Raw genomic sequence first — 461,373 nt, 5'->3', positions numbered from 1 at the left:
CCGCTGCGGCTAAATCCGCGTGGAAAGTTTTGGTCATCATAAAATTGACGTTGACTTACGAATGCTTGACGAAGTAGTGAAATATCATTGCTCATAGCTGTACCCTCATACCAATTATTAGCTGGAGTATGGGACATAATCGCTATTTTTTTAAACAAAAAATTTTTATCGTGAGGATAAAAAATTGGACATAGATTTATTAAAAACATTTGTTGAAGTGGTGCGTACTCGCCATTTTGGTAAAGCGGCAGAAAACCTATACATAACGCAGTCTGCGGTGAGTTTTAGAATTCGCCAATTAGAGCAGGGCTTAGGCGTAAATTTATTTATTCGTCAGCGTAATAATATTCAACTCACTGCCCCAGGTGAGCGCTTGTTACCGCATGCGCAAATGATTATTACTGGGATGCAAAGAGCCAAAGTGGATGTTGCACTTGCAGATAATATGCATAAGCAAATTAGTTTAGCAGGTACGCCTAATATTTGGGATGCATTTTTACAGTTTGGTATTACAAATATTGTATCGGCTATGCCTGGTGTATCGCTGGTGGCAGAAGTGAAGGCGCAACAAGAAAGTACTCGCTTATTGTTGGAGCGCACACTTGATTTAGCCATTTTGTTTGATCCCCCTAAAGTTGATGAACTTGTGGTTGAACGTATTTGTGAACTGCCTATTATTCCGGTGAGTGGTTACGATACGGCAACCAGTGATAACTTTTTTGATAATCAATATGTGTATGTTGATTGGGGAACCACGTTTTCTCTTTGGCATGCGCGTCAGTTTACCGGTAAAACACCGCCTTATTTTAGAACCAGTACAGGACGAATTGCGCTTGATTTAATACTGCAATGTGGCGGCAGTGCGTTTATTCCACAGGTATTAGTTAAAGATCATTTAGAAAAAGGCGAACTTTTTCATGTTAAAGGGGTAGAAAATACTTCAAGAGATGTATTTGTTGCCTATCATAGAGATAACGAACAGAAAGAGTTGATAGAAACCTTGGTTAATTTGCTATCGCGAATGACACCGAGTTTATTGAAACAAAGTAGGTAGTTAGTAGGCAGTTTATTTTACATGTTATTTTGATTTCAGATTTAATGCAGTTTTATTAACTTAAAAAGACAAAAATGTGTCCTTTGTAATATTTTTGTCATTTAGTAGTGACACACTGCCGCTGTTTTAAAAATTAGTCTCTTGTGATTATCGAGGAAATAACATGAAATTTGCAAAATCGAGCTTATGCTTAGCCCTACTTAGTGGTTTATCTTTTAATGCACTTGCAGAGGTAGATATTTACGGTAAAGCAAATGTAACCGTTCAATCATCTGATGATGGTGAAGGGTCTTTCACTGAAATTAAAAGTAATGCATCTCGCTTTGGCCTAAAAGGATCTGAAAAGATTACTGATGGATTAGAAGCAGTTTATAAGTTTGAGTTTCAAGTTGATGTATCTGATGCTGACTCGAAAGGTAATAATGACGACAATATTTCTGCACGTAACCAGTATGTAGGTTTAAAAGGTGCCTATGGTCAAGTTGTTGTGGGTCGTAACGATACAGCGCTTAAACAATCACAAGGTAAGTTAGATTTATTTAATGACCTTGAAGGCGATATTAAAAATGTTTTTAAAGGTGAAAACCGCTTAGGTGATTCGATCACTTATACATCTAAAAGCTACGAAGGCTTTAAAGTACTTGCTACATTTATTGCCGAAGACGATGTAGATGCAGATAACGGTTATTCAATGGCAGTGACCTACGGTGACTCAGCACTTAAAAAGAGCGCAGTATATGCTGCCATTGCTGCTGATAGCGAAGTCAATGGTTACGATGTAGTGCGTGCAACAGTTCAAGGTAAAATTGAAGATTTTAGAGTTGGCGCTATGTACCAAACACAAGAAAAAGTAGATGGCAGCGCTGAGGCTGACGGTTACTTAGTGAATGCAGCTTACCTTATGGGTAGCAACACTTTCAAAATGCAATACCAAACAATGGATTTTGATGACAGCGATGATAAAAGCGCGATATCGGTAGGTGTTGACCATAAGCTAAACAAAAACCTTAAAATATTTGGTTTTTACTCAAGCTTTGATATGGACAACAACGTTGACCAAGATTACCTAGGTTTAGGTATGGAATATAAGTTTTAACTAAACCTTAGTTAAAACACTCCCTTTTAACCGCACTCAGTTGAGTGCGGTTTTTTTGCTTTAAATTATTTACGTATCTGCGCATAATAGCCAAGCATTTGGAATGAGGTGGAACTCCTCAACTATTCCCGTAATTGTGATCAGTTTTACTGTAAGTCAAATACAAATGCCTTAAAACTTCATATAACGAGCGGGTTAACTCATTTTCTTTTTGGTACGTATTAGTACTGAGTGTGGGTGTTTCCCTGCCTAGGATAATTTTTTGCACACTCACACCTCTTTAAACTTACCGCTTTTAACCGTTAACAACGTTTCTTGGCGAGTGGACAATACATTAATTCTTAAGCACATTAATGTAAGCATTGAGCGTGGTAAATTTATTGGTTTAATTGGCCCTAATGGGGCAGGAAAGTCGAGTTTACTGCGGTGCTTATATCGATTTAATCAGCCATCAGCAGGCGACATTAAATTTAACGATACCGATATTTGGCAGCTAAAAAGCGAAGACTATGCCAAGCAAGTTGCGGTAGTGCTACAAGAAACACCGTCGCAATTTAATCTCTCGTTATTCGATGTTGTAGCTCTAGGGCTTACCCCGCATAAAACGCTATTTAGCTCGACCACCCAAGCAGATAAACAAAAAATAGCGCAGGCTATTAGTCGTGTCGGGCTTGAATCTCATAGCAATCAGTCATTTGACTCACTATCTGGCGGTGAAAAGCAACGAGCGCTTATTGCCAGAGCGATTGTGCAGCAACCACAGCTACTCATTATGGATGAACCCACAAGCCACCTTGACGTTAAATATCAAATTCAATTAATGGAGCTGGCTAAATCTTTGGGCATTACTGTGTTTGCTTCATTTCATGATTTAAATTTAGCGGCAGCTATGTGCGATGAATTAGTGGTTATTAAAAACGGAGAAATCGCTAGCGCGGGAAAGCCTAATAAGGTGATTACCGAGCAAATGCTTGATGAGGTTTTTGGTGTTTGCGCGCAAGTTAGTACTCACCCTCAAACGGCGTCCAATGGTGAGTCTATTCCCCATATTACCTATTATTATGGATACCAATAACATGGCGATTATGTCTAACCATGGTGTGGCGTTAATTATTGCACTGTTATGCGCTGTATTTAGTTTATTTGTGGCATTGAGCTTTGGTGCTGCCCCTACCTCGCTCGCAGATGTATACCATAGCTTAACTTTTTCAAGCGAGGCCTCATTTACCAGCCGCATTATTATTGAATTAAGAATGCCACGTACGTTACTGGCTTTTTTGGCCGGCAGCGGTTTAGCGATTGCTGGATTGATATTACAAACAGTTACTCGTAATCCATTGGCTGACCCTTATTTGTTTGGTATTTCGTCGGGAGCATCATTAGGAGTCGTAGTATTAATGGCTTTTGTTGGAATAGGCGCAGGCATTGCGCTATCAGCAGCAGCCTTAATTGGCAGTTTAGTAGCAATGGGGTTATTAATTTTAATTGCTGGCAGTCAACGCAACGCCCAAGTTGAGTCGATGTTATTGGCTGGGGTGGCCTTATCATTTTTATTTAGCGCCTTTACCAGTTTGTTACTTTATTGGAGCGATCCGCAGGCCGTCGCGGCTATTTTATTTTGGACTTTGGGAAGTTTTGCTAGGGCGCAATGGCCGTCACTGCTATTACCTGCCTTGGTCATCATTACATGTACAGTCATTATGTTAGGTTTTAGACGTCAACTTAATGCCATGTTGTTAGGTGATGAAAGCGCAATAACGCTTGGTGTTCGGGTGCATCGCTTTCGAGTTTTAATGCTTATTTTAAGCTCATTGATCACTGCCGTGTTGGTTGCTATGTGTGGCGGAATTGGCTTTGTTGGCTTAATGGTGCCGCACATAGTGCGCTTTTTTATCTCTCAGGGCAGTAGTGTTGGATTGTTAATGACCGGATTAGTCGGGGGTATATTTATGGTATGGGTCGATGTACTGGCACGTTCATTACTCGCTAACCAAGAGCTGCCAATAGGGGTGATCACGGCGGCCATTGGTAGTCTATTCTTTTTAAGTATCTTGTATTTTCGTAAGCGCCAGCTGGTGGGTAAATAATGAAAACATTAATGGTACAAGGTACCACCTCCGATGCGGGTAAAAGCACCTTAGTGGCAGCACTTTGCAGAGTGTTTGCTAACCAAGGGGTTAATGTTGCACCGTTTAAACCACAAAATATGGCGCTCAATAGTGCCGTAACGCACGATGGTGGCGAAATTGGCAGAGCCCAAGCATTACAAGCCATAGCCGCAAAAGTTGAACCTGAAATCGACTTTAACCCTATATTACTCAAACCCAATAGTGATACCGGCGCACAAGTTATTATTCATGGTAGAGCTATCAGCAATATGGAAGCCGATGCTTACCATGACTACAAAAAAGTGGCTATGGATGCAGTATTAACCTCGCATAAGCGTTTAGCTAAACGCTTTGATTTATTACTGGTAGAAGGGGCTGGCAGCCCAGCCGAAATTAATTTACGCGCAAACGATATTGCAAATATGGGTTACGCCGAGCAAGTGGATTGCCCTGTTATTATTATTGCCGATATTGATAAAGGAGGAGTATTTGCGCACTTAGTCGGGACTTTGGCGTTATTAAGCGAGTCTGAGCAAGTACGAGTAAAAGGCTTTGTGATTAACCGTTTTCGTGGTGATATTAGTTTATTACAAGGTGGGCTAGATTGGCTCGAGGAGTACACCGGTAAACCTGTATTAGGGGTATTACCTTACTTGCACGATTTAGCACTTGATGCAGAAGATGCTGTGGCCATAGATAATAATGTGACCGATGCCAGTATAAATATTGCTGTACTGTTAGTGCCACATATTAGTAACCATACCGATTTTGATGCTCTGCGATTACACCCGAATATAAATATAACCTATGTGCGCCATACACAAGCAATTCCTGCTGTTGATTTAATTATTGTGCCTGGCAGTAAAAATGTACTCAGCGATCTCGCGTTTTTAAAAAATGAAGGCTGGGATCAGCAAATTAAGCGCCATCTACGTTATGGTGGCAAAGTATTGGGTATTTGCGGTGGTATGCAAATGCTGGGCAATACTATCAGTGATCCAAATAGGGTGGAGTCATCGTTGGGGCAAGTGGCGGGTTTAGCGCTTAGCGATTTTGATACCCTATTGGGTGAGCAAAAAGTGTTAAGCCGAGTGAGCGCAGTGCTTAATTTAAATGAGCAACAGGTTGCATGTGATGGCTACGAAATACATGCAGGTATTAGTCAAGGTAAGGCGCTCTACAAGCCACTCATTCGCTTTAATAAACACCCCAATGACTTTAAAACCGATGGTTTTGTGAGTGACGATAATGCCATTGCTGGTACCTATTTACATGGCTTGTTTGATAGTCCTGCAGCCACAGAGCAGCTGTTAAAGTGGGTGAAACCAGAAAGTGCAATTAGTGCGATTAGTATAAATGAGCATCGTGAACGCCAATTAGAACGCCTAGCTGATATGTGTAAAGCGCATTTAAATATTGAACAAATTATTAAAATTTATCAAGGACATAACAATGACTGAATCAACTAACGACAAGCACCAACAGCGTCAACAAAAAGTAAAAGAACAGGTTGACGCGCGAGTAGCCGCAGCGCAACGAGAAAAAGGCATTTTTCAGGTTATTACTGGTAACGGTAAAGGCAAATCGACTTCTGGCTTTGGTGTGGTTGCACGCTGTGTTGGGCACGGCAAAAAAGCTGCGGTATGTCAGTTTATTAAAGGCACATGGGAGTGTGGTGAGCGTAATTTACTGCAAGGTGCTGGGGTTGAATTTGCTGTTATGAACACCGGGTTTACGTGGGATACGCAAAATAAAGAGGCTGATACGGCGGCAGCGCAAGCAACATGGCAAGAGTCAAAGCGGATGCTAAGCGACAGCAGTATCGATGTGGTATTACTCGATGAACTCACCTATATGGTGACCTATGGTTATATCGACCTTGAAGAAGTGGTTGTTGCTGTAAATAATAGACCGCCTATGCAATCGGTAATTATTACTGGTCGTGCTGCGCATCGCACCTTAATAGAGCTTGCCGATACGGTAAGTGAAGTACGTAATGTAAAACATGCGTTTGAGTCGGGCGTAAAAGCATTGAAAGGCTTTGATTACTAATGTTAAAGCGTATTGTTTTTTGGCTGTTATTGTTTGCTGTTAATGTACCTCAAGCCCTAGCTGACAGGCCGCTTCGTATAGTGGCTTTAGCACCACACATAGTTGAAAATTTATATGCTATTGGGGCGGGTGATTTAATAGTGGGCACGCTGGATTACGCAGATTATCCGCAAGAGGCGACTAAAATTGAGCGTATTGGTGGCTACAATGGTATTTCTATTGAAAAGTTACTCATGCTAAAACCTGACATGGTAATTGCGTGGAAAAATGGTAATCAGGCCGAAGATTTAGCACAAATAAAGCGTTTAGGAATTGAATTATATTTAAGTGATCCACGCTTTATTGAAGGGGTTGCTTCGGAAATACTAAAACTAGGTCAATTAACGGGTCATATTGAGCAAAGTAAACAAGTAGCCGAGACATTTACAGCCAAGCTCAACGCAATTAAAGTTACACAGAAAGATAAAACCACGCTTACTGGGTTTTATCAGTTGTGGCCTGAGCCTATGATGACTGTATCAAAAAATACATGGATCAATCAGTTAATCGAAACTTGCCAAGTAACCAATGTATTTGCAAACAGCGACACAGATTACCCACAAATTAGCATCGAAAACGTGATAGTTACTAAGCCACAAGTTATTATTATTCCTGATGAAAAATCAAAAAGGGTAATGCCTACGGTAAATTGGCAGCAATGGCCTGAAATCCCTGCGGTAAAGTATGAGCAATTTATTAGCGTCAATGCTGATTTATTACATCGGTTTACCCCCAGAATGTTGGATGGATTAGCGCAGATGTGTGACAAAGTAGATATATCTAGAGAATTTATTAAGAGTCAATTATGAGCAACTGGTCATCTTTTTTAAACCATGAACTTAGCCAAACATATATGCAGCAAACCCTTGAATATATTGCGAATAAACGAGGTGAAGGCACTGCAGTATATCCGCCAAAATCACAGGTGTTTAGCGCATTTGATGCAACTCCACTTAGCGACATTAAAGTGGTTATATTAGGTCAAGACCCTTACCATGGAGAAGGGCAAGCGCATGGTTTGTGTTTTTCAGTATTGCCTGAGGTTAAAAAGCTCCCGCCTTCGCTTAAAAACATTTATAAAGAGTTAGTAACTGATATTAATGGCTTTACCACGCCAGAACACGGCTATTTACAAGGCTGGGCAAAGCAAGGTGTATTTTTGCTCAATACAGTATTAACTGTAGAGCAAGGGCAAGCCCATTCCCATAAACACTTAGGTTGGGAGCAATTTACCGATAACGTGATTGCTCATATAAATGAGCACTGCCAAGGTGTGGTGTTTATTTTATGGGGCGCACATGCACAAAAAAAAGGTAAAAGTATTGATCGCCAGCGCCATCATGTATTGGCAGGGCCTCATCCTTCGCCGCTTTCAGCGCATCGCGGCTTTTTTGGTTGCCAGCACTTTTCCAAAACCAATGAACTGTTAATAGCGCAAGGGGCGCAGCCCATTAATTGGCAGGTATAGGGTAATAGGCATTAAAAAAGGCTTTCATTAATGAAAGCCTTTTTAGTTGCTTATGTTGGTTAAAACTCTAACTCATCTATAGCAACACTATCTGCAAAATAGTCAAGCTCCTGTAGTTCTTTGCGCAAACGTTGCTTATCTTTTATTGCTTCTATTTCGCGCCATTTTCTTTTTTTATTTTTTTGAGAGGTTTTTTTCGATGTATCAGAACCTTCTAATATCTCTATTATTTCGTTTAGGCTATCCATTGATTATCTCCTATTGACCACTTTTTGAACCTCGGCAGTATCAATACCACAGCTATTAATAAAATAGAATATAAATGTGACGAAACTATTACTAACGGGTGGTATTTTGATGAAGAACAATGAGAACAGCAATTAAATGGGGACAAGGCGAGTATTTAAAATAAAATTGTAGGTATAAAAAACGCCGCAATAAGCGACGTTTTTAAACTCTTAAAACAGCGGTTAGCTACATCGCTTTAAAGCGTGCTTCTAATTGTTCCTGTGCATCTGCAAATGAGCGAATACCTTCAGCGAGTTTTTCAGTCGCCATGGCATCTTGGTTATGTAACCAACGGAACTGTGTTTCGCTAAGTGGCTCAGGTTTTGGCTCTTTAGCAATATCACTTGCTAGCAAGTATTCTTCAGCACCTTCTAAATTACCCAAATCTTCTAAAAGATTAGGGCTAATTGTTAGCTTATCGCATCCTGTAAGTGCAATAATTTCACCAGTATTACGAAAGCTTGCGCCCATAACTACGGTTTTGTAGTCGTGACGTTTGTAAAACTCAAAAATGCTACGTACAGATTGCACACCCGGATCTTGAAGCGGATCGGTTGGTTTTTCCATACCGTTTGCCACGTGCCAATCTAAAATACGGCCAACAAATGGAGAGATTAAAAATACGTTTGCATCAGCACAAGCGCGCGCTTGGGCATCGCTGAATAATAAAGTAAGGTTACACTTAGTGCCTTCTTTTTCTAATTGCTCAGCCGCTTTAATACCTTCCCACGTTGACGCTATTTTAATTAAAATTTTGTCTTTGCTTACGCCTTCTTTTTCGTAAAGGCTCAATAGCGTGTGTGCTTTATTAATTGTTGCTTGGGTATCAAATGACAAACGTGCATCAACTTCGGTAGAAATATAACCCGGTACAATTTCACTGATTTCTTTACCAAGTAATACTGCAAAATAATCACAAGCTAGCTCTAGCTGTTTTGCAGGCTGCTGCTCTGTTTCTTTTGCATACTGCCATGCTTTATCCAGATAAGGTTTGTAAGCTTCAATCTCGCTCGCTTTTAAAAGTAGCGATGGATTGGTAGTCGCATCTTCAGGTTGATATTTTTTTATGGCTTCTATATCGCCCGTGTCGGCCACGATAGAAGAATGTTGTTTAAGCCTTTGTAGAGCGCTAGTCATTTGCTTTTCCTCATTCCAAGCAAGTTAAAAGAAAATCTAAACTACCTTAATATAGCTATACTGCAACAGTGTGATAATGCTTGATAGGTCTTATGTCCTTATCAATAAAAAAACGGTAACGGTTGAGTTTTAGGTAGGATAATTTTAAACAAAACGTGCTTTTCGTTTCATTTAATGTTGAAATTGACATTAAATAATTTACAAGTCAATAGCTAACTATGATCACTGTTATTTCACCAGCAAAGAATCTTGATTACGACACGCCACCCGCAACAGATAAGTTCACTCAACCTGAATTACTTGAGCACAGCGAAGCGCTCATGAAAGTATGCCGTGAACTAACTCCTGCGCAAATTGGCAGTTTAATGAAAATTAGCGATAAACTCGCAGGCCTCAACGCAGCGCGTTTTAGTGAGTGGGCACAACCATTCACTACTAATAATGCTAAACAGGCCGTGCTTGCCTTTAACGGCGATGTATACGGCGGGTTAGATGCTAATACCCTCACTACTAAGCAGCTTGATTACGCTCAAGACCATTTACGTATACTTTCGGGATTATACGGAGTATTAAAGCCGCTTGATCTAATGCAGGCTTATCGCTTAGAAATGGGTACAAAACTTGAAAATAGCCGGGGTAAAAACTTATATGAGTTTTGGGGCAGTATTATTGCTAATAAACTTAACGACGTATTAGCGGCACAAGATGCACAATACTTAGTAAATCTAGCCTCTAACGAATACTTTAAAGCAGTAGATAAAAAAACGCTTAACGCACACATTATTACACCACACTTTAAAGACTGTAAAAACGGCCAATATAAAGTGATTAGCTTTTACGCTAAAAAAGCGCGCGGCATGATGGCACGCTACATCATTGAAAATCAAGTGACTCAATTAAGCCAACTCAAAGAGTTTACTGTGGCCGGCTATTACTTTAGCCCAGAGGCTACCACCAAAGAACTTGAACCGGTATTTTTACGCGAAGAGCAAAACTAACTCATCGTTTAAAGTATTTAATAAGCCATGCATTGCATGGCTTTTTTATACTGGCGTTATTTTTGCAGGCCTTAGATTACTAACCCTAACTAAGGTATAAAATAAATGCTCTCAATTCCCTCAATTACAGAAGCCGAAAAGTTGATAGAAGAAAAGCTTGGCGGTTGGTTTGATGTAGTTATAAGTCATATCCCAAACTTTATCGTTGCAGTAATTATTGCCATTATATTTTCATTTATTGCCCGTTTGGCAGGCAAAGGAATGAAAAATGTTTTACGTCGCTCGCTCGACTCTACGCAAATTGCCGATTTAATGGCCTCAATATTTAAAGTTATTGTACTGAGTGTGGGGGTATTTATTGCCCTTGATTTTATGGGCTTAAAAAGTACCGTCACTTCTCTGCTTGCTGGTGCAGGTATTGTTGGTCTTGCCATTGGTTTTGCTTTTCAAGATATGACCGAAAACCTGATAGCGGGTATTGCCATGGGAATTCGTAAACCGTTTAAAGCGGGTGATGTCATAGAAACCGATAATGTGTTTGGTTCGGTACACTCAATAAACTTGCGCAACACACTAATAGAGAGCTTTTACGGGCAATTGATACTGGTACCTAATAAAATACTATTTAGAAATGTACTGCGTAATTACAGTACCTTAGGGGTAAGACGAATCGAAGTGCCGGTGGGTATTTCTTACGCTGACGACATAGAAAAAGCCAGTGAGGTCATCGTCGACAAAATTAACCAATTTGACTTTGTGATCCGCAAAAATGAAACCGCTGTTTATGCCGAAGGCTTTGGTGATAGCAGTATAAACTTGTTGGTGTGGTTTTGGATCAAATACCCTGGTGAGCCTGATTTTATGACAGTGCGTCACAAAGGGGTTGTGGCCGTTAAGCAAGCACTCGATGCCGCTGATATTAGTATTCCGTTTCCTATTCGTACGTTGGATTTTGGTATAAAGGGCGGTGAAAAACTCGATGCCATGATAAGTGATAAAATAAATCTGCAGTCAGCAAATAAAGAGGGTGACAATAATACTGATGCAAGCCAAGGTGAGTAAATAATTTAAAACCCCGAAGGTAAAAGCATTGGGAAATAGTTACTGACTATCAGCGCGTTTTTACAAAGTAAAACGCGCTATTTATAATAAGTAATATAAGGGTCTGTTGACCTTTGCGGATTAAAATTAGTTCAAACTAAGAGCTATTTAATCGAGACGCGAGGTTTGTTGACTAGTGGGCTCGATAACTGCTCCTGCTTTATTCTACTGGCTTACATCCATGTAAGAATAAGTAAAAACCGAGCAAAGCTTCCGTGTCCAGCTCACACTCCTTACCACCATCCATATCGACAACAAAGAGTAAATGTCCCTGGGCAGAACCTTTGGCTAAATACCAAACAGACTGCTGCAAATTCAACCTTGAAAGAACAACAGACTCAATTGATAACCTGAAGTAATTAAAGCCTTGCGCTAACGCCTTAAAACGCCTCAATTAGAAAACTATATCGATAAGGTTTCTCATCTCAAAATAGATTATTTAATCAACCGAACTAGAGCCCAAGCTTGATGTAAGCGCTTTATAATAAGTGTTTATAAATAAAGGTTTCAAAAGTATAAGCAGCTGCAATGAGCGTCGCGATTGATGCGTAAACTAAAAGGCATTTAATTAAGTATTTAAACTGGCTTGGGAATATGCTCTGCAGTGAATTATATTGTGCAAACTATAAAAAAAGCGCCGCTTGTGTTGGAGAAACAAGCAGCGCTGAGGGATAAGTTAAGTGTATTAGTTAAGAAAAAGTTATATTAAATGACACTAATTTTGTTATGAATGATTTTAACCCCATCCATATTTTCTAAAAACTTTTGTGCAAGAGCGCGTTCAAAACCGTTATTGGCTTCGCCTTTAAGTTCAACGTCACCGTCATTAACGTGTACGTTTAGTTTTTCTAACTTTAAATTTGGGTTAGTGCGCAATTCATGAGTAATAGATTGTTGTAAATTAGGTTGTGTAGCCACACTGCTAACTACAGCTAAATGCGTTGCTGCACTGACTTTAAAAGCAGAGGCTAATAAAAATAAACAACAAAACGAAATAAAACCGATAGTAAATTTAATGCGACTCATAACTATATCCTTAGTGTGTTACTAAAAAACAATGCCATTACTCGGCGTTTTAATACTCGTATATTCGATAGGGTTACAAGTTTCATTCCAAGATTAACTATTTGAAATAAATTACTATTTTATTAATTAGTTATTCAGCTAAGTATTTTTTACATATTACTATGAATAGCTTACTCACTGTTTTTAAGCCACAAAAAAGCCGACAAACGTCGGCTCAATTAAATGTGTTAAAGCTAAAGCTATTTTTTCTTTTTAGCTTTGGCTTTTTTCTTTGCTTTCATTTTTACTGGATCTTTACGCTTTTTAACCGGTGGTTTGGCTTCTTTATGCTTTGGCTCTAATCCTTTAAATACACGGCGTTTTAGCTTTTGCTCTATGTAACGTTCTACTTTGTAAAGTATACCAATGTCGTGCGCTTCAATGAGTGAAATTGCAATACCTTTTTTACCAGCACGACCCGTACGGCCAATACGGTGTACGTATACATCCGCAGTGCGAGGCATATCAAAATTAATTACGTGGCTTATATCAGCTACATCAATACCGCGCGCGGCGACATCAGTTGCTACCAAAATGCGAGTTTTGCCACTGTGGAAATTTTCCATGGCTTTCATGCGTTTGTCTTGTGGCATTTCACCACGTAGCCACGCAGCTTTTACGCCGTTATTGGTTAGTTCACCAATAAGGGTTTCAAGACGCTCACGGGTTTTTACAAACACAATCGCTTTACTTACGTCAGGGCCATTTAAGGTGTTAACTAATAGCTCAAGTTTATGATGATAATCATCCGCTAAATGAACCCATTGATGTATTTTAGCTTTTTCTTTGCGTGATGATTCGGCTTCAAGTAGCGCGGGGTCGTTTAAAATACGCTCAGCAAATAATTCTACGCTGTCACCTTCAAGGGTGGCTGAAAATAAAAAGCACTGACGACGGTTTTTAGCTTCATCACAAATGCGCAGCATTTCTTTACGAAAACCCATGTCGAGCATGCGGTCGGCTTCATCAAGAATGAGCATTTCTACGTTTTCTGCGTGGAAGTTTTCGGTTTCCAAATACTCCATTAAACGCCCAGGTGTGGCGATTAAAATGTCGTTATTATTTTCAAAAATTTCTTTGTGTGTACCGTAGTTTATACCGCCGGTAACCACCCCAATTTTTAACTGGGTTTGCTTTGCAAGTAACTCACATTGTTCATGAATTTGATAAGCAAGCTCGCGCGTTGGGGTCATAATTAATACCCGTGCAAAGCCCGGATCACGACGCGGAAAATCCATTAAATATTGAATTGCCGGAATTAAAAATGCCGCCGTTTTACCTGTACCTGTTGGTGCAGACGCTAAAATATCGCGTCCTTGCAACGCCTCAGGAATGGCTTGTTGTTGAATGCTAGTGGGAGTTTCATAGCCCATTTTATTAATAGCATTGAGTAGCTTATCATCAAGATCAAATTCAGAAAATTGCATAGAGTGTCAAAAATAGGGGACAATTGCCGTTAATTATACGCACTTAAACCTGCTTGGTGAATGAAAAGGTGAAAAAATGTCTGGTTTTGCATTTAAACAATTTAAGGTTGAGCACGACCAGTGCGCCATGAAGGTCTCTACCGATGGTATTTTACTGGGCGCATGGGCTGATTTAAGTGGGGCAAATACGTTACTTGATATAGGAACAGGTACAGGGTTACTGGCCCTAATGTGTAAGCAACGAGCGCCACATTTAAAGGTGAGTGCGGTTGAAGTTGATGAAGCCGCCTATCAGCAGGCTTTACAAAATTGCCTGCAAAGTCCTTGGCCGGATATTAGTATTTACCATCAGTCTATTCAGCAGTTTGAGGCTGCTGGTTTATTTGATTGTGTTATAGCTAATCCGCCTTATTTCAATCACAGTTTAAAAGGTGATAATGCAGCGCGAAATATCGCTCGACATACCGATGGTTTAAGCTTTGCAGAACTGCTTGGTGCGTTTAAGCACCTAAGTCATCAACATTCGCGTTTTAATCTTATTTTACCCACCACTGAGGCGCAGTTATTTATAACATTAGCACAGCAGCAAGGGCTGTATTTAAATCGTCACTGCCAAGTACAAGCTATGCCAAATAAGCCCTTTAGCCGCAGTTTGATGACTTTTAGTTTTGATGATTGCGAAGTAAGTAAAAGCACCCTATGCATAAGGGAGTTAAGTAATGCTTACAGTCAAGACTTCATTGCACTGTGCAAGGCGTTTTATTTAAATATGTAATACCACGCTGTATGCCTAAAGCATTTTTACGTAGAGTGTTTTATAAAGGATTGTTAGTATGGCACAATTATTGACTCATGTTTAAAGTGATCTGATGAATTTATTAACTAAAAAAACAAAAAAAATACTATTACTAGCCCTTTTAGCGGGTAGCTTATTTAACACCTCTGAGGTTTTTGCTAACCCCACACCGGTTGGGCTTTGGAAAACTATTAATGAAGAGACTAACGAGGCTAAGTCGTACGTACGCATTACTGAGCAAGATGGCGTGCTGACTGGTAAAATTGAAAAAATACTCAATAAAGCCAAGCAAGATGCACTTTGCACCGAGTGTGATGGAGATAAAAAGAATCAGCCTATGTTGGGGATGACCATTATTGAAGATGTGACCTATGCGGGTGACGGTAGTTGGGAAGACGGTGAAATACTCGACCCAAATAACGGTAAAACCTACAGCGTGCGTTTAACACCGCAGCAAAATGGCGAAAAACTAGAAGTGCGCGGTTATGTGGGCTTTTTTTACCGTAACCAATACTGGTTAAAAGTAGAATAGTTAAGAATTAAAAAGCGCTGCATGGCAGCGCTCTTTGCAATAGTGAGTTATAGGGTTTCAGCGTACTCTGTCATCACTTGTTCTACCCAAGTGGCGATACGCTCGTCGCTTAACTCGTACTGACTGTCTTCATCTAATGCTAAACCTACAAACTGTTTACCGTCTTCGGTAAGGGCTTTGGACGCTTCAAATTCGTAATTACTGTCGTTCGGCCAAAAGCCTAATTGAGTAATGGCTTGGGCATTTATTTCGTCGTGAAGCATGCCTAACGCGTCTTGAAACCACTGGCCATACCCTTGCTGATCGCCCATGCCAAATAAGGCTATAGTTTTACCATTTAGGTCAACGTCTTTTATGTCGTCCCACTTTGATTCCCAATCTTCTTGAATTTCGCCAAAGTCCCACGTTGAGATACCAAAAATGATAAAGTCGTATTGCTCAGCGTTTTTAAGCGGTTCGTCTTTAATATTGTGTAAACTGACGATATCGGCGCCAATAATGTCGCGTATTTTTTCTGCCGCCATTTCGGTATAGCAGGTAGTAGAACCAAAAAATAAACCAATCTGCATCGTATTTATCACTGTGTAATTGCCTGTTATGATAGGCTCAAGTTTACCGTAAGGTATTTTTAATTGATACCTTCTCCCGTGGTATTACCAACATGAGATCACAACGTGACAACGCTATCTGACGATTTACCTGAACAAAATACTGAGCTAAGCAGCAATAGCGACTTTTTAGAAACCTTTTTAGATAGCCTCTATTTAGAGCAAGGCGTAAGTGAAAACACACTGAGCGCTTATCGCAGTGACTTAGATAAGTTTTGCCAATTTTTAAAAGGCGAAAACTTAATGACGGTAACCAGCCTCGACGTTGAAAGTTACCTAGCACACCGCGTTGATTTAGGGCTAAAACCACGCAGTACTGCACGCAGTATTAGTGCATTAAAACGTTTTTATCAGTACTTTGTACGCGAAAAAATAATTGGCGACTCACCTATGGTTAATATTGCTCAGCCTAAAGCGGGGCAGTCGTTACCAAAAACGCTTTCTGAGGCCGAAGTAGAGGCGCTATTAAGTGCCCCCAATATTGAAGAGCCAATGGGTCTGCGCGACAAAGCCATGCTGGAGTTACTGTATGCAACAGGGCTGCGGGTAACCGAGCTGGTGGGGCTTAGAATGGAGCAAATAAATTTGCGCCAAGCTGTGGTGTTTGTAAAAGGTAAAGGTAACAAAGAGCGATTAGTGCCATTAGGTGAAGAGGCCATGTACTGGCTCGAGCAATTTTTAAAGCTTGGGCGAGCACAAATGATAAAACATGCCACCGATTTTGTGTTTCCTTCTAAACGAGGGGTAGGCATGACACGACAAACTTTTTGGCATCGGATCAAACACTATGCTATTTTGGCATCCGTTGAGTCGCCGTTATCACCCCATACCTTGCGACATGCATTCGCAACGCATTTATTAAATCATGGGGCTGACTTGCGTGTGGTGCAGATGATGCTTGGCCACAGCGACCTATCAACTACCCAAATTTATACGCATGTAGCGAATGAACGATTAAAATCGGTACATGCTGAGCATCATCCTCGTGCTTAAGCGAATTTTTTTGTCACTAAGCCGGTCATATAGACACGATAAGATAAGTATTTTTAAGATAGAGAACCCGTTATGAAAAAATTAATGTTAGCAGGTGCCATGTTGTGCACTAGTTTGAGCGCCTTTGCTAATGGCGTTGCAGTAACACCCGATGCCAATGATCCTATCGTGACGAAATTTGCCGCGCTAGGGGTAACCGTTAAACAAATTAATCCAAGCCCAGTTGCAGGCTTAAAAGAATTGATCACCAATAAAGGTGTGCTGTATGCAAGTCCTAACGGTCAATTTTTAATGCAAGGTACGCTAATCGATTTAAACAACCGTAGTAACCTAACCGAGCAAGCACTTAATGGTGTGCGCCAATCAGGGTTAAAAGAATACGAAGACTCAATGATTGTTTACAAAGCGCCTGAAGAGAAGCACAGCATTACTGTATTTACCGATATTAGCTGTGGTTACTGTCGTAAATTACACCGTGAACTAGATGACTTACTTGATGCGGGTATTACCGTTAAGTATTTAGCGTTTCCGCGTGGCGGTCTGCAAGGATCTGGTTACGCTGATTTAATGAATGTATGGTGTGCTAAAGATCAGCAAGAAGCATTAACTGAAGCTAAATCAGGTGCAGATACCCAAATTGTTAAAGGCTGTAGCGCACCTGTTGCTGAGCATTATCAGTTAGGCCAGAGTTTTGGTATTAGCGGTACACCGGCTATTATTTTAGAAGATGGCACGATGATCCCAGGTTATCAGCCTGCTGCGGCATTAAGCGCAGCGCTTGAGGCTAACAAAGCGGGCTAAGCAATACCGCGAGTATGTGTTTAAAAAGGCCTTTATGGCCTTTTTTTGTCTTATTATCATGAACATCATAAGTTAAAAACTAGCATGAAAAAAATGATCATTGCGCGAGAACCCGTTGACGACTCTCATCTGCCGAGCCATCTTCACCCTGTTATTAAGCAAATTTATGCCACGCGAAATGTTTCCCATGCCGATGAGCTAAACAATAGCGCAGCTACACTCCACGACTTCAAACTTTTTAAAGATATAGACAAAGCCAGCCAACTGTTAATTGAAGCCCTACACGCACAAAGCAAAATACTTATTGTGGGCGACTTTGACGCCGATGGCGCAACCAGCACCGCCACCTTAATGCAAGGGCTGGCCATGTTTGGCTTTACTCACTTAGATTACCTAGTACCAGACCGCTTTAGTTTAGGGTACGGTTTAAGCCCCGCATTGGCTGAGCAAATAGTGACAATGAAGCCCGATTTAGTGATCACCGTCGATAATGGCATATCGTGTATCGCAGGCATTGATATTGTTAAAGCCGCAGGCATTAAAGTACTGGTTACAGATCACCATTTACAAGGCGAGCAACTGCCGAATGCCGATGCTATTGTTAATCCTAATCGTCATGACTGTGATTTTCCTTCTAAGTCGATAGCTGGTGTTGGGGTGGCGTTTTATTTACTCATTGCCCTGAGAAGTGCGCTGCGTGAACAAGGCTACTTTAACCATCATCCTATGCCAAATATAGCTGATTTGCTTGATATTGTAGCGTTAGGTACGGTAGCCGATGTGGTAGCACTGGATGCGAATAACCGCACCTTAGTGCACCAAGGCTTGGCTCGTATTCGCAGCGGTAAAACTCGCCCAGGTATTACCGCACTGATTGAAGTGGCTAATCGCAATGCCGCGCGTTTGAGCGCCAGTGACTTTGGTTTTTCGCTTGCTCCACGCTTAAATGCAGCAGGGCGCTTAGACGACATGAGTCTAGGCATAGCGTGTTTACTTAGCAACGACATAAATCAAGCAAGACGCATAGCCGGTGAGCTTGATAGCTTAAACTTTGCCAGACGTGAAATAGAGCAAGGCATGCAAGTAGAAGCGCAAGCGGTGCTCGATAGGCTCGCCTTTAAAGAAGACAGTGTGCCCGATGCCATTTGTTTGTACCAAGACGATTGGCACCAAGGGGTAATTGGTATTTTAGCCGGGCGCTTAAAAGAAAAGTACCACCGCCCAACGGTGATATTTGCCGGTGGTGAAAACGGTGAAATTAAAGGCTCATGTCGCTCTATTGAAGGCTTGCATATGCGCGACTTACTTGAGGGATTAAACACCGCGCAGCCTGGTTTAATTAATAAATTTGGCGGCCACGCAATGGCGGCAGGGTTAAGTATTAACGAGCAGCAATTTACTGAGTTTAAACGTGCGTTTGAAAGTGCGGTCAGCGCGCAACTCAGTGAAGAAAGTAAACGTTGCATTGTGTTTACCGATGGTGAGCTACCTAACGACTGCTTTAGCATGGATTTTGCACAATTATTAAAGCAATCAGGCCCGTGGGGGCAGCAATTTCCTGAGCCGATATTTGAACACACCTTTGAAGTGATACAGCAGCGCATTGTGGGTGAAAAACACCTAAAGTTAGTCCTTAAACACCAATCTGCACGTTTAGTTGACGCCATAGCTTTTGGCATTGATGTAAAAGCGTGGCCAGATACCGAGGCGCAGTTTGTTAAAGTAGCGTACCAGCTCGATATAAATGAATTTAGAGGTAAATTTAGCTTACAACTAATTGTAAGAGAGCTTGAAAAAGTGGGCTAAAAAATATCTTCAAACCATGCATAAAAGGCTAATAAAACGCGCGGTTTTTTGTTAAAATCGGGCGTTTTTATTATTTGATGATTTTTAATTGCGCTCAGTCTCTTTTTTAGGTGCGCAATAACCTAGCCATTTTGGAGTAATGTACATGTTTGAAGTGAATCCTGTGATTAATCAAATCAAGGAAATTCGCGAACGTACTGAACTGCTTCGGGGGTACCTTTGACTACGCTCTTAAACAAGAACGTTTAGAAGAAGTTAACGCCGAACTTGAAGATTCAGCCGTATGGAATGAACCTGAGCGCGCACAAGCCCTTGGTCGTGAAAAGTCAGCACTAGAAGCCGTTGTTGAAACCATTGACACCTTAGTGGCGGGTACTGACGACGTTGAAGGGTTAGTAGAGCTTGCTGTTGAAGCCGAAGATCAAGACACCTTTGATGAAGCACAAAGTGAACTAGCTGATTTAAATCAGCAGCTTGAAGGGCTTGAGTTTCGTCGTATGTTTTCAGGTTCTCACGATTCAAACGATGCCTACCTTGATTTACAGTCAGGTTCTGGCGGTACTGAAGCGCAAGACTGGTGTAATATTTTACTTCGCATGTATTTACGCTGGGGTGAAGCAAAAGGCTTTAAAGTAGAGCTTGTTGAAGCGACCGATGGTGATGTTGCCGGTATTAAAGGCGCAACGGTGCGTTTTTCTGGGGAATACGCTTATGGTTGGTTACGCACTGAAACAGGCGTACACCGCCTCGTTCGTAAAAGTCCATTTGACTCAAGTGGTCGTCGTCATACCTCGTTTGCTTCTGCGTTTGTTTACCCAGAAGTTGATGACAATATTGAAATTGACATTAATCCGTCTGACTTGCGTATAGACGTTTACCGTGCATCAGGCGCGGGTGGTCAGCACGTAAATACCACTGAATCAGCGGTACGTATTACTCACGTGCCAACTAATACTGTGGTGCAGTGTCAAAACGAGCGCTCGCAGCATAAAAATAAAGCCCAAGCAATGAAGCAGTTAAAAGCGAAATTATTTGAGCTTGAGCTACAACAGCAAAATGCAGAAAAGCAAAGCCAAGAAGACAACAAGTCTGATATTGGCTGGGGAAGTCAAATTCGTTCTTACGTACTTGATGACTCGCGTATTAAAGATTTACGTACCGGCGTTGAAAACCGTAATACTCAAGCGGTACTCGATGGCGACTTAGACAAATTTATTGAAGCCAGCTTAAAATCTGGCTTATAACCACCAAGCTAAAAAAGAGCTAAAAAATGACTGATCAAATCCAAGACGAAAATAAGTTAATCGCTGAGCGTCGCGGCAAATTAGACGCTATTCGCGCAAATTGCCCAGCCAACGGTCATCCAAACCAATTCCGTCGTGAGCATTACACGGCAGATTTGCAGGCTGAGTTTGGTGATAAGAGTAAAGAAGAATTAATCGAATTACAGCACGTAGTATCGATTGCAGGTCGTATTCTTGCTAAGCGTGGTCCGTTTATGTCTATTCAAGATATGAAAGGCCGTGTACAAGTTTATGCATCAAAAGACGTTCAAAAAGATTTAAAAGCAAAATATGGCCAGCTTGATATTGGCGATATTATTGGTGTTAAAGGGCCGCTTAATAAATCGGGTAAAGGTGATTTATACGTAGATATGGCTGAGTACGAACTACTGACTAAGTCACTTCGTCCACTTCCTGAAAAATTCCATGGCCTATCGGATCAAGAAACGAAATACCGTCAGCGTTATGTTGATTTAATTACTAACGAAGCAACGCGTGAAACATTCCGTATTCGCTCACAAGTGGTTGAAGGTATTCGTCGCTTTTTAGCAGACCGCGATTTTATGGAAGTAGAAACGCCAATGCTACAGGTTATTCCTGGTGGTGCATCTGCGCGTCCGTTTGTGACTCATCATAATGCGCTTGATATCGACATGTACTTACGTATTGCGCCTGAGCTTTACTTAAAGCGTTTAGTAGTAGGTGGTTTTGACCGTGTATTCGAAATTAACCGTAACTTCCGTAACGAAGGGTTATCAACGCGTCACAACCCAGAATTCACCATGATTGAGTTTTACCAAGCATACGCTGACTACATTGATTTAATGAACATCACCGAAGACATGTTACGTACAGTTGCAACTAACGTATTGGGTAGCCCAATCGTTGTTAACACCACTAAAGATGAAAACGGTGAAGTGATTGATTCAGTAGAGTATGACTTTGGTCAACCGTTCACACGTTTAAGCATGAGCGACGCAATCTTAAAATATAACCCTGAGTTTGATGCTGCGGTATTTAACGACCCAGAAAACCACTTTGAAGAATTAAAAGCGTACGCTAAACAAGTGCATGTTAAAATTCCTGAAAACTGCGTATGGGGCCCGGGTAAGTTTTTATGTGAAATATTTGAAGAAACGGCTGAGCATATGCTTATCCAACCTACATTTATCACAGGGTATCCGTGGGAAGTGTCTCCACTTGCACGTCGTAACGACGAAAACCCATTTGTAACTGACCGCTTTGAATTCTTTGTTGGTGGCCGTGAACTAGCAAATGGTTTCTCTGAGCTTAATGATGCACAAGATCAAGCTGAGCGTTTTTCTCGCCAAGTTGAAGAAAAAGACGCAGGTGATGATGAAGCAATGCACTACGACGAAGACTACATTCGCGCGTTAGAGTATGGTTTACCACCAACAGCGGGTGAAGGGATTGGTATTGACCGTTTAGTCATGTTGTTTACTGACTCATCAACTATCAAAGATGTTATTTTATTCCCACATATGCGCCCACAAGCAGACTAAGCTTGAAGGAATAAACTAAAAAATTATCAACGCCGCTAACTAGCGGCGTTTTTTTTGCCCTATTGTTTGTGAGACATTGCCTAAACTGCTCATTAAGTCTTTTAATTAATTGTTTTCACATTAATAATGAAGTCTAGGTATAAAGAGCAATTAACCTTTAATTCAGTTTCACTCGCATATGGTTACTCCACTGCTTAGCAACATTACAGCAGTGATATAACTTTTTGGTATGATTGTTTTTTAAACATTGTGTTGTATTTATGTAAATTTTTTAGCTAAAATGTGGCGGAAATTTATACGCTGTCATTCTTAGTCGTAAAAAATAAAAATTTCTAAAGGACTTAGAAAAATAATATGAAAGTTAAACAAGTAGAACCTTTATCTGATGAAAACACCACTGAACAACAGCGACAAGCATATTATCGTGCGTGTATTGCTGAGTTTCAGAAGTTAGGCTATCAAGAGCAATACCTTGCTGAACTTACGGACGAACTAGTGCCAGTGATGGGTGTAAACTCAAGCACGCCAAATGCCTAACCCGATTAAATTTCGAACTAATTTTACTGTAAAACTAAACATATGTGCAATCTATAGCCATATAGTCACTTTTGTCAGAAAAGTGTTTGACATATTTTCTGAAATCTTTATTATACGCCCCACAAGACGGAGAGGTGTCCGAGTGGCCGAAGGAGCTCCCCTGCTAAGGGAGTATAGAGTTTGTAGCTCTATCGAGGGTTCGAATCCCTCCCTCTCCACCATTTTTTAAATGGCGCATCTTGTAAAATAAAGTATGGGCGCATAGCTCAGCTGGATAGAGTACCTGGCTACGAACCAGGCGGTCGGAGGTTCGAATCCTCCTGCGCCCACCATACTTTACTCTCTTTTAGAGAACGCTCTGCTTAGAGTTAAAACAAGCAAAATGAAAGTGGGCGCATAGCTCAGCTGGATAGAGTACCTGGCTACGAACCAGGCGGTCGGAGGTTCGAATCCTCCTGCGCCCACCACTTTCATTGCAACTCCTGCTAAGAGTATAAATAAGTAAAGTGTTGGCTAATGCCAAGCGGTCGGAGGTTCATTCTTATTAGATACGTCCTACGCCCACCACTTTCAACTCTCACTTAGAGTATAAATAAGTAAATATGAAAGTGGGCGCATAGCTCAGCTGGATAGAGTACCTGGCTACGAACCAGGCGGTCGGAGGTTCGAATCCTCCTGCGCCCACCACTTTCATAAATAAGCCGACATTAAGTCGGTTTTTTTGTGCCTGGAATAAATCAAAGCGTGGATGTGGATAGAGTACCTGGCTACGAACCAGACGGTCAGAGGTTCACTCTTAGAAGATACGTCCTGCGCCCACCACTTTCATACATAAGCCGACACTAAGTCGGTTTTTTTGTGTCTGAAATAAAGTGAATATGAGAAAGTAGCAAGCTACGAACCAGGCGGTCGGAGGTTCACTCTTAGAAGATACGTCCTGCGCCCACCACTTTCATACATAAGCCGACACTAAGTCGGTTTTTTTGTGCCTGAAATAAAGTGAATATGGGAAAGTAGCAAGCTACGAACCAGACGGTCAGAGGTTCACTCTTAGAAGATACGTCCTGCGCCCACCACTTTCATACATAAGCCGACACTAAGTTGGTTTTTTTGTGCCTGAAATTTGAGAAGGCTAACAGATATTAGTTAAACCTAATTATACACACCGCTAAATTTTGCATTCAGCCACTTCTCTAAAAGCGCAGCGCCTCTTAACCTCTTTGTGAATAACGCCCTTAAAAACCTAAATGCACAAAGAGAAGTGAAAGAGGAGTAAATGAGACGTTCAAAATCACCATGAGTATTTAAACGCCAGCAAGCTACATTTTACAAATAATATCATCGTCAACTTTTAATGTGGACGTAGTGCTTACTCACGTTAGAAACACAGTTTCTCATTGCTAAAACCTGGGCGAGATAAAATCCCACTAAAACCTAAAAATTTCGCTTGCAAAAGGCTCGGTGTTTTATTTTTATTACCTGACCGCTGACCGCTGACCGCTGACCGCTGACCGCTGACCGCTGACCGCTGACCGCTGACCGCTGACCGCTGACCGCTGACCGCTGACCGCTGACCGCTGACCGCTGACCGCTGACCGCTGACCGCTGACCGCTGACCGCTGACCGCTGACCGCTGACCGCTAATTCTTAAAACCTAAGCTGCTCTTTAAACTCGGCTGTGTTATTTTAAACGTCTTGTTTAAAAGGATCTTGCTGTATGTTTAAAACCGTGTTTTTTACCTTCTTTTTTATACTAAGTGCACTTTTTACCGTTGCTACACATGCAAATGAGGCTAAACATGCAATCGCCGTTGGTGCAGAGCAATTTGCTTTGTATGCACCCCAATTAAAAAACAAACGTGTAGGGCTGGTGGTTAACCAAACCTCTGTAGTGGGGCAAACGCATTTAGTTGATAGCTTGCTGGCTAAAAACATCAACATCACTAAAATTTTTGCACCTGAGCATGGCTTTCGAGGCGATCACGATGCCGGTGCTCATATACAAAACGCCGTTGATAGCAAAACTGGTATTGCGCTTATTTCTATTTACGGTAAAAACAAAAAGCCAACCCCCGAGTCATTGCAAAATGTAGATGTAATTATTTTTGATATTCAAGACGTGGGCGTACGCTTTTATACCTACATAAGCTCTATGCATTACATGATGGAAGCCGCGGCCGAGCAGGGGATTGAATTTATAGTACTCGATAGGCCAAATCCTAATATTAGCCACATTGACGGGCCAATTTTAGAACCGAAGTTTAAATCGTTTGTGGGTATGCACCCAATCCCTGTACTGCATGGTATGACGGTAGGCGAGCTTGCTAACATGATCAAAGGTGAGGGGTGGATCAATCAGGCTCGTGATTTAAAGCTAAATGTGATCCCTGTTGCCGGCTACACCCGCACAACTCCATATAGTTTGCCGGTAAAACCAAGCCCTAATTTACCCAACGATCAATCAATTGCGCTTTACCCATCACTTTGCTTTTTTGAAGCCACTCCTATTAGTATAGGTAGAGGAACTGACTTTGCCTTTCAGGTTATTGGTTATTCACCAGTAGCACTTGGGGATTTTAGCTTTACCCCTCGCTCAATAAAAGGCGCAGCGCTTAATCCTAAATTTAAAGATCAGCTAGTGAAAGGGATTGATTTACGCCATAGTGATACCGTCGGTTTAAACTTAAATTATTTAATTAATGCTTACCAGCAGCTTACACAGGCTAAACAGCTGTTTTTTGAACGTGCCGATTTTATGGATAAGCTCGCAGGAACTGATAAATTAAGGCTCGCCATAGAAGCAGGGCACTCAGCTGAGGAAATTAAACAAAGTTGGCAAGCCGGGCTTAAACAGTTTAAACAGCAAAGAGCGCATTATTTGCTGTATTGATAAAAGGGATGCGTGCATTGGGCTTTAAAAATGATAAACAATAAAACGTACTATAAAGTAGTTATATTGCTGCTGAGCATTATTATTGCGGGCTGTAGTCACTCTACAGCAATTAAATCAGAGCGCCCTTTAACGGCTAATCATATTAACGCGTTAGCTAATGCGCAGGTGATTGCTACCTTTCCTGAGCCAAATCCCAGCAGCAGAGAATATGTAAATAACCGCGGCACTTTTAAAGCCTACCGGGGTCGTGGACAACTATTGCTACAAAATGTCAGTGCGGTTAGCGCCGATATATACATCAATAATAAAAAGCTCTCTCTTAATGAGCCTTTACGCGCTAACACCGAGTACGACTTTAATTTAGGGCACTATACACATAACGGCGTGAACACCTTTAAGGTAGAGAATATTCAACCTGCTGGTGGTAGTTTAACCCTGCGCTTTGCATTTGCTACTTTAGAAAATACCGCCACAAAAGAAATCGACTTTAGCCAAGTTGATACCTTAATTGAAAACGATATAAAAGCAGGCTTTCCAGGAGCGGTATTAGCGGTTGTTAAAGCGGGTAAGGTATTAAAATTAACCGCGTATGGCGATGCAAAACAATATCAGCAAAGTGATTTAATGCTACTGCGCCCAGAGCCTATGCAAACCAATACCTTATTTGACTTAGCCTCAAATACTAAAATATTTGCTACTAACTTTGCATTAATGAAATTGGTCAGCGAGGGGAAGTTAAACATAAATCATACGGTGCATTCATACCTAAAAGAGTATCAGGGAGGTGGTCGAGAGCACCGCCAAGTAAAAGACTTACTAACTCATAGTGCCGGTTATCCGCCAGTGTTTGATTTTCATCGAAAAGACACCGCTTACGGCGATGCGTTTTTCTCACAAACAAGCGAAACCACGAAACAGCTATTATTAACAAGCGTGCCATTAACCGCTGAACCTACAGCGCCGCATGTTTACTCTGATATTGATTACATGATTTTAGGTGTTTTAATTGAGCGAATTAGCGGCCAACCACTCGATGAATACCTAGAGCAGCATATTTACGCGCCTTTAAAACTCAATAACACCTTATTTAACCCGCTTAAAAAAGGCTTTAACCGTCAGCAGTTTGCTGCCACGGAGCTTAGCGGTAATACTCGAGATGGGCGTATTCATTTTGATAATATTCGCACCAATGTACTGCAAGGGCAGGTGCATGACGAACGTGCTTATTATTCGCTTGATGGTGTTGCAGGCCATGCGGGATTATTTAGTAACGCTCCCGATTTAGCTGTGCTGTGCCAAGTTCTACTTAACAAAGGTGGTTATGGCGATACGCAAATTTTTAACGCCAGTAGCTTAGCGCAATTTTTAACGCCACAAAGCAGTGATGAAACCTACGGGTTAGGTTTTCGTCTTGCGGGAAATAACCAAGCGCGGCGCTGGCACTTTGGCCCTTATGCCAGCGCTCAGGCCTATGGCCACACAGGGTGGACAGGCACAGTCACCGTGATTGATCCGGCCTACGATTTGGCCATTATTTTACTCACTAATGCGCGGCATACTCCTATTAAAGGTACTGAAAAGCGCTATCAATTTGTAGGGAAAAATTTTGAAACAGCGCAATACGGCTCTATTGTGTCGCTTGTTTATGAGGCATTATTAAATCAATAAGCGTTAGTAAGTGACTTAATTGCTTATATCTATTAAGTTAAGTAAAGCGTCGGCATTATAAAAATAAATAAGGTTTGTTTATGCATTGGTATTCTATTTTACCGCCACTGATTGCCATTGCTATCGTGTTTTGGCGTAAAGAAGTGATTATGGCTCTTTTGGTGGCAGTGGCTTCATCAGAGTTTTTACTAGCCATTCAGGGCGAAGGAAATAGCGTATTTAATACATTTTTAAATACCATAGAGCGCATTATTTCGGTAGCAAGTTCGCCAGGTAATACCCGTATACTCATATTTAGTATTTTAATAGGCGCATTACTGGCTTATATTCGCGAGTCTGGCGGTGTTGCTGCTACCGTTAATTTGCTAATGAACAAAGGTGTTGCTAAAAGTAAGCGCCAAGTAGGCTTTTTAACTATGTTTACCGGCGTAGCGGTATTTATAGAGTCAAACTTAAGTGTGCTTACCTCGGGTATTTTATCTCGCGGTCTGTTCGACAAATTTAAAATGAGCCGCGCGCGTTTAGCCTACATAATCGATAGCACCAGCGCCCCTGTGTGTATTTTAATATTACTAAACGGCTGGGGTGCATTCGTACTGGGCTTGCTAGGTAATTACGAATTAGGCGAGTCGGCCGTATCAGTGCTGTGGGGCAGTGTAGGCTATAACTTTTACGCCATAATCACCTTGGTTATTGTTTTTTATACCATTGCCTTTGATAAAGTACATGGCCCAATGAAAGTAGCTGAACAAAAACTAGAGCTACAAACAACCGAACTAAAAGAAGAAGTAAAAGGCTCTAAAGCACGCTTTATGCTAGTGCCACTGTTAACGCTAATTGTTAGTATGGTTGGCTTTATGTTTTATACCGGTAACGGCGTACTTGCCGAGGGCAGCGGTTCAAAATCAGTATTGTACGCCACGGTTTTAGCTATTGTTGTAGCCTATTGTTTAATGATTGGCTCGCGCCAATTTACCCACCACCAACTTGTTGATACCGGCTTTAAAGGCATGGGTGAATTACTCCCACTGGTAAGTATTGTATTGCTCTCGCTCACCTTAGGTGCAAGCTTAAAAGAGCTAGGTACAGGTGTGTTTGTGGCATCTTTGGTTGGCGACTACTTACCAATATATTTAATAGTGCCCGTGCTGTTTTTAACTGGCGCGGTTATGTCGTTTACTACAGGCACCTCGTGGGGCACATTTGCCATACTCATCCCCATTGGCGTACCGCTTATTCAAGCGCTTGGTTTACCGCCATCGCTGGTAGTAGGCGCTATTTTAGGTGGCGGCATATTTGGCGATCACTGCTCCCCTATATCCGACACCAGCGCAGTATCGGCTATTGCATCAGGCTGCGACCTACTTACCCACGTTAAAACCCAGTTACCCTATGCATTAGTAGGCGGCGGTTTAACGTTTGTAGCTTACTTAGTAACGAGCTTAATTGTTTTGTAGGTTGGGTAGAGCGTAGCGAAACCCAACAAAGTGAGTGAGTTTAAAGCCTGCAAATCTGCAGGCTTTTTTGTCGCGCTGGCGACTGCAGCCAAAGAGGGGCTGCCGCTGACCCATCTCTGGACTCTCCCAGCGCCACCCGAGCATCACGCTTAATCCTTCAAACCGTAATTGATGTGAACGTAAACGGCGAAGATAGGCCATCCATGGCCTAGTTTCGCCTTATCGCGCATTGCCTATATGGACGTAGGTACTTAGGATTTGTCGGGAACAAAATCCTGCCATGCGCGATATTACTCATCAATTACTTATTTCCAGGGCGTGATGACGGGGAAAGGGGGTTAAATGTGAGATTGGCTTTTGGTCTTGGCGATATACAAAGCCGACTTTAGAAACTTAACATAAGTATATTTCTGATTAAGAGCATTTTATTTATGTATGGTTTTAGATAAACTGTCACGTAAATCTCAATCACAAATATGGAATTAGAGTGTATTCAGGAAAACAAGTTATTAAAGCTGGAGAAACACTTTTATTATCCAACCTAAGTGATACAGACCCTCATTTATTTTCTCGTAGTATGGATGTCTTGTCTTTTTGGCGCTTTTCATTTGAAGATGCATTAGACACAGCCTTTTCAATATTAGTAAGGGAAACCTTACCACATGATAGTGACGCAATTTTTGCCAAGAGATTAAAACGCCACCCTTCTATAGTTTCAAAACTAAAACGTTTTGATACGATGAAGCTAAAAAATATGCAAGATATCGGTGGCTGTAGAGTAATCTTAAAAGATGAAAAAAAATTACGAAAAGTAGTTCGAAGTTTAAAATTACTTCCTGAGTTTCAAAATAAAAATGGCAAATATAAATATAAGGATTATATCAAAACACCTAAAAAGGATGGTTATCGAGGGTATCATCTAATAGGCCGCTTCATTGATAGTCAAGGGAAAGAGAAGAGTATTGAAATTCAGTTGCGAACAAATATTCAGCACTCTTGGGCGACAGCTCTGGAAATTGTCGACTTATTTACTGGGCAAGCTTTGAAATCGAGTATTGGTGAAGAAAAATGGAAAGATTTTTTTAGTGCTACTAGTGAACAGTTTGAAGTTATTGAAAGAATACCTTTATATTCTGGGTTATCGCCCCAAGAGTTTGTTTCAAGATTTGCGAAAAAGTTAAGTTCGAGCAATGATATACAACTTATATATAGTCATAAGTTATGTTTGTATTATTTAAAGGATTTAGGCGTTATAGAGCGTTTGGGTGCATTTGCAGGTTCTTTAAAAGTAATTGATAACCAGCTTTTAGAAATAGATAGTAAGCCAGGTTACATACTTTTGGTAATTGACTTTGATGAAAATAACTTAACCTCTACTTTGTTTTCGGATGATCTAGATGGTAAAAGAGATGCCGAAAAAAGTTATATTGAAGCGGAAAAATATGCCGCTGCAGAAGATGGGATTGTCGTTGCACTCGTTTCATCGTCAAATGTAGGCGGAATAAGGGATGCTTATCCAAACTATTTCGCTGATTCTACAAACTTTTTAAAGTATTTAGAATTGTTAACTAAAATTGACAATCCTATTAAGTTAAATATGAAACGTAGAATGAAATTTGCTGGCGAAAGATAGTATTTAGAAAAGCTTTTGAGTTTTACTTTTTTGGGTTTTCTTTAATAATTACAATGCCATTATGGAACTAAAGGCACTAGGATTCACAAATATTTACCCTAACCCCCGCATGTTTAAGCCCCACAATCTGCCCTTTACCATTATGTGCCATGGCCAACATATCACCCGTATTTATATCGCTTTCAACCGCGTGTTTACCCTTTAAATCACTTAAGAGCGACTGCTTAATTTGCACCAGTACCTCGTCATTACAACTGGCTATGTACCAGTCGTTGTCGACCTTTACGAGCGTGCCGTATTCTATATGGTGTTGTTGATGGCGGTGTAAGTCGTTTGCTAGTTGGGTGTCGAGCGCGCGTTTTTGTTGCGTTATGGTGCTTGCGTAGCTACCTGTTTGATCTATTTCATGCGTTGTTATAAACGAGTAGTCGTGTATGTCTATGGTGTTTAATACGGTTTTAGGGGCAGTATTTATCACGTTGTTACTATCGAATACTATAAAGGCCAGTAATCCCAATGCGCAGGTAAGGCTTGTGAGTTGTAGGGCAAAGCCAAGCTTTTTAGGTTTTTTTTGGGCTACGCTGTGTTTTAACGCCTGTTGTTGAGCATGCGAAAGGCTGGTACGTGCTTTTCGCTCGTTATAATGTTGTGTGAGCTTTTCATCAAACTGCTCATCAGGCTTGTTCATTACGGTCTCCTAATAATTGTTTTAGGTTTTGTTTGGCGTAGCGTAGCCTTGTTTTTATGGTTTGGGCGTTGCTTTGCGTTATAAGTTCTATGTCGGCAAGGCTAAAGCCTTCTTGTTGTAGGGTGATGGCTTCGCGCTGCACAAAGCTAAGTTGCTTGAGCGCTGTGTTAAATGCTTCGTAACTTATGTGTGTGTCACCTATATGCGAATCACCACTTGTTAATTCACTTTGATTGTCATTTTGCGCAGGCAGTTGGCTGTTTTCGTCAAGCTCTACAAAGTGTTTTTGTTTACGGTATTCGTCTATCAGAGTGTTACGTGCGAGTCGAAATAACCATGCTTTAGGCGTGGTTTGTGCTTGGTAAAGGTGGCGCTTTTCAATAACCTTTAGCCATGTTTGTTGGCTTACGTCGTATGCTAAATGTGTATTAGATTGGGTAACTAGGTAGTGATATAAATTGTTACTGTATAAGGTAATAAGTTGCTCTAAGTGGCGGTTGTCGCCACTTTTTGCACACCGCGCCATGCAGTCTTTGCTTGGCACTTCAAATAACCATGACTTAATATTCAATAGCATAGGCGCTTATTCCCTTACTGCGAACTGTCTAATTTAAAATCAAGCTGTACGGTTTGACCTGTTTGTAATTGTGCCACACCTTCAATTACTTTTGGACGATATTTCCAGCGTTTAATGGCGCGAAGTGCTTCGCGATCAAATATGCGTTTTGGTTCGGCATTCACTACTGTGGCATCAATTACTTCACCTGTGGGTGAAACATTAAAGCTAAGTTGCACCCAGCCTTCTATGCCATCACGTGCTGCGGTAGTTGGGTATTTAGGATTTATACGTACAATGGGTGAAGCATCTCCCGTAGGGCGGGCAATTATTTGCTTCATATCGTCACCAAGTCTGTCAATTACTATGGGTGGTGCTGTGCTTATTGCTGTTATTGGCTCATTACTAGGTGTTACACGTGGCGGTGCTTTAGGCGGCACTTTAGGTGTGGGTGGTGCGGTATTCTTTTAATATGCGTGGTTTGTTTATCTTCTGGTGCTTGAAAAATCTCAACAGTAATATCATCACCCAATTTGATAGGCGCTCTTTGCTCGCCACTAATTAAGTATTGCATAAAGGCAAATGCGATAAAGGTGATCGCGACACCGCCAATAACAGCTGTTGATGCTTTGAACATGGGGTTTTTAGGGAATTCAAGTGTGTGCATAAGCCGCGCCAAATTAACTTATTATGTTGTTTCAGAGCTATAACGGCTGGCAAATAGAAAAGGGGTTAAATAGTTTTAAAATTTAATTTATTAAAAAGCCGAGTTAGTATTTAACTCGGCTTTTGTATATTTAATTACAAACTACTGTTTCTTTTCACTTAGCGCGGGCTGGCCGTAGTTTGGCGAGCGTGGGCCATACAATAAACCATTGTATGTATCAGATGAAAGCAAACGATTAGAAGTAATTGCTGCAACTTCAAAGCCTTTATCACTCACTGTTTCAGCAATTTGATTAATAGCTGCAACAACTAGCATTCCGACTAAACCACCACCAGTGTTGTTGTTTTGTTGCTCAGCAGACGATGCTCTCGCCTTATCCTGCCATAGGACTTCGCCAGTGCGTAAATCAACAAGTCTTGCTGATACGGTGACCGCTGTTTCACTTGAAATAACTACGTAGCTGGTACCGTATTCTTCAATGTTGATATATAAGGCTGAATCAGCACCAAAAATATCATGTAGCTTTTTAACGGGCACTTGGTGGATATCGTTTGCAACCGTTAAGCCATTACCTTTAAAGGTTTGATCAACAACCGCGACAGGAAATACATAAAAACCAGATTCAGCGATAGGAGTCATCATTTGTGTCATTACACTATATGGCGCGATTACTTCTGGTGTGTTGTTTAAAGGAGGCAACACAAGAATTGAATGAGGATCTGCTTGTCTAAATGCACTGTAATCATGGCTCGGGGGCGGTGATACACATCCTGCGAGTGCTGTTAATAATGTTGCGATAGAGATTAGCTTTAAATAACGCATATTAAGCACCCTTTGCCGATTTTAGAAGAAAGTCGATGTACTGAACTGATTCAGGAAATAATTGTTTTTCTGTTTCAAAATGAGCAATACCTTTCACAGCATTGCCTGTATCAAAATACAGCATACCTAAATGAGCATGTAAGCCTGGTGCTATTGCTTTACTGTTATTAGCTGCATCAGCAATAACCTGCTCTAGAATAGTTATTTGCTCTTCAACCGAAACCTCATCTGCTTTTAAATAAGCATAAACGGCGCTGTTATAGTCACCGTAATAATAAAGAGGTTCTTTGGTGTTATTACACCCAGTAAGCGCGACGCATACTATAGCGGTAGCGATTAGCTTTTTCATGCTTTACTACCCCATTGACCCGATTCAAGACCAGTAACTAGTTTGTTTACCACTTCACGAATCGCTAAATCGAGTACTTTTCCGTTTAATGTTGCATCGTATGAAGCTGTGCTACCAAAGCCAACCACTTCACGCTCTGATAAGCTGTACTCGCCAGCACCTTGTACTGAGTAAATAACTTCTGATGTTGTTACATCAACAATGTTAAGTGTTACTTTGGCGTATGCAATTTGCGACTTGCCTTTTCCTAATAAACCGAATAATTGGCGATCACCTATGGCTTTACGGCCAAATTCAGTTACATCGCCAGTTACTACAAACTTTGCACCGCTAATTACTTGCTTTGCGCCTGTTAATTTAGCTTCTTCTGCAAGTGCTTGCATGTTGTCGCGATCCAGCACACTAAAACGGTTAGTTTGTTGTAAGTGGCTCATTAAGGTTGTTTTTGCTTGGCTACCTAAGCGATCTTGGCCTGATGAAAATATACCATTTTGAAAACTTGAGCGATTTACAAACTGACCCACAACTAATTTACTCTTGGTGCCAGAGTAAGTGGTGTTGTAAGTTGCGACAGTTGGTGTATCTATAGCTTTTGATGAAGTAGTTGCACAGCCAGATAAAGTGGCAGCTGCAAGTGCAGCAATTAGGGCTGTTGCAAAATGTTTTTTATTTTTTAACATGAAATTTTCCAATGTTCGTATGGGATAAATAATTAAACGAGCACTTGGAGATGTGTTTACACTGATAAGCTTATGACATTGTTCAAGAATCCGTTCCGAGGTCATTTATAAACAAAAAGTGATTAATATGCAATTATTATTGTTTTTAATTGTAAACAACGTTAATTGTTAGGTGTTTATAATTGCTCTTATTAGCTTAAAAATTATTGATATTTTCTCTAATTTTGTTGGTTAACTTTTGAGACGCTTCATTTAATTGAGGCTGAAAGTGCAGCGCCATTGAGTGTTCATTAGTTGTTTGTTAGTGCATAGCAAGCGCTATGCATTTTTTTGCTCGTTTTCCAGGTCTTTAAACAGCTCCCCTTGGGGATGTTCAAAAAACTCATCATCTATTTCTTCGTCATCCACAACCAACATTTGATCTTGTGCGGTGGTTTCTTCAATACGGGGATCCATAGTGGCAGCCAGTGGCGAGTTAGTTACATCAGAAGTACCCACCACATAATCACTGGGTTCAGGCTGCTCTACTTTTTGTTTAGAATTAATAAACGTGAGTAATAAATACATGGTTACGGTTAATAGCGAAATAGACGCATACAATGCTTGGTGCCCAAAGTAGCTCATGATCTGTGCGTTAACTGTTGAGCCTATTGCTGCCCCAGCGCCAAAAGCAACCAATAACGCTGATGACACGCCTACGCGTTCTTCGTCTTCAACTCGCGAATTGGCCAGTGCCGAACAAAGCGGATATAAAGTAAAGGCAAACAAACCAAATATAAAGGTCAGTATGTAAGCAATTAACTGTGAGCTTGGTAATAAAAACAATGCCAAACTCACAATGCCTATGGCTATGGCATTAGTACGAATTAATAAACTACGGCGAATACGGTCAGAAAGCATGCCCATTGGCCACTGTGCCAGCAGGCCAGCTAAAATAGTTAGCGACATAAAAATAGCAATTTCAGCGGCGTTAAAGCCTGATAACTTAGCAAAAATAGGTGCTAGACCATAAAAGCTACCATTGATAATGCCTGCAAAGTGGACCGCAGTAAGCGATTGTGGCACTTTTTTAGCGTAATCAAATAGGCTCATTTTTATCGGTTTTAAGGGTTTTGGGTGGATTCTGCGGGTGATAGAAATAGGAATAATGCCGATTGCTAACGCCATGCAGACTAAAAATAGCGGCGCATAACCTAGCTCAGGAAATTGTGCGAGCGCTAATTGCCCTAAAATCATCCCCAAGTATGAAGTGATCATATAAAACGAGAATACCCGGCCGCGTGATTCGGGGGCTGACTGTTCATTCAGCCAGCTTTCTAGCACCATGTAATTACACATCATACCTAAGCCAACAAAAAACCTAAGGCCTAACCATATATAAAGATTATCACTCACCCCGTGAGCAGCCACACAGGCAGTAACCGCCGCAGTACTTGCTGCAAAGGTTCTTATGTGACCCACCGATTTAATAAGATGATAGCCAAGTTTTGAACCCAGTAATAAGCCAAGGTAATAACACGAGGTCATCAAGCCTATCCAAAACGTAGACGTGCCTTGTTTACCTAAATAAAGCGCTAAATAGGTAGTAAGTAAACCGGTACCAATAATTAAAAATAAATTAGCAAAGTACAGTGACGGAAATGATTTCATTAAAATGCAAATTATGAGCTAAGACAACTAGATACTAGAGCAAGCGAGAAGGTTTTCCAAGCTGTAAAAGGGAGTTTTATATGGCGCAGCCCTATGCAGACTTTAAATAGAGGTTAATGAATAAAATAATCATTTAATAATATTTTCATTTCACCGTTTTGCAGATATTCGGTAATTTTTTTGTTTATTTTTTCGTAACTATTCACCAAAACAAACTATTTTCTAAGGATCTTTTTTAGCTATTGGCTGATCCTGCCAGTATGCCAAGCTAGAGCGATTACCCTATTGCTCTAGCTTTAATGAATTTAAACCGCATAAATATCACTGAAATAGTTGAGCAAACTAAAATTCAGTTACAAGAAGATAAAACACTCTCGCCAGCGTTGAAGATGTCTATCGAACTCATTCTTGTTGTCGTTGTTATGCTAGCTAACCTAAACTCCGGATAATAAATCCATCTCAAGCAGCTATTTTCAGCGCTAACTGCGTTGAATTTACTTGCAATAGGCGAGCTATTGACGCGTAATTTCGCCTTGTTTTCACTAAAAATCTCTAGCTAGAGATAAATAAACACAAATATCTTTTATTGATTCAACGTGTTAGTAAATCTCTTAACCAGAGTTCAGGTTAGCTAGTAAATTAGGACTTAATAGTCAAAATAGTAGCATTCCTCCATCAAAAGATATCAACCGTACAAAGCCAACGAGAGAGAAGTCAGAAAAATCAGCTGGCGGACAAAAAGGCCGAGTAGATAAAACGCTGACTCAAACAGAAACACCTGATGAGGCACAAGTCATTTTAGTTGACCGAGATTTTTTACCTAAAGGTCACTATCGTGAGGTGGGTTTTCAAAAGCGACAAGTCGTCGATATAGATATCAGTAAAGTGGTGACCGAATACCAGGCTCAAATCCTTGAGAATGAGCAAGGGATGCGGTTTGTTGGTGAATTCCCCTAAGGTGTTAACGGTCCTATTCAATATGGTGTTGGTGTGAAAGCCCATGCGGTTTACTTATCACAATAGCAATTACTCCCTTATAACCGTATTGAAGAATACTTTAGTGACCAACTAGGTATTCCGCTCAGTGCCGGCAGTTTATTTAACTTTAATGAACAAGCAGCGGCACTGGTAAAGTCATCGGGCGCAGAAGGTATCATCAAAGCGGCATTACAAAACCCGCATCAAACTTTGCATGTTGATGAGGGCCGTATTTTACCGCACTTTACCGGTGTGCTATGCCATGACCATTGGAAACCATATTATCAATATACCCAATGCCAACATGCATTATGTAATGCTCACCACATCCGAGAATTAGAAAGGGCTTGGGAGCAAGACGGCATGCAATGAGCGAATGATATGCAAACCTTACTTAAAGAAAAAATACCGGGGTGTTTTAGAAGTAGGCAAGGAGCTGAAATGTTCTGCTTGCTGAGAAGCTATTTATCGACTTGCAGAAAACAATATGTATCTGCAAGCCTAGCACTTGAGTTATTATTCAAAAATCAGCTGCCTGATATATTCATTTCAGATGAGGCTGAATAGTTACATTTAAAGAATTAAAAAGTGGTTAATTGTGAGCATTACTATGTCCCTGTAATAAGGTCTGAACCTCAAATGAGCATAGAACACAATTTGTGAAGATCTAGTTAATAATTAAAGTAATGAGTTTTTATTACAAAATAGCCAAAGCTGATACAAAGCACATTTAATTTTAATGTAATTGCAGCATGCTTTTTTAGCGGTTTAAAGTAATAAAGCATAAAAGTACTTAAGTGCTCCTATGCTTTATTATTTAATTGTTGTTTTAACGCTAAAAAAGCAAACGATGTTAGATCGCGACTAAACTGCGCTCTAACATAGCTTGAATTTGCTTAACTATTTTAGCTTCGGTTTCGGGTTCAAACTGGGCAATTCGAGGGGTGTGAATATGCCCAGTCGGAATATCTGAGTTTAGCTGATTACGCAGCCGAATACTGCGGTACGAAATTTCGTTAGACAGATAACCACCGCCACCGCCTCGCACTGCAATAGCGTCTTTTAATTCATCGAAACTGTTAGGCTCAAAGTCTTTTTTTAGGGTAATAACATGATGGTTATCATTAATAGGAAAAGGGCCTTTTGCGCTTAACATAGCGCTTACGGGTAAGCTAAATTCTACAAACTCAGTACCGGGTAATGGGCGGTCGTTTAAGCTTGGAATGAGCGGCGCTGTTTTACTGCCTCCATACACTATATTGGCGTTGTCGGGCGCTGTTACACTGCGGCGCTTGCCTGGAAAGCGCTCAAGGTCAAAGTCTTTACTACCCATACTAACGGTAACCACCATATCAACATTATTAAGTGCGTAATAAGGGGCAAGTAAAGATTCTATAATGCCTTGATCAAAGTCTTCATAACGCACAGGCACCATCACTGTGTTTATTTCAGCACTAATCCCTTTATAGTTAATGACTTGGCCATCAAGAAGTAACGCAGCCACGCCCGATGGGTTGCTTTGGTTTATATTTCTATCAAGTAAAAATGGGTCAAACCCGGTTAGTAATATTTTTTTTGTGGTGTTTTGTGAGTAGCTTAGGTCTGTGCGACCTCGGCTTCCGTTTTCTAGCAACGTTAATAACACTGTTTGCTGCGCGGTGCTCAGCGAAAATGCAGGTTTTGTGGTGCGAATTATTTTACTTGATTGTAAGCGAGCCCAATAAAGCGCGCGATCATCTAAGTTTTGCGTTGTAGCAATGCGTTTTTTTGCACTAAACCATAATCGTTTTGAGTAGTCATTTACGGCATCTACGGCTTGTGCGTAGCTTGATAGTGACTTGAATTGCTGCTCAAATTGATTAACTTCGCTGGCAAAAGCGCTTAGTACGGCTGGCATCGCTTGGCTGGCTTTTTCAATTCGCAATTCTTCTGGGGTTAGCGGTGTGTTTAAATTGGCCAAAGTATTAAAAGAAGAAAATATTAAACTTGTGGCAATCAGTGTTTTTATCATGATGGTCCTAAACTGAGTCGTATTTGTTGTCTACTATCTTATGCCTAATAAGTGGGTGCAAATAAAATCGTTGGTTGGTTTTATGTTGCAAGAAGTATAAAACCGGCGTTAAATCAAAAACTACGGGTATTTTATTAAAAAGAGTCGAAACTCTGTGGTGGGTTTAGCTACAATGGTGGCTGTGTATTTTTTAGTTTTTTACTTTTAGGCAACTATGCAACTTATTCAAATAGATAAAGCTCGTTATCGTAAACATTTAAACCGCGTTATAGTCGGCTGTGCAGCAGGTTTAGCTGTGGGCAGTTTAGCAATTTCACAAACCTTAATTGCATTATTTCCCGATGAAAGTGGGAGTCATTTTCATTGGAACTTATTAGGCGTAATTGTTACGAGTATTGGCATAGGTTGGTTGTTAAATAAATACCGTACACATCCTTTTATGAGTGAGGTGGTGTATGTATGGGAGCTTAAACAAGCGCTTAATAAAATTACCCGCAAGATGGCAAAGCTTAAAGCGGCGGGACGTGAAGGTAATCCTGATGCGCTATTAGCCATTCACTATAGTTATGCAGGCTCACGCTTGTTATGGCGGCTTGACGATAACACCATCACCATGGATGATTTAGCGATTAAACAAGCCGAGTTAGATAGCGTTGCGGCCAAGTTCAACTTAACCCTTAATGCCGATGACTACGATGACGCAATTTTAAAGCAGTTTTAATTTATAGGAATAATAATGAGCATAATTCTTTATGGTGTCCCGCTTTCTCCTTATGTACGTAAAGTACGTGTATGTTTAGCGCTTAAGCAACTGGACTATAAACTCGAAATAGTCTCGCCGTTTAATCAGCCTGACTGGTTTTTAGAAATTAACCCGTTGGGGCGAATTCCGGCGCTAAAAGATGGCGAGTTAAGTTTGGCGGATTCTAGCGTTATTTGCCAATATCTTGATGAAAAATACCCTAATTCAGCGTCCTTACTCGGTGATACTATAGAGCAACGTGCAGCCGTTCGCTGGTTAGAAAAATACGCAGATTACGAGCTGGCTCCTTTTGCAACATTTACGGTGTTTCAGCAACGTATTATTGCTCCTACAATGCAAAAGCAAACCGATGAAGTATTAGTGCAAAGTGCATTAAATGAAAAATTACCGCCTTTATTTGATTATTTAGAAGGTTATTTAGGGGATAACGAATTTTTTGTTGGTAACAGCTTAACTCTTGCCGACATTGCAGTGAGCTGCCAGTTAATGAATATGGAGCATGGTGGTGAGCAACTTGATAAGTCGCGCTGGCCTAAGCTTGCTGCTTTACATTGCCGTGTAAAACAGGGGACCGCTATGCAGAGCATGCTTGAAGGCGAACAAAAAATATTAGCCTCATTAAAATAACGTTTATCACTGATTTTTTGCAAAGCTTAGGGAGCCATAAGTGAAAAAAGTACTGATTGTTTGTTTGGGTAATATTTGTCGCTCACCGACGGCTGAGGCGGTATTAAAAGCTCGCGCTAAAGAGTTAGGCATTGATCTGCTAGTGGACTCGGCAGGGACTATTGGACACCATGAAGGTAATCCGCCAGATAAACGCTCTATGCAGGCTGGTGAAAAACGTGGTTATAGTTTTAAAGGTATTTTTTCGCGCAAGGTGCGTAGTAGTGATTTTAGCGAGTTTGATTTAATTTTAGCAGCCGATACGCAAAACCTCGCAGATTTAACTGCACGTTGCCCTGAACATTTGCAGTACAAGCTTGCGTTGTTTTTAGAGTATGGCGAGCAAACACAAAGCGCAATTCCCGATCCTTACTATGGCGGTGATGATGGCTTTGAAAAGGTACTTGATTTAATAGAGGCCGCCAGCGACAACATTTTAGCTAAGTTAAAGTAGAATAAACTAAAAAGGCGCTCAACGTGCCTTTGGTATGTTATTAACGGTTTACTTTAAAGTCGAGCTGTACTTTGGAAGTTGCTGCAACGGCTTTTCCATGTTCAAACTTAGGGGCATAGCGCCATTGCGCTAATGCTTCTACTGCCGATTTTTCAAAGGCCACGCCACCCTCAGAGCTAAGTACTTGCGGATTTTTTACAAAGCCAGACTCATCCACTTCAAACTCCATAACGACTTTTCCATCTTTACGAAAGCGCGCTTTGTTTGTAGGGTATTTAGGGTTAACGCGGTATAGCGGCGTTTGCTCTTGGCTTTCTTTCCACGGCACCATTTTAGCAATCGCGATGCAGTGCTTAGTGGCTTCATCACTTTTGCCTTGTTTTTCATACAAGCCAATTAATCTTGAGTGTGCGGTAAGCTCAGCGCTGTGATCGTAACTTAAGTTTTCATCAAAGACCTTTACTACACGATTAAGCCGTTCAATTGCTTGGTCGTATCTTTTTCTACCCTCAGCAAACGACGCCATTAAAAAGTCAGCTTTTATTTGTTCAACTGAGTTTTTAGGTAAGTTAGCCTGGTAATACTCATCGGCCTCTTCTAGGTAGTTTTTAGCTTCTCGGTATTTTTCATAGCTGAATTTATTAGCTAATATGGTTGCCGCTTCTAGTTTCATATCAGCCACAAACTTAGGGTTGTTTTGTGTGTTTGCGATTGCTATCACTTGCTCTAAATAATAATCCGCTTTTTGAGCAGAAGGGGCAAAACTAGCCATACCGACTAAAGCATCAATGGTTTCAGGCGATTGCTTACCATGGTTAGTAGCTAAAATAGTATAGGCTTGTTGATATAGCGAAAAACGCTTTTCAATCCACTGTTTACCGTATCGATTAATTGATTTTGCATAGTTAATCGCTAAGTTTGCGGTGTTATCAGCATTTTCACCGTAAACAGTTTTACCTGATGTGTAAGCCTGCTCCGCGGCTTGTTGCACATTTTCTTTGGTTTTAATCGCATTTAAATAATTTTGATACGCGTCGTTGAAAACGGTTTGAGCGTTATTTGCTTGCTCGGCAAATGACGTGGTGCTTAATAAAGATAAACTTAAGCCCATCAGTAATGCAAGTTTGTTTAGTTTCATAATGATCCCTATTATTTGTCGATAACAAATTAGCAAATCCTTATGTATATGTCATCACTTTAGGTAAATCAAGGTAAACGCTCGCTAGTAATATATTTGCGGTTAAAGATTGAAAATAGTCGCTACCGTCGCCATATATTTGCCATAAACAGTCTTGTACTACGGTGTATTTAACCTATTTTGTGATATTATCACTTTATCGTGTCGTAGTTTTTTAATATTTGGATTGGTCGTGGCGCAAGTAAGAGCAAGAGTCCAGCTTAATGTTGGCAAAAATAGTGATATTCCTGCAGAAATTATTTCCTTTAGTGGCTTAAAAGATGGCCAAGAGCATGTTGCGTTAGTGTTTAAAAACGCCGATACCGAGCAAGATGTTCCGCTTATTCGTATGCATTCTGAATGCTTAACCGGTGATGTGTTTCACTCGTCACGTTGTGATTGCGGTGAGCAGTTAAATGAGTGTATTGAAATGATGCACGAACAAGGCGGTATTTTACTTTATTTACGCCAAGAAGGGCGTGGTATTGGTTTATACAATAAAATTGATGCGTATGTACTGCAGTCACAAGGTATGAACACTTACGAGGCCAACAATCATTTGGGCTTTGCTGATGATTTACGTGATTTTTCGGATGCTGTATTAATGCTCAATGCGCTCAATTTAAAGCATGTAAAATTAATGACTAACAATCCTAAAAAGCTTAACGCATTAAAAGATGCTGGCATAGAGGTGGACTCTGTTGTGGGCACTCATGCACACATTAAAGCTGGGCTTTCAGGTAACAAGGCGTATTTAGAGACTAAAATTAAGCATGGCTCTCATATGCTTGATATTAAGAAAATTAAAAAACCTTAGGGTCTGTTGACCTTTCAAGGTTGAATTTGCAGCAGTCTGTTTGGTATTTAGGCAAGGCAGAGCCTATGTGGTGTGGTTATTCCCCATAAATAGGCGATAACGCAGCATCAATGCCAAACAGGCGCTGCCCGAAGGGTTCTGCCTAGGGGCGATTTACTCTTTGTTGCCTACATGGATGTAGGTAAGGGGCGTGAGCAGGACGCGTAAGCTTTGCTCGGTTTTTACTTATTCTTACATGGATGTAAGCCAGTAGAATAACGCAGGAGCAGTTATCGAGCCCACTAGGTTACAAACCTCGCGCCGCGATTAAATCGCCCCTAGTTTGAACAAATTTTAATCCGTAAAGGGCAACAGACCCTAATATTAACGGCATTTATCGCCGCCACCTCTGTAATACCAACCAACGCCGAGTTATACTCGGCGTGTTTTGTTTTAATTAAGAGCAAGTATGTCTACACAATTACGAATTTTTAAAGCGGATGCGGCATTAAAATGGTTTAAAGCGGGTTGGCTAATTTTTAAAACTCAGCCATTAACCTTTATCTTTATGCACTTGTTTATTGGCATTGTTGGCTTGTTGTCTTTATTTTTGCCGTTATTACAAATAGTCGCAGCATTGGCTACACCATTTTTAACCGCTGGTTTTTATCAAGCCGTGCTTACCAAGCAGCAAGGCGGAAAAATTATGTTAGCCGACATTTTGAAGCCCTTTTCAGCCAAAGGAAATCGGTTAGGCTTATTTCGCTTAGCGCTTTATCAAATGGGTGCCGGTATTTTAATTGCGCTGCTCGCCAATGGTTTATTTGCCGATGCGATGGCGGTTATGACGCAGCCTGACTTAGATCCTAATACAGCAATTAGCCAAATGCTTGAGAGTATTTCGCTTGCTAATGTGGCATTGTTTTTAATTGCGCTCTCAATTTACTTTACTTCGTTTGCCTACGCAGTACCGCTGGTTTATTTTAATAAAGAGCAACGTATTTTAAATGCCTTAAAAAGTTCGTTTATGGTGTTTTATTATAATATTTTACCATTGAGTGTTTATGGTATTATTTGCGCATTATTAATTGTGGTGTCGATGTTCTTATCGCTACTACCGCTGTTGATTTTAATGCCAATTTGCTACATTAGTTTCTTTGTTTCTTATCAGGCTATTTTTATGCCCGTTGTGCCACCAAGTGATGACAGTAACATTAAGCCTTTAAGTAGCGAGCAAAGCGGACGCTTTGACGCTTAATGGATGATACGTTAAAACAAAAGTTAAAAAACTATGTGCTTTGGTTACTAGGAAGGCAAGAGTATTCGCGCCGTGAGTTAACCCAAAAGTTACAGCAAAGAGAAGCAACCGACGAGTTCATAGAAAACCTGCTTGATTGGTGCGAAAAGCACAATTTTATTAACGAGCAGCGTTACTGTGAAGGGTTTGTAAGAAAGCACATATTTAAATGCCATGGCTTAAAGCGAATTCAAAGTGAGGCCATGAGTAAAGGGATTGATAGAGCACTGCTTGAAACAGTGGTTGAAGAGCTGGAAATAGATTGGTTTGAGCTCGCGCAGGAAGCGTACAACAAAAAATATTCAACGACACCGGCAAACCTCGAGTACAAAGAAAAAGCTAAGCGCGTGCGCTACTTAATGTATCGAGGATTTAGCTATGATCAAATAAATTTTGCAATGCAAGCACAGTAAATACAGGTGAGACTTTCACATGCAGCACATGACTACCGCACAAATTAGGCAACAGTTTTTAGACTTTTTTGCCAGCAAGCAACACCAAGTTGTTCCTTCTAGTTCGCTTATACCGGGTAACGATGCCACGTTGTTATTTAATAATGCCGGTATGGTGCAATTTAAAGATGTATTTTTAGGCGCTGAAAGCCGCCCTTACACACGCGCAACTAGTTCGCAGCGTTGTGTGCGCGCTGGTGGTAAACATAACGATTTAGAAAACGTAGGTTACACAGCACGTCATCATACCTTTTTTGAAATGCTAGGTAATTTCAGCTTTGGTGATTACTTTAAGCAAGATGCAATTAAATTTGCGTGGGAGTTTTTAACTGAGGTTGTAAAACTACCAAAAGAAAAGCTGTTAGTAACTATTTATCATGATGACGAAGAAGCCTTTGGCTACTGGGCTAACGATATAGGCTTACCTGAAGATCGTATTATTCGTATTGCAACGAGCGATAACTTTTGGTCTATGGGTGATACCGGTCCTTGTGGTCCATGTTCTGAAATATTTTATGATCATGGCGAGCATATTTGGGGCGGTCCTCCTGGCACACCTGAAGAAGATGGTGACCGTTTCATTGAAATTTGGAACTTAGTATTTATGCAATACAACCGTCAAAGCGACGGAACTATGCTGCCACTTCCTAAGCAATCTGTTGATACTGGTATGGGCCTTGAGCGTATTTCAGCTATTTTACAAGGTGTGCATTCAAACTACGAAATCGACTTATTCCAAGGCTTAATTGCGGCCGCAGCAAGCGTTACTAATGCACAAGATATGGATGATAAATCGCTTCGCGTGGTAGCCGATCATATTCGTTCGTGTGCGTTTTTAATTTCAGATGGGGTTATGCCATCAAATGAAGGCCGTGGTTATGTATTGCGTCGTATTATTCGTCGTGCAGTACGTCACGGTAATAAGTTAGGTGCTAAAGGCGCGTTTTTCTATAAATTGGTTGCTGCACTTATTGAGCAAATGGGTCAAGCGTACCCAGAACTTGCTAAGCAACAAGAAATTATTGAAAAAGTACTGCGTATTGAAGAAGAGCAGTTTGGTAAAACGCTTGAGCGTGGTTTAGCTATTTTAGAAGAAAGCTTGAGTGATTTAACCGGGGATGTGATCCCAGGTGACTTAGTATTTAAACTTTACGATACCTATGGTTTCCCTGCCGATTTAACAGCCGATGTAGCGCGAGAGCGCCAAATGACCATTGACCATCAAGGTTTTGAAGCATGTATGGCAGTGCAACGTAAAACAGCACAGCAAGCAGGCAAATTTGGTGCAGATTATAATGAACAATTAAAATCAGATAAGCACACTGATTTTAAAGGCTATGATAGTAATCATTACCGTGGCACTGTGGTAGAAATTTTTGCCGGTGGCGAATCGGTATCGTTATTAGAAGATGGTCAGCAAGGTATTATTGTTTTAGACCGTACTCCGTTTTACGCTGAATCAGGCGGCCAAATTGGTGATAGCGGAACAATTACTGTTGCCGGTGGTGAGTTTAATGTAACGAATACCACTAAATTGGGTAATGCTTTTGCTCATCATGGAACAGTTCAAGGACGTATTGGCGTTAACGATAAAGTGGATGCGACCATTGACGATGCGCGTCGTGAAAGCATTAAGAAAAACCACACCGCTACACATATTTTGCATGAAGCACTGCGTCAGCTTTTAGGTGAGCACGTATCGCAAAAAGGCTCACTTGTGCAGCCAGATCGTCTGCGTTTTGACTTCTCTCATTTTGAAGCTGTGACCAAACAAGAACTGCGCGAAATTGAACGTGTAGTAAATGACCAAATTCGTCGTAACTTTGCACTTAATACTGAGCTAATGGCAATTGATGATGCTAAAGCAAAAGGTGCTATGGCATTGTTTGGCGAAAAGTACGATGACGAAGTACGTGTAGTAACCATAGGTGATTACTCAATTGAGCTTTGTGGTGGTACACACGTAGAGCGTGCGGGTGATATTGGTTTATTCAAAATTGTATCTGAAAGCGGTATTGCTGCCGGTGTTCGTCGTATTGAAGCGGTAACAGGTGCAGAGGCAATTGCTTATGTAAGCGAGCAAGAGCAACAATTAGCTGATGTTGCAGCGCTTGTAAAAGGTGACAATACGTCAGTGCTTGAAAAAGTAACTGCCTTGCTTGAAAAGTCGAAAGGGCTTGAAAAACAAGTTGCCCAGCTTAACGATAAACTAGCCAGTGCGGCAGGTGCATCGTTACTTGATTCAGTGGTTGAAATTAACGGGGTTAAATTGTTAGTGGCCAACGTTGAGGGCACAGAATCAAAAGCGCTTCGCGGTATGGTTGACGACCTTAAAAATAAAATTGGCTCAGGTGTTATTGCCTTAGGTGTTGCCAGCGGCGACAAAGTAAGCCTAATTGCGGGTGTAACTAAAGACTTAGCTGGCAAAGTAAAAGCGGGTGAGTTAGTTAATCACATGGCAGGCCAAGTCGGTGGTAAAGGCGGCGGTCGTCCAGATATGGCGCAAGCGGGTGGTTCTGAGCCACAAAATTTAACAGCAGCACTTGATAGCGTAACAGCTTGGTTAACTGAGCGTACTTAAGCTTAAGTGGCACTTATAGTTCAAAAATTTGGCGGCACTTCGGTAGGCTCAATAGAGCGTATTGAAGCGGTCGCCGACCTTGTTGTTAAAACTAAGCAACAAGGCCACCAAGTGGTTGTGGTGCTTTCGGCAATGTCGGGAGAAACCAATCGCTTAATTAATCTTGCCAAACAAATCGACTCTCGCCCGAGTAGTCGTGAACTCGATGTATTACTGAGTACCGGTGAACAAGTCTCTATAGCTTTATTAGCGATGGCGATTATTAAACGCGGTCATTCTGCGGTAAGCTTGTTAGCCGATCAGGTGAATATATTAACCGATAACATGTTCGGTAAAGCCCGTGTAGAAGACGTGGCTGCAACGCGTTTAAAACATGAGCTTGAACACAACCGCATTGCTATTATTGCCGGCTTTCAGGGGCGCGATATTGAGGGTAATGTGACCACACTTGGGCGTGGTGGTACCGATACCTCTGCGGTTGAAATAGCGGGTGCAATAAAAGCCGATGAGTGTCAGATCTATACCGATGTTGATGGCGTATATACTACAGACCCGCGTGTGGAACCTAACGCACGACGTTTAAGTCATGTCACCTTTGCCGAAATGCTTGAGCTGGCAAGTTTAGGCGCTAAAGTGTTACATATTCGCTCTGTAGAATCTGCTGGTAAACACAATGTTCCTCTGCGGGTGTTATCTAGCTTTAAACCCGATGAAGGCACGTTAATTAGTTTTGAGGAGTGCGACGTGACAAGCAATGTCGTATCGGGTATTGCATTTAATCGAGATGAGTGCTTAATTAAGGTGCATGGAATGCCGCAAGGCACCAAACATCTTGCAAAAGTTTTGAAACTTTTTGCTGATAATGGCATCGAAATAGATATGATTAATCAAATTAATCATAAAGTTGAAAAAGTCGACTATGTTTTTACTGTGCATTTAAATGATTACTTAAACGCACTTGATTTGTTAACGGCTGAGCAACAGCAATTTGATGCACAGGCAATTGACGGATCGACCAATGTGGCGAAAGTGTCAGCGGTGGGTATGGGGATGAAATCTCATTCCGGGGTAGCGAGCTTATTTTTTGATTCGTTGGCACAAGAAAACATTGATGTGATGTTTGTTGCCACCTCAGAGATCAAAATTTCAGTTTTAATAGATGAAAAATACCTCGAGCTGGCTGTTCGTGCATTACATAAGACATTTTTAACAGAAAATGAATAGATTGAGGGTTTTTACTTACTTTTTAGTCTAATTTTAATTAAAATGTTTGTTCGGAATCTTATAATTTTATTGGAACATGGGAGCAAGAGAATGCTAATACTAACTCGTAGAGTAGGCGAGACCCTGATGATTGGTGACGAAGTAACCGTTACTGTTCTGGGTGTTAAAGGAAATCAAGTTCGTATCGGTGTTAACGCACCTAAAGACGTATCAGTTCATCGTGAAGAAATTTACATGCGCATACAAGCTGAAAAGTCTAACCCTAATCCGGGCAATGCTTAATCAACATAGTATAAAATGTGCTAGTTAATATAACTATGACATTTGTAAAAGCCACTCACTGAGTGGCTTTTTTGTTTATAAAATCAATCGTTTCTTCGTCGAGTATTGCCTTAGAAATGTATTGCATACCGCTTTTACTTTTTAACAATAGTCCACAATCTGTAGTAATAATTTCGTTAATGTCGTGCCAAGCTAACTGGTAATTTTTGTAATGATTGGTTGATTTTATTCCGTCTTCGTCGAAGGTGAGAGTGACTTCAGAACCAGACGCTCTGCTTAGCATTTGCCTGGTAACCCACCATGGGCGGCGATAGTAAAAGGCGATGCACTCAAGTAAAGCTAACATAAGCAAAAATGTACCTAGGTAATGATCTCCTAAACCATAAATACCAAATAATCCCAATACAACAAGCAGTGCTAATAAAAAATATTTAGGTTGCGCGCGTTTACTATAAGGCAGCGATTGGTCGAAGCATTCATAAAAGTAAGGTTTATCGAGTTTATAGGTTGTCGTAAATACCATGCATCTATACTTAAAAGCTATTTTTTATCATTTTAGCAAGCTATGTGGCAAATGCGCAGCTTAAAAAGAATTAATAGTTCAGAGTTTGTAATTAATGGGTAGCAACTTGGCAACTAATACTAAACACAAAAAAAGCGACCAAATGGTCGCTTTTTAAAAAGGGGGCTGAATTAGCAATTTGTTTCTTCAGCGTTGACTCCTTCTTTTACTTCTTCACAGGCATCTTCTACTTTATTTTGAACATCTGTCACGGCTTCGTCGATGCGTTCACCGGCTTCTTCTGCATGATTGTCTTCACAACCCATAATAAATGCACTTGCGAATAGGCCAATAGCTGCTGCTTTAAGTGTTGATGATTTCATAATGTAATTCCTTGTATATAAATTTAAAAAGTTCGTTGTTTCTTATCTACTTGGGGCTTTTACCACGTAAAGCGCCAGAGACAAGTGAAATAACCAGTAAAACTATAAAGATAAAAAATATGATCTTAGCAATTCCTGCTGCGGCTCCTGCAATACCACCAAATCCTAAAACGGCTGCGATTAGTGCGATCACCAAAAATGTAATTGTCCAGCGTAACATTGTCATCTCCTTGATTTATCTAAGTGTTAAAGTGTTGTTTTTATATAAGCGAGTAATATGCCAGCATTTTATTTTGTTTCAAATCAATGGTTTAACTTATATTTTTGAGTTTAGCTTTATATTAGGTTGGTAATTTTTACGGTTTTATCTGTAACTTATTCACAGTGGTGTCTGATGAGATAATAAATAGTTTTTACAGTCGTTATTTTGGTAAGACCAATTAGCATTTGCTTTGGCAGTTTTTAGTGGATTAGCTCATTTGGTATATTTTTATGTGTTTTTACAGAATATTAGGGTTTTTATATATTCTTTATTTATAACGAACATTTTTACCATCTATATATATAGGTTAAATAAGCTATTTTAGGTGGTGTTAACCTTATTGGTGATATGTTACTTTTAGATTAATTGGTTTTACCAATTTACAATGTGTAGACAAAAGAGTAGTTTTTGTTACTATTAGTGAATATTTATTTAAATAAACTGACTTTTTATGTATTCAGTTTTGAACAGGGGAGAATTATGGATATAGGGGCTTTGCTTACAACTGCAGGCAATTTAATGCTAACCGGTATGGTGGGTGTGTTTGTATTTCTTTCTTTATTGATTGGTGCAGTGACAGTTATGTCTAAGCTGGCTAGCAAATTTTCTCAGCCAGAACTTGAAGTATCACAGAGAACACCATCTTTTAAATCTCAAGGTGTGCCAAATGAGCACATCGCTGCAATTAGTGCTGCCATTGCTCAGTACAAAACAAATAATAATTAGAGGAGCATACCAATGGCTAAATTAAAAATAACAGAACTCGTACTTCGAGACGCCCATCAGTCGCTTTTAGCTACCCGCATGCGATTAGACGACATGTTACCTATTGCAAAAAAAATTGATGACGCAGGTTATTGGTCTATAGAGTCTTGGGGTGGGGCTACCTTTGACTCATGTATTCGTTATTTAGGCGAAGATCCTTGGGAGCGTATTCGCGCGCTTAAAAAGGCGATGCCAAATACACCCCAGCAAATGTTACTTCGCGGTCAAAACTTATTGGGGTATCGCCATTATGCTGATGACGTTGTTGAAAAGTTTGTTGAGCGCGCGCACAAAAATGGCGTAGACGTATTTCGCATTTTTGATGCCATGAATGATGTACGTAACTTAGAAACTGCTATAAAAGCGGCGGTTAAGGTAGGCGCGCATGCCCAAGGTACGATTTCTTACACGGTAAGCCCAGTACACACATTGGATATGTGGCTAACACTTGCTAAGCAGCTTGAAGAATTAGGTTGTCATTCAATTTGTATTAAAGATATGGCGGGATTGCTTAAGCCTTATGATGCAGAAAAACTGATTAAAGGCTTAAAAGAAACAGTTTCAATTCCTATTGCTATGCAATGTCATGCAACAACGGGTTTAAGTACCGCAACGTATCAAAAAGCGATTGATGCCGGTATTGATATGCTCGATACGGCTGTATCGTCTATGAGTATGACTTATGGTCATTCAGCAACTGAAACAATTGCTGCAATCGTGGAAGGTACTGAGCGTGATACTGGGCTTGATTTAAACCACCTTGAAGAAATTGCAGCTTACTTTAGAGACGTACGTAAAAAGTACGCTGCGTTTGAAGGCAGTTTAAAAGGTGTTGATGGCCGAATTTTATTAGCCCAAGTGCCAGGTGGTATGTTAACTAACATGGAAAATCAACTTAAAGAGCAAGGCGCTGCTGATAAACTAAACGAAGTATTACTTGAAATTCCACGGGTGCGTGAGGATTTGGGCTTTATTCCATTAGTTACACCGACCTCGCAAATTGTTGGTACTCAGGCAGTACTTAATGTGCTTACTGGCGAGCGCTATAAAACCATCACCAAAGAAACCGCTGGCGTATTAAAAGGTGAGTATGGTTCAACACCTGCTCCTATGAATAAAGAGCTACAAGAGCGTGTACTTGATGGCAGCGAAGCAATTACCTGTCGCCCTGCAGATATTATTAAACCTGAACTTGAAACGCTTGAGGCTGAATTAAGTAAACTTGCGCAAGAGCAAGGCTTAACGCTTGCTGATGAGCAAATTGATGATGTGCTCACGTATGCCTTATTCCCACAAATTGGTTTGAAGTTTATTAAAAACCGTAATAACCCTGACGCATTTGAACCTGTTCCCAGCGCTGATGATAGCTCAAATAAAGCACCTGAAAAATCAGCGGCAAACAATAAAGGCGTTAAGGCTGAGCAATACAGCGTTAAAGTAGATGGCAAAGTATACGATGTCGTGGTTGCTCAAGGCGGTGAGCTTAAAGAGGTGACGCTAAAAGACTCAGAGCATATTCCGCAGTCGGCATCAGTTGCTTCAGGTGAAACTCTTAATGCGCCACTTGCCGGTAATATCTTTAAAATTAAAGTAAAGCCAGGTCAGGTAGTAAATGAAGGCGATGTGGTGATTATTATGGAAGCCATGAAAATGGAAACCGAAGTACGCGCCATGCATACCGGTACAATTGCAGACGTGCTTGTCTCTGAAGGTGATTCAGTGTCAACCGGCGATGCAATGATTGCATTAGCTTAAGGAGTAATTAGAGGATGGATGGTATTTTAAACCTCTGGCATGCCACAGGCATTGCTAACTTTACATTTCCTGGGCTGATCATGATTGCCGTTGGTTGTTTGTTATTATTTTTAGCTATAGTTAAAAACTTTGAGCCGCTACTATTACTGCCCATTGGTTTTGGTGCTATTTTAACTAATATTCCTGTGGCAGGTTTATCTGACCCTGGTGGCTTACTTTATTATGTTTACTATGTAGGTATTGATACCGGAATTTTTCCGTTATTAATATTTATGGGAGTGGGCGCGCTCACTGACTTTAGTGCGTTAATTGCCAACCCGCGTATGTTGTTATTAGGTGCTGCGGCGCAGTTTGGTATTTTTGCTACCTTATTTGGGGCTATTTTACTTAACTTTATCCCAGGGTTTGAGTTTAGTTTACAAGATGCGTCAGCAATTGCCATTATTGGTGGCGCTGATGGGCCAACCGCTATCTTTTTAGCGTCAAAACTGGCGCCTGATTTATTAGGCGCTATAGCCGTGGCTGCGTACTCATACATGGCGTTGGTTCCTATTATTCAGCCGCCTATCATGCGTGCGTTTACAACGCCTGAAGAGCGTAAAATTCAAATGCCAGAACTGCGTAAAGTATCAAAAAAGGAAAAAATTATTTTTCCGCTGATGGTACTTACTTTAACTGCGCTCTTTTTACCAGCCGCCATTCCACTGGTTGGTATGTTTTGTTTAGGTAACTTAATGCGTGAGTCGGGTGTGGTCGATAGGCTAAGTAACAGTGCTCAAAACGAAATTATTAATATAACCACCATATTTCTAGGACTAGCGGTAGGCTCTAAGCTTGCTGCCGAGCAGTTCTTAACAGTGGAAACCATTGGTATTTTAGTACTGGGCGCAATGGCGTTTGCTATTGGTACGGCCTCAGGTGTATTTATGGCAAAAGGCTTAAATAAAATATCAAAAACCCCAATTAATCCATTAATTGGTGCAGCGGGTGTATCGGCTGTTCCTATGGCGGCTCGTGTAGTTAATAAAGTCGGTCTTGAAAATAACCCGCACAACTTTTTACTGATGCATGCCATGGGGCCTAATGTAGCTGGCGTACTGGGAAGTGCTGTTGCTGCAGGTATTTTATTAGCACTTGTTGGCTAGTAATATTTAATCCAACCATTAGCGCAGTTTACTGCGCTTTTTTTTGCCTAAAATTTAATGTTTTAGATTAAGCGGTTTCTTGTATAGGATTTTTTGTTTAAAGTAATCACTCTTCATTTTTTTAAAGGGCTGTCAAATGTTACACACACCGCTGGCAAAATATTTACCCAAGGTTAGTAAGCTTGTATTTGGTTGTATGGGTTTAGGAGGTGCTTGGAATAAAGACGCCATTAACAGTGGGCACTTAAAGCAAGCCCATTCATGCATAGACGCAGCATTGGAAAGCGGGATTAACTTTTTTGATCATGCTGATATTTATACTTTAGGCAAAGCTGAGCACGTTTTTGGTAAAGCGTTGGCTGAGCGTCCTGAGCTTAGAGAACAAATGTATATTCAGTCTAAGTGTGGTATTCGCTTTGCTGATGAGAAAAACCCGCAGCGTTATGATTTTTCTGCTGATTGGATTGAGCGTTCTGTTGAGGGCTCACTTAAACGATTAAATACCGACTACTTAGATGTGCTTATGTTGCATCGCCCCGATCCATTAATGGAGGTGGAGGAAGTTGCGCAAATATTTAGCTGTTTAAAAGAAAGTGGCAAAGTGCGTCATTTTGCAGTTTCAAATATGTCTCAACATCAAATAAGGTTTTTGCAGCGCGCTTTAGATATGCCAATTGTGGCAAATCAAATAGAGGCCAGTTTACAAAAACATCAGTGGGTTGATGAGGGCATTTATGTGGGTAATGCCGATGGCAAAGATATTAACTTTACCCCAGGGTGTGTTGAGTATTGTCGTGAGCATGACATTCAAATTCAGAGTTGGGGCAGTTTGTGCCAAGGTTTATACTCAGGCGGTGACCTGTCAAAAGCGTCACAAGCGGATGTAAACACGAGTATTTTAGTTAGTAAGCTTGCTGTTTTATATGGCACAAGTGCAGAAGCTATTGTATTGACATGGCTACTTCGCCATCCTGCATCGATTCAGCCAATTATAGGCACAACTAATGTAGATCGTATTAAGGCATCGAGTGATGCAATTAATATTAATTTAAGTCGAGAGCATTGGTATGAGTTATATATTAGCGCGAAAGGCTGCGCTTTGCCGTGAGTTAATACCCGTTTCAATATTATTTGAACAAATTGGTATAATACAAAGGTGTTGATATGAATATATTTGTCATTTTAATTAGCTTAGTGATTGCTTTGGTGATCATTATTCCTTTGCTAGAAAAGTACCAAAGTAGAATGGGGCTAGAGGGTGCTACCAAATACAGCAAGTATATTTGGCCATTAGTCATGATATCTTTGGTTGTGCAGCTAATTTACGTACTTGTAAATTAAGTTTGAAACTTAAATATCACACACAAAAAAGCCTTTGCGGGTAACCCCAGCAAAGGCTTTTTTATTTAATCAGTGAAGTGGTTATCTAAGTGCTAGTTGTAGCTCACGACTGCGCTCTAGTTGTGCGATAAAGTTATCAGCAATAGGCTTAAATTTAGCAAGCTCTGAACGAGGTAATGGTTCAGACTTAGGTAGTTTTACGGTTTTAGGGTTACGGTGAACGCCGTTAACCAAAAACTCATAATGTAAATGCGCACCGGTTACACGACCAGTTGAGCCAACAGTACCTATTTTTTCTCCCTGTTTTACCTTTTGCCCTGTTCTGACTAGGCGCTTGTTAAGGTGTAAGTACTTAGTAACATATTGAGTACCATGGCTAATAAATACGTAATTACCATTATATTTGCTATAGCCTGCTTTAATTACTTTACCATTACCCGATGATACAACTGGCGTACCGGTACGTGCAGCGTAATCAATGCCGCGATGTGCTTTCACTTGTCCTGTAACGGGGTGTAGGCGGCGAGGGTTGAAGCTTGAACTAATATATTTGAAATTAACAGGCGCACGCAAAAAGGCTTTTTTCATACTACGGCCTTCAGGGGTGTAAAAGTTACCGTCTGTGTGACGAATAGCGGTGTAACGCTCACCTTGGTTTATAAATTCAGCGGCAATTATTTTACCGGTGCCAATAAACTCACCGTCAACAAAATGAGACTCATAAATTAAGCCAAATTCGTCACCCTTGCGAATGTCGTTTGCAAAATCGACGTCCCAACCAAATATATCGGCAAAGTTCATGATTTGGCGTTCACTTAAACCTGCTGCAATTGCAGAGGTCCAAAAGCTACTTGAAATTTCCCCACCGGCTGTTTTGCTCAGTGTTTCTATTTCTTTGCTGTCAATTGAGGTGTCGTATTGGCCTTCGTCATTAAGTGTGACGAATAGCGTATCCGTTTTAGAAATAACGTAGCGTAATTGAGCTAATGAACCGTCTTCGGCGGTAGCAAAGCTTAACGTTTCACCTGGGTGAATTTTAGTTAGCTTACGTGTTTCAGCGTTGGTGTTTACAAGTTTATGCAGCGTTTGTGCAGAAAAACCAGCGCGCTTAAAAATAATCGCTAAATTGTCACCATTTTTAACTTGGTGATCGACAAAATCATATTCTGGAAGTTTTTGTGCTGCCTGCTCTGAATTTAGGTCAGTGAGTTTTTCGTTCTCACCTACTTTAATTTGTAATTCATAGCGCTTACCAATTTCTAGTGTGTTTTCACTATTGTCTTTGGATGCAGTGGCTTTTTCAGAAGGAAGAAAGGCTAAGGCAACAATAGCAGAAACCAAACCTAGAATAAGCATTTTGTGTTTTTTGGGGAGCGTGTTAACCACGTGAACCATAACGTGCCTTTTTCTGCTGTCAAGATAATAAATAGGTTATATTGCAGGATATAACGAATAATCTGTGAATACTAGTATTTTGTAGATTTAAACTCGAGTTAAATTAGGCTAAAATCGTAGGGTATTCAGGCTGTTTGTGTTTAAAGTTGAACTGTTACACTATTTTATATTCTTGGATACTTTGCTTTTTCATCATAATGTTATATTAGTTTATAAAACGGTTTAATTACGAGAAGTGATTAATTTGTAAACTGTTTTTAGTTTGTGATAAACACTTTTGGCGTATTATTAATCGCTCGTTTATATCCCCTTTTAGAACGTACACCCTGCATTTTAGTTGGTGCTGCGATTAGTTAAAAAAGTTGTTCTAATTAGGTGGAAATTTGTTATGTTAGCTAAATAGTTTTATTTGCTTTGTGATAACGCGCTAGCAATAAACCGTGAGCATATTACACCCCTTCGTTGTCAGAATTTTTGGAGTAACACACAGTGGATTTACAAACCGCTCTAGCAGAGATAAAACGCGGTGCAGAAGAGATATTAATTGAAGATGAGTTGGTTGAAAAATTAAAGTCGGGGAAAAAGCTAAAAATTAAAGCTGGTTTTGATCCTACGGCTCCAGATTTACACCTAGGTCACACTGTACTCATTAATAAAATGAAAACCTTTCAAGATTTAGGTCATGAGGTTATTTTTTTAATTGGTGATTTTACCGGTATGATTGGCGATCCAACGGGCAAAAATGTGACCCGTAAACCACTTACACGTGATGACGTGCTTGCCAACGCCGAAACCTATAAAGAGCAGGTGTTCAAAATTTTAGACCCGGCTAAAACAACCGTCGCTTTTAACTCTACGTGGATGGAGAAATTAGGCGCTGCGGGGATGATAAAATTAGCCGCGCGTCAAACTGTGGCGCGTATGCTTGAGCGTGATGATTTTAAAAAGCGCTATGCTGGCGGTCAATCGATTGCGATTCATGAGTTTTTGTATCCACTGGTGCAAGGCTGGGATTCAGTCGCATTAGAGTCAGATGTTGAGCTAGGCGGCACCGATCAGCGTTTTAACCTATTAATGGGTCGTGAGCTGCAAAAAGATGAAGGTCAAAAACCACAAACAGTATTAATGATGCCTTTACTTGAGGGAACTGACGGCGTTCAGAAAATGTCGAAGTCACTCGGTAATTATATTGGTATTACTGATACGCCTTCAGATATGTTCGGTAAAATCATGTCAATTAGTGACGTACTCATGTGGCGTTACTACGATTTGCTAAGTAGCCTTTCTATTGAGCAAATTGCAGCGCAAAAACAGCGTGTAGAGCAGGGCACTAACCCGCGCGATATTAAAATTGAATTAGCTAAAGAGCTAATTGCGCGTTTTCACAGTGAAGCTGATGCGCAAGCTGCTCATGATGACTTCATCCAGCGTTTTCAGAAAAAAGCTTTGCCAGATGAAATCCCTGAGCTGACAGTTAATATTGATGAAGAGTCAATTTTAATCGCTAACTTACTTAAAGAAGCGGGCTTAGTAGCGAGTACCTCAGAAGCCATGAGGATGATCAAACAAGGTGCAGTAAAGCTTAACGGCGAAGACAAAATTACAGATACCAAATTGGAAATTGCAAAAGGCACAACGGCTATTTACCAAGTAGGTAAACGCAAATTTGCAAATATCACCGTAGCTTAAAACTTCGGACATTATAAAAACCAGCTACGGCTGGTTTTTTTATGCGAACTTAAAAACGAGAACAGCCTTAATAATTTCAACGCTAATAATAATCAGAAACCAAAAAAGGCGAGTTTGGTTAAGTGTATTGAGTAGTTGTGGTACGTCATCGGCGTTGGGAAGACGCTCTACACCGACACGCATTTTATTAAAACGCTGTGTATTATAAATAGCAGGCCCACCAAGTTGTACCCCCAAAGATGCAGAACATACACTAAGTAACCAGCCTGTATTGGTTTGATAGAAGTGTCGGCCATAATGCTTAATATAATGCATGCTTTTTTTACTGGCCTTTAGTGAGGCAATTGTCAGCGCGAGTAAACGTATGGGAATGTACTCAACAATAAAAAGAACCAGTTTAAGCGGCATCAAAAAAGAGCTATTTGGGGCTATATCACTTCGCCACGCCTGTTGAATTAAAGTGATTAAACGATAGGCTAAAGCGGCGACGGGGCCCAATACTAAAAATATGAAAATTACCACAAAGTAATGACGCGCCGTTCTAAGTATGACACTTTCCATAATGGCTTTAATGATCCCGGGGCTTGAAAGTGCAATAACTTCACGGGCTACTAGTGGCTTTAATAATTCGCGTGCTGTCGATTTTTGATTTTTTTTGACTAGCCTAGCTATGCGTATCGCTTTTTTATTCAGGCTACTGTTTTCTAGGCATAAATATAAAATAAGACCTGATAACAGCTCGGGGTAAAAGGCAAACTGAAGCAGTAAAACTACAATAATAAGCACAGTACTAAGTATAAGCGTACTTGCCATTGAGGCTGCTAAATAATGATATTGCTTGGTGTCTGTTTTTTTATAAATACGCTGGCTTATAGCGCTAAAAATAGCAGAGAGTATGTGGTTAGGGTGATACCAACTTACTAAAGGTAAAAAGCGCTCAGCAAGGAGCGCACAAATAAATACAATAAAGTCCAAATGATTTTGAACAATATTATTGAGCATTTACAGCGTAACCGCCGTTAATTTCTCAAGTAAAGCTACGACCATTTTTGATGAATTTATAGAGGCTGTTTCTAAGTATTCTTCAAATGATTGCGGCGACTCTTTGCCTGCAATATCAGACATTGAGCGAATAACAACAAATGGTGTATTAAGTGCAAAACACGTTTGCGCAATTGATGCACCTTCCATCTCTACTGCTAGCATTGTAGGGAAGTCACTGCGTGCTTTTTCAATACGAACAGGGTCGCACATAAACGAGTCGCCGGTGCAAATTAAACCGACAAGGGTTTTTACTTCACTAATTTGTGCAATTGTTTGCTCGGCGGCTTCTACAAGTTTAGGGTGAGCAGTAAAACCTGCTGGCATTTGTGGTACTTGGCCAATTTCGTAACCAAACGCTGTTACATCAACATCGTGATGACGTACTTCAGATGAAATTACTACATCGCCAACGTTTAGTGATGGGTCGAATCCACCGGCAGAGCCAGTGTTAATAACACAATCTGGATTGAAGTTATCGATAAGTAATGTGGTTGCGATTGTCGAAGCGACTTTACCAATACCTGATTGCACTAAAGTGACGGTATTGCCTGCAAGCTCGCCTGTGTAAAAAGTAAAACCAGCCTTGGTTAAAACTTGTGGATTTTGCATCGCCTCGCGCAAAATTTTAACTTCTGGCTCCATTGCGCCAATAATACCAACATTCATAGTGTTAAATTCCTGAGTTTGAATACGGTGATTATACTGCAAAAAATAACGTGGGGTAAAACAAACAAAAATGCGAGCTTAAAAAGCCCGCACTTTATAAACTTATTGATTATATTTCAGCAAGGGCTGTTGATTGTGCCTTTGCTTGAGAAGGAGACAATACCGCAGGTTTATGAACTCTAACACGCGTGGGTCGTGAAGATTTAGATGCCGCTGGCTTACCTAATTTAAACATAATTGCATCGCGTACTTCGCTTGGGCGGTAGCCTGCCTTCACTTTCATACGAATATGTGGAATACCTGCGGCTTCCAATGCGCCATTAACAAACCAGTCGCGCTGTGCTTTGTGGCCATCTTTATTGGCGTTATTAACTAAGTCAACCGCAGCCACTATGGTCATTTTTTCTTTATCTACTAAAACAAAGTCGAGCTGCTTATTTTTTGCTTTAGCCATTGCCGCACGTTTAGATTTAACAGACAGGCCTTGTTTACAGTCAATCACATCGATTAGTTTAACGCGACTAACAATTTTATATTGATCGCCAACAGCGCGCTCTAATAAATTCAGAAACGCCCCTTCTACTTGGGTAAATACACTTTGCTTACGAGTAAAAGGATAAGGGTTTCCGCCGTCATCATTAAATTTTGACGCAACGACAGATGCCCCAACAACTAGCACTAATATTAATAATAAAGCGAATTCCATACGGTAACTCCATAACAACAAATTGACACTGCTTGTCTAAAGCAATTTATGTGCCCAAATAGTTGTTATGGTTGTTTTATTAACGAATGGGGATGAGCACTATTATGCTTTATAGCCGCCTTCAATACCTTTTACGGCAATCGCAACTGCATCATGAGCATGTAAAGACTCATAATGGTTAATTTGCAGGAAGTAATCGGTAAACTCTTTTGACTCTAACGTCGTTTTAATTTTTCGTGCTGCGTCTTCACAAAACATTAAATTTTGACCGTTTAAGCGAGCAAACTCTTGTTCGTCTTCACGTTTTACCGCAGCTTGTACTGGTGTTTTTAGTTCATCTTCTAGTAAGTTTATTAAGTTAACCACATCAAACTGTTTAATGTTATTTGCTAATTTAACTTTAACATTAGCAATTGAACGCTGTGAATGCGGGGTTGCTACAATGCCTTGAGTTGTTCCAAGCCACTCTAAAACTTCTGATTGAGTGAGTGTTTCTTGAGAAAAATTTTCGCTGAATGCGTTTTGAATTAATTGGCGAGCCAGTGCTGCAGAGCAGGGGCAAGTTGATGAATAAGTCACATCAACGCTGAGCTCAAAACTAATAACGCCTTGATTTATAGTGCTGGTAAGTACAATGGGATAGCTTTTCCAACCTGCTTTACCACTAAGTAATGACTTACGGCGTAGCGGCAATTCAAATTTAAATTCAATGTGTGCTTTATCACTTAAGCCTTCATGACTGGTGATAAAGGTATCTAAGGCTTGTGCTAAGGTTTCTGGATTGACCTGTTGCTCAGTTGAGAGGTGATCCAACGCTAAAAATAGTCGCGACATATGAATGCCTTTAGCATCTTCTTTGTGTAAATTAACAAAGGCGCGTGCTTTTGCATTAACGGTAACTGGAGCTAAATCAAGAGATTCAAAAATAAAAGGCAGCTCTATATCGCCCATACCTACCCAGTCTAATTTACCTGTTTGTAATGCGGCAGCCGTGTTAGCAATATCTGGCATAGTTTTTTGCATGATACGTTACTCGTTATTTGCAATATTTAAAACGCCGCATTTTACACTAAATAAAGATTTGCTGAAATGCAGCAAATAACACCAAACATGAAATTTTATTGTTTTTGTCGCACAACATGAAAATAGCTGATAGAAAATGCTAAAATTAGCCTTTAACCTTGAAAGGTCAACAGACCCTAAGCATTTAGCTAAGAGAAAAACTGATATATGACTGATTCTTCTTTGAACCCGTGGGTTAGAGTTCTTTCCAGTTCAATAACTCGTTTTGGTGAGTTTAAAACTGCAGCTATTTGCTATGCATTATTACTGACAATATCGCTGGTTTTATCAAGTATGTTTTATTACGTTGCCATAGGCGAAGTAAACTTGGTTGATATACTCGCCGTGGTATTTTTTACCTCGGTTGTTTCTCCTTTAGTTATCAGCATATTATTAAACTCTATTCGGCAACTTGATGCCTCTTATGCTTATTTAGATAGTGCCACAAAACAAGAGAAGCTTTTAAATCAAACCCTCAAAGACAATATTAACCGTTTAAACATTGAAATTGACGAACGTAAAATGGCTTTTCATGCTAAACACCGAGCAATAGAAGAGCTTAGGCGTGAAATTGCAGAGCGTAAAAAAACACAACAAGAACTCGCACAGCAAGGCATGTTACTGCGCTCAATTGTAGACTCCTCGCCGGATTTATTTTATTACCGCGATAACAACGGGGTGTTTGCTGGTTGTAATAAAATGTTTGAAGAGGTGATGGGTAAAACCAGTGGTGAACTTATTGGTAAAGCCGCAGAAGAAATATTCCCAAGCCACTTTTTATCAGAAGTACTCAGAACCGATGAGCAGGTTGAGCGTACGCACCAAGGTTTAACTATAGATGTGGAGTACTCAGTAAACGGTGAAATTAGGTGGTTTGAATTGCGTAAACTTCCCTTTATTAATGAACAAGGGGATTACATTGGTTTACTTGCGTTTGGCCGTGATATTACCAGTCGTAAAGAAGCTGCGCAGGCACTAGAAACAGCTTATAAAGATAAAGGGAAATTTATTGCCACATTAAGCCATGAGTTACGCACACCGCTTAATGGTATTGTGGGCTTAACGCGCATGCTACTGGATACCGAATTAAACAAACAGCAACGCAGTTGGTGTAATACCGTGTTTTCAAGCGCCGAAACACTAGGTAATATATTTAACGATATTATAGATTTAGATAAAATTGACCGTGAGCAGTTAGATATTGCCGCCAACGAAATTAATGTTTCGGACTTTATCAACGATGTAGTTAACTTTGCAGGCCTTATTGCTGAGCAAAAAGAGCTTTCGTTTGAAGTGAAGCGTTCTGGCATGCTTGACATATATGCTTTGCTTGACCCGACCCGTTTACGCCAAGTGGTGTGGAACTTAATTAATAACGCTGTTAAGTTTACTCAACAAGGGAGCGTAATCTTAGATTGTGCCAGAGAAAACCGTGAAGATGGCCCTTGGCTTATTATTAAAATACTCGATACCGGTGAAGGCATTCCACAAGAGCAACTAACACGCATTTTTGACATGTACTATAAAGCGCCAGATCTTAAAGGCACCAATGCCATTGGTTCAGGTATTGGCTTAGCTGTCACCAAAGCGTTAGTAAGCGCAATGAAAGGCACAATAACGGTTAATAGTACCCCAGGAGAGGGCAGCTGCTTTACGGTACAAATTCCGCTGAATTTATGTAGTGCTCCTACCGAACATAGTTATGTTGGGCGTAGCTTATATATTTTATTAGTGGAGGATGTGCCACTTAATGCTGAAATTGCTACTAACCTACTAGAACAACGTGGACACGAAGTGCTGTGGGCTGAAACGGGTGAAGATGCTTTATCGTTTGTCGAAACTGAAGATGACTTAGATTTAGTCTTACTTGATATGCAGTTGCCTGATATTAATGGTGACGAAGTGGCAAGACAAATTCGCGCTCAAAGTCATTTTGATCAGCTTCCAATAGTGGCATTAACGGCCAATGTACGTAGTGCTGAAGAGGAGCTTGAGGGTATTTCTATTCAAGGCGCACTAGCTAAACCAATAAACACAAGCAAGTTAGATAATATGCTCGCTGAACTCTTTGGCATTAAGCAAGCGCAAACCGAGGCTCCTCAACGAGTGGTCAATCAAGCGTTATTAAATCAAATTAATACTGACTTGTTGGATGTTGAAACCATTGAAGACTTTGTAAATTCGATGGGCGTTGAAGTATTTAAACGCAGTAGCCAGTTGTTCGCAAAGCTAAATCCGCAGTACCAACAAGAGCTGTTAGCTTCGTTAAACGCTGCTGATAGAGAAGAGTACAAATCGGTTGCGCATAAGTTAAAAGGTGCGGCTGGTTCGGTCGGTCTTAATGATGTTCAGTTGCATGCAAAGCAAATGGAGCATGGGGCGCTGGAGCAAAGTGACGAAGTGTTAGCTGTGTGGCTTGAGGAGTTAACAGATAAAATAAATGAAGGACAACAGGCCCTTCATTTATTTTTACAGCAATTAGAGTAATAACTAATTAGCTATCGATTTTACCAATGAAACGGTAACCTTCACCATGGATGGTGCTGATTAACTCAGATGTTGAGTTGTCGCTTTCAAAGTGTTTGCGGATACGACGAATTGTTACGTCAACCGTACGGTCGTTAGCGCGAAGCTCTCGGCCAGTCATGTGTTTAATTAGTTGCTCACGGCTAAATATACGACCCGGAGAGTCAAGCATTAAACGCAGTGCTCTGTATTCGCCTTTAGGTAGACGTTTCGCGTCTCCGTTTGGAGAAGTAAGGCAGCGACTATTTTCGTCAAGTTCCCAACCGTTAAAGGTGATCACGCCATTTGTTTCAATAGCAGACTCTTCACCACCTAATGCAGTACGCGTAATTAAGTTACGAGCACGAATAGTTAATTCACGCGGGTTGAAAGGCTTAGTAATATAGTCATCAGCACCAATTTCAAGACCTAAAATACGGTCTACATCGTTGTCACGGCCCTGTTAAGAAAATAAGACCAACTTTGCGTTTTTGGCGTAATTCGCGAGCTAAAATAAGCCCGTTTTTACCTGGCAGGTTGATGTCCATAACTACAAGATTGACGTCATCGTTATTTGTAAGCTTATCATGCATATCATCGCCATCAATGGCTTCAATAACTTTGTAACCTTCGGCTTCAAATAAACTAACGAGGTTTAGTCTAGTTACGTCTTCATCCTCTACGATCAGAATGACTGGCGTTTGCATTTTTAATTAACCTTTTTGTAGAGTGTTTTATTTTAAAATCGGTGTGATCATCAAAACCGACTACTGGAATTATAGGATTATATCTAAATGTTAACAAGTAAAAACAAATTAGATAAAAACAGCTGCGCGCTCAAACTATTATTAAAGACCGCGGCTTAATTGATACTTAACGTTGGATGTATAACTTGAATTATAAAGTCGAAGCCATTTCCCTTTAATAATTGATACATCCATCAACCACCTAAAGATACTTAAAATAATCAGACTAATTCAAAACGAAATTATATCACTTTACAATTTTTCATCAATGTATGTGATATGTTAAACACAATTAAGTTCATTAATTGTGTGAAAATACAGCATTAATGATACAACTGTTCAAAGAGTGCTGTTTTAGTATGGTCATAAAGTCGTAATTCAAGAGCAGAGAACGGATTTATTTCACTTTTTAAAATAGCGTAATAATAAATCGTGCTCCTGATTGATACTCAGTATCTAATACAATTTCTCCAGCCAAAGCCTGGGTCACTAAGTTGTAAACTAAATGCATGCCTAATCCACTGGCTCCTTGACCGCGTTTTGAAGTAACAAAAGGGTCAAAAATTTTCGCTCTTATGTTGCTCTCTACACCTAGGCCGTTATCGGTGTAGGTAATTTGTGTTTTTGTGCTTGTTGCCACAATATCAATTTGCACTACATTGTCACCGCCAGCTACAAATCCGTGTAGTAGGGAGTTTAAAATTAATTGATGGAAAACTTGCTGCAGTGGCCCTTTTTTACTTTCAACGGTTAAATCTGCTGGACAATTTATAAGAACTTTAGGATTTTTTATTCTTAACTCTTGCCCCATAGACAATAATGTATCGTTTATGAGCTGCTGAAAGTGAACGGTGCTAGTGATTTCATCATCTTTGATCACGGCCACTTTTTTAAAGTTAGAAATAAGCTCTGCGACACGGTTTAAACTACTGTAGATGAGGTCTAAGTTTTCAATGCCATCGTTAGTAAATTGCTCAAATTGACTGGCAGTCAATGACTTATTTTGAAAGTTAATTTGTAGCTCCGCGAGTTTATCCCTTAATAAAGTAGAACCGGTGATCCCAAGCCCTATAGGGGTATTTACCTCATGAGCTACACCTGCCACCATTTGCCCTAATGAAGCCATTTTTTTGTTTTCGACAATTTGAGTTTGGTATTGGTGCATCTTTTCAAGTGTAGATAGCAACTCTTTATTTGCTTCTCTGAGCGCGATGGTTCGTTGGCTTACTTTTTCTTCAAGATTTGAGTTTAGTAGCTTAATTTCTTTTTTATCTTCTTCGTGGCGCTTTATTTGTCTTTGTGTTCGCGCCAGCATTACATTTAAGCTGTTAGAAAGCCTGGTTATTTCAGTTAAGTTTGTTAAAGGCGCCCGGGCGTAGTAGTTATGATTTTTAGCTATGTTTTGCAGTAACAAGCTTAAGTTTTCTATTGGGCTGGCTATCCTTTTTTGTAGCCTTAAAATAATCAAAGAGATAAAAATAAGTATTAAAGCGATAATGGCAATATCAATTATAATTTTTTTAGTGATAAACTTATTTAAGTTATCCAAGCTGCCCCTAATATACACATAACCCAGTAACTGATCATTATTGAGTATTGGAGTAATGTACTCAATAAACTCATCACCTACTTGGGGTTCTATAAAGTCGTTAATACTGTCTGTTTTGATTGGTACAGGTGGCGATTTTTGAGCATTAAAACTGGTAAAAAATACTGGTTTATTTGTTTGCTCATCTAGCGCATAAATATGTAAGTTTGTGACCGATGAGACTTGTTGAAGAAGCTTTAACCGCCTTTCTTCTGCAGGTCTATTTTTATTCAGTAATGACGGCATTGCATCAAAGGCAATGATCTCTGACACCAGCACAAGTTTACTAATGAGCTGCTTTTTTTGCTCTTGTGTACTTAAGTAAGTAGAAATAGAAAGAGATAATAGCAAACAGATGGCTGTTATAAGCATGATGGTTTTAAACAATATACTACGAATGCTATTTTGCTCTACAGTTTTAGGCATTGCGAGAGGGTCATCCGTGTCAATTGTGAATGTAATAAATACTAGTTTAGCAAAAACAGGAAAAAGTGAAGCAAAAAGATTAGCTTAATTACACTATTTATTTTTAGTTAATCTACGTCATAAAGTAAATATGCGGCTAATATACCGCATATCTATATTTTGATAGGGGATTAATAATTAGTTTTAGCTACTGTATACAGCAAACTTATTATTCTTAAACACCGTTTGATAACTATCAAATTGGGCTTCTAAAATAGGTGGATATTTTAAAAAGCTATTAGCAACAATAGTGAGCTTACCTGTTTTAGTTAGGTGCTGTTTGGCATTATTTAAAAATGATTCGGCTACTGTGTAATCGGTCGCAATACCGGTATGAAATGGTGGGTTACTAATAATTAAATCAAACTTACCTGCAATGCTGTTTAAACCATCGCTCAGTACGGCTTCACCATTAACGTTATTAAGTTTAAGCGTTTGTGTTGTTGCATAGGTAGCTAGTGCACTTACATCACTACATGTAAATGTAAGAGCCGGATTTTTTAGCCCTAAAAACGTAGCAATAAGCCCCGCGCCACAACCAAAGTCAAGAACGTTACCGTGTTTTATATTTGGTGCATTTTCTAATAGCATTTTAGTGCCTGCATCAAGGCCGCCATGGTTAAACACGCCGGGAATACTTACAGCAGTAAACTCAATATCACTTACGTTTACCACAAACTCTTTGTGGTAAGTACTAACATCAAATGTTGAATTCAGGGTTATTTCTGAAAATGAATATAAAACGCAGTGTTTTGCAGAGTCAATTTTATTACTAAACGCCGTTTTATTGGCGAGTTGCTTTTCAATTGATTTTACACCGCTTTTGTTTTCGCCAACGACTAGCAGCTCAGCTTCTTTACTTATCACTGCGCGTATGTTGTCTAATGCCATTAATAGCTCAGGCTTAGACTTGGGGTAATAAAGAATTACTAAATCATATTCACCGGCGCTAATCGTGTGATTAACTTCTACATTTATACCCGATATGTTTTTAGCAAATTCACCATTTGCATGGTTATAGCTAAAAGCCGTTATTTTACTTTGTGGGTTGAGCGTTTTTAGCTCATTTAAAAAGCCATCTTGAACAAAGTTGACCACCAATATTGATTTACCTTTTAGCTCCTCGCTGTTGCGAAGTAATAATAGGCTCGGATTGGTTAATACGCTCATAAATGGCTTTACCTTACTTGATTATTTAATTAACGGTTATTTAGTACGTTCGAACATTAAATCCCATACGCCATGGCCTAAACGATGGCCACGTTGTTCAAACTTAGTCAGCGGGCGTGAATCAGGACGAGGTACATAGTCGTTAGTCTCTGATTGGTTTTTGTAACCAGGTGCTGCTTGCATTACTTCAAGCATATGCTCTGCATAGTTTTCCCAATCGGTTGCCATATGAAAAACGCCGCCAATTTTTAATTTAGAGCGTAGTTTTTCTGCAAACTCAGTTTGTACAATACGGCGCTTATGGTGACGCTTTTTGTGCCATGGATCAGGGAAGAACAATTGTAAGGTCGATAAGCTTTCATCACTTATACAATCTGCAAGGACTTCAACGGCGTCGTGTTCAAATACACGAAGATTAGTAACGCCTGCTTCGTCGGCATCCATTAAGCACGCGCCAACGCCTGGGCGATGTACTTCTATACCGATAAAGTTAAGATGTGGTGCATTTTTTGCCATTTCAACCAATGACTTGCCCATACCAAAGCCAATTTCTAACACTACATCATTGTCATTTCCAAATACTGCGTTTAAATCAAGTAGGCCGTTTTTATGCTCAAGCCCCATTGTTGGCCAGCATTTTTCGATTGCAGCGGCTTGGCCTTTGGTTAATCGGCCTTCGCGTTTTACAAAACTACGAATAGTGCGGATATACTTACCTTCTTGCTTAGCTTGCTCAAGGTTGTTGTTACTTGATTCACTCATATTATTGGCCTGACAAAACAATGTGTTTAAAAATGGTTGCGTATTATCCCTGACCCGCGCGGGGTTGACAAGCTCTAGGGCGTTATAGCTTGATCTTTTCAACAACTACAATAGACTGAGCCGCCATTAAGCATTAGTAAAAAAGTAAATATGTTGGATTTAAAAAAGCAGCAGTCTGATTGGTTTTCTAACCAAGTAGTTGATTGGTATCATCTCTATGGGCGCAAAACATTGCCATGGCAATTAGCTAAAACACCTTATAAAGTATGGGTGTCTGAGGTGATGCTGCAGCAAACCCAAGTTGTGACTGTTATTCCTTATTTCGAAAAGTTTATGCAAAGCTTTCCCGATATTATTGCTTTAGCAAATGCTGATGAAGATCAGGTTCTGCATCACTGGACTGGTCTAGGTTACTATGCACGCGCGCGCAACTTACATAAAACGGCCAAAATAGTGCGAGACAAATATCAAGGCCAGTTTCCCAGCACACTTGAAGAGGTAATGAATTTACCCGGAATAGGGCGCTCCACTGCCGGTGCTGTTTTATCTTTATCTTTGGGGCAGCATCATCCTATTCTTGATGGTAATGTTAAAAGAGTGCTTGCGCGATTTTTCATGGTTGAAGGTTGGTATGGCGTCAAAAAGGTAGAAAATCAGCTGTGGCATTTAAGTGAACAACTCACCCCTAAAAATAATGTGACTGAGTTTAATCAAGCTATGATGGATTTAGGGGCAAGCCTTTGTTCACGAAGTCGTTTTGACTGTGAAGCATGCCCGTTAAAAACACAATGTGGTGCTTTTAATGCGGGTAAGGTTAAAGAGTTTCCACATTCTAAACCTAAAAAAGCAGTGCCTAAAAAAAGTTGTCATCAGTTAATCATTAAACATAACGACAAAGTACTCATGGAAAAACGCCCAAGTAGTGGCATTTGGGGGGGATTATTTGGGTTTTTTGAATTTAATGAGCACAGTGAGCTCGATACTTTTTTAGCACAGCAAGGGCTAAAAAGTGAGCTTGAGATATTAGCGCCTTTTAGCCATGTGTTCTCACATTTTGAGCTAACCATAAACCCACATGTGCTCAATGTTCAGCAAATCCCTGATGTGGTGAACGACAAGCAATTAATATGGTATCCACTTGATCAATCAATAGAGGTGGGTTTAGCTGCACCGACTAAAAAGTTGGTTAAACAAATGAGCCCAATAGGTTAAACTAGCAGCATTTAGCGTTAGAGAGAATAAATCATGGCACGTACTGTATTTTGTCAAAAGTTACAAAAAGAAGCTGAAGGCCTTGGATTTCAACTTTATCCTGGGGAAATTGGCGAAAAGATTTTTAATAATATATCTAAAGAAGCATGGGGACAGTGGCAGCATAAACAAACGATGCTGATCAACGAAAAGCATTTAAATATGATGGACCCAGAACATCGTACCTTTTTAGAAGAGCAAATGGTTGGCTTTTTATTTGAAGGAAAAGAGGTTGAGATTGAAGGCTATAAGCCAGTAGAAAAATAATCGTTAAAAAAGGGCTAAAAAGCCCTTTTTTGTTGTGCATACCTATGAGCAGTTAGTTAAATCAAGTCATCTTGTTGATCGTGGTTTCTAATTTGTTCTTTTAAAAATTGTGCTGCTCTTGAATATTCAATTTCGAGCTCATCTCTCATCTCAATTAACTCATCGGCATTGATTTCATCAGCCTTACACTTATCCTCAAATGACTGCGCTAGATCAGCCACAATATTAGCCCCCACTGTTTTTGATATAGATTTCAATTGATGGCAGGCAGCTATAATTTCACTTTGACTCTTTTGTAGTACCGCAAAGTTGATTGATTTAATTTGTTCTTGGCTTTGCTCTAAATACATTTTAAAGAAGCGAATTTTTTTAGCATCATCGCCATTTATATATTTGTTGGCAGACTCCATGTTAATAGGCATGGCTGGCTTTTCAGCTGAGCTAATTTGTTTTGGCTGTTTATTATCTAAATCGCTCCATTGATTTAATATGTCTTCAAGCGCATTTAACTCAATCGGTTTAGTTATAAAGTCATTAATTCCCACAGCTAAACAGCGCTCTCTTTCGCCTTTTAAGGCATTGGCTGTTACAGCAATAATATAAGGTTGGGCATCGATTGCTTCTAACAGTGCCGCTTCCTCTCTAATCTTTTCAACCATATCGTAGCCAGACATTTTCGGCATATGTAAATCGGTTAGGATGAGCGAATAGCTGTTTTTACGCCACATCTCTATGCCTTCCTCACCATTATTCGCTACTTCCACACTATACCCTAGTATGTGTAACTGTTCGGTAAGTACCTCTTGGTTTAGTAAGTTATCTTCTACCAATAAAACAAGCCTATTTGCAGCGAGTGCTTCTTCTGAATTTAAATAATGATTCATGCTTTTAGCTTTTTTTATTTGCTTAGGTTTATGTAAGCCCGCCGCAACCAAAATTGAAAGCATAAAGTTAGATTTGCACAGTGGTGAAGCATTAATATAAAAAATATTTTTATGATTAATAACGGCTTCATCCAGCTTACTTAACACCACCATTTGCTGATTATTATCTTCTAGTGAGTAAAGTAAACTTCTCAGCAAAGTGCTAATGCTACTCATGTCATCAATACCATCAACAACCCAAATAATATCCTTTGTGTCTTGATGAGCTTCTATATCATTTTGCTCATGGGTATAGGTTATTTTGGCCCCCATAAATGATAAGTAACGATAAATTACCTTGCCGCGTTCAGCATTGTCACTAACAACAACGACATGTTTACCATTTAGTGTATTTTTATGGGCAAATTCAGTTTTACCTGCCGTTGAAAAAGGCAGTTCAACGGTAAACTCACTACCAATCCCTTCATGGCTTGTAACATGTATAGTACCAAGCATTAGCTCGGTTAAGCTTTTACAAATTGAAAGCCCAAGCCCTGTACCGCCAAATTCTCGGGTAATTGAGCTTTCAGCTTGAGTAAATGGGCTGAATATTTTCCTTAATTGAGACTGACTCATTCCTTTACCGTTATCAACTACACAAAAACGTAGCGTAAAATGATCGGCAGTATTATGTGCCACTTCAACCGATATTTTCACCCTACCTTGGGTTGAGCCATTGGTGCTGGTAAATTTAATGGCATTACTGCATAAGTTATAGAGTACTTGGCGAACTCTGACTGAGTCGCCCATGAGGTTATTAGGAATATCGGGTGCAATTGATAAATCGAGTTCTAGGTGACGATTTTTTGCAACTGACGATAACACCTTTGCAACTTCTTCTAGTGTATCTGCAACAGAAAAGGGAGTCGGGTCTATATTGAGCTTTCCTGCTTCAATTTTAGAAAAATCCAAAATATCATCTAAGATACTTAGCAGCGAGAATGCAGATTCACGAATAATTGTACTTAAACGTTGCTGTGCACCATCAAGTTCTGTTTGACGAAGTAAATCAATGGTACCGATTACGCCATTCATTGGTGTTCTTATTTCATGGCTCATAGTGGCTAAAAAGGTGGTTTTAGTTTCACTGGCTTTTAGCGCTTTTTGCGTTTGTTTTTCTAACTCAAAGGTTCTGTTTTGTACTTCTGTTTCAAGGCTTGTTTGTAATTTTTTTAATTCTTTTTTCGCCGCTTGATCGTCAGCTTGAACCTTACTCACCTTTTTGAGTAACAAATTAACTTGTTGAGCTACCGTTTCTAAACCACCCTCTAGTTGCTCATTTAGGGTACTTTGATAGTTATCGTTTTGCGTAATTTCTTTTAGTTCTTGAGTAAGTGAATCTGTATTTTTATGTAATCGCTTGTTAATGTATTTATTCAACATGAATGCTAATACAAACAGCACCACCAGTGCAGCAAAGGCTACAATATAGGCATTTAGTGGTGAGTGTTGATTTGATGGTGTAACTGAGGACTGTGTTTGCTCAATAATAAGCTCTCCAATTATCTGCCCCTCTGATGAGATTAAATGATGAAGAGTATTTTGTTCTTTAATATATTTATTAACAGCTAAAGGCGCAATTGCTTTACTGTTATTGCTATAAACTAACTCGGCTTGATTATTGGCATTAAAACGGTGGAGCGTATATTTATAATCATCATTGAGTAAGGTGGTCATATCGAGTAATTGCGTGACCTTGTCTTGCTCGTATATTGTTAATGCTTCTGCTAAAGGCTGATCAAGACGCTCAGCAAGTTTTGTTAACGATAAAGTAGAGGTTGGAGCAGATGCGTTGTTATCAGCATTGCCTTGTGAATAAAGCACAAAGGCGACTACAAATAATGCGGTTATTATAAGGTTACTAACTAAGAATAAAGGTAGTAGGCCTTTTATTGCTGAAGAGGGCTTGCTCTGCATGAGTTTTCCTGTGGTCTTATTATTAAAACGGTAAGCCTGTACCGAAAGTTATTATTCAATCGTAACACCTAAAAAAAATAATTCACTACGTTTTTTAAACTCTTTTGTTGGATAAATACACTGTATTAACGAAAATAGCCTCGAGTTGTTTGAAAACCGTTCAAACGATTATAAAGAATAAAAAAAAAGTTGACTTGTAGGGGCAAAACTCGTTTAATACGCCGCACGCCCAGATAGCCAGTTAGTAGAGCTAGCTGGGAATTGCATTAAAAATCAGTTAAGATTTTTAATTAGCACTGTTTAAGTGCCTCGATAGCTCAGTTGGTAGAGCAGAGGATTGAAAATCCTCGTGTCCCTGGTTCGATTCCGGGTCGAGGCACCATTATTAAAGTAATAGTGTTTCAAATCATAAGATTAAACGTTATTACACGTGCCTTAGCACACAGTTTAGTGTGCCGACTTAGCTCAGCTGGTAGAGCAACTGACTTGTAATCAGTAGGTCAACCGTTCGACTCGGTTAGTCGGCACCATTTATAAAAGTGAAATTGCTCAAAGCAGTTCACTAGCACTGTTTAAGTGCCTCGATAGCTCAGTTGGTAGAGCAGAGGATTGAAAATCCTCGTGTCCCTGGTTCGATTCCGGGTCGAGGCACCATTTATTAAAAGTTATCAATCTTTAAAATTGATAAAGTGCCTTAGCACACAGTTTAGTGTGCCGACTTAGCTCAGCTGGTAGAGCAACTGACTTGTAATCAGTAGGTCAACCGTTCGACTCGGTTAGTCGGCACCATTTATTTAAATAGTTAATTTAACTATTGCACTGTTTAGTGCCTCGATAGCTCAGTTGGTAGAGCAGAGGATTGAAAATCCTCGTGTCCCTGGTTCGATTCCGGGTCGAGGCACCATTTATACAAAGCCTCGCATATGCGGGGCTTTTTTGTTTCTAAGTTTTTTCTATCCTGCTCTATTTTTCTAGCACGTCATAAACAGTAAGTCCCTCTGTCCTTTTCATACCTCTTTGAGAACTTTATTCAGCTTTTTTGGCTAAAAATTAGGTTGTTTATTGATTTGTGATCAATATGTTAATGATTGGCGTATCTACGGCATTTATAATTTCATCGCAAAGTATGTAATGTTATGTAAAGTCAATTGAGCAACGTTTGCTAAAGTGCTTGAATAACATTCATAAATAGCATTAATCAGGTTTAAACATGATGTGGCAATATAAGCCATCTTTATTGGCAATAAGTATTATGCTGCTGAGTGGTTGTACGAGTAACTTAAACCCGCAACTACGTGAGCAAGCACCGAATACACTCCCAGATCAGTGGCAACAAACAGCTGTTGAATCAGTAGTTGCTGTCAACGACATATGGTTTAATAAACTTGCTTCACCAACAGTAAAGCAGCTAGTTACTCAAGCGCTAAAAAACAATCAGCAACTATTGCAAAACCGTTTTGATGTAGAAATACAAAAACAGCAATTAATTGTCACCGGTGCCGCTTTATGGCCCAGTTTAGATATTTCAACGCGAGTAGGGCGAAGCAAAGATAATCGTCCGGTTAGTTATAATAACTCAAGCTCTGTATCGTTAGAGTTAGGTTATGAAATTGATTTATGGGGTAAACTCTCGGATGCAAAGCGTAGAGACAACCTCAACTACCTTGCTCAGCAAGCTCGCTATGAGCAAACTAAACAACAGCTTATTGCAGATGTTATAACAAATTGGTTTAACTTAATCAGTGCAGAGCAATTACTTGATTTGTTTAAGCGCAGAGAAGCTAACGCCCAGCAAAACCTCGAGATTATTGAGTCGGGTTATCGCCAAGGTTTAAATGAAGCGTTAGATGTTTATTTAGCTCGCAATGAGTTAAACAATGAACGCTCTCGTATAGCAACCCAAAAAGCAAATTTGACTCAAGCTGCACGTAGCCTTGAGCGTTTATTGGGGGAGTATCCAAAAGGATTGATAGCAGCGAATAACGACCTACCTGTAATTAATGACGACATGCCCCTTGGTTTACCGTCGGAGCTTATTACTCGCAAACCTGCGTTGCGTGCTAGTTGGTATCAGTTATTAGCCAGCGACGCTTCGCTTGCGTATGCGCATAAACAGCGTTTTCCGAGTTTAAATTTAGCGGCAGGTTTAAGCGATAGCACTAACAGGGTAAGCGACTTATTTTCTGCTTCAAGTCTTGCGTGGTCACTTATTGGTAGCATTTCAGCGCCTATTTTTGACGCTGGGCGACTTGCTGCGAACGAGGAAATAGCCAGTTTACAAACGCAAAAGCAAGAGCAAGCCTATCTGCAATCTTTATATGATGCATTTGGTGATGTTGAAAATGCTATTACCCTACAACAATCTTTAAAGGCACGCTACCAAAGCACCTTGCAGGCACAAGAAAATGCCTTAGCAGCAGAGCAATTATCGTTTGAACAATATCAAAGTGGTTTAGTGAGCTACACCACCGTATTAGATGCACAAGCACGCTCGTTTGATGCACAAAGTTCACTGATTGAAATTAAAAACCAATTACTCACAAATCGCATTAAATTACATGTTGCTCTTGGGGGCGACTTTGCAAAATCAAGATCCGCACAGGATGAGCAAGCACTATGAAACTCAACAAACAAAAAATAATTGTTCCCGCTGCTATCATTATAGCGACCATTTTTTCGGTGATGTTTATTAAAGGAAACCCGCCTAAAGCATCACGTTTTTCAGCACCGCCAAAAGCAAAAATTAATGTAGCGGTAAAACCATTGCAGTTAATTGACTACCCCGTTGAAATTGATAGCTTTGGTACGGTTAAACCACGAACTCAAAGTATGTTGGTGGCTCAGGTTTCTGGGCTGATTATTGATATAAATGAGCAGTTCCGCGAAGGCGGTTTTTTTGAAAAAGGCGATGTGTTACTTCAGTTAGATGATCGCGATTTAAAAGCAGAAGTTAAATCAGCACAAGCTAATTTGCTCAATGCCGAGCAAAACTTATTAGAAGAGCAAGCGCGAGGCCGACAAGCGCTTACTGATTGGCAACGTTTAGGCAATGAGTCTGAACCGAGTATTTTAGTACTTAGAAAGCCACAGCTAGCTGCAGCGCAAGCACAGGTTTTGTCAGCACAAGCACAATTGGAAAGAGCGCAACTAAATCTTGAACGTACTAAAATTAAAGCCCCTTATGCTGGGCGAGTATTAAACCGCAGCGTTGACTTAGGTCAGGTGGTATCTAACAATATGCAGTTGGCGACAATTTATGCAACCGACAGTGTTGAAATACGCTTACCGATAAAGAATAAAGATCTGCCTTTTATTAATTTACCTGAGCAATATCGAGATGGTGCTAAAAATCAGCGTGGCTCAGCGGTTAATTTCACTTCAGATTTAATTGGCGAGCAACAATGGCAAGGCCAACTTATTCGTACTGAGGGCGCAATAGATGAAAGTGCTCAGCAATTGTATGTGGTGGCTAAAATTAATGACCCTTATAAATCAACCAGTGATAATCAATACCCAGTAAAAATAGGGCAATACGTTAAAGCTAAAATTAATGGCAAAGTCGCCTCTCAGGTACTCGTTATTCCCAATAGTGCGATATATCAAGGCAGTTATGTTTATGTGGTTGAAAATGGCACACTACAGCGTAAAAATATTGCTTTAGCGTGGCAAAATGCGCTGCAAGGCATTGTGAGTAAAGGTCTTGAAGCGGGTAGTCAATTAGTGCTGACGCCACTGGGTCAAGTGAGTTCAGGTACGCCAGTGCAGATAATGGATGCGACTCTTAAAGCACAAAAACCAGGAGAGCAGCCATGATCGCTTGGTTTACACGTAATCATGTGGCTGCCAACTTACTGCTAATTAGTATTGTGTTGGGCGGCCTATTCAGCCTGTCTTCTAAGTTACCGTTAGAGGTGTTTCCCTCGTTTGTTTCTGATCGTATAAATATTAGTGTGAGTTTACGCGGTTCAACCCCAGAAGATGCTGAAAAAGGGGTCACCATACGAATAGAAGAAGCATTACAAGATCTCGAAGGTATTAAACAAATATCGAGCCGCTCTTCTGAGGGGTCATCACAAGTGAGCGTTGAGGTTGACACTGGCTACGACGAGCGTGAATTGTTAGCGGATATAAAGAGCCGTGTCGATGCTATTAATACCTTTCCAGCCGATGCAGAAAAACCAGTAATAGGGTTAATCCAGCGTAAGCGTGAAGTAATAGCAGTCACTGTTTCAAGTGACTACAACGAAAAAGAAACCCTAGAATATGCAGAGCAAGTCCGTGATGAATTGCTGCGTATTCCGGCGATTACCCAAGTTGAACTTAGTGGCGTACGTAATTATGAGCTGGCAATCGAAGTAAGCCAAGATACGCTGCGCCAATACGATTTAACCTTGGCGCAAATATCCAGTGCCATTGCCAATTCAAGTTCTGATATTTCAGCAGGAAACCTTAAAACAGAGGGCGGCGATGTACTTATTCGCTCTAAAGGGCAAGCTTACCGCAAAGATGAATTTGCAAGCATTGTGATAAAAAATCAAGCCGATGGCACTATTATTCGCTTAAGTGATATTGCAACCATTAACGATGATTTTGAAGAAACCCCCGTGCGCACCCGCTTTAATGGCAAACAAGCCGCATTTATTGATGTGTACCGCATTGGTCCGCAAAGTGCGATAGAAGTGGCCGATGCAGTTAAAAACTATATTACCAGTGAGCAAGCTAATTTACCGCAAGGGTTTTATTTAAGCTATTGGGATGATGACTCTGAGGTAGTAAAAAGCCGTATTGCTACCCTAACTAGCAATGCTTTACAGGGCGGTATTTTGGTACTGGGGTTACTGACATTATTTTTAAGACCTGCCATCGCGTTTTGGGTATTTATTGGTATTCCGGTTTCATTTATGGGCGCGTTTATGGCAATGGCCGCCTTTGGCGTGACCATAAATGTGATCAGCTTATTTGGTTTTATATTGGTGCTAGGGATTGTGGTGGACGATGCCATTGTTACCGGTGAAAACGTGTATACCCATTTAAAAACTGCCAAATCGGGCGAAGAGGCTGCTATAAAAGGAACTCAAGAAGTAGCCACGCCAGTTACATTTGGCGTGTTAACCACCGTGGCCGCTTTTTTACCGTTAGGTTTTATAGAAGGCGCACGAGGCGCTATTTTTGCGCAAATTCCGGTGGTGGTTATTCCGGTATTATTGTTTTCATTGATTGAATCTAAATTTGTGCTGCCAGCGCATTTAAAATATATCAAACTGCGCCAGCAAAAAGGCAAAGGTTCTAAATTAGAGCAACTCCAACAACGTTTTGCAGATGGTTTTGAGCATGCCATTTTAAAATATTACCAACCCGTATTAGGGCTAGCGCTACGCAACAAACTGGCCACAGTCAGTTTATTTATGGGCGTGTTTTTAATTATTTTAACCATGCTCACCAGTGGTTGGACTAAGTTTATTTTCTTCCCACGTATTCCCAGTGAAACAGTTCGGGTTAATTTAACTTTTCCTGCGGGAACACCGTTTGAAGTCACGAATAAATACATTATTGATATGTCAGATAAAGCCAGAGAGCTTCAGCGTAAGTATCAAGATGAAGAAACAGGGCAAAGTATTATCCTTAATATTTTAGCCAGCACTGGCGGGCGAGGCGGTGCGGCTAATTCGGGTAGTGTGCGCTTTGAAATCACCCCAGCAGAACAACGAGAGTCTGATATTGGTTCGCGTGAGTTGGTAAAAGAGTGGCGGCAATTAATAGGGGTGATCCCAGGGGCTGAAAGTCTCACATTTAGAGCAGAAATAGGTAGAAGCTCAAACCCAATTGATATTCAATTATCGGGTAATTCCATAACCACACTGCAAACAGTGGCTGAGCAAATTAAACAACGATTGGCCACTTATCCAAGCGTGTTTGATATTGCCGATAGCATGTCTGATGGTAAAGAAGAGCTACAAATAGAGCTAACAGAGCAAGGGCTTGCACTTGGATTAAATAGAGTTGATGTATCAAGACAAGTGCGTAACTCGTTTTTTGGTGTACAAGTACAGCGCATTCAACGCGGGCGTGATGATGTGCGCGTTATGGTGCGCTTACCTATAGATGAAAGGCGCTCAGTTGCTGATTTAAAAGATATATTAATACAAACGCCTAATGGTGGGCGAGTGCCGCTGTCACACGTGGCCACTTTAGTACCTGGTCAAAGCCCATCAACCATTACCCGTATTGATCGTTACCGTACACTTAATGTGTCGGCGGATGTAGAAAAAACCGATACCAATATGACCGTGCTTCAAGCTGATTTAAAAACCTACTTAGATGAACTGGTGCAACAATACCCAGGTGTAAGCCATTCATTAGAAGGTGAAGCCAAAGAGCAGCGCGAATCGTTTGGTTCGTTACTGTGGGGAATGGTATTTGTATTTTTTGTAATTTATGGGTTGCTCGCAATTCCCTTTAAATCGTACTTACAACCACTGGTGGTGATGAGCATTATTCCTTTTGGCATGATTGGCGCAGTAATTGGCCATTGGATCATGGCTATGGAGCTTACCATTATGAGTTTGCTGGGAATGCTCGCGTTAATTGGGGTCGTGGTGAACGACTCGTTAGTATTGGTTGATTTCATTAATAAAAAGCGCAGTGAAGGGCTCGATTTAATGGAAGCTGTTAAAACCGCCGGCGTAGCGCGTTTTCGCCCGGTTATGCTAACTAGTTTAACCACTTTTATAGGCTTAATGCCGCTGCTGTTTGAAAAGGCAACTCAGGCTCAGTTTTTAATTCCTATGGCAGTAAGCCTAGGTTTTGGGATTATATTTGCGACCTTTATAACTTTATTACTCGTTCCGGTTAACTATATGCTGATGGAGCGCTTTCAAGGTTGGTTTAAGTAAGTGCAGACTACATAGATAAGTAGAGTTCTCAGACACTAAGTTTCAGGTACTAGTAAGTAAAGCATCGGACTGTAAAAATTCAGTTCGGTGTTTTTTTATAATAACTAGGTGATTAATAAAACAAGGGTATAAAAGTAATTGCTGAGGGATTTAAGTTATTGGAGGTGTTCCCCGAGAATGCGGTGCCCGGTGTCAGTCCTGAAACCTTGAGGTTTCAGGGCGGAAATCTGCGGTTTACCGTAGGCTTCTCGGTACATGCCGAGCTTGCACAATAGTAGACGAACAAAAATCCTGGTATAAAATTTATCGGCTCAGGGACTTAACCAAGCTCCTGCACCCCAGGGAACAAATTCAGTATATAAGACATATTCCAATCCTTAAACCCCAAACGCAAAAAATTAAACCGTTCGCTCAGTTTTCCTGCAAATTTAATCTTGTATTTACTTTTAAGATTGCTTTTTGAACTTAATCAGCTTTTCAATCGCTTGCTTTTGACCTCAGTCATAGAATTCATTGGAGTTGCTTTTTATCGAGTGGTAGCATTGCTTTAATTAGCAAAGCGAAGACGTCATTATGAATAACTTACCAGATTACGAAAAAGCCCAACTTCTTTTAGAGAAAAACGAAATATTTGTATCACCTGCTGAAGCGCATGGCGTTATTAGCGGTTTACTTGCTTGTGGGCTAAGCATTGACGATAAAGAATACTTAGGCTTACTGAGCGACGTATTTAATGATGGCGAGTCGTTTAGCAACGATTTAAAACAGTTTTTTGGTAAAGTTTATCAACAAGTTGTTGAAAGCTTTAACAATGAAGAGTTTCAATTTGATTTGTTTTTACCGAGTGATGACGAAACACTCATCGATCAAGCCAATGGGCTCGTATCATGGGTAGCTGGGTTTATGCTGGGCTTTGGCTTAAAGCAAAAAGACTATGGCAAGCTGTCGGCAGATGTAAAAGAAGTGATTAGCGACTTTAGCGAAATTACGCGCCTTGATACAACCTTTGAAGAAACCGAAGAAGATAGCCAAGCACTACATGAAGTGATTGAGTACGTACGCGTATCGGCGTTACTGTGTTTTGCTGAACTTGGCAAAGAGCAAAACCCACAAAGCAACAAAAAAACACTGCATTAATTTAGTAATACAACAAAAGTAATGGGTTAGTTATTAATGGTTGAAATACAAAAGTCAGAGTTTAAAGCGCGCCGCGAGCGTTTATTGGCGGCAATGGATAGCAACAGTATTGCGATAATTCCTGCTGCAACCGAGCTCACACGTAGCCGAGATACTCATTATCCGTTTCGACAAGACAGTGACTTTTTTTACTTAACTGGTTTTAACGAACCCGATGCGGTATTGGTGTTATGCAAAGACAGTGATACGCCTTCTATATTGTTTTGTTTAGATAAAGATAAACTTGCAGAGGTATGGCACGGCAGGCGCATTGGTTTTGAAAAAGCGCAAAGCGAATACTTATTCGACAAAACTTATGCATTAAGTGAACTAAACGAACAATTATTGAATTTGGTGAACGGCCAACAGATTTTATTTTATGCACAAGGGACGTATCCTGCCTTTGATGGCAAAGTATTTTCAATGCTTAACACTTTGCGCAGTGCCCCTAAAAAAGGGGATACAGCACCGAGTACAATTAAAGATATTCGCCCTTTATTGCATGAAATGCGCTTATTTAAATCGCCAGGCGAAATTAACATTATGCGTGAGGGCTGTGAAATAAGCGCTCGAGCACACATGCGAGCCATGCGTTTTTCCCACGTTGGCGCAACCGAGTTTCAACTAGAGGCAGAGCTTCATCATCACTATGCAATGAACGGTGCGCCACATCCTGCTTATGGCACTATTGTCGGCAGTGGCGATAACGCCAATATTTTGCACTACACCCAAAATAGCGACGTATTAAACAATGGCGACTTAGTACTGATTGATTCAGGTTGTGAGCTACAAGGTTACGCCGCCGATATAACGCGTACTTTCCCCGTTAATGGTAAATTTAGCACCGAGCAAGCTGCGCTTTATAATATTGTACTCAAAGCGCAAGAAGTGGCATTTAGCGAAGTAAAGCCCGGTGGCTACTTATCGCAGGCTAATAAATTAGCTATGCAAGTGCTAACCCAAGGGTTACTCGATTTAGGTATTTTAACCGGCGATTTTGATGAGCTAATGGCGCAAGGAGCCTGTAAAGAATACTACATGCATGGTCTTGGCCATTGGTTAGGACTCGATGTTCACGATGTAGGTGGTTACAAGGTTAATAACCAAGAGCGTGCTTTTGAACCGGGTATGGTACTGACCATTGAACCTGGGCTTTATATTAATAAAGATTCAAACGCACCCAAAAAATACCAAGGCATAGGTATTCGTATTGAAGATAACTTATTAGTAACTGAGTCTGGTCACGAAAACTTAACGATTACCGTGCCTAAAAAAATTAGCGAAATAGAAGCGTTAATGCAAAGCGCTAAAAACGCATAAGCTTGGAGATAAAAGTGGCTAAGCAGTTTGATGTTGTAGTTATTGGCGGTGGTTTAGTGGGCGCAAGTTGCGCACTGAGTATAAGTAAAAAAAATCCCAGCCTACATATTGCCGTGGTTGAAGCAAACCAAGTAACCACAGATTATCACCCAAGTTTTGACGACAGAAGCATCGCACTTGCACAGCAGTCGGTGGAGTATTTACAAAGCCTCAATTTGTTTGAAATAAACGCTCCCTATGCGGCGGCCATAAAAAAAGTCAGTGTGTCAGACAAAGGGCACTTTGGTAAAACCCACATACAGTGTGATGAATTTGCAAAACCCTCATTAGGCTATGTGGTAGAGGTAAACCCATTTGGCAGAGCGCTGCATCAACGTTTAACGCAATCAAATATATCGCTTTTTTGCCCTAATAGCGTAACGGCGATAAAACAAAATGCCGAAAGTAATGAACTGACATTACAAAGTAGTGAAAAACTAAGCGCTAAGCTGTTAGTGATTGCCGACGGTGCACAATCGCCAACCCGTCACTTGCTAGGCTTAGGTTTCAATACCCAGCCTTATGAACAAGGCGCGATTATTGCCAATATAGAAGTGGCTGGTGGACACCATCATCAGGCGTTTGAGCGTTTTACTCAAAACGGCCCAATGGCCTTATTACCCATGAGTAATAACCGCTATTCGTTAGTATGGTGTATGCGTCAAGAGCATATTGAGCAGCATATGGCATTAAGTGAGTCAGACTTTTTAAGCGTACTGCAAACCACCTTTGGTTATCGTGCAGGGCAATTTATAAAAGTCGGTATGCGCGCCAGTTATCCGCTGGTTTATGGGCAAATAGAATCGTTAACAGCGCACCGTACTGTGGTAATAGGTAACGCGGCACATGCCATTCACCCAATTGCAGGTCAAGGCTTTAATTTAGGGCTGCGCGACGTACAAGTGCTTAGTGACTTAATAGCAAACAGTGAACACGATTTAGGTAGTTATGCCTTTACTCGTCAATATTCAATTAAGCGCAGTGATGATATAAACACCGTGATGACATTGACCGATGCCTTGGTTCGACTTTTTTCAAACTCATCACGGGTGTTAGCGCTTGGTCGTAGTATTGGGCTATTTTCAATGGATTTATTCCCCGCATTCAAAGCCCCATTGGCTAAACAGTTAATGGGACAAGTTAAACAAGGTACACGTTTATGAAACAAGTACAGGTTTGTATAGTGGGTGGTGGCTGCGTAGGTTTAACGCTGGCGCTAGGGCTTGCTAAAGCAAATGTCAGCGTGGTTGTGTTAGATGCAGCGCCAACTCAAGCTCCACCGAGTGATGATTATGGCTTACGAGTTAGTGCACTAAGCATTGCCAGCCAAACATTGCTCGAGCAGTTAAATGTATGGCCACACATAATAGCTGAGCGAGCTTGTGCTTATACGCACATGGATGTACGCGATGCCGATAGCTTTGGAAAAATAGCCTTTAATAACGAGCAACTTGAGCTTGACCATTTAGGCCACATAGTTGAAAACGACATTATTCGCTTTGCACTAATAAAAGAGCTTGAGCAGCAAAGTAATGCCACACTCATGTTTAATACCGAGTATCAGCAAATACACCAAAGCGAGTCTGATGTATTTATTAATTTAAAAACTGGCGAACCTATTATTGCTAAGTTGCTGGTGGCGGCTGATGGTGCAAATTCAGCGATTCGTAAACAGTTTAATATGGCACTGAGCTTTAAAGATTACGATCACCATGCGTTAGTAGCGACAGTTAAAACTAAAGAGTCACATGCAAATACCGCACGCCAAGTGTTTTTACCTACAGGGCCGCTAGCGTTCTTGCCATTGAGCGATGAGCATACTCATTCAATTGTGTGGTCTACCAGCCCTAATCATTGTGATGAATTGTTAGCAATGGACGACACCACTTTTAATAAAGCAGTTATGGCTGCAATAGATGGCCAATGCGGTTTATGTGAAGTGCAAAGTAAGCGCGTCGCGTTCCCACTTAAAATGCGTTATGCCCAGCAATGGGTAAATGGCAACGTAGTGCTAATGGGCGATGCAGCGCATACCATTCATCCATTAGCAGGGCTGGGTATGAACCTAGGTCTAAAAGATGCGGCTTATTTAATCGAGCTACTAAGTCAAGACACCAAAGAATTTGCAAGTACGCGCACACTGCGTGATTACGAGCGCACCCGTAAACTCGATGCACAAAAACACATTGCCATGATGCAAGGGCTAAAAGAGCTATTTGAAGGTGCGAATCCAGTTAAAAAGCTTATTCGTGGAGTAGGGTTATCACTCGTTGATAACCTTGGGCCAATCAAACACCTATTCGCTAAAGAAGCGATAGGGAAGTGATAAAGACAAGCGGTCAGTTTTTAGCTGTCAGCTTTCAGCCAAAGAAAAACCGATGTTTAGTTTAAGCATCGGTTTTTTTATAGGCTAATGCTTTTTTTAGTGTATTCGTACAGCTTGCTGACGCGACGAGCAAAGCTCGTAATGCTTTTAAATTAATGAGCTACAAATTTTCTTGTGATTCATTCACCATATCTTGCAGTGCATCGATTAACAGCGGGTCACGCGAGTTCTGTTTAGCAAGTTCTAGTGCGTATTTCATACTAGTGAATGCCTCTTTGAACTGTTTATTAGCAGTGTAGCCTTGCGATAATCGCATGTGAGAGTAAGCAGCATTAGGGTAATTGTTAGTAAAGTGTTTAAGTGTTGAAGTAGCTTTTTTAGTGTTACCAAACTCTTGCTAGTTGTGGGCAAATTCTACGTACACATCGTGTGGAATTTTAAGCTCAAATCCGTACTTATCACTAAGTGCTTGGTAGTAACCGGTAATCAATGATGCATCTGCAAATTTTCCGTGCTCGTCAGTCACTTTAAATATTAGGTCGCTAAATAAGTGAATTAGGCTATCGCTAGTGCTGGAAGTATGGTGCCCATATGAGTAAAAGTGGGATAATGCTTATATTTCCATTTTAGCTGCGTGGGCATTTGTTGCTCTAAATTTACTAAAGTATTTAATATGCCGCTATAAAAGCGTGCGCCTTCACTTGCAACACTAATAAATAACGCTTGACCGCCTTTAGGGTTTTTAGTGTATTTAATAATATTACTTTTTAACTCTTCATCACTCCACCAACTATTTGGGCTTATAGCTATGTAGTTGTTAAATAGTGCCGGTTGATTAACTAAAGTATAAAGCGCTAATGTGCCAGCATTAGAATGACCAATTAAGGTGTTGTAACCATTAGTTGGGTAGTTGCTATTTTTATAGGGCATGAGTGCATCAGACGCAAACTTTAAAAAATTATCGGTTTGCCCTGCGTCAGGCCATTTATTTTTAACAAAGGTTTAAAACTCCGTTTTAGGCTCACCTTGTACTTTAAGTAAGTAATCACGAACGCGGTTGGTTGTATCAATAGCAACAAGCATTGCATTAGGTATCTGCTCGTAATCAATGAGGGATTTATAACGCCAGATGCCGTATGAAAGTGCTCAACACCATCAAGTAAATAACATAGAGCGGCTGATCATCTTTTACATTGTCAGGTATGAATATTCTGATAGGTCTGTCTTCGTTAAGTATTTTTGATTGTAGAATGACTTTTTACCCACGGTTATGTCGGTTGTAGCGGTGTTTGCATAGCTTAAAAAAGGTGTACTAAAAGTAACTATTAACACAAACGATAGTAAGAGCTTCATAAATATCCTTATTAAATAATGTGTTGTCTAATAATTGCACGGCTTTAGATTTGAGTAAATGTTTATATTTTAGGGGAAAATGTAGGGCTTAAGTAATTAAAAGCTTCGCTTTTCAAGCGAGCAAGCTCACGCCTACCTAGTAAATATTAACACTTATTTTTATTTTACTTATTGATATAAAGGGAGCATCTAATAATATCTTCCCGAAGCCCGAAGCCCGAAGCCCGAAGCCCGAAGCCCGAAGCCCGAAGCCCGAAGTCTTTAACGCTTATCTATCAAAGCTTAAAAACCTGCTTGCTTAATTATCCTACTAGGCGTAAAATGCGCGCTCATTTCGGCTTTTAAACTATTAATTCCTTGCCTTAAACCGACCGGCCGAAACGGTAGAAGGCTCTATTAACCGTAAGGAATATCCATGCGTCATTACGAAATCGTATTCATGGTTCACCCTGATCAGAGTGAGCAAGTTGCTGGTATGATCGAACGTTATACTGGTTCTATCACTGAAGCAGGTGGTACTATCCACCGTCTTGAAGACTGGGGCCGTCGTCAACTGGCTTACCCAATTAACAAGCTTCATAAAGCTCATTATGTTCTTATGAACGTTGAAGCACCAACTGAAGTAATCAGCGAGCTAGAAACTACTTTCCGCTACAACGATGCAGTGCTTCGTAACTTAGTTATGCGTACTAAAAACGCTGTAACTGAAGCGTCTCCTCTTGTAAGAGAAGAGAAGAAAGAAGCACCAGCTGCTTAATTGTTTTGAGTCCTAGCATGGCACGTAGTCAGCAGTTACTATAATGGTTAGCCCATATACGAATCAGCTGGTTATATCGGGGGTTGTTTGTAAAACACCCAAGTTTAGCCAAAGTCCCGCGGGTATACCGCATTGTATTTTTGTTGTAGAACATAAATCAATGCAAGTTGAAGCAGATCTTAACCGTAATAGTTATGTGAGGCTTCAGGTGGTTGCCAGTGGTAAGCAAATGCAACAACAGACTCAACATTTGCACGTTGGGCAGGCATTGCAAGTAAGTGGTTTTTTAAATCGCCACGAAGGTCGTAACGGCCTTAGCCAATTGGTTTTGCATGCTCAGCATATAGAAAGAATTATTTGAGGAATTAATCTCATGGCACGTTATTTCAGACGTCGTAAGTTCTGCCGCTTTAAAGCGGAAGGCGTACAACAAATCGATTACAAAGATCTAGCTACTCTTAGAAACTATGTTACAGAAAGTGGCAAAATCGTACCTAGCCGTATCACAGGTACTAGCGCTAAATACCAGCGCCAGCTAGCAACTGCTATTAAGCGTGCTCGCTACTTAGCCCTTCTTCCATACACTGACTTACATAAGTAAGCAGCGGATTAACACGTTTTTAAAAGGTGTAGAAACATGCAAGTTATTCTACTAGATAAGATCGCTAACCTAGGTGGCCTAGGTGACCAGGTTGTTGTTAAATCTGGCTTCGCACGTAACTTCCTTTTCCCACAAGGTAAGGCAGTTCCTGCAACTAAAGCAAACATTGAAACGTTTGACGCACGTCGCGCAGAACTAGAAGCAAAAATCGCTGAACAGTTAACTGCAGCACAAGCACGCGCTGACAAACTTGAAGCATTAGCAGAAGTTACATTAGTATCTAAAGCTGGTGACGAAGGTAAATTATTCGGTTCAATCGGTACTCGTGACATCGCTGACGCTATCTCAGCTGTTGGTGTTGAAGTTGCTAAATCAGAAGTTCGTTTACCTCTAGGTACTATCCGTGAGACTGGCGAATTTGACGTTGCAATCGCAGTACACTCAGACGTAACAGCTACTATTAAAGTAATCGTTATTGCTGAAGCTTAATTTTTAAAATTAAGTTAAAAAAAACCGTGCTTTGCACGGTTTTTTTGTATCTAAAATTTGTAATTCAAAACAATAAATTGTTTGCTGTGGATTAAATCAAACACTTTTCTAAGTTAAACCTTTATTTTCAAAAAAATTTATTTCATTTAAACCTTTCTATTTCTCCTCGCGTCTAATAAGTTAAATTGCAATTACATAATTATAAACAGGAAAAATTTGCGATGTTAATGGACGCTAATCAGCCAATAACTGATCAAGTGCAGCAAATGCTTATTGATCAAGTTAAAAACGGCGACCAGTTAGCCTATAAAGCGCTCTATGACATGCATAAAGCAAAAGTTTATGGCTTATGCCTGAGACTAATAGCCGATGAGGGGCATGCGCAAGATGCAACTCAAGAAGTATTTGTACAGGTATGGCACAAAATAGCGCAATTTGATGGGCGTTCGCAATTTTCTACCTGGCTTTACAGTGTCACCAGTAATATTGCTATTAGCTATGTGCGTAAGCAAAAACATTGGCTTAATAAAGTTATTAGCTTTGAACAAAGCGGTATGGATGAGCAATCTGCAAATGACTGCAATGGCTTAAATGGCTTAGATAAATTAATCGTTAGGCTGCCTGAGCGTGCAAGAATGGTATTTGTACTGTATGCCGTTGAAGGTTATAGGCATGAAGAAATAGCAACCTTGCTAGGCATGGCTGTAGGCTCTAGTAAGGCGCAATATCATCGTGCAAGGCAATTATTAAAACAGTGGTACGAAAATGAGTAAAACAAATTTTGATGACTACTTAAATGAGTCGCTAACACAATTAAATAAAAATATAACACCCGATAAAGAGCTCTGGGATGGGATTGAGCGCGCCATAATGACTAATAAGCAGGCAAGTATAGTTAAGAGTGTAGTTTGGCCGAAGCTAACTGCTATTGCGGCATGTTGTGTGGCTGCTTTGGTTAGCACTATGGTGTTTTTTACATCTCCAGAGACAAATACCGCTGTGGCGATGAGTGATTTTTTTACTAAGCAAAAACAAAGTTTACTTGTTCAATACCAAAGCCAAGCGGCACTAACAGATAACTGGCAAGTGCAGCTAAAAGAACTTGAAGATGCTGAGCAGGCTATAAAGCAAACACTTGAAAATGAACCACAAAATAAGGCGCTACTGTCCATGTTAGCGCAAGTATATCAACAACAACTCGACTTAATTAACAAGGTGCATGCACCGCGTTGGCAACAAATCTAGGAGAAATAAATGAAAGCAATAATACTTGGAATCGCTTTATTACCAATGGCTGTATTTGCCGGTGAAAAAATAGAACAACAAATTGAAGTACCAAACGGTGGCGTTATTCATATAGAAAATCAGCGCGGCAATGTAAATATTATGGGCTGGGAGAAAAATCAATTTAAAGTGAGCGGCGAGCTTGACGATAAAGCACAAGGCTACACTCTTAAAACACAGGGTAATAAAACTCAGTTTATTGTAAAAATGCCTGATCTTTCAAATTGGGATAATAACAATAATGGCTCAACGCTAACTATTTTCATGCCTCAAAGCAGTGCGCTGGAGTATGTTGGGGTTAACGCTTCGGTAACTGCAAAAGAGTTAAAAAGAGGCACTGAAATTGATGTAGTCAATGGCGCCATTACAGTAAATGATCTTAACGGCGATATTAAGCTTACTAGTGTTAACGGTGACATCAACGCAAAAAACCTCAGTGGTAAAGTGCAATTTGAAACTGTAAATGGCGCAATTGATGATCAGCAATCTAACGGAGAAGTTCGTTTTAATGCGGTTAATGGGAATATAAAATCAAACTCGACTGCTAATGATATTCGCTTAGAAAACGTAAACGGTGATATCAATCTTACCTTCGATGCAATCAAAGAGTTACAAATAAGCACTGTAAATGGCGAAGTTGAAGTGCGTATTAATCGCCTTTTAAGTGATGCTGATGTAAGTTTTGAATCTGTAAGTGGCAATGCTGAGTTTTACTTTCCAGCTGATTTATCGGCACAATTTGAAGTGCAAGCCCATGCCGGCGGTAAAATTGACAACCAGCTAACGAGCGACCAAGTGCAAAAAGCCAAGTATGGCCCAGCTAGTGGAATTAAGTTTAATGCTAATGGCACCGATGCCAGTGTAGAAATGAATACCATAAGTGGGACGATTGGACTTAAGCGCCAATAATCATCCATTTTATTTTAAGTTACAAAAAGCAGGAAAGATTTCCTGCTTTGCTATTTGCACAGCCCTGCCAAGTCGATAGAATAGAGCCATTCAATTTTAGTACTGTGAAGTTATGGCCAAACCAGATAAGCAAGTCGACACTCTTAAAGTTCCTCCCCATTCAATAGAAGCTGAACAATCTGTTTTAGGTGGTTTAATGCTTGATAATCAAGCATTTGATCGCGTAGCTGAACTTGTTGTGTCACAGGACTTTTATACCCGTACCCATAAGCTTATTTTTGAGGCAATGACAGCACTGGCTGAAATTGGCGATCCGATTGATTTAATTACTATTTCTGAAAGTTTAGAAAAAAATAATCAGCTTTCAGGGATTGGCGGCTTTGCGTATTTAGCCGAAATAGCTAAAAACACCCCAAGTGCTGCTAATATTGATGCTTACGCTAGCATTGTACGCGAGCGTGCAGTTGTGCGTGAAATGATTGGTGTTGCCAATGAAATTGCTGAGGCAGGCTTTAACCCAGAAGGGCGCACAAGTCACGATTTACTCGACTTTGCTGAGAGCAAAGTATTTAAAATTGCTGAGCAACGTACAAAAAGTAGTGATGGCCCGCAAAGCATTCACAACATACTTGAAAAAACCGTTGATAAAATAGAAGAGCTTTATCAGTCACCACAAGATGGTGTTACCGGTGTAAGCACAGGTTATGCTGATTTAGATAAAATGACGACTGGTCTGCAGCCCTCTGATTTAATTATTGTAGCAGCACGTCCATCGATGGGTAAAACTACCTTTGCGATGAACCTTGCTGAGCATGCAGCAATGACCCAAGACAAGCCTGTACTTATCTACTCACTAGAGATGCCCTCTGAACAAATTATGATGAGGATGCTGGCGTCCCTTGGCCGAATTAACCAAACCAAAGTACGTACTGGTCAGCTAGATGACGATGACTGGGCGCGCCTTTCATCAACCATGGGGTTACTCATGGAAAAAGGCAAAATGTATGTTGATGACGCCTCAGGCTTAACACCCACTGATGTACGTTCACGTGCACGTCGTATTGCCCGCGATCATGGTGGGATAAGTATGATCATGGTCGATTACCTACAATTAATGCGCGTACCTAGCTTGTCAGATAATCGTACCTTAGAAATTGCCGAAATTTCACGTTCACTTAAAGCATTAGCAAAAGAATTACAGTGTCCGGTTGTTGCACTATCGCAGCTTAACCGTACCCTAGAGCAACGTGCTGATAAACGCCCAATTAACTCAGATTTGCGTGAGTCGGGCTCTATTGAGCAAGATGCCGATTTAATCATGTTTATTTATCGTGACGAAGTATACAACGAAGACAGTACTGATAAAGGTGTTGCAGAAATTATCATCGGTAAACAGCGTAACGGTCCGATTGGTAAAGTGCGCCTAACCTTCCAAGGTCAATTCTCTCGCTTTGATAATTACGCGGGGCCTGCTGTAGATGATGATTACTAATGCGCTTAGCTATTGCCGAAATTAACTTACAAGCACTTGCTCATAATTTAGCGCAAGTGCGACAGTTTGCGCCTAACAGTAAAGTTATGGCGGTATTAAAAGCCAATGCTTATGGCCATGGTTTAGTAAAAATAGCGCAGCACCTTAATGATGCCGACGCATTTGCAGTGGCACGAATAGATGAAGCGCTCGCACTGCGAGCTGGCGGGCTGACCAAGCCTATTGTGTTGCTGGAAGGTTTTTTCCATCAAGATGAGTTGCCGATTTTATTAGCCAATAACTTTCAAACCATAATCCATGATGAAAACCAGCTCAGAGCACTTGAAAATGCAAAGCTCGATGCACCAATCAGTTGCTGGTTAAAAATCAATACGGGTATGCATCGTTTAGGGGTTGCACCAACGCAATTGAATGATTTTTATCAGCGCTTGCAAGCGACTAATAACGCTAAAGATGCAATCAATTTAATGACGCACTTTTCCAGTGCCGATGATGTTAATGATCCCAAAACAGCAGAGCAAATTTCTTTGTTTGATTCATTAGTGCAAGGCAAACAACAAGCACATTGTTTAGCAAATTCGGCCGGTATTATTGCTTGGCCTGCCGGTCATGGCGAGTGGGTGCGTCCAGGCTTGATGATGTATGGTGTATCACCAATGCTTAACACTTCTGGAAAAGATCATCAGCTTAAGCCGGTGATGCGCTTAACCACTAAGGTTATTGCAATTCGCGATGTTGATGCTGCGCAAGGTGTTGGTTATGGTGGTAGATGGCAAAGTGCTCAGCCGACTAAGCTTGCAGTTGTTGCTATGGGCTATGGTGATGGCTATCCGCGTCATGCTAAACATGGTACCCCTGTAGTGATTGCTGGCAAACGTTATGGTATTGCTGGCAACATCTCTATGGATATGATCAGTGTTGATATTGGTGAAAATGCTGATAGCATCAAAGTAGGCGATGAGGTGGTGATGTGGGGCCCCGAGTTACCGGTAGAAGAAATTGCACAATGTGCTGATACTATATCTTACGAGTTATTGTGTAATATTACACCGCGCGTAAGTTATGAGTACCAGCGCTAATATTTATTTTAAAAATACCCATTAAGCTTACATTGCTAGAATGATCGTGATGCTCACTTAATCGGTATCGTTACTCTTTTATAAAGTAAATATCGCTAAAGCCCATGCGAGCAAATTCTTGATCACGAAAGTTACGCACAGCCGATGACCCTTTAGAGGTCATTTCAATTTGGCGTACCATGTTTAAGTAGTTAGTTAAATCGATACCTTCGGCAGCCGCAATAGCCTGATACATATCGTGGTATTTATCTTTGGCGAAGTTAATTTCGCGCGGTTGATTTTTAAAAGTGTAGGTAATTCTGCGTGCCATAATGAGCTCATTTAAATTGAGTGTTAGTGTAATTTTACACTGTATTTAAGTTGCGTTGAATGATTAGTTGAAATCAAATAATTAAAAAGGTGAGTTTGAAATGAAATTATCAGTAGAGATCAGTAAATACCCGCTCCACCAAGATTACATTCCTTTTATTAAAGGCTTTATCGACAGAGTTAATGCTTACGAAGAACTCAAAGTGATCACGAATACGATGTCAACCCAAATATTTGGTGATTATGATCTAGTTATGCAAGTGATCAGCACAGAAATTAAACATTCATATGAGCAATTTGGTAAAGCTATATTTGTGTGTAAATTTATTTCGGGCGATTTATCTCCCGAATAACCTCTTAACAAACACGGTCGTTTTTATAATGATGGATTTTGTAACGCAAATACTCAGTGGTTTTACTGCTATGTCGCATTGGGAATATATTGCGGTTGCTTTGTCGGTGGCGTATTTATTACTGGCCATTAAAGAGAACTTATGGTGCTGGCCTGCGGCTTTTTTTAGTACGCTTATTTATACCATTATGTATTGGAATGGCGCGCTGCTAATGGAGTCGTTACTAAACTTTTATTATATGTATATGGCGGTGTTTGGTTGGGTCGTGTGGCGCAAAGGCAAGGCTAATCAAGCGCAGCGGCTAATTACATCCTGGCCGGTAAACCGACATATTATTTTAATTGTACTCACTACATTAGTGTCATTAGCAATTGGCTATGCAATGCAAAACTATACGCATGCAGATTTTGCCTATCTTGATAGTTTCACAACTTGCTTTGCTGTGGTTACTACGTATCTGGTAGCTAAAAAAGTACTAGAAAATTGGCTCTATTGGATAGTCATTGATGCGGCCTCTATGTATTTGTACTATGAAAAAGGCTATTACCCAACCCTTGTTTTATTTGTATTTTATACCGTTATGGCAGCATGGGGGTTTAAAACGTGGTACGAAGAATACGAGCAAAGCCAAGCCAAGCCCATGGCGCAACTTTAATCTATGAATCAGCATTCTCAGTTAGTTAATATTTGTAGCGCGTTTTTAGTACCGAGCACAATAACCGCAACAGAGTATTTGGTTAACGGTCTAAGCAACGATAACTTTTTGATCCGTACTGACAGCCAAGCTTATTTATTAAAGTGTTATAAATCGTATTGGCCACAAGTAGGGTTACATGCTCAGTATGAGCTCAGTAAACAACAAGTTTGCTCTGCTCCCATATGGCTCGATAAGCAAAATAAGCGCGCAGCTTTTAACTATATAGAGGGAGAGGTTGCAGAGTCTTATTTGGCGATGCCGCTACTGACTAAACTTGTTAAGCTTCATGCGTATACAACTAATAATGAGGCAATGAATATAGCTTTGGAATTGCAAGCCTATCAGCATTTATTAGTGTTTAAACAATATGAAAAGCTCATAAACAAGACATTAAAAAGCATAGCCAACATGCCCGTAGATAGCGGCTTTTGCCATAACGACTTAGTCAAAGAAAATATCGTGGTAAACCCGCAAGGTGTTTATTTAATCGATTTTGAGTATGCTCAAACAAATGATGTGTATTTTGATCTTGCTGCGTTAGCGGTTAGTTTTAAATTAGATGCTTCAGGCAAGCAGGCTCTGCTTAACAATTACAAAACGCACACCCTATCAGAACAATTTTATTTATCTATGCACAAACTCAATTGCTATCAGTTAGTTTATTTACTGTTATGTATAGGTTGGTATGAGCAACGCGCTATAAACAATCAGGTTGTTGTATTGCGCGCGCAACTGGATGAGCTTATTGCTTTAATGGAGGGTTAAAGTCCGCCAAAGCGTTCCGCAAGCTCTTTGTATTTTGCTACTTCATCAGCGTCAAATTGCATTTCGCCGTTATCATCTTCTGATTTAGCGATTAATAGGCTTTCTCGAGCAAGGCGTTTAACTCGCTCGACTTTAACTCCTAAAAACTCAGCAACTTGTTCTGTTAACATTAACTTCATAATTACTTCCTCGTATTTAATCTTTCCGTCCAGTGACAATAATAGATAATATGTGTCTAAAGCGTTACTGTTTTTTATAGGATGTAAATAAATAGCGCTTTTTTTACCTTTTGTTAAGTGATTAGCTCAAATTATAGACATGTAAACGAATCATGCTGGTATTTATACAAAGATGCCTTTATTATTGCGCATGCTAAAGCATTGATATCGCGAGTTGATGTGGAAGCAACAAATGTGCTCTCGTGGTGAAATGGATATCACGTGGCCCTCCGGAGGCTAAGTTGTAGGTTCGATCCCTACCGAGAGCGCCATTTGGTCCCTTTCCTTTTCTAGATAGTAAATACTAATATCTAAACAAATGATGACCTGAGTGTGGCCAACTTAAAACTATTTTAATTTTAAGAGCTGACAATTTCGTTACTTTTGCGTAATAAAAGTTTATCTTAAATTTAGAGTGTATTTACATTTACGCATATCTACAGCTTTGTCCTTTCTAGCCATACTTCTCATCCTAAATATTTAATGACTTTGTTTTCTTAGTTGAAATATAGATTAACTTCAGACCTTATTTCTTTCGTCAAACCATCAACAGGAGCTACTTACACTGTTATTTAAATATAAAATATATTGTATACAATGATAATTTAATGTTACAAAAGTATTTCTCTTTTCGAGTTGGATAGAGAAAACAATAATTATCAAAGGTAAATTATGAAAATTAAAACATTAATTCTGGCGCTACCTATACTTGGAGCAAGCTCTTTAGCTCAATCAGCTAACCTGCAAGAGCGCTTGTTTACACCAAAAAATGCAGAAGTTGAGCGCACACATCATCACGGTGTAGATCACCAAAATAATGAAAAAGCCCCTATAGCTGAGTTGCAAAAGCAGCCACAACAACTTAATCAATTTATGATGCGCAGCCAAGCCGCCGTTGTCAGTTGTGATTTAGCTGCGATGGCAAGTGCAAGCACTAGTACAATTATCACTGAACTTAAAAGCCAAGGTACTAGTTGTATTAATGAACTATTTAGTGCTCCATCCTCTATTCAGAGTCAAGTTTACAGCTCAGATAACATGTATGCCGTTGCAAATCATGCTAAGTCACTCTCACAGACTTATGCTGGTGGTGGAGATGTTGACTTAGAAGCGCTGTTTTTATATTTGCGTGCGGGTTTTTATGTTGAGTTTTACAACGGTAACGTGAATTTTAGTTCTTGGGTACAGCCTGCAGTAGTTGATGCTATAGATGCATTTGTAAACAATAGCCACTTTTATGATGATAATGATGGACACGGTAAAACACTTGCTGAAGTTATCATAACTATGGATAGTGCTGAGCAGCAGCATCGTTACTTAAACGTGGTAAAGCAGTGGTTAACGCGCTTCAATGAGAGTTATGCTGCAAAATGGAATATGCGTAGTGCTGTTAATGGTATTTTCACGCTACTTTATCGTGGCCAGTGGAATGATGCATTTGTAACCGCTATCGGCACTGATACTGACTTAGTTGCTAAGCTAAGCGCATTTACTCAAAAGCAGTGGATGATAGACTCAGATGCACAATACTTGATTGTTAACGCTGCCAGTGAACTAGCTCGTTTAAAACAATATTCAGGCACGCCAATACAAGCAAGTGTTGATACTGGTTTGAAAGCTATTTTTAGCACCTATAACAGTTTTGGTTATGGTGATGCAGTATGGCTTGCAGCAGCTGATTCTGTAAGTTATTACGCAGATTGTAATGACTACGGTATTTGTGGCTTTGTTGATGAACTAACTCAACAAGTGTTGTCACAAAGTTATAGCTGTAGTAGTACTATAAAAATTCGCTCGCAAAATATGACGGCTATTCAACATGCAGCAGCATGTGATGCTATGGGCACTGAAGAAGGGCTTTTTCATAATAAGCTAGCCACAAATAACACCCCTGTTGCTGATGACAACAATAACTTTTTACAAGTAAATATTTTTGACAGTAGTGACGATTATAGCAAGTACGCAGGTGCTATCTTTGGTATAGATACGAACAATGGCGGTATGTATTTAGAAGGTGACCCATCTGTAGCTGGCAACCAAGCTAATTTTATAGCTTATGAAGCAAGTTATGCCAATGCAGAGCACTATGTATGGAACTTAGAGCACGAGTATGTTCACTATTTAGATGGCCGTTTCGACTTATATGGTGACTTTAACGCACCCACAGAAGATATTGTCTGGTGGTCAGAGGGGGTTGCAGAGTATGTTGCTAATTTAAATAACAACGATGCTGCAAAAGCCACTATTAGTGATGGCTCGCGCTATACACTAGCGCAAATTTTTGACACCACCTATGATGGATTTGATCAAGATCGAATTTATCGCTGGGGTTACTTAGCTGTTCGCTTTATGTTTGAACGTCACAACAACGAACTTGATGCCATGTTGGCTCATACCCGCACTGGTAATTGGAGTGCCTATAAATCAAAAACTGTAGAGTGGGCCAATAACTATGAGAATGAATTTGTACAGTGGTGCGATGACTTAGTTGCAGGTACGAGCACTAATACCCCACCAATAGCACAAATTAATGGCCCGTATTCTGGCATGCAAAATAACAATATTAGCTTCACGAGTAATGGTAGTAATGATAGCGATGGTAGTATCGCCAGTTATCAATGGAACTTTGGCGATGGTAGCAGTTCAAATCTGGCAAATCCTACTCATAGTTACACAAGTGCAGGAGAATACACCATAACATTAACCGTGGTTGACAATGAAGGTGCAAGCCAAACTGTCACTACAGTAGCAACTATCGAAGCTGACAGTAGTGTTGATGATGGTGTGCTATTGAATAGCCAGCCAATTAACATCAGTGGCGCTCAAGATGAATTTTTATATTTCACTTTTGATGTTCCTTCAGGCGCCAGCGACCTTATGTTTAATTTAACTGGTGGTACAGGTGATGCGGATTTATATGTAAGTTTTGAAGCAGCACCGAGTGAAGCTATATATGATTGTCGCCCTTACATTGGTGGTAACGAAGAGTCGTGTGCTATAAACCCTGCACAAGTAGGCCGATACCATGTGATGGTTAGAGGTTATAATGCATTTGATAACGTTCAGTTAACAGCATCATTTACCCAAGTGACTTCTAACGTGCCAGATGTGTGTGCTAGTCAAGGCAGCCGAAGCCGTGGCCGCTTAAATGATGGCGAAGTAATTTGTCTAGGTAATAGCGATCCTATGTGGTTTAGCATTGCAGATGTTCAAGGCCAAAATGGTATTGCGATCACCACCGCTAATGGTAGTGGTGATTTAAGTCTAAGCTACGCTGCAAGTGGTTGGCCAAATGGTAACAATGAAGTGGCTGAGTCAAATAATAGCGGAAATGGAGAGTGTATTTATATTTCAGGCCAGAGTGAATACTGGGGCTACCTAAAAGTAGCTGGTAATAGCACTGGTGCAAGCTTAGTCGTCGACTTTAACAGTCAAGGGTGTCGTTAGTTTATATATAAACTTAAAGCGTGATCTCACGTACTTTATATAATGGAGTCATCAGTTTTCTGGTGGCTCTTTTTTATAAAGAAACAAATGCAAAGGTTCATTTCTTCAAGGTCAAAACCCCCCCTTTATCTTTTTTATAAATTGAACTACTTGGATGTAAAGTTGATAAATAAACATTCAATTGTACTTACGTTGCAAAAGTGTCGATAAAGCTGACAACTTCAATATTGATGAGTACATTGAAAGGTAATTAAATTAGGGCATAGGTGGCTGAGTATGAAGAGAAAGGAAGCAACTCAGTTAACGCTGGACTAAATAATGGTTATTTAAAGAGAAGCTTAAAGCCACTTTCTTTCGAAAGTGGCGTTTGTCCTATTGTTAAGCTTAGGACAAAGTTAGCTCTTGAATAAGACGAATAGGCTCACCATCAACATTTAAAATGGCCTTTACAGAAATCTTTTGTGGTTTGTCAGTTTTTGTTACTTTGAAGATGTATGTTTTTTGTTCATAAGGTGCTAAATCAACACTTTTCTGTTGAGATTTTGCGGGAGTGGCTTGCTCGAATGATGTCGAGGTTAGAATAATGTCCCCAGTTGTTTCTCCAGAATAAGGACCAGATAAATTAAACGCTACTAACCAATGGTCTTCATGCTCTTTCGTTTTTACTACATTAAACTCAACGCCATTAAACGGGGTTACTCGTTTTGAGAGCGTAGTTTGGTGCGTTAACGACTTCCATTTGAGAGTTTGCGCAATAGTAATCTTATCAGCATTTATTTCTGTTGGCAGTGAGATATTATGTGTTCCTGAGCTCAAGCTGCGTTTTAGCTGATGAGTTTTGATTGGCTTATTCGCACTATTTGTGAGTGTCACTTGTGCAGTAATTTCTAAAGGGGAACCAGTTGGATTGACCACTCTTAAAAAAGGCTTCTGTTGGTGATAATAAATATCAGATTTAATCCCTGAAAGTGAACTAAAACCAGCATTATTTAATGTGGCTATATATTGATTTTCCAAGAACTCTAGTTCAGAACTGGCTTCATCGTGCAGCTCTATAGAGGGGAGTTTTGCCAAAATATTACTCAATTCAAGATCGCATTGTGGTATAAATCTCTCGTGTTGCAGGCAGGTTTTAAACATTCGGTTTAATAGAGCATAATTTTTAAAAAGCCAAGGGTTTGTAAGCGAATTCTCTGCTGTGACAGACTCCAAGCGAGTGGGGGTAGGGTTAAATAAGTACGGGGTGATTTTATGGTTGTTATTTTGACCTAATAAGCTGATCTTTTCGCTGTTAAGTGTTGAAATCATTTGCTTATTCAGGGGAATAGAAAATTGTTGGGTTACTTTTTGACTATTACTTTGAGCGTGTAAGTTAACGCGTAACTGTGTTTGCTCGAGCGTTAGATTTATTGCAAGTTTCTTATCTGCAATTAATGCACCTTTTATCTCAGGTGTCAGGGCTATTTGCTTTGCTTTAAAGTTATCGTAGCTTTGTGCATTTATAATTAAGTGACTGCCATCTTCAATAAGCAGCATCAGTAATTGCTCATCACTTGCTTGCTCTTCACCAATAAAAGTGCGGCGATATTTTTGGTTTTTTTGGCTACGCTTACCTTGTAATGCTATGCCAATGTTTCCTCGATGTAATTGAGCAGCTTCAAATTCGATTAACGCGGCCACTTGGTTTTTATTTACCACATCAATGAGCGAACTCGGCTTTGGCGCTGGAAAGTCCATGACTGGGTGGTTGGCAGTTGAGGGGAGATTAATATCTAATCGTGATAACGCCGTTGATTGAGTATTACGTAGCCAGTAAGCGTTACCGTCTTGCTCCCAAGGGCCCGATACAATATGGAAGCTAGGCTGGATATTTTCTACAAAATCAGCAAAACCTTGTTCTATTTCCGACCAATTTTTAAAAGTACTTTTAAGCAGTGAGTTAGCTGTTGAAAGTGTGGCTTCGCTGTGTGGGTTCGCTAGTCTTAGCTCTTCAATAAAGTGAGTAAAGTACTGTGCCCGTTCAGGAGAGCTTAAAAGGTAATGAATAATAAAAAAATTAAGTCCACGCTTTAGTGCAGGATCGTCATTTATTTCTTCAATTGTAGGTTTATTAGCGCTGTAATATTGTTTTAAACCGGTTTCAATGTAATTCATTGGGGCGCGATCAAATACCATGACGGTGAGTTGTTTTTGCTTAGGATCATAAACATGGTGAGCAATCGAATCCGCTAAACCTTCGGTGATCCAATTAGGTGCCCACGTTGAATGGCCGTTTAATGCCATATGAAAAGCATGCATGGTTTCGTGAATAACTATATAGCGCTGGTGGTGCTCACGGTGGCTGGGGAAATTATATCCGGCACGGTTATAAAACATGGTTTCACCACCGGCAGTTTTATGTACCCCACGTAAAAAACCATCATCAAGCATGGCCTCTCGTACACGTGATCGACTACTACCATAAACAACGGCAATGCGTTGGCGCTCAATATTGGGGGGAGCCATACCAAATAAAGCAACATAATGTGGGTATGCCATTTCAAGTAACTCTAAGTATAGCGTGACTTTTTCTTTAGGTAGATCACTTTTTAGCGCAAAGTGCTTACTTACCCACCAGTTGTAGCCCCGACTATTTCCTATTTTGCCATCGCTGTATGTATATGGAATTTTTTTTCCTAAAAACTCTATATCGATATTATTGAGTGTGCTGGTATAGCCCTGCACGGTAATGTTTGCTTGCATTTTACTTGGGCTGCTTTTTATATTGCCAATACTAGGCTTATTATTATTCGCACTAGAATTAGGCGTGGGCTGACAGGCCGTGAGTAGTAAAGTTAATAATGTGAGAGATATAATTTTTGTCATTTTATTTGCTTTAAGTGTATATTGTATGCAATATAAAATACTGTGTTTAATTGAAAAAGTAAACTATGAATAATAACCAACAATTACAATCAGCAGCACAGCAGGGAACCGAGAAAAATAAACAAACTTGGCGTAGCTTTGGATTAGGTTTCTATTTGGCTAATACCATGGAAATTTTTGAGCGTTTAGCTTGGTATGGTTTCTTTGCTGTATCATCGGTATATATGACCACACCCATTGAACAAGGGGGGGTCGGATTTAGTGATGCAGAGCGAGGTGCAGTACAGGGGATAATTCCGTTTTTTTTATATTTATTACCTGTGATCACTGGGGCTTTTGCCGATCGCTATGGCTATAAAAAAATGTTTACATGCTCATTTATTGTGATGGCGCCGAGTTATTACTTTTTGGGTCAAGTGACAGACTTTAATTCGTTCTTTATGATTTTAATGTTAGTCGCTTTTGGTGCATCCTGCTTTAAGCCTGTGGTAGTTGGCACTATAAGTCAAAACACTAACGACAGTAACCGGGGTTTAGGCTTTGGTATTTTTTACACTATGGTTAATTTGGGGGGCTTCATAGGCCCGTTAGTGGCTGGGTATTTACGGACTATTAGTTGGGATGCGGTATTTATTATGTCGGCATCTTGGATAGTTGTTAATTTTATTCCATTGCTCTTTTACCGTGAGTCAAGCAGCAAACTACGTAGCAGCATAGGGGCGGCAGCGGTTTTACAGCAAGCTCAACATGTTTTGGGTAACAGCCGTTTCGCATTATTACTGTTTACCAGTGTAATTATTTTAATGACGGGGGGAGTTAGCTGGTTAACATACACTCAAGCTTTTTCACTAATTACGATTTGGTTAGCTGCGAACTGGTTATGGGATAAGTGCGTAAGCGTGCAAAAAGCGTCTAAATGGTATCTACAACCGGTGAGGGTTAGCAACCGTAGTTTTGCACTATATTTAGCAATATTAACGGGGTTTTGGACGGTATATAACCAACTTTTCTATACTCTACCTCTGTTTATACGTGACTATATTGATACTCAAGATTTAGTTGCACTCTTGAGCTACTTTAGTCAATCAGCAGTGGATTTTTTTGCTTATGTTGATATTCAAGCTTTAAGTAACAAACTGCAAACACTGGCTGCTACTCAGAGTGTAACACCAGTCAAAGAGGTAAATTTAGAGGCTGTGCGTCTAGAGTTAGTCCACTTAAAAGTTAATGTTCCTGTTGCTGAAATAGCGCTATTTTTTAAACAAGCCAGTGCTTCTAGCTTTTCGGCTGAGCAAAGTATGCAATTGGCGCAGCAGTGGCTTAAATACCGACAGGTAAACCCTGAATACCTAATTAATTTAGATTTTGCAGCTATTGTTCTGTTACAAATAATAGTAAGTGTTAAATGCCAGCATTTTAAAGTTATATCTGTCCTAATAAGCGGTTTACTTGTCACAGCAGGTGCTTTTTTAGTGTTGTTATTAATGAGCGCGGGGGTATTACTAAGCCAATTGGGAGGTTTAGTAGTGGTAACGGTTATATTATTAATTGCTTTTGGTGAAATGCTCACCTCTCCAAAAAGCCAAGAGTATGTAGCCAGCATAGCTCCAAAAGGCAGTGCTGCTATGTTTATGGGTTATTACTTTGTATCTATGGCATTAGGCTTTTTATTTGCTGGATTTTTGTCTGGGTGGAGTTATGGTTACCTAGTCAAAGAGATAAAATCCCCCGAAATCATGTGGCTATTATTTGCAGGCATTGCACTAGTTACCGGATTTGGTTTTTATTTATTAGCGCGATACAAAAAGGGCTAAATAAATGATTTTTAAAAATCTGTTTATTTTAATCACCGTGCTTTTAATCAGTCATTGTGAGGCTGCTGCTAGTGAGGTGGTTGATTATAAAAACTTAATAGATAGAACCGGAAGCCCATATTATATGCAGGACTTTGAGCAAGGCGGCCACCAACGTTTTAGCCCTCTTTTTGATCTAGGCGCATGGCATGGACATTTGCTACCAACAGATGAAAACGCCGGCGCGTTCACCGGGCCTGCTATTGTTACTGAGGAGTATTTAAATTTTATAGCACCTTATTTGGAAAAGCTGACTGTTTATAAAGGCCAGAAAATTGACGAGGCCAATAAAGTGAAACTAGCAATGCGGGCTTACAGCGAACCCGGCGCGTTAGTGCAAGAGCTAAGCGGTGACGGGGTAAACATAATACTTACTTTGCGCTTTGTGACAAATCGCACTTCATTAGTCAAAACACAGATTAAAACCACTGAGCCTGTTACATTACATTTCACAGGAAAGCTTATAAACCATTTACGTGCTAACAATGGCACTGAAAAAGCGGGGCGTTCGCCATTTGTGGTTTATCCGGAATTAAATCCCCAATGGCAAGTCACCAACAATAGTATTGCGATTAGTTTTGGCAAAGTAAGGGCGCATGGACACATACTCACTTCGGGGAGCTCACAGTTATTGCTTAAAAAAACGTTAGCGGTTAGAACACGTCATGACGACCTAAGTTACTCAAGCGCAACGCACATAAAAAACAATCGTACATTCTACACAAGCTATTCATATTTATTAAATAATCAAGAAGCGGTACGTGAAAGAGAGATTATTGATGAAATTTTAAAGCAACCCGAACACTATTTATCACGTAGTAAATTACGTTGGCAAGAGTATATAAATAAAGCCACACAGCCAATTAGTAACAAGCAACCAGCTCTACAAAAACTTGCGGTAAAAAGTGTTGAAACGTTAATTGGAAATTGGCGCAGTAAAGCTGGTGCAGTAGGTTTTGATACCGTTAGTCCTGCCGTGACCGGTCGCTGGTTTTCAGGTAATCAAACTTGGCCTTGGGATAGCTACAAGCAGGCATATGCACTGGTAACATTTAATCCAGAGCTTGCTAAACAAAATTTGAATGCTGTGTTTGAGCATCAAATAACGCCAAACGATGCTGTCAGGCCATGGGATGCTGGATTTATACCTGACTTAGTGGCCTATAATTTTAGTGCAAAACGCGGTGGTGACGGCACAAATTGGAATGAGCGTAATACTAAGCCAAGCTTGGCAGCTTGGGCTGTGTGGCAGGTGTTTGAAAATACAGGCGATACTCAGTGGCTCGCGCACATATACCCTAAACTAGTTGCTTATCGTGAATGGTGGCTACGCAATCGTGATCATAATAAAAACGGTGTGCCAGAGTATGGTGCCACTGTTGATAAAGCTCATAATACTCGTGACGGCAAGTTATTATTTAATGTAAAAACCTCGGCAGGTTGGCGAACAAGAAGTGGCTTAAAAAACTATAGGACTTACCTAAGCGATGAAGCAATCTTAGAAATTAAAGTTCCGGCACAAACAGCCGCATCTTGGGAATCTGGTCGTGATGATGCTGCTGTGTTTGGTTTTATAAATAATCAACAGTTAAATCGTTATATAAAAAACGGCGGGATTCGTGGTGACTGGCACGTTGGTTTTGCAGAAAATCGTAATGATACAGGTACATTAGTTGGGTATTCATTATTGCAAGAATCTGTGGATCAAGCCTCTTATATGGCTGCTGATAACCGTTATTTAAGTAAAATAGCGAAGCAGCTTAAATTACCGCACCAAGCAAGTTACTTTTTAAGGCAAGCCGCTCAGTTAAGAGATTATATCAATCGGTGCATGTTTGATAAAAATACAGGCTTCTACTACGACATTGAAATAGCAGATACCCCCTTAGCGAATGGTTGCGCTGGGAGGGCTTTAGTAAAAAGAGGCAAAGGTCCTGAAGGGTGGTCACCGTTGTTTAATCAAGTAGCGAGTATGGAACAGGCCAGTGATGTGGTAAAAACAATGCTTGATAACAATGAGTTTAATACTTACGTTCCGCTTGGCAGTGCTGCGCTGACTAACCCGGCTTTCGGTGCGGATATTTATTGGCGTGGACGTGTATGGCTTGATCAAGCTTACTTTGGGTTAGTAGGTATGAGTCATTACGGTTATTGCAAACAAGCTCAGCAACTAAGTGAAAAGCTATTAAATCATGCCAATGGTTTGCTTTCTAATGCACCAATACGTGAGAACTATAATCCGCTTAATGGTGAGCAACAAGGAGCGCCTAACTTTTCATGGAGCGCAGCACACTTATTACTAATTGCTCAAAAGCAAGGTAAATGGTGCCAATAATTGGCACTGTTTAATTCAGTTCACCAGACTAATCACACTATGGCATAAATTAATCACCACTGCTTAAGCTTCACAAATTACAAAAGAATTAACACAAATAGAATATTGTATACAATATTCTATTTGTGTTAATATTTATAGGAGTTACCTTTAAGCACAGGAAATATGATGAAAACAACGAACACAGATTGGCGCTTTTCAGTTATGCCGGCCGTATTCACATGGCTAAAAGAGTCTGAATCTGGATCATTTGAAATAGACTTTGATACAACAAAGAAATACGCTGCAGAAATTTTAAAAGTACAAGGGAAAGGCGGTAGTAGAATGGGGGGGCTTGTTGGCTCAGGCACATTAGGTGAAAATAGTTATCTAAGTGTTGATCAGCGTCTTTCTTTACTTGAAGCTCTTTCTGATGTTGCAAAAGAATACAGTGTGCCACTGATCAGTGGTGCTGCGGCAGAAACGAAAGAAGAAATAGCTGAAATTGTAAAGCAACTTGCATCTGTTGGCGTAGATACTGTCATGGTTATGCCACCAAAAACCAAAGAAGCACCTAGTGATGAAGATATGTATGCATATTATGCGCTTTGTGCAACAGCCGCTAAAGAGGTTGGCATTACAATTATGCCTTATAACAACCCAGATGCAGCTGGCTACCATGCGCTCTCAACCGAGCTTCTTAAAAAACTTGCTGCGCTTCCTGAAGTAACTGCGTTAAAAATATCGACGTCAGATGTTTCAATCATTGAGACGATAATGTTAGAAAACAAAGATGCAAAAATTTTGGCAGGTGTAGACACTGTCACTGTGTATGCCGGACTAGCAGGAGCATGTGGCGGGATCACAGGTGTAGGTTGTATCTTTCCAAAAGCGAGTGTGACGATGCAGGAGTATGTAAATAAAGGGGAATGGGCTGAGGCTAACAAAATTTCTCAGGCTATGAATTCCATCTCTTACTTGGATGCTCAACCGCTACTTATGGAGTACCTTAAGTGCGCATTTGGAATTCATCATGACGATAAGGATGGTGGACTTCGTACTTTCGGTAATAAATTAACTCAACAGCAAATTGATGACGTTCGTGCAAGATATCTTTTAGCACGAGAGAGGCTTAAAGCTTTGGACTTGTTAGGCTAATTCGTTGTCTAGTTCTTTCAAGTACTAATTAGCTGCACGGTAAGTATTCGCCGTGCAGCAATGAGTATATTTATCTTATAACCCAAATGGGTTTTCGAGGCTATGAGCGGGTTCAGTGAACCACTTTGGACCATTCTCAGTCATATAAAAGTGATCCTCTAAACGCACACCAAATTCACCAGGTACAACTAGCATTGGCTCATTACTAAAGCACATACCAGCGGCTAGAGATGTTTTGTCACCGCCGACCAAATAAGGCCATTCATGGATGTCTAAGCCTATACCATGACCGGTACGGTGTGGGCAGCCAGGTGTTTGATACTCAGGGCCAAGGCCTTGCTCTGCTAAGTAAGAGCGGGCAGCGTTGTCGACACTCTCACAACTTTGACCTATTTGAGCTGCATCAAAAGCGGCCATTTGTGCGGCTTTTTCATAATTCCAAAATTGGCGTTGGCGGTCTGTAGCTTCACCAAATACGTAAGTGCGAGTTATATCTGATAAGTAGTCGTGTACTTTACAGCCAGTATCAATTAAAACCATATCTCCTTTTTTAAGAATTTGTGGCTCTTTGACACCATGAGGAAATGATGTAGCGAGGCCAAACAAAACGATGCAAAAGTAGTTACCAGGCGCGCCAACTTTTTTGTGCGCTTGTTTAATAAATTCTTCTACCTCAGTTGTGCTTATACCCTCATATAGCATGCTGGCTGTGGCCTGATGAACTTTTAAGGTCATATCCATCGCACGCTGTATTAGCATTAGTTCATTGGCTGACTTATGCATGCGGCAATGAGCTGTAACAGGCTGTGCATTAACGAGGTTTAAGCCTGTTTGCGCTTTATTTATGCCATCGAAAATGAAAAACTGCGCGCTTTCGTCAATCCCTACAGTGCCACTCTCAGCAATGCCCATTTCGGTGAGCACTTTGACAAATAATGCATAAGGACTTTCGTGTTCAAGCCAGCCGCGAATTGGGCCTTCTATAACTTTAAAGCCATTGAGAGAGCCAATTTCAAAATCAGGGGCTATATATTGTACTTCGCCCTTCGCGGGTAAAATAGCACCGACCATGCGCTCACTTGCGTACCAGCGCATACCCGTAAAGTAAGTAAGGTTAGTCCCTGCATTTAAGTAAATTGCATCAATATTATTGGCTTGCATATACTCTTGAGCACGGGCAATACGGGCTAGATGCTCATCAGCTTGAATGGGAATTAAATCGCGAGTCATATTGGAAAGACTAGCAAGTGCTTGTTCTTTCGTTTGAGTACCAATACCTTTGGTCATCATTAGGTTCTCCTATGTATTTGTTTAATTATAATTTTTAAAGAATTAGCGCATAAACCGGTTTATAGAATATGGCTCTAAATTTATGGAGGGGGCTTTATTGAGACACAAATCTGTAATTAACTCGGAAGTTATGGCTCCTTGTGTCAACCCTAAATGCTGATGACCAAAGGCAAAGTACAGGTTATTGTGATTGGGGGCTTGGCCTATTATAGGTAATGAGTCAGGCAATGATGGCCTACAGCCCATCCATGTAGTCGTGGCACTAAGAGGCTGGCTAGCTAATAACGCTTGTGCATGGGGCAGTAAAGCTAATGCACGTTTATTATTAGCCTTTCTATTTATACCCGCAAACTCCACTGTGCCTGCCACTCTTAACCCTTGACTCATCGGGGTCATGATAAGACTCCGTTCAGCAGAAGCTACGGGCCGTGTTAGGCCATGGTTAATATTAACCATACAGTGGTAACCACGCTCGGTATCTAAAGGTGCTGTGTATCCAAGCGGCTCGATGAGAGAGGCACTCCAAGCACCCGCTGCGATCACGACTTTATCGAAATTGAGACTATCTTGTTCATCACTCACCATAAAACCTTCACTTTTAGGCGTGATAGCAACTACTTTCTGTTGACGAAATTGCCCTTTTAATAAACTGAACTTTTGCGCTAATTGGATACAAAATAAATGTGGTTCAATACTATGAGCAACGTCTTCAAATAATAAAGCGTGTTTTATTTTGTCGGATAAACTGGGCTCTAGAGCATGTACTTGCTTTGTATCAAGTAGCTTTACTTTAATTCCTTGCGCTTGATACATAGCCAAGGTGCGCTGCACATCAACCAATGGGGTTTTTTCAAAGGTAAGTAAACTCCCTTGTTTAGTAAGCAGGTGGCCCAGTTGATAGTTTGCTAATAATCTTTCATAAGCATGAATTGCATGTTCATTTAAGGCTTTGAGAGCGTGTGTATGTGCAATAAATCTGGCAGTAGGCATATTTTTAATAAACTGCCAAAACCAAGGGAGAGCTTTTATTGCATAGCGCCAATCAATGCGCAATGGCCCTAATGGGTTAAAAAGCATAGCAGGTAATTTTTTTAATAATGCTACCTGCGCTAGAGGAAATACCTGTTCGGTGGCAAAGTGCCCAGCATTACCTTTTGAGCAGCCTTGCGCTAGGCCATTTTCATCGTATAGCGTCACTGCAAAGCCAGCTTGTTGTAACTGTAAAGCTGTGCAAATACCAATTACACCAGCACCGATCACAGCGACTCTTTGTGTTTTTTTATTGGCCAAAATTACCTTCCCCTGATGATAAAAGTGAAACGCTATACGTTTTTTTAAGGACTAAATCGATATTGTATTTACTGAGAAGTAGCCAGATAAAATTTATATGCGCTTTCTAATTTTATTTTTATATATAAATTCAATTGTTTATGTTTGGTTTTCTATTTGGAAGCTCTTAAGTATAAAGATCTATAAGTTTAATATTAAAATAGGATATTGATTATTGTATACAATATACTTATCATATCAAGCATAAATATCAATTCGGAATAAGCAAATGAGAATCAATTGGCATGGCATAAACCCAACAATGGCCGCTCAGTTTAATAGTGATGAGTTAGTTAGCTCTACATGGCAACTAGCTGGCAGCGCTATAGTAAAAGCTATAGTAAAAGCTATAGCAGATTTTAAACTACTGGTTGTAAATGAAAAAACTTCTTTATCAACGCTTAACGATACTGCGAAAGCGTATTGTGTTGATTTAAATAAATGTAAATTGGATTAAGTGATGCGAAAAGGCACCTTTTTTTGTATTGACGGCCATACTTGCGGTAATCCTGTGCGACTTATAACAAGTGGCCACCCTCTGTTACAGGGCAATACCATGAGTGAAAAGCGCCAAGACTTTTTAGCTAACCATGATTGGATCCGTCAAGCGCTCATGTTTGAGCCCAGAGGTCACGATATGATGTCGGGCGGTTTTTTATACCCACCTACTAGCGAAGATGGTGATGCAGCCATTTTATTTGTAGAAACTTCCGGCTGCTTACCCATGTGTGGCCACGGTACAATGGGTATTGTTACCTTCGCCTTAGAGCATGGTTTGCTACATGCTAAAACCCCCGGTACTTTAAAACTGGATACGCCAGCAGGACGAGTTCAGGTCAATTATGAAATGACGGATGGCAAAGTACAGTGGGTTAAAATTTATAATGTGCCTGCTTATTTGGCGCATCAGTCTATTTATATCAATATCACAGAGTTGGGTGAGTTAAAGGTTGATATCGCTTTTGGTGGTAACTTTTATATTATTGTCGAGCCACAGGGTAACTTTAAGGGCATTGAACATTTAAGCGCGGGGCAAATACTCAAGTACAGCCCCCTAGTGCGCGATGCCATTAACGCCAAAATACAATGTATACATCCACTTGATTCTACCGTTCAAGGTGCTAGCCATGTGTTATGGACTGGCTCACCCAAAAATTCCAGCTCAGATGCGGCTAATGCGGTTTTTTATGGTGATAAAGCCATTGACCGCTCACCATGCGGAACAGGCACTAGCGCCCGCATGGCTCAGTTGTTTAGTAAAGGCTTATTGCAGCAAGGCGATGCATTTATTCATGAAAGTTATATTGGCAGCCAGTTTATTGGCTGTATAGAGCAGGTGTCTGAAGTGGCAGGTCAAACTGCTATTTTACCTAGCATTCGCGGCTGGTCTCGGGTAACCGGAACGAGCACCATTACAGTAGATGACGACGACCCATATGCCTATGGGTTTCAAGTAATTTAACGAGGAGAAAAGCATGACATTAACAGGACAAAGCCTAATTGCCGGACAATGGCAAGGTCGCGCTGAGCAAGGTGAATTTCAAGCCTTTTCACCGGCTAAAAATCAACCATTATCGACACGCTACTTTAATGTAACGAGTACTCAGTTAAATACGGCAGTTGATGCTGCTGATAATGCTTTTATCGAGTACAGAAAAACGAGTTTTAGTCAGCGTGCAGATTTTTTAGAGTGTATTGCAGAGCAAATTTTAGCACTTGGCGATGTTTTACTAACGCAAACCGCGCAAGAAACCAATTTACCTATGGCACGCTTACAAGGTGAGCGAATGCGCACGGTTAATCAGTTAAAAGCATTTGCCAGTGCACTGCGTGAAAACCCAGATTCACCACTAGGTTTAAAGCTGATTGATGAAGCTGATAGTAATCGCTCGCCACTACCTAAACCTCGTACAGAGCTTAATTACTTACCGCTTGGGCCTGTAGCTGTATTTGGTGCGTCTAATTTTCCGTATGCATTTTCAACACTCGGGGGGATACCGCCGCCGCACTTGCAGCAGGCTGCCCAGTGGTTGTTAAAAATCATACTGCGCATCCAGGCACAGGGGAGCTAATGGCTCGTGCAGCGCTTGCTGCGATTAAAGAATGTGATATGCCGCTAGGCGTATTTTCAGTGCTGCAAAGTGATGTTTACGATATTTCGCATCAATTAGTCGCAGCTCCGGCCATTAAAGCAGTCGGTTTTACTGGGTCGTTTAATGTGGCTAACTTACTGCAAGCTACTATAGCGAAACGCCAAGAGCCAATTCCATTTTATGGTGAGCTAGGTAGCATAAACCCACAAATAGTTTTACCCAATAAAGCGCAAAATGAAGGTAAAGCTATGGCTGAAGCTCTTTGCCAATCAATGCTAATGGGTAATGGCCAATTTTGTACCAGTCCTGGCTTATGGCTGGTACCAACGGGCTGTGATGAATTAGAAGCCGAGGTAGCCAACTGCATTAGTGCAGCCGCCTCAGATACTTTATTAACCCCAGGTATTGTGAAGACCTTTAAAAAGCAAGTTAGCCAGCGCAGTGAGCTCGAAAACGTAGAGCTTATTGCAAAAGGCGCACTTACAGAAGACTTTCATGGTAATGCCCATGTATTTGCTTGTAATGTTGATACCTATTTAGCAACCCCTGCATTACGCGAAGAAGTATTTGGCCCAGCCGCTTTATTGGTTCGGTATGAAAGCATGGAGCAGTTAAGTTTACTAGTAGCAGCGCTTGAAGGTCAGCTGACAGCAAGTGTGCATGGAAGTAGTGATGATTTCGTTAGTGCAGAAAAAGTCATTGAAGCGCTACAATACAAAGTAGGGCGTTTAATACACAATCAAATGCCAACCGGTGTAGAAGTGTGTAGCTCAATGAACCATGGTGGACCTTTTCCAAGCTCCACAGATGTTCGCAGCACTTCTGTTGGGTTAAATGCAATGTTGAGATTTTTGCGACCAATTTGCTATCAGTCTTAGTTAATTGTAGCGGGAGTGGAAATTGCATTTCCCGCTATCTCTTTATTATGAAGGATTCTAACTTGGCATGCGTGTTTTCATAGGTATAATGCATATTAAATGCAATTTATAGAAATTACTATGGCCATAGAACATAAAACTCGAACTCAGCTTGTTGCAGAAGCTATCCGCGAAAAAATTCTTTCAGGTGAAATCAAAGCGGGAGATCCATTACGTCAAGCAGCATTAGCCACTGAGCTAAACGTAAGTCGGATTCCAGTACGTGAAGCTTTGCTTCAACTCGAAGCTGAAGGGTTAGTCAACTTTGAAGCTCATAAAGGTGCGACTGCTACACAGCTTTCGGCATCTCAAATTGATGAGATTTTTGATTTAAGAGCATTGCTCGAAGCGGAACTACTAAAACATTCGATAAATAATTTAACTGATCAGGATTTAATTGATGCAGAATTAATTTTAGCTGAGCTTGAAAGCGCTATGGACGCTGGCGATACTCATTTAGCTACTGGAGATTTAAACAGTCAGTTTCATGCTAAATTATACAGCCGCGCCGCACGCCCACAAACCCGTGAGCTGGTTGATATGTATAGTAAAAACTCTGAGCGCTATGTACGTATGCATATTTTATTGGCAGGTGGTTTAACAAAAGCTCCTGAAGAGCACCGTACTTTACTCGAGTTATGCAGAAAAAAAGACTGTCAAAATGCCTGTGAATTTCTAAAAAATCATATTGTTAAAGCTAAAAACGATATAAAAAGATTACTTATAAAATTAGAAGGTGAAAAAAGTAATTAAAAATATATCTGGCAATAAGTACAGGCTACTAAACTCTAATTTATAACTTTAGGCATCGCTTTAGCTTTCCAGCAGCAATAATAAAGAAGTGATGCCTTTCCCCTCTTTTTATTATTCCAATTAGCACCATAAATAGCTCCTTTCTGTTGGGTCGAAAGTTCATAAATTTTTTTACTATTAAGATCAGTTGGTTATTTTTAAATGTGAATTTTGTGTATATTTAATATTGTATACAATATGTAATAGGTGTATATTTTTTGTTGTCTAAGTTAGATAGGCATTAAAAACCAACAGGAACAAGGGAACATTCACATGTTTACAAATAATAAAAAGCAAACTCGGGGAATAGGCATTAAATCGCTGTTAGCAACGGCGGTAACAGCTGCATTAATAATGACCCCTACAGCAAAAGCAGTTGATGGTAGTAGTGTTGTTAAAGGTCATGTGGTGGCCCACGCTGGCAACGATTTAACTGGGGCAACAATAACTTTAAAGCATAAAAGTAAAGGTTTAGTGTATACCATTATCAGCAATAATGATGGTGAATATTTACTGCGCAATGTGCCCGTTGGGAAATATGATGTCACTATAAGCAAAGAAGGTTTTGAGCCGTTAGTAGAAGAAAATGTCGCTGTGACGATTGGGCAATCCATTATTCTCGATGCACAATTATATAAAGCCGGTAGCGATATTGAGCGCATTGCTGTTACGGGATCAGCCATTCGCCGTGTTGATATGGCCTCGTCTACTTCGGGTTTAACATTCAGTGATGCTGAATTAAAAGCAATGCCAGTAAACACAGGATTTGAAAGTATCGCTTTACTAGCTCCAGGCACTGCGGCACCGGGCGGCGCAAATTTTAATGGTGCATCGAGCTTTGGTGGTTCATCAGCAGCTGAAAATGGTTATTACTTTAATGGCTTAAACGTAACCAGTATTCGTACAGGTCTGGGTTCAATTCGCTTGCCATGGGAAGCTATTTCACAAACGCAAGTGAAAACAGGGGGGGTTAGTCCTAAATTTGGTGGAGCACTTGGCGGTATTGTTAATGCAGTGTCTAAATCCGGTGAAAATGACTTTAACTTCGGGGCAGAAGTACGTTGGGATCCTGATAGTTTACGTAGCCAGCACGATTCTATTTATCAAGAAAATGGCACAATTAGCACCAATACACAGCAAAGTAGTTACGACTTTAAAGAACTACAGTTATGGGCTAGTGGTGCAATTATCGAAGATACCCTGTTTTTTTATGGCTTATTCGCACCTCGCCGTGAAGAGTCTACAGGCGCAGGACAAACAACTTTTTCTGATTTTGAGCGTGATGAAGACCGCTGGTTCACAAAAGTAGATTGGTTTATAAATGAAGATCACTCAGTGGGCTTTTCAGCAATGAACAATAAGCGCACTTGGACCGATAAAACCTTTGCTTACAGCTGGCAAGAGAATGTGATTGGTGAGCAACAAGGTGTGGATGCACCAGGGGAAGATGGCGGTAAAGTATATAGCTTAAATTATAATGGCTACTTAACTGATACTTTTTCTGTTTCAGCTGTCGTTGGCCGAGTGACAGAAAACGTTGAAAATGTGGTCGCATCACCAAATCCAGGTGTTTGGGATGAGCGTGATGGCTTTGTCACTTTGAGTCAACATACAAACTCATCGGTGACAGAACAAGAATTCACGCGCGACCAAGCAAGAATTGATTTCAACTGGGATTTAGATATGCACTCAATCCAGTTTGGTGTCGATTACACTAATGTAAAAGTTGATTACTTTGAAGGCCAAAACGGCATTGGTGATGCAGAGGGCTGGTGGACGGTCAAAACTGCCGGTGAAAATGATGTATCAGGTGCACCTTTGGGAAGTGATTTTATAGAAAGACGAGTTCGAAGTCGCGAAGTCGATTCAGATACAACTTCACTCGCTTTTTACATCAATGACTCATGGCAAGCAACCGATAGTTTAGTGCTTAACATGGGGCTACGTTATAGCCAGTTTGAAAACACAGTATCAGATGGGCGTGCCTTTGTTGATATCGATAATCAAATAGCACCGCGTTTACAAGCAATTTATGATGTGTCAGGTGACGGCAGCGCTAAAATTTTTGCTACGTATGGACGCTATTTTCAACCAGTATCTGCGAACATGAATATCACCCAAGGATCAGCTTCAATTGAATGGTTTGAGTACTTTGAGTTAGATGATTTAGACGCAAACGGTGCACCAAGTTTAATGGCTGATGGCTCGCCAAGCAGAGGAGATATGCTACGAGATAGGCGTTGGCGTCAGCGTGGTATTACTGAACCAGGATTGATTGCTTCATCTTCATTAAAACCAATGTACAGTGATGAATTTACTATCGGCTATCAGCAAGAAGTGTTCGATACTATGTCAGCGGGTGTACGCGCGATTTATCGTGACCTTGGACGCAGTGTTGAAGACACTGATGTCGGCCCGGTATTAGCTAAAAAACTGGCTGAAATGGGTATTACCGATAACGTGGGTCAAGGCTCTTATTACGTGCTGAATAACCCAGGTGAAGCTATTCAAATGTCATATGATTTTGACGGTGATGGTCAGGTTGATGAGGTTAATTTAAGTGCTGATGAACTTGCTTTACCAGAGGCGCATCGTAAGTACTTAGCACTTGAGTTTACTCTAGATGGTAATGTGACGGATGATTTACGTATTAACACCTCGTATACCTGGTCACATAGTTATGGTAACACCGAAGGGCTTGTGAAAACGGATAACGATCAAGCCGACCCAGGCTGGACAACCTCTTATGACTATGGCGATTTGATGGATCACGGCTACGGTAATTTACCTAACGACCACCGCCATGCATTTAAATTCAGTGGTGCATATAACATCACCGAAGCTCTGACCATAGGCCTTGTTGCCCGCACTACATCAGGCCGTCCAAAAAGTTACTTCTCAGTTCATCCAGCGGGCGTAGATAGCTGTGCAGAGGGGAATCCTTGGGATGCGTGTATTAGCCAATACTATGATCAAGCATCACATTACGATGAAAATGGTAATCCAGCTCCTCGTGGTAGCAAAGGAAACCTACCTTGGTTAACGAATGTCGATATGTCTTTGACTTATAACACGGACTTTTTTGGTACCGATATGACTTTAAAAGGCACCGTCTATAACTTATTTGATGGTGATAGTGCTATGTCAATCAATGAAGAGCGTGCGCAGTACGGTGATAATGGCTTAGAACTGAATCCAGACTATGGACTCGTAACGGGGCGTCAAGGCGCGCGTTATGTGTCTTTAGTTGCACGTATAGAGTTTTAACTCCCTGGTGAAACAGCTGTTTGAAAACAACCTACTAAGCTATTTATCTGAGGGTAATATTAGTGTGTTGTTTTGATGTTTAAGCACATGCTCATTTGAGCCATACAGCCTTAATGCTGAGCAGGAAACTGCTTGGCATTTTTCGTATAAATTTTAAGGTTAACTATGACGAACAGTTTATATTCTTATTGGCAACAGCCTAAAGATGGTTGGCTGCAAGTGGATACTCTTGATATGCATACCGGCGGTGAACCTTTACGCATAATCATTGATGGGTTTGCTGAACTACAAGGGCAAACCATGATTGAAAAGCGAGCTGATTGCCTAACAAGATTCGATCACCTACGTAAAGCACTGATGTTCGAACCCCGAGGTCATGCTGATATGTACGGCGCGTTGATCACAAAACCTGAACGTAAAGATAGCCATTTTGGCGTACTGTTTTTACATAATGAAGGCTATAGCACAATGTGTGGTCACGCTATCATAGCGCTTGCCACAGCAGCTAAAGATAGCAGCATTTGCAACTTTATTGAAGGCGTTAATGAGTTACGTATAGATACACCAGCAGGGCTTATCAAGGCGTATATTACTCTTCGAAATAACCAACTAATAAGTGTTTGTTTTGATAATGTTGCAAGTTATGCAGAAAAACTTGATATGCCAATAGAAATACCTCTGTTTGGTGCCGTCAATTGTGATATTGCTTATGGCGGCGCTTATTATGCTTTTGTAGATGCTGATACTTTGGATGTAAGTTTGGCGCCCAACAATCATGAACAAATTATTAGCTTAGGAAAAATCATTAAGCAGCATGTTAATAGCCAGTACCAACCAAAACACCCGACCGATGATACATTAAGCTTTTTATATGGGGTGATTTTCTATTCAAATTCACAAAAAAGTCATTCTGTATTTAGCCGCCATGTCTGTATTTTTGCTGAGGGCGAATTAGATCGCAGCCCTACGGGTACCGGCGTGAGTGCCAGAGCTGCATTAGAGTTTGCAAAAGGCAGGCTTAAATTAGGACAGCAAATAAAAATAGAGAGTATTTTAGGCTCTATATTTTCAGTTGAGCTAAAAGCGCAACGCATGTTAGCTGATACCCATGCAGTAATACCTAGAGTGAGCGGTGAAGCCTTTGTCACTGGCAAACATACTTTTTTAATTGATCCAAATGATCCCCTAAAGCAAGGATTTATATTTCGATGAAAAATCAATTTACCTCTCGCCAACAATTACTAAAGCAGGCATTAAAAAAAAATGGGTTAACAGCGCTACTCGTATTAGGCCATGAAAATATTCGTTACTTAAGTGGCTTTAGCGGTAATGCTGCTTACGCGTTAATAACTTCGGAGGAAAGTGTACTAATAACCGATTATCGCTATTTTGGCCGAGCTCAAGAAGAGTCTATTGGCTTTGAGGTTGTCAGCCGTGATCGTGATAGTGAAACATTAGGTCAGTGCATAAATCGTTTTTTAACGACTAATAGTCAATTAGGTTTTGATGCCGCTTTTATTGATGTTGCACTTTGGCAGCAAGTGGCAAGTGAGTTAACTAGTCATACAGTTACACAAGTTACCGGTATGGTTGAACGTTTACGCATGGTTAAAAATGATTGGGAAGTCGAGCAAATAAAAGCGGCTGCGGCCATTGCTGACGAAGCGCTTAGACAAACATTACCCTATTTTAAAGAAGGTGTAACAGAGCGAGACCTAGCGCTGGAACTTGAATTCAGAATGCAAAAACTAGGCTCTGAAGGAATGTCGTTTGCCACTATTTTAATGTTTGGAGAGCGTTGTGCACTGCCTCATGGCAGCCCGAGTGAACGTACTCTATCTAAAGGTGATTTTATTACTCTTGATTTTGGCGCAGTGGTGAATGGTTACCGCTCTGATATGACTCGCAGTTATGTACTTGGTAAAGCTTCAAAGAAACAATCAGCAATCTATCAAAGCGTAAGCAATGCTCAGCAAGCAGCGATCAACCTACTCAAAGCAGGTATTGACTGTCTAGACTTACAAAACATCTCACAGCAAGTACTCGATGACTCTGGTTTTGGTAAATGGGCAGGGCAAGGGTTGGGCCATGGAGTTGGCTTGTTTTTACATGAGTTGCCCTTTATTAATAAAAATTGCCGTCATGTATTAGAGGCAGGTAATGTGATCACGATTGAACCTGGTATTTACATTCCGAATTTTGGTGGTGTGCGAATAGAAGACGATATTTTAATAACTCAAAATGGTTATGAAGTATTAACCCACGCCCCTAAGCCGTTCGAATTGGAGGGGTAGGATGAAAGTAATAGATCAAACGCAAATTGATGCTGTCCTAGATTTTGACTCGCTTCGCATTGCTTTACAAAAAGGGTTTGCTCAGCAGTTTACTATGCCCAAGCGTCATGTGTATGAGTTAGATAAAACAGACACAAACCATGACGCATTTGCCGTATTACCAGCATGGAATGAACAGGTTATTGGAGTAAAGGCATTTACCTACTTTCCAAGTAATACTGATAGTGAGTATGCGTCACTTTATTCAAAAATAATGCTGTTCTCTCGCGCTCATGGTGAACCTCTTGCTCTGGTTGATGGTACACGTGTAACACTTTGGCGCACAGCTGTAGTATCTGCTTTGGCAAGCTACTATTTATCGCGAAAAGATAGCCAGCATTTAGTGTTTTTTGGCAGCGGCAATTTAGCTGAGTATATGGTTCGAGCACACTTGAGTGTGCGCGATTTTAAATGTGTAACGTTAATTGGGCGTAATCAAGATAAAGTTGCTGTTTTACACAATAGCTTACAGCGTGCATTTACTGATATTGAGTTTGTTATCGGACAAAGTTGTGAAAAAGTTATTAAAAGTGCCGATGTGATCAGCTGCGCAACAGGTTCACCAACGCCATTATTTAAAGGTGGTTGGTTAAAGCCTGGTACGCATGTTGATTTGATTGGTAATCATCGCTGCGACTCGCGCGAATGTGACAGTATTACTATCGCACAAAGTAAGGTATATGTAGATAGCAAGGAGAATGTTCTTGCTGAAGCTGGTGAATTGTTGATTCCTATTTCTGAGGGAGTTTTTGATGAAGCTAATATATCCGGCGAGCTTGCGGAGCTAGCTAAAAAAAATAACTATGAGAGAAAATGTGAATCCGATATAACAGTATTTAAGTCTGTTGGCACAGCGTTAAGTGATCTTATAACTGCACATTATATTTATAAGTCATTAAAAAATGAGTAGCTTATTACTTTTATTATTAGGGCTTTGTTTCGTTATGTTGGGCTTACTAACATTTATAAGATGGCTCAGGATTCGTTATGATAAGCACCATTGGCGAGTTTGCAAAATTGTAAACATTAACAATGTAATTGATAATAACGTGCGCAATTTAGAGCTTTTGCACTACAAGAGGATATTAGTCAGCTATAAATTTAAAGGTAATTTTTATAGTGTTTTTGTTGCTTTTGATCAGCAGCTTATAGCCCAGTTTAAAAATGGGATTGATTGTACAATTTTAATTGACTCTAACAATCCTAATGTCACTTATCTTAATAGTAATTACTGGGTGAAATACTGTGGAGTTTGGTTTTTTTCGGGCATTATTCTTATAGCTTTAAGTTTCTTAATCCACATCTGAATTGGGTAAATAAGAGAGCTGGTTAAGGTGTTTGCTTAAAGTGTGTAGTTTAGCTTTTTAAAAAATGTATCTTATTTTGTAAAAGTTAAAATGGCTTACGACAACTGGAAAGCTTTTTTCTCTTTTAAATATTAGCTGACTATAGTTTTTTCTCAAAGCGGTGATGCAAATAAAAGGGACTCATCTTGCCAGTAACCACAAGTATAGGTCATGCGTGGATCTAGCATTGCTTGGTATAAATCGTTACCTAAATCGTAGTGCTGTTCGCCAACTGTAAATGCACGACTGGTTTTTTGTAAGTTAAATAAACGGGTTTTTATAGCATAGGGTAACAGCTTAAGTGGTTTTACTTTGCCCCCAATATCTGCTCGAAGAAACTTATAAAAAACATCGTCTAATTGTTCGCTTTCCCATATGCCTGCCATATAGCTTTCGCCTAAACCAAGGGTGCCTTGTTGTAAAACCGCTTGGGAAAATGCGTGTTTATCATTTATTACAATATCATTATGCTTATCTGTACCTATTGATACTCCAGCCGATGCGACTAAGTCGGCAAGTAAATTAAAATTTTTCATCTTCCGCCTTGTATTTAATTAACACATAAATGGGCCCAACGTATTAACCTTTTAAGGTCAACCCGTTAGGCTCATTGATATTAAAAACAGCGTATTACTTGATCACTAATAATGAAGTATGGCTATTAGTAATTAGTTTTAGCGTATTACTACCCACAAAGAACTGCCTCACTTTAGAGTGCGAAAACGCTCCCATCACAGTTAAGTCAACATTAAGCTCTAGCTGTTTAGCTAACAATGATTCAGCAATATTATCGCCATCAACAAAGTGTGGAGTGATGGATGCAAATTGTGACTCTAAACGGCTTAGCTCTTTATCAAACGCGTCTTTAGTGGCATGGCTGGTGTTACCTACCATCACTAAATGGCAATCGCAGTCAGCCAGTAGTTTGGTTTCGAGTAACCGCTCAATCGCCAGGTTAGCTTGCTCTCTGCCATCGTAGGCAAGTAAAAACGATTGCGGTTGTTTAAACTCACCAACGGTCAATAGCATAGAGCGGTCAACCAAACGTAATGCGCTTTCAATGTGCGAGCCCACTAAGTTTGAATCACTGGCATGGTTTTCACCACTGCGGCCCATCACATAACAACGAATTGACTCCTTAATATCGCTAAGGGTGTGGTTTACATCCCCAAAGCGCTCAAGTGTTGCAACTGGGCTGTTTAGCTCAGGCAATGACTGCTGTAAATGCTCAAGCAGCGCTTTACTGTGTGCTTTAAGCAATTTACTTTTTTGCGCGTCATTATCAGCCAATTGTTGTAACAATACTTCGTTAGCTCCTAGACCAATATTACCGGCTAAATTGATATCAGCTGAGCGGTCCTTTTCAATACTGTGCAGTAATACTAAAGGCACTGATAAACGCTCCGATAACCACGCTCCCGCTTGGCACACTGAGTGCGCCATGAGTGAACCATCTACGCATGCTATTATTTTTTTCATTGTGTTCTCCTTAGTGGCCTGCCATCATTTTTTCTACGGCAGCGGGATCATCATGAATTGCAAACTTATCAACTACGGTTTGGGTTGCTGCATTCATGCCCTTAATAGTGACTTCGGCACCTTCTCGGCGTAATTTAATCACCACTTTATCAAGTGCGCCTACACCACTGATATCCCAAAAATGTGCATGGGTTAAATCAATCGTGACATTGTCGGCTGCGTCTTTAAAATCAAACGAATCAACAAATTTATCGGCTGTGGCAAAGAATACTTGGCCAGTCACTGTATACACTTTGTCGCCATTAGACGCCTCAGATTGCACCACCATAAAGCGGCTAATTTTATTAGCAAAGAACACCGCAGACAGTAATACACCAACAAACACACCCATTGCTAAATTATGGGTTGCAACGACTACAACCACAGTAGCAACCATAACTATATTAGTTGAAAGTGGGTGCTTTTTAAGGTCGCGAATAGAACCCCACGCAAAGGTGCCAATTGACACCATGATCATCACTGCAACCAATGCCGCCATAGGTATGAGCTTTAACCATTCGCCTAAAAACACCACCATAACCAGCAAATACACACCTGCGGCAAAGCTCGATAAGCGGCCACGGCCACCCGATTTAACATTAATAATTGACTGACCAATCATTGCACAACCAGCCATACCACCTAATAAACCTGCGCCAATATTGGCAACGCCTTGGCCTTTACACTCACGGTTTTTATCGCTTGAGGTATCAGTTAGGTCATCAACGATAGTGGCCGTCATCATTGACTCTAATAGACCTACCACGGCAAGACCTATTGAATAAGGCAGTATAATCATTAGCGTTTCAAGGTTTAGCGGCACATCAGGCCATAAAAAGATAGGCAAGGTATCGGGTAGTTCACCCATATCACCGACGGTACGAATATCAAGTCCCATAGTCATGGCAATGGCAGTCAGTACCACAATACACACTAACGGCGAGGGAATACTTTTACCGATAACTGGTAAGTAAGGGAATAAGTAAATAATACCTAAACCAGCGGCGGTCATTGCGTAGACATGCCAAGTTACATTGGTAAGCTCTGGCAACTGCGCCATAAAAATAAGTATACCCAAGGCATTAACGAAGCCAGTAACCACCGAGCGCGAGACAAAACGCATTAAGCTGCCAAGCTTTAAATAACCGGCAATAATTTGCAATACACCGGTGAGTAAAGTAGCGGCAAGTAAGTATTCAAGGCCATGCTCTTTTACTAGCGTTACCATTAACAGTGCCATCGCGCCGGTGGCCGCAGAGATCATACCGGGCCTGCCACCAACAAAGGCAATCACAACCGCAATACAAAATGAAGCATAGAGGCCGACTTTAGGGTCAACACCAGCAATAATAGAAAACGCGATAGCCTCAGGGATCAAAGCTAATGCGACCACAATACCCGCAAGTAAGTCGCCACGAATGTTAGCGAACCATTCGAGTTTAAATTTTTCGAACATAGAAAACCTTGTTTTATGTGTTATCAATTTCATCATGCAAAATTCTTTTAACTTAACACGCTCACACGCAAAGCAATGCTCTGCTTTGATACGTAAATCATTTAGCCAAAAGTAAAAACACAATTTAAATTGATAAAAATTCGATAAACCACAGTTTCAACATAGCAATACATTAGCGTATCGACAGTTAACGCGTTGAACAGGGTGCTTAAATATTTTTTGATGGCGCAAACAAGCACCTGCTGAAAACAGCAATTGATAGCCATTTAAATTATGGCAATTTAGAGGGGGGGGGAAACCTAGGGCGGCGTAATGCGCAAAATAACGAGCCTTATCACAAAAAAAGTTATTGCGATAATAAGCTAGTTTCTCATTAAAATCAATTGCAGCGAATAAATAGCACTCGACTTCGAATCGGTTGGGGTTTTTAACTATGTTATATAAAACATATATTTTAACCATGCTCCAGCAGGTATTATTTAAAACAACAAAGCCACTGGAGATAAGTTATATATCAGCTTTCTGGTTATTCAAGTCATTAAAAACAATAAGGAATGGAACACAGCAGCTCTCGCTATTGTAGTATTAGAATACTACCCGCTGCTGATTTGTATGTGCTTTACTAAACACTCACGGTATTAGCGTGTACTTAATTTCCACTCTGATACGTTTACGCACAATTAAGATCTGGAGCAAAACATGGCTAAAGTACTTATGATCACCGGTGACTTTGTTGAAGACTATGAAAACATGGTGCCTTTTCAAGCATTATTGGCAATGGGTCATCAGGTTGATGCTGTATGCCCTGATAAAAAAGCGGGTGACACTATCGCAACGTCGATTCATGATTTTGAAGGCGACCAAACCTATACCGAAAAACGCGGTCATAATTTTGCACTTAACGCGACATTTGCCAACATTAATGCCGCTGATTACGATGCCTTGTATTTACCCGGTGGCCGTGCCCCTGAGTATTTACGTTTGAACGCGAAAGTGATCGAAATAATTCAACACTTTGCTACAGCGGATAAACCAATTGCCTCTATTTGCCACGGCCCGCAAATGCTCACTGCTGCAGGTGTGATCACAGGTGATCTGAACCATCATTAGTGGACACTTCGTTAAGCGACATTTAGTTGTTCAAATTTCTCGGGGCTTAAATAGCCTAACGCACTATGCCTTCTCTTTTTGTTGTAATCAATTTCTATATATTCAAATACATGCTGCCTCATAGTTTCTCGGTTCATAATAGGCTCATATTGGATGGCTTCGACCTTGAGTGAATGGAAGAAGCTTTCCACACACGCATTATCCCAGCAGTTGCCTTTACGACTCATACTTTGCATTAAATGATGTTCGCTTAATAAATCACGATAAGCATGGGAAGCATATTGGCTGCCTCTATCACTATGTACAATGACATCTTTAGGTCTACCTCGGCGCCAGATAGCCATTTGCAGGGCGTCACACACCAAAGATGATGTCATGCGTGTACTCATTGACCAACCAATCACTGAGCGCGAGTACAGGTCGATAATCACAGCGAGGTAAAGCCATCCTTCGCTGGTCATTAGATACGTGATATCACCTGCCCATTTTTGGTTGGGCTTATCGGCGGTAAAGTTCTGCTCAAGTAAATTAGGGGCCACAGGTAAATTGTGTTTACTGTCGGTGGTCGACTTGAATTTACGAGCTGCTTTAGCTACTAAACCCTGACGTCCCATGCTTCTGTTGATGGTTTTTACATCATGTTTATTCCCTTGCTCCGCCAGCTCGACTTGGATACGTCTCGCACCGTCTCGCTCTTTACTGTCAACAAATACGGCTTTGACCTGAGTATCTAACATTTGCTGTTGTTGTTTGCGCTTACACACGTGCTCACATGATTTTATCCATGCATAAAACCCACTTGGCGATACACAAAGTACCTTAGCCATTCTGATAACGCTGAATGTGCTTCGGTAGCTTTGCATAAATTCAAATCGTGTTATTTTTGATTTTTCGCGAAGTAGGTGGCGGCTTTTTTTAATATGTCTAGCTCCTCTGCTTGCACCGCTAGTTGGCGTTTCAAACGAGCATTCTCGGTAGCTAACGTACTTTCTCTATCTGATGTAGATGCCTTTTTCAGAGCAGCAGTTCGCCAATAGTAAAGCTGGGACTCTGCGACACTTAATTCTCTGGCAGCTTGAGCAAAACCTACTTTACTCGCCAGCTTTAGTGCTTCTTCTTTGAATTCTTCTGAATAGGATTTACGTTTGGTCTTAGTTGTCATGTTTCACCTCTATGAGTTAGTTTACTCACTTAATGAGGTGTCCAAAACTATTGGTTCAGATCATAAGTATTAAATATTTAGGGTATACCTGTAATTAATAATTTAAAGGTTAGACATATTTTATTCCTATAATCGATTATCAGGGTATAGGTTTTTACGAAGGCTATGTTGCAGGTTCGATCCCTGCCGAGAGTGCGATTTGATCCGTTAGCTTTTATTGATAGTAAATACTAACATCCAAGTAAATGGTGACCTGAGTGTGACCAAGTTAAAAACGTTGACTTAAAAGCACCATTAATTTTTAAAAGTGTTAATCTAATACTCTAACTAGCACATTTTTACATCTAGCTAAGGAGTTGCATTAGCTCACAGCCTGATATTTTAAGGTGCTTCATCGCTTCTCTGCTGCTAAGCCAAACACCTTTTTGAGAATTTAGCGCTATGTTACTTGAGAGATCCCCCGCTGATTATAAAATTAACTTACCTCGACTTTTAAAAGAGCATTTACTGCTTTAGTATTTTTGCATCGTCTTTTTCTGTTTGTTTTAGCAGAAATATACCCACCTAAAAAGCAATTACCCATTAACGTTATCCACAGTAATGTGCCTAATTCTACATGCAGCGCTAAGCAGCAAAAAACCAAAGAAATAATTGCCATGCTAATGGCTGCTAACCAATAGAGATTAACTGGGTTGTCACATTTACCTGCCTGCGTACACGCGCAATAATTTGCTTTATAAAAGAAATAAACACTTAAGCCACAAAAAGTAAGCGCTGTAACAATAAGTAAAATGATCACTGTTTTCTCCCTTGGTGATTTTATTGGCAGTGTAAATTGCAAAGTATTTCAAGTCAATGCAAATGAGAATTAATATCATTAGAGTATATACTCTAATACCACACTTCTTGTCCGATGAGTTTTAAATAGTTGTTAAATTGTCGTTAAAAAACGTGTTTTTTGGCCTTTTTTAACGTTTTAGTAGGGTTTTTTATAAAAAATTAAGGTAGTGTACGCGGGTTTGAAACTCTAATAACAACACACATAGCTATCCAAACAGTAAGTTTGGCTAAGGACACAACAATGAAATTTACTAAAACTCTTATTGCTGCATCGCTGGCATTTGTTTCAGCTGATACCTTTGCAGCGGCTTTTCAACTTGCTGAGCAAAATGTATCTGGTTTAGGTCGTGCATACGCAGGTGAGGCGTCTGTAGCAGATGATGCGTCTGTAGTAGCACGTAACCCAGCGTTAATGACGTTGTTTAAAGAGAAGCAACTTAGCGTTGCAGCTATTGCTGTTATTCCTGATGTGAGCCTAACAGGCACAGGTAATGCCTATGGTTTAGATAACAGCGTATTAAATGATGACAGCATCGCACCAAGCGCGATTATTCCTGCGGGCTATTTCACTATGCCAGTAAACGATAAAGTATCGGTTGGATTTGGTGCTTTTTCTAACTTTGGCCTTGCCACTGAGTTTAACGATGATTACGCAGCTGGCCAAATTGCCGGTGAAACTGAAATTGTTACTGTAAACATGAACGCAAGTGTTGCTTATAAAGTATCAGAGCAGTTTAGCTTTGGTATTGGTTTGAATGCAATTTATGCAGAAGCGAAGATTATCCGTAAGTTTGGTTTCGTACCTCCTGTAAACCCTGCTATTGCTTCTATTCCTGCAAGTGCTGATGCGGTTAACCTTGAAGGTGATGATATGGGTTACGGCTTAAACGTTGGCTTAATGTATCAGCTAGATGAAAATAGCCGCTTTGGTTTTAATTACCGCACAGAAACAGATATTACTTTTGAAGGTGAATACTCGAATGAACTACCTTCATTTATTCCTGGTGGATTAAACGGACAGCTTGAATTACCGGGCTCTGTTGAAATTACATTACCAGCAATTGCTGAGTTCTCAGGCTCTCATCAGTTAGACGAGAAACTAGGCGTTCACTACAGCGTATTATGGACAGGTTGGAGCAGCTTTGACTCATTAGAAGCGCAAGTTACTGCGCCTACAGGCGATAAGTTCAGTGCCTTCGAAAAAACAGAAGATTTCTCTGATGCAATGCGCTACTCAATCGGTGCTGATTACCAGTACAGCGAAAACTTAATGCTACGTGCCGGCTTTGCGTTTGATGAGTCGCCAGTGTCACAACAGCATTTATCAATTTCTATTCCTGATACAGACCGTTTTTGGTTCTCGTTTGGTGGTAACTACGCGATTGATCAAAACTCAAATGTTGATTTGGGTGTGAGTGTATTACGTGGTAAAACGCAAAAGTTCACTGAAAAAGTAGAAAGCGAAACGCTACCTCAGCAATGGTCTTTTGAATCAAAAGGTCATGCCGTACTTATTGGTGCTCAGTATAACTACACGTTCTAATTCTGCCTAGAGTACAGAGCCTAGACACAAAAAAGCCGTTTACTTCAAATGAAGTAAGCGGCTTTTTTATACTTATAAATTAACTGTTTACGAATGGCATAAGCCATCCGTAACGGTTTAATTATAAGCTTTCTATTTTAACTTTTTGCTCTAGTAGCTTAGTTTTAGCATCTGTAAATTCAGCTAGCTTAGCATTTTCTTTAGCAAGTACCGCTTCAGGTGCGTTGTTAACAAACTTTTCGTTAGCCAGTTTGTTTTGCACTTGCGCTAGGCCTTTCTCTGCTTTTTCAAGTTGCTTGTTGATACGTGCAAGCTCAGCTTCCACATCAATTAAGCCCGCCATTGGGATCATAATCTCAAGGTTGCCAACATAAGAGGTTGCACACGCAGGGGCATCGTCTTTGTTTTCAAGCAGAGTAAATGCTTCAAGCTTAGCGAGTGACGCTAAAAACGATTCATTTTCGTTAATACGGCGCACATCGTCGCTCGATGCATTGGCTAGTAGCACTGATAACGGCTTGCTTGGGCTGATATCCATTTCACCACGAATATTACGAATCGCTAAAATGAATTGCTTAACCCACTCTAAGTCATCCATCGCTTGTGAATCAACATTGGCTTGGTTATAAACAGGAAACCCTTGAACCATAATGCTAGTGCCTGTTGTTTCAAGCCCTGCAAGTGGTGCTACACGTTGCCAAATTGTTTCTGTAATGTAAGGCATCATTGGGTGCATTAAACGCAGTAAGCTTTCAAGTACGGTAATAAGTGTATGACGTGTACCACGTTGCTGAGCTTCATTGCCTTTAAATAGTACCGGCTTAGTTAGTTCTAAGTACCAATCACAGAACTGATTCCAGGTGAATTCATATAATGTGTTCGCCGCTAAATCAAAACGGTAGTTATCAAGGTGCTCAGTGTAGGTTTTAACCGTGGCTTCATATTGGCCTAAAATCCAGCGATCAGCTAACGAGTACTGCTTTTCGCTCTCGTTAAAACCACAGTCTTGCTCTTCTGTGTTCATTAATACGTAACGGCTTGCGTTCCATAACTTGTTACAGAAGTTACGGTAGCCTTCAAGGCGGTTCATATCCCAGTTTATATCACGACCAGTTGAAGCCATGGCTGCTAAGGTAAAGCGCAGTGCGTCGGTACCGTGTGCTTCAATACCGTTTGCAAATACTTTGCGGGTATCTTTTTCAATTTTAGCGGCAAGTTTAGGCTGCATCATATTACCAGTACGTTTTTGTACTAAGTCTTCAAGGCCAATGCCGTCAATCATATCAAGTGGGTCAAGTACGTTACCTTTTGACTTCGACATTTTATCGCCGTTATCGTCACGTATTAAGCCAGTTACATACACGGTTTTAAATGGAACTTGTGGTTTGCCATTTTCATCTTTTATAAAGTGCAGCGTCATCATGATCATACGTGCAACCCAGAAGAAAATGATATCAAAACCGGTTACCAACACGTCAGATGGGTGGAAAGTTTTTAAGTCATCAGTATTTTCTGGCCAACCTTGGGTTGAGAAGGTCCACAGTGCTGATGAGAACCAAGTATCAAGAACGTCTTCATCTTGGCTAAGCGCTACGCTATCTGCAATATTGTTATCGCGGCGTACTTCCGCTTCATCACGACCAACGTATACGTTGCCTTCGCTATCGTACCAAGCTGGAATACGGTGACCCCACCAAAGCTGGCGTGAAATACACCAATCTTGTATGTCGTTCATCCACGAAAAGTACATGTTTTCGTATTGCTTAGGTACAAACTGAATGTCGCCGTTTTTAACTGCGTCTTTTGCAGGTTCAGCAAGTGGTGCAACACGTACATACCATTGGTCAGTAAGTAGTGGTTCAATAACCACACCAGAGCGATCACCGTAAGGAACAGTTAGGCCATGGTCTTCAATTTTTTCAAGTAGGCCTAGCTCTTCAAATTCAGCCACAATCGCTTTACGTGCGTCAAAACGGTCAAGGCCATGTAAGTGCTCAGGAATTGGCGCGTCAAATTCAAGTTCTTTACCATCAAAGGTGTAGGTTTCACCTTTAGTTAAAATAGCCGCGTCTTTATCGAAGATATTAATCATCGGCATTTGATGACGTTTGCCTACTTCGTTATCGTTAAAGTCGTGCGCTGGCGTGATTTTTACACAACCCGTGCCTTTGTCTTTATCGGCATGTTCATCGGCAACAATTTTAATACGACGATTAACAATCGGTAGTAAAACCTCTTTACCGATTAGGTCTTGGTAGCGCTCGTCATCTGGGTTTACTGCCACACCTGAGTCACCCAGCATAGTTTCTGGGCGCGTAGTGGCTACAACAATGTAGTCTTTACCGTCTTGCGTTTTTACGCCATCAGCTAGTGGGTAACGTAAGTTCCACATATGGCCTTGTTTGTCTTTATTTTCTACTTCAAGATCAGAAATCGCCGTGTGTAATTTTGGATCCCAGTTTACAAGGCGCTTACCACGGTAAATTAGGTTTTCTTTATGAAGGCGTACAAATACTTCTTTAACAGCTTCTGATAGGCCATCGTCCATGGTAAAACGTTCACGGTCCCAATCAACAGAAGCACCTAGGCGGCGAAGTTGTTTAGTGATTGTGCCACCAGACTCGTTTTTCCATTCCCAAATTTTTTCGATGAATGCATCACGGCCCAAATCATGGCGTGTTTTACCTTCTTCTGCCGCAAGCTTACGCTCTACTAGCATTTGTGTGGCAATACCTGCGTGGTCAGTACCTACTTGCCACAACGTATTGTTACCTTGCATACGTTTAAAGCGCGTTAAGGTATCCATGATGGTATCTTGGAAAGCGTGGCCCATGTGTAAGCTACCTGTGACATTTGGCGGCGGGATCATAATTGAATATGGGGTGCCTTGGCCAGATGGCTTAAAGTAGCCTTTTTGTTCCCAGTCTTGATAGAGAGACTGTTCAATATCTTGCGGATTGTAGGTTTTATCCATTACACAGAACCTTAAATAAGTACTTAAATGAGTTAGTTAGCTTTGTACGCAGTGAGCGTTAGCGATTAATATCTTGCGTGGTGATATTGGCACCGAGTTGGCGTAGTTTTTTAAAGCGCTCACGAGCGGCTTGTTTGGCTACGGACTCTACGGGTACAAAATCAAAAACTTGGTTAAACCGACGAATAAAATCCGGTAAGTGATTGGCCAAGTTAATTAATACTTTACGATTACCAACGGGTGGTGTTGTGCCTATTTCTACAGGTGCGCCGCCTTTTGGGCCTTCGCCTTGTAAATTGTGAGGTACAAAACTGTCGGCATCAAATGTCCAAATAGTTTCGTCAATGCTGTTGGCGGTTTCTTCGCTATCTACAAAAATAAATACGCGTTGACCAAGCCGATACTGTTGCCCAGCTATTTGAGCTGCTAAAGTAAAGTGATCATCGGCTTTAGCTAATGACTCATCTTGTTGCTTTAAAATGAAAAACTGGGCATTCATGTTCATTGTATCGGGATTTCCCATGACATTGATTGTGCTGTTATTAAATACACACAAATTAAGAAGGGGATTTTGCCATATAACGGGGGTTGCTTCAATTAATACCCAATAAATAAGGCGCTTTAAAAGCGCCTTATTTAATACTCTACATTGAGCTGTGAAGCCCTGTGTTGGTTTGTTAGTCGTGAGTCGCTTCGCTAATACCAGCTCGGTTTAATAAATACTGAGTCAGCATAGGAACAGGACGACCTGTTGCGCCTTTTTTAGCGCCGCTGCGCCATGCCGTACCGGCAATATCTAAATGAGCCCAATTATACTTTTTAGTAAATTTAGATAAGAAACAGGCCGCGGTAATAGTGCCTGCAGCTCGGCCACCTAAGTTAGTAAAGTCGGCAAACGGGCTTTCTAGTTGATCTTGATAATCATCCCATAATGGCAGTTGCCATGCACGATCGCCACTTTGCTCCGACGCTTTTAATAAATCATGCGCCAGTGGATTATGGTTTGCTAATAAACCCGTAGCGTGGGCACCTAAAGCAACAATACACGCACCGGTTAATGTAGCCACATCAATCACGGTTTCTGGTTCAAAACGCTCAACATAGGTTAGCGCGTCACATAACACTAAACGGCCTTCGGCATCAGTATTAAGTACTTCAACCGTTTGTCCAGACATAGTGGTTAAAATATCACCTGGGCGATAGGCGTTTGAGCTTGGCATGTTTTCACAGCCGGCTAAAACACCAATTACGTTTATCGGTAGCTGCATTTGTGCAAGCGAGCGCATAGCGCCAATAACACCAGCTGCGCCTCCCATGTCGTATTTCATTTCATCCATGCTTTCGCCTGGTTTTAATGAAATACCGCCTGAGTCAAAGGTTAAGCCTTTACCAACTAATACGATAGGCGCTTGGTCATCGCCTGCGCCTTTATAGTTAATTACTGACATAACTGATTCGTTATCACTACCACGACCAACTGCTAGGTATGAGTTCATTCCTAGTTCGGCCATTTTATCTTCGCCAATTAGCTCAACAGTGATGTTGTCAAAATTAGCTTCCAGTTCTTTGGCTTGCTCGCCAAGGTACGCTGGATTACAAATATTAGGCGGCATATTGGCAACGTCTTTGCACAATTTGCTGCCAGCAGCAATCGCTAGGCCATGCTCAATGGCACTTTCACCTATAGTCAGTTCGCGGCGCGTAGGAACGTTAAATACCATTTTACGCAGTGGACGACGAGGGTCTACTTTCTTACTTTTTAGCTGATTGAAGGTGTATAAACAGTCTTGGGTTGTTTCTACCGCTTGACGCACTTTCCAATAGGTATCACGGCCTTTAACGTGTTGCTCAGTTAAAAAGCACACTGCTTCCATCGAGCCTGTTTCATTTAAGGTGTTGATAGTTTTTGAAATAATTTGTTTATATTGTTTATCGTCTAGTTCGCGTTCTTTACCGCAGCCAACGAGTAGAATACGTTCGCTTAAAATATTAGGTACATGGTGTAATAGTAATACTTGCCCTGGCTTACCTTCTAAGTCGCCACGACGTAATAAATTTGAGATATAACCATCGCTGATTTTATCAAGTTGTTCACCAATGGGGGATAACCTGCGTGGTTCATATACACCCACAACGATACACGCACTGCGTTGTTTTTCTGGGCTACCACTTTTTACGTTGAATTCCATTGTCACTCCTGATTTTGAGTCATCTATAGAAGCTAAATTGGGACTAAAAATGTGTTTTCTAGTCTTTTTACCTAAATTTTTAGGTCTAGCGCTAATATTAGTAGATTTTACTCGACTCTTACTGTGTATTTGAACTTTATATGCTTAAGGGTTACTAATGCAACATTATATCGTGATGTTAGGTAGGATAATTAATATTGATGGCTTATAATATGTGCTTAATACTCATTTAAAATGGGTGAATTAACTAGTTCACTCATCGTTTTTTATTATTATATTGAAATTCCATGTTTAACAGGGGCGAATGTTGCTAATTTTCCGTTATTTGACCACTGAGGTTTTAAAATCGCAGGTCGCCGTATTTTTAACTTTAATGACCATATTTTTGTCGCAAAAGTTTGTTGTTATTCTTGGTGATGCCTCAGAGGGGAGCATCCCAGCAAAGCTTGTGTTTGCCATGATTGCGCTTAAATTGCCGCAGTTGGCATCGTTAATTTTGCCTCTGAGCTTATTTTTAGGAATTATTTTAGCTTACAGCCGGATTTACGCTGACAGTGAAATGACAGTACTTAAAGCCTGTGGCGTGAGTGAGTGGTATGTGGTGCGCATTACGCTAATTTCAAGTGTCATCTTAGCGTTGTTGGCCGCGGTACTTACTTTGTATGTTGCACCGTGGGCAAGCGAACAAGAATACCAATTAAAAGAGCAAGCAAAGGCGGATGCTGGATTATCGGCGCTTAGAGCTGGGCGTTTTCAACAAACCGGTAATGAAAAAGCCGTGGTATTTATTCATAATATTGAAAATGGCGGCAAAGAACTTAATAAAGTATTTGTTGCACAGTTGCCAGATAGTGAAAAAGGCGATTTAGCGCGTTTAGTATACGCTGAGCAAGGCGTTGTAATTGAAGCACAAAATGGTGAGCAGCAGTTAGTACTTACTGACGGTAAACGCTACGAAACTGATGGTGAAGCGCCTTCACTTAACTTAACTGAGTTTGATGGCTACAGCGTACAGATTCGCGAACAAGAAATAGAACATCAGCGGCGTAAGTTAGAAGCTGTGCCAACTCGTGAACTTATGTCAATTAATACTCCCGAAGCAATTGCACAGTGGCAATGGCGTTTAGCTATTCCGTTATCTATTCCATTATTAACTTTACTAGCAGTACCCCTTAGCGTTGTTAATCCACGCCAAGGTAAATTTGCTAAATTAGTGCCTGCTTTGAGCTTATATTTAGGGTATTTCATTTTACTCAATGCGGCTAAATTTGCGGTAGAAGATGGGAAAATTCCGCCCTCTATTGGCCTATGGTGGATTCACCTAAGTGCATTATTTATAGGTAGTTTATTAATTATTAAAGGCCGCCCATTAGGTGTTTGGCTAAAAGCTGTCGTGACTAAACGGGAGCAACACATATGATGAAAACGCTTGATTGGTATTTAGGCCGTAGCATTATGCAAACCACTGGATTTGCACTAATGGTATTGGTGGGGATCAGTACTTTAATAAAATTTATAGAGCAGCTTAAATCGGTTGGCCGTGGTAGTTACGATATTATGACCGCCTTGCTATATACCATTTATAGTATGCCTGGCGATTTAGTGGTGTTTTTTCCAATGGCAGCACTTATCGGTGGCTTAACAGGGCTAGGTGCTTTGGCCTCTAATAGTGAGCTGGTAGTGATGCAAGCAGCGGGTATGTCGCGTTTACAAATTATTGGCTCGGTAATGAAAACCGCAATTTTTATGGCGCTGTGCGTAATGGCATTAGGTGAGTGGGGGGCGCCCGCAGCTCAATTGCACGCTAAGGAAATGCGTAACCAAGCTATTCATGGTGGGGATGTATTTAATGCGCAAAAAGGCGTGTGGGCTAAAGATGGCAGTAACTTTATTAATATTGAAGACGTTGACCAAAACGGCATGCTCCGCGGCGTAAATATGTACCACTTTGATAAGTCGTTACTACTTACACAAATTACTAAAGCAAAAGAAGCGGTAGGGCGTGATAATGGCTGGTTACTGCGCGATGTGAATAAAGTATTGATCAGTGAAGAGCTTATTACCACGGAGCAAGTTACTGAAGAGTTTTATCCGTCGCAGCTTACCGGGGAAAAACTTGGCGTGGTTTCAGTAAAACCAGAGTCTTTGTCGTTTTCCGGATTGTGGTCATATTTAGCTTATTTACAGCAAAATGAACAAGACACCAGTACCTATGATTTAGCGTTATGGCGTAAGTTAATGCAGCCCGTGTCTATTGCTGTGATGTTGTTGGTTGCCTTATCGTTTATATTTGGTCCGCTGCGAACTGTAACTATGGGGGCACGAATTATTATGGGAGTGGTAACGGGGATAGTGTTCCACTTAACCAATGAGATATTTGGCCCAGTGGTAATGGTATATCAAATTCCAGCCATTGTAGGCGCCGTTCTGCCGAGCATTTTATTTACTGGGTTTGCAGCTTATTTGATGAATAAGCGGGTTTAATTTAATTTGTAGCTTTATTAAAAAACGCGGCCTTTGTAAAAAGCGCCGCGTTTTTTATGCTTTAGCTTGAGGTTATACCAATTAGCTTAATTAAGTATTATTGCGGATTGATATCATAGTTCGCGATACACGCGTTTATTTTCTTCTTTGGTGAGCGTAACTACTTCGGTTTTTGATAAGTAATCTTGCAGTGCTTTTTTATTTTTAAAGTCGACTAATACCATTAAATTCCCTAAACCAAGTAATGCGCTGATACTGCGGATAATAGCTTGTGGCCAGCTAATTAAACTTCCTTGGCTGGTTTGCACTTTTAAGCGCCATGCGCGCATACCAATTGTTTGCCCGCTTTTTGTCCAAAAATAGCCAAAAAAGACCAAGCCAACAAGCACCAGCAGCGAGCTGCGAATACCAGAAAGTAATAGTGAATCCTGAATTCGTGCAGATACATCTTCAGCGCCATTGAGGGCAATAACATCAAGGGAAATAAGTCCTTGGATAGCAAATAAATACAATACCACCGCTAGCATCGCAAAAGCGATAATAGCTAATGTGTCGTACACCAATGACGCAAAACGACGCCAAAACCCTGCTCGTGGAAACTCAGCCGACATAAATATACTCTCACTGTTAATGTGCGCGATAGTTTAGCAAATAAGCCATTAAATACTACCTATTACGCTACGTGCTTAACTCGATATTGGCTCAAATGTTAATGGTTGCCTAAATGTTAAGCGGTCGATCACGCTTAATACATAAAACGCTTGCCGCTTTGCTCATTGTTTGTATAATGCTAGGCAATGAGATGGAAGAGGGTACATAATCTTTCACTCTTAAGTGGTTTTTCTTTATCTTCTCGTGTTTAGAAGGTTAAAGAAAAATGATGCCAGCGTGATGAAATTGGTATACATGGGGGATTCAAAATCCCCTGCCGCAAGGCGTGCCGGTTCAAGTCCGGCCGCTGGTACCACTTTTTATAGCCCCTGCTAGATTTAGCAGGGGTTTTTTTATGCCTTAAATTTGAGTTGCCGGATTTTAATTACAAAAAATGTGTCCAACATTGCTACTTTTATAAGCAGTAGGTTTTGATCTAAACTTGCCCAGTAAACGTTTTGGTTTACCTAACCTTAAGTTCTGCTTGAAATAGGTTTCTTATCCAGAACTATGGTTATATAGTAAACACGTGCCTACTTTAATCGTATTTTTCATTGATACGGGTGTGACAAGTTATGCAATGTGTTTTGACTCGGGTATTATATACCTCAACCTCTTGTTGCGAATAAAACACCATGACTCAACTAACCGCAAAACAGAATATTCAAGCCATTGTAAAAGCGATTAAGGCTGAAGAAGCATTACTGCGTAAAAAACACCCGCTATTAATGCATCAAAATACCTTAGGAATGACTATTTTATTACTTTCTTTGAGTGCATTAATCGGAATTGGCACGCTGTATTATTTTGCTATTATTCCCGCTTGGCTATGCATTATTTTAGCGGCGATTGCTACCTCAATTTCCCATGAGCTTGAGCATGACTTAATCCACAAACAGTATTTTAGCAACCAACCATTTTTGCATAATTTTATGATGTTAACCGTGTGGCTGATGCGTCCTAATACCATAAGCCCATGGTACCGTCGCAAGATGCATTTACATCATCATAAAACGTCGGGTACTGAGCAAGACTTAGAAGAACGTTTGGTAGGTAATGGTATTAAAAATCCGTTTTTACGTGCTTTGGTAATTGTTGATGGATTACTCGGTTTATTAATTAATGCAAAACGTTTTAGTAAAGAAATTAATGGGTTTAGCTTCTTTAAAGTGTTTAATGCAGGTTTTCCAATTACCACTGCGTATTTCGCCATTTTATATAGCGTAATTGTGTTTCACTTAGTTAATTTGTTCACTCCACTGGCTGCTAATTCACCTGTATTGCTGCTTGATGTAATGAATGTGTTTGAATTTCTAATGGTGGTGCTGATTGTGCCTAATATTGTGCGTTCGAGCTCACTTAATTTTGTTACTTCAAGTATGCATTATTACGGCGGTGTTAATAATATGCTTGAACAAACTCACGTCATCACCAGCCGTTTGTTTATGCCATTTAATTTATTTTGCTTTAACTTTGGGCATACTCATACTATTCATCATTTTGTGCCGAATCAGCCGTTTTATTTACGACAAATGATCAGTAAAAAAATCCTTGAAGTGATGCGCCAACACGGCGTGCGTTTTAATGATTTTGCCAGTATTAAGCAAGCAAACTTGTATCAGTAATACTCAGTGTAAAATGGCATCATAATGCAGTCGGACTCGCAGCAGCAATTAACTCAGCAAGATGCGTTAGCGCAATGTGTACAAGCTATAAAGGGGACCAGTTTTGCGCAAAAGCTGGTTAATTACATTGCCCTTATTGTTGAGTTTGATTGTGCGGTTGTATTGGCTTGTAGAGTAAATAAGCATCCCATTTATTTATTCGATTCTATCGAGAAACAGCGTGAACTTTTATTTCAGCGCTACCTTACTAACTCGTTTGTAAACGACCCTTTTTATACTGAACTGGTTAGTAAAGCTGAGGAAGGAGTATTTCGGCTCGCTGATATAGCTCGTTATCAAGATGAACTGACCTTTAAGGCATATCAACAGCAGTTTTATACTCACACTGGCTGGACTGATGAGCTAAGTATTTGTACTAATATAGGTAACGGTCGCTCGATTGTTATTTACCTTGGTTTATTATCCAATAACCAACGCTTTATTGCGTTGCAAAAGCAGCAATTAATAGCACATTTTAATTTAATAAAAGCACTGTGTAGCCAACATTGGGGTAGCCAAAAATTACTATTAAATCAATTTAATAATTCAGTTACTGGGCAGCTTGTAGAAAATGCCCTCACATCATTCGCTAACCTACAACTTACTCAACGAGAGCATCAAGTGGCTTGTTTAATTGTGCAAGGTTGCGACTCCGCAGATATTGCTGCTCAGCTTGGGATTGCCCTAGGTACAGTTAAAAACCATCGCAAACGTATATATTCGCAGTTAAACGTTGCTTCACTGAGTGAATTTTTTCGATTGTTTTTAAATCATTTAATGCACACAAAATAAAACGCGATTATGTCCCTTTAGGGATATAGTGCCCATCGCTGAGTTTAATTAGTATTTTTCTTATAGATAATTTTGAGAAATACGATGACAGCACATTTACTTAATGACATTACGCAGCGTGGTTTAGTCTCTCAAGTGAGTAATATTGAGCAATTAACCCATAAGCTTAAAACTCCACAGGTGGTTTACTGTGGCTTCGATCCTACCGCAGGTAGCTTACACATAGGGCACTTAGTACCATTAATAATGCTAAAGCGTTTTATGGATGCAGGGCATCAAGGTGTGGCATTAATTGGGGGTGCTACAGGGTTGATTGGTGACCCGAGTTTTAAAGCCACTGAGCGTAGCCTAAATACCAAACAAACGGTGTCACAATGGGTGACAGCGCTTGCAAACCAAGTTGAAAGTGTACTTGGTCCGCATTTAAACCAGCCACTGCAAATAAAAAATAACGCTGACTGGTTTAGCTGTATTGATGTATTAGACTTTTTTCGTGATGTAGGTAAACACTTTTCAATTAACACCATGTTCAACCGCGAGTCAGTAAAACAACGTTTGCAACGTCCAGACCAAGGGTTGTCGTTTACTGAATTTAGTTACTCCTTATTGCAGTCTTATGACTTTGCTAAGCTCAATAGTGAGTTAAATTGTACTTTGCAGATAGGTGGTAACGATCAGTGGGGTAATATTATCAGTGGAATTGATTTAACCCGCCGTTTAAACCAGCAAACAGTGTTTGGTTTAACACTGCCACTTATTACCAAGTCAGACGGTACAAAATTTGGAAAAACCGAGGGCGGTGCTATTTGGCTCGACCCCAAAAAAACCTCACCGTATCGTTTTTATCAGTTTTGGTTAAATTGTGAAGATGCTGATGTGTATAACTTTTTGCGTTTTTATACTTTTTTATCAGTTAAAGAAATCGAGGCCATAGAAGCAAACGATAAGATAAGCGGCCAAAAGCCTCAAGCACAGCGCATTTTAGCTGAGCAATTAACACGTTTTGTTCATGCTGAAGAAGGCTTGGCAAGTGCGCAGCGTATCACTGAGTTGTTATTTAATGGTCAGGTGCAAACACTCACCTTGGCAGAGCTTGAACAGTTAGAGCAAGATGGGCTAACCGTGAACACTATTAGCGACACGCAAATAAGTATTGCTGAGTTATTAGTTAAAAGTAAACTGGCCAGCTCAAAGCGACAGGCGCGTGAATTAATAACAGCTAATGCGATTAAAATTAACAGTATGGTCGTTACTGACGAGCATGCGCAGCTTGATATTTCGTTGTTTGAACGCTTTTGGATAATGCAGCGTGGCAAAAAGCAATTCAGGCTTATTAAACTAGTTTAAAGTATAAACAGTGGGCTTATGATTGCACGGCCCACCTTTAATTTACACTTAGGCCTTGTTGCGCATAGTAATATTACGTCCGCCTAAATAGCCAAACATAGCGCTTAGTGCACTCGCACTCGCGCAAAACCACAAAGTAGATGTCCAGTTACCAAAATAACTATGTAGTGCACCTGCAATAATAGGCCCCGTAGCGGCAAGTAAATAACCAATACACTGCGCCATACCTGAAAGGGCAGCAGCTTGATGTGAGTCGTGAGTACGTAAACTTATAAACGACAAGCCCAATATAAAGCATGCTCCCGAGCAAAACCCCATAGTAATTGACCACACAAACGCATGTACTGGCATATACAGTAGTCCTATTGAAGATAGGCTTGCCAATACTCCTAAGGCAAAGGTGAGTACACGCTGATCTTTCAGTTTTGCTAATAAAGGAATTAAGATAATACCAGGCAATGCCGAAGCCACCTGAAATGAGCCTTGTAATGCACCCGCTTGCTGTGCATTGAAGCCACTGTCAATTAATATACTTGGTAACCAGCCAATAATTATATAAGTAAATAACGAATTACAGCCAAGTAGCAAGGTAATTTGCCACGCAAGCGCTTGGTGCCACACTTTAACCTCATCGGTATTTTCAACTAGATCTTTAGTTGGTTTGGTGCGTAGCTTTAATTGCGGTAACCAAATAAATAAACTTAGTAAAGTAATTAACGCATAACTGGCCAAAGCGATTTGCCAACCCATTTGTTTATATTCTGCAAGTGGAATAATTAACGCTGAGTAACTACCACCAAAAATACCCATAGCAAGTACATACGCCGAGGTCATTACTGCTACTTTATGTGCAAAGTCGCGCTTAATTAAACTCGGTAACAGTACATTACCTATTGCAATGCCTACCCCGATGACAACGGTGCCTAAATAGAGTATCGGCACAGAATCTATCATGCGTGATGCTAAGCCTAGGCCAATCAAAATAAGAGCAATGAATAGCGATACTTCTAAACCTTGTCTTTTAGCTATACTAGTTGCTAATGGGCTTGCTACAGCAAATGCAATTAAAGGTAAGGTGGTAAGCATACCGGCTTGTGATGCGCTTAAATTAAAACTAAGAATTATTTGGTCCAATACAGGCGCTAAACCAGTCACCGGCGCACGTAAGTTACTAGCAATAAGTAAAATACCCAGTATTAATAATGCGAAAGATAAACGAGATTGAGGTTGTTGGATTAACAAGGTAAATGTCCTAGCAGGTTAGTTATTTAGCAAGAGGCAATTGAGCCTAGTATAAAGGCTTAATCATCACTATAATTTAGTAAAAGAGACATTAAATAACTAAAAACAGACAAAATGCAGCTTTCCCAAGATTGGAATGAAATAATAAACTTTGAAATCATGCCGCAGCCGGTTATTGCAAAAATAGAATATGCCCAGCTTAGCCGTGAAATTCCACTGCATACACACCCAAAAGGGCAGTTAATTTTAGCTCTATACGGTTATGTTACTTGTGAAGTAGCAACAAAAATGTGGATGGTACCTACCCACAGTGCTATTTGGATCCCAGCAAATGTAGAGCACAGTAATAGGGCATCTGATAATGCGCATTTATGCCATTTATTTATTGATGTAAACTTACAAGGAATGCCAGCTACAGCCTGTACATTAACTATCAGTCCTCTTGTAAAAGAATTAATGCTTAGTTTGGCAGGTAACCAGCAAAACTATAGCTTAATAGGTAAAACCGCGCGGCTTGCACAAGTATTATTTGATCAATTAGTGGATATGCCAATTCAACCTTTAGATTTTGTACTATCAAAAAATAGTGTGATTAAAAACATGAGTGATCAGCTTATTAGTCAGCCTTATAGCCGCAAAACATTACCACAATGGGCGCAGCAATTTGCTTTAACTGAGCGTACTTTAGCGCGATTGATAAAAAAAGAAACAGGCATGACCTTTGGTAAATGGCGTACTCAATTGCATATTATAATTGCACTGCAGGCGTTATCTAATCAGCAAAGTGTACAACAGGTATCAGAGTTATTAGGTTATGAATCGGTGAGTGCGTTTATTACTATGTTCAAAAAGGTAATGAAAAAATCGCCCATGCGTTACATGAGCGAACTAGTTGCCTACCAATTATAAGTTGCCGAAATCATGGCATTACGCGGTTTTCCTGGGAAGTAACGCTCGCCAGTAAAACTGGTGTAATCGGCGCGCTCAGCGTAAGCAGTGTCTGTTAGATTTATTATTCGCGCACTGAGTAATAAATGTGGGCTAATTTGCCACTGGCCGCGCAAGCTTAAAATATCGTGGCCTTGATATTTATGTAAGTTTTCAGGGTCGGTAAAGTAGCGGCCCACATAGTGCCATTGCAACGCAAGGCTAATACTCTCGTTGGCTTGCCAGTTAAAATCGATATTAGCAATCTTTCGAGGTGCGGTATCAATATCGTTACCTTTAATATTAATGCTGCCAATAATTTGCTCATTCGAGTACGTATGCTTGGCATAGGTGCCTGCAAAATTAACAGATAAATGCTGATTAAAGCTATGCGCTAATTCAAGCTCAATACCGCGATGCCGAGTTTGGCCGTCATTAACAGTAAAAAAGTCACTGTCGCGGTAGATGGTATTGTGCTTGCTCATCGCATACATCGATAAGCCATAGCGAGTATTGTTGTACATCCCTTTAATACCCATCTCAGCATTATTAGCTATTTCTGCGTCTAAGTCGGCAGTACTTTGCTCGCGTTGTAATTGATAGAGTTCAGCCGCTTGGGGGGCTCGATAGCCTCTTGAAAAATTAGCGTATAATGTATTGTTAGTATTAAGCTGATAGCTCACCCCGAGTTTTGGCGAAAGATTACTAAAGCTGTTTTTAGTGCTTTCGGGGCGGCTATAACGACAGCCACCAAAACCACATTCGTTGCCATCCTCTTTTGTACGCCCTGCAAGCATATTATTTTGATAGTCATATTGCATGTGCTCATAACGCAGCCCAGCGGTAATAAGCCAGTCATTAAGCTGCCAATCAATAGCGGCAAATGGAGCGTATAAGGTTGCATCGACTTGGTAATCGTAATGTTTACCTTGCGGCACAGTGGCCACTAAAAACGCAGAGCCTTGGGTGGGGTTATCTTGGGTTTGTAAAAAATCGGCTTGGGTAAACTCACCATCAAAGCCAAGTTTTAAGTTCGTATTGTCGTTCACATAATGTTGATAAAGCGATTGTAGGCCAAACCCCATTTGACTGTTTTTTTCGAGCGGAGTACCGGGTAAAAAGTGTTTGAAAAAGTCCATGCTTTGGTCACGAATATAAGGAGTAACAACCAGTGTGTTCTCACCTAATTGCCAGCTTGCTTTACTCCAAGCCCTAAGCGAACGGGCTTTTCTAAAGGCGTCAGGATCAAAATTTTGCTGTGCAATATCTTCATTTTTATAGCTTTGAAAGCCACTAATATACCCTGCGGTTTGTTGGTCTAAGTCGGTATAGGTCAACCCCGATATTAAACTTAAGTTGTTGTTAGCGTACCGATGTCGCACATTTATTTTTTGTTGTTTAACGCTTTCATCATCTCGGTAACCGCCATCATCGGTAAAGCTGGCATTAATACCGAACCCTGAATTATCCATAGCATGGCCTGCACGCAATTTATAGCGAGCATAACCGTAAGAGCCATAATCAAAGCCTAGTAAACCACCACCTTGGGTCGTGTCTGGTGTAATGACGTTAATTACGCCATGCACTGCATTTGAGCCATACAGTGCAGAGCCTGGGCCTTTTAATACCTCAATACGCTGTGCCATTTCGCTATGTGCTTCAAACAGCTCATTAATATTGCAAAACCCAGCTGCACGAAGTGCAATACCATCTTCAGCAGTTAAAATTCCTCCACAAGCCCCCGTACCAGAAAGCACCTGCGAGCGCAGGGCGGGTAAATATTCTTGACCATTACCACGTTGTATATTGGCACCTGCAACGCGTTGCAGTGCTTCTTCTACATGGGTAGGGGCTATAAGCTCAAGTTGTGATTCGCTTAATACACTGATCACCAAAGGTAATGGGGTGGAGAGCGCTTCACTACGTGATGCTGTGGTGGTGATACGTTCAATTGATTGCGCGGTATCTTCAGCACATGCACTATTAATTAAACTTAACTGACTGCATAACAATAAAGAGGGTAAATAGTAATATTTCATAAATTCCAGCACATCGGCAAGTTGATAAGTTTAGGGTAGGGGAGTTTGTGAATTGGTTAAAGCACACTCAACCTATAAACCCGATAAGTAATCGATAAAACAATACAAAAAATCCCCGGAAAAACTAAAGTGAGCACTGAGTAATGTTTAAATAGCAATACGCCTACCACTCCACCGGTTAAAAAACCGGCAACAATTAATGCAAAGACCAAGCATTTTCTATTGTCAAAAGCTTCTCCTTTTAGGGCTTTACCAAACATCAAACCCAAATCGGTAAAAATACCGGTTAAATGAGTGGTACGCACTACAGCACCGCTGTAGTTAGTGGCTAAAGCATTTTGTAAGCCGCAGGCGGCAGAGGCGAGTGTAAGTGCGTAAGGATATGAATGTTGAAGTAGCTGTGCGCTTACCAGTAGTAAAATACCCTCAATAAATAAGAGCGTATCGTAATGGCGTCCTAACTTAAGTGACCCGCCTGAGAGCATTAAGCCTGTTAATGCCGAGCCAAATATAAAGCTCAGTACAATCGCAATTAAAAATAACGCTGCATTGATGTTGGTAGTAAGTTCAATAGCTAATGAAGTCACCGACCCCGAAACATGAGAAATTGCTTGCTGTTCAAACCCTAATAAACCTACTGCGTTTACCATACCGGCAATAAAAGCGAGGGTAAACGCACCATATTCGACCCACTTAGGTAGTTTTGTAAACATCCTTTTAGCTCCGGTTTCAGTGTGTAGATTAATCATACACTTAATTAAAGTTAATAAATGAAAAGAGGTTATATTTTTAACATCACAAGCAAGTGATGATCGCTAAATTTAACTTTTGCGTATTAACCAAATTTGGAATTAATATGTTTAACCAAGAACAGCAATCACGCATTATAGAAATGGCATGGGAAGACAGAACGCCATTTGAAGCCATTGAAAATCTTTATGGGCTAAATTACTCTCAATTAGTTAATTTTATGCGTGACCACATATCTAGTGGCTCATTTAAAGTGTGGCGTAAGCGCCATGCCGGGCGTAAAACTAAACACCTAAAGTTGCGCGACCCCGCGATTATGCGCAGTCATTGTAAAACACAGTACAAACAGCGCTAACTTTAGGGTTTCATGTGTTGTTCAGGCTTAGCCGTTAATACTCTTCAGTAATAGCCACACTGGAGAACAGCCATGAAAACATTAATCAGTATTTTATTAATGGTTTTTGCGCTAACGGCAACAAACGCATTTGCTGTACCACACAAAGACAAACATGCAGGTAAGCATGCGAATAAACACGCAAACAAGCATCACTGGAAAAAGCAAAAAAATAACCAATACCATAATAAAAAATGGCTTTCTAAGAAACAAGCCAAGCAGTTAATTCGTCAAGGGTGGACTCCACCAGGGTGGCACAGATCTTATCATCAAGGTGATATCCTTGGGCATGACATTTATAAGCGTGCTAGAGTAATAGACCGAGAAAGAGACACAGTGCGAGTTGAAATTGATCGCACTATTATTCACCTAGTGCACGACACTCGTGAAATACTCTCTATTTTACAGCGCTATTAGGATTTATAAATGCTCACTGTATTGTTCATAGTTACTGGCTTGTTGTTATTAATAACCTTATTACCCCTGTCATACAGTCAGCATTACTTGATACGTAGTTGCGACTTTGTGCGCTTGCAGGTGTGCTACCTAGCAAGCGCTGTAATTATCGTTGCACTAATAGGTATGTGGCAAAGCGGCTTAATTGCTTACTCACTCGTAGCGGTGGTCGCTTTTGTTATTTTAGTTTTGCAAGCTAAGTGGATTTATCCCTACACTTGGTTTGCTAAAAAAGAAGTATTAACAGCGCCAAAAAGTAGTGATCATAGCATCAGAATCTTATGCGCTAATGTACTGATGTCGAATCGACATAGTGAGCAGTTAATTAACTTAGTCGATAAATATCAGCCCGATTTACTCATCACCTTAGAAAGCGATAGCTGGTGGCAAGATAAGTTATCTGTGCTTAAAAAAAACTACCCTTATCAAGTACAGTGCCCAAAAGATAATCGTTACGGCATGCATGTATTTAGTAAATTTAACATACTCGATGCACAAATTTGTGAACTCATAGAAGATAATATTCCCTCTATTCATATTTTATTTGAAAACCATCAAGGGCTAAAAATGCAGGGGCATTTTATTCATCCCGCGCCACCAAGCCCAACAGAAAAAGATTCATCGCGTCCGCGCGATAGCGAACTAATAATGGTGGCTAAAGCGCTTAAAAATCCAAGCCGCCCAACGATAGTCGCCGGCGATTTAAATGATGTAGCTTGGTCACGCAGCACCCGTTTATTTATGCAAATCAGTGGCTTTTTAGACCCACGTAAAGGACGGGGCTTTTATAACACTTTTCATGCTGGTTACTTTTTTATGCGCTGGCCGCTCGATCACTTATTTCACTCTACAGGTTTTACCGTAAAGCGTATCAAACGTCTTGCTAAATATGGCTCCGATCACTTTGCTCTGCTTACCGAACTTGTTTATGAAGATGCTAATCAGCAATCACTCGAAACAAAGCCCAGCGAGCTTAAACAGCAAGACATACAAGAGCTTGCTATGAGCAAAGCCGATAAACGTAAAGTGCCTAGGTTTGAAAAAGGCTAGATTAAGTACAGGTGTTAGGTTAAAGGCTTTAGGCGAAAGGCAAAGTTAATACATTAGGGTCGTGCTTTTAAATTTGCGGGATTATATAGCGAGCTATTTAGTTGAGTGTTAATTAACAAAGAGATTCATTATGTTTAATAAAATTATCGACTTTTGGTTTACAGAGCTTGAGCCAAAGCAGTGGTGGCAAAAAGACGAGGCGTTTGATTTGATGATTCAGGCTCGTTTTGGCCAATTACACCAGCAAGCGAGTGCGAGTGAGTTATTTCAATGGCGTGAGAGTGCATTAGGCAGCCTAGCTGAAATTATCGTGCTTGATCAGTTCTCGCGAAATATTTATCGTGACAAGCCAGCATCATTCGCCTGTGATTCAATGGCTTTAGCGTTAGCACAATCGGCCATTACAAAAGGGTTTGATAAGAAGTTAACGGATGAGCAGCGAGTATTTTTGTATATGCCTTTTATGCACAGCGAATCGCAGTTAATTCATAAGGAAGCAGTCCGGTTATTTAAGGCGTTAGGTATTCAAAATAACTTAGACTTTGAGTATCAACATAAAGCGATTATCGATAGATTTAATCGTTACCCGCATCGTAATAAAATACTGGGGCGGGAGTCTACAGAAGAAGAACGCGAGTTTTTAAAACAGCCCAATTCAGGTTTTTAGATTCATCAGGCAAAAAAACACCGCGCTTATTACAAACGCGGTGTTTAGTTTTATTAACCAGATACCTGATATTAGCTATTAATCATGATGCTTTTAACATTCACAAACTCGCGAATACCAAAGCCGCCATGTTCTCTGCCATAGCCACTGTCTTTAACACCGCCAAATGGTAGGTTCGGTTGTGCCAGTCCGTAACCGTTTATGTTGATCATACCGGTATCAAAATGCTTTTTAGCCAGCTCAATGGCTTTTTTTTCATCTTTTGAAAAGATACCGCCGCCTAGTCCATAACGGGAGTCGTTGGCAATACGCATAGCGTCGTCATTATCTTTGGCTTTAATCAAAGATGCGACAGGGCCAAATAATTCGTCATCATATGCAGGCATCCCTGGTGATAAATTTTCTAGTACTGTAGGTGGGTAGTAATAGCCTGTTTGCTGCGGAATTTCGCCGCCTACAATTACTTTTGCGCCTGCATTTACCGAGTCTTGCACTTGCTGATGAATTTTGTCGCGTAAATCTTCTCGTGCCATAGGGCCCAGTTCAGTATCTTTATCCATAGGGTCGCCCATTTTAATTGCTTTAAATTGCTGGCTCAGTGCTTCTTTAAAGTCATTGTATAATGAGTCAACTACCACAAAACGCTTGGCAGCCACACAGGTTTGGCCATTGTTAATAATGCGGCCCTGCAAACAGGTTTTAACTGCCAGTGCGAGGTCAGCATCATCAAGTACAACATAAGCGTCATTACTACCCAGTTCTAGTACGGTTTTTTTAACGTGCTTACCGGCCTGCTCAGCTACTTTTTTGCCTGTGCCATCACTTCCTGTGAAGGTAACGCCACTAATGTGTTTATGAGAGATAAGTGCGCTGGCTGTTTTTCCGTCAATTAGTAAGTTACTAAAGCAATGCTCAGGGAACCCAGCTTGTTTAAATAAGGTATCTATTTTTTCAGCCATACCAAACACATTGCCCGCGTGTTTTAATACCGTGGTATTACCCGCCATAATATTTGCGGCGCTGTATCTAATAACTTGATAAAGTGGGAAGTTCCATGGCTGAATACCTAGCAACACGCCAGTGGGGCGATAACTTATAATTGCACGACCGCCTTGCATATCGCGTTCTTCGTCGCTCAGCATATCGGCGCCATGTTCTGCGGTATAACGGCAAATGTCAGCACAAAGCTGCACTTCTTGAAAGCCTTGTTCGTACACTTTACCCATTTCTTCGGTCATCAGTTTAGCAAGCGCTTCTTTTTGCTCTTCAAATAAAGAGGCTAGCTTATTCAGGTATTTAGCGCGCTCAGTAAACGAGGTTAATCGCCATGTTAAGTATGTTTCATGAGACTTTTCGATCACTTGTTCTGCTTGAGCTTGAGAAAGCAGCGTATAGCTATTGATGACTTGCTCAGTTGCTGGATTGATCGTATCTACTGTGTTACTCATTTTACCTCCTAACAAATTATGTAATAGGGTAGGTGCAAAACCAAAGCCAGTTGGGCGATAGTTTATAATAGTTCATAACTTTTTGTTAATAATGGTTTTTATATTACTTTATACAAAAATCTAGATTTTGTTTGTTCGTTGTTTTTGCTATGGTTCTGTAAATACTGCAAGTTGTTGAAAAAGTTACAGGGAGTAGTTAGATGATACAGTCATTGTTTAATATCGATTTACCTCTTATTCAAGCGCCCATGGCGGGCGTACAAAGCGTTGAGTTGGCTGCAAGCGTTTGTGAAGCTGGCGGGCTAGGGTCGTTGCCTTGCGCTATGTTAACGCCAGCACAGTTAGTTGAACAGCTCGACTTGCTTACTCAAAAAACAGATAAACCATTTAATCTAAACTTTTTTTGTCACACGGTTACAGATTACACCAGCCAACAAAAGCAGCAATGGCATAATATGCTGACCCCTTATTTTGCAGAGTATGAAATTGACCCGCAAAGTTTAACCGCAGAGGCATCCCGTCAGCCTATAAACCAAGCCGTTGTAGATATTATTGCTCCCTATAAACCTGCAGTTGTGAGTTTTCATTTTGGTTTACCTGAGCACGCTATTGTGGCGCAAATAAAAAACTGGGGCGCTAAAGTAATTTCAACGGCGACCACTTTAGATGAAGCTATTTGGCTCAGTGAAAATGGCGCTGATGCTGTTATTGCTCAAGGTTTAGAAGCTGGTGGGCATCGAGGGCATTTTTTATCAATGGATTTAAGCTTGCAACAAACCACTGAGCAGTTAGTTAAGCGTTGTGTTGAGCATTTATCATTACCGATTATTGCTGCAGGAGGTATTGCAATGCCAGATGATGTAAAGCATATGAAAGCGCTGGGGGTAAGTGGAGTTCAAGTCGGTAGCGCTTATTTATTATGTAAAGAAGCAAAAACATCTGCTTTACATCAGCAAGCTATTTTAGAGCAGGCTCAAGATAGCACCGCGCTTACTACTTTGTTCTCTGGTCGAGCCGCGCGGGGTATTCAAAACCGCGTCATGCTCGAGTTAGGTACTATGCCTGAGGGCGTGCCTTCGTTTCCTCATGCTAGTAGCGCAATAACAGCATTAAGAACATGCGCTGAAAAAGCAGGCCAAAGTGATTTTTCGCCTTTATGGTGTGGTCAGAAGTATGTGCCTCGGGTGGGGGTATCAGCTGCGGATATTACGCATATTTTAATGGAAAAATGGTAATGTTTAATGTCTGACAACCCACTTTTATCGCTTGGCGATAGTTACGAAGTGCTTATAAATAAGCTTAAATCACAATTGGCAGGTATTTACCCTCAACAGCTTGTCGCGCGCAATACCGTGTTATTGCCCCAAGGCGATGTACAGCGTTATGGCTATTTAATTATGGAGGGGGTTTTAGGTGCTATTCATGATGATATTGATGGCGGGCAAAAATGCAAAGAGTTTTATTTTAAAAATGAGTTTGCATTGCTGTTTGCCAATTGGATGACCTCAAGCCCCGCTTTTTATCAATTAAAAGTAATTAATGAGGCAAGTGTAATTAAAGTACCGCTAACACTATTTGAGCAAGCACAGTACCAACTCATTAAGCAGCAGCTCATTGCGCAGCAACTAATATTTAAAGAAGCCAAAGAAGCATTTTTATTACTCAACAGCCCCGAGCAGCGATACTGTTACTTGCTTAAACATAAACCGCATTGGTTGGCGCAGTTAAGTTTAAGCCAAGTGGCTATGTATATAGGTATTTCGGCCATTTCGTTATCACGAATTCGTAAGCGACTTAACTTAAGTTAAGTGCTGTTTATATAAAGCACTATACACTCCTCATTTTTATGCCTTAAGTGCCTTGGAGTGTTATGTTTTTAATTGCCCAATCATTGGTTGCCGTCGCGACTTTACTCGACTTAGCTTCATTTCAGTTTAAGTCCCGACGTATTATCTTATGTTGTTTATTTACCTCTGTGTTATTAACCTCAGTCCACTTTTTTATTTTGGGTTATAACAGTGCCGCCTGCTTAATGCTTATTGCCGCGTTACGTTATTTTTACTGCATATACTTTAAGCATACTTGGGTCATGTTTGGATTTATGGCAGTGAGTTGTTTAGCCGTTTATTTAACATGGCAAGATTGGTTTAGTGGTTTTGCGCTGGTGGCGACATTAATACAAACCATTGCTTCATTTCAAAATAGAGACTTGCACTTGAGGTTATGTATGGTGGTGGGAACCTCTTTTTGGATAACGCATAATATTTTTGTAGGCTCCCCTGTGGCAATAATTATGGAAAGCCTATTTTTAAGTAGTAACTTATTTGGTTTATATCGATTTTATATTAGTAAAAAAAGTCTTGCTGAACCTCAAATAGGAACGTAAAATGCAGCAATGTAAACTTATTAAAAGAACTGTTTGGCAATTTCTTTTAATAAAAAGGTTTCTCGAATAATCGACAATCCTTGTTTATCGCTATTAGCTAATGTGCGTTCGTTGTGAGCTATCGCCTCAAAAATATTTACCCATTTAGCTTGCATACCATTTTGTTGCTCATAGTGCTCAAGCTGTGCTTGGCCGAGTTGTTCGTTAATTTCGCATACATAACAGTATGACTTTATATGAATAATATCAAAGTCATCTTTGTACCAAGGACGATATTCTTCATAGAGGCCAAACTCACTGCAAATTTTTATATTTTGCGCGCCAGTTTCTTCATTAAGCTCTCTGATAAGTCCTTGTTCAATGCTTTCATTTGAGTCTATGCCACCACCGGGTAAACTGAAATCGTCATAGCGCTGAGTGTACATTAATAAAATATGCTGTTGTTTAAATACAATTGCGCGAGCAGTAGGGCGAGTAAACTGACAACCATGAGTAATATTAATAGTGGGGTGAATAGTGGTTTTTAATAAGCGCATAACGACTCCAGCAATAAAGGTAAATTATATCAGCTGGTTATATTAATTACTTCATTGTTAAAAAGTAATTAGCTGCAAAGCTTGTTAATTTCAGCGCTTATACATATATCTTAGTTATAATAGCGAATTATAAAAAAATAAAATGTCATTGTTTTGACCATGCTCTGTATATCTTTCATTTGTTGAAAGGGGTGAGTAGAATAATAAAAAAGCATAGGGATTAATCATGTTAAATATACTTTTAGTTGATGACGACATCGAATTTAGTGATGTTATTTGTCACATTGTTGAGTTTCTTGGGCATAATATTCAAACTGCAACCAGTTTAGAAGAAGCGCATCAGTGGTTTGAGAATAATTCCTTTGATCATATATTACTGGATTTCATGTTACCCGATGGTAGCGGCTTGCACTTATTAGATCATTTGAAAATGATTGGTCAATCTCCTAAAGTCACGCTTATTTCAGGGCACCCATCGGTTAAGGGGATTTTAGCCGATATGTGTGAGCCCAATGTAACGCATTTATTAAAGCCGCTGCAGCGAGAAGATTTAGAACTGGTTTTAAATGGTTCTAAAAAAACTGTTAAAAAAGCTAAGAAAAACGCTATCACCCATCATTTTGATACCTTAATTGGTGAATCTGAGGCAATGCAAAAGCTCTATACTATGATAGAACGTGTTGCTAAAACACAGGCTAACGTAATGTTAGTAGGTGAAAGTGGTGCCGGTAAAGAAGTGGTTGCACAAGCGATTCATAATGCCAGTCAATGCGAAGGACCTTTAGTTGCTAGCAACTGTGGCGCCCTTTCAAAAGAGCTTATTGGCAGTGAATTATTTGGTCATGAAAAAGGTGCCTTTACAGGGGCGATAGCCCGCAAAGAGGGCGTGTTTGAACAGGCAAATAATGGCACCTTATTTTTAGATGAAGTCACTGAAATGCCCATTGGCATGCAGCCTAATTTATTGCGCGTATTAGAAACAAAAAAAGTAACAAGGGTAGGTGGCAACCGAGAAATTCCAACTAACTGCCGCGTTATTTCTGCAACCAACCGTTCTTTAATCGATTTAGCCCAAAATAATATTTTACGTGAAGATATTTACTTTAGGCTTGCCGTATTTCCTATTGATATACCGCCATTACGTGAACGAAAAGACGATATTCCATTACTGGCGAAAGTTTTTTTAGAGCAGTTAAATGATGAAAATGGCACTGCTTTTAGCTGGACGAACGAGCAACTTAAAGAGCTGCAAACGTACGACTGGCCAGGTAATGTACGCGAACTTCGTCACGCTATTCACCGCGCTTTTATTATGAGCGATCCACAAACAAGCGATGTGGCACTGCCAAATAACCTAGAGTCACCTTTTTCACGAGTAAATAATCAAGCTCAGGAAAATCAGGTTTCTGCAGGGCAAACCATTGAAGAAGTTGAAAAAGAGCTTATTCATGCAACACTCGATAAAGTACAAGGTAATAAAACATTGGCTGCACAAATGTTAGGTATAAGTACTAAAACGCTTTATAACCGCCTTAACGCATATGGTGGCATTGGCGAATATAAATAAAATAACATGAGGATAGTATGGCATTAACTAAACAAATAAAGCCTTTAAACGAACTAGTACATGATGCGCGAGCACCGTTAAATCGTATTTCAATGAATGCTGAGCTTATCAAGCTAGTACTTGAAAACGATATGCCCGTTGAAAAAGCACTCGAGGCACTCGATAAAATAATTGTTAATTGCCAAGCATGTAGTGACAGTTTACAGCTTATTTCAGACTCAAAATAATAAAAACCAGGACGATAAATGATTAAACGCAAACAGCAAGGCAAAGCAAATGTTATATGGGCGTTATTTATCTCCATAATACTATGCATTATTGTAGGTAATGCATTTTTAGCGGTTAATACCATACAAGGCTTAACGCGTACTCAGCAAAGTTTAGATAATACTAATATGCTAAGTACAGCCATTGAGCAAATGCATCTCTCTGTAGTGCAGGCTGAATCAGGGCAGCGCGGGTATTTATTAACGCAGGACGATGATTACTTAGTTCCATATTACGATGCGGTTGCACAAATTGAATCGCAAACCGATTATGTTCGCTCTTTAAACTCTGAAATTGAGGGGCAAGCTGAGCGTATTGCAACGTTAATCTTATTAGTTGATAGTAAAATTGCTGAGCTTAAAAGCACAGTTCAATTAGCATTAAATGACAAAGAAGAACGTGCAATGCTCATACTCAACTCTCATAAAGGGCGTGACCTATACCGAGAGATTCGTGTACTTGTTAATGATATTCAAGATCGAGAGCTGTTATTTAAAGTCAGTCACTTTTCTAAATTAGCGCAAATAAAAAACGAGGCAAAAATCACTTTTGCAATTACAGCCATCACGAGTGCTTTACTTATTGGTGGTATGTTTTTACTTGCGCGGCTTAACTTAAAAAATGCGGCGGTATATCGAGCTGAGCTCGAAATGCAAAACGAAACCTTAGCCAGTAAAGTGACCGAACGTACCCAAGAACTTACGTTATATTCTGATGAGTTAAGTCGCAGTAACCGTGAGTTAGAAGAGTTTGCTTTTGTTGCCAGTCATGACTTGCAAGAGCCGCTGAGAAAAATTCAAGCATTTAGCGATCGTCTTGAAAGCATGTTTAAAGACGAGTTAGGTGAAAAAGGAACTGACTACATTGCTCGAATGAAAAATGCTGCGCAGCGCATGTCTAATTTAATTAATGATTTATTAGAGTTCTCTCGAGTAACAACTCGAGGTAAAGATTTTACCGACACCAATCTAAATAGCATACTTAATGATGTTTTAAGCGATTTAGAAATAGCCATTAACGAGTCTAATGCGCAAGTGATAACGGTTGATATGCCAATCATTCAGGCTGATCCGAGTCAAATGCATCAGCTGTTTTTAAACTTAATTTCAAATGCTGTTAAGTTTAGAGCGCCTAACGTAAACCCTGTTATTGATATTAGCTTTGAACGAATTAGCGAGTTTAGTGAAGACCATAATAGTAAAGTAAGTTGGCATGTTATTACTGTAAAAGATAATGGTATCGGCTTTTCAGCTGAGTATGCAGATAAAATATTTGTGCCATTTCAGCGTTTACATGGGCGTTCTCAATATAAAGGAACCGGCGTTGGATTATCTGTATGTCGCAGAATTGTAGAGCGACATGGAGGAACTATTACAGCAATAAGCACCCCTAACGAAGGCGCAACCTTCATTATTAAACTACCTGTGGATGCAGAGTTGTTCACATTACAAGGAGAGGCATAATATGCCATTAACAAACGTAAAACCCATTACCATTTTAATGGCAGACGATGATGAAGATGATCGTTTATTAACCCAAGATGCCCTCGCTGAAAGTCGCGTTTTAAATGAATTACACTTTGTTGAAGACGGTGTAGAGCTTTTAGAGTATTTAGAGCGTACAGGCAAGTTTGAAGATAAAACCCTGTCACCAAGACCTGGCTTGATTTTACTCGACTTAAACATGCCGAGAATGGATGGACGTGAAGCACTTCAAGCGATTAAAGCCAACCCTAATTTAAAAGGTATTCCCGTTGTTATTTTAACTACTTCAAAGCAAGAAGAGGATATGGTTAAAGGTTACGATTTAGGTGCGGCGTCATATATTACCAAGCCAGTAACTTTTGATGGTTTAGTTGAGTTGATGAAAACGTTAGGTAAATACTGGGTTGAATTTGTAGAGCTACCAAGCACGTTTCACGATTAAGCATATAATTAAAATAGGAGACGCTATGTTAGCAAAGGCAACGAAACTGCTATTGGTTGAAGATGATGAAGATGATTATATTCTTACTCGTGACTATTTAGAGCAGCTCAGTTCCCATGCGTTTAACATAGAGTGGATAAGCTCTCCTGAGCAGGCAATACATGTACTAAGTAAAAATGAGCATGATATTTGCCTGCTTGACTATCGCTTAGGTGCCTCAGATGGCTTAAGTGTTTTAAAGCAAGCGATTAAGAATGGCTTTTGTGGGCCTATTATCATGTTAACGGGGCAATCTAACGATGCGCTAGATTCGGCTGCGCTTGATGCTGGTGCGGTTGATTACTTAGTTAAAAGTGAAATGAGTGGTAGCCGGTTTGCCCGTTCTATTCGTTATGCTTTAGCGCGCCGCGATGTAGAAGATGAGCGAGTTGAACGTTTAAAAGCGGAGGCTGAAAACCGTTCAAAAGACCGCTTTTTAGCGCATTTAAGCCACGAACTACGAACTCCCTTGTCGTCTATTTTAGGCTATACCGAACTACTTATGCTCAGTGACTTTAGCAAGCAAGCTGAAAATGAGTTGGGTGTTATTTATCGTAATGGCAAGCACTTATTGAGCTTACTGAATGATGTTTTAGATTTATCTAAAATTGCAGTCGATAAGCTTGAGCTAAGCTTGGGGGATGTTAATCTTGATAGTCTAATGGCCGACGTGTTTACGCTAATGCGTGTATCAGCCCTTGATAAAGGTTTATCATTAAAATTTGAATCACTGGAGCCTTTGCCATTAGTTATTCGTGTAGATGCTACTCGGGTTCGACAAATTCTCATTAACCTGATCAATAATGCGATAAAATTTACCGAGCAAGGCGAAATTATCGTTAACGCATGGACAGAGACGGAGGCTGATCGTGAAATGCTCTTTTTTAGCATTAAAGATTCAGGCTTGGGTATTGCTCCAGAAAAACAAGCACTCATCTTTAAGCCTTTTGAGCAAATTGCAGATGTAGAGTCGCGCTCAGTAGGTGGTGCGGGCTTGGGATTAGCTATTTGTTCTGAGCTACTTAGTCGTATGCAGGGTACTATTTCATTAGATTCTTATGTAGGTGAGGGCTCAACGTTTACCATTTCCTTATACCCTGGTGATATCAGACAGGTAGAGCGCAATTTATTAAAACTTGATTTAACCCCCAACATGCAGCAAAAAGTAGCGCCATGCGAAGTAAGTGGTAAAGTGTTGGTGGTGGATGATTTACGCGATTTACGTGTGTTAGTTGGCCATTTAATTGGCTCAGCGGGTGCTGAAGTAGATTATGCTGATAATGGCAAACAAGCGCTTGATAAGGTTAAAAAGCAACTCGCAGAGGGGCGCGCCGCTTACGATATTATATTTTTAGATATTCATATGCCGGTGATGGGTGGGAAAGAAGCTGCCATTGAACTTAGAAAGTTAGGGTTTAAAGGGGCGATTATTGCTTTAACCGCGGCCACCATGAAAGGTATTCATAACGAACTAACCGCGCTAGGGTTTGATGATATGATTGCTAAACCTGTGGATTCCAACTTACTTTACCAATGCTTAGAGTCAGCGCTGGGGAAAAAAACACAACGTGTTTCATCGATACAACCAACGCCAAAACATAATACTAATATAAAGCGTTTTTTATTAGTGGAAGACGATGCTGATGCCGCACAAATAACTCAGCTTTTATTAGAAAGCTTGGATGTAGAAACCACTATTGCAACTAGTATAGAGGCGTGTTGTACAGCGCTTAAACAAGACAGTAATTACGACAAAGTATTACTCGATATGCATTTACCCGATGGTTCAGGTTTAGAGCTTGCTGGGTTTATTAAAGAACACTATCCCGATATTCAACGAGTTATTATTAGTGGAATGGAGCCTGATGCCGTACACATTAGGCAGCTAGAAATAGAGCAAGTTTTGCTTAAACCAATAAACTTGGCGCTATTAAGTAAACTTGTTTAACGCCACTATCTGCCAATTTATATAATAATTAGTTAGTTAATTAATATTAACGACCGATTGGCGTATGACTAATTCGGGCTGAAATAAAGTTTGAATAGGCTGTACGCTTTTTGATACACATGGCTCAGTACCCACTGTGCAGCTACTTTACCCATTTCATATTTATAGTGCTTAAAGGGGGTATACGTGGCGGGTAAAGAACATGTTATCGTAGCCTATTCTTGAAAGTTGTGCGAGTAGTTCAATGCCATGATCTCTGGCACTGACCATTGCACCCGTTGCCATTTCGTCATTGGCGCACACTAAGGCGGTAATGGAGGGATTTTTTTTATAAAGAGCAGTAAATCCTTCGTAGCCGCTGTCCTCTATAAAGTCACCTTCATACAAACTGTTTTCATTAAACTCAATCTCGTGTTCAGCAAGTGCTTGTTTATGTCCGTTTAAACGCTCTTGAGTGTCTTTTTTTCATAAAGGACCGCTAATGTAAGGTGAGCGTCCGAGCAACGACACCTGAGTGGATTTAATTAATTGAAAATACCGTCAGTTTCTACTGGAGGTATTATGCAAAAAAGAACCCTTAATGACTGGCAAAAATTGATTGAGTAGCAACAAACCAGCGGCTGATCTATTGTCGCATTTTGTAAAGAAAACATGTTACCCACTTCAAACTTTTATAAATATCGGTCTTAGTTACAAGACGCTGCAAAAGCACCTAAATTGGTGAAAGTGAAAAACAAAGCCACTCCTCATAAAGTGAATGCCTTAATCACGTTATCTCATGGTGAAACTCATTTAACTATACCAACCTCATCTGAGCCTACATGGGTGGCTAATTTAATAAAGGCGCTGCAAGCATGAACATGTTTATTGATGTGCCCGACGTGTACCTTTGCAATCAGTTTGTCGACTTCAGAAAATCCATTAATGGCTTAGCGGCCATTGTTGAAAGTGAACTCGAACTGTCAGTGCTATCCGGTGCCGTGTTTGTTTTTGTAATAAAAGCCGAGATAAGCTGAAGATAGTGTATTGGGATAACACAGGCTTTGCCCTGTGGTATAAACGCCTCGATAAGCACAAATTTAAACGGTCGAAAAACCTCAGCGCCGACACCCTAAACTTAACCGAGCAACAATTACACTAGTTATTATCTGGGTATGATGTCATAGGGCATCAACAAATCAACATCGAAAACGCTAGCATTATTTAGATCGTCGCGGGATCAATATTAACCATTGCATTACGCTAGTTTACGGTAAAAAACATTATAAAATAAAAGGATGAATATTGATGTTAACTGCCTTGCAGACGATCCGGCTTTGCTTAAAAAGCTGTTGGCAGAGCACGCTGAAAAATTAGCGCAAGCGACTGCAAGAAACCGGTATCTAGAGCAACAATTCCGCCTAGCGCAACAAAAACAATTTGGTAAAAGTGCCGAAGTCTTTGACGCACAAGGTGAATTGTTCAATGAAGCCGAAGACATCATTGAGCAACCTGATGAGCTTGCTACGCAAGAGATTAGCTACACTCGCAAAACACCAAAGCGCAAACCATTACCCAAAGACTTACCCCGTGAGCAAGTGATTCATGACATTGCCGAAGAAGACAAGGTGTGTAACTGCTGTGGTAATGAGTTGCATAAAATGGGTGAAGACGTCAGCGAAAAGCTCGACTTCGTCCCCGCAAAGATAAAAGTCATTGAGCATATTCGCCCAAAGTACGCATGTCGTGAATGTGATAAGTCAGGGTCGAATAACAGTATTAAACAAGCCAAGATGCCAAACATGGCCATCAACAAAGGCATGGCCACGTCCAGTTTGTTAAGTCAAATCATCACCAGCCAATATCAATATGCACTGCCACTGCATCCACTACCTTGTTAGAACCGCTGATACAACGACTGAAACACGCGTTACTTAAACAGCCTGCGATACATGCCGATGAAACGACGGTCAATGTGCTCAACGCCGACAAAGTAAAAAGTTACATGTGGCTATATTGTACCGGCACGGATTCGCCATTGGCTATAAATAAACACAACCCAATACCAAACATTGTGCTTTACGACTATCAAACCAGTTGGGCAGCTTCCTGTGTGGTTAATTATCTGGATGACTATTCGGGCTATTTACAGGTTGATGGTTATCAAGCGTATGCACAAACGCAATCAACACTCGTTGGTTGCTAGGCCCATGCACGTCGTAAATTTATAGAAGCAAAACACGTGCAGGGTAAAAACAAGACAGGCAAAGCCGACGTAGTCTTGAGTCTCATTCAAAAACTGTACGGCATTGAATCAAAACTCAACGATAAAACACCAGCACAAAAGCATGAAATAAGGCAAGAGCAAGCGAAACCTATTATCGATAAACTGCATAAATGGCTAGAGCAAAATCAGCCACGTTTAGTCGGGAAAACCAAGTTAGCAGAGGCAGCAACCTATCTCGCTAATCAATGGCATAAGCTTATAGTTTACCTTGAAAATGGTCAGCTTAATATCGACAATAACCGCGCCGAGCGCGCTATCAAACCATTTGTTATCGGCCGTAATAACTGGATGTTTAGCCAAACCTCACGCGGCGCAATAGTAAGCGCTCACCTATACAGCATCATCGAAACTGCAAGATCCAACGGCTTAACGCCATTTGATTACATCATGCATTGCCTCGATGAGCTTTGTCAGTCTGAGCCAGACATAGAACAATTATTGCCTTGGAATGTCAATATCTAGGTGATGATCACCGGACGTTTACCATACGCAGAAGTTAATGGTGATGTTGATAACCTCGAGTACCAGCGCGGTAATCAAAGCGACTTAGCGCTACTGCGTAAGTTTAAAGATGCGGGAATCCCTGTTGTTTCATTATTTATAAGCGGTCGCCCTATGTGGGTTAATGCTGAGCTTAACGCCAGTGATGCGTTCGTTGCTATTTGGCTTTTAGGTAGTGAAGGCGATGCAATTAGTGATGTCTTGTTTAAAAATGCAGACGGTTCAATTAATCATGACTTTAAAGGCAAGCTATCGTTTTCCTGGCCTAATAATCCAATCGATAATGAAAACCGTAACGACGGAGGTTACAGTCCATTACTTCCTTATGGTTTTGGTTTAACTTACAACGATAGTAATGTCTTAAAAGATGACCTGGTGGAGCAAACTCAACAGACTGAAAAACTGGATGATTTAGTATTGTTTGAGCGTGCAATTAAAGCACCGTGGTCACTGGTTTTAAAAAGTGGTGAGCAACAAAAAACGGTGGCGAGCAGTCGCGAGTCATTAGGTGCGGTGAGCACCCAAACATTTGATAAAGAGGTGCAAGAAGATGCCCGTGCAATTCGTTTTAATGGCCAAGCGATGGCTGGGGTTAATTTAGCCGCTGCGTTTCCATCTGACTTACGTTCATACGTTGAAAACAATGGCCAACTGCAAATTAAAGTAGATAAAGCCGCAGCTAGTCCGTTATGGGTTGGTATGGGGTGTGGTGAGAGTTGTCAGGGTAAGTTTGATATTGCTGATAACCTTGAGCAATCAGGTCAATGGCAAACATTAAACATCAACTTAAGTTGTTTTGCAGAGCAAGGTGTTGATTTAGCACAAGTGTTCCCCCCTTGGCAGTTAAGCTCGCAAGGTGATTGGCATGTATCTATTGCTAAGCTGGCTATTACAGCAAATGCTGCCGAGCAAAGTAGTGTTACTTGTAAGTAGTCAATAACCTATTAATAATTTATCAATAAGCAGGTACTAAATGTACCTGCTTATTGCTTTAAAAACGCGTATACAAAAACCTACCAAATTATACACGTCTACTTTTATTTCAGTCTGTATCATTGATTATATTTAGCTCAGTAGTAGTCATAAAAGCATGATAAAACTGTATTCGCTTTTGCGTTAATAATTTGAGAGTATGCCAAAATATTAAACGCGTTGTGTAATTAACAGGTGATAGAATGAATCAAATAAAGCTGGCTTCGCAGAGCATACAACCTTCAAAAATAGTCTGTGTGGGGCGTAATTACAGTGCGCATATTGCTGAATTAAACAACGAACACCCAGAGCAAATGGTGGTTTTTAATAAGCCTAATAGCGCGATCACTGATACCTTACTCGCTACTCATCTTGGCGATACATTGCACTACGAAACAGAGTTATGCTTTGCGGTTAAAAATAAACAACTTGTGGGCGTGGGCATTGGACTTGATTTGACTAAACGCGCTTTGCAAAGCAGCTTAAAAGAAAAAGGCCTGCCGTGGGAGCGTGCTAAAGCATTTGACGGTTCAGTTTTATTTAGTGAGTTTATTGAATTAACGCCAGAGATGACATCGTTTCTATTTGAATTACATATTGATGGCAAGCCGGTTCAACATGGTGATAGCCAACTTATGTTGCACCAACCTGCACAAATATTGGCTGAGGTTAGTCAGTTTATGAGCCTCGAAGAAGGCGACATTATTATGACTGGCACGCCTGCTGGCGTAGGGATGGTTAGTACTGGGCGAGAGTTTAACGTTGCTCTTTATTCTGGTCAGCAGTGTTTATTGGAGCATCATTGGTCTGTGAGTCAAAGTTAATTATGTGTTGATAATATTGTTTATCAAAATTATCGATATGTTCACTTAGCCAGTGTCGCTGGCTTAGTTGATGAGCCGCTGATTCTAGTATGGTACTTTCTAATGCCGCATTAATTTTCTTAACTGCCTGATTAGCAAAATCATTAGGCGCATTAGTCGCACAGCCTACAGCTCCTTTGATTAATGAGCGCGTATTTTGAGCTATGGGTATACTAACTATTTTTATAGGGTGTTGTTGCTGGTTAAAGTAACTGGCCATAAAAGGGTAATCGAGCGAGTAGTCTAAAAAGCCATGCCTCAACCTATCGATCACAACACCACTCTCATTATCACTACTTAAGCTTAAGGACACGTTATGATGGCTCAAAGAGTTTTCAATAATCATATTTATGTGTGGTGAAAAACGTCGTGCTGCGGCTTGTCCATAGGTAAAGCGTTCATCGCTAAGTAAACTAATTAAATTTATAGGATTACCATGTGCTTTAGTAAGTGTTTCTGCTTTTTGGTTAGTTGTAATAATACTAAACTCAGGGTAGATAGAGGTAGGACGTGAGTATGTATAGACTTCGTTGGTGCTCTTTTTATGGATTACGCATGGAAAGCAGACATTTTTGCCTTCTTTGATATATTTATTAATTCGTTTTTGTGGAACAAATAATCGAGTATGCTTTACATCCTTTATACTACTGATTAGTTGCTTAGTTAAATTGTCACACAAGCCCATTTGAGTATTCTCTGAGTTTAAGTGAAAAGGCGGTGTGTTGCTTTGTAGCCATAAAATTTCAGTGAGCTGATTTTTAGATTGGCTAATACTGTTACTCGAGAATATTAAAAATAGCAGGCAGAAATAACGAGCTGTATCCATAAAAAGCTGATAATTCTTTATTAAATGACTGTATTTAATTATACCTTGGCGCTTAAAAAATAAACATAAAGAATAGCAAAGAATCAACATTATTGAATAACATTTACCCTTTGCTTGATTTCATTAGTAAGGCATTGGATTATTTCTAAATATGATATCAATCGCTGATAACACGTCATCGCTCAGTGTTAGGTCAAACGCATCAATGTCTTCCTTTAATTGCGCCATAGTAGTGGCACCAATAATAGATGATGTCACTCCATCAACTTGATTACACCAAGCCAGCGCTAATTGAGCTGGGGTGATAGCGTGTGCATGGGCAAGTTCAACATACTCTTTGGTCGCCTTTTGTGATTGTGGCGTATCACGAAAAATACCGTTACGCTGCATAAATGTCCAGCGAGAGCCTTCAGGGCGCGATCCATTTAGGTATTTACCGGTTAATAGCCCTGCGGCCAATGGTGACCAAGGTAAATAAGCAATATCTTCATGTACACATTGTTCTATTAAATAAGGCCAATCTTTGGCATGTACTAGGCTAAACTCGTTTTGGATAGACACCATTTTTGGCAAGTTATGCTCTTTTGATAAATTTAAAAATTGGCTAATTCCCCAAGGCGTATCATCAGAAAGCCCACAATGTTTAATTTTTCCTGCTTTAACACACGCATCTAACCCCTCTAAAATATCAAGCATATCAGCGGTGTGTTGTTTTGCATCTACCTCGGTAAATTTAAGCATACCAGGCCATTGCCTAGCAAAGTGAGGGGTACGGCGATTTGGCCAGTGTAGCTGGTATAAATCAATATAGTCGGTTTGTAGGCGTTTTAGAGAATGATCAACCGCATCAATAACAGCTTGGCGGGTAATATTGCCGCCATCACGGATCCATGAAAGCCCATTACCGGCAATTTTAGTTGCAATAACAATGTCTTTTCGTTTTTGTGAATTACGTGCTATCCAATTGCCTATAATTCCTTCTGTTTTACCGTAAGTATCGGGAGAGGGAGGAACAGCATACATTTCTGCTGTGTCAATAAAGTTCACACCCTGCTCAAGCGCATAGGCTATCTGTTGGTCAGCATCATGTTGGGTGTTTTGTACTCCCCAGGTCATGCTACCTAAACACACTCTTGAAACGCTAACCCCACTACTGCCTAATTGACTATATTGCATTGCTAATCCTAATTATTCGGTTTGAGAGTTTGCTTTTAAAGCCGATAACAATGGCTCAGTGATCGTGGCTTTTTGGCCTGTTTTAAAGTCAAACATCACCACTTTTGACATGCCGGTGGTTGTTATCGCGTTTTGCGCATGACTAAACACACTGTAGTTCATTACAAAGCGGTCAGATTTAATATCACTAATGGTAATACCTACGCTTAATGTGTCGGGAAAGGTAACGGGACGCTTATAACGAATATTATTTTCACTGATCACAGGGCCTGTGGTTTTAGCATTGATAGTATCAAATAAATTTAATTTATTTAAAAAGTCGATTCTGGCTATTTCAAAATAACGAAGATAAACACAGTTATTAACATGCTGTAGGGCATCCATATCGCCCCATGCTACAGTAATGTCGGTATGAATAGGGTGTTGTTGTTTAAACGTTTCCATGTATTTATTGCTCTTAGTTTTAAAGCATTTAGATTAGCAATATGGTCGGATGAGCTCAAGGGAATTATAACTAGGGGGGGAGCTACTCTGTATTGCCCTCATGGATGTAAATAAGGGACGTAAGCAGAACATGGAAGCTTTGCGCCTTTTTTATTTAAACCATTAGGCTATAAACCTTGCGCCGCGGGTAAACTGCCTCAGATTGAACAAACCTTAACCTTAAAAGAACAACAGTGCTAAATAAAAACCCTTGAGTAAAAATTGTACCTCTTTAAATTCATGGCTATAGTAACTATTAACACACAAGGAGATAACTATGCAGGATATAATTAATTGGTTATTGGCATGCACCGTTTTTATAGCGTCGTTTACTTGTTACGCTATGGGTAATGAGGCTGGGGCAATTGTTTTGATTTTATTAGGCTTTTCTTTAGAAATTTTATTTTGGATGTATTGTTTTAATAAGCCAAAGAAAAGTAAACGCTCTTTTTAAGCAATAACATGCTTGCTAATTAAAAGTGATTCCACAATAATGGCTGTATAAATAAACAGTTATTATTGTGTGATGAAAAAGTTTATTCATATAGATATGGACTGCTTTTATGCGGCCGTAGAAATGCGCGACAATCCTAAGCTTGCCAGCGTACCACTGGCAATTGGCGGAAATAGTCGCCGTGGAGTGCTCTCTACCGCTAACTATATTGCCAGAGAGTATGGGGTGCGCTCTGCTATGTCTAACTATCATGCCAAACAGCTTTGCCCTGACTTAGTTATTGTGCCTGGCAGAATGGCTGTTTATAAACAAGTATCAACACAGATCCGCGCCATTTTTAACCGCTATACTGACCTAGTAGAACCTCTTTCGCTTGATGAAGCATATTTAGATGTGAGCCACAGTACTGCTTTTAAGGGCAGTGCAACGTTAATTGCAGAGCAAATTCGTACCGATATTTTTAATACCACAGGACTGACTGCATCTGCAGGTATTGCCCCAATAAAGTTTATTGCCAAAATAGCCAGTGATGAAAATAAGCCTAATGGGCAATTTGTGGTATTGCCTGAGCAGGTTGACTCGTTTTTAGCCCAATTGCCATTAGGTAAAATTCCAGGAGTGGGTAAAGTAACTCTAGAAAAGCTTAATTTAAAAGGGTTATACACGGGGCAAGATGTGCGCGAAAAAGGGGCTAATTGGATGCAACAGCATGTGGGTAATTTTGGTGTGTCGTTATATCAAAAGTGCATGGGTGAACATATAGGGCGAGTTTCAACTGAGCGGGTACGTAAGTCATTGAGTGTGGAACATACTTATGAATACAACAAAAACAGCCTAGATGAATGCCTTGAACAATTACCGCAACTGTTAGATGAACTCGTGGTTCGATTAAATAAACAGCAACTACAACATAAAATTAATAAATTAAGTGTTAAAGTTAAATTTGCTAATTTTGTAGTGACCTCAGCAGATCAAGCTGCGCATCAATTAAACACGGCTATTTTTAAAGAGTTACTCGCCAAAGCCTATCAACGTGGATTACAACAACCGGTGCGCTTATTAGGAATTGGCGTGGGTATTAAAAACCAACCAGAGCATAATTTACAGCTTAGTATTTTAGATGTGTAAAACGCGTAACTCCAAGTTGCCAGTAAGTAAGCAGGTTATCGCAGTACACTGGTTATAAATTGCTAAATAAATAATAATAGGGACTACGTTTTCTAACAGGATCCTTTTTTATGGCATATCCAAAAGCAGTACTGGCAAAGCCGGTAAGTGCAAGCCTAGATTGTACATCGCATGATGCACTTATTATTATCAGCAACGACTTTTTTCATTTACCAAATACGCCACTGCGTGATGCAATTTTAGACCAAGCCCAAGTAGACTCTCGCATCGGCAACCAAGTCACCTTGTTAGTGATTGCCGGTAAACGTGTCGTGTTAGCGCCAACAGGCCCTTTAAATAGAGATTATGATGACGTTCGTCGTTATTTTGATGCAGCCAAATTAGCCATTAATGAGGCAAAAGCATCAGGTAGTGTTAACCCTGCTATTTATTTACCCGCTTTAAATACAAATGGCCGTTATCAACACGCTCTTGAAGTGGCTTACTTAGGCGCATGCCAAGCATTATGGCAACCCCTAGAAGCGCGTGAATTTCATGGTCAAGGTATTGAGCCTATTACTCAAATAGGCTTAATTGATGCCAATGAGCAAACAATTAAAGCAGTCAATGCGTTAGCTGCCGGGCAATATGCCGCACGTGATTTATGTGGCACCGAGCCTGAGCGCATGGCCCCCCCACGTTTTGCCGATTACTGTAGTGAGTTATTTGAAAATAGTGCGGTGAGCGTTGATGTGATTGATGATTTAGCTGCCATTGATAAGCATTACCCCATGCTAAGTACCGTTGCTCGTGCGTCGTATGCGGTAGAGCGCCATCATCCACGCGTTGTTAAACTTGAATACGTGCCTGAGGGTGAAGTAACCCGAACACTGATGTTTGTTGGTAAAGGTTTAGTCTATGACACGGGCGGTGCAGATTTAAAAGTCGGTGGTTTTATGGCGGGCATGAGCCGCGATAAAGGCGGTGCGGCCTCGGTTGCTGGATTTATGAAAGCTGTAGCAGATTATCAGCCTAAAGGCGTTAAAGTGATTGCCTTTTTAGCGGTTGTACGCAACTCCATTGGTTCAGATTGTTTTGTCCCTGATGAAATAATTACTAGCCGTGAAGGTGTGCGAGTACGTATTGGTAATACCGATGCCGAAGGGCGTTTAGCTATGGGTGATTTACTTAGCGAAATGAAAGATTTAGCTAAAAACGAAATAAATCCAACGTTGTTTACAGTGGCTACTTTAACAGGGCATGCTGCGCGCGCGATGGGACCATATGGCGCATATGTTGAGAATGGACCAGCGCGTAGTGCTAATATTTCACGCCAATTGGCCGATTGTGGTGATTTATGGGCTGACGGTGCTGAAGTGTCGCGTTCACGCCGTGAAGATTATGATTTTATAAAACCACGCACTTTAGCTGACGATGTGCTTTCTAGTAATAATGCGGCTTCTGCTGTCACAGCGCGCGGCCATCAATTCCCTATGGCATTTTTAGCTGTGGTAGGTGGATTAGATAAGCATGGTAATGAATCTACTTTACCACTTCCTTATGTACATATGGATATTGCTGGTAGTGGCGTTGAAGGCGGCGACTGGCAACATGGTAAACCAACTGCAGCGTCAGTTAGCAGTTTATTTGCCCGCTATTGTTTATAATTTTCTATAAATAATCTTAAAAAGCCCTGAAAATCAGGGCTTTTTAATTGGTCAAAGATATTTATTATCCGGAGTTAAGGTTAACTAAGCTTAAAGCGCGATACCACGCTTGATAACTCAACACTGCTTTGTTTGAGTTTGTCGCTAGCGCGAGTTAAATCTTTAGTGTTACCCAATGATTGCTTTGTAGATTGTGATAAATCATTAATTCTTAAATTCACCTCGTCTGCGGCTGATGTTTGCTGCTCTGTGGCGCGAGCAATTTGGCCGTTCATATCGGTGATCACCGATACCAGCCTGTCTATTTCATCAAGTGATGCATTAGCAGAAGAGGCTTGTTCAACCGTAGAAATAGAAATCTCTTGGCTAGATTTTACCGCTTCAACTGCAGCTTTAGCCCCTTCTTGCAGCTTAGCTATCATAGCTTGAATTTCATCCGTGCTTTTACCTGTCCGGCTGGCAAGTGTTCTTACTTCGTCGGCTACAACTGCAAAGCCTCTTCCATGTTCACCTGCTCTTGCAGCTTCAATAGCTGCGTTTAGCGCTAACAGATTGGTTTGTTCAGCAATGCTTCTAATAACATCAAGTACCGAGCCAATATTATTACTCTCTTGAGCAAGTTCGGCGGTCACTTTGCTGACAGTTTCTATATTACTAGAGAGGGTTTCAATGGCGGTAATGGTTTTCGACACTACATTTTTACCCGTTGATGCATTACTAGCAGCATCATTTGCGGCTTGCTCAGCAGCTTCGGCATTACGGCTAACATCATGAATTTGATGAGTCATTTGCTCCATTGCCGCGGCTACTTGGCTGCTACTGTCGTTTTGAAGCTCAATAAACGACTGGCTGGTTTTGCTAGAATCATCGACTGCATGGGCATGCTCGTTTACATCGTTTGCGCTTTTGGCAACCAACACCAAAGACTCCCTAATTTTAGAGACAAATAAATTAAATGATCTCGACAGTTGAGATATTTCATCATTGCCATTTTCGTTAAGAGTACGAGTTAAATCCCCCTCACCTTGAGAGATATCTTTCATCATTTCTGCTGCTAAACGGGTCGGCGTTAAAATACTGTGACCAATAAAGTAGCTAAAAAGTACGACAACGACGAGCATAATCATTACATTGATAACGATAATAGTACGTTGCTGCGAAAAGGCACTGTCTATAGTATCGAGGTAAACGCCCGAGCCGATGATCCATTGCCACTGATTAAAGCCTTTTACATACGCAATTTTATCTACGGGTTTGTCGCTGCCGGGTTTTGGCCACTTGTAAGGCACATAGCCTTCGCCTGATTTTTTAACAACATCAACCATTTCAACAAATAAAGGGGTGCCATCAGGGTCTTTATTATTCGTTAAATCTTTCCCTTCAAGGGCTGGTTTAATTGGATGCATTACCATGGTTGGCTGATAATTGTTGATCCAAAAATAGTTAGTATCATCGTAACGCAATGAGCGTATTGAGGCCATCGCTTGAGATTGTGCTTGTGCACGAGTGAGTGTTTGACTTTGTTCAAGCGCTGCGTAGTGTGTAATGATGCTATAAGCAGTTTCCACCACATTTTTTGTTTTTAGATATTGCTCATTTTTAAGCGATTTATATTGATTACTTAAACTCGAAATACTCAATACAATTAAACCAAAAATTACAATCCCTACTAAAATGGCTAAACGTTGAAATATAGTAAAACGACGGAGGTTTGGCATATGCATGTTCCCGTATTAGAGCATTATTTCTCTTAAATAAGCATAGTTAAAATATAGGCTAATACGGTTTTATTTTCCTTATATTGTATTTTTAATACTCTCTTTGTTAACTAGTTTGCGTAAATACAATAAAAAGGATAGGCCGAACTTTTATTTAACGGGTGCTTATAATGAATTTAATTATTGTTTGTTGACGTTTCAATATAGCTTATCTGCATAAAAAAAGGCTGATACTTGTATCAGCCTTTAGTCGAATAATTAACCCAATTTTAGTTACTTTGTATTAAAATTACGGTTAAAGAAGTTTGTTATAGTTTGATGTAAATGAGTTTGAACTTGTTTACCGCGAAGGCTATGTTTTGAGCCCGGGTAAGTCATCATTTCAAACTGTTGATTGTTATCTTGCAGCTGTTTAAACAATTTAGTGGCATGGGTAAATAATACGTTGTCATCGGCCATACCATGGTAAATCATTAATGGGCCTTTTAAGCCTTCAGCGTATGGGAACACCGCACTGTCGATATAGCCTTGGGCATTAGTATCAGGGTGACCCAAATAGCGCTCGGTATAATGGGTGTCGTATAGAGCCCAGTCGGTAACCGGAGCACCAGATACACCCGCGCTGAAGTAATCGCCTGCTTTAAACATGGTCATTAGCGCCATATAACCACCGTAGCTGTGGCCGTATATGCCTATGCGAGCAGGGTCTACGTAATCAAGAGTACGTAAAAACTCAACGCCTTTGATTTGATCCGCCACCTCTACAACGCCTAAGTGCTTATAAATTGCATCTTCAAACTTCTTACCGCGATTGTAAGAGCCTCGGTTATCAAGTTGAAAAATTACATAACCTTGTTGCGCCATGTATTGAAAATATAAATTTTTACTGCGCCAGCTATTGGTTACTCGCTGAGCATGAGGACCACCGTAAACGTTGACAATAACCGGATGCTTTTTACCTTTTGCCATATTTGCTGGTTTAAATAAACGGTAATGCATAATTTGGCCGTCTTCAGCGGTAATTGTTCCGTATTCGGGCTGGGCTAAATCAGTTAGATACGGGGTAAGTGGGTGAGAGTCATCAAGCTTATTCTCTTCAAGCCACGTAATAAACTCACCATTAATTTTGCGCAGTGCAGCTGAATTTGGCTTATTAACCGATGAGCTATTATCAATGAAAGTTTTATTATCTTTCGCTAGAACGACATTATGGTATTGGCCTTTTTCAGTAATGCGCTTCATAGCCCCTTTTTTAAATAAAGGCGCACTGTATAAATGGCTCTCTAGCGGGGTATCTTTACGTGCAGCAAAGTAAACAACGCCATTTTTTTCATCTATCCCTTTTAGGCTATCTACGACCCAATCACCTGCGGTAATCTGGCGGATAAGTTGGCCGTTATTACGATATAAATAAAGGTGCTTAAATCCATCGCGCTCTGAGGCCCATACAAAATGCTTTTTATCTTTTAAAAATTCAAGGTCAAAATGCAAGTTGATCCAGGTATCACTTTTTTCAGTTAAAGCAACGGTTTGCTGTTTTGTTTTAGTGTTGTAAAAACGTAATTCTAAGCTATGTTGCGAGCGGTTTTGCCATTGATAAGAGAGCGTATTGCTGTCGTTTAGCCACTTAGCGCGGGCAATATAAATATCTTTATCGTCGCCTAAGTCAATCCAGTCAACTGCTTGATCATTAAGCTTTACCACCCCAAGTTGAATGTCAACATTATTGGTGCCAGTAAATGGATAACGCTGGTTAAATAGTTTTACTTCATCAGCATAAATTTCGTTACGAATCGCTTCTTGAACAGGGCTTTCATCAACGCGAGTAAAGGCGATTTTAGATTCATCATTTGCCCACCAATAACCGGTCATACGGCTCATTTCTTCTTGCGCCACAAATTCGGCCATGCCGTTTTTAATTACGCCACCGCCATCTTTACTTAACTGAATTTCTTTACCTGAAGCCAGCTCTAGTGCATATAGGTTTTGCTCTCGGATAAAGGATACGAAATTTCCTTTTGGAGAGAAACGCGCATCGGTTTCAAATGCGTCTGTGTTAGTCAGCTTTTTACTATTTTTAGCATCTAAGTCATAGTAATAAAGATCGCCATTAAGAGGGAATAACAGTGCTTTCCCATCTTTTGACCATTTATATTCAAGGATACCTTTTCCAAAAATACGTTGGCGTTCGCGGCGTGCTTTTTCTTCATCGGAGAGATTTTCTGGGCCTGAAAATAACTGCGCCGAATCAACTAACAACCGGTTGGTATTATCTTTTAAATTATATTCCCATAAATCGTAGCGGTTATAGTCATCGGTTTTACCTTGTAAGTAGGTAACTCGGCTACCATCAGGCGAAAACTTAAGTTGTACCGGAGATTTGCCTGCTAAGCTCGGATCATCAAATATACGCTCAAGCGTTAGCGGCTCAGCTTCTGCGCTTAATGCGCCCGCGAGTAGGGGAATTGCCAGTGAGAGATGTTTTAGTTTTTTTAACACAGGATTGCCTTTACTTACATAAAATTATCTCGATGGTAAAGCACAAGCGTGTGCAACTGCAACTAAATGCTATAAAGTGTGCGGTAAAATAATCTAAGGACTTTAACATGAGCAAAACATCATTTACCTTAGCACCTGAACTGAAAAGAGATTGTATTGAACTGGCTGATTGGCCACTTTGTAAGGTGTTGCTATTAAACGACAGCCAATATCCTTGGTTTGTATTGGTCCCCAGAATAGCGGGCTTAAAAGAGATTATTGATTTAACCGAGCAGCAACAAATTACTTATTTACACGAGTCAGCGAAACTCAGTCATTTGTTAATGGAGGTGTTTAATCCTGATAAGTTAAATGTAGCCGCATTGGGTAATATGGTGCCGCAATTACACATTCATCATATAGCGCGTTTTAAAACAGATATTGCATGGCCTGCGCCTGTATGGGGCAAGTTTCCGAGTGTGCCTTATACTCATGAGCAGATAGAGCAATTAAAAGCGCATTTTTAAAAATCAAAATGAGTTACTTTGAGGGGATAGTATGAAATTAATCAAACAACTCTGTACAAGTGTATTTATTGCTGCAGTTGCAGTATCAACAGTGATAGCCAGTGAGCAACCTGTAGTTATAGATGTGGTAAATAACGCTAATATTAAAAACTTTGCAGCACATAACAACTTGGTTTTTTCAGCAGCCCAGCCCAGTGATGCACAGTTTAAGCAATTGTCGCAAGCTAATGTTAAGCATGTTATTAATTTACGTGCAGCAGATGAGCAAGACTGGGATGAAGGGGCATTAGTCAATTCTTTAGGAATGAGCTATCACGCAATTGAGATTGCAGGTGCACAAGATGTAAACATCGACAATGCAAAACGATTAGCTAGCCTTTTAGAAGAACTTAAAGGTGAGTCAGTGGTTGTTCATTGTGCGAGCAGTAATCGTGTTGGTGCGCTAATGGCTATTTCAGCCCATCAACAAGGTGCTGATATAGAGTCTGCGATTGAAACCGGTAAGCAGTGGGGAATGGCAAGCCTTGAGCCGGTTGTTCGTAAAGTGATGAGTGATAAATAATTTAAATAATAAAAAAGCGTTACAGTGTAACGCTTTTTTTATGTGGTTGGTTTTTATTAATTAAGGCCAAGTACCTCTTTACCTTGTTTGAAGGTAACATCTACAGGGATGTTCGCTTTGCTTAACTTTTCTAAATCTTTAGCTAGTTCCGCTTTAATATCGCCATGAGTTGCAATCAGTTGATCAACTTTTTCGTAATCACCGTCACCTTGTAGGGTTAAAATAAGGCGCGATAATTTAGCCATAGCGTCGCCCATTTTATCCATGTTGATGCTATACAAGCCGTCTTCATTTTTAGAGAAGGCACCTTCTTGAGCAAAAAAGTTAAAGCGGATCATATTTGCTTTACCATGTGCACTTGATGCACCAAAGCGCACTGAGCGGAAAATACCCGCCATAAAAGTGGTGTAGTAATCTTCTAATGTACCTTCGGTGATTTCACCTTTTTTAAGTAACTGTTCAACCATGTATAAACCAAGAATATCGGCTTTACCTTCTTCCAAGGCGCTAGCGTGCTCTTGAAGTGATTGGCGAACAGTACCTTTACCCGTTATGGTGTTTTTAATTCCTAAACCGTGAGCTACTTCATGGAACATAGTATTAGCAAAAAATGCATCAAAGGTAATGTGTTTACGTTGCTCTGGCACAATTAACTGCTCTGCGATAGGGACTAAAATTTTATCAAACTTCGCTCGCATTGCATTTTTAAGCTGTAAGCGACGTGTGCCTTTTTCTAGCTGCACTTGCTCATCATTGGGTAAGTTAATTGCAATGGTTTTACTGCCGGCATTTGAGTGCCCAGCATAATAAACAACATCGTAGGCATTTAAGTCAGCATCTGATCCTGGTACTTCTTGCTTGTACTTGCTATCAACAGGTAAGCCTTTTTGCAGCTCAGGTAAAAAGGCAGCAAATTTAGCCAGGCGCTCGCTCCATTTTAAATCTTTAATTAGTACATACGATTCATAGGCAGCACGGTAACCAAATAATTGGTCTTCGTAGTTTTCAATTGGGCCAATAACAACATCGATAGGATTATTTTTCATATCCATCCAAGCAAAGTCAGAGGCTTGGAAGTCATCGCTTTGTATTGCGTCAGCTCGTAAGTTTAGGTAGTTGGCAAATTCTTTGTCGTCAGCTAATTTGCTAGCGTCTCTAAGTAACTTAGCTGCTTGGGCAAGTTCTACGGCATATTCTTCTGAATAAGGCGTGCTGTATAAATTACCTAGTTCATCGCGTTTAATAAGTGAGTAAAGCCCTGTTTTATCTTTTACATCAGCGTTATTAAGCTCTTCTTTGGTGATGTCGGCCGGATAAAAACCTGCCCCAAGCGGCTTTTCTTTATAGCCAGATAAAAATACTTCATCGCCATTTAAGCGATCCCATGGGCCGTAGTTTATATCTGCAAACTGACGTACTTTTTCATCATCTAATTGTGCTAAAAAGCTTTGTTTATCTTCACCAAATGCTTGTTTCCAAAATAAATCGTCCATAATTTTTGAAGCATCAATAAGCTTGGCAACCATGGCTTTTTGGTTATCAGATAAGTGTGACAAATCGCTTTGTAAGCTAAAGTCTGTGTATATGTCTAAGCGTTGACGGTCAATATTAACGAGTGTTGGCCCTGAAGGCGCTTGAGAAGCCGTTGGCGCTGAGCTTTGCGGCGTATTGTTTGAAGACGGTGCTTGCTCAGAGCAGGCACTAAGAAAAACGATGCCAGAGAGCAGTATTGCTTGGCTAATTTTATTTAAGTTCATTATTTTGCCTTTAAAAAGTCTATTTTATAACTTGTATACTGTAAATTAAGGTACTGAATGAGTATTAGTGTGCCTTAGCATGTTTGCATTAAAGCAAAACATACTAGCAAATAGCAAGTATTAGACGTTAGAGTGCACTCATGAGGGGGCGAGAGTGCACTCATGAGGGGGCGCTGGTAAATAATCAATAATTATCTACAATTCTTTTTATTTTAGGTATATGTTTAATACTACTAAGCTTTGAAATAATTAATAATATAAGACTTGCTGTAAAGTGTAGGTCATTAAGCAAAGGGATATTTTATGTCTACAGAAAATGCCTTACTCACTATTTTAGTTGACAGAATTAACAACGACACACTGGTGTTGCCTACGTTACCTGAGGTAGTGATTAAGGTTCGCCAAGCCGCAGATAACCCCGATGTTAATTTGATGCAAATGTCAGATGTGATAGCACATGATCCTGCATTGTCAGCGCGGATGATCAAAGTCGCAAATAGTGCAATTATGGGCCGAGCTGTAAAGGTGTCTAACTTGCACCAAGCTGTTACACGCATTGGGCTTAGGCAAATAAAAAATATTGCTACAGCCATTGCAATGGAGCAGTTATTTGTATCTAACAACGAGTTAATAAAAGGTTACATGGGAAAGGCGTGGCATAAAACGCTGCATGTGGCCTCGCACTCTATTTCATTAATGGAGTTTTACTTAAAAAGAAATACTCACACTTCGCTTAACCGTGATGCCATTACACTAGCTTCATTGGTTTATAATATTGGGGTGTTACCGATTTTAACTGAGGCTGAGCGACACCCAGAAGTGTTTGCCAATCCGAGTTTTTTGGCGCATGCAATTCAACGTTTAAGCGGTAAAATTGGTGGCTCAATAATGAAAGCATGGGAATTCCCTGATGTGTTTGTAGAGGTTGCACAGCACTGGGCAGATGTGAATCATCGTACTGCTGAAGTGAGTTATATCGACTTTATTCGCATTGGTGCAATCCTTGAGGGAACCCTACAAGTATCAGATAAATCTGCGGCGCTACAAACCTATATTGATAAAGGCATTTTTCTTTCATTAGAAATGTTAGAGAGTGAGGAATACTGGCATATGGTTGAAGACGTAAAAAAAATGTTTAGCTAAATTTTTGAGCAATAAAAAGCACGATTTAATCGTGCTTTTTAGTTGTAATACTATTTTATAAAGCTTTTACGCTAAATCTTCAGCATCACCTAAGCCCTGTGTAAGCTCTTCTAGCAATTGCTTAATTTCTTCAGATGCAAGAATAAAATCAGCATCTAGTTTAACCGCCATATCTTCTTTAGGAATATCGGCATTTTCTTCTTTAAGTGTTTCTGAATAGCTTAAACGTTTAATTGAGCCATCGTTTTGTAGCATAAATTTAACGCGCTCTTGCCAATCAAGGGCAAGCTTAGTAACGCGCTTACCACTTTCAAGGTGCGACTTCACTTCGTCACACGATAGGTCATGGCCTTTAAGCTTTACCTGGGCGCCACTGTCATCAGCTTCTTCAAGTTCAGCGTCTGATCCAATTGCAAAGCCCTCTGGAGTACTAAAGTTAGTAAGCCAGTCAGTTAAAAATACGTCTAAATCATAATTAGCAAACGCAGGAACAACGGGTAATGTCCCTAATGATTTACGTAATAGAGCAAGTAGTTCCTCTGCTTTATTAAAGCTTGCACTATTAACTACCACCCACCCATTTTCTTGGTCTATAAAAGCAAACTGCAAGCTCGATTTTTTAAATGCTTGTGGCAATAAGGTGTGTAAGATGTTTTCTTTTAATTCATCTTTTTCTTTTTTCTTTACTGGGCGATTTTCTTCGGCTTCAATCTGATCAACTTTTTCTGCTACCAGCTCATTTATTACCGAGGCTGGTAATACTTTTTCTTCACGCTTAGCGCACACTAAAATACTTTTTTGTGAGAAATGAGAAAGAGTTTCACCATGTTTACCAAATGCTTTTGTCCAACCAAATGTTGCCAACTCTTGGCCAGTACAAGGACGAAATAGATCTTGCTCTAATGCCTTATCAAAGTCTTCTTGTGTGTATGAAACGTCTTGTTTAAAGCGATAGCATATAAGGTTACTAAACCACATAGGGGAATGATCCATTTAAAAAATTTGTGCAATCATAGCAATAAAAGCCGCTTCTAGAAACGGCTGATTTAGCTTAATCGAGTTTAAAAAGTGGCAGGGGAGATGACATGTTTTTAGGGAACGAAATACGGTAGTGTAACCCTTGCCCGGGCTCACTACTTACTTCAATTTTACCATTGAGCGCTTGTTTTACTAGATTAAAAATAATATGGGCACCTAAGCCGCTGCCACCCTCATCACGCTTGGTGGTAAAAAATGGGTCAAATAAACGCTTTAGTTGAGCCGGTTTTAAACCTAAACCGTTATCTTGATAATTAATGATGAGGTCGTTTTCATCAGTATTCACATCTATGGTAATTTGGCCGCTGTTTATATTTTCAAAACCATGCACTAATGAGTTCATAATTAGGTTCGTAAATATTTGGCTAATGACTCCCGCAGGTAAGTTAATAATTAAATCATCTGGGCAATGTAGGCGAATGCTGTGAGATGTTTTTTTAATTTGTGGGTGCAAAGAGCGTATAACTTCGTTGATGTAGTCTTTAAAGTTAATTGTTCTTAGGGCTTCACTGGCCTGATCTACCGCAATTTGTTTAAAGCTGGTTATTAAATCTGAGGCACGTTCTAAGTTGTGAGAGAGCAGTTGAGCGCTTTGCGCTGCATCATTAATAAAGCCTTCTAACGACGCAGACGATAATGATTTATTTTTATACGCAGTTTCTATTTCGGTTAATCGCTCTTGTAGAAAAGAGGTGGCAGTAACGCCAATGCCAATAGGGGTATTAATTTCATGAGTGATCCCCGCCACTAAGCCGCCTAATACCGCCATTTTTTCTGAGCCAACCAGTTGCTCTTGCGCAAAGCTTAATTCATCGAGCGAGCTTTGTAGCTGAGTTTGTTTGCTTAACAGTTCTTGTTCGGTTTGCTTTCGTAAATCGACTTCTTCTGTTAAAACTGCTTTTTGTCGCTCTAGTTCATATTTTTGTTGTTGCAGATCGATCATTGCTTGGCTTAAATTTGATGTTTTACGCGCAACATCCTGTTCAAGTTGTAAGTTTTGTTGATCCAGTTTTTGATTGCTTTCAATTAGGTCATGCTGAGTTTGTTTTAACTCTTTTTTATACTCAACAACCTTCGAAATCAGATTGTTAAAAGAGCGTTCCATTACTTTAAGCTCGTTATTTTCATCGGTGACTATTTTAACCTGTTGACCATCAAGCTCTTCTAACTCAAGGTATTCAATTTGCTCGGTTAATTGAGTAAGGGGCTCGGTGAGTAACTTTCTAAATGCAATTAAAAATAAGATGATTAAAAAGGTTGTTTTAATCATGGCATTACCAATCAAAAAGTAGATAGAGAGCATAATGCGACTAAAAATTACATCGCGACTAGAAAATAAAGTAACATCGCCTACTTGCGTTGCTCGTCCTGAAAACTCAAAAATAAGTGGGAATGTATAGCCAAATAAACCGGCTTTGGTGTCCTCTACCATGACATCTTCTTGCACAAGTTGCTGACTGTAAAGATTGTGAATATTTAGCGCGCGGCCTAATTGAGAAATAATAGCGCCATTATCGTCACGAATAATAACCCCCTCAACCATAGGTATATCGAGTAATCCTTCGGCGGTTGTGATGGTTTGCTTTATATTTAGCTCCCAAATTGCTCTGGTTAAACTTCTACCAAAGGTCTTTTGTAATGTGCCAAGTTCATTGCGTATGTAATCTTTAGTATTGACGTACTCTGCGAAAATTTGCCCGCAGGTCACCACAAAGGTCAGTATAAAATAAACTGATAAAACCCGAGTGAGTAACTTTGTTGAAAGACTTTTTTGCGGCATGGGAGGCTTATATTTCCTTAAATTATTCAACTGTTAATGTACGCTTATAAACATTAGTTAATAAATGATTAAAAATAAACATATATTTTATAATATTGCTATTTAGCGTTGTTAAATAAGCAATCATTCTGTTTTATATGCATGGGGTTTCTGTTTGAGAACCGTTGGTTTGGATAGGCTGTTTTTTACTTGGAAATAGTTAATTTACTAATTTGTATTGTGCAATTAAGCATTTTATTGATAACTTTAATAGAAGTTACAATAAATAATCTGCTCGTTGCTAATTTGGTTATAATTTTGACTGTTGCGGATTGGGCAGCCAACTAATTTTACTGTGGGTTTAGGTGTTTTGTATAAGTTTAATTAATGAGTCATTATAATGCGTTTTTCTATTTTAGTCTGTGATGATTCCACCGTTGCTCGCAAACAGGTAATACGCTGTTTAAAAGAGTGTATTGATGCCGATATTCAGCAAGCAACTAACGGTAAAGACGCTTTGGAGCAATTGCGTCAAAGGCATTTCGATCTTTTGTGTCTTGATTTAACCATGCCTGAAGTTGACGGTATTGAAGTACTTGAGCAAATCAAAATTTCTAAAATAGAGTCTTATGTATTAGTGATCTCTGCTGATATCCAACAAGAAATGCAAGCACGTGTCGCACAACTGGGCGCAATTGATTTTATTCATAAACCAATTAATAAAACGCAACTGAGTGCAGTTTTGCATAAGTTTGGCATTTATTAATAAAATGCATGATAAAAAAGACTGTTTTATCTGCTAATTTAGGGTTGACAGAATAGCCTGTGTTAAGGCAGTCTTAAGCTTATGAAAACATTTAGTCTTGTAACGACCATTATTATTACAACCACCATTCTTACTGGATAGTGGCATAGGTCGGTGCAACAAATTTAAAGGCCTGTGTTCACTTAGAACACAGGCCTTTTTTCGTTTTATGGAATGAGGAAACATAAAAAATGCGCGTATTAAAATTTGGTGGCTCATCGCTCGCTGATTTTGCCTGTTTAGAGCAAGTTGCTGCACTCGCTAAGGCACAATTAAAAGATGAAATGTTACTGGTACTGTCAGCCCCAGGTGGCATGACGGACTCGTTAGTTAATTTAGCTAGTACTGCAGAGCAGGGGCATGACTTTAGTGAACAATGGCATTCACTGACTAGCCGATGCAACATGCTTAAAGCGGCGGTAGAGGAAAAGCAAGGAGCAGTTCAAAACTGGCCTGACTTTAACGAACTTAAAAATAAGCTTGATGGTATTGCACTGATAAAGTGCTGCCCTGATAAGGTCAGAGCATTCATTATTAGTTTTGGTGAGCGTGTTAGCGTATCGCTAATGCAAAGCCTATTAGCCGATCATAACGCGCATTATTTACAAGCAACAGATTGTATTGTTTCAACCGGCGGATACATAGACGCAGAAGCGGATTTAGTGGCCAGTAAGGCACGTTTTCAAGCCGTGTTAAAAGAATCCCCTGCGACGGTTTATATTATGCCGGGCTTTACCGCAAGTAATGATGAAGGGGAGCTCACAACGCTTGGTCGTAATGGGTCTGACTACTCGGCAGCGATTGCTGCAGCGTGTTTAGAAGCACAAGTGTGTCAAATTTGGACTGACGTTGATGGTGTTTATAGCGCCGATCCGCGCTATATCAAAAAAGCCACTAAGGTTGATTTCCTGTCTTATAAAGAAGCGATGGAGCTTTCTTATTTTGGCGCTAAAGTATTGCACCCTAAAACTATCCTACCGTGTGCAAAAGCAGGGGTGCCATGCGAAATTAAAAACACGCATAATCCAGACGCACAGGGCTCACTAATTAGTAACGATACGGTATCTGATGAACCAGTAAAAGCACTCTCAAGCTTGCAAAACTTAGCTATGTTGACCGTTTCAGGCCCAGGTATGAAGGGCAAAGTGGGCATGGCATCGAAAGTATTTAATGCATTAGCCCATGATAACGTGTCAATTGTACTTATTACCCAGTCATCATGTGAATTTAGCATTAGCTTTTGTGTGCATGAAAGCGATTTAAATCTAGCGTTAAGTGCGTTGCAAGTAGCCTTTGATTTAGAGTCAAAAGCGGGACTCATTGAGCCGGTAAATGTGCAACGTAATTTAGCAATCGTAACCTTAGTTGGTGATAACATGCGTGCCCATAAAGGGTTGGCGGCTAAGTTTTTTGCATCGCTTGCACAAGCGCAAGTAAACATTGTTGCCATAGCGCAAGATTCAACAGAAAGTGCTATTTCAGCCGTTATTGACGGTGAATTATGTAATGACGCGGTTAAAATTTGCCATGAAAACTTCTTTACTCATGTACCATCAATTGATGTGTTTTTATTGGGCTGTGGCTTAGTCGGCCAAGAGCTAATTAACCAGCTTGAGCGTCAACAAGCATGGCTTGAAAAGCGTAATATTAAATTAAACCTATATGGTGTTGCCAACTCTCGTCAATTACACCTTGATGGTAAGGGGATTGCGTTTGATGATTGGCAGCAAAAACTGGCGCAGTCAGAGCAAGCGTTTGATTTAAAACTGGTCGAGCAGTTTGTTAAGCAAAATCATTTAGTTAATCCAGTGCTAGTTGACTGTACTTCATCAGATGCCTTGGCTGCACAATATGTAGATTTTTTAAATGCAGGTTTTCATGTTGTGGCTGCCAATAAAAAAGCCACCACGAGCTCATATACGTATTACCAAGATTTAATTGCAGCAACACATAAAAATAATCGTAAGTTTTTATACGAAACTAACGTAGGTGCAGGTTTACCTGTAATCGATAACTTGCAATCGTTGTTTGGTGCAGGTGATGAGTTACTTGAGTTTAGTGGTATTTTATCAGGCTCGCTTTCATACATGTTTGGTGCACTAGAAGATGGTTTATCACTTTCTGAGGCAACAATTAAAGCCAAAGAAAGCGGGTTTACAGAGCCCGACCCACGCGATGACTTATCGGGAACTGACGTAGCACGTAAACTACTTATCATTGCACGCGAAGCCGGTATGAAATTGGAGCTTAGCGATATTGAAGTGGAGTCGGTTTTACCGCCGGGTTTTGCCCAAGATGACAATGTTGAGCAGTTTATGGCGAAATTACCTAGTTTAGATGCTGGTTTTAACGACCGTGTTCAAAGTGCAGCAAGTGAAGGTAAAGTACTTCGCTATGTAGGCACAATTAAAAATGGTCACTGTAAAGTCGGAATCGAAGCGGTGGATTCATCACATGCATTGAATGTTATTCGTGATGGTGAAAATGCGCTGGCTATTTTAAGCCAATACTACCAACCGCGTCCGTTTGTAATTCGTGGTTATGGGGCAGGCTCTGCAGTAACGGCTGCGGGTGTATTTGCAGACATCTTAAAAACATTATCTCGCTAGGAGCCAGTCATGATTGAAGTATATGCTCCGGCGTCTATTGGTAATTTTGCCGTTGGCTTTGATGCGCTGGGCGCCGCACTTGCGCCCATTGATGGCGGTTTATTAGGTGATGTGGCGATTGTTAGTGCCGCATCGAGTGATGAATTTATTTGTACAGGCGACTACGCACATAAGCTACCTAGTGATGCGCAAGAAAATTTAGCGTATCAGTGTTTAGTGCACTTTAGAGCGCATGTTGCGCCTGATATGCCTGCGGTAAAGCTCGAACTTAGGAAAAATTTGCCGATTGGTTCGGGATTAGGCTCAAGTGCCTGCTCTGTGGTGGCGACATTTGCAGCACTGGATAAATTTGCCAAAACTAATTTAAGCCAAGTAGAGCTCATTGAGCTTATGGCAGATTTTGAAGCCATTGTAAGTGGGGGGCGCCATTACGATAACATCACACCGTGTTATTTAGGCGGCTTACAGCTAACCGGTGATTTAATTCCTGATAAATCTATTGCTTTACCTGTTGATGAAAACTGGTATTACGTCGCCGCATTTCCGGGCTTTTCGCTCAATACCGCAAAAGCGCGCTCTGTTTTACCAAAAGAGCTCAGTATGCATGCCGGGGTTGAGTTTGCTCAGCGTTTATCGGCGTTTAGTAGCTTACTGTTAACAGGGCGTTTTGATGATGCATTAAGCATTATGAAAGACGAAATAGCAGAGCCATACCGTGCGCCACTTATAAGCGGCTTTAGTGATGCCAAAGCAAGCTTACCAGCACTGGGTGCTGAAGTTGTGAGTATTTCAGGCGCAGGGCCAACCTTGTTTAGTGTATGTAAAACGCTTGAAGCGGCAGAGCAATGCGCGCAGTGGCTAGAGGAAAATTACATCAATGAGCAAGGCTTTTGCCATATTTGTAAATTAGATAACGACGGCACGCGTCAATTAAATGTTTTATAGGATAAAGAGTCATGCAATTACATAATTTAAAAGAATATTCACAAAAAGTGTCGTTTGTTGAAGCTGTAAAAACAGGACTAGGGCGTAATCAAGGTGTGTTTTTTCCAGAGTCGTTAGCGCCATTAAGTGATGTTGATGCATTACTAGATATGGACTTTGTTACTCGCAGCGGCAAAATTTTATCGCACCTTATTGGTGACGAGCTACCAAGTGATACTGTTGCCCAGATGGTTAAGAATGCGTTTAACTTTCCGGTTAAGCTGGTGGAAGTTGAAGATAATACCTATTGCTTAGAGTTATTTCACGGCCCAACACTGGCATTTAAAGATTTTGGTGGCCGTTTTATGGCCGAGTGCTTGGCGCAATTTAATCAAGGTGAAAAAGTCACTATTTTAACTGCAACATCGGGTGATACCGGGGCTGCCGTAGCGCATGCTTTTTATAACAAACCAAATATTGATGTCGTTATTTTATATCCTAAAGGTAAAATTTCATTAGCGCAGCAAAAGTTATTTACAACGCTTGGTGACAACATTCACTGTTATGCGATTGAGGGTAGTTTTGATGATTGCCAAGAATTGGTTAAAAAATCATTTTTAGATGAAGAGCTAAAATCGAAGTTAGGTTTAAACTCAGCAAATTCAATTAACATTAGCCGTTTAGTCGCGCAGGTGTGTTATTACTTTGAAGCCATTGCACAGCTGCCAAAAGAAAAGCGTGCTACAGCGCATATTTCAGTACCGAGTGGTAACTTTGGTAATGTGTGTGCGGCTATGATTGGTGCGGTTATTGGTATGCCTGTAGGTAAACTAAGCGCGACTACAAATCAAAACGACACAGTACCGCGCTTTATGCTTGATAAAAAGTGGACGCCTAATGCGACAATTGAATCGCTTTCAAATGCAATGGATGTGAGTAAACCTAATAACTGGCCACGTGTGCAATCAATGTTAGATAATAACTGGTTTAGTTATGATAACTTTTATTCGGTGAGTGTTGATGAGCAGCAAACACAAACAGTGATGAAAAAAATTCAACAGCTTGGCTATATTGCAGAGCCTCACACCGCAATTGCTTACCAAGGTCTTGTAGAAAATAAGGCGGCAGATGCTGTGGGGATTTTTTTAGCGACTGCGCATCCGGCCAAATTTAAAGACAGCGTTGAGGATATCCTTAATGTTGAATTAGATATGCCAAAGCCGTTAGCTGACGCATTAGCAAAACCGTGTTTAGCCACTGATATGCACAACGATTATGGTATTTTGCGTACAGAATTGTTTAAAAAGCTAGCCTAAAAAAGGCAAATAATAAAAGCGGCTTAGGCCGCTTTTTTTGTTTATTTGTGCATCGCTTTAGACATAACGCATAAGCTATATAAATGTAGTAAATAAAATTCATTTAAAATTGTTATTAGTTTATAAAAAAATATCATCATCAAAATGCTGTGAAATAGTTTCAATCCCTGTTTAAATATCCTCAACTTAAGAGCGTAGGCAAAACGTCGTTTTAAGCGTACAATAAAGCCTCTAAAAAATACCCATACACGTTGCCCAGGAGACCCCAATGTTAGAACGTAGCATGAATATTTCGGACTTTGATCCAGAGTTATTTGACGCGATGAGCAAAGAAACATCACGTCAGGAAGAACATATTGAGTTAATTGCATCTGAAAACTACTGTAGCCCACGCGTACTTGAAGCGCAGGGTTCTCAGCTGACTAACAAATACGCTGAAGGTTACCCGGGCAAACGTTACTACGGTGGCTGTGAGCACGTAGACGTAGTTGAGCAACTTGCTATTGACCGCGCAAATGAATTATTTGGTACAGATTACGCAAATGTGCAACCTCATGCCGGTTCACAAGCGAATGCTGCTGTTTTCCAAGCTCTTTTAAGCCCACTTGACACTGTATTAGGCATGAGCCTAGCGCACGGTGGTCACTTAACACATGGCTCACACGTAAACTTCTCTGGTAAAACATACAACGCAATTCAGTATGGCCTTAACGAAGAAACTGGCGAAATTGATTACGCACAAGTTGAAGCGTTAGCACTTGAGCACAAACCAAAAATGATCATTGCTGGTTTTTCTGCATACTCAGGTATTGTTGATTGGGCTAAGTTCCGTGAAATTGCAGACAAAGTAGGTGCTTACTTATTTGTTGATATGGCGCACGTTGCAGGTTTAATTGCTGCGGGTGTTTACCCAAGCCCAGTGCCATTTGCTCACGTTGTAACAACCACAACACACAAAACATTAGCGGGTCCTCGCGGTGGTTTAATCATCTCTGCGTGTGGCGATGAAGAAATTTACAAAAAGCTAAACAGCGCTGTTTTCCCAGGTGGCCAAGGTGGTCCTTTATGTCATGTTATTGCTGCTAAAGCGGTTGCATTTAAAGAAGCACTTCAACCTGAGTTTAAAACATACCAAGCACAAGTTGTTAAAAATGCACAAGCAATGGTTGCGGTATTACAAGAGCGCGGCTACAAAGTAGTATCGGGTAAAACTGATAACCACTTATTCTTACTTAACTTAATCGACAAAGATATCACAGGTAAAGATGCAGATGCTGCCCTAGGTAATGCGAATATCACGGTTAACAAAAACTCAGTACCGAACGATCCACGTTCACCATTTGTTACCTCTGGTCTGCGTATTGGTTCACCAGCAATCACTCGTCGTGGCTTTAAAGAAGCTGAATCAAAAGAGTTAGCGGGCTGGATCTGTGATGTACTAGACAACATCGAAGATGAGTCAGTACAAGCGCAAGTAAAAGAAAAAGTGAAAGCAATTTGTGCAAAATTACCTGTTTACGCTTAATCCAAGAGTAAAATAGTAATTTAGATCACAACTGCACACATTTTTGATATGATAATGGCCGCTATGATAGCGGCCATTTTTTGTTTTTAAAACGGAAACACACAGTTATGCATTGCCCTTTTTGCACCGCCAAAGATACTAAAGTTATTGATTCTCGCCTTGTAGGTGGAGGACACCAAGTACGTAGACGTCGTGAATGTAATGAATGCCACGAACGATTTACCACCTTTGAAGGGGCTGAATTAGTGATGCCACGGGTCATCAAGCAAGATGGCAGCCGCGAACCGTTTAATGAAGATAAGTTACTAAATGGCTTAACTCGCGCCCTCGAAAAACGCCCCGTAAGCACTGAGCAAGTTGACGAAGTGGTTAATATTATTAAGTCGCAGTTACGTGCCACTGGCGAACGCGAAGTGTCTAGCCATTTGGTGGGTGAGTGCATTATGGAAGCGCTTAAAAAGTTAGATAAAGTGGCCTATGTAAGATTTGCCTCTGTATATCGCTCGTTTGAAGATATACGCGAATTTGGTGAAGAAATAGCCCGCTTAGGAGAATAGTAATGAGCATGCAAAGTTCGTTTTCAGAGGATGATAAACGCTACATGGCTCGCGCTATTGAACTGGCAAAAAAAGGGCGCTTTACCACCACTCCTAATCCTAATGTTGGCTGCGTACTCGTAAAAAATAATAAAGTAATAGGTGAAGGGTTTCATCAGTTAGCGGGTCAAGGTCACGCAGAGGTAAACGCACTGGCTATGGCTGGTGAAAATGCAAAAGGCGCAACCGCTTATGTAACACTTGAGCCTTGCAGTCATTATGGTCGAACACCGCCATGTGCTGAAGGGCTAAAAGCAGCAGGTGTTAAAAAAGTGATTGCTGCTATGGTTGACAGCAACCCGCAAGTTGCAGGCAAAGGTCTGAAAATTTTAGCGGATGCTGGTATAGAAGTCGCTTACGGGTTACTTGAAGCGCAAGCTCGCGCATTAAACCTTGGGTTTTTTAAGCGCATGGAGCAGGGATTACCCTTTGTGACTTGCAAAATGGCCGCAAGTATAGATGGTAAAACGGCGCTTAAAAACGGGCAAAGTAAATGGATCACTGGCCCCGCAGCGCGCCAAGATGTGCAACTATACCGAGCACAAAGCTGTGCAATTTTAACCGGTGCTGATACGGTATTAATGGATGATGCAAAATTAAATGTGCGCCCAGAAGAGTTACCGTATTCTTTACCAACTGATTTACCACTGCGCCAACCGGTTCGCGTTGTTATTGACTCACAAAATAGACTTACCCCTGATCTTGCCTTATTTTCAATTCAAAGTGAGGTGATAATATTTACCACCAAGGTTGATAAATCGCATCAGTGGCCTCATTTTGTTAAACAGATTGAAGTACCTGAAAATAATAATAAAGTAGATTTACTGGCCGTGTTAAACACGCTAGCCCAATTGCAGTTTAATAATGTGTGGCTAGAGGCCGGAGCAACACTGGCTGGCAAAATGACAGAACTTGATTTAATTGATGAGTTTGTTTTTTACATTGCCCCTAAATTAATGGGCTGCGATGCTAAAAGTTTACTGAATTTCCCAGAGTTAATGAGTATGCAAAATACCATTAATTTAACTTTTAATGAGTGTGTGTCAATTGGTGATGATTTACGTATCACAGCACTAAAAAAAGCTCATTAATCATTTTATATAAAGAGTAGCACTATGTTTACTGGAATAGTTGAAGCGACAGGTAAAATTGCGTTATTACAAAAAAAACAAGGTGATTTAGCTATTCGTATCCAAAGTAAAAACCTTGATATGAGTGATGTTAAGTTAGGTGACAGTATTGCAACTAATGGTGTCTGCCTGACGGTTGTTGATAAGCATATTGATGGCTTTAGTGCTGACTTATCAAATGAAACGATTAGCTTAACGGGATTTGCACATTACGCATTAGGGCAAACCGTTAATCTAGAAAAGGCGATGCAACCTGTTTCGCGCCTCGGTGGTCATTTAGTATCTGGCCATGTAGATGGTATTGCTACTATCACAGCGATTAATGCCAATGCGCGAGCAACAGAATATTGGTTAGCCACCGATGAAAATTTAATGAAATACATTCCTTACAAAGGGTCGGTTTGTATTGATGGTATTAGCCTGACGGTTAATGCGGTTGAAGGTAATAAATTTAAACTGACGATTGTGCCCCACACCAGCGAGCAAACGACCATAGCTGACTTTAAAGTTGGCACCCAGGTTAATTTAGAGGTCGACCAAATAGCACGTTATTTAGAGCGCCTAGTTAGAGGGGCTGACCAACCTTCGGGTTCAGATATTTCGATGAGCTTACTCGCTAAAGCGGGCTTTATAAAATAACGACATTGACAACTTATACGAGCAACTTATGAATTTAAACAGCGCACAAGAAATAATTGATGACATTAAAGCCGGTAAAATGGTTATTTTAATGGATGATGAAGACAGAGAAAATGAAGGCGATTTAATTATTGCTGCTGAACACATTAGTGCAGAAGCGATTAACTTTATGGCGACTCATGGCCGTGGACTAATTTGTTTAACGATGACTCAAGAGCGTTGCTCGCAGCTTGATTTACCATTAATGGTAAAAAATAATGGTGCCGCATTCTCAACTAATTTCACCATGTCAATTGAAGCATCAAAAGGGGTCACCACAGGTATTTCTGCAGCGGATCGTGCTCGCACTGTTCAAGCTGCCATTGCGAAAGGCGCTGTGCCAAGCGATATTGTACAACCAGGTCATATTTTTCCTATTATGGCGCAACCAGGCGGCGTGTTAACACGTGCAGGGCATACAGAAGCGGGGTGTGACTTAGCGCGTTTAGCAGGGCTTGAGCCATCATCAGTGATTGTAGAAATCCTAAATGAAGATGGCACCATGGCGCGTCGTCCTGATTTAGAAGTATTTGCTAAGCAACATGATATTAAAATTGGCACCATTGCTGATTTAATCGAGTACCGCAACCTAAACGAAACCACAATTGAGCAAGTTGCAAAATGTAAATTGCCAACTGAACATGGTGAGTTTGACTTAGTGACTTACAAAGACACCATTGATGGGCAGTTACACTATGCATTGCTTAAAGGTGAAATAAAACAACAAGAACCGACCTTAGTACGTGTGCATTTACAAAGTACTTTTAACGATATTTTACTCTCTGATCGCAATGCTGACCGTAGTTGGGGTTTATCGCAAGCAATGGCTTATATTGCTGAGCATAATGGCGCCTTAGTTATTTTAGGTAAGCAAGAAAGCACTGAAGAGTTAGAAGCCACAGTAAAAGCGTTTGCCGCAGCTGATGCGGGTGAAAATGTGACGCCACGTAAATTTCAAGGTACTTCGCGCACCGTAGGTGTGGGTTCGCAAATTCTGGCTGATTTAGGTATTCAAAAAATGCGTTTGATGAGTTTACCTAAAAAATACCATGCATTATCAGGGTTCCATTTAGAAGTGGTTGACTACGTAGAGCCACAATAATTACGCGCTAGGTTATTATTTTATTTATGTGGTATAATGCGCATCAATTTTTGCGCAACCGAAATCGCTTAAACTTATTTTTAGGGTTATCAAATGAAAATTATTGAAGGTAATAAATACGCTCCAGGCAAAAAGTTTGCCATTGTCATTTCTCGTTTTAATGACTTTATTGGTAGTAGCTTGCTTGCAGGTGCTGTTGATGAGCTAAAACGTACTGGTGGAGTATCAGAAGACGATATTACCGTGATTTACGTACCCGGTGCGGTTGAATTACCTTTGGCAGCGAAACGCGTTGCAGCAAAAAAAGAATATGATGCAATTATCGCCTTAGGTGTAGTGATCAGAGGGGGCACGCCTCACTTTGATCTCGTCGCTGGCGAGTCAAATAAAGGGCTTGCACAAGTATCGCTTGAGTATGATATCCCGGTTGCATTTGGCGTATTAACCACTGAAAGCATTGAGCAAGCAATTGAGCGCGCAGGTACCAAAATGGGTAACAAAGGCGGCGAAGCTGCTTTAGGTGCGCTTGAAATGGTTAATGTGTTAGATAAAATTTAAGTTTAAGGAATTTTTGTGAAACCAGCAGCAAGACGTAAAGCACGTATCTTAGCACTTCAAGCCGTGTATTCATGGCAATTAAGCGGCAATGCGATTGCCGATATCGAACAACAAATGTTGATCGAAAACGATGTGACTAAAATTGATGTTGAATATTTTAAAGATTTAGCACGTGGAGTTGCCGTAAATCATAAGCAACTAGACGAAGCTGTATCGCCTCATTTAACTCGTCCATTTGATGAATTAGACGAAGTTGAACGTGCAATCTTACGTTTAAGCAGCTACGAGCTTAAATTTCGTGAAGATGTTCCTTATAAAGTGGCTATCAATGAAAGCATTGAATTAGCGAAAATGTTTGGCGCTGAAGATAGCCATAAATTTGTAAACGGTGTACTTGATAAAGCTGTAAAACAGTTACGCAAGTCATAACAACTTAAGCTGCATATTAATTTCAGTGAGTTGTTATAAATAACCGTTAAAAAGGAGAGCCGGCATAGGTCGGCTTTTTTGTGTATGAAGGAATTTGAATTAATTAATCACTACTTTAAAGGTCGCGGTATCACTCGTCGCGATGTTAATTTAGGGATTGGAGATGACTGTGCGCTTGTCACTGTACCAGCAAACTGTCAGCTTGCTGTAACAACAGATACCTTAGTTGCTGGGGTGCATTTTTTTCATGATATCTCTCCTCGCGCATTAGGGCATCGAGCTCTGGCAGTAAATTTAAGTGATTTAGCTGCCATGGGTGCAGAGCCTACATGGGTATCGGTTGCACTCACGTTGCCAAGTATCGATCCACAATGGATTGCAGAACTGACTGACGGTATGCATGAAATTGCTGAGTACTTTAATGTACAAATTATTGGTGGCGATACGACTCAAGGCCCACTCAGTATTACTATTTGTGCAAAAGGCACGGTTCCTGAAGGTAAAGCACTGCGTCGAAGTGGCGCAAAAGTGGGCGACTGGATTTTTGTAACCGGACCGCTAGGTGATGCTGGTTTGGCAATTGAGTCAAAAAAACAAGGTTTGCCAGTTGCACCTGAACATTTAAAGCATATTAATAAATGTTTAAACTTTCCAACGCCACGCGTGGCCGCCGGACAAGCTTTGCGTGGCTTAGCGTCATCAGCGATTGATATTTCAGACGGTTTACTTGCTGACTTAGGGCACATTTTGGATTTGTCACAGGTCAGTGCAACAATCAATATTGAAAATGTACCTACTTCTGATGCGATGCAAGCGAGTCTTGATTTTGAGCAACAGCTTCCTTTTATACTCAACTATGGCGATGACTATGAACTACTTTACACTGTCCCAGACAGTAATAAGAGTATGCTCGATATTAAGTTGCGCCAATACGGTGTAGAAGCAACCTGTATCGGCCAAATCAAAAGTGGTGACGGGAATATAGAATTATTACACCAAGGTGAAAAGTTTGTTTTTGAGCACAAAGGCTTTGAGCACTTTTCCAAGGAGCAGGTTTGAATAGAAACCGATTATTTAATTTAAAACGCCCACATCAATTTTTTGGTTTGGGTTTTGGTACAGGGCTTGCGCCTAAAGCCCCTGGTACATTTGGTACTTTAGCGGCGTTACCATTTATTTTTATTACCATGCATTTTCCGTTATGGTTACAAATTGTATTTGCGGTGGTGATCAGTATATTTGGTATTTGGGCATGTGGAAAAACAGCTGATGACCTTCAAGTTCATGATCATCCAGCTATTGTTTGGGATGAAGTCGCTGGTTACTATATAACGATGATTGGTGCAGCACTGAATTGGCAAACATTATTAGTGGGCTTTTTACTATTTCGCTTTTTTGATATAGCAAAGCCAGGGCCGATTCGTATACTTGATAAACGTGCTCATGGTGGGTTTGGTATTATGGCCGATGATGTACTTGCAGGTATTTTTTCGCTTATTTGTTTGCAAGCATTGATAAAAGTAGGTTTACTACCCTTTTAATTTATTATTTGTTTAACTAGGTGGCAGCACTATGATGCGATTTTTATTGGTTTGTGTACTCTTGATGTGTGCCATGCCAAGTACGGCTTCAATTACTGATTACGTAGTTAAACAATGGAACATTAAAGACGGACTTCCCTCACAATCCCTTAAAAGTGTGGTGCAAGATAACCAAGGCTACATGTGGCTTGGTACGCAATTCGGATTAAGCCGATTTGATGGTAACACTTTTACTAATTACAACACTCAAAATAGTCTGTTTTTACCCAGCAATGGCATCAATAAATTACTGATTGATGGCCAAGGACTATTATGGATAGGCACGAAAAACGGCCTCGTTGTTATAGACCCAGAAAAGCTAACCGCACAAGAGTTTAATATTAAAGGCCCTGTTAGAGATATTCTTGAAGACTCTAAAGGCAGTATTTGGATAGCAGCTAATGGGCTTTATTACATAGACAGAGGCCAGATAGAGCTGCGCGACCAGCTAAACAATCCGAGCCCTATCGTAAATGCCACTGCGATCACCCAAATAGTAGGGTCAGTCAGTAAAATGGCGCTCTCACCAGAGGGAATTTGGCTGGTTAACGATCGTAATTTATTGCGCTTGACGCAAAGCGCGTCTGATTTTTCTAAATTGCGCTTAGAGCTTACCGCTAAAGTGGCCTTGCCTGATCGTTTAGCGCAAACAATTGTTCACGACTTATCCTTTTTAAATGGCAATTTATATCTTGCTTCTGAGCTAGGCGCTTACTTTTTAGATTTAGATGATGAGCTACGCCCATTTCCGCTGCCTAACGCTAACAACTCAGCCGTTTATAAGTTTATGAGTGATGGCAATGGTGGCCTGTGGGTATCGACTTATGGGCGCTTATTGTTCAGAGGGAAATCGGATGATTGGCAATGGGTTGAGCCCAGTCAATTAGATCAAAGTATTTGGTTTGCCGATATATTTAGAGATGATGAAAATAATATATGGTTAGCGAGTTTTAGTGAGGGACTTTGGCTTGCTCACGAAGGGCGAATAGAGCGCCATTCAGCCATTTCTAAAATGACCGAAGCGGTTATGGCCATTAGTAAATCACCAGATGGTAAGTTATGGATTGCCAACAAAAGCGGCGTAGGCTATTTCGATGCCGATAAAACGTTTATCAATGTCATTAACAGTACCAAGTATGGTAACGCCTCAGTACATGACTTACAGTTTGACGGCAATCGTCTTTATGTTGCCACTGGTAGAGGTTTGTTTTTCTACGAGTCGAATACCTTATATAGTTTTCCTGCCCGTGCGTTGAGTGATAATCCTGTATTTGCTATTAGTACGTCGACTAAAGGCGGCTTTTGGGTGGGCACTGGGCGAGGCTTATATCGTTTAAATTACAATGGCTTAAACCCTTTTGCGTACAATGCTTTTTTAGGCAGTAAGTTTGTAACCTATGTTTTAGATAAACCAAATTTTGGCGTGATTGGTACCAGTAAAGGGGCGTATTACTTTACTGAACGCGGGATAGAAAAAATAGGCGACCAAACCACTTTGGAAAGTGCGTACGTGACTAGCATTTTACACATTAAAGGTGTGGGGATTTTAATTGGCTCGCTTAACGATGGTTTGTTTTATCGCAGTGGACAAGGGCAGTGGCAGCAATTAGATGCCGCCAATGGGCTGCCATACGGTTCTATATTTAGTCTTGAATACGACGATACTACAAAACGTATTTGGGTAAGCACCATGAAAGGGGTTTATCGCATGCCGGTTGAGCAATTCAAAGCCAACATTGAAAGCCTAAAAGTGGAGGAAGTGATCTCTTCATTTGATCGACAGCTCGATGGTAAAGCAAGTCAATGCTGTAATGGTTTAGGCCATGATGCGGTGGTTGATATGGATAATTCAATTTGGTATCCCAGCTTGCAAGGTGTTGTAGAAATTCCCAAAGACGTAGAATTATTTGGACTGCGTTCACTTAAACCAACTATAGAAACTTTAACCACGCCATCACGAAAACTTACTGCGGCTGCGTTAGGTAAAAAGCCAGTACTTAAAACTGACGAGCGTGATGTAACGCTTACCTATACCGCCATCGATTACTATGCACCTGCAAGTATAGAGTTTAGGTATAAACTCAATGGGCTTGATAATGATTGGCGCTATGCAAATACCCGCCGAGAAGCAATTTACACTAACTTACCAGCAGGTATGTTTTTATTTGAATTAGAGACAAAACGTCAAGGTGAAGATTGGGGCAAAGCGCAATCGGCCGAATACGCTTTTGTGGTGCCTGAACGATTTGGTGAAACTATATATTTTAGATTACTGATCACCAGTGGTTTTGTGTTGCTCTTTTATTTGGTGTTTTGGGTATTTAAAGTTCAAGAGCGACGTAAGCAGCAAGTTCTTGAGGGGCTTATTACTGAGCGAACTCTTGAGCTTCGCCAAGCAAACGATAAATTAAACCAAGTAAACTCTCAGCTTAAGCTTGTTAGTCACTCTGATGAGCTAACAGGGCTGAGAAGTCGCCGTTTTTTGTTTGATCAACTACCAAAAGATATTGAGCATTTTCAGCGTAACTCGCAGTCATTGCAGGCTCAAGGTAAATCGTTGGTATTGTTAATTATTAATTTAGATAACTTTAGCCGCATTAACGATGCCTATGGCCCTATTGCCGGAGATAGCTGTTTACAACAAGTAGCGGCATTACTTAACTCGCGTACCCAAGGTTCTGATTATGTTGCCCGTTGGAGTGGTGATGAGTTTTTACTGTTATTGCGCGATTTTAAATGTAATTTAATCGACAGCTATGTATCTGAATTATGCCAAGCAATTGCTGATTATTCGTTTCAGCTTCCTAACGGTGAAACAACCAATATAACAGCGTCAGTCGGGTGGTCGTTCTATCCTTTACCTCTTTTAGGTGGGCAAGTTATTAGCTGGGAAACATCAATTAATCTAGCTGACATAGCATTACATCAAGTTAAAAAACGTGGCGGCGATGGCGTCGCTAATATTACCTTTGACGAGCAATTAGATGCATTTGAGTTTGAGCAAAACCCCAATGTTGAACAGCAAATTGGTTTGTTACAAAGCAATGGTCTAGCCGACATTAAGGTGTGGATGCGCTAGAGATTATAGATGAGCAATAAAAAAGGAGCCAATGGCTCCTTTTTTATTAAACACTATAAGTATTAGCTCATAAATGCTTTAATTGAAGTTAAAATACCATGTTCACCCAACCCCATTTCATCGTGCATTTGCTGTTGTGTGCCATGTTTAATGAATTCATCAGGAATACCTAAGTTAAGCACTTTTACATCGGCTTTAATGCTCGCTAAATATTCATTAACTGCAGAGCCTGCACCGCCCGCAATCGCGTTATCTTCAAGGGTTACAATAATATCGTTATCATTAATCAGCTCATCAATTAATGCCGTATCAAGTGGCTTAATAAATCGCATGTTTACTAATGTGGCATTGAGCTCATTAGTGGCAAGTTGTGCGTTTTCAAGCAAGGTACCAAATGACAATATAGCCACTTTAGTACCTTTTTTAATTACATTCGCTTTACCAATTTCTAGCTTTTGCATAGTGCTTTGAATGTCTGCTGAGCCTGCACTACCACGCGGGTAACGAACAGCAACAGGACAATTAGCTTGATAGCCTGTATAAAGCATATGACGGCATTCGTTAGTATCACTTGGGGCCATAATGACCATGTTAGGTATACAGCGCATAAAGCTTAAGTCGTAGGCGCCTTGATGGGTTTCACCATCGGCTCCTACAATACCGGCGCGGTCTATAGCAAATAATACCGGTAGGTTTTGCAGTGCAACGTCGTGAATTAGTTGATCGTACGCGCGTTGTAAAAAGCTAGAATAGATAGCCACAACGGGCTTTAAGCCCTCACAGGCAAAACCTGCAGCAAGAGTAACGGCGTGTTGTTCTGCTATCGCTACGTCAAAGTATTGTTCTGGATACACTTTAGAAAAACGTACCATACCTGAACCTTCACGCATAGCTGGTGTGATTGCCATGAGTTTACTGTCTTGCTCGGCCATGTCACAAAGCCAATCACCAAACACATTTGAGAAAGTCGCCGCACCTGGCTTAGATTTTGGTAAGCTTGATGTTGCAGGATCAAATTTTGGTACGCCATGATAACCAATCGGATCGGCTTCGGCAGGCTTATAACCTTTGCCTTTTTGGGTTTTTATATGTAAAAGCTGTGGGCCTTTTAAGTTACGCATATTGCGCAGCGTATCAACCAACATATTCACATCATGTCCATCAATTGGGCCAATGTAATTTAGACCTAATTCTTCAAAAAAAGTACCCGGGATCATCATCCCTTTAATATGTTCTTCCATACGGCTGGCAAGCTCTTTTACCGGCGGTACACCAGAGAGCAGCTTTTTACTGCCTTCACGGATGTTGGTATAAAAGCTACCTGATAAAATACGCGCAAAATGATTGGTTAACGCACCGACGTTTTCAGATATCGACATTTCGTTATCGTTCAAAATGATCAGCATGTCTGATTTAACATCGCCAAGGTGGTTCATTGCTTCAAAGGCCATACCCGCAGTAATTGCGCCATCGCCGATTACCGCGACTGTTTTACGCCCTTTGCCTTCTTTTTGCGCAGCAATGGACATACCCAGCGCCGCAGAAATTGAGGTACTTGAATGGCCAACACTAAAGGTATCGTATTCACTTTCATCTCTAAAAGGGAAAGGGTGCAATCCGTCTTTTTGGCGAATGGTATGCATTTGGTCACGGCGGCCAGTCAGTATTTTATGCGGATAAGCTTGATGGCCCACATCCCAGACCAAACGGTCATCGGGTGTGTTGTATACATAATGTAATGCAACGGTAAGTTCTACGGTTCCTAAACCAGACGCTAAATGACCGCTACTTTGCGATACCGAATTGACTAAATAGTCACGCAATTCATGGCTAAATGCAGGAAGCTTATCTTGTGCTAACTCTCGCAAGTGGGCTGGTTCGTTCACCAAATCAAGTAATGGATACTTGCTGCTATCAAGTGTCATGGTTTTTTATATATCCTTCGCTAATATTAACCCTCCTCAAAACAAACGAGGTTTAAAAGGCGACTTAATATTCAGTAATAATTTTGTTCTAAGATTTAATACGGTTTAGCCATGTTTAATGGTCACGTTCAATTAAATAGTTTGCCAATGCCGCTAAATCTGTTGTGTCTGCGTCAATGTTAGCTAATGCCTCATGGGCTTGTTGTATTAAATTTTGTGCTTTTTGCTTAGCGCCTAGCATACCTAATAAAGCGGGGTATGTCGCTTTATTCGCTGCAATATCTGACCCTTGTGGCTTGCCTAAAGTAAGCGTATCGCCCTCAACATCTAAAATATCGTCATGAACCTGAAATGCAAGCCCTATAGCGTATCCAAAAGTTGATAAGTTATCTAAAGTTTGTTGGCTCGTATTAGGAGCACACAGTGCACCAAGAGTAATCGCACAATTTATTAGCGCACCGGTTTTAAGTTTATGAATACGTTCTAACTCATCAACAGTAATAACCTTATCGGTTGCTGCAATATCACGGCCTTGTCCGGCAACCATACCTTGTAACCCCGAAGCATGCGCTAATGCTGCGATCATTTTTAATTGTGCTTCAGTCGAGCATTTAAATTTATGCTTGGCAATAAGTTCAAATGCTAAAGTTTGCAGTGCATCTCCAGCTAAAATCGCTTGTGCTTCACCGTATACAATATGGCAAGTAGGGCGACCACGGCGTAAGTCGTCATCATCCATCGCAGGTAAATCGTCATGCACTAATGAATAACTATGAATGCATTCAATGGCTGCTGCCAGCACATCTAAATCACGTTTTTCAGCACCGAGCATTTTGCCTGTGGTATAAACCAAAAAAGGGCGTAATCTCTTCCCGCCATTCATTAGACTGTAATGTGTGGCTTCTTTTATGGTGTTGTCGCTTTCAAGTGGTTGTTCGAAATAAATGTTGAGTGTATTGACTACATCATCTTGAGCGAGCTTTATTTGTTCTTTTATGCTCACAATTATTCCAAATCGTTATCAAACTGAGTAAGCGGTGCTTTTTCGTCATTACCCATTAATATCGACACCTTTTGCTCAGCTTGTTGAAGTTTGCCTGAAGATGCGCTCGCAAGTGCAATACCTCGCTCAAATTGCTTTAAAGACTGTTCAAGCGATAAATCACCTTGTTCCATTTCACTGACAATTGTTGTTAGCTCTTCTAGTGCTTGTTCGAAACTTAAATTTTCAGGTTTTTTAGTCGCCATCTTTATTTTCAACTTACATAATAAATTTAGACGCCAATTTTAGGGGGAATGCTAAACTAGGTCAAAGAATGATATTGTTTTTTGATAGATAAATGCTGTTGATTGGGTTTTATTGCGTTTCAACGTTATTTTTTAAAATTATTAATTTTGATTAATTAGGTTGATTACCTATGTTGATCTAAAATAGGACTAATCGTAATTTTACCGTTTATCATAAAAATCACTTAAGTATTTCAGTATCTTGCCGATAAACAATTAATAACAACGCTTGCGAAGAAAAAATATAAAACCTTTGGAGGGAATGTGGATTTAGCAACCATTATTGGGATCCTTGGCGCAATTGGCTTAATTGTCATGTCCATGTTTATGAGTAGTAGCGGTGAAGTCGCTATGTTTTACAATACCCCTTCTGTGGTTATCGTATTTGGTGGTTCCCTTTTTATCGTTTTATCTAATTTTACCATGTCGCAATTTCTTGGCATTGGTAAAGTATGTGCAAAAGCGTTTATGTTTAAAATTGAACCCCCTGAAGCGTTAATTGAAAAGGCGGTTGAGCTAGCAGATTCTGCCCGAAAAGGCGGGTTTTTAGCCTTAGAAGAAGCTGAAATTCCAAATCCATTCATGCGCAAAGGCGTTGATATGCTCGTGGATGGGCATGATGCGGATGTAGTGCGTGCAACATTACAAAAAGATATTTCCCTGACGACGACTCGTCATGAAATGGGCGCAAGCTTATTTAAGTCGCTAGGTGATATTGCTCCCGCAATGGGGATGATCGGTACGTTGATAGGCTTAGTGGCTATGCTCTCGAACATGGATGATCCAAAAGCAATCGGACCTGCAATGGCGGTAGCCTTGTTAACAACGTTGTATGGGGCATTTTTGGCGAATGTTGTCGCCATTCCTATTCAGGTAAAACTTGAACTGCGTAAAGACGAAGAGGCCATGAATCAGCGCTTAATTTTAGATGCGGTATTAGGCATCCAAGATGGCCAAAATCCTAAAGTAATTGAAGGGATTTTGAAAAATTATCTAGCTGAATCAAAACGCACAGTCAATACTGAGGAATAATTATGTCAGATGAAGAGTGCAAATGCCCTCCTCCAGGGTTACCTGCATGGATGGGGACATTTGCCGATTTAATGTCGCTATTAATGTGCTTTTTTGTACTTTTACTCGCATTTTCTGAAATGGATGTACTTAAATTTAAACAAATTGCGGGCTCAATGAAGTTTGCTTTTGGTGTACAAAATAAAATAGAGGTAAAAGACATTCCAAAAGGGACATCTGTTATTGCTATGGAGTTTACGCCGGGTAAACCTGAGCCAACTCCTATAGAAACCATTCAGCAACAAACGGTTGAAATGACTCAACAAATGCTTGAGTTTCAGGCGGGAGATGAAAGCTCCGCAGGTGGACGTCAAGAACAACGTGGTGAAAAGCGAGGTGGTGAATCAAGCAGTACCTCAGAGGAAGTTGCTGCAGCTACGGCAGTGTCTGCTGCTGATCAAGAGCAAATAAATGACTTAGTTAAAAAAATTGCGCAACAGCTTGAAAAACAAATTATTGATGGGGCTATTGAGCTTGAATCTTTAGGGCAGCAAATCATAATTCGTATTAGAGAAAATGGCTCGTTTCCATCGGGGAGTGCATTTTTACAACCACAATTTAAACCTATCATTCAAGATATTGGCCGATTACTTAAAGATGTACCCGGTGAAATTACAGTGTCTGGTCATACGGATGATTTTCAGGTATCCAACGAGCTTTACATTAATAACTGGGATTTATCCTCTAAACGCGCAGTTGCGGTAGCGAGTGAATTACAAAAAGTTCCAGGTTTTGATAAAACCAGAATGATGGTGGTAGGGCGTGCAGAAACACGACCTTTAGTACCTAATGATTCCCGCGAAGATCGCAGACGCAATCGCCGTGTAGAAATATCTATTTTACAAGGTAAGGCAAAAGAGTCAGCGCCAATTGATGTAAGATAGAATGATTTGGCTATGTACCTTTTTTAGCGTAGAGTGCAACATTATTAACAAATGTAATGGGGCGAATATGTTGACTAAGTATTGTAGTATGCCTGGTAACGGCGATGGAACTGATGAAGATACAAAAGTTAAGTAAGGTTATTTAGTTTGCCTGAATGGTTTTTGTATTTTGTAAGTATATTAAGTAAAAGCTGGGTTCTTATTTTGAGTCCGGCTATTTTTATATTCTTTATCCTCAAAGATTATTTAGCTCTTAGGTTCGTTGTTATTACCGCCGCTTTTTTCTTATTTGGCACTGTGACCTACTCAAGTTTAATGGCGTTTGATGATGGTATTTATATATACCGTTACCTTGTATGGGCATTAACAGATATTACTTGGATGGCCCTTATTGCTTATTGGGGTCTTAAAGATAAAGTGCATTTGTGGCAATGTGTACTTGGCCAACTTGTGGTTATTGCTGCCCCTATTCTGCAATTGTTTCGTTTAGTAGATCGCCATCTTTGGGATTTATCGTATAGTACTGTTATGTATCAAACATTTATGCCCTTAATAAATATCGCTACTGTTGTTATATGTTATCTACCGCTTTTATATATTTTTGTTAATAAGCGAAATAAAGCTTTAAGCTTATAACGACAAAAATACCCCTCGTTTAAAATGATGTGCTAGACTACTGTTTATATGAACAGTGTTAGAGCTATGTTATGAAACTTTATATTGCTGAAAAACCCTCTTTGGGTCGCGCTATTGCAGACGCACTTCCTAAACCGCATAAAAAGCATGATGGCTATATTGAAGTGGCAAATGGTGATTGCGTATCTTGGTGCATAGGTCATTTGCTTGAGCAAGCAGAACCCGATGATTATGATGAGCGTTTTAAAAAGTGGCAGTTTGAACATTTACCTATTGTGCCTGAGCATTGGCAACTTAAAGCAAAGCCTAAAACTCGTAAACAACTCACTATTTTAAAAAAGCTAATCAAAAAAGCAACAACACTTGTACATGCTGGCGATCCTGACCGTGAAGGCCAGTTATTAGTTGATGAAGTTATAGAACAAGCAAAAATCAGCCAAGCAAAAAAACAAAATATTCAGCGTTTATTGGTCAGTGACTTAAACTTAACGGCAGTTAAAAAGTCAATAAATAGTATGCGTGCTAACCGTGATTTTATCTCTTTAAGTGTATCTGCTTTAGCACGGTCTCGTGCTGATTGGTTGTTTGGTATGAATTTAACGCGAGCTTATACGCTAGCTGGGCAAAAAGCGGGCTTTGGTAATGTGTTGTCGGTTGGGCGAGTACAAACACCTATTTTAGGTTTAGTTGTAAATCGTGATAATGAAATCGCAAATTTTGTATCCAAACCATTTTATGAAGTACTTGCTCATCTTGTTACACCTGAGCAGCAATCATTTACTGCTAAGTGGATACCGAGTAAAGCGTGCGAACCATATCAAGATGAAGAGGGCAGAGTACTTAATAAAGCCTTAGCCGAAAATGTGACTTCACGCATTGCTAATCAGCCCGCAAATGTAACAGCGCTTGAGCAAAAGCAAAAAAAACAAACCGCGCCTCTTCCTTATAACTTATCTGCTTTACAAATAGATGCTGCTAAAGCTTTTGGGATGCCAGCACAAAAAGTACTCGATATTTGCCAAGTTTTATATGAACGTCATAAATTAATTACCTACCCACGCTCAGATAACCGTTACTTACCGAGAGAGCATCACCAAGATGCACCTGCTATTTTAAAAGCGATAGCCGTAAATGGTGGGCAGTCAGTAGAGCTGGTAAATGAGGCAAATGCAAAACAACGTAGTAAATGTTTTAATGATGCAAAAGTGGCCGCTCATCACGCCATTGTGCCGACAGCTAAACAGTTAAAAAGTGTGAGTTTAGCCAATGATGAAGCAAAAATTTATCAGTTAATAAGTCGACACTATTTAATTCAGTTTTATCCCGACTACATATATAACGAAAGCAAAGTAGAGGTAACCATAGCCGGTGGTTTATTTAAAGCAAGTGCAAAGCAAGATGTAAGCTTAGGTTTTAAATTGCTCATGGGTAAGTCGGAACTTAAAGAAGAAGCTACATTACCTTATTTAGAAAAAGGCATGGCACTTACTTGTACTAAAGGTGAAGTGGTGCAAAAGCATACATCTCCTCCGGCTCATTTTACCGATGCAACCTTACTTGCTGCTATGACGGGAATTAGCCGTTATGTAAAAGACCTGCAAATCAAAAAAATATTAAAAGAAACAGATGGCCTCGGTACAGAAGCAACGCGTGCAGGCATTATTGAGCTGTTATTTAAACGTCGCTTTTTAAAACGTGAGGGAAAAGCAATTAAAGCAACTGAAACAGGTCTGGCATTAATTAGTGTATTACCAGAGGGATTATCAAGCCCCGACTTAACTGCAAAATGGGAGTCGAGTTTAAGTGATATTGCACAGCAAGCAATGAGTTATCAGCAGTTTATACAACCTTTATTAGCCGATTTAACTAACTTTGTAAGTCAAGCGGCGAACTGTAATAGTCAAGCATTTGCACTGTTACCTAAAACGTCACCTAAAAAGCGCTTTGCCAAACGTACAAAAAAAGCGCCGTATAAAAAGTCGAGTTATAAAAAAAGCCCTACGGTAAATTAATCGCAGGGCTTACATATAGCGTTGAAGGTTACTGATTGAATAGTGCCACAGCGGCGTTACTCATAGCCTTTATTCCTGTAGGCAGTGCTACTTTATAATCAGGCGCAAATTTACTTGAATGTAACGAGGGCAGTGTTTCGTTATTTTTTATTGCCTTGGCGTACTGCTGTTGGTTAACGCCACCTAGCCAAAATAAGGTGATAGGAATATTTTCGTCGGTGCGCCCGTATAATCCAAAGTCTTCACCGGCCATTACCGCTTCTGTTTCGAGCACGTTTGCATCACCTATCGCACTTTTTATAGCGTTTCGAACAAGGTTAGTTTGTACTGGGTTATTGTAAGTTGATGGAATTGATTCATCTTCATGAACTTTCACTACAGGGTAAAGAGATTCCTCAAGGCCTGCACTTTGTGCTATACCTGCAGTAATACGTTTAATTGCCGCTATTTGTGCGTTACGTACATCTGGATTGTAGCTGCGTAGCGTAAGTTGCAACTTAACTTCATCAGAAATAACATTGTGTTTAGAGCCACCATGAATGGAACCCACCGTTATCACTGAAGGTTCAAGTGGAGAAAGCTCTCGACTAGTAATTGTTTGTAGTGCAAGTATTGTTCGAGCTGCGATGATCACAGGGTCAATAGTTGTATGCGGGTAAGCACCGTGGCCACCTTTTCCTTTTATACTAATATCGACAGAATCAACATTGGCCATGGTGTATTCATTTTTCATTGCCACCTTACCTGCAGCAACATTAGCGCTTACATGCAAAGCAATAATATGATCAGGTTTAGCGTATTTGCTAAATAATCCTTCCTTGAGCATTGCTTTTGCACCACCGCCTACTTCTTCAGCGGGTTGAGCAACCATCATTAAAGTACCTTGCCACTGATTTTTATGCATAATTAATTGCTCTGCAGTGCCAATAAAAGAGCTCATATGAATATCATGACCACAGCCATGCATAACGCCAACTTCACTACCTTGATCATTAATTGTGGTAATAGTTGATGCGTAAGTTTTGCCTGTTTGCTCTGTTATAGGCAGGCCATCAGTATCAGTTCTGATCATGACGGTAGGGCCTTGACCATTTTTGTAAATTCCGACTACACCATAACCACCTACATTATCGGTTACGTCAAACCCTAATTTCTGAAGTCGTTCAGCGATTTTTTTACCTGTTTGCTTTTCCTTATATGACAATTCAGGTGATTGATGTAGGTCTAAGTAAAGTTTTTCTATTGCCGGCATGCTGGTATCAAGATCCAATTTAAGTGCTTGCGCATTCAATAATGGGCTGACTAATAAACACAATGCACTTACATACGCTAATTTCATATTTCCCTCACTACCTTTTATTGTATTTAAATGATTTAAACAGATGACTTGTAATTATTATCTTCATCACCATATAAAAACTTAAATAGATGAACATGGCAATAATTCAATGAGTAATATAGTTAGTCTTAACGCACAAAACCTTCAGCAAGTATTGGGTGAAACATCACAACAAAAGTTAGTACTACTTAACTTTTTTTCTCCACAAAGCCCTGAGTGTATTAGCCAAGCAGCTATTTTAGATAAGTTAGCTGCTGAATACAGCAACTATATAGTAGTCGCAAACTTAGACTGCGATGCAGAGCAGGCACTTGCCTCTCAACTTGCCCAACAAGTTGGATTGCAAACCTTACCTACTTTAGTGTTATTAAAAGACTCAGCTCCAGTTGATGTATTAGCGGGTGCTCAAACAGAAAGCCAAGTTCGTGATGCATTATCTAAACATTTACCTGCGCAACAAGACCTTTTATTAGAGCAAGCCAAGCAAGCACTTATTAATAGTGATTTAAATGCCGCGTTTAATCATGCTAAGCAAGCATATGAATTAGATAGTCGTAATGCGAGAATTAAATTAGTGCTTGCAGATATATGTATACAGATTCACAAACTAGATGAAGCCGCTGCGTTAATAGAAACAATAGATGTAAAAGAGCAAGATGCATACTTTAATAATATTAAGGCAAAATGTGAGGCCGCATTAGAGGCAACCGATTCACCTGAAATAAAAGCATTGCAAGAAAGAGTAGCCAAGCATCCCAATGAGCTTGAATTACAAATGGAACTTAGTAACCTACTCAATGAAGCAGGAAGGAAAGAAGAAGCATTAGAAGCACTCTTTACTATCCTTAAAAAAGATCTTAACTATGATGAAGCCAAACCAAACTTCTTAGCAATAATCGCCTCTTTACCTGACGGCGATGCATTAGCCGCTAAATATCGCCGCAAGCTCTATAGTATTTTATATTAACGGCTAATTAGAACCTTTATAAAAGCATCTAACTAAAGATGCTTTTTTGTTTTCTACATTTAAAAAGAGGATAAATGCAGGGTTATCCACAGGGTTTTGTGGGTAACGTGTGTGTCTAGGTGGGGTATCTTTGGGGTAACAATTAAATGCAAAAAAGCCTTTAAAAACGCTTGCGTTAAAATCGATTCTCCCTATAATGCGACCCCACTGAGACGGGGAACGCCAACGCATAGCGAGGCACGAGCTACTCAGTGAGTCGAGTAAAACTTAGTTCTGAAAACTTTCAAGTTTAACAAAATTAAGTGTTGACAAAAAAATAGGAAAGCGTAATATGCGCAGCCCTAGCGAGATAAAGTTTAACGATTTAATCGCAACGTTCTTTAACAATATAAAGCAATCATCTGTGTGGGTACTCGTACAGATTGAGTTCTAACAGCCAAGCTACTTCGTTCTTTATTGAGCAAGTAACGAGGCAAGCAAATTTAGAGTCTCAATGTGATTTCTCGAAAGAGAAACTGAGTGACCAACAGAATAGTTACTTTTAGTAATTATTCAGCACAGTCAATTCAATATCGAAAGATATTAAATAAATTCAGAATTCATTGAGCTGTCGAAAGACATAAAACTTTTTAATTGAAGAGTTTGATCATGGCTCAGATTGAACGCTGGCGGCAGGCCTAACACATGCAAGTCGAGCGGTAACAGAAAGTAGCTTGCTACTTTGCTGACGAGCGGCGGACGGGTGAGTAATGCTTGGGAACATGCCTTGAGGTGGGGGACAACAGTTGGAAACGACTGCTAATACCGCATAATGTCTACGGACCAAAGGGGGCTTCGGCTCTCGCCTTTAGATTGGCCCAAGTGGGATTAGCTAGTTGGTGAGGTAATGGCTCACCAAGGCGACGATCCCTAGCTGGTTTGAGAGGATGATCAGCCACACTGGGACTGAGACACGGCCCAGACTCCTACGGGAGGCAGCAGTGGGGAATATTGCACAATGGGCGCAAGCCTGATGCAGCCATGCCGCGTGTGTGAAGAAGGCCTTCGGGTTGTAAAGCACTTTCAGTCAGGAGGAAAGGGATGTAGTTAATACCTGCATCCTGTGACGTTACTGACAGAAGAAGCACCGGCTAACTCCGTGCCAGCAGCCGCGGTAATACGGAGGGTGCGAGCGTTAATCGGAATTACTGGGCGTAAAGCGTACGCAGGCGGTTTGTTAAGCGAGATGTGAAAGCCCCGGGCTCAACCTGGGAACTGCATTTCGAACTGGCAAACTAGAGTGTGATAGAGGGTGGTAGAATTTCAGGTGTAGCGGTGAAATGCGTAGAGATCTGAAGGAATACCGATGGCGAAGGCAGCCACCTGGGTCAACACTGACGCTCATGTACGAAAGCGTGGGGAGCAAACAGGATTAGATACCCTGGTAGTCCACGCCGTAAACGATGTCTACTAGAAGCTCGGAACCTCGGTTCTGTTTTTCAAAGCTAACGCATTAAGTAGACCGCCTGGGGAGTACGGCCGCAAGGTTAAAACTCAAATGAATTGACGGGGGCCCGCACAAGCGGTGGAGCATGTGGTTTAATTCGATGCAACGCGAAGAACCTTACCTACACTTGACATACAGAGAACTTACCAGAGATGGTTTGGTGCCTTCGGGAACTCTGATACAGGTGCTGCATGGCTGTCGTCAGCTCGTGTTGTGAGATGTTGGGTTAAGTCCCGCAACGAGCGCAACCCCTATCCTTAGTTGCTAGCAGGTAATGCTGAGAACTCTAAGGAGACTGCCGGTGATAAACCGGAGGAAGGTGGGGACGACGTCAAGTCATCATGGCCCTTACGTGTAGGGCTACACACGTGCTACAATGGCGCATACAGAGTGCTGCGAACTCGCGAGGGTAAGCGAATCACTTAAAGTGCGTCGTAGTCCGGATTGGAGTCTGCAACTCGACTCCATGAAGTCGGAATCGCTAGTAATCGCGTATCAGAATGACGCGGTGAATACGTTCCCGGGCCTTGTACACACCGCCCGTCACACCATGGGAGTGGGTTGCTCCAGAAGTAGATAGTCTAACCCTCGGGAGGACGTTTACCACGGAGTGATTCATGACTGGGGTGAAGTCGTAACAAGGTAGCCCTAGGGGAACCTGGGGCTGGATCACCTCCTTATACGATTTAGAACTTATTTGTTCGCAGTGTCCACACAGATGATTGTTAGTTAGTTTTACCCTTTGGGTTAACTGATTAATATGCTCTTTAAAAATTTGGAAAAGCTGATAATAAAATTCGTATAAATAACATTGTTATTTGTACAGAGTTTTCAAAAGTAAAAAAGAATGATAGCAGTATCATTCAGTGCCAATTTAATCATTTATGATTAATTGGTATCTACTTTAGTATTCAATATTAACTTCTGGCGAAGTTAAACTGTCACAAAACAAAGACCCGTTTGGGTTGTATGGTTAAGTGACTAAGCGTACACGGTGGATGCCTTGGCAGTTGGAGGCGATGAAGGACGTATTAACTTGCGATAAGCCTAGTCAAGCTAGTAAAAAGCGCTTGAGACTAGGATTTCCGAATGGGGAAACCCACCTGCTTGCAGGTATCGTTAACTGAATACATAGGTTAACGAGGCGAACGCGGAGAACTGAAACATCTAAGTACCCGTAGGAAAAGAAATCAACCGAGATTCCGAGAGTAGCGGCGAGCGAAATCGGAACAGCCCTTAAGCTTATTATGTGTTAATGGAAGGCTCTGGAAAGTGCCACGATACAGGGTGATAGTCCCGTACATGAAAACGCATCTTAAGTGAAATCGAGTAGGTCGGAGCACGTGAAACTTTGACTGAATATAGGTGGACCATCATCTAAGGCTAAATACTCCCAACTGACCGATAGTGAACCAGTACCGTGAGGGAAAGGCGAAAAGAACCCCTGTGAGGGGAGTGAAATAGAACCTGAAACCGTGTACGTACAAGCAGTAGGAGCAGACTTGTTCTGTGACTGCGTACCTTTTGTATAATGGGTCAGCGACTTATATTTTGTAGCGAGGTTAACCGATTAGGGTAGCCGTAGGGAAACCGAGTCTTAACTGGGCGAATAGTTGCAAGGTATAGACCCGAAACCCGGTGATCTAGCCATGGGCAGGTTGAAGGTTGAGTAACATCAACTGGAGGACCGAACCCACTAACGTTGAAAAGTTAGGGGATGACCTGTGGTTAGGAGTGAAAGGCTAATCAAACCGGGAGATAGCTGGTTCTCCCCGAAATCTATTTAGGTAGAGCCTCGGACGAATACTTACGGGGGTAGAGCACTGTTAAGGCTAGGGGGTCATCCCGACTTACCAACCCTTTGCAAACTCCGAATACCGTAAAGTACTATCCGGGAGACACACGGCGGGTGCTAACGTCCGTCGTGAAGAGGGAAACAACCCAGACCGCCAGCTAAGGTCCCAAAGTCATAGTTAAGTGGGAAACGATGTGGAAAGGCCCAGACAGCCAGGAGGTTGGCTTAGAAGCAGCCATCCTTTAAAGAAAGCGTAATAGCTCACTGGTCGAGTCGGTCTGCGCGGAAGATGTAACGGGGCTAAACTATGCACCGAAGCTGCGGATTCAAAATTTATTTTGAGTGGTAGGGGAGCGTTCTGTAAGCCGTTGAAGGTGAACCGGGAGGTTTGCTGGAGGTATCAGAAGTGCGAATGCTGACATGAGTAACGATAATGCGGGTGAAAAACCCGCACGCCGGAAGACCAAGGGTTCCTATCCCATGTTAATCAGGGTAGGGTAAGTCGACCCCTAAGGCGAGGCCGAAAGGCGTAGTCGATGGGAAACGGATTAATATTTCCGTACTTGGTATAATTGCGATGGGGGGACGGAGCAGGCTAAGCAAGCATGGCGATGGTAGTCCATGTGAAAGTGTGTAGGCTAGTGACTTAGGTAAATCCGGGTTGCTGTTAGGCTGAGACACGAGACGAGTCACCAAGGTGATGAAGTTGCTGATGCCATACTTCCAGGAAAAGCCTCTAAGCTTCAGATTATACCGAATCGTACCCCAAACCGACACAGGTGGTCAGGTAGAGAATACTAAGGCGCTTGAGAGAACTCGGGTGAAGGAACTAGGCAAAATCGTACCGTAACTTCGGGAGAAGGTACGCTCCTATCTGTGATGAGACTTGCTCTCTAAGCGGACGGGAGCCGCAGTGACCAGGTGGCTGGGACTGTTTATTAAAAACACAGCACTGTGCAAAATCGCAAGATGACGTATACGGTGTGACACCTGCCCGGTGCCGGAAGGTTAATTGATGGGGTTATCTTCGGAGAAGCTCTTGATCGAAGCCCCGGTAAACGGCGGCCGTAACTATAACGGTCCTAAGGTAGCGAAATTCCTTGTCGGGTAAGTTCCGACCTGCACGAATGGTGTAACCATGGCCACGCTGTCTCCACCCGAGACTCAGTGAAATTGAAATCGCAGTGAAGATGCTGTGTACCCGCGGCTAGACGGAAAGACCCCGTGAACCTTTACTACAGCTTGGCACTGAACATTGAACCTACATGTGTAGGATAGGTGGGAGACTTAGAAGCAGAGACGCTAGTTTTTGTGGAGTCGTCCTTGAAATACCACCCTTGTAGTTTTGATGTTCTAACGTTGGCCCCTGAATCGGGGTTACGGACAGTGCCTGGTGGGTAGTTTGACTGGGGCGGTCTCCTCCCAAAGAGTAACGGAGGAGCACGAAGGTTGGCTAAGTACGGTCGGACATCGTACGGTTAGTGTAATGGTAGAAGCCAGCTTAACTGCGAGACAGACACGTCGAGCAGGTACGAAAGTAGGTCATAGTGATCCGGTGGTTCTGAATGGAAGGGCCATCGCTCAACGGATAAAAGGTACTCCGGGGATAACAGGCTGATACCGCCCAAGAGTTCATATCGACGGCGGTGTTTGGCACCTCGATGTCGGCTCATCACATCCTGGGGCTGAAGTCGGTCCCAAGGGTATGGCTGTTCGCCATTTAAAGTGGTACGCGAGCTGGGTTTAGAACGTCGTGAGACAGTTCGGTCCCTATCTGCCGTGGGCGTTTGAGAATTGAGAGGGGTTGCTCCTAGTACGAGAGGACCGGAGTGAACGAACCGCTGGTGTTCGGGTTGTCATGCCAATGGCATTGCCCGGTAGCTACGTTCGGAACTGATAAGCGCTGAAAGCATCTAAGCGCGAAGCAGGCCTCGAGATGAGTTCTCACTAGACTTTTAAAGTCTCTGAAGGGCCGTTGAAGACGACAACGTTGATAGGCAAGATGTGGAAGTGGTGTGAGCCATTAAGCTAACTTGTACTAATTACCCGTGAGGCTTAACCATACAACGCCAAACGCGTTTTATGCGACAGTTTAAGCAAGAAGTTAATAGACTAAAGTAGATACTTGAAGACTTTATTATCAGAATTCCAAATTTATGAGGTGACTCTTAGCGCGTAGCGTTAACATTGAGGCACCTTACGCAAAGGAAATGTAAGCACTACGTGCTTTGTCATTAATCCTTTGGACAAAATTTGCTTGGTGACAATAGCGTTTTGGACCCACCTGACCCCATGCCGAACTCAGTAGTGAAACGAAACAGCGCCGATGATAGTGTAGCATTTGCTATGTGAAAGTAGGACATTACCAGGCTCCAAATTTAGTCGAAAGACTTTAAATTTAAGAATAAATAATAAGAAAATTGAAAAGAATTTTCTTGGTGACAATAGCGTTTTGGACCCACCTGACCCCATGCCGAACTCAGTAGTGAAACGAAACAGCGCCGATGATAGTGTAGCATTTGCTATGTGAAAGTAGGACATTACCAGGATCTAATTAAAGAAACCCGTTACAGCAATGTAACGGGTTTTTTGTTGTCTGAGATAAAGTAAAACATCAAGCCAAGGCTGTATATGGAACTTAGTAGTGGCCGCTCTTGCATATCCTGTGCTCCATGGCATTCATATTCCTAAACAGCTCGAAGGCAAGCCCCGCACAAGGCCACTGTCGCATTTGCTATGTGACTTTCTACTGCTGTGGGCACCATGACATTACCACGATCCAAATAAGAGAAACCCGTTACAGCGATGTGACGAGTTTTTTTTGCTGTCTGGGATTTAATAAATAGCCAAGAGCCCATGCCGAACTCAGTGGTGGCCTTTCTCGTACATCCTGTGCTCCACGGCATTCGTATTCCTAAACAGCTCGAAGGCAAGCCCCGCACAAGGCCACTGTCGCATTTGCTATGTGACTTTCTACTGCTGTGGGCACCATGACATTACCACGATCCAAATAAGAGAAACCCGTTACAGCGATGTGACGGGTTTTTTGCTGCCTGGGATTTAATAAATAGCCAAGAGCCCATGCCGAACTCAGTGGTGGACTTTCTCGTACATCCTGTGCTCCACGGGATTCGTATTCCTAAACAGCTCGAAGGCAAGCCCCGCACAAGGCCACTGTCGCATTTGCTATGTGACTTTCTACTGCTGTGGGCACCATGACATTACCACGATCCAATTAAAGAAGCCCGTTACAGCGATGTGACGGGTTTTTTGCTGCCTGGGATTTAATAAATAGCCAAGAGCCCATGCCGAACTCAGTAGTGGCCTTTCTCGTACATCCTGTGCTCTACGGCATTCGTATTCCTAAACAGCTCGAAGGCAAGCCCCGCACAAGGCCACTGTTGCATTTGCTATGTGACTTTCTACTGCTGTGGGCACCATGACATTACCACGATCCAAATAAGAGAAATCCGTTACAGCAATGTAACGGGTTTTTTGTTGTCTGAGATAAAGTAAAACATCAAGCCAAGACTGTATATGGAACTTAGTAGTGGCCGCTCTTGCATATCCTGTGCTCCATGGCATTCGTATTCCTATACATCAAACAAAACAGCTTGGATCTAAACAGAATAGTGGGATGTTCTATTGTATTGTCGCTATAAATTAGCGCACTAGCTTCAAATAACAGAACCACGTTACAGCAAAATGCTGGTTTTTTATTGTTTTAAATTTGAAGATGAATTACGCAATATCTTAAAAAATAGACTGTCCGCTAATCTCATCATGTATATGCTTCCTATCAGATTACTAATAACTTATAGACTTAACATTCTCATGCAGTTATAGATCCTACGTGTTAAAATTTTATTTTAACTTTGCATATTATTGAGGTGTCTATTGCCAACCAGTGATTATCAACGAGTGCTAAATGAGATAACTCAAGAGGTTAAACCTTTATTGAGCCAAGGTAAGGTTGCTGATTATATCCCTGCTCTTGCTGAAGTTGATCTTGAGCAGTTTTCTATTGCCATTTACACCACTGAGGGGGAGATATTTTGCGCGGGTGATTGCGAACAACGTTTTACTATTCAATCTGTTTCTAAAGTAATGACTCTGACATTAGCGCTGCAACGTTATGGCGATGAATTATGGAGTAGAGTGGGTAAAGAGCCCTCAGGAACAGCGTTTAATTCACTGACACAGCTTGAGTTTGAAAAAGGCATACCACGCAACCCGTTCATTAATGCGGGAGCGATTGTTACCTGTGATGCTTTGTATAGTCGTTTATCAGCTCCAATGCACTCTATGCTTGAAACATTTCGCGATTTATCAGGTAATCGAAGTATCGTAATTGATAAGCAAGTGGCTAACTCAGAATATGAGTTTCGGCATAGAAATGCGGCAATGGCACACTTAATGAAATCATTCGGCAACTTTGAGAATGAAGTGGATGATGTGCTTTGGTCATACTTTAATTTTTGTGCCATAGAACTTAATTGTATTGAACTTGCTAAGGCGTACAACTTTTTAGCTAATAAAGGGATAGACTACAGCTCTTCTAAACGAGTGCTTTCTAGCCGTCAAAATAAGCAACTAAACTCGTTGTTATTTACTAGTGGTTTATATGATGCGGCGGGTGATTTTGGTTATCGAGTGGGGATGCCTGGAAAATCAGGGGTTTCTGGGACTATATTGGCGGTATTACCGAATAGGTTTACTGTGGCAGTGTATTCCCCAGGATTAAACTCTTTTGGTAACTCGGTGGCAGGAATAGCAGCATTAGAGCTGCTATCTAAAAAGCTTGATATATCTATATTTTAGTACGCTGAGTGCTTTGGGATTTTATTGATCCCAATACACTTGCTCTAAACAATCTTCGCGCTCTGGTAAGCCACGTGATAAGCGTGGAGAATGCTGAACCAGCACTTCGTAACTTGCACGGTTGGCGTATTTACTGATTTGAGCGAGCGAAGAGTAGGTAATCGCTTGTTGCTGATGTTTTGCTGAATTAGCAACGTTCAGCTTATGATAAACATTCGCTGATAAGTCATGTAATACAGCGGCTAAAGCACAATCACCAGCGCCGTTGGTATTTTTAATCGAGTCAGGCCCGCCCATAAACGGAGCAGTATGACTATATGCCTTTATTGGGTTTTCACAGTCAACTTTACGCATTGCACGTGAAAACTCATAACGATTAAAATCAGGGATAGCACCAGGCAAAAGTGGATACTCTGTTTCGCGTTTGAAACTGTCATCAACAAAACCGGCCATAAATAAGCCTTTTTCACCGGCAGTACAAATTACTAAATCAACCCAGTCTAATGCTTTGTCGGCAGCTAGTAATGGATCTTCAAATCCAGTAATTGCTTGGCCTTCTTCTTCGTTCATAGCAAGGATATCAACATGCTTTTCTACAAAGTTAGCCCACCATGTAGGATCCTGCTCGATAAGAAACTTAGTACCGAGTGTTAATACAACCGGTACATCTGCATCGTTAGCATACTTGATTGCTTGCATGGTCGCTTCGGTCATGGTTTCATCGCCTTGAGTACGCATTAAATAAGCACTGATGACTAATGCTGATGATCCTTCTATTAGCTCTTTATCAATTGACTCAGGCTTTAGGTAATTCATCAGGCCAGCACTAATGGCAAAGGTGCGTTCACCCGTTTCATCAATCAATGTGAAACAGCGGCCTATAGGACCATCTACAGGCTGTAAGTAGTCTAAGTCTACGCGACTTGAGTTATTACATAAAAAGCGATAAGCATAACTGCCTATTTTTATGTTTTCACTCATTACACCTAATAGCACCGAACGGTCATCAGCAAGTACGGAATAGTTGTGCATCGTGTTGCCAACGGTTCCGCCTGCGAATTCGTAATCGACCATGTCGTTTAGTTTTAAGCGATCGTATAAAGCATTGGTGATGTCATTATCTATAACTTGCGACATCCCTCGGCGCAATTGAAATTCATCGAGAAAAGCTTGGTCAACCTTAGCTTCTATATCAACAACGATTTGATCGATCCCCGTAATATAGCTGCGGTGTAATCGCTCAGTGGCGTTAAGTTGATTGGTCAGTGGATCTTTGGCTTCCACTGGAAAATAATGTTTATGCCTGCGGCGTCCAGGAAATTTCATTTGCTACCCGTGTTGTGAGCTAAATAAAAAAAGCGTGAGATTATAGCGTAAATCCTGCCTTATGAGCCATGACAAACCACTTAAATTTGTTTTATTTTTGCAATAAAGTGATCAATGACGCATTTTATTGCGCTAAGTTGGTATAATTACGGCATAAAAAATAGTTAAGTAATAATAATGATAGAGCCATTTGACGACCAATATTGGATGGAACAAGCGCTTGTGTATGCAAAACAAGCGGAGCAGCTAGATGAGATCCCGGTAGGTGCTATAATTGTTAAAGATAATCAGCTTATTAGCGCAGGCTATAATCGCTCAATTACTGATAACGACCCGTCGGCTCATGCTGAGATGATAGCGGTACGTGAAGCAGGAAAAGTACTTAATAATTACCGCTTAATTGACTGTACTCTTTATGTCACATTAGAGCCATGCTCTATGTGCGCAGGTTTATTAGTACATAGCCGAATTAAACGCTTAGTATTTGGTGCAGCCGATGCTAAAACGGGTTCTGCTGGTTCTATTATGAACCTTTTACAAGAACCTCGTTTAAACCATCAGGTAGAAATAACGGGTGGGGTATTAGAAACACAATGTGCAGAGACTATTTCTAGTTTTTTTAAGCGTCGCCGAGCACAAATAAAGGCGGCAAAGCAAGCCGCTCGTAATAGTAACAGCGATTAGTCAGCTGCTGCTATTAAGGCGTCTAATTCAGCCATTTGCTGCATAGCAAACATGCGGCGGCGCCAAATTATTTTTTTATGTAAATTTCTTAACATCACTCGACGACGAGTGGCGGTTGAGTGCTTTATACAACGTTTAAGTTGATGTGTACGTCTACGTTTAAGCATGACTTATCCTTATGTGCTTGGTAATGACACAAAATTTTATACAATTAAGCCAGATTATTGAATAATTGATTACAAGTAAACAACTATTTGATTTTCTGATGTTCAGTTAATTACTAAGCAGCGTATTTATTTTTTTTCCTCAGCGGAATTACTTGTACGTTGCTCTGAATCATCTGGTTTAACGATTTTATCTTCTGTATCATTTGTTGAGGTAATCGGCGCCATTGCATTATTTTCATCAAGCCAAACAAGCGCGTCGTAATAGCGGCGTATATTATCAACGTAAGTCACTGCTACATCACCGCGAGCATAGCCATAACGGGTATTACGATAGTGACGTTTTTTTACTAACAATGGTAAGCGCTTTTTAACGTCAGCCCATTTATCAGGGCTAGCTCCCTGTTGCTCGGTAATAATACGGGCATCGTTAACGTGTCCCCAACCTACATTATAGGCGGCAAGTGCAAGCCAAGTACGATCCGGTTGAGGGATTCGATCCGGGACGCGTTTAATTAATTTTGCTAAGTATTGTGCACCACCGCGTATATTTTGCTCTGGTTCTAAGCGGTTTGTTACACCGACTTGTTTTGCTGTGCGTCTTGTTAGCATCATAATACCACGCACACCGGTTGGTGACTTAGCACGCGGGTTCCACATCGACTCTTGATAACTTAATGCCGCCAGTAAGCGCCAATCTAGGCTACCAGCATATTGCATAAACCAAGGTTGATATTTAGGCAGTGTTTCTTTAATTGCATCTATATAGGCCAAGGTATTAACGTAATTAAACTGGCGGACATGACCGAAGTATTTTTCTTCGAGCACATAAAGTTGATTATTTTGTTTTGCTTCACCAAAAAAGGGGACTAATAATGCGTATAGGGAATCATCATTCGACTTTCTTAGTATCCATGCAATTGAATCATTTCGGGTAACTGAAAAGCCAATACTTAAATTAGGGTGATAGCGACGAAATAGCGCTAAAGTATGAGAATCCGCTAAGGTGTAATCTATTTCGCCGTCAATAACTGCTTGCAGTAATTCTTCTTCATCAAACTCTTCGGTTTCATTCCAGCTTAAGTTTGGGTTGGTTTGTTGAATTTCTTCTAATGTTAATGAATGGCTACTTTTAGCGATAACGGTGAAGTTTCCGGTTAAATCATCAAAATCACGAGGGCGTTCACGGCCTTGTTTAAAGACTAATTTTTGACTAATTGTTCTGTATGTAGGGCCATAGCGATAGCGCTCAGCACGTACTTTATTGTAGGTAAGCCCTGAGGCAATTAAATCGAGGTCACCACTGTCTAAGCGCGCAAACATTTCGGATAAATTAAAAAAGGGTACAATTTCAAGCTCTACCCCTAAGTAGTCTGCAAACGCTTGAGAGAGCTCAAATTCAAATCCTTGCTCCCCTTGAATGGCTTGATAGTAATTACTTGCACTGGCAAGTGTACCAATACGAATTTTGTTTTCAGATTTGATTTGGGCAAGCTGTGTTGATTGCTCTTGTGTATTACATGCACACAAAAGTATGACTAACGTAATGATTGTTATTAGCTTTATCTTCAACATATTCGCCTCTTTAGCATCGTATCTCCTGTTATAACAAAACTTACTGATTACGTCACTTGTCGTTTAATCGCAGTGAGTAAAAAATAGGTGTAAACAAAAAGAAAAAGTTAATTTAATGAAAAGCGCATTTTTGAGTTAAATCTGAGAGTAATTTGGACTATAATACGCGCCTAAAATATCGTTCAATCCCTAACCCCGGGTGAAATTACTTATGTTGATCCTTCGTGGTGCACCAGCACTTTCAGAGTTCAGAGTTAATAAAATTTTAGCGCGTTGCCAACAATCGCAACTTCCTGTCACCAATGTATATGCCGAATACGCTCACTTTGCCGATTTAACATCGCCATTAAACACTGATGAGCACACCAAACTTGAAAAGTTATTAACCTACGGCCCAACAATTGCTGAGCATGCGCCAGTAGGTCAGTTGGTATTAGTAACGCCTCGCCCTGGTACAATCTCGCCATGGGCTTCAAAAGCGACAGATATCGCTCATAACTGTGGGCTTAAACAAGTTCATCGCGTAGAGCGCGGTATTGCTTACTATATTGAAGGTGATTTAAGTGCAGAACAGTTAGCACAAGTTGCAGCACTTCTTCATGACCGCATGACTGAAGCTACTCATAGTAAATTAGAAGATGCCGCGCAGTTGTTTCGCAGCGATGCACCTCGTCCAATGTCATCAGTTGATATTTTAGGTGGCGGCCGTGAAGCATTAGCCGCAGCAAATATAGAGCAAGGGTTTGCGCTTGCTGATGATGAAATTGATTATTTAGTTGAAAACTTTATTAAGTTAGGGCGTAACCCTAACGATATTGAACTGTTTATGTTTGCTCAAGCGAACTCAGAGCATTGTCGTCATAAAATATTTAATGCTGATTGGACTATCGATGGCATTGAACAACCAAAGTCGTTGTTCAAAATGATTAAAAACACCTTTGAGCATAACCCTGAGAATGTATTATCTGCCTATAAAGATAATGCAGCCGTAATGAAAGGCTCAAAGGCGGGTCGCTTCTTCCCGAATGCACAAGGTGAATATGCGTATCACCAAGAAGACATTGAAATTTTAATGAAGGTTGAAACCCATAACCACCCAACGGCTATTGCTCCTTTCTCTGGTGCGGCAACAGGATCGGGCGGTGAGATTCGCGATGAGGGCGCAACTGGTCGTGGTTCAAAACCAAAAGCGGGTTTAGTGGGCTTTACTGTATCTAATTTACGTATTCCTGGTTTTGAACAACCTTGGGAAAGTGATTTTGGTAAACCAGGCCGTATTGTTAATGCCCTAGATATTATGACTGAAGGCCCATTAGGTGGTGCTGCGTTTAATAACGAGTTTGGACGTCCTAATTTATTAGGTTATTTCCGTACTTACGAAGAAAAAGTGACCAGTCACAATGGTGAAGAGGTGCGTGGTTACCACAAGCCAATTATGCTTGCCGGTGGTTTAGGTAATATCCGTGCTGATCATGTTCAAAAAGGCGATATTCCAGTTGGTGCAAAACTCATTGCACTAGGCGGCCCTGCAATGAACATTGGCTTAGGCGGTGGCGCTGCATCAAGTATGGCGTCGGGTCAATCAAATGAAGATTTAGATTTTGCCTCTGTACAGCGTGAAAACCCCGAAATGGAACGTCGTTGCCAAGAAGTCATCGACAAGTGTTGGCAGCTAGGTGATGCAAATCCAATTGCGTTTATTCATGATGTGGGTGCAGGTGGTTTATCTAACGCATTCCCTGAACTTGTTAGTGACGGTGGACGTGGCGGTAAATTTCAGCTTCGCAATATCCCAAATGATGAACCGGGCATGGCACCACACGAAATTTGGTGTAATGAATCGCAAGAGCGCTATGTACTCGCTGTTGCTGTTGAAGATTTTGATCGTTTTGAAGCTATTTGTAAGCGTGAAAGAGCGCAATATGCGGTTATTGGTGAAGCAACTGCAGAGCCTCATTTAACGGTTGCTGATAGTCACTTTGAAAATAATCCTGTTGATTTACCGCTCGATGTTTTATTAGGGAAAGCACCTAAAATGCATCGTGATGTAACATCACAACAAGTGTTAGGTAAAGCACTCGACGTTGAAAATATCAGTGCTGCTGATGCTGCAGAACGTTTATTACGTTTACCAACCATTGCTGAAAAAACCTTCCTCATTACTATTGGCGATCGCTCGGTAACAGGTTTAGTAGCACGCGATCAAATGGTAGGCCCATGGCAAGTACCAGTAGCTAACTGTGCAGTAACCGCAGCAACGTATGACACTTACCATGGTGAAGCAATGTCACTGGGTGAACGTACGCCTGCAGCACTACTTAACTATGGCGCTTCAGCGCGTTTAGCCGTGGCAGAATCGTTAACGAATATTGCCTGTGCAAACATTGGCTCTCTTGAAAATATTAAGTTATCTGCAAACTGGATGGCCGCAGCGGGACACCCAGGAGAAGATGCCGGTTTATACGAAGCAGTAAAAGCGGTGGGTGAAGAGTTATGTCCGGCACTTGGGTTAACAATTCCTGTAGGTAAAGATTCTATGTCGATGAAAACGACATGGAAGAACGAAGATGATGCTACAGAGCAATCTGTAACATCCCCGTTATCGCTTATTATCACTGCGTTTGGTCGTGTTGAAGACGTACGTAAAACAGTGACCCCACAGTTACGAACAGATAAAGGCGATACATCGCTTATTTTAGTTGACTTAGGCGCGGGCAAAAACCGACTGGGCGCATCAAGCCTTGCTCAGGTTTATAAGCAATTAGGTGATACAACACCTGATGTAGATAGCCCAGAGCTACTAAAAGGTTTTTACAACGCAATGCAAGCGCTAGTCGCTGATAGCAAGTTGCTTGCGTACCATGACCGTTCAGACGGTGGCTTATTTACCACTATCGCTGAAATGGCGTTTACCGGTCACACCGGTGTTACCGTTGATTTAGCGACTTTGACGGGCTCTGATATTGAAGCGCTTTATAACGAAGAGCTAGGTGCTGTAATTCAAGTAGCGAATAGCGATTTAGAGGCTGTAAATGCGGTATTTGAGCAGCATGGAGTTGCCGCAATTAGTCATGTGATTGGCTCGCTAAATAACGACGATAACATAGTGTTTAATCGTGGTGAGCAAACAGTACTTAATCATACTCGTACTGAACTTCGTACAATTTGGGCCGAAACAACGTATCAAATGCAAGCGCGTCGTGATAACCCAGATTGTGCTAAGCAAGAGTTTGACGCTAAGTTTGACGCAAAAGATCCTGGCTTAAATGTAAAACTTAACTTTGATTTAAATGAAGATGTTGCAGCTCCATATATTGCAACTGGTGCTAAACCGCAAATGGCTATTTTACGTGAGCAAGGTGTAAACTCTCATTTAGAAATGGCAGCTGCATTTAACCGTGCGGGCTTTGCAGCGGTTGATGTGCACATGAGCGACATTTTAGAAGGTCGTTTAACGCTTGAACAGTTCAAAGGTTTAGTGGCGTGTGGTGGTTTCTCTTACGGTGATGTGCTTGGTGCGGGTGAAGGTTGGGCTAAGTCAATATTGTTTAATGACATGGCACGCGATCAATTCCAAAGTTTCTTCCACCGTGAAGACACCTTTAGCTTAGGGGTATGTAACGGTTGTCAAATGCTATCAACATTAAAAGAGTTGATCCCAGGTACTGAGCATTGGCCACGCTTTGTAACGAACAAGTCAGAGCGTTTTGAAGCACGCTTTAGCTTAGTTGAAATACAAGAGAATCCATCGGTATTCTTTAATGGTATGGCGGGCTCGCGGATGCCAATTGCGGTATCTCATGGTGAAGGCCATGCAGAGTTTGCAAACGAAGCAGCAACAAAAGCAGCACTTGCAAGTGGTACTGTAGCGGTTAAATTTGTTGATAACTACGGCAACCCTACAACGCAATACCCAGCGAACCCGAACGGCTCGCCAGAAGGTATCACCGGTATTACATCAACAGATGGTCGTGCAACTGTAATGATGCCACATCCAGAGCGTGTATTTCGTACTGTTGCTAACTCTTGGCACCCAGATGAGTGGAAAGAGGATAGCCCATGGATGCGTATGTTCCGTAATGCGCGTAAAAATGTAGGTTAATATACACACTAGATTCATGATCTGGATGTAAAATAAAAAAGGCTGCCTTGTGCAGCCTTTTTTGTTTAGACTGTTCAAGGTTCAAGGTTCAAGGTTCAAGGTTCAAGGTTCAAATTAAGGATAGTATGATCAAACGCATCGCATGGGGAATCGTGTTTTTATTTCTGAGTGTTTTAACACTGGGTTATGTATTTCGTATGCCTATAACTCAATGGGCTATAGCGTCATCTTTGAGCCAATCTGGTGTTGAACTACATTGTTTAGATTGGTCACTAAACTCAAATATTAGCTTAGACGTAAACCGATTATGTTTGGCTTACCAAGGCCATCAAATTGAGCTTGGTGACATTGTGGCTGATACAAAAAAAATAACAGTTGGCCGCGCTAATCTTCGTTTAAATGATAGCGAGAGTGTCTCAGCAAGTAATAATTCCTTCAAAAAGCTGGCACTTAATTTACCCAAGCAACGGCCTAAAATTGATATCAAAAGATTGTTAATTACTCACCCACAACTTCATGATGAACTAGTTTTTAGCATTGGTGAAGAGAAGTTAAATACATTTGTGGTTTCAGGTGATGCAATTGCCGAGATAACAGTCAGCAATCATAAAATTACTGGTCATTTTAAGGTAGCTGATGGAATATTAACAAAGATAAAGCCGATGCCCGCGCTTTCATTAAACAGTGAGCATGACTTCATCTTCGATGGGTTATCCGTTGATATAAAATCAAACATAGATGCTGATTTTACACAGCAGTTTAGTAAATGCCCAGTAACGCTAAATGCTTTTGGTAATATGAATATGTACTATCATTTTAACGATAAAAAAGCTTTGTTAAATGCACAGCAATTAAGCAGTTTGGTAACGTTTGATAGCGATTGTTTGGCGCTTATAAACAATCAATCACAGCGTGAATTTATAGCCAAGCAGCTGCCGTTAAAGTGGCAATTGATGCTCAGTGATACGGTAAAGCTTGAAAACGGACAACTTGTTATGCCGTCAATGCTATTAAACACTAAAAATAGTCAAACGAAGCTCAGCCTGAAAAACCTAGCAATTAATGTTCAGCAACCGTTAGAGTATGCTAAAGGCAATATTAAGTTATTGTTTATCAGCGAAGGTATTAAGCATATAGAAATAGAGGCAGCTTTAAATAATTTGGCTGTAGATGGCAACTACCAATTAAACGTCGATGAGCTGCCAGACTTTTTACCCGCATCAGCTAAAAAGGTAGCAAGCACTGGCCTATTTCAAATAGAGAATGTTTTACAGCGTCAGCAAAATGCAAAAATAACTAGTGAGGTGACTTTTGCTGAGCTTAGTTTTGATAAATTAACAGTAAAGGGCTACAAGGCGCAGTTTAGTGCTGAGCTTGATGATAAACAAAATTTCAACGCTAGCCTAAATAGCCAATTACGCTCAGTGGCTTACGAGCAATACCAAATGCGTGGCGTAAATAATCAATTATCAGCATTTTCTAGTTTGGCTGTTGGCGAATTATTTGTCGATTTAAACAGTGAAACTAAACTTACCCAACTTAACAGTGACTTTTTAAACCTAAGTAATATTCGCATAAGCTCTAAAGGCTTGCAAAGTCGGGCGCTTCAAGCCTCACATCATGTATTTATTGATGGTATTGAATTGGTAGCCAGTCACCACATATCTGCTGTGGAACACCCATTTGAGATAACAGTTGCAGAGCAAGCTGTGACTAAATTTAACCCTGTTTTACAGCAGTTTGAACCATTAGCCACGCTGACCGACGGTAGCTTTAATGGGGTTGTTCGCGGAGATGTTAATTTACAGCAGGCTGAGTTTGCATTTCAAGTAGAACAGGTAAGTGGCTTATACAACGATTATTTAGCTAAGCATTTTAGCAGTCGCTTAACGGGTTCTTATGATTCAGGGCAGCTTAATGTGGCTCCTACTACATTTGAATTAAATGAGTTACGAGCAGGTGCTGTTGTGAGTAACATTGTCGGTAATTTTAGTGTTGAGAACTCTATTGCTCGCGCTGAAAGAATAACGGCAGATGTACTGGGTGGTCGTTTTGCTTTGGATAGCTACAAAGTGACGGAAAAAGCTCAGCGTTCATTGGCCACATTTGAAAATATTGATGCGAGTAAACTTATTACCTTAGATGATAAATCAGGCATTACACTAACAGGTCGAGTGAATGGCCGCTTACCCGTTTACATAGATCAACAAGGTATTTCGGTAAAATCCGGTGAGTTATCTAACCAAGGGACAGGTAAGCTAGTTATTACTGATAATGCTGCTTTTGATGCAGTTAAAGCTCAGCAACAAGAGCTGGGCCCGATTTTAAGCTTATTAGAGGATTTAGACATTCAGAGCTTAAACAGTAGTGTTGACTTAAAGCCTGACGGTTGGCTTTATTTAGGTGTAAACTTAAAGGGATACAATAAGGAACAGGCGCAGCAAGTTAACTTTAATTACAACCATGAAGAAAATGTTTTTACACTCTTAAGAGCATTGCGCTTAAGTGATGAAATTACTCAAAAAGTTGAACAAGAGTATTCAACAAAAGGAACTAAAAATGACTAAATGGCTGATAATACTTACAGCACTGGGGTTGCTTAGTGCATGTACGCACCGCGTTGAAGTGGCAGCGAAAGAGCCTATCACCATTAATTTAAATGTGAAGGTTGATCATGAAATTCGCGTAAAGGTTGATAAAGAGCTAGATGATTTATTTAGCGATGACAGTGAGTTATTCTAAGGAGCAATTATGAGTTTATTAAAAAATAAAAAGTTAAACGTGATCACACTTTTAAGTGCCGCTTTATTGTCATTTTCTGCTTGGGCAATCAGTTTAGATGATGCTAAAAACCAAGGGCTTGTGGGTGAAGATAGCTCAGGTTATTTAGGTTTGGTTGTACAAAATGCAGAGGCTAAAGCGGTTGTTGATGAAATTAACGCAAAGCGCAAAGCACAATATTTAAAACTTGCGAAAAAGAACAATTTGTCACTTGCTCAAGTAGAAGCATTAGCGGCGGCAAAAACCATTGAAAAAACCCAAGCAGGGCATTTCGTTGAAGTTAATGGTGAGTGGGTAAAAAAATAACTCTGTGCATTATTAAAAACCAGAAACCGAGCTTATGCGCTCGGTTTTTTGCAATTTTCAAGTAGCTGCTGCCAAAAGTGAATGCCTTTTCGGCGCGCTAAGTTGATATTGTGTTCAGGAATTGACTCTGGCTCATTGTATTCATCTAGTGCCGCGCTCATACTTGCCTCACGTATTAAGTGTAAAGTAGGAAAGGGCGAGCGGTTAGTATAATTTGCAGCGTCATCTTCATCACTATCAGCAAAAACATAGTCAGGATGAAAGTTTGCAATTTGGTACTTTCCCTCAAATCCTTGTGCAACTAATAGCGCATTGGCTAAGTCAACAAGGTCTAAAAAATCTTCAAAATCAGTAAAGCCATTATCAAATATTAATAAAGTGGTTTCACGCTGAGGATCCCGGTCAAGCTGGGTACATTGCTCAAGCATATCCATTACAGCATCATCAATTTTTGAGGCATTACTAATAGTGTAGTGAATACAGTTATTTTCAACTTCTTTACGAGCAAATGGACAAAAATTGTATTTTACAATCACAGCGCTTACCCATTCACGGGTTTGAGATATAGCTAAGTTGGTCACGATTTTGGCTCTAAATAAGGAGTTATAATGGCAAGCGTTTTGGCAATAGCGCCTTGGTTTTTAGCAACGCACTGAGCTGCTTTACTGCCAAGAATATCACACGCTTTGGTGTTTTTAATTAAGCGAAGCAATGCAAGCACTAGTTCGTCAGTATTTTCAACCACATGGGCGCCTTTGAGTTTAATAAGTTCAGGGTAAACATGGTCAAAGTTGTAGGTATGAGGGCCGGTAAGTACACCCACTGAAAAAGCTGCCGACTCTAATGGGTTATGGCCACCACGACGAATTAAACTGCCACCGATAAAACTTATATTAGCGGCACCATATAGATATTGTAATTCACCTAATGTGTCGGCTAATACAACTTGTTCATTGTTGTAACTTTTTTGACTGCGACGACTAAAGCTTAGATTCGAGTGAGTCAGCAACTCTGCAACTTTATCAAATTGTTCGGGATGACGTGGCGCAATGATCAGTAAAGCGTCAGGATGTGTTTTTAGTATTTGCTGGTGGGCTGCTAAAATAAACTCATGCTCTATAGGGTGTGTAGAACCTGCAACCCATATAAAGCGTTCTGCTTTTTTATAATCTTGCTGTAAAGAGGCGACTTTATTGAGTTGCGCAGTGGTTGGGGTAATATCAAATTTTATAGATCCCGTTACATGGCTTTTTTCAGCGGGTAGTCCTAATTCAATAAAGCGATTTGCATCTGTTTTGTCATGACTTGCAAGTGCGGTAATTGATTGCATGATACTGCGAGTTAGCTGGGCCACTTTTTCGTAGCCCTGTTGTGACTTTTCAGATAGTCGTGCGTTAACTACCAATACAGGTATATTTTGTTTGTGCGCATTAGCCATTAAGTTCGGCCAGAGTTCAGTTTCTAAAATACAGAGTAATTGCGGTTTTACTCGTTTTAAAAAGCGAGTGGTGGCCATAGGAAAATCAATGGGTAAATAACTAACAGCAACGCTTTGTTTAAATTGTGCGGTAACTTGCTCTCGTCCGGTTGGGGTATTGCAGGTAATTAAAATATTTAACTGCGGTTGTTCATGTTGTAGGGCTTTAATTAAAGGGGTAGCAGCTAACACCTCGCCCACAGAAGCACAATGAAATACAACCGGTTTGTTGCTATTTGAAAATAAAGCGCGACTTATGAAGCCAAAACGTTCCTTAAAGTGAGCGCGATATCCTGCGTTTTTTTTACCTCTTAGTACATATAAGTAAAATACAATCAGTGGGCTAATAATAATTAATGCGAGTGAATAAAAAATGCGTGCCATACTGTTGCTTTATGTAAATGAAAGTGGCGCTAGTTTAGCGTGAAATCGTTTTTTTCTAAATACACAAATATAAAATAGCTACCTGAAAAAGGTAACAACGTTAAAACCCTTCTTTATCTGAATAATAACTTTCTGCCTGTGCTTTAATTTAGTTATATAGAGGTGATTTGGCTATAAAATTATGGAATAATGAAATTAATTTTTCCTGCCATTTCAGTTCCAAGAGGAATATCTCATGTCAATTATAGATTCAGTGGCAACTAGCTACCTAGAAAGTTTAAATCGCCACCAAGTATTGTTCGAAACCATGGAGGCGTATCATCAAGAGGTAATGCAGTTGTTAGAAGCATGTCATAGTGCTTTACAGGCTGGTGGTAAGGTTGTTTGGTTTGGCAATGGCGGCAGTGCAGCTGATGCTCAGCATTTGGCTGCAGAGTTTGTGGTACGTTATAAGTTAGAGCGAGGACCGTTAGCGTCTATTGCTCTAACCACAGACACCTCTATTTTAACAGCGCACAGTAATGACTATCATTTTGACACAGTATTTGAACGCCAAGTACAGGCGCTATGTAAACCTGAAGATATTGTAATTGGCTTAACCACATCGGGCACCAGTAATAATATTAATTTAGCGTTAGAAGCCGCTAATAAAATAGGAGCATTCACTGTTGCATTTACAGGTCGCGATGGAGGTAAGGTAAAAGACATCGCCAAGTTACCTATTATTATTAAAAATGATGAAACAGCCCGTATTCAAGAGGCGCACATGTTTATTGGCCATTGGCTGTGTGAAGCCATGGATATGGTTGTTGCGGAGCAGCAGTAATGGATTTATCGCTATTAAAAAACTTATCAGCAGCGCGTATTTTAGTGGTTGGCGACGTTATGCTCGACCGCTACTGGTATGGTGATTCTGGCCGTATTTCGCCGGAGGCACCGGTACCCGTTGTAAAAGTCAGTAAATTTGAAGACAAAGCTGGTGGTGCCGCTAATGTAGCTAAAAATATAGCCCGACTAGATGGCAAAGTGGGTTTACTTGGCCTAATTGGCGAGGATGAAAGCGGACAAATTTTAGAAAACATTCTAGAGGGTGAAAAAATAAATTCACAGCTTGTGAGTGTATGCGATTTGCCGACTATTTCTAAAATGCGTGTAATTAGCCGTCATCAGCAAGTGGTACGTTTAGATTTAGAAGAGGCTTTTAATGAGTCTCATAGCCAGTTGTTATTAAATCGATTAGAGCTGGTGCTGAGTGATTACGACTTTATTGTATTTTCTGATTACAACAAGGGCTCACTCGCGCTAATCCAAAAAATGATTTCGGTTGCTAAAAAAGCAGGAAAAACCGTGCTTGTTGATCCTAAATCATCTGATTTAGAGTTGTACCGTGGAGCTGATTACATAACCCCTAATTTAAATGAGTTTAAATTAGCGGGTGGTCAGGTTGGTTCAGAAGAGTTGCTTGCTAGCAGCGCGCGTACCCTGATTAGTGATGCGGGTATAAAGGCGATGTTACTTACCCGTTCAGAGCAAGGTATGTCGCTTATAAATGCCACTGAAAAATATGATTTTGCAGCTCAAGAGCTTGAGGTCAGTGACGTAACTGGCGCTGGGGATACTGTTATTGCAACCCTTGCCGTTATGTTAGGTGCGGGTATGACCGCCAAAGATGCAGTCGAAATTGCAAATTTAGCAGCCGGTATTGCAGTAAGTAAATTGGGAGCGGCTACCGTTTCTCCTGAAGAGTTGAGCCGCAAGTTAGGTCAATACTTACAAGCCACTGGCGAGCATTATCAAACCCCATTTGATGATGTATTACAGCATATTGAATTTGCAAAGCAAAATGGAGAAACCATTGTATTTACTAATGGTTGTTTTGATATTTTGCATGCAGGCCATGTGCGCTATTTAGCGCAAGCTAAAGCGCGTGGTGATAGATTAGTGGTTGGTTTAAATAACGATGAATCTATTGCCCGTTTAAAAGGTCCTGAGCGCCCAATTAACCCATTAGATGAGCGTGCTATGGTTTTAAGTGCATTAGCCTCTGTTGATTGGGTTATTCCGTTTGGCAGTGAGGATGAAAATGACACACCAGCAAAGCTAATTGAACAAATTAGCCCAGATATTCTTGTTAAGGGTGGTGATTACACCGTTGAGCAAATTGCTGGTGCTGAGCATGTGTTGCGTCATGGCGGAAAAGTAGAAGTGCTTGAGTTTTTAGATGGTTGCTCTACATCAAAAGTGATTAGCAAAATAAAAAGCTAGTTTAAGGGCCTGTTAATCTTTGAAGATTAAATTTGCAGCAGTCTGTTTGGTATTTAGGCAAGGCAGAGTCTATGTGGTGTGGTTATTCCCCATTAATAGGCGATAACGTAGCATTAATGCCAAACAGGCGCTGCCCAAAGGGTTCTGCCTAGGGGCAATTTACTCTTTGTTGCTCGGTTTTTACTTAGCCCGTTAGGTTACAAACCTCGCGCCGCGATTAAACTGCCCCTAGTTTGAACAAATATTAATCCGCAAAGGTCAACAGGCCCTAGTGAAATAAAAAAACTAAAAGTTATATTCGAACTTTGCAAATGCAGACGTATCGTTTTCTGCTCCATCGTTATTAGAGGCAAATCCGCCAAGGGTAAAGCGCCCCCCCATGGCAAGCATTCTGTAACGTACTTCAAGCTGTTTAGAGCTAAATGCTGTTTTGGTAACCGAGTTACCTAAGTCTGGGTTATTTGGGTAACGGTCACGGTTGTCGCTGTTGTAGTCAATATCACGTAATTTTACTTGCCAGTCAGTTCCGCTTGAGAGTTGCCCAAGTACGGTTAATACCAGTGATTGAGCATCATTATCATAGGAAGAGCCGATAGGGCGACCATGATAACGATACCCTGAATTATAAATACTGTGCTCATAGAAGCAGTTTTCAGTTGCTGATGTGGCAGAACACGCTACGCCGGTATCAGTGTATTCTAGGTTAAATAAAATATTCTGATTATAAATGCGAGTCGTGGTTTGTATTCCACCAAGATAACCTCTGTCTACTGGCTTAATACCGCCACTGGTATCTTCACCAATCGTGCTTGCATATACCGCATAAGGTTGATCAAACAAAGTGTCCGACCAACGAATATCAAAACCCGCGAGTTGATTACCTAAACGAGTAATGAGCTCACCATCACAATCATTGGTACCATCAACACATTCACCTCCGCCGGTTATTAAATCAAAAAAGTCGCCTGCTGAACTGGGTTGTCCCTTGCCAGCCCATTGTGCTGACCAACTAAAGCCAATTTCTAATTGTTGAATTGGACGAAGGTTTAAACGAGTACTCCATAATAATGCATCAGGTACAACTCGGGTTGATTCAAGCTTAGCCATTTGTGCAGTAAAGCTCCACTGACCAATCCAGCTAAGCCAAGGCGTTTCGAACGCGCTACTTTGTTCTCTGCTGAGACTTATTGCGGGAAGTGGCTTTGAATTACCAGACATAATTAAGCTGTTATCAACACCCGGCCCCCAGAATTGCTCAACGGCGCCCGCTCTTACAATCCAATTACCCATACGATATGCTAAATAGCTGTCATCTAGAGAGGTATCATTGCAGTCAGTTAGTGCTTGCTCGTTTTGAGCTATATCATCAGTTGTTTTAGCGTCGACTAAGCAGTTTTTGCCATCATTACGATGATTAATCGCTATTTTAGCTGCAAAGTTATGTCCTAAATAAGCGTAGGCAGCAGTTAACTCTGATTCTTGGCTATTGGTGGCACCAAAGCTAGTGGCTACAAGAGGATCTGAGCTGGCAAATGCCGAAAGCTGTACACTATGCGAACCGCTATTTTCTGACTTATAACGATGTTTTACACGTAATAACGCATCTTGCAGTTGAGGGGGTAATTGTTCTAACGAAGTATTGTTAACATCATTAATAAAGCTTTTCCACATTAATGGATATGTTGTTACTGGCGCTAAAATTATACCTGCATCGGCAAGCTGTTGTATATCTGCTCTAAGAGCATAGTCATCAGGCTTTACCCAAGGTTCAGCATTTACGGTTGTCGTTACGGCACAAAAAAGCGAAGAAAGTATAAAAATTTTGTTTCGCAAAGCTCAGATCCTTATGATTGAAATTGCCAACAAGTTTAGCAATCTACGCTCTTTATTGCAGTAATTAAATCAGCCAAGATAAATTTAAAATACCACTATAGATTAAAACATTGTAGCTCTATCGGAAAAATGATCTCGTTGATATACTCGTTGCAAAGAAAAAAAAGAGATAGTAATGAGCAACAAACGACTTTTATTTATTCCCGTGTCATCGCCCGAAGGTATTGGTGAATATATGCGCTCGTTACAGCTAGCTAATACCCTTACCTCGGAGTATGGCAATTCGTTAGATATTCATTTCATTTTAAATAAGCACACGGCTTATGCTAAAAACTGCCCATTTCCTACCTTATTGTTAAATCAATCGGCAACAAAAGAAAATACGCATGTATGTCAGTTCATTGAACAATACAAACCAGATATGGTGCTATTTGATTGCGCAGGACGAGCCGAACAAATGAAAGCGGCAAAAAAAGTGGGTGCTAAAGTTGTTTTTATTTCACAGCATGCAAAAAAGCGAGCAAAAGGTTTAAAGCTTAATAGAGCGGGCCTTATTGATACTCATTGGGTTGTTCAGCCTGATTACTGTATTGACCCTCTTTCGTGGTATGAAAAGCTAAAATTGAGCATGCTGCCCCTGGCTCACCCTGCTAATGTTGGGCCGTTTACAGTGTTTGCATCAGCACAGCAAAAATCCGATGCACTAACCCGTTATCACTTGAAAGAGAAAGAATTCTTTATTGTTAACGCGGGCTCTGGTGGGCATACAGTTAATGGCGTGAATTGCGCAGATTTATATTTTCAAGCAGGGCTTATTATTGCTAAGCAAACAGGCTTAAAAGGTGTAGTGGTATTTGGTCCTAATTACACTAAGTCGTTACCTAAAAGCGATGAGTTAATTTGTTTGCCAAGCCAAGGGGGAGCTGAATTTTTAGCCTTACTAAGTCAGGCCAAGGTTGCATTATTAAGCGCGGGTGATACTTTACTCCAAGCTATTGCCTTGCAAACCCCCACAATTGCGTGTGCTATTTCAAAAGATCAAGGTGAGCGTCTTACCCGTTGTACTCGCACTGAAGTGGCTTATCAGGCACAGCTTGATATTGTTGATATAAGTGAAAAAGTGCAAACGTTACTTATAGAATCTCGTTATAAATATATTATTGATAAGTATTCTACTTTAGAAACAATCCACAGTTTTGACATTATTACACAAGGTTTGAAAAACATGTTGTTTAATAAGACTCATTAGTTATTAATAATTTAGTTTTTAGGAGCTTGATTTAACAAGTTTTTTAGAATTCGAGCTTTTGGTTGTATTGATTGCGTAATGTTTGCCAATCGTTTTGCTGCCAATGAAAGTGGCTATTGCGGCTTTGCTCTTTTAAAAAGGAGCGTTGTAAGCGAGACATGTTGCTTTGTTGCCATTTTTTATTGGGCACTTTTATTTCGCCACGGTCAAAGTCGATAATATAAACGTCGCCAGAGTCATCAAATAAAATATTATTAATATTTAAATCAGCGTGATACACCCCTTTATTATGAAACTGGGCAATGGTTTGTGCTACTTTTTTTATCTCAATATCACTTAAGGGGCGCTCAATCAGAACATCTAATACACTTTTAGCGCCGCTTACTGCTTCAGTAATAATATCACCTCGGTAAATAAAACCATGTCGGCTCACTTTAGCTGCAATGGGCTTTGGTACATTTAAACCTAACTCTATTAATTGCGTCATTAAGCTAAATTCTTGATAAACACGCGTATGCTCTAGTCCCCAATATAAATATTGGTCACTAAGTAGCTTGCCTATGAGGCCGCCACGCCAATAATGGCGCAATACAGCCGTTAAATCTGCGTGTTTAAAAAACCAAGCAGTTGCACGCCCCTTTTTAGCGCCAACAATTTTTTGCTGTTGCTGCCAGAAGTCGGGGTTAAACCAATCTAACTCTATTTCGGTGCTATATTGAGGATGGCTCAAAATGACATGGTTATTTTTGACGTGTTGATTAAACATAGCTCATAGGATTCGCTTTAATATGTGCACATATTAACGTGTTTTAAGTCTAAGGATAAGTACTTGCAATGACGCGATTATAATTTAAGATCGGGTTTAACTATTTTACTCCCAAGGAAACGTGTGACTTCAGCGCCTACTTACACATCAATTTGTATTTTACGTCTTTCTGCTATTGGTGATGTATGCCATGCAGTGAGTGCGGTACAAGCAATTCAAAAAGCGCATCCAAATGCTAAGATCACTTGGGTGATAGGGAAGGTCGAGGCGATGCTGTTAGCAGATTTGCCTGGCGTTGAGCTTGTTGCATTTGATAAAAAACAAGGTAAGGCGGCACTAAAACAGTTAAAGCAAACCTTTAAAGGGCAGTGTTTTGACGTACTGCTTAACATGCAAGTGGCTTTAAGAGCTGGTTTTGTCGCTCGCTGTATTCCTGCCAAAGTTAAAATTGGTTTTGATTGGGCTCGCTCAAAAGAGCTGCATAGTTTATTTATTAATAAACGTATTAAAGCCCAATCTCAGGCGCATGTTTTAGAGGGTTTTAAAGGCTTTGCTCAAGCGATTGGTGTTGATGATTATGTCCCTGTTTGGAATATGCCCTACACCGACAAAGATCAAGCTAAAGCTGATGAGCTGTTAGGTGACGATTATTTATCAACTAAGCTATTTGTTATTTCGCCAGCAGCAAGTAAAGCACAGCGTAACTGGTTAGCCGAACGCTATGCTGCGCTTGCGGATTATGCCAATGCGCAAGGTTTTAAAGTGGCGCTAACCGGTGGGCCTACTGAGCTGGAAATTAATTTAGCAAATAACATCATTAAACACAGTGATTCACCCATTCTGAACTTGGTGGGTAAAACAAAACTCAAAGAATTATTGTGCGTACTTAAGCGTGCAGACTTAGTACTGGCACCTGACACAGGCCCAGCTCATATGGCGGTGACTGTGGGCACACCGGTTATTGGCTTATATGCGCATTCAAACCCAGCGCGAACGGGGCCCTATTTATACCAAGATTACGTGGTTGAGGTTTATCACCAAAACTTATTAAAGCAAACTGGTAAAACCGCCGAGCAATTACCTTGGGGCACTCGGGTTAAGGGCGATGATTTAATGAGTCAAATAACTACGGATGCAGTAAAAGAAATGTTTGACCATGTTGTTAAAAAAGAGTCGTTATTATGAATGATAAACACACAAATAAGGCGCTTTTTTTAGACCGCGATGGTGTAGTAAATGTTGATCATGGCTATGTATTTAAAAGCGAAGAGTTTGAATTTATAGATGGTGTGTTTTCAACGTGTAAAGTATTTTATGACGCGGGCTATAAAATAATTGTTGTAACCAACCAATCAGGTATTGGTCGAGGTTATTACTCAGAAGCTGATTTTTTTGCCCTTAGCACATGGATGAAAGCGCAGTTTAGTCATCATCAAATTGAAATTACTGATGTTTATTTTTGTCCTCATCATCCTAAAAATGCATTACCAGATTATTTAAAAGAGTGCGATTGCAGAAAGCCAGCGCCAGGAATGTTACTGCAAGGAATAAAAGATCATCATATTGACCCTGCACTTAGTGTGATGGTGGGGGACAAGCGAGGTGATATGCAAGCTGCTATGAGCGCTAATATCCGTACTAAAATATTGGTACGTTCTGGGAAAACAGTTGATGAGCAAGCCGTAAAGTCTGCTGACTATGTTTGTGATTCAATCAAGGAGCTTCCTGTTCTGCTCGCTGGTCTAATTTAGTGCATACCTCATGCCCGTAAACTGGCAGCTTTTTCTGCCAGTTAGCTAATTTACGACCAATGACAAACAGTGCAATTTGGCGCTTAAACTTTTACAATACCCGCATTATAAATAGCAGCAACGTGTCTGCTGTTTAACCCGTTCAACCAAATGGAGATCACAGATGAGAGCATCTGCTTTTTTTAGCCAATTACAACAGCAAATCGAAGACGTTAAAGCGGAAGGTTTGTACAAAAATGAACGTGTTATCACTTCACAGCAGCAAGCTCAAATTGAAGTGGCATCAGGTGATAAGGTTATTAACTTTTGTGCTAACAACTACTTAGGTTTAGCTAATAGCCCAGAGCTAATTGCAGCTGCCCAACAAGGCTTAGATGACCATGGTTTTGGTGTTGCGTCTGTGCGTTTTATTTGTGGTACCCAAGATATTCATAAAACGCTTGAGAAAAAAATCAGTCAATTTTTAGAAACTGAAGACACCATTTTGTATTCATCATGTTTTGATGCGAATACGGGCTTGTTTGAAACTATTCTAGGTGCAGACGATGCGATTATTTCTGATTCATTAAATCATGCTTCTATTATTGATGGTGTACGTTTATGTAAAGCAAAGCGTTTCCGTTATGCAAATAATGATATGGCAGATTTAGAAAAGCAATTAATTGCAGCCGATGAAGCTGGAGCTAAAACTAAACTAATTGCTACTGATGGCGTGTTCTCAATGGATGGCGTTATTTGTAATTTAGAAGCCGTGTGTGATTTAGCCGATAAATATGACGCGCTTGTTATGGTTGATGACTCACATGCCGTTGGTTTTGTTGGCGAAAATGGTAAAGGTACACCTGAGTACTGTAATGTACTCGACCGTGTCGATATTATTACCGGTACCTTAGGTAAAGCGCTTGGTGGAGCTTCTGGTGGTTACACTTCAGGTAAAAAAGAAATTGTTGAGTGGCTTCGTCAGCGTTCACGTCCATACTTATTCTCAAATTCATTGGCGCCTTCAATCGTAACAGCGTCAATCAAAGTGTTAGAAATGCTTGAAAATGGCGGTGAGCTTCGCGCTAAGCTATGGTCAAACGCTAAATACTTCCGCGAGCAGATGGAAGCGGCAGGCTTTACTTGTGCAGGTAAAGATCATGCGATTATTCCTGTGATGCTGGGAGACGCCAAAGTAGCGTCACTTATGGCTGATAAGCTTTTGGCCGAAGGGATTTATGTAACTGGCTTTTCATTCCCTGTTGTACCAAAAGGTCAGGCACGTATTCGTACCCAAATTTCTGCAGCGCATAGCAAGGAACAGCTTGATACAGCCATTGCAGCCTTTACCCGTATTGGTAAAGAGATTGGTGTTATTTAATTTTCTTGTTAAATCGCGGCTAAAGTCGCGATTTTTTAATTGAGTGTGGATTATGAAAGCATTATCAAAGTTAAAAGCAGAGCCGGGCATTTGGATGACAGATGCGCCAAAGCCTGAAGTGGGTCATAACGATCTGTTAATTAAAATTCGTAAAACAGCCATTTGTGGTACCGATGTTCATATTTATAAGTGGGATGAGTGGGCACAAAACACTATTCCTACGCCTATGGTGGTTGGCCACGAATACGTGGGTGAAGTAATTGACATGGGCCAAGAAGTTCGCGGTTTTGAAGTTGGCGACCGTGTTTCGGGTGAAGGTCATATAACCTGTGGCCATTGTCGTAACTGTCGTGCTGGACGCGTTCACTTATGCCGTAATACAATCGGTGTGGGTGTTAATCGCGAAGGTGCATTTGCTGAGTACTTAGTGATCCCAGCATTTAATGCATTTAAAATTCCAGATAACATTAGCGATGAACTTGCCTCTATTTTTGACCCGTTTGGTAATGCAGTACACACGGCTTTATCGTTCGATTTAGTGGGTGAAGATGTATTAATCACCGGTGCAGGCCCTATTGGTATTATGGCTGCAGCTGTAGCTAAACATGTGGGTGCACGCCATGTGGTTATTACCGACGTAAATGAATACCGCCTAGATTTAGCACGCAAAATGGGCGCAACGCGTGCTGTAAACGTCGCGAATGAAAAGCTCGAAGATGTAGCTAAAGACCTAGGTATGACCGAAGGCTTTGATATTGGCTTAGAGATGTCAGGTGTACCAAGTGCATTTAATACCATGCTAAATAACATGAATCATGGCGGCAAAATTGCCATGTTAGGTATTCCACCTTCAGATATGGCGGTCGATTGGAATCAAGTTATTTTTAAAGGCTTAGTGATTAAAGGTATTTACGGTCGTGAGATGTTTGAAACTTGGTACAAAATGGCCAGTTTGATTCAATCAGGGCTTGATTTAAAACCAATTATTACTCATCAGTATTCAATTGATGACTTCCAAGCTGGCTTTGATATGATGATTTCAGGCCAATCGGGTAAAGTAATTCTTAACTGGGATTAATTATCCCCTTGTTAAGAGAATTAAAGGCGGCATTTGTCGCCTTTTTTGTAATTATAAGAGAGTACTATGGCATTTAAACATATATCAATCGCGCAAACCCTCGAACTACTAGACAAAGAAGATGTGGTGATTGCCGATATTCGCGATCCTAATTCGTATCAGGCAGGGCACATTCCAGGTTCTGAAGCACTTTCAAATGCAAATATCGCCCAATTTATGATGGAAAAAGAGTTTGACCAGCCGATTATTATTGTTTGTTATCACGGCATGAGTTCACAAGGTGCTGCCAGCTACTTAGTAGAGCAAGGCTTTGAAGATGTTTACAGCATGGATGGTGGTTTTACTGCATGGGAAGCCGCTTACAAGGATAAAGTAGCACGATGATAGAGCTAGGCAGTCTAACTAACCCCCGTGCTGCACAGGGCTTTATAGATTACCTAAAAAGCCAAGGGCTTTCAGGGCAAATTCGTACTGAGGATGGCCATACGCTTGTCATTAGTGTGGCACCTGAGGACTTTCATGCGGTGCAGCCTTTATGGAATGAATTTGCTAAAAACCCTAATCATGAACGTTATCAACAAGCGTCATGGCAAGTAGGCAGCACGCAATCACCATTAAAATATCAAGGCCAGTCGCTTAATTTAGTCGCGCGTTTTAAAGCCTTAAGTTGGCTTAATCAAAGTGTTAGCATTCTCAGTATTGTTGTTTATGTTGCCTTTTTATTTGGTGCGTTTGAGCCTATTTATATGGCGTTGCAGTTTAACCCTGCGTCACCACTTACTTGGTTAACCCCGGCTATTGTGCATTTTAGCGCCATGCATATTGTATTTAACTTAATCTGGTGGGTTTCACTGGGTGACAATATTGAAAAGCAATGTGGTAAATCGAGTTTAATCGGGCTGTTTTTAGTTACCGCTTTAATAAGTAATTGGGCACAGTACTTAATGGTCGGTCCTAACTTTGGTGGGCTTAGCGGTGTTGTATATGGGTTGTTAGGCTTTTGTTGGATTTACAGCACCCTTAACCCTAAACAGCCTGCACTGGTTACAACCGCAATTGTTGGATTTATGCTGGTATGGTTAGTACTTGGTTTTGCAGATGTATTATTTGTTGGAATGGCTAATTGGGCACACTTAGGTGGGCTCGTTAGCGGTATGGCTTTTGCCTATACCGCTCAGCTTTTTAAAACAAAAAGTGCCTAATGATATAAATATTTAGTAAATAAGAGATCACGGATGATCTCATGTCCTGTTTCTTCTTTAAGAAGGCTCTTTAGTTTTTCTGCGCTTTTAAGGCGTATTTGCTCGCGTCCTGTTAAAGACTTTATTTTGTTTTCATGCTCTTTAGATAATATCTCAACTAACGCATCACGAAGTAACGGCGTGTGGTGTTCCACGATTGCAATATCTGATGTTTTATTAAGCATTAAATCAACAGTGACACGTACATAGCCCATTTTTTTACTCGATGGGCCAATGTAGTTGGTAATAATATCTGGCTCAAACCCAAAATAACCGACAGTAGACTCAGCACGTGCTGATAAGCTAGTTAGGCTGACTAAAAGAATAAAAAGGCCTGTAAATACTGTTTTTTTCATTTCAAAAGCGTTTCCGTAAACTGGTTACAAATAGTTTATACTTATTAATAAATAAGATACAGCAAGATGCTGTTATTTGTTGAGCTATGTAAAGGCACTCTGTACTCAAGTTTGGGATAGGCAATAGCGAGAGTCAAATGTTGATTAGCTTTTTATAATAACAGGGTGTGCTTGGTAGTAAGTAAATCGCGCTTTTTCAAATCTCTTAGCAATGTTATGATCTTGCTGATTTTTATCAAGTAGAGTTATTGTGATTACGTTTCCTCTTTCTTTATCTGCTGATTGGCAGAGTATCGCTCAAGTCAGTGGCTTATCTAGCGCTGAGCAAGAGTGGTTATTTGAACCGCATTCTTTAACGGCTAAATTAAAAAGCCAGTCTCAGCGTTTTGCTGTAAAAGTGTTGAGTGAGCAAAAAGTTAACCTCTCGCAACCTCAGCAAGCTTTATTAAGTAATGAGGTGAACACTGTACTTAACCGTGAAGTTTTATTGTTGTGTGATGACAAACCGGTTGTATATGCTCAAAGCTGGTTGCCAATATCAAACAACAATACAAATAATCAGCTGCATAATATGGGTGAACGTCCGTTGGGTGATGTCATATTTCAAGACCCTGCGTTAAAGCGCACTGATATTGAAATTGCTCGCTTTGATGATAACCACTCATTGCAATCACTGGTGAGCGAACTTAATTTACCCATACACATATTATTAGGGCGACGAAGCGTGTTCTCTTTGCATGACTACAAATTTTTAGTTTGTGAAGTTTTTTTACCAGGAGCCTATTTATACTCATGAAACTAGCCCCTTTATCGGTAAACCATGTACCGTATTACGTTCAGTTAATGCGAATAGATAAGCCCATAGGCACCTTATTATTACTTTGGCCAACTTATTGGGCGCTGTGGATAGCAAATGAGGGGATACCAAGCCTAACAAACTTCATTGTGTTTACCCTTGGGGTAATAGTTATGCGCAGCGCAGGATGCGTTATCAATGATTTTGCTGACAGAAAAATAGATGGCTCAGTAAAACGAACCTGTCAGCGCCCTTTAGCAACTGGGGCTGTGAGTAGTGGGGAAGCAATTAGTTTGTTTTTGCTGCTGGTTAGCATCGCTTTTATTTTAGTAATAATGCTAAATACCAATACTATCTTGTTATCGTTTGGGGCGCTTGGGCTCGCGTTTTGTTATCCCTTTATGAAACGTTACACACAACTTCCACAGGTTGTATTAGGGGCTGCTTTTGGTTGGGCAATTCCTATGGCATTTATGGCATCAACAAACTCGTTGCCTGTGCAGGCATGGCTGCTATTTATTGCCAATATTTGCTGGACGGTGGCTTACGACACTATGTACGCCATGGTTGATAGAGATGATGATTTAAAAATAGGAGTAAAATCAACCGCTATTTTATTCGCCAGTTATGACCGCCATATTATTGGGTTGCTTAACATTATATTCTTAGTATTAATGACATTGATCGGCTTTATTAGCCAAGTTGGAGCAAGCTTTTGGCTAGGGTTAGCGGTTGCTGCGGCTTTATTATTGTATCAACAGCGTTTGATTCATTTACGTCAACGAGATGCCTGTTTTAAAGCGTTTTTGAATAATCATTATGTGGGACTTACTGTATTTATAGGCTTATTATTTTCTTACCCCGTTTTTTCTTAACGGGGTGGGTCGATAATACCACTAATTGACGCATTTTTTCTGAACCAACCAGCAATCGAATAGCGGTTATCAACAGCAGGAAGTACTTCATGCACAAAGCGTTCGCTTTCAAATAATACCAAAGTGCCTGCAGTGGGTTTTATAACCACTTCTATGTCTTTACTTTTAGGCTTGTAAATAACCAGCTCCCCGCCTTTCTTAGGAGAGTTTAAGTACAATACGGTGGTAAAAACTCGATTTGAACGACCTTTGAACGCATCTACATGTTTTTTGTAAAAATCACCCTGCGTATACTTTGCATAGTGACACTCATAATCAAACAAGCCCATGAAAAAGTTACGATTAAGGGTAGTGCGAACAGCTTCCATTATTTGTTGATAGCTAAGCTGTGCATTTGAGCTGCCATCAAACCAGTAGGTTTTATCTTTACGAACGGAGTCATCAATTTGTAAATTGTTTAATCGTCCAATACCGGCAAGGCTAAAGTGAGGATTTATTCTATAGCAATCAGCCATCAACTCGGATATTAAGTCACTATCAATTGCGTTTTCAATAATGGCATAGCCATGCGTTTCAATGTGCTCTAGGTAAATTTCAGCAGCTGTAAAGTTTTTCATTAACGCTAGTCATAATATAAGGGAGCGTTAGTGTAGTGAAAAAAAACTTTAATGCCACTAATTTATAGTTGTTATAAAACGCATGGAGTCATTTTTTTATGCTCTAGAAACTTTCTTAATTAGCGAGAGTAGGTGGTCAACATGCTCACCAGCCTCTATCTGCTGGCTTGTTTGCACCACAAGTTGTTCATGGCTAATATCGTTATTCGTTTTAAGCTGGATTAAGTTATGGTTTTCTGCCACAGAGCTGGTGTGTTCAATACCGGCAATGGCAAAATGATCTGACTTTTCAAGTCCAGCCATTACCTGATCAATACTACCTACTTTAATCGTTGAAGCTTTATTTAGCGAGTCTATTACTTCATTAAGCATTGATTGCACTTGTTTTGACTGTGAAAAACAACTGAACATTGGATAGCTTTCGAGCTCTTTTTTACTAATATCGCTTTTATTTGCTAAAGGATGTTGTTTTGAACAAAATAAAATAAGCTGATCAGGTAATTGTATGTCGCTACCAATACTATTGACTATTTGCGAGCATACACTAATGTCTATTTCACCTTGAAGTAACTTTCTATGAAGCTCAGTTTTATTTTGTAGCTGCATTTCGATTTTAATGTGAGGATATTGGCTTAAAAATTCACCGCAGGTAATTGGTACTATGCTGCTGGTTGTTGTGGTGTAACCAATAACTAGCTTTTTCTCTTCAGTGCCATTAATTGACTGAAAAGCGCGATGCTTTATTTGCTCTAGCTCATTGAGGGTATTTTTTGCAAAGTCGAGGAAAAGTTCGCCTGCTTGAGTTAATTTAACCGAGCGAGTAGAGCGGGTAACAAGTTCGTAGCCAAGCTCTGTTTCAAGAGTTTGAATACTACGAGTTAACGCAGATGTGCTAATTTGGGTTTGTTCTGCAGCTTGCCTAAAATGACGAAGTAGGCCAAGCGCTACAAACTGTTCTAATTGTTCAAATCTCACTATACAGTCCTTTTTTATAGGTAAGCTAGGGGAATTGCAGATTAAATACTGACTTTATATCCCTACAGATCAGTTGAAATAATGTTTTTAACCACCTCCTTAGATTAACTTTCTTTTCATCGTATTTAAAGAGAATAGTTGCTAAAAGTTGTTATACCTTTGGGTAATGTTAAATAACTGTAGGGTTTTATTATTGACCAAGTTTATGCAATTTTATAACAACTTTACTAAAGTCTCGATTGGTTAATTGCTGTTTTTGCTTTTAGGGTTAGGCTCAATAAAGTTTTTACTAACTCGGTTACTTAAAGGCTTATTTTCAATGTTTTGTAATTCAATTTCTATGGCATCACAAGAAATATGAATTTCAAATAATGAAGTAAGCAAAGATAAGCTCAAGCAGCTTAAACTGACCCCAAATAAAATAATACCCGTGGTATTAAATTCTATAAATAATGCAAACATAGATAGCGTACATAATAAAAAAGCAGCCACTCCGTATACTTGCATGGTCCTTATTAGTTTTATTCGCTTTCTAAGGTTGGTTATTTGCGCCACCACAACAGGACGAATAGACTCACCTTCACGGGCATTCAGTTCTCGTATTAGTTGCGCTAGCACTAAAAATCGGTTTGTATAGGCGAGTAACAACAACGAGATTGCTGGAAAAAGTAAACCTGGGGTAGTTAGCGTCATAATGTGTCCTTAAATCATATTATTTGCTTTAGGTTACGCAGGCAAATTGTACACATAAAGTAAATGAGGTGGATATTGCAAAATATTAATAATAGCGATTCAAATATAACATCATTTGATTGGGTTACGCTTTATAACGCAGAAAATAGTTTAGAGGCCAATATAATAAAAGGACTGATTCTTAATGCGGGAATTGAGTGCCAAATAAAAGGTGAAATGCTGCAAGGCGCAATGGGCGAGATCCCATTTGAACAAACACAAGTAAGTGTGCAGGTTTATGCGATAAAAGAGCGCCATGCACGCGAAATATTGGTAAACTATCAGCAAGTAAAACAATCCGCTCCAGATTGGGTGTGCCCTAACTGTAATGAGCATAATGGATCAACATTTGATTTTTGTTGGTCATGTGGGACTTTAAAGAATGACAAAAGCGAATAATTTTCAGCGTATTAGAGAATTAAATTACCTACAAAAAGCGGTATTGGCCAGTGCGTTAATAGAGCGTATGTTGCCTAATTATGGGCTATTTAGTGAGGCTACCGGCTTTGGCGATGAGGTTATTTTACGCAATGCTTTAAATGTATGTTGGGAAAAAATACTCTTTCCTAAAAGTAAAATTGATTTAGAAAAGCAAGTCGAAAAAATTGAGCCTAATGTGCCTGAACTTGCTGATTTTGATATGTTTGGTACTTACCCTGCCATTGACGCTGCAACTTCATTATTGAGCTTAATGCATGGCCTTTTAGCACAAGATGAGCAAGAGTTTGTTAATGTGAGTAAAATATCGCAGGCTACTGTGGCTCGCTTTATTGAGTATCAAATGACGGTTGAAGGGGATGTTGCTGATAATAAAGCAGTGCGTGAACACCCACTAATGCAATACGAAATAGAGGTATTAGGTGAACTAATTGATTTTGTAGAGGCAATGGGGCGTATTACTGCTGAAAATGTAAAAGCATTGAAAAAGCATGTCCTTGCTGATGGCCAAACTAACATTGGTTTAGCACTTTAAGTTATTTGTTTTAAACACCTTGTTAGGTGGCAGGAGAATCAACAATGCGAATTTTAGGCATTGAATCATCATGCGATGAAACTGGTATTGCTATTTATGATGACGAAAAAGGGCTGCTAGCCCATCAATTATATAGCCAAGTAAAAGTACATGCTGATTACGGTGGTGTAGTACCTGAGCTTGCATCTCGCGATCATGTACGTAAAACATTGCCGCTTATTGATGCGGCATTTGCACAAGCTGGCTGTGGACCTGAAGATTTAGACGGTATTGCCTACACGGCAGGGCCAGGTTTAGTAGGGGCTTTGTTAGTAGGTACCTCAATTGGTCGCTCTTTAGCATATGGCTGGGATATCCCAGCGGTTGCAGTGCACCATATGGAAGGGCATTTATTAGCGCCAATGCTTGAGGAAAACGTCCCCGAGTTTCCATTTATTGCCTTACTGGTTTCTGGCGGTCATACCATGATGGTAAAAGTTGCTGGTATTGGTCAATACGAAGTATTGGGTGAGTCGGTAGATGATGCTGCAGGTGAAGCGTTTGATAAAACGGCTAAATTACTTGGGCTTGATTACCCTGGCGGTCCTCGTTTAGCTAAAATGACTGAACAGGGTGTTGCTAAGCGATTTGTTTTTCCGCGTCCGATGACAGACAAACCTGGCTTGGATTTTAGCTTTAGTGGCCTAAAAACCGCCGCTTCAATTGCTATTCGTGAAAACGACAGTGACGAGCAAACTAAAGCAGATATTGCTCATGCATTTCAAACAGCCGTTATAGATACTTTAGTAATTAAGTGTAAGCGCGCATTAAAACAAACCGGTATTAAGCGCTTAGTAATAGCCGGTGGTGTAAGTGCTAATACGCAACTACGTTTGCAACTAGAGCGTGTGATGCAAGGTATGAAGGGCGAAGTGTATTACCCTCGCACTGAGTTTTGTACTGACAATGGTGCAATGATTGCTTATGCTGGTATGCAGCGTTTAAAAGCAGGGCAGTTTGCTTCGCTTGATATGAAAACTAAACCGCGCTGGCCAATCGATAGCCTAGAAGCAATATAGTTAACCAGAACTTAGGTTATTTATTACTTCTTATCATCTGTAGGGGCTTGTTTAGTTCCTACTTTTGGTTCTTCCCCCTTAAATAAACGCACAATATTAGTGCGATGCCTAATAATGATCAGTAGCGTAATAAAGGTTACCGGTAAGGTATATAACGGTTTTATCCACCATGTGTATAAAGGGGCTAGCGTAACGGCCACTAACGCGGCAAGTGATGAGTAACGAGTAATTGCGACAATCAGCAACCAAGTACCAATCAATAACCCTCCTAAAGAAAGCCCTATCGGTAGTAACGAGCCAAATGCAGTTGCAACCGCCTTACCGCCCTTAAAACTAAAGAATAACGGGTACATGTGCCCTAAGCATGCTGCAACGGCGATTAAACCAAGCTCTAATGGCTCAAGTTTTAAAAAATAAGCGCCCCAAACAGGGATTGTGCCCTTTAAAATATCGAAGACTAAAACTAAGCATGCAGGAAGTGACCCGCCTGAGCGGTAAACATTGGTTGCCCCTGGATTATTGGAGCCATGCGTGCGTGGATCGGGGAGTTTGAATAGCCGCGACACTAAAATGGCCGATGAAATCGAGCCGAGCAAATAGGCTAAAACAAACATTAAAATGACTAACACGCGCTTCCTTATTTTTTAATCATTACTTTTAAGCTATTATTGGCGTCAAAATTTACGGGCTTCTTAAATTACTCGCAATTTTGTAATTATTCTATTGTAGAAGTAATTTTAGTATATTTAAACACTGATTAAAGTATATACAGTATTAATTTGATTGATACAATATGTAATTAACTCAGTGACTTGTTACAGTCATTTGGAGTATCAATGGACAAGGTATTTATATCACAATTGCATGTCGAAACGATTATCGGGGTGTATGATTTTGAAAAGAAAAGTAAACAAAGCCTGTACTTTGATATTGAAATGCTAAGCGACATCAAGCCCGCAGCGCAAAACGACGATATTAACTTGGCACTGGATTACGCTAAGGTAAGTGAGCGTGTTATCGAACACAGTACGGCTAAACCGGTAGAGCTTTTAGAAACACTGGTAGAGCAATTAACGCAAATCATTTTAACCGAATTTAATACCCCGCAAGTGACAATAAAAGTAAGTAAGCCCGCTGCAGTTGCACAAGCGCAAACCGTCGGTGTAGAAATAACGCGTAACAAGGCTATTGCTTAAATGGCGCAAATATTTATTAGTTTAGGGTCAAATATTAATAAAGCAGAGCATATCAGGCGTGCTTTAGTGGCGTTAAATAAACACTTTAAAAATACCCAACATTCTTCGGTATTTGAAAGTGAAGCGGTGGGTTTTGCTGGTAATAACTTTTACAACTCCGTACTGGCTGCCACTACCGATATGGCGCTTGAAGATGTGTGTGCGTTATTAAAACAAATAGAGCGCGATAATGGTCGCAAAGCAAATGATAAAAAATTTAGCCCGCGCACCTTGGATCTCGATTTACTCTTTTACGATGATGTCATTTGCGAGAGCCCAGCTCAACTACCACGTGACGAAATTACCAAAAATGCCTTTGTATTACAGCCTTTAGCAGAGGTGGCTCCTGATTTTTATCATCCGGTAGCAAAACAAACGATTGCCCAAATTTGGAATGCATATAACAACCCTCAACAAAAACTATGGAAGGTGGAGTTTACTAACCCATGAGTATTATAGAAATAATTGTTTTAGCCTTGATACAAGGATTTACTGAGTTTTTACCTATTTCAAGTTCAGCCCACTTAATTCTTCCTTCACAAATCTTAGGTTGGCAAGATCAAGGACTAGCTTTTGATGTCGCTGTTCATGTTGGTACTTTAATAGCCGTTGTTATTTATTTTCGTAAAGAAGTGTCTGATATTCTTAGCGCATGGTTTAAATCGTTTGGCGCTCAAGGCACCACCGACGATAGTAAACTTGGCTGGTGGATTATACTGGGCACTGTACCTGCAGCGTTATTAGGCTTATTACTAAAAGATGTTGTTGAGTTGTACCTGCGCAGTGCCTGGGTTATAGCTGCTACGACTATTATTTTTGGTTTATTACTTTGGTACGCTGATGCCAAAGGTAAGCAAATGAAAACAATTTACCAGCTTAACTGGAAAACAGCGTTGCTTATTGGCTTTGCTCAAGCGGTGGCTATGATCCCAGGAACGTCTCGCTCAGGCATTACCATGACAGCGGGCTTATTGCTGGGCATGAATAAACAAAGCGCTGCGCGCTTTTCGTTTTTACTCGCAATCCCTATTATTTCTATGATGGGTCTTTACTACACAATAGAGTTGGCTTTAGGCGACCATGTAGTTGATTGGAACACTTTAATTTTAGGTGTCGTCCTTTCATTTTTATCAGCGTACGCTTGTATATTCATGTTCTTAAAAGTGATTGAACGAATGGGTATGCTGCCGTTTGTAATTTACAGACTTTTACTTGGTGTTGGCTTAATTGTATTTTTGACGCTGTAATTTAGCTTATTACCAGCAAGCCCTCTTACTTAGGTAGGAGGGCTTTTTTATTTTTTAGCGCTGTTTTAGCATCAATGAATTGACGAGACGCACATAGTCATCAAGCCTAAAATTTGGCATTATAACGCCATTAAACTTCACAGACGTGCGAAGTACCAAAGGATTAAAAAGTTATGCATATTCATATATTAGGCATTTGCGGCACCTTTATGGGCGGTATTGCGGCCATTGCTAAATCGCTTGGTCATAAAGTGACAGGCTCAGATCAAAATGTTTACCCACCAATGAGTACCCAATTAGAAGAGTTGGGAATCGAGCTAACCCAAGGCTATGACGTATCTCAACTAGAACCGGCACCCGACATCGTCGTCATAGGCAATGCTATGAGCCGTGGTAACCCGTGTGTTGAATATGTACTCGATAAGAGCCTGCCTTATACTTCAGGACCTGAGTGGCTAAAACATAACTTATTACAAGACTCTTGGGTACTCGCTGTAGCAGGTACTCATGGAAAAACAACCACTGCAAGTATGCTTGCATGGATATTAGAATATGCGGGCTTAAAGCCAGGGTTTTTAATTGGTGGTATTGTGCAAAATTTTGGCCTGTCTGCTCGAGTCGGTGAAACGCCATTTTTTGTAATAGAAGCCGATGAATACGACACTGCATTTTTTGATAAACGCAGTAAGTTTGTTCATTACCTGCCGCGTACACTGATTTTAAATAATTTAGAATTTGATCATGCTGATATTTTTGAAGATTTAAATGCGATTAAAAAACAATTTCACCATTTGATACGTACACTACCGCAAAGCGGGAAAGTATTGTGGCCAAAAGATGATGAGGCTCTGAGCGATGTTATAGCAAAAGGGCTGTGGAGCGAGAGTGAAACATTAGGCGATGATTGGGATTATCAGCTACTTAAAGCGGATGGTTCTCAATTTAATGTGTTATTAAACACGCAACTGCAAGGTGTAGTTAACTGGCAGGCAATTGGTGAGCATAACGTTAAAAATGCCATGATGGCCATTGCCGCTGCGCGCCATGTAGGAATTGCTATTGAGCACAGTATTGCGGCTTTAGGCGAATTTATCAGCCCAAAAAGGCGTATGGAGCTTAAAGCGGATATAAATAACATTAAAGTGTATGATGATTTTGCCCATCATCCTACCGCGATACAAACAACGCTTGCGGGGCTGCGCGCCAAAGTGGGCAATGACAAAATTATTGCGATTTTAGAGCCGCGTTCTAACACCATGAAAATGGGAGTTCATCAATTTACATTGCTAGATTCATTACGCGATGCGGATGAGGTGCTACTGTTTGAACCAGAAAACTTAAGCTGGTCGCTCAAGGAGCAAGCAGAAAAAGCCGGTATGCAGTGTTTTGATTCTACAATCGCCATTATCGAAACAGTGCTTGAAAGTATTGAGCCAAATCAACATGTTTTAATTATGAGTAATGGTGGTTTTAATGGCCTTCATCAACAACTTGTTGATGGCTTGGCCGATAAATACAGCGGAGAATAATGTGCAATTTAAAGATAAAATCACCTTAGCATTTAGTGGTGCATCAGGCGCTCCATATGGATTGAGGTTGCTAGAAGTGTTGCTTGAGCAGCAGTTTCAAGTGTATGTGCTTATTTCAAGTGCCGCGCGGGTAGTCTTTGATACCGAATCAAATGTTAAACTATCAGCAAATGAAGACAAGGCCACAGAGCAATTAAGCCTGTTATATAACGCCAAGCCTGAGCAATTAAAGGTATTTGGCAAAGATAACTGGTTTAGTCCTGTGGCTTCGGGCTCAGCAGCACCGAAAAAAATGATAGTATGTCCATGTAGCGCAGGATCTGTGTCTGCGATTGCAGTCGGCGCATCAGATAATTTATTAGAGCGCGCCGCCGATGTGGTGATAAAGGAGCGAGGCCAGCTTATTTTAGTGCCACGCGAAACGCCATTTAGCGAAATTCATTTAGAAAACATGCTTAAATTATCGCGTTTAGGTGTAACAATTATGCCTGCAGCACCTGGGTTTTATCATCAACCACAAAGCATAGAAGACTTGGTTGACTTTATGGTGGCGCGAATTTTAGATCATTTAAATATTGAACATAACCTCACAAAGCGTTGGGGTTATGGTGAGGGTAAAAAATGAATAAGCAAAATATTGCTTTAAATATTGAAGGCCTTACCAAGGTTTACAAAAATGGGGTAGAGGCAGTTAAAGGGGTTGATTTACAAGTTCACGAAGGTGACTTTTTTGCATTACTGGGCCCGAATGGGGCGGGTAAATCAACCACTATTGGGGTAATTTCTTCACTGGTAAATAAGACCAAAGGCAAAGTTGAAGTATTTGGCCACAATATTGATACCGACCTAGAAGCGGCGAAAGCCAATTTAGGTTTAGTGCCGCAAGAGTTTAACTTTAGCCAGTTTGAAACCCTAAGCCAAATACTCGTTAATCAAGCAGGTTATTATGGTGTTCCTCGCGGCGAAGCACATAAACGTGCAGATAAATACTTAGCGCAGCTTGGATTAATCGAGAAAAAAGATAAGCAAGCGCGTACCTTGTCTGGTGGTATGAAACGCCGTTTAATGATTGCACGCGCCTTAATGCATGAGCCCAAATTACTTATTTTAGATGAGCCAACAGCGGGGGTTGATATAGAGCTTCGCCGATCAATGTGGGACTTTTTAAGGCAAATTAACGAACAAGGTGTGACCATTATTTTAACCACTCACTACCTTGAAGAAGCCGAATTACTGTGTAAAAACATCGCTATAATTGATACCGGTCGCATAGTTGAAAATACCACCATAAAAGCCTTGTTAGCTAAATTAGACAAAGAAACCTTTGTATTGGATTTAAAACAGCCTACCAATCCGGTGGCGCTTGAAGGGTATAATTTCACCATGACTGATGATCACACCATTGAAGTTGAGGTGGCTAAATCACAAGGGCTCAATGCTGTATTTAGCGCGTTAACCGAACAAGGTAATACTGTGCTAAGCATGCGTAATAAAGCGAATCGATTAGAAGAATTATTTGTAGGTTTATTAGAGCAAGGGCGGGGCGAATAAATGTTTAAATATGGCGTAGCCTTAAAAAGTATTTGGATTAAAGAGTGTATTCGCTTTTTGCGTATTTGGGTGCAAACCTTAGTGCCGCCAGCGATTACTATGAGTTTATATTTTGTTATTTTTGGGAATTTAATAGGCTCGCGTATTGGCGATATGGGCGGCTTTAGTTACATGGAGTTTATTGTTCCTGGCCTTATTATGATGTCAGTTATAACAAACTCTTACTCGAATGTGGCTTCGAGCTTTTACTCAACTAAGTTTCAAAAAAGTATTGAAGAGTTATTAGTTGCACCTGTGCCTAATTACATCATTGTACTGGGTTATATGGGCGGAGGTATGACCCGTGGCATTATGGTTGGTTTTATCGTAACGTGCGTTTCTTTATTTTTTGTAGATATACAAATACATAATATTTTTGTGATTATAGCCACTGTTATTCTTACCTCGGCGGTGTTTGCCTTAGGCGGGTTAATTAACGCTATTTATGCAAACAGCTTTGATGACATAAGTATTATCCCGACCTTTATTTTAACGCCGTTGACCTATTTAGGCGGGGTGTTTTATTCAATCACTTTACTGCCTGATTTTTGGCAAATGGTGTCGCAAATAAACCCAATTATTTATATGGTTAACGCATTTAGATATGGGTTTTTAGGTGTTTCGGATGTAGATTTATCGGTCGCAATGGGTGTGTTGTTGGTGTTTATCAGCGTCCTATTTACTTTAGCACTGACGCTAATTAAAAAAGGTGTGGGGCTAAGACACTAATGAGCGATGCAAATTCACGTAGTATTGTATCTAATCAAGCGGGACTTCATGAAAAGCTTGATGAAATAGTTAATAAACACTTACAGGCTGAGTTTAAAAAGCCAATTGCAACGCATACGCAAACCGCATTTGATGAAGTTAATGCTAAAGTGCAAGCCTTTAATGGGCCGCTTATTTTAGACTCCTGTTGTGGGGTCGGGGAGAGCACCGCTAATTTAGCAAAACGTCATCCTGAAGCGTTAGTCATAGGCATTGATAAGTCATCTCACCGACTTGATAAGCATGATGTTGAATATAAACAAAGTGAAAGTGGTCAATACATTTTAGTGCAAGCTGACTTAAATGACTTTTGGCGTTTAGCGGTGGCTGCTAATTGGCAGCCTACGCATCACTATTTGCTTTACCCTAACCCTTGGCCTAAGTCTAAACACATACAGAGGCGCTGGCATGGGGCGGCTATATTCCCATTTATTGTAAAGTTAGGCGGTTTACTTGAGGTGCGCAGTAATTGGGATATTTATGTTAAAGAGTTTGCCAGAGCGCTTGAATTAGCGGGGCATCCATGTCAAACCGGATTGTTTGAGTCAGACGAAGCAATTACTCCTTTTGAACGTAAGTACTGGGCCAGTGGCCAGCAAAGCCACCGGCTTGTTATAAATCTTAAATAGCTAATTGCTGTTTAAAGTGAGTCACATGTGGCGTTGGTTTACCAAGGTAACTACCTTGCATCAGCGTCACATTTAGTTTATTAAGTAGTTCGGCAACCGTGTTATTTTCTACCGCTTCAACAACCAATTCAAGTTCAAGCTGCTGGGCTATATCAGCAATATAGGCAATAAATAGCGACGTATTTTCATCATTCACCAGCTGCTTGGTGATCGCACCATCGAGTTTAATGCCATCTACCTCAATCTTTAACGTATTGAGCGTATTAATAAACTCATTACCCCAACAATGCATCACTATTTTTGCCCCTTTACTTTTCACCATCGCAATAAATGATTTTATTTCATAGTAGTGTGTAATGACCTGCGACTCCAATATTGAAATAGTAATGTTTTCAGGGTTGGGGTAGCGATGAAGCTCATACGCTATGTGATCATAAATAGTGGGATCTGCAATATTTTCAGCGCACACAGTTAACCCCCAGCTGATTGCTGATTTGCGAAAGCGCGAAATGCATTGAGTAAATAAGGTACGTGTTAACACCCCATCCATACGCAGCCTATTTACTGCATTAGAAAAGGTATCAGGGGTTAAAATCTCCCCATGTGAGGTCACTATTCTTGGTGAGCAGTCATACCTAATAATGGCATTGGTATTGGTATCTATAACAGGTTGAAAATAAGGAACAACGCGATGGGCATCAAATGCTTCACAAATTTCTTTTGCTATTTCTACATTGTATAAATACAGAGATTTAGCGTCGTTAATCGCTTCTGAGTAGTTAACTATTGGTTGAACGCCTTGCCTTGATTGCAGCAAAGCAATGTGGGCATTCTTAAGCAGTAATGACTTATTCCCTCTTGCCACTCCAGCGTTGAGCGTAATATAAATAAATGGGTCTGTAATAAAAGGTGTATTTTTATTATGGGATTGAATAATGCTGTAAAGCTCATCAAAAGGTGTTTCTTTACTGGTTAAAATGGCCAGCTTGTTGGTCGCAATACGATAAATACGTGATTGCAGACGGTTTTGCTGCTTAAAGTGACTGAGTAGTTTTTTCATCACTTCATCGGCTGTTTTTGTGCCAAAAAAGCGACTGATATTATCAATTTCGTTAACCAAAATAATCGCGATTTGTAGATGATGCTCATTACTTTTTTTTAGCTGCTTTTCCAAGGCAATATGATTTTCAAACCCCGTAGTATGATCCCTCATTAGTGAGCGGCGTACCCCAAAACAATAAAGAATATAAACCAGTAACAATATGAATAGTACGCAACTAAAATGAAGCAGGGCTTGATTCAAACGTGTTATTAAAGCCGTATTGATTTTATCGACGCTAATATCAGCTGCAGTTAAATAGGTTCTGCCATTTTTTGCTATATGAGGAATATACACCGTTTTAGAAGGACCTCGATGCGCCGTTGACACTTCAAAAATAGGGGCCGTTGATAAAAATGCCGCCATATTAATTGGCGTCGCTTCAGGGTAAAGATCTAAATACTGGGTGACTTTACCGTTATTTTGATCATCTTGGGTGTAACTGGAGGCAGTAAAATAAATATTTTCATCAATTAATATCATTGAATATAAAGAATTTATATTTAAATCATTGGCTAAAGCAGAAAGTTGCTCGGCCTTATTTTGATAGCTTGCAAAGCTGATTTCTTGCGGTGTTTTGTCGTGGTAATCACTACCTAAAATATACTTTACGCTGGTGGCGGCATTTATTAAGCGATTGTCAATGCTGCGCATTACATCACTTTGAATGGCAGAGTAAGTGTAGTAACCATAAATGATTAAGCTGACCAAAAAAAAGACGGTCCCAAGTGCCAACCGTGTTAATTTTAGATTTCCTTTGAGCATGTATTATCCTTATTTTTGTTGATTTTATTATACTTAAAAATTATAAATGCCCAATATTTTAATTACCCTTTGTACTAAATTTAAAAAATAGTGAAATGTTACCTATTTAGTATTGTCTTTTATGGCTTAAAACGAGACATTTTTGTCATATTGCAGTAAAGTTAGCGCAATTTTTTAGAAATGCCGTTACTTAAAAACAACTTATATTAGCGTGTTTTACAAACTAACAGGTGTTTTAGTCACACACTAGGTATGAAGATGGATCAAAAGCGTTGTGCCGTCGCCTCTAAAGAAAGCCTTAAACGGATATTCACCGTTCCAGAGGCGCCAGACTCAACTTTGAGCAAAATAGAGCTTGAAATTTCGAGTAATTTAGCAGGTTTCTTAAACGAAAATATCGCGGCAATTGAAAAACCATTACATGAAATAGAAAAAGATTTTCAATCGGCGGCAATCCCTGAAGAACCGACGTTTGTGTCTTGCTATGCTCAAGATATTATGGAGCAGCTGGTTGCTCATTCTGTTCATACCGCAGCGCCAAGCTTTATTGGCCATATGACATCGGCTCTGCCTCATTTTTTACTACCGTTATCGAAATTAATGGTTGGGTTAAATCAAAACCTAGTAAAAATTGAAACCTCGAAAGCGTTTACCCCATTAGAACGTCAAGTTTTAGGGATGATGCATCATTTAGCTTATGGCCAAAGTGATGGTTTTTATTCTAAATGGATGCACAGTGCAAAAACTTCGTTAGGGGCATTTTGCTCTGGCGGCACCGTGGCGAATATTACTGCACTTTGGATAGCCCGCAACCGCTTATTAAAAGCGAATGGCAACTTTAAAGGTATTGCTGCACAAGGTTTAGTTGCAGGAATGCTTCACTATGGTTACAAAGGACTGGCGGTTTTAATCTCTGAGCGAGGTCATTACTCGTTAGGCAAATCGGTAGATTTACTAGGTATTGGCCGTGAGAATTTAATTGGTATTAAAACATCGGCTGATAATAAAGTAGATGTAGATGCTATGCGAGAAAAAGCGCTAGAGCTTGAAGCGCAAGGCATTAAAGTGATGGCAATTGTTGGGGTCGCAGGAACCACAGAAACCGGTAATATTGACCCACTTGAAGACATGGCTAATTTAGCACAAGAAATTAATTGTCACTTTCATGTTGATGCGGCATGGGGGGGAGCCACCTTACTGTCTAATACCCATAGGCATTTATTAAAAGGTATTGAGCATGCAGATTCAATCACCATTGATGCGCATAAGCAAATGTATGTGCCGATGGGGGCCGGTTTAGTCTTGTTTAAAGACCCTGCTGCTACCGATGCCATAGAGCATCATGCTGAATATATTTTACGTAAAGGCTCTAAAGACTTAGGTAGCCATACGCTTGAGGGGAGTCGCCCTGGAATGGCGATGTTAGTGCATGCTTGCTTACGTGTTATTGGTCGTAAAGGCTATGAAATGCTTATCGATCGCAGTATTAAAAAAGCCCGTTACTTTGCTGATTTGATAAATGCAGATGAAGATTTTGAGTTAATATCAGAGCCAGAACTTTGCTTACTGACCTATCGCTATGTACCAAAACAAATTAAACACGCGATAGCCCAAGCTGATGCACAAACCCGTTTAGACATTTTTGCCGCGCTTAATCGTTTTACTGCAAGCATGCAAAAACGTCAGCGTGAATCAGGTCGATCGTTTGTATCGCGTACACGTTTAACGCCAGTTCAATATGATAACCAACCAACCGTGGTATTTAGAGTGGTACTTGCGAATCCGCTTACATCAGGTGCAATATTAAAAGAGATATTAGAAGAGCAGAAAGAACTAGCTCAAACCGACCCTGTATTTAAAAAGTATTTACGAAAATATATGTAACCATAAATGCTATAAAAAAGACGCGATTAAGCGTCTTTTTTGTTGCTGATTAAAAGCAACTCGCCTTTATAAGGTTGCTGATAATTTGTTGAGAAGGTTTGATTTTTTCCATTGCTAAAAACTCATCGGGCTGATGCGCTTGGTTAATAGAGCCTGGTCCCATTACGATGGTTTCACAACCGAGTTGCTGTATAAATGGCGCTTCGGTACAGTAGTTAACAGCCACTGCTTTTTGCCCTGCTATATTTTCGGCTAATTTGACTAACGCGCTATCTGTGCTTCCCGTAAATGCTGGAATTGGCTCATGCAAATCAATTACGCTCACAGAGTTAGGGTATTGCTGGTTTATATCGTAAGTTGCATCAAGTACCAGTGCTTGAAGCTCTTGCACGCTTAAACCTGGAAGAGGGCGCATATCAATGTGCATTTCACAGCAGCCACAAATTCGGTTGGCATTGTCACCCCCATGAATATTGCCTAAGTTGAGTGTTGGATAAGGAATTTCAAAGTGGTTTATTGAATATTTATTCTTGAGTTGTTCTTTTAAGATCAGTAATTTTGTAATCACTTTATGCATTACTTCGATGGCATTAAGACCCCGTTCGGGATCAGAGCTATGTCCTGAGCGACCAACGACTCTGATTGCTGTACTCATATGACCTTTATGGGTAAATACGGGGGTCATATCTGTTGGCTCACCAATAATACAGCGACTTGGCTTTAAATTTGGGTGCTTACAAATTTGCTGTGCGCCAGCCATAGTGGTTTCTTCATCGGCGGTCGCTAATATTAAAATAGGTTGAGTTTGTTGCTTTTCATCAAGCTCACTAATAGCTTGCAGTACAAAAGCAAAAAAGCCTTTCATATCAATACTGCCTAAACCATATAATTTGTTATCAAGTTCAGTTAATTTAAATGGGTTTTGATTCCAGCGGCTATCATCAAATGGCACTGTATCGGTGTGCCCCGCAAGCATTAACCCGCCATCGCCTTGTCCGCGTTTTGCTAATAAGTTGTAGCGGCCTTTACCACCTTCTAACTCTATTATTTCACAGGTAAAACCTAAGCTTTCACACCACTGAGCGAGTAGTTCAATAACGCTTTTATTGCTCATACACAAATGCTCTTCAATAGCGCTAATTGAGGGGGCAGCAATCAATTGCTGATACATCGAGATAAATGACGGCAGAGACATAAAAAAATCCAAAATAAGTATTCAATTTAATTGCATAACAATATAAAAGTATTTATGATGAATATCAATTCACTTTTTAAGCATAAATATATTAAAGTTACGCCATGAAAATAATACGACGATAGTTATCACTCATTAATTTAATCAGTTTAGCTAGGTTGCAACCTAGTGTAAGTAAATAACATGGAATGTAGTCACTAATTTTAGATAAAGAGTAAATAATGAACGTAGTAATTATAGGTGCCAGCGGTTACAGCGGGGCAGAATTGGCTAGCTTAATTGCCAAACATCCAGCATTAACATTATCAGCATGTTATGTATCAGCGCAAAGCTTTGATAAACATAAACTGCTCAGTGAATTATACCCTGAGCACTTAGGGTTACTTGACTTACCTTTGCAACCACTTAATGAGAGTGCATTGAGTGATATAGCTCATTCAGCAGACTATGTGTGTTTATGCACTGACCATAAAGTAAGTGTTGATTTAGCCCCTCAGTTTTTAGCGATGGGCAAAAAGGTATTTGACCTCTCTGGTGGTTACCGTCTTGAAAGTAATGAAGATTACGTCACTTATTATGGTTTTGAACACCAGCATCCAGAGCTCCTCAAAGAAGCTGCATATGGCCTTGCAGAGTGGAATAGTGAGGCCATTGCAAAGGCGCAGTTAGTTGCTGTAGCTGGCTGCTACCCAACTGCCGCATTAAACGCATTAAAGCCTCTTCAGCAAGCTGGGTTACTTAGTGACGAGCGGATTATTATTAATGCTGTATCGGGAGTAACTGGGGCTGGTCGTAAAGCAAATATTGGCACGCATTTTTGTGAGGTATCACTTGCAACCTATGGTTTGTTTAACCATCGTCATGGGCCTGAAATACAGCAGCATCTTGGTCATAACGTATTATTTACCCCTCATTTAGGTAATTTTCCTCGCGGTATTTTAGAAACCATTTATGTACAGCTAAAACCGGGTGTGACTAGTGAGCAAGTAACTAAAGCGTATCAAGTATTAGCGGATGAGCCATTAATTCGTTTGCTTGGCAGCAAAATCCCCTCGATTAAAGGGGTGGCCAAACAACCTTATGTAGATATTGCGTGGCAGCAGCAAGACTCACAATTAATAGTGATGGCAGCGATTGACAATTTACTAAAAGGGGCGGCTGGTCAGGCTCTGCAATGTATTAATTTGTCAATGGGCTTGCCTCACACTACAGGTCTAGTAGGAGCGTTTAAATGAGCAGTAAAACGTGGGTTATTAAACTCGGTGGCGCAGTACTCAATACTGAAAATGCCGCTAAAGCGCTTTTTGAGGTTCTTAATGAACAACATGATGCACAATTTGTCATTGTTCATGGCGGTGGCTCATTAGTTGACCATTGGCTAGCAGAAGCCGGTTTTGCCAGTGCTAAACACCAAGGTTTGCGAATCAGCCCTAAAGAACAGATGCCTTATATTGTAGGAGCATTAGCGGGAGCAGCAAACAAACAATTAATGGCGCAAGCAATGACTGCTGGGCACAAACCTGTTGGCTTGAGTTTATATGAAGCAGGAATAACAGCATCACAAAAATTAAAAGCGCTAGGGCAAGTAGGTCAATGCCATAGTAATAATGATTCTATTATTAATGAATTACTCAGTGGCGGGCGTTTACCTATAGTCAGCTCCATCGGTTTTGATGAGCAAGGGCTTTGGTACAACGTTAATGCCGATGAAGCAGCCGCCGCAATGGCAAATAATTTAAATGCAGAACTTATTTTTATGACGGACGTAGAGGCGGTACTTGATGCCAATAAGCAGCCTTTACATCAACTTGACACAAAACACATTGATACTTTAATTACAGAGGGAGTAATTGTGGGTGGGATGGAGGTCAAAGTTAAGACCAGTCTTCACGCTGCCCAACATTTACGACGCGGTGTGTACATTTCCAGCTGGCAAAAGCCAGAAAACTTAACTGCTTTGCTGCAAGGCGAGCATGTCGGAACTAAAGTAACACCATAGGTTGAACATGTTTAAAGATTTTATAACGGGTCTAGAATTAGACCAACAAGGCGCACTAAATTTATTAAAGTTAGCGCAAGATATTAAAGAAAGCCCGAGTAAATATAACCAAGTACTAGCTGGTAAGTCAGTGGTTACTCTGTTCGAAAAGCAAAGTTTACGTACTCGCCTTTCATTTGATATTGGTATAAACCGTTTAGGGGGCCATGCGGTTTATCTTGATCAACAAAATGGTGCAATGGGCGCCCGCGAATCAATAAAAGATTTTGCCTTAAATATTTCGACTTGGGCCGATGGGATTGTTGCCCGCGTTAATCAGCACAGTACGTTAACGATACTCGGTGAGTATTCATCCGTTCCTGTGATTAATAGTTTGTGTGATTTATATCATCCATGCCAAGCATTAGCTGATTTTTTAACGCTACAAGAAGTACACGGTGATGTTAGCCAGTTAAAGCTTGCCTACCTAGGTGAGGGCAATAATGTAACGCACTCATTAATGCTATTAGCCGCTACTTTAGGAACAGACTTTGTCGCTGTAACACCAAAAGGCAGCTCACCTGATTCGCAAGTACTTAAACAAGCAGAGCAAATAGCAGCTATGAATGGCGCTTCTGTAATGGTAAGTGACAGGGTTGAGGCTGCAGTAGGCGCTAATGTTGTTTACGCCGATACCTGGGTATCTATGGGGGATACAACTCCTCTTGAGCAAGTGAAAGAAAAATACATGCCTTATCAATTAAACCAGGCATTGTTAGAAAAAACCGGTGCAACTACGGTATTACATTGCCAACCGGCACACCGTGAGTTTGAAATTACTTCTGAGGTAATGGATGGCCCTGCATCAAAAATTATACAGCAAGCAGAAAACCGCATGCATGCGCAAAATGCGCTATTAGTTACATTGTTAAATCCAAATTTTGTTAAGGAACACCTATGAGTTCAATTAAAAAAGTCGTTTTAGCCTATTCAGGTGGTCTTGATACATCAGCTATCGTGCCATGGTTAAAAGAGAACTACGGCTGTGAAGTTATTGCCTTTGTTGCCGATGTTGGCCAGGGCGCAGAAGAACTTGAAGGCGTAGAAGCGAAAGCCATTGCATCGGGTGCATCTGAGTGTTACGTGGTTGATTTGAAAGATGAAATGGTAAGTGATTACATTTACCCAACACTTAAAACAGGCTCTATATACGAAGGAACCTACTTGCTAGGTACTTCTATGGCACGTCCAATCATCGCTAAAGCCCAAGTTGAAATTGCCCGTAAAGTGGGGGCAGATGCACTTTCTCATGGCTGTACGGGTAAAGGTAACGACCAAGTACGTTTTGAGTCATGTTTTGCAGCACTGGCTCCTGATTTAAAGGTGATTGCGCCATGGCGTGAGTGGGATTTATCAAGTCGTGAATCATTGCTTGATTACCTAGCCGAGCGTGATATTCCGTGTTCTGCATCAGCAACTAAAATTTACAGTCGTGATGCTAACGCATGGCATATCTCTCACGAAGGCGGCGAGCTTGAAGACCCTTGGTGTGAGCCAAGTGAGCAAGTATGGACCTGGACTAATTCACCAGAGCAAGCGCCCGATAAAGCTGAGCATGTCACTTTATCAGTTGTAGAAGGTGAAGTGGTTGCTGTGAACGGCGAACAATTAAAGCCTTACGACTGTTTAGTTAAACTAAACGACATAGCTGCCCCGCATGGTGTTGGTCGTGTTGATATTGTAGAAAACCGTTTAGTGGGCATGAAATCACGCGGTTGTTATGAAACACCAGGCGGTACAGTGATCATGGCTGCGCTGCAAGCAATTGATGAGCTCGTTCTTGATAAAGCGAGCCGTAAATGGAAAGAGGTGCTCGGTGGTGAATTTTCGCATTTAGTCTACGACGGTCGTTGGTTTACGCCACTTAAAGATTCTATTTTAGCCGGTGCAGAAGCGCTTTCTACGTTAGCGACAGGTGAAGTGGTACTTAAACTTTACAAAGGGCAAGTAACAGCGGTTCAGAAAAAGTCACCTAACAGTTTATACAGCGAAGATTTTGCTACTTTTGGTGAAGACGATGTTTATGACCAATCGCACGCAGAAGGCTTTATTCGTTTATTCTCACTATCAAGCAGAATTTCAGCATTAGCTAAAAAGTAATTTTTTATGCCCCTTGGAATTAAGGGGCTATTATCGGGTTTGGAGAAATTTCATGGCATTATGGGGCGGACGTTTTTCTACGGGTCCAGATGAAGCGTTTAAACAGTTTAACGATTCACTTCCCTTCGATTATCAATTAGCAGAGCAAGATATTATTGGCTCTGTTGCATGGGCTGGCGCACTTGAACAAGTGAACGTGTTATCTAATGACGAACACCAAAAGCTGGTATCGGCATTATATGAATTACTTGAAGAGGTAAAAGCAGATCCACACGCTGTTGCCACCTCAGGTGCTGAGGATATTCACTCACATGTTGAAGCCGCGCTAATTGAAAAAGTGGGTGATTTAGCTAAAAAATTACACACAGGCCGAAGCCGTAACGACCAAGTTGCTACCGACTTTAGATTATGGTGTCGCGATACTGCCGATCATATCTTAAAAGCGATTGCACAACTAAAAGCTGAATTTATTAGCTTGGCTGAACGTGAGCTTGGCACAATATTACCAGGTTATACCCACTTACAACGTGCACAACCGGTGTTATTTAGCCATTGGTGTATGGCTTATGTAGAAATGCTTGAGCGTGATGAAAGCCGATTACAAGATGCCCAAGCAAGAATGAACTACTGCCCACTCGGCAGTGGCGCTCTTGCAGGCACTGCATACCCGATTGACCGTCACGCACTTGCACAAGGGTTAGGGTTTACAGGCGCGACTAAAAATAGTTTAGATGGCGTATCTGATCGTGACTTTGTGGTTGAGCTATTAAGCTGTGCGTCTATCTCTATGATCCACTTATCGCGCATGTCTGAAGACCTGATTTTTTATAACTCGGGAGAAGCTGGCTTTATTGAACTGGCCGATAATGTTACATCGGGCTCATCTTTGATGCCACAGAAAAAAAACCCAGATGCATTAGAGCTAATTCGTGGTAAAACTGGCCGGGTGTTTGGTGCGTTTAGCGCAATGATGATGACCTTAAAAGCACTGCCTCTTGCTTATAATAAAGACATGCAAGAAGACAAAGAAGGCATTTTTGATGCCATGCCAACATGGCTTGCGTGTATTCATATGGCACAAGCGTGTATTAAAGGCATAAAAGTGAAAGCAGATAAAACCCTTGCAGCGGCAAAAGGTGGCCACGCTAATGCAACCGAACTTGCTGATTACTTAGTCGCTAAAGGTGTACCGTTCAGAGAAGGGCATCATATTGTTGGGGTGTTGGTGCAATTAGCTATTAGTGAAGGTAAAACGTTAGAGGAGCTTTCACTTGAGCAGTATAAATCAGTAAATCCAGTGTTTGAAGATGATGTGTATCCGGTACTTGAAATTGATGCCTGTATTAAAGCACGTCAAGCACTTGGTGGAACCTCATTAGAACAAGTAAGTAAAGCGGTGAAAGACGCGAAAAAAAAACAGCAAATAACAGTTCGTGATGCAAACCTAGATGACGTGGAAGCAATCGCTAAACTCGTACAACACTGGGCAACAGTCGGCGAAAACTTACCGCGCGCTAAAAGTGACATGGTGCACTCAATTAATGAGTTTGCCGTAACCGAGATAGACGGTCAGGTATCGGGTTGTGCTTCACTTTATATTTACGACACAGGATTAGCTGAAATACGTTCATTAGGTATTGATCCTAAAAGCGCAGTAACGGGGCAGGGACGAGAACTGGTTGAACACTTATTAGTGAAAGCCAAAAAATTGGCACTCAACCGTGTCATCGTTCTGACTCGTGTACCTGACTTTTTCGAAAATCAGCGGTTTAGTTTCTGTAATAAAGAGAGTCTACCTGAAAAAGTAATGAAAGATTGCGAGCTATGTTTACGCAAAGAAAACTGTGATGAAGTCGCAATGGAATATATGTTAAAGCCAAGTAATAGCATGGAGATCCCCTGTAAAAACGTGGCTTGAGCAATCCCTAGGATAAAAACGCACGGTGACCCCGATGCGTTTTTTTTTGAGTAAAATAAAGTGATGTTTTAAATTAATATGCTATGAATTTAAAGTTGGCATATCGTTTGCTTTTATTATTTTGTAGCGTGTTGTTGAGTCAACTAATCAACGAAGGCAAAACGTTACCGTAGTTATTTAGTAACTGCTCCAGGTGGTGTGATTTAAATTTACGCCAATAATAAAAATTTAATACTCATAAGGATTAATCACATGCAAATTTCAGCTAATAGCCAAGTACAAATGCAAGCATACAATAAAACGCAACAATTAAAGCCTGCAATGGAACAAACTGCTAGCCCTAAAACCCTTCAATCTGATACAGTAAGTATCTCTCAAGAGGCGATGAGTGCTGCTAGTACTGATTTACAACGCGGTGGTATCATCTTGCCAGGTGGAAACCCTCGTCCTAAGTAAAGCTTAAGGTATTTGATGTTTATAACTGATTTTTTTGGTTTTTTTTCGCTGTCAGCTCTAGTAATGTGGGGGTTTCTGATGGCGTTCTTCTTTAATGTGTTTGTGTTTAGTCTTGGCACAAAGCGTAATACAACCTTATTAGTCAGTTCTTTTATTTTATTCATATCATATTCATCTTCAGATTACTTTTTGACATGGTTCTCGATATATAAAATTACTTATTTAGACTGGGCATTATATGATCTAGTTACCCTTATCGCGCTTGCAATTATTTATAAATTAATAAGAAAAACAACACCTTCATTTTTATATCTGATATTAGGTCTTACGATAAACATGAATTTGTTGTTTTTAATGCATATTGATGTTTTTATTAATAAAAATGTTCATCCATGGTTTTTCTGGGATGTGTACACTTTTGGTGTTACCTGTATAGATTTTATTATGATTGTAGCGCTCATAGTTGATAGAGACTTTTTAGGTATTCATATTCTAAAAAATAAACTATTCGGCCAACATGGTATTAACTCTGAAAAAAACTCTTCATAAACATGTATATAAGCTATACCCTTGGTGAATATGTAAGCGCACTCATACAGTGGGGCTTTTTAATGGCTTTCCTGTATTGTTTTGTAAAAAGTATAAATATCCCACATAAATCCTCCCTATATTTAGCTGCAATAATGCTGTGCTCATATGTATTAAGTGATTATTTATACATAGTAAAACATGTTTATCTCAATTGGATAGTTTACGATTTTTTCACTATTGCTTTTATTATTCTTGCGATTAAAAAAGCTTTCGTCACTCTCTCTTTACCTGCATATTTCATCATTGTAGGCTTAACCATAAATAGTGTATTAGTTGGTTTTATTTATTATGATTTATACATTTTAGGGAATACTCAAGAGTGGTGGTTTTGGAGTTTTTACTCTATTTCTATAAATTTAATTGACATATTAATGATAGCTTCTTTGGTAATAAACATAGATCCCGTAAATATAAATCGATATAGAAAGACCATTACACTAATAGATATAAGCGGTCTTTCAAATGGATGACTTCTTGCTCAGTCCATATGTATCTCTTTACCTCGGCGCATTTGTTCAGTGGGGCTTTTTAATGGCTTTTTTATACTCATTAGTCACGAGTATAAATAAACCCAAAAAAGAGGCTTTATGGCTGTCGCTAATAATGTCGGTTTCATACTCTTCAAGCCTGTTCATTGATATCCAAAATATTTCTTATATGAAATTATTACTTTTTGATTTAGTAACAATTTTGGTTATTTTGGTTGTAAGCAACTTCTTAACTAAAAATGTTATATCTACTTATCTATTATTAGGGTTAAGCATAAACTCACTGTTATTTTTTGGCATGCATCTAGATGTACTTGTTTTTAGTAACAGCTCACCATGGTGGTTCTGGTCATTTTATTCTTTGGGAATTAATCTGATGGATTTCATGATGATAGCTATCTTCTTTATCAATAAAGATTTTTTGGGTTTAGTGAGGCTTAAGAACGTTCTGTTTCCAGCAAGAGTGAAGCTACCTAGCGCGATGAAATGATACGCTAGGTGTTACCTTTAATGCTTAGTTTTCCCAAGCCTTGATTGCAGGGCTTTCATTACTATGGTGTCAACAAACTCACTCACATCCCCGTTATGGCGTGCTACTTCTTTTACTAGTGTAGATGATATAAAGGTATTGCGCTCGGCGGGCGTTAAAAATACGCTTTCTAAATCAGGGTTTAAACGACGGTTCATATTCGCGAGCTGAAACTCGTAATCAAAATCAGAAACCGCTCTTATACCTCTAATCAATACATTTGCGTTATGGTCACGAGCCAGATCTGCTAGCAGCCCCGAAAAGCCAATGACTTTTACATTATCTAAATGGCTTAAAATTTCATTTGCTAAATCAACGCGTTCTTCTAAAGTAAAACACGGTTTTTTACTTGGGTTATGAGCAATAGCCACAATAACGGTATCAAACATCTTAGCCGCACGCTGAATTAAATCAGTGTGGCCGTTGGTAAGAGGGTCAAATGTGCCTGGGTAGATTGCGGTCACTTTCATAATATTTACTGTGTTATTATTTTTAGCCGTAGTGTAGCAGTGTTTAGTGTGTAAAGCAGCCTTGTAAGTAAATTGTATATAACTGCAGCTGCGCAGTGTTACAAATGCAATGATTTGTTTATACTAGGCGGATTATTTTAATGCAGCATCGTATTTTCGAAAATTGAGTAATGAGTATATGAATACCAAGGATAAAATAATTCAAACCAGTATTTCATTGTTTAATGAACATGGTGAAAGAGCAATATCTACTAATCATATCGCATCGAGTTTAGGCATGAGTCCGGGTAATCTGTACTACCACTTTAAAAATAAAGAAGACATTATTCGTCATATATTTGCACTTTATCGTGATCATTTAAGCACCCATTTTAAGCCGGTCGATCAAGGCGACGATGCTTTTGAACGCCTAGGTCCTTATTTAGATTCGTTATTTGAATTAATGTGGCGCTATCATTTTTTTTACGACAACCTTGGTGATATTCTTGCTCGCGATAGCCATTTAAAACAGGGTTACATTGATTTTCAGCAGGAATTACTTGAGCAGGTACGTAACATCATTTTGGCCTTGCGGGATAGTGAAATTATTGCCATTGATGAACAAGATGCCATTGAACTTGCTCATACGCTAAAATTAACGGTTAGCTTTTGGACACCCTATATGAAAGCAAGAAGACTAAGTGGTGTGCTGGTTGAGCAAGATATTTACCCTGGCATTGTAAAAGTACTGACTTTATTTAAGGCTTACAGTACAGAAAAAAGCGCAAATAAAATTAATCAGTTAAGAGACAAATACGCACTTTTAGCAAATGCTGCCCCCCAGAATCCTTAGCCCCATCGGGTTGGTTAGTTCCTAGGCGTTAAATTTTTTGCTATAATCCGCCGCGCCCAATGCCTGGGTGCGCGAATTCCCGCAGTCTAAGAGTTGAACTATGCTTAAATTTATCGTCAAACTTCACCCTGAAATAGCCATCAAAAGCCGTTCAGTCCGTAAACGCTTTACCAAAGTGTTAGAAAATAACATTAAAATTGTATTGCGTCGTGTTGACGAAAAAGTACAAGTGCGTAATAACTGGGATAACATTTCAGTTGTTACAAAACTTGACGATGCTCAAACTCGTATTGATTTTATTGATAGCTTGCAGCGGATTCCCGGCATCGTACAGTTTATTGAAGTGACCGAAACAGACTTTAAAACCCTTGATGACATTTATCAAAAAACCATTGCGTTAGTTGGTCACACTATTATTGGTAAAACCTTTTGTGTGCGTGCTAAGCGCATAGGTCAACATGATTTTACTTCAACTGAACTAGAGCGTTACGTCGGTGGTGGGCTTAATCAACATGTTGAAGGGGCTCGAGTAAAGCTAAGTCGCCCAGAAGTGACTATTCGTTTAGAAATTAAAGACGAAAAAGCCTACATAGTAACGCAAACCCATTTAGGGATGGCGGGCTTCCCACTGCCAACACAAGACGATGTATTATCGCTTATGTCTGGTGGTTTTGATTCTGGCGTTGCTAGTTATCAAATGATCCGTAAAGGGGCTCGCACGCACTTTTTATTCTTTAACTTAGGTGGCGCTGCTCATGAAATTGGGGTTAAACAAGCGAGTTACTATCTATGGAAACAATATAGCTCTACGCATAAAGTTAAGTTTATTACTGTTGATTTTGAGCCAGTGGTTGCTGAAATCTTAGAAAATGTTGAGAACAGCCAAATGGGCGTTGTCCTTAAACGTATGATGATGCGAGCGGGTAGTGCCGTCGCTGAAAAACTAAATATTCAAGCATTGGTTACGGGTGAAAGTATAGGTCAGGTGTCTAGTCAAACCTTAGCTAACTTAAGTGTGATTGACCGCGTAACCGAAACGCTCATTTTACGCCCACTTATCCAGCATGATAAGCAAGAAATCATCAATATAGCGCGCCAAATAGGCACTGCAGAAATGGCAGAGACGATGCCCGAATACTGCGGTGTGATCTCTAAAAAGCCGACAGTTAAAGCCAAAATAGAAGTAATTAAAGCGGAAGAAGAAAAGTTTGACTTTGATGTGTTAGATACCGTTATTGATAACGCCCGTGTTATGGATGTGCGCGATATTGATGTTGAGGCTAAGCAAGAGCTTAAAGAGGCAGAATCAGTTACAGAGTTACCAGAGGGAGCGGTTGTTGTTGATATTCGCTCGCCTGAAGAAGAAGATGCGGCGCCGCTGGAAATTGAAGGTATTGAAGTTATCCACTTACCGTTTTTCCGCTTAGCAACAAAGTTTGGCGATTTACCTAAAGGTAAAGATTATTACTTATATTGCCAAAAAGGAGTAATGAGCCAATTACAAGCGCTTATTCTTCACGAAGAAGGCTTTACCACTGTTAGAGTATATCGTCCTTAATGGCTTAATATATTAGATGCGCGGATTTAGTCCGCGCTTTTTTTTGCCAAAATTTTAGCAAGTAAGGCGTCATTATAAGGTGTTGCAATATGGTGCAGTTTTCCTTGCTCACTTATATAGCCACAAATCGCCATGATCTCAGTTTGCCTATTATGTATAACGTCTTGATGCATAGATGAGTAATTTTCGGCAGTTAAACTCATTACCTTGTAGGCGCGCTCTAGGGCATCAATAAGCTTAATATTAAGTTTAAGCGCGGTTGCAATATGGCAAGCCTCAGTTAATAAATTAATAATTTCGCTATTGTACTGCGGCGCACGCAACTGACCATTTTTTATATTGTGGTGAGCGGTTAATGGATTTATTGCAATATTAACCAGTAGCTTTTCAAACCGTAGTTGTTCAATATTGTTACTGACAATTAATTGCGGAATAGTGTGTAATTGCGCACTAAGCTGTTGAATATTTTGAATAGCTAGTTGATTACAGCCCCCTAATACACTTTGCCCGTTTCCGGTATGTTGCACAATATTAGGGTTTGACTTAAATCCAGCCATGCTGGTGGTTAAAAAGTACAACGACTGCTGCTTTGTTAGCTGTTCATTTAATTGCTCAACATTACCCATGCCATTATGACTCAGTATAATATGGGTATTATTGCCAAGATAAGGTTTTACTTGAGCATAGGCTTGTTGCACTGCAAACGCTTTTACCGTGAATAAAACAATATCAAATTCAGGAGTTTGAGATAACTGCTCTTGTGAGATAAAAGTGGCGTTAATTTTTTCAGACGCAGCGTTACTGTGGCTGTAAAAGCGAGTATTAACTGTCCCTTTTCGAGTAAGTATATATATAGCGTGATGCTTGGCTAAAAAATGGCTAAATAACAAGCCAATAGCGCCATCACCTACAACAAGTATGTTAGCCATAATGCTTCTTTTTACGCAGTGTTAACAGGGCTTTAGCTAAAAAGTAGCTCGCTGCACCAATAAAATCGGCAACAAAATCGGCCAGTGATGCTTGTCTGTAAGGAAGGCTATCTTGCATAATTTCTATTGCTGCACCGTAACCAGCGAGTAATAGTATTTGTGCATATAATGGGAGTTTAAACGCTTTATCCATAATAATGGCAAGTAAAAAGAAGATACCAAAATGCGCTACTTTATCAACATGCGGAAATAAGTTTGCCGCGCCCTTTACCTCTTTAGCAAATAAGAAGGTAAACGCAACAATACTAATTAAAAAAATTGCTTGGTAAACACGCCTTGTCACGAAAATTCCTAAAATCGTATAAAAAAGAAGCCTCAGTATATCAAACTAATTTAGTATCGCACCTGAACAAAATGCAGAAAAATGTAAAGATTTATCATTTTAACGTTATAATTGCGGCATAAAATTAAGATTAGATAGTTAGGAGAACGCTATGCCTTCATTTGATATTGTATCTGAAGTAGAAATGAACGAAGCAAAAAATGCGGTTGATAACGCCAACCGTGAACTAGAAACGCGATTTGATTTTAGAGGCGTTGATGCCTCAATAGAACTAAATGATAAAACAATTAAATTAAAAGCTGAAGCAGATGCTCAGGTAATGCAGTTATTTGATATTTTAGCGAGTAAAATCTCTAAGCGTGGGATGGATGTTGCAAGCTTAGAGCTACAAGATATTTCTCGTGCGGGCAAAAATGTTTTTCGTAACGTTGCACTTAAACAGGGTATCGAAAAAGACATGGCTAAAAAAGTAGTAAAAGCCATTAAAGATTCTAAAGTAAAAGTACAAGCGGCCATTCAAGGTGAAGAAGTTCGCGTAACAGGTAAAAAGCGTGATGACTTACAAGCGGCTATGCAAGTTGTACGCACTGCTGATTTAGGTCAACCATTTCAGTTTAAAAACTTCCGCGATTAATTTATTGCCTCGAGCATGGCAGTATAGGTGCTAAGCTCAAAGGAATGCGTATAAAGCCAAACAAATTATATTGTTTGGCTTTTTTATTTTTAAATCTATGATAATTACCGAACACCGAACACCGAACACCGAACACCGAACACCGAACACCGAACACCGAACCCTGAATCCTTGGGTTTTTAGATGTTTAGACGTCCGTTGACTTTTTTTAGTAAACAGATAACAATAGCAGCCTATTTTCAAGGTGCTTGCTAAACACTTCAATGATGTGATTTTTTTAGTAGGATAATCGGGAAGTTGGTGCGTTTTCATTGATGAAGTCAATCCCAACACTGCCCCCGCAACGGTAAAGTTATGCTGTATTAAATTATGGTAACTGAGTCCGGAGACCGGCCTTGATTTAATCTTACTTACTAACATCTTTGCGGTGGGCAGAGATAGGGAACATCATGATAAATAAAACTGCATTGGGTGTGGCTATTTCGGCTGCGCTGTCTTTTTCTGCATCTGCAGAACAAACCATTGAAAGAATAACCGTTACTGCAAATAAATTTGAACAATCAATCAATAATGTACTTGCCAGTGTTAATGTTATTGAACGCATAGATATTGAGCAAGGTAATTACCGAGATTTACCCACACTTCTAAGTACTCAGGTAGGCTTTCAAATAAACTCAAATGGCGGCTTTGGTCAAAACGCTGGTGTGTCCTTGCGTGGTACAGGCTCTGGTGATACGTTAATTTTGATTGATGGTGTTCGTACCGGTTCTGCAACGCTTGGCCAAAAAGCATTGAGTAACGTGCCTTTAAATAGTATTGAACGCATTGAAATAATTAAAGGGTCACGTGCCGCTGTCTATGGCTCTGATGCACTTGCTGGTGTTATTAGCATTATTACGCGTGAGTCAGATAACCTTTCTGTTAGTGCAACATTTGGTTCAGACGCTTACCAAGATTATCAAATGGCAGGCTCTGTAAAGTCAGGCGATATGAGGAGTGCATTTAATGCAGGTTTTGAAAAAACAGATGGTTTTGATGTATTGCAAGGTGTAGCGCCAGATGAAGATGGTTATGAGAACAAAAACCTCGGTTTTAAAGTAAATTATAATGATGCACAGTACGGTGATTTTAAGTTATTAGGTCAATACAGCGAAGGCTTTGCTGATTACGATAGTCGCTTTAGTCCTGCCGATAGCACGATTGAACGCAATGACTTTGAAAATTATCAATTGTCTGCTGGTTGGAATAAAAACTATAAAAATCAGTCTCACGGTGTTGATATTGCACTTGTAACTGATGACTCAGATAACACTTATGTTAATTTTTCCACTGGTCTGCCAGTCACAAGTACGTTTATAACTCAGCGTACTCAAATTGATTACAATGGCCAATATCGTTTAGATGATACTTTAAATATTAGTGGCGGTATTAACTGGTATAAAGACGATGTGTCGCGCAGCTCTCAAGTATTTATTGAAGATAGTCGTGACGTGCTTGCAGTATTTGTAGGTGCCTATTACGATACAGATAAGGTACTTGCTAATCTAACTGTTCGCCAAGATGATGATGAACAGTTTGGTGATGAAACAACGTATACCGCGGCAGCGGGATATCATTTATCGAGTAATGCAACATTCCGTTTAAGCCAGAGCACAGGGTTTAAAGCGCCTACCTTTAACGATTTATATTACCCTGATTTTGGTAACCCTAATTTACAACCAGAAAAGTCCGTTAACCGTGAGCTTGGCTTAAATGTAGACTTTGATATTGCGCAAGTTGATGTCGCTATTTTTAGAAACGACATTGAGGATAAAATTGATTATGATGCAAACTTTGCATTAGCTAATATTGACGAGGCTCGCTTTGAAGGGGTTGAATTTAGTCTTTCTCAGCAGGTTTTTGGTTTTGATAGTCACCTTAATTTTGCATATTTAAGTGCGCAGAACAAAGAAACAGGCGCAGAGTTGCGTAATGTTGCTAAGCGTACATTTAATTGGGAGCTTAAAAAACAGTTTGGTGACTTTGATGCGCGTATCGATATGCAGTATCGCAGCGATCGTCAAGGTGCACAAACCCACTTAGGCTCTTACACACTATGGAATTTAGCGGGTAATTATCAAGTTAATCAAAATATTGAAGTATCGCTTCGCGTAGAAAACCTGTTCGATAAACAGTACAACGCCGTTGATTCACATCTAAGTTCTACAACAGCTCAAGCGTATTACTATAATACACCAGAACGTCGCTTGTTTGCTGGTATAAGCTATGAGTTTTAATTACTGAATTAGCACATATAATAAATGCCCGAATTTAAATCGGGCTTTTTAATGTGTTATTCCGTTAAAAACTCGCTAAATTCGGTTTCAAACTTGTGCAATTTTTGCGCAATTAAAATACTACAGTAGCCTTGTTCTGGGTTTTCATTGTAGTAGTCTTGGTGAAAACTTTCAGCAGGGTAAAAAGTGGTTGCTGGGCTCACCTCAGTTACTATAGGTTCGCTAACATGACTTTGCAGCTCTGCAATAACTGCCTGTGTTTGTACTTGTTGTTGCTCATTATGATAATACACAACGCTGCGGTATTGAGTGCCTATATCGTTACCTTGGCGATTTAGTTGTGTGGCATCGTGTAGGGTAAAAAACATCGCGAGTAAGGTTTCAAAGCCGATAACACTGGCATCAAATTCAACCTTAATTACCTCTGCATGGCCACTGTTGCCAGTGCAAATAGTTTTGTATGTTGGGTTATCGGTATGTCCACCAGTATAACCAGAGCAAACACTGAGTACACCTTTTACACGCCTAAATGCTGCATCAATACACCAAAAACAGCCGCCGCCGAGTGTTGCTACTTGTGTGGTCGAACTCATAAGTACTTCCTCAATTGTTAGGGATATGTGCACTGAATAAAGCGCCGTAACAGCTAGTTACGACGCTCTAAGTGACTTAGATCTCTTTAAGCGGTTTTTCAGCGGCTTGCTTATCAAGTTTTTGTTGTAAAAACTCAGGTGATTGTGTGTTTCGCGCTAGTGCGTAATAGGCCGCTGGCACTACAAACAGAGTAAGTATGGTGGCAACCGTTACGCCAGTAAATACCACCACACCAATTACCATTCTACTTTCCGAGCCAGGCCCTGAGGCGAGTACCAAAGGTACGGCACTCATAACCGTTGTTAGGGAAGTCATAATAATAGGGCGCAAACGCTGTGTAGCCGCTTGTAAAATAGCCTCACTAAATTCTACGCCTTTATCACGTAACTGGTTGATAAATTCAACAATCAGTATACCGTTTTTAGCACTTAACCCAATGAGCATAACAATGCCTATTTGGCTGTATATATTAAGTGTTAAGCCCATACTCCACAGGCCAAACATAGCGCCCATTAACCCAAGTGGAACGGTGAGCATAATAACAAGCGGATGCATAAAGCTTTCAAACTGAGCAGCGAGCACTAAAAAGGTCACGGTCAATGCCAGCACAAACACATAGGTCATGGCTGAGGCACCTTCATAAAACAATTGCGACTCACCTTTATAGTCAATGGCACCATCAATGTCGTTTTCCTCTGTGGCAACCTTGTTTAAAAAGTTTAGTGCTTGTTCTAGCGTGTAACCATCAGCGAGGTTGGCACTTAAAGTAATTGCACGCATTCGGTTATAGCGGTTTAAACGCGAGGCGGTGGCTTCTTCTTTTAAGCTAATAAGGCTATCAAGAGGAATAAGTTCTCCGCTACGTGATTTTAGGTATATATTTGAAATATCAGTCGGGTTGGCAAAGTCTTGTTTTGTGCCCTTTAAAATTACATCGTATTCTTCACCGCGGTCAATAAAGGTGGTTACACGGCGTTGGCCAAGCATGGTTTCAAGTGTACGACCCACATCAGAGACTGATACGCCTAAATCAGCGGCTTTATTTTTATCAATACTGACTAAAAACTGAGGGAAGGTTTCTTTATAATCATGATCAATACGCACTAATCCAGGGTTTTTCTCAGCGCGTTTAATAATTCTATCTCGCCAATCTGCAAGTTGGGCATAATCATTACCTTGCAAAACAAATTCAATAGGGCGAGATGAACCACCTCCGCCAATACCACGGCGCATAATAGCAAATGCACGGACATCGGTGACCTCTTGCATTTTGCCGCTTATTTCATCCATGACTTCCCATGTTGAGCGTTTGCGTTTATCCCAATCAGCCATGCCAACAATAGCCACGCCGCCACTGCCACCCCAACCAGGGACTCGTACAAGCACTCGACTTAGTTCGCCAGATTCAGAATAAGGCATTAAGCGCTCTTCAATTTTTGCCATATTGGCGGCATTATTCTCATAACTAGCGCCTTCAGGGCCATTCATAAGCACAAAGAAAGTGCCACGGTCTTCTTTTGGCGTGAGCTCTGAGGGTATTTGTAAAAATAATGAATAACTAACAAACCCAGCCAAAACTAAGCTCAGCATTAAGCCCCATTTACGGGTCATGTTTGACGCTAAAGCGTTACGGTATCCATTTTCTAATTTAGTAAAAAAACGGTCCATAACTTGGCTAAACTTACTTTCTTTTTCAGATGCTTTTAACACTTTTGAACACAGCGCCGGAGAGAGTGTTAATGCAGTAATGCTGGAGAAAAACACGGCAGCACTTACCGCCATAGCAAACTCTGTAAATAGTGCGCCAATTCGTCCTTCCATAAACACTAATGGTACAAACACGGATATAAGCACTAAGGTGGTGGCTATAATTGCAAAGCCCACCTCACGTGCGCCGCGATAAGCTGCCAATAAAGGCGGCTCCCCAAGTTCTATGCGGCGGTGAATGTTCTCTAGCATTACAATGGCATCATCGACCACTAAGCCTATTGCTAACACCAGTGCTAGTAGCGTTAATAAGTTAATTGAATAACCCATTGCTAATAAAAACATAAAACTACTGACTAGAGCGACCGGTACTGTGACCGCGGGAATAAGAGTGGCGCGAATGTTACCTAAAAATATAAAGATAATAAGCACGACTAACCCCATAGAAATTGCTAAAGTTTTATAAACCTCATTAATTGACTCTTTAATAAATACCGAAGAATCATAACTGTCTTCTATGGTGGTGCCTTCAGGTAAATTACGTTTTATTTTTTCCAGTTCACTGCGGGCGTTATCAACCACAGTTAGGGTATTGGCTTTGGCTTGTTTAACAATACCCATACCAATCATATTACGGCCATTACCTCGGAATAAACTTTCATCATCGGCGGCTTCTAGTTTTACGTCAGCCACTTCGCCTAGACGCACTAAATAACCATCTTCACCTCGTTTAATAACTAGGTTTTGAAAATCACGTTGGTTTTTATAGCTGCGGGCAGTGCGAACGGTAAAATCACGATCAACTGATTCAATTTCACCGGCCGGAAGTTCTACATTTTCACTACGCAGTGTTTGCTCAATATCACTGGAGGTAATACCACGGGCGGCCATCGCTTGGCGGTTAAGCCATACTTTCATGGCATACTTTCGCTCCCCCCCAATGCGCACATTCGATACGCCATCAACAACGGCTAATCGGTCTACAATAAAACGCTGTGCATAATCAGAAAGTTGCAATGAATCCATGGTTTCGCTGTTAAGTACAAACCACGCGATAGGGCTTTCGTCACTATTTGATTTTGATACTTCAGGAGGACGTACTTGTTCGGGTAGGCTATCAAGTGCACGCGCAACACGTTCACGCACATCGTTGGAGGCATCATCTATGTCGCGGCTAATATTAAACTCAATGGTAATGTTTGAGCGGCCATTACGACTCGATGAGTTAATACTTTTAATACCTTCAATACCCGAAATACGGTTTTCGATAACTTGGGTTATTTTTGTTTCAATAATTTCGGCAGATGCACCGGTATATTCAGTACTAATATTGACAATCGGTGTTTCAATATCTGGATACTCACGCAAAGGCAACATGCTAAAAGCAACTAAGCCAAAAGTGAGTAACAGTAAGTTAATAACAATCGCAAAAACGGGGCGTTTGACGCTAGTATCGGTAATTTTCACGTGTTACCCCTTAACGCTTACTTTACTACCAGAGCGGATTTTGATTATTCCCTCGGTAACAATCTGCTCGCCATTACTTAACCCTTTGTCTATCGCTACCCAGCCATTGTTTCTACTTGCAACATGTACTTCTTTACGATTTGCTATGCCATCTTCAATTTGAAAAACGTAATGTTTATCTTGCAGAGGAATAATGGCCTTTTCAGGGACCATCAGCGCTTGATTGCTGCTTAGCTCTAGTGCTGTTTTAAGTAGCATACCAGGGCGAAGTAAACCCGATTTATTAGCAAAACTTGCTGTTACTTCTACACTGCGAGTGATTGAGTCGATACGTGAGCTTATATGGGTTACTTTACCGCTGAAGGTTTGATCAGGGTAAGCATCGTTTTGAGTGCGAACAATCATTCCGTTTTTCAATTGAGCTAAATACTTTTCAGGCACTTTAAAATCAACTTTTATAATACTAATGTCATCGAGGGTTGTGATCACGGTACTGTTATTGACATAAGCACCCACCGATATTTCGCGCTTCCCCAGTAACCCAGAAAAAGGCGCGGTGATGGCCATTTCATTGAGTTTGGTTTTAGCACTTTCAAGTTGTGCTTCGCTGGCATCAACGCGAGCGAGTTGTTCTTCAAGCAATGACTTGGCCGTCGCTTGCGAGCGAGAAAGCTCGGTTAGTCTGGCTAATTGACGTTTTTCTTCTTGTAAATTAATGCTAAGTTCTTTTACTGCAAATTGTTCTTGTTGGTTTTGCAGTTGTACTAATTTTTGTCCTTTGCTGACCAAGTCGCCATCTTCAAAGTAAATGCTAGTGACATAATCGTTTTGGGCGCTTTTAATGTAGATAGCCTGATTAGCACGAGCACTGCCAATGGCTTCAATCATAATTGCGTTTTCTTGCGATCTTACCGTGTGGGCAGAGACTTGCGTTGTCATTGCCGAGTAATTGGCTTGCTCGCCCTGTGATGCAGGAAAATACAAATAAACGCTAAAAATTATTAGTAACGAAATAATAAATGGAAATAAGGCTTTACCTGATTGTTTAGAGTGCATTGTTTTCATACCTGAAAATAGATTATAAGTATTGTACGAAATCAGGACAAAAAAAGGCGGTTATGTATCTCATTAATTTGTGCGTTAAGCGTAAAAATAACTGATACTTAGTCATTGCGCATATTTAACAGTAATAATGGGAGTTAATTGATGAGCTTTAAAACATCATGCAAACGCTGTTTAACGCTGAGAAAGTTAGTATTGTGGGCTATTATTATGTTTATATTTTATATGGCGTTTTTTCAGTATGGCTAATATAAATAAACAAATACTAAAATACCGAGCGCAAGGCGCTAAAAATGGAATTGAAATATTAGTGGTCGGCAGCATTGGCTTGATTATTATCATGCTGTTTAATTTATTACGCCCAGGCGAAATAAGTATTATCGAAACTTTTTTAGTAAGTTTATGTATTGCTGCAATTTTAATTGGCTTTTTTAAAACACAAGAACCTTTTTATAGTATTATTTTAACTGAGCAGCAATTAATATATCAGCATAAGTATGGACAATGGCATTTACACCCAGAGAATTTGCACCATTGTGGTATACCTAATGTTGATAATGGCATTGATTACCTTGAGCTTAATGCGATTGGTATTAAGTTAAATGATATAGATTCATTCTTGTCTGCTTTAGCTCCAAGAATTGCGGGTAAATTGTTGATAGAGCAGCGACACTTCTTTATGCAAGTTGTTCAAAAAAATTGCAAAAATGGGCATTGCCCATCAGAATGGTTAGTTGAAGATAATAAATATAGGTCAAAAAAAGGAATTGACTATAATGGGCTCATAGCGATGTTTGCTAATAGGGCTAAGCATCTTCAGCTTTTAACAGGGTATGACTTACTGTTACCAGCGAGTGTAATAGAAAGTGATATTTGGGAATTTAGCGCAAATTTAAATAAATGGAAGCGCGATCCCTCTCAGTTTATAAAGTCGCAGTGTGAATAATAATATAAGCACTCACTGCGGGATTAGGAATAACTATGAGCCAAAACAGATCTTTCATTAAAAGTGGTCGAAACACCATAATACATAAAGACAGAAAACTAGATTTAGTGATTGTTAATGGTGAGACTCACCCTAAAATTAAAGTAACAGGCAGTGGTCTTGAGCCATTTAAAGAAGAACTGCCAAAAAACCGCCGAGATGCAAAAGAGCGTTACCTCGATGTTGTTTATATTACGAGTGCTGATGTATTTAGCGAAGAAAAACAATTGTTGTTTATTCAATCCTTAGATGGCCGCGAATATAAAGTAGATTACAGTAAAGTTGGCACTAAATTATTTGTTCGTATTCATCAAGATAGTTATTTATAATTTATAATGGCATTTTTTTTGCTTAATAGTTTTATTAGATAATTTTAAGACAAAAAGGTGCTGAGTATGAAAGCAATTTCGTTAATACCACTTATGTCATGTTTGCTTTTGGCTGCATGCGGAGGGGGAGGCGGTGCTGATAACAGTGATATAAAAACATCAGTATTTGCAGGTAACGATCTTCAAGTTGTAGAAAAATCAGAGTTTACTATTTCTGCAAAAGGCTCTCCTGCAAATGGTACATTTACTTGGCAGCGTGTAAGTGGCCCTATTATAGATGTGTTTCCGCTTGAAGGGGCTGAACAAACCATTACTGCACCAGATGTAAAGTCTGACAGTGAACTGGTATTAAGAGTTAGCTATCAAACCTCAGATGGCAGTTTAGTGAATGACGACTTGAGTGTTTTCATTGCCTCTAATAATCAGCTTCCTCTTGCTGTTGTTACTCAAGTTGCTCCTGCAAACTTGCCCTCAGTTTATAAGGATACTGTAACTCTTAGTGGTTTAACTTCCACAGACCCAGATGAAAATGGCGAAATTAGCAGTTATTTGTGGCAATTATTGTCAGGGCCGGATTTAACAATTGATAGCTATACCAATCCAACGCTTAGTTTTTCTCATCCATTATTAGAAAATAACACCAACTTAAAATGGCAGCTCACCGTAACAGATGATGAGGGCGGAGTATCTGCATCACAATTTGATATGACCCTTAATAAAACAGCTCAAGTGATTATTGCCGATGCAGGCGCTAATCAAACAGTAGAAGAGTTTGATAAGGTTATTTTAGATGCCACTGCAAGCGAAGCGGCAACTCAATCTTATCAATGTATGTGGCAACAACTTACCGGTAATGCAGAAACCCTGATTGAATCACAGTCATGTACTGCCAGCTTTTTTGCCTCTGATATTGATTTAAATGCAACGCTTAGCTTTGAAGTACAAGTTATGGACTTAAAAGGGCGCACCGACACAGATACCGTATTTATTGATGTAACACCCAAAGCGCTTGGGTTAATAAATGATACAGGGGTAGGAGAGTGTTATAACAATACTCAGCGAATTAACTGTAATAATGATGAATTTCCAGCTCAAGATGCTGATCTTGGGCGCGATAGTTTTGCCAATCGTTTAGGTAAAGTGGGTAAAGGGAATCTGGCTTTTGATTACACCAAGCTTAATGAGTTTGCCGATGAGCTTCTCGATGATGCGCAAAACTTTAGCTGTATTCGTGATAATACTACCGGCCTTGTTTGGGAAGTGAAAAGCCCTTATTCCGGTGTGTTACCAAATACCACTTTACGAGATGGACAAAACCGCTATATTTGGCAAGGGACTGTCAATAGTGGCGATGTAGCGGGTAGTGATAATACCACATGTCCGAGCAATACTGATTGTGGCTTACAAACCTATATTGATGAAGTTAATGCGCTTGATTTTTGTGGCGGCAGTAATTGGCGTTTACCTACTTATACTGAGTTGTTAGGCTTAATTGATTACGGTAAACAAGGGCAAAATGTATTGATAGATACTGCATTTTTTCCTAATACACCATCGACTAACAGTGTAGGGCATTTACGTTACTGGACCTCACAGACCGCGGTTGATGGTGCCAGTTTATCTCAGGCTTACACTATCGATATGATGGATGGCAATGATTTAGCCTATCCAAAAGATAATACCGCTTACGTGCGCTTAGTTAGAAATCGTTAAGGTGATCATTATGAAATTAATTAAAGTCTCTATGTTATTAGCCTTGGGGTTATGCCAGTCACTTGCAGCGCAGCAGTGTTATGAAGAGGTAGCGACTAGCGATGATACCGACCGATTTGTGATTAATATTGATGGCACTGTGTCAGATACTAAAACAGGGCTAATGTGGCAGCGCTGTAACTATGGTCAAGTTTATAATAGCGAAACAACTAGCTGCGATGGTGATACTCAACCATTAAACTGGCAGGCCTCACTTAAAGGCGCACTGAATGACACCACGGCAAATTATAACGACTGGCAAGTGCCGAGTATTAAAGAGCTAGCTAGCATAGTAGATCACCGTTGTACCGATCCAAGTATTAATGCGGGTATTTTTTTAGCAACGCAGTCGCAAAATTATTGGTCTAATACCTCGGGTATTAGCAATATAAATTCGGCATGGGTTTATCAATTTTCCAGTGGTTTAAATAGCTTACATGCTAAAACAAGTAACGTATATTTACGCCTAGTACGCTATGAGAAGTAGTTAATTAATATATTAGCGAATCTAAAAATGCTCTTTTATTTACGGTTAGCCTTTTTATTTACACTATTTTAATAATAAAGCCTGGTTGTAGTTGTCACCTAGGCTATTTTTTTGCCATTATAGGCCGTGAATTAACGACCAAGGACTATAAAGGTGTATTTAAGCTATTTTGGTTTACAAGAAAAGCCATTCTCAATTTCGCCTAATCCCCACTACTTATTTTTAAGTGAACGCCACAAAGAAGCATTAGCACACCTTACCTATGGACTAGGTGAAGACGGTGGCTTTGTGCTGTTAACTGGTGAAGTGGGTACGGGTAAAACCACCATAACACGTAGTATGTTAGAGCGACTGCCTGAAAATACCCAAGTAGCCATGATCTATAATCCTGCCTTATCAGAACTTGAACTGTTAGCCAGTATTTGCGATGAATTACAAATAACTTACGACGCCAAAAATGCCACGCTGAAGAGTCTAACGGATGTGATTAAAAAGCACCTCGAGTTTAATAATAAAGCGGGGGGACATACTATTTTAATTATTGATGAAGCACAGCTACTTGCCCCCGATGTGCTTGAACAACTTCGCTTATTAACCAATATCGAAACCGACCATAAAAAGTTATTACAAATAGTATTAGTAGGGCAGCCTGAGTTACAGGTACTTCTAAAGCGAAATGAGTTAAGACAGCTGGCACAGCGTATTACTGCTAGGTATCACTTGTTAGCGCTAACACCAGGGCAAACCATTGCTTATATTCAACATCGGCTACATATTGCAGGTTGTGACAAGAAAATATTTTCAATGGAAGCGATGCAAATGGTGCATCAGCTCACAGGCGGCGTGCCACGATTAATGAACCTGGTGTGTGAACGCGCATTAGTAGGGGCATTTTCCAAACAGCAAGAAATTGTTGGCAGTGATATTGTTAAGCAAGCGGCGAGTGAATCTTTACCTATCGACTTTATTGTTACAAATAATAAGGTGAGTAAAACAGGTTCTATTTGGCCTTATAGTGCTGCTGCGTTAATGCTTTTTGGTGCAGGAATTGGCCTGTCATTTATTCTTTAGTTAGGTGATTCATGTCTTATTTATTAGATGCGTTAAAGCAGTCAAAGCACGATACCATGAGCGCAGAGCAATATGACTTGCAAGCGCAACAATTAAAACAACAACGCCAGTTGATGGCCTATCGTCGAATTAGTTTTTTACTCGCAGGAAGTTTATTGGCAACGGGTATATTGACCAGTGGCTTTTTTGTCGGTAAGTGGCTGCAACAAGAAAATGTAGCCGTAAAAAATGAGGTTGTTCAAAATGACCTTAGTCAAAAAGACTCAGCAGTAGTAGAAAAACCAACAAGCCCAGAGGAAGTAAAAAAAACGGTTGCTCAAACAGTAACAACCCCTCAAACGCCCCTTGTTACAACTGCGCCTAACAATTCTGTGCCACTGGCAGGGCAATTGGTTTATGTACAAACCCCAACGGGTGTACAGCAAATGTTGCTTACGCCACAAGGGCAATATTTACCTATGAGCGTTAATCAAGCGTCTCAAGGGCAAACGCAAAATTTCTCGGCGCAGAGTAACGTTTCATCTAGTTTTCAATCACCGAGCAACCAACCTCAAAGTGTACCAACTCAATCAACGAAAAGAACACTCAGTGCCGATGAGTTGAGTAAATACAAAGTGTTAGGTAAACCACTTAATCAAAATGTGCCTGCCCAGCCAGAATCAACCGCTGAACTAGATACGGTTCCCGACACGCTGAAAAATGCGTTTGCGCAAGCCGTTAATGATACAGAAACAACAGCCGACTACGAAGTAACTCAAGGCTCTCGTCATTCATCACGGGTACAACCCGTTGAGCTACTGCCTGATGGCCTACAAAGTATGTTGCCAAGCATTAAATATCAGGCACATATTTATTCGTCGACAGCAGATAAACGCTGGATAAAGCTCAATGGCAGAGAGCTATATGAGGGGGAGTCTATTGGTGCGTTGAAGGTGTTAGAAATAGCGCCGGATCAGAGCGTACTTGATTTTGATGGCTATGAGTTTAGCTTAAAAGCCCTGCAAGATTGGCCACAATAGTGGCCAATTAACTAAAGATAGAGTGCTTATAAAAGCCCTCTAAATCTATATTATACTCTTTGGGTTTTATTGCTGACTCAAGCGTGTCTTGTGTTCTTTTGCTTGATAAGTCAATATCTTGAACTTCAGTGTAACGCCCATGTTTGGCATTAAAAAACGTTTTTACGACTGGTTTTAATGGTGTTGCAGGGTTACTTTGGGTCACCAGCCCCACCTTTTGGCTGGAAAGTTTTACCAGCGTGCCCACAGGGTGAATACCAATGCATTGAATAAACTTATTCAGCAGCACGCCATCAAAGCTATCTGGGCAACCTTGTTTTAATATTTTAAACGCCTTAATTGGCTCCATACCCGCTTTATAAACGCGTTCAGCGGTTAATGCATCATATACATCAACAATAGAGGCCATACGAACGTATTTGCTTATTTCATCGCCTTTCTTACCAAAGGGGTAGCCTTTACCATCTAAGCGCTCATGGTGCATACCTGCGATATCAACAGCAATCCCCGTTAATCCTGCGTCTTCTAGTATTTCTTTGCTAAAGCGCGCATGGTTTTGCATCACTTTAAATTCTTCGTCACTATAGCGACCTGGTTTGTTGAGAATCGCGTCAGGTATTTTTATTTTTCCCATATCATGCAATAGGGCACCTGTTGCAAGTTCTTCAATGATTGGTTTTTCAATATTGAGATGTTTTGCAAAAATACTCATTAAAATAGACACATTTATCGAGTGCTCTAATAAATAGGCATCTTTTTGGCGCATTTGCGTAATGCACGCCAGCGCATCTTGATTTCTAAAGACGGAGTCAATAAACCCGCTAGCCAGCTCCCTAAAAGGAGCAACATCAACAGTGCGGCCAGATTCTATATCGCCAAATGCTTTGGTTTGTAAGTTTTTTGCTTCATCGTAAAGCTTTTTAGCTTTATTCATTTCTTGCTCAGCGCTGTGGGTTATTAACCATGGATCGCGCTTTTTGATTTCGTACTTAGTTGCAGGCGTTGGTTGTGTTTCAGATTCTTCAGAGGTGAGCATTTTATCAGGATCGATTTCAACCTTTAAAATGCCAGATTTTATTAATTTATCAATTCCACTTTGAGTTTTAACCCAGCCTTGGTTTTTTATTCTAATATTGCCAGTTTGCTTAACAACTTTTTGTACAAACATACCAGGTTTTAGCTGTGTAGTCGGAATGGTTTTCAAAGTGAACTCTAATTAACAAATATGATTAGTGAAAGTAACAAATAAATTCACATTTAGAAATAAAAAAAGGCATCAAATTGATGCCTTTTTAATTAAATGATGACTATTATCTATTCATCATCTTCAACAAGCGTCATCAACGAGGTGTTACCGCCTGATGCCGTTGTATCAATACTGATTGTTTTTTCAGTAATAAGGCGCTTAATTAGCGTGTCGTAATACTCTGAGCTGATCACTGGCAGTATTGCGCCTTTACGTTGTGCAAGCTGTTGGCTGAAGTAGCCTAAGCGAGAAGAACGTGCAGCAACTACCGCACCCGCTAGGTGAGGGTGTGCCAATATAGCTTGTAACTGGTTTGGTTTAGCTACTTGGAAAACACCTTCAGCAACGCCGGTTGCAATAAACTTATCTCTAAAGGCAACCGCTTCGTCGTAAAATATTTCAGATGCAACAGTAATTACCGTATTACCAGCCGCTAGTGCGGTAATAATAGACAGTGCCCAAAAGTTAAATGAGGTGCTTTTATCTGCGTAACAAACCACACAACCACGAGCTTCAAGGTGAAGTGTATTCGACTCACCTGTTGGCCCTGGCAATGTTGTATATTTACGCATGTGCTTTTCTAAGCGGTTTAACTGAGCGCGAGCATCGGCAAGTGTTAACGCTAAATCGTCCGCGAGGTCGTCAATAATTTCAACAGTCGCTACTTTCGCTAATAACTGACGTACCGCAGAAACACGGTCATTCAGTGGCGTTGCACGCCAGATTTTTTCATCGCGCATAGAGTTAACCATTAGCTTTTCTACTTGCTCATTTGCGCCACTGTAGTGGTGTAAATCAAGCTCATCTGGCGTTAGGTTAGTCATTTGTACGTTATCTGGTGAAGCTTTTTCTTTTATTAGGCGTTGTAGGTAGTTTGGTCCACCGGCTTTAGGGCCAGTACCAGAGAGTCCACGGCCACCAAACGGTTGCACGCCAACAATGGCACCAATCATATTACGGTTGATGTATACGTTACCTGCGCGCGACATTTTCGCTAAATGTTCACAACGTTCTTCAATGCGAGAGTGAATACCCATTGTTAAGCCGTAACCCGTGTTGTTGATTTGGTCGACAACATTATCAAGCTCACTCGATTTAAAGCGGATAACATGCACACAAGGGCCAAATACTTCACGTTTTAATACCGATAAGTCTTTAATTTCGTATAAACGTGGTGCAAAGAAAAATGCGCCATTTTCGCTGTTATCAGGAATTTTACACTCATAGTGAAGTGTTGCATTACCCTTTAGGTATTCAACATGGTCGTTGAGTGTTTTAAGCGCTTTTTCATCTATTACTGGGCCTACGTCTGTAGAGAGTAATGATGGGTCGCCAATATGCAATTCAGCAAGTGCGCCTTTAAGCATATCGATAATGCCATCAGCTACGTCTTCTTGGATAAAGAGTACGCGTAATGCTGAACAACGTTGACCCGCACTTTGGAAACCAGAACTGATAACATCATCAACAACTTGCTCAGGAAGCGCTGTTGAGTCAACAATCATACAGTTTTGGCCGCCAGTTTCTGCAATTAAAGGCACCTGAATATCGTTACGTGCCGCTAATGTTTGCGAGATAAGCGTGCCCGTTTCAGTTGAACCTGTAAACATAACAGCTTGAATACGCTCATCAGGAACAATGGTTTTACCCACTTCGCTACCGCGAGCAATGACAGGTTGTACAACGTGCTCAGGTAAACCAACTGATAGCATTAATTCAATAGCACGAAGTGCGATTAAGCTGGTTTGCTCTGCTGGTTTTGCAATAACCGTGTTACCGGTAACAATGGCCGCTGCAACTTGACCCAAGAAAATAGCGAGCGGGAAGTTCCATGGGCTAATACATAAAATAACACCACGGGCTTCAAAGCGCTCATCTTGCGCAAGCTCTTCAGCACGGGCTGCGTAGTAACGACAAAAATCAACGGCTTCACGTACTTCATCAATACCATCTTGTGCTACTTTACCTGCTTCTTTAATACAGATAGCTACAAGCTCATCGTGATGGCGCTCTAAAATATCAGCAACGCGACGTAATAAATTGGCGCGCTCTTTTACCGGTGTTTGTGACCATGATTCAAATGCGGTTTCAGCGTTGGCTAGCAACACTTTCATTTCATCGCTATTTTGTAATTTTATATGGCCAATAATTTCTTTATGGTTTGCAGGGTTTTTAACGGCCAGCGCGCCTTCTGGTACTTGGCTTTCATCAATTAAGTGCTCTTCAAACCAAGTGTCTAAATTTTCTTTAAACGGGGTGATCACGTTAATATCAGTTAAGTCCATACCTTTTGAATTGGCACGTTCTTCACCGTATAAATCAATTGGCATTTTTATTTGTGTGTTGTATTTATTACGTAAACCTTGCAGTGTTTCAACAGGATCTGGTAATAACGCTTCAACCGGTTTTGTGGTATCCACAATGGCATTTACAAATGATGAGTTAGCGCCATTTTCTAGTAAACGACGTACAAGGTAAGCAAGTAGGTCTTCGTGTTGGCCTACCGGTGCGTATACACGGCACTGAATTTTTTCTTCATTAACGATTTGGTCAAATAAAGATTCACCCATACCGTGAAGACGTTGGAATTCAAAACCTTGGTTATCACCTTTGGCCACTTCTAAAATAGTCGCTGCAGTGTAGGCGTTGTGAGTTGCAAATTGCGGGTAAAGTACATCACGTGCTTCAAGCATTTTAATCGCACACGCTTTATATGATACATCCGTGGTTGCTTTACGCGTAAACACCGGGAAGTGATCTAAACCATCTTGTTGTGTGGTTTTGATTTCTGTATCCCAGTATGCGCCTTTTACTAAACGCACCATCATTTTGCGACCCACACGGGTTGCTAGGTCGGTTAGCCATTCAATAACAAAAATAGCGCGTTTTTGATAAGCCTGAACCGCTAAACCAAAACCTTGCCAATCGCCTAAATCGTTATCGCTAAATACTGCCTCAATAACATCAAGAGAAATATCTAAACGGTCAGCTTCTTCTGCATCAACAGTAAAGCCGATATCGTATTTTTTAGCGGCAAGGGCTAGCTCTTTTAGTTTTGGAACGATCTCTTCCATTACACGCTCTCTATGAGTAAACTCATATCGAGGATGAATAGCCGATAACTTTACAGAAATACCAGGGCTTTTTATTGGGCCACGGCCATTTGCGGCTTTACCTATAGCATGAATCGCATTCATGTAGCTATCAAAGTAACGCTTGGCGTCTTTCATTGTGCGAGCACCTTCGCCTAGCATATCGTAAGAATATACATAGCCTTTTTGCTCTTTTTCAGCAGCACGCTCAATCGCTTCGTTAATGGTACGACCCATTACGAACTGTTTGCCCATTATCTTCATAGCAAAGTTAACAGACTTACGTATAACTGGCTCGCCTAAACGACCAATGGTTTTTTTGAGTATGCCAAACTGTTGCTCTTTAGTCTTATCGTTATAGTTAACCATTTTACCGGTTACTAATAACCCCCAAGACGAGGCATTAACGAATAAAGAGTCACTACTACCTAAGTGAGAGCTCCAATCGCCGTTTGCTAATTTATCACGTATTAATGTTTCTTGAGTTGCTTTATCAGGAACTCGAAGCAGCGCTTCGGCTAAACACATTAATACCACACCCTCTTCACTCGATAGTGAAAATTCATTTAATAGCGCATCAACACCGCTTTGACCGTCTTGGTCTTTACGAATGTTTAAAACTATTTGGCGAGCTCTTTCCCATGCACGGCTTCGTGCTTTAACACCGACTTCTGCAAGTGGTAAAATGTGATCAATAACCGCATTTTCATCTATACGGTAAAAGTCACGGATCTTTTGTCTGATCGGACAAGTCGTTGTTAAATCGCCATTGAATAACATAAGCAACCCTCAGGAGTGTTAAGACTTAGGGTAATTGTTAATTACCGCTAAATGTTGTTGGTGTAAAGCGTGCATTCTAATTAAAATCCAGCAGAATATGCTGGTTAATTTTGTCGTTTTACGATAATTTACAGGGCATATTATTAACTTATCCATATAAAATACTGATATGACTAATCCGAATAGATTACGCCTGCTTGATCGTATCGATATATCAATTTTAGACGTTTTGCAGCGCAATGGTAGAATTTCAAATGTTAACCTCGCAAAACAAGTGAATTTAAGTCCTAGTCCTTGTTTAGATAGAGTTAAACGTCTGGAGCAAGAAGGCTACATTGAGGGATATTTTGCAAAGTTAAGCGAAGAAAAGCTCAATCAAAGCTTAGTGGCGCATGTGCAGGTATCGTTAGTCACCTCAAATACAGCGGTATTTAAAGTGTTTCGCGAACACATTCTTAAAATTAAGCAGGTTGTTGAATGTGACATGGTAGCGGGTGGTTACGACTATTTATTAAAAATTCGCGTCTCTAATATGGATGAATACAGAGAAGTATTAGGTGATTTGGTCGATATTCCGGGAGTGGGTACACACCACACTTACATGGTAATAGAAAAAATAAAACAAGATTCTGGACTGCGTTTAGAGATGTAACCTTTGAGTACATTATTGCAGGTATAAAAAATTGCAGGCATAAAAAAAGCATCTTTTTGATGTTTTTTTTATGCCTGCAATATAGGTGGCGCTTACGCCCAACCTTCATAGCGTTTTCTGCGCGATAACACAATAGTTAAAATAATTCCTAAGAACAAGCCTAAAAATGCAATAGCACCGCCATAAGTGAGTAGCTGACGCTTTTCTTTAGCACTGGTTGCTTGCTTTAATTGTTGTTCTTGAGTAAGCGAGTCTTGTAATTGACTTATTTGTGCTAACAGCTGAGCATTTTGTTCGGTTAGCTGTGAGTTTTGTTCTTGTAGTTCAGGTAATTCTACTTGCGCTTGGCGTAATTTATTTTGCATAGCGCTAATTTCGCTGTTAAGCGCTTGATACTGCTGCTTTAAACCAGCTGATTCGCTGATGAATTTAGCCTCTACCCAGCCTTCACGGTCTTTATCATCTTTAACTTTTATAAAACCGTTTTGTTCATCAGATAATAAAGTCAGTTGCGTGCCTGCATCTATAGAACCGAGTAAGCGATAGTCTTTACTGGCGCCTGAACGCATAAAAGTATACAAGTTATCGATTATATAAGCTGTTTTAGCATTAGTAGGCGGCGTTGATTGAGCTTCCTCTGCTTGGCTCATAAACGGGGCGGCTGTTAAAAGCAGCCATAGTAAACAGTGTTTTAGCATTTATCTACCTTGTTAATCTAGCAGTGTCCGTTGTGAACGTGATTTTTATTTCGCATAAGTATATAGATAGTATGGATTTAATAGTTTAATAGCAAGATAGATATTGTAACCAAGGCATTTTGCTTGCGTGTTTATGACTAAAAAATTTGCAATATAGGTCTGCTTTGTTTATTTTGAGCACTTATTAATTTTAAGGGTAATCCGCAAGCCTAATGGATACTGAGATAGAACTGAAGTTTTTGGTATCAGATGACGTCATTCCACTGATCCCCTCGTTAATTACTCAATTTGCAAAAACAGTCACAAACAAGCCTTCTAAAAGTTTGCAAAATGCTTATTTTGATACGCCAAGCAGAGAGCTGAGAGCACTCGATATTGGTTTTAGAACGCGTTGTACAGACGAGCGCTGTGAGCAAACAATTAAGCTTGCAGGAGACGTGGTGGGGGGATTACATCAACGTCCAGAATATAACCTACCCATAGAAACAAATCGGCCTAATTTAATGGCGTTTGATTCATCAATTTGGCCACACGGCATGCAAATTGATGTTATATCACAAAACCTCTACCCTATATTTAGTACTAATTTTATCCGCCGTACGTGGTTAATTGAAACGCAAAATGGTGCCAAAATTGAAGTGGTATTAGATAAAGGTGAAGTGGCCGCTTCGAGTAAAGTGGAGATTATTAGCGAGCTTGAAATAGAGCTCGTCGAAGGTAGCCGAGACGAGCTATTTGCTTTAGCAGATAAATTAATAAGCCAAAACAGTGTGCGCTTGGGGCTTTATTCAAAAGCAGCAAGAGGCTACCGCCTAGCGGATAACACACCGTTACAACCGAGTAAATCTATCGGTTTTGTTAAACTTACTAAGCAAGCCACTCAAGAGCAAGCACTTATTGAAGCCATGGGCTTTGGTATTCGCTTTGTGCAAAAACATGAGCAATGCTATTTTGATAAGCCAAGTTTAAAAACATTAAAACGTGTGACTGACGGTATTAGTTTAATTCGTCATAACTTTTGGTTATTTGATGATATTGTCAGTAAAGACAGCACCGAGCATCTCAGAACGGAGCTAAAGTGGTTATTGAGTGAATTAGCATGGGTTGAAAATGCCATTCAGTTAAAAACTTACACTTCTAAGCGTCATGCTTTTTATAAAAAAATAAACAGTGCGCCCGCCTTAGCTCAAGTTATTAACGATTTAAAAGAGTTACAACCGAGTATTGATGATATTTTTGCGCTTTTTCATAGTGCGCGCTACAACCGTTTATTGCTGAGCTTAACAACGTGGCTGATAAATAAGCAGTGGCGTAAAGACTGGAGCCAAGCAGAGCTTCAAAACGCTGAGCAGCCCGTTATTGATATTGCTCATCGTTTATTTGATAAAGATTGGAAAAATTTACACCGCTTATTGCCTAAAGAGCAAAGTTTATCGGGCAATGATTATTTAAATTTTCGTACTCAGTTAGAAAATAGCTTACTCAGTGGTAACTGTTTAGGTGCACTGTTTGATAAAGATGAACGATTAGAATTTAGACTCCCTTGGCTCGATATTTCTCATGGCATGTATGAGCTAAGTACGCTTGATTATTTAAAACAGCTGTGTGGCGGACAAGAAGATGCTCAACTAGCAAAAATACAACTATGGTTGGAACAAAAGTCTGACTTTTTAGTCAGTGCCATGGAGCAAAGTCGACACGCTTCATTTGATACAGAACCGTATTGGCTTTGATGGCTAAGCACTTTTGCACGCTTAACTTGTTGCAAAAGTGCATTATTCTATCGCTTTTGTGTTTTGTTACAAATGTGTAAAATCTAGCTGAAATACTCACGACAAAGCAGTACGCAGCAAAGCCAACCGTCATTCGCACCGGTAATTGCACGCATAGCTAATGACCTCAGTTATATACAAAAAAAGTGACCTGAGTGGTCACTTTTTTAATTGTTATAAGCGCATAATCATTAGTATTTAGCGGATTGACCGTCTTTAGGAATAGACTGTTTTATAAACTCGCGTAAATCGTTGTTAGAGCTTTCTAAATCTGCATGACGTAGGTACATCATATGACCACTACGGTAGCCTTTAAAGCTTAATCTATTTTGCATTTTGCCACTTGGATCTAGTTGCCACATTGTGTATTTAGCATCAAAGTAGTTTGTTGCGCCATCATAATAGCCAGCTTGAACCATCACATTTAAATACGGATTTTGAGCCATAGCTAAACGCAAGTTTTCACCTGTATTGTTTCCGCTTCTATCCCATGGGTGAACGTTACCAAATAAGTTATATTTGATATCGGTTTTGTAATTAAGCTCTTCACGCAGGTAGTAGTTAATTGCAGGGGTAAAAGAGTGCAGCCACGATGTAAGCTCTGCCCAGTAATCTGGTGATTCACCGGCATCGCGTTTATCAATTCCTAAATAACGAGAATCCAGACGACCAACCATTTTTCCGCGTTCACGTAATAGCTCTTTCCAAAAAAATTGTGTCGGGATGTCTAAGTTATTTTGGCTAACAAATGTTTCAGATAGACCTGCATATTCGGCCATTTTTTTAATAATACGACGTTTTTCATCTGGGGCAATAAACCCGCCTTTTGCAAGCGCTGGAATAAGCTCATCAACAGTAAACTGTTCAACTTCTGGTAATAGCTCGTCTAAGTCTTTTGCTTGTAAATCGGCGTTTAGTGCTTTGTGATACCACGCTGTAGCTGCAAAGTAAGGTAGGCGATTAGCGGCTTTTACAGGGCCATCGCGCTTAATGCCAATATCGGTAGGTGAAACGAGTACAACACCGTTAATGTACATCCACTGACTATTTTGTAGCTCATGCGCTAAGCCTGATACACGCGTTGTACCATAGCTTTCACCAATTAAAAATTTTGGAGAGCGCCAGCGTTCATTTCGAGATACAAAAGTATTAAGCCATTCTGCTAGGTATTTTATATCGGCATTCACACCAAAAAATAACTCTTTTTGTTTATCCTTTGGTAGAAGGTTACCATCTTTATCTTCAACGACACGCGAATAACCCGTGTTTACAGGGTTTACGTAAACGATGTCTGCTACGTCTAAAACCGAATAAGGGTTATCTTTAACACCGTAAGGTTGAATAGGGTAGCCTTCGTCGTCAATTTTTAAAACGCGTGGGCCGGTGTATGCTAAATGCATCCAAACTGACGCTGAGCCTGGGCCACCATTGAATGAAATAAGTAATGGGCGCTTTGTTCTATCATCGACCTTATCGCGCGTGTAGTAAGTGTATTGAAGGGTTGCGATGGCGTCTCCCTTGTCATCCCATACCGGTTGTGTGCCAGTTGCTACTGTGTAAGAAAATCGTTCATTATTTATTTTTGCTTTGTGCTGGGTAACCACTTTACTGTCAATATCAATACGACGTTGATTATCGGCAAACGAGGCGCTACTTAGGGTGAGCGCAATAGCGGCAATGGGTAAAAATAGACTTCGACTAAATTTCATAAGTGACCCTTTTTATTTTATGTACTGCAGTTATAGCGATATTTGAGTAAAAAACAAAAGTATTGAGACTAGCTGCCGATAATAATCGTTGAGTTAGCGAGTAACCACCTCTGTTAAGAATAAACTTTGTTTAATAGTTAGACTTTTTTTAAACGCCTTCTTTGTATTTCATTGATATCGCACCAATGCAGTATTTTGCATAAAAAAAGCGCACCTAAATGGTGCGCTTTTTTGTTTTATATATTATTTATTTTTTTAAGTTTATGTTTTTATTATTAATTTAAAAATGGCACAAAGGTTGGATTGTATAGAGGAAATACAATAACAAGCTAGCGTCCTAAGGGGGCCTTTGTGAAAATGATCAGTGCAATAATAAAGCCATTCAAACTAGATGATGTGCGTGAAGCACTCGCTGATTTAGGCATCGAAGGAATGACAGTGGTTGACGTTAAGGGATTTGGACGTCAAAGAGGGCATACTGAGTTATACCGTGGTGCTGAATATCAGGTTGACTTTATACCTAAAATTAAACTTGAAATTGCTACTCGTAGTGAAAATTGCCAACGCGTTGTAGAAACCATTACCAAAGTCGCTGGAACGGGCAAAATTGGTGACGGCAAAATTTTTGTTTACGACCTAGACCAAATCGTCCGTATTCGTACTGGCGAGCTTGATGATGATGCAATTTAAGGGGGCAACATGGAAAATACAATTATAGAGCTGAAGTTTTCGCTCGATACGTTTTACTTTTTAATGTCTGGCATCTTAGTCATGTGGATGGCAGCCGGTTTTGCAATGTTAGAAGCGGGTTTAGTGCGCTCTAAAAATACCACAGAAATTCTAACTAAAAATATCGCGCTTTATTCTATCGCGTGTACTATGTTTTTGTTGATAGGCTACAACATTATGTACGTAGATAATGTTGAAGGCGGCGTTATTCCTTCGTTTGGTGGGCTAATAGGTAGCCAAGCGGCAGATGCTAATCATTCACTAGAATCTGACTTTTTCTTCCAAGTAGTGTTTGTTGCAACGGCCATGTCTATTGTATCTGGCGCCGTAGCAGAGCGTATGAAGTTATGGGCTTTCTTAGTGTTTACAGTAGTACTTACAGGATTAATTTACCCAATTGAAGGTTACTGGACATGGGGTGGCGGCTTCTTATCTGAATTAGGCTTTGTTGATTTTGCAGGCTCTGCAATTGTCCATGCAACGGGTGCGGCTGCAGCGCTTGCGGGTGTAATACTACTGGGTGCACGTAAAGGTAAATATGGTAAAAATGGTGAAATTTACCCAATTCCAGGTTCAAACTTGCCACTTGCTACATTGGGTACGTTTATTTTATGGATGGGTTGGTTTGGCTTTAACGGCGGATCACAGTTATTAATTTCAGACAAAGAAAACGCAACAGCGGTAGGTCAAATATTACTTAATACCAATGCTGCTGCAGCTATGGGGGCAATTTCAGCCTTGTTCTTATGTAAACTTTTATGGGGCAAAGCCGATTTAACCATGGTACTTAATGGTGCACTTGCAGGCTTAGTGGTTATTACTGCAGACCCATTATCACCATCACCACTAATGGCGTGTTTATTTGGCTTACTAGGTGGCTCATTAGTGATACTTAGTATTGTCGCACTGGACAAAGCGAAGATAGATGATCCCGTGGGTGCTATTTCTGTTCATGGTGTGTGTGGCATCCTAGGTATCGTGCTAGTACCGGTTACTAATGCTGAGGCCAGCATTGTTAATCAGTTGATTGGCCTACTATGTATTATTAGTTTTGTGTTTATTGCTTCATTCATTGTATGGGCAATCCTCAAGCAAACTATGGGTATTCGTGTTACCGAAGAAGAAGAGTTAAACGGTATGGATCAACACGATTGTGGTATTGATGCTTATCCAGAGTTTGTATCAGTTAGAAGTAATTAATTAAAAGTATTGTGTGTTCAATCAAAGCCCTACTCTGTTAGGGCTTTTTTGATTTCAGGGGAGGTTAATTTTTCAGGTGCTAAGGTAATGTGATAAGCTCCTCGCGTTAAATTAACCTTCGGAATATATTACACTTAAATGGCTGAAAAAAAGAAAACATCGACCAGTAAACCCTCGACTAAGCGCGCTACTAAGTCAACGAAATCATCGGCGCGAAAAAGTGCGACCAAAAAAACTTCAAGCACCGCAAAACGGCCACTTTTTAAAACGTTGTTTTCTATTTTTTGGAAACTGAGTCTGGCGACTTTTATCGCCATTGCACTTTATTTTATTTACCTTGATGCAAAAATAACTCGCCAGTTTGAAGGCAATAAATGGCAACTTCCGGCACAAGTATATGCCCGCTCAATGACTTTTTTTCCAGGCCAGTTTTTATCAGAGCAAGAGGTTTTATGGGAGCTTAAGCGCTTAAACTACACGCCAGTTAATCGCTTAAGTCGGACTGGGCAGTATATTAAAACAGCCAATAGTATTAAGATTTTTCGCCGTGACTTTGAATTTTATGATGGTTTAGAGAGCGCTCATGTTATTGAATTGCGCTTCTCTGGAGAGAAGGTAGCCAGTATTAAAGATAAGTTTGGACGTCGTTTAAACACTGCCAGATTAGAGCCTGTACAAATAGCCCGTATTGGTAATGACTCAAAACAAGATAGAGAGTTTGTACCATTAGATAAATTTCCTGACATGCTTAAAAATACCTTATTAGTAGTTGAAGACCGCGATTTTTATGATCATCACGGTGTATCGGTATTTTCAATTTTACGCGCTTTGTATACCAATATTCGCGCAGGCCGCACCGTACAAGGGGGGAGTACATTAACCCAGCAGCTGGCTAAAAATATTTACCTTACCCGTGAGCGTTCGTTAGTACGTAAAATTAATGAAGCCTTTATTGCGCTTATTCTTGATTACCGTTACTCAAAAGATCAGATTCTCGAAGCCTATTTAAACGAAGTGTACTTAGGTCAGTCATACAACCAAGGGGTACATGGAATGGGGCTGGCCGCCGAGTTTTACTTTGCCAAACCTGTTGATGAACTAGAGTACGACCAAATTGCCTTGCTGGTGGCTATGGTTAAAGGCCCATCTTATTACAATCCTAGACGTTACAAAGAACGTGCTATGGAGCGTCGTGACCTAGTGCTGCGTTTAATGGTCGATAACAAACTTATTTCTACTAAAGAGTATAGAGCCTCGTTAAAGCGCGCAATTGATATTGCACCAATGAAAGCCAGCTTGCAAAAGTCTTACCCAGGTTACTTAGAGTTGGTTAATCGCGAGCTGAAACAGCTGCTACCTGATCAAGAAGTGTTAGATGCAGGGGTGCGCGTATTTACCTACTTCGACTTGCAAAAACAAACCGCAATGGAAGAGTCGATTCAGGCCAGTTTACCTTATTTGGAAAGGCGTCCAAATACCAAAGAATTAGAAGCGGCAATGATCTCCGTTAATGTTGAAAAAGCCGGTGTATCAGCGTTAGTCTCTGGACGCGATGTGCGTTACTCAGGGTTTAACCGGGTGCTTGATACCAAGCGCAATATTGGCTCATTAGTTAAACCGGCAGTGTATTTAAGTGCACTGCAGCTTCCTCATTATAACTTAGCGACGTTACTTGATGACTCGCCCGTGCAAGTCACCAACGAAGAGGGAAAAGTATGGCAGCCAGAAAACTTTGATCATCAATACCGTGGTGCCATGCCTCTTTATAAAGCATTTAGCCACAGTATTAATATACCGGCAGTTAACTTAGGGCTTGATGTAGGCGTCGATAAAGTGGCTAACACGCTCAGGGGCTTAGGAGCTAAAGGCTATATTAATGAATACCCATCGCTGCTATTAGGGGCTATTGAAATGTCGAGCTTTGAAGTGGCACAGCTTTATACCACGATTGCAGCAGACGGTGAATACAGAGAGCTGACGTCTATTTCTGCGTTAACCGACTCTGTTGGTAAAGTACTTTATAAGCACAAAGTAATTAACGAGCAACGCTTTGATAAAGATGCCATGTACATGACCAAATATGCTATGAAGCGAGTAACTAAAGATGGCACCGCTAAGCGCTTAAACTTACATTTTCCGTCAATCCAGTTGGCAGGTAAAACAGGTACCAGTAATGAATTACGCGACAGCTGGTTTGCTGGATTTGATCAAAATACAGTAACGGTTGCATGGATAGGCCGTGACGATAATAAAAGCACCGGCTTAACCGGCAGTGTTGGCGCGCTTGAAACCTATATTCGTTATTTAAAACCGCTAAACCCCCAAGCAATTGCCGATACCCGTCCGCCTTCAATTAGGTGGGCATTTGTAAACGAGCAAACCGGGAAGCAAGCACCACCGGGCTGTGGCAAAGTGATTCAGCTACCGCTTAGAGCCAGTGAGTTTAAACCAAGACCAGAATGTATTCGTTAAATAGTAAAAACAAAAAAAGCCCGAAAGGGCTTTTTTTATGGGTAAGTGATCTTATGAGCTAAACGTTATAGCTTGGCAAAAGCGCGCTCTGCCGCTTCAATCGTTGCCTGAACTTCTTGCTCTGTGTGCGCAGCACACACAAAACCAGCTTCAAACGCTGAAGGCGCTAAATAAACCCCTTCTTCAAGCATTAAGTGGAAGAACTTTTTAAAGCGCTCTAAATCACATTCAGTAGCTTGTTGGTAAGTAGTTACTTTTTCTGCATCGGTGAAGAAAAAACCATACATGCCGCCAGCGTAGTTAGTCGTTAAGGCAATACCTGCTTTTTTAGCTGCGGCTTCAAAGCCTTCACAAATCGCTTTACTAATGGCTTCTAGTTTTTCGTGAACGCCAGGAGCGCTTAGTAGTTCAAGTGATTTTAAGCCTGCTGCCATCGCAATAGGGTTACCTGAAAGTGTACCCGCTTGATAAACAGGGCCTACAGGGGCTATGTAATCCATTATTTCTGTTTTACCACCAAATGCGCCAACTGGCATGCCACCACCAATTACTTTACCTAAACAGGTTAGGTCTGGCTTGATGTTGTAATACGCTTGAGCGCCACCAAGGGCGACACGAAAACCTGTCATTACTTCGTCAAAAATAAGCACAGATTGGTACTGATCACATACTTCACGCAGACCTTCTAAAAAGCCGGGTACTGGTGGAATACAGTTCATGTTACCGGCAACTGGTTCAACAATAATACACGCGATTTCATCGGCGTACTTGGCAAAAATCGCTTTTACTTCTTCAATATTGTTAAACGAAACGGTGAGTGTGTGCTTAGCTAAATCTTCAGGAATGCCTGGAGAGTTAGGTACACCCATAGTTAATGCGCCAGAGCCGGCTTTTACTAGCAGTGAATCTGCATGGCCGTGGTAACACCCTTCAAATTTTAAGATTTTGTCACGACCAGTAAAGCCACGGGCTAAGCGAATTGCGCTCATTGTTGCTTCTGTACCTGAGCTTACCATACGTACTTTTTCGATAGATGGGACTAGCTCTTTTACTTTTTCAGCCATTAAAATTTCAGCTTCAGTAGGTGCACCGTAGCTTAAACCATTTTCTACCGCGTCATGCACTGCTTGTTTAATTTCAGGGTGATTGTGGCCCATAATCATTGGACCCCAAGAGCCTACATAATCGATGTAACGGTTGCCATCAGCATCAAATGTAAACGCGCCCTGTGCTTTAGTAATAAACAGCGGAGTACCACCTACACCATTAAATGCACGCACTGGTGAATTTACGCCACCAGGAATAGAGTCTTGAGCTCGTTTAAATAAGTCTTGGCTAATTGTCATGAAAAATCCTATTGTTTTATCACTTTAAAATTAAAAGCTTAGCTATCGCGTTTGCGGCTAAACCAAGGAACGTCTACTTCATACTGCTCGACTTTGTTTTCTACGCCGAGGGTTAAAGCAAACAGTGCCATACGAATAAGTACGCCATTTTGTACTTGGCGGAATATCGCTAGATTGTCGTTAGCATTTAAGTCGTTATCAAGTTCGTTTGCCTCTAAACGGCTATCGCGAGGAAGCGGGTGCATTAATACTGAATTAGGTTTGCAATGAGTATTATAAATAGACTGGCTAATTCTAAATCCACCACGGTACTTATTAGCTTCTTCTTGTGATGGAAAACGCTCTTCTTGGATTCGTGTTTGATAAACGATATCGGCTGCTAAGTTACCTTCCATTTTATCTACCAGTTCAATTTTATGACCGGCATTTTCAACCGCAGATAAAATCGAGTCAGGCATTTGCAAGCCATTAGGGGCAACCATCGAAAACTTAATGTCTTTGTAATGGCATAATAACTTTGATAGCGAGTGAACAGTACGGCCATATTTTAAATCGCCGACTAGCGCAATATGCATACCATCGATATTTTGATCGAAGCGGTTAAGTTCACGCTCAATAGTTAATAAATCAAGCAGTGCTTGAGTGGGGTGCTCATTAGGGCCATCGCCACCGTTTATTACTGGTACGCTGCAACCTGTTGCAAATTCAGCTACCGAGCCTGAGTCAGGATGGCGCATAGCAACCGCATCAGCATAAGCTGAAATAACGCGTGCGGTATCATAAAGTGATTCGCCCTTAGCAAGCGCAGAGCTTTGCATGCCGGTGGTTTCACGAACCAGTCCACCGAGTAAGTTAAACGCAGTGCCAAAACTAACACGAGTACGTGTACTGGGTTCAAAAAATAGATTTGCTAAAATAGCGCCTTCAAGCACGTTGGTCCGCTTTTGTTTTTTAGCATATGGCTCCATTTTTTTTGCTACAGCAAATATGCGTTCAATACAGTCTCGGTCGAGTTGATTAACAGAGAGTATATTTTCACCTTGGAAACTGAACATGGGGTTATTCCTAGTTATTCAAAAAGGCGCGATAATCCACAAAGGAGCACGCAATCGCGCGTATTATACAAACTTAGTATGCGACTTGGCAGCGTAATTTATAAGCCTTTGCTAAAAGCTTGGCTTAATAATCGCCAAAGCGACAATAACGAGTAGCGCTAAAACTGGTAGCTCGTTGAAAATGCGATAAAACCGATCGCTTTTAGTATTTCTATCGTGTTTAAAATCAGCTAACAATTTGAAACAGTAGCCATGATAAATATATAAAATAATCACCAGCACGAGTTTGTAATGCAGCCACATGCTGTAACGAAACCATTCGCGGCCGTATTCAACAATAGTTAATACGCCAAATACTGCGGTAAGCACCGCAAAGGGTGTAACAAAATAAAGTAGCCGACGTTCCATTACTTTTAGCATTGAGTTACACGATTTTTCTTCACTCATAGCGTGATAAACAAAAAGTCGAGGTAGGTAAAAAATACCGGCAAACCAAGCAATCATAAAAAATACGTGCAAGGTTTTGTAAATTAATAATGCGCTCATATTGTTCTCATTATTGTTAAAGTAAACTGTTACGTATGGTTAAAATATGGTGGATTTGATCCCACCTTAGTAATCCCATAATTTGTTGATTATCTAGCAAGTTATATACATAAAGTGCACCACTGCGTTTATCATTCAAAATTTCAAATGCATCTGCAAGGGTGGCTTGGCTGCTAATACCTTGTAAGCTAATGTATTTTATATTGACCGCCTGATCAGACATTAAACTTAAGTCATATTCAGCTAGGCGATAACCATTTTCTTCATCAAATACAATTAATGGTGTTTGGCTGTCCATGGCATCTAGACTGTTTTTTATTTGCTCTTTATCGTCGGAGTAGAGCAGTTTAAAGTCTTCATCCATGTCATCCATCACTCCTACTTTTTGTAAGGCTTCAGTGGCGGGAGAGACATGATAGGGAAGCCCTTGAAAGTCTAATTGCTGTAAAAATATTGAGCGGTTACCAAATACCTGTAAAGCTGTAACGTAGGCGGTAGTAATGACGATCATCGCTGGCACAATAATTTCCGGTGACGAGGTCAGCTCCATTACGGTGGTCAGTGCCGCTAAGGGGGAGTGTAGTGTGGCCGCTAATAAGCCTGCCATGCCCAGCACCCCGTAAGTGCCGGCTATATCGGTGCCGGGGCTAATAAATTGAGCAAAAAATGCCATTAAAGTACCGGTTAAAACGCCCAGCCCAATAACCGGACCTATCAACCCACCAGGAATACCTAAGCCAATAGCAAATAAGGTGGCTAATAACTTAGCAATTAAAATAGTGGTGAGTAGTTGTATATTTTCAGGTGACTCAACCGCAATAGTTATCGCACTCATACCCGAGCCCATTGCTTGTGGAACTGCGTAAGCAATTAAACTGGCAATACACCCTGCAATTATTAAACGTGGAAACATACTAAGTGGTTTAAAGGTTTTAATAATCAGCATTAAGTTTTGATTAAAAGCATAAGCCACCGCGCCCAATCCCATGCCGCACAAAACTAAATAGGGGTAATGCCAACCACTTAAAGGCGCAATGCTTATTAGCGCAAGTTCTGAGCCTTCACCAAATACAAACTGTGTTGCTAATGCGCCGGTAACGGCTGCGAGCATAATCGGCACAAAAATATGCACTTTGTATTCTCTGAGCACGACTTCCATTACAAAAATAACCGCAGCCAGGGGGGTATTGAACGACGCAGCAATGCCCGCGGCAACGCCACAACCACTGAGGGTACGCATAGCGTTGTGGGGTAAGTGTAGTTTATTTGCTAATATGCTTGCCCCTGCTGCTCCCATGTGAACTGAGGGGCCTTCGCGGCCAACAGAAAAACCGCTGATCAGTGCAAACGCGCCGCCTACAAACTGGTTAACCGTATTATAAAGTGGCATTTGCCCGTAATGACGTTTTATTCTGTGTATTACAAAGGGGATACCCAAGCGGTAATGTTTAAAGCCGGTAAAAGCCGCAAATGTGGCTATCAGAAGTGCAGCAATCAAAGGCATTAATACCCGTTCTAGGGTAGGGAGAGTAGTAAAGTCGTCAGGGGTTTCTAAAAATAAACTTTGAAAAAATAAAATGGTTAGGCGAAACAGTATAATGAAAAATGCAGCAATTAGTCCGGCACTTACGCCCAATAAGCATAATTGTACGGATGTTTTTGGTTTTGCTAATCGACGTCTCAGTCGCTCAAGCCACATGCTTTATTTCCCCGTAGCATTTTTAGGCGTCAAGTTTATCAAAATAGTCTAGGGAAGTCCTTGAGATTTTTAACAACCGATTAATTTAAATTAAATTTATAGTATATTGATTCACTGAACAGATTAAACGCGCATTGTTTTAATTAAAGCTTATAAACGCGAGCTTACTATACTTGATTAAAACACTCAGGTATTAGATAATCTGATGCATTAGTATAAAGGTATTGAGGGTTATAAAATGTCTGAAGAATTACCCATTAAGTTTAGCGACGCAGCCGCTGTGCGTGTTAAACAGTTAATCGACGAAGAAGAAAACCCAGATCTAAAACTGCGTGTTTATGTCACAGGCGGTGGTTGTTCAGGTTTTCAATACGGTTTTACTTTTGATGAAAAAGCGAATCCTGGCGATTTAGAAATTGTTAAAAACGGGGTTACCTTAGTCATTGACCCTATGAGTATCCAATATTTAGTTGATGGTGAAGTTGATTACACCGAGGGATTAGAAGGGGCACGCTTTTTTGTCTCTAACCCTAATGCCACAACAACGTGTGGCTGTGGCGCTAGTTTTAGCGTATAAAAATATCGTTATCCAAAAAAACCGCTTAATCAGCGGTTTTTTTATGTGCTTAAAAAATCATAACTCAGTTGGGCTGTATTCTGTTATTTGCATCATTAACACAAAAAAGCCAAGCACAAACGCAGAGAAGACTAAAATATAGATAAAGCCTTTTTTACCCTGTTTGATTGGAATTGCATAATGGCGCAAAAAAAAGTACCAGCCCAAGCATAAAATAATAGGCAGTAAAAAAAGTAGTCTAAACATGATTTAGCCTTTTTAAGCAAATAATAAGTTAATAATAAACGGCTTATATTTAAATGAAACAAAAAAGTTATAAAATATTTAACCTTATTCAGACTTAGTAAATATTTGTTGCTAAACTTTAATCGCATAATTACTAATTAATCATTCAGAACAACGGTGAATGGTATATAATGTATCCAAGAGTGAAACGGGCAAGGTTTCATTTTTCACAATAATAAAGTGTTAATACATATTTGAGCGTTTTTTATTGGTTGAATTGTAAGCGTTTACACTGCGCTTTAGTGAGTGGTTGTAGTTTTACAGTGTTGGCGGTTTTAAGCGCTTAGCTATATGTATATTTAAACAACGAGTAGGAGTTGTATATGATGGGTAAAACCGTATCTTCGGAAGAAAATGCAAAATTAACAAAGTGGCTTAAAACTAAACGCCATGAAAAAGGCTACACCATGCGCAGCTTAGCGCAAATCTTGGGTACGCCACATTCTTTTATTGGCAAAATTGAAAATCAGGAACGTCGTTTAGATGTAATTGAGTTTGTTCGCTACTGTAATGCATTAGAAGTCGACCCGTATGAAGCATTAAGCTTAATTAAAGCTGACTAACGCTTTCTTTTTGGCTCTAATCGTAAAGTTAAATTAGCGTCTACAGCCAATACTAGTGCAGGGATGCATTAGGTATTTTTATGATAATTTTGCTCTAGTGCATATAGCTTGTGCCTAATTAGAAATAAAAACACTAATGAGGGTAAAACCATAAGCGCAGTTAATACAAAGAACAATGACCAATTCCCCATTAGCCAATCATCAATAACCACACCGCTGTAACTCGATAATAACGTACGCCCTAAATTACCCAGAGATGCTAGTAGTGCATAATGGGTGGCGCTAAATGCTCTGTCACACAACATAGATATAAAAGCAACCATTGCCACTAAAGACCAAGCTTGGGTAAAGCCATCAACTACAATTGCCATTGCATATAAGTGCTCTTGTGGACCAGCTAAGGCAATCCAAGAAAACATTAAGTTAGATGCTGCCATGGCTACGCCACTAATAAATAAGCCTTTCACAATGCCATATTTATGGTTAAAAATACTGCCCAAAAAGGCAAATAAAATGGTGATTAACCCCGTGCCGAGTTTTGAGTAATTTGCTATTTGTGTATTACTGAAGCCAACTTCTTTATAAAATACAATCGACATCCGCGCTAAAAATGCTTCACCAATCTTAAATAAGAAAATAAACGCCAGCAGCGCCAACGCGGTTTTAACGCCATTTTTAGCAAAAAAGGTTTTAAACGGATCAACCACGGTAACGCCTAGCCATGCAAGCGTTTTTGTCAGTGGTGTTTGTTTAGTTGCGGCGAGTTTTTCAAGATAAACACGTTCTAGTTCGGCATGTACGGCTTCGCGATTTGATTGTGGCTCTTTAGCCCAAAATACACAGCTAATTAATAACAGCATAATCACGGATAAAAAATAATACACCTGTGGCCAGTCAATATTTGGCATATCAGCCATGTAAAAAGGCACAGCTCCTAATAAAGCATAGCCAGTCCACCAACCTGAGGTGGCCATTGCAGCCGCCGCGGTGGCTTTGTGAGATTCATTTTCACTAAGGGTGTCTATCCGAAAGGCGTCAATTGCAATATCTTGCGTGGCAGAGGCTATGGCGATTAACAAGCAAAGTGCGGCGGCAACTGCTAGGTTTGCTTTCAAATCAAGTCCTGCAAGTAGCAATGTGCCAAGCAAAATAAAGCTTTGGCAAAACAGGATCCAACTACGGCGCTGACCAAGCCAATTATATAAAAAGGGCAGTTTAGTGCGGTCTATTAAAGGTGACCATAAAAAGTTGATGCTGTAGGCACCAAACACAATGCCAAATAGGCCAATCATGCTGCGGCTCAAACCTTCATCTTTAAGCCATGCCGACATTACTGAGCCAATTAATACCCACGGAAAGCCACTGCTCATTCCAAATATAAAAACATTAATCAAACGTTTATCTTTAAAATAAGAAAAGTATTCGCTAACAGAAAGTGTGCTATTCATAGAGGCTCATTGGCTTATACAAAGAGCAGCTAAGGCTGCTCTTATTAAAAAAGTTATAAAGGAACTTGCTCAAGCACCTTAATATTTAATATAACGACCGGTTTTTCGGGTACAAAGTTGTAGCCAATTTTGTCATTAAATCCGGTTTTTACAGCCATGATTTTATCGAGTGTTTCATAGCCTTCCATCACACTGCCAAACACGGCAAATCCCCAATCACGGCCAGGGTTTAAATGATCGTTATCATCCATATTAAAAAAGAACTGACGCGTTCCTGAGTGTGGTTCACGGTCTTGATAAGCCATCGCAATGCTATACATATCGTTTGTTAAGCCGTTACCGCTTTCATTAAAAATAGGGTCGTTTTCATGTAGGCCATCGTAATCTTTATCATAACCACCGCCTTGAATTACAAAGTCACGATCATTTTCTACATCGCGTTCTACACGATGAAACACGCTGCCTTGATAGCTTTTATCAGACACGTAAGTCAAAAAGTTATTGACCGTAATAGGGGCTCTTGAGCGGTCTAGCTCAACCACAATGCTGCCCAACGATGTCACAATTTCTACTCGAGGGAAAATATTATCTTTTTGCACAAAGCGGCCTTCTTGTGCCGCTAAACTATTTACGCTAAAAAATAAGCTTACGCAGATTAAAAAAAGTTGCTTCATTATTAACCTTCTAAAAATGCAATTAATTCAGGGTCAGATACAATGCGGGTAATTAACTGCTCAGTCAACTTATTGAGCTGACCTTCAATTTTTGCTCTATCATGACCAAGTGGTCCAGATAAATTAGCATTACCGCTATAACGCTTACTGAAATTACTGGTAGGGCGAATCACCCGCACTTCAAATTCAATCTTGGCATCACTGGTATGGCTCATTAGCTTTTCTGTAACTACCGCTTGCAGTGCGTGAATATCTAACTCAAAGCGCAATTGCGCTAAATTAGAAATGCTGGCGCCATTGCGACTAAGCGCACTGTCTAGTGCACTTTTAACAGACTCAGTAATACCCGTGCTGGCAATGGTTTTTGTTTTGCTCGATTCAATCAACTTTAAGGTTGCACTGTCACCACGTAAATCAATCACGCTGGTGTTTAAGCTGTTATTGATTGAGCTTATTTGTCCACTTTTATAGACGGGATTGAGAATAAGCTGATTAGGCTGATTGGCACATCCCGAAAAAACCACTAAAGTACAACAGCCCAATAATATCTTTATGAGTTTCATTTATAACGTCCCACTATTTTTAGTTGCGCTGAGTACCACAAACTTTTTATTAGAGCCTAATAAAGTACAGTTACCAAACATACGGTTTAGTTTGCCATGATAATCTAAATGACGATTGCCAATAATACGCAACTCGCCACCTTCTTTTAATGTGTCTTTTGCTTGCTTGAACATTTGCCATGCTATGTGGTCGGTAACCGCTTGTGCTTGGTGAAATGGCGGATTACACAATACAATATCAGCACTTTTACGTTCAAAGTCAGTTAAACAATCATTCTCTATAAAAGTACATTGTTCAAACTTGTCTTCCATGTTTAATTCAATGTTGAGTCGAGCTGATTCAACCGCCATATATGATTCATCAACAAAGCTAATATGAGCATTAGGACAGCGCGCTAATGTCATTAAACCAACCACGCCATTACCACAGCCTAAATCTATAATATTTTTGGCTTTATTTGTTTGTGGCAAATAATTAAAAAAGAAGCGCGCACCTATATCAAGTGAATCACGTGAAAACACATTGGCATGATTGCTTATTGTAAAATCAGTGCCTTCGAGTGGCCAGCTCACTGGGAAATCTGCACCTTTATAACCGCCAGCGGCTTGGCTAATAATTAAACGTGATTTTTTTACTGCAAGACTTGTTTTCGTCTCACCAATAAAGTTTTCAAATGCTTTAATAGTAGAGTTATGCACGTCTTTAGTTTTTGCAGCACCAATAACCGGTGTACCTGGCGCGAGCACTTCGCTTAGTTCAGATAACTGATACTGTAAAAAAGCCAACGTGCGTGGTACTTTTACTAACACTAGGTCTACTTGCTCAGGTAAAGCCGATAAACTATCAAGCTGGCTAAACGCGGTTGTTGCAATTTTGTTTTGCGCTAAGTTATGAGCCGCCGCCTGATGGCTAATATAAGAGTCGTTTACTGAACAAACAGTTAACTGTTGTTTGCTAAAATAACAGCTAAGTGCACCAAAGCTGTCGTTTAAGATCAGTAACGAGCGACAATCAGGGTAGTGTTCATTAACATAGTCAATGAGGTATTCGTCTGCTGAATCCCACGCTTGTAAGCTGCGGTTTTTTTGATCCAAAGGAAAGCGTTCAAGAGTAAAGGTGTTATCGCCGAGCGTAGCTTGCGTAGTCATAATAGTTTAATGATCAGTAATCAAATGATAGGTAAATTCTAACATGCAACCGCCAAACGCCAACCCCCAACTGTTACCAAATGGCTTTTCTTATCAAAGTAAGGTGCTTAGTGCGCAAAAAAGCCTCGATTTATTTTACTATTTGCAGCAAAACCTAAATTGGCAACAGCCAAACATTACAGTGTTTGGTAAAACGGGGCCAATACCTAGGCTACAATGTTTTATCAGCGAAGAAAATCTTGATTACGGTTATTCTGGGCATAAACTCGATTTAGAGCCTTGGCCAGACGTATTACTTGCCATGCGAACACGTTTAGAAAATCACCTACAGCAACCGTTTAATTCAATTTTGGTTAATTACTATCGGGATGGCCACGATTGTATGGGTTGGCATAGTGATGACGAAGCTGAGCTTGGCCCTGAGCCTACCATAGCCTGTGTATCGCTTGGCTCAGAGCGATTATTTAAACTTAAACACAAAGTAAGCAACAGCATTACTAACATTAAATTACAAAGTGGTAGTTGTTTAATAATGAGCGGACAGAGCCAACAAAATTACCAGCATGCGCTACCAAAACAAACAACACTTAAACACCCGCGGATCAGTTTAACGTTTCGCTATATTAATAATGGTTTCAGTTAAATAGCATTAGCCATGGTGTAGCCGCAGTTGTTATAGTAACCATATAACTGAATTTTGAGGGTGGTTTTATGTCAATGCAACAACAAATACGTGACAAGCTAGCAAATGCTATTGCGTGTAAGCATTTAAATGTTATTAACGAAAGCCATATGCACAGTGCAGGCACTGAATCACACTTTAAAGTGATTGTAGTTAGTGAGGAATTTGCTGGTAAGCGATTATTGCAGCGTCATCGTGAAATTAATGAAATTTTAAAAGATGAGCTGGCAAATCATATTCATGCGCTTGCGATGCACACTTATACTCCTGAGGAATTTACAGAGCACGACGGCGAAGCGCCGCAGTCACCTAATTGCATGGGCGGCTCAAAAGTTGGATAACAGGTATAGTGAATTGGTTTGAGCAGTGAGTAACTGATCAGATCAGTTTTTTTTGTTTTAGCCTTTAAACTAGCGCTAATTTTTATTGTAAAAGATATAGGATGATCAATGGTCATTAAGCCTAAAATTCGCGGATTTATCTGCACCAATGCACACCCAGTAGGCTGTGCAGAGCATGTACAAGAACAAATTAATTATGTTAAGCAGCAAGGGGCGTTAAAAAATGCACCTAAAAATGTATTAGTTATTGGTGCGTCTACAGGTTATGGCCTAGCGTCTCGCATTACCGCTGCATTTGGTGGTGGCGCTAAAACATTAGGTGTGTTCTTTGAAAAAGAAGGCACTGAGCGTAAAACAGGCTCTGCGGGTTGGTATAATACGGCGGCGTTTCAAGCAGCCGCTGAAGCTGAAGGTTTATGGTCAAAAAATATTAATGGTGATGCGTTTTCTAACGAAATTAAACAAAAAGCAATCGACACCATTAAAGCTGAATTAGGTAAAGTTGACTGTATTATTTACAGCTTAGCGTCACCTCGTCGTACTGATCCAAATACCGGCGAAGTGTTTTCTTCAACGCTTAAGCCAATTGGTAATGCGGTAACCACTAAAAACTTGAATACGTCAAAGCGTGAAATTGATGAAGTAACTGTTGAAGCGGCAAACCAAGACGATATCGACAACACCATTAAAGTAATGGGTGGCGAAGATTGGGAAATGTGGATTGACGCACTTAAGAACGCTGATGTACTCGCAGATAACTTTAAAACCACGGCTTACACTTATATTGGTAAAGAACTAACGTGGCCAATTTACGGTCATGCAACAATTGGTAAAGCCAAAGAAGATTTAGACCGTGCCACTGCTGCTATTAAAGCTGCTACCCAAGATTTAAATGGTGAAGCCTACGTTTCATCGCTTAATGCGGTTGTTACTCAAGCAAGCTCTGCAATTCCAATCATGCCACTTTATATTTCTGCCTTATTTAAAGTGATGAAGGCTGATGGCACGTATGAAGGCACCATTGAGCAAATTCATGCGCTATTTAGTGAGAACTTATATGGTGATTCACCTCGTTTTGATGAGGGCGGGCATTTATTCCAAAACTACAAAGAGCTGGAAGATGATGTTCAATCTCGCGTTCAAGCCATTTGGGATAGTGTAGATACAAACTCAATTGATGAGTTAACCGATTATATTGGTTACCATAATGAATTTTTACGCTTGTTTGGTTTTGGTATTGACGCGGTTGATTATGAACAAGATGTAAATCCTGTTGCACCTATTGCTAATATGATTGACTAACTTGTCGCTGATAACGCATTTTTGAAAAAGTCGCCTTGTGCGGCTTTTTTGTTTTTTAGCTTTGATTTAAAAAAATATTTGCTAATTGTTGGCTAATTTACCACTTTGGTCTAGCTTGTATTTTATTAATTGTTAATTACAAAACTAAATAAACGTTTCTCTTGTATAATTTTCATAAATACACTCGCATAGTCAGCCACAATAATGTTAAAATCAAAGCAATATGTGAGGAGTTTTACTGCGCTGCTTGTTTGGTATTTTTAGCGAGTCATTTTATATAGCTTGCAATAATACAAATAGCGGCGTGGTTAGTACGATTTTTCAGTTTCTTTCCGTTAATGTAGTGCAAGTGCGTATGATCAATATAAAAAAAGGTCTGGATTTACCCTTAGAGGGCGCACCTCAGCAAGTTATTCATGATGGTTCTGCCGTCAAACGTGTAGCTGTGCTAGGTGAAGAGTTTATCGGTATGCGTCCAACCATGCATGTTCGTGTGGATGACCAAGTCAAAAAAGGCCAGGTACTTTTTGAAGATAAAAAGAACCCAGGCGTATTATTTACTGCACCAGCTTCTGGTACAGTAAAAGAAATTAATCGCGGTGCTAAACGTGTTCTGCAATCTGTTGTTATTGAAGTAAACGGCAGTGAGCAAATCACCTTTGGTTCTTTCTCGGAAACTGAGCTTAACAGCTTAGATCGTGAAAAAGCTAAAGAAGTACTAGTCCAATCGGGTCAATGGGTAGCACTTCGTGCTCGTCCATTTAGTAAAGTAGCAGCGTTGGATGCAAATCCGAGCTCTATTTTTGTGACAGCTATCGATACCAATCCACTTGCTGCAGATCCTGCAGTAATTATTGCTGAAAATGCGAAAGCATTTGAAGCAGGTTTGGCTGTTGTGTCACGTTTAACCGATGGCAAAGTATTTGTTTGTAAGCAAGCAGGTAGTCAAGTTCCTAGTTCACCTATTGCTCAAGTAGAAGTACATGAGTTTGGTGGCGTGCATCCGGCTGGCCTTGTTGGCACTCATATCCATTACCTTGACCCAGTATCTGCTAGTAAGCAAGTTTGGCACATTGGTTACCAAGACGTTATTGCGTATGGTCACCTTTTCCTTACTGGTGAAATTTACACAGACCGTGTTGTTTCTCTCGCAGGTCCACGCGTTAAAAATCCTCGTTTAGTGAAAACACAATTAGGTGCTTCACTAGATGACTTAGTGGCAGGCGAATTAGAAGACGGTGATAACCGTGTTATTTCTGGTTCTGTACTTGCCGGTGCTACGTCGTCTGGTGTTCATGCATTCTTAGGTCGTTACCATGTTCAAGTATCTGTTTTACTTGAAGGTCGCGAAAAAGAATTTTTTGGCTGGATTGCACCAGGTAGTGATAAATTCTCTGTAACGCGTACATTCTTGTCTCACCTTACACCGAGTCGTTTATTTAAAATGACAACGTCTACGGGCGGTTCAAAACGTGCCATGGTTCCACTTGGAAGCTATGAGCGTGTTATGCCACTTGATATTTTGCCAACGCTTTTATTACGTGACTTATTGTCTCGTGATTTAGATAGTGCAATTTCATTAGGTGCGCTTGAATTAGATGAAGAAGATTTAGCGTTATGCACCTTCGTTTGTCCTGGCAAATACGAGTACGGCGCAGCCCTACGCGATTGCTTAACTACGATCGAGAAGGAAGGCTAAAATGGGCTTAAAAACTTTCTTAGAAGATATCGAACCGCATTTTGAACCAGGTGGTAAGCATGAGAAATGGTACGCGCTGTATGAAGCCGCTGCGACTATTTTTTACACGCCAGGTTACGTAAACAAAGGTTCAACTCACGTTCGTGATAACATCGACCTAAAACGCATGATGATTTTAGTGTGGATGGCGACGTTCCCTGCCATGTTCTTTGGTATGTTCAATATTGGTCATCAAGCGGCAATCGCGCTTGGTAATGGTTTTGAACTAGCTAACATTTGGCAAGTAGGTTTATTCCAGTTATTAGGCGGTGAGTTAACCGTTGATGCTGGTTGGGGCGCAAAAATGTTCTACGGAGCATGTTTTTTCCTTCCTATTTATGCAACAACCTTTATTGTCGGTGGTTTTTGGGAAGTATTGTTTGCTTCTGTGCGTAAGCATGAAGTAAATGAAGGTTTCTTCGTAACCTCTGTATTATTTGCATTAATCCTGCCTGCAACGATTCCTTTATGGCAAGTTGCGCTAGGTATTACTTTTGGTGTAGTTATCGCAAAAGAAATATTTGGTGGTACAGGTCGTAACTTCTTAAACCCTGCGCTTGCTGGTCGTGCGTTTTTATTCTTCGCATACCCTGCACAAATTTCAGGTGACACAGTATGGACTGCCGTAGATTCATTCTCTGGCGCGACTATGCTTGGTCAAGCGTTTGCTGGTACGTTAAATTACGCGACTGATATTGAGCTTTGGTGGAATGCGTTTTACGGATTCATTCAAGGTTCTATGGGCGAAACGTCTACACTAGCAGTGCTTATTGGTGGTTTATTCCTAATTTATGTACGTATCGCGTCTTGGCGTATCGTGCTAGGTGTATTCCTAGGTATGGTAGTAACCTCATCAATACTAAATACTATTGGTTCTGAAACCAATGCTATGTTTGCTATGCCTTGGTACTGGCATATGGTATTAGGTGGTTTTGCATTCGGTATGTTCTTTATGGCAACTGACCCTGTATCTGCTGCATTTACTGATAAAGGTAAATTAGCATACGGTGCGCTTATTGGCTTTATGGTAGTTATGATCCGTGTAGTAAACCCTGCATACCCAGAGGGCATCATGCTAGCAATCTTGTTTGCTAACTTGTTTGCACCTTTATTCGATCACTTTGTAGTGCAAGCTAATATCAAGCGGAGGTTGGCACGTAATGTCTAGTAATAACGAATCAATTGGCAAAACGCTAGCTGTTGTTGTCTCATTATGTTTAGTGTGTGCAGTTATTGTGTCGCTAACGTCTGTGCAACTTCGCCCTCTGCAAAAAGCAAATAAAGCAAAAGATATTCAAAGTAATATCTTAGCTGCTGCTGGTATTGGTAAAGTTGATAACGTTGCCGAAACGTTTGAAGCTAAAATCGAAACTCGCTTTGTTGATATGCAAAGTGGTGAGTTTGCTGAGCCGGTAGAAGATTTCGACTTTGAAAAAAGCAAATACGATGCTGATTTAAGTAAATCTTTAAAAGAGAATGGGATTAAGGACATCGCAGGTATTCAACGTATTACCAAACGTGCGCCTGTTTACATCTCTAAAAAAGACGATGGCTCTACTGATGCAATCATCCTTCCTATTCAGGGTTATGGTTTATGGGGTTTAATGTACGGTTTTATCTCGCTTGAAAGCGATGGCGAAACTATTAAAGACATTATTTTCTACAAACATAACGAAACACCTGGTTTAGGTGGTGAAATTCAAAACCCACAGTGGACTGCAACGTGGGAAGGTAAAGAGTTACCAATCCAAATCGTTAAAGGGACTGCAGCCGGTGATGAGCACAAGATCGACGGTCTTTCAGGTGCTACATTAACGTCTAATGGTGTTGACCATGCAGTTGACTTTTGGACTGGCGAAAATGGCTTTGGCCCTTTCCTTGCGAAAGTACGTAAAGGAGCATTGAACTAATGGCTGATACTAAAGAAATGAAGGCGGTCCTATTCGGTCCAGTTTTCGCTAACAACCCAATCGCATTACAAGTACTTGGTATTTGCTCTGCGCTAGCGGTAACGTCTAGCTTAAAAAATGCATTAATCATGTCAATCGCATTGACCTTGGTAACTGCATTCTCTAGCCTTTTTATCTCGACTATTCGTAACCATATCCCATCATCAGTACGTATCATCGTACAGATGACGATTATTGCATCATTAGTAATCGTGGTTGACCAAGTACTACAAGCTTTCTCTTACGCTACGGCAAAAGAGTTATCAGTATTCGTTGGTCTAATCATTACTAACTGTATTGTAATGGGTCGTGCTGAAGCGTACGCAATGAAGTCGCCACCACTTATGTCATTCTTAGATGGTATTGGTAATGGTTTAGGCTACTCAGTGGTATTACTTACTGTTGGTTTCATTCGTGAGCTATTTGGTAAGGGAACACTATTCGGTGTTGATATTATTCCATTAGTACAAAATGGTGGTTGGTACCAACCTATGGGTCTATTGATCTTACCACCGAGTGCATTCTTCATTATTGGTTTATTCATTTGGGTACTTCGTACTTATAAGAAAGATCAAGTAGAAGCTAAAGCGTAAGGGGCGATAAGTGGAACATTATATTAGTTTATTTGTAAAAGCCGTTTTTATTGAAAACTTAGCGTTAGCTTTCTTCCTAGGTATGTGTACTTTCTTAGCCGTGTCTAAAAAAGTAACTACATCAATTGGTCTAGGGGTAGCGGTTATTGTTGTATTAGGTATTTCAGTACCGGTTAATAACTTGGTTTACCATGCGGTACTTGCACCGGGTGCATTAGAGTGGCTTGGTTACCCAGAAGCGGATCTTAGCTTTTTACGTTTCTTAACGTTCATTGGTGTTATTGCTGCACTGGTGCAAATTCTTGAAATGGCATTAGATAAGTTCTTCCCACCGCTGTACAACGCATTAGGTATTTTCCTACCACTAATCACAGTTAACTGTGCAATTTTTGGTGCGGTATCATTCATGGTTGAGCGTAACTATAACTTCGGCGAGTCTGTTGTTTATGGTATTGGCGCTGGTGTGGGTTGGGCGCTTGCAATTACATTACTTGCAGGTATCCGTGAGAAAATGAAGTATTCAGACGTACCAGATGGTTTACGTGGTCTAGGTATTACCTTTATCACTGTTGGCTTGATGGGTCTTGGCTTTATGTCATTCTCTGGTATTTCACTGTAATAATAGCGAGGTCAATCATGGATATTTTCTTAGGCGTTGGTGTTTTCATCGCTATCGTTGTAATACTAGTTTTAATCATCATTGGTGCTAAATCTAAGCTAGTTGCAAGCGGTGACATCATCATCGGTATTAATGGCGATCCAGACAAAGCCATTAAAACATCAGCGGGTAGTAAGCTTTTAGGTGCACTATCTGAATCAGGCATTTTCGTATCTTCTGCATGTGGTGGCGGTGGCTCTTGTGGTCAGTGTCGCGTTCACATTAAAGAAGGTGGCGGTGATATTCTGCCAACTGAACTTGACCACATCTCTAAAGGTGAGGCACGTGAAGGTTGTCGTTTAGCGTGTCAGGTTAATGTTAAAAATGACATGGAAATTGAACTTGAAGAGTCAATTTTCGGTGTTAAAAAATGGGATTGTGAAGTTATCTCTAACGATAACAAAGCAACGTTCATCAAAGAACTTAAGCTACAAATTCCAGATGGCGAGTCAGTGCCGTTCCGTGCGGGTGGTTACATCCAAATCGAAGCGCCAGCTCACCATGTTAAATACGCTGATTTCGATATTCCTGAAGAGTATCGTGGCGATTGGAACCATTTTGGTTTCTTCGACCTGGAGTCAAAAGTAGACGAAGAAACAATTCGTGCTTACTCAATGGCTAACTACCCAGAAGAAGAAGGCATTATTATGCTTAACGTGCGTATCGCTACGCCGCCGCCAAGAAACTTGAGCCTACCATGTGGTAAAATGTCTTCGTATATTTGGTCACTTAAAGAAGGCGATAAAGTAACTATTTCTGGTCCATTTGGTGAGTTCTTCGCTAAAGACACAGACGCTGAAATGGTATTCGTAGGTGGTGGTGCAGGTATGGCACCAATGCGTTCACATATCTTTGACCAACTTAAGCGTTTAAACTCTAAGCGTAAAATTAGTTTCTGGTATGGTGCGCGTTCTAAGCGTGAAATGTTCTATGTTGAAGATTTTGACGGCCTAGCTGAGCAAAACGAAAACTTCGTTTGGCACACAGCGCTTTCAGATCCGCAACCAGAAGATAACTGGGAAGGCTACACAGGCTTTATCCATAACGTGTTATTTGAGAACTATCTTAAAGATCACGAAGCGCCTGAAGATTGTGAGTTCTACATGTGTGGTCCTCCAATGATGAATGCGGCAGTTATCTCTATGCTTAAAGATTTAGGTGTAGAAGACGAAAACATCTTATTAGATGATTTCGGTGGCTAATACCCAAACTAAATAAATTTAGTTAAAATACCAGCCTCATAGCACTAAGTGTTATGAGGCTTTTTTATATCAACTGACTGAGTTTGGCTTTACCGCTGATTTTAGTTGATACTCTATTTAACCTTTATAAGTAGGCTATTATGAATCGATTAAGCACAGTTAAAGGCGTGGTAGCCTTATTTTTAATCATATCCACGTTACTTATTACCGGTTGTGGCAATTCACAACACAACGAAGAAGCTTACCTTGAAGGTAAAACGATGGGGACAACTTACCACATCAAGTTTTACGCTGATCAAGTGGACCCTCAAGCAGTACAAGCAGAAATAGATGCGGTTTTAGTTGATATTAACCAGTCTATGTCGACCTATATTGAGGATTCAGAAATAAACACCTTTAACCGTTTAGGTGCTAATCAAGTAATGCCAATTAGTGATGATTTTAGAGCGGTTATTGCAGAATCTATACGAATTGGTGATTCAACTAAAACACTCGATGTGACTATGGGACCGCTAATTGATTTATGGGGGTTTGGTCCTAATAAAAAACCAACAAAGCGCCCAACGGATGAAGCACTGGCAAATATGGTCAGTAACATTGGTATAGATAAGCTGGTCCTTAATGAGCAAGGGTTAGCTAAAACAGTTGCTGATTTAGAGTTGTCGTTTTCAGCTACAGCAAAAGGCTACGGTATTGATAAAGTGGCTGAGCTATTACAAAGTAAAGGCATTACAGATTACATGGTTGAAATTGGCGGGGAGCTACGTATTGCTGGTACAAAACCAGATAATCAAGCATGGCGAATAGCAATTGAACAACCTGATGCAAATCCGGGCGAGCGCAAAGTACACCGCGTATTAACACCGGGTAATAATGGCATTGCCACCTCAGGCGATTATAGAATATTTTATACTATGGATGGCGAAACCTATACGCATCTCATTGATCCAATGTCAGGCATGCCGATTAAGCACGACTTAGTCTCTGTCACTGTTTTACACCCAAGTGCAATGACGGCGGACGGTTTAGCGACTGCTTTAACGGTAATGGGCATGGAAAAGGCACAACGTTATGCGCAGCAGCATGATTTACCTGTGTATTTAATTGCGAAATCGGCACAGGGGTTAGTCACCTATTCAAGCCCTGCGTTTAAGCCTTATTTATAGTCTTTAGGTTTATATCCTTATCATGAGGGTATATAATGCAATGAGCTCAGATATGATGTTTGGGCTCATTTTATTGCTGAACAATAGGGGCTAAGCAATGTCACTTTTTTTTCTAACCTTTGGCTTACTTATTTTAATTGTCGCTGCAATGGCGGTAGGCATGATAGTACAAAGAAAATCGATGGCGAGTAGCTGCGGAGGCCTAGGCTCTGTAGGTATTGATAAAGCATGTGATTGCGATGATCCATGTGATAAACGCAAAAAGCGTCTAGCCAAAGAGCAAGTATGGAAAGAAAACCAAATTCTTTAAATAGATTTATTTCTGTTTAAACAAAAAACCTCTCGTAGCTCACTACGGGAGGTTTTTTATTTATATCGGCATAAATAAATCACCAGCCGATAAAATAATCGTGTTTTTATCTTGAACAGAAAATTCTCTTTGTTATACTCATGCCCGAACTTTCAGTAAGTTTTGAAAGTTCTATTGATGCGGATCAAAACTAGCTTGGCAAAATAGTGCTAATGCGTTGAGACTGTATTTCAGGTCACTGTATAAGGCTTTACGGCTGCAACCTTTTTTGTTGCCACGGTGTATACCTAATTTTGTTATTAGTCATTTTAATAGGTTAATGTTTTTGAACTCATTTTCTTTGTTTCATACCAGCGCTTTGCTTACCTTAGGTAAGTCAGTGTTGCATGAGCGCTTTAATAAAGCGAAAAGAGGCGTGAGTGTGGCTGTAACATTATTAGTTTTTAATGCCGTTATGTTGCTTAGTGGCGCTATTGAGGATGCCTTTAGGCTTGAAGCATTGATCAGTGATGGCTTTTTTATAGAGCCATTATTACTGACTATTGCCGAATTTTTAGCTCATCCTATCTTATCGTGTCAGTTACTTATTGGCCTTTGTTGGCTATTGTTCCACATGTTTCCAGCGCGTCGTGCTGGAATAATCCTCCGTAAAGCAGCCTTTGCTTTTAGCGAGGCTAAAGTTCAGCAACCCGTGCAAGCTGCACATGGTTGTCGTGCTCCACCTAGCTTTACAGGTTGTCTGTTTACTCATTAATTTTTATGGGTATAGGTTACACCTGTGGTATCTAATTATTTATTCTTGCTGTAAATAACGATTACTTTCATTGTAGCTTAGTGTTTTTACACACTCTCAGCCAACCACACCTCACCCAAGTTAATTTTTTATTGCGTTATATTAATGTGTTTAAAAAAAGCTGGGTTGTTTCTGCTAGGTGTTTTTTATTAAGCCAGTGGTCAATACTTCATGCTTGCATTCGCTCTGCATTATTTGTAATTCAATCTTAATTAACTTGGGTTTTTATCAAATATCGTTGCTAAATATTTTTGGCAGCTAATAAAAACTCTTTAGGTTTTAGGATAGTCCCTTGTTAATTCGTAACCTTTTTAATATTGCTTTAGCTAGTATGGCGCTGATTTTATCAGGCTGTAATGGCGGGGTACTCGACCCAAAAGGGCAGATAGGTATTGATGAGAAAAATCTGATCATCATCGCCACTGTGCTTATGTTGTTAGTTGTGATCCCCGTTATTGTGATGACTTTATATTTTGCTTGGAAATACAGAGACACACAAAACCATGAAATTTACGCACCAAAATGGGCTCACTCTAATAAGATTGAGGCTGTTGTATGGGCGGTTCCTATTGTTATTGTTGTTATTTTAGGTGTGATCACCTGGCAGTCAACGCAAGAGCTTGACCCCTATAAACCGATAGAGGGTAAAGGTGAACATCTTACTGTTGAAGTGGTGTCACTTAATTGGAAATGGCTATTTATTTACCCTGAACAAGGTATTGCCACGGTGAATGAATTGGTATTTCCAGCCAATGTACCGGTTGAATACAAAATCACGTCAGAAAGCACCATGAACTCGTTTTTCATTCCTCAGTTAGGTAGTCAAATCTACTCAATGGCGGGCATGGAAACTAAGCTGCATTTAATTGCTAATCAGCCAGGCACATTTAAAGGCTTTTCGGCTAATTACAGTGGCGCAGGTTTTACCGGTATGAAATTTAATGCTATCGCAACGCCGACAAAAGCTGACTTCAACCAGTGGGTTGAACAAGTAAAAAGCAACGCTAATAACCTTACTCATGCCAATTATGTTGAGCTTGCAAAAGCAAGTGAGAACAACCCAGTTGCTTATTATGGCAAGGTTGATGACGGTTTATTTCATACCATAGTGATGAAATACATGCAGGCGCATGGCGATATGAATAAAAAACATCATGCTATGGGTAAACATCAGCAGATGAGTAATGAGCATCAAGCAATGGGTAATCATTCAATGCCATCATCACACAGCCAGGGCGAGGAATAATCATGTCGTTTTTAGGTAAATTATCTATAGATGCAATTCCGTTTCATGAACCTATTATTATGGTTACTATGGCGGTGATTGCTGTTGTCGGGCTTATTATAGCTGGGCTAATAACAAAATATAAAAAATGGGGTGTGCTTTGGCGTGACTGGATCACCTCGGTTGATCATAAACGCTTAGGCGTTATGTACATTTTATTAGCACTAATCATGCTGTTTCGTGGTTTTTCTGATGCCATTATGATGCGTGCGCAGTTAGCGCTTGCTACCAGTGGTGCGCCAGGCTATCTACCGCCAGAGCATTACGATCAAATATTCACCGCTCATGGCGTTATTATGATCATCTTTATGGCGATGCCATTTATGATTGGTTTAATGAATATTGTTGTACCACTGCAAATTGGTGCCCGTGATGTGGCTTTTCCATTTTTAAATAATTTAAGTTTTTGGTTTACCGCTAGTGGCGCCATTTTAATAAATTTATCACTTATATTTGGTGAATTTGCTAAAACAGGCTGGGTTGCTTACCCACCGTTGTCGGAGTTGACCTTTAGCCCTGGGGTGGGGGTCGATTATTATATTTGGGCCTTGCAAATATCGGGGCTCGGTACGCTATTAACCGCTGTTAACTTTCTAGTGACAGTATTTAAAATGCGTGCTCCTGGTATGACTCTGATGAAAATGCCAATTTTCACTTGGGCATGTACGTGGGCAAATATCTTAATTGCAGCATCATTTCCAATTTTAACCGCAGTGCTCGCCATGCTAACGCTAGACCGTTATTTAGATTTCCACTTCTTCACTAATGAAGCAGGCGGTAACGCCATGATGTATATCAACCTGTTTTGGGCATGGGGCCACCCAGAGGTATACATTTTAGTATTACCAGCTTTTGGTATCTTCTCTGAAATAGTGTCGACCTTCACTGGTAAACGTTTATTTGGTTATAAATCGATGGTGTATGCAAGCGGTGCCATTTCTATTCTTGGCTTTATTGTATGGTTACACCACTTCTTTACTATGGGTTCAAGTGCCAATGTAAATGCCTTTTTTGGAGTAATGACCATGGTCATAGCTGTGCCTACTGGGGTTAAGTTATTTAGTTGGTTGTTTACTATTTACCGTGGCCGTTTGCGCATTACAGTGCCCGTACTGTGGACGCTTGGTTTTATGGTTACCTTCAGTATTGGTGGTATGACGGGGGTATTACTAGCAATCCCTGGTGCCGATTATGTATTGCATAACAGCTTATTCTTAATCGCTCATTTTCATAACACCATTATTGGTGGCGCAGTATTTGGCTACTTAGCTGGCTTTGTTTTTTGGTTTCCAAAAGCAATGGGCTTTAAGCTCGATGAGCGTTGGGGTAAAGCATCATTTTGGTGTTGGTTAATCGGTTTCTTCGTAGCCTTTATGCCATTGTATGTACTCGGCTTTTTAGGTATGACACGTCGCTTAAATCACTCTAATAATCCTGATTGGAATATCTGGCTTTATATTGCTGCAGTGGGTGCCGTGATTATTATGTTCGGTATTATTTGCCAAGTTATTCAGCTTTATGTGAGCTTTAAAAACCGCGAAGCGCTTGATGATACCACCGGCGATCCTTGGAACGGTCACACCCTTGAATGGTCAACGTCATCACCGCCGCAGTACTATAACTTTGCTGAAATCCCGCATGTTGATGATATTGATACATGGACTGATATGAAAGAAAAAGGCCTAGCTTATCAAGGTAAATCTAGCTATAGCCCAATTCATATGCCAAAAAATACGGCATCGGGTGTGCTTATTGCAGCGAGTTTAACGGCGTTTTGTTTTGCCATGATCTGGCATATTTGGTGGCTAGCAGGGCTTGGTTTTATTGGTGCAATTGCGCTATTTATTAATCGCGCTTACACCAGCGATGTAGATTACTACGTGCAAAACGATGAAATATTACAAATTGAAGGCGCGCATATTGCCAGTAATACGAAGGAGGTAAGCGCATGAGTACGTTATCTGCAACTCAAGGCCATGTAAATTTAGAGCCTCATAGCGTAAGTCATACGCATGAGCATCACGATACCTCTGGCGATACAATCTTTGGCTTTTGGCTTTATTTAATGACCGATTGCCTTTTATTTGCCTCATTTTTTGCAACCTACGCAGTGCTTTATATGAACACCGCAGGTGGTGTATCGGGCAAAGATATTTTTGAGCTTGATTTTGTTGCCGTAGAAACTGCGGCGCTACTTATTAGTAGTATCACTTTTGGTTTTGCCATGATTGCCGCTCAAGGGCAAAAAAAGACGCTGACGCTTGGTTGGCTCGCGGTTACTTTTTGTTTAGGCGCGGTGTTTATTGGCATGGAAATTTATGAGTTCCATCATTTAATTATTCATGGCAATGGCCCACAGCAAAGTGCTTTTTTAACATCGTTTTTCTCATTAGTGGGTTTGCATGGTTTACATGTAACTGCAGGCCTTATTTGGATGAGCATAATGATGATAGAAGTGATCAAGCGCGGTTTAGGTAAACAAACCGTCACGCGCTTAAGTTGCTTAAGCTTATTTTGGCACTTTTTAGATATTGTGTGGATTTGTGTATTTACCGTTGTTTATTTAATGGGAGCAATGTAATGAGCCATAGCGAAACGCATGCTTTAGCGCAAATGCAAAGCCAACATCATGATCAGTCGCATGGCAGTGTTAAAACCTATCTTATTGGTTTTGTCTTGTCAGTGATTTTAACGGCCATTCCATTTTGGATGGTGATGGAGGGCGATTTTTCAAAAGTCACCACGCTTTGGAGTATCGTTACTTTTGCAATCGTGCAAATTTGGGTGCATTTAAAATACTTTTTACACCTTAATTTCACCACTGATGAAGGCAAAGCGAATACCTTTACCTTCTTGTTTAGCGCGTTGATCATCGTCATGGTGGTTGGACTGTCTGTTTGGATCATTTATGAATCAAACGCAATGATGATGTACTAGGGTCTGTTGACCTTTCAAGGTTGAATCTGCAGCAGCCTGTTTGGTATTTAGGCAAGGCAGAGCCTATGTAGTGTGGTTATTTCCCATAAATAGGCGATAACGCAGCATCAATGCCAAACAGGCGCTGCCCGAAGGGTTCTGCCTAGGGGCGATTTACTCTTTGTTGCTCGGTTTTGACTTAGCCCACTAGGTTACAAACCTCGCGCCGCGATTAAACCGCCCCTAGTTTGAACAAATTTTAATCCGCAAAGGTCAACAGACCCTAGAGGTTTCATATGTTTCGTCGTTATTTAGCTGTTACTAAGCCAGGTATTATTATGGGGAATTTGATCAGCGTTGCCGGTGGTTTTTTACTTGCCGCCCGCGGTGATATAGACCCATGGTTAATGTTGGTTACCTTGGTTGGTTTATCGCTTGTTGTTGCATCGGGATGTGCCATAAACAATGTTATAGATAGAGACATTGATGTTGCTATGGCGCGTACTCGCTCACGTGTAACTGTAACGGGCGAAATGTCTGCAAAAGCCGCTTTAAGCCATGGCGTGTTATTAGGGCTAATTGGCTTTGGCTTATTAATCGGCTTTACCACTCAAGCAGCGGTATTTTTTGCCGCCTTTGGCTATGTGATTTATGTCGGCGTGTACAGCCTCTACATGAAACGCAACTCTGTTTACGGCACCTTTATTGGTAGTCTGTCGGGCGCAGTTCCTCCTGTTGTTGGCTATTGCGCCGTTACGGGTGTGTTCGATATGGGTGCATTAATACTGCTGGTGATGTTTAGTTTGTGGCAAATGCCGCACTCATATGCGATTGCTATTTTTCGCTTTAAAGATTACCAAGCCGCTAATATTCCAGTATTGCCCGTGGCGCAAGGTGTTAATAAAGCTAAGCGCCATATTGTGCTTTATATTGCGGTATATGCTTTAGTGGTGATGCTATTGCCAATTAGTGGTTATACCGGTGCTGCCTTTATGGCCGTTGCCTGTATTACGAGTTTTTGGTGGTTACTCATGGCACTTAGAGGATACCGCTACAACATAGATACTACCCGTTGGGCACGCCAAGTGTTTGCGTTTTCTATTATTAATATTACCGCTTTGAGTATTGCGATGGCGGTAGATTATCAAACAATTGCGCCACAATTAGTGGCGCTAAACTGATCTTATCTGATCAGTGAACCGAGTTAATTCCCAAAGTTAACCAAAGGCTCTGAGCATTGCGAGGAGCCTTTTTTCGTCCCTAAAACAAAGCTAAATTATTTACTTAAGCTTTCAGCATCATAAAACATGGGTTTCAATGTGCCACAATTTATAAACTTATAATTGAGCTCATCAGCAGAGGGCACTTCAGTTGAGGTGCGAAACTTTTGTAAACAGGCACCACTTAAATTAACAAACATTATATGATGATAGCTTGGTGGCTGAGTTATTTGGTGAATATAAATACGCTCGTTATTTTTTAGCGTAACCATATCGTACTGTTGCCATTTTGAGGCTGGGCTTAAATCAGTTAGCTCACGAGTAAATAACTGCTCGCTAAGCTCTATTAATTTATCACTATAAACTAAGCTACCTCCTTGTCTAAAATCTCCAAGATACACATCTGCGGTAATCGCGACTTCTTCGCCTCGCATTAAGCGTTGAATATTAAACGGCTTTGGTTTTACTGTAACTAACTCAGCATCGCGTACTAAATTTAAAAATGGAATATCAGATACATCTACCTTGTACATAACATGCACATCATAAGGAAGCTCAAAGCTTGGAATGTTAATCGCGTATACACTTGAACCTTTATTAACCAACACCATAGCATGCTCTGCTTCATACTTGGGGTTCAATGGCGGAAGTTCTGGTGGCTCTTCGGCATTAACAAGCGAGCTGGTACAAAATATAATGCTGATAAATAAATATACGAAGTAGGGTAGCCGCATAATAACCTCAATTAATTTATAGATATAAAGTGTAGTATACATTTATACATAATTATCTTCATTCATATTTTAGTAAAGCTTAAACGTGATACACACTAAAGCTTTAGTGTGTATCAGTACATTTTGGGTTAGCTATTATCTAATTGCTTTTTTCACTTCGCGCCAGTCAATAATTTTAAAGTTTTGTGGTTGTAGAGGCATGCGATTGTAGCCATCTTGTACTATAAGCATGCCTTCGGGGTAACCTGGCAAAGCCGTTGCTGTAACGGTTAAACCGTCAGTTTCACCTACGCCATCAATGCCTTTATCTAGGTTTGCAATTACATTAAACTTACCTGCAAAGCTTAGAGTAGGCTCTTTGTCATCTGAGATTTTATAAAGCACATAGCTATTATCGCCTTGGCTTGATACTACTAAATAGCGAGCATCATTAGCATAATAAATTTCCATACCTTCAACATCTGCCACCAGTTGCTCATTAACACTTTGTAGCTTTACTGCTTTGTTACCAGCGGTAGGCTCTGCACCGATATACCAAATGCCTGCATCTTCTTCACCTGCAAATAGTTGGCCTCGATTATCATCAGCACTACAGCCTTCAGGTTGGCTTGGTAGAGTAAACTCTCTAACCAGTTCACCACTTAAATTACTTTGCTCACCGGTGAGTTTATACTGCTGAAATAAACCTGATTTATCATTAACAAACACGTAATAGCCAGACTCAGAGGAATACATACACATACCGTAAATCTCAGGTAGGTTAGTCGCTATTTCTGTTACATGGTTTACTTGGTTATCACTATCGACAGTAAATACGCTAATGCTATTAAGAGTACGGTTACTGGCTGTGATCCAAGTGTGAGTTTCGTTGTTTATACCTTGATGTTGACGCACATCAACATTATTTAAACGCCCTATATTTAGCGATTGTACTTTGTTGCCAGCAAGGTCATAAACCATCAAGCCGCGACGTTTATCAGTGCCTAAAATTAAGCTGTTTTTAGCGTCTTGCTCATTTATCCAAATAGCCGGATCATCTGCTGCATCACCAAATGCTGCAACCGGTGTTGTTTGTGCGCTGGCATGAAGGTGAGTCATCGCGACATTGTTTTGTGAAGTCGCTGTTTGCGCTGTGTAGTTAATGTTTGCTTGAATGTAAGCGCCTGTTTCATCATCAATTAAAACCAGCTGGGCTTGACTGTCATTGATAAAGCTCGCTGCAACAGACTCTATTGTGGGCTCACCTGCCAGTGACCATTGACTTAGCTTGTCTGTTTGAGCTTGGTAAGCATAAACCACATTACCATCAGTGGCACTGAGCCATAATGTACCGTCTTGTGATACCGATAGGGCCCCAATTTCACTGTTTAATTCGCCGTAGGGTTGTACCAAAGCCACAGGCTGCTTATTGGCATCAGATTCTGCATCCGCGTTAATGGCCCACACACCTAACTTTGCCTCACCCACATACAGGGTTTTTGTGTCGTCATTTACTGCACAACCTGAAGCCTCTGTGACTGCAGAGAACTCACGTACTGCGATATTTTTAGCTTGGTTAGTGGCTAAATCATATATAACCGTTTCGCTGATCAGGCCGCGAACATCTGGCACAAACGCTGATACAGTCTCGGTATTGCTGTTTTTAAATAAACACACTGCATTAGGCTGAGCTTGAGGCGGACTAATACGAGTGAGTTCATTTAGCTGCCAAGTTTGGCCATTTTTTATAAGCTTAAAAATAACCACATTATCTTGGTTGTTATCTAGAGTTGCCAATAAAAATTGCTGCGCTGCTATTTTTTTCAGTGAAATTGACTCAAAGTTACCGGCGAGCAGCACACTGCTTTTCTCGTTATCGGCAAGTAATAAGCCTTGGCTTTCGCTCGCCATTAGCCATTGATTATTACCAAGTGCAGCAGCTTGTGAGCCTTGCATATTTTGTTGTGGGCCAAATAACTTAGCCTCAACAGCCGGCTTTGCTATTTCTGTCGTGTTTTGCGTATCGTCATTACTTGTACAACCGCCAAGCGCAGTTACAAGCACAGCACTGCTAAGCACTGCTGAAATTGTATTTAGTTTAAAGTTCATTATTTTATCCTTTACTTATCTAGGTGCTTTTCAGTACTAAAACGTACTTCACCAAGGTGGTTAACCGCGCTCATTGTTAGCCTTTCACCATTGATTGAGATACTTAAAAAACCCGGTGTTGCTTCTGCGTAGCGGGTAAATTCACGTTGTTCTACAAACCGTGCTTCACTGCCACCACCAGAGACAAAGTGAGCCACCTTGCTATTTTTTGGTTGATTGTATTGCAAGTCGTGCTCGTGCCCTGCGATATAAACGTGCACGTTATGACGCTCCAAAATAGGTTCTAAAATGTCGCGAAGCCCTCGGTTGCGGCCAAAGCGTTTACCACTTGAATAAAGCGGGTGATGGCCTACCACAATTTTCCATTTTGCTTTACTGCCAGCTAGTTGGGTTTCAAGCCATGCCAATTGTGTTTGATAGCTTTGACCTTGGGTTGGGCGGTATTTTTCACGGGTTTTATATTCAGGTTGAATCGGGTTGGTATCTAAAAAAACCATTAACACTTGCTCATTGTTTTCAAGCGCAAATGTTTTACTGTAGTACCTTGCAGGTAACTGCCAGCGCTGGCTTTTGTCTGTGTAGTCAATTTGTGCTTGGGCATTACCTAAGTAATCGTGATTACCTAACACAACATACCAATCTTCAAATGTGTGCGGGCCGTGGTATATATTCTCAAAGGCTGATTGCCAAAGAGGATCGTTCACGCTTGCCACCCCGTTAGGGTAAAAGTTATCGCCGGTTGAGACAACAAAATCGGCATCGGTTTGGTACATGGCAATTTCTAGCTGATGGGCCACTTCTTTTTGATAAAAGTGGCCGTTGTGTCCCCAATCACCAATAACCATAAAGTTAAGGCTATTAGGCAACGTAGTTAACTTGGCTATTTTTTGTTGCTGGTATAGCGCATCTTTATAAATAACAGGCTCTTTTGCACTAAGCGATGATGAGCACAGTAGCGCGGCCATTATGAAAGACAATTTAAACATGTTCTAACTCCAAAAAAGCACGCGATGGTTTGCCATTACGTGCTTAAAATGACAATACGTGTGATTAAAATGCGTAACGTAGCATTACTTGAATCACAGGACCTGCTTCTTCAGATTCAAGCTCGTACTCATCAAAGTCACGATTATTTTGATCATCAAGCGAGTCAAACTTGTTGAACACTTCATCTTTACTGGCATCAAGTAAGTTTGAACCAACAAGGCGAAGTGTTACGTCTTCCCAGCGTTTTTCAACGAAAAGCTCTAAATCAGCACCGTAAGAGGTTGTCACTTCTTCACCGATAAAGCGTCCGTATGCATCACCTTGATTACGGTACGTTGCACCAAATGATGCACGAAGGGTTGGTAAATCTTGGATAAAGCCTACGTTATAAACATAATCTGATTGGTCGTTAAATTTGCGCTTGCCAAAACTGTCTTCAACTTCACTGTCGAGCCAAGAGTAATTTAAGAAGATTCCAGTATTAGGCATGTTCAAGGCGCTTAGAGGAGTTGATAAATCAAACTCAACACCTTGAACTGTGCCATCACCAGTATTTTGTGGTTGCAGTACAAATGTGCCTTCACCTTCAGAGCCTTCAACACCGGTACTGGCAATTTCAATCAGGTCGCTAACGTTACGGTAAAATACGTTTACACCAACAACACCACTTTTACCTAAACGGTATTCATAACCCAAATCGATACCCCAAGAAGATTCTGGCTTAAGGTTTGGGTTACCTAAAAAGTCATTATCAGCGAGCTCTTCTTCAAGTAGGGCGGGGGTCATGTAGTCAAAGTCAGGGCGACGTAAGCTGCGAGCAACAGAGGCGCTGACTCGTCCGTTATCACTGATGCTGTAACGAAAGTGAGCCGACGGTAAGAAAAAGTCATATTCATTTTTGGCTGTAACGCCTTCATTGGTATCGGTAATACTTGAGTCAGTTGACTCCCAGCGCACACCCATCTCCCATGAGAACACATCAGCTTCGTGTTTGATTAATGCAAATAAGTCAAAGCGGTCTTCTTCAAGCGTATTAACGCCTCCGTCTACTGCTTCAAATTCATTGTTAAATTGCGCTAACGACATTGGCGTCTGGCTAAATTGATCCCAGCCAGTAGGTGTTTGCTCACTTTCATCTTCAGCTTTAAAAATTGCTGTATCACGCTCTTTTCCTTGAACAAAAGCACCAAACTGAACTTCTTTTGAGTCACCTAGCAGTAAGCTATGTTGCCATTGTAATGACCATTCTTTATCGTCAATATCAACGGTTTCTTCTGCTTCCTCAAAAACCATTGGGAGCTCAGATGTATCAAGCTCAACTTCTTGCTCGTAAACTGACTCTTCAAAGCTGGCATAGCCTACTTTAAATTTGCTGGTACCGCCTAATAACGGTAATTCATAACCTGAGTTAATGTTGTAGTTTGTTTGATCAATATAAGCGACGTTTGCGTTATCTGAGAGCAAGTTGCCCCCTTCAACAAGCGATCCTGAGGTTGCAGATGCCTCATCATACTCAAAAGAACGCTCGTCTTCGATGCGGTCGGTATCAACCCACATAGCACTAATATCAAACTTGCCGCCGTTATCAAATACCTTTTCAAAGCTGGCATTTAATGAGGTGTCATCGCCATCTCGGGTATCAGATTGATCTTCACGGTTATCAAAATCGTCTGTTGCGTAATTAGGGTTATTTTCAGGGCTACCGCCATAACGTCTGCTTGATTTTTGTTTTGGGTTATAACGACCTTGTAAATTGGCACCTACGAGTAAACGCCCACCTGCAAACTCAGTACCGTAAACGCCCGCAAAGCTTTCTTTTAGTTCGCCATCATCATAACGTAAACCACCAGCGCGAATGTAACCGCCGTCTAAGCTGTAGCCATCACGAAGTACAATGTTAAGGGTTCCCGCAATTGCATCGGCAGAGCGGTTGGCACTTGATGAACGAATTATTTCTACACGCTCGATTAATTCTGCTGGAATACGGTCAACAAAAAATGAGCGATCAGCGCCAGCGCCCGGTACTTCCTCACCATTAATAAGTACTTTTGTGTAAGCAGGGCTTAAGCCGCGCATACGTGCGCCGTCAGATTCCAGTACGTCAGATAAAAAAGTCACACTAGGAACACGCTTTAGTGCATCACCGGCGGTGAGTGGTTCAAAACGTTGAAAGTATTCTTGTGAGTATTCAAGCGTGGGCGCTAGTTCTTGCGAGCGGTTGCGATAACCAATCTCGCCGTATACCACAAGCTCTTCAGAAACCTTTACTTCAGGTTCCCTTGGTGATGTTTGTTCTTGTGCATACACGCTAACACTAAATTGGCTCAGTGCTAATGCCGCTACAACAGCATTTAACTTAAATTGTTTCATTGATTTGCTCCGGTTGTCCTTGGTTTGGTGAGCAAACTAAAAAAAGTTAATGACGCTAATGTGACAGTTACATCGTTAACTAGTGAAAATAACCTTATTTGCAGATTGTTAAATGCTTATTTGAGCTTTTAAAACAGCGCTGCAAGCCGCTATAAATGGCACCTTATAGTTTGTTTATTTGCAAATTTTAATCTCAATGTCACATCAATGAGCCAAAATGACCCTGCCTTATAAAGTGCAGCTAAGCTAGCATTAGCATTAATGAAAACTGAAGAAGACTTAAACAATGCGATATAACCCATTTACCAGCCATGTAAAATTAACCAATATCATCATTTCATTATTGGTTATTGCTGTAGCAATATGCGCTTACTTTGGCGAACTTAAGCAATGGCAAGAAATTGCATGGCTCGATATTGTCGGTGAAGGCGGCATTGTGTTGATGACTTTAAGCTGGATAATCGCTTTACTTATCTCACGCCCGCCAGGCAAAGTAACCACCTTATTAGTGCTGGGTTTAGGTTTGTTTATGTTCTCAGCCACACTCGATTTACTCGATGAGTGGTTAAAGCAACCTTCACAATTATGGCTCACCTGGTTTGAGTCACTACCAGCGCCGTTTGGTATGTCGCTTACCAGCGCAGGGCTTTATTATTGGCATCAAGAACAGTTTGTTTTAAATCGACAATTGCGTCGTCGTGAAGCGCATCTTCGCGAACATGAAAAGGTCTGTCCGGTAACAGGGTTATACCGAGTTAACTACTTACATTCACTCATGCAGCAACAACAAACAGAGCAGCAAGGCGGCACTTTAGGTGTTATTGATATTCGTGATTTTGCAAAGTTTAATGCGCAGTTTGGTTTTAGTGAAGGCGATAGGTTACTGCGAGAAATTAGTGATTTATTAGTAATGAATTGCCGTTTGAATGATGTGCTTTGTCGCTATGCCGGAGATTGCTTTATTGTGCTTATGCCGAATACTAGCCAAAGCCAAGCCAAAGAATTACTAGCGCAAATGAAAGCGGCGCTTAACCATTGTGCGTTTAAAGTCGCAAAAAGCAAAGGCGCACAGTTTCAGCATATTTTAACCGCCACCATGGCAATGGATTTAGCGCAAGATCCAGTGCAGCAAACCAGTCTGTTACATCAACAATTACAACAAGAAAAGGCGCTTGTAGGTGCAGCAGTATATTAGTCTAGATGATAAATACCTCAGCGCGGAGGGAATGATCACTGCGCTGGTGGAGCTTGCTCAAGGACGAGGGATCCCGCTGCATAAATTGCTGCGTGGTACGGGTATTTTTGAGCAAGATTTATATGATCTATCACAGCGCTTTAGTTTATCGCAATTATTGGCTTTAATTAGCCATTTTAAAGCCTTAATGAAGAGTAATGATAGTGGCTTTTTACTGGGTCATCAATTGGTTAATGACGTTAGCTCAGCAGTGCAAAGTGTGCGTTTAAGCCCCAGTTTAGGTATGGCTTTAAAGCAATTACAACAAATTAGTACCGTTATTGCCCCTTTATTATTTACCCGTAAGCATATATTTAAAGACGATTTATATCTGTACTTGCAACCGAGTATCGGTATGGACGAGTCATTAAAAAATTATTGTTTTGAAATATACAGCGCTGCGCTAATGAGCTTACTAAAACGAGTCTGTAATGTGTATCCACATTGTTATTTTGACTTTACCTGTAAACGCCCTCGGCATATCCAAGAATATGAGCAGCACTTAGGTTTACGAATACGGTTTGAACAACCCTATACCCGTTGGCACTTTAATAAACAACTACTTAAGTGCCCAAACCCAGAGGCTAGTCAGCTTAGATGGCAGCAGTGCATAGCGCAAAGTGAGTTACATAAGAATGTATCACAGTCTTTTGTTGAGGCTGTGTGCCAGCGCATTTACCGTGATAAAAACAACAGCCTTGCTAACAGTGCTGAGCATTTTGCCATGAGCTCTGCTACGTTTAAACGTAAGTTAAAACAACACGGTGTCAGTTACTCTCAATTACAAGATGAGCAAAATAAACTTAAAGCTCTGCATTTACTGGGGGTGTGCCAGCAAGGTAATGAACGAGTGGCTGATCGGCTTGCATTTTATGATATTCCTAACTTTCGCCGAGCATTTAAGCGTTGGACCGGCATTACGCCAAGTCAGTTAAAAATATAATTAAAAACTAGCCGCTTGCTCTATAACAATGCCATGGCGCTTTGCTAGGCGCTGATGATCTCTGTCATAGCCTCCACCAATCACAGTGGCAACAGGAGTATTATTTGCAAGGCAGCGTTTAAGCACTAAGTGATCGCGCTTTTCTATCCCTTGCCAACTAATATCCAGTTTGCCTAAGCCATCCTCTTGCCAAATATCAACGCCAGCATCGTATAAAACAAGATCCGGGTTGAGCTCGTTTAATAAAAATTGCAGCGTATCGTCAACAATACCTAAATATTCAGCGTCTTGCATATTATTGGTTAAACCAATATCTAAATCGCTAGGGGACTTTCTAAACGGGAAGTTTTTTTCACAGTGTATTGAACAGGTAAACGCATAAGGTTGATGAGCCAGCATAGCTGCGGTGCCATCGCCTTGGTGAACATCTAAATCAAAAATCAGTACGTTGGTCACTTCACGATTTTGAATTAACGTTTGTGCGGTAAAAGCTAAATCGTTCACCATACAAAAACCCGATCCAAAATCACTGTGGGCATGGTGAGTGCCGCCCGCTAAATGGCACGCAAGCCCATTTTTAAGCGCTAAACGCGCGGTTTGCAGTGTTCCTAGCGGGGCGGTAAATGTGCGGTTCATTAGTGCTTGTGACCAAGGCAGGCCAATACGGCGCATGGCTTTTTCGTCTAGGCGGTTATGCCATAAATCGTGAATGTAATTTTCACAATGTACTATTTCTAGCTCTTCTACACTACCATGTGGTGGCTCTATGATATTACTGCCAGCAAGTCCAAGGGTTTTAACATGCTGGTGTAGCTGAGCAAATTTACTCATTACAAAGCGATGCTTGGGATCAAAACTAAACGAGTAGTTAGGATGATAAACTAAAGGTAGATTGGGGTTTAAACTCATATCTGCGTCGTTTAATTATTTTTGATTATGGTAATCAACTTCACGCAGTGCGTCTATTTATGTTTGGTGAATAAGCGTTTCAAGCTCGCGGTGTAATAATGTTTCATCAGCAAGGTTTAGCTCAACTAAACGCTTTAAATGCGTGATACTGTCTATATCAATACTATGGCATTTAAGACCAATATGGTTTTCTTCTATGTGACGAATAACCACCGGCATTTTTATTTCAATATCGCTTTGTGGCAAAGTAAAACGTAGTACTGCTTCGTCATTTTTGTTCCCAGTAAATGTATCGCTTTTAGTAATAAGCGCACCATGTAAAGAGATATCTAATAGAGTGCATTTATACTGGCTGCTAGCCATAACTAATTGCGCTGCAGTAGAGAACATAATACGAGAAAATTGCCGACGGTTTTGCATAATAATCTTATAAAGCTGTTATTTATAATAAGCATAGCTGGTAATGCCCAACACGCCAATTTGCTTAAAGATAAAAATAGCTCGCATAAAAAAGCCCCGCATTAAATGCAGGGCTTTTAACTTATTCACTGTGGCTGTTAGCCAATTTTTTTATACTTTATGCGCTTAGGCTGTGCAGCTTCTGCGCCAAGGGTCTTTTTAAGCCACTCTTCGTACTCAGTGTAGTTACCATCAAAGAAGTTAATTTGTCCTTCGTCGCGGTAATCTAAAATGTGCGTTGCAATACGGTCAAGGAACCAACGGTCATGCGATATACACATTACACAGCCTGGGAACTCTAAAATAGCGTTCTCAAGGGCGCGAAGTGTTTCAACATCAAGGTCATTGGTTGGTTCATCCAGTAGTACTACGTTACCACCGGCTTTTAAAAGCTTAGCAAGGTGTAAACGGTTACGCTCACCACCAGATAAGTCTTTAACAAATTTTTGCTGATCGTTACCTTTAAAGTTAAAACGGCTAACGTAAGCACGGCTTGGGAACTCAAAGTTACCAATTTTTAGCACGTCTTGGCCGTCAGAAATCTCTTCAAATACAGTTTTGCTTTCGTCCATGTTGCCACGGAACTGATCAACGGTTGCAAGCTCTACAGTTTCACCTACGCTAATGCTGCCGCTATCTGGTTGTTCTTCGCCACTTAGCATTTTAAATAGGGTTGATTTACCCGCGCCATTGGCACCAATAATACCCACAATAGCGCCTTTAGGCATGCTAAAGCTTAAATCATCAATTAAAACACGGTCGCCAAAGCTTTTACGTAAGTTGTTTACTTCTAATACTTGGTCACCTAAACGTGGGCCAGGTGGAATAAACAATTCGTTGGTTTCGTTACGTTTTTGGTAATCAGACTGCTGTAGCTCGCTAAACTGTGCCATACGCGCTTTTGACTTAGCTTGACGACCTTTAGGGTTTGAACGCACCCATTCAAGTTCTTGTGCAATTGATTTTTGACGTGCTTTTTCAGATTTTTGCTCTTGTTGTAAGCGGGCATCTTTTTGCTCAAGCCAAGAAGAGTAGTTACCTTCCCACGGAATACCTTCACCACGGTCAAGCTCTAAAATCCAGCCAGCCACATTATCAAGGAAGTAACGGTCATGCGTTACCGCCACAACAGTGCCTTCGTAGTCATGTAAGAAGCGCTCAAGCCAAGCAACCGACTCAGCATCTAAGTGGTTAGTTGGCTCATCGAGAATAAGCATATCTGGTTTTTCGAGTAATAAACGACAAATAGCAACACGGCGGCGCTCACCACCTGATAAGTGCTCAATTTTAGCATCCCACTCAGGTAAACGAAGTGCATCGGCAGCGCGCTCTAAAACGTTATCGATGTTGTGACCATCGTGCGCTTGAATAATCGCTTCAAGCTCACCTTGCTCTTTTGCAAGGGCGTCAAAGTCAGCGTCTTCCATTGCGTACTCGTTGTACACTTCGTCAAGGCGGTTAAGGGCATGCTTTACTTCGCCAACAGCTTCTTCAACTATTTCGCGTACTGTTTTGCTTTCATCCAGTACTGGCTCTTGCGGTAAGTAACCAATTTTAGTACCAGGTTGAGGGCGAGCTTCACCTTCAAAGTCTTGGTCAACACCGGCCATAATGCGAAGTAATGTAGATTTACCAGCACCATTTAAACCTAGTACACCAATTTTAGCACCAGGGAAAAAGTGCAACGAAATATCTTTTAAAATTGTGCGCTTAGGTGGCACAACTTTAGATACTCGATTCATCGAGAATATAAACTTATCAGGTAAAACCATGGAGGAAAGCCTTCAAATAATAATAAAAATTTCAATGCTGTATTGTAGTTGTTGAGGGGTTAAACAGTCAACGAATGGGGCTGTTTTAAAGTACATATTCAATTTGTACAAACTGGGTGAATAAATTCATTTAGACATCTATACATCTAGAGGTTGATATTTTTAGCATTCTGTTCATAATAAGAGCGTATAAATTCTCGGTTTTTATGAGTAGGAGTAAAATATGCCAATCACAGTGAAAGACGAGCTACCGGCTATTGCCCGTTTGCGTGAAGAAAACGTGTTTGTAATGCCAAAAAGCCGTGCAAAAACGCAAGAAATTCGTCCTATGCGTTTGGCTATTTTAAATTTAATGCCTAATAAAGTAGAAACCGAAGTACAGTTTATTCGTTTGCTTGCTAATTCTCCTTTGCAAGTAAATGTAGAGCTATTGCGCTTAGATACGCACCGCAGCAGTAGCAACTCAGAAGAGCACTTAGATACCTTTTACCGTTATTTCTCTGAGGTAAAAGATAATAACTACGATGCGTTAATTGTTACCGGTGCGCCTTTGGCACATTTAGAGTATGAAGAAGTGGCGTATTGGGAAGAATTCAAAGTGATTATTGATTGGGCAGAGCAACACGTTACCTCCACACTTTACTCATGCTGGGCGGCGCATGCGGCGTTGTATCATCGTTACAATTTAAAACGTGATTTAAAAAAAGATAAACTCTGTGGCGTGTTTACCCACCAGTGTTATTTTGATCACGGAGCACTTACTCGTGGCTTCGACGACACCTTTTTAGTGCCGCACTCACGTTATGGCCACATTGATATAAATAAAATTAATGCCTGCGACGATATAGTGGTATTGGCAGGCTCTGAAAAAGTAGGCGCTTACTTAATGAAAAATAAGTCGGGCAGCCAAGTGTTTATAACCGGCCACCCAGAATACGATGCCGACACATTAAAAGCAGAGTACGAACGCGATTTACAAAAAAGCCCAGACGCGCCAAAACCCGAAAACTATTTTCCAGATAACGATGCAAGTAAAAAGCCGTCTAAAACGTGGCAAAGCCACGCCTTTTTACTGTTTTCAAACTGGTTAAATTACTACGTGTACCAAACTACCCCTTATGATATTAATTTAGTTAGCCAAGATGTGAGGACTAACAACTATGCCGAATAACGTGCCAAACAAAAATAAGCAAAGCGAATTAAGCGCTGCGCTAAAACAGCGTATTTTAATTTTAGATGGTGCAATGGGAACCATGATCCAAGCGCATAAGCTTGAAGAAGAAGACTACCGCGGTGAGCGCTTTAAAGACTGGCACGTGCTAATAAAAGGCAATAACGATTTATTAAGCCTTACCAAGCCCGAGTTAATTGCTGATATACACCGCAGCTTTTTAGCCGCCGGTGCGGATATTATTGAAACCAACACGTTTAACTCGACCACCATTTCGATGGAAGATTACGACATGGCAAGCATAAGCCGTGAGGTAAACCTAGAGTCGGCTAAATTAGCACGCGCAATATGTGACGAGTTCACTGCTAAAAACCCAGAAAAGCCACGCTATGTAGCCGGTGTGTTAGGGCCAACCTCTAAAACCTGTTCTATCTCGCCAGATGTAAACGACCCAGGCTATCGTAATATTACCTTTGATAAGCTGGTTACTGCGTATGTTGAGTCTACTCTTGCATTAATGGAAGGCGGCGCTGATTTAATACTTATTGAAACCATTTTCGACACCCTCAATGCAAAAGCAGCCTCATTCGCAGTAGAAGAAGCGTTTGAGCAAGCAGGGCGCACATTACCTGTAATGATCTCGGGCACCATTACCGATGCCTCAGGGCGAACGCTTTCGGGGCAAACAACTGAGGCATTTTATAACTCTATTCGCCATATAAAACCTATTTCGATTGGCCTTAACTGCGCCCTTGGCCCCGATTTACTTCGCCAATACGTAGAAGAGCTTTCGCGCGTATGCGAAACATTTACCTCAGTACACCCTAATGCGGGTTTACCCAATGAGTTTGGTGAGTATGACCTAGAAGCAGAGGACATGGCGAAAGAGATTATAGATTGGGGTAAATCGGGCTTTATAAATATTGTTGGTGGTTGCTGTGGCACTACGCCTGCGCATATTCGCGCGTTTGCCAAAGGGCTTGAAGGGGTTAAACCTCGCCCATTACCAGAGCTTGATGTACGCATGCGTTTGTCAGGCCTTGAAGCCTGTAACTTAAATTAGGAGCCGCCAATGACCCAACAAATTGCAGTATTTACCAATGTTGGTGAGCGTACCAACGTAACCGGCTCTGCCATGTTTAAACGCTTAATCATGGAAGAAGACTACGAGACTGCCCTTAATGTTGCTCGCGAACAAGTAGAAAATGGCGCCCAAGTTATTGATATAAACATGGACGAAGCCATGTTGGACTCAAAGGCGGCCATGGTTAAGTTTTTAAACTTAATTGCCTCAGAGCCCGATATATCTAAAGTGCCTATAATGGTCGACTCCTCTAAATGGGATGTAATAGAGGCAGGACTTAAATGTATTCAAGGCAAGGGCATTGTTAACTCCATTTCACTTAAAGAGGGCGAAGAGCCATTTAAGCGCCAAGCTAAAATTATTAAACGCTTTGGTGCCGCCGCTGTTGTAATGGCATTTGATACCGACGGCCAAGCCGATACTGCCGATCGTAAGTTTGAAATTTGTGAGCGCAGCTACCGTATTTTGGTCGACGAAATTGGCTTTCCGCCAGAAGATATTATATTCGACCCTAATATATTTGCCGTAGCCACCGGTATAGAAGAGCACGACAACTACGCTGTGGAATTTATTGAAGGCACCCGCCGTATTAAGCAAAACTTACCGCACTGTAAAGTGTCGGGCGGGGTGTCAAATGTATCGTTTTCGTTTAGAGGCAATAACCCCGTACGCGAAGCGATTCACTCGGTATTTTTATACCACGCGATAAAAGCGGGGATGGATATGGGGATTGTAAACGCAGGGCAACTTGCGGTTTACGACGACATCCCCGAAGAACTTCGTAAAGCCGTAGAAGATGTAATTCTTAACACCGATTCAGGTGCAGGTGAGCGCCTTGTAGAACTTGCGCCTAAATATTCAGGCATGGCACAAGCCGAACGCGTAGAAGATTTAGAATGGCGCACATGGCCTGTTGAAAAACGTCTAGAACACGCGCTTGTTAAAGGCATAACCACCTTTATAGATGAAGACACCGAAGAGTGCCGTGCTGGCGCCGATAAACCTATTCACGTGATTGAAGGGCCATTGATGGATGGCATGAACGTGGTAGGGGATTTATTTGGTGCCGGTAAAATGTTTTTACCCCAAGTTGTTAAATCAGCCCGTGTAATGAAGCGCGCAGTGGCCTACCTAGACCCATTTATTGAAGCCGAAAAAGAAGAAGGCGCCACTAATGGTAAAGTGGTTATGGCCACCGTAAAAGGTGACGTGCACGACATAGGTAAAAATATTGTAGGCGTGGTACTGCAATGTAATAACTACGAAGTAATCGACCTTGGCGTAATGGTACCTGCCGAAAAAATACTGCAAACAGCTATCGACGAAAAAGCCGATATTATAGGCCTTTCTGGCTTAATTACCCCATCGCTTGACGAAATGGTACACGTAGCCAAAGAAATGACCCGCCGAGGTTTTGAATTACCCCTTATGATTGGCGGCGCAACCACCTCAAAAGCGCATACCGCAGTAAAAATAGAGCCGCAGTACGACAAAGGCGTGGTGTATGTAAATAACGCCAGCCGCGCTGTGGGTGTGGTATCGAGCTTGTTATCTAAAGAGCTAAAACCAGCCTTTTTAGAAAAAACCAAAGCCGAATACGACAAAGTACGCGAACAACAAGCGCGCAAAAAGCCGCGCTCAAAACCGGTTACCATACAGCGCGCTCGCGATAATGCTGCAAAGCTTGATTGGGATAACTACACGCCACCTGTGCCTAACAAGCTGGGTGTGACCGAATTTAAAAATGTATCAATTTCGACTTTACGTAAATACATAGACTGGACCCCGTACTTTATGACGTGGTCAATCGCCGGTAAATATCCGCGCATAATGACCGATGAAGTAGTGGGCGAACAAGCACGTAGCTTATTTAAAGACGCTAACGATATGCTCGACGACCTTGAAAAGTCAGGTGCTTTGCAACCTTTAGGTGTCATTGGTTTATTCCCTGCAAACCGCGTGGGGGATGATATAGAAATTTACACCGACGAAACTCGCAAAGAGTTGTTAGCCACCTCGTGCCATTTACGCCAGCAAACCGAAAAAACCGACTTTGCTAATTACTGTTTAGCCGACTACATTGCGCCAAAAGGCATACCTGATTACTTTGGTGCGTTTGCGGTAACGGGCGGCCTAGAAGAGGACGACCTAGCCAATGCGTTCGATGCCAAGCAAGACGACTACAATAAAATAATGGTAAAAGCGGTTGCCGACAGGCTCGCCGAAGCCTTTGCAGAATACCTACACGAGCAAGTGCGTAAAGAGTATTGGGGATATGCACCAGATGAAAACCTGCCTAACGATGAACTCATTCGCGAAAACTACCAAGGTATTCGCCCGGCACCGGGTTACCCAGCGTGCCCAGAGCACACCGAGAAAAAGAAAATTTGGCAACTACTCGATACCGAAAAGCGCATTGGTATGCAGCTCACCAGCTCCTACGCCATGTGGCCAGGTGCTGCTGTTTCGGGCTGGTATTTCTCACACCCAGAGGCAAAATACTACGCCGTAGCCGCGGTGCAAAAGGATCAGGTAGAAGATTACGCCAAGCGAACTAATATGACACTCGCAGAGGCTGAAAGATGGCTATCGCCTAACTTGGGGTATGAGCCGGAATAAAAAAGCAGCTGTCAGTTATCAGTAAATACAAAAAAACGAGCCCAAAGTGGCGTAATGCAGATCAGTTAAGAATATTTTTATGATCACTTGACTGATCTTTCCATGGCTTCAAAATCCGATATTAGAAATAATATCGGATTTTTTTATGTCTCTCATTCAGCACTTCGATAACATGTCTTCATTTTTAAATGATGTACATACACTAGATAAACTTAAACAGGTTCTTGACCCTGATATTCTTGAACAAGCATTTAAACATGCAGGTGTTGCTACTGTGCGTAAAAGGCGATTACCGCTAGAAGCTATTATGTGGTCTGTAATTGGAATGAGTTTATTCCGAAACGAAACCGTTTGGGATATCGCTAATAGACTCGACATCTCTTTACCCGGAAAAAACAAATTAGTAGCGCCAAGTGCGCTAGTTCAAGGCCGGCAAAGGTTAGGCTATGAGTCAGTTCAACATACATTTCAATTACTTGCACACAAAACCTTTTCCACCCAGTCTTTTGAACAATGGTGCGGACTTAATTTACTCGCTGTAGATGGCGTTAGTTTTTGAACTCATGATAATCAAGATAACAAAAGGTGATAAGAAAGAAGCCGAATAAGTACCCTATATAAGAAAATGCCAGTCAGTTCTTAACTGACTGGCATTAGCCAATTGGCGGTTTTTATTAGCAAGTAAAGCTGTTAACACGCTTTATATTAATGACCTTTCTCAAAGTCATTTACTTCGCGCTCGGCTTCCTCTTTCGATTTACCGTATTTTTGCTGAATTTTACCAACAAGCTCGGTACGGCTACCTTCAATTTTATCTAAATCATCGTTGGTAAGATCGCCCCATTTTTGTTGCGCTTTACCTTTAAGTTCTTTCCAGTTTCCTTCGATACGATCGCTATTCATAATTAGCTCCTTATTAAGAGTGATGATTTTTCATTTTAAAAGCGTTACTAATAAAATGATTTTTAACGTTCACTTATAAAATTGCAAAGGCTATACCAGAAAGTAAAACGTTTAATTTTATTTATATATCAACTGTTTATGGTTTTTTGATGCGTAAGGTTTTTTAGCTGGTGGGGAGCTTTATAAAAATTCTGCAGGGTGGCTTGTAATTATTGCAGGGACTGTGACTTTAAGGGGGATTATTGCAAGTACACTGTGCTGGTTTTTATAAGTATAAAAAAGCGAGCTATTAAAGCTCGCTTTACTATTTAATAAAGGAATTAATGTCTAAAGCTTGGCATTAGCGCAGGAATGCCTGGCAGCATACCTACCAGTGCCATTACACTGGTTAATAACACAAACATAATAAGTGGAATGACCCAGCGGCTCATTCGTGATAAATCAGCACTTCTTTCTTTACAGCCAATAAGGCCTAAGTTATCAAGTAGCATAGTTAATGACCAACCAAATGCAGGGTTTACTAGGCTTGAGGCAAACACCACAATGGCAGCTGATTGCGTGGTTTTACCTTCACGGGTCATTTCCATACCCGCTTCAAGTAGTGGAATAAACACCCCTACAATTAAGGCAACACACAATACTGGCTGCCAAATAGCTAAGTCCATTGGATAGCCCCAAACACCCGCGATAATACAAAATAACGCAGTTAAAATTGCGCCTGCAGGAATAGGGCGTTTTGCAATAGCAGCAGGAACAATGTAAGTGCCCCAAGATGACGCAAAGTTAGCACCGCCTAATAGCGAGCCAAAGGTTTGTCTTGTTGATGCACTAAGCATGGTATCGTCAATATTCATTTGTACTTTTTCAGTACGCTCTGGGTAACTAATTTTTTGAAATACTTGATGGCCTAAAAAGTCAGGCGACCACATAGCAACCGCTAAAACTGCAAAAGGAAGTACAACTACAAAGCTTTCAGCGGTTGGTAAACCAAGCATCCAACCAGTGTTTTCCCCCCACCAATACATAGGGTTCATGTTTGGTAAGCCCGGTGCGGTATGAAACTCAAACGGTGCGCCCAATGCAAAAGCAGTAAAACCACCAATTAAACAGCTCAGTGGCACGGCTAACCAGCGTTTTTTGTAATGCTCCAACAAAGCATAAAGTAAAATTGTGGCTAAGATTACGATAAAGGCAATATGGGTCATTTGAATTTCTTCAGCCCATGCAAAGAGCTTTTTAACTTGTGAGATGGTACCCACAAAGCCTAAATAGAGGAGTAGGCCACCACACACCCCTTTACTGGTGAGCTTGGCCATGAGGCTGCCGCCTTTACTAAATGCTAATATCAATCCAAAGACACCTATGAGTAAACCAAAGGCCATAGGGTGTCCGCCTGCGGCAACTACAATAGGAATTAATGGAATGAGTGGGCCATGAGTACCCGCTAAGTTAGCAGTCGGTAAAATAAAGCCCGAAAATAGTAAAATAAATAGCGAAACAATTAAAAGTTCGTAGCGTACGTTTTCAAGTACAAAGCCATCACTTAAACCCAAAGGGCCTGCAAACGTAGCAGCAATGGCTGCAACCATGACTATTTTACCTATAGTAGCGGCCATCGCTGGAATGGTGTCTTCAAATTCAAAGCGATAATCTCTAAATGGTAAATTTGGACGCCAGCGTTTTGGCTGCATAATTTGCAGCTCGTGCTCTAGGTAAGCGTCGCGGCTTTCAAACTCAGAGCTGGGCTTATGAAGATTTTCATAGCTATCGGACACGGTTTGAGTATCCGCTCTTGGTATAGCATCAGATGAATTATCATCTAGCGGCTTGGTGGTCATGACTTCTCCTGCAACTTAGTTGCTAACTCAAAATAAAAATACAGCTTTTACAAAGCAAATGAACATTGAGTGCGCAGGATAAAACAGCTTGCTACAGATTGTAATTAGGCAAAAGGTCGTGCATAGCCCAGTTTAACGCTTTGTAAGTGTTAACAAAAATAGCAAAGGGATGTGTTGTAAATGGCTTGTTAAATCTAAAGGTTATTTAAATTCAATGTCTTATGTTTTTGTTTTTACAGTGTGCTCTTGCCATGCAGAATAGCAAAAAGGTCATAAAATCAGCAGATTCAGCAGCAATCATTCTTTAGTCTAATAAAGGTGGCGTTAGCCACTATTTGCTTATTATAAATACAATTAGCCGCAAAGTTGCACAAAAGCTAACAATACTAAGCTTTAACGGAACGACTATTTTTGGACTCAAGATAGGGTTTTGAAAGGTAATAATAGGAGTAAAGTAAAAATATAGCGCAAAGTGACTAAATAAGAAAATGAGCTCGGCGATAAGCTTACAAAATTTATCAGGGATGAAACGCATTTTATTTGGTTTGTTAGCGCAGCAACAAGAGGCTAAAATGTTAGACGAAATTATCAGCCAAGCGCATAGTCGTACTCTGCATAAATAACTGCTAATTTTTGCTACAATGGCGGCAAAGTAATTTAGGGTAAATAGCGTGCTGCCGGTTCAAGAAATATATACTTCACTCATTGATGCTTTAAAAGCCAACCCAATCACCTTACTGCAAGCGCCGCCTGGTGCTGGTAAATCAACGTGGTTGCCATTACAGCTTATGCGCGATGGGCATTATAAACACATAGTGATGTTGGAGCCTCGACGCTTAGCTGCACGTAATATTGCCAATTACCTAGCCCAATGCCAAAACGAAACGCTGGGGCAAAGTGTCGGTTTACGGGTCCGAGGTGAGAGTAAAGTAAGTGCGAACACGCGCCTTGAAATAGTCACCGAAGGTATGCTGACACGCATGTTACAAAATGACCCTGAGCTCAGTGATGTTGATTTACTGATTTTTGATGAGTTTCATGAGCGTTCCATCGCTGCAGATACCGCGCTGGCTTTTGCTTTAGAATCGCAAGCGGCACTGCGTGAAGATTTAACTATTATGCTGATGTCGGCCACCCTTGATAGCGATCGTTATACCGCATTTTTTAATTGCCCAGTAATTGAGTCAAGCGGGCGAAGTTACCCCATTGACGAAATATATTGCCCAATAAAAGATGAAAGCCGCTGGCTTGATGCCATCCCCGCTATTATAAAACAAGCACTCAATGAGCAAACCGGCAGTGCGCTGGTATTTTTACCCGGTCAACGAGAAATACTGCGCGTGCAACAAGCATTAAGCGACTTACCTAGTAACTGCCTAGTCGCCACTTTATTTGGTGAGCAAGATAAAGCCAATCAACAAGCTGCAATAGCACCTGCGCCTCAAGGGATGCGAAAAGTAGTACTGACCACCAATGTTGCCGAAACCAGCTTAACCATTGAAGGTATTCGAATTGTGATTGATAGCGGCAAGCGCCGTGCAGCCAGCTTTAATTTAAAAACCGGTGTAACTGAGCTGACGACTCAAAGTATATCTCGTTCATCGGCAGTACAACGCGCAGGGCGTGCAGGACGAATAGAACCAGGGGTTGTGTATCGTTTAGGTTCAAAACAAACTTTTGAGCGACGAAACAGCCACGATAACCCTGATATTTTGACCTCAGATATTAGCCAACTGATGCTTGAGGCAAAGCAATGGGGCGCAAGCATTAGTGAACTCACCTTACTTGACCCGCCGAGTGAGCAACAATGCAACCAAGCTACCAATTTATTATCTATGCTTGAAGCGATAGATAGCCACGGTAAGCTCACCGCACTGGGGAGTAAAATGTTGGGCTTTGGTGCCGATATTCGCCTAGCGCACATGTTATTAAAAGCGCAAATGCTAGAACCACAGTTAAGCGGAATTTATCGTTTAGCTATTTATTTAGTCGCCTTACTAGAAAGCCGAGTTAGCACTGCCAATGAGCTCAACCTAGCACTGCATAGTCAACAGCAGCGTCCGCATCCTGTGTTTAAGCAACAATTAAATTATTGGTTAAAACGCTTAAAATTTACCGACAGCAAAACAGACTTAAACACCGATCATTTAAGCTTATTAGTGTCGCTTGGCTATCCAGATCGCATCGCTAAAAAACGCGGCAATGGATACTTATTAGCAAATGGCGCAGGGGCCGAGCTAAACCCTGACTACTGGCATATTGACGAATATATAGCTATTGCCAGTATGGGCGGACACAAAGGCGAGCGTATTTTTTCTGCCACGGCGCTAAATCCATTAGCGCTTAAAGAGCATTTACCGCATTTATTCACTGAGTTGACCCGCTGCGAGTTTGATGAAAAAGCTGCTCGGTTTATTCATCAAGATGAAGTAAAACTTGGAGAAATCACCCTTAGCAGCCAACCAAGTAAACATAAGCTTGATAAAACAGAGCGTGCCAAGGCATGGCTTAGTGTGTTTGCCAAACAGGGCTTTTCACTGTTTAACGAGCAAAAAGAAAGTGAGCAGTTACTTATTAGAATGTGCCTAGCCAGCAAATTGATGCCAGAACAATTTCCTGTTATTAATCAGCAGCAGCTCATTGAAACAGCAGGTGATTGGTTAGGGGTATACCTTGAAGATATTAAAACCCTTGAGCAACTTAAAAAGTTTAATTATTTTGAGGCACTACAAAACTGTTTTAATTGGCAACAGCAAAGCGAGCTAAAATCTTTACTCCCACTGCGACTAATAGTACCAAGTGGCTCTAACATAAAAATTGAATACCAACTTGATGGCCCCGCCAAGCTTAGTGTGCGCATGCAAGAAGTATATGGTTTAACCAGTACACCTATGCTAGCTAATGGTAAATTAGCATTGCTAATAGAGTTGTTATCGCCAGGCAAGCGTTCACTACAGTTAACCCAAGACTTAGCACATTTTTGGAATAGTAGTTACCGCGAGGTACAAAAAGAGATGAAAGGGCGCTACCCCAAACATTTTTGGCCAGACGATCCTGCCAATAGCGTTGCCACTAATAGAGTAAAAAGCAGAATGTGATCACGCTTTGTTAATTTTACTTAGTGTTAAATGTTGACCATGCAAATGATGTAGCAATTGCACTTTCTATGTTTATGCCAGAGGTATTGAAGGCCTTTGGAGAGTATTTATTTTCTCACTTAAAGGCACGTCATCCAAGCATTGTTGCTAACTTTAATTGTTTTGCTGATCTCATTATTGGTATTGATAAAGTAATTCATGTTGAAGTAGTTAAGCTTTTTCATGAGCCTAATTTACCTGAAATTGACGCCCAAATTATTGAAGACGGGTTTGTGCGCCGAAGGGCTTATTTTTGGTGCTGCGGCTCATTATGGGGTTGATGTTAAACTTAATCATGCCCAGTGTATGCATGATGGGTTTGATGCTAAACTTAATCATGCCCAGTGTATGCATGATGGGTTTGATTCGTGTTTAATTGAAATAAAATATGAGACTCCCCATGGCTGAAGACGACTACAATTATAAAAAAGCGCATCTGCGCGAAAAATCAGCCAGAGATCAATTAGAAACCCTACTAGAAGACAAAACACGGGCATTGTTTATTGTTAATTAAGAGCTAAAAGAAAAGCTTGAAACGGTCAACAACCAACAAATAACCTTAATGCAAAGTGAAAAAATGGCCACGCTAGGGACACTCTCAGCTGGGATGCCCACGAAATAAATAACCCGCTAGCTTACATAACCAGTAATGTAGAAAGTATAAAATTTATAAAGCCCGTCCTGGTTTCGTTAATAACGGCGGCTCAACAATTTGTAGATAAATCAATTTCACTATCGCAGTTAGAGTCTATTTTAGTTCAGCTCAATCAAGAGAACGATTTAAGCTTTATTGTGGAGGATATTGATGACTTAGTTGATGATACCCAAGAGGGATTAGAGCGCATAGCTCATATTGTTAGTAACCTTGTCGACTTTGCAAGCCTAAAAGACAATGTAACTGCAATGGCAGATATTACAGAATCACTCAATGGCACACTAAAACTACTCGACAACCAGCTAGGGACGTGTGCTATAGAGTTACACATTGAAAAGTTACCTCTAACACGGTGTAATATTTCATCTATGAAACAAGTGTTTGTAAACTTATTAATTAATGCCAAACACGCCTGTGATAACTTGCACGATCAGCAGGGAAAATAACCATTAAGTTATTCACTAATAAAAATAATATTTACATTGAAGTGGCAGATAACGGCTGTGGAATGGACGCTGATACACATTAAACAAATGTTCGATCCCTTCTTTACCACTAAACCCGTAGGCCAAGGCACAGGTATGGGAATGGCTATAGTTTACAACATACTCAAAGAGCACAACGGCACTATAGAGGCAGAAAGTGAAGTGGGCAAGGGGTCTTTAATACGTTGTGTAATACCTATTGCTACATAACTTTGTAAGCTTAAAGTTTACAATGTAGGCATGGCTACAAAGTGTGTTGTGGCTATTGAGCGTAGGTATAAGTATTTTAACTCGATACTTCTTGTCCGCCGTGTTGCTCGGCTAAATCATCAAGTTCGGCAACGGTATAATCAAATCCGCTTTCGTCGTATTCGTAGCTTACTTTAACGCTGTCGCCGCCATTAAAAAGACGTGTTTTTACGTCATTGACTGGCCAATCTTTTAATTCGTGTAAAAAGCGGTTTGCTACTTGTGATGACCCAAATCGATAACTAATCTCTGTTTTCATAAATAATAATACCCTGATAATTTTACCCCCGTAGTTTGTTGATTTTTACCAAGGAGTCAAGTTATCTACTTTAAAAGGGCAATAAATTATGACTTTATAGATACTTATCGGTCATAGTAATCTAAATTGGAGTGTTAACAGTATAAAGCTGTTTAAAAAACAATAACCATATAACAATAATGGAGTAGGCAATGAAACATTTAGTGACCTTAGTTGGGCTTATCGCTTTTTTTAATGGTGGTACTACCGGGACCCCTTTATAAATTTAATGTGGTTGAGCTAGGTACTGCCTTTTCTGGTTTTAGATTAGGCGTTTATCTAGGTGGGGCAGCATTAGTTTTATTATTAGTTCAAGTGCTATTCATGCGTAAAACAGTGAGCCTAACCAGTGCGTGAACACGGTTTTTTTTGCAGCTGTTGCGATTGCAATGCCGATTAACATGATGAATACAGCAAAAAGTGTTCCGCCAATTCATGATATTTCTACCGACTTAATTAATTAAAACACTGATTGAAGAGTTAAATGCCGTTGTTGTGGAATAATTGAATACTAATAAACAGCCCTTGCGTTTTTCAGGGCTATTTGCAGTTGCACATGATCAGCTTATGTTCATAGCTGACAATGCATACTGTTGATGATTTTTAATAAACTATGGAGTTATTATGAAAACAGTCGGATATGCAGCAAAAAGTCAAGGTTCTTTGCTTACAGAGTTTTCTTTTGAGCGCCGCGATTTACGAAATAACGATGTAGCAATAGAAATTTTATATTGTGGTGTGTGCCATTCAGACTTACATGCAGTGCGTAACGACTGGGGGGGTAGTAATTACCCATTAGTTCCTGGGCACGAAATTGTAGGTAAAGTAATATCAGTCGGTAGCGATGTTAAAAAGTACAAACAAGGCGATACCGTTGCCGTAGGGTGTATGGTTGACTCGTGTCAAAGCTGTGACCAATGTGATAATCACCAAGAGCAATTTTGTCGTGAAGGCATGGTCGGTACTTACAGCGGGACCGATAGAGTTAACGGCGAAATGACTCAAGGTGGTTACTCTAAACACGTTGTAGTGCGCGAAGAGTTTGTATTATCAGTGCCTGAAAACTTAGAATTATCGCGCGTGGCGCCGTTACTTTGCGCCGGTATTACTACTTATTCACCGTTACATAAATGGGGTGTAAAAACAGGTAGCCGTGTTGCAGTGGTAGGCCTTGGTGGATTAGGTCATATGGCGGTTAAAAATGCAGTAGCAATGGGTGCAACCGTTACTGTTATTGGTCGTACTGAGTCTAAAAAAGAAGATGCAATTAAGCTCGGCGCACAGCATTATTTAGTATCAAACAATGATGATGAAATGAAAAATGCGCAGTCAGCGTTTGATATCATTATTGATACTGTGCCTGTAAAGCATGACTTATCAATTTACACACCGCTACTTGATATTGATGGTACCTTGGTTATTGTTGGCCAAGTAGGCCCAGTAGATGAGCTAAACACAGTTCCTCTTTTAATGGGGCGTCGTCGTGTAGCCGGTTCGTTAATTGGCGGCATTGCAGAAACACAGCAAATGCTTGATTTTTGTGGTGAACACAACGTACTGCCAGAGTGTGAAATGATCAACATAGACGAAATTAACACCGCTTATGAGCGTATGGAACGCTCTGATGTGCGATACCGTTTTGTTATTGATATGTCATCTATTAGCGTTTAATATGCTAAAGAGTAAAATTTAAAAAGAGCCGCTTAGCGGCTCTTTTTGTTTTTATTAACAAGGCTGTGCCTGTTTAGTTTTGTTGCCGCTAATTTGTATGTAACTAAGCAGCCACATTAACAGCCCACCTAAAAATAAAGCCGCAGCAACATAGCCTGTTTGATTTGGCGCTGCCCCTTTTGCAATAGCAATGCCGCCAACCCAAGGGCCAATAGCATTTGCAATATTAAACGCACACTGCACTAATGCCCCAATCATGGCGTGGCCGTCAGGTGATACATCCATTAATAGCGTTTGCACTAAGGTTGATAGTCCTAAGCTGCAGCCAATAAAAAATATAACCGCATACAGCAGATAAATATTATAGCTGGCACTGACATATGCAAATGCAAAAACAATGGTAGAGGCAAGCGTAAATCCGGTGGTTTTTATCGCTGATTTATCGGCAGCTTTACCTAGTACGTAATTACCGAGCGTAGAGCCAATACCAAACATCACCATAGCAATTGAAATTGTATAGGGCGCGCTCTGAGTGACCTCTAAGATCGTATCGGCCACATAGGTATAAATACAAAATACGCCACCAAAGCCAATAATAACAATCCCTAATATTGACCAAACCAGTTTGTTTTTTAGCACCCCTAATTCGTTGAGTATATTAGAGGTATGGGTGTTTTTAACATTAGGCACCACGTTATACACAAAAATAAAGGCAATAAACGCCAACACCCCAGCCGCAGCGAGGCAATAACGCCAACTAAGATTTTGCCCAACCAATGTCACCACCGGCACACCAACGATAGTGGCTATGGTTAAGCCCATAAACACTTTTGACATAAAGCTAGCGCGTTTTCCTTGCGGTGCTATATCAGAGGCCAGTAATAACGCGGCACCAAAATAAGCACCATGGGGAAGGCCACTTAAAAACCTAAACAGCACCAGTTGTTCTAACGAGGTCGCTAATGCACTTAAACTGTTTGAAATACACATTAAGCTTAAAAATAATAATAGCGCTCGTCGTTTTCGCATATTTGCCGTTGCCAACATTAAAATGGGTGCGCCAACCACCACCCCAAGAGCATAAGCACTAATAGCATAACCACTTTGTGACGGGGTACTGCCAAAAGCCTCACTAATTAATGGCAACATAGGCATCATAGAAAATTCAGATAACCCCAAAATAAAAGTACCCAACGCCAGCACAATTAAAATAGCGGTTCTATTGGGCTGATCCGACGGCGATGTAGTATCAACGTCCATATAAATCCTTGAAGATAATAAATAAAATTTAATAACAAACTAAACGCCAGTGCGCTTAAAAATAAAGCACACACGCTTATTTAGTTGAATGTGGAAATGAGGAGTAAAGAGGCGTGCATTTTAAATTAAAAGCTCTCTTTCGTCATGGACTAAACCATAATTTAAGATGAATAAAATTTAACTTAAGCCAACCAAAGGATGGTTAAGTAAGTTCAGCAAAGTCTTAACGCAATCAAAAATAAGCAGTGTTAAACTTAAAATGTAATGTTAACTTGACTTTTTGTAATGCATGAATGATATTTGTAAAGTAAACATTACTTTTAAAAACAGGATAAAGGCAATGAAAGCAGAATTAAATTTAAAACAACGCCAAATTAAAAATACCAGTTACCTAGCTAAATGGACCTTAATATGGCTTTTTACTTTAGCTATTTGCAGCTTTGGCCTCACTTTAATCTGGGATCGTTCAGCGCTAATTAGTGGCTTTTTTATTATTATAAATTTGGCTGCTGGCGTAGGGATGATTTTAGCCAACAAGCGCTATTTGCAAGGCATGGATGAATTAATGCAAAAAATACATCTCAGTGCCATGGGGTTTACCTTAGGTGCAGTGTTAGTAGGCGGGCTGGCATACACCAATTTACAATTGAGTGGTTTAATTGATTTTAAAGCGCAAATACCCGACTTAATGTTTTTAATGGGGGCGGTGTATTTAATTAGTGTGTATGTGCTTAATAAACACTATTGCGCAGGTGATGAATGAAAAATAGATTAAAAGTGTTAAGAGCCGAGCATAATTTCACTCAAGCAAAGTTGGCCGAGCTGTTGGATGTATCGCGCCAAACGATTAATGCCATTGAAAAGGGCAAGTTCGATCCCAGCTTGCCACTGGCTTTTAAGGCCGCAAGGTTGTTTAAACTTAAAATAGAAGACATTTTTGATGACGAACAGGGTTAAAAATTAACAAAGTGCGACAATATGTCGCGCTTTTTAACTTGCCGCAGCACGTATAATTTACCCACAAAATTTTTGTGGTAAATCAATAATGACTGATAAAAAAAATCCTTTAACCTCCTATTTATTATCGCCTTTGGCACTTGTTGTAAGTGGCGTATTATCGCCTGTTGCCTTTGCAGATGACGCCTCAATTGAAATTATTGAAGTACACGGTCAAGCACAAAACAAACACCTATCGTTAGGTTCATCTGAATCGTTATTAACTGATTTAGGTGTGGACTTTTCAGCCGCCGGTGGCATGGCTAACTTACCTGTTTTAAATGGTTTAATGGGCGATAGAGTGGCGGTACTGGTCGATGGTGCGCAAATCACAGCCGCCTGTGCCAATCAAATGAACCCGCCACTGTCGTATATTTCAGCCAATCAAATTAGTAGTTACAAAGTGGTTGCGGGTATTTCTCCGGTAAGCGCGGGAGGCGATAATATTGCAGGGGTGATCGCGGTTAATTCTATTTCACCTCAGTACAGTGAAAGCAAGCAACTTGGCTGGCACTCTGGCTACGTATCAGCCCAATACAATACACTAGATAACGGCAAAAAGGTCGGCGCGGGCATGCGCATTGCCAGCGACGTATTCAGTTTTAATTATCAAGGTGCGTTTAGCGATGCTAACAGTTATGAAGATGGTAACGGCGATTTAGTGCTAGATACCCTATACCGCGCGCAAAACCATAGTTTAAGTGCTGCCATGCGCGATGATAAGCAACAATTAGTTGTTAAGCTAAGCCATCAAAAAATACCCTATCAAGGCTTTGCTAACCAATATATGGATATGACAGATAACACCAGCTATGGCGCTGTTGCCCAGTATAAGCGTGCTTTTACAAACAGTGAGCTTGAAGCGCAGTTAAATTGGCATAGCGTAAAGCATGAAATGGGCTTTTTCAGCGCAGAAAAAACCGGAAAAATGCCAATGAAAACCGACGCCGAAGATATAAGCACTCAGTTAAAATGGCAATTAGCGCTTGATAACAACAGCCAGTTATTACTCGCCCAAGAGTACCATTATATGAATATTGATGATTGGTGGCCTGCGGTTGAAGGCTCAATGATGATGGGGCCAAATGACTACAACAATATTAATAACGGCCGGCGTCAGCGTATTGCCCTGCTTGCTGAATATGAAAGCCAATTAGATACTCGCTGGTGGTTAAATGCAGGCGTTCGATTTGAAAATGTAATAACCAATACCGACGATGTACAAGCATACAACGCAGGTATGGCCGCTATGAGTGCGATGGCTATGGCGATGCCAAGCGATGCAATGGCCGCTAAAGAGTTTAATGGTCAGAACAAAAAACAAACAGACAACTTAGTCGATGCAAACGTGCTGATTAACTATCAACTAAGCAATAATGACGAGTTACAAATTGGTTTAGCTCGTAAAAATCGCGCACCTAATTTATACGAACGTTACAGTTGGGGGGTGGGCAATATGGCCACCACCATGATAGGTTGGTACGGCGATGGTAATGGTTATATTGGTAACATTGCTCTTAAACCTGAAACCGCGCACACGCTAAGTACCACTTACACCACTATGGCAAAAGACGATAGCTGGCGTATCAGTGCCAATGCGTGGGTGAGCGATGTAAATGATTATATTGATGCCAACAGAGTAAGAAGCTTTAACCGCACAGCGCTTGCTGCCAATACTCGTAATGTACTTATGTTTAATAATGTAGATGCCACGCTTTATGGCGTAAAGCTAGATGCGGTTGCTACTCTGCACGAGTCTAAGCAGTATGGTAGTTGGTTATTAAAAGCTAACATTACCAATACCCGTGGTAAGCGCGACGATACCAATCAGCCGCTTTATCAAATTAAGCCACTGCAAACCCAATTTGGGATTAACCAGCAAATAGGCCGCTTTGAAAACGCACTCACGTGGCAGTGGGTCGATAGTAAAACCCGGGTAGATAGCAACCGCCTAGAAAACCAAACCGAGCAGTATCATTTACTAAACCTAAGCTCTAAAGCCAGTTGGGATGCATTGACCGTGAGTGTTGATATTACCAACCTGCTTGATGAGAATTATGAATTACCACTGGGCGGCGTAAGTATTGCTGAGTTTAAACAAGATTCAACGCAGGGATTCAATCAATTAGCAGGGCAGGGTCGCTCTATTAATTTAGCTATGAGTTACGCGTTTTAAAGTGAGAGAGTAAGTTAGTATCAGCCGTCAGATCCGATTTTAGGTTAATCGAGTCTGACGGTTTAAGTTGAGAAAGTTACTTTTTTATTAGAGCTTGAGGGACTCTCCATTTTAATAGACTTCAATGTAAATAATGTCCTTTTTCATCTGTAGCGTCATATTTGTTAATGTATTTGCCTATTTTTTCGTAGTCTATATTCGAAAGTTCAAATTTGGGTGCTCTTTCACACTTGGTTTAGCCATTTTAACTCAAATATTTTTTTTGCGTTTTGTTTGTTTAATAATGACACTTAAAACGGAAAGTCAATTTATCCTTTTTGAAGTTAAGGAGGTGAAAAAGATAAATGTAGCCTTTATCTGAAAGGCACTATCCGATGATTTCAATCCCCATTATTAATAGACTTTCTCCCAGAAAGTGGTATTTGATTTAAGATAAAAACTATAACACACGCAAAAGAGTAGATTAATTGTGAACGCAAAAATCTATAAACTGCGTTAACAGCGGATTTTTGTATTTGTCTTTATGCATCACTAACCAAAACTGTCTTTGCATGGGGTGGTTTAAGTTAAGCTGCGTAACGCGGCCATCGTTTAAAGCGTACTGTGCCGCGAGTGACGATAAGCATCCCAGCCCTAACCCTTCTGCAACGCTGTTGATCAATGCCTCTGTGGTATTGAGTTCAAAACTTTGGCTCCAATTATCGATATGCGTAGCAAGGTTTTGTAAAAAGAATGAGCGTGAACCAGAGCCAGCTTCCCTTAATACCCATTGACTGTTTGCTAAGTCATTAAAACTAAGCTGTGGTTTTTTAGCTAAAGGATGGGATAGCGGTGCAATAATACACATAGTGTCTTGGCTAAACACGGTTGAGATTAAGTCGCTTTGCTGGGCGTGGCCTTCTATTAATGCAATGTCGAGTTCAAAGTCGCGCAGTTTTTGACAAATAAGCTCAGAATTTGAAATAAAAACCTGCTGAGAATAATGCTGCTGTTGTTGGCGAAACCCACTGAGTATTGAGGGCAAAACATGATTGCCAATGGTATCGCTAGCACCTATTTTTAACGTGCCACTGGCTTTTGCGTGGGACGAAAAAAGCGTATTAATATCATTTGCTCTGTGCAGTAATTCATCGGCCAAGGGCAGTAACTTTTGCCCTTCTTGATTTAAAATTAAGCGATGATTTACTCGGTCAAACAGTGGGTGGCCTAATTGTTTTTCAAGCTCGCTAAGCGCCATACTCACCGCCGCTTTAGATAGAAACAATGATTCAGACGCTGCTGTAAGGGTGCTGTGCTGGGTTATGCCTACAAATACTTTAAGTTGCTTAAGTGAAATATTCATTATGCTGTGTTTAATTTTACTGAACGTGTGTTCTATATAATTAGATTTAACTTAACAAAATGCAAGCGTAAACTTCTCTGTAAGTTACAACCACAGGGTGGAATAGAGATGTTTAAACATATAAAAACAAAAGTATCAGGTGCACCAACACCAATGGGTGGTTTGGCATTAGGTATTGCCAGCCTAGGTTGGGCTTGGGAGAGTATGGCTAACCTAAATGGCGTAGCACAATATACCGGTGCCGCTATTGCGAGCGTATTATTGCTATTGTTAACACTTAAGTTTTTATTACATCCTCAACTGCTTAAAGCCGATTTAGCCCACCCAGTTGTGGGAAGTGTGGTGCCTACTTTTGCTATGGCTACCTTAGTGGTGTCTAATTCTTTAGGGCAGTTTTACTCCCTTGCGGGAGATGTGCTTTGGGTAGGTGCATTTTTATTGCATGTAGTGTTTTTAATCAGCTTTATTGCTCATCGCATGATTGAATTTAAAATTGAGCATATGGTGCCAAGCTGGTTTGTACCGCCGGTTGGGATCATTGTTGCCGATGTCGCGTTTTCAGGGAATCCGGCACTGCTGTTTTTAGCGCAAGGGGCGCTTTATTTTGGCATGCTGATGTATGCAGTTATGTTGCCTATGATGATTTACCGGATCATTTTTGCAGCGCACATTCCTGATGCTGCACAGCCTACATTGGCTATTTTAGCTGCGCCAGCAAGTTTATCGCTAGCTGGTTACTTTACAGTGAACAGCGAGCCGTCACCGGTTATTATTGGCTTGTTATTTGGAATTGCAGTATTGATGACCTTTATAATTTATGTCGCATTTTTTAAATTATTGCGCCGTCCATTTTGCCCAGGTTACGCTGCGTTTACTTTCCCTGTGGTCATTGGTGCTACCGCGTTATTTAAACTTGCCGCATGGATGCATACAGTGGGAATTTATTTGCAGTTTATTAAGCAAATACAGTATTTAGCAACGTTTGAATTGATTGTGGCCAGTGGGGTAGTTTGCTATGTGGCGGTTCGTTATTTGGCTCATTTTAAGTTTTTTAACACTCAATTTAAGCCTCTCACCCTATCACAATAACGATTAAACGCTTGTTTGCACTACCTCGTTAGCCCCGTGCTCAATTGCTTGTTCGGCATCTTGCTCAGCAAGCTTGGCGCGTTCTGCTTTTGAAACATAAGCCGGTTTGTTGCTTTTATGCAGCTTGGCATTAGCACGCTTATCTTTGTTATTAAACTTTGTAATGATCTTTTTTCTGCGATTCATGATTAACCCCGTAATTTTAAGGTGCGCATTATACAGGCATCTTTAGTAAAGCTGTTAGATAAATATAGTGGCGGTTTTACGCTCTGTCGCAAAGCGTTGTTTGTTATTACACAAGGGCGTTATAATTATGGCTCTTGGTTGTTAATTAAATGGGATTTGTTTTGAAAAAGTTAGCTTTAGCTAGTATTGCCTTATGTGCATTTAGCGCTCATGCACAATTAAATAAACACAGTGAAAGCGTGGCTGATTACGCTGTAAATACCTACCAAAGTGCGCAAGTACATACACTCACAAATTTGGTATCTTTTCCAACGGTCAATAAAAGTGATGTTAGCGCACCACAAAATCCCGACTTTATTGGCTTTAAAGCGTTACTAAAAATGAAAGCGGCTGAGCTTGGTTTTGATTATCAAGATTTAGGTTACACCGTACTTATTAGTATGGGGCAACAAACTGAAAAGGTAACCATAGTAACCCATGGCGATGTGCAACCCGCTAATGCCAGCAAATGGAAACAAAGCCCATTTATTATTGACACCTCAGAGCCGGATAAATTAATTGGCCGTGGTACCGAAGACGACAAAGGCGCTATTGCGACTGCAATGTACGCCATGAAGGCGATAAAAGATAAAGGCATAGCGCTTGATAACCGTATTGAATTAATGATTTACCTAGCGGAGGAGTCTGACTGGGGGCCGTTAACTGAGTTTATGAAAACTTATCAGCAACCAAAGTATGCGGTAACCATCGATGCCTCTTACCCTGTAGTGGTTGCTGAAAAAGGCTGGAGCTTAATTGCGCCAACATTTGATGCAACATCACCACAAACCGGTGTGTATGTCAGTGGTGTAACCGGCGGCGCATTTGCCAGTCAAATCCCTGAAGATGCCAGCCTATTACTACATAACGCCAACGAAACATTAATTAATCAATTAAAAGCAAAAGCTAACACACTTAAGCAAGTTGAATTTAATTTTACAGAGCAAAATAACGCGCTGGCCATAAGTGTTAAAGGCATGTCGGCTCACTCATCTGAACCGGAATCAGGCGTTAACGCCATTGCTTATTTAGCTGAAATATTTAAAGGCGTTGAGCTTGAAAACAACAGTGATGGCCAGCTCATTGATTTTGTTAATCAGCTTATTGGTTTAGATATTTACGGTAAACAGTTTGGCGAAATTGCTTATGAACATGACTTTATGGGGCCAATGAGCGTAGCGCCTACGGTTATTGAACGTGAGGGTAATGCGCTTACTTTAGCGGTCAATGCTCGCCGTCCGGTTGGTAAAGATGAGACGTTACTTAAACAACAAATTGATACTGCGCTTGCTAATTGGCAAACGGCTAATCAGGTTACGTTAGCTAACATTAAAATCACCATTGGTAAGCCCATGCTTTTAGATAGCGCACCCCATGCGCAAAAGCTACTTGATATTTTTAAGTATTATACGGGTGATAAAAACGCTGATTTTGTTTCAATAGGGGGCGGTACAAATGCCAAACTATTTGATAATGCCGTGTCGTTTGGCCCATCTATGCCGGGCAAACGCTACACCGGACACTCAGAACATGAGTTTATTACCCTTGAGCAATTAGCACTTAATTTACGTATGTACACCGCAATGATGATAGAGCTGGGGAATATGTAATTTTGGATATATAACCTATATCTAATACGAAAAAACCGCCGTAACGGCGGTTTTTTATAGCAACGGTGTGCTATTGAAAATCAATTTTTGGCAAGCATTCAAACCCAGGTTTTGCAAATAAGTAACCTTGCATTAGCTCAATACCTGCGTGTTTTAACCACTGATATTCTTCAACGGTTTCAATGCCTTCAGCCAGAGCTGTAACATTTAGTGCGCTAAACATGTTTAAACAGTGGGTAACGATTGCCTGGCGGTTTTTATCTTTGTCGATATCTCTGATCAGCGCCATATCAAGCTTGATAATATCAGTTTGAAAATCGGCTAATAGGTTTAATCCAGAATAGCCTGAACCAAAGTCATCGGTGGCTGTTTTAAAGCCTAATTCTTGGTAATAGCTCACAACACGTTTAACATGTGCGCTGTCTTCTATTTTTTCGACTTCTGTAAATTCAAACATAATATTTGTTGTAGGGAAGTTATACTTTTTAGCGGCTTCTAGGGTGGTACGAATACAACGCTCTGGCTTGTAGATAGCGTTTGGTAAAAAGTTAATACTGAGTATCGAATCTACACCTAGCTTTGATGCAAGTGCAATCGCTTTAATTCTGCATAACTGATCAAACGTATAGCGGTTAGTATCGTTAACACGAGAAATAATAGAGTAGGCCGATTCATTATTTAAACCACGGACAAGTGCTTCATATCCAAAAATAGTATTATTTTGACAATTTACAATAGGCTGAAATGCCATGGTAAAGTCAAAATCTAGTTCATTCGAATCAGCGCAATTGCTACAAGAGACTTTTTCGCAATTTAGTGATTTATCATTCATTCATCGTACCCTTTGTTTTAACCTACAAAATAAGGTGTGGTTAAGCCTGCCCTTAACCCTAACAAAGTATTGATATTTTACATAATCTATTTAACTGTTTTGTTTACCTTTTTGTAACTCACCGCGATTAAACAGTGCCTTTATTTCTATGATTAATGAAAAAGTAGCAATAAGGTTATGGCTTTTTTACATGCGTATAACCTTACTTTTCATGAGCTTTAAGCGCTTTGCGCCTAGCTTAATACACTCGGTATTTACTTAAGTGTGGCGTTAAGCGAAATCTCAGTATTTAATAATTTTGAGATAGGGCAGCCTTTTTTGGTTTGTTCGCACAATGCTTGAAATTGCTCATTTGAAATATCTGCAATGGTTGCATTTACTTCAAGGGCAATGTGCGTCACGGCAAAGCCATCATCCACTTCGTCTAAACTAACCACTGCTTCGGTGTTTATGTTCTCAGCGGTAAAGCCCGCTTCACTAAGTGCCAGCGATAAAGCCATACCAAAACAGGCACTATGTGCTGCACCCACTAATTCCTCAGGGTTTGATCCTGGCTTATCTTCAAAGCGGGTATTAAACCCATACGGCTGGTTATCTAATGCGCCACTTTGCGTTGAGATATAACCTTTCCCTTTTTTAATATCACCAGACCATGTTGAACTTGCAGATTTTTTAATCGTCATTATGTTCTCCTTGTTGAGGGTGTAGGCTTTTTAGGTTAATTAGTCATACCGTGTAGTGTTTGCAATACGTTGTAAACACTACACGGTAAAACTGCTAAAAAGCGTTATTTACATAGATAGTTGCAAAATAGAAGCCAAATAATTGAATAAACAAGGTTCACGTTATGTTTGGGATTATTTATTATCCCGAATTTAGGTTATGTCAGCTATTTGCAGGTGATAAGGCGGGGCGCTTTCACGGTTTTGAAACGCTAAAATAGCGTTGTTTTTAATTATTCCGTGTTCAATATTGATAGCGCGGCGAATGGTTTCGTCTTTTTGCCATTGCTCTGGGCCGGCTAAAACAGTTGGCAAGTATACAATGAGCGCGGCAGAAATAGAGCGCGTTGCACTTTCCCATAAGTAGCTAGGGGTATGATCAACCGCGTAATAATCCGTGGTTTTATAGCTAAACATTGGGTGTTTAAATGTTGTTGGCTTTGCAAAAAAGAATCCCATTCCTTCATCACAGCTTACATCTATTATAAGGCTATTGGGTTTTAAGCAATCGGCTTCAGATTCAATCACAAAATTGACGGGTTTTGCGGTTTCTTGGTAGGTGCCATTAACAATAATGTCAGCTTCGCTAATAAGCTCAGTAAGCGGGCGCTGCGACCCATCGTGCTCAACCACTATCATACGAGCTTCGCCTTCAATGCCTTTTAGTTGCAGTGCATGTAACACCGCACAATAACCTGCCATTTCATTGTTTTTATAAAAGTATGACGGCCCACATTTCTCTGTGGTGACCATACAAACATGTCTTCAAAGGCAATAAGAGTGAGCTTTCTATCAAGGGCAGCTTGGGTAATTGCTTGTTGTTGTACGCAATGTACATAGCCCGAAATTGTGCCGCCTTCTTTAAGTTCTTGTAAATCAGCAAGCACTGGTTTGGCAATAATGACGGTGCCTAATTGGGTTAAAATATCACTGCGGGTGGCAATGCCGCCTGTCAGTGCTGCAATTTCTTCGTCGTTCATATTAAATGCCGCGCTATAACCTTGCTCAAAAATCATTTTTTTTCTGAGTTTTTCAGGTATACGCATTAAATGCGCAGGATGAATAGGGTAGCGTTTTTCATCTGTTTTACGTGATGTTCCAATTACGCCAATAGTTAATTCTCTCATGCTATATCCTTGATTAAAGTATGCTGAGTTTATAAACGAATAATGCTACATCGCTAACAAATAAAGAGGGGTTTTACAGGCAAGCTCACGCCATGGTTGTAAAAATAAGGCTTGGTAAAGGGGGTTCTTTTAATTAGCTGTGCTAGGTGTAATGAATGTTGAGCAGGCAGAGGGTAGAGTGTTAACTTGCATTGAATAACAAGTTGAAACGTTAACCACTATAACAGCTATGTAAGATATAAAGTGAGATTAAAGCGAATGTGCGTGTATTGGTTTTTATAAGCGGCTATTTACTGCGTTTGCACCGCTCTGAGCAATAAATAACGTTATCCCAATCTCGTTGCCACTTTTTACGCCACGCAAACGGCTTATTGCATACTGGGCAAATTTTTTGCGGTAAGTTAAGTTTTTTGTGCGCCATAATTAGGTGTTCTCTTTATTGCTGTTACTGCGAGTTTTGCGTTTTACGCGGGTAACCTTTTGAGTCGGAGCCACGTGTTTTTTAAGAATTTTACCTATGGCGCGTTTTACATCGGGCCGTTCTCGGTATTGCCATAGCCGTTCGCGGGCTTCTTTTGAGGCGGTGGTTAAATCAAGCATTGGCTCAGGGTAGTCTTCACCTAGTTTAAAGTCGTTAAATAGCGCTTCCATGGGCGTTTGCTCCCAAGGTTGATGTAAATATTCAATGGGGAGCTTTTCAAGTTCGGGGCACCATTTTTTTATAAACGCACCGGTTGGGTCTTGATCTTCCGATTGCTTAATTGGGTTGTAATGACGAATAGTATTAATACCGGTGACAGAGGCTTGCATTTGAATTTGCGGGTAATGAATTCCCGGTTCAAAGTCTAAAAAGTAATTAGCCAACGGAAAACTTGCCTGTTGCCAGCTAATGTTTAAATGATGCGTTACAAAGCTAACCAGCATAGCGCGCATTCTAAAGTTAATATAACCGGTGGCTTTTAAACAGCGCATGCAGGCATCAATAATAGGAATACCGGTTTGCCCTTGTGCCCAGCGTTCAATATCGCTGGCAACCTGGGCGTCATCACGATACGGAAATGCATGATACCCCGGGTTTAGCGCCTTAAATTCCATGGTACACTCGCTTTCAAACTTTTGCATAAAATGGCAATGCCAATGCAAGCGCGATACAAACGCGGCAAGCGGGCGCTTCCACCCCTTTTTATCAGCAGAAGTGCTATGGTATGCGTCAATCGCCATTTGGTACACTTGCCTCAAGCTGATATTTCCCCACGCTAAATAGGGCGATAACCTAGAGCAATGCGCACGGCTTAAGCTTGGGCTGGATATTCCTTTTTGATAATCTTTACCGCGTTCAGCAAAAAAGCTTTGCATTACTTCACGGGCAAGTCGAGGGCCCCCTTGCTGAAAATGTTCATTATCTTGCGTGTAGGCGCTCGGCAGTATAGGTGTTTGATAATCAGTAAGGGTAAGTGGTTTTATTTGCTTCCAATTAGGTATAGCAATAGGTGCTTGCATGGTTTGTTGCCAGCGCTCGTTCCAATTACTGCGATTTCTTTTGCCACGTATCACAGCCCCCGTTGGCGACTCTAACCAGTTAATGTGATGGTGTTGGCACCAGGCTTTAATTGCTATGTCACGCTCAAAGGTATTGTTTAGCCCTATTTCTTGGTGGCTAAAGAGGTTTGTGATTTCAAACTGCGAGTGAAGCGATTCAAGCAGGGTTTGCATATCTTCATTAAATATATACACGCGGCTGTTAAAGCGAGCCAACTGAGTGTTTAAGTCGCAAATAGATTGATATACAAAGCGCCAATGCCGCTCGTTGTAATGCGCATCATCAAGCAGTAAAGGTTCGAAATTATAAACTAAAAGGGTAGGCAGGCCGTTACTAAACGCATTTTTTAAAGGCTGATGATCGCTTAGGCGTAAGTCACGTTTAAACCAGACTATGTTTATTTTTATGCGCATGGATCCAATGTACTATTTAAAAATGCTATGAAGTAATTATTTACTTGTACGCAGCGTAGCGATTTTCCGATTTAGTTTTTTAAGATTAAAAGTGAGAAACCATGTTTTTAGATTTAACCGATAATAGCAACCACTCTGTTTATAGCTACTTAGTAGGCGGTATAAGCCCAAGACCGATTGCGTGGGTAAGCACGTTAAGTGAGAAGGGGGTTGCTAATATTGCGCCTTATTCGTTTTTTACTGTTGCTAGTTGTAACCCGCCGGTTTTAAGCGTCACGCAGGTAAACCCTCGCGATAATGCAAATAAAGATACGTTAAATAATTTACTCGCTACCAAAGAGTGCGTGGTTAATATTGTTAGCCATTCGCTTGTTGATCAAATGACCCAAAGCTGCGCTAACTATCCACGTGACGTGAGTGAATTTGATGCTGCAAATATACAGCGTACCCCCAGCCAATTAGTCAGTGTGCCAAGTGTTGCGGCGTCAAAAGTCCGCTACGAATGTAAGTTGCGAGAGGTGATTACTATTTCAGATGAGCCAAGCGGTGGGCAAATGATGCTGTTAGATGTAGTGGGTATTTTCCTCGACGACACCGTTTTAGTGAACGGATATATTGATCCAACGCGTTTAGATGCGGTGGGTAAAATGGGCGGCGATTATTTTAGTACCACGAAAGACAAATTTGCACTAAAGCGCCCACAGTTATAAAGCAATGTGGGTAACCGATTATTCGGTTTGTGGCAAAAAGAATGCACTTATAGCACCTAAAAAACCAAGGGTGCTGTAAAGTAAAATTAGCTCAGCGGTTGATAAAAAAGCCTCGAGTAAACCTATACTACCCAAAAGTAGTAATAACCCCCCAATTACCGTGTTACTTACCGATACATAATCGGTGCGTTTATTGCCCTCAGCCATATCTACAAGGTAAGTTTTTCGCCCTAAACGCACGCCTTGGTGTGCAACTGAGAGTAAAAAATACAATATAGGCATAACCCACCAATTTAGCAGTAGTGCGCTATACCAAGTGGCAATAACAAATACGGCTAAGCCATTAAATGTGACTAATATAGCGCTAAGCACTAAAACACGCTGGCTGGATAAGTCACTGAGTCTGCCCCAAATAGGCGCCGAGACTAAACTAGCAAAGCCAGAAACGGCAATAAAAGTGGCAAGCAGAGAAAATTCAAAAGACTGTTTACTGGCTAAAACTATATAAAAAGGGGCACTCAGAGCTGAGCATAAAAGTAGCGCACGCGTAATAACAAAATGGGCAAATTGTTTATCTTTATAAAGCAGCTTAAGTTTAGAAAATGCATGCAGCAAGCCATTTTTACCGCCATCAGTTGCCCCTTTATATTCATTTATTTGGCTGTAAAAAAAAGCCGCGATCACCCACATTACTGCACCGAGTGCTAAGGCTATAATGACGGTGTTTTGATCTTTTTGTTGTGAAAAAAACCACATGAGCAAGCCAAACGTTAAGGTGGCAAAACCGGCAATACTGGCAGCTAAGCCACTAATATTACCGCGCTGTTGCTTAGGAATAACTTTTCCAAGCACATCTTTTGCGGCCACCGAGTTAAAACCTCTAGCTAAGCTAAATAAAATTAATAAACCAATAATGGCGTAACCCGCAAGCTTGCCCTCAAGTGTAAACGCGACACCAACCATAGCCAAAATACATAAAGACTGCACAATAGCGCCAATAACCCACACCCATTTACGAATAGGCAATTGGCGGATAAAGCCTGCAATGGCTAACTGTGGCAGCAGTGAACCTGACTCTCTAATAGGTACTAACCAAGCAATAAAACTCGCTGGCACGTTTAAGCTTTGCATTAACCACGGCAGCGTTATTTTGGGATTGAGTAGCGCATCAGCAAACTTACTAAACAGTTGGCTTAGCAGTAAAGTAATAAAATTACCGGGGACTTCTTGGCATGCGTTATCGTCAATGGCCTTACACGCGCGAGCATCTTCTTCGTTATTTAAGCGTTTATAAATTTGCTCTTTTGTTAGTTTTTTCACTCTATTTTACCGCTGTATAAGTACAAATATTTATATATATTAAGATGATATGATTAACATATCTACTTTACTCATTATTTTTAAGCTCATATGGCAACCATTTTAGGAGTTTTTTAAATAATATATCTTGCGCAATGGACTTAGAAATATAGTCATTCATTCCAACCTGTAAGCACTTAGCTTTATCGCCCACCATAGCGTTTGCTGTCGTAGCAATAATAGTAATTGGGGGATTTTTACTCCCAGCTTCATTTACTCTTATATGGGTTGTGGCTTGGTAACCATCCATTACTGGCATTTGGCAATCCATTAAAATGAGTGAGTACGGGTTATGGGAAGTTGTTTGTTTTAAATATTCGAGCGCGTGCTGGCCATTTTCTGCAATATCAATGCTATTACTTCCTATCTTTTTAAGCGTGGTAGAGGCGACGATTTTATTAATGTTGTTATCTTCAACCAGTAAAATACGAATGTTTTTGTCCCATACAATATCATCGCTCGACAAAGGCTGAGTGTCAGATAAATCCTCAGTAATGAGGCTGCTATTACTTTTAAAGCAGGTCGATAGCATCTTAAAAAGATTTTGTGTGATTATGGGCTTTATAACAATGGCTGAAAACCGAGACGCTTGATATAAATCGCGCTGTTTATTTAGCTCATCCTTGGTCATTAAAACAACATGCGCAGCCATAAGATCTACCTCTTTATCAAGGGTTTTACTTAAAGCCATACTTACAATAATTGATATAGCAATATCGATTATGAAGCGAGTAGTTTTAGCAGCAATTAAATTGGCGGTAAATTATTAGCTGACCACACAGCAACAGGACGTTGGTATTGTTTTATTAATCCATTAACTGGGATGGTTAAGCTCTCAAGTGCATGTTTGATTTTTGCTCTGTTTTGCTCTGTATTATTGGTTAAAGTTATTTGTGATATGCCCTGTAACAATATTTTTGTTAAGTCGTAGGCATGAATAAATCCAGCCGGAGAAATTAACTCAGTGAGTGCTACAGGGATAAGCTTTGTGCTATAACATTTTTAGTTAAAGCGGTTTGCGACGTTTTTAAAAATGAAAAACAGCTTTGTATAAAATGTAAGCTCAAGTTTGATTTTATGGCTTGCTCAACGTTGGCAAAAAAATCCCCACCCGTTATTCCCCAATGACTCACAATAGGAAGGCGTTCATTTTTGGCAAAACTTGCCATCGCATTTATAAACAGCCCCCTCAATGGCATTTCCAACAAATAAAATACACTCTGCAGGTGTATTTTTTATTTTATGCAGTATTAATTTGGCGTTATTTATTTTTGTGTTCCAGTTAAACCATTTTACTTGTGGTTTTATATCACGAAGGCCTTAAGCATGGTGTTGTTATTTGATTTTCCCCATGGCGTGTCTTCTAAAAGTAAGAGGGGATTTTTGCAATTTAGAGTTTGCGTTGCAAATTGGGCCATTCTATAGCCGGCTTTTGTATCATCTACCGAGAGCCTAAATACCCAGTTATCATCGCTAGGGTATCGGGTAATAGACCCTCCGGCAGCCCAAGGCAGTAATAGTAAAAGTTTGTTTTTATTGATGAACTCTCTGTTTTTATATACGGCGGGTAGTGCAATCCACCAATAAAAACCAGTGCATTGGGGTCTTTTAGAAACTGCTGCATGTGCAATAAGCTGTGATTCGCATTACCTCGGTTGTCTTTTTCAATCAGTGTGAGCTAATAATCTTGCACGTTATTATTATCTCTGCTAAAGCAGTCAGCACCTTCATCTTCATTGCATAGGCCGATTCGTAATGGTTTGAATAGTCTAAGTCATGGTAGAGCGTTAATGTTTTTACACCTTCGCTGCGTGCACTTAAAGAAAATTATTTAATTTTTTATAAAATATGAAGCTGAAATATGATTCAATATTTTTTATTAATGGACATAAAAAAGCCAGCTAAGCAGCTGGCTTATTGAACTGTTTTGACTTTTATTTAAAGTCTTGGGCCGTGTGGCGCTCTGCCATTTGCTCTTTTTCCGGGCCCCACGTACGATTAACGCGACGACCTCGTTTTACGCCTGGACGTGCAGCCACTTGTTTAGCCCAACGAACCACATGCGTATAAGATGCAACATCTAAAAACTCTGCTGCGTCGTATAAGTCACCTAAAACCAGTGAGCCATACCACGGCCAAATAGCAATGTCGGCAATTGAATATTCACTGCCTGCCATGTATTCATTGTCACTTAAATGGCGGTTTAATACATCAAGCTGACGCTTAGTTTCCATGGTAAAGCGGTCAATCGGGTATTGCATTTTACTCGGTGCATAACTGTAAAAGTGGCCAAACCCACCGCCTAGGTAAGGTGCTGAGCCCATTTGCCAAAATAGCCAGTTACGACACTCTGTTTTTGCTTTGAGATCGTTAGGAATAAAGGCATCAAATTTTTCGCCTAAGTATTGTAAAATAGCACCTGACTCAAATATGCGTGTTGGCGGTGTGGTTGAATGATCCATCAGCGCGGGTATTTTTGAGTTCGGGTTTATATTAACAAAGTCAGAGCCAAACTGATCGCCTTCACCAATATTAATTAAATACGCATCGTATTCGGCATCGGTTAAGCCAAGCTCTAACAGCTCTTCAAACATAATACTAACTTTTTGGCCATTGGGTGTTGCCAGCGAATAAAGCTGAAATGAATGTTCGCCAATCGGTAGTGTTTTGTCATGAGTGGCGCCTGCAATGGGGCGATTTATACTAGCAAATTTACCACCACTCTCACTGTCCCATGTCCATACTTTAGGCGGGATGTATTCGTTGTTTTCACTCATAAATAACCTCTATCTTTATTAAACGCGTGTTTTAGTTGTTGCTTGCTGATTTTTTAATTTATCTGCTTTTGCTAGTTTATAACCTAAAAACAATCCACTTAATGCACCAAAAAAATGGCTCTCAAACGAGATATGAAAATGCTGCGGTAATACGCCCCAGATAAAGCCGCTGTATAAAAATGCTACGATAACAGCGATAAAAATCGATTTAAATGAACGCCTTACAATGCCATAGCATAAAATAAATCCCCACAAACCATAGATGACACCGCTTAGACCTACATGAATATTACTGCGGGCAAACATCCAAACTAATAAGCCACCTACTAAAGCGGTGAATATAAATACACTATAAAAGCGCTGTACGCTGTACTGGCAAATTAACCAACTTAATACAGCAAATGGCAACATATTACTGGCAAAATGCCACCAGCTACCGTGTAAAAAGGGAGCACAAAGAATACCAACCAGCCCTTGAATACTTCTGGGATAAATACCTAAACCGTTTAAATTAATGCCAGGTAGGCTATTAATAAGCTGCAATACAAAACAAATAATAATAATACTAAAAATAGCAAAACGGGTACTGGTAATAAGTGAAAGCGTGTTTGGTTTAGTGGCCATAGTGTGATCCTAATTTACCGAAAGTGTTGCCAGTATAGGAATTGTATAAGGTAATGAAAAGCAATTAAAAAAGCACAGCATAAAATGCTGTGCTGATTTGAGTTGTTGGCTGCTATTAACCTAGTTTAGTTAATAGCTTTTTAGCTGCAAGTTCTGAGCTTGCTGGGTTTTGACCGGTGATCAATAAACCATCTTCTAGAGCAAGTACGCCCCAGTCATCGGTTTTTTGGTAATCGCCACCTTTTTTGATAAGTTCGTCTTCAACTAAAAATGGAACAATTTCAGTAAGTTGTACCGCAGCTTCTTCGCTGTTAGTAAAGCCCGTTACTTTTTTACCGGCGACTAATGCATTGCCATCAGCGTCTTTAACATTTAAAAATACCGCACTTGCATGACACACGGCAGCGACTGGTTTTTGCTCTTTAATAAAGCTTTCAATGAGCGATACAGAATCGATGTTATCGACTAAATCCCATAAAGGGCCGTGACCACCAGGGTAAAATACGGCGTCGTAATCAGAAGAGTTTACTTCGCTTAAAACTTTGGTATTTGCCATCAGTGTTTGTGCACCACTGTCTGCATCGTAACGTTTGGTTGCCTCAGTTTGAAAATCAGCAAGTGTACTAGTTGGGTCAATCGGAGGCTGACCGCCGTTTGGAGAAGCCAATGTTACTTCAATACCTGCATCAATAAATGCGTAATAAGGGGCTGCAAATTCTTCTACCCAAAAACCAGTTTTTTCGCCAGTGTTACCAAGCTCTGCATGTGATGTAAGGACCATAAGTATTTTTTTAGCCATGTAAGGTATTCCTTAAGATGATTTAAATTAATTAATCTTGCTTGATAAAGACTATATGCACTAAGAGAGCTTTAAACAACGATGATAAATTTAACTTAATTGGTTCAATAATTGATACAATTGGAGGGTTGAAGTTAAAACCGCACTGGAGCGCCCATGAAAGTCTCGTTTGAACAGTTAAAAAGTATGGTGGTATTTGCACAAATTGTAGAGCAGGGCAGCTTAACTGCAGCGGCAAAACAATTAGGGCTGACCCGTGCTGTAGCGAGTTATCACTTAAAAAAATTAGAAACACAGCTCGAAGTGACGCTACTTAACCGTTCTACCCGCACCATGGCGTTAACCGAAGCCGGAATGGCCTATTATGAGCGTTGCCGTGTTATTACAGAGCAAGCTAATGCCGCTAATCAGCAAATAGAAAATATAAAAAGTGAACCTCAAGGGCTATTAAAAATAAGTTGCCCAGTAAATGTAGGGATGCAGTTAATTGTACCGGCAATAAATACCTTTAAACGTCAGTACCCTAAAATTGATATAGATTTACAGCTCACGGATGACGTTGTGGATATTATTAAGCACGGGTTTGATTTTGCAATTAGAGGGGTTGCACTGCGCGATTCGAACTTACAAGCCACTAAGCTCACTACTATGAGTACCTGTATTTGTGGTGCGCCCGATTATTTTGCGCATTTTGGTAAACCCACCACAGCCGACGAGTTGGCAAAGCATCAATGGGTGGTTTATCAATTAGGCAGTAAGACGCTGACCTTACAAAAAGAAGGCAAAAAGGTCGATATTACAATGCAAGGTAGTTTAAGCACCAATAACGCTGCTGCACGCACTGCGTTTGTAGAGGCGGGGCATGGTATTGGTCGTATTCCACTTTACGATGCATGGCCAAAAGTACAAGCGGGTTTGCTGCAAATTATACTCGATGATTATAAAAGCAAAGACATTGAACTTTATGGGGTGTTCCCGCCTGGGGCGGCGGGCTCTAAAAAACTGCGTTTGTTTATTGATTATTTAAAAGCGTATTTTGTAAAGCAACATACCGCATTAGGCATGCTTAAATAATAGCGCTTAAAGCACTCGGTTAAACAAAGCAACGGCTTGCTGATACATGGTGATAGCAAGTGCTGCATCGTACCGCTCGCCTTCATCACGCATAAAGGCATGTTGCGCGTTCACTTCTTGCCATTGGTAATTAATACCCGTACTAACCGCTTGTTGATAAATTTTGTCGCGACCTTGTTGTGGCACATGGGGGTCTTGCTTTCCCCAAATAAAGTGGATTTCACCTTGTATATCAGCCATACGTTCAAATGAATTATTCCCTTTTTGTGCGGGAAGTGTGTCGCTATGAATATCAGTGGCATATAAGCAAAAAGCGGCTTTTATTGCGGGGTTTAATGCGGCTCTATAAGCTAAATGCCCACCAATACAAACACCCATTGCACCTACAGAGCCAGTACAGTAATCGTGTGTTTGTACAAAGTCGATTAACGCTTGGGTATCGCTGTCGTGGGATTCAAGCGGTTTTGCCCATTTATCGTTATTGCCTTTATCTTTACCCGCATCGTCATAAGGAAGCACTGTCCCGATAGGGTTAAGTTCATGAAATACTTCTGGCACAAGTACGACAAAGCCATGGCTTGCTAAAATAGCAGCGCTGCGAGCAATAGGCGCGGTTTGCTGAAAAATCTCAGAGTAAAAAATAATGGCTGGGAATTGCCCGTGAGCGTGTGGGCGATAAACTGTAGTGCGCATTAACCCCGTTGGGGTAGGCAAGTCAGCATGGTGGTGTTGGATGATCATAAAAGCGCTCAATTAAATAATATATAAAATATATGGTAACTGAGCGCGATAAAATAAACACGTCTTAAAGTCTAAATACTTGCAGGCATGTTATTACAGCTAGCATAGTAGCTTACGGTGGCAGGCCAATCGGAAAAGATACCCATTACACCTACGTCTTGCGCTAACACATCAACCACAGTGAACATATCGCCATCGTTATCTATAACATCACTAATTGACTGATAATAATAACCGCCGCCTTGATTTAGAGGGCCAGAGCGCTCAAGACTCCATGCAATGATATTAAGCCCCGCGGCTTTAGCATCAATAGCGTACTGTGAGGGGACAATGTTACTGTCGTTATCTATGCTTAATAGCATCCAAATGGGTGGCGCAATAATTTTAACGCCGTCGTTTACGAGCTCTGCCATAGATGGCTGCCATGTTGCTGCGTTGTTTGGATCAAACCCTGTATTGCTGTCGCGTCCATCTAAATAGACACTCTGCGCTGCAAATTCAGGATTAGTGTTAATCCAATATTTTACGTCAGCTAAATTAAATGATTGCGGGTACACTCGCGAGGCGGGTACTTCCATTTGCGTGTATTCATCCAGCATTTTTTGTGCGTATTGCGTTTGGGTCATACCGTTAAAGGGCATACTCACTTGAGGGGATTTAAGCTCTGGGGTCATTTTTACTCCCAGCTCTTTAAAGAGTGCAATACTTTGTTTGTGGGTCATGAGTGTACCAGAGGTGGCGTATAAGTCAGTGCGCCAACCGGGTGTACCTTTCATGTAATCGCTAACATTGGTGGCACTGGTGTTTGCGCCATCCATCTTACCCTCAAGAGTTAAAAATTCTGCCAAACTAATATCACTGGTACAACATTTAGCTGAAGCAGGCGAGTCACTGTTAGAGTTTGCTGGAGTAAATGGCTCACTACATTTAGCAGCCAATGTTGGAATGGCTAAAATATTGGTGGTGGTGTGCAAGTCGCACTGAGAATGACGACATACTAGCTCTTTATCATTGGTAAAGGTTACATCGCATTCGACAACACCTGCTCCCATGCGAGCGGCTGCAATATAAGATTCTTTAGTGTGTTCTGGGTATTGCATTGGAGCACCGCGGTGACCAATAGAAAAATCAGTACGATAAAAAGGACCTTCCTTGCACGATTCTAATTTTGTTTTTAGTGCGCTGCTAGCCATATCGTCAACTAGGTAGTCTGGGCGAGTACCTAGTTGAAAATTAGTGCCTTGAGCTACTTCAACAATAACCGGGGTAGGTACTTCAACAATTTCAACCTCAGTGTTGGTAACAACCACTTCTTTTTCGATTATTTTTACATCGTCATCACAGCCAGCGAGTGAGCTTAATAATAAAAAAGTTGTTAGAAAAGGTATGCGCTTCATTATTTGTCCTTAAAAATAAAAGTGAACGCTACCTTACTAATTATTAATGACAATTTCACTACAGAGTGATTAATTTGCTGATTTAGCCATTATTTGGTTTACCACTAATGCAACCAGCATCACTCCCGCGCCAATGCTTAATCTAAGTAGGTCTGCGTCTCGATTCCAAATAAGCACATTAACAATAATACCGGCAGGAATAAGCAAGTTGTTCATCACCGCCAGCGCGCCAACATTGACAAGCGTCGCGCCTTTATTCCACATAAAGTAGCCTAAACCAGAGGCCACAATACCTAAATAAATAAGTATGCCCCATTGAGTTGAGGTACTTGGTAATTTGTTAAGATCGCCAAATAGGGCGTAACAGGCGCTTGCAACAATTAATGCGCCAATAAAAAACCAACCAAATACGGTTTTATCATCGAGTTGTTTATTAAGCATTAATCGTTTGTAGGTTACTTGGCCGATGGCAAAACTAATATTAGCGCCTTGAACCAGTAATAATCCGACTAAAAAGTTACTGTCTAAGTTTTCATAACGAATGGTAATAGCGCCTAATACGGCAATAAACGCAACGATAAAAAACTGCGGATTAAACTGTTTATTTAGCGCATCGTTTAAAAGCGTAATGTAAAGCGGGGTCATTACAGTAAATAACAGCACCTCTGGCACACTTAAAAACAAAAATGAGTGGTAATAAAAGCCATACATAACCCCCAGTTGCAGTGCGCCTATCAGCATGAGTTTACACGCAAGCGGGGTGGGGATTTTCTTTAAAAAAGGCAAAAATACTAACGCTGCTAAAGCCACACGAATTAACACACTAAACCATGCATCAACTTGGCCTGCTAAGTACACACCAATTAAACTAAACGAAAACGCCCAAAGAAGGGTAACTGCAAATAAATAGCCCATAACACTCATCTTGTCTTAAGTAATGGTGTCAGTTTATCTGTTATATATTGTTCTATAAACAATAAAAGCCCGCAAGCGGGCTTTTATATTAGTTGCTTAAAAATATTAATTAATCAACTAAACCACGGCGCTTAAGCAGGGCGTCAGTGGTTGGTTTTTGGCCTCTAAACTCAATGTAGCTTTGCATTAAGTCACGGCTATTACCTTTTGATAGGATCTCTTTACGGAACTTATCGCCATTTTCGCGCGTTAAGCCACCGTTGTTTTCCATATGAGCAAAGGCATCGGCTGCAAATACTTCAGTCCACAGGTAGGCGTAGTAACCCGCTGAGTAACCACCTGCAAACGTATGGCTAAAGTAGTTTGATTTATAACGCGGTGGAACTGGGTAGTAATCAATACCATGTGCCTTTAATGCGTCACTTTCAAACTGCTGTACGTCAGTTATTTTCTTATCAGAACCAAATGAGTGCCATTCCATATCCAGTAGTGCTGCTGCTAAATATTCAGTGGTACCAAAACCTTGGTTGAACTTTTGCGACTCAAGTACTTTATCAAGTAATGCTTGAGGAATTGGCTCACCTGTTTTGTAATGTTTAGCGTAGTTAGCGAGTACCGTTGGTTCAATCATCCAATCTTCGTGTGCTTGTGATGGAAATTCAACAAAGTCACGCGCTGTTGCAGTACCTGCTAGGCTTGGGTATTTAACGTCAGAGAATAACCCGTGTGCCGCATGACCAAACTCATGGAACATAGTTGATACTTCATCAAACGTCATGAGCGTTGGCTCGCCTTCAGCCGGCTTTGGAATGTTTTGTGCGTTGTAAATAACAGGTTTAGTGCCTTTTAAGCCGCTTTGGCTTACGTATGCACTCATCCATGCACCGCCACGTTTACCTTCACGTGCATATGGGTCCATGTAAAATAAACCAATGGCGCTGCCATCGGCGTTAAATACTTCAAATGCCATTACATCATCGTGGTAAACCGGCAGGTCTTTACGCTCTTTAAAGGTAATACCGTAAAGTTTTTCCATAGCGAAGAACAGGCCGTTATGGATAACCGACTGCATTTCAAAATAAGGCTTAACCAATGCTGGATCTAGGTCGTATTTTTCAGCGCGTACTTTTTCTGCGTAGAAAGACCAATCCCATGGTTTAAGTTCAAAGTTTTCACCCGAATCATTAATTACTTTTTGAATTGCTTGTGCTTCTGCTTTCGCTTTTTCAACTGCTTTTGGCGCTAAGTCATCTAAAATGCCGTACACGTTATCAGTAGTTTGCGCCATGCGTGAAGTCATTACATAAGAAGCCCAATCTTTAAAGCCTAACAGTTCTGCTTTTTGTGCGCGCAGGTTAGTTTCTTTAATAATGATAGGGCCATTTGTTTTAGCAGCACGATTGGTTGATGCTTTAAAAATTTGCTCACGTAGTTCGCGATTTTCAAGGCTTGCTAAAATAGGTTGTTGCGTGGTGTTCACTAAGGTGATCATGTAACCATCTTTACCTGCTTTTTCAGCAGCGGCTGCAAGACCGGAAATTTCACCTTCAGATAAACCCGCTAATTTGCTTTTATCTGTTACTAAAATGACATCTTCTTTAAACGATTTTAATACGTTTTGAGAAAACTCAGTTGATAGTTTTGCAAGCTCAGCGTTGATTTCACGCATTTTTGCTTTTTCAGCATCGTTTAATTTTGCACCGGCTTTAACAAACTGTTTGTAGTAAAAATCGACTAGGCGTTGATCTTCAGCGCTTAACTTATCTTTATTGTCGTATACCGTTTGTACACGTTTAAATAATGCACCATTTAAATAAATGTCATCAGAGTGAGCCGAGAAAACTGGCGCCATTTTTTTATCAATACGTTGGTATTCATCGTTTGAAATAAGGCCTGATAGGTTATAAAACGCAGCTGATGCGCGGTTTAGTAGCTCGCCTGCCAGCTCCATTTCAACTAAGGTGTTTTCAAAAGTGGCTGGCGCTGGGTTGTTGGCAATTGCCAGTATTTCTGCATTGTGCTGTGCAATACCTGCATCAAATGCGGCTTCGTATTCAGTCGTACCAAACTTATCAAACTCAGGTGCCATGTATTGAAGTGGACTTGGTTTGAACAACACATTGCTTGCGTTAATGTCTTGAACTTGCGCTGCGGTTTCTTGTGTTGTTTCTTTAGTGCTCTCAGAAGAGCAGGCAGATAATAAAAGTGCACTAGCAATCGTAGTGGCAATCAGTGTTTTACGCATAATAACTCCATGGAAAAAATAGCCGAAACAGGCTTAGTGAGTCGAAAACACAGTTAACTTACCAAATTTTGACTTATATACAACAAAGTTTATCGATTTAAAGCAGGATTTAAACGCAAATTAGATTGTAAAAACAGCTTTAGTAGATAAAAGTAGCAATAAACAGCCCAAATTAGCCCAAGGTCAATGCAAGCATGTCGACACGAGGCAATCACGGTTGTTTTACCGTCATTATTTTAAACAGACTGTTACTTATTTAATTTAACCACATGCTAGACTCACTCAATTATTAGCATTAACTGATTTACTAACTGCTAGCTTATTTTTATATGGAATAATCATGAATATAGAACAAATTAACGACATACTAGGTTTTGTGCTGTTTAGTTATAACGACGTACATATAACGGTTGCTAAAGTCATTCAAGTCCCACTGATTTTATTTACTATGTGGTTTGTGGTTACACGTATTGGTAAATTGATTAAAAAGTCATTACTTGCACGAAAAATGAGCCCAGATGCAGTGCATTTATTCACGCGTTTTTATTTCATTTTTAGTATTGCGATTTTACTTTTTACCTCCCTTGAGGTGCTCAACATTCCACTAACCGCATTTGCCTTTGTATCGGGTGCCATTGCCATTGGTGTGGGGTTCGGTGCACAAAATATTATTAATAACTTTATTAGCGGTTGGATATTAATGTGGGAGCGGCCAATCCGTATCGGCGACTTTTTAGAGGTTGGCACTGCAAAAGGGGTGGTTGAAACCATTAATACTCGCTCTACTCGTATTCGCAGGAACGACGGTGTTCATATGCTAATACCCAATAGCCAGTTATTAGAAAACACAGTTACCAACTGGACGCTTATTGACGGTAATGCGCGCTCATCTGTGAGCGTAGGCGTAGCTTATGGCTCTGATGTATTACTGGTAAAAAAGTTAATTCAGCAAGTATTAGATGAGCATGAGGCAATACTGGCAACGCCTCAATCAACCGTATTGTTTGATGACTTTGCCGACAGCTCGCTAGTTTTTAATGCTATTTTTTGGGTCTGCGCTGAATCAGAAACTCGATTAAGACAAGTGCGCAGTGATATTCGCTTTAGTATTTATGAAGTGTTTGAACAACACGATGTGGTTATTGCATTTCCGCAGCGAGATATTCATATTGACGGTGAAATTGCACTCACACGTTCTTTAGTGAAAAAGTAGTATTTAAAAAAAGTGCCGCGTTATTTTTCTATATTTTTTAACAACTCATTGTAAGGACATATGTCCGCTTTTCGGTTATTTAGTTGCTAAAAGTACACTAAAAGTCGGGATTGTGCGCTTAAGTGTTAAAAATAAGTTTATATTTTTAACACTCAGCATGCGGTAAATTAATTACAGCATGGTATAATCTCGTGCATTCAGTCAGCCTTATTTATGCCGTTTTTGTACTCTCGGTAATAAGGTCCGCGCCGCATAGAGCAAGTCGCGAAAAATTGACTGAATCCGTAATTATTTAATTGCGCAACACATCAACCGTTGAACAAGAGTGCACTAAAAAGGTTAACCCCGACATGAAAGCAATGAAAAGATCTACGTTAGCAACCCTTATTAATGCAACGTTGTTCTCTGCCGTAGCAGGTACTTCAATTTCAGCCCTAGCTGCTGAGCAAGAAACTACTGCTAAGAAGAACCAACTAGAAGTTATTCAAGTTACTGCTCGTAAACGAGTAGAAAACGCTCAAGAAGTGCCTGTTGCTGTTTCAGCCCTGCAAGGCGATAGCTTAGATGCTTACAGCTCAGCTGGTATGGATATTCGTTTTATGAATGCGAAAATCCCAAGTTTATCTATTGAATCTTCATTTGGCCGTTCATTCCCACGCTTTTATGTACGTGGCCTTGGTAACACTGATTTCGATTTGAATGCTTCGCAACCAGTGTCGCTTGTGGTTGATGAAATTGTACAAGAAAACGCAATCTTAAAAGGTTTCCCTGTATTTGACGTAGCACGTGTTGAAGTGCTTCGTGGTCCTCAAGGTACATTATTTGGTCGTAATACACCGGCTGGTCTAGTTAAATTTGATACCGTAAAACCAAGCCAAGAATTTGAAGGCTATGGTTCTGTATCTTACGGTAGTCGTGGTGCTGTTGACTTTGAAGGCGCTGTTGGTGGTTCATTAACAGATCGTTTATCAACACGTGTTTCAGTACTTTGGCAAGATAAAGACGATTACATTGATAATCGTGCACCAGGTTTTGAGCAAAAAGATGCCTTAGGTGGTTACACTGAACAAGCAGCCCGTATTCAATTTTTATATGAAGGTGACGATTTCACTGGATTATTTAATTACCATGTTCGTGATTTAGATGGCTCTCCAATTGCCTTTCGTGCTAACACTATCAAACCTGGTACTAACGATTTAGTTGATGGTTTTGAAAATGACGTGGTGTATCACGATGCCGCATCTCGTGCGACGCAGCAAGTTGAATCGCAAGGTGCAAGCCTTAAGCTTGAGTGGGACTTAGCTAATCATACAGTAACGTCAATTTCTGGTTGGGAAAGTGCAGAAATTTACTCTCGTGCTGACATCGATGGTGGTTTGGATACATCTAATCTTCCTAATTATACGGGACCAGGTTCTACTCCTTTTTCTTCAGAAAGTGCTGATGGTATTCCAGACCAAGACCAATACACGCAAGAACTTCGCTTATCAAGTAACTTTGCCGGTGATGTAAATTACCAGATGGGTGTTTTTTACTTCGACGAAGCATTAACAATTGAAAACTTTAGCTATGATACAGCCAATAATGGCGTATTAAATGGTTTTGTTAGCCAGCAGCAAGACACTAAAGCGTGGGCTGTGTTTGGCTCAATTGATTACACCATTACTGATGCTCTGAAAGTAACCGCGGGTCTTCGTTATTCAGATGATGAGAAAGAGTTCTCAGCAAATCGTACATTTGGTCCATTACCAGGTGAGGCAGGTGCTCCGTTATTTATTGAGCGTGATGTAAGTGATGATCACGTAAGCTGGGATTTATCAGCTAACTATAAAATCAACGATGATGTAAATTGGTATGGCCGTATTGCTAACAGTTTCCGCGCACCAAGTCTTCAAGGTCGTATCTTATTTGGTAGTGAAGTAACCGTTGCAGATTCAGAAACGGTTACTTCGTTTGAGACAGGTATTAAATCTGATGTGTTAGATGGCCAAGGCCGTGTTAACGCAACCGTATTTTATTACACTATGGATGACCAACAGCTAACAGCTGTAGGTGGTGGTGCTAACTTTAACCGTTTATTAAATGCTGATAAAACAACTGGCTACGGTTTCGAAATTGATTCTGAGTGGGTGTTAACAGATGAACTAAATGCAACGTTTAATTTAAGCTACAATAAAACCGAGCTAAAAGACAAAGACTTATCAGTTGCAGTGTGTGCTCAGTGTACAGTTACAGATCCTATCAATAACGGCGGCCAAGCAATCTTAGATGGTAACAGCTTACCGCATGCACCAGAGTGGATCTCTAACATCACACTTCGTTACACTAAAGAACTCGCTGAAGGTGAATTCTTCACTTACGCTGATGTGTCGTACCGCAGTGAAATTGACTTTTTCTTATATGAATCAGTTGAGTTTGAAGGTAAGCCACTAACTGAAGTTGGTCTACGTGCCGGTTATGCATGGGCGCAAGGCGACTACGAATATGAAGTATCAGCATTCGTGCGTAACCTATTTGACGAGCAACAAGCAATTGGTGGTGTTGATTTCAACAACAACACAGCAATGGTTAACGAAGAGCGTTACATTGGTGCTGAATTTAAAGTTAACTTCTTCTAATCGATTAAATTAACGTTAAATTGTATTTAATGACAAAAGCCTACCATGTGTAGGCTTTTTCTATTTTTGTAGAGCTGCTAAAGTAGCGCTTATACGTTTATTTAAAGAGAAAAAGTAATGGCTGGATTTTGGAATTACCGTGTAATTTTTTGTGAAGCAACCAAAGATGAAGCGGCGCAATATCAAATACATGAAGTGGAATATAACCTAAATGGTAAAGTAACTAACTGGTCAGAAACGGGGGCAGCACCATTTGGAACCACATTAGATGCGTTAAAAGATGATGCTGAGCGCTTAAAAACCGCCTTCGAAAAGCCGATACTTAAAGTAATGCGCAAAGCCCGAGGTTATGAGTTAGTTGATGTAAACACCGGCGAAGACGCTTATGCTGAGCCGCCAGCAGGTTTGGCTGAGTAACACAAATTATTAAAAGGTGCTTAGGCACCTTTTTTATTATTCAGAGCATAGGCTGATTAGCTAAACAGCTAAACAACAAGGAGAAAGTATGTCTATTGAAGCGGTATTATTTGATATGGATGGCACGTTAGTTGATTCTGAAAGTGTGCATTATATCTGTTGGAGCCAATTACTTGCGCCTTTTGGTGTACGTTATGACGAAGATGATTTTTGCCAGCGCTTTTCTGGGCGCCCCACGATTGACGCTGCAAAGGAAATAAAACAAACCCATAACTTGTCTGTGAGTAGTCGCTATTTAGCGGATGAAAAATACCGTTTGTTTAAGGGTCTGTTGACCTTTGCAGATTTAAATTTGTTCAAGCTAGGGGCGATTTAATCGCGGCGCGAGGTTTGTAACCTAGTGGGCTCGATAACTGCTCCTGCGTTATTCTACTGGCTTACATCCATGTAAGAATAAGTCAAAGCCGAGCAACAAAGAGTTAATCGCCCCTAGGCAGAACCCTTCGGGCAACGCCTATTTGGCATTGATGCTGCGTTATCGCCTATTTATGGGGAGTAACCACACCACATAGGCTCTGCCTTGCCTAAATACCAAATAGTCTGCTGCAAATTTAACCTTGAAAGATCAACAGACCCTAGCAAACGTTAAAACCAATTTACCGCCTTTAATGCCTTATGCTGCAGATATTTTATTCGCGGTTAAAGAGCAAGGCTTAAAAATGGCGTTAGTAACAGGCAGCGCACGCCATGAAGCTGAGCCAATACTAAAAGGATTAGGGTTTTATGATTTATTTGATACGGTGGTTACAAAAGACGATGTAACCAATCCAAAGCCTGCCGGTGATCCTTATTTACTAGCACTTAAAAATATAAAGGTCGCTGCAAAAAATGCGATTGCCGTTGAAGATACCTTTACTGGCGTAACAGCAGCAAATAATGCAGCCTTAGCCGTTGTAGCGATTGCTAATAAGCACACCGAGCAGCACGACTTCAGTAAAGCAATACAGCAAATGCATAACCTTGAAGAATTTTGGCAATGGCTTCAATCTCAACTATAGTTTAAGCCATATTTAAATTTGCAAGGATGCAGTTATGGTTACTATTCAAAGATACCTATTTATTTTTTTAACGCTTTTTAGTGCGAGTTTATTAGCGCAATTGCCACAAGTGCAACTCGCTGATGTTTATGATGAAACTAAGCATAACGATATTCGCCAATATTTGGTGAGTGAAAAGTTTGACGGCGTTAGAGCAATATGGACGGGGAAACAATTTGTTACCCGCCAAGGTAATCCAATTAATCCTCCTAAGTGGTTTACCGCCCCTTTGCCTGATGTTTGGTTAGACGGTGAGTTATGGACCAAGCGGGGTCAATTTTCTGTTCTCAGTGGTATTGTTAGAACAAAAATACCCAACGACTTACTCTGGCAAACAGTGACTTATCAAGTATTTGATATGCCAGATACAAGCACGCCTTTTCATCGTCGCTATCAAAATTACCTGTCACTCATTACTAAGTTAAATAGCTCACATATTAAGGCGGTTAAGCAATATCAATTTAGCGACAATCAACAACTAAGTGATTACTTTAATGAGGTCACCAAACAAGGCGGGGAGGGCGTTATGCTTCATTTAGCAGAGGCTAAGCATTCGAGTGGTCGCTCTAGTGCATTGTTAAAACTCAAACCTTATTTGGATGCTGAAGCGCTAGTTATTGAACATTTACCAGGTAAAGGTAAATACACTGGTATGCTCGGGGCATTGCGAGTGCAAACCAAGCAAGGCGTAACCTTTTCTATTGGCACGGGCTTTAGTGATGAAGAACGCAAGCGTCCGCCAGCCATTGGTTCAACAATCACTTATCGATACCACGGATACACTAAAAATGGTTTACCGCGTTTTGCTAGCTTTTTGCGAGAAAGACCCGAAAAATAAAGAGTGTAGGCCAATTCAGTATATATTTTTTAGCAATTATGCTAAATTGCGCGGCCTTTTTGGTAATGTTTGGTGATCTATGTTTGTTGGTTTTGATTATGGTAGTTCTAATTGTGCTATGGGTGTTTTAAACGAAGAGCGTGTTCAGCTTATCCCTTTAGAGCAAGGCAAACATTATCTTCCATCAACTTTATACACTCATCATAGCGCCTTAGTCGTTGATTTTGTTGCGCAGCATTTGCAGGGCTCAGAGCATGAGCATGCCTATAAAACCGCGCGCCAACCCTTACTTAATACACTCCCGCGAATTAAATCAGACCTAGACTTACAAGCCGGCGACGACACCTTATTCATTGGCCGTGAGGCGATTAGTGAATATGTGCAATTTCCTGAAGAAGGTTATTTTGTAAAATCCCCTAAATCATTTTTTGGCGCAACGGGCTTAAAGCAAGGTCAAATCAATTTTTTTGAAGATATTGCCACAGCAATGATTTTAAAAATAAAACAACGTGCTGAATTATCATTAGGGTATACGCTGAGCCAAACTGTTATTGGGCGCCCAGTGAATTTTCAAGCGGTTGGTGGTCAGCAGTCAAACCAACAAGCCGTGGGTATTCTAACACGCGCAGCAAACCGAGCGGGCTTTAAAGATGTTGAGTTTTTATATGAGCCACTCGCCGCTGGTATTGATTATGAAAGTGATTTAACGCAAGACCAAAAAGTATTGGTGATTGATATTGGCGGTGGTACCAGTGACTGCTCATTTGTACAAATGGGGCCAAGCTTTAGAGGAAATAGCCAGCGAGATAGTGATTTTTTATCTCATAGTGGTAAACGTGTTGGCGGAAACGATTTAGATATTGCTTTGAGCTACCATGGTTTAATGCCGTTACTCGGGCTTGGCAGTACGTTTAAATCAGGTTTACCACTACCTAATCAAGCATTTTGGCAAGCTTGTAAAATTAACGATGTGAATTTACAGAGCCAGTTTTATAGTGCCCAGCATTATCGTGAACTCAGTGCGCAGTTACGCGATGTCAGCGCTCCTGAACTTTATAAACGACTTATTCACTTACAGCAAAATAAGCAAGGTCACCAATTAGTTCAACAAGCTGAAGCGGCTAAAATTGCATTAACATCCGCAAATAGTTTTAATTGTGATTTAGCCTTTTTAGATAACTCATTAAGCAAAGATATTTCAGTCGCTGATTTAGCGCTTGCTGTTGACGATAGCATTAGTCAGATTGTTACCTTAGCTAAACAGGCAATTACTGATGCGAATACCACTCCCGATGTGATTTACTTAACGGGAGGGAGTGCACAGTCTCCATTAATTAAAGCGGCGTTGAGTGAGCATTTAGGTAACATAAAAATGGTGAACGGTGATCACTTTGGTAGTGTAACTGCTGGCCTTACTAAATGGGCCAGCATGCTTTATAAGTAAGCTGCTATAGAGGTATTTTTCGGGTTGCGAGGTATTTTTCGTAATCTGGCAATGTTCGCTCAAGCTCTACATCCATTAATGGTGAGCTAAGTAGCATATCGGCACTCACTTCATTACACGCCACAGGAATATTCCACACAGCAGCTAAACGTAGCAGAGCTTTAACATCGGGATCATGAGGTTGCGAGGCTAAAGGGTCCCAAAAAAAGACTAATACATGTATTTCATGCTCCGCTATTTTCGCCCCGAGTTGTTGATCGCCGCCCATAGGGCCACTTAATAATTGAATAACATCAAGCCCTGTTGTTTTCTCAATTAAATGCCCAGTAGTCCCTGTGCCATATAAAGTGTGTTTACTTAGAATGGCCTTATGTTTTTCGCACCATAACTTAAGCGCGGCTTTTTTGCCGTCATGTGCTACTAAGGCTATATTTTTTTGCGCAGGTAGAGATTGTATTTTTTGATCCATGCTGATTCTTATTAGTTAGAGTAATAAATTGATAGCCAAGGCAATAAATACAATGCCTGTGAACCTATCAATCCAGAGCTGGCTATTTGGGTGATTTCTAAAAAATTGAGCTATTTTATCGCCGAAATAAATATACGTGCAGTCTATCGGAAAAGCAAAGATTGGATACAGTAGCCCAAAAAACGCCAGCTGAAAGGTTGCAGATGACAAGCTATGGTCAACAAATTGTGGGATAAAAGCAATAAAAAACAAAGCCACCTTAGGGTTAAGCACTTCTGTCATCATAGCATGAAACATGACATTTTTGTTTTTATTGGTTGTAACATGCGGTTTATCGCTTTGCTCACAAGATGGTGGCATAAACGTGCCTTTAAGCATCATAAAACCTAAGTAACATAAATAGGCTGCACCTGCATATTGTACGCTGGCATAGGCTGTTTCAGAGGCTTTTAAAATAGCACTTAAACCAATAACTGCAAAAAATGTATGTACTACGCCACCTAAGGCAAAGCCAAAAGCACTTTGCATACCTGCTTTTCGCCCGTTAGCAAATGTTTGTGCCATTAAGAACGCGTTTGATGGCCCAGGCGCGACGGCCATTAAAAAGCTGGCGAGTAAAAATGAAAGTAAAAAATCAGGATTGATCATTGCTCTGAATCAAAAAGGGTTTGGTGGTTAATGTTATCAAGCATATAGAAAAATAAAAAGCGGGCATATTGCCCGCTTGGTAAAGAGTGTTAACTACAGTACTAATTGCCTGTGATGATTATAATTCACAGGCTCAGTAAACGTGCATTTTATTAGGCATATTTAGCATAACGAAACAGTAAGTAAGAAAAGGGAATTAATAATAAAAAGTGTGTGCCTATAAGCTCTGGGGTTGATAAATTTAAATATTGAGTAATAAACACCAATAAACTTGCTCCACTCATTTGCATTGCTCCCAAAAGAGCAGAGGCGGTGCCTGCTTGTTTAGGAAATAAACTCAAAGCACGCCCGGCGGCAGAGCCAAGTGTTAAAGCAAAACCAAATGCTGCAATGAACATAGGGATCATTAATGCCAATGGCGTTTTAAATTGGCTTAATAACACCATAAGTAAGCCGGCACTCACTAGCACTAAAAGGCCTATTTTTAAGGCTCTTTTAGGTTGACGTTTAATGTAAATAGGCATAATAAAACTAGCAAGAATACTAAGCACTGCATTGAGCGAGAACCAAAAGGTAAAGTCGGCTACGTTGCCACCTAATTCAGTAATGAGCCAACCGGGAGCCAGTGTTACAAACACCAATATAGCTGACATAGTGACCATACATAACAGGCTATTAAATAAAAATAATGGAGTTGAAATGATGGGGAGAAAGCGTCTTAAATCTAAAATATGCCCCTGGTAATGACTGTCTGCTGGTCGTGTTTCCCTAAACAAGAATAAGGTGACAATAAACCCCAGTAATGCAAAACCGGTTAAAAATAGAAAGTTCATTTGCCAACCAAACTGTACGGTTAGCCAAGCACCTAAAATGGGCGCTAATGCTGGAATAAAGCAAACTATACCGTTTAGATAGGTAATTATTTGGCCACTGCGCTCACTACCAAACTTATCTCTTACTATTGCAAAAGCGACAACAAAGGTAGCGCACGCGCCTAATCCTTGAATAGTACGAGCAAACATCAGTACTAAAAAGCTAGGAGTATAATACGCCCCCAATGCCGCCAGTCCATACAAAGCGACCCCAGTTAAGGCGATGGGCTTTCTGCCAAAACGATCAGCGAGTGGACCTGCAATTAATTGCCCCAAACCAACAGTAAGCATAAAAATAGCCACCGTTTGCTGTACTTGCTTTTCGCTCACTGAGAATTGCTCTGCGATAGTGGGAAAGGCAGGCAGGTAAATATCAATGCCCATCGGACAAAAAATGACGAGTAACGCTAAGATAAGTAATAAAGTAAAATTAGGTTTAGCGGGCTGTGTATGCATCAGGTCTCCTTTTGTTGGTATTTTAAGTGGCGACTGATGAAAAAGAAAGGGCTTATGGCCGATGTATCAGCCAAGTTACCTACTTTGAACCTTATTATGATTATTTTTGTTTAAGTATCACACTTCTTTAAACTGATCCGATGTGTTAATTTGCTTTTTAAGCAAAGACAATGGAAAAATAATAATGAGTAATGAGTCTGCATTAATAAAAACATGGCATAAATTTAAAAAGTGGCCATGCGGTAACTGGCTTTTCAGTAAAGCCGTGTGTTTCAAGGCACCATATTTTGGCTCTATGAAACCCACTATTTTAGATTTAAAAGCAGGGCACTGTAGTGCTGTGGTTAAAAACACACGCCGTGTACATAATCACATTGGAACAATTCATGCTATTGCTCAATGTAATTTGGCTGAGCTGTGTGCGGGAGTGATGGTGGATGCGACGGTACCGCATAAAACACACCGTTGGATACCTAAAGGTATGACAGTACAATACTTAGCTAAAGTAGACACAGACGTTACTGCGATTGCTGAAATTGAGTTACCTCATCAATGGACTGATAAAGAAGATTTAGTGGTGCCGGTAAAGCTTTACAATACCCGAAATGAGTTGGTGTTTACTGCAGATATAACCATGTACATCACAAAGAAGAAGTAATTGCTAAATTATATTTTTATATAAAGTATTAAAAACAATGGTTTAGTTTATTGACTAAACCATTTTTTGTTTAGGTTTAACCTTTTGCAGTAGACGACTTGTTTACAAACGAAAGGCCATTGTCTTCATTATCAATAATGGCTTTTACATCGTTAACCGGTTTTGGTTTATCTTTAGCATGCTCAATGACTTCTTTTTCAAAGCGCTGCTTTAAACTACCCTCAATAATCGCACCGGCTTCTATGCTCAGGGTGTCATGAAATATATCGCCAAGTACATGAGCGTTATTTTCGATCTTTACTTCACTTGCATTTAAAGAGCCGATGATTTTACCTTTAACAACGACACTGCTTGCCTCAACAACGCCCTCAACAACACCTGAAGTGCCAATCACTAAATGTTCGGCCTTTATATCACCGTCTATTCGTCCATCTAGTTGTACTTCACCTTGGCTTACCAAAGAGCCCGTTATACGCACATCATTAGAAATGATTGAGGGAGTATGACTTACTCGCTTGATTGATGAGTCCGTTTTTGCTTGTTTATTTTTACCAAACACGAGAAAGCGCCTTTGTTATTTTTAGTGGATTGACATGCTTGTCGTCGATTAATACTTCATAGTGTAAATGAGTACTTGTACTTCTTCCGGTACTGCCCATTAAGCCAATGACATCGTGCTTTGCAACAACTTGGCCTTTTTTAACATTAACTTTGTTTAAGTGACCAAAGCGCGTTACAACACCGTTTTTATGCGCTAACTCTATAAAGTTACCATAACCGCCATTACGGCCCGCTCGACGAACCGTGCCATCGGCAGGGGCAAAAATTTCTGTTTTATGCCACCCAGCTAAATCAATGCCTTTATGAAAAGCGCGCCTTTTATTCATTGGGTCTTTTCTAAGTCCAAAATTACTGGAAATATAATACTTAGCAGCAGGTAAAGGTAGAGTATTAGGCAGTGCTGTTAAAAAGCTCTCAAGCTGGTTTAACAGTAGTAGCTTATCGGCAATAGCAAGAAAAGTACTTGGAATTTTACTTTCATCGAGTATATCTAGCGGGCCACCTTGCGCCGTTGTTTGTGCCGCTAATGCGAGGTGCTGTGCAAGTGCATTTTCGAGACCTGTGTCTTGCAATATCTCTAAAATAGCGTCGTGGCGTTGATTAATTTGCGCAGCTAATAAGGTAAAATTAGTATCGTATTGCTGATTTAATAAAGTGTAGCGCTGCTCAAAACTGGTTAAACTGTTTTGTGCGTGTTTATTTTGTGTTTTATCTTCTTCGAGCGGCTCATGAAATTCGCTTTCGTTCTCATTAATAGGAGAAGATTCAAGCTCACCCTCTAATTTTATTACATCTTTGCTGATAGAAGCTGGGAGTGATTCAATCATACCTTGTAATAAAGCTTGTTTTTGTTCGAGTTCAGCTAACTGCTCTTGCTGCAATGCGAAGCGTTGTTGCTGTTGCTTTACTTTTTGTTGCCATTGTACTTGCTTATCAAGCTGAGTTTGCTCGATATGAGAAATTTGGTGTGTTTGCATATACACACGAATACTAGAGACACTCATCCACACAATAGCAATGAAAATAATAGCAAGCGCAGAAACCTGTAGCCAAGGCGTCAAAACAACATGTTTTACTTCACCATTTTGGCGAATGAGCAGCTGACGAGCTGGGAAATGTTTATTAAAAATAGACTTTATAAATAAAGGCATGTCACATAAATACTGGCTATTAAGGGGGTCAAGATAGCAATTTGAACTAAAAAAGCCAGAAAAAAATTGTAACTTCGGCTTAATTAATAGAAAAGGGCGGCTTATTCAGCAACCCTTTTTTACTAGTTTATTGATTTTATATATTATTTTGCTGGTAGTACGGTGCTCTCTACAAAGCCAAAGCCAATACGTGCAAAGCCTTCTTTTTCACACCAGCCACGCATTATAACGTTGTCGCCATCTTCCAAGAAGCTACGCTGCTCGCCGTTACTTAAAGTGATCTTTTCTTTACCACCACGAGAAAGCTCAAGTAATGAACCCGCTTCTTCATGAGTAGGTCCTGATTGCGTGCCAGAGCCCAGCATGTCGCCTGGCATAAAGTTACACCCGTTTACGGTATGGTGAGTTACCATTTGCGCTACAGTCCAGTATGAGTGCTTAAAGCTAGACTTAGACACTTGAGTTGGGTTGTAGCCTTCATCACGCATTTTTTGTGTTTGAATTTTAACATCCATTTGAATATCAAATGCACCTTGATCACGGTTAGCCGTTGATTCTAAATATTCTAATGGTTGCGGATCATTTTCATCACGCGTCCAGCTTGTTCTGAATGGTGCAAGTGCTTCGGTAGTTACAATCCATGGTGACACGGTTGATGCGAAATTTTTCGCTAAAAATGGACCAAGCGGTTGGTATTCCCATGCTTGTAAATCACGTGCTGACCAATCGTTGAAAACACAAAAGCCGAATACATGCTTTTCAGCATTTTCAATTGAGATTGCATCGCCCAGATCATTACCTTTACCTAGGTAAATACCTAGTTCCAGCTCATAGTCAAGGCGCTTACACGGACCAAATGAAGGAACTTCTGCATCTGGCGCTTTAGTTTGTCCTTTAGGGCGATGAAACTGCTGACCAGACACGCCAATAGATGACGAACGACCGTGATAACCAATCGGTACCCACTTGTAATTCGGTAGCAGTGGGTTATCAGGGCGGAATAAACTACCTACGGCAGTCGCATGATAAATCGAGGTGTAAAAGTCAGTGTAATCGCCAATGCGACACGGCAGAGCAAACTCAATCTCGCTTTGCGCAATAAGTGCGTGTGTAAGTTGTTCTTGATGCTCAGAACCTTCACGTAATGCTTTCGATAATGCTAAACGTAGGGCTGACCAATATTGCTCACCCAGACCCATAAATTCATTTAATGTAGCTTGGCTTGCAGCTTTAACGGCAATCTGTGCATCACCAGAGAATAAACCAAGTTCATTTACTTTTGCTAAATCAATAACCTGATCACCAATAGCTACAGCGCCACGGAACGCTTCATCTGAATTTTTACGACGTACTTCTGCAAAAGGAAGGTTTTGAATTGGGAAGTCACAGTTCGCTTCGTTAGCAGATGCAACCCAGCTTTTTAGATTAATATCGTGGGTTTCGTTAATTAGGCTCATACTCTTTCCTTATTGGTTCGCGCTGATTTATTAGTTATCTATATGGAGGCAATCAACGCAATTTAAACAGTTAGTTTAAAACAGAATTTAAAACGACAAAAAGCAGCGTGTTAAACGCTGCTTTTTAAGCGCAATATGGCGGTTTAGATTACACCACGACGCTCTTGATCACGTTCGATTGATTCGAACAGCGCTTGGAAGTTACCTTCACCAAAGCCACCATCGTCAACACGTTGGATCATCTCGATGAAGATAGGACCAAATAGGTTCTTCGAGAAAATTTGCAGTAGATAACAGTTTTCGCTTTGGCTATCTACAAGGATTTGATGCTCACGGATCTTCTCTTTATCTTCTTTAACCCATGGTACACGGTCAAAAATAGTATCGTAGTACTCAGGGATAATATCTAAAGTGGCAATCGTTGATTTATCTAACTTATCAAGTGAGCTTACTAGGTCATTAGTTAGGAATGCTAAATGCTGTACACCCGGACCATTGTACTCATTTAAGTACTCATCGATTTGGTTGTTGTTGTTATCTTTACCTTCATTGATTGGAATCGAGAAAGTGCCGCACGGAGATTTAAGTGCGTAAGATAATAACGCTGTTTTTTGACCTTTAATGTCGAAGTAACGAACTTCTGTAAAACCAAATACGTCTTTATAGAAGTTAGCCCATGTTTCCATCGTGCCTTTATATACGTTATTGGTTAAATGGTCGATACGGATGAAGCCTTTGTCTTCAACAATGTTTTGCTCGCTTAAGTCTTCGAAATCTGACTCATAGATAGAGCCTTTGTCGCCAAACTGTTCAATAAAGTAAATTAAGCTGTCGCCGATACCGTAAATAGCAGGGTATGGTAAGTTTTTATGTGTTGAGTCTGTTGCTGGTTTTGCACCACGTTCAACAGCAACCTCGAATGCTTTTTGTGCATTCTCTACACGCCAACCCATTGAACAGATTGCTGGGCCGTGGCTTTTAGCAAATTCAGCAGAAAAACCTTCACGCTCATTATTTAGTAAAAAATGAATATCGTTTTGGTTGTAATAAACAATGTCTTTACCCTTGAATTTTTTTAGCTTAGAAAAGCCAAAATCAGTAAACACTTTGTCCATGTAATCTGCATCCGGTGTTGCATATTCAGTGAATTCAATGCCCATTAGGCCTAACGGATTATTTACTTCGCTCATTGTCATTACTCCCGCAATTAAGCACTGCGATTATTAGTTATCGTATTGCCTTCATGATTAACCAGATTGGTGTTTTGGGGAAGAGGGTGTTGTTATTTAGTAAATAGCGCGTGTGTAAATTTTACGAGACGGTTATCAAAGTATGTTGTTTATTTACATACGAGCAGGTGAAAGTAAAAATTAGGAAGCGAGATAGAAGTGCAGACTTTCTTATTAAGCTATTGATTATTAATAGTTTAATTTAATTTATTTATATGTGTTTTTAGTTTTTTTTCGCTAAAAAAAGTGCGGTTTTTGTATTTTATTATTTACACTTTTAATGAGTTTGGTTAGCTGCGATATATATAAAAACAAAGAGTATTGATGCTTTGCTGCTATAAACTCGTTTATGCACAGTGATGAGGTATAAATAATAAACGGCTGAATGTAAAAATTGTGTGGTTTAATCTAGCGGCCATAAAAATACCCCCTGCAGTTAACTACAGGAGGTATTTGATATCATTTATCAAAGCTCATAATTATGCGTGTGATAAATCTAAATTATTGTGTTGGTGCGGTTTGTTCTAAACCTTGTTTTTCCCATATTTTAGCTTTAAAACTCATCAGTACTAAGATGATACCTACACCGATACTAAATAAGGCAATTTGTAGGTAAAGGTTCGGGATTTCTTCAACATTGTTAGGATCAAAGTTACCAGCAAGTAATCCTGAAATAACGTTACCGATAGAGTATGTAAGTACAAATACACCCATCATTTGACCAGTAAAGCGACGAGGCGATAACTTACTTACAGCACTCAATGCAACTGGGCTTAAACAAAGCTCACCCACTGTGTGTAAGAAATACGTAGTAACAAGCCAATAAGGTGCTACTTTTAAGCCTTCAGCGGCATAGTGTGCTGCCATAAACATTACTAAAAAGCCTGAAGCCATAATAACGAGGCCCAACGCACATTTTACGCTGTAAGTAGGCGAGACCATTTTTTTAGATAAATTAATCCAAAAAGCGGCAAAGAATGGCGATAGCGCAATAATGAACAATGAATTTAGAGATTGGAACCAAGTCGTTGGAATTTCAAATGTGCCAACCAGACGGTCTGTGTAGTCACGAGCAAACAGATTTAATGAAGAACCGGCTTGTTCAAAGCCAGACCAAAAACAGGCTGAAGCGACACAGACTAAAAATAGCGCCCACATTCTTTGTTTTTCAGCATCGGTTAGTTTGCCTTTGAAGTATATAAGGCCAAAGTAAACGAAAAAGATAACAGTAAATATAACTGCGGTATACCCTGCAACAATCGATGGGTTAATGACAATAGCACCTGTCATCGCAGCAGCGGTAACACCGGCGGTCGCGATAACAAATGCAGCAATACCACCCCATGCGCGCGAAGTACCTTTAGGACTTAATGGGTTAGCAGGTAAGGCGCTGTGATCTGGTAAGTTTTTAAGTGTACGCTTGTATTGAATTAAACCAATACCCATACCGACAGCCGCGGCACCAAATGCCCAGTGCCAACCTACGTTTTCCATAAAGTAACCACACACGTAGTAACCAATTAAAGAACCTAAGTTAATACCCATGTAGTAAATAGCGAAACCACCATCACGGCGCTCATCTTCGTCAGTATAAAGCTGACCAACCATGGCACTGATATTAGGTTTAAGTAAACCAGTACCAGTTGCAACAAAGATCAAACCAATAAAAAATGAATATTCATGTGGCACGGCTAAAATAATATGGCCACACATGATAATAATACCGCCATACCATACTGCTTTTTGACCACCAAATAATCTATCTGCTAACCAACCACCAGGTAAACCTAAAAAGTATACTGAACCTGTGTATAAGCCATAAATTGCAGCAGCAGAAGCAACGGTAAATCCTAGGCCTTCTTGTTGTAAACTTGCTGTCATAAATAATACGAGCATCGCTCGCATACCGTAGTAACTCATTCGTTCCCACATTTCTGTGAAAAACAGGGTTGAAAGTCCTTTAGGGTGACCAAACCAGCCACTGTCAGAATTTGAACTCATATTTACTTCCTAATTCATTATTGTTTTGATGACCTTGTGGTTTTTTATTTAGCTAAATTTTTACTTATAAAAAGTATAATAAATGCTCGATCATCAGTGTTTTTTATGCAGCTAAGGTAATGGTTTGCTAAACGCAGCTATACGTTTAGGTAAGAGTCACACCCTTATCCTAGTTACAATTGCGCCTAAGTATACATAGACCTTTGTGCTAGGGGAAGCGTTGAGCGCGCTATCATACATCGGTTATGTAATTGTTAAATACCAGTGTGTGAACCCCTATTTGCTGTAGTAAACATCTAAACTTATTAAAAAATATCTTTAACATCATAGGTAATATTGTCATACCAACGTTATCTTTAATACTGTTTGAATACCGCTTGAAAAATAAATAAAAGCTTTCTTTTACGGGTAGTTACAGCTACTAATTTTTCAATAATAGTTAACCTTTACTACTTTAATTTAATAATCACCACTTAGATTAAACATGAGCGAATATTGGCGTATGGACAGTAATGATTCGCTCATTGCAGCATATAATTTATACAATGCCAGCTTGACGAAATTGAGTTGCAACAACCCCAACTTTTAGTGAACAGCCAAGCTTGAATGCGTTAAGTGCTTGAAAAAGCCCTCTAGTTAGTAAAAAATATTTTTTCGTCCAAATTTCTTTACAATAAACTATGCTCGTAAACAGAGTTAGCGTATTATTCACGCCAACTAGTTTTTCCTTACCTGAGGGTGTATGCGTTTAGATATTCACTGTGCAGACCGAGTTGGTATTGCTCAAGAGATTCTTAATATTTTAGTTAGCTACAATGTTGACTTAAAGGGGATTGAAGTCGACTCAGTAAATTGTCGTATGTATGTGAGTTTTCCTGAGATTGAATTTGAACAATTTCAAAAAATTATGCCGTCTATTCGCTTAATCGATGGTGTACATGATGTACGAACAACCGCGTTTTTACCGTCTGAACGTGAGCACAACGAACTTAACACTTTATTAAGAGCACTTCCTGATGGCGTTATATCTATTGATGCTAAAGGGTGGGTACGCCTGTGTAACGACGCAGCCTGCAAAGATTTACAATTAACAGAAAAAGAAGTCACCGGTGCTAATATTAATAATTTGCTCAAAGGCTTTAACTTTACCCGTTGGTTAGAAGGCAAAGAAGTACTGGGGCAAACCACGCGTGTTGAAGTAGCTGGTGAAGATTTTATTGCTGATATTCTGCCTATTGCGGTCCCTCAAGGCAGCGAAGGCGATGTGCTAGCGGGCGCGGTAATTAATATAAAATCGCAAAGCCGTTTAGGCCAGCAAGTGAGTGCTTTTAGGCGTTATGGCCAAGAAAGCTTTGCGACTATTCATAACTTTAGCACGGCGATGCGCCGTGTTGTTCGCGAAGCGCGAAAAATGGCGCAACTTGAAGCCCCCATTCTTATTACGGGTGAAACAGGGACGGGTAAAGAGTTACTAGCGCGAGCTTGTCACTATGCATCTAACCGCTCAGTAAAACCATTTATTGCTCTATCGTGCGCCTCGTTACCAGATGATGTTGCTGAGTCCGAACTATTCGGTTATGCCGGGTATGAAGAAAATGCAGCGCCTAAACGTGGTGTACTCGAACAAGCGGATGGTGGAACGGTATTTTTAGATGAAGTAGGTGAAATGTCGACGCAGCTACAAACTAAATTGCTACGTTTTTTACAAGACGGTACATTTAGAAAAGTTGGCGACGAAAACGAAGTTAAAGTGAACGTGCGTATTATTGCTGCCACGCAAAAAGATTTACCAGCAATGGTGCAAGAGGGCGTATTTAGAGAAGATTTATACTACCGAATTAATGTATTAACACTGGAAATTGCGCCGCTTAGAGATCGTAAAGCGGATGTTGGGCCACTTACTGAACACTTTATTCAAAAATATGCGCAGCAAAATGGCCATACAGTCCCCGAGTTATCTGAAGAATGTTTAACGTTTTTACAAGATTACCCGTGGCCTGGCAATGTACGCCAATTAGAAAACGCGATTTACCGGGCGGTATCGTTGTTAGAAGACAGTGAACTGCGCGTTGAACATTTACAGTTACCCACGTTTACCCATGATTTAGGCTATTTAGAGTCTGATTTTGAGGGCTCGCTTGATCAAGCAGTTAAGCGTTTTGAAGCCACCTTACTGCGTAAGCTTTATCCTGCCTATCCTAGCTCTCGTCAGTTAGCTAAACGCTTGGGACTAAGTCATACTGCAGTGGCTAATAAATTGCGTGATTACGGAATTAACCGCAAAACGGTTAAAGTTTAAAGATAGATACCCAAATATCCTCATTTAATGATTGATTCCTTGGTTTAAAAACAACCAAAGGAGTCAATCGCTATGATACACTGATAAAAACTCAACTGGTAAGACCTCTACTGTGAACTTATATTTTAGACTACTGCTGTTATTTTTTAAAATTAAACGTAATTGTGACTACCAATCGTTATTAGAGACGGTTGATATAGACTACAAAGCATTACCAAGTGACTGCGATATTAATTTGCATTTAACCAATTCACGCTATTTAGCGATGATGGACTTGTCGCGTACCTGGATGACTGAACGGGTTGGTTTGCTTAAGCAAATAATGAAACGTCGTTGGTTTCCTATTGTTAATGCGACAGCTATTACCTACATCCGCGATATTAAGCCAATGCAACGTTTTACTATTAGTACGCGTTTGGTTGGCTGGGATCATAAATACTTTTACATTGAACAAAAGTTTCATTCTGAGCGGGGCTTACATGCCATTGCTTATGTGCGCGGCGTGTTTAAAAGTAAAAAAGGGGTGGTAAGCGTTGAGCATATGCTCGAGGTTGCAGGCTTTGACGGGGTTGCCCCCATTTTACCGGCTGAAATAATTCACTGGAAAGAAATGCTTGAGCAAAAAAAAGTAAATAACTTACCTCGCTAAACACAGGCAAAAAAAAAGGCCTAACGGCCTTTTTAACACACACATAAACGTTATTAGAACGAGTATTTAAGACCAAACATAGCTACAACAGGGTCAAGTGACACGGTTGAAGTTAATGCTTTTGCACCATTAGCATAAACAGTCGCATCAGTATCAATATCCATGATAGATACCATAGCGTGTAGGCCCCATTTTTCATCAATCTTGTAGTTAGCACCTACTTGAGCAACAAAACCAAATGAATCATCTAGTTTTACTTCTACATCGTTAGTTTCTAACGTTGCTTTAAGTGCTGCAGAAGGCTGTTCGTCAAAGAACGTCGTATAGTTAATTCCCACACCTACAAACGGACGAAGTGCATAGCTGCTATCTAAAAAGTGGTATTGTGCAACCAGTGATGGTGGTAAATGTTTAATATCAGCAATTTTATTACCAGCTAAACCACCAGTACCTTCTACATCATGAGAAAACGGCGTTGCTGCAATAAGCTCTAATACCCATTGGTCGTTAAATGCGTAATCTACAGTAATACCTAACTGAGTATCTGAGTCGCCTTTTAAGCCTAGAGTGGGTGCTTCGTTAATTTTTGAACCATCGTTATCTGGATTAACATTAATTGCACCAACATTAACACTAAAGTTTGCGTGTGCTGCAGGAGAAAGAGCCAGTAAAGAAGTAAGTATTGCAATGCTTAGTTTAGTTTTCATGTTGTTCTCCGTGAACTACTGTGTGACTATTTGTTGATTGAGGCTATTATTGCTCGAGGTTAAAAATAAAAACCTGTTCTAGATCAAAGTTTCAAAAGCGGATGAGTAAAGAGCCTCTATTTATTGATTTAGATTAAACTTTTACTTAATTAGTGCTTAAAAATTATTGACTGATCACTTAAATACAAGCCGCAAAAGAAGTATTCATAATATAATCAGCTAGTTTTGTTAAACTAAGGCTATGTTCACGGTTTAATAAAAGTAAGCGACCTCATGACTCCCTCTGGTCAACTATTTCTTCAAGGCTCCATTGCTAAAGCGCTGTTGAAATTAGGTATTCCTATTATCCTCATTAATATATTGCAGTCGGCTTATCAGCTTACGGATGCATTTTGGGTTGGGCGATTAGGAGCAACTCAAGTCGCCGCAGTGTCTATTAGTACCCCGATCACTTTTTTAGTCATTGCTATAGGCTCTGGGCTTGCAATGGCCGGTGCTATATTATCGGCGCAATACATGGGCGCAGGTCAGCAAGATAAAGTGAACCATGTTGCAGCGCAAACGGTGTTAATGGTTGCATTTACCGCCTTAGTGTTAGGGCTTCTAGGTTATGTACTTTCCCCATACTTTTTAAAACTGCTAGGCGTTGAGCAGGCGGTTTACAGTGATGCGCTTAAGTTTATGCATGTGTCCTTTATTGGCGTTATTTTTGTGTTTATTTACGCCATGTTCCAATCGCTAATGCGGGGCATTGGGCAAACTAAAGTACCTTTAATCATAGTTAGCACCACCGTGTTACTTAATTTTATTCTCGATCCGCTATTTATTTTTGGTTATGGCCGCTTTGAAGGGCTTGGCGTTATGGGCGCTGCGCTGGCGACTTTGGTTACACAAAGTTTAGCGGCACTGGCGGGCATTATTATATTTTTACGTGGTCGCCATGGTATTCAATTACAGCTAAAAAGCTTCTATCCCGATTGGCAATATATGAAACGGGCTTTTTTCTTAGGAGCGCCTGGCTCTATTGAATTATCAACACGTGCTTTTGGCTTGATCATCATGTCATTTTTAGTGGCAAGCTTTGGAACCGTTACTATTGCGGCTTATGGCGTGGGTTCTAATATTTTGCAAATGGTGATGATCCCTGCCATGGGTTTATCAATGGCGGTATCAACTTTGGTGGGGCAAAATATGGGTGCCGGAAATATTAAACGGGCTGAGCAAATAACGAAGCTTGCCAGTATGTGGGGATTAATAGGCCTTTCTTTTGTTGGGGGCATTGCTTATTTGTATGCAGATACGCTGGTGGCATTTTTTATTCCCGAAGATAGCAGTGTAATAAATAAAGGCGCGCAGTTTGTTCAAGTGATGTGTTTAAGCTGGGGGGGAATTGGTGTTCAGCTTTGTATTGTTGCTGCTTTTCGTGCCTCTGGAAATATGCTTAATGCCATGATTATCGCGTTATTATCACAATGCGTGGTGCAGTTTCCTGCCGCTTATATTCTTTCTAATCACACTTTGCTTGGCGATCAGGGAATATGGTATTCGTTTGCAATTACGAACATAACCATCGCACTGATAGCGTTCGCTTGGTTTATGCGTGGCGCATGGATAAAAACCAGATTAACCAAAGAAGATAAACACATTGTGCAGGTGACACGAGAAACATTAATAGAAGAGGGCACACGTTAGCCTGTATTTTCATAATGCGGTCATAAAAAGTCGTTGTAATAAATACACTGCTAAAACGAGGTGTGTTTTTTATGACAAAAGCTATCAACAAAAAAGTACCCGCGCCGTACTTAACTATTCCACAGTTAAAAACGCTCAGTCACTTACAAACGCTGGTCCGATTTAAGTCAATTACGCCTAATTCAGCAGGTGGTATCGAGTGGCTGGCACATCAGCTAACTGATTTAGGTTTTAGCATTGAGCTGTTTAGTGCCCATAATGTCACTAATTTAATTGCTAAAATATCTTTTGGAGCAGGCCCTGTGGTGGCATTTTCTGGTCATATTGATGTGGTCCCTGCTGCGCAAGGTGGCTGGTTAGCTGATCCGTTTGACGGAAAAATAATTAATGATGCGATTTATGGGCGTGGTGCCGCCGATATGAAAGGAGGCATTGCAGCCATGCTCAGTGCAACGCAGTCGCTAATACATAGTGCGCAGCAAAAGCAGGGCACCTTGTATTGGTTGATCACCTCTGATGAAGAAGGTGAGGCAGAGCATGGCTCAGTGTTGATTGCGAAACGCCTAGCACAACAAGGTGTTGTACTTGATGGCTGTATTGTTGGTGAGCCAACAAGTCATTTGCAAGTGGGCGACACCATAAAAAATGGCCGACGTGGCGCGGTGTCAGCGCGTTTAACCATTCAAGGAAAAGCAGGACACGTGGCCTATCCTGAAAATACCATCAATGCTGCGCATATCAGCGCTGAAATAGTGAATAGATTAACCCAAATTGATTGGCTTTTAGATGAGCCAAGCTCAAAAACAAGCTTGCAAGTAACCGGTATTAATATTGATAACGTGCTGGATAATTTAGTGCCTGCTCAATGTAATATTACGTTTAATATTCGCTACAGCCATGGGTATAAAAGTACAGATGTGAAACACCTGGTACTTACTGCACTGAATGATTTAAACGAATATTTAACGGTGCAATGGGAGCGTCCATGTGAACCTTATTATACAAGCCATAGGGCAGAGCGCTGCTTACTCGCCCAGCTAGAGCAGGCAATATTTAACGTGACCGGAAGCTATCCGGTACTTAGTACCAGTGGCGGGACTTCAGATGGGCGGTTTTTTGCAAGTAAAAACACGCAAGTGATAGAGTGCGGGGTTTTAAACCAGACCATTCATCAAGTTAATGAACATGTGCCCATTAGCGACTTGTTACAAATAGAGAAAATATACACCCAACTATTAGTACATATATTTAGCCAATCTAATAATGAGGAGATTAGATAAATATTAAATTGCCTAAGTTTAAGCGCCCAAGTTTAGGCGCTTAAGTTAATATTTTAACGGCAAAGCTTAGTTTATTGAGGCGGTGTTTTGTGCTCCCAAATAGCGTTTTGCTTTACTCGGTTTTACTTTCTCAAGGTCGACCAATACCAATCCATCAATACAATTATTAAATTGCGGATCAATACTAAAACTTAAAAACGTTACCCCATTTGGCTCACATAGCTCGGTGTATTGTTTAAATAGTGTGGGTACATGGGTGCCCATATTAGCCAGTATGTGTTTAAGTTCTACAAAGTCTTCTTTGATGTTGTTACCCATAAACAAATTAGTGCATTGAATCTGCTGCTCACGGGTGTGACGAAATGCATTGTTAGGCGTTGCGAGTGACTTTTCAGAGCCATAATAGTGCTGATAATAATGTACCAGTAAGGATTTTGCTTGCTCTGGCAGTGCGTTTGACACACTCACTGCACCAAATAAGTAACGATACTGAGGGTAGCGGTTAATAAATGCACCAATGCCATACCATAAGTAGTCGAGGCTTTTTCTGCCCCAGTATTTGGGTTGTACAAAACTACGGCCTAATTCTATGCCTTGCTTGAAGTATGGCGTCATCTCTTGGGTATAATTAAATAAGCTATCGGTATAAAGCCCACGTTGAGAGTGCTGTTCAATCACATCCTGCGCGCAGGCTAACCTGTAAGCGCCAACTAGTTCGAGTGATTGTGCATCCCATAAGACTAAGTGTTGATAATGCATATCGTATTTGTCTATATCACGGCGATTGCCACTGCCTTCACCTACTGCACGAAAGGCAATTTCCCGCAGGCGACCCAGTTCACGAAATAACGGTGAGCTGCCTTGGTATTGGTATAAGTAAATAACCATGCCATCACTGGTTTTACCTAAATGTTCGCAGCTTTCGATGGCTTTTTTTAATTCTTTTTTACACTCTGGTGAGGCAATAGGAGCATGAGTTTTTAGTGGCAGTGTTTTTTTAGTGGTTAAACGGTACAGCTGTTTTCGTATAAGCTCGACCACTTCCTTGTCTTTTAAATCGGGTATTAAATAAGATTCAGGAGCAATGGAGGCGCCTATTTCAAATTCGAGCGATTTTTGGCGCTGTTTAAACATTTCTTTGACTAATAATAAACTAGCAAGCGGTTTATATAGCATAGAGGCTCCGTAAAAAAGCGGGCTGTTTCTAGCTTTTATATGTATGGGTAAAATTGGGCTATTAGCTTTTTTAGCGATACGTAAAAACCCGCTGTTCCATTTACAGTCTTTGATCCCTGTTGGTCGAAGTCGAGAAACTTCACCCGCTGGGAAAATAAGTAATGCTCCTTCATTTTTTAAATGCTGGTGGATATTACTCAACTCTTGTTTTTTACTTTGCCCCGACAAATTATCAACGGGTAGTAATAATGAATGCATTGCATCAACGGTCATTAGCATTCGGTTAGCCACGACTTTTAAATCGGCACGCACCGTCGATAACACATTAATTAATGCAAGCGCATCTAAGGATCCAATTGGATGATTAGCAATAATGACAATTTTCCCTTCACTGGGAATATTTTCTATTTGTTTTGCTTTGTATCGAGTGTCAAAATCAAGTTCATCAAGTACTTGCTCGACAAATTCTATTCCTTGAAGATGGGGATAAGTTGTTGCAAAGTTTGTAAACTCTTGTTCATGTAATAAGTAGCTAAGGCTCTTTTTTACCAGTTTTTTTATTTTAAATGAGTTAGTTAACTGTGGTAAGTTAGTCGCAATTACTTTATCTACACTGATCATACGCACCTCTTTTTTATACTAGGCTAAAGCCAATATGTTTAGCTTAGAGTGCGGATATGACAATACGCGGTCAGTTGTGTGACTTTTTAAAACCGTTTACATACTATTGAATTGAACCATACCAGTACTATTATTTAGGGTTACTTTTTAAGGAATCATCATGTCAGTTTTGGTGGCTATAACAGGTCGAGACAACACAAAATTAATAGCAAAAATGAAATCACGATTGCCTAGTATTCGAATTGAAGAACTTAATGATTGCCAAAATTTAGAGAGTGTAGAGTTCGTTTTAGCGTGGAATGCGCCTGCATCACTGTGGCCCACGTTACCAAACCTAAAGGCTGTGTCATCGTTTGGCGCTGGCGTTGATAGCATTGATTTAAGTTTATTACCTGCGGATGTAGAGGTCGTGCGTATTGTTGATAAACATTTAGCCAACGATATGGCAGAATACGTACTTACCCATGTATTAGCACAAAAATTGCGATTAAAAGAATATGCAATAAAGCAACAGCAAAGTATATGGAAACCTAAAAGAGCGCATAAACATAATCAAGTAAGCATTTTAGGGTTTGGCGAACTAGGTCAAGCATGTGCACATAGGCTGGTTAATAACGGTTTTAACGTAAATGCTTGGAGCCGAAGCCCTAAAACATCAAACATTGCGACACTCTATCATGGTGATGACGGCTTAACACAGATGCTTGCGCAAACCGATTATTTAGTATGTTTATTACCGCTTACCAGCAGTACCCAAAGCATTATTAATAAACAGTTACTTGAGCAACTGCCTGAACATGCTGTGGTGATTAATGTGGCCAGAGGTGGGCATATAGTAGAAGCTGATTTACTTGATGCACTTAACAATACACGTATACGCGCAGCAGTGCTTGATGTGTTTGCCAGTGAACCACTGCCAAGCGAACACTCTTATTGGTTGCATCCAAGTATTACTTTAACACCGCACTGTGCTGCGTTGTCAGATCTGGATAGTGTTATTGAACAAATAGCAGAAAACATTTTGCGTTTAAAAGCGAAACAGCCATTAATAAATTGCATTAATAAGCAGCAAGGTTATTAATTAGCAGTTGTTGGCCTTCAAGGATTAAAATTTGTTTAATTTTTAACAGAAACAGCTTGTTAACATTTGTAATTTTTATTATTGTTAAAAACAGTTCTAACAATAATAAAAAATAGGATGAATTATGAAACCCAATCAAGGGGGCGCAAAAATCAGCATCGTGGTTGTATCTATCATTATATTAGGAATATCTGCCTGGTTTAATCAAGCCAATGCGGCAGCGCTGCTGATCTGACCCTTATTTTCACAGCAAGATTTAGCTACGCTTGCTGTGTATTTCTCTGTTTTGATGCTTTTTATCATCACTTTTCTTCAATAAAACATACGTCGCACCACTTCCCCCATGCTGCCTAAGTGCAGTATGAAACGCTAAAACGCATGGAATTGTTTGTAACCACTGATTTACGTAACTTTTTAATATCCCTGGCTTGGTTTTATTTTTAATACCTATGCCATGGCGAACGAGTACCATTCTTATATTGCGCTGATGGCAGTCTTGAACAAAGGCTAATAATGATGCGTGTGCATTTTTTAAAAGTTGCCCATGTAAATCAAGCGTCGCATCAAGCTGATATTTCGCTAATCTTACATTTTTAAAAACCGCGCTTTGTACGCCCTCTTTTTTAAAGCTTAATATGGCAAGTGGATCGAGTAATTCAAGTGGTTCATCCAACGGATTGAACTGTTCAGAGACTAAACCTGATTGTGCTGCTTTATTTTTTTCTTGCTGGGCGATGACCACTTTATGGTTTTTAGGTGGTAAGGTCACAGTGTCATGCGTTATGGGGGTAACATCTTCCATAGAAGATAAGAATAAATCGAAATCTGACAATGGCATGGGCTTATCTCAAATTAGGCTAATACGAGATAAATTTTAACTTAGTTCAAACCCAGACCCAAGATTTTTAACAGTGAGATATAAAAAAGCCCAGAAAAACTGGGCTATAAAATATTCTAAGGGGAAGTAATTAATGCTGAGATACGCTAAATTGCCCAAACGTATAAACTTTGAACAAGTAAAATGTGTTGATCAACACTAAACTCATATTTGAAATAATACTCGACGACATAAGATCTAAGCTAAATGATAGGAATAACAAACCACACGCACTAATCGCAGCAACGCGAAGCAGTGTCAGCTGGTTGATAAAAAATGCACCTAAACCTAGTGCAAGTAGTAATGTATTTAAAAGCCAATCTAGCTCGTTTAGCATGGTCGTTTCAATAGTTCAGTTGTTGAAAAAAGGAGCGCCATTATGTTGATCTTTTGCACAGCTTTCAACCAAGTAATTTTAAATTTTCAGATTAGTTTTTTTAATGCTAAAAGTAGGTTATTAATACCGAAAATAATCCCTCTTCAACAATAACATGATATTTTTGACAGCTTTGTGGTTGCTGAAGATCTACACAGAGGTATAGTGTTCTGCGATGCTTATCTAGTCTAGGGTGCAGCGTTGAATCCAGTAGCTTTGGTTTATTGGCAAATATCCCTGGCCAATACACACTTTTGCTTACCATAGATGATTTTTTATAAGTAAGTAAACTTGGCTTTGATATTAAAACAAGTATAAATAATAATATCGCGAAAATAAAAAGCATGGTCAACTTGATGCCACGCTTTGTGCTACTTGAGTGTGATTTTAATTGTGAACCAGGGTTTGCAAGCTTATTACTGGATCTTTGTTTAACAGTAGCGGCTTTATTTTTTTTGCGACGACTCTTTTTTGTGTTTTTCGACATAAAGCAAATCTGGTCTTTTTGGCTTAGCTCTCTATAATAAAGTAAATATTTGTATTTTAAGCAAATCACCAATTTCGCAGACACGGCTTTTAGCCTATAAGGATTATATATGAATACGCAGCTATCTATTTTAATAGTTGATGATGTTAGCACGGTGCGCAGCTTTCTAAGTCAAACATTGATGCATTTAGGGATAGAGAATGTAAAAGAAGCGTCTACGGCCGCGCAGTGCATAAGTGAATGCCGTGCAGCAAACTTTAACATTATATTTTTAGATATAGAGCTACCTGACGGCGATGGTAAAGAGCTTATTGCGCAGATAAATGAGTTATCACCAGAGACAAACGTGGTGATGGTGTCGGCGCATTCAGGCGTTGAAAATGTGAAGGATGCAATAGATAGAGGGGCAAAAGGATTTGTGGTTAAGCCATTTTCTCCGAAGAAAATTGCGGCGATGCTGAAAAAGTTTTATCCAGAGCTCGATAACGTTTAAAAAGCGTATTTATTTTGGGCAAAAAAAAACCGGCAAAAGCCGGTTTTTTTAATCTTGCAAAAACAATTATAGCGCTTTGATTTTAGCAGCTAAACGGCTCTTATGACGAGCAGCTTTGTTTTTGTGGATTAGACCCTTAGTTGCGTAACGGTCTAGGATAGGTGTAGCAACAGAAAAAGCTTGCTGTGCAGCTTCTTTATCGCCAGCTTCAATAGCTACGATTACTTTTTTGAAGTAAGTACGCATCATTGAACGACGGCTTGCGTTGTGCTGACGATTTTTTTCGCTTGTGATAGCGCGTTTTTTTGCAGACTTGATGTTAGCCAAGGTTTGCTCCTAACAATCTTAAATAAAGCTTAAATTAAAGGCCGTGGAATATGCCTGTTTTTATCATGAATGTCAATTTAATTTTAACAATCCAAGAAAAACTGCTCCTTATAACGAACATCAATTTGCCGCTTTAGCAGTTAATGGCGCTATTGTAACAAAGCAAGGGGTTCCAGCCTAGTGCTTTAAAGCGATTTATAAAAAAGACTATGGCATAATTAACTTAATTGCTGATTTTTAATATGGATTTATAGTGTCAAAAGGTTTGTTTCGTTCCGGGATGATTGTAAGTGCAATGACAATGATCTCGCGTATTTTAGGGCTAGTGCGTGATGCTGTTGTTGCTAACTTGTTGGGGGCAGGGGCTGCTGCCGATGTGTTTTTATTTGCAAACCGTATTCCTAATTTTTTACGCCGTTTATTTGCTGAAGGGGCTTTTGCACAGGCGTTTGTACCTGTATTAAGTGAAATCAAAGAACAACAAGGCGATGATAAAGTCAGAATATTTGTTGCGCAGGCGGCAGGTACACTCGGCACAATTTTACTACTCGTTACGCTTTTTGGTGTTGTGGCATCCCCCGTTATCGCCGCTTTATTTGGTACTGGTTGGTTTATTGATTGGTGGCAAGGTGGCCCTGACGCAGAAAAGTTTGAGCTTGCCAGTTCACTATTAAAGCTGACCTTTCCTTATTTATTTTTTGTAAGCTTAGTGGCGCTTAGTGGCGCAGTAATGAATGTGTACAACCGTTTTGCAGTTGCCGCATTTACTCCTGTATTACTTAATGTTTCTATTATTGGTTGTGCCATTTTATTGCATGACCAATTTTCTGTTGGTGCATATGCATTAGCAATAGGCGTATTTTTAGGGGGCGTGGTACAGCTATTATTTCAACTGCCGTTTTTATACAAAGCAAAAATGTTGGCGCGCCCGCGTTGGGCGTGGCAAGACGAAAATGTTAAAAAAGTGCGTAAATTAATGCTCCCAGCGTTATTTGGTGTATCAATTAGTCAAATTAACTTATTACTCGATACGGTAATAGCTTCATTATTGATGACAGGCTCTATCGCTTGGCTGTATTACTCAGATAGACTGATTGAATTCCCACTTGGTTTATTTGGTATTGGTATTGCGACGGTTATTTTACCTGCGCTATCAAAATTACACAGCAGTAAAAAAAGTAGCGACTTTCAACATACCCTAGATTGGGGAGTGCGATTTGTGATTTTTTTAGGGCTCCCGGCCATGATAGGGTTGATGATTATTAGCCCGTTGATTATTACTGTGCTGTTTGATCACGGCGCATTTAAAGGGGCTGGCATTGATCACGTTAAGGCAGTGAGCTTAGGGGTGGTTGCCTACTCGGTGGGATTAGTCAGCTTTATGTTAATTAAAGTGTTGGCGCCTGGGTTTTATTCTCGCCAAGATACGAAAACACCGGTGCGCATTGGCATTGTCACTTTGGTGCTTAACATGGTGTTTAATATTATGCTGGCCCCCTTTCTTGGCTATTTAGGCTTAGCACTGGCAACCTCTATGTCGGCTAGTTGTAATGCCTACTTACTGTACCGACAGCTTAAAAAAGAGAATGTTTACCAGTTCTCCAGCATGAGTGGCTACTTCACTTTGAAGTGTTTGCTGGCGAGTGTGACGATGGGCGCACTAGTGTGGTTTACCAGTAGACACTATGATTGGCCTAGTTGGCACTTTAGTGAACAAGTTATGTTGTTGGTTGTGTTATTAATTATTGCGGTTGTTAGTTACTTTTTTATGTTGTTTTTGATGGGCGTTAGACTAAATACGATAAAAAGTGTAGCAATTACTGAATCAAATTAAAAAAAAGATTATAATCGGACACTCTGCGACCCAAGGTCGCATTTTATCGCTCGCTGAAAAAGGCATTAGGTGGCATGGAGTTAATTAGAGGTATACACAATATACGCCCACAACATTTTGGTTGTGTGCTAACCATTGGTAATTTTGATGGTGTTCATTTGGGTCATGCTGCCGTATTAAAAGGGCTGTTAGCGGATGCCAAAGAAAATAATTTACCCAGCACTGTAATGTTATTTGAGCCTCAGCCACAAGAGTTTTTTGCAAAAAACAATGCCCCGGCTAGGCTTACTCGACTGCGTGATAAACTTCGTCTATTGAGTAACTTGGGGATTGAGCGCGTTATTTGTATTAGCTTTAATCAAGCGTTTGCAAATATGCATGCAGAGCAGTTTGTGAGCGATATTTTAATTAAAAAGCTGGGCGTTAAAGCATTAACGGTTGGCGATGATTTTAGATTTGGTAAACAGCGCCAAGGAAATTTTAGCCTATTGGCTAATATGGGTACTCAAGCGGGAATGAGTGTTAAAAGCACTGCCAGCTTTAGGCAATTAAATGCTAGAGTAAGCAGTACCTTAATACGAGAAGCGCTTGCTGAGGGTGACTTGGTTAGTGCAAAAGTCATGCTTGGGCATAATTATGCGATATCTGGGCGAGTTATTCACGGCTGGAAAAAAGGCCGAGAACTAGGTTTTAGAACGGCAAATATTGCGCTAAAGCGTCAAGTTTGTCCGGTTAATGGCGTATTTGCGGTTCAAGTAATGATCGCAGGAAAACACGTTTTTGGGGTAGCTAACATTGGAAACAAACCCACATTTAATGGAACTCGTGCCTTATTAGAAGTACACCTTTTTGATTTTGCACAAGATATTTATGGACAATTTATGCATGTGGAGTTGATTGAAAAACTCCGCAACGAGAAAAAATTCGAGACATTAACACAACTGACGGCACAAATAGCAACCGATGTTGCCGCCGCTAAGCAGTGTTTTGGTTTAAATTAGGTAGCCGATAGAGACGGAAAGTAGGATTAATGAGCGACTACAAACATACTTTGAATTTACCGGAAACAATGTTTCCAATGCGTGGCAATTTGGCACAACGTGAACCAAAAATGCTTAAAGCATGGTATGAAGACGACCTGTATGGTCAAATTCGCAGCGCAAAGAAAGGTAAAAAAACTTTCATTTTGCATGACGGCCCTCCGTATGCAAACGGCGATATCCATTTAGGCCATTCAGTAAATAAAATATTAAAAGATATTATTGTTAAGTCTAAAACCTTATCAGACTTCGATGCGCCATACGTACCGGGTTGGGACTGTCATGGTTTACCAATCGAGTTAATGGTTGAGAAAAAAGTCGGTAAACCCGGTGTTAAGGTAACTGCTGCAGAATTTCGCGAAAAATGTCGTGCCTATGCTAAAAAGCAAGTGGAAGGCCAAAAAGTAGACTTTAAACGTTTAGGTGTTTTTGGTGATTGGGATAAGCCTTACCTAACCATGAACTTTGACTTTGAAGCCAATGCAATTCGTGTATTAGGTCGCATTATAAAAAATGGCCATCTACATAAAGGCGCAAAACCTGTGCATTGGTGTACAGATTGTGGCTCTGCATTAGCAGAAGCAGAAGTTGAATACCAAGATAAACAATCGCCAGCTATCGATGTACGTTTTACTTTTGCTGATCAAGACGCAGTAGTAAATGCGTTTAACTTAGCTGATGGCCATCAAGGCACTGGCAGTGTAGGGACTGTTATTTGGACTACGACACCGTGGACTTTGCCAGCTAACCGTGCGGTTGCTGTGCATGCTGATTTAGAATACGCGCTAGTACAAGTAGACGATGAAGGTGCTCAGCAGCGTCTGATTTTAGGTTCTGAGCTTGTTAAAGATGCGATGGATCGTTTTGGCTTTAACCACTTCCATATCCTTGGCTATGTTAAAGGTGCAGCACTTGAAAACTTAAACGTTGCACACCCATTTTATGACTTTAACGTACCGGTTATTGTAGCTGAACACGTAACCACAGATTCTGGTACGGGTGTTGTACATACTGCACCTGGTCATGGTCAAGAAGATTTCGTGGCAGGCCTTGAGTATAATCTTGAAGTAGCTAACCCAGTTGGCGCAAACGGAGTGTACTTACCTGACACTGAATTATTTGCCGGTCAACATGTGTTTAAAGCCAATGCGAGTGTAATTGAGGTATTAAAAGAAAATAATGCCTTAATGCATCATCATGCATTAACTCATAGCTACCCACATTGTTGGCGCCATAAAACGCCTATTATCTTCCGTGCCACACCACAATGGTTTGTTAGCATGGATCAGGCTAACTTACGCAAAGATTCACTGGCTGAAATTAAAAATACTCAATGGTTACCTGAATGGGGCGAAAGCCGTATTGCCAACATGGTTGAAGGCCGCCCTGATTGGTGTATTTCGCGTCAACGTACGTGGGGTGTACCTATTGCATTGTTTGTTGATAAAGACACGGGTGCATTACACCCAAATACTCAAGAGCTGATTGAACAAGCTGCAGTACTTGTGGAAAAATCAGGTATTCAAGCATGGTATGACCTAGAGCCTGCTACTTTGCTAGGTGAAGAAGACGCTAAACAGTACATGAAAGTACAAGACACGCTAGATGTGTGGTTTGACTCAGGTGTGACTCATGCCTGTGTTGTTGATGCGCGTGAAGATTTAGTTGGTCCTGCAGATTTATACCTTGAAGGTTCTGATCAACACCGTGGTTGGTTTATGTCATCAATGATGACTTCAGTGGCAATTAATGGTCATGCACCATACAAGCAAGTGCTTACGCATGGCTTTACGGTTGATGAAAACGGCCGCAAAATGTCTAAGTCATTAGGCAATGTTATTTCGCCACAAAATGTGATGAATAAATTGGGCGCTGATATTTTACGTTTATGGGTAGCATCAACTGATTACACGGCAGAAATGACCGTATCCGATGAAATATTCAAACGTTCGGCAGATCGTTACCGTCGTATTCGTAACACCAGCCGTTACTTACTTGCTAACCTAAGTGGTTTTGATCCAAAAACGGATCAAGTTGCTGTTGATGATATGGTTGAGCTGGATAAGTGGATTGTAGGGCGCGCAGCACAGTTACAAGATGATATTTTAGCGGCTTACGATAGCTACCAAATGCTATTAGTAACGCAAAAGCTAATGAACTTCTGTACCGGTGAGCTTGGTTCGTTCTACTTAGACGTTATAAAAGACCGTCAGTACACGGCAAAAAGCGACAGCCATGCACGTCGTTCTTGTCAAACAGCGCTTTATCATATTGCTGAAGCAATGACGCGTTGGATGGCGCCAATCATGAGCTTTACTGCTCAAGAAATTTGGGAAGCACTGCCGGGTGAGCGCAGTGACTATGTATTTACTTCAACATGGTATGAGGGATTACAAGCACCAACAACGACCAAGTTTAGTAATGAAGACTGGCAAGCTATTTTAAATGTGCGTGACGAAGTGAACCGTCTGTTAGAAGCTGCACGTAAAGAAGAAGTGATTGGCGCAACATTACAAGCAACCGTAAACCTGTTTGCCAGCAAAGAGCTTGCAGCAAAACTTGCGGCGTTAGGCGATGAGCTACGTTTTGTGTTGTTAACCTCTGCGGTTAACGTTACCGAGGTAGATAGTCAACCTGCAGATTCACAAACTACTGAAATTGATGGTTTATACATTAGCGTATCAGCAACAGATGCTAAAAAGTGTGAGCGTTGTTGGCATTACAGTGAAGATGTAGGTGTTGAGCCAGCTCATCCTGAAATTTGTGGTCGCTGTGTAAGTAATGTTGACGGTGAAGGTGAGAAACGTCAATTCGCTTAGGAGTTGTTTTTAGTGAGCAAACTAGCCCAAAAAAGTGGTTTAGTGTGGCTTTGGTTAAGTCTATTACTGCTTGTAATAGACTTTGCCAGTAAAACACTGGTTGTTAACACCATGGCCTATGGCGAGTCAATTAATTTGCTGCCTGTTTTTAGCATTACTTATGTGCATAACTACGGTGCAGCCTATAGCTTTTTAAGCGAAGCAGGAGGCTGGCAGCGTTGGTTTTTAAGTGCAATAGCAATCGCGATTAGTTGTTTGTTGGTGTGGTGGTTAAAACGTCTTCCAGCGTCTAATAAAGTATTATGTGGTGCTTACTCGTTAGTTTTAGCCGGTGCTATTGGTAACTTGTACGACCGCATTGCCTATGGTTACGTTATTGATTTTTTACATGTGTTTTACGAAGACTCACATTTTCCCGTATTTAATATTGCAGACTGCGCTATTTGTATTGGTGCTGCATTATTACTATTTGACGCCTTTACAGGCAAAAGTCCGAAGGAGCATAAAGCATGAGCCAAGCTGTAATTGGTGAAAACTCAGAGGTTATTTTTCACTTTTCTATTAAACTAGAAGATGGCTCTGCCGCAGACTCAACCAAGGTGCATAACAAGCCGGCTAAGCTCACTATGGGTGATGGCAGCTTAACGGCTAATTTTGAAAAGTGCTTACTAGGTTTAAGTGCAGGCGAAAGCAAAACGTTTGAGCTTGAGCCAGAAGACGCCTTTGGCCAACCTAATCCAGATAATATTTACTATGTAGAACGCAGTAAATTTGGTGCAGAAACACCCGCTAAAGTCGGCGCTATTATTGCCTTTACTCAGCCAGATGGTACTGAGCTGCCAGGATTGGTTCGTGAAGTGCAAGGCGAGTCAGTTACTATCGATTTTAATCATCCGTTAGCAGGGCAACGTTTAACGTTTGAAGTAGACATTATTGAGGTGCAAGGCTAATGGAGATTTTATTAGCTAATCCACGAGGCTTTTGTGCAGGGGTAGACCGCGCAATTAGCATTGTTGAGCGCGCTTTAGATATTTTTGAAAAGCCAATTTACGTACGCCACGAGGTCGTTCATAACCGCTATGTAGTAGATGGTTTAAAAAATCGTGGTGCCGTATTTGTTGAAGAGCTAGACCAAGTACCTGATGACAGCATTGTTATTTTTAGCGCCCATGGAGTATCGCAAGCAGTTCGTTCTGAAGCGAAGCGTCGTGATTTAAAAGTATTTGACGCAACATGCCCATTAGTGACTAAAGTGCATATGGAAGTAACGCGCGCAAGCCGTAAAGGCATTGAATGTATTTTAATTGGTCACCATGGTCACCCAGAAGTAGAGGGGACTATGGGCCAGTATGACAATAACGACGGTGGTATTTACCTTGTAGAGACCGCAGAAGATGTTGCCAAACTTAACGTTAAAAATGCTAATAACCTATTTTATTGTAGCCAAACCACGCTTTCGGTTGATGACACTGCAGATGTAATTGATGCGTTGCGCGAAAAATTCCCCGCAATTGATGGCCCGCGTAAAGATGATATTTGTTATGCCACACAAAATCGCCAAGATGCTGTACGTGATTTAGCAGATAAAGTTGATGTGCTATTAGTTGTGGGGGCAAAAAACAGCTCTAACTCCAATCGTTTACGAGAACTAGCTGATAAAATGGGCACGCGTGCGTACTTAATTGATGATGCCAGCAATGTTGAAGCGCCATGGTTTGATGGTATCAATAGTGTGGGGGTTACCGCAGGCGCGTCAGCACCTGAAGTGCTAGTTCAGCAAGTGATTACCCGCTTAAAAGAGCTCGGTGGTAACCAAGTAACAGAAAACCCTGGTGAAGAAGAAAACATTGTTTTTGCTGTACCAGTAGAGCTGCGTTAATTTAGAGATAAATCATAAAAGGAGGGTTGGAATGGGTAAGCAACTGTCACCAGATGCGTTACTTTTTTCGGCCCTTTTTAATGAGCGTGGTGTGCTTGCATCCCTCGTAGTAACACAGGTTATGGCTATTATATTAGCTTTTGCTCCTAATGCTGGCGGTGATATATGGCTGCATTTGGGGGGGATCAGTTTGTTTCTTCATGTAACTGTGCTGGTCAGTACCTCTTTTTTATATCTTTGCCGTCGATTTCTTGCAAAACAGACTCAGTTTATTCAGATCAGTTTTTTTATTGCTTCATATAGTCTCAGTACTGCTGTATTTAGTCTGGTGTTTTCTCATATTGCTTTTGATATTGAAAACGAAAAACAACTGACGTTATTTGTGCTGCGTAATTGCATTATTGTATTTTTGCTTACCTTACTGTTTGTACAATTTTTGCTTATTCATTTTGAAAAAGAGCAGCAAACCAAAGCACTTTCTCGTGCAGAACTTGATGCTTTGCAGGCACGGATCCGACCCCACTTTTTATATAATAGTTTGAATACGGCGGCAGAATTAACGCATCATGACGTTGAGGCTGCAGAGCATGCAATTTTAGCACTGGCAGCGCTGTCTCAAGCCGCAATGCGTTCAGGTCAAAGTGTATTGCTCAGTGATGAAATAACATTAACTAAACAGTATATTGCGCTTGAATCATGGCGATTTGCAGAGCGCTTAAAGGTTGAGTGGTTATTACCAGAACATCTCCCTGCGCTATATATTCCATATCTAACATTACAACCTTTGGTAGAGAACGCAGTATGTCATGGCATTGAGCCAAGCCAAAGTGGTGCTACTATAAGTATTGAACTGCATGTGACAACACATTATTTAATCTTAATTGTAACTAATCCTGTACCTACTGAAACTGAAAATACTAGAGAGCATAACGGTATGGCTCTTGATAATATTCGTTCTCGTTTAAGTATTTATTACAAAGGTCGGGCGCAACTGACAATAACTAATAAAGATAATCAATTTAGAGTTAAAGTGGTTATCCCAAAACAAGCAGAGAATACGTTATGAATGTACTGATTGTAGATGATGAACCCTTAGCAAGAGCACGCTTGAAGCGTTTACTTGCTGAGAACCATACATCCATTCATGTGCAAGGAGAGGCCGGTAATGGCAATGACGCTTTAATGAAAATAGAAGAGCTTCAGCCTGACTTAGTGTTTTTAGATATTGATATGCCAGGTTTAAATGGCATCGAAGTGGCCAATCAACTCAATGATCTTGCGGTACCTCCAGCGATTATTTTTATAACCGCTCATCCTGAGCATGCACTTGATGCGATGCAGTTAAATGCAGCCGGATATTTGGTAAAACCTATATCAGAAAAAAGTTTGCAACATGCATTACAACAGCTAGGACGTTTAAATAGAGTACACCTGCAACAGCAACAAACAGAAAAAGTAACGTATCAATTGGCAGGCACCGTAAGAAGCATAAAAATAGAAAGTATTTTCTATTTTTATGCACAGGAAAAGTACACCAAAGTCGTGTTCGATGGTGGAGAGGCTCTAATTGAAGACAGTTTAAAGCAACTTGAAATGCAATATCCTCGTCACTTATTGCGAATTCATCGAAATACCTTAGTGAATAAAAATAAAATTTTGGCACTCCATACACTTAAAAACCATCAGCATGTTATTGAACTCAAAGGGTGTACACCTTTTTTAGCTGTTAGTCGTCGAGCGCTCAAAAGCGTAAAAAGCGTACTTTAGCACACCAACCTATTAACCGCTTATCAAGATAATTAACCGTTGGTCGTGGTCTTAGTTGAATCTATTTTTTTATTGCATACACTTAATATCAGATAATTATTATTTGGTTTTACTATGTCTTTGAGCACGTTTAAATTGCAAAAAGGTTTTACCCTTATTGAGGTCCTGATTGCGTTTATTATATTAAGCTTTGGTTTATTGGGGGCTGTAGCCCTGCAAGCAAAAGCAAAGCAGGCAAGCTTTGATTCAATGCAACGTGCTGCTGCTGTTGCGCTTGGTAATGATATTATTCAACGTATTCGGGCTAACGATACATCGCAACTAGCTACATTATACGACCTTGAGTTTACCAGCGAGACAAGTATTAATTCCTCTACAACCTGTTTTACAAGTTCATGCAGTAATGCACAAATTGCGAGTTTAGATATAGAGCAGTGGAAACGTGCTATTCGTGCCCGCGAAAATACGGGATCACTTGATGGTGCCACCGTGTGTATTAATCCCGAAGCGGTAGCAGGCTCTGGCGGTAAGGCGTTTAATATTGAGGTCATTGTTTCTTGGCAGGGTCGTCAAGAATTTAAGGCGAGTGAGACAACAGGCAAAATTAGCTGTGGTGTAGCAGATAAAAGGCGCCGTTTAGTAGTACTTACTAGCTATATTTACGTTAGGAGCTGAGATGAAGCAAGCCGGTTTTACACTCATTGAAATGATGATCTCTTTATTTATAGGGGGATTAATTTTGGGTGGCGTAATGTTTACCTATATTGGTATGAAAGTGACGACCCGCGATACGATGACAATAGGTGAGCTGCAAGAGTCTGGTCGATTAGCCATTAATATTATGCAACGAGATATTGAGCAGGTTGGTTTTTGGGGAACATTTTATGATGATTCGTTTACTGCAATAAATACATCATCATTAACAAATCCTGCAGGTGATTGTTTTGAGGGGCTCAATAACGGTAGTTTTCCTGATTTAACCAGCAGCAGTAATTTTAAAACCCTTTATGCAAAAACAGCGACCAGTTCAAGTGAACTTAATTGTGTTAATAACCCTTTAGCGGGTACTGATATTTTACAGGTTAAGTTTTTACAAGGTCACCAACTAGAAGTTGATGCGGCAGGTGTTAATGAAACGCAAAGTGATGAGAATTACTTTATTGCTGAGCAAGAAAATGCACGCTTTGTTCGAGGTGTTATCGACCCTGATAGTTTAAATGTTAATGCCAGTGTTTGGCCTTACAGCCATCATAGTTATTATATTGCTGAGCAAACTTATACAGTCAACAATAAAAGTATTACTGTACCCGCACTCATGCGAAAACGTTTAGTGGCTGGTTCTATGAATACAGAAACGATAATGGAAGGAGTCGAAAATATGCGTTTTGTATTTGGTTTAGATACCACCAGCGACAGCCGTGTTGATACCTACAAAAGCATTAATAACATGACAGCCACAGACTGGGAAAACCGCAAAGGTATTTTAACGGTACAAGTTTTTTTATTGATTAGAGCACTGCAACCGGACCCAGGTATTACACTCAAAAACCAAACCTATGTATTAGGGGAAGACGCTAATAAACGCACTCTCACTTTTTCTGATAGTTTCAGACGAACTGTTTTCACGACGACTATTCGTTTAAATAACGTGGGAGCAAATTTATGGCGTATTTAACGCAGATGAAAAATAAACAACAGGGCGTTGTACTTATTACAGCGCTTATTATGGTCATAGCAGTGACAGGAATTGCGGTTACTTTAATGAGTAGTAGTAGTATTGATATTAAAATTACCAACGCAGCCCAAGAGCGCGAGGTTGCAGAGAATCAACTAATTGGTGAAGTGCAGCGCATAATTGCTGACGAAGTCAGTAAAGGAGCTGGTAATCAGTTCTTTTTGACCCCTGAAGAAGTTTCAGACAAGGGTATTGTTATGGCTGAACGTGATGATATGCAAAGTAGAATGATTAACTTAAATAAAGGCGTGCTTGATTTAGAATGTCCTCGTCGTTTTAGTTTTACAGCTGGGATTTCATGCAACATGGTACAAGTTTCAACAACTATTGAGTATGGATCTAAAAGTAAGCACCAACTAACAATTGTGACAGGTGTAGCCCAAGAGATGGCTAGCCTAAGCAAGGGGATTTAAAATGAAACTGATACTAAATAAAGTACTCATTTCTTTAATAGGAATAATGCTTAGCATGTCAGCAGGCGCTGAAGATATAGAGCTGTATGTTAATCATAATGTACAAACCAATGAAAAGCCACGTGTTATTATGATTTTTGATACCTCGGGAAGTATGGCCTGGGATGTGGTCGATGGAGAAAAGTGTTACAAAAGAAATAGGAATGGCTTTTACGAAAGTGAATGCTTCAAAAGTAAAGATAGCTATAGTGCATACCAGCAGTGTTATAAATCTGTAAATGGTTATGCGCAAGCTATCTGTGAAGATAGTCGTTTACGAGTTGCACAAAATGCTATTACGCAACTAGTGAACGATAATGATGATATTGAATTTGGTTTAATGCGCTTTAATGGTAGCAATGGCGGGTATGTTTTAGCCAGAGTTGGTGCTGAAAAGTCATTTTTACTAAATAAAGTAGAAGAGTTACCTGCTAGTGGTTCAACTCCATTAACAGAAACACTCTGGGAAGCCTACCTGTATATCACGGGACAAAACGTATATTATGGGGGAAATACTGATAAGCGAGATTTTACGGCAGAGTCATCAGGGATATATAAATCACCCTTTGCGCCTGTTACTGGCGAGCCACTTAGGTGTGATAACAGTATTAATATTATTTTAATGACAGATGGCGATCCAACCAACGATTTAAATAGAGATAATGATATATATAACCTTCATGATGACTATTTTTCTGAAAATGCACCCGTTGTTAGTAACAGCTATTTGGCGGCGCTAGCAAAAATTATTCACGGTACAGATGATGTTAAAGTTGACTTGTATAGCAAAACTAAGAACGTACTTGACATAGGACGTGTATTTCCTATCGGTTTTGGTACGGGTATGAGTGACTCAGGTAAAAACTTACTTGCTGAGACTGCAGATTACGGTGGTGGGCAATACTTACATGCGAATACAGCCGCACAACTATCTGATGCACTTAAAAATACGATTTCTCGTATTCGTGAAGTAAATGACAGTTTTTCATCGCCGTCGGTGGCGAGTAACAATGTAGATCAAACTCGAAGTCGTGATGCTATTTATTTTGCTATGTTTTATCCAGAAACCGGGGCGCGCTGGCGTGGTAACCTAAAAAAGTTAAAGGTATCGGGCAGCCAAATAGTCGATGCAACCAACAAACAAGCCCTTAATAGTGACGGTTTAATTTCAAAAGAGGCAAAAACATTTTGGTTACCTGCGGGCCAACCCGCGGATGGTAACGCGGTTGCGCAGGGGGGGGTAAACCATTATTTAAGCACCATAGATCCACGTGCTCGTAATTTATTTACTGAGAATCAAGGCTCGATTGTTAGTTTTGATACTTCGGCTGTTAGTGACATTCTCAGTGGTATTGTTAATAACCCGCTGACCTTATCCACTCAAGATGTTAATTGGGCAAGAGGAGTAGATGTTGATGATGAGGATAAAGATGGCTCATCACAAGACCAACGCGCTGATATATTTGGTGATCCTTTGCATTCAAAACCAATTGCAATTGATTATGGTAATGATGATATTCGCATCCTCATAGGGACAAATGCTGGCTTCTTACATATGTTTAAAGATGCCGGTGAGACTGTAAGTGAAAGTTGGGCATTTATACCTTCAGCACTGTTTGACATTATTAAACCACTTAGAAATAAACAAGCAGATAGTAAAGTATATGGTATGGATGGCCCTATCAGTGTCTACTTTAGTAATAAAAGCTTAAATAGTGAAGGTTTGAATGACGGTATTATAGATGCTAGCAAAGGAGACGAGGTATGGGCTTTTGCTGGAATGCGCCGTGGTGGTAAAAACTACTATGGTTTAGATATTACAAATCCTAATCAGCCAAAACGTCTTTGGAGCAAACCAATTGAAGGGGGTAAAGGCGACTTTACTGAATTGGCACAAACGTGGTCAAAGCCACAAATAGCTTATATTAAAGCTTTTGGTAATAAGCCTTTGCTTTTGTTTGGCGCGGGTTACGATACAAATAAAGATGCGGCAATAAGAGCAGAGGACTCAAAAGGGCGTGGTATTTATATTGTTGAGGCAAAAACAGGCAGCTTAGTTTGGGCGTTAACTCCAGACAGTAATGGCTTTAAAGGTAAACACAGTATTGCTGCTGATTTAACTACGCTTGATTCAGATTATGATGGCTACATTGATAGAATATATGCTTCAGATACCGGTGGTAATATTTGGCGAATTGATATGCCTGGAGAAGATAGCAGTGAGTTTAGCCATTTCAAACTTGCAGAGCTAGGTAGTAATCAAGATACTCAGGATAGACGATTCTTTTATAAACCATTGGTTGCGCGTACTTTGTTTAGTAAAGTAACAGAGACCACGGTTAATGGTGATAAAGTCATTACTCGTTTAGATACTCCTTATGATGCGGTTGTCATTGGCAGCGGTAACCGTTCAAAACCAACGAATACAAACGAGCAAGATCAATTGTTTATGATCCGTGATGAGAATACTCTGACGCGTTCATTTAAAACTAATGCTCCTGCGCCAATTGTGCCTGCAGATTTAATGGTGATGAATAGTGACCCCTTTGGTAATACTTTAGATGACTTAGATGGTTTCACCCTTGTTGAAGCTGAACTGGCGAAAAAGAAAGGGTGGCGTTATGAGCTAGCGAAAGGTGAAAAGTCATTAGCTGCAGCTACCGTTGTTGGTGGGGTTGCTTATTTTACCTCTTTCACGCCAGCATCTGATGAAGTTGTAGAGAATCAATGTTCTTTAAGTGGCGGTAGCGGCGCACTTTATGCTTTTCATTTGCATTACGGTACTAAAGTGTATGAACAACTAAAATTTGCAACCAGTTATGATGTGCCAGATACACCACAGCTTTATTTTGGCGCGACTAATTCCTGTGTTGATTCTAACAATGATGGAAAATGTGATGACAATCCAGAGGAAGATGTTATCGAAGAGAGCCAGTTTTTTCTAATTGGCCCAGGAATAAAAGGCGAGCAAGCCGAAAATCCTCTCAAACCTGTAGAAATTACAGGACCTGGCTTAAAAGTGGTAGATGGTAAAATTAAGCTAGTGAATGATAAACAACCCATTGGCTTTGGTTTTAAAACCCAGCAAACATATATTTATAAGCGTGAAGAAAACGATGAGATCAACAATTAAGGGCTGTATATGAATAAGACACAACAAGGATTTACATTAATTGAGTTAATGATCACCGTTGCGATTGTTGGCATCATTGCCGCCATTGCAGTGCCTAATTACAGTGAATATATAAAAAGGGCATCACGCGCAGAAGCGGCATCTGCACTTTTAGACGCTGCTAACAAACAAGAGCAGTACTTTGTGGATAACCGAGCATATTCAACTTCGTTTAGCGACTTAGGTATTCAAAGTAAAACTGAAAACGGTCATTTTGAGCTATCAATTAATGTGGTTAATAGCAATGAGTTTACAATCACTGCGAAACCCATTGCTGGTGCTGTGAAAGGGGATGCTGATTGCACGTCATTAACCATTAATGACGTTGGCTTAAAAGGAGCAACGGGTAGTAAAGGCAATACCGACATCAACTATTGCTGGGGTAGATAACATTAGCTATTTTTGGCATTTGTTGGTAGATTTTATTCGTATTCGCCCAGTTTGACTTATTGACAGAGCAAGCCCCTCAAGGCTTGCTTTTTCGTTATTTGGGCAATAGATAAAAGTACCGTTTTGAAAGCCGTTTAAAGAGCCGTCGGGTCTAAAAGTGATGGCATCCCGAGGATACTCTAAGCTATCAGAGGGATGGGTATGTTCAAAGGTACTAATAAGGCGCTCGTCATCATTCAAAGAGGTTGACTTGTCGTTATCAATAAAAAGTGACACCTGATTGTCCCAATCATCTTCTATACACTCATTATTTTTCAAGGCACATAGAGTGACGTAGCTATTATTTTCTATTGCATAAAGACGTGCATAATTGATGTTTCTGTGTAATAGATTAATCTGGTTATCTGCGCGATTGAGCGCCAAGAAATCAGGAAAAAACCATAAAGAGAGTTGGCTTAGTATCGCTATGACTGAAATGGTTACTAGTAGTTCTAATAATGTAACGCCACCATTTTTGTGAGCACTTATAATTAACTTCATCCCTGAAGCCTTTCATTGAACAGTTCATTATATTAGTTTAGTAAACAATCAAAAAAACGACAAAGTATGAAATGGCTTTAACTACAGCTCTCTGTGGTATCCCCTAAATAAAAAGCGGTGCCTGATTGCGTTAATGTTAACGCTTTTTGGTTTTTGCTTTCGCCGTTAGGACAAAATATGAAGTTCCCAGGATTTGTAGTTATACGTCCGCTGGTATTAAATCGTATACGGGTATCTGTAAATGAAACGCGATCATTAGGACTAATTTCCTCCATGACTCTGATCAAGCTATCTGTTTCATTATTATATTGGCCATTATTATTAGCATCAATAAAGGTAATAATTATTTGATCAACATCCCATTTACTTGAGCAAGTTAGGGTTTTATCACTACTTTTTACTTTTGTACCTGGAGCAGCGCATACAATTACGATCTCATCGGTACTAGCTGCTTGTGAGCGTGCAAAGCTAATATTACGTTTAAGTTCTAATAAAAAATTTTCACCTCGGTTTTCTTCCAGCATATCGCTACTGTTCCACAACGCAATAGTGGCTATAATGCTAACAATGGCCACGGTGACCATTAACTCTAATAGGGTAAATCCACGGTGCTTAGTTTTCATATAAATCTCATTAACTCGGTGATGTTTTAGTATAGCTATTTTTATTAGCATAATCATAGCATGACAGATTGTTTTATCACCGTAATTCAATCGCTTTGTTTGCTATGAACCTCATGATTGTCTAAAATCGAGGCAACTGAAGCTTTCAAAAGTAATTACTATGAAAAAAATAGAAGCAATCATTAAACCGTTTAAGCTCGATGATGTGCGTGAAGCATTATCTGATGTAGGCATTACGGGTATGACAGTAAGTGAAGTAAAAGGGTTTGGGCGTCAAAAAGGCCACACAGAGCTATACCGTGGTGCTGAGTACATGGTTGACTTTTTACCTAAAGTAAAACTAGATATTGTGCTCGGTGATGAAGACGTAGAACGTGCTATTGATGTTATTGTTAAAACAGCACAAACAGGCAAAATTGGTGATGGTAAAATATTTGTCACTGACGTAGAACGTGTGGTTCGAATTCGTACTGCAGAAGAGGATGAAGAGGCTATATAGTCGAGTAAACCTCGTAAAAAAAGGCGCTAATTTTATAACTAGCGCCTTTTTCGTGTTATTTATTTCTGCTATTAAATTTACGCGTTTGCTCTGCATGCTGACTTAGTTCAGTCAAGCCAAGCTTCTCGTAACTTTTTTCCATCATGGCGAGTGCCGCATCAAGATAACTACTTTGTGAGTAGTGCTCTACCACATATTTACCGCGATTTGCGGCTGCTAAATAGGCTTCACGTTCGTAATAGTAAGTTGCCACTTTTAGCTCATAACGTGCCATGCGGTTTAATAACCAAACTAAACGACGTTTTGCTTCTGGCGCATAATCACTTTCTGGAAAACGTTTAACCAAAGTTGATAAGTCGGTATAAGCAACACGGGTGCGTTTAGCATCTCTGTCGGCTCTGTCTACACCAAAGTATTCTTGGAAAGCATTTTTATCCGCCTTAATATTAACCAAGCCACGCATGTAGTACATGTAATCTAAATCTTTGTGGTTTGGGTTTAAGCGAATAAAACGGTCGATTGTAGCAAGTGCTTGCTCTGTATTACCTGATTGGTAATGTGCATACACTAAATCCATTTGGACTTGTTTTGAAAACGGACCAAACGGATAGCGAGAGTCAATTGCCGTTAATAATTCAATTGCACGAGCGTATAAACCAGAATCAAGCGTTTGTTTTGCATCTTCGTATAGTGCTTGTGCCGATCTGTTGGGTACGCGTTGAATATCTTCTTGGTCAGGTGCAGACGAGCAGGCCCCTAAACTAAGCATTGAAACTGAAAAAACAATGGCGAATGCACGTTTCCCTATTTTATTTATCATTTTATTTGTTACCTTCGATGTCTTCGGCTAGGCCAAGTGGGTAAAACCGAGTAAACTATGCGTATTATGTTATGCTTTTATTAAAAGCGATTCTAACCCAGTCAAGCAAAGCTTGCACTGGTAAATTGGGTAAAGTTACTAATGTCAGAGCAAATATCTCTCCAAGCCGAGGTCCCAACAGACTTAGGTGGTAAACGTCTAGACCAAGTATTAGCACAATTGTTCCCTGATTATTCACGATCACGGATAAAAACGTGGATTTTAGATGATAAAATCACCGTTGATGGTGAAATTTTCAACACCCCGCGTGAAAAACTACTCGGTGGTGAAGTTGTAGCTGTTGAAACAACAATAGAAGCACCTCGTGAATACGAAGCACAAGATATCAAATTAAACATCGTTTATGAAGACGATGATATTTTAGTGATCAACAAACCAATGGGATTAGTGGTTCATCCTGGCGCAGGTAACCCTGACGGTACGGTGTTAAATGCTTTATTACACTACTACCCAGAAATTATTAATGTGCCACGAGCGGGTATTGTGCATCGTTTAGACAAAGATACAACAGGTTTAATGGTTGTCGCTAAAACGATTCAGGCACAAACACATTTAGTTAAAGCACTGCAAAAGCGCGAAAACTTCACACGTGAATATGAAGCGTTATGTAATGGCACTATGACAGCCGGTGGTATGGTTGAAAAACCAATTGGTCGTCATGCAACGCAGCGTACGCATATGGCAGTTCATGAAATGGGTAAACCAGCTATTACGCATTACCGTGTTGCCGAAAAATTCCGCGCCCATACACGTTTGCGTTTACGTCTTGAAACAGGGCGTACACACCAAATTCGTGTGCATATGGCGTACTTAAACCATCCATTAATTGGCGATCAATCTTATGGCGGTCGTCCTCGTCCACCAAAAGGGGCAACGCCTGAGTTATTTGAGTTACTGCGTAGCTTTAAACGCCAAGCGCTTCATGCCGTTAAATTAAGTATTGCGCATCCAATCACCGGTGAAATGATGACCTGGCAAGCGCCTATCCCTGATGATATGGTCCAAATGACTCAAGCATTGCGCGAAGACACAAAAGCAAACCCTGATATAGCGAGTTAACAATGTTTGGCTTATCAGCTACATGGCAATCTCTTCATGGTGTAGATACATTGAGTACTACACGTGAAGGGGGCGTATCTCAGCCTCCATTCGGTAGTTTGAATTTAGGGTTGCATGTAGGTGATAACAGCCAAGATGTATTAAATAACAGAGCACGTGTAAATGCTCATTTGCCTAAACCGGCAATTTGGTTAAATCAGGTTCATAGCGCTGATGTAATTACAGTGGATGAGCGATTTGACCCCAATCAAATACTCACAGGCGATGCGTTATATACGCAATTACGCAATCAACCTTTAGCCATAATGACCGCTGATTGTTTACCTATTTTACTCTCATCGAGTGACGGGCAAGAAGTGGCCGCAATTCATGCCGGTTGGCGAGGGTTAGAGCAAGGGGTGATAAACAATGCGCTGGCTTGTTTTAAAAATGCCTCGGCGAATGTACATGCTTGGTTAGGTCCTGCAATAGGGGCTAATCAATTTCATGTCGGTCAAGAGGTAGTCGAGTTATTTACAGCAAATAACCCCCTAATGCACAGCGCGTTCAAAGCTCAAAATAATGAAAAGTATTTAGCTAATATTTATCTAATAGCAACTATTTTACTTAATCAACAGGGCGTTATAAACATTAGCGGGGGTGAGCATTGCACGGTTTCTCAAGCTAACTTGTTTTTTTCTTATCGGCGCGATGGCCAAACCGGTCGTATGGCAAGTTTGATCTGGCGCAAGTAAATAATCATTAGGTGATTATTTTTCCCTTAATACCTTGAACAAACCCGCTAATATACCCATCTATTAAGTAATTCTTTTTTTTATAGGTAAACCCCCATGCGTTTAGATAGATTTACAAGTAAATTTCAGTCTGCGCTTTCAGATGCGCAATCATTAGCCCTAGGTCGCGATCATCAATTTATTGAACCTGTGCATCTAATGTACGCTTTGTTAAAACAAAGCGGCTCAAGTGTGCGTGCACTATTTGCACAAATGAGCATCAGCGTTGATGAACTCAACACTAAGTTATCACAAGAGATAGAAAAGTTATTTAAAGTGGAAGGTGTTGGTGGCGATGTACAGTTGTCAAATAACATGGTTTCACTGATAAACTTATGTGATAAGTACGCCCAAAAACGTAAAGATAAATACATTTCAAGTGAGTTGTTTGTATTAGTTGCGTGTGAAGATAAAGGCCCGCTTGGCAGTGTTTTTAAAGCACTTAACATTACTGCGAGTAAGGTTGAAACGGCAATTGAAGCGATTCGTGGTGGTCAAAAAGTTGACGATCCTAATGCGGAAGAAACACGTCAAGCACTTGAAAAGTACACCATCGATTTAACTGAGCGTGCAGAGCAAGGTAAGCTTGACCCTGTAATCGGTCGTGATGATGAAATTCGCCGCACTATACAAGTATTACAACGCCGTTCCAAAAATAACCCTGTGTTAATTGGTGAGCCAGGGGTGGGTAAAACAGCCATAGCTGAAGGGCTTGCACAGCGTATTATTAATGGTGAAGTGCCTGAGGGCTTAAAAAACAAGCGCGTATTATCACTTGATTTAGGCGCATTAGTTGCTGGTGCAAAATACCGAGGTGAATTTGAAGAGCGTTTAAAATCAGTACTTAATGAGTTGGCTAAAGAAGAAGGCCAAGTTATTTTATTTATTGATGAAATTCATACCATTGTTGGTGCTGGTAAAAGTGATGGCGCTATGGATGCGGGTAACATGTTAAAACCTGCCTTAGCACGCGGTGAACTCCATTGCGTAGGCGCAACCACTTTAGATGAATACCGTAAATACATTGAAAAAGATGCTGCGCTTGAGCGCCGGTTCCAAAAGGTATTAATAGAAGAACCTTCAGTAGAAGACACCATTGCTATTCTGCGTGGCTTGAAAGAGCGTTACGAGTTACACCATTCAGTGGAGATCACCGACCCTGCAATCGTTGCCGCAGCGCAGTTATCGCATCGTTATATTAGTGATCGCCAATTACCCGATAAAGCAATCGATTTAATTGACGAAGCGGGCTCTTCTATTCGCTTGCAAATTGATTCAAAGCCAGAAGCTTTAGATAAATTAGAGCGTCGCATTATCCAATTAAAAATTGAAGATAACGCATTGGCCAAAGAGAAAGATGAAGCAAGTCAAAAGCGCCGTACAGAAATGCTCGAGCTGATCACTGAGCTTGAAGGGCAATACCGTGAACTAGATGAAGTATGGAATGCAGAAAAAGCGTCTTTACAAGGCACGCAGGTTATTAAAGCTGAGCTAGAGCAGGCACGACTTGATTTAGAAGTGGCTCGCAGAGCAAGTGACTTGCAGCGTATGTCTGAACTGCAATATGGACGTATACCTGAGCTTGAGCGCAAACTCGATTTAGCATCACAAGCAGAAATGCAAGAAATGAGCTTGCTTAAAAATCAGGTGGGCGAAGATGAAATTGCAGAAATTTTATCACGTTGGACCGGGATCCCAGTGGCGCGTATGCTCCAAGGTGAACGTGAAAAACTATTACAAATGGAAGAGCAGTTACATAACAAAGTCATTGGTCAAGATGAGGCCGTCGTTGCGGTGGCTAATGCCATTCGTCGTTCGCGTGCAGGGCTTGCTGATCCCAATCGTCCAATTGGCTCGTTCTTATTTTTAGGGCCTACAGGGGTTGGTAAAACAGAACTGACCAAGGCACTAGCGGGCTATATGTTTGATACCGAAAGTGCCATGGTGCGTATAGATATGTCTGAGTTTATGGAAAAACACTCAGTCGCACGTCTAGTCGGTGCGCCTCCAGGGTACGTCGGTTACGAAGAAGGTGGTTATTTAACCGAAGCTGTTCGTCGTAAACCTTATTCGGTTATTTTGCTTGATGAAATAGAAAAAGCGCATCCAGATGTGTTTAATATTTTATTACAAGTCCTTGATGACGGTCGTTTAACGGATGGCCAAGGGCGTACGGTTGATTTTAAAAACACGGTTATCATTATGACCTCCAACTTGGGCTCAGATATCATTCAAGAGCAAGCGGGAAGTAATGATTATGACGAGCTTAAAGCAAAAGTTATGGGTGTTTTACATAATGAATTTAGACCCGAGTTCATTAACCGTATTGATGAAACTGTGGTATTTCACTCACTTTCACATAGTCATATTAAAGAAATTGCAGATATTCAGTTAAGCAAATTACGTCAACGATTGACAGAGATGGGGTATTTACTTGAGTTGACAGATGCTGCTCTTGAGCGAATTGCTGCCAGTGGCTTTGATCCTGTCTATGGCGCTCGTCCACTTAAACGGGCAATACAGCAAACCATTGAAAACCCATTAGCACAAAAACTGCTTAATAATGAATTTCAACCAGGTTGTATCATTGTCATTGATGCTAACGAAGACGGCTTAGTGTTTACGAGTCGATAATCTGAGCACAGCAAAAAGCCGCTGTTCACAGCGGCTTTTTTGTTTCTATTTTAGGGCGTTTGTTAAACTTTAAAAGTCAGTAATAAATCATTCACTTTTCTTGAGCCTTCCACTAGTTCAGCCGCACCACGTGCTACGCTAAAACTCAATTGTAAATTGTCATCCCCTAAGCCTTTAATCTTTTCAACATTGCTACCAATGTCTTTACTTACAACCTGTTGCTGTTCTGCTGCGGCTGAAATATCCGTGGCGAGCTGTGAAATTTCACTAATTTGAATAAAAATACTATCAAGCTCTTGTTGTGTTTGTCCTGTTGTATTAACACAGTCATCGGCTTGTTGTTTTGTGCTCTGCATGATTTTAGACCAGCTAAACAAGGTATCTTGAATTTCTTTAATTGAGCTGTGAATTTGTGCCGTGGCGTTTTGAGTTCGTGACGACAGCGCTCTTACTTCATCGGCAACGACTGCAAAACCACGCCCATGCTCACCGGCGCGTGCCGCTTCAATAGCCGCATTGAGTGCCAATAAGTTAGTTTGTTCAGCAATCCCTTCTATTTCACTCATGACTTGGCCAATTTTATCCGCTTCAGAGGCAAGCCCCGTTGCTGTGGCGGCCGCTTGCTCAACTTGTACAGCTAAGTCAGACACCATTTTACTGTTATCTGCAATATGATTCTTGATATCAGAGCAGCTTTGATAAGTAATGCCCACTTTATCAGCCGTGTTATTGGTATTATTAGAGATTTCACCAATCGTGGTACTCATTTGTGACATGGCTGAAGCAATTTGTTCTAGCTGAGTGCCTTGAGAAGAAATACCTTGCTCGGTCAACGTCGATTGTTGATCTAACCCTTGGGCAATCGTATTAAAACTCAAGGTTGAATCTTTTACCCGCCCTAGTACCGTTCTTAATTTAGCACTGAGCATCTGCACTCTATAATCACTAATGCTGTGTGGGTGCGAGCCACTATACACATAACGAGATACAGAGTCTGCTTGGTTTTTTTGTTGTTTGAGGGTTGCAGGTGTGATTACCAGCTCATCATAATTTAAAACTAAAATAACAATACATACTAATAAGTTAATCGCGGCAAGCGAAAGAGAGCCCCACATTGCGACACTGGCTAACCAAATTAAAATACCCGCAATGCTCAAACCTTGTCTTAATGATGTGCGTTCGCGCCAGCTGAATAATGATTTATTAGCGTTAATTTTGGCATAGAGCTTTTGTGCTCTGCGTTTTGCGCGTTGCTCTAGTTTTATTCGCACAGACTGATAACCAATCAGTTGGCCATGCTCAAAAATAGGCGTTACAAATGCATCAACCCAATAATAGCGGCCGTCTTTACATAAGTTTTTTACTGCGCCACGCCACGAATGGCCTTGTTTTAAGGTGTCCCACATTTCTTTAAATGCAGCTTTTGGCATATCAGGGTGGCGAACGATATTGTGATTTTTATTTATCAGTTCATCCATCTCGTAGCCTGCGATACTACAAAACTCATGATTGGCATAAGTAATAACACCGCGTAAGTCAGTGGTTGAAACCAACTCTTGGTGTTCTTCGAAGTTAACTTCTTCATCTATTAAGCTTTGATTACGACGCATAGTGACTCTTTATCATTCTTTATTGTGGCGGCTATTGTAATTACTAAAACTAATGTACGTTAGTGATATGTGTAAAATAGCAGGAATAAGACATTTTTTTGATATTTATATGATCTTTATCAATATTAAGGGTAATTGAATTTTTCAGTTATGACAAACTTTTAGGGTTTAATTCTATCTTGTCAAAGCGTTTTAAAACGCCATGTTGTCAGCGGCGGATTATGGCAAATAATATGTAAAAGAAATTGTATATTCGTAGTGGCAATGGCAAGATTATCTTTTATAGCGTGAAACAAAGCGTGTTTAAAATCCAGTAAAAACTATATCTAATAAATTCATATAGTTTTTTCATCGTTTAATCTTGAGTAAAGGTAAAAAGACCCCATAACCTTATGATTAAGCCACTTGGCTCGAGGAAACTTTTTTTGACAACTTATAATTTAAAGAACACGCTCAACGCGCTATCTAATGCAGATAATCAACAGGCTATTAAAGGCATTATGCGCGGTATTGAGAGAGAATCATTAAGAATTAATCACGATGGTTCCATTTCAAAACAGGCTCATCCTCAAGGGGTGGGCTGTGCGCTCACCAATGGGCATATTACCACTGATTTTTCTGAATCTTTACTTGAGTTCATTACACCGGTTAGCGAGTCATCAACGCAAACCTTACAGCAGCTAAAAGATTTACAAAAGTTCACCCTAGAACATATGGGCGATGAATTGTTGTGGCCAATTAGTATGCCGTGCTTTATAAATCATCAAGACGATATTGTATTGGCACAATTTGGCGACTCTAATGTCGGTAAAATGAAAACCCTATATCGCGAAGGCTTGAAGAACCGTTACGGCAGTATGATGCAAGCGATTGCTGGCGTACATTTCAATATTTCTTTTCCACAAACGCTATGGCAGTCACTGCATTCATTAAAGCAAAGTAATGCGAAACTTGAAGATTTTATATCGGATAGTTACTTGGCGTTAATTCGTAACTTTAAACGTGAACTGTGGTTAATTAGCTACATGTTTGGCGCATCGCCGGCATTATGTAGCTCTTTTTTACAAGGGCGTAAAAGCGATTTACCGTTTAAAAAACTCGGTAAAGGCACTTTATATTTGGAAGTGGGTACCGCATTGCGTTTAGGCAACTTAGGCTATACCAATAGCGCACAATCGTCATTACGAGTAATGTATAACTCATTAGATGAATATGTCGCAGGACTTAAAAAAGCCATAAATACGCCTTCAGATATTTACGGCAGTATTGACGATTACACCAGTGCTACGCCAAAGCAATTAAATAAAAACATTTTGCAAATAGAGAACGAGTTTTACTCGCCAATTCGTCCTAAACGTAATGCAAAAAATGGTGAAACGCCCACTGATGCATTGCTAAGAGCGGGTATAGAATATATTGAAATTCGTGCATTGGATGTTAACCCGTTTAGTGAAGTTGGCATTGACTTAGAGCAAATACACTTTTTAGATGTGTTTTTAACTTATTGTTTATTAAAAGATTCAGCGCCTATGGATTGGAAAGAGCAAACTCGTAGCACTGAAAATCTTGATACTGTGGTTAACCAAGGTCGAGAACAAGGCTTGATGCTTAATTTTAATAATGAGCAGCGCAGCCTAGAATCTTGGGGTGATGAAATATTTAGTCAGTTGAGTGATGTTGCTCAGTGGATGGATACGGCTTACGATGTTGACTACTACTCAAACACCATTAAGCGCATGGCGACTTGGATTCATGATCCGGCATTAACGTATTCTGGTCGTTATGTTGAGCAGTTAAAAGCATCAGGGTTAGATAATGGCCACTTTGCACTCTCACTTGCTCAGAAGTACAAACAAAGCCATGAAACAGCAAGTTATACTGAATTTTCAAAATCGTGGCTAGAGCAACAAGCTGCAGAGTCGTACCAAGCTCAAAAGGCAATTGAACAAGCTGATAAACAATCATTTACTGCATTTTTAGATACATACTTCAGGGTCTGTTGACCTTTTCAAATTACAATTTGTTCAAACTAGGAGCGGTTTAATCGCGGCGCGAGGTTTGTAACCTAGTGGGCTAAGTAAAAACCGAGCAAAGCTTCCGCGTCCTGCTCACGCCCCTTACCTACATCCATGTAGGCAACAAAGAGTGAATCGCTCCTAGGCAGAACCCGAAGGGCAGCACCTGTTTGGCATTGATGCTGCGTTATCGCCTGTTTATGGGGAATAACCACACCACATAGGCTTTGCCTTGCCTAAATACCAAACAAGCTACTGAAAATTCAACCTTGAAAGGTCAACAGACCCAAGTAAGTAGCAGGCAAAAAAAACGCAGCTCATAGTAGCTGCGTAAATATTCTTTAGGGATGAAACAATGCTGTACTGCTGCATTCATAGATTCAGACCCACACTTTTTTAAAAAGTTCAGTGAGATCTTAAAAAATGAAAAAAAATATTATTACCTTATCTTTGTTGCTCACTATAGCTGGGTGTGCAACAGCTCCCCCAAAGCAACCAGAAGATATTTGTAAAATTTTCGAAGAGAAATCTGACTGGTATTTTGATGCCAAAGACGCGCAGGAAAAGTGGGGCTCCCCAAAACATGTGTTAATGAGCATGATGTATCAAGAAAGTTCTTTTCGCCACGATGCAGCACCGCCTATGGAATACTTCTTATGGATAATTCCTACTGGTCGTGCAAGCGATGCCTATGGCTATTCTCAAGCTAAAACACCTACTTGGTCTGATTATATTCGTGAAACAGGTAACAGTGGCGCCGACAGAGACGAATTTGAAGATGCGATTGATTTTATGGCGTGGTTTGTTTATAAAACCCATAAAGTTAATGGTGTGTCTAAGTGGGACGCCTACGCACAGTATTTAAATTATCATGAGGGATGGGGCGGTTATAAACGAGGCACCTATCGTAAGAAAAAATGGCTAATGAGCGTTGCCAATAAAGTAAAACATCGGGCAAGCCGTTATGGCGCACAGCTAAGACGCTGCGAAGATGATTTAGATAAAGGTTGGTTAGAGCGATTGTTCTTTTAGATTAGATTAAAAAGGAGCCAGTAGGCTCCTTTTTTATTGGTTTATTTTTTACGTTTGTTTGGTTGAATTTTGACTTGTTTAATCATGTTTTCTTTTACCTCAAGTACTTCAACCGGATAGCCTGCAATACGAATACTTAAATTAGCATCAGGGATATCTTCTAAGTACTCCACAATCAAGCCACTTAATGTTTTAGGGCCGTCTAATGGGAATTCCCAGCCCATTTCTTTATTTAAGTCGCGAACGTTAGCACCGCCGTCGACAATATAAGAGCCATCGTTTTGTGTGTTTACTTCTTCACTCGGTGTCCGAGTTTGAGTGGTAGTAAAATCACCCACAACTTCTTCAAGAATATCTTCAAGAGTGACTAAGCCCTGAATGTCGCCATATTCATCAACAACAATACCAATTCGTTCTTTTGATAACTGAAATTTTAGTAGCTGAGTGTTAAGCGAGGTGCCCTCAGGGATAAAGTAAATTTCACGTACCGCACGCAATAGCGAAGGCTTATCAAATTGCTCTTTAGTTAAAAGGCGAAGTGCATCACGAGAGTGAATAAAGCCAACAGCATCATCAATATTGTCGCGGTATAAAAGCACTCGAGTATGTTGAGCGTGAGTAAGTTGTTTACTGATTATTTTCCAATCGTCATTAATATCAATCGCCACAATTTCATTGCGAGGGATCATAATATCTTCGACGGTAACTTGTTCTAAATCTAAAATAGAGGTCAACATACTTTGATGACGAGCGGGGATCAGCGCCCCCGATTCATTTAGCACGGTTTTTAATTCTTCTTTACTCATGCTGTGCTCATCTATTTGTGCAGCGCTAATACCAAATAAGCGCAATATACCATTGGTCATCCAGTTAACAACGACAACAAATGGGAAGAGAATTTTTAGTAACCCTTTGAGTATCACCGAACTTGGAAAAGCGACTCGCTCAGGATAGAGGGCGGCCAGTGTTTTTGGCGTTACCTCAGCAAAAATCAGCACCACAAGTGTTAATGCACCTGTTGCTATAGCAATACCTAAATCACCATACAAACGAATACCAATAATGGTGGCAACTTGGGCAGCCGCAATATTGACAAGGTTATTGCCAATGAGGATAAGACCTATCAACCTGTCAGGTCGACTGAGTAATTTACTAACGCGTTTCGCAGCACGATGATTCTCTTTAGCGAGGTGTCGTAAACGAATACGGTTGATTGACATGATTCCGGTTTCTGACCCGGAGAAGTAAGCAGAAAAAAGTACTAATAAACCTAAAATGATAAACAGCGTACTTGTCGATATGTCGTCCAACGATGGATCCTTTTTTTATAAACCAATGCGTATTAAGCTAGAGTGAGCTTTCAGAGTCAAGTTAAAACTTATTTAGAATCACTTCTTGTATAAAACGGCTGCCAAAATAAGCGAGTGTGAGTGTAAATGCGGCCATCATAATACTCACTACCACCATTTTCCCTCGCCAACCTCGTTTTATATGGCCAACGGCAATCGTAGCAAAAATAGCCCAAGCAACTAAAGATAAGATTGTTTTATGAATAAACTCTTTGGCAAACATGCCATCAAGAAATACAAACCCTGTAATCAGCGCCACGCTTAATAATACTGTGCCTAAATTTAATAGTTGATAAAGTTGACGCTCTACCACCATTAGTGGCGGTAAATGGCTATGTACTATTGCTAAATCTTTACGTTTCAAACGTTTATCAATAAAGTAAAATTGTACGCCGTAAAGGGTGGCAATAATTAAGGTGCAGTAGGCTAATAACGACAGTGAAATATGCGCAACTAACGCAAGCTCTACATTAATGCTATGAAGTAAAACGTGATGAGGAATAAACAGGCTAGCAATAGTTAACAGGGCAGCAAAGCCGTATACAACAGGTAATAGCAGTGTTGCAGGGAACTTTAAAGAGACGGTGGTGACACAAAGCACTATTACCCAACAAGTCAGTAATGCAACATTAACAATACTTAAATCTTGGCCATCGACTCTAAACACCGAGTTTACTAAAAGCAGCATATGCGCCAAAATAGCGACAGTGCTCAGTATTATGGTAATTTTTTGGCTTGGTCCCTGACGATGAAACAATCGCGAAAGCACGTGAGACGTTGCTAACACATAAAATAAACTGGCAATAATAGTTAAACTAATAATCAGCATTTTGCTTTGGCCACTTAATTGAAGTCAAATAATTCGTGTTCGTTATCTGGGCATTGTATTTTATAGCAACGCAAATGCATAGACCCTGTAAAAAGAAACTCAATAAGCCGCATTTCAGCACTGTATTGTATGCCATCATTTACGGTATACTATTCTCAATTGAATTTTAATAACATCGACCTTATTAATAGAGTTGATATAAACGTCTTTTCGGAACCGTTACATGTTTGAGAACCTCCAAGAACGATTAGGTAAAACCCTAAAAAATATTAGTGGCCGTGGTCGCTTAACTGAAGACAACATTAAAGATACACTTCGTGAAGTGCGAATGGCATTTTTAGAAGCCGATGTGGCGTTGCCTGTTGTTCGCGAGTTTGTAAAGCAAGTTAAAGAGCGTGCGGTTGGTGTTGAAGTCACCAAAAGCTTGAGCCCTGGCCAAGTATTTATAAAAATTGTTCGTGAAGAACTTGAAAAAGCCATGGGTGAAGCTAACGAAGAGCTAAGCCTTAACGCACAGCCACCGGCGGTAGTGATGATGGCTGGTCTTCAAGGTGCGGGTAAAACCACCAGTGTAGGTAAGCTGGCTAAGTTTTTAAAAGAGCGCAAGAAGAAGTCTGTGCTAGTGGTGAGTGCCGATGTGTATCGTCCAGCAGCAATTAAGCAATTAGAAACCTTAGCAACAGAAGTTGATGTAGAATTTTTCCCAAGTGATATTTCGCAAAAACCAGTTGATATTGCAACTGCCGCCATTTCTCATGCGAAAAAGAAATTTATTGATGTTGTATTAGTCGATACTGCGGGTCGTTTGCATGTTGATAGCGACATGATGGATGAAATTAAAGCCTTGCATCATGCAATTAATCCAATCGAAACGCTATTCGTTGTTGATGCAATGACAGGTCAAGATGCGGCAAATACAGCAAAAGCATTTGACGAAGCTTTACCGCTGACCGGTGTGATACTGACTAAAACAGATGGTGATGCCCGAGGTGGTGCTGCTTTATCTATTCGTCATATTACTGGTAAGCCAATTAAGTTTATGGGTGTGGGTGAGCGTACTGATGCCCTTGAGCCTTTCCACCCAGACCGAATTGCTTCACGTATTTTAGGCATGGGTGATGTACTTTCATTAATCGAAGAAGTCGAGATGAAAGTAGACAAAGAACAAGCGGCAAAAGTAGCACAAAAAGTATTTAAAGGTGATGGCTTTACGCTGGATGACTTTGCTGATCAACTAAAGCAAATGAAAAACATGGGTGGCATGATGTCGATGCTCGATAAACTGCCTGGCATGCAAAACATCCCAGATGCGGTTAAAGGGCAAATGGGTGATAAAACCTTTATTCAAATGGAAGCGATTATTAGCTCTATGACCAAAAAAGAGCGTGCACGCCCAGAAATCATCAAAGGTTCGCGTAAAAAGCGTATTGCTGCGGGCTCTGGTACTCAAGTACAAGAGATCAATAAACTGCTTAAGCAATTTACGCAAATGCAAAAAATGATGAAGAAGATGAAAGGTAAAGGTGGCATGCAAAAAATGATGCGTGGCATGAAAGGGATGTTACCACCTGGCATGATGGGTGGCGGTGGTCCAAAATTTTAATAATTTAACCTTCAACACCTCCAATACGAGATAAAAAGTAATCAATAAAGAGGCAAAATGCCTCTTTATTGTTGGATAAACTATGCACAGAATAGCTTATTCATATACTTTTTCATCTTGGATCACGGTTTAATCTACTAAACTGGCTTTTTGCATCACTTCTTACTTGCATTGTTGCTAAAAACTCGTACAATTCACCGGCTCCCCATACTGGGGAGTAAATCTTATTAATGAAAACAGTCAATCTATTTAGAGGACGGTATGGTAACTATTCGTTTGCAACGTGGTGGCGCTAAAAAACGCCCTTTCTATCAAATTGTGGTTGCGGATAGCCGTTTCTCGCGTGACGGTCGCTTCATCGAGAAAGTAGGTTTCTTTAACCCAATTGCTTCAGGTCAAGAAGAAAAACTTCGTTTAGATTTACCACGTGTTGAACACTGGTTAGGTCAAGGCGCAGGTCTTTCAGATCGTGTAGCTAAATTAGTTAAAGACGCTCGTAAAGCGGCTTAATAGGCGTAAGTGTAACCATGAGTCAAGAGAACACCTCATCAATAATTGTCGTAGGAAAGCTCGGCGCCCCATATGGTATAAAGGGCTGGCTTAAGGTGCATTCATTTACTGATGATCCCCAAGGGATCTTCGATTTCAGCCCGTGGTTGATAGGGCAGCAAGGTAAATGGCAATCCTTAGAAGTGGTCGACTGGCGTCGCCACAACAAAGGCTTTATCGCTAAGTTTGCGCAAGTAAATGACAGAGACCAAGCAATGGCTTATACCAATGTAGAAATTTCTGTTGATTCGGCGCAGCTACCAGAATTACCGCAAGGTGAATTCTATTGGCGAGATCTCATCGGCATGTCGGTTGTAACTGATAAAGGTTATAACTTAGGCATTGTTGATGACCTTATGGAGACAGGCTCAAATGATGTACTAGTTGTGAAAGCAAACAGTAAAGATGCATTTGGCCAAGCAGAACGTTTAATTCCTTTTTTAACTGATTCAGTTATTCAAGAAGTTAAATATGATGCGAAAGAAATTACTGTAGATTGGGATCCAAGCTTTTAATGAATCAAACAAGTTCGTTGTGGGTAGGGGTTATCAGCCTTTTCCCGGATATGTTTGATGCAATTACAACGCAAGGTGTAACCGGTCGTGCTGTTAAAAATGGCTTAATCGATTTTAACAGCTGGAATCCACGTGACTATGCAACTGATAAGCATAGAACCGTAGATGATCGTCCTTACGGGGGCGGGCCAGGCATGTTAATGATGGTTGAACCATTAAAACAAGCCATTCTTGAAGCCAAACAGGCTGCAGGTGATGGTGCAAAAGTAATTTATATGTCGCCACAAGGGCGCAAATTAGATCAGCAAGGGGCTAGCGAACTCGCAAACTCTGAAAAACTGATTTTAATTGCCGGTCGCTATGAAGGTATAGACGAGAGAATAATAGAATCGTACGTTGACGAAGAATGGTCAATTGGTGATTTTATTTTGAGTGGAGGTGAACTACCTGCCATGACATTAATTGACGCAGTAGCGCGATTAGTGCCAGGGGTTTTAGGACACAACCAGTCAGCAGAGCAAGATTCATTTTCGGATGGCTTGCTAGATTGTCCTCACTATACACGGCCAGAAACATTGGACGACAAACAGGTGCCTGCTGTATTACTCAGCGGAAACCACCAAGAGATAGCAAAATGGCGGCTTATGCAGTCATTAGGTAGAACTTGGCTTCGCCGTCCTGACTTGTTGCATAACCTAGCTCTGACTGAGGAGCAAGCGGTATTACTCGCGAAATTTCAGCAAGAGTACCAAAAAGCTTGTGGCTAGAAGACAGTTACACCTAGGAAAGTGAGAAACATAATGGCAAAAGTAAACCAAAATATTATTAAAGCGCTTGAAGAAGAGCAGCTTAAAACAGACGTACCTGCATTCGGCGCTGGTGATACAGTAGTTGTACAGGTAAAAGTAAAAGAAGGTGCTAAAGAGCGTCTACAGGCCTTTGAAGGTGTTGTAATCGCTAAGCGTAATCGTGGTCTTCACTCAGCATTCACAGTTCGTAAAATCTCGAACGGTGAAGGTGTTGAGCGTGTATTCCAAACGCACAGCCCTCTTATTGATAGCGTAACAGTTAAGCGTCGCGGTGCGGTTCGTCGTGCTAAGCTTTACTATCTACGTGAGCGTTCTGGTAAATCTGCACGTATTAGAGAAAAACTTAACTAATACGCGCTGTTTATCAACGCAAAAAAACGGGTTGCAACCTTTGGGTTGCAACCCGTTTTGGTTTTAATACTATTGCGGTTTTTATATCGCTACATTCAAAAACCAATACACACCTTAACCTGCATGCGTTAAAGTGTGGTTCACTTCAAATCACAATATCTTCTCACTTCTTGCAAAAATGATGTACAAAAATGAATGATAAAACGATAGTTACACACAACGGCAATTTTCACGCAGATGATGTTTTTAGTATCGCTGCGCTTAAAATTATTTTCCCTTCTTTTACCCTGATCCGCACACGCGATAATTCGATTATTAATGACGCCGATGTGGTTATTGATGTTGGTGGTCAATATGACCCAGAAACTGACCGATTTGATCACCATCAGCGCGGCGGTGCCGGTGCTCGCGAAAATGGGATTCCTTTTTCGTCATTTGGCTTGGTGTGGAAGAAATATGGCTTAGCAATATGTGATGATAACCAAGATGTGGCGAATGCGGTGGATGCAGGGCTTGTATCAACTGTTGATGCCATTGATTGTGGTCATGTTGAAGGGGTTGCTACAGGCATTAGCTTAAGCCAAACAATTTCTATGTTTAACCCAACATGGGAAGAGGAAAGTGATTTTGATGCTGCTTTTGATCAAGCGGTTGAATTTGCACACACTTTACTGATTCGTTTTGTAGCTTCTGCCCGAGGTGGTTTAAATGCTAAAAAGATTGTTGCTCAAGCAATAAAACAAGCTGATGATCCTCGATTAATCGTATTAGAGCGCTATACTCCGTGGAAAAAAACCGTACATAGTTTATCTGATGAGGCATTATTTGTCGTTTACCCATCTCATTCAGGCAAGTGGATAGTGCAAACGGTGCCTGCAGAATTAGGCTCTTTTGAAGACAGAAAGTCATTACCTGCACCATGGGCAGGATTATCGGATGATGAATTTCAAGCGGTAACCGGTATCGATGATGCTATGTTTTGCCATAATGGCCTATTTATCGCTGGCGCAGAATCATTCGACAGTGTTATGTCGCTTGCGGCTATGGCATTAGAATACTAATAGTTCTCCTTAACCGCTCGCCGGTTACTTAATAGAAGTGGCTTGAGCCACTTTTTAAGATTCTCTACTTAATGACCCTACGTAAATTCAATGTAGTTAGCGCTGAAATAGCTGCTTGAGATAGATTTATTATCTAGCGTTTAGGTTACTTACTACCGTTTCCACCTTGGTTTTAGTTGAACAACTGATAGTGATCTTTTCAATAATTTGCCTTTTAACCCCTAACGTATCCTGTTAGTATTTATCGTATTGATTAGTTTACTTTTTTGTAAGATTTAATTTACGATTTTGCTTTTTTGGATGGAATGAGAACGTGGCAGAGATAAGTGATTTAGTGCAGCTAAGAACAAGTATAGATGAATGCGACGCGCAACTGGTTGCCTTACTTGCAAAGCGCAATGGTATTACTCAACAAATTGGCGCAATAAAACAACAAACTGGTGCGCCACTACATGCACCCGATAGAGAAGCTGATTTATTAGCTGCACGACGTCAAGAGGCTATTAATCAAGGTGTAAATCCTGATTTAGTCGAAGACATTCTCAGACGCATGATGCGTGAAGCTTATCAAAATCAACAAGCCAAATTAGCCTGTGCCGACCCACAACTATCGCCAATTGTTATTGTTGGTGGTGAAGGGGCAATGGGGCAGTTATTTGCAAAACAATTTCAGCGCTCGGGTTACGAAGTCAAAATTTTAGATAAGGCGCAGCAATCACAGACTGCGGATATTCTAAAAGGTGCAAAACTGGTGATGATCAGTGTACCAATAAATGCTCTTGAAACGGTTGTTAACGCGTTACCTAAACTCGATGATGATTGTTTGCTGGTTGATATTACATCGGTTAAACAAGCGCCGTTAAATGTGCTCAAAAAAGTTCACAATGGCGCTGTTGTTGGCTTACACCCCATGTTTGGTCCTGATATTTCTCATTGGGTGAAACAAACGGTGGTGGTATGTGAAGGGCGTAATCCTGAAATGGCACAAGGGTTATTAAAACAGCTACAAATATGGGGTTGTCAGTTGGTTGAACTTGATGCTAAAAAACACGATGAAGCGATGCAAATTATTCAGGTGATGCGCCATTTAACCACCTTTGTGTATGGTCAGTTTTTAGCAAAACAGGGGCACACACTCGCCGAGCTAAGAAGTTGTTCATCACCTATATATCAGTTAGAGCTAATGATGGTTGGCCGTTTATTTGCACAATCGCCAGAGCTATACACCGATATTATGTTAGCGCAATTTGATAATGTCGAAAGCTTATTGGCGCAGTATCAGTCTTTGTTTTCGCAAACGCTTGAAAAGCTAAAAGCTGGGGATAAGCCCGCATTAATTGATGCTTTTGCTGATGCAAAGTCTTATTTCTCGGATTCAACGGCGCACTTTTTAACCCAAAGCCGTAGTTTATTAAATAAAGCGAACGACGCTAAGGTTCTAGATTAATAATAAATGAAGGCTGGAGGTTTATGTCCAGCCTTGCAAAGTTTCATACTTAGCACTGATTAAATACTACAAATTCATTAACTAGCTTATAAATATTTATATGACGCTCCGTTCCATCGGGTTTTTTGATTATTATTGTATTTACTAATTTTGCGGTGACGTCATTATCAAATCGCGTTGGTGCACAGCCAAAACCACTATTATACTTTGAATTAGCCATAGATTTTGCTTCACCATATGAGGTGGCTTTATTGGTGTTACCTTCTATAAATTGTAAAAAAGTTAGCCCTTTAGATGTACGCGATGCGTCTTTATTTAATTTAATTTCTATCGCCCCTTCTTTGAACTCGACATTAATAGCTAATTTAGAACCGTCATCGTAATACAAAATAACAATAAACTGATTCAACTTTTGTAAATCAGAATAATCAATGCTGCCAACAGTCACAACATTTATTAACCCTTGGGCTTTTTGTAAAGCTGAAATAAAGGAATTAAATACCGCATTATCTTGAACTGATAAATCAATATCTTTGTTTAAATCACCCATGCAATTAACGTCATTGTTAAGGTAGTTGAGTGCTGTTTTGCAAGATAGTAATGAACTTGTCAGTATATCAGTGGTTACTCCTGAGGCATCAGTTGCATAACTTCCTTGCACAGTAAGTGTTAATTGTTTTGCTAGTTTCTGTTTAGAGTTTACTGCTAAGAATAATTCATTGGTGAACTGTTTTTCTTGTGGGGTAGGAGCAATCTCAGAAATGATTTTTCGGCCCTGTTGTAAGGTGCTGCGCCCAAGAGAATCGAGTAACGTTGGGGTAATAGTTACTTGTATTTTTTTTGTTTGGTTATTATCAATATCATAAATAGTATGAAGTTCACGAAAGTCATTGTATGGATAACCTTCACCAATACATAAAGCTTCGCCATTGTCGCAAGCATGGTAAATAGGAATACCAGTTTTATTATTGATATAGTCGTGAATATTTTCAGGGCAAGCCTTAACTTTACCACCAATATATGAAGAACAAATAAGTCCATCAGATTTCCCTGTTGGCATAGGAGCGGCAGGCGTAAGCAGGGGAGTAAGTAGTAAAAGAAGAGCTATAAATTTTGTTTGCATTGTTTTATTTCCTTATAATAGATGTCAACTTAACTTAACTTAAAGTACAAATTTCGACCGCTTGGCATAGTTAGTATCTGAGTGTGAATCCATTTACACTCAGACGTAATACTTAACTATCTACACTTACAGCTTGTAAAGACTCGCTTTGATAACAACCTAATACGCGCACATATTGGGTATGCTCTTTAAGCTCTTCTAACGCATGTTTCACTTGGCTATCAGCAAGGTTCGCTTCTAAATCTACATAGAATACTTCTTCCCATGGATTTCCTGGTACAGGGCGAGACTCTAATTTTACTAGATTTATATTATGCTGTTTAAAAATCATCAGCGCATCGGCGAGTGAGCCTGCTTGTTGCTTAGTTGCCATAATTAAACTGGTTTTAGTGGGGATTTGTTTAGATACATGTAGCGGTTTACGTGCAACCACAATGAAGCGACTATGGTTTTCTTTTTGATTAGCAAGATTCGCCTTGATCACTTCAAGCCCTACATTTTTACCTGCTTGTGCAGAGCCAATAGCCGCACTGTTAGGTGTTTCAAGAGCTGATTTTAATGCACTCGATGTTGAATCGCAGGTTTCATGCTGAAGTTCGCCAAGGCCCTGTAAAAAGCGGCTACACTGGGCAAAGGGTTGCGGATGCGCAAAGACTTTAGTTAATTGGTACAGCTCAGTTCCTGGGGCGGCTAATAAACAATGCTCAACGCTATGAGTAACTTCACCTACAATAGAGACTTGTGCATGCTGCAGCAAATCAAATACTTCATTAATACTACCTGAGCTAGTGTTTTCGATAGGCAGTAAGCCAAAGTCGGCTTGACCATTTTCTACTTTACCGGTGATCTCATCAAAAGAACTACAGCCAATTTCAATTAATTTGCCTGGTCGGCGACTAAAGTACTTATGACACGCAAGTTGACTGTAAGATCCTTGTCCGCCTAAATAGGTTACGCGATGGGTTTCGCTCAGTGCATCGGGGTTTAAATTCTTTTGAAGCATGGCTTGTTGATGTAATACAGAGTCTTCCAATATGGTTTGAAAAACATTATTTACATAGTAGGCATCTAAACCAAGAGATTTACCATAACCGATTAATTTTTCGAGTAATGCTAATTCACGTGCTTCATCACGAATTGGTTTATTATTCGCTATCTTATATTCAACAACACCATGGCTAATACGGCGTCGCTTCGCTAATAACACAAGTAGGTCAGAATCGATTTCATTTATATCGTGCCTAAGCGTGTCTAAAACATCATTGCTCATTTGGTTTTCCTCATTCCAAAAACGTCACTGTATTTAACAGCGTAAACAAAAAAGCCTCCCAGTTGGGAGGCTTTACTATTCGATTGATTTTATCTCACAAACAGGGAAGCCTCTTCTATATAAAGAAGCTAAAAAAAGATAAGAAAATAAGTGAGTATTTTATATTCATGCCCTTAATGTATGAAGAGTAACCTCTAATGTCAACAAGCACTTACCTGATGTGGCTTTTTTACCTAATATGTGTACAAAAGGTGTTGTTTTTTAAACGTTTATAAATAATTTATAATTCTGATTTAAGTTCTGGTATATTTCTACTACTCGCAAAAATAATAATTATAAATAAGGTTGGCCTTTTGTGTATCGACGCCCTCCATCTCGATTCGGAATAAACTCACTCAGTGTCAAGTTATCACTGTTGATCTCTGGCATTTGTTTAGTTGCAGGTATTTGTGCGGCTGCATTAATGCTCAAATCAGAAGAGAAACAGCTTGTATTTGAAGAGCATGAGGTATTAAAGCAATCAAATGAATTATTAATAAACCAGTTTAATAATTTGATAGCGACCAAAGTTAAAATAGCTGAGCAAGCTAATATTGTTGTTAGCGAGCAGTTATTTGAGGGGCAATTATCATTTAAGAATAACAATGCCCCGACTATGCAAGTCACCAATGATGGTTCTGTGCGCAGCGCATCTGCCGATGGCTTATCTGCGGCGTTCATTCCCGAAAATGCTTATTCTCCTTTTTATAAACAGTTAATTGCAGATTCTGAATCGCTTTGGAAAGTGATTTCCCCCACGTTAATTCAAGATTTTTATAATTTTTACCTGATCACCAAAGATAATTTTATCCGTGTTGCGCCACCAAATTGGGCACTCAATGTCCCCGGAGATTACACCTTTAATCAAAGCAAAAGTTTTAATTACGCAAAATCGTTAACAAATCCACAACGCGAGCCGCTGTGGTCACGAGTGTATTACGATGGCGTTTGGAATAAGTGGGTCGTTAGTTTAATTGTACCTATTTATAAAAATGATGAGTTTTTAGGAGTTACGGGTAGTGATATTTCTCTCGACTCTCTCATATCGCAATTGCCCGTTGGCGGAAAAGAAAAACAGTTAGTGGTGTTCGATAAGCAAGGGCAGCTATTGGCGCACCCTAATTTAGGAGCCGATAGTTATACCCAATACGGAGAGGCGGGTAAAAAGTTGCTATATGGCGATTTTATTTCTCCTGAGCTAAAGCGAGTTATTGATAATGCAAGGCAAATACAATTGCCGGAATATGCCGACTCGTTTTCATTAAATGGTGAAGACTACATTATAAATATCCATAAAGTTGAAGGTGTAAACTGGTACGTAGGCGTATATAAAAAGCGCTCTTCTACACTATTGGCACTGAAAGACTTAAAACTGAAGTTTTTTGGCTTGTTTATTCTGTATGCCATTTTAGTTGCTTTGTTGTTACACCAAGCACTTTATCAACTAGTTTTAAGACGCCTGCATTCATTGGTTTATGCGGTTACTAACTTTGGTAAAGGCCAGTTAGAAATTGATTTTCCAAAAGAAAATAAAGATGAAATCGGTACGCTTAATGGTTCATTCAAAGATATGACCATTGAAATCCGCAAACTCATCGATGGCTTAAACCAGCGCATAATAGAAAAAGAAATTGCAGAAAAGGCTGCAATTCGCTTGTCTAAAGCGGTTGCCTTCTCGGGCACGGGTGTGGTGATCACCGATGAAAACTTTGTGATTGAATATGTTAATCCAAAAATGCTGGAAATGACCGACTTTGCAGAAAGTGATTTCCTGCGCCAGCCACTTCTGACTATTATTGCTAATGAAATGACCATGTTGGTAGAGGACATTGACATTGATTTGCGCAACCGTAATTACTGGCGAGGGGATACCCTTATTGAAGCGCAAAACAAGCCACCCATATGGGTATCGCTGAGTGTGTCACCTATTCGTGAAGATGGTGGAAAAATCACCAGTTACGTTGCTTCAGCGCAAGATATTTCATTTGTAAAAGAAAGCCAACGCAAAATGGAACAGCTCGCTTACTTCGACACATTAACCGGGCTTGCTAATCGTACATTCTTTAGAATGCAGCTTAGAAAGTCGATGGCGCTTGCTGAAAGAGGGCGTTACTCGTTTGCTTTATTTTACTTTGATTTGGATGAATTTAAGCGTATTAACGATACTTTAGGTCACGATGCAGGCGATCAACTATTGGTTGAAGTGGCAACGCGCTTAAAGCAGCGCTTACGAGCAGAAGATACTATAGCTCGTTTAGGCGGTGATGAGTTTGCGGTATTACTCAGTGGTATTGAGCATCAAAAAGAAGCATCGGAAGTCGCTGACACCATTCAAAAAACGTTAAATCAGCCAATAAAATTAGGTAGTAACGAAGTGATTGTTACTGCCAGTATTGGTATTACCTTGGCGCCATTTGATAGCCTAGAGGAAGATCAGTTATTAAAACATGCCGATTTAGCCATGTATGAAGCAAAAGCGAAAGGGCGTAATACGTTCCACTTTTACAGCCAAGATCTAAATGCAGCCGCCAATGAGCGATTATTCCTTGAAAATGAGTTGCGCCATGCAATTAAAGAAAAACAACTCACACTGCATTATCAGCCACAAGTTGATTGTCGCGATAATAGTGTAGTAGGGTATGAAGCATTGCTTCGCTGGTTCCATCCTACGCAGGGATTCATTCCACCCACCAAATTTATTCCTATTGCTGAGGCAACGGGTTTAATTGTGGAACTAGGTAAGTGGGTGTTACAACAAGCATGTGAGTTTACTAAACGACTAGAGCAACAAGGTAGAGCGAGCAACATGTCGATAAACCTGTCAGCAAGGCAGTTTAAAGACGCAAGCTTAGTACCTATGCTGAAAAAAATAATCATAGAGACGCAAATTAAAGCTAAAAGCCTGCACCTTGAGCTGACTGAGAGCATGCTAATGGGTAATGTTGAGGCGGCTATTGATCAGTTACATCAATTGAAAAAGCTGGGTATTTCAATTTCTATTGACGATTTTGGTACGGGCTATTCTTCGTTGAGTTACCTTAAACGTTTTCCTGTCGATATTCTTAAAATTGACCGCTCGTTTGTTAAAGATATTCCTGAAGATGATAATGATATGGAGATCACCGCTGCGATTATTGCGATGGCACAAAAGCTTAAGCTTGATGTGGTTGCTGAAGGGGTTGAAACAATAGAGCAAGTTGAATTTTTACAAAATAATAATTGTTTTATTGTGCAAGGCTATTACTTTAGTAAGCCCGTTGCCGAAGCCGATATCCCAGTGTTGTTTGATCAATTAGCTGTGTTAAAAGTCCCTGAATAAAACAAAAATTGCGGGTTAACCACCCGCAATTTTTACCTTAAACTTTAATCCTTCTAAAATCGCCTTTAACTTATCGCGATCATCACCTTGTACTTCAATAACTCCTTCTTTTACTGCGCCACCTTGGCCCATTTTACTTTTTATTGTTTTTGCTAACTTTTTTAAATCGTGCTGTTGGGGATCTAATCCTACAACTAGCATTACGCCTTTACCTTTTCGACCTTTGCTTTGACGCTCTATGCGAATAGACCCGTCTTTAAATAGTTTTACATCCAGTTCTTTTTCTGGCTTTGGCTGGTCAATTCGCCCTGTTGCTGTTGAATACACTAAGTGATTATCACTCATAATTAACCTATCTAAGATTGAATCTAATATTGGAGTAAATAATAACAAATTTGTGACGCAAAGGCGTAATTTTTGCGCCTAAGCTGAACACCTTTTAATGCCCAAAGATAAAGCGACCAGTTTAAATACCGCAATTATATCTATGAATAAAAGTGCTTAAGGATTTTAAAAAGCGCTTTAAATTGGCTCGCGCTATAAAAATATCCATGCTACTATTTCGGCATTATAGATGTATGGATGGCCAAATGATAAATTTTTATTTAGAGCAAGCTCAGCTTAATGTAGAGCAACAGTTAATTAACGCTGAGCTAGAAAAGCTTGAGCAGTACTTAAATAGCAATGCTGCACCGGCCGTGCGTTGGCAGTATCAAATTCCAGAACTCGGTGAAGGTGGCGCATGTAGTTTGTTCGGCTACTTGCAAGATGAGCCGTTTAATTTAAACGATTACGTTAGCCAAAATGCGCAAACAACAGCAAAGTTAGCGCAACTTCAGTTGATTGTTGACTATGTAATCGAAAACACCCAGTTAGATTGGTATGGCATCTATCAAAATACAGCCACCCCTGAAGGCGAGCAGTTATTAAAGCTCGCTTATTTTGGTGCACCGAGCCGCCCTTTATTTCCGATCACAGCTGAATTTGCAACCGGCAGTAATAATGTGCAAGTGGCACTCAGTGGTAAAGGACGTGTTATTAATAATGTTGAGCAATATTTAGCCGCGGGTGGTGAGTATTACACCTGCGATCCGAAAGTAAAAGCAGAGGCCTGTTTACCACTATTTAATGCGCAAAAGCAGTGCATTGGCATTGTCGATGGCGAAGCCTTTAGCACGGATTTTTTTGATAATACGACACTCGCCTTATTAATTGCATGCTGTATTAAAATTCCTCACTTTTTAGTGTAAATAACACTGGTCAATCGAGTGACTTTTTATGTTAAGCTTAGCGCAACAGCTAACCCCTAAATAACGAAGAGATAGTCAATGTTCTCAGTATTAAAACCATTACCAACAGACCCTATTCTTGGCCTTATGGCGGCCTATAAGCAAGATACTAACCCTAATAAGATTGACTTAGGGGTTGGTGTATATAAAGACGAGCAGGGGAATACCCCGGTATTAAAGTCAGTAAAAAAAGCAGAAGCGTTTCGTTTAGAAAATGAAATGAGCAAATCTTACATTGGTCTTGCTGGTAACTTAGATTACTGTCAACAAATGGAAAATCTTCTTCTTGGTGAGCACCCGGCATTATTAGCTAATCGCGTACGCACAGCACAAGCACCTGGTGGTACAGGCGCACTTCGTGTTGCAGCAGAATTTATTGTACGTTGTAACCCAAACGCTACTGTATGGGTTACTAACCCAACGTGGGCTAACCACATTAGCTTATTTGAAGCTGCAGGCTTAACGGTTAAAGAATACCCATACTACGACTACGAAAACAAAGATTTATTGTTTGATGAAATGGTTGAAACATTAACACAGGTGCCTAAGGGCGATGTTGTGTTATTACATGCATGTTGTCACAACCCAAGTGGTATGGATTTAAACGAAACACAATGGAATACCATTGCTGAACTTGCAAAAGATGTGGGCTTTACGCCATTGATTGATATTGCATACCAAGGTTTTGGTTCTTCTTTAGAAGAAGATGCGAATGGTTTACGTATTTTAGCCAATGCGGTTGAAGAGTTGATAATTTGTTCATCATGTTCTAAAAACTTTGGCTTATACCGTGAGCGTATTGGTGCTTGTTCAATTATTGCAAAAGACAGTGCAACCGCTGATATTTCAAACTCGGTATTATTAAGTGTGGTACGTAGCATTTATTCTATGCCGCCAGCGCACGGTGCAGACATTGTAAACACTATTTTAAGCAGCACAGAGTTAACGCAGTTATGGCACAGTGAACTTGATGAAATGCGTAACCGTATTAATGGTTTACGTAGTTTAATTAAAGACAGCCTTGCAGCCAAAGACATTGCTCAAGACTTCTCATTTATAGACCGCCAACACGGTATGTTCTCTTTCTTAGGTATTAATAAAGAGCAAATCGAGCGTCTACAAAAAGACTACGGTATTTATATTGTAGGCTCTAGCCGTGTAAACGTAGCGGGAATTAGTCAAGCAAACATCGATTACTTTGCTAACGCTGTTGCTGATGTATGTAAGTAACCAATAATAAGTTTTAGCTTATTAGCAATAAAAAAACCGCACACTCGTTGCGGTTTTTTATTGTTTGTAATACCCATCCCCTTATATATATCTGCTTAGATATAAGGGAGTTTAATTCGTTAAATTGTTCAAATATTTATACAAGTTGGTATTACAGCCAGCGAATAGCGCCTGCAATACGTTCATTATACATATTAACCGGTGAGCCTAGGCTTGCTATTAGTACAGTATCAGCTTGTTTTCCTCGGCTTATATGGCCTACATAGCGAGAGTCACTAAAGTCACCCGAGCCAATTTCAAAGACTTTGTTATCACTAGGGACAATAAACACGGTCATAGGGCCAAAGTCCGATTCAAACACTAAATGGATGCCTTTCTCGCCTTGAAAATCGCAAAAGTTAACATAAGTAACTTTCCCAGGTAAATCATTAAGTTGACCGCCAAGTAAAGCCAGCTTTTCATTGACTGTTTGTAAGCTGATAGGTTGAGTTTTATTTAACGCGTTAAGTTCATGATAAACATGTGCCAATGCATGCTCGCCAGCAGCATGATTCAAGTTTTGCTCTGTGCTAAACATAAACGCACTTACCGCAATCACAAATGAAGCAGCGAACGCCAAATATACGCGGTCAAACTTAAAGCGTGAGCGTGAATCAATAACGTTGTTTTTTTGTTCAAGCTCATCTTTTCTGGCTTTTTCTTTTAACGAGGTGTTTAAAATAATCCGTTCAGCAAGGTTGTCAGGCACAGGAATATCAAGCGCATCATTGAGTTGCTTATCAAATGTTTTGTTTTCATTTAAAAATTGTTGTCTATCGGGACTGCTGTTTGCAAATTCCAGTAGTTCTTTGTCTAGCTCGTTTGGCTGTGCAATCGTGCGGCGACGAAACTCAAGTTCATCCATTATTTTGATGCCCCTTTAAGTTGTTCATCATCACGGCTTAGTGCCACTTTAAGTTGATTTTTTGCTCGAAATAAACGTGTCATAACCGTATTTTTGTTTAAATCGAGTATGTCTGCAATTTCATCCCCAGAGCAGCCCATAACCACTTGTAATAGTAGCGGCTCTTTGTATTCATCGGCCAACAACGAAATTTGCCGTTGAATAACGGTTTGCTCCATTTCATCATCTAAAGAATGACTGGTTTGATCCACTAGCGTGTCGTTATCTACATCACTGTAATCAAATTGCTTGCGCTCAAAGCGCCTCGCATTTTCGCGTCTTAAAATTGTTAGCAACCATGGCTTAGCTGCTTTTTGATCGAGTAACGAGTCAAGCGAGCGCCAAGCACGTAAAAAGGTTTCTTGCACTAAGTCATCTGCAATATTCGGATCGTTACATAACCAGTAAGCGAAGCGATAGAGTTCCTTATGATAAACGTGAACCAGGGCTTCGTAGCGTTGTTGTTTTTCAGCCATATTTAGTAAGACCCGATCATTCGATTTTTTATTTCCAAACACAAACTCTTTTTAGTTAAAATTATTATAGGTCAAAAAAGCAAAATACAATTGAGATCAAGAATACAGCTCTTTTAACGCAGGTGATGAAGGCTTAGCTGTTTGCGATTGATGTGCCTTTAACATGCTAACTATAGCGTCTAAATTGGCGCTAGCCGTTTGCTTACTGTACAACTGTGCTTGTAAATTGTTTACCTGCGCGGTGAACTCTGGGTTGTTTATCATAGCGCATAAATGGGATAGCGCCCCTACCTTTTTACCTGTAAGGGTTAGCGCATACTGATTAAGCGCATCGTAAAATGCTTTTTCGTCATGGCTTTTAGCTAATACCAGCAGGGCTTTTAAAGATGGTTGTTGATTTGTTTTATTAGTTGTTTGAGCCGCTTGTTGCACTTCTTTAGCTGGGCGTTTATTAAAGTAAAAAATCAGCGTCGCAATCCATAAAACATAACCAAGCGCGGCCACAATAATTAGCCACAGTGGTGTGGCAGTTTGCTGTTGCACTATAACTGCTTGCTCCGTTGACTCTGCCATAGTGTTATTTAGGTTGTTTTCAGCTGGCGGATTAAGCGTTTGCACTGGCGCTGTTGTACTGGGGGTGACTGTAATAGTACGCTCAGGTAAGGTCGCATAACTAATTCGATTCATTTTGGTGTTATACCAAGGCAAGCTAATTTCTGGCAATGTGTAAGTGCCAGGTGTTTGTGGCAGTAGCGCAAATGAGGCGCTTTGCTGCGATACCACTCGACCATCACGTACCGCATTATTGGTTTCTTTTTCATCAGGATAGCTGCGAATACCATTAATAATAGGTATATCAATTTCGGGTAACTGCTCTTTAGTCACCCCTAGCGCGGTGAGCATAATTGTACGTGTTATTGGCGTGCCGGCTTCAACAGTATTATCCTCTGGCTGCCATTGCTCGGTTAAGCTCACCAGTTCACTGGGTAACCAGTCTCCTTGATAGTTTTCAGGGATAGGTTTAATTTCAATTTGCTGCTCATCGCCAAGCGCTGACACTTCCAATTGACGATAGTTTTGCTGAATACGCCCCTGAAAAACGGGAGCTGCAATAGTGTAGGCGCCACTTTTTTGGGGCTGAATTAAATAATTACGGGTGATCACTAAATAACGTTTACCGTTAACCAGTTCATAATCTTCGCTTTGTTTACCGAGTTGGGTAAGTTGGGCATCTTCCATACTTGGCGCACTTAAGCTGCCATCAAGAAGCTCTTTGGCTAAGTAAAGTTTAATGGTGTAAACGCCAGCCTCTTGTACAAATAAGCTGTTGTTTGAAAGCGAGGTTTTTAAAAATATATCGTTATTTTTATCTGCGTCGCTGCTGCGCTCTTTAACCGATAAACTAATTGGTTGCGAGTTTAGCCCTGCAACACTAAAACTGGGAATGGTGTATTCACCCGCCTTGCGGGTCATTAGTTTAACAGACCAAGAGGTTTGTTTTTTTATACTGCCATTAATAATGTTAGTGCGGCTACTTAAGCTCATAGGGCCGACTACAAAATCTTTTAATAATGCTGAGGTGTCGGGTTGTTGCCCTTTTATTGAATCATCAATGCTAATATTAAGCATAAAAAATTCACCCGCTAATACTGGGTTTTTATCAACGCTTGCCTCCAAAGTGGTGGCGGCCATTAATGGCATGGCAGTTAATAGCAATAAACAGCAAAATAATCGCATTACCATGATTTTTCTACTCCTGTTGGACGACGTTGATATTGTCTTTTTTGGGCTTCTAATTGCATTTTGTTTCTTAATAAAATAGCGGGATCGTCGGGCACTTTTCTTAATAACTGATTTAGTTGCTGTGCTTTTTCTTTTTCTTCATTAGTGAGCTCAGCGGCTTGTGCCTGCATGGCTTGTTGCTGTGCCTGCTGTTTTTGCTCATCAGAGGGCGGTTGCTCACTCATCTCATTAGGTTGATTTTGCGGCTCATCTTGCTGCGGTGTATTCTCGTCTTTATTTTCATTTTGTTGGCTTTGTGATTGAGCTTGCATGTCAGGCTCATTCTGTTTGTCTGATTGCTCACCAGATTGTCCTTGCTGATCTTTTGATTGCTGCGAGGACTGATCTGATTGCTGTTGCTCACTATTTTGGCTGTCCTCTTCGCTTTTATCTGCGTTGTTTTTCTCGCCATTTTTTTGCTGATCTTGTTTTGATTTATCTGCATCCTCTTGACTTTGCTCATCTTGATTTTGCGAATCATTGCCTTGCTGATTTTGTTGATCTTGCTGTTGTTGTTGATTCAGTAACTGCTCAACAAGCGCTTGATTCTCAGCGGCTTCTCTAAAGTTATCTTGCTTTACTTGCGCTTGTTTATACGCGTCAATGGCAGCCTCTAATTGTCCTGCTTTAGCCAAGGCGTTGCCATAGTTATAATAACCGGTTGCTGACTTATCTTGGCTAAACTCATTCAAGGCAGCATCAAATTGCCCTTGCTGATACAGTGCAGCCCCTTTGAGGGCGCTTGAGCGAGCCTGAGCTGCTTGTTGATACTCTTTGTTGTTGTATGCCTCTAATGCCCGTTGATCCCTATTTTTAAACAGGGTTGGCAGCTCTGCGGCATGCGCATTTTGTTGAGGTAAAAAGCTAAGTAATAGTACTGCGCTAACTAATGCAGAACGTCTAAATAAATACAAAGCTAAAGGCAGTAAAATAAGCAAACCATAAATACCGGCGTCAATTCGCCATAAGGCTAAATTTGGTTTTTCACTTTTTAATACTTCACTGTTTGCTTGCGGTGAAAAAACGGCAATATCACTATTGCTTGGCTGGTAATCGGCAAAGTGCCCACCGCTATTTTTTGCAAGTCCTTCAAGTAATGACGCATTGAGGGTTGGCACCACAATTTGACCATAATTATCTTTTAAAAATCCGCCTTCAGGTAACTTTATAGGGGCTCCTTGTGCGGTGCCTACGCCGTAAATATTAAGTCGATATTGACTACTGTTGGTAAAACGGCTTACATCGCTTTGCTGTTGTTGCTCAATACCATCGGTGATCAAAATAATATCGCCATCGAGGTAGCCGGCTTGGCTTAGTAGCTCTTGTGCCATATCTAAGCCAGCGAGTACGTTTGAGCCTTTATCTGGCATAATTTCAGGGCTTAAACTAGGAATAAGGTTGGCAAGAGTCTTAGCGTCGTTGGTCAGTGGTGAAATGGTATAGGCAGTGCCTGCGTAAGCCACTAACGCGGTATCGCCTTCTTTAAATAGCTCAACCATATCGAGGGCTTTAAAACGTGATTGCATTAATCGATTGGGAGCAATGTCGGTGCTATACATAGAGTAGGACATATCCATGACAATAACGCGGGCACTTTTACTTTGAAACACGGGTACTTGCTTCTCTTCAAAGCTTGGCCCTGCACTAAATATAATTGCTAAATTGCAAAATAACGCAACCAGCCACAGCGGCTGGCGAGCTTTATTGTTTGATTCACTCATTACAAATGGTGCCAAATGCGGCGCAATAAGTGGCGCTGACTGGTTTTTTTTATGTTTTAGTAAGGCGATAAAAAATAACCCTGAGGCAGGGAGTAACAGCCATAAAATAGCAGGACGAATAAATTCAAAATCCATTAGTTTGGCTCCTTCATTGCGCGCACCGTTTTTATCAATGCCATTGCACTTATGAGTAAAATGGCCAGTAATAACGGATAATAGAACAAGGCTGTTTGTGGGCGAAAGGTTTGCTCATCGGCACTAATTGGTTCAAGCTTATCAAGCTCAGCGTAAATTTGTTGCAGGCCAGCGACATCTTTTGCTCTAAAATACAGACCGCCTGTTTGCTCAGCAATTTTTTTCAATAAGCCCTCATCTAGGTTACTGCCCCCAGAGCCCATATTAAATAAACTAAAGCCGCGCGGGTTATCTGAACCGACTCCAATGGTGTACACTTTTATACCTTCTTCACGGGCAAGTAACAGCGCATCTTCTGGGTCAAGGTTACCTGCAGTGTTTTGCCCATCTGTAAGCAACACCACAATACGGTTACTTTCTTTTTTACTGGCAAAGCGTTTTACCGATAAACCTAAAGCGTCACCAATCGCCGTGGCGCGTCCTACTAAACCAATTTGCGCCTCAGAGAGCATTTTACTGACGGTTTTCACATCACGCGTCAATGGGGTTTGTAAAAAAGCGGTATCACCAAACAATATAAGGCCGAGTCTGTCGCCTTGGCGCTGCTCTATAAAGTCACTTAGCACTGCTTTGACCATGGTTAAACGGTCAACATATTGGCCATTGTAAGCCATGTCTTGTTCGGTCATTGACCCTGACAAATCCACAGCGAGCATTATATCGCGGCCTTCGTTGGGTAGCGATATGGGCTCATCTAACCACGTTGGATTTGCTGATGCGGTCACTAATAATAACCACAGCAACCACTCGATAATATTCAATTTACGCGCACTTGGCTCTATGCTTTGATTGCTTAAATTATGTGATGCAAAACTTGGAATGCGCAGATGCGTGTTGGCATTATTGGCGGCGGGTTTTAATAGTAACAATATTAAAGGTAGCGGCAGTAATAAAAACAGCCATGGCCAGCTAAATTCAAACATGCAGCGGCTCCTTTAGTTTAAATTGTTTAATGGCTTGGCGAAATTTATCACTAAGTGCTGCCTGTGTTTGATTAGCGTTATATAGGCTTAAAATTTCTTCTTCTTTAAAGCCAATCGCTGAAAGTTGGTTCAATGTGTTGCACCAATGCGTTGTTGACTGCGCGGCTAAACGCGGATCGTAATAGGTGATCACTAAACGCTTTAAAATGACATGTAATTGCTGCGCTGACTGTTGTTGATTAGCTAATGCAATGGCATCACGTTTTGGCTTTTTAAAGCGATAATTTTTATAAATTATGACAATTAAGCTACACAATAAACACACAGCAATTGCAATAACAACCCACCAAGCAGGAGCGAGTGGCCACCAGTCGACTTGGGTGGGAGCAATAATATCGTGTAGACCATCAAGTGGAGAGGTTTGCATGATTTATTTTCTCACTAATTGCAGTTCCAGCGCAGTGGCTGCATTAAATGATAATAGGGTGAGTCCAGACTTTGTTAAGCGATTAATACGCGCGCTAAATGCGTGCTCGGCATTTTTAGCAAATCGTTGTCTAAAGCTCTTGTCCATTAAGGGCAGGGCAAATTGCTGATTATTAGCACTGACGGTTACCGTTTGTTTAAAAGCAGGTAATTGATGTTCAAAGGGGTCGCTAATATGACACCCAATCAGTTCGCAATGACGCGCCAAAAGTTCCAGTTGCTTGAAGCTGGCGTCATCCAAGGCGTTAAAATCAGACACGATATAAACCAAACTACCAGGCTTAGCTAAGTGATTTAAACGTTTGAGGTTATCACTAAAGTTATTGCTGGCGGGTTTATCAATATTTTCAAGTGCCTGCTGATGAGCGTCGCATAAATTATGGCATAGTTTTAATACCGCTTTTTCACGAGCGCTGGGTTTTAGCTCTAAATGCGAGTGCTGATTAAACACAATACCGCCAATTCTGTCGCCACGCTGACACGCTGACCACGCAACTAAGGCGCTAATATGTGCTGCTTGCACCGATTTTAACAGTAATTGCGAGCCAAATAGCATTGAGTTTGAAAAGTCAGTAAACACAAATACCGGGCGCTCTTTTTCTTCTTGAAAAAGTTTGGTGTGGGTTTCGCCTGTGCGTGCGGTAACGCGCCAATCAATAGAGCGTATATCGTCACCGTTTTGATAATGACGCACTTCGGCAAACTCCATACCCCGGCCTTTGTGGGGCGCAAGGTATTGCCCTGCTAAGGTATTTTTTATTCTAACTTTAGGTGCCAGCTCAAGCAGTTGTGCCTTAGCTTTATAATACATCAGCTCTTTAAGCGATAAATTAACACCATGGCTATGACTTAATTTAAGCCATGCCTGAGAATCAAAGTGTGTTTGCATAACTTAAGGTACTGCGACTAGTTCAACAATACGGCTAATGACCTGATCTTTTGTAATACCATCGGCCTGTGCTTCGTAACTTAAAATAATACGATGGCGCAATACATTATGTACAACAGCTTGTATATCGTCAGGTGATACAAAATCACGGCCACTTAGCCACGCATGAGCGCGGGCACATTTATCAAGAGCGATAGTAGCGCGAGGGCTTGCGCCGTATTCAATCCAGCGGCCAAGTTGCTCATCTAAGTTTGCGCCTTCTCGAGTAGCAATAATCAACTGAACTAAGTACTGCTCTAATGGCTCGGCCAAATACAGACCTAAAATTGCTTTTCGCGCAGCAAACAAATCGGGTTGTGAAATTTGCTCAAGCACTGGGGCTTCATCATTAAGTGCTTCACCACGGGTCAAACGTAAAATATCAAGCTCATGCTCAGCACCTGGGTAATTAATATTTAGGTGCATTAAAAAACGGTCTAATTGCGCTTCTGGTAGCGGGTAAGTACCTTCTTGCTCAAGCGGATTTTGTGTTGCCATCACTAAAAACAGGTCACTGAGTGGATAGGTGTTTTTGCCTACCGTGACTTGGCGCTCGGCCATCGCTTCTAATAATGCCGATTGTACTTTTGCTGGTGCTCGGTTTATTTCATCCGCTAAAATAAGGTTATGAAATAAAGGGCCTTTTTCAAACACAAACTCACTGGTTTGTTGGCGATAAATATCGGTGCCGGTCACATCGGCTGGTAATAAATCAGGGGTAAACTGAACACGCTGAAACGACCCTTCAATACCTTTTGCAAGCGCATTTACGGCACGTGTTTTTGCAAGCCCTGGAGGGCCTTCAACAAGTAAGTGGCCATCGGCTAATATAGCAATTAAAAGAGCTTGAGTAAGCGCTGGCTGGCCAATGATTTGTGTATCTAAGTACGTTTTTAATTGTGAAAATGCGTTAGCTGCCATAATAAGTGGACTGTCCTCGTCAGCTTAAATAATACCTAAATTGGTTAGGTAACAAATACTGAGCTAGTTATAAGGTTTATAAGTGGATAACTCAAGAGTTAGACTGATTTTTTAAAAATAGTTCGTTATTTTTTAACGATTTTTTAGCCTAACATAAAACTTTGTAAAACCAGCTAAAAAAGCCTATTGTATTACCCTCATACAATGTATGTAGTGATATACAATGGCGCTTTTGTATTTATTTACCTTTATCTATTGGCTTTATCACACGGGTTGTTTAGAATCGGAGAAAACATACAGGTCTGACCTGTCAGCGGGAGAGAATAATAAATGTCTGAGCAAAACATACTTAAAACACCAAAAGGCGACCGTATTGCCATTGTAAGCGGCTTACGTACTCCTTTTGCTAAGCAAGCGACTGCGTTCCACCATGTACCAGCATTGGATATGGGTAAGCTAGTGGTTAATGAAATGCTTGAGCGATTAAATTTCGACAAGTCAGAAATCGATCAATTGGTTTTTGGGCAAGTAGTACAAATGCCAGAAGCGCCAAATATTGCGCGTGAAATTGTATTGGGTACTGGGATGCCAGTATCGGTTGATGCATACTCTGTATCGCGTGCTTGTGCGACGAGTTTTCAAGCGATAGCAAACGTTGCCGAATCAATTATGGCAGGCTCTGTAAGCGTAGGAATTGCCGGTGGTGCCGATTCATCGTCTGTATTGCCAATTGGTGTAAGTAAAAAATTAGCGGGTAGCTTAGTTGATTTAAACAAAGCACGTACGCTTGGTCAGCGTTTAAAAATATTCTCAAAACTACGTTTAAAAGATTTATTGCCAGTGCCGCCAGCGGTTGCTGAGTACTCAACGGGTTTATCAATGGGACAAACAGCCGAGCAAATGGCTAAAACCCATAACATTAGCCGTGAAGATCAAGATGCTTTAGCGCATCGTTCTCACTCACTGGCAACGCAAGCTTGGGCTGATGGCAAGTTAAAAGATGAAGTAATGACGGCTCATTTACCGCCTTATAAAAGCTTTATTGAAGAAGATAATAATATCCGTAAAAACTCAACGGTTGAAGGTTACGCCAAGCTTAAGCCTGTATTTGACCGTCAACACGGCTCAGTCACTGCTGCCAATGCAACCCCACTAACTGATGGCGCAGCCGCAGTGTTAATGATGAGCGAAAGCAAAGCCAAAGCTTTGGGTTATGAAATTTTAGGTTATGTGCGTAGTTTTGCGTTCTCAGCCATTGGCGTAGAAAAAGACATGCTAATGGGGCCGGCTCACTCAACGCCTATCGCACTTGATAGAGCGGGTATTACGTTAGCTGATTTAGACCTTATTGAAATGCATGAAGCGTTTGCATCGCAAACCTTAGCGAATATGAAAATGTTTGCTTCAGATAAATTTGCACAAGAGCACTTAGGGCGTAATAAAGCCATAGGTGAAATTAACATGGATAAGTTTAACGTGAACGGCGGCTCGCTTGCATATGGTCATCCATTTGCGGCAACCGGCGCGCGTTTAATTACACAAAGTTTATACGAGCTTAAGCGTCGTGGCGGTGGTTTAGCGTTAACGACTGCCTGTGCTGCGGGTGGTTTAGGTGCAGCCTTTGTATTGGAGAGTGCGTAATGACAGATTCAGTATTTAATTTAACGGTTGATGATAACAAAATAGCCGTAGTGACAATTGATGTACCGGGTGAAAAAATGAACACCCTGCGAGATAGCTTTGCTGATGATTTAAAAGCATTATTAGCACAAGCTAAAGAGCACGCAGTTAAAGGTATGGTATTTATTAGTGGTAAAAGCGATAACTTTATTGCTGGTGCCGATGTTAAAATGCTAGACAACGTGCAAAAGCGTGAAGATGCATTAGCTATTAGCGAATTATGCCATCAAGCATTTTTTGATATGAAAAAGCTTCCGTACACCACAGTTAGTGCTATACATGGCGCAGCACTTGGTGGCGGTTTAGAATTTGCTTTAGCCTGTGATTACCGCGTAGGTACAGATAGCGATTTAACTAAAATTGGTTTACCAGAAGTACAACTAGGTTTATTACCTGGCGGTGGTGGTACACAGCGCTTAACTAAAATCGTGGGCATTCAAAAAGCCCTCGAGTGGATGCTAACCGGTAAACAAATTCGTCCTAAACAAGCTAAAAAAGCCGGTGTATTGGATGATTGTGTACCACAAAGCGTACTGTTAAAAGTGGCTAAAGAGTTTGCGGCGAAGAAAAAGCCACAAGCTAAAGAGCCTAAACTTGATAAGATCAGTAAGTTATTAGAATCAAACCCGTTTGGCCGTAACTTTATCTTTAAAAAAGCTAAAGAAAACGTTCTTAAAAAAACCGGTGGTCATTACCCTGCGCCGCTTGCAATTATTAAAGCGGTACGTGCAAGCGTAGAGCTTGACGAAATGAAAGCGTATAAAACCGAAGCAGAAGGTTTTGCCACATTGGTAATGAGTGATGAGTCTAAAGCACTGCGCGGCATTTTCTTTGCAACCACTGAAATGAAAAAAGAATGGCGCAATGATGATGCTCCCGCGATTAGTAAAACTGCCGTGTTAGGTGGTGGCTTAATGGGCGCAGGTATTGCCCATGTGAGTGCGGTTAAAGCTAAATTGCCGGTGCGTATTAAAGATGTGGCAGAGCAGGGCATAAGTAATGCCATGAACTACACATACAAAATTTTAGATAAGCGTCTTAAACGCCGTATTATGTCTAAAGCCGATATGCAGTTAACGATGAACCGCATTACCGGCACTACCGATTACAGCGGTTTTAAACACATAGATTTAGTGATAGAAGCCGTATTTGAAGATTTAGAACTGAAGCAAGGTATGGTTGCTGATGTAGAGCAGCATTGCCAAGCGAATACTATTTTCGCAAGTAATACTTCGTCATTACCTATTTCGCAAATTGCAGCAAAAGCAGAACGCCCTGAAAATGTAATTGGTTTACATTATTTCTCACCAGTAGAGAAAATGCCACTGGTAGAAATTATTCCTCACGAAGGCACCTCAAAAGAAACGATTGCTCGTGTAGTTAACTTTGCGCGTAAGCAAGGTAAAACGCCAATTGTGGTAAAAGACATGGCCGGTTTTTACGTAAACCGTATTTTAGCGCCATACCTGAATGAGGCGGCAAACTTAATGCTTGCCGGTGAGCCAATTGAAAAAATTGACGCAGCCTTAGTTGAGTTTGGTTTTCCAGTAGGGCCGTTGGCACTGCTTGATGAAGTCGGTATTGATATTGGTTCTAAAATCGCGCCAATTCTTGAAAAAGAATTGGGTGAGCGTTTTAAAGGCCCAGATGCTTTCTCGCGCATGATTGATTCAAAACGCTTAGGCCGTAAAACGGGTCGTGGTTTTTATGAATACGACAAGAAAGGCAAAAAGGTTGATGAGTCAGTCTATGAGTTACTAGGTGTAACCCCAGCTCCACGTCTAAATAAAAACGAAATTGCTAAGCGTTGTATCTCACAAATGCTTAATGAGGCCGTTCGCTGTTTAGATGACGATATTATTGCCAGCCCGCGTGATGGTGATATTGGTGCTATTTTTGGTATTGGTTTCCCACCGTTCTTAGGTGGCCCGTTTAGCTATATGGATAAATTAGGCGCAGGTAAAATTAGCTCTGATATGTCTACTCTGGCTAACAGCAATGCGATTTTTGCACCCTGTGAATCACTGGTTGCAATGGCTGATAAAGGCGATAAGTTTTACACTACAGCCGCTAAAACAGCTGAAGTTGAGTTAGAGCAGGCAGATGATAAATCGACTGATACTCAAAATGAGAAAACTGAGCACAAAGATTAATGTTTTAAGTTAACGTAAAAAAGCCGCAAATTATGCGGCTTTTTTTATGTTTGATTATCAGTAAATATAGAGATATAGACGCTTATTTACAGTAACGCTTCAATGGCCTTTTTATCTTTATCAGGCATATTGTCGACCACCAAATTAAACGAGTTATCAATCATACGCTCAATTTCACCCTGTGGTACTGAGCCATCTAAAATCACGGTATTCCAAAGGCGTTTATTCATATGATAACCAGGAATAACGGCAGGGAAAATATCTCGTAATGATTGCGCTTCATCAGGGTCGCACTTTAAGTTTAGCCACCAAATAGGTTCGCCGTTTTCATCGGTTTCACCTTCATTGCTCAGTGCTAGGGTGGCGAACATCTTATGGTTTACTTTATACACATCAACATCTTTAGCAAAAGGCTGGGTTAGTTTAACTAACGGCTTGTTCATTAAATAGGTATGTACAGTTTGTTGGTTCATGAGCCATTCCTTGAGGTCATAATCGATAACTTTACCATAGCAGCTTTTTGCTACTAAATAACATGAGTTTAAGTCTAAATTACAGATTTATGAGTCAGTACGAAGTAAGAAGCTAATCATATCACTTTATTGTTGAACAAAATCAGTTTCGTGGTATGTTTCTCGCAATCAAAAAAACAATAGGAATTCACCCATGCCAAAGGCAAGTGATGTTAAAAAAGGGACGGCTATTGACTTTAATGGCCGTGTATTAGTAGTAAAAGATATCGTACGTTCTGTACCACAAGGTCGTGCCGGTGGTAGTTTATACCGTATGCGTTTATACGATGTAGTAACGGGTAGCAAAGTTGACGAAACATTCAAAGACAGCGACATGCTTAACCTTGCAGATTTAACCCGTCGTGAAGCGATGCTGTCGTACATTGATGGCGATGAGTATGTCTTTATGGATAACGAAGATTATACGCCTTACAACTTGGCTAAAGACGCGATAGCTGAAGAGATTCAGTTTGTTAACGAAGAGACCCAGGGCGTGCATGTTATTGTGATTGATGGTGCGCCAGTTGGGCTTGATCTTCCTTCAAGTGTTGAGCTTGTAGTTGAGGAAACCGACCCTTCAATTAAAGGTGCTTCAGCCAGCGCGCGTTCAAAGCCTGCTCGTTTATCAACCGGCTTAACTATTCAAGTGCCAGAGCATATTTCTACGGGCGATCGCATCCGTATTAATACTGCAGAGCATAAGTTTATGGGCCGTGCTGACAAGTAAGCCGCTATAAATCTATATTGATTAGCCGAGTATTTAAGTTGCTCGGCTTTTTTGTGTCTGAGTAACGGTCAAATAATGTGTTGCTTTAATTTTCGCCAGTTTAACGCTATTATACGCGCCTTATTTTTGAACTGGTTGAGGTGGTGGTGTTATTTGTTTTGCTTAGCGGTGTATTTATAGCGCTTATGTATTTAGAAACCATTAAAAAGGGCATGCCTGTTAAACGCTGGTTATTTTTAGGTGGCGTGTTTGGTCCTGTTGCTTGGTGCTTGTTTAATATGCATTATCGACGTGCATTGATACGCAATATAGGTGTAAATGCGTGTCTATGGCGTGCTTAACTGGTCGCTCTAATTAAACTGAGTTTTGATTGGCTTTTTTGTTGTTTTAAAAACGCAGTAAATTCATCTTTTGACAGTGGCTTAGAGTAGTAATAACCCTGCAGTGTTTCACAGTTTAGCTCTTCAAGTATGCTTATTTGCGACGCTTGCTCCACCCCTTCGGCAACTACATGCAAATCAAGGTTATGCGCAATAGTGACGATAGAGTCCACCATATTGCGGCCACGTTCAGTCTTCATATCATCGATAAAGGCTTTATCTACCTTAAGCGTATTGAGTGGAAACTGCTTTAAATACGCAAGTGATGAATAGCCGGTACCAAAGTCATCCATTGCTAAGTGAATTCCACGGGCACTTAAAGAGCGCATAATCGCAATGGCTTCTTGTGGATCGTCCATTACGGTGCCTTCAGTTATCTCAAGCTCTAAAAAGTACGAGGGTAGTTCATTTTTTTGTAAAATCACATCTATGCGCGAGGTTAAATCGGGTAGGCTAAATTGTTTTGCTGATAAGTTAACAGCAACACGGGCATTAAATAAACCTGCATCTAGCCACTGTTTTACATCGCGACAAGCTTTGTTTAAAACTACTTCACCAATTTCAATAATTTGCCCTGTTTCTTCGGCAATTGGAATAAATACCCCTGGGCTAATAACCCCCTTTTTCGGGGTAATAAAACGCACCAACGCTTCCATTCCAGCAAGCTTACCAGTACGAATATTCATTTTAGGCTGGTAATACACCTCAAAATGATCTTCTTTTAAGCCAAAGCGCATTAGGTTTTCTATTTGCAGTCGTTTTACTGCTTGGCGGTTCATGGTGTCATTAAAAAACAGGTAGCTATTGCCTTTCTTTTTAGCATGATACATCGCAGTATCGGCGTTCTTTAATAGTATTTCGGGGGTGTTACCATCTTCGGGGAACAGTACTATACCAACGCTTGAGGTGATAGCAAGTTCATGGCCTGCCATTTTAAATGGTGTAGCTATGGCCGCCAAAAACTGTTTAGCCATGCGAGTGATAGTGAGAATATCGTTGGTGTTTGACATAACTAGCGCAAATTCATCGCCGCCAAGGCGATAAAATACGTCATTTTCACGGGTGAGCTTATTTAAACGCATAGCAAGCTTTGCCAGTAAACTATCACCTAATTGATGGCCTAATGAGTCGTTTATCTTTTTAAAGTTATCTAAATCAAATACGAGTAATGCATGATGAGAATGCTGCTTTGCGAGTTTTTGTAAGTCAGAAAAAAACAAATTACGGTTAGGTAAGCTGGTGGTGCGATCTCGATTAGATAAATTATTGAGCTCAGACTCGGTTTTTTTACGCTCGGTTAAATCTGAATACACCACCACATAATTGGTTATTTGATTTTGTGCGTTTTTAATTTCATCTATTGAAATTTCAAATGGCAGCAGAGCATGATCGCTATTGCGAAGCTTTACTTCTTCTTGAATATGTTCGTGCTTTCTAACGGTGTTTTTTATGGATTCTATATAGCTTTTGTCGTA

At 40.5% G+C, this 461,373-nt stretch carries 400 protein-coding genes, 11 tRNA genes, 4 rRNA genes, 1 other RNA gene, 14 pseudogenes, 1 riboswitch and 1 other annotated feature (2 of these 432 only partly in view); of the genes and pseudogenes, 272 read left to right on the top strand and 158 right to left on the bottom strand.

Translation table 11 applies throughout. The features are described 5' to 3' along the window. Positions 1–95: the start of a MaoP family protein gene (locus LOC50_RS11155; RefSeq protein WP_008110628.1), read on the bottom strand. Its footprint begins 280 nt before the window's first position; the window shows 95 of its 375 coding nt (coding positions 1–95); it begins with the start codon at positions 93–95; its stop codon lies beyond the left edge, outside the window. An 89-nt stretch (positions 96–184) separates the two neighbouring features. On the opposite strand from LOC50_RS11155, the gene LOC50_RS11150 reads away from it, so the two are divergent. From LOC50_RS11150 to ung, 8 genes are all read left to right on the top strand, one after another. Further along, positions 185–1,054 (top strand): LysR family transcriptional regulator, encoded by an 870-nt coding sequence (locus LOC50_RS11150; protein ID WP_214552242.1) that lies wholly within the window; start codon positions 185–187, stop codon positions 1,052–1,054. Between the two features lie 163 nt (positions 1,055–1,217). Further along, a complete protein-coding gene (locus LOC50_RS11145) occupies positions 1,218–2,150 on the top strand; it encodes a porin (RefSeq protein ID WP_250653232.1) in 933 nt (310 codons plus the stop codon). 262 nt (positions 2,151–2,412) lie between these two features. Beyond that, on the top strand, positions 2,413–3,225 hold the full coding sequence (locus tag LOC50_RS11140) for an ABC transporter ATP-binding protein (protein WP_069439875.1): 813 nt from the start codon (positions 2,413–2,415) through the stop codon (positions 3,223–3,225). Between the two features lies 1 nt (position 3,226). Continuing rightward, complete coding sequence (locus tag LOC50_RS11135; protein ID WP_250653929.1) at positions 3,227–4,237, top strand: FecCD family ABC transporter permease; 1,011 nt, start codon at positions 3,227–3,229, stop codon at positions 4,235–4,237. Beyond that, positions 4,237–5,718: a cobyric acid synthase gene (locus LOC50_RS11130; RefSeq protein WP_250653231.1), complete on the top strand. Its 1,482-nt coding sequence runs from the start codon at positions 4,237–4,239 to the stop codon at positions 5,716–5,718. Before LOC50_RS11135 ends, LOC50_RS11130 begins: the two co-directional genes overlap by 1 nt. Then, entirely contained in the window at positions 5,711–6,310 is a 600-nt protein-coding gene (gene cobO, locus LOC50_RS11125; RefSeq protein WP_028835663.1) for a cob(I)yrinic acid a,c-diamide adenosyltransferase, read from the top strand. The genes LOC50_RS11130 and cobO overlap by 8 nt, the downstream gene beginning before the upstream one ends. Then, positions 6,310–7,158 (top strand): cobalamin-binding protein, encoded by an 849-nt coding sequence (locus LOC50_RS11120; protein ID WP_250653230.1) that lies wholly within the window; start codon positions 6,310–6,312, stop codon positions 7,156–7,158. The genes cobO and LOC50_RS11120 overlap by 1 nt, the downstream gene beginning before the upstream one ends. Further along, on the top strand, positions 7,155–7,817 hold the full coding sequence (gene ung / locus LOC50_RS11115) for a uracil-DNA glycosylase (protein WP_036980143.1): 663 nt from the start codon (positions 7,155–7,157) through the stop codon (positions 7,815–7,817). The genes LOC50_RS11120 and ung overlap by 4 nt, the downstream gene beginning before the upstream one ends. A gap of 59 nt (positions 7,818–7,876) precedes the next feature. Here ung and LOC50_RS11110 read toward each other — a convergent pair whose 3' ends face one another. Continuing rightward, positions 7,877–8,065 carry a DUF3545 family protein gene (locus LOC50_RS11110; protein ID WP_008467780.1) on the bottom strand — a complete coding sequence of 63 codons (189 nt, stop codon included), beginning with the start codon at positions 8,063–8,065 and terminating at the stop codon, positions 7,877–7,879. 226 nt (positions 8,066–8,291) lie between these two features. Next, complete coding sequence (gene tal / locus LOC50_RS11105; RefSeq protein WP_138626496.1) at positions 8,292–9,242, bottom strand: transaldolase; 951 nt, start codon at positions 9,240–9,242, stop codon at positions 8,292–8,294. A gap of 218 nt (positions 9,243–9,460) precedes the next feature. Here tal and yaaA point away from each other — a divergent pair, with 218 nt between their 5' ends. Both yaaA and LOC50_RS11095 read left to right on the top strand, forming a co-directional pair. Then, positions 9,461–10,240, top strand: a complete 780-nt coding sequence (gene yaaA, locus LOC50_RS11100) for a peroxide stress protein YaaA (RefSeq protein ID WP_036980139.1) — start codon at positions 9,461–9,463, stop codon at positions 10,238–10,240. A gap of 105 nt (positions 10,241–10,345) precedes the next feature. Next, complete coding sequence (locus LOC50_RS11095) at positions 10,346–11,302, top strand: mechanosensitive ion channel family protein (protein ID WP_036980137.1); 957 nt, start codon at positions 10,346–10,348, stop codon at positions 11,300–11,302. 744 nt (positions 11,303–12,046) lie between these two features. Here LOC50_RS11095 and LOC50_RS11090 read toward each other — a convergent pair. Both LOC50_RS11090 and srmB read right to left on the bottom strand, forming a co-directional pair. Next, on the bottom strand, positions 12,047–12,367 hold the full coding sequence (locus LOC50_RS11090; RefSeq protein ID WP_036980135.1) for a BON domain-containing protein: 321 nt from the start codon (positions 12,365–12,367) through the stop codon (positions 12,047–12,049). A 239-nt stretch (positions 12,368–12,606) separates the two neighbouring features. Further along, a complete protein-coding gene (gene srmB, locus LOC50_RS11085) occupies positions 12,607–13,833 on the bottom strand; it encodes an ATP-dependent RNA helicase SrmB (protein WP_036980134.1) in 1,227 nt (408 codons plus the stop codon). Between the two features lie 76 nt (positions 13,834–13,909). Between srmB and LOC50_RS11080 the strand changes: the two genes are divergently transcribed. Both LOC50_RS11080 and LOC50_RS11075 read left to right on the top strand, forming a co-directional pair. After that, positions 13,910–14,608 carry a tRNA1(Val) (adenine(37)-N6)-methyltransferase gene (locus LOC50_RS11080; RefSeq protein ID WP_250653229.1) on the top strand — a complete coding sequence of 233 codons (699 nt, stop codon included), beginning with the start codon at positions 13,910–13,912 and terminating at the stop codon, positions 14,606–14,608. A 94-nt stretch (positions 14,609–14,702) separates the two neighbouring features. Beyond that, positions 14,703–15,161 carry a DUF2147 domain-containing protein gene (locus LOC50_RS11075; protein ID WP_016900533.1) on the top strand — a complete coding sequence of 153 codons (459 nt, stop codon included), beginning with the start codon at positions 14,703–14,705 and terminating at the stop codon, positions 15,159–15,161. Between the two features lie 47 nt (positions 15,162–15,208). Here the strand turns inward: LOC50_RS11075 and fldB are convergent, their stop codons facing one another. After that, complete coding sequence (gene fldB, locus LOC50_RS11070) at positions 15,209–15,730, bottom strand: flavodoxin FldB (RefSeq protein WP_008467792.1); 522 nt, start codon at positions 15,728–15,730, stop codon at positions 15,209–15,211. Positions 15,731–15,835: 105 nt separating this feature from the next. Here fldB and xerD point away from each other — a divergent pair, with 105 nt between their 5' ends. The 10 genes from xerD (at position 15,836) to LOC50_RS11020 (ending at position 23,399) form a co-directional block, all read left to right on the top strand. After that, positions 15,836–16,762, top strand: a complete 927-nt coding sequence (gene xerD / locus LOC50_RS11065) for a site-specific tyrosine recombinase XerD (RefSeq protein ID WP_250653228.1) — start codon at positions 15,836–15,838, stop codon at positions 16,760–16,762. Between the two features lie 72 nt (positions 16,763–16,834). Next, a complete protein-coding gene (gene dsbC, locus LOC50_RS11060; RefSeq protein ID WP_250653227.1) occupies positions 16,835–17,563 on the top strand; it encodes a bifunctional protein-disulfide isomerase/oxidoreductase DsbC in 729 nt (242 codons plus the stop codon). Between the two features lie 84 nt (positions 17,564–17,647). Next, positions 17,648–19,369, top strand: coding sequence for a single-stranded-DNA-specific exonuclease RecJ (gene recJ, locus LOC50_RS11055; RefSeq protein ID WP_069439885.1), 1,722 nt, complete (start codon positions 17,648–17,650; stop codon positions 19,367–19,369). A gap of 145 nt (positions 19,370–19,514) precedes the next feature. Continuing rightward, positions 19,515–20,613 (top strand): peptide chain release factor 2 gene (gene prfB / locus LOC50_RS11050; protein WP_096038752.1). Its coding sequence is split into 2 segments (ribosomal slippage): positions 19,515–19,589 and positions 19,591–20,613, totalling 1,098 coding nucleotides; the frame shifts between segments, so codons are not numbered across the junction. A 26-nt stretch (positions 20,614–20,639) separates the two neighbouring features. After that, positions 20,640–22,175, top strand: coding sequence for a lysine--tRNA ligase (gene lysS, locus LOC50_RS11045; RefSeq protein ID WP_008467803.1), 1,536 nt, complete (start codon positions 20,640–20,642; stop codon positions 22,173–22,175). A gap of 354 nt (positions 22,176–22,529) precedes the next feature. After that, positions 22,530–22,712, top strand: a complete 183-nt coding sequence (locus LOC50_RS11040; RefSeq protein WP_036980126.1) for a hypothetical protein — start codon at positions 22,530–22,532, stop codon at positions 22,710–22,712. Between the two features lie 128 nt (positions 22,713–22,840). Next, positions 22,841–22,933, top strand: a tRNA-Ser gene (locus LOC50_RS11035). A 34-nt stretch (positions 22,934–22,967) separates the two neighbouring features. Then, positions 22,968–23,044 (top strand) — tRNA-Arg (locus tag LOC50_RS11030). 58 nt (positions 23,045–23,102) lie between these two features. Next, positions 23,103–23,179 (top strand) — tRNA-Arg (locus tag LOC50_RS11025). A gap of 143 nt (positions 23,180–23,322) precedes the next feature. After that, a tRNA-Arg gene (locus LOC50_RS11020) sits at positions 23,323–23,399 on the top strand. A 747-nt stretch (positions 23,400–24,146) separates the two neighbouring features. Here the strand turns inward: LOC50_RS11020 and LOC50_RS17485 are convergent. Further along, positions 24,147–24,293: pseudogene (locus LOC50_RS17485) on the bottom strand (hypothetical protein); the annotation flags it as partial. After that, positions 24,259–24,357, bottom strand: a pseudogene (locus LOC50_RS17480) (hypothetical protein); the annotation flags it as partial. The pseudogenes LOC50_RS17480 and LOC50_RS17485, both read right to left, overlap by 35 nt. A 72-nt stretch (positions 24,358–24,429) precedes the next feature. Here LOC50_RS17480 and LOC50_RS11015 point away from each other — a divergent pair. The 4 genes from LOC50_RS11015 to LOC50_RS11000 all read left to right on the top strand — a co-directional run bounded on the left by LOC50_RS11015 (position 24,430) and on the right by LOC50_RS11000 (position 30,363). Next, positions 24,430–25,602 (top strand): exo-beta-N-acetylmuramidase NamZ family protein, encoded by a 1,173-nt coding sequence (locus LOC50_RS11015; RefSeq protein WP_250653226.1) that lies wholly within the window; start codon positions 24,430–24,432, stop codon positions 25,600–25,602. A gap of 30 nt (positions 25,603–25,632) precedes the next feature. Then, positions 25,633–27,273 carry a penicillin binding protein PBP4B gene (pbp4b, locus tag LOC50_RS11010; RefSeq protein ID WP_250653225.1) on the top strand — a complete coding sequence of 547 codons (1,641 nt, stop codon included), beginning with the start codon at positions 25,633–25,635 and terminating at the stop codon, positions 27,271–27,273. 80 nt (positions 27,274–27,353) lie between these two features. Continuing rightward, complete coding sequence (locus LOC50_RS11005; RefSeq protein WP_214552771.1) at positions 27,354–28,730, top strand: Na+/H+ antiporter NhaC family protein; 1,377 nt, start codon at positions 27,354–27,356, stop codon at positions 28,728–28,730. 487 nt (positions 28,731–29,217) lie between these two features. After that, positions 29,218–30,363, top strand: a complete 1,146-nt coding sequence (locus LOC50_RS11000) for a RelA/SpoT domain-containing protein (protein WP_250653224.1) — start codon at positions 29,218–29,220, stop codon at positions 30,361–30,363. A 76-nt stretch (positions 30,364–30,439) separates the two neighbouring features. Here LOC50_RS11000 and LOC50_RS10995 read toward each other — a convergent pair whose 3' ends face one another. From LOC50_RS10995 to LOC50_RS10960, 7 genes and pseudogenes are all read right to left on the bottom strand, one after another. Continuing rightward, positions 30,440–31,051 (bottom strand): hypothetical protein, encoded by a 612-nt coding sequence (locus LOC50_RS10995; RefSeq protein ID WP_250653223.1) that lies wholly within the window; start codon positions 31,049–31,051, stop codon positions 30,440–30,442. Further along, positions 31,038–31,628, bottom strand: a complete 591-nt coding sequence (locus LOC50_RS10990) for an RNA polymerase sigma factor (protein ID WP_250653222.1) — start codon at positions 31,626–31,628, stop codon at positions 31,038–31,040. Before LOC50_RS10990 ends, LOC50_RS10995 begins: the two co-directional genes overlap by 14 nt. A 14-nt stretch (positions 31,629–31,642) precedes the next feature. Continuing rightward, positions 31,643–32,274, bottom strand: a pseudogene (locus tag LOC50_RS17475) (energy transducer TonB). A 141-nt stretch (positions 32,275–32,415) separates the two neighbouring features. Beyond that, positions 32,416–33,096, bottom strand: a complete 681-nt coding sequence (locus tag LOC50_RS10975; protein WP_036980120.1) for a DUF799 domain-containing protein — start codon at positions 33,094–33,096, stop codon at positions 32,416–32,418. Between the two features lies 1 nt (position 33,097). Continuing rightward, positions 33,098–33,445 carry a DUF4810 domain-containing protein gene (locus tag LOC50_RS10970; RefSeq protein ID WP_090493816.1) on the bottom strand — a complete coding sequence of 116 codons (348 nt, stop codon included), beginning with the start codon at positions 33,443–33,445 and terminating at the stop codon, positions 33,098–33,100. Beyond that, positions 33,442–34,125, bottom strand: a complete 684-nt coding sequence (locus tag LOC50_RS10965; RefSeq protein WP_214552769.1) for a CsgG/HfaB family protein — start codon at positions 34,123–34,125, stop codon at positions 33,442–33,444. The genes LOC50_RS10970 and LOC50_RS10965 overlap by 4 nt, the downstream gene beginning before the upstream one ends. 318 nt (positions 34,126–34,443) lie before the next feature. Further along, positions 34,444–35,775, bottom strand: a complete 1,332-nt coding sequence (locus LOC50_RS10960) for an MFS transporter (protein ID WP_036980117.1) — start codon at positions 35,773–35,775, stop codon at positions 34,444–34,446. A gap of 666 nt (positions 35,776–36,441) precedes the next feature. On the opposite strand from LOC50_RS10960, the gene LOC50_RS17470 reads away from it, so the two are divergent. Both LOC50_RS17470 and LOC50_RS17465 read left to right on the top strand, forming a co-directional pair. After that, positions 36,442–36,732: a hypothetical protein gene (locus LOC50_RS17470; RefSeq protein ID WP_350309919.1), complete on the top strand. Its 291-nt coding sequence runs from the start codon at positions 36,442–36,444 to the stop codon at positions 36,730–36,732. A 273-nt stretch (positions 36,733–37,005) separates the two neighbouring features. Continuing rightward, entirely contained in the window at positions 37,006–37,125 is a 120-nt protein-coding gene (locus LOC50_RS17465) for an IS66 family transposase (RefSeq protein ID WP_350309918.1), read from the top strand. A 481-nt stretch (positions 37,126–37,606) separates the two neighbouring features. Here the strand turns inward: LOC50_RS17465 and LOC50_RS10955 are convergent, their stop codons facing one another. Continuing rightward, positions 37,607–38,764 (bottom strand): PA0049 C-terminal domain-containing protein, encoded by a 1,158-nt coding sequence (locus LOC50_RS10955; RefSeq protein WP_248534112.1) that lies wholly within the window; start codon positions 38,762–38,764, stop codon positions 37,607–37,609. A gap of 214 nt (positions 38,765–38,978) precedes the next feature. Here LOC50_RS10955 and LOC50_RS10950 point away from each other — a divergent pair, with 214 nt between their 5' ends. The 3 genes from LOC50_RS10950 to LOC50_RS10940 are packed head-to-tail and all read left to right on the top strand — an operon-like array spanning position 38,979 to position 40,647. Further along, positions 38,979–39,485: a DUF3087 domain-containing protein gene (locus LOC50_RS10950; protein ID WP_250653219.1), complete on the top strand. Its 507-nt coding sequence runs from the start codon at positions 38,979–38,981 to the stop codon at positions 39,483–39,485. 15 nt (positions 39,486–39,500) lie between these two features. Continuing rightward, entirely contained in the window at positions 39,501–40,154 is a 654-nt protein-coding gene (locus LOC50_RS10945) for a glutathione S-transferase family protein (RefSeq protein ID WP_250653218.1), read from the top strand. Between the two features lie 40 nt (positions 40,155–40,194). Continuing rightward, a complete protein-coding gene (locus LOC50_RS10940) occupies positions 40,195–40,647 on the top strand; it encodes a low molecular weight protein-tyrosine-phosphatase (RefSeq protein ID WP_214552767.1) in 453 nt (150 codons plus the stop codon). 40 nt (positions 40,648–40,687) lie between these two features. Here the strand turns inward: LOC50_RS10940 and LOC50_RS10935 are convergent, their stop codons facing one another. Then, positions 40,688–41,785, bottom strand: a complete 1,098-nt coding sequence (locus tag LOC50_RS10935) for a TonB family protein (protein ID WP_250653217.1) — start codon at positions 41,783–41,785, stop codon at positions 40,688–40,690. A 232-nt stretch (positions 41,786–42,017) separates the two neighbouring features. Here LOC50_RS10935 and LOC50_RS10930 point away from each other — a divergent pair, with 232 nt between their 5' ends. The 6 genes from LOC50_RS10930 to csrA all read left to right on the top strand — a co-directional run bounded on the left by LOC50_RS10930 (position 42,018) and on the right by csrA (position 48,456). Continuing rightward, a complete protein-coding gene (locus tag LOC50_RS10930) occupies positions 42,018–42,641 on the top strand; it encodes a GTP cyclohydrolase II (protein WP_008465954.1) in 624 nt (207 codons plus the stop codon). A gap of 448 nt (positions 42,642–43,089) precedes the next feature. Next, on the top strand, positions 43,090–43,878 hold the full coding sequence (locus LOC50_RS10925; RefSeq protein WP_250653216.1) for a BPSS1780 family membrane protein: 789 nt from the start codon (positions 43,090–43,092) through the stop codon (positions 43,876–43,878). Beyond that, on the top strand, positions 43,878–44,330 hold the full coding sequence (locus tag LOC50_RS10920) for a regulatory protein RecX (protein ID WP_008115122.1): 453 nt from the start codon (positions 43,878–43,880) through the stop codon (positions 44,328–44,330). The genes LOC50_RS10925 and LOC50_RS10920 overlap by 1 nt, the downstream gene beginning before the upstream one ends. A 19-nt stretch (positions 44,331–44,349) precedes the next feature. Continuing rightward, positions 44,350–46,950 (top strand): alanine--tRNA ligase, encoded by a 2,601-nt coding sequence (gene alaS, locus LOC50_RS10915; protein ID WP_250653215.1) that lies wholly within the window; start codon positions 44,350–44,352, stop codon positions 46,948–46,950. A 6-nt stretch (positions 46,951–46,956) separates the two neighbouring features. Beyond that, positions 46,957–48,174, top strand: coding sequence for an aspartate kinase (locus LOC50_RS10910; protein ID WP_036980100.1), 1,218 nt, complete (start codon positions 46,957–46,959; stop codon positions 48,172–48,174). Between the two features lie 90 nt (positions 48,175–48,264). Beyond that, complete coding sequence (gene csrA / locus LOC50_RS10905) at positions 48,265–48,456, top strand: carbon storage regulator CsrA (protein ID WP_004587515.1); 192 nt, start codon at positions 48,265–48,267, stop codon at positions 48,454–48,456. Between the two features lie 55 nt (positions 48,457–48,511). Here the strand turns inward: csrA and LOC50_RS10900 are convergent, their stop codons facing one another. From LOC50_RS10900 to LOC50_RS10890, 3 genes are all read right to left on the bottom strand, one after another. Then, positions 48,512–48,979 carry a YcxB family protein gene (locus tag LOC50_RS10900; RefSeq protein ID WP_008115132.1) on the bottom strand — a complete coding sequence of 156 codons (468 nt, stop codon included), beginning with the start codon at positions 48,977–48,979 and terminating at the stop codon, positions 48,512–48,514. A 170-nt stretch (positions 48,980–49,149) separates the two neighbouring features. Further along, complete coding sequence (locus tag LOC50_RS10895) at positions 49,150–49,341, bottom strand: hypothetical protein (RefSeq protein WP_013464127.1); 192 nt, start codon at positions 49,339–49,341, stop codon at positions 49,150–49,152. Between the two features lie 46 nt (positions 49,342–49,387). Then, on the bottom strand, positions 49,388–49,561 hold the full coding sequence (locus LOC50_RS10890; protein WP_036980098.1) for a DUF1328 family protein: 174 nt from the start codon (positions 49,559–49,561) through the stop codon (positions 49,388–49,390). A 522-nt stretch (positions 49,562–50,083) separates the two neighbouring features. On the opposite strand from LOC50_RS10890, the gene LOC50_RS10885 reads away from it, so the two are divergent. From LOC50_RS10885 to LOC50_RS10865, 5 genes are all read left to right on the top strand, one after another. Then, positions 50,084–50,329 carry an OadG family protein gene (locus LOC50_RS10885; protein ID WP_013464128.1) on the top strand — a complete coding sequence of 82 codons (246 nt, stop codon included), beginning with the start codon at positions 50,084–50,086 and terminating at the stop codon, positions 50,327–50,329. Positions 50,330–50,341: 12 nt separating this feature from the next. Next, positions 50,342–52,123, top strand: coding sequence for a sodium-extruding oxaloacetate decarboxylase subunit alpha (oadA, locus tag LOC50_RS10880; protein WP_250653214.1), 1,782 nt, complete (start codon positions 50,342–50,344; stop codon positions 52,121–52,123). 14 nt (positions 52,124–52,137) lie between these two features. Next, entirely contained in the window at positions 52,138–53,268 is a 1,131-nt protein-coding gene (locus tag LOC50_RS10875; protein WP_013464130.1) for a sodium ion-translocating decarboxylase subunit beta, read from the top strand. 136 nt (positions 53,269–53,404) lie between these two features. After that, positions 53,405–54,376 carry an aldo/keto reductase gene (locus LOC50_RS10870; RefSeq protein ID WP_250653213.1) on the top strand — a complete coding sequence of 324 codons (972 nt, stop codon included), beginning with the start codon at positions 53,405–53,407 and terminating at the stop codon, positions 54,374–54,376. A gap of 56 nt (positions 54,377–54,432) precedes the next feature. Next, a complete protein-coding gene (locus LOC50_RS10865; RefSeq protein WP_171034712.1) occupies positions 54,433–54,609 on the top strand; it encodes a hypothetical protein in 177 nt (58 codons plus the stop codon). Between the two features lie 81 nt (positions 54,610–54,690). On the opposite strand, the gene LOC50_RS10860 is transcribed toward LOC50_RS10865, so the two are convergent. After that, positions 54,691–56,004 (bottom strand): peptidoglycan DD-metalloendopeptidase family protein, encoded by a 1,314-nt coding sequence (locus tag LOC50_RS10860; protein ID WP_036980092.1) that lies wholly within the window; start codon positions 56,002–56,004, stop codon positions 54,691–54,693. Positions 56,005–56,493: 489 nt separating this feature from the next. On the opposite strand from LOC50_RS10860, the gene tyrS (LOC50_RS10855) reads away from it, so the two are divergent. Further along, complete coding sequence (tyrS, locus tag LOC50_RS10855; protein WP_028834382.1) at positions 56,494–57,693, top strand: tyrosine--tRNA ligase; 1,200 nt, start codon at positions 56,494–56,496, stop codon at positions 57,691–57,693. Positions 57,694–57,732: 39 nt separating this feature from the next. Here the strand turns inward: tyrS (LOC50_RS10855) and LOC50_RS10850 are convergent, their stop codons facing one another. The 4 genes from LOC50_RS10850 to folE2 all read right to left on the bottom strand — a co-directional run bounded on the left by LOC50_RS10850 (position 57,733) and on the right by folE2 (position 61,132). Next, positions 57,733–58,695 (bottom strand): cobalamin biosynthesis protein CobD/CbiB, encoded by a 963-nt coding sequence (locus LOC50_RS10850; protein ID WP_250653212.1) that lies wholly within the window; start codon positions 58,693–58,695, stop codon positions 57,733–57,735. Continuing rightward, positions 58,696–59,403: a 5'-methylthioadenosine/S-adenosylhomocysteine nucleosidase gene (gene mtnN, locus LOC50_RS10845; protein ID WP_016900621.1), complete on the bottom strand. Its 708-nt coding sequence runs from the start codon at positions 59,401–59,403 to the stop codon at positions 58,696–58,698. 109 nt (positions 59,404–59,512) lie between these two features. Continuing rightward, positions 59,513–60,109 (bottom strand): DUF2726 domain-containing protein, encoded by a 597-nt coding sequence (locus LOC50_RS10840; RefSeq protein WP_138627197.1) that lies wholly within the window; start codon positions 60,107–60,109, stop codon positions 59,513–59,515. Between the two features lie 102 nt (positions 60,110–60,211). Continuing rightward, the gene (folE2, locus tag LOC50_RS10835; RefSeq protein ID WP_036980085.1) at positions 60,212–61,132 is read right to left on the bottom strand and encodes a GTP cyclohydrolase FolE2; all 921 of its coding nucleotides are present in this window, start codon (positions 61,130–61,132) and stop codon (positions 60,212–60,214) included. Positions 61,133–61,339: 207 nt separating this feature from the next. Between folE2 and arcB the strand changes: the two genes are divergently transcribed. Further along, entirely contained in the window at positions 61,340–63,658 is a 2,319-nt protein-coding gene (gene arcB / locus LOC50_RS10830; RefSeq protein ID WP_013464139.1) for an aerobic respiration two-component sensor histidine kinase ArcB, read from the top strand. Between the two features lie 7 nt (positions 63,659–63,665). On the opposite strand, the pseudogene arcA reads toward arcB, so the two are convergent. The 4 genes and pseudogenes from arcA to trmB (LOC50_RS10810) form a co-directional block, all read right to left on the bottom strand. Then, a pseudogene (gene arcA / locus LOC50_RS10825) lies at positions 63,666–64,383 on the bottom strand (two-component system response regulator ArcA). Positions 64,384–64,831: 448 nt separating this feature from the next. Continuing rightward, on the bottom strand, positions 64,832–66,436 hold the full coding sequence (locus tag LOC50_RS10820; protein WP_250653211.1) for an ATP-binding protein: 1,605 nt from the start codon (positions 66,434–66,436) through the stop codon (positions 64,832–64,834). A 183-nt stretch (positions 66,437–66,619) separates the two neighbouring features. Further along, the gene (locus tag LOC50_RS10815; RefSeq protein WP_250653210.1) at positions 66,620–67,645 is read right to left on the bottom strand and encodes a methyltransferase; all 1,026 of its coding nucleotides are present in this window, start codon (positions 67,643–67,645) and stop codon (positions 66,620–66,622) included. Between the two features lie 36 nt (positions 67,646–67,681). Next, positions 67,682–68,407, bottom strand: coding sequence for a tRNA (guanosine(46)-N7)-methyltransferase TrmB (gene trmB / locus LOC50_RS10810; protein ID WP_036980079.1), 726 nt, complete (start codon positions 68,405–68,407; stop codon positions 67,682–67,684). Between the two features lie 150 nt (positions 68,408–68,557). On the opposite strand from trmB (LOC50_RS10810), the gene mutY reads away from it, so the two are divergent. Both mutY and LOC50_RS10800 read left to right on the top strand, forming a co-directional pair. Further along, entirely contained in the window at positions 68,558–69,619 is a 1,062-nt protein-coding gene (gene mutY, locus LOC50_RS10805; protein ID WP_069439185.1) for an A/G-specific adenine glycosylase, read from the top strand. Positions 69,620–69,652: 33 nt separating this feature from the next. Continuing rightward, complete coding sequence (locus LOC50_RS10800) at positions 69,653–69,925, top strand: oxidative damage protection protein (RefSeq protein ID WP_013464143.1); 273 nt, start codon at positions 69,653–69,655, stop codon at positions 69,923–69,925. Between the two features lie 56 nt (positions 69,926–69,981). On the opposite strand, the gene LOC50_RS10795 is transcribed toward LOC50_RS10800, so the two are convergent. After that, entirely contained in the window at positions 69,982–72,765 is a 2,784-nt protein-coding gene (locus LOC50_RS10795) for an ATP-binding protein (protein ID WP_250653209.1), read from the bottom strand. 306 nt (positions 72,766–73,071) lie between these two features. On the opposite strand from LOC50_RS10795, the gene LOC50_RS10790 reads away from it, so the two are divergent. From LOC50_RS10790 to LOC50_RS10755, 8 genes are all read left to right on the top strand, one after another. Further along, positions 73,072–73,147, top strand: a tRNA-Phe gene (locus LOC50_RS10790). A gap of 72 nt (positions 73,148–73,219) precedes the next feature. Further along, positions 73,220–73,295: transfer RNA gene (locus LOC50_RS10785), tRNA-Thr, on the top strand. A gap of 48 nt (positions 73,296–73,343) precedes the next feature. Beyond that, positions 73,344–73,419: transfer RNA gene (locus LOC50_RS10780), tRNA-Phe, on the top strand. Positions 73,420–73,478: 59 nt separating this feature from the next. Then, positions 73,479–73,554: transfer RNA gene (locus tag LOC50_RS10775), tRNA-Thr, on the top strand. Positions 73,555–73,593: 39 nt separating this feature from the next. Next, positions 73,594–73,669, top strand: a tRNA-Phe gene (locus LOC50_RS10770). 306 nt (positions 73,670–73,975) lie between these two features. Then, the gene (locus LOC50_RS10765) at positions 73,976–75,385 is read left to right on the top strand and encodes a TolC family protein (RefSeq protein ID WP_036980074.1); all 1,410 of its coding nucleotides are present in this window, start codon (positions 73,976–73,978) and stop codon (positions 75,383–75,385) included. Next, the gene (locus tag LOC50_RS10760; protein ID WP_036980072.1) at positions 75,382–76,578 is read left to right on the top strand and encodes an efflux RND transporter periplasmic adaptor subunit; all 1,197 of its coding nucleotides are present in this window, start codon (positions 75,382–75,384) and stop codon (positions 76,576–76,578) included. The genes LOC50_RS10765 and LOC50_RS10760 overlap by 4 nt, the downstream gene beginning before the upstream one ends. Continuing rightward, a complete protein-coding gene (locus tag LOC50_RS10755) occupies positions 76,575–79,658 on the top strand; it encodes an efflux RND transporter permease subunit (protein ID WP_214552755.1) in 3,084 nt (1,027 codons plus the stop codon). Before LOC50_RS10760 ends, LOC50_RS10755 begins: the two co-directional genes overlap by 4 nt. A 164-nt stretch (positions 79,659–79,822) precedes the next feature. On the opposite strand, the gene ssrS is transcribed toward LOC50_RS10755, so the two are convergent. Continuing rightward, a non-coding RNA gene (gene ssrS / locus LOC50_RS10750) (6S RNA) lies at positions 79,823–80,006 on the bottom strand. 225 nt (positions 80,007–80,231) lie between these two features. Here ssrS and LOC50_RS10745 point away from each other — a divergent pair. Genes LOC50_RS10745 through LOC50_RS10730 form a run of 4 tightly spaced genes read left to right on the top strand, consistent with a single transcriptional unit; the run spans position 80,232 to position 84,519 of the window. After that, positions 80,232–80,795, top strand: coding sequence for a UPF0149 family protein (locus LOC50_RS10745; protein ID WP_024600851.1), 564 nt, complete (start codon positions 80,232–80,234; stop codon positions 80,793–80,795). Between the two features lie 36 nt (positions 80,796–80,831). Continuing rightward, positions 80,832–82,154: a Xaa-Pro aminopeptidase gene (gene pepP, locus LOC50_RS10740; protein ID WP_250653208.1), complete on the top strand. Its 1,323-nt coding sequence runs from the start codon at positions 80,832–80,834 to the stop codon at positions 82,152–82,154. Positions 82,155–82,168: 14 nt separating this feature from the next. Next, positions 82,169–83,356: a 2-octaprenyl-6-methoxyphenyl hydroxylase gene (gene ubiH, locus LOC50_RS10735; protein WP_250653207.1), complete on the top strand. Its 1,188-nt coding sequence runs from the start codon at positions 82,169–82,171 to the stop codon at positions 83,354–83,356. Further along, complete coding sequence (locus LOC50_RS10730) at positions 83,353–84,519, top strand: FAD-dependent monooxygenase (protein ID WP_250653206.1); 1,167 nt, start codon at positions 83,353–83,355, stop codon at positions 84,517–84,519. Before ubiH ends, LOC50_RS10730 begins: the two co-directional genes overlap by 4 nt. Before the next feature lie 160 nt (positions 84,520–84,679). On the opposite strand, the pseudogene LOC50_RS17460 reads toward LOC50_RS10730, so the two are convergent. Then, positions 84,680–85,872: pseudogene (locus LOC50_RS17460) on the bottom strand (alpha/beta hydrolase). Positions 85,873–86,287: 415 nt separating this feature from the next. Here LOC50_RS17460 and rpsF point away from each other — a divergent pair. From rpsF to alr, 9 genes are all read left to right on the top strand, one after another. Beyond that, complete coding sequence (gene rpsF, locus LOC50_RS10720) at positions 86,288–86,629, top strand: 30S ribosomal protein S6 (protein WP_036980061.1); 342 nt, start codon at positions 86,288–86,290, stop codon at positions 86,627–86,629. Positions 86,630–86,672: 43 nt separating this feature from the next. Continuing rightward, complete coding sequence (gene priB / locus LOC50_RS10715) at positions 86,673–86,990, top strand: primosomal replication protein N (protein WP_008466122.1); 318 nt, start codon at positions 86,673–86,675, stop codon at positions 86,988–86,990. A 12-nt stretch (positions 86,991–87,002) separates the two neighbouring features. Continuing rightward, positions 87,003–87,230 carry a 30S ribosomal protein S18 gene (gene rpsR / locus LOC50_RS10710; protein WP_002962753.1) on the top strand — a complete coding sequence of 76 codons (228 nt, stop codon included), beginning with the start codon at positions 87,003–87,005 and terminating at the stop codon, positions 87,228–87,230. Between the two features lie 36 nt (positions 87,231–87,266). Beyond that, positions 87,267–87,719, top strand: a complete 453-nt coding sequence (gene rplI, locus LOC50_RS10705; protein WP_008110407.1) for a 50S ribosomal protein L9 — start codon at positions 87,267–87,269, stop codon at positions 87,717–87,719. A gap of 221 nt (positions 87,720–87,940) precedes the next feature. Next, the gene (locus tag LOC50_RS10700; RefSeq protein WP_016900127.1) at positions 87,941–88,492 is read left to right on the top strand and encodes an RNA polymerase sigma factor; all 552 of its coding nucleotides are present in this window, start codon (positions 87,941–87,943) and stop codon (positions 88,490–88,492) included. Next, a complete protein-coding gene (locus LOC50_RS10695) occupies positions 88,485–88,964 on the top strand; it encodes a hypothetical protein (RefSeq protein WP_250653204.1) in 480 nt (159 codons plus the stop codon). The genes LOC50_RS10700 and LOC50_RS10695 overlap by 8 nt, the downstream gene beginning before the upstream one ends. A 9-nt stretch (positions 88,965–88,973) precedes the next feature. Beyond that, positions 88,974–89,912 carry a DUF4097 family beta strand repeat-containing protein gene (locus tag LOC50_RS10690; protein ID WP_036980056.1) on the top strand — a complete coding sequence of 313 codons (939 nt, stop codon included), beginning with the start codon at positions 88,974–88,976 and terminating at the stop codon, positions 89,910–89,912. Between the two features lie 112 nt (positions 89,913–90,024). Next, on the top strand, positions 90,025–91,404 hold the full coding sequence (gene dnaB, locus LOC50_RS10685) for a replicative DNA helicase (protein WP_016900130.1): 1,380 nt from the start codon (positions 90,025–90,027) through the stop codon (positions 91,402–91,404). Beyond that, the gene (gene alr / locus LOC50_RS10680; protein WP_250653203.1) at positions 91,404–92,483 is read left to right on the top strand and encodes an alanine racemase; all 1,080 of its coding nucleotides are present in this window, start codon (positions 91,404–91,406) and stop codon (positions 92,481–92,483) included. Before dnaB ends, alr begins: the two co-directional genes overlap by 1 nt. Positions 92,484–92,553: 70 nt before the next feature. On the opposite strand, the gene LOC50_RS10675 is transcribed toward alr, so the two are convergent. Continuing rightward, complete coding sequence (locus tag LOC50_RS10675; protein ID WP_004588463.1) at positions 92,554–92,793, bottom strand: DUF2960 domain-containing protein; 240 nt, start codon at positions 92,791–92,793, stop codon at positions 92,554–92,556. Between the two features lie 100 nt (positions 92,794–92,893). Between LOC50_RS10675 and LOC50_RS10670 the strand changes: the two genes are divergently transcribed. From LOC50_RS10670 to LOC50_RS10660, 3 genes are read left to right on the top strand one after another with little or no spacing between them, the layout of a single operon-like run. Next, positions 92,894–93,145, top strand: a complete 252-nt coding sequence (locus LOC50_RS10670; protein WP_008110382.1) for a hypothetical protein — start codon at positions 92,894–92,896, stop codon at positions 93,143–93,145. Positions 93,146–93,176: 31 nt separating this feature from the next. Continuing rightward, entirely contained in the window at positions 93,177–93,800 is a 624-nt protein-coding gene (gene pnuC, locus LOC50_RS10665) for a nicotinamide riboside transporter PnuC (RefSeq protein ID WP_250653928.1), read from the top strand. 3 nt (positions 93,801–93,803) lie between these two features. After that, a complete protein-coding gene (locus LOC50_RS10660) occupies positions 93,804–94,607 on the top strand; it encodes a phosphotransferase family protein (RefSeq protein WP_250653202.1) in 804 nt (267 codons plus the stop codon). On the opposite strand, the gene LOC50_RS10655 is transcribed toward LOC50_RS10660, so the two are convergent. Then, positions 94,604–94,786 carry a helix-turn-helix domain-containing protein gene (locus LOC50_RS10655; protein ID WP_214552100.1) on the bottom strand — a complete coding sequence of 61 codons (183 nt, stop codon included), beginning with the start codon at positions 94,784–94,786 and terminating at the stop codon, positions 94,604–94,606. The genes LOC50_RS10660 and LOC50_RS10655 overlap by 4 nt on opposite strands. A 236-nt stretch (positions 94,787–95,022) precedes the next feature. Between LOC50_RS10655 and LOC50_RS10650 the strand changes: the two genes are divergently transcribed. Both LOC50_RS10650 and LOC50_RS10645 read left to right on the top strand, forming a co-directional pair. Further along, a tRNA-Arg gene (locus LOC50_RS10650) sits at positions 95,023–95,097 on the top strand. A gap of 400 nt (positions 95,098–95,497) precedes the next feature. Next, a complete protein-coding gene (locus tag LOC50_RS10645) occupies positions 95,498–98,272 on the top strand; it encodes a collagenase (protein ID WP_250653201.1) in 2,775 nt (924 codons plus the stop codon). Positions 98,273–98,656: 384 nt separating this feature from the next. Here LOC50_RS10645 and LOC50_RS10640 read toward each other — a convergent pair whose 3' ends face one another. Continuing rightward, positions 98,657–101,137, bottom strand: coding sequence for a hypothetical protein (locus LOC50_RS10640; protein WP_250653200.1), 2,481 nt, complete (start codon positions 101,135–101,137; stop codon positions 98,657–98,659). 65 nt (positions 101,138–101,202) lie between these two features. On the opposite strand from LOC50_RS10640, the gene LOC50_RS10635 reads away from it, so the two are divergent. The 3 genes from LOC50_RS10635 (at position 101,203) to LOC50_RS10625 (ending at position 106,462) form a co-directional block, all read left to right on the top strand. Next, positions 101,203–102,951, top strand: a complete 1,749-nt coding sequence (locus LOC50_RS10635) for an MFS transporter (RefSeq protein ID WP_250653199.1) — start codon at positions 101,203–101,205, stop codon at positions 102,949–102,951. Positions 102,952–102,955: 4 nt separating this feature from the next. Then, entirely contained in the window at positions 102,956–105,325 is a 2,370-nt protein-coding gene (gene ygjK / locus LOC50_RS10630) for an alpha-glucosidase (protein ID WP_250653198.1), read from the top strand. Positions 105,326–105,493: 168 nt separating this feature from the next. After that, the gene (locus LOC50_RS10625) at positions 105,494–106,462 is read left to right on the top strand and encodes a dihydrodipicolinate synthase family protein (RefSeq protein ID WP_250653927.1); all 969 of its coding nucleotides are present in this window, start codon (positions 105,494–105,496) and stop codon (positions 106,460–106,462) included. A gap of 75 nt (positions 106,463–106,537) precedes the next feature. Here the strand turns inward: LOC50_RS10625 and LOC50_RS10620 are convergent, their stop codons facing one another. Both LOC50_RS10620 and LOC50_RS10615 read right to left on the bottom strand, forming a co-directional pair. Beyond that, positions 106,538–107,752: a M24 family metallopeptidase gene (locus LOC50_RS10620; RefSeq protein ID WP_250653197.1), complete on the bottom strand. Its 1,215-nt coding sequence runs from the start codon at positions 107,750–107,752 to the stop codon at positions 106,538–106,540. Positions 107,753–107,794: 42 nt separating this feature from the next. Continuing rightward, entirely contained in the window at positions 107,795–109,042 is a 1,248-nt protein-coding gene (locus tag LOC50_RS10615) for an NAD(P)/FAD-dependent oxidoreductase (protein WP_250653196.1), read from the bottom strand. 268 nt (positions 109,043–109,310) lie between these two features. Between LOC50_RS10615 and LOC50_RS10610 the strand changes: the two genes are divergently transcribed. The 8 genes and pseudogenes from LOC50_RS10610 to lhpI all read left to right on the top strand — a co-directional run bounded on the left by LOC50_RS10610 (position 109,311) and on the right by lhpI (position 119,393). Beyond that, the gene (locus LOC50_RS10610) at positions 109,311–109,538 is read left to right on the top strand and encodes a hypothetical protein (protein WP_250653195.1); all 228 of its coding nucleotides are present in this window, start codon (positions 109,311–109,313) and stop codon (positions 109,536–109,538) included. A 3-nt stretch (positions 109,539–109,541) separates the two neighbouring features. Then, on the top strand, positions 109,542–110,543 hold the full coding sequence (locus LOC50_RS10605) for a 4-hydroxyproline epimerase (protein WP_250653194.1): 1,002 nt from the start codon (positions 109,542–109,544) through the stop codon (positions 110,541–110,543). Between the two features lie 13 nt (positions 110,544–110,556). Next, positions 110,557–112,052: pseudogene (locus LOC50_RS10600) on the top strand (aldehyde dehydrogenase (NADP(+))). Between the two features lie 120 nt (positions 112,053–112,172). Then, positions 112,173–112,844, top strand: a complete 672-nt coding sequence (locus LOC50_RS10595) for a GntR family transcriptional regulator (protein WP_250653926.1) — start codon at positions 112,173–112,175, stop codon at positions 112,842–112,844. Between the two features lie 312 nt (positions 112,845–113,156). Next, the gene (locus LOC50_RS10590; protein WP_250653193.1) at positions 113,157–116,150 is read left to right on the top strand and encodes a TonB-dependent receptor; all 2,994 of its coding nucleotides are present in this window, start codon (positions 113,157–113,159) and stop codon (positions 116,148–116,150) included. A gap of 165 nt (positions 116,151–116,315) precedes the next feature. Next, positions 116,316–117,362 (top strand): proline racemase family protein, encoded by a 1,047-nt coding sequence (locus LOC50_RS10585; RefSeq protein WP_250653192.1) that lies wholly within the window; start codon positions 116,316–116,318, stop codon positions 117,360–117,362. After that, the gene (locus LOC50_RS10580; RefSeq protein WP_250653191.1) at positions 117,359–118,444 is read left to right on the top strand and encodes a M24 family metallopeptidase; all 1,086 of its coding nucleotides are present in this window, start codon (positions 117,359–117,361) and stop codon (positions 118,442–118,444) included. Before LOC50_RS10585 ends, LOC50_RS10580 begins: the two co-directional genes overlap by 4 nt. Before the next feature lies 1 nt (position 118,445). After that, positions 118,446–119,393 (top strand): bifunctional Delta(1)-pyrroline-2-carboxylate/Delta(1)-piperideine-2-carboxylate reductase, encoded by a 948-nt coding sequence (gene lhpI, locus LOC50_RS10575; RefSeq protein ID WP_069439254.1) that lies wholly within the window; start codon positions 118,446–118,448, stop codon positions 119,391–119,393. Positions 119,394–119,942: 549 nt separating this feature from the next. On the opposite strand, the gene LOC50_RS10570 is transcribed toward lhpI, so the two are convergent. The 3 genes from LOC50_RS10570 to LOC50_RS10560 all read right to left on the bottom strand — a co-directional run bounded on the left by LOC50_RS10570 (position 119,943) and on the right by LOC50_RS10560 (position 122,803). Beyond that, positions 119,943–120,365, bottom strand: a complete 423-nt coding sequence (locus LOC50_RS10570; RefSeq protein WP_250653190.1) for a class I SAM-dependent methyltransferase — start codon at positions 120,363–120,365, stop codon at positions 119,943–119,945. Between the two features lie 94 nt (positions 120,366–120,459). Next, positions 120,460–121,308: a universal stress protein gene (locus LOC50_RS10565; protein ID WP_250653189.1), complete on the bottom strand. Its 849-nt coding sequence runs from the start codon at positions 121,306–121,308 to the stop codon at positions 120,460–120,462. A 10-nt stretch (positions 121,309–121,318) separates the two neighbouring features. Continuing rightward, positions 121,319–122,803 (bottom strand): SulP family inorganic anion transporter, encoded by a 1,485-nt coding sequence (locus LOC50_RS10560; RefSeq protein ID WP_250653188.1) that lies wholly within the window; start codon positions 122,801–122,803, stop codon positions 121,319–121,321. Positions 122,804–123,502: 699 nt separating this feature from the next. Here LOC50_RS10560 and LOC50_RS10555 point away from each other — a divergent pair. Continuing rightward, positions 123,503–123,895 (top strand): annotated as a pseudogene (locus LOC50_RS10555) (DJ-1/PfpI family protein); the annotation flags it as partial. A gap of 29 nt (positions 123,896–123,924) precedes the next feature. Here LOC50_RS10555 and LOC50_RS10550 read toward each other — a convergent pair. Continuing rightward, a protein-coding gene (locus tag LOC50_RS10550; RefSeq protein WP_086957897.1) for an IS3 family transposase occupies positions 123,925–125,075 on the bottom strand; the annotation gives its coding sequence in 2 pieces (ribosomal slippage) (positions 123,925–124,820 and positions 124,820–125,075; 1,152 coding nt in all). A 475-nt stretch (positions 125,076–125,550) separates the two neighbouring features. Next, entirely contained in the window at positions 125,551–125,874 is a 324-nt protein-coding gene (locus LOC50_RS10545) for a hypothetical protein (protein ID WP_036980007.1), read from the bottom strand. Positions 125,875–126,156: 282 nt separating this feature from the next. Here LOC50_RS10545 and LOC50_RS10540 point away from each other — a divergent pair, with 282 nt between their 5' ends. Next, on the top strand, positions 126,157–127,458 hold the full coding sequence (locus LOC50_RS10540; protein ID WP_250653187.1) for an outer membrane protein transport protein: 1,302 nt from the start codon (positions 126,157–126,159) through the stop codon (positions 127,456–127,458). 121 nt (positions 127,459–127,579) lie between these two features. Here LOC50_RS10540 and LOC50_RS10535 read toward each other — a convergent pair whose 3' ends face one another. From LOC50_RS10535 to pepA, 3 genes are all read right to left on the bottom strand, one after another. Next, entirely contained in the window at positions 127,580–130,432 is a 2,853-nt protein-coding gene (locus LOC50_RS10535) for a valine--tRNA ligase (protein WP_250653186.1), read from the bottom strand. A 58-nt stretch (positions 130,433–130,490) separates the two neighbouring features. Beyond that, complete coding sequence (locus tag LOC50_RS10530) at positions 130,491–130,937, bottom strand: DNA polymerase III subunit chi (protein ID WP_036979998.1); 447 nt, start codon at positions 130,935–130,937, stop codon at positions 130,491–130,493. 172 nt (positions 130,938–131,109) lie between these two features. Further along, a complete protein-coding gene (gene pepA, locus LOC50_RS10525; RefSeq protein ID WP_036979996.1) occupies positions 131,110–132,621 on the bottom strand; it encodes a leucyl aminopeptidase in 1,512 nt (503 codons plus the stop codon). Between the two features lie 307 nt (positions 132,622–132,928). Between pepA and lptF the strand changes: the two genes are divergently transcribed. Together lptF and lptG are read left to right on the top strand one after the other, a co-directional pair. Continuing rightward, positions 132,929–134,041: an LPS export ABC transporter permease LptF gene (gene lptF, locus LOC50_RS10520; protein WP_036983304.1), complete on the top strand. Its 1,113-nt coding sequence runs from the start codon at positions 132,929–132,931 to the stop codon at positions 134,039–134,041. Further along, positions 134,038–135,105, top strand: coding sequence for an LPS export ABC transporter permease LptG (gene lptG, locus LOC50_RS10515; protein WP_036979994.1), 1,068 nt, complete (start codon positions 134,038–134,040; stop codon positions 135,103–135,105). The genes lptF and lptG overlap by 4 nt, the downstream gene beginning before the upstream one ends. A 113-nt stretch (positions 135,106–135,218) precedes the next feature. Here lptG and LOC50_RS10510 read toward each other — a convergent pair whose 3' ends face one another. Then, on the bottom strand, positions 135,219–135,716 hold the full coding sequence (locus tag LOC50_RS10510) for an RDD family protein (RefSeq protein WP_036979992.1): 498 nt from the start codon (positions 135,714–135,716) through the stop codon (positions 135,219–135,221). A gap of 271 nt (positions 135,717–135,987) precedes the next feature. Between LOC50_RS10510 and LOC50_RS10505 the strand changes: the two genes are divergently transcribed. From LOC50_RS10505 to tyrS (LOC50_RS10490), 4 genes are all read left to right on the top strand, one after another. Further along, positions 135,988–136,072 (top strand) — tRNA-Leu (locus LOC50_RS10505). 319 nt (positions 136,073–136,391) lie between these two features. Then, positions 136,392–137,381: a fatty acid desaturase gene (locus LOC50_RS10500; protein ID WP_214552087.1), complete on the top strand. Its 990-nt coding sequence runs from the start codon at positions 136,392–136,394 to the stop codon at positions 137,379–137,381. A gap of 24 nt (positions 137,382–137,405) precedes the next feature. Beyond that, positions 137,406–138,212, top strand: a complete 807-nt coding sequence (locus LOC50_RS10495) for a LuxR C-terminal-related transcriptional regulator (protein WP_250653185.1) — start codon at positions 137,406–137,408, stop codon at positions 138,210–138,212. An 84-nt stretch (positions 138,213–138,296) separates the two neighbouring features. Next, the gene (gene tyrS / locus LOC50_RS10490; RefSeq protein ID WP_250653184.1) at positions 138,297–139,559 is read left to right on the top strand and encodes a tyrosine--tRNA ligase; all 1,263 of its coding nucleotides are present in this window, start codon (positions 138,297–138,299) and stop codon (positions 139,557–139,559) included. Between the two features lie 48 nt (positions 139,560–139,607). On the opposite strand, the gene LOC50_RS10485 is transcribed toward tyrS (LOC50_RS10490), so the two are convergent. Beyond that, on the bottom strand, positions 139,608–140,801 hold the full coding sequence (locus LOC50_RS10485) for an MFS transporter (protein ID WP_214552084.1): 1,194 nt from the start codon (positions 140,799–140,801) through the stop codon (positions 139,608–139,610). Positions 140,802–140,915: 114 nt separating this feature from the next. On the opposite strand from LOC50_RS10485, the gene LOC50_RS10480 reads away from it, so the two are divergent. Next, a complete protein-coding gene (locus LOC50_RS10480; RefSeq protein ID WP_250653183.1) occupies positions 140,916–141,710 on the top strand; it encodes an AraC family transcriptional regulator in 795 nt (264 codons plus the stop codon). Here the strand turns inward: LOC50_RS10480 and LOC50_RS10475 are convergent. Then, entirely contained in the window at positions 141,698–143,767 is a 2,070-nt protein-coding gene (locus LOC50_RS10475) for a TonB-dependent receptor (RefSeq protein ID WP_250653182.1), read from the bottom strand. The genes LOC50_RS10480 and LOC50_RS10475 overlap by 13 nt on opposite strands. Before the next feature lie 56 nt (positions 143,768–143,823). Further along, positions 143,824–144,480: a YoaK family protein gene (locus LOC50_RS10470; RefSeq protein WP_069439243.1), complete on the bottom strand. Its 657-nt coding sequence runs from the start codon at positions 144,478–144,480 to the stop codon at positions 143,824–143,826. A gap of 143 nt (positions 144,481–144,623) precedes the next feature. Between LOC50_RS10470 and LOC50_RS10465 the strand changes: the two genes are divergently transcribed. From LOC50_RS10465 to LOC50_RS10450, 4 genes are all read left to right on the top strand, one after another. Beyond that, the gene (locus LOC50_RS10465; protein WP_013464176.1) at positions 144,624–144,872 is read left to right on the top strand and encodes a TIGR03643 family protein; all 249 of its coding nucleotides are present in this window, start codon (positions 144,624–144,626) and stop codon (positions 144,870–144,872) included. 72 nt (positions 144,873–144,944) lie between these two features. After that, on the top strand, positions 144,945–145,328 hold the full coding sequence (locus LOC50_RS10460; protein WP_138560877.1) for a hypothetical protein: 384 nt from the start codon (positions 144,945–144,947) through the stop codon (positions 145,326–145,328). Between the two features lie 9 nt (positions 145,329–145,337). Continuing rightward, complete coding sequence (locus LOC50_RS10455; protein ID WP_250653181.1) at positions 145,338–146,417, top strand: endonuclease/exonuclease/phosphatase family protein; 1,080 nt, start codon at positions 145,338–145,340, stop codon at positions 146,415–146,417. Between the two features lie 130 nt (positions 146,418–146,547). Beyond that, a complete protein-coding gene (locus LOC50_RS10450) occupies positions 146,548–147,084 on the top strand; it encodes a DUF924 family protein (protein WP_036979965.1) in 537 nt (178 codons plus the stop codon). Positions 147,085–147,155: 71 nt separating this feature from the next. Here LOC50_RS10450 and LOC50_RS10445 read toward each other — a convergent pair whose 3' ends face one another. Further along, positions 147,156–148,532, bottom strand: coding sequence for an NAD-dependent succinate-semialdehyde dehydrogenase (locus LOC50_RS10445; protein ID WP_016900150.1), 1,377 nt, complete (start codon positions 148,530–148,532; stop codon positions 147,156–147,158). Between the two features lie 200 nt (positions 148,533–148,732). Between LOC50_RS10445 and LOC50_RS10440 the strand changes: the two genes are divergently transcribed. The 3 genes from LOC50_RS10440 to LOC50_RS10430 all read left to right on the top strand — a co-directional run bounded on the left by LOC50_RS10440 (position 148,733) and on the right by LOC50_RS10430 (position 150,918). Next, a complete protein-coding gene (locus tag LOC50_RS10440; protein ID WP_069439238.1) occupies positions 148,733–149,767 on the top strand; it encodes an NAD(P)H-dependent flavin oxidoreductase in 1,035 nt (344 codons plus the stop codon). Between the two features lie 6 nt (positions 149,768–149,773). Next, positions 149,774–150,340: a Crp/Fnr family transcriptional regulator gene (locus tag LOC50_RS10435; protein WP_036979957.1), complete on the top strand. Its 567-nt coding sequence runs from the start codon at positions 149,774–149,776 to the stop codon at positions 150,338–150,340. 62 nt (positions 150,341–150,402) lie between these two features. Further along, entirely contained in the window at positions 150,403–150,918 is a 516-nt protein-coding gene (locus LOC50_RS10430; RefSeq protein ID WP_250653180.1) for a YgjV family protein, read from the top strand. 20 nt (positions 150,919–150,938) lie between these two features. On the opposite strand, the gene LOC50_RS10425 is transcribed toward LOC50_RS10430, so the two are convergent. After that, positions 150,939–151,454, bottom strand: a complete 516-nt coding sequence (locus tag LOC50_RS10425) for an NUDIX hydrolase (protein ID WP_138626123.1) — start codon at positions 151,452–151,454, stop codon at positions 150,939–150,941. A 226-nt stretch (positions 151,455–151,680) separates the two neighbouring features. Between LOC50_RS10425 and LOC50_RS10420 the strand changes: the two genes are divergently transcribed. From LOC50_RS10420 to LOC50_RS10400, 5 genes are read left to right on the top strand one after another with little or no spacing between them, the layout of a single operon-like run. Continuing rightward, positions 151,681–153,021: a sigma-54-dependent transcriptional regulator gene (locus LOC50_RS10420; RefSeq protein ID WP_036979949.1), complete on the top strand. Its 1,341-nt coding sequence runs from the start codon at positions 151,681–151,683 to the stop codon at positions 153,019–153,021. 17 nt (positions 153,022–153,038) lie between these two features. Next, positions 153,039–153,248 carry a hypothetical protein gene (locus LOC50_RS10415; RefSeq protein ID WP_028834349.1) on the top strand — a complete coding sequence of 70 codons (210 nt, stop codon included), beginning with the start codon at positions 153,039–153,041 and terminating at the stop codon, positions 153,246–153,248. Between the two features lie 18 nt (positions 153,249–153,266). Next, a complete protein-coding gene (locus LOC50_RS10410) occupies positions 153,267–154,751 on the top strand; it encodes a sensor histidine kinase (protein ID WP_248474113.1) in 1,485 nt (494 codons plus the stop codon). Between the two features lies 1 nt (position 154,752). Next, positions 154,753–155,214 (top strand): response regulator, encoded by a 462-nt coding sequence (locus tag LOC50_RS10405; RefSeq protein ID WP_250653179.1) that lies wholly within the window; start codon positions 154,753–154,755, stop codon positions 155,212–155,214. Between the two features lie 25 nt (positions 155,215–155,239). After that, a complete protein-coding gene (locus LOC50_RS10400) occupies positions 155,240–157,201 on the top strand; it encodes an ATP-binding response regulator (RefSeq protein WP_250653178.1) in 1,962 nt (653 codons plus the stop codon). A gap of 171 nt (positions 157,202–157,372) precedes the next feature. On the opposite strand, the gene LOC50_RS10395 is transcribed toward LOC50_RS10400, so the two are convergent. Beyond that, positions 157,373–157,609, bottom strand: a complete 237-nt coding sequence (locus LOC50_RS10395) for a type 1 periplasmic-binding domain-containing protein (RefSeq protein ID WP_250653925.1) — start codon at positions 157,607–157,609, stop codon at positions 157,373–157,375. 446 nt (positions 157,610–158,055) lie between these two features. On the opposite strand from LOC50_RS10395, the pseudogene tnpB reads away from it, so the two are divergent. The 4 genes and pseudogenes from tnpB (at position 158,056) to LOC50_RS10380 (ending at position 161,764) form a co-directional block, all read left to right on the top strand. Next, positions 158,056–158,342: pseudogene (gene tnpB / locus LOC50_RS17455) on the top strand (IS66 family insertion sequence element accessory protein TnpB). Between the two features lie 136 nt (positions 158,343–158,478). Continuing rightward, a pseudogene (gene tnpC / locus LOC50_RS10390) lies at positions 158,479–159,929 on the top strand (IS66 family transposase). 3 nt (positions 159,930–159,932) lie between these two features. Next, positions 159,933–160,901, top strand: coding sequence for a putative glycoside hydrolase (locus LOC50_RS10385; RefSeq protein ID WP_250653177.1), 969 nt, complete (start codon positions 159,933–159,935; stop codon positions 160,899–160,901). Between the two features lie 242 nt (positions 160,902–161,143). Continuing rightward, on the top strand, positions 161,144–161,764 hold the full coding sequence (locus tag LOC50_RS10380) for a fumarylacetoacetate hydrolase family protein (RefSeq protein WP_250653176.1): 621 nt from the start codon (positions 161,144–161,146) through the stop codon (positions 161,762–161,764). On the opposite strand, the gene LOC50_RS10375 is transcribed toward LOC50_RS10380, so the two are convergent. The 3 genes from LOC50_RS10375 to LOC50_RS10365 form a co-directional block, all read right to left on the bottom strand. Continuing rightward, a complete protein-coding gene (locus tag LOC50_RS10375; protein WP_214552071.1) occupies positions 161,697–162,629 on the bottom strand; it encodes an ABC transporter substrate-binding protein in 933 nt (310 codons plus the stop codon). The two genes, LOC50_RS10380 and LOC50_RS10375, sit on opposite strands and share 68 nt — an antisense overlap. Positions 162,630–162,752: 123 nt before the next feature. Beyond that, positions 162,753–163,805 (bottom strand): aldo/keto reductase, encoded by a 1,053-nt coding sequence (locus tag LOC50_RS10370; RefSeq protein WP_250653175.1) that lies wholly within the window; start codon positions 163,803–163,805, stop codon positions 162,753–162,755. Between the two features lie 12 nt (positions 163,806–163,817). Then, the gene (locus tag LOC50_RS10365; RefSeq protein ID WP_250653174.1) at positions 163,818–164,249 is read right to left on the bottom strand and encodes an acyl-CoA thioesterase; all 432 of its coding nucleotides are present in this window, start codon (positions 164,247–164,249) and stop codon (positions 163,818–163,820) included. A 565-nt stretch (positions 164,250–164,814) separates the two neighbouring features. Here LOC50_RS10365 and dinB point away from each other — a divergent pair. Both dinB and LOC50_RS10355 read left to right on the top strand, forming a co-directional pair. Beyond that, positions 164,815–165,870 carry a DNA polymerase IV gene (gene dinB / locus LOC50_RS10360; protein ID WP_033102619.1) on the top strand — a complete coding sequence of 352 codons (1,056 nt, stop codon included), beginning with the start codon at positions 164,815–164,817 and terminating at the stop codon, positions 165,868–165,870. A gap of 110 nt (positions 165,871–165,980) precedes the next feature. After that, positions 165,981–167,516 (top strand): M17 family metallopeptidase, encoded by a 1,536-nt coding sequence (locus LOC50_RS10355; protein ID WP_250653173.1) that lies wholly within the window; start codon positions 165,981–165,983, stop codon positions 167,514–167,516. Positions 167,517–167,596: 80 nt separating this feature from the next. On the opposite strand, the gene LOC50_RS10350 is transcribed toward LOC50_RS10355, so the two are convergent. Both LOC50_RS10350 and LOC50_RS10345 read right to left on the bottom strand, forming a co-directional pair. Continuing rightward, positions 167,597–169,234, bottom strand: coding sequence for a methyl-accepting chemotaxis protein (locus LOC50_RS10350; RefSeq protein WP_076922085.1), 1,638 nt, complete (start codon positions 169,232–169,234; stop codon positions 167,597–167,599). Between the two features lie 273 nt (positions 169,235–169,507). After that, positions 169,508–171,733, bottom strand: coding sequence for a S9 family peptidase (locus LOC50_RS10345; protein WP_069439227.1), 2,226 nt, complete (start codon positions 171,731–171,733; stop codon positions 169,508–169,510). A 107-nt stretch (positions 171,734–171,840) separates the two neighbouring features. On the opposite strand from LOC50_RS10345, the gene LOC50_RS10340 reads away from it, so the two are divergent. Both LOC50_RS10340 and LOC50_RS10335 read left to right on the top strand, forming a co-directional pair. After that, positions 171,841–172,239 (top strand): HIT domain-containing protein, encoded by a 399-nt coding sequence (locus tag LOC50_RS10340; RefSeq protein WP_064664261.1) that lies wholly within the window; start codon positions 171,841–171,843, stop codon positions 172,237–172,239. 31 nt (positions 172,240–172,270) lie between these two features. Next, positions 172,271–172,801, top strand: a complete 531-nt coding sequence (locus LOC50_RS10335; RefSeq protein WP_036979911.1) for a protein tyrosine phosphatase family protein — start codon at positions 172,271–172,273, stop codon at positions 172,799–172,801. Between the two features lie 56 nt (positions 172,802–172,857). Here LOC50_RS10335 and LOC50_RS10330 read toward each other — a convergent pair whose 3' ends face one another. Continuing rightward, positions 172,858–174,558 (bottom strand): DUF8614 domain-containing protein, encoded by a 1,701-nt coding sequence (locus LOC50_RS10330; protein WP_138626134.1) that lies wholly within the window; start codon positions 174,556–174,558, stop codon positions 172,858–172,860. 303 nt (positions 174,559–174,861) lie between these two features. Here LOC50_RS10330 and LOC50_RS10325 point away from each other — a divergent pair, with 303 nt between their 5' ends. Continuing rightward, positions 174,862–175,701, top strand: coding sequence for an HDOD domain-containing protein (locus LOC50_RS10325; RefSeq protein ID WP_250653172.1), 840 nt, complete (start codon positions 174,862–174,864; stop codon positions 175,699–175,701). Positions 175,702–175,767: 66 nt separating this feature from the next. Here LOC50_RS10325 and rdgC read toward each other — a convergent pair whose 3' ends face one another. Further along, the gene (gene rdgC, locus LOC50_RS10320) at positions 175,768–176,679 is read right to left on the bottom strand and encodes a recombination-associated protein RdgC (protein WP_036979903.1); all 912 of its coding nucleotides are present in this window, start codon (positions 176,677–176,679) and stop codon (positions 175,768–175,770) included. 73 nt (positions 176,680–176,752) lie between these two features. Continuing rightward, a complete protein-coding gene (locus tag LOC50_RS10315; RefSeq protein ID WP_036979900.1) occupies positions 176,753–178,519 on the bottom strand; it encodes an ATP-binding protein in 1,767 nt (588 codons plus the stop codon). 379 nt (positions 178,520–178,898) lie between these two features. Here LOC50_RS10315 and LOC50_RS10310 point away from each other — a divergent pair, with 379 nt between their 5' ends. The 14 genes from LOC50_RS10310 (at position 178,899) to LOC50_RS10245 (ending at position 194,829) form a co-directional block, all read left to right on the top strand. Further along, complete coding sequence (locus LOC50_RS10310; protein WP_175416134.1) at positions 178,899–179,264, top strand: response regulator; 366 nt, start codon at positions 178,899–178,901, stop codon at positions 179,262–179,264. Positions 179,265–179,494: 230 nt separating this feature from the next. Then, a complete protein-coding gene (gene thrA / locus LOC50_RS10305; protein ID WP_250653171.1) occupies positions 179,495–181,912 on the top strand; it encodes a bifunctional aspartate kinase/homoserine dehydrogenase I in 2,418 nt (805 codons plus the stop codon). A gap of 9 nt (positions 181,913–181,921) precedes the next feature. Then, positions 181,922–182,857, top strand: a complete 936-nt coding sequence (gene thrB / locus LOC50_RS10300) for a homoserine kinase (protein WP_069439221.1) — start codon at positions 181,922–181,924, stop codon at positions 182,855–182,857. 11 nt (positions 182,858–182,868) lie between these two features. Then, on the top strand, positions 182,869–184,152 hold the full coding sequence (thrC, locus tag LOC50_RS10295; protein ID WP_250653170.1) for a threonine synthase: 1,284 nt from the start codon (positions 182,869–182,871) through the stop codon (positions 184,150–184,152). Positions 184,153–184,420: 268 nt separating this feature from the next. After that, positions 184,421–185,677 carry a serine hydroxymethyltransferase gene (gene glyA, locus LOC50_RS10290; protein WP_250653169.1) on the top strand — a complete coding sequence of 419 codons (1,257 nt, stop codon included), beginning with the start codon at positions 184,421–184,423 and terminating at the stop codon, positions 185,675–185,677. Between the two features lie 107 nt (positions 185,678–185,784). Then, on the top strand, positions 185,785–186,234 hold the full coding sequence (nrdR, locus tag LOC50_RS10285) for a transcriptional regulator NrdR (protein WP_010390928.1): 450 nt from the start codon (positions 185,785–185,787) through the stop codon (positions 186,232–186,234). A gap of 2 nt (positions 186,235–186,236) precedes the next feature. Next, complete coding sequence (gene ribD / locus LOC50_RS10280; RefSeq protein WP_036979884.1) at positions 186,237–187,364, top strand: bifunctional diaminohydroxyphosphoribosylaminopyrimidine deaminase/5-amino-6-(5-phosphoribosylamino)uracil reductase RibD; 1,128 nt, start codon at positions 186,237–186,239, stop codon at positions 187,362–187,364. Between the two features lie 24 nt (positions 187,365–187,388). Next, complete coding sequence (locus LOC50_RS10275) at positions 187,389–188,042, top strand: riboflavin synthase (RefSeq protein ID WP_036979881.1); 654 nt, start codon at positions 187,389–187,391, stop codon at positions 188,040–188,042. A gap of 28 nt (positions 188,043–188,070) precedes the next feature. After that, positions 188,071–189,183, top strand: coding sequence for a bifunctional 3,4-dihydroxy-2-butanone-4-phosphate synthase/GTP cyclohydrolase II (ribBA, locus tag LOC50_RS10270; protein ID WP_013464232.1), 1,113 nt, complete (start codon positions 188,071–188,073; stop codon positions 189,181–189,183). 93 nt (positions 189,184–189,276) lie between these two features. Further along, on the top strand, positions 189,277–189,741 hold the full coding sequence (gene ribH / locus LOC50_RS10265; protein WP_008110216.1) for a 6,7-dimethyl-8-ribityllumazine synthase: 465 nt from the start codon (positions 189,277–189,279) through the stop codon (positions 189,739–189,741). Between the two features lie 15 nt (positions 189,742–189,756). Further along, positions 189,757–190,170, top strand: a complete 414-nt coding sequence (nusB, locus tag LOC50_RS10260; protein WP_008110215.1) for a transcription antitermination factor NusB — start codon at positions 189,757–189,759, stop codon at positions 190,168–190,170. 84 nt (positions 190,171–190,254) lie between these two features. Continuing rightward, a complete protein-coding gene (gene thiL / locus LOC50_RS10255) occupies positions 190,255–191,229 on the top strand; it encodes a thiamine-phosphate kinase (RefSeq protein ID WP_008110214.1) in 975 nt (324 codons plus the stop codon). Continuing rightward, positions 191,226–191,711 (top strand): phosphatidylglycerophosphatase A family protein, encoded by a 486-nt coding sequence (locus tag LOC50_RS10250; protein ID WP_250653168.1) that lies wholly within the window; start codon positions 191,226–191,228, stop codon positions 191,709–191,711. Before thiL ends, LOC50_RS10250 begins: the two co-directional genes overlap by 4 nt. 31 nt (positions 191,712–191,742) lie before the next feature. Next, a complete protein-coding gene (locus tag LOC50_RS10245) occupies positions 191,743–194,829 on the top strand; it encodes a ligand-binding sensor domain-containing diguanylate cyclase (protein ID WP_036979875.1) in 3,087 nt (1,028 codons plus the stop codon). Between the two features lie 62 nt (positions 194,830–194,891). Here the strand turns inward: LOC50_RS10245 and dxs are convergent, their stop codons facing one another. The 3 genes from dxs to xseB form a co-directional block, all read right to left on the bottom strand. After that, the gene (gene dxs, locus LOC50_RS10240) at positions 194,892–196,754 is read right to left on the bottom strand and encodes a 1-deoxy-D-xylulose-5-phosphate synthase (RefSeq protein ID WP_036979872.1); all 1,863 of its coding nucleotides are present in this window, start codon (positions 196,752–196,754) and stop codon (positions 194,892–194,894) included. A 115-nt stretch (positions 196,755–196,869) separates the two neighbouring features. Further along, a complete protein-coding gene (ispA, locus tag LOC50_RS10235) occupies positions 196,870–197,757 on the bottom strand; it encodes a (2E,6E)-farnesyl diphosphate synthase (RefSeq protein ID WP_214552065.1) in 888 nt (295 codons plus the stop codon). Positions 197,758–197,759: 2 nt separating this feature from the next. Continuing rightward, positions 197,760–198,002: an exodeoxyribonuclease VII small subunit gene (gene xseB / locus LOC50_RS10230; protein WP_010390946.1), complete on the bottom strand. Its 243-nt coding sequence runs from the start codon at positions 198,000–198,002 to the stop codon at positions 197,760–197,762. 303 nt (positions 198,003–198,305) lie between these two features. On the opposite strand from xseB, the gene pomA reads away from it, so the two are divergent. The 4 genes from pomA to LOC50_RS10210 all read left to right on the top strand — a co-directional run bounded on the left by pomA (position 198,306) and on the right by LOC50_RS10210 (position 202,644). Then, on the top strand, positions 198,306–199,073 hold the full coding sequence (gene pomA / locus LOC50_RS10225; RefSeq protein ID WP_248474133.1) for a flagellar motor protein PomA: 768 nt from the start codon (positions 198,306–198,308) through the stop codon (positions 199,071–199,073). 2 nt (positions 199,074–199,075) lie between these two features. Beyond that, on the top strand, positions 199,076–199,996 hold the full coding sequence (locus tag LOC50_RS10220) for a flagellar motor protein MotB (RefSeq protein WP_028834921.1): 921 nt from the start codon (positions 199,076–199,078) through the stop codon (positions 199,994–199,996). A gap of 147 nt (positions 199,997–200,143) precedes the next feature. Beyond that, a complete protein-coding gene (locus LOC50_RS10215) occupies positions 200,144–200,632 on the top strand; it encodes a hypothetical protein (RefSeq protein WP_036979862.1) in 489 nt (162 codons plus the stop codon). Positions 200,633–200,703: 71 nt separating this feature from the next. Beyond that, positions 200,704–202,644 (top strand): DNA topoisomerase III, encoded by a 1,941-nt coding sequence (locus tag LOC50_RS10210; RefSeq protein ID WP_250653167.1) that lies wholly within the window; start codon positions 200,704–200,706, stop codon positions 202,642–202,644. Positions 202,645–202,672: 28 nt separating this feature from the next. On the opposite strand, the gene LOC50_RS10205 is transcribed toward LOC50_RS10210, so the two are convergent. Next, a complete protein-coding gene (locus tag LOC50_RS10205; RefSeq protein ID WP_250653166.1) occupies positions 202,673–203,983 on the bottom strand; it encodes a M20 metallopeptidase family protein in 1,311 nt (436 codons plus the stop codon). Between the two features lie 109 nt (positions 203,984–204,092). Between LOC50_RS10205 and LOC50_RS10200 the strand changes: the two genes are divergently transcribed. From LOC50_RS10200 to glsB, 6 genes are all read left to right on the top strand, one after another. Next, a complete protein-coding gene (locus tag LOC50_RS10200) occupies positions 204,093–204,950 on the top strand; it encodes a tetratricopeptide repeat protein (RefSeq protein WP_036979855.1) in 858 nt (285 codons plus the stop codon). Between the two features lie 630 nt (positions 204,951–205,580). Next, positions 205,581–207,116, top strand: a 16S ribosomal RNA gene (locus LOC50_RS10195). Between the two features lie 291 nt (positions 207,117–207,407). Continuing rightward, positions 207,408–210,294 (top strand): 23S ribosomal RNA (locus LOC50_RS10190). 193 nt (positions 210,295–210,487) lie between these two features. Further along, a 5S ribosomal RNA gene (gene rrf, locus LOC50_RS10185) occupies positions 210,488–210,602 on the top strand. Positions 210,603–210,665: 63 nt separating this feature from the next. Further along, positions 210,666–210,780, top strand: a 5S ribosomal RNA gene (gene rrf, locus LOC50_RS10180). Together the 16S, 23S and 5S rRNA genes form the textbook arrangement of a ribosomal RNA operon. 1,348 nt (positions 210,781–212,128) lie before the next feature. Then, positions 212,129–213,052, top strand: a complete 924-nt coding sequence (glsB, locus tag LOC50_RS10175; RefSeq protein WP_028835530.1) for a glutaminase B — start codon at positions 212,129–212,131, stop codon at positions 213,050–213,052. Between the two features lie 21 nt (positions 213,053–213,073). On the opposite strand, the gene LOC50_RS10170 is transcribed toward glsB, so the two are convergent. Then, positions 213,074–214,378, bottom strand: a complete 1,305-nt coding sequence (locus LOC50_RS10170; RefSeq protein ID WP_013464270.1) for an inosine/guanosine kinase — start codon at positions 214,376–214,378, stop codon at positions 213,074–213,076. 177 nt (positions 214,379–214,555) lie between these two features. Between LOC50_RS10170 and tadA the strand changes: the two genes are divergently transcribed. Continuing rightward, entirely contained in the window at positions 214,556–215,062 is a 507-nt protein-coding gene (gene tadA, locus LOC50_RS10165; RefSeq protein ID WP_024601836.1) for a tRNA adenosine(34) deaminase TadA, read from the top strand. Here the strand turns inward: tadA and LOC50_RS10160 are convergent. After that, positions 215,059–215,229 carry a hypothetical protein gene (locus LOC50_RS10160; RefSeq protein ID WP_008468235.1) on the bottom strand — a complete coding sequence of 57 codons (171 nt, stop codon included), beginning with the start codon at positions 215,227–215,229 and terminating at the stop codon, positions 215,059–215,061. The genes tadA and LOC50_RS10160 overlap by 4 nt on opposite strands. A gap of 126 nt (positions 215,230–215,355) precedes the next feature. Continuing rightward, positions 215,356–216,801, bottom strand: a complete 1,446-nt coding sequence (mltF, locus tag LOC50_RS10155) for a membrane-bound lytic murein transglycosylase MltF (RefSeq protein WP_250653165.1) — start codon at positions 216,799–216,801, stop codon at positions 215,356–215,358. Between the two features lie 211 nt (positions 216,802–217,012). Here mltF and purL point away from each other — a divergent pair, with 211 nt between their 5' ends. From purL to LOC50_RS10135, 4 genes are all read left to right on the top strand, one after another. Further along, positions 217,013–220,903 carry a phosphoribosylformylglycinamidine synthase gene (gene purL, locus LOC50_RS10150; RefSeq protein ID WP_250653164.1) on the top strand — a complete coding sequence of 1,297 codons (3,891 nt, stop codon included), beginning with the start codon at positions 217,013–217,015 and terminating at the stop codon, positions 220,901–220,903. A gap of 125 nt (positions 220,904–221,028) precedes the next feature. Then, positions 221,029–223,470, top strand: a complete 2,442-nt coding sequence (locus LOC50_RS10145; RefSeq protein WP_250653163.1) for an intermembrane phospholipid transport YdbH family protein — start codon at positions 221,029–221,031, stop codon at positions 223,468–223,470. Further along, positions 223,463–223,645 carry a YnbE family lipoprotein gene (locus LOC50_RS10140; protein WP_008115575.1) on the top strand — a complete coding sequence of 61 codons (183 nt, stop codon included), beginning with the start codon at positions 223,463–223,465 and terminating at the stop codon, positions 223,643–223,645. The genes LOC50_RS10145 and LOC50_RS10140 overlap by 8 nt, the downstream gene beginning before the upstream one ends. Positions 223,646–223,654: 9 nt before the next feature. Continuing rightward, positions 223,655–223,990: a YdbL family probable chaperone protein gene (locus LOC50_RS10135; protein WP_008115577.1), complete on the top strand. Its 336-nt coding sequence runs from the start codon at positions 223,655–223,657 to the stop codon at positions 223,988–223,990. A 32-nt stretch (positions 223,991–224,022) separates the two neighbouring features. On the opposite strand, the gene LOC50_RS10130 is transcribed toward LOC50_RS10135, so the two are convergent. Beyond that, positions 224,023–224,571: a DUF1415 domain-containing protein gene (locus tag LOC50_RS10130; protein ID WP_069438518.1), complete on the bottom strand. Its 549-nt coding sequence runs from the start codon at positions 224,569–224,571 to the stop codon at positions 224,023–224,025. Then, on the bottom strand, positions 224,568–225,851 hold the full coding sequence (gene waaA, locus LOC50_RS10125; protein WP_250653162.1) for a lipid IV(A) 3-deoxy-D-manno-octulosonic acid transferase: 1,284 nt from the start codon (positions 225,849–225,851) through the stop codon (positions 224,568–224,570). The genes LOC50_RS10130 and waaA overlap by 4 nt, the downstream gene beginning before the upstream one ends. A 235-nt stretch (positions 225,852–226,086) precedes the next feature. On the opposite strand from waaA, the gene LOC50_RS10120 reads away from it, so the two are divergent. After that, positions 226,087–226,677, top strand: a complete 591-nt coding sequence (locus tag LOC50_RS10120) for a D-sedoheptulose-7-phosphate isomerase (RefSeq protein WP_008115583.1) — start codon at positions 226,087–226,089, stop codon at positions 226,675–226,677. Continuing rightward, complete coding sequence (gene hldE, locus LOC50_RS10115; protein ID WP_250653161.1) at positions 226,677–228,116, top strand: bifunctional D-glycero-beta-D-manno-heptose-7-phosphate kinase/D-glycero-beta-D-manno-heptose 1-phosphate adenylyltransferase HldE; 1,440 nt, start codon at positions 226,677–226,679, stop codon at positions 228,114–228,116. The genes LOC50_RS10120 and hldE overlap by 1 nt, the downstream gene beginning before the upstream one ends. A 285-nt stretch (positions 228,117–228,401) precedes the next feature. On the opposite strand, the gene LOC50_RS10110 is transcribed toward hldE, so the two are convergent. Then, on the bottom strand, positions 228,402–229,949 hold the full coding sequence (locus LOC50_RS10110) for a capsule assembly Wzi family protein (RefSeq protein ID WP_250653160.1): 1,548 nt from the start codon (positions 229,947–229,949) through the stop codon (positions 228,402–228,404). Between the two features lie 175 nt (positions 229,950–230,124). Here LOC50_RS10110 and LOC50_RS10105 point away from each other — a divergent pair, with 175 nt between their 5' ends. Further along, the gene (locus LOC50_RS10105) at positions 230,125–231,198 is read left to right on the top strand and encodes a hypothetical protein (protein ID WP_069438523.1); all 1,074 of its coding nucleotides are present in this window, start codon (positions 230,125–230,127) and stop codon (positions 231,196–231,198) included. 43 nt (positions 231,199–231,241) lie between these two features. Here the strand turns inward: LOC50_RS10105 and LOC50_RS10100 are convergent, their stop codons facing one another. After that, positions 231,242–231,964: a 3-deoxy-D-manno-octulosonic acid kinase gene (locus LOC50_RS10100; protein WP_036979814.1), complete on the bottom strand. Its 723-nt coding sequence runs from the start codon at positions 231,962–231,964 to the stop codon at positions 231,242–231,244. Between the two features lie 123 nt (positions 231,965–232,087). Between LOC50_RS10100 and LOC50_RS10095 the strand changes: the two genes are divergently transcribed. From LOC50_RS10095 to glpG, 6 genes are all read left to right on the top strand, one after another. Beyond that, positions 232,088–233,149, top strand: a complete 1,062-nt coding sequence (locus LOC50_RS10095; RefSeq protein ID WP_250653159.1) for a glycosyltransferase family 9 protein — start codon at positions 232,088–232,090, stop codon at positions 233,147–233,149. Continuing rightward, positions 233,146–233,715: a D-glycero-beta-D-manno-heptose 1,7-bisphosphate 7-phosphatase gene (gmhB, locus tag LOC50_RS10090; RefSeq protein ID WP_250653158.1), complete on the top strand. Its 570-nt coding sequence runs from the start codon at positions 233,146–233,148 to the stop codon at positions 233,713–233,715. The genes LOC50_RS10095 and gmhB overlap by 4 nt, the downstream gene beginning before the upstream one ends. 163 nt (positions 233,716–233,878) lie before the next feature. Next, positions 233,879–235,075, top strand: coding sequence for a glycine C-acetyltransferase (locus LOC50_RS10085; RefSeq protein ID WP_036979809.1), 1,197 nt, complete (start codon positions 233,879–233,881; stop codon positions 235,073–235,075). 52 nt (positions 235,076–235,127) lie between these two features. After that, entirely contained in the window at positions 235,128–236,153 is a 1,026-nt protein-coding gene (gene tdh, locus LOC50_RS10080) for an L-threonine 3-dehydrogenase (RefSeq protein WP_250653157.1), read from the top strand. A 66-nt stretch (positions 236,154–236,219) separates the two neighbouring features. Further along, positions 236,220–236,537 (top strand): thiosulfate sulfurtransferase GlpE, encoded by a 318-nt coding sequence (glpE, locus tag LOC50_RS10075; RefSeq protein ID WP_033104018.1) that lies wholly within the window; start codon positions 236,220–236,222, stop codon positions 236,535–236,537. Continuing rightward, complete coding sequence (glpG, locus tag LOC50_RS10070; protein ID WP_250653156.1) at positions 236,534–237,355, top strand: rhomboid family intramembrane serine protease GlpG; 822 nt, start codon at positions 236,534–236,536, stop codon at positions 237,353–237,355. Before glpE ends, glpG begins: the two co-directional genes overlap by 4 nt. On the opposite strand, the gene LOC50_RS10065 is transcribed toward glpG, so the two are convergent. Then, positions 237,352–237,750: a flagellar basal body-associated protein FliL gene (locus tag LOC50_RS10065; RefSeq protein ID WP_248473267.1), complete on the bottom strand. Its 399-nt coding sequence runs from the start codon at positions 237,748–237,750 to the stop codon at positions 237,352–237,354. The two genes, glpG and LOC50_RS10065, sit on opposite strands and share 4 nt — an antisense overlap. A 250-nt stretch (positions 237,751–238,000) precedes the next feature. On the opposite strand from LOC50_RS10065, the gene LOC50_RS10060 reads away from it, so the two are divergent. Next, entirely contained in the window at positions 238,001–238,546 is a 546-nt protein-coding gene (locus LOC50_RS10060) for a chorismate--pyruvate lyase family protein (RefSeq protein ID WP_250653155.1), read from the top strand. Beyond that, a complete protein-coding gene (gene ubiA, locus LOC50_RS10055; RefSeq protein WP_248473268.1) occupies positions 238,543–239,421 on the top strand; it encodes a 4-hydroxybenzoate octaprenyltransferase in 879 nt (292 codons plus the stop codon). The genes LOC50_RS10060 and ubiA overlap by 4 nt, the downstream gene beginning before the upstream one ends. On the opposite strand, the gene LOC50_RS10050 is transcribed toward ubiA, so the two are convergent. From LOC50_RS10050 to LOC50_RS10040, 3 genes are all read right to left on the bottom strand, one after another. Further along, complete coding sequence (locus LOC50_RS10050; protein ID WP_036979797.1) at positions 239,418–240,038, bottom strand: 2OG-Fe(II) oxygenase; 621 nt, start codon at positions 240,036–240,038, stop codon at positions 239,418–239,420. The genes ubiA and LOC50_RS10050 overlap by 4 nt on opposite strands. A gap of 96 nt (positions 240,039–240,134) precedes the next feature. Next, positions 240,135–241,013 (bottom strand): LysR family transcriptional regulator, encoded by an 879-nt coding sequence (locus LOC50_RS10045; RefSeq protein ID WP_036979795.1) that lies wholly within the window; start codon positions 241,011–241,013, stop codon positions 240,135–240,137. 243 nt (positions 241,014–241,256) lie between these two features. Continuing rightward, positions 241,257–241,706, bottom strand: coding sequence for a DUF2721 domain-containing protein (locus LOC50_RS10040; protein ID WP_054201982.1), 450 nt, complete (start codon positions 241,704–241,706; stop codon positions 241,257–241,259). Between the two features lie 75 nt (positions 241,707–241,781). Here LOC50_RS10040 and LOC50_RS10035 point away from each other — a divergent pair, with 75 nt between their 5' ends. From LOC50_RS10035 to tsaD, 3 genes are read left to right on the top strand one after another with little or no spacing between them, the layout of a single operon-like run. After that, positions 241,782–242,144, top strand: coding sequence for a putative signal transducing protein (locus tag LOC50_RS10035; RefSeq protein WP_010391010.1), 363 nt, complete (start codon positions 241,782–241,784; stop codon positions 242,142–242,144). Next, positions 242,128–242,718, top strand: a complete 591-nt coding sequence (locus LOC50_RS10030) for a YjaG family protein (RefSeq protein ID WP_036979791.1) — start codon at positions 242,128–242,130, stop codon at positions 242,716–242,718. Before LOC50_RS10035 ends, LOC50_RS10030 begins: the two co-directional genes overlap by 17 nt. Before the next feature lie 44 nt (positions 242,719–242,762). Next, a complete protein-coding gene (tsaD, locus tag LOC50_RS10025) occupies positions 242,763–243,776 on the top strand; it encodes a tRNA (adenosine(37)-N6)-threonylcarbamoyltransferase complex transferase subunit TsaD (RefSeq protein ID WP_250653154.1) in 1,014 nt (337 codons plus the stop codon). Between the two features lie 23 nt (positions 243,777–243,799). On the opposite strand, the gene plsY is transcribed toward tsaD, so the two are convergent. Next, positions 243,800–244,405, bottom strand: a complete 606-nt coding sequence (plsY, locus tag LOC50_RS10020) for a glycerol-3-phosphate 1-O-acyltransferase PlsY (protein ID WP_069438532.1) — start codon at positions 244,403–244,405, stop codon at positions 243,800–243,802. Between the two features lie 207 nt (positions 244,406–244,612). Between plsY and folB the strand changes: the two genes are divergently transcribed. From folB to trmB (LOC50_RS09980), 8 genes are all read left to right on the top strand, one after another. Then, complete coding sequence (gene folB / locus LOC50_RS10015; RefSeq protein WP_250653153.1) at positions 244,613–244,972, top strand: dihydroneopterin aldolase; 360 nt, start codon at positions 244,613–244,615, stop codon at positions 244,970–244,972. Beyond that, positions 244,973–245,461, top strand: a complete 489-nt coding sequence (folK, locus tag LOC50_RS10010; RefSeq protein ID WP_250653152.1) for a 2-amino-4-hydroxy-6-hydroxymethyldihydropteridine diphosphokinase — start codon at positions 244,973–244,975, stop codon at positions 245,459–245,461. After that, complete coding sequence (locus LOC50_RS10005) at positions 245,458–246,258, top strand: undecaprenyl-diphosphate phosphatase (RefSeq protein WP_036979781.1); 801 nt, start codon at positions 245,458–245,460, stop codon at positions 246,256–246,258. The genes folK and LOC50_RS10005 overlap by 4 nt, the downstream gene beginning before the upstream one ends. A 173-nt stretch (positions 246,259–246,431) precedes the next feature. Continuing rightward, positions 246,432–247,787: a UDP-N-acetylmuramate:L-alanyl-gamma-D-glutamyl-meso-diaminopimelate ligase gene (gene mpl / locus LOC50_RS10000; RefSeq protein WP_250653151.1), complete on the top strand. Its 1,356-nt coding sequence runs from the start codon at positions 246,432–246,434 to the stop codon at positions 247,785–247,787. Position 247,788: 1 nt separating this feature from the next. After that, positions 247,789–248,412, top strand: coding sequence for a flavin prenyltransferase UbiX (locus LOC50_RS09995; protein WP_036979775.1), 624 nt, complete (start codon positions 247,789–247,791; stop codon positions 248,410–248,412). Beyond that, positions 248,409–249,338 (top strand): ABC transporter ATP-binding protein, encoded by a 930-nt coding sequence (locus LOC50_RS09990; protein ID WP_069438536.1) that lies wholly within the window; start codon positions 248,409–248,411, stop codon positions 249,336–249,338. The genes LOC50_RS09995 and LOC50_RS09990 overlap by 4 nt, the downstream gene beginning before the upstream one ends. Further along, positions 249,339–250,106 carry an ABC transporter permease gene (locus LOC50_RS09985; protein WP_008466038.1) on the top strand — a complete coding sequence of 256 codons (768 nt, stop codon included), beginning with the start codon at positions 249,339–249,341 and terminating at the stop codon, positions 250,104–250,106. Continuing rightward, a complete protein-coding gene (gene trmB / locus LOC50_RS09980; protein WP_036979770.1) occupies positions 250,106–250,774 on the top strand; it encodes a tRNA (guanine(46)-N(7))-methyltransferase TrmB in 669 nt (222 codons plus the stop codon). The genes LOC50_RS09985 and trmB (LOC50_RS09980) overlap by 1 nt, the downstream gene beginning before the upstream one ends. Here trmB (LOC50_RS09980) and LOC50_RS09975 read toward each other — a convergent pair. After that, a complete protein-coding gene (locus tag LOC50_RS09975) occupies positions 250,767–252,638 on the bottom strand; it encodes an EAL domain-containing protein (RefSeq protein ID WP_250653150.1) in 1,872 nt (623 codons plus the stop codon). The two genes, trmB (LOC50_RS09980) and LOC50_RS09975, sit on opposite strands and share 8 nt — an antisense overlap. 258 nt (positions 252,639–252,896) lie before the next feature. On the opposite strand from LOC50_RS09975, the gene panP reads away from it, so the two are divergent. Next, on the top strand, positions 252,897–254,522 hold the full coding sequence (panP, locus tag LOC50_RS09970) for a pyridoxal-dependent aspartate 1-decarboxylase PanP (RefSeq protein WP_250653149.1): 1,626 nt from the start codon (positions 252,897–252,899) through the stop codon (positions 254,520–254,522). A gap of 49 nt (positions 254,523–254,571) precedes the next feature. On the opposite strand, the gene argE is transcribed toward panP, so the two are convergent. Continuing rightward, positions 254,572–255,717, bottom strand: coding sequence for an acetylornithine deacetylase (gene argE / locus LOC50_RS09965; protein WP_036979763.1), 1,146 nt, complete (start codon positions 255,715–255,717; stop codon positions 254,572–254,574). Between the two features lie 221 nt (positions 255,718–255,938). Between argE and argC the strand changes: the two genes are divergently transcribed. The 7 genes from argC (at position 255,939) to LOC50_RS17450 (ending at position 262,778) form a co-directional block, all read left to right on the top strand. After that, the gene (argC, locus tag LOC50_RS09960; RefSeq protein WP_250653148.1) at positions 255,939–256,952 is read left to right on the top strand and encodes an N-acetyl-gamma-glutamyl-phosphate reductase; all 1,014 of its coding nucleotides are present in this window, start codon (positions 255,939–255,941) and stop codon (positions 256,950–256,952) included. Next, entirely contained in the window at positions 256,949–257,716 is a 768-nt protein-coding gene (gene argB, locus LOC50_RS09955) for an acetylglutamate kinase (RefSeq protein WP_036979757.1), read from the top strand. Before argC ends, argB begins: the two co-directional genes overlap by 4 nt. 7 nt (positions 257,717–257,723) lie before the next feature. After that, positions 257,724–258,656 (top strand): ornithine carbamoyltransferase, encoded by a 933-nt coding sequence (locus tag LOC50_RS09950; RefSeq protein ID WP_250653147.1) that lies wholly within the window; start codon positions 257,724–257,726, stop codon positions 258,654–258,656. Continuing rightward, entirely contained in the window at positions 258,653–259,855 is a 1,203-nt protein-coding gene (locus LOC50_RS09945) for an argininosuccinate synthase (protein WP_036979753.1), read from the top strand. Before LOC50_RS09950 ends, LOC50_RS09945 begins: the two co-directional genes overlap by 4 nt. 52 nt (positions 259,856–259,907) lie before the next feature. Further along, entirely contained in the window at positions 259,908–261,773 is a 1,866-nt protein-coding gene (gene argH / locus LOC50_RS09940) for an argininosuccinate lyase (protein WP_036979750.1), read from the top strand. Between the two features lie 252 nt (positions 261,774–262,025). Then, on the top strand, positions 262,026–262,229 hold the full coding sequence (locus LOC50_RS09935; protein ID WP_214552946.1) for a hypothetical protein: 204 nt from the start codon (positions 262,026–262,028) through the stop codon (positions 262,227–262,229). A 336-nt stretch (positions 262,230–262,565) separates the two neighbouring features. Next, the gene (locus LOC50_RS17450) at positions 262,566–262,778 is read left to right on the top strand and encodes a hypothetical protein (RefSeq protein WP_350309905.1); all 213 of its coding nucleotides are present in this window, start codon (positions 262,566–262,568) and stop codon (positions 262,776–262,778) included. Between the two features lie 1,037 nt (positions 262,779–263,815). On the opposite strand, the gene coaD is transcribed toward LOC50_RS17450, so the two are convergent. Further along, positions 263,816–264,307, bottom strand: a complete 492-nt coding sequence (coaD, locus tag LOC50_RS09920; RefSeq protein ID WP_024601870.1) for a pantetheine-phosphate adenylyltransferase — start codon at positions 264,305–264,307, stop codon at positions 263,816–263,818. Positions 264,308–264,485: 178 nt separating this feature from the next. Between coaD and LOC50_RS09915 the strand changes: the two genes are divergently transcribed. Both LOC50_RS09915 and thiI read left to right on the top strand, forming a co-directional pair. Further along, positions 264,486–265,139, top strand: a complete 654-nt coding sequence (locus tag LOC50_RS09915) for a TetR/AcrR family transcriptional regulator (RefSeq protein WP_036979735.1) — start codon at positions 264,486–264,488, stop codon at positions 265,137–265,139. A gap of 100 nt (positions 265,140–265,239) precedes the next feature. Next, positions 265,240–266,697 (top strand): tRNA uracil 4-sulfurtransferase ThiI, encoded by a 1,458-nt coding sequence (gene thiI / locus LOC50_RS09910; protein ID WP_036979733.1) that lies wholly within the window; start codon positions 265,240–265,242, stop codon positions 266,695–266,697. A gap of 26 nt (positions 266,698–266,723) precedes the next feature. Here thiI and LOC50_RS09905 read toward each other — a convergent pair whose 3' ends face one another. Together LOC50_RS09905 and LOC50_RS09900 are read right to left on the bottom strand one after the other, a co-directional pair. Next, positions 266,724–267,626: a ketopantoate reductase family protein gene (locus tag LOC50_RS09905; RefSeq protein WP_248473283.1), complete on the bottom strand. Its 903-nt coding sequence runs from the start codon at positions 267,624–267,626 to the stop codon at positions 266,724–266,726. After that, positions 267,619–267,969: a VanZ family protein gene (locus tag LOC50_RS09900; protein WP_008466003.1), complete on the bottom strand. Its 351-nt coding sequence runs from the start codon at positions 267,967–267,969 to the stop codon at positions 267,619–267,621. The genes LOC50_RS09905 and LOC50_RS09900 overlap by 8 nt, the downstream gene beginning before the upstream one ends. A gap of 151 nt (positions 267,970–268,120) precedes the next feature. Between LOC50_RS09900 and LOC50_RS09895 the strand changes: the two genes are divergently transcribed. Next, a complete protein-coding gene (locus tag LOC50_RS09895) occupies positions 268,121–268,603 on the top strand; it encodes a YajQ family cyclic di-GMP-binding protein (protein ID WP_013464315.1) in 483 nt (160 codons plus the stop codon). A gap of 225 nt (positions 268,604–268,828) precedes the next feature. Then, positions 268,829–269,015, top strand: a riboswitch (cobalamin riboswitch). Positions 269,016–269,052: 37 nt separating this feature from the next. Further along, positions 269,053–270,879 (top strand): TonB-dependent receptor domain-containing protein, encoded by a 1,827-nt coding sequence (locus tag LOC50_RS09890; protein WP_248473284.1) that lies wholly within the window; start codon positions 269,053–269,055, stop codon positions 270,877–270,879. A 56-nt stretch (positions 270,880–270,935) separates the two neighbouring features. On the opposite strand, the gene msrA is transcribed toward LOC50_RS09890, so the two are convergent. The 3 genes from msrA to LOC50_RS09875 all read right to left on the bottom strand — a co-directional run bounded on the left by msrA (position 270,936) and on the right by LOC50_RS09875 (position 275,703). Next, positions 270,936–271,472: a peptide-methionine (S)-S-oxide reductase MsrA gene (gene msrA / locus LOC50_RS09885; RefSeq protein WP_248473287.1), complete on the bottom strand. Its 537-nt coding sequence runs from the start codon at positions 271,470–271,472 to the stop codon at positions 270,936–270,938. Between the two features lie 76 nt (positions 271,473–271,548). After that, positions 271,549–274,647 (bottom strand): efflux RND transporter permease subunit, encoded by a 3,099-nt coding sequence (locus tag LOC50_RS09880; protein ID WP_248473288.1) that lies wholly within the window; start codon positions 274,645–274,647, stop codon positions 271,549–271,551. A 3-nt stretch (positions 274,648–274,650) separates the two neighbouring features. Next, entirely contained in the window at positions 274,651–275,703 is a 1,053-nt protein-coding gene (locus tag LOC50_RS09875; RefSeq protein ID WP_069438550.1) for an efflux RND transporter periplasmic adaptor subunit, read from the bottom strand. A gap of 247 nt (positions 275,704–275,950) precedes the next feature. Between LOC50_RS09875 and LOC50_RS09870 the strand changes: the two genes are divergently transcribed. From LOC50_RS09870 to LOC50_RS09845, 6 genes are all read left to right on the top strand, one after another. Further along, positions 275,951–276,655 (top strand): DUF2982 domain-containing protein, encoded by a 705-nt coding sequence (locus tag LOC50_RS09870; RefSeq protein ID WP_248473290.1) that lies wholly within the window; start codon positions 275,951–275,953, stop codon positions 276,653–276,655. Between the two features lie 35 nt (positions 276,656–276,690). Continuing rightward, positions 276,691–277,023, top strand: coding sequence for a hypothetical protein (locus LOC50_RS09865; protein ID WP_248532725.1), 333 nt, complete (start codon positions 276,691–276,693; stop codon positions 277,021–277,023). A 66-nt stretch (positions 277,024–277,089) separates the two neighbouring features. Further along, complete coding sequence (locus LOC50_RS09860; RefSeq protein WP_069438553.1) at positions 277,090–278,736, top strand: Lcl C-terminal domain-containing protein; 1,647 nt, start codon at positions 277,090–277,092, stop codon at positions 278,734–278,736. Between the two features lie 10 nt (positions 278,737–278,746). Continuing rightward, the gene (locus LOC50_RS09855; RefSeq protein ID WP_016899354.1) at positions 278,747–279,262 is read left to right on the top strand and encodes an Lcl C-terminal domain-containing protein; all 516 of its coding nucleotides are present in this window, start codon (positions 278,747–278,749) and stop codon (positions 279,260–279,262) included. A gap of 153 nt (positions 279,263–279,415) precedes the next feature. Then, entirely contained in the window at positions 279,416–280,333 is a 918-nt protein-coding gene (locus tag LOC50_RS09850; RefSeq protein WP_069438555.1) for an ExeA family protein, read from the top strand. 11 nt (positions 280,334–280,344) lie between these two features. Continuing rightward, positions 280,345–281,352 (top strand): general secretion pathway protein GspB, encoded by a 1,008-nt coding sequence (locus tag LOC50_RS09845; protein WP_250653145.1) that lies wholly within the window; start codon positions 280,345–280,347, stop codon positions 281,350–281,352. A 7-nt stretch (positions 281,353–281,359) separates the two neighbouring features. On the opposite strand, the gene LOC50_RS09840 is transcribed toward LOC50_RS09845, so the two are convergent. Beyond that, positions 281,360–282,556 carry a cyclic di-GMP phosphodiesterase gene (locus tag LOC50_RS09840; RefSeq protein WP_250653144.1) on the bottom strand — a complete coding sequence of 399 codons (1,197 nt, stop codon included), beginning with the start codon at positions 282,554–282,556 and terminating at the stop codon, positions 281,360–281,362. A gap of 110 nt (positions 282,557–282,666) precedes the next feature. Next, entirely contained in the window at positions 282,667–286,470 is a 3,804-nt protein-coding gene (putA, locus tag LOC50_RS09835; protein ID WP_036979702.1) for a bifunctional proline dehydrogenase/L-glutamate gamma-semialdehyde dehydrogenase PutA, read from the bottom strand. Positions 286,471–286,639: 169 nt separating this feature from the next. Here putA and LOC50_RS09830 point away from each other — a divergent pair, with 169 nt between their 5' ends. Next, positions 286,640–287,122, top strand: coding sequence for a winged helix-turn-helix transcriptional regulator (locus tag LOC50_RS09830; RefSeq protein WP_069440341.1), 483 nt, complete (start codon positions 286,640–286,642; stop codon positions 287,120–287,122). Between the two features lie 92 nt (positions 287,123–287,214). On the opposite strand, the gene LOC50_RS09825 is transcribed toward LOC50_RS09830, so the two are convergent. Beyond that, positions 287,215–287,820, bottom strand: coding sequence for a TIGR04211 family SH3 domain-containing protein (locus LOC50_RS09825; RefSeq protein WP_036979699.1), 606 nt, complete (start codon positions 287,818–287,820; stop codon positions 287,215–287,217). Between the two features lie 212 nt (positions 287,821–288,032). On the opposite strand from LOC50_RS09825, the gene LOC50_RS09820 reads away from it, so the two are divergent. Next, entirely contained in the window at positions 288,033–289,553 is a 1,521-nt protein-coding gene (locus LOC50_RS09820; protein WP_250653143.1) for a CYTH and CHAD domain-containing protein, read from the top strand. A gap of 230 nt (positions 289,554–289,783) precedes the next feature. Here the strand turns inward: LOC50_RS09820 and LOC50_RS09815 are convergent, their stop codons facing one another. Then, positions 289,784–291,301: a S10 family peptidase gene (locus LOC50_RS09815; RefSeq protein ID WP_036979694.1), complete on the bottom strand. Its 1,518-nt coding sequence runs from the start codon at positions 291,299–291,301 to the stop codon at positions 289,784–289,786. Between the two features lie 351 nt (positions 291,302–291,652). On the opposite strand from LOC50_RS09815, the gene LOC50_RS09810 reads away from it, so the two are divergent. From LOC50_RS09810 to mrcB, 3 genes are all read left to right on the top strand, one after another. Further along, positions 291,653–291,991: a P-II family nitrogen regulator gene (locus tag LOC50_RS09810; protein ID WP_010391070.1), complete on the top strand. Its 339-nt coding sequence runs from the start codon at positions 291,653–291,655 to the stop codon at positions 291,989–291,991. A gap of 9 nt (positions 291,992–292,000) precedes the next feature. Further along, on the top strand, positions 292,001–293,230 hold the full coding sequence (locus LOC50_RS09805) for an ammonium transporter AmtB (protein WP_013464333.1): 1,230 nt from the start codon (positions 292,001–292,003) through the stop codon (positions 293,228–293,230). Between the two features lie 138 nt (positions 293,231–293,368). Then, complete coding sequence (gene mrcB, locus LOC50_RS09800) at positions 293,369–295,702, top strand: penicillin-binding protein 1B (RefSeq protein ID WP_248532731.1); 2,334 nt, start codon at positions 293,369–293,371, stop codon at positions 295,700–295,702. Between the two features lie 65 nt (positions 295,703–295,767). Here mrcB and hemL read toward each other — a convergent pair whose 3' ends face one another. From hemL to LOC50_RS09780, 4 genes are all read right to left on the bottom strand, one after another. Then, positions 295,768–297,048, bottom strand: coding sequence for a glutamate-1-semialdehyde 2,1-aminomutase (gene hemL, locus LOC50_RS09795; RefSeq protein WP_069440337.1), 1,281 nt, complete (start codon positions 297,046–297,048; stop codon positions 295,768–295,770). Between the two features lie 38 nt (positions 297,049–297,086). Next, positions 297,087–298,103 carry an aspartate carbamoyltransferase gene (locus LOC50_RS09790; RefSeq protein ID WP_138626252.1) on the bottom strand — a complete coding sequence of 339 codons (1,017 nt, stop codon included), beginning with the start codon at positions 298,101–298,103 and terminating at the stop codon, positions 297,087–297,089. Positions 298,104–298,214: 111 nt separating this feature from the next. Further along, positions 298,215–298,649 (bottom strand): CopD family protein, encoded by a 435-nt coding sequence (locus LOC50_RS09785; protein ID WP_010391077.1) that lies wholly within the window; start codon positions 298,647–298,649, stop codon positions 298,215–298,217. 16 nt (positions 298,650–298,665) lie between these two features. Further along, the gene (locus LOC50_RS09780; protein WP_248532732.1) at positions 298,666–300,348 is read right to left on the bottom strand and encodes a chloride channel protein; all 1,683 of its coding nucleotides are present in this window, start codon (positions 300,346–300,348) and stop codon (positions 298,666–298,668) included. A 238-nt stretch (positions 300,349–300,586) separates the two neighbouring features. Here LOC50_RS09780 and erpA point away from each other — a divergent pair, with 238 nt between their 5' ends. Next, positions 300,587–300,925 carry an iron-sulfur cluster insertion protein ErpA gene (erpA, locus tag LOC50_RS09775; RefSeq protein ID WP_002958911.1) on the top strand — a complete coding sequence of 113 codons (339 nt, stop codon included), beginning with the start codon at positions 300,587–300,589 and terminating at the stop codon, positions 300,923–300,925. 57 nt (positions 300,926–300,982) lie between these two features. On the opposite strand, the gene LOC50_RS09770 is transcribed toward erpA, so the two are convergent. After that, complete coding sequence (locus LOC50_RS09770) at positions 300,983–301,171, bottom strand: hypothetical protein (RefSeq protein ID WP_036979680.1); 189 nt, start codon at positions 301,169–301,171, stop codon at positions 300,983–300,985. Positions 301,172–301,533: 362 nt separating this feature from the next. On the opposite strand from LOC50_RS09770, the gene LOC50_RS09765 reads away from it, so the two are divergent. Beyond that, positions 301,534–301,773 (top strand): helix-turn-helix domain-containing protein, encoded by a 240-nt coding sequence (locus LOC50_RS09765; protein WP_008111877.1) that lies wholly within the window; start codon positions 301,534–301,536, stop codon positions 301,771–301,773. A 68-nt stretch (positions 301,774–301,841) separates the two neighbouring features. Here LOC50_RS09765 and LOC50_RS09760 read toward each other — a convergent pair whose 3' ends face one another. From LOC50_RS09760 to LOC50_RS09745, 4 genes are read right to left on the bottom strand one after another with little or no spacing between them, the layout of a single operon-like run. Next, positions 301,842–303,221 carry an AmpG family muropeptide MFS transporter gene (locus LOC50_RS09760; protein WP_250653142.1) on the bottom strand — a complete coding sequence of 460 codons (1,380 nt, stop codon included), beginning with the start codon at positions 303,219–303,221 and terminating at the stop codon, positions 301,842–301,844. A gap of 53 nt (positions 303,222–303,274) precedes the next feature. Next, positions 303,275–303,895, bottom strand: a complete 621-nt coding sequence (locus tag LOC50_RS09755; protein WP_008111880.1) for a peptidylprolyl isomerase — start codon at positions 303,893–303,895, stop codon at positions 303,275–303,277. A gap of 2 nt (positions 303,896–303,897) precedes the next feature. Next, the gene (locus LOC50_RS09750) at positions 303,898–304,458 is read right to left on the bottom strand and encodes a YajG family lipoprotein (protein ID WP_250653141.1); all 561 of its coding nucleotides are present in this window, start codon (positions 304,456–304,458) and stop codon (positions 303,898–303,900) included. Further along, on the bottom strand, positions 304,459–305,607 hold the full coding sequence (locus tag LOC50_RS09745; protein WP_138626255.1) for a methyltransferase: 1,149 nt from the start codon (positions 305,605–305,607) through the stop codon (positions 304,459–304,461). A gap of 43 nt (positions 305,608–305,650) precedes the next feature. Here LOC50_RS09745 and LOC50_RS09740 point away from each other — a divergent pair, with 43 nt between their 5' ends. From LOC50_RS09740 to cyoE, 17 genes are all read left to right on the top strand, one after another. Next, entirely contained in the window at positions 305,651–306,250 is a 600-nt protein-coding gene (locus LOC50_RS09740) for an alpha-ketoglutarate-dependent dioxygenase AlkB family protein (RefSeq protein ID WP_054202026.1), read from the top strand. Positions 306,251–306,318: 68 nt separating this feature from the next. Continuing rightward, positions 306,319–306,630 (top strand): BolA family protein, encoded by a 312-nt coding sequence (locus LOC50_RS09735; RefSeq protein ID WP_010391086.1) that lies wholly within the window; start codon positions 306,319–306,321, stop codon positions 306,628–306,630. A 108-nt stretch (positions 306,631–306,738) separates the two neighbouring features. Beyond that, a complete protein-coding gene (gene fabV / locus LOC50_RS09730; protein WP_069440331.1) occupies positions 306,739–307,932 on the top strand; it encodes an enoyl-ACP reductase FabV in 1,194 nt (397 codons plus the stop codon). Between the two features lie 355 nt (positions 307,933–308,287). Then, positions 308,288–309,631: a Na(+)-translocating NADH-quinone reductase subunit A gene (locus tag LOC50_RS09725; protein WP_036983299.1), complete on the top strand. Its 1,344-nt coding sequence runs from the start codon at positions 308,288–308,290 to the stop codon at positions 309,629–309,631. Position 309,632: 1 nt separating this feature from the next. Continuing rightward, positions 309,633–310,838: an NADH:ubiquinone reductase (Na(+)-transporting) subunit B gene (locus LOC50_RS09720; protein WP_036979666.1), complete on the top strand. Its 1,206-nt coding sequence runs from the start codon at positions 309,633–309,635 to the stop codon at positions 310,836–310,838. After that, entirely contained in the window at positions 310,831–311,580 is a 750-nt protein-coding gene (locus tag LOC50_RS09715) for a Na(+)-translocating NADH-quinone reductase subunit C (RefSeq protein ID WP_024601889.1), read from the top strand. Before LOC50_RS09720 ends, LOC50_RS09715 begins: the two co-directional genes overlap by 8 nt. Then, positions 311,580–312,212 (top strand): NADH:ubiquinone reductase (Na(+)-transporting) subunit D, encoded by a 633-nt coding sequence (locus tag LOC50_RS09710; RefSeq protein WP_036979663.1) that lies wholly within the window; start codon positions 311,580–311,582, stop codon positions 312,210–312,212. The genes LOC50_RS09715 and LOC50_RS09710 overlap by 1 nt, the downstream gene beginning before the upstream one ends. Before the next feature lie 10 nt (positions 312,213–312,222). Beyond that, positions 312,223–312,831: an NADH:ubiquinone reductase (Na(+)-transporting) subunit E gene (gene nqrE, locus LOC50_RS09705; RefSeq protein WP_036979660.1), complete on the top strand. Its 609-nt coding sequence runs from the start codon at positions 312,223–312,225 to the stop codon at positions 312,829–312,831. Between the two features lie 17 nt (positions 312,832–312,848). Next, positions 312,849–314,072, top strand: coding sequence for an NADH:ubiquinone reductase (Na(+)-transporting) subunit F (gene nqrF / locus LOC50_RS09700; RefSeq protein ID WP_036979658.1), 1,224 nt, complete (start codon positions 312,849–312,851; stop codon positions 314,070–314,072). Between the two features lie 140 nt (positions 314,073–314,212). Beyond that, entirely contained in the window at positions 314,213–315,238 is a 1,026-nt protein-coding gene (locus LOC50_RS09695) for an FAD:protein FMN transferase (RefSeq protein ID WP_250653140.1), read from the top strand. A 97-nt stretch (positions 315,239–315,335) separates the two neighbouring features. Beyond that, positions 315,336–315,548, top strand: coding sequence for a (Na+)-NQR maturation NqrM (gene nqrM, locus LOC50_RS09690; protein WP_096038267.1), 213 nt, complete (start codon positions 315,336–315,338; stop codon positions 315,546–315,548). 325 nt (positions 315,549–315,873) lie between these two features. Beyond that, positions 315,874–316,302 (top strand): hypothetical protein, encoded by a 429-nt coding sequence (locus LOC50_RS09685; protein ID WP_010391099.1) that lies wholly within the window; start codon positions 315,874–315,876, stop codon positions 316,300–316,302. A 331-nt stretch (positions 316,303–316,633) separates the two neighbouring features. After that, positions 316,634–317,587: a ubiquinol oxidase subunit II gene (cyoA, locus tag LOC50_RS09680; RefSeq protein ID WP_214552343.1), complete on the top strand. Its 954-nt coding sequence runs from the start codon at positions 316,634–316,636 to the stop codon at positions 317,585–317,587. A 2-nt stretch (positions 317,588–317,589) separates the two neighbouring features. Then, on the top strand, positions 317,590–319,578 hold the full coding sequence (cyoB, locus tag LOC50_RS09675) for a cytochrome o ubiquinol oxidase subunit I (protein WP_024601893.1): 1,989 nt from the start codon (positions 317,590–317,592) through the stop codon (positions 319,576–319,578). Further along, positions 319,575–320,207 (top strand): cytochrome o ubiquinol oxidase subunit III, encoded by a 633-nt coding sequence (gene cyoC / locus LOC50_RS09670; protein ID WP_069440327.1) that lies wholly within the window; start codon positions 319,575–319,577, stop codon positions 320,205–320,207. Before cyoB ends, cyoC begins: the two co-directional genes overlap by 4 nt. After that, positions 320,207–320,563, top strand: coding sequence for a cytochrome o ubiquinol oxidase subunit IV (gene cyoD, locus LOC50_RS09665; RefSeq protein WP_013464355.1), 357 nt, complete (start codon positions 320,207–320,209; stop codon positions 320,561–320,563). The genes cyoC and cyoD overlap by 1 nt, the downstream gene beginning before the upstream one ends. A gap of 275 nt (positions 320,564–320,838) precedes the next feature. After that, the gene (cyoE, locus tag LOC50_RS09660) at positions 320,839–321,723 is read left to right on the top strand and encodes a heme o synthase (RefSeq protein ID WP_036979644.1); all 885 of its coding nucleotides are present in this window, start codon (positions 320,839–320,841) and stop codon (positions 321,721–321,723) included. A 95-nt stretch (positions 321,724–321,818) separates the two neighbouring features. Here the strand turns inward: cyoE and LOC50_RS09655 are convergent, their stop codons facing one another. The 4 genes from LOC50_RS09655 to LOC50_RS09640 all read right to left on the bottom strand — a co-directional run bounded on the left by LOC50_RS09655 (position 321,819) and on the right by LOC50_RS09640 (position 327,941). Next, complete coding sequence (locus LOC50_RS09655) at positions 321,819–322,496, bottom strand: hypothetical protein (RefSeq protein ID WP_036983297.1); 678 nt, start codon at positions 322,494–322,496, stop codon at positions 321,819–321,821. Positions 322,497–322,631: 135 nt separating this feature from the next. Further along, positions 322,632–324,584 carry a phytase gene (locus LOC50_RS09650; protein ID WP_250653139.1) on the bottom strand — a complete coding sequence of 651 codons (1,953 nt, stop codon included), beginning with the start codon at positions 324,582–324,584 and terminating at the stop codon, positions 322,632–322,634. An 11-nt stretch (positions 324,585–324,595) separates the two neighbouring features. Further along, positions 324,596–325,570: a purple acid phosphatase family protein gene (locus LOC50_RS09645; protein ID WP_250653138.1), complete on the bottom strand. Its 975-nt coding sequence runs from the start codon at positions 325,568–325,570 to the stop codon at positions 324,596–324,598. A 64-nt stretch (positions 325,571–325,634) separates the two neighbouring features. After that, a complete protein-coding gene (locus LOC50_RS09640) occupies positions 325,635–327,941 on the bottom strand; it encodes a TonB-dependent receptor plug domain-containing protein (RefSeq protein WP_250653137.1) in 2,307 nt (768 codons plus the stop codon). Positions 327,942–328,227: 286 nt separating this feature from the next. Between LOC50_RS09640 and LOC50_RS09635 the strand changes: the two genes are divergently transcribed. Next, positions 328,228–329,136 (top strand): GGDEF domain-containing protein, encoded by a 909-nt coding sequence (locus tag LOC50_RS09635; protein WP_250653136.1) that lies wholly within the window; start codon positions 328,228–328,230, stop codon positions 329,134–329,136. Further along, on the top strand, positions 329,120–330,118 hold the full coding sequence (locus LOC50_RS09630; protein ID WP_250653135.1) for an AraC family transcriptional regulator: 999 nt from the start codon (positions 329,120–329,122) through the stop codon (positions 330,116–330,118). Before LOC50_RS09635 ends, LOC50_RS09630 begins: the two co-directional genes overlap by 17 nt. On the opposite strand, the gene LOC50_RS09625 is transcribed toward LOC50_RS09630, so the two are convergent. From LOC50_RS09625 to ettA, 3 genes are all read right to left on the bottom strand, one after another. Continuing rightward, positions 330,119–331,027 (bottom strand): histone deacetylase family protein, encoded by a 909-nt coding sequence (locus tag LOC50_RS09625; protein WP_250653134.1) that lies wholly within the window; start codon positions 331,025–331,027, stop codon positions 330,119–330,121. A gap of 57 nt (positions 331,028–331,084) precedes the next feature. Continuing rightward, positions 331,085–331,447, bottom strand: a complete 363-nt coding sequence (locus LOC50_RS09620) for a PilZ domain-containing protein (protein ID WP_250653133.1) — start codon at positions 331,445–331,447, stop codon at positions 331,085–331,087. Between the two features lie 137 nt (positions 331,448–331,584). Further along, the gene (gene ettA, locus LOC50_RS09615; RefSeq protein WP_036979634.1) at positions 331,585–333,258 is read right to left on the bottom strand and encodes an energy-dependent translational throttle protein EttA; all 1,674 of its coding nucleotides are present in this window, start codon (positions 333,256–333,258) and stop codon (positions 331,585–331,587) included. Between the two features lie 223 nt (positions 333,259–333,481). Here ettA and LOC50_RS09610 point away from each other — a divergent pair, with 223 nt between their 5' ends. From LOC50_RS09610 to LOC50_RS09595, 4 genes are all read left to right on the top strand, one after another. Then, on the top strand, positions 333,482–334,429 hold the full coding sequence (locus LOC50_RS09610) for a homoserine O-succinyltransferase (RefSeq protein ID WP_069440322.1): 948 nt from the start codon (positions 333,482–333,484) through the stop codon (positions 334,427–334,429). Then, a complete protein-coding gene (locus LOC50_RS09605) occupies positions 334,419–335,492 on the top strand; it encodes a homocysteine S-methyltransferase family protein (protein ID WP_250653132.1) in 1,074 nt (357 codons plus the stop codon). The genes LOC50_RS09610 and LOC50_RS09605 overlap by 11 nt, the downstream gene beginning before the upstream one ends. A 9-nt stretch (positions 335,493–335,501) precedes the next feature. Then, a complete protein-coding gene (gene metH, locus LOC50_RS09600) occupies positions 335,502–338,132 on the top strand; it encodes a methionine synthase (RefSeq protein WP_250653131.1) in 2,631 nt (876 codons plus the stop codon). A gap of 145 nt (positions 338,133–338,277) precedes the next feature. After that, on the top strand, positions 338,278–338,691 hold the full coding sequence (locus tag LOC50_RS09595) for a transposase domain-containing protein (protein ID WP_250653130.1): 414 nt from the start codon (positions 338,278–338,280) through the stop codon (positions 338,689–338,691). Positions 338,692–338,837: 146 nt separating this feature from the next. On the opposite strand, the gene LOC50_RS09590 is transcribed toward LOC50_RS09595, so the two are convergent. Continuing rightward, positions 338,838–339,035, bottom strand: coding sequence for a CsbD family protein (locus LOC50_RS09590; RefSeq protein WP_010391132.1), 198 nt, complete (start codon positions 339,033–339,035; stop codon positions 338,838–338,840). Positions 339,036–339,355: 320 nt separating this feature from the next. Then, positions 339,356–340,873 carry a DUF3360 family protein gene (locus tag LOC50_RS09585; protein WP_250653129.1) on the bottom strand — a complete coding sequence of 506 codons (1,518 nt, stop codon included), beginning with the start codon at positions 340,871–340,873 and terminating at the stop codon, positions 339,356–339,358. A 488-nt stretch (positions 340,874–341,361) separates the two neighbouring features. Between LOC50_RS09585 and LOC50_RS17370 the strand changes: the two genes are divergently transcribed. From LOC50_RS17370 to LOC50_RS09570, 4 genes and pseudogenes are all read left to right on the top strand, one after another. Further along, a complete protein-coding gene (locus LOC50_RS17370; protein WP_284692559.1) occupies positions 341,362–341,496 on the top strand; it encodes a hypothetical protein in 135 nt (44 codons plus the stop codon). Between the two features lie 48 nt (positions 341,497–341,544). Then, positions 341,545–343,971 (top strand): ATP-dependent helicase HrpB, encoded by a 2,427-nt coding sequence (gene hrpB / locus LOC50_RS09580; protein WP_250653128.1) that lies wholly within the window; start codon positions 341,545–341,547, stop codon positions 343,969–343,971. Between the two features lie 23 nt (positions 343,972–343,994). Further along, a pseudogene (locus LOC50_RS09575) lies at positions 343,995–344,418 on the top strand (heme NO-binding domain-containing protein). Further along, a pseudogene (locus tag LOC50_RS09570) lies at positions 344,411–345,360 on the top strand (sensor histidine kinase). The pseudogenes LOC50_RS09575 and LOC50_RS09570 overlap by 8 nt, the downstream one beginning before the upstream one ends. Positions 345,361–345,436: 76 nt before the next feature. Here LOC50_RS09570 and LOC50_RS09565 read toward each other — a convergent pair. Next, entirely contained in the window at positions 345,437–345,658 is a 222-nt protein-coding gene (locus LOC50_RS09565) for a hypothetical protein (protein WP_250653126.1), read from the bottom strand. 191 nt (positions 345,659–345,849) lie between these two features. Between LOC50_RS09565 and LOC50_RS09560 the strand changes: the two are divergent. Beyond that, positions 345,850–346,158: pseudogene (locus LOC50_RS09560) on the top strand (DUF1499 domain-containing protein); the annotation flags it as partial. A gap of 163 nt (positions 346,159–346,321) precedes the next feature. Further along, positions 346,322–347,368, top strand: coding sequence for an NAD(P)-dependent alcohol dehydrogenase (locus LOC50_RS09555; RefSeq protein WP_250653125.1), 1,047 nt, complete (start codon positions 346,322–346,324; stop codon positions 347,366–347,368). 54 nt (positions 347,369–347,422) lie between these two features. Here LOC50_RS09555 and LOC50_RS09550 read toward each other — a convergent pair whose 3' ends face one another. Then, complete coding sequence (locus LOC50_RS09550; protein WP_250653124.1) at positions 347,423–348,628, bottom strand: MFS transporter; 1,206 nt, start codon at positions 348,626–348,628, stop codon at positions 347,423–347,425. A 340-nt stretch (positions 348,629–348,968) separates the two neighbouring features. Here LOC50_RS09550 and LOC50_RS09545 point away from each other — a divergent pair, with 340 nt between their 5' ends. The 3 genes from LOC50_RS09545 (at position 348,969) to LOC50_RS09535 (ending at position 351,800) form a co-directional block, all read left to right on the top strand. Next, positions 348,969–349,391 (top strand): hypothetical protein, encoded by a 423-nt coding sequence (locus tag LOC50_RS09545; protein ID WP_250653123.1) that lies wholly within the window; start codon positions 348,969–348,971, stop codon positions 349,389–349,391. Next, positions 349,388–349,585, top strand: coding sequence for a helix-turn-helix transcriptional regulator (locus LOC50_RS09540; protein WP_013464415.1), 198 nt, complete (start codon positions 349,388–349,390; stop codon positions 349,583–349,585). Before LOC50_RS09545 ends, LOC50_RS09540 begins: the two co-directional genes overlap by 4 nt. 88 nt (positions 349,586–349,673) lie before the next feature. Next, positions 349,674–351,800: a TonB-dependent receptor gene (locus LOC50_RS09535; RefSeq protein WP_250653122.1), complete on the top strand. Its 2,127-nt coding sequence runs from the start codon at positions 349,674–349,676 to the stop codon at positions 351,798–351,800. 463 nt (positions 351,801–352,263) lie between these two features. On the opposite strand, the gene LOC50_RS09530 is transcribed toward LOC50_RS09535, so the two are convergent. Next, positions 352,264–353,142, bottom strand: a complete 879-nt coding sequence (locus LOC50_RS09530; protein ID WP_036983281.1) for a LysR family transcriptional regulator — start codon at positions 353,140–353,142, stop codon at positions 352,264–352,266. A 108-nt stretch (positions 353,143–353,250) separates the two neighbouring features. On the opposite strand from LOC50_RS09530, the gene LOC50_RS09525 reads away from it, so the two are divergent. Continuing rightward, positions 353,251–354,231: a TDT family transporter gene (locus tag LOC50_RS09525; RefSeq protein ID WP_250653121.1), complete on the top strand. Its 981-nt coding sequence runs from the start codon at positions 353,251–353,253 to the stop codon at positions 354,229–354,231. Between the two features lie 3 nt (positions 354,232–354,234). Here LOC50_RS09525 and LOC50_RS09520 read toward each other — a convergent pair whose 3' ends face one another. Continuing rightward, on the bottom strand, positions 354,235–354,417 hold the full coding sequence (locus LOC50_RS09520; RefSeq protein ID WP_069440312.1) for a DUF2986 domain-containing protein: 183 nt from the start codon (positions 354,415–354,417) through the stop codon (positions 354,235–354,237). A 161-nt stretch (positions 354,418–354,578) separates the two neighbouring features. Here LOC50_RS09520 and LOC50_RS09515 point away from each other — a divergent pair, with 161 nt between their 5' ends. Further along, entirely contained in the window at positions 354,579–356,066 is a 1,488-nt protein-coding gene (locus LOC50_RS09515) for a dipeptidase (RefSeq protein WP_250653120.1), read from the top strand. 70 nt (positions 356,067–356,136) lie between these two features. Here LOC50_RS09515 and LOC50_RS09510 read toward each other — a convergent pair whose 3' ends face one another. From LOC50_RS09510 to LOC50_RS09485, 6 genes are all read right to left on the bottom strand, one after another. After that, the gene (locus tag LOC50_RS09510; protein ID WP_250653119.1) at positions 356,137–356,898 is read right to left on the bottom strand and encodes an EAL domain-containing protein; all 762 of its coding nucleotides are present in this window, start codon (positions 356,896–356,898) and stop codon (positions 356,137–356,139) included. A gap of 254 nt (positions 356,899–357,152) precedes the next feature. Beyond that, positions 357,153–357,581 (bottom strand): OsmC family protein, encoded by a 429-nt coding sequence (locus LOC50_RS09505; RefSeq protein WP_250653118.1) that lies wholly within the window; start codon positions 357,579–357,581, stop codon positions 357,153–357,155. A 192-nt stretch (positions 357,582–357,773) separates the two neighbouring features. Then, on the bottom strand, positions 357,774–358,322 hold the full coding sequence (locus LOC50_RS09500) for a Rossmann-fold NAD(P)-binding domain-containing protein (RefSeq protein WP_250653117.1): 549 nt from the start codon (positions 358,320–358,322) through the stop codon (positions 357,774–357,776). Then, positions 358,283–358,747: a Rossmann-fold NAD(P)-binding domain-containing protein gene (locus LOC50_RS09495; protein WP_250653116.1), complete on the bottom strand. Its 465-nt coding sequence runs from the start codon at positions 358,745–358,747 to the stop codon at positions 358,283–358,285. The genes LOC50_RS09500 and LOC50_RS09495 overlap by 40 nt, the downstream gene beginning before the upstream one ends. Positions 358,748–359,033: 286 nt before the next feature. Beyond that, complete coding sequence (locus LOC50_RS09490; RefSeq protein ID WP_010391223.1) at positions 359,034–359,168, bottom strand: DUF2256 domain-containing protein; 135 nt, start codon at positions 359,166–359,168, stop codon at positions 359,034–359,036. 2 nt (positions 359,169–359,170) lie between these two features. Beyond that, positions 359,171–360,700, bottom strand: coding sequence for a cryptochrome/deoxyribodipyrimidine photo-lyase family protein (locus LOC50_RS09485; RefSeq protein ID WP_250653115.1), 1,530 nt, complete (start codon positions 360,698–360,700; stop codon positions 359,171–359,173). A gap of 101 nt (positions 360,701–360,801) precedes the next feature. On the opposite strand from LOC50_RS09485, the gene LOC50_RS09480 reads away from it, so the two are divergent. Further along, positions 360,802–361,410 (top strand): flavin reductase family protein, encoded by a 609-nt coding sequence (locus LOC50_RS09480; RefSeq protein ID WP_250653114.1) that lies wholly within the window; start codon positions 360,802–360,804, stop codon positions 361,408–361,410. A gap of 18 nt (positions 361,411–361,428) precedes the next feature. Here LOC50_RS09480 and LOC50_RS09475 read toward each other — a convergent pair whose 3' ends face one another. The 5 genes from LOC50_RS09475 to LOC50_RS09455 all read right to left on the bottom strand — a co-directional run bounded on the left by LOC50_RS09475 (position 361,429) and on the right by LOC50_RS09455 (position 366,969). Then, entirely contained in the window at positions 361,429–362,730 is a 1,302-nt protein-coding gene (locus tag LOC50_RS09475; protein ID WP_250653113.1) for an MFS transporter, read from the bottom strand. A gap of 67 nt (positions 362,731–362,797) precedes the next feature. Beyond that, positions 362,798–363,460 carry a response regulator gene (locus tag LOC50_RS09470; RefSeq protein ID WP_250653112.1) on the bottom strand — a complete coding sequence of 221 codons (663 nt, stop codon included), beginning with the start codon at positions 363,458–363,460 and terminating at the stop codon, positions 362,798–362,800. A gap of 1,243 nt (positions 363,461–364,703) precedes the next feature. Then, positions 364,704–365,546: a glutathione-dependent disulfide-bond oxidoreductase gene (yghU, locus tag LOC50_RS09465; protein WP_250653111.1), complete on the bottom strand. Its 843-nt coding sequence runs from the start codon at positions 365,544–365,546 to the stop codon at positions 364,704–364,706. An 18-nt stretch (positions 365,547–365,564) separates the two neighbouring features. Next, complete coding sequence (locus tag LOC50_RS09460) at positions 365,565–366,170, bottom strand: rhomboid family intramembrane serine protease (RefSeq protein ID WP_250653110.1); 606 nt, start codon at positions 366,168–366,170, stop codon at positions 365,565–365,567. 115 nt (positions 366,171–366,285) lie between these two features. Beyond that, positions 366,286–366,969 carry a type 1 glutamine amidotransferase domain-containing protein gene (locus LOC50_RS09455; protein ID WP_248532209.1) on the bottom strand — a complete coding sequence of 228 codons (684 nt, stop codon included), beginning with the start codon at positions 366,967–366,969 and terminating at the stop codon, positions 366,286–366,288. A gap of 156 nt (positions 366,970–367,125) precedes the next feature. Here LOC50_RS09455 and LOC50_RS09450 point away from each other — a divergent pair, with 156 nt between their 5' ends. Continuing rightward, on the top strand, positions 367,126–368,043 hold the full coding sequence (locus tag LOC50_RS09450) for a LysR family transcriptional regulator (protein WP_036983270.1): 918 nt from the start codon (positions 367,126–367,128) through the stop codon (positions 368,041–368,043). A 6-nt stretch (positions 368,044–368,049) separates the two neighbouring features. Here LOC50_RS09450 and LOC50_RS09445 read toward each other — a convergent pair whose 3' ends face one another. The 4 genes from LOC50_RS09445 to LOC50_RS09430 form a co-directional block, all read right to left on the bottom strand. Then, positions 368,050–368,784 (bottom strand): dienelactone hydrolase family protein, encoded by a 735-nt coding sequence (locus LOC50_RS09445; RefSeq protein ID WP_250653109.1) that lies wholly within the window; start codon positions 368,782–368,784, stop codon positions 368,050–368,052. A 71-nt stretch (positions 368,785–368,855) separates the two neighbouring features. Next, entirely contained in the window at positions 368,856–370,181 is a 1,326-nt protein-coding gene (locus tag LOC50_RS09440) for a glycerophosphodiester phosphodiesterase family protein (RefSeq protein ID WP_250653108.1), read from the bottom strand. A 69-nt stretch (positions 370,182–370,250) separates the two neighbouring features. Next, positions 370,251–371,096 carry a carboxylate/amino acid/amine transporter gene (locus LOC50_RS09435; protein ID WP_200882089.1) on the bottom strand — a complete coding sequence of 282 codons (846 nt, stop codon included), beginning with the start codon at positions 371,094–371,096 and terminating at the stop codon, positions 370,251–370,253. Positions 371,097–371,205: 109 nt separating this feature from the next. Further along, positions 371,206–373,341, bottom strand: a complete 2,136-nt coding sequence (locus tag LOC50_RS09430; protein ID WP_036983266.1) for a M3 family metallopeptidase — start codon at positions 373,339–373,341, stop codon at positions 371,206–371,208. Between the two features lie 340 nt (positions 373,342–373,681). On the opposite strand from LOC50_RS09430, the gene LOC50_RS09425 reads away from it, so the two are divergent. The 7 genes and pseudogenes from LOC50_RS09425 (at position 373,682) to yegD (ending at position 380,968) form a co-directional block, all read left to right on the top strand. Beyond that, complete coding sequence (locus LOC50_RS09425) at positions 373,682–374,554, top strand: mechanosensitive ion channel family protein (protein WP_069440300.1); 873 nt, start codon at positions 373,682–373,684, stop codon at positions 374,552–374,554. 350 nt (positions 374,555–374,904) lie between these two features. Beyond that, the gene (locus LOC50_RS09420; protein WP_250653107.1) at positions 374,905–377,172 is read left to right on the top strand and encodes a TonB-dependent receptor; all 2,268 of its coding nucleotides are present in this window, start codon (positions 374,905–374,907) and stop codon (positions 377,170–377,172) included. A 117-nt stretch (positions 377,173–377,289) separates the two neighbouring features. Next, entirely contained in the window at positions 377,290–377,589 is a 300-nt protein-coding gene (locus LOC50_RS09415; RefSeq protein ID WP_250653106.1) for a hypothetical protein, read from the top strand. 88 nt (positions 377,590–377,677) lie between these two features. Further along, a pseudogene (locus LOC50_RS09410) lies at positions 377,678–377,911 on the top strand (HAD family hydrolase); the annotation flags it as partial. A gap of 322 nt (positions 377,912–378,233) precedes the next feature. Then, positions 378,234–378,647: pseudogene (locus tag LOC50_RS09405) on the top strand (HAD family hydrolase); the annotation flags it as partial. Positions 378,648–378,681: 34 nt separating this feature from the next. Further along, complete coding sequence (locus LOC50_RS09400) at positions 378,682–379,524, top strand: DNA ligase (RefSeq protein ID WP_250653104.1); 843 nt, start codon at positions 378,682–378,684, stop codon at positions 379,522–379,524. Positions 379,525–379,603: 79 nt separating this feature from the next. Beyond that, positions 379,604–380,968, top strand: coding sequence for a molecular chaperone (gene yegD, locus LOC50_RS09395; protein WP_250653103.1), 1,365 nt, complete (start codon positions 379,604–379,606; stop codon positions 380,966–380,968). A 4-nt stretch (positions 380,969–380,972) separates the two neighbouring features. Here the strand turns inward: yegD and LOC50_RS09390 are convergent, their stop codons facing one another. From LOC50_RS09390 to LOC50_RS09380, 3 genes are all read right to left on the bottom strand, one after another. After that, positions 380,973–381,437, bottom strand: coding sequence for a methylglyoxal synthase (locus LOC50_RS09390; RefSeq protein ID WP_250653102.1), 465 nt, complete (start codon positions 381,435–381,437; stop codon positions 380,973–380,975). A 15-nt stretch (positions 381,438–381,452) separates the two neighbouring features. Next, positions 381,453–382,085 (bottom strand): LysE family translocator, encoded by a 633-nt coding sequence (locus LOC50_RS09385; protein WP_036983259.1) that lies wholly within the window; start codon positions 382,083–382,085, stop codon positions 381,453–381,455. Positions 382,086–382,237: 152 nt separating this feature from the next. Continuing rightward, complete coding sequence (locus LOC50_RS09380) at positions 382,238–383,413, bottom strand: multidrug effflux MFS transporter (protein ID WP_250653101.1); 1,176 nt, start codon at positions 383,411–383,413, stop codon at positions 382,238–382,240. Positions 383,414–383,597: 184 nt separating this feature from the next. On the opposite strand from LOC50_RS09380, the gene LOC50_RS09375 reads away from it, so the two are divergent. Then, the gene (locus tag LOC50_RS09375) at positions 383,598–384,071 is read left to right on the top strand and encodes a hotdog fold domain-containing protein (RefSeq protein WP_036983257.1); all 474 of its coding nucleotides are present in this window, start codon (positions 383,598–383,600) and stop codon (positions 384,069–384,071) included. Positions 384,072–384,147: 76 nt separating this feature from the next. On the opposite strand, the gene LOC50_RS09370 is transcribed toward LOC50_RS09375, so the two are convergent. From LOC50_RS09370 to LOC50_RS09350, 5 genes are all read right to left on the bottom strand, one after another. After that, on the bottom strand, positions 384,148–384,630 hold the full coding sequence (locus tag LOC50_RS09370; RefSeq protein WP_138626839.1) for a bactofilin family protein: 483 nt from the start codon (positions 384,628–384,630) through the stop codon (positions 384,148–384,150). Beyond that, positions 384,620–385,783: a M23 family metallopeptidase gene (locus LOC50_RS09365; RefSeq protein WP_250653100.1), complete on the bottom strand. Its 1,164-nt coding sequence runs from the start codon at positions 385,781–385,783 to the stop codon at positions 384,620–384,622. Before LOC50_RS09365 ends, LOC50_RS09370 begins: the two co-directional genes overlap by 11 nt. Before the next feature lie 143 nt (positions 385,784–385,926). Then, positions 385,927–387,240, bottom strand: a complete 1,314-nt coding sequence (gene fahA / locus LOC50_RS09360; protein ID WP_036983254.1) for a fumarylacetoacetase — start codon at positions 387,238–387,240, stop codon at positions 385,927–385,929. Between the two features lie 143 nt (positions 387,241–387,383). Beyond that, on the bottom strand, positions 387,384–388,430 hold the full coding sequence (hppD, locus tag LOC50_RS09355; protein ID WP_138626841.1) for a 4-hydroxyphenylpyruvate dioxygenase: 1,047 nt from the start codon (positions 388,428–388,430) through the stop codon (positions 387,384–387,386). 540 nt (positions 388,431–388,970) lie between these two features. Continuing rightward, positions 388,971–390,470: a peptide MFS transporter gene (locus LOC50_RS09350; protein WP_013464455.1), complete on the bottom strand. Its 1,500-nt coding sequence runs from the start codon at positions 390,468–390,470 to the stop codon at positions 388,971–388,973. A 742-nt stretch (positions 390,471–391,212) separates the two neighbouring features. Here LOC50_RS09350 and tyrR point away from each other — a divergent pair. Both tyrR and LOC50_RS09340 read left to right on the top strand, forming a co-directional pair. After that, complete coding sequence (gene tyrR / locus LOC50_RS09345) at positions 391,213–392,769, top strand: transcriptional regulator TyrR (protein WP_250653099.1); 1,557 nt, start codon at positions 391,213–391,215, stop codon at positions 392,767–392,769. Positions 392,770–392,881: 112 nt separating this feature from the next. Further along, positions 392,882–393,418 carry a thioesterase family protein gene (locus tag LOC50_RS09340; RefSeq protein WP_250653098.1) on the top strand — a complete coding sequence of 179 codons (537 nt, stop codon included), beginning with the start codon at positions 392,882–392,884 and terminating at the stop codon, positions 393,416–393,418. A gap of 53 nt (positions 393,419–393,471) precedes the next feature. Here LOC50_RS09340 and LOC50_RS09335 read toward each other — a convergent pair whose 3' ends face one another. Further along, complete coding sequence (locus tag LOC50_RS09335; RefSeq protein ID WP_036983252.1) at positions 393,472–394,125, bottom strand: OmpW/AlkL family protein; 654 nt, start codon at positions 394,123–394,125, stop codon at positions 393,472–393,474. A gap of 273 nt (positions 394,126–394,398) precedes the next feature. On the opposite strand from LOC50_RS09335, the gene LOC50_RS09330 reads away from it, so the two are divergent. Both LOC50_RS09330 and dapE read left to right on the top strand, forming a co-directional pair. Continuing rightward, positions 394,399–395,817, top strand: a complete 1,419-nt coding sequence (locus LOC50_RS09330) for an MATE family efflux transporter (protein ID WP_250653097.1) — start codon at positions 394,399–394,401, stop codon at positions 395,815–395,817. A gap of 71 nt (positions 395,818–395,888) precedes the next feature. Next, on the top strand, positions 395,889–397,097 hold the full coding sequence (gene dapE, locus LOC50_RS09325) for a succinyl-diaminopimelate desuccinylase (protein ID WP_250653096.1): 1,209 nt from the start codon (positions 395,889–395,891) through the stop codon (positions 397,095–397,097). A gap of 66 nt (positions 397,098–397,163) precedes the next feature. On the opposite strand, the gene olsF is transcribed toward dapE, so the two are convergent. Further along, on the bottom strand, positions 397,164–398,894 hold the full coding sequence (gene olsF, locus LOC50_RS09320; protein ID WP_036983248.1) for a bifunctional ornithine lipid synthase OlsF: 1,731 nt from the start codon (positions 398,892–398,894) through the stop codon (positions 397,164–397,166). A 160-nt stretch (positions 398,895–399,054) separates the two neighbouring features. Between olsF and LOC50_RS09315 the strand changes: the two genes are divergently transcribed. After that, positions 399,055–399,975 carry a 2-hydroxyacid dehydrogenase gene (locus tag LOC50_RS09315; RefSeq protein WP_250653095.1) on the top strand — a complete coding sequence of 307 codons (921 nt, stop codon included), beginning with the start codon at positions 399,055–399,057 and terminating at the stop codon, positions 399,973–399,975. A 256-nt stretch (positions 399,976–400,231) separates the two neighbouring features. Here the strand turns inward: LOC50_RS09315 and smrA are convergent, their stop codons facing one another. The 3 genes from smrA to LOC50_RS09300 all read right to left on the bottom strand — a co-directional run bounded on the left by smrA (position 400,232) and on the right by LOC50_RS09300 (position 401,799). Beyond that, on the bottom strand, positions 400,232–400,813 hold the full coding sequence (gene smrA / locus LOC50_RS09310; protein WP_250653094.1) for a DNA endonuclease SmrA: 582 nt from the start codon (positions 400,811–400,813) through the stop codon (positions 400,232–400,234). 130 nt (positions 400,814–400,943) lie between these two features. Further along, positions 400,944–401,189 (bottom strand): hypothetical protein, encoded by a 246-nt coding sequence (locus LOC50_RS09305; protein ID WP_013464466.1) that lies wholly within the window; start codon positions 401,187–401,189, stop codon positions 400,944–400,946. A 106-nt stretch (positions 401,190–401,295) separates the two neighbouring features. Next, positions 401,296–401,799 (bottom strand): hypothetical protein, encoded by a 504-nt coding sequence (locus LOC50_RS09300; RefSeq protein ID WP_250653093.1) that lies wholly within the window; start codon positions 401,797–401,799, stop codon positions 401,296–401,298. A gap of 25 nt (positions 401,800–401,824) precedes the next feature. Here LOC50_RS09300 and LOC50_RS09295 point away from each other — a divergent pair, with 25 nt between their 5' ends. Continuing rightward, positions 401,825–402,208, top strand: a complete 384-nt coding sequence (locus LOC50_RS09295) for a response regulator (protein WP_008114419.1) — start codon at positions 401,825–401,827, stop codon at positions 402,206–402,208. Positions 402,209–402,274: 66 nt separating this feature from the next. Here LOC50_RS09295 and rpsT read toward each other — a convergent pair whose 3' ends face one another. Beyond that, the gene (gene rpsT, locus LOC50_RS09290; protein ID WP_008114420.1) at positions 402,275–402,535 is read right to left on the bottom strand and encodes a 30S ribosomal protein S20; all 261 of its coding nucleotides are present in this window, start codon (positions 402,533–402,535) and stop codon (positions 402,275–402,277) included. A gap of 295 nt (positions 402,536–402,830) precedes the next feature. On the opposite strand from rpsT, the gene murJ reads away from it, so the two are divergent. From murJ to LOC50_RS09225, 13 genes are all read left to right on the top strand, one after another. Beyond that, positions 402,831–404,369 (top strand): murein biosynthesis integral membrane protein MurJ, encoded by a 1,539-nt coding sequence (murJ, locus tag LOC50_RS09285; RefSeq protein WP_350309917.1) that lies wholly within the window; start codon positions 402,831–402,833, stop codon positions 404,367–404,369. Between the two features lie 74 nt (positions 404,370–404,443). Then, positions 404,444–405,370, top strand: a complete 927-nt coding sequence (ribF, locus tag LOC50_RS09280; protein ID WP_024602833.1) for a bifunctional riboflavin kinase/FAD synthetase — start codon at positions 404,444–404,446, stop codon at positions 405,368–405,370. 29 nt (positions 405,371–405,399) lie between these two features. After that, positions 405,400–408,228, top strand: a complete 2,829-nt coding sequence (gene ileS / locus LOC50_RS09275) for an isoleucine--tRNA ligase (protein ID WP_064663573.1) — start codon at positions 405,400–405,402, stop codon at positions 408,226–408,228. Between the two features lie 12 nt (positions 408,229–408,240). Then, a complete protein-coding gene (lspA, locus tag LOC50_RS09270; protein WP_250653092.1) occupies positions 408,241–408,741 on the top strand; it encodes a signal peptidase II in 501 nt (166 codons plus the stop codon). Continuing rightward, on the top strand, positions 408,738–409,178 hold the full coding sequence (gene fkpB, locus LOC50_RS09265) for an FKBP-type peptidyl-prolyl cis-trans isomerase (RefSeq protein WP_004588360.1): 441 nt from the start codon (positions 408,738–408,740) through the stop codon (positions 409,176–409,178). Before lspA ends, fkpB begins: the two co-directional genes overlap by 4 nt. Next, positions 409,178–410,107: a 4-hydroxy-3-methylbut-2-enyl diphosphate reductase gene (ispH, locus tag LOC50_RS09260; RefSeq protein WP_250653091.1), complete on the top strand. Its 930-nt coding sequence runs from the start codon at positions 409,178–409,180 to the stop codon at positions 410,105–410,107. Before fkpB ends, ispH begins: the two co-directional genes overlap by 1 nt. Positions 410,108–410,138: 31 nt before the next feature. Beyond that, on the top strand, positions 410,139–411,173 hold the full coding sequence (locus tag LOC50_RS09255; RefSeq protein WP_250653090.1) for a sensor histidine kinase: 1,035 nt from the start codon (positions 410,139–410,141) through the stop codon (positions 411,171–411,173). Next, positions 411,170–411,874 (top strand): LytR/AlgR family response regulator transcription factor, encoded by a 705-nt coding sequence (locus LOC50_RS09250; RefSeq protein WP_250653089.1) that lies wholly within the window; start codon positions 411,170–411,172, stop codon positions 411,872–411,874. The genes LOC50_RS09255 and LOC50_RS09250 overlap by 4 nt, the downstream gene beginning before the upstream one ends. Positions 411,875–411,988: 114 nt before the next feature. Beyond that, entirely contained in the window at positions 411,989–412,549 is a 561-nt protein-coding gene (pilV, locus tag LOC50_RS09245; RefSeq protein WP_250653088.1) for a type IV pilus modification protein PilV, read from the top strand. A 1-nt stretch (position 412,550) separates the two neighbouring features. Next, entirely contained in the window at positions 412,551–413,549 is a 999-nt protein-coding gene (locus tag LOC50_RS09240; protein ID WP_250653087.1) for a PilW family protein, read from the top strand. Beyond that, complete coding sequence (locus LOC50_RS09235; protein WP_214551838.1) at positions 413,537–414,022, top strand: pilus assembly protein PilX; 486 nt, start codon at positions 413,537–413,539, stop codon at positions 414,020–414,022. Before LOC50_RS09240 ends, LOC50_RS09235 begins: the two co-directional genes overlap by 13 nt. Position 414,023: 1 nt before the next feature. Next, positions 414,024–417,194 (top strand): pilus assembly protein, encoded by a 3,171-nt coding sequence (locus LOC50_RS09230; RefSeq protein ID WP_214551837.1) that lies wholly within the window; start codon positions 414,024–414,026, stop codon positions 417,192–417,194. Positions 417,195–417,203: 9 nt separating this feature from the next. Then, the gene (locus LOC50_RS09225) at positions 417,204–417,623 is read left to right on the top strand and encodes a type IV pilin protein (RefSeq protein WP_250653086.1); all 420 of its coding nucleotides are present in this window, start codon (positions 417,204–417,206) and stop codon (positions 417,621–417,623) included. A gap of 6 nt (positions 417,624–417,629) precedes the next feature. Here LOC50_RS09225 and LOC50_RS09220 read toward each other — a convergent pair whose 3' ends face one another. Both LOC50_RS09220 and LOC50_RS09215 read right to left on the bottom strand, forming a co-directional pair. After that, positions 417,630–418,163 carry a GspH/FimT family pseudopilin gene (locus tag LOC50_RS09220; RefSeq protein ID WP_214551835.1) on the bottom strand — a complete coding sequence of 178 codons (534 nt, stop codon included), beginning with the start codon at positions 418,161–418,163 and terminating at the stop codon, positions 417,630–417,632. A gap of 77 nt (positions 418,164–418,240) precedes the next feature. Beyond that, positions 418,241–418,786: a GspH/FimT family pseudopilin gene (locus LOC50_RS09215; protein ID WP_214551834.1), complete on the bottom strand. Its 546-nt coding sequence runs from the start codon at positions 418,784–418,786 to the stop codon at positions 418,241–418,243. A 160-nt stretch (positions 418,787–418,946) separates the two neighbouring features. Between LOC50_RS09215 and LOC50_RS09210 the strand changes: the two genes are divergently transcribed. Next, positions 418,947–419,285: a P-II family nitrogen regulator gene (locus LOC50_RS09210; RefSeq protein ID WP_013464483.1), complete on the top strand. Its 339-nt coding sequence runs from the start codon at positions 418,947–418,949 to the stop codon at positions 419,283–419,285. Between the two features lie 55 nt (positions 419,286–419,340). On the opposite strand, the gene LOC50_RS09205 is transcribed toward LOC50_RS09210, so the two are convergent. After that, positions 419,341–420,105, bottom strand: coding sequence for an outer membrane protein assembly factor BamD (locus LOC50_RS09205; RefSeq protein WP_250653085.1), 765 nt, complete (start codon positions 420,103–420,105; stop codon positions 419,341–419,343). Positions 420,106–420,246: 141 nt separating this feature from the next. Here LOC50_RS09205 and rluD point away from each other — a divergent pair, with 141 nt between their 5' ends. The 3 genes from rluD (at position 420,247) to clpB (ending at position 424,631) form a co-directional block, all read left to right on the top strand. After that, positions 420,247–421,224: a 23S rRNA pseudouridine(1911/1915/1917) synthase RluD gene (gene rluD, locus LOC50_RS09200; RefSeq protein ID WP_013464485.1), complete on the top strand. Its 978-nt coding sequence runs from the start codon at positions 420,247–420,249 to the stop codon at positions 421,222–421,224. Between the two features lie 2 nt (positions 421,225–421,226). Further along, on the top strand, positions 421,227–421,958 hold the full coding sequence (pgeF, locus tag LOC50_RS09195; protein WP_250653084.1) for a peptidoglycan editing factor PgeF: 732 nt from the start codon (positions 421,227–421,229) through the stop codon (positions 421,956–421,958). Between the two features lie 96 nt (positions 421,959–422,054). Further along, entirely contained in the window at positions 422,055–424,631 is a 2,577-nt protein-coding gene (gene clpB, locus LOC50_RS09190) for an ATP-dependent chaperone ClpB (protein ID WP_036983227.1), read from the top strand. A gap of 62 nt (positions 424,632–424,693) precedes the next feature. Here clpB and LOC50_RS09185 read toward each other — a convergent pair whose 3' ends face one another. Beyond that, entirely contained in the window at positions 424,694–426,241 is a 1,548-nt protein-coding gene (locus LOC50_RS09185; protein ID WP_250653083.1) for a methyl-accepting chemotaxis protein, read from the bottom strand. 425 nt (positions 426,242–426,666) lie between these two features. On the opposite strand from LOC50_RS09185, the gene gshA reads away from it, so the two are divergent. Further along, positions 426,667–428,244, top strand: a complete 1,578-nt coding sequence (gshA, locus tag LOC50_RS09180; RefSeq protein ID WP_069440342.1) for a glutamate--cysteine ligase — start codon at positions 426,667–426,669, stop codon at positions 428,242–428,244. Positions 428,245–428,679: 435 nt separating this feature from the next. After that, positions 428,680–429,288 (top strand): transglycosylase SLT domain-containing protein, encoded by a 609-nt coding sequence (locus LOC50_RS09175; protein ID WP_013464490.1) that lies wholly within the window; start codon positions 428,680–428,682, stop codon positions 429,286–429,288. 41 nt (positions 429,289–429,329) lie between these two features. Here LOC50_RS09175 and LOC50_RS09170 read toward each other — a convergent pair whose 3' ends face one another. Continuing rightward, the gene (locus tag LOC50_RS09170) at positions 429,330–430,598 is read right to left on the bottom strand and encodes an HlyC/CorC family transporter (protein ID WP_250653082.1); all 1,269 of its coding nucleotides are present in this window, start codon (positions 430,596–430,598) and stop codon (positions 429,330–429,332) included. Positions 430,599–430,659: 61 nt separating this feature from the next. Next, entirely contained in the window at positions 430,660–431,466 is an 807-nt protein-coding gene (locus LOC50_RS09165) for a cytochrome C assembly family protein (protein ID WP_138627080.1), read from the bottom strand. A gap of 223 nt (positions 431,467–431,689) precedes the next feature. Between LOC50_RS09165 and ffh the strand changes: the two genes are divergently transcribed. From ffh to tyrA, 7 genes are all read left to right on the top strand, one after another. Then, a complete protein-coding gene (gene ffh, locus LOC50_RS09160) occupies positions 431,690–433,069 on the top strand; it encodes a signal recognition particle protein (RefSeq protein WP_008464738.1) in 1,380 nt (459 codons plus the stop codon). Positions 433,070–433,330: 261 nt separating this feature from the next. Next, the gene (rpsP, locus tag LOC50_RS09155) at positions 433,331–433,579 is read left to right on the top strand and encodes a 30S ribosomal protein S16 (RefSeq protein WP_008114468.1); all 249 of its coding nucleotides are present in this window, start codon (positions 433,331–433,333) and stop codon (positions 433,577–433,579) included. Positions 433,580–433,596: 17 nt separating this feature from the next. Continuing rightward, positions 433,597–434,133, top strand: coding sequence for a ribosome maturation factor RimM (gene rimM / locus LOC50_RS09150; protein WP_008114470.1), 537 nt, complete (start codon positions 433,597–433,599; stop codon positions 434,131–434,133). After that, positions 434,133–434,900 carry a tRNA (guanosine(37)-N1)-methyltransferase TrmD gene (gene trmD / locus LOC50_RS09145; RefSeq protein WP_138627079.1) on the top strand — a complete coding sequence of 256 codons (768 nt, stop codon included), beginning with the start codon at positions 434,133–434,135 and terminating at the stop codon, positions 434,898–434,900. Before rimM ends, trmD begins: the two co-directional genes overlap by 1 nt. A 33-nt stretch (positions 434,901–434,933) precedes the next feature. Further along, the gene (gene rplS / locus LOC50_RS09140; RefSeq protein WP_008114473.1) at positions 434,934–435,293 is read left to right on the top strand and encodes a 50S ribosomal protein L19; all 360 of its coding nucleotides are present in this window, start codon (positions 434,934–434,936) and stop codon (positions 435,291–435,293) included. Between the two features lie 191 nt (positions 435,294–435,484). Continuing rightward, the gene (locus LOC50_RS09135; RefSeq protein WP_250653081.1) at positions 435,485–436,354 is read left to right on the top strand and encodes an MYG1 family protein; all 870 of its coding nucleotides are present in this window, start codon (positions 435,485–435,487) and stop codon (positions 436,352–436,354) included. A 313-nt stretch (positions 436,355–436,667) separates the two neighbouring features. Beyond that, positions 436,668–437,801 carry a bifunctional chorismate mutase/prephenate dehydrogenase gene (gene tyrA / locus LOC50_RS09130; RefSeq protein WP_250653080.1) on the top strand — a complete coding sequence of 378 codons (1,134 nt, stop codon included), beginning with the start codon at positions 436,668–436,670 and terminating at the stop codon, positions 437,799–437,801. A 49-nt stretch (positions 437,802–437,850) separates the two neighbouring features. On the opposite strand, the gene LOC50_RS09125 is transcribed toward tyrA, so the two are convergent. After that, positions 437,851–438,924, bottom strand: a complete 1,074-nt coding sequence (locus tag LOC50_RS09125; RefSeq protein ID WP_250653079.1) for a hypothetical protein — start codon at positions 438,922–438,924, stop codon at positions 437,851–437,853. Positions 438,925–439,036: 112 nt separating this feature from the next. Continuing rightward, complete coding sequence (locus LOC50_RS09120; RefSeq protein ID WP_036983218.1) at positions 439,037–440,194, bottom strand: chorismate mutase; 1,158 nt, start codon at positions 440,192–440,194, stop codon at positions 439,037–439,039. A gap of 44 nt (positions 440,195–440,238) precedes the next feature. Then, positions 440,239–440,356: a sequence feature (Phe leader region), on the bottom strand. A gap of 193 nt (positions 440,357–440,549) precedes the next feature. Between LOC50_RS09120 and LOC50_RS09115 the strand changes: the two genes are divergently transcribed. After that, positions 440,550–443,552 (top strand): bifunctional diguanylate cyclase/phosphodiesterase, encoded by a 3,003-nt coding sequence (locus LOC50_RS09115; RefSeq protein ID WP_250653078.1) that lies wholly within the window; start codon positions 440,550–440,552, stop codon positions 443,550–443,552. Positions 443,553–443,567: 15 nt separating this feature from the next. On the opposite strand, the gene LOC50_RS09110 is transcribed toward LOC50_RS09115, so the two are convergent. Continuing rightward, on the bottom strand, positions 443,568–443,897 hold the full coding sequence (locus tag LOC50_RS09110; RefSeq protein ID WP_069440267.1) for an SUI1 family translation initiation factor: 330 nt from the start codon (positions 443,895–443,897) through the stop codon (positions 443,568–443,570). 245 nt (positions 443,898–444,142) lie between these two features. Between LOC50_RS09110 and LOC50_RS09105 the strand changes: the two genes are divergently transcribed. Further along, a complete protein-coding gene (locus LOC50_RS09105; protein ID WP_036983502.1) occupies positions 444,143–444,802 on the top strand; it encodes a GAF domain-containing protein in 660 nt (219 codons plus the stop codon). A 78-nt stretch (positions 444,803–444,880) separates the two neighbouring features. Then, the gene (locus LOC50_RS09100) at positions 444,881–446,071 is read left to right on the top strand and encodes an amino acid aminotransferase (RefSeq protein WP_036983216.1); all 1,191 of its coding nucleotides are present in this window, start codon (positions 444,881–444,883) and stop codon (positions 446,069–446,071) included. A gap of 151 nt (positions 446,072–446,222) precedes the next feature. Here the strand turns inward: LOC50_RS09100 and LOC50_RS09095 are convergent, their stop codons facing one another. The 8 genes from LOC50_RS09095 to LOC50_RS09060 all read right to left on the bottom strand — a co-directional run bounded on the left by LOC50_RS09095 (position 446,223) and on the right by LOC50_RS09060 (position 454,446). Then, positions 446,223–446,975, bottom strand: coding sequence for a DUF3379 family protein (locus tag LOC50_RS09095; protein WP_248474295.1), 753 nt, complete (start codon positions 446,973–446,975; stop codon positions 446,223–446,225). Beyond that, on the bottom strand, positions 446,975–447,490 hold the full coding sequence (locus tag LOC50_RS09090; protein WP_250653077.1) for a sigma-70 family RNA polymerase sigma factor: 516 nt from the start codon (positions 447,488–447,490) through the stop codon (positions 446,975–446,977). Before LOC50_RS09090 ends, LOC50_RS09095 begins: the two co-directional genes overlap by 1 nt. A gap of 96 nt (positions 447,491–447,586) precedes the next feature. Next, positions 447,587–449,233: a BatD family protein gene (locus LOC50_RS09085; protein WP_250653076.1), complete on the bottom strand. Its 1,647-nt coding sequence runs from the start codon at positions 449,231–449,233 to the stop codon at positions 447,587–447,589. Next, positions 449,227–451,128, bottom strand: a complete 1,902-nt coding sequence (locus LOC50_RS09080; protein WP_250653075.1) for a vWA domain-containing protein — start codon at positions 451,126–451,128, stop codon at positions 449,227–449,229. The genes LOC50_RS09085 and LOC50_RS09080 overlap by 7 nt, the downstream gene beginning before the upstream one ends. Continuing rightward, the gene (locus tag LOC50_RS09075; protein WP_250653074.1) at positions 451,128–452,111 is read right to left on the bottom strand and encodes a vWA domain-containing protein; all 984 of its coding nucleotides are present in this window, start codon (positions 452,109–452,111) and stop codon (positions 451,128–451,130) included. The genes LOC50_RS09080 and LOC50_RS09075 overlap by 1 nt, the downstream gene beginning before the upstream one ends. Beyond that, on the bottom strand, positions 452,104–452,538 hold the full coding sequence (locus LOC50_RS09070) for a DUF4381 domain-containing protein (protein ID WP_036983210.1): 435 nt from the start codon (positions 452,536–452,538) through the stop codon (positions 452,104–452,106). Before LOC50_RS09070 ends, LOC50_RS09075 begins: the two co-directional genes overlap by 8 nt. A gap of 3 nt (positions 452,539–452,541) precedes the next feature. After that, the gene (locus LOC50_RS09065) at positions 452,542–453,486 is read right to left on the bottom strand and encodes a DUF58 domain-containing protein (protein ID WP_036983209.1); all 945 of its coding nucleotides are present in this window, start codon (positions 453,484–453,486) and stop codon (positions 452,542–452,544) included. A 3-nt stretch (positions 453,487–453,489) separates the two neighbouring features. After that, a complete protein-coding gene (locus LOC50_RS09060; RefSeq protein ID WP_138627067.1) occupies positions 453,490–454,446 on the bottom strand; it encodes an AAA family ATPase in 957 nt (318 codons plus the stop codon). Positions 454,447–454,776: 330 nt separating this feature from the next. Between LOC50_RS09060 and fadI the strand changes: the two genes are divergently transcribed. Further along, positions 454,777–456,087, top strand: coding sequence for an acetyl-CoA C-acyltransferase FadI (gene fadI / locus LOC50_RS09055; protein WP_013464510.1), 1,311 nt, complete (start codon positions 454,777–454,779; stop codon positions 456,085–456,087). Next, positions 456,087–458,279 carry a fatty acid oxidation complex subunit alpha FadJ gene (gene fadJ, locus LOC50_RS09050; RefSeq protein WP_138627066.1) on the top strand — a complete coding sequence of 731 codons (2,193 nt, stop codon included), beginning with the start codon at positions 456,087–456,089 and terminating at the stop codon, positions 458,277–458,279. The genes fadI and fadJ overlap by 1 nt, the downstream gene beginning before the upstream one ends. Before the next feature lie 86 nt (positions 458,280–458,365). Here fadJ and LOC50_RS09045 read toward each other — a convergent pair whose 3' ends face one another. Further along, positions 458,366–458,752, bottom strand: a complete 387-nt coding sequence (locus LOC50_RS09045; RefSeq protein ID WP_013464512.1) for an MmcQ/YjbR family DNA-binding protein — start codon at positions 458,750–458,752, stop codon at positions 458,366–458,368. 193 nt (positions 458,753–458,945) lie between these two features. Here LOC50_RS09045 and efpL point away from each other — a divergent pair, with 193 nt between their 5' ends. Both efpL and LOC50_RS09035 read left to right on the top strand, forming a co-directional pair. Further along, positions 458,946–459,518 (top strand): elongation factor P-like protein EfpL, encoded by a 573-nt coding sequence (efpL, locus tag LOC50_RS09040; protein WP_024602810.1) that lies wholly within the window; start codon positions 458,946–458,948, stop codon positions 459,516–459,518. Positions 459,519–459,664: 146 nt separating this feature from the next. Next, positions 459,665–459,859 carry a hypothetical protein gene (locus LOC50_RS09035; RefSeq protein ID WP_069440259.1) on the top strand — a complete coding sequence of 65 codons (195 nt, stop codon included), beginning with the start codon at positions 459,665–459,667 and terminating at the stop codon, positions 459,857–459,859. Here the strand turns inward: LOC50_RS09035 and LOC50_RS09030 are convergent. Further along, positions 459,856–461,373, bottom strand: partial view of a sensor domain-containing protein gene (locus LOC50_RS09030; RefSeq protein WP_250653073.1) — the 3' portion only. It continues 723 nt past the right edge of the window; the window shows 1,518 of its 2,241 coding nt (coding positions 724–2,241); its start codon lies beyond the right edge, outside the window — the gene reads right to left on this strand; its stop codon occupies positions 459,856–459,858. The genes LOC50_RS09035 and LOC50_RS09030 overlap by 4 nt on opposite strands.

The organism is Pseudoalteromonas sp. SCSIO 43095 (assembly GCF_023650455.1).
GTDB classification, from domain to species: domain Bacteria; phylum Pseudomonadota; class Gammaproteobacteria; order Enterobacterales; family Alteromonadaceae; genus Pseudoalteromonas; species Pseudoalteromonas tetraodonis.
The sequence above is the reverse complement of the archived record's forward strand: the minus strand, read 5'-3'. Positions and strand labels throughout refer to the sequence as shown.

Excerpts from the sequence above, each read along its gene's own strand:
- LOC50_RS11145 (WP_250653232.1), top strand. The coding sequence starts at position 1,218 with ATGAAATTTGCAAAATCGAGCTTATGCTTAGCCCTACTTAGTGGTTTA.
- LOC50_RS11135 (WP_250653929.1), top strand. The coding sequence starts at position 3,227 with ATGGCGATTATGTCTAACCATGGTGTGGCGTTAATTATTGCACTGTTA.
- LOC50_RS11130 (WP_250653231.1), top strand. The coding sequence starts at position 4,237 with ATGAAAACATTAATGGTACAAGGTACCACCTCCGATGCGGGTAAAAGC.
- cobO (WP_028835663.1), top strand. The coding sequence starts at position 5,711 with ATGACTGAATCAACTAACGACAAGCACCAACAGCGTCAACAAAAAGTA.
- LOC50_RS11120 (WP_250653230.1), top strand. The coding sequence starts at position 6,310 with ATGTTAAAGCGTATTGTTTTTTGGCTGTTATTGTTTGCTGTTAATGTA.
- ung (WP_036980143.1), top strand. The coding sequence starts at position 7,155 with ATGAGCAACTGGTCATCTTTTTTAAACCATGAACTTAGCCAAACATAT.
- LOC50_RS11110 (WP_008467780.1), bottom strand. The coding sequence starts at position 8,065 with ATGGATAGCCTAAACGAAATAATAGAGATATTAGAAGGTTCTGATACA.
- tal (WP_138626496.1), bottom strand. The coding sequence starts at position 9,242 with ATGACTAGCGCTCTACAAAGGCTTAAACAACATTCTTCTATCGTGGCC.
- yaaA (WP_036980139.1), top strand. The coding sequence starts at position 9,461 with ATGATCACTGTTATTTCACCAGCAAAGAATCTTGATTACGACACGCCA.
- LOC50_RS11095 (WP_036980137.1), top strand. The coding sequence starts at position 10,346 with ATGCTCTCAATTCCCTCAATTACAGAAGCCGAAAAGTTGATAGAAGAA.
- LOC50_RS11090 (WP_036980135.1), bottom strand. The coding sequence starts at position 12,367 with ATGAGTCGCATTAAATTTACTATCGGTTTTATTTCGTTTTGTTGTTTA.
- srmB (WP_036980134.1), bottom strand. The coding sequence starts at position 13,833 with ATGCAATTTTCTGAATTTGATCTTGATGATAAGCTACTCAATGCTATT.
- LOC50_RS11080 (WP_250653229.1), top strand. The coding sequence starts at position 13,910 with ATGTCTGGTTTTGCATTTAAACAATTTAAGGTTGAGCACGACCAGTGC.
- LOC50_RS11075 (WP_016900533.1), top strand. The coding sequence starts at position 14,703 with ATGAATTTATTAACTAAAAAAACAAAAAAAATACTATTACTAGCCCTT.
- fldB (WP_008467792.1), bottom strand. The coding sequence starts at position 15,730 with ATGCAGATTGGTTTATTTTTTGGTTCTACTACCTGCTATACCGAAATG.
- dsbC (WP_250653227.1), top strand. The coding sequence starts at position 16,835 with ATGAAAAAATTAATGTTAGCAGGTGCCATGTTGTGCACTAGTTTGAGC.
- recJ (WP_069439885.1), top strand. The coding sequence starts at position 17,648 with ATGAAAAAAATGATCATTGCGCGAGAACCCGTTGACGACTCTCATCTG.
- lysS (WP_008467803.1), top strand. The coding sequence starts at position 20,640 with ATGACTGATCAAATCCAAGACGAAAATAAGTTAATCGCTGAGCGTCGC.
- LOC50_RS11040 (WP_036980126.1), top strand. The coding sequence starts at position 22,530 with ATGAAAGTTAAACAAGTAGAACCTTTATCTGATGAAAACACCACTGAA.
- LOC50_RS11015 (WP_250653226.1), top strand. The coding sequence starts at position 24,430 with ATGTTTAAAACCGTGTTTTTTACCTTCTTTTTTATACTAAGTGCACTT.
- pbp4b (WP_250653225.1), top strand. The coding sequence starts at position 25,633 with ATGATAAACAATAAAACGTACTATAAAGTAGTTATATTGCTGCTGAGC.
- LOC50_RS11005 (WP_214552771.1), top strand. The coding sequence starts at position 27,354 with ATGCATTGGTATTCTATTTTACCGCCACTGATTGCCATTGCTATCGTG.
- LOC50_RS10995 (WP_250653223.1), bottom strand. The coding sequence starts at position 31,051 with ATGAACAAGCCTGATGAGCAGTTTGATGAAAAGCTCACACAACATTAT.
- LOC50_RS10990 (WP_250653222.1), bottom strand. The coding sequence starts at position 31,628 with ATGCTATTGAATATTAAGTCATGGTTATTTGAAGTGCCAAGCAAAGAC.
- LOC50_RS10975 (WP_036980120.1), bottom strand. The coding sequence starts at position 33,096 with ATGCGTTATTTAAAGCTAATCTCTATCGCAACATTATTAACAGCACTC.
- LOC50_RS10970 (WP_090493816.1), bottom strand. The coding sequence starts at position 33,445 with ATGAAAAAGCTAATCGCTACCGCTATAGTATGCGTCGCGCTTACTGGG.
- LOC50_RS10965 (WP_214552769.1), bottom strand. The coding sequence starts at position 34,125 with ATGTTAAAAAATAAAAAACATTTTGCAACAGCCCTAATTGCTGCACTT.
- LOC50_RS10960 (WP_036980117.1), bottom strand. The coding sequence starts at position 35,775 with ATGAAATCATTTCCGTCACTGTACTTTGCTAATTTATTTTTAATTATT.
- LOC50_RS10955 (WP_248534112.1), bottom strand. The coding sequence starts at position 38,764 with ATGATAAAAACACTGATTGCCACAAGTTTAATATTTTCTTCTTTTAAT.
- LOC50_RS10950 (WP_250653219.1), top strand. The coding sequence starts at position 38,979 with ATGCAACTTATTCAAATAGATAAAGCTCGTTATCGTAAACATTTAAAC.
- LOC50_RS10945 (WP_250653218.1), top strand. The coding sequence starts at position 39,501 with ATGAGCATAATTCTTTATGGTGTCCCGCTTTCTCCTTATGTACGTAAA.
- LOC50_RS10935 (WP_250653217.1), bottom strand. The coding sequence starts at position 41,785 with ATGAAACTAAACAAACTTGCATTACTGATGGGCTTAAGTTTATCTTTA.
- LOC50_RS10925 (WP_250653216.1), top strand. The coding sequence starts at position 43,090 with ATGTCTACACAATTACGAATTTTTAAAGCGGATGCGGCATTAAAATGG.
- LOC50_RS10920 (WP_008115122.1), top strand. The coding sequence starts at position 43,878 with ATGGATGATACGTTAAAACAAAAGTTAAAAAACTATGTGCTTTGGTTA.
- alaS (WP_250653215.1), top strand. The coding sequence starts at position 44,350 with ATGCAGCACATGACTACCGCACAAATTAGGCAACAGTTTTTAGACTTT.
- csrA (WP_004587515.1), top strand. The coding sequence starts at position 48,265 with ATGCTAATACTAACTCGTAGAGTAGGCGAGACCCTGATGATTGGTGAC.
- LOC50_RS10900 (WP_008115132.1), bottom strand. The coding sequence starts at position 48,979 with ATGGTATTTACGACAACCTATAAACTCGATAAACCTTACTTTTATGAA.
- LOC50_RS10895 (WP_013464127.1), bottom strand. The coding sequence starts at position 49,341 with ATGAAATCATCAACACTTAAAGCAGCAGCTATTGGCCTATTCGCAAGT.
- LOC50_RS10890 (WP_036980098.1), bottom strand. The coding sequence starts at position 49,561 with ATGTTACGCTGGACAATTACATTTTTGGTGATCGCACTAATCGCAGCC.
- LOC50_RS10885 (WP_013464128.1), top strand. The coding sequence starts at position 50,084 with ATGGATATAGGGGCTTTGCTTACAACTGCAGGCAATTTAATGCTAACC.
- oadA (WP_250653214.1), top strand. The coding sequence starts at position 50,342 with ATGGCTAAATTAAAAATAACAGAACTCGTACTTCGAGACGCCCATCAG.
- LOC50_RS10875 (WP_013464130.1), top strand. The coding sequence starts at position 52,138 with ATGGATGGTATTTTAAACCTCTGGCATGCCACAGGCATTGCTAACTTT.
- LOC50_RS10870 (WP_250653213.1), top strand. The coding sequence starts at position 53,405 with ATGTTACACACACCGCTGGCAAAATATTTACCCAAGGTTAGTAAGCTT.
- LOC50_RS10865 (WP_171034712.1), top strand. The coding sequence starts at position 54,433 with ATGAATATATTTGTCATTTTAATTAGCTTAGTGATTGCTTTGGTGATC.
- LOC50_RS10860 (WP_036980092.1), bottom strand. The coding sequence starts at position 56,004 with ATGGTTCACGTGGTTAACACGCTCCCCAAAAAACACAAAATGCTTATT.
- LOC50_RS10850 (WP_250653212.1), bottom strand. The coding sequence starts at position 58,695 with ATGCTCAATAATATTGTTCAAAATCATTTGGACTTTATTGTATTTATT.
- mtnN (WP_016900621.1), bottom strand. The coding sequence starts at position 59,403 with ATGAATGTTGGTATTATTGGCGCAATGGAGCCAGAAGTTAAAATTTTG.
- LOC50_RS10840 (WP_138627197.1), bottom strand. The coding sequence starts at position 60,109 with ATGGAATTCGCTTTATTATTAATATTAGTGCTAGTTGTTGGGGCATCT.
- folE2 (WP_036980085.1), bottom strand. The coding sequence starts at position 61,132 with ATGCAAAAAACTATGCCAGATATTGCTAACACGGCTGCCGCATTACAA.
- arcB (WP_013464139.1), top strand. The coding sequence starts at position 61,340 with ATGACTGATTCTTCTTTGAACCCGTGGGTTAGAGTTCTTTCCAGTTCA.
- LOC50_RS10820 (WP_250653211.1), bottom strand. The coding sequence starts at position 66,436 with ATGCCTAAAACTGTAGAGCAAAATAGCATTCGTAGTATATTGTTTAAA.
- LOC50_RS10815 (WP_250653210.1), bottom strand. The coding sequence starts at position 67,645 with ATGAGCGTATTAACCAATCCGAGCCTATTATTACTTCGCAACAGCGAG.
- trmB (WP_036980079.1), bottom strand. The coding sequence starts at position 68,407 with ATGAGTGAATCAAGTAACAACAACCTTGAGCAAGCTAAGCAAGAAGGT.
- mutY (WP_069439185.1), top strand. The coding sequence starts at position 68,558 with ATGTTGGATTTAAAAAAGCAGCAGTCTGATTGGTTTTCTAACCAAGTA.
- LOC50_RS10800 (WP_013464143.1), top strand. The coding sequence starts at position 69,653 with ATGGCACGTACTGTATTTTGTCAAAAGTTACAAAAAGAAGCTGAAGGC.
- LOC50_RS10795 (WP_250653209.1), bottom strand. The coding sequence starts at position 72,765 with ATGCAGAGCAAGCCCTCTTCAGCAATAAAAGGCCTACTACCTTTATTC.
- LOC50_RS10765 (WP_036980074.1), top strand. The coding sequence starts at position 73,976 with ATGATGTGGCAATATAAGCCATCTTTATTGGCAATAAGTATTATGCTG.
- LOC50_RS10760 (WP_036980072.1), top strand. The coding sequence starts at position 75,382 with ATGAAACTCAACAAACAAAAAATAATTGTTCCCGCTGCTATCATTATA.
- LOC50_RS10755 (WP_214552755.1), top strand. The coding sequence starts at position 76,575 with ATGATCGCTTGGTTTACACGTAATCATGTGGCTGCCAACTTACTGCTA.
- LOC50_RS10745 (WP_024600851.1), top strand. The coding sequence starts at position 80,232 with ATGAATAACTTACCAGATTACGAAAAAGCCCAACTTCTTTTAGAGAAA.
- pepP (WP_250653208.1), top strand. The coding sequence starts at position 80,832 with ATGGTTGAAATACAAAAGTCAGAGTTTAAAGCGCGCCGCGAGCGTTTA.
- LOC50_RS10730 (WP_250653206.1), top strand. The coding sequence starts at position 83,353 with ATGAAACAAGTACAGGTTTGTATAGTGGGTGGTGGCTGCGTAGGTTTA.
- rpsF (WP_036980061.1), top strand. The coding sequence starts at position 86,288 with ATGCGTCATTACGAAATCGTATTCATGGTTCACCCTGATCAGAGTGAG.
- priB (WP_008466122.1), top strand. The coding sequence starts at position 86,673 with ATGGTTAGCCCATATACGAATCAGCTGGTTATATCGGGGGTTGTTTGT.
- rpsR (WP_002962753.1), top strand. The coding sequence starts at position 87,003 with ATGGCACGTTATTTCAGACGTCGTAAGTTCTGCCGCTTTAAAGCGGAA.
- rplI (WP_008110407.1), top strand. The coding sequence starts at position 87,267 with ATGCAAGTTATTCTACTAGATAAGATCGCTAACCTAGGTGGCCTAGGT.
- LOC50_RS10700 (WP_016900127.1), top strand. The coding sequence starts at position 87,941 with ATGTTAATGGACGCTAATCAGCCAATAACTGATCAAGTGCAGCAAATG.
- LOC50_RS10695 (WP_250653204.1), top strand. The coding sequence starts at position 88,485 with ATGAGTAAAACAAATTTTGATGACTACTTAAATGAGTCGCTAACACAA.
- LOC50_RS10690 (WP_036980056.1), top strand. The coding sequence starts at position 88,974 with ATGAAAGCAATAATACTTGGAATCGCTTTATTACCAATGGCTGTATTT.
- dnaB (WP_016900130.1), top strand. The coding sequence starts at position 90,025 with ATGGCCAAACCAGATAAGCAAGTCGACACTCTTAAAGTTCCTCCCCAT.
- alr (WP_250653203.1), top strand. The coding sequence starts at position 91,404 with ATGCGCTTAGCTATTGCCGAAATTAACTTACAAGCACTTGCTCATAAT.
- LOC50_RS10675 (WP_004588463.1), bottom strand. The coding sequence starts at position 92,793 with ATGGCACGCAGAATTACCTACACTTTTAAAAATCAACCGCGCGAAATT.
- LOC50_RS10670 (WP_008110382.1), top strand. The coding sequence starts at position 92,894 with ATGAAATTATCAGTAGAGATCAGTAAATACCCGCTCCACCAAGATTAC.
- pnuC (WP_250653928.1), top strand. The coding sequence starts at position 93,177 with ATGGATTTTGTAACGCAAATACTCAGTGGTTTTACTGCTATGTCGCAT.
- LOC50_RS10660 (WP_250653202.1), top strand. The coding sequence starts at position 93,804 with ATGAATCAGCATTCTCAGTTAGTTAATATTTGTAGCGCGTTTTTAGTA.
- LOC50_RS10655 (WP_214552100.1), bottom strand. The coding sequence starts at position 94,786 with ATGAAGTTAATGTTAACAGAACAAGTTGCTGAGTTTTTAGGAGTTAAA.
- LOC50_RS10645 (WP_250653201.1), top strand. The coding sequence starts at position 95,498 with ATGAAAATTAAAACATTAATTCTGGCGCTACCTATACTTGGAGCAAGC.
- LOC50_RS10640 (WP_250653200.1), bottom strand. The coding sequence starts at position 101,137 with ATGACAAAAATTATATCTCTCACATTATTAACTTTACTACTCACGGCC.
- LOC50_RS10635 (WP_250653199.1), top strand. The coding sequence starts at position 101,203 with ATGAATAATAACCAACAATTACAATCAGCAGCACAGCAGGGAACCGAG.
- ygjK (WP_250653198.1), top strand. The coding sequence starts at position 102,956 with ATGATTTTTAAAAATCTGTTTATTTTAATCACCGTGCTTTTAATCAGT.
- LOC50_RS10625 (WP_250653927.1), top strand. The coding sequence starts at position 105,494 with ATGAAAACAACGAACACAGATTGGCGCTTTTCAGTTATGCCGGCCGTA.
- LOC50_RS10620 (WP_250653197.1), bottom strand. The coding sequence starts at position 107,752 with ATGATGACCAAAGGTATTGGTACTCAAACGAAAGAACAAGCACTTGCT.
- LOC50_RS10610 (WP_250653195.1), top strand. The coding sequence starts at position 109,311 with ATGAGAATCAATTGGCATGGCATAAACCCAACAATGGCCGCTCAGTTT.
- LOC50_RS10605 (WP_250653194.1), top strand. The coding sequence starts at position 109,542 with ATGCGAAAAGGCACCTTTTTTTGTATTGACGGCCATACTTGCGGTAAT.
- LOC50_RS10595 (WP_250653926.1), top strand. The coding sequence starts at position 112,173 with ATGGCCATAGAACATAAAACTCGAACTCAGCTTGTTGCAGAAGCTATC.
- LOC50_RS10590 (WP_250653193.1), top strand. The coding sequence starts at position 113,157 with ATGTTTACAAATAATAAAAAGCAAACTCGGGGAATAGGCATTAAATCG.
- LOC50_RS10585 (WP_250653192.1), top strand. The coding sequence starts at position 116,316 with ATGACGAACAGTTTATATTCTTATTGGCAACAGCCTAAAGATGGTTGG.
- LOC50_RS10580 (WP_250653191.1), top strand. The coding sequence starts at position 117,359 with ATGAAAAATCAATTTACCTCTCGCCAACAATTACTAAAGCAGGCATTA.
- lhpI (WP_069439254.1), top strand. The coding sequence starts at position 118,446 with ATGAAAGTAATAGATCAAACGCAAATTGATGCTGTCCTAGATTTTGAC.
- LOC50_RS10570 (WP_250653190.1), bottom strand. The coding sequence starts at position 120,365 with ATGAAAAATTTTAATTTACTTGCCGACTTAGTCGCATCGGCTGGAGTA.
- LOC50_RS10565 (WP_250653189.1), bottom strand. The coding sequence starts at position 121,308 with ATGAAAAAAATAATAGCATGCGTAGATGGTTCACTCATGGCGCACTCA.
- LOC50_RS10560 (WP_250653188.1), bottom strand. The coding sequence starts at position 122,803 with ATGTTCGAAAAATTTAAACTCGAATGGTTCGCTAACATTCGTGGCGAC.
- LOC50_RS10540 (WP_250653187.1), top strand. The coding sequence starts at position 126,157 with ATGAAATTTACTAAAACTCTTATTGCTGCATCGCTGGCATTTGTTTCA.
- LOC50_RS10535 (WP_250653186.1), bottom strand. The coding sequence starts at position 130,432 with ATGGATAAAACCTACAATCCGCAAGATATTGAACAGTCTCTCTATCAA.
- LOC50_RS10530 (WP_036979998.1), bottom strand. The coding sequence starts at position 130,937 with ATGAACATGAATGCCCAGTTTTTCATTTTAAAGCAACAAGATGAGTCA.
- pepA (WP_036979996.1), bottom strand. The coding sequence starts at position 132,621 with ATGGAATTCAACGTAAAAAGTGGTAGCCCAGAAAAACAACGCAGTGCG.
- lptG (WP_036979994.1), top strand. The coding sequence starts at position 134,038 with ATGATGAAAACGCTTGATTGGTATTTAGGCCGTAGCATTATGCAAACC.
- LOC50_RS10510 (WP_036979992.1), bottom strand. The coding sequence starts at position 135,716 with ATGTCGGCTGAGTTTCCACGAGCAGGGTTTTGGCGTCGTTTTGCGTCA.
- LOC50_RS10500 (WP_214552087.1), top strand. The coding sequence starts at position 136,392 with ATGACTCAACTAACCGCAAAACAGAATATTCAAGCCATTGTAAAAGCG.
- LOC50_RS10495 (WP_250653185.1), top strand. The coding sequence starts at position 137,406 with ATGCAGTCGGACTCGCAGCAGCAATTAACTCAGCAAGATGCGTTAGCG.
- tyrS (WP_250653184.1), top strand. The coding sequence starts at position 138,297 with ATGACAGCACATTTACTTAATGACATTACGCAGCGTGGTTTAGTCTCT.
- LOC50_RS10480 (WP_250653183.1), top strand. The coding sequence starts at position 140,916 with ATGCAGCTTTCCCAAGATTGGAATGAAATAATAAACTTTGAAATCATG.
- LOC50_RS10475 (WP_250653182.1), bottom strand. The coding sequence starts at position 143,767 with ATGAAATATTACTATTTACCCTCTTTATTGTTATGCAGTCAGTTAAGT.
- LOC50_RS10470 (WP_069439243.1), bottom strand. The coding sequence starts at position 144,480 with ATGTTTACAAAACTACCTAAGTGGGTCGAATATGGTGCGTTTACCCTC.
- LOC50_RS10465 (WP_013464176.1), top strand. The coding sequence starts at position 144,624 with ATGTTTAACCAAGAACAGCAATCACGCATTATAGAAATGGCATGGGAA.
- LOC50_RS10460 (WP_138560877.1), top strand. The coding sequence starts at position 144,945 with ATGAAAACATTAATCAGTATTTTATTAATGGTTTTTGCGCTAACGGCA.
- LOC50_RS10455 (WP_250653181.1), top strand. The coding sequence starts at position 145,338 with ATGCTCACTGTATTGTTCATAGTTACTGGCTTGTTGTTATTAATAACC.
- LOC50_RS10450 (WP_036979965.1), top strand. The coding sequence starts at position 146,548 with ATGTTTAATAAAATTATCGACTTTTGGTTTACAGAGCTTGAGCCAAAG.
- LOC50_RS10445 (WP_016900150.1), bottom strand. The coding sequence starts at position 148,532 with ATGAGTAACACAGTAGATACGATCAATCCAGCAACTGAGCAAGTCATC.
- LOC50_RS10440 (WP_069439238.1), top strand. The coding sequence starts at position 148,733 with ATGATACAGTCATTGTTTAATATCGATTTACCTCTTATTCAAGCGCCC.
- LOC50_RS10435 (WP_036979957.1), top strand. The coding sequence starts at position 149,774 with ATGTCTGACAACCCACTTTTATCGCTTGGCGATAGTTACGAAGTGCTT.
- LOC50_RS10430 (WP_250653180.1), top strand. The coding sequence starts at position 150,403 with ATGTTTTTAATTGCCCAATCATTGGTTGCCGTCGCGACTTTACTCGAC.
- LOC50_RS10425 (WP_138626123.1), bottom strand. The coding sequence starts at position 151,454 with ATGCGCTTATTAAAAACCACTATTCACCCCACTATTAATATTACTCAT.
- LOC50_RS10420 (WP_036979949.1), top strand. The coding sequence starts at position 151,681 with ATGTTAAATATACTTTTAGTTGATGACGACATCGAATTTAGTGATGTT.
- LOC50_RS10415 (WP_028834349.1), top strand. The coding sequence starts at position 153,039 with ATGGCATTAACTAAACAAATAAAGCCTTTAAACGAACTAGTACATGAT.
- LOC50_RS10410 (WP_248474113.1), top strand. The coding sequence starts at position 153,267 with ATGATTAAACGCAAACAGCAAGGCAAAGCAAATGTTATATGGGCGTTA.
- LOC50_RS10405 (WP_250653179.1), top strand. The coding sequence starts at position 154,753 with ATGCCATTAACAAACGTAAAACCCATTACCATTTTAATGGCAGACGAT.
- LOC50_RS10400 (WP_250653178.1), top strand. The coding sequence starts at position 155,240 with ATGTTAGCAAAGGCAACGAAACTGCTATTGGTTGAAGATGATGAAGAT.
- LOC50_RS10385 (WP_250653177.1), top strand. The coding sequence starts at position 159,933 with ATGATCACCGGACGTTTACCATACGCAGAAGTTAATGGTGATGTTGAT.
- LOC50_RS10380 (WP_250653176.1), top strand. The coding sequence starts at position 161,144 with ATGAATCAAATAAAGCTGGCTTCGCAGAGCATACAACCTTCAAAAATA.
- LOC50_RS10375 (WP_214552071.1), bottom strand. The coding sequence starts at position 162,629 with ATGGATACAGCTCGTTATTTCTGCCTGCTATTTTTAATATTCTCGAGT.
- LOC50_RS10370 (WP_250653175.1), bottom strand. The coding sequence starts at position 163,805 with ATGCAATATAGTCAATTAGGCAGTAGTGGGGTTAGCGTTTCAAGAGTG.
- LOC50_RS10365 (WP_250653174.1), bottom strand. The coding sequence starts at position 164,249 with ATGGAAACGTTTAAACAACAACACCCTATTCATACCGACATTACTGTA.
- dinB (WP_033102619.1), top strand. The coding sequence starts at position 164,815 with ATGAAAAAGTTTATTCATATAGATATGGACTGCTTTTATGCGGCCGTA.
- LOC50_RS10355 (WP_250653173.1), top strand. The coding sequence starts at position 165,981 with ATGGCATATCCAAAAGCAGTACTGGCAAAGCCGGTAAGTGCAAGCCTA.
- LOC50_RS10350 (WP_076922085.1), bottom strand. The coding sequence starts at position 169,234 with ATGCCAAACCTCCGTCGTTTTACTATATTTCAACGTTTAGCCATTTTA.
- LOC50_RS10340 (WP_064664261.1), top strand. The coding sequence starts at position 171,841 with ATGAGCAAAACATCATTTACCTTAGCACCTGAACTGAAAAGAGATTGT.
- LOC50_RS10335 (WP_036979911.1), top strand. The coding sequence starts at position 172,271 with ATGAAATTAATCAAACAACTCTGTACAAGTGTATTTATTGCTGCAGTT.
- LOC50_RS10330 (WP_138626134.1), bottom strand. The coding sequence starts at position 174,558 with ATGAACTTAAATAAAATTAGCCAAGCAATACTGCTCTCTGGCATCGTT.
- LOC50_RS10325 (WP_250653172.1), top strand. The coding sequence starts at position 174,862 with ATGTCTACAGAAAATGCCTTACTCACTATTTTAGTTGACAGAATTAAC.
- rdgC (WP_036979903.1), bottom strand. The coding sequence starts at position 176,679 with ATGTGGTTTAGTAACCTTATATGCTATCGCTTTAAACAAGACGTTTCA.
- LOC50_RS10315 (WP_036979900.1), bottom strand. The coding sequence starts at position 178,519 with ATGCCGCAAAAAAGTCTTTCAACAAAGTTACTCACTCGGGTTTTATCA.
- LOC50_RS10310 (WP_175416134.1), top strand. The coding sequence starts at position 178,899 with ATGCGTTTTTCTATTTTAGTCTGTGATGATTCCACCGTTGCTCGCAAA.
- thrA (WP_250653171.1), top strand. The coding sequence starts at position 179,495 with ATGCGCGTATTAAAATTTGGTGGCTCATCGCTCGCTGATTTTGCCTGT.
- thrB (WP_069439221.1), top strand. The coding sequence starts at position 181,922 with ATGATTGAAGTATATGCTCCGGCGTCTATTGGTAATTTTGCCGTTGGC.
- thrC (WP_250653170.1), top strand. The coding sequence starts at position 182,869 with ATGCAATTACATAATTTAAAAGAATATTCACAAAAAGTGTCGTTTGTT.
- glyA (WP_250653169.1), top strand. The coding sequence starts at position 184,421 with ATGTTAGAACGTAGCATGAATATTTCGGACTTTGATCCAGAGTTATTT.
- nrdR (WP_010390928.1), top strand. The coding sequence starts at position 185,785 with ATGCATTGCCCTTTTTGCACCGCCAAAGATACTAAAGTTATTGATTCT.
- ribD (WP_036979884.1), top strand. The coding sequence starts at position 186,237 with ATGAGCATGCAAAGTTCGTTTTCAGAGGATGATAAACGCTACATGGCT.
- LOC50_RS10275 (WP_036979881.1), top strand. The coding sequence starts at position 187,389 with ATGTTTACTGGAATAGTTGAAGCGACAGGTAAAATTGCGTTATTACAA.
- ribBA (WP_013464232.1), top strand. The coding sequence starts at position 188,071 with ATGAATTTAAACAGCGCACAAGAAATAATTGATGACATTAAAGCCGGT.
- ribH (WP_008110216.1), top strand. The coding sequence starts at position 189,277 with ATGAAAATTATTGAAGGTAATAAATACGCTCCAGGCAAAAAGTTTGCC.
- thiL (WP_008110214.1), top strand. The coding sequence starts at position 190,255 with ATGAAGGAATTTGAATTAATTAATCACTACTTTAAAGGTCGCGGTATC.
- LOC50_RS10245 (WP_036979875.1), top strand. The coding sequence starts at position 191,743 with ATGATGCGATTTTTATTGGTTTGTGTACTCTTGATGTGTGCCATGCCA.
- dxs (WP_036979872.1), bottom strand. The coding sequence starts at position 196,754 with ATGACACTTGATAGCAGCAAGTATCCATTACTTGATTTGGTGAACGAA.
- xseB (WP_010390946.1), bottom strand. The coding sequence starts at position 198,002 with ATGGCGACTAAAAAACCTGAAAATTTAAGTTTCGAACAAGCACTAGAA.
- LOC50_RS10220 (WP_028834921.1), top strand. The coding sequence starts at position 199,076 with ATGTCAGATGAAGAGTGCAAATGCCCTCCTCCAGGGTTACCTGCATGG.
- LOC50_RS10210 (WP_250653167.1), top strand. The coding sequence starts at position 200,704 with ATGAAACTTTATATTGCTGAAAAACCCTCTTTGGGTCGCGCTATTGCA.
- LOC50_RS10205 (WP_250653166.1), bottom strand. The coding sequence starts at position 203,983 with ATGAAATTAGCGTATGTAAGTGCATTGTGTTTATTAGTCAGCCCATTA.
- LOC50_RS10200 (WP_036979855.1), top strand. The coding sequence starts at position 204,093 with ATGAGTAATATAGTTAGTCTTAACGCACAAAACCTTCAGCAAGTATTG.
- LOC50_RS10170 (WP_013464270.1), bottom strand. The coding sequence starts at position 214,378 with ATGAAATTTCCTGGACGCCGCAGGCATAAACATTATTTTCCAGTGGAA.
- tadA (WP_024601836.1), top strand. The coding sequence starts at position 214,556 with ATGATAGAGCCATTTGACGACCAATATTGGATGGAACAAGCGCTTGTG.
- LOC50_RS10160 (WP_008468235.1), bottom strand. The coding sequence starts at position 215,229 with ATGCTTAAACGTAGACGTACACATCAACTTAAACGTTGTATAAAGCAC.
- mltF (WP_250653165.1), bottom strand. The coding sequence starts at position 216,801 with ATGTTGAAGATAAAGCTAATAACAATCATTACGTTAGTCATACTTTTG.
- purL (WP_250653164.1), top strand. The coding sequence starts at position 217,013 with ATGTTGATCCTTCGTGGTGCACCAGCACTTTCAGAGTTCAGAGTTAAT.
- LOC50_RS10145 (WP_250653163.1), top strand. The coding sequence starts at position 221,029 with ATGATCAAACGCATCGCATGGGGAATCGTGTTTTTATTTCTGAGTGTT.
- LOC50_RS10140 (WP_008115575.1), top strand. The coding sequence starts at position 223,463 with ATGACTAAATGGCTGATAATACTTACAGCACTGGGGTTGCTTAGTGCA.
- LOC50_RS10135 (WP_008115577.1), top strand. The coding sequence starts at position 223,655 with ATGAGTTTATTAAAAAATAAAAAGTTAAACGTGATCACACTTTTAAGT.
- waaA (WP_250653162.1), bottom strand. The coding sequence starts at position 225,851 with ATGGCACGCATTTTTTATTCACTCGCATTAATTATTATTAGCCCACTG.
- LOC50_RS10120 (WP_008115583.1), top strand. The coding sequence starts at position 226,087 with ATGTCAATTATAGATTCAGTGGCAACTAGCTACCTAGAAAGTTTAAAT.
- hldE (WP_250653161.1), top strand. The coding sequence starts at position 226,677 with ATGGATTTATCGCTATTAAAAAACTTATCAGCAGCGCGTATTTTAGTG.
- LOC50_RS10105 (WP_069438523.1), top strand. The coding sequence starts at position 230,125 with ATGAGCAACAAACGACTTTTATTTATTCCCGTGTCATCGCCCGAAGGT.
- LOC50_RS10100 (WP_036979814.1), bottom strand. The coding sequence starts at position 231,964 with ATGTTTAATCAACACGTCAAAAATAACCATGTCATTTTGAGCCATCCT.
- gmhB (WP_250653158.1), top strand. The coding sequence starts at position 233,146 with ATGAATGATAAACACACAAATAAGGCGCTTTTTTTAGACCGCGATGGT.
- LOC50_RS10085 (WP_036979809.1), top strand. The coding sequence starts at position 233,879 with ATGAGAGCATCTGCTTTTTTTAGCCAATTACAACAGCAAATCGAAGAC.
- tdh (WP_250653157.1), top strand. The coding sequence starts at position 235,128 with ATGAAAGCATTATCAAAGTTAAAAGCAGAGCCGGGCATTTGGATGACA.
- glpE (WP_033104018.1), top strand. The coding sequence starts at position 236,220 with ATGGCATTTAAACATATATCAATCGCGCAAACCCTCGAACTACTAGAC.
- glpG (WP_250653156.1), top strand. The coding sequence starts at position 236,534 with ATGATAGAGCTAGGCAGTCTAACTAACCCCCGTGCTGCACAGGGCTTT.
- LOC50_RS10065 (WP_248473267.1), bottom strand. The coding sequence starts at position 237,750 with ATGAAAAAAACAGTATTTACAGGCCTTTTTATTCTTTTAGTCAGCCTA.
- ubiA (WP_248473268.1), top strand. The coding sequence starts at position 238,543 with ATGAAACTAGCCCCTTTATCGGTAAACCATGTACCGTATTACGTTCAG.
- LOC50_RS10050 (WP_036979797.1), bottom strand. The coding sequence starts at position 240,038 with ATGAAAAACTTTACAGCTGCTGAAATTTACCTAGAGCACATTGAAACG.
- LOC50_RS10040 (WP_054201982.1), bottom strand. The coding sequence starts at position 241,706 with ATGACGCTAACTACCCCAGGTTTACTTTTTCCAGCAATCTCGTTGTTG.
- LOC50_RS10030 (WP_036979791.1), top strand. The coding sequence starts at position 242,128 with ATGACAAAAGCGAATAATTTTCAGCGTATTAGAGAATTAAATTACCTA.
- tsaD (WP_250653154.1), top strand. The coding sequence starts at position 242,763 with ATGCGAATTTTAGGCATTGAATCATCATGCGATGAAACTGGTATTGCT.
- folB (WP_250653153.1), top strand. The coding sequence starts at position 244,613 with ATGGACAAGGTATTTATATCACAATTGCATGTCGAAACGATTATCGGG.
- folK (WP_250653152.1), top strand. The coding sequence starts at position 244,973 with ATGGCGCAAATATTTATTAGTTTAGGGTCAAATATTAATAAAGCAGAG.
- LOC50_RS10005 (WP_036979781.1), top strand. The coding sequence starts at position 245,458 with ATGAGTATTATAGAAATAATTGTTTTAGCCTTGATACAAGGATTTACT.
- mpl (WP_250653151.1), top strand. The coding sequence starts at position 246,432 with ATGCATATTCATATATTAGGCATTTGCGGCACCTTTATGGGCGGTATT.
- LOC50_RS09990 (WP_069438536.1), top strand. The coding sequence starts at position 248,409 with ATGAATAAGCAAAATATTGCTTTAAATATTGAAGGCCTTACCAAGGTT.
- LOC50_RS09985 (WP_008466038.1), top strand. The coding sequence starts at position 249,339 with ATGTTTAAATATGGCGTAGCCTTAAAAAGTATTTGGATTAAAGAGTGT.
- trmB (WP_036979770.1), top strand. The coding sequence starts at position 250,106 with ATGAGCGATGCAAATTCACGTAGTATTGTATCTAATCAAGCGGGACTT.
- LOC50_RS09975 (WP_250653150.1), bottom strand. The coding sequence starts at position 252,638 with ATGCTCAAAGGAAATCTAAAATTAACACGGTTGGCACTTGGGACCGTC.
- panP (WP_250653149.1), top strand. The coding sequence starts at position 252,897 with ATGGATCAAAAGCGTTGTGCCGTCGCCTCTAAAGAAAGCCTTAAACGG.
- argE (WP_036979763.1), bottom strand. The coding sequence starts at position 255,717 with ATGTCTCTGCCGTCATTTATCTCGATGTATCAGCAATTGATTGCTGCC.
- argC (WP_250653148.1), top strand. The coding sequence starts at position 255,939 with ATGAACGTAGTAATTATAGGTGCCAGCGGTTACAGCGGGGCAGAATTG.
- argB (WP_036979757.1), top strand. The coding sequence starts at position 256,949 with ATGAGCAGTAAAACGTGGGTTATTAAACTCGGTGGCGCAGTACTCAAT.
- LOC50_RS09950 (WP_250653147.1), top strand. The coding sequence starts at position 257,724 with ATGTTTAAAGATTTTATAACGGGTCTAGAATTAGACCAACAAGGCGCA.
- LOC50_RS09945 (WP_036979753.1), top strand. The coding sequence starts at position 258,653 with ATGAGTTCAATTAAAAAAGTCGTTTTAGCCTATTCAGGTGGTCTTGAT.
- argH (WP_036979750.1), top strand. The coding sequence starts at position 259,908 with ATGGCATTATGGGGCGGACGTTTTTCTACGGGTCCAGATGAAGCGTTT.
- LOC50_RS09935 (WP_214552946.1), top strand. The coding sequence starts at position 262,026 with ATGCAAATTTCAGCTAATAGCCAAGTACAAATGCAAGCATACAATAAA.
- LOC50_RS17450 (WP_350309905.1), top strand. The coding sequence starts at position 262,566 with ATGAATTTGTTGTTTTTAATGCATATTGATGTTTTTATTAATAAAAAT.
- coaD (WP_024601870.1), bottom strand. The coding sequence starts at position 264,307 with ATGAAAGTGACCGCAATCTACCCAGGCACATTTGACCCTCTTACCAAC.
- LOC50_RS09915 (WP_036979735.1), top strand. The coding sequence starts at position 264,486 with ATGAATACCAAGGATAAAATAATTCAAACCAGTATTTCATTGTTTAAT.
- thiI (WP_036979733.1), top strand. The coding sequence starts at position 265,240 with ATGCTTAAATTTATCGTCAAACTTCACCCTGAAATAGCCATCAAAAGC.
- LOC50_RS09905 (WP_248473283.1), bottom strand. The coding sequence starts at position 267,626 with ATGGCTAACATACTTGTTGTAGGTGATGGCGCTATTGGCTTGTTATTT.
- LOC50_RS09895 (WP_013464315.1), top strand. The coding sequence starts at position 268,121 with ATGCCTTCATTTGATATTGTATCTGAAGTAGAAATGAACGAAGCAAAA.
- LOC50_RS09890 (WP_248473284.1), top strand. The coding sequence starts at position 269,053 with ATGATAAATAAAACTGCATTGGGTGTGGCTATTTCGGCTGCGCTGTCT.
- msrA (WP_248473287.1), bottom strand. The coding sequence starts at position 271,472 with ATGAGTTCGACCACACAAGTAGCAACACTCGGCGGCGGCTGTTTTTGG.
- LOC50_RS09875 (WP_069438550.1), bottom strand. The coding sequence starts at position 275,703 with ATGCACTCTAAACAATCAGGTAAAGCCTTATTTCCATTTATTATTTCG.
- LOC50_RS09870 (WP_248473290.1), top strand. The coding sequence starts at position 275,951 with ATGGCTAATATAAATAAACAAATACTAAAATACCGAGCGCAAGGCGCT.
- LOC50_RS09865 (WP_248532725.1), top strand. The coding sequence starts at position 276,691 with ATGAGCCAAAACAGATCTTTCATTAAAAGTGGTCGAAACACCATAATA.
- LOC50_RS09860 (WP_069438553.1), top strand. The coding sequence starts at position 277,090 with ATGAAAGCAATTTCGTTAATACCACTTATGTCATGTTTGCTTTTGGCT.
- LOC50_RS09855 (WP_016899354.1), top strand. The coding sequence starts at position 278,747 with ATGAAATTAATTAAAGTCTCTATGTTATTAGCCTTGGGGTTATGCCAG.
- LOC50_RS09845 (WP_250653145.1), top strand. The coding sequence starts at position 280,345 with ATGTCTTATTTATTAGATGCGTTAAAGCAGTCAAAGCACGATACCATG.
- putA (WP_036979702.1), bottom strand. The coding sequence starts at position 286,470 with ATGTTATTCAATGGCGATTTAACAACGACTTGTCCGATCAGACAAAAG.
- LOC50_RS09830 (WP_069440341.1), top strand. The coding sequence starts at position 286,640 with ATGACTAATCCGAATAGATTACGCCTGCTTGATCGTATCGATATATCA.
- LOC50_RS09825 (WP_036979699.1), bottom strand. The coding sequence starts at position 287,820 with ATGCTAAAACACTGTTTACTATGGCTGCTTTTAACAGCCGCCCCGTTT.
- LOC50_RS09820 (WP_250653143.1), top strand. The coding sequence starts at position 288,033 with ATGGATACTGAGATAGAACTGAAGTTTTTGGTATCAGATGACGTCATT.
- LOC50_RS09815 (WP_036979694.1), bottom strand. The coding sequence starts at position 291,301 with ATGAAATTTAGTCGAAGTCTATTTTTACCCATTGCCGCTATTGCGCTC.
- LOC50_RS09805 (WP_013464333.1), top strand. The coding sequence starts at position 292,001 with ATGGAAAATACAATTATAGAGCTGAAGTTTTCGCTCGATACGTTTTAC.
- mrcB (WP_248532731.1), top strand. The coding sequence starts at position 293,369 with ATGGCTGAAAAAAAGAAAACATCGACCAGTAAACCCTCGACTAAGCGC.
- hemL (WP_069440337.1), bottom strand. The coding sequence starts at position 297,048 with ATGACAATTAGCCAAGACTTATTTAAACGAGCTCAAGACTCTATTCCT.
- LOC50_RS09790 (WP_138626252.1), bottom strand. The coding sequence starts at position 298,103 with ATGTTCAGTTTCCAAGGTGAAAATATACTCTCTGTTAATCAACTCGAC.
- LOC50_RS09785 (WP_010391077.1), bottom strand. The coding sequence starts at position 298,649 with ATGAGCGCATTATTAATTTACAAAACCTTGCACGTATTTTTTATGATT.
- LOC50_RS09780 (WP_248532732.1), bottom strand. The coding sequence starts at position 300,348 with ATGTGGCTTGAGCGACTGAGACGTCGATTAGCAAAACCAAAAACATCC.
- erpA (WP_002958911.1), top strand. The coding sequence starts at position 300,587 with ATGTCTGAAGAATTACCCATTAAGTTTAGCGACGCAGCCGCTGTGCGT.
- LOC50_RS09770 (WP_036979680.1), bottom strand. The coding sequence starts at position 301,171 with ATGTTTAGACTACTTTTTTTACTGCCTATTATTTTATGCTTGGGCTGG.
- LOC50_RS09765 (WP_008111877.1), top strand. The coding sequence starts at position 301,534 with ATGATGGGTAAAACCGTATCTTCGGAAGAAAATGCAAAATTAACAAAG.
- LOC50_RS09760 (WP_250653142.1), bottom strand. The coding sequence starts at position 303,221 with ATGAATAGCACACTTTCTGTTAGCGAATACTTTTCTTATTTTAAAGAT.
- LOC50_RS09755 (WP_008111880.1), bottom strand. The coding sequence starts at position 303,895 with ATGAAGCAACTTTTTTTAATCTGCGTAAGCTTATTTTTTAGCGTAAAT.
- LOC50_RS09750 (WP_250653141.1), bottom strand. The coding sequence starts at position 304,458 with ATGAAACTCATAAAGATATTATTGGGCTGTTGTACTTTAGTGGTTTTT.
- LOC50_RS09745 (WP_138626255.1), bottom strand. The coding sequence starts at position 305,607 with ATGACTACGCAAGCTACGCTCGGCGATAACACCTTTACTCTTGAACGC.
- LOC50_RS09740 (WP_054202026.1), top strand. The coding sequence starts at position 305,651 with ATGCAACCGCCAAACGCCAACCCCCAACTGTTACCAAATGGCTTTTCT.
- LOC50_RS09735 (WP_010391086.1), top strand. The coding sequence starts at position 306,319 with ATGTCAATGCAACAACAAATACGTGACAAGCTAGCAAATGCTATTGCG.
- fabV (WP_069440331.1), top strand. The coding sequence starts at position 306,739 with ATGGTCATTAAGCCTAAAATTCGCGGATTTATCTGCACCAATGCACAC.
- LOC50_RS09725 (WP_036983299.1), top strand. The coding sequence starts at position 308,288 with ATGATCAATATAAAAAAAGGTCTGGATTTACCCTTAGAGGGCGCACCT.
- LOC50_RS09720 (WP_036979666.1), top strand. The coding sequence starts at position 309,633 with ATGGGCTTAAAAACTTTCTTAGAAGATATCGAACCGCATTTTGAACCA.
- LOC50_RS09715 (WP_024601889.1), top strand. The coding sequence starts at position 310,831 with ATGTCTAGTAATAACGAATCAATTGGCAAAACGCTAGCTGTTGTTGTC.
- LOC50_RS09710 (WP_036979663.1), top strand. The coding sequence starts at position 311,580 with ATGGCTGATACTAAAGAAATGAAGGCGGTCCTATTCGGTCCAGTTTTC.
- nqrF (WP_036979658.1), top strand. The coding sequence starts at position 312,849 with ATGGATATTTTCTTAGGCGTTGGTGTTTTCATCGCTATCGTTGTAATA.
- LOC50_RS09695 (WP_250653140.1), top strand. The coding sequence starts at position 314,213 with ATGAATCGATTAAGCACAGTTAAAGGCGTGGTAGCCTTATTTTTAATC.
- nqrM (WP_096038267.1), top strand. The coding sequence starts at position 315,336 with ATGTCACTTTTTTTTCTAACCTTTGGCTTACTTATTTTAATTGTCGCT.
- cyoB (WP_024601893.1), top strand. The coding sequence starts at position 317,590 with ATGTCGTTTTTAGGTAAATTATCTATAGATGCAATTCCGTTTCATGAA.
- cyoC (WP_069440327.1), top strand. The coding sequence starts at position 319,575 with ATGAGTACGTTATCTGCAACTCAAGGCCATGTAAATTTAGAGCCTCAT.
- cyoD (WP_013464355.1), top strand. The coding sequence starts at position 320,207 with ATGAGCCATAGCGAAACGCATGCTTTAGCGCAAATGCAAAGCCAACAT.
- cyoE (WP_036979644.1), top strand. The coding sequence starts at position 320,839 with ATGTTTCGTCGTTATTTAGCTGTTACTAAGCCAGGTATTATTATGGGG.
- LOC50_RS09655 (WP_036983297.1), bottom strand. The coding sequence starts at position 322,496 with ATGCGGCTACCCTACTTCGTATATTTATTTATCAGCATTATATTTTGT.
- LOC50_RS09650 (WP_250653139.1), bottom strand. The coding sequence starts at position 324,584 with ATGAACTTTAAACTAAATACAATTTCAGCAGTGCTTAGCAGTGCTGTG.
- LOC50_RS09645 (WP_250653138.1), bottom strand. The coding sequence starts at position 325,570 with ATGTTTAAATTGTCTTTCATAATGGCCGCGCTACTGTGCTCATCATCG.
- LOC50_RS09640 (WP_250653137.1), bottom strand. The coding sequence starts at position 327,941 with ATGAAACAATTTAAGTTAAATGCTGTTGTAGCGGCATTAGCACTGAGC.
- LOC50_RS09635 (WP_250653136.1), top strand. The coding sequence starts at position 328,228 with ATGCGATATAACCCATTTACCAGCCATGTAAAATTAACCAATATCATC.
- LOC50_RS09625 (WP_250653134.1), bottom strand. The coding sequence starts at position 331,027 with ATGAGTTTAAACCCCAATCTACCTTTAGTTTATCATCCTAACTACTCG.
- LOC50_RS09620 (WP_250653133.1), bottom strand. The coding sequence starts at position 331,447 with ATGCAAAACCGTCGGCAATTTTCTCGTATTATGTTCTCTACTGCAGCG.
- ettA (WP_036979634.1), bottom strand. The coding sequence starts at position 333,258 with ATGGTTTTACCTGATAAGTTTATATTCTCGATGAATCGAGTATCTAAA.
- LOC50_RS09610 (WP_069440322.1), top strand. The coding sequence starts at position 333,482 with ATGCCAATCACAGTGAAAGACGAGCTACCGGCTATTGCCCGTTTGCGT.
- LOC50_RS09605 (WP_250653132.1), top strand. The coding sequence starts at position 334,419 with ATGCCGAATAACGTGCCAAACAAAAATAAGCAAAGCGAATTAAGCGCT.
- metH (WP_250653131.1), top strand. The coding sequence starts at position 335,502 with ATGACCCAACAAATTGCAGTATTTACCAATGTTGGTGAGCGTACCAAC.
- LOC50_RS09595 (WP_250653130.1), top strand. The coding sequence starts at position 338,278 with ATGTCTCTCATTCAGCACTTCGATAACATGTCTTCATTTTTAAATGAT.
- LOC50_RS09590 (WP_010391132.1), bottom strand. The coding sequence starts at position 339,035 with ATGAATAGCGATCGTATCGAAGGAAACTGGAAAGAACTTAAAGGTAAA.
- LOC50_RS09585 (WP_250653129.1), bottom strand. The coding sequence starts at position 340,873 with ATGACCACCAAGCCGCTAGATGATAATTCATCTGATGCTATACCAAGA.
- LOC50_RS17370 (WP_284692559.1), top strand. The coding sequence starts at position 341,362 with ATGAGCTCGGCGATAAGCTTACAAAATTTATCAGGGATGAAACGCATT.
- LOC50_RS09565 (WP_250653126.1), bottom strand. The coding sequence starts at position 345,658 with ATGAAAACAGAGATTAGTTATCGATTTGGGTCATCACAAGTAGCAAAC.
- LOC50_RS09555 (WP_250653125.1), top strand. The coding sequence starts at position 346,322 with ATGAAAACAGTCGGATATGCAGCAAAAAGTCAAGGTTCTTTGCTTACA.
- LOC50_RS09550 (WP_250653124.1), bottom strand. The coding sequence starts at position 348,628 with ATGGACGTTGATACTACATCGCCGTCGGATCAGCCCAATAGAACCGCT.
- LOC50_RS09545 (WP_250653123.1), top strand. The coding sequence starts at position 348,969 with ATGAAAGCAGAATTAAATTTAAAACAACGCCAAATTAAAAATACCAGT.
- LOC50_RS09540 (WP_013464415.1), top strand. The coding sequence starts at position 349,388 with ATGAAAAATAGATTAAAAGTGTTAAGAGCCGAGCATAATTTCACTCAA.
- LOC50_RS09535 (WP_250653122.1), top strand. The coding sequence starts at position 349,674 with ATGACTGATAAAAAAAATCCTTTAACCTCCTATTTATTATCGCCTTTG.
- LOC50_RS09530 (WP_036983281.1), bottom strand. The coding sequence starts at position 353,142 with ATGAATATTTCACTTAAGCAACTTAAAGTATTTGTAGGCATAACCCAG.
- LOC50_RS09525 (WP_250653121.1), top strand. The coding sequence starts at position 353,251 with ATGTTTAAACATATAAAAACAAAAGTATCAGGTGCACCAACACCAATG.
- LOC50_RS09520 (WP_069440312.1), bottom strand. The coding sequence starts at position 354,417 with ATGAATCGCAGAAAAAAGATCATTACAAAGTTTAATAACAAAGATAAG.
- LOC50_RS09510 (WP_250653119.1), bottom strand. The coding sequence starts at position 356,898 with ATGAATGATAAATCACTAAATTGCGAAAAAGTCTCTTGTAGCAATTGC.
- LOC50_RS09505 (WP_250653118.1), bottom strand. The coding sequence starts at position 357,581 with ATGACGATTAAAAAATCTGCAAGTTCAACATGGTCTGGTGATATTAAA.
- LOC50_RS09500 (WP_250653117.1), bottom strand. The coding sequence starts at position 358,322 with ATGGCAGGTTATTGTGCGGTGTTACATGCACTGCAACTAAAAGGCATT.
- LOC50_RS09495 (WP_250653116.1), bottom strand. The coding sequence starts at position 358,747 with ATGAGAGAATTAACTATTGGCGTAATTGGAACATCACGTAAAACAGAT.
- LOC50_RS09490 (WP_010391223.1), bottom strand. The coding sequence starts at position 359,168 with ATGGCGCACAAAAAACTTAACTTACCGCAAAAAATTTGCCCAGTATGC.
- LOC50_RS09485 (WP_250653115.1), bottom strand. The coding sequence starts at position 360,700 with ATGCGCATAAAAATAAACATAGTCTGGTTTAAACGTGACTTACGCCTA.
- LOC50_RS09480 (WP_250653114.1), top strand. The coding sequence starts at position 360,802 with ATGTTTTTAGATTTAACCGATAATAGCAACCACTCTGTTTATAGCTAC.
- LOC50_RS09470 (WP_250653112.1), bottom strand. The coding sequence starts at position 363,460 with ATGGCTTTAAGTAAAACCCTTGATAAAGAGGTAGATCTTATGGCTGCG.
- yghU (WP_250653111.1), bottom strand. The coding sequence starts at position 365,546 with ATGAGTGAAAACAACGAATACATCCCGCCTAAAGTATGGACATGGGAC.
- LOC50_RS09460 (WP_250653110.1), bottom strand. The coding sequence starts at position 366,170 with ATGGCCACTAAACCAAACACGCTTTCACTTATTACCAGTACCCGTTTT.
- LOC50_RS09455 (WP_248532209.1), bottom strand. The coding sequence starts at position 366,969 with ATGGCTAAAAAAATACTTATGGTCCTTACATCACATGCAGAGCTTGGT.
- LOC50_RS09450 (WP_036983270.1), top strand. The coding sequence starts at position 367,126 with ATGAAAGTCTCGTTTGAACAGTTAAAAAGTATGGTGGTATTTGCACAA.
- LOC50_RS09445 (WP_250653109.1), bottom strand. The coding sequence starts at position 368,784 with ATGATCATCCAACACCACCATGCTGACTTGCCTACCCCAACGGGGTTA.
- LOC50_RS09440 (WP_250653108.1), bottom strand. The coding sequence starts at position 370,181 with ATGAAGCGCATACCTTTTCTAACAACTTTTTTATTATTAAGCTCACTC.
- LOC50_RS09435 (WP_200882089.1), bottom strand. The coding sequence starts at position 371,096 with ATGGGCTATTTATTTGCAGTTACCCTTCTTTGGGCGTTTTCGTTTAGT.
- LOC50_RS09430 (WP_036983266.1), bottom strand. The coding sequence starts at position 373,341 with ATGCGTAAAACACTGATTGCCACTACGATTGCTAGTGCACTTTTATTA.
- LOC50_RS09425 (WP_069440300.1), top strand. The coding sequence starts at position 373,682 with ATGAATATAGAACAAATTAACGACATACTAGGTTTTGTGCTGTTTAGT.
- LOC50_RS09420 (WP_250653107.1), top strand. The coding sequence starts at position 374,905 with ATGAAAGCAATGAAAAGATCTACGTTAGCAACCCTTATTAATGCAACG.
- LOC50_RS09415 (WP_250653106.1), top strand. The coding sequence starts at position 377,290 with ATGGCTGGATTTTGGAATTACCGTGTAATTTTTTGTGAAGCAACCAAA.
- LOC50_RS09400 (WP_250653104.1), top strand. The coding sequence starts at position 378,682 with ATGGTTACTATTCAAAGATACCTATTTATTTTTTTAACGCTTTTTAGT.
- yegD (WP_250653103.1), top strand. The coding sequence starts at position 379,604 with ATGTTTGTTGGTTTTGATTATGGTAGTTCTAATTGTGCTATGGGTGTT.
- LOC50_RS09390 (WP_250653102.1), bottom strand. The coding sequence starts at position 381,437 with ATGGATCAAAAAATACAATCTCTACCTGCGCAAAAAAATATAGCCTTA.
- LOC50_RS09385 (WP_036983259.1), bottom strand. The coding sequence starts at position 382,085 with ATGATCAATCCTGATTTTTTACTTTCATTTTTACTCGCCAGCTTTTTA.
- LOC50_RS09380 (WP_250653101.1), bottom strand. The coding sequence starts at position 383,413 with ATGCATACACAGCCCGCTAAACCTAATTTTACTTTATTACTTATCTTA.
- LOC50_RS09375 (WP_036983257.1), top strand. The coding sequence starts at position 383,598 with ATGAGTAATGAGTCTGCATTAATAAAAACATGGCATAAATTTAAAAAG.
- LOC50_RS09365 (WP_250653100.1), bottom strand. The coding sequence starts at position 385,783 with ATGCCTTTATTTATAAAGTCTATTTTTAATAAACATTTCCCAGCTCGT.
- fahA (WP_036983254.1), bottom strand. The coding sequence starts at position 387,240 with ATGAGCCTAATTAACGAAACCCACGATATTAATCTAAAAAGCTGGGTT.
- hppD (WP_138626841.1), bottom strand. The coding sequence starts at position 388,430 with ATGAGCGAAGTAAATAATCCGTTAGGCCTAATGGGCATTGAATTCACT.
- LOC50_RS09350 (WP_013464455.1), bottom strand. The coding sequence starts at position 390,470 with ATGAGTTCAAATTCTGACAGTGGCTGGTTTGGTCACCCTAAAGGACTT.
- tyrR (WP_250653099.1), top strand. The coding sequence starts at position 391,213 with ATGCGTTTAGATATTCACTGTGCAGACCGAGTTGGTATTGCTCAAGAG.
- LOC50_RS09335 (WP_036983252.1), bottom strand. The coding sequence starts at position 394,125 with ATGAAAACTAAACTAAGCATTGCAATACTTACTTCTTTACTGGCTCTT.
- LOC50_RS09330 (WP_250653097.1), top strand. The coding sequence starts at position 394,399 with ATGACTCCCTCTGGTCAACTATTTCTTCAAGGCTCCATTGCTAAAGCG.
- dapE (WP_250653096.1), top strand. The coding sequence starts at position 395,889 with ATGACAAAAGCTATCAACAAAAAAGTACCCGCGCCGTACTTAACTATT.
- olsF (WP_036983248.1), bottom strand. The coding sequence starts at position 398,894 with ATGATCAGTGTAGATAAAGTAATTGCGACTAACTTACCACAGTTAACT.
- LOC50_RS09315 (WP_250653095.1), top strand. The coding sequence starts at position 399,055 with ATGTCAGTTTTGGTGGCTATAACAGGTCGAGACAACACAAAATTAATA.
- smrA (WP_250653094.1), bottom strand. The coding sequence starts at position 400,813 with ATGCCATTGTCAGATTTCGATTTATTCTTATCTTCTATGGAAGATGTT.
- LOC50_RS09305 (WP_013464466.1), bottom strand. The coding sequence starts at position 401,189 with ATGCTAAACGAGCTAGATTGGCTTTTAAATACATTACTACTTGCACTA.
- LOC50_RS09295 (WP_008114419.1), top strand. The coding sequence starts at position 401,825 with ATGAATACGCAGCTATCTATTTTAATAGTTGATGATGTTAGCACGGTG.
- murJ (WP_350309917.1), top strand. The coding sequence starts at position 402,831 with ATGACAATGATCTCGCGTATTTTAGGGCTAGTGCGTGATGCTGTTGTT.
- ribF (WP_024602833.1), top strand. The coding sequence starts at position 404,444 with ATGGAGTTAATTAGAGGTATACACAATATACGCCCACAACATTTTGGT.
- ileS (WP_064663573.1), top strand. The coding sequence starts at position 405,400 with ATGAGCGACTACAAACATACTTTGAATTTACCGGAAACAATGTTTCCA.
- fkpB (WP_004588360.1), top strand. The coding sequence starts at position 408,738 with ATGAGCCAAGCTGTAATTGGTGAAAACTCAGAGGTTATTTTTCACTTT.
- ispH (WP_250653091.1), top strand. The coding sequence starts at position 409,178 with ATGGAGATTTTATTAGCTAATCCACGAGGCTTTTGTGCAGGGGTAGAC.
- LOC50_RS09255 (WP_250653090.1), top strand. The coding sequence starts at position 410,139 with ATGGGTAAGCAACTGTCACCAGATGCGTTACTTTTTTCGGCCCTTTTT.
- LOC50_RS09250 (WP_250653089.1), top strand. The coding sequence starts at position 411,170 with ATGAATGTACTGATTGTAGATGATGAACCCTTAGCAAGAGCACGCTTG.
- pilV (WP_250653088.1), top strand. The coding sequence starts at position 411,989 with ATGTCTTTGAGCACGTTTAAATTGCAAAAAGGTTTTACCCTTATTGAG.
- LOC50_RS09240 (WP_250653087.1), top strand. The coding sequence starts at position 412,551 with ATGAAGCAAGCCGGTTTTACACTCATTGAAATGATGATCTCTTTATTT.
- LOC50_RS09235 (WP_214551838.1), top strand. The coding sequence starts at position 413,537 with ATGGCGTATTTAACGCAGATGAAAAATAAACAACAGGGCGTTGTACTT.
- LOC50_RS09230 (WP_214551837.1), top strand. The coding sequence starts at position 414,024 with ATGAAACTGATACTAAATAAAGTACTCATTTCTTTAATAGGAATAATG.
- LOC50_RS09225 (WP_250653086.1), top strand. The coding sequence starts at position 417,204 with ATGAATAAGACACAACAAGGATTTACATTAATTGAGTTAATGATCACC.
- LOC50_RS09220 (WP_214551835.1), bottom strand. The coding sequence starts at position 418,163 with ATGAAGTTAATTATAAGTGCTCACAAAAATGGTGGCGTTACATTATTA.
- LOC50_RS09215 (WP_214551834.1), bottom strand. The coding sequence starts at position 418,786 with ATGAAAACTAAGCACCGTGGATTTACCCTATTAGAGTTAATGGTCACC.
- LOC50_RS09210 (WP_013464483.1), top strand. The coding sequence starts at position 418,947 with ATGAAAAAAATAGAAGCAATCATTAAACCGTTTAAGCTCGATGATGTG.
- LOC50_RS09205 (WP_250653085.1), bottom strand. The coding sequence starts at position 420,105 with ATGATAAATAAAATAGGGAAACGTGCATTCGCCATTGTTTTTTCAGTT.
- rluD (WP_013464485.1), top strand. The coding sequence starts at position 420,247 with ATGTCAGAGCAAATATCTCTCCAAGCCGAGGTCCCAACAGACTTAGGT.
- pgeF (WP_250653084.1), top strand. The coding sequence starts at position 421,227 with ATGTTTGGCTTATCAGCTACATGGCAATCTCTTCATGGTGTAGATACA.
- clpB (WP_036983227.1), top strand. The coding sequence starts at position 422,055 with ATGCGTTTAGATAGATTTACAAGTAAATTTCAGTCTGCGCTTTCAGAT.
- LOC50_RS09185 (WP_250653083.1), bottom strand. The coding sequence starts at position 426,241 with ATGCGTCGTAATCAAAGCTTAATAGATGAAGAAGTTAACTTCGAAGAA.
- LOC50_RS09175 (WP_013464490.1), top strand. The coding sequence starts at position 428,680 with ATGAAAAAAAATATTATTACCTTATCTTTGTTGCTCACTATAGCTGGG.
- LOC50_RS09165 (WP_138627080.1), bottom strand. The coding sequence starts at position 431,466 with ATGCTGATTATTAGTTTAACTATTATTGCCAGTTTATTTTATGTGTTA.
- ffh (WP_008464738.1), top strand. The coding sequence starts at position 431,690 with ATGTTTGAGAACCTCCAAGAACGATTAGGTAAAACCCTAAAAAATATT.
- rpsP (WP_008114468.1), top strand. The coding sequence starts at position 433,331 with ATGGTAACTATTCGTTTGCAACGTGGTGGCGCTAAAAAACGCCCTTTC.
- rimM (WP_008114470.1), top strand. The coding sequence starts at position 433,597 with ATGAGTCAAGAGAACACCTCATCAATAATTGTCGTAGGAAAGCTCGGC.
- trmD (WP_138627079.1), top strand. The coding sequence starts at position 434,133 with ATGAATCAAACAAGTTCGTTGTGGGTAGGGGTTATCAGCCTTTTCCCG.
- rplS (WP_008114473.1), top strand. The coding sequence starts at position 434,934 with ATGGCAAAAGTAAACCAAAATATTATTAAAGCGCTTGAAGAAGAGCAG.
- LOC50_RS09135 (WP_250653081.1), top strand. The coding sequence starts at position 435,485 with ATGAATGATAAAACGATAGTTACACACAACGGCAATTTTCACGCAGAT.
- LOC50_RS09125 (WP_250653079.1), bottom strand. The coding sequence starts at position 438,924 with ATGCAAACAAAATTTATAGCTCTTCTTTTACTACTTACTCCCCTGCTT.
- LOC50_RS09120 (WP_036983218.1), bottom strand. The coding sequence starts at position 440,194 with ATGAGCAATGATGTTTTAGACACGCTTAGGCACGATATAAATGAAATC.
- LOC50_RS09110 (WP_069440267.1), bottom strand. The coding sequence starts at position 443,897 with ATGAGTGATAATCACTTAGTGTATTCAACAGCAACAGGGCGAATTGAC.
- LOC50_RS09105 (WP_036983502.1), top strand. The coding sequence starts at position 444,143 with ATGATAAATTTTTATTTAGAGCAAGCTCAGCTTAATGTAGAGCAACAG.
- LOC50_RS09100 (WP_036983216.1), top strand. The coding sequence starts at position 444,881 with ATGTTCTCAGTATTAAAACCATTACCAACAGACCCTATTCTTGGCCTT.
- LOC50_RS09095 (WP_248474295.1), bottom strand. The coding sequence starts at position 446,975 with ATGGATGAACTTGAGTTTCGTCGCCGCACGATTGCACAGCCAAACGAG.
- LOC50_RS09090 (WP_250653077.1), bottom strand. The coding sequence starts at position 447,490 with ATGGCTGAAAAACAACAACGCTACGAAGCCCTGGTTCACGTTTATCAT.
- LOC50_RS09085 (WP_250653076.1), bottom strand. The coding sequence starts at position 449,233 with ATGGTAATGCGATTATTTTGCTGTTTATTGCTATTAACTGCCATGCCA.
- LOC50_RS09080 (WP_250653075.1), bottom strand. The coding sequence starts at position 451,128 with ATGGATTTTGAATTTATTCGTCCTGCTATTTTATGGCTGTTACTCCCT.
- LOC50_RS09075 (WP_250653074.1), bottom strand. The coding sequence starts at position 452,111 with ATGTTTGAATTTAGCTGGCCATGGCTGTTTTTATTACTGCCGCTACCT.
- LOC50_RS09070 (WP_036983210.1), bottom strand. The coding sequence starts at position 452,538 with ATGCAAACCTCTCCACTTGATGGTCTACACGATATTATTGCTCCCACC.
- LOC50_RS09065 (WP_036983209.1), bottom strand. The coding sequence starts at position 453,486 with ATGCAAACACACTTTGATTCTCAGGCATGGCTTAAATTAAGTCATAGC.
- LOC50_RS09060 (WP_138627067.1), bottom strand. The coding sequence starts at position 454,446 with ATGGCAGCTAACGCATTTTCACAATTAAAAACGTACTTAGATACACAA.
- fadI (WP_013464510.1), top strand. The coding sequence starts at position 454,777 with ATGTCTGAGCAAAACATACTTAAAACACCAAAAGGCGACCGTATTGCC.
- fadJ (WP_138627066.1), top strand. The coding sequence starts at position 456,087 with ATGACAGATTCAGTATTTAATTTAACGGTTGATGATAACAAAATAGCC.
- LOC50_RS09045 (WP_013464512.1), bottom strand. The coding sequence starts at position 458,752 with ATGAACCAACAAACTGTACATACCTATTTAATGAACAAGCCGTTAGTT.
- efpL (WP_024602810.1), top strand. The coding sequence starts at position 458,946 with ATGCCAAAGGCAAGTGATGTTAAAAAAGGGACGGCTATTGACTTTAAT.